The organism is Vibrio sp. KUL78 (genome assembly GCF_059725505.1).
Genome location: NZ_AP045838.1, coordinates 1,266,357 through 1,727,729 on the forward strand (window position 1 = coordinate 1,266,357; position 461,373 = coordinate 1,727,729).

Here is a 461,373-nt window from a genome sequence, read left to right on the forward strand (position 1 = left end):
AAATATTTTTATTGTAATTTAAATCTCAAATAAAAATATAAAAATATAAAAATAACAATAAAATCAGAACTTTAACCAGAAGAGTTCATATTCAACAATACTTGATCGAGATAATATTCACACCATCAATCTATAGCCAAATAAACACCATCAATTCAAATATTAAATAGCTAGCGCGCACTATTAATTAACAATCGAATATTTGTATTAGTTTGCCGCCCAGGTTATACCGAGTTTTTATGTGATCCAGATATCATTTTAAGTAATTATTCACCGACTATTTTAATCGCGATTCAAACACAGTTTAAATATCAACAATTCGTTAACACCAATAAAAATGGGCACTTATGCAATCAGACACAAGCGCCAATTAAACACTAAGCCTTATATTTAGAGTGATTCGCCTATAAATTATGCCGCTGTGGGCTAGTGACAAAGGGACATGCATTCTTCATCATATCCATATTCAAACGCTTGTTTGAATTCCATGACTTAAATCAACAACTGGACAGGTAACTCGATAATAGAGACGCGTTGTTCATCAAAAAGACGTTTAAAAGGAAGGTAACCATGCAAAATCAAGCCGCTCTAGAAGCAGTGAATGCTCAACTTCAATCTGTTCTTAACCCATTTGCTAACTTCAGCCAATTGGTTGCAAAGAATGTAGAAACTCTTTCAAAAATGCAGATCGAAACTCTAACTGCATACAGCGAGTTGACTAACGAGAACCTACAAAGCCTAGTCGCAATCAAGCAGCCACAAGATCTTATGAACCACGGCAGCAAGCAACTAGAGATCATTACTAAAGTAAGCCAGCGTCTACTAGAAGACGGTCAAAAGCTAAGCCAGATTGGTAATGAGTTTAAAGCTGCAGTAGACGAGATCTCTGCAAGCTCTATCACGCCAAACAAGTAACCTTGGCTCCCCCTTTTGATATGGGCGTACCGCTTCACTGACCATGAGTTTAACGCTTGGTTTGATGAACATGAGTCGCCCTATTTTTTAAGCAATGAAGGATGAGAAGATGGACAAAAAGCCCCCATTCCAAGATGTCATCGATAGTTACTTTCAAGCCACCCAAGGATGGTTTGGCGCGTTTCAAAAGCCTACTCAATCCACCATCTTCAAATCTCAAGTGGAAGACTGGAGTCAGCTTGCTCAATCGGTCGCGAGCAACCCAACCAGTATTTTAGAGCAGCAAATGACTTGGTGGAATCAGCAGATCAACCTATTTAATGACTGCATTTTATCGACCAGTGAGCAAACTCAAAAAGAAACGGACCCACGCTTTAGGGATGAAAGTTGGTCGGAAAACCCTTTCTATAGCTACATCAAAGAGAGCTATAAATTAGTGTGTAAGTCTGTGTTGGATACCATCAGCAACACACAAGATATCGAGCCTGAGGCAAAAGAGCGCCTAGAGTTCTTTGCTCGCCAATTTCTAAACGCCATGTCTCCGAGCAACTTTATTACGACCAACCCAGAAGTCATGAAACTGACGCTCGAGTCCAACGGTGAGAACCTGGTAAAGGGTCTCGACCAATTACAAAAGGACATGAGCAAGAGTGTCGACATGCTCAATATCCGCATGACCGACAGCGAAGCGTTTGTCGTTGGTGAGAACATTGCTGCCACACAAGGCAAAGTCGTATTTAAGAACCATCTGTTTGAGCTAATTCAGTATCAAGCGACAACAGAAGAAGTGTACAAGCGACCGATGATGCTAGTACCGCCTTTCGTAAACAAGTACTACATCATGGACTTGAATCAGCGTAAGTCGTTCGTTAAGTGGCTCGTCGATCAAGGGCACTCAGTATTTATGATCTCTTGGATTAACCCAGATGAGTCTTATCGAGATACCGATTTCGGTGACTATGTGACCGACGGCATTATTCCTGCGCTTGATGCCATTGAAGCGCAAACTGGAGAGCGTGAGGTCAACGGTCTAGGGTACTGCATTGGCGGCACCTTACTAACGGCTGCGATGGCATACCTTGCTGGTAAACGCCGTAAACAACGCATCAAGTCAGCGACACTTTTAACAACGATTCTCGATTTCCAACAACCAGGTGAACTCGGCATCTTTATCAATGATCCAATGATTTCAGCCATTGAAGCTCAAAACAATCACCAAGGTTATATGGACGGGCGTCAGATGGCGGTTTCATTTAGCTTGCTTCGCGAGAACAGCCTCTACTGGAACTACTACATCACCAATTATCTAAAAGGTGAAAAGCCTGTCGCGTTTGACTTGCTACATTGGAACAGCGACAACACTAACGTACCAGCGAGCTGCCACAATCAGATGCTTCGCCAGTTCTATCTCGAGAACAAACTTAGCCAACCAAACGGTATTGAGATCGATGGCGTCGGTATCGACCTCTCTAAAGTCAAATCGCCGACTTTTTTCCTATCGGCTATCGAAGATCATATCGCGCTCTGGAAAGGTACCTTCAAAGGCACAGACCTGCTTAGCGGTCAAAATACCTTTGTGTTAGCCGAGAGTGGTCACATTGCTGGTCCTATGAATCATGCAGATTCGACAAAATATGGTTATTGGACCAACGACAATGTCGATACAGATGCAGATACTTGGCTCAACACAGCGGACAAGCACGCTGGCTCTTGGTGGGGACACTGGCAAGAGTGGCTAGATGCGCGCAACTTCTCGCAAAAAATTGAAGCTCGCGTACTAGAAGGTGAACTCGATGCCCCAGGAAACTATGTAAAACAACGAATTGAAGACGTACTAGCGAAACAAGAGGAGAGCAGCCATGTCGCTTGAAGTAGGACAACATGCAAGCCTAAGTAAGACACTCGACAAGGCAGCGGTAGAGCAGTTTGCCTCGTTAGCAGAAGACTATAACCCTGTGCACTTGGATGAAGCTTTTGCAGCAATGACACCATTTGAGGTGCCTATTGTGCATGGCATGCTAGGCGCAAGCCTTGTGTCCGGTCTCTTGGCGTCCAAAATCCCTGGACCGGGTGCCATCTACCTTGGGCAAACATTGCAATTTACGTGTCCGATCCGTGTTGGTGAGACGGTAACGGCTCGTGTGGAAGTAACAGAAGTCAGAGAAGACAAGCCTATCGCTAAGCTGTTGACTCAAGTACTTAATGAGCAAGGTAAAGTAGCTATCAAGGGCGAAGCGACGGTTATGCTGCAAGGCTAACCCTTCGTTTTCAGACCGTACTTTTCATTTAAAAGGCAGCTTTCGCTGCCTTTTTTCGTGTCACAGCAACCATAATACGCAACATATATCACCCATTTTTAATACAAAAACAAATAAATCATTCAACAATTGAATTATTTGTAGACACATCACTCTGTCTTGATAAGATACCGAACGCAAACACACTTTCTTACATAATAACCGTACTGCCAGATTGGAATCTTAAATAAACCATTACTCCAAGGGTAAGTTCGGAATCAATACAGGGATATAAAAATGCAAAGTTCTAGCATGCTGGCCCGTTATGCGAATGGTAATCTGGTTCTCCAGATCCTCGCGGGTATCGTTTTTGGTGTTATCCTCGCTGTCGCTTCTCCCTCAACGGCTCAAAGCTTTGGAATGCTTGGTAGCTTGTTTGTTGGAGCACTTAAAGCTGTCGCCCCAATTTTAGTCTTCATTCTTGTTGCAGCTTCTATTGCGAATCAGAAGAAAAACCAAACGACGCATATGCGCCCGATTGTAGTGTTGTATCTGATTGGTACATTCTCAGCAGCACTGACCGCAGTTTTGCTCAGCTTCCTTTTCCCAACCGAGCTTACCTTGGTTGCCGGCGCGGAAGGAGCAACGCCACCGCAAGGTATTGCTGAAGTTCTACACACACTGCTATTCAAACTTGTCGATAACCCAGTTAGCGCACTTATGAACGCCAACTACATCGGTATTTTGGCGTGGGCAATTGGTCTGGGTTTAGCCCTGCACCATGCTTCTGACACCACCAAGGCTGTATTTGAAGACCTAAGCCACGGCGTGTCACAAATCGTGCGTTTCATCATTCGTCTAGCGCCATTTGGTATCTTTGGCCTAGTGGCGAACACCTTCGCAACAACTGGTTTTTCTGCGCTTGCGGGCTACGCACAACTGCTGTTCGTTCTGCTGCTTGCTATGGCCATCATTGCGCTGGTTGTAAACCCAATCATTGTCTACGTGAAGACCAAAGAAAACCCGTACCCATTGGTATTCCAATGCCTACGTGAAAGTGGTGTAACGGCATTCTTCACTCGTTCAAGTGCGGCTAACATTCCAGTGAACATGACGCTTTGTGAAAAGTTAGATCTGGATGAAGATACTTATTCTGTATCTATCCCACTCGGTGCGACCATCAATATGGCAGGTGCCGCGATCACGATTACGGTCCTCACACTAGCCGCTGTCCATACCATGGGCATCGAAATCGATATTTTCACTGCGTTACTGCTTAGCATTGTAGCAGCGGTTTCAGCATGCGGTGCGTCAGGTGTTGCAGGCGGCTCACTACTGCTTATCCCGCTTGCTTGTGGCCTATTTGGTATCTCAAACGATGTGGCGATGCAGGTTGTAGCGGTTGGCTTTATTATCGGCGTGATTCAAGATTCAGCTGAGACAGCGCTAAATAGCTCAACAGATGTGGTGTTTACCGCTGCAGTTTGTAAGGCTGAGCAGAACAAGCTTGGTTAATAAACACTAGCATCCATAAATTCAAAGGGCTGTGTCATCGACACAGCCCTTTTTCTATTTAGACATTTCACCTCGGCGGCTACGGATCAATCTTGATTACATTCATCGTATCGAGCTGGTTGAGTAACTCGGTCTGATGGTTACCAGGGTCGCTTATTACACTGGCATCCGAAATGCCAAGTTCATTCCAGCCGATACCCTCTAGAGTGATGTCCGTTTGCTCGCCATTATTGGTAACACTGATCACTGTTGTGGCGTTGTCTGTTGCATCAGCAGGGTCATCCGTCACCGAAACCGTGATATTGCCTAGCAAGTCACCGATATTGTCATGCGCTGGCAACAGATCAGAAATATCTAAGATATCGCTTCCGACGCTAAAATCTGTGACCGTCTGCTCTGCCGGATCGGCAGTAGTCCCTGCCGCATCTTCGGTAAACAAAAATAAATCGTGACCATCGCCTCCGGTAAGGATGTCGTTACCACCGCCACCAAACAAGATGTCGCTGTCATCGGTACCCACAATCGTTTCCGTGGTTACAGAATCAGTACCAACTTTGATTTGATCTGGAAGCGTCAACTGCTCAGACTGATATAGCGCAACCAACAGTTCTGTAGGGGTGAAATCACTGATCTCGCTTGGTGTTACGCCAAGTAAGGTATGAAGTGCAATACCTTCGAGGACGATAGATTGAACCACAACACCATTGTCGGAAATCTCAAACACAGTATTACCATCTTGCTCAGACACACTAAGTTGATCGGTCAACAACTGATCATCTTTAAATGCCACTGCCGTTAAGTCGACAACATCATGTTTTATGTTTGGATCACTACTAGTAAAGCCACGAACATCAAAGTCTTTAATGGTGTCTGTACCAGCTAAGTTTGCCGTTTCCCAACGGAAGATATCTTGCGAATCAGTATCGCTGCTGATACCACCACCAACAGGAATACTATTACCAAACATCCACTCGTCGTCTGATGTCGCAACTAAAATATCATCAAAAGCAGTGTCACCTCGCAGTCCCTGATTACCTGTCACTGTGATGGTGATAGGTTGCTCCACTTCACCAAATCCGTCATTAGCAAGGATCGTAAATGTGTCGGTATCGGTTTCACCTGCAGCTAACGCATTGCTACTGCCCGCTAGGAGTACATAAGCCCAAACACCCGACGCGATATTGAAGGTGAACGTGCCGTAGGTTCCTGTCACTGAGTACACATCACCTACCAAGCTTCCACCACGAACGGAGCGCGTCGCCGTATTGTCTAGATCGGCAACCGCCACGGTTCCAGTGACGGAGTCGGTTACGCCCTCTTGCACACCTTCCGCTACATCGCCCGTGATAGTCGGTGCATCATTAGTACCCTCTATCGTGATAGTGACGGTTGAAGTGGTGCCATCAATAGACTGCACATTAAAGCTCTCGACAACTTCTTCACCGTCTGCGAGAGAGTTGAGCGCATCGTTCGCGACAAAGCTCCAGTTACCCTCGACGGTAATAGAGAAGGTGCCATAGGTGCCATCTGTATCCGTTTGAGCGATAAACTGATCATCAAGGTTATCGACATCCGATGCGGTAAGCGTACCGCTTGTCGATAGTACCGCATCGGTTTCGATCAACCTGACAGCCGCTGAACTCACAGTAGCGGCATCGTTGGTGCCTTCAATGGTGACTTTAACTGTCGAAACAGTGCCGTCGATAGACTGTACATCAAACGAGTCGACCAGCGAGTCGCCATCATTCAAATTATCGTAGGTACTATCTGCGACATAGCTCCAAGCACCATCTTCATCGATCGTAAATACCCCGTGGTCACCTGCCACGCTTGATTGTGAAATGAACTTGTTGTCAAGATTGTCAGGGTCTGAAGACGTCAGTGTTCCGCCCGTGGACAGCGCTAAATCTGTCTCATCGAGAACTTGATCGACAGCACTAATGGTTGCTGCATCATTGGTACCATTAATGGTCACTTTCACACTAGATTCTGTGCCATCAATAGACTTAACAATGAAAGTATCAGAGACGGAATCACCGCTGTTTAGGTTGTTGAACGCTTCATTCGCAACGTAAGTCCATACCCCATCCTCATCAATGGAGAACTGCCCGTGACTGCCATTAATACCAGTTTGAGCAATGAAGGTGTCATCATCATTATCGACATCAACAGACTTGAGCGTCCCTCCCGTAGTTAACGCGGCGTTCGTCTCTTGCAGACTTACATCCGCAGAATCCACCGTTGCTGCATCATTGGTACCAGTGATGCCTATCGTCACTTGCGACTTAGTACCATCGATAGAAAAGACATCGAATGACTCCTCAACACGCTCACCATCTGCCAGATTGTCATAAGCGCTATTCGCTTCAAATGTCCATACGCCTGACGCACTCAATGTAAAGGTACCTAGCGTGCCCGTTGTGCTTGCCTGAGCAACAAACACATTATCTAGATTGTCTGGATCGCTCGCGGTTAAGGTACCACCAGTAGTGAGCACGCTATTACTTTCCGTCAGCTCTTCAGCCGCAGCACTGATGGTTGCAGCGTCATTGGTGCCGTTAATTTGTACTGTAACCGTTGATGGTGTGCCGTCTACGGAAGTAACGTCGAAGGTTTCACTGACGTTATCTCCAACATTTAGATAATCGAACGATTGGTTGGCGATAAAGGTCCAAACACCATCGGCAGCTATCGAGAAACTTCCGTATGTGCCCGTCTCGCTTGAAGGGGTAAACGCATTATTTGGGTTATCAACATCACTTGACGTTAAGCTATCCGTTATCGTCAGCGCAGCATCAGTTTCGTCGGTGATGACCGAGCCTACGCTCACTTGCGCAGCGTCGTTGGTGCCCTCAATTTTTACCGTTACGGACGTTTGAGTACCGTCAATGGTCGTCACTTGGAACGTCTCAGAGACACTTTGACCTACATTGAGGTAGTCATAAGACTCACTAGCGGTGAAAGTCCACTTACCATCGGATTCGATACTGAACGTACCATAAGTGCCTTGAACATCGTTTTGAACCGTAAAGGTATCATCGGGATTATCCACGTCTGTGGAGTCAAGGTTGCCAGTAATTTCTAGCGCTGCATCGGTCTCATCACGAGTTTGAGAATCTGAGCTTACGATCGCAGCATCGTTTCTACCTTGGACAGTTACATTGATAGTTTGGGTGATCGCATCGCCTTGAGATACACCGCCGACTAGGCTCTCTATGTAGAGATCAAAACTCTCGTTTACTGGACCATCGTTAAGTGAATCCGCTTTGCTTTGGTCAATTACATATTCCCATTTAACCGTATCAGCGGTATCCCCAGCGATCAGCTTCAATGTTCCGTATGTACCAACGACCTCAGTAACCATTCCTGAATCACTCAGACTAAAGCTGTGTGTATCACTTTGGTCAGCATCGTAAATCTTCACCTCGCCCGTAGCCGTTCCTGACTCCGTACCTGTTGGGTCCTCATAAACCGTTCCTATTGCAACGGTATCGCCAGCGACGACTTGCGGTGCGTCATTAGTACCCGTAACTTGGAACTCGACCGTAATGATATCTGAAGCGCCATGCTCATCAGTGACCTTAACCTCATAAGTTAGCGGTGCCGGTAAAGTCTCACCTTCAGAGAGGTACTCGAAATCACCGGTGAGTTCGAACGTCCATGCACCTGTTGTCGGGTCGACACTTAGCTCACCTCTTGGATCTCCCGATACGACTTCCCACTCGTGATCATCCGCGATATTGACGGTATCGACATCTCCATCATCGAATGTTCCCGACAACTGAGTATCAATGTTCTCCGTTGCCATTTGCTGACCAATATCAACAATTTGAGGCGCATCGTTGGTACCAACGATAGTGATAGAGATTAGGTGCTCATTAGAATCATTAGTCGCGACAACACCAGAGTCATCGGTAGCCACCACACTCACTTGGATAGTCTTAGTTTGACCTTTCGCCAGCGCGTTAATCTCAGCGTTGTTTGGATCTACTTCAAACGTCCAATTACCATTATTATCAATGGTGAAATTGCCGAGATCAGAATCTTGCTTGACCGAGAAAGAATGGCTATCACCCACATCAATATCAGCGACCGTCACCTTCCCACTTGCAGTACTGCCCAAGCTGTCACTCACTGAACCAGTCACAGCACCAGAGAGCGTGGGTCTGTCGTTAGAACCAGTTACAGTTACTTCAACCGTCTGGGTTACTTCCCCACCAAAATTGTCAGTCGCTCGAATCGTAAACTCTTCAGTGACAGAGACACCTTCCCCTAATGCCTGAACATGAGCAGCATCATTATAAAGCTCGTAGATCCAAGTATTTGTATCTGGGTCGACAACAAATTGACCATAGGTACCATTCAAATTAGCAGCCGTTAGAGTCACAGTATCGTTGGTATCAAGATCATCGAGAACAATATCTTTAGTGACAGATACTACGCCCGAACCACCTAAATCATCTTCGGTGACTGCGCCATCAACTGTCGACATCGTTGGTGGTTGGTTCTCGCCTTGAATGTTGATCGTAAGGGTTTGCGTGTCCGTTAAACCGCTAGGATCAGTCACCGTCACTTCCCAGCTTTGCGCAATTGATTCATTAGCGGCAAGAGCAATGACGTCACTGTTGTTAGGGTCTACCACATAAGACCATGAACCATCGCTGTTAAAGGTGAGGGTGCCGTAATCCGTATTGACGTTACCATCTGGCGTTGCAGCCCAAGTATGTAATCCCTGGTCTTGAGTGTCGACATCCGAGACCGTTAACTGACCAGAAATCGTTTGGTCTGGGTCGTCTGCAACGATGGTTTCTTCAACGTTTGCTTGCAGAGTCGGCGCGTCATTTTGACCATTAACGTTGACCACGATCTCTAGGGTTTGAGGGAGCCCGTTCTCATCAACAATGGTTTTACCATACTGGTCAACCGCATAAACCTCGAACACATCCTGCCTTGTTTCGCCCTCTTGGAGCGACTGAACAGCTTGGCTATCGTTGTCGAGCGTAAAGACCCAAGAACCGTCTTGATTAACTACGATGTTCCCGTATGTACCGCTGCCGTCAATCAATGTCCAAGTAATTTGATCTCCAAGCTCTATACTAGGATCAAGTTCCAGTGGACCTCCCGCATCAGCGGACGTAATGACAATAGCTGAGTCGCCAGTACCAGTCTCATTCGAGTCATCGTTGTCTTCATTTGCCGTAACGGTTTCAACGATGATCTTCTCGTCTACAACAACATCTTCTGCAGAGCCAACAATTTTAACCTTAACTTCGCGTCTGTCCGAGGCGGTACTAGGATCTTCGTTAGGATCGGTATCAGTCACAGTAACAAAGAAGGTATCAAAGACTTCCTCGCCTGCTGGCAGTTCTACAGAAGGGTCTAGTACATAGGTCCATTCACCCGTTTCGGAATCAACGACTAACGTACCGTAGCTGCCTTGTCCGTTTTCAACTGCCCACTCGTTGGTGTCACTCAGATCTGCGTCATCGACACCTAAAACACCTGAGATCGAGTCTGTTACGTCCTCAAGTGCTTCACCCAAGAGAATCGTATCGTTTTGCGGGCTAGTCGTGTCTGAGCCGTAAGTGATTTCCGGCTTATCCGCTGTACCATTGATAGTGACATCAACATTGATGTAGAACGGTCCAAGAATAATACGCCAGTTCTCAGTTGCGGTGTCTCCCGCATCCAATCCTTGCACAAGTGGCGAGTCATTATCTAACTCGTACTGCCAATTACCATCTGGTGTTCTAACAAGTTCTCCATAGAGACCACCATTTATCGGCACGAAGCGGGCTGCTGCAGGGACATCAAAAATATATGAATCTCCATCTACAAGCTGGCCATCCTCTGTCACCTCTAACTGAGATATATCCACGGGAATGATACCGCCGCCACCAGAACCGTCTCCTGGGTCCTGTTGACCAATTACATCAATCACGACCTCTTGACGATTAGATACGCCTCCGTCGTTATCTGTGGCAACAACGTAAAATGTTTCCTGAACAGTTTCACCAGAAATCAAGGCTTGTGTCGCAGGCAAGGAATTATCGATGACATAGGTCCATTTACCATTGTTGTCGACCGTTAACGTACCGTATGTGCCCACTCCAGACGTCTCGATAGACCAGCCACTGATTGAGCTGTCGTTATCAACATCGCTAGCAACCAGTTGACCATCCGTACGTGTTAAGTCGACCCCAAACACGTCCGCTGTACCATCTTCCACTACCGTGCCCGTTGACTCACCCGTTATGACTGGAACGTCATTACGCCCTTCAATCGAGATAGTAATGTCCTGGGTAATGGTCGCCCCATTCTGATCCTGAGCGATAACGGTGAAGACTTCTTGCTTCACCTCATCCTCATTCAATGATTGCATCACATCGTTTTTCGGGGTGAATTGCCAATTACCGTCCTTATCGATTGATAGATCGCCATAAAGACCGGTATAGACATTCTCGGTTTGACCATCTGTAATAACAAACTCTGCAAAGTCGTCATTATCGACATCTGTCAGTATCGCGCGTCCCGTGATAGGAGTGAGGTCATCAGATGGGTCATCAGTACCGTTGTCCTCAACGTAAGTGCCAGAAATATCACCACTTACGGTCGGAGCATCGTTTTGACCTTCAATTCGAATCGTCACGAGCTCAGTGGACGTTGCACCATGACTATCAGTCACTGTCACCTCAAAGGTGTCCGTCAATCGTTCCCCTGGCTTTAATGCTTTAATGTCATCGAGCTTGTCAGTTTGATCATAGGTAAACGTCCATCGACCATCGGATGACAGTATTAATGATCCATAGTCACCACGACCACCATTGGAATCTGAGATCTCCCACTGATGGGTGTCATCAGCATCAACATCGCCCGGATTCAATTGACCGGTAGCCGTGTAATTACCCGCTTCAATCGTATCTTCTGAGATAGTACGGGTCTGGGCACCGCGTATATTTGGCGCATCATTTTCGCCAATGATCTCGATGTTGATATCTTGAATCGATTCATGCCCAAATTTATCAAGCACTCGAATACGAACGGTGTCATCTAGCGTGTCGCCTTTATCCAAGGAATCAACCGCATTCAGGTTATTGTTGAGTACGTACTGCCAAGTACCTGTTGACTCATCGATGCTAAAGGTGCCGTATTGTCCTTCATCTAGAACGCTCCATGAGACAACTTCACTCAGATCAGGATCACCTGCACCAATCACATTGTTATCAAGGTCATTTTGGGTTGGTACCCCTGCGATAATAGTACCTGAGAGCACATCACCATCTTCGATAACATTGTATTCCGGCTTAACAGCGATTTCGGGATCAGTGTTAGTACCTGCAACCGTCACCGTGACAGTGATCGTGTCCGTTAACCCACCTTCGTCGGTAACGATAATATCGAAGGTATCTGTGCGAGACTCTCCTGGCGGGATCTCACGCGTGGCATCCCAGTCACTTTGCAACTGATACGTCCATTTACCGTTATCATCAACCGACATATAACCGTAGGTACCTGTTGCTTGTCCGGTACCAGAATCCTCATTTTCAACCGCCCAGGTATGAGAGTCGGTTGTATCAACATCACTTACCGACAAGTCACCCGTGGCTGTTGAACGACCCGTAGACGCTTCAATCACGCTGCCTGTCGTCTCACCTTTAACCTCTGGCGCATCATTGGTGCCTTTGATTGTCACGGTGATCGTTTGAGTCGCAGTGTTATCGCTCGCTCCAGAATCATCTCTCACAGTGACAGTGAAGGTGTCTGTCAGCGTCTCGGCGTTGATGCCTTTAAGCCCTTGTACGGTTGGGTTACTGTTGTTGAGGGTATACACCCACTCACCCGTTTGTGGATCTATGGATATGCTGCCGTATTGACCTTTGGTTGAATTGATAAACCAGGTGTGGTCATCACCAATATCGACATCTCCGTCTGTCAAAGTACCGGTAGCAGTAATTGGATTGGCCGTGTCATTATCAGGATGGACATCTTCGGTTACTTCACCACTCAATGTACCGCCAATCACTGGGCGATCATTGTCACCATTGACGGTAATCGTGATCGTTTTTGTGCTCACGGCATTGTATTTATCAGTCACGCTTACTGAGAAGGCTTCTGTCACGACACTATCGTGCGCTAATCCATCCACCGATGCCTTTTGACCATCGCTCACGCCAAGGGTATACAACCATTCACCCGTCGCTGGGTCTAGTGTCAATGTACCGTAAGTGCCCACCCCAGCATTTGAATCATTGATTACCCATGACTCTGTCTCATTTTCATCGGGATCTTGGGTACTAAGATCAGCGCCAACAGTTTGTCCATAACCATCAACCTCATATAAGACACCCGTTCTAGTGCCTCCAATATCCGGTGCATCATTAGTGCCTATGACATCAATGCGAACCTCAAACACTTTAGTTGCAGTGCCATCTGTGACTTCGACTTCAAAGATCTTTTCGCCACCAGTTTGTCCGGCTTCGTAACTTACTCCCTGCTCTAGGTGGTCAGACAGAGATTGATCTAGGGTGTACGTCCATTTACCGTTTTGGTCAATCGATAGTGAACCAAGGTGACCTTGAGGATCGACGACTCTGTATTGGAAAGTATCATTAATATCAATGTCGTCGACATCAATGACACCGCTTTCTGTCACATCTAAATCTTCGACTAGAGTTGCACTGTCATCACCGCTGAGCACCAATGCATCGTTGGTGCCAGTCACATCTATGGTGACATTTTGAGTACGCGTTCCACCATTCCCGTCATCAACCTGAACCGTAAACGTCTCTGTGACTAGTTGATCTTGACTTAGAGAATCCGCTTTAGCGTTATCTAACGTATATTCCCAAGTGCCTGTTGTCGCATTAATCGTAAACGAACCATATTGCCCTTCAGACGAACCTACAACAGACCAAGTATGCACATCAGTGACGTCTACATCTCTAGGATTAAGATCCCCTGTTGCAGTCACCGTACTGTCATCACCCTCTGCGTTTTCAGTCACATCGCCGGTACTGTTTCCTCGGATTCGTGGTCTATCGTTGGTACCTGTGATCGTAATGGTGATGGTCTCAAACGAGGTTCCGTCGACAGAGTAAACTCTAAATGACTCTTGCATCGTTTCATCGAGACCCAACTGCTGAATAGCGCGTTCGCGCGTATTCACTTCGTAATCCCAATCACCTTGAGCATTAATAGTAAGGGTTCCAAGCGGCGAGCCTTGAGGTTCAACCGTTGTGTTAAATACGCTTTCTCCTGTATCGACGTCATCAACGCGAAGTGAGCCTTCACTTTTTATGTATCGTACGCCATCTTCTCGAATCACATTTCTGTCTTCGATAACATCACCGGTATTAGTACCGGATATAGTCGGCTGGTCATTGGTACCGTTAATCGTGACCGTTAATGTCTGGCTTATGTAGGCGTCTCGGTCATCAATAATAAATGCATCAATATCAACGGTTGTAGATTCACCTTCACGTAATGCTTGGGTCGCTGGTTTGGTATTATCTAGAGTAAATGTCCAGCTGCCATCACCGTTGATGTTGAATGTGCCGTAATCGTTTTCAACACTTGTACTCGTGTTATCAGAATCAAACGCGAAGCTCAGGTCAGTGTTATCCGCTAAATCGTAATCTGCCGCATTGATTTGACCTTCCGCCAACTGGTCTCCCGCTTCATTGAAACCTACTTCTGTCACCGAGTCAGCGAAGATACCGCCTGTTGTCAGGTACGGTTTATCATTCGTGCCTTCCACCGTAATGGTCACGGTTTGCGTCGCGGTCACGTTTTGATCGTCGGTCACCACCACATCGAAGGTGACCTCAACACTATCGCCCTCTTCCAGCGCTTGCGTCGCTGCAGCGCCGTTATCCAACTCAAACGTCCACAGACCATTTTGGTCGATGGATACCGTGCCGTATGGGTTCGAGTCGTTTTCGATACTGTAATCAAGGACGTCACCCTCGGCGAGATCGACATCGCTCGCGAAAATTTGACCATCAATAGTAGGCGTACCTGCCACGGTATCGCCCGCATCCTCATGGCCCGCTTCAACCACGGTACCGGCAATTTCACTGGTATTCGCAATCACAGGTGCATCGTTTGTGCCGTTGATGGTGACCGTCAGGTTTTGACTAATGTACGCGTCGCGGTCATCGATGATGTAAGCATTGATATCGACGTTGACGGATTCACCCGCTTCCAGCGCTTGCGTGGCTGGCTTGGTGTTATCCAGTGTGAAGGTCCAGCTGCCATCGGCATTGATGTTGAACGTACCGTACGCGTTCTCCACACTCGTCGTAGTATTGCCAGAATCAAACGCGAAGTTGAGATCGGCGTTATCCGGTAAATCGTAGTCCGCTGCGTTGATTTGACCTTCAGCTAATTGTTCGCCGGTTTCATTGAAACCAGCCTCGGTCACTGAGTCAGCGAAGATGCCGCCTGTTGTCAGGTACGGTTTGTCGTTGGTGCCTTCCACTGTGATGGTCACGGTTTGGGTGGCCGTCACGTTTTGATCGTCGGTCACCACCACATCGAAGGTGACCTCAACACTATCGCCCTCTTCCAGTGCTTGCGTCGCCCCCGAAGTGTTATCCAACTCAAACGTCCACAGACCGTTTTGGTCGATGGATACGCTGCCATAAGGGTTCGCATCGTTTTCAATGCTGTAATCAAGGACATCACCTTCAGCGAGGTCGACATCGCTCGCGAAAATCTGACCATCGATAGTCGGCGTACCTGCAACGGTATCACCCGCATCCTCATGGCCCGCTTCCACCACGGTACCCTCGATTTCACTGGTATCCGCTATCACTGGCGCATCGTTGGTGCCGTTGATGGTCACGGTCAGGTTTTGACTGATGTACGCGTCGCGGTCATCGATGATGTAGGCATTAATGTCGACGGTGACAGATTCACCGGCTTCTAGCGCTTGCGTGGCTGGCTTGGTGTTATCCAGCGTGAAGGTCCAACTGCCATCGGCGTTGATGTTGAACGTACCGTAGGCGTTTTCGACACTGGTCGTCGTGTTGCTTGAATCAAACGCGAAGCTCAGGTCGGCGTTATCGGCTAAATCGTAGTCCGAGGCATTGATTTGACCTTCGGCTAATTGGTCTCCCGCTACATTGAAACCAGATTCAGTGACAGAGTCAGCGAAGATGCCGCCTGTCGTCAGGTACGGTTTATCATTGGTGCCTTCCACTGTGATGGTCACGGTTTGCGTCGCAGTGACGTTTTGATCGTCAGTCACGACCACATCGAAGGTCACCGTCGCGCTCTCACCCTCTTCCAGTGCTTGCGTTGCGGCAGCGCCGTTATCCAGCTCAAATGTCCACAGACCGTTTTGGTCAATAGATACCGTGCCGTATGGGTTCGCATCGTTTTCAATGCTGTAATCAAGCACGTCACCCTCAGCAAGGTCGACATCACTTGCGAAGATTTGGCCGTCGATAGTCGGCGTACCTGCAACGGTATCGCCCGCGTCTTCATGGCCCGCTTCAACCACGGTACCGGCAATTTCACTGGTATTCGCAATCACAGGTGCATCGTTGGTGCCGTTGATGGTGACCGTCAGGTTTTGACTGATGTACGCATCGCGGTCATCGATGATGTAGGCGTTGATGTCGACGGTGACGGATTCACTGGCTTCGAGTGCTTGCGTTGCTGGTTTGGTGTTATCCAGCGTGAAAGTCCAGCTGCCATCGGCGTTGATGTTGAACGTACCGTAAGCATTCTCGACACTGGTCGTGGTGTTGCCGGAATCAAACGCGAAGCTCAGGTCATTGTTATCCGCTAAATCGTAATCCTCGGCATTGATTTGACCTTCGGCTAATTGGTCACCCGCTTCATTGAAGCCAGATTCAGTGACAGAATCAGTGAATATACCGCCTGTAGTCAGATACGGTTTATCGTTGGTGCCTTCCACCATGATGGTCACGGTTTGCGTCGCGGTCACGTTTTGATCGTCGGTCACGACCACATCGAAGGTGACCGTCGCGCTCTCACCCTCTTCTAGGGCTTGCGTTGCCGCCGAAGTGTTATCCAACTCAAACGTCCACAGACCGTTTTGATCGATGGATACACTACCGTAAGGATTCGAGTCGTTTACAACGCTGTAATCGAGGACGTCACCTTCGGCTAGGTCGACATCGCTAGCGAAGATTTGACCGTCGATAGTAGGCGTACCTGCAACGGTGTCGCCCGCGTCTTCATGGCCCGCTTCCACCACGGTACCTTCGATTTCACTAGTATTAGCAATTACTGGCGCATCATTGGTGCCGTTGATGGTCACAGTCAGGTTTTGACTGATGTACGCATCGCGGTCATCGATGATGTAGGCATTAATGTCGACGGTGACAGATTCACCGGCTTCTAGCGCTTGCGTGGCTGGCTTGGTGTTATCGAGCGTGAAGCTCCAACTGCCATCGGCGTTGATGTTAAACGTACCGTAGTCGTTCTCAACGCTGGTCGTGGTGTTGCCGGAATCAAACGCGAAGCTCAGTGGCTGACCATCCGCTAAGTCGTAATCCGCCGCATTGATTTGACCTTCGGCTAATTGTTCGCCGGTTTCATTGAAACCAGCCTCGGTCACTGAGTCAGCGAAGATGCCGCCTGTCGTCAGGTACGGTTTATCGTTGGTGCCTTCCACCGTGATGGTCACGGTTTGCGTCGCGGTCACGTTTTGATCGTCGGTCACCACCACATCGAAGGTGACCTCAACACTGTCGCCCTCTTCCAGTGCTTGCGTCGCCCCCGAAGTGTTATCCAACTCAAACGTCCACAGACCGTTTTGATCGATGGATACACTACCGTAAGGATTCGAGTCGTTTACAACGCTGTAATCGAGGACGTCACCTTCAGCTAGGTCGACATCGCTGGCGAAGATTTGACCATCGATAGTGGGCGTACCTGCAACGGTATCGCCTGCGTCCTCATGCCCCGCTTCAACCACAGTACCGGTAATTTCACTGGTATTCGCAATCACAGGGGCATCGTTGGTGCCGTTGATGGTCACGGTCAGGTTTTGACTGATGTACGCATCTCGGTCATCGATGATGTAGGCATTGATGTCGACGGTGACGGACTCACCGGCTTCGAGCGCTTGCGTGGCGGGTTTGGTGTTATCCAGCGTGAACGTCCAGCTGCCATCGGCATTGATGTTGAACGTACCGTACGCGTTCTCCACACTCGTCGTGGTGTTGCCAGAATCAAACGCGAAGTTGAGATCGGCGTTATCCGCTAAATCGTAATCCGCGGCATTGATTTGACCTTCGGCTAATTGGTCACCGGCTTCATTGAAGCCTGCTTCTGTTACTGAGTCAGTGAAAATACCGCCTGTTGTCAGGTACGGTTTATCGTTGGTGCCTTCCACCGTGATGGTCACGGTTTGCGTCGCGGTGACGTTTTGATCGTCGGTTACCACCACATCGAAGGTGACCGTTGCGCTCTCACCTTCTTCCAGAGCTTGCGTGGCTGCAGCGCCGTTATCCAGCTCAAATGTCCACAAACCATTTTGGTCGATAGTTACGCTGCCATAAGGGTTCGCATCGTTTTCAATGCTGTAATCCAGCACGTCGCCCTCGGCGAGGTCAACATCGCTCGCGAAAATCTGACCATCGATGATTGGCGTACCTGCAACCGTATCGCCCGCGTCTTCATGACCCGCTTCAACCACTGTGCCGGTAATTTCACTGGTATTGGCAATCACAGGCGCATCGTTGGTGCCGTTGATGGTCACAGTCAGGTTTTGACTGATGTACGCATCGCGGTCATCGATGATGTAGGCGTTGATGTCAACGGTGACAGACTCACCCGCTTCCAGTGCTTGCGTAGCGGGTTTGGTGTTATCCAGCGTGAACGTCCAGCTGCCATCGGCATTGATGTTGAACGTACCGTACGCGTTCTCCACACTCGTCGTGGTGTTGCCAGAATCAAACGCGAAGTTGAGATCGGCGTTATCCGCTAAATCGTAATCCGCGGCATTGATTTGACCTTCGGCTAATTGGTCACCGGCTTCATTGAAGCCTGCTTCTGTTACTGAGTCAGTGAAAATACCGCCTGTTGTCAGGTACGGTTTATCGTTGGTGCCTTCCACCGTGATGGTCACGGTTTGCGTCGCGGTGACGTTTTGATCGTCGGTTACCACCACATCGAAGGTGACCGTTGCGCTCTCACCTTCTTCCAGAGCTTGCGTGGCTGCAGCGCCGTTATCCAGCTCAAATGTCCACAAACCATTTTGGTCGATAGTTACGCTGCCATAAGGGTTCGCATCGTTTTCAATGCTGTAATCCAGCACGTCGCCCGCGGCGAGGTCAACATCGCTCGCGAAAATCTGACCATCGATGATTGGCGTACCTGCAACCGTATCGCCCGCGTCTTCATGACCCGCTTCAACCACTGTGCCGGTAATTTCACTGGTATTGGCAATCACAGGCGCATCGTTGGTGCCGTTGATGGTCACAGTCAGGTTTTGACTGATGTACGCATCGCGGTCATCGATGATGTAGGCGTTGATGTCAACGGTGACAGACTCACCCGCTTCCAGTGCTTGCGTAGCTGGTTTGGTGTTATCTAATGTAAAGGTCCAACTGCCATCGGCGTTAATGTTAAACGTACCGTAGGCGTTCTCAACACTGGTCGTCGTGTTACTTGAGTCAAACGCAAAACTCAGCGCGGTGTTATCCGCTAAATCGTAATCCGCGGCATTGATTTGACCTTCAGCTAATTGGTCTCCCACTTCATTGAAGCCCGATTCTGTCACCGAGTCAGCGAAAATGCCGCCTGTTGTCAGGTACGGTTTATCGTTGGTCCCTTCCACCGTGATAGTCACAGTTTGCGTCGCGGTGACGTTTTGATCGTCGGTCACCACCACATCGAAGGTGACCGTTGCGCTCTCGCCCTCTTCTAGCGCTTGCGTCGCCGCCGAAGTGTTATCCAGCTCAAATGTCCACAGACCATTTTGGTCGATAGATACGCTGCCATAAGGGTTCGCATCGTTTTCAATGCTGTAATCGAGCACATCGCCGTCAGCTATGTCGACATCGCTCGCAAAAATCTGACCATCGATAATTGGCGTGCCTGCAACGGTATCGCCTGCGTCTTCATGACCTGCTTCAGTGACCGTGCCCATTGTCTCACTGGTATCGGCAATCACAGGCGCATCGTTGGTGCCGTTGATGGTCACGGTCAGGTTTTGACTGATATACGCATCGCGGTCATCGATGATGTAGGCATTGATGTCCACGGTGACGGATTCACCCGCTTCGAGCGCTTGCGTGGCTGGCTTGGTGTTATCCAACGTGAAAGTCCAGCTGCCATCGGCATTGATGTTGAACGTACCGTAAGCGTTCTCAACACTGGTCGTCGTGTTGCTTGAGTCAAACGCGAAGCTCAGTTGCTGACCATCCGCTAAATCGTAATCCGCGGCATTGATTTGACCTTCGGCTAATTGGTTACCTGTTTCATTGAAACCTGCTTCTGTTACTGAATCGGTGAAGATACCGCCTGTTGTCAGATACGGTTTATCGTTGGTGCCTTGTACTGTGATGGTCACGGTTTGCGTCGCAGTGACGTTTTGATCGTCGGTCACCACCACATCGAAGGTGACCTCGACGCTGTCGCCCTCTTCCAGCGCTTGCGTCGCCGCCGAAGTGTTATCCAGCTCAAATGTCCACAGACCATTTTGGTCGATAGATACGCTGCCATAAGGGTTCGCATCGTTTTCAATGCTGTAATCCAGCACGTCACCTTCGGCTAGGTCGACGTCGCTTGCGAAGATTTGACCATCGATAGTCGGCGTACCCGCAACGGTATCGCCCGCGTCTTCATGGCCCGCTTCAACCACAGTGCCTGTGATTTCACTGGTGTTTGCAATCACTGGGGCATCGTTGGTGCCGTTAATAGTAACGGTCAGGTTTTGACTGATATACGCATCGCGGTCATCGATGATGTAGGCATTGATGTCGACGGTGACGGATTCACCCGCTTCCAGCGCTTGCGTGGCTGGCTTGGTGTTATCGAGTGTGAAGGTCCAGCTGCCGTCAGCGTTAATGTTGAACGTCCCGTACGCGTTTTCAACGCTGGTCGTAGTATTGCCAGAGTCAAACGCAAAGCTCAGCGCTGCGTTATCCGCTAAATCGTAATCCGCGGCATTGATTTGACCTTCGGCTAACTGATCCCCAGATTCGCCATGCCCTATTTCCCTGACAGAATCTACAACCGTACTTCCCTCTGTTAAGTATGGTTTGTCATTGGTTCCTTGGATAGTAATGGTCACTTCTTTCGTTGAAGATAAGTTCTTATCATCCGTGACCACAACGTCAAACGTGACCGTCGCAGTTTCGCCTTCTTCTAGCTTTTGAGTCGCATCAGCGTCATTATCAAGCTCGAACGTCCAGAGTCCATTTTGATCAATGGAAACAGAGCCGTAGGGGTTCGAATCATTCGCTACACTGAAGTCCAACACCTCACCGTCAGCAAGATCGACATCACTCGTCACTAGCTGTCCACTAATCGCAAAAGTACCATCTACGACAGCTCCAGCATCTAAATGTCCAGCTTCAACAACCGTGCCAGCTAATTCACTACTATCGGCAATAACAGGAGCGTCGTTGGTACCGTTTATCGTGATTACAATGTCAAACGACGTACCATCTGCAGATAGTACGGTGAAGGTTTCAGTCGCCGTATCTCCAGTCGACAAATACTCTACTGCCGAATTCGCGATGTCATAGATCCAAGAGCCATCTTCTAGTAACGTGAGTGTGCCTACCGCACCGTTTTCTCCACCTGCCACAGTACTGACCGAGGTAAACGTTGTGGGATCAGTCTGGAACACTTCCTCATCAGCACCATCAACATCATCAATGGTAAGCTTTCCGCTATCTGACAGGGTGGTAAGCGTATCGTCTTCGGTGACCGTACCTTCATCATCTGCACCAGTAACTAAAACAGGAACATCGTTCGTCCCTATAATATCGACCGTTATCGTGTGTTCGGTGCCATCCACAGTTTTGACAGTAAAAGTTTGCTTGGCAATTTCTCCAGCACCTAACGCTTGAACTTGAGCATCCTCGTTGGGAATCGTAAAGACCCAATTGCCCACTTCGTCAATCGTCAGTTCTCCATTGGTAAAGTTTCCATCACCGCCAACAACCTCGGATTGAAACTTAGCCTCACCATCATCTACATCAGTGACGGTAAGCGTATCCCCCACAGTTAACTGATTAGTATCAGCGTCAATATCATCAATATTGTCTTCTGTTACTTGACCAAAAGATGTACCTACAATAGATGGCGCATCGTTGGTACCCACAATAGTAATAGTGAGAGTTTCGGTGTTTTCAGCGCCAAACTCATCTCGAACAATAACCTGATAAGTTATATCTACTATGTCACCAGCGTTGAGAGCTTGCGTTGTGGCTGAGTTATTATCCAGCTCAAATGTCCACTCACCATTTGGCTTTAGAACAAATTGCCCATAGTCACTGGCACCGTCCTCAACATAGAATGTTAGCGTTGCATCCGCATCCACGTCCTCACCGACGAGTGTTCCTGACGCTGAAGGAGTTCCGTCAACATTTTCTCCCGACTCCACAACGGTGCTCGATAGCTCACTAGATGACGCGATCGTTGGTTGATCATTGGTACCGAAGATTTCAATGGTAATTGGCTGGATGACGAAAGCACCTGTTTCGTCTGCAACTTTCACATTAAAAACAGCTTCGACTGTTTGTCCCTCTTTAAGCGCTTGAGATTCCGTCGAAGTATTGTCCAACGTAAAGCGCCAAACACCAGTAGACTCCTCAACGGCAAACGTTCCATAAGGGCTGGTATCTGATGTCGTAAAGCTTAACGTGCCGTCGCTATCTGAAGCCCTAATGATTCCCGTATCGGTATCTTTGCCTGGAACCACCGTGCCGTCATCTCGATTACCCGCCTCACTGACAGCACCGGTCGTACCGCGCGGGTCTTTAATCTCAGGCGTGTCGTTAGTACCAATTATCGTAATCGACACGACCTCTTCGCTTTTGGCTCCAAACTCGTCCGTCACGGATACCGTGTAGTTAATAGTCTTGGATTCACCATCGGCAAGCGCTTGAGTCACGGAAGCATCGTTGTCTAAGTCAAACTGCCACTTGCCGTTCTCATCGATAGAGAAAGAGCCGTACTCAGTTTGCGCAGACTCTACTTGGAAGGTCAGACTAGCGTCATCGTCGACATCGGTAACAGACAAAGTACCTAAAGCAATGTTGTCACTGCCAATACCGTCACCTTGCTCTGTAACGGTTCCGGCCGCATCACCACCAGCATCAAACGTGGGTAGATCGTTAGTACCATTTATCGTCAGCGTTAAAGTTTCAGTAACCACCGCACCTTTGTCATCGGTAACGGTTATCTCGAACTCCGTTTCGACGGACTCTCCCTCTTTCAGGCTTTGCGTTGCCGAAGAGCGGTTATCGAGAGTAAAGATCCATTCACCTGTTTGTGGGTCGACACTCAATTGCCCGTATTCATTGGTATCCGACTGAACGCCGTAAGTGAGGACCGAGTCCGTATCATTGTCTCGAGCGACAATTGTCCCTGTCGCAGTATTTACACCCTCAACGACTTGACCACCATCTAGATTCCCCGCCTCAACTAGGGTTCCATCGCCTACATCGTCGATAACCGGAATATCATTAACTGGGTTGATGGTAAGGAGAACGCCACCTTCTTGAACCGAGTTTTCCTGTCCCTGTCCATCATCCGCAGAATAGGTGAACTGACCTGCATCATCGCCGAGAGTGTATTCTTCAGGGGCATCGAACTGCAGACTTTCAAACTCTTGTTGCGTAAGAGTTTGACCAAGGGTAACGGGCGTACCATCAGCAAGAGTAATTTGTCCTAGAACTGGGAGTTCTGTAATGGTGACGATGACAGAGTTACCGTCAACGTCACTGGGAAAGGTTAGTCCTAGTTCACCGTCGGTTGACTCCTCATCAAAAGTACGGGCATCAAAGATCGTAACTGGTGCAGAGTTAATGAAGATATCAACGAGCGTATTTGTCTGGGTTGGCGAGAGCGCCTGTCTATCGAGACCGATAGTTTCAAAAAGCGTTTCCGCTAAAATTTGTACCTGCGTTGCTTCTACCGTCGCTGCATCGGTGATACTTGAGCTCAACTCACCACCAGCAGCGGTAGCCTGGTCTTCATTTTGAGTCGGGTCTTCACCTGCCTCAATCTGAGCAATGATGTCAGCTGCGTCTTGCTCATCACCGAACGCCAGAGACAAGCTTGAATCGTCGCCGCTTTGTTCGCCGAAGTTTTGTTCGCCGAAGTTTTGTGCAAACAAAGCTTCTCTAAGTTGTACATCTGGAACTAAGTTATCAGGTGATAGCTCTACATCTCCGGGACGGGCTTCAATACCTTCTGGCAATAAAACTATTTTTCCATTCTTATCAAGAACTAACGTACCCGATAATTCTACCAGCCCCAATAATGCAGCAACATTCATGGCGAACTCCTCAACAACCGTCGCTTTTGGACTCAAGCGTTACGTAACCAATCACTACAGCAACTTATTGTTTAATCGAAATTTTCGTTTAATTTCAGTGTAGGACTGCTAATTCATATTTCTAATTTATATACATCATTAATTAACAAAAAAACTCAGATATATAAACACTTAGCCACCAGAGATTGCGCTAATTCTCAAAAAAGAAATACGTACTTCTCTGGTGGTAGTCATAGGTTGAAGAGTCTGTGAAGGGAGCGTTTATATCAACGCAGGATAGGTAATGGTTTGTCTAATTGCGTCAAAGTGTGTCAAGGAGGTCAGGGTTCACACCAAAGCCGGTTTTATGTTCTTCTATGACGACTTCACTGCGAGTCTGAATAACTCCCGGAAGCGTGCCGAGTTTGGTTGACATAAAGGATTGATAAGACTTCATGTCTTTGGTGCGAACCTTGATCATGGTGTCAAAGTCACCTGACAAGGAATAGCACTCTTCTATTTCCGGCATAAGCTCAACAGCTTTAGCGAACTTTTCAAAAATGGAGAAACTCGTCTGATCCAGACGGATATGAATAAAGACCTGAACATCCAAGTTCAACTTTTCTGGGTTGAGCTCTGCATGGTAACCAAGGATGAATCCCTCTTTCTCTAGCCGTTTAACGCGATCAGAACATGGAGATGTCGTAAGGTTGACGAGCTTGGCCAACTCGACAATGGGCATACGACCTTTACGGCTAAGTATTCGAAGGATTTCCAAATCGATTTTATCTAAAGCAAGCGAAGCCATTGATTTAACTCAAGTGAATTGGAGATTTCACGATTGTAAATCAAAGGTTATGCCTGTAAATAGATGCGAGATCACAAAGTTGTGACAAATCCCACTAATCGATAACAGTTTACAGTGTGAATCTAAGCCAGATTCGTTTGACCAGTGATAACTGGTTTTACAGACTCTTGGTTCTGAGTATTGCACACTCGGCAATACAGTTGGCGTTCTAACTTGTAGTAACCACTACCGTTAACCAGTTGAGACATAAGCATTTGGAAGCTTTGAAGCGCGGATGAACTGTCGTTATGACTGCGGCGCATGACTGCTTTATGGGCGGTATCTTTCTTGCACGCTGCGCAGTAGTTAGTCGGCATGTGAGGTGTCTCCATTTGCATCTGATCGTTTCGTGACCATATTGTGTTGAAAGTGGGTCGAATTACAAAACGATCATGCCAAAAAATGTGGTTGGTATTCCAAAATAACGTCATTATTTTGCGAAAATTTGATCAAGATTTCGAAATTAACTTACAAATAACTCGATAAAGACGATGAATACGGAACTCGTCCGCAAAAATCACAAAAATGGCGTCAAAATGCGAGAAGCGGGTTCAAAATTCACATCCTTGTAACGCAAAAAAGCCTGCAATTAGTGCAGGCTTTTCGTCATATCCACTGTAATTTCAGTTATTTCGCAGGTTTTACCTTAAAGAAAATAGCGAACAATACAGGAACAACGATGAGTGTTAGTACTGTTGCAAAGCCAAGACCTGCCATGATCGTGATCGCCATTGATCCGAAGAACGCATCAAACACCAATGGAATCATACCCAAGATGGTAGTCAGGGCTGCCATACTCACTGGGCGCACACGACTCACCGCGCTGTCGACGATGGCTAGATATGGATCTTTGCCACTTTCTAGCTCAAGGTTGATTTGATCCATCAATACAATCCCGTTTTTCAGAATCATACCGCTCAAGCTCAATAGTCCGAGCAACGCCGTAAAACTAAATGGCATGTTCGATAATAAAAGACCAAAGGCTACACCAATAATAGACAGTGGCACAGTCAACCAAATCACCAGCGGCTTTTTGAACGAATTGAACAGCAACATAGTGATGATAAACATCAGTAAGTAGCCCATAGGCAATGATTTAAACATCGCCTCCTGTGCATCTTTGGACGACTCATACTCGCCGCCCCATTCGATCGTGTAGCCAGCAGGTAAAGGCAGTGATTCTACCTGTGGCTTAACGCGAGCGAACAAACTCGCTGCTGTCTCATCTCCAAGTACATCATGGTCAGCTAATACCGTTAACGTACGTTTTCTGTCACGACGCTGAATGATTGGCTCTTGCCACTCAAGCGTCACATCATCAATCACCTGCTCTACCGGGACATACGTCTGCAGCATCGGGCTCCAGATAGAGATGTTCTGCAGTGATGCGTAATCGACCCGCTCAGCTTCCGTTAGGCGAGTAACGATAGGTAGCATTTGTGTGCCATCGCGGAACACGCCAATCGTGTTGCCACCAAAGGCTAATTGTAGTGTGCTCGACAGATCTTCTTTAGAAATGCCTAAGCGACGTGCCTTTGACTCGTTGAACTGAGGAACAAGCTGCTTTGTGCGCTCACGCCAGTCGTGGCGAACATTGCGTGAACCAGGATCTGCGAGCAAAATGTCTTCTACTTGAACCGCGATATCACGCAGTACTTGTGGATCAGGTCCCACAATACGCGCTTCGATCTTAGATGCTGGTGACGGACCAAACTCCATTAGCCTCAACTGGAATGTCGGCGCAGCGAATTCATGGGCAAGTTCCGCATCCAGCTTGTGCAGCAGCTCAAACATGTTGTCTCGGCTCGTAGTACGAACCTGTAACTGCGCGTAGCCCTCGTAGCTTTTCTCTGGCTGATAAGTCAACATGAAGCGTTGCAAGCCCTGACCTACCGAGGTCGATACAAACTCTACATCGCCTTGCGACTGAATGTACTTTTCAACTTTCTCAGTTTGTTTCAAGGTCTGACGGATATCCGTACCCTCAGGCATCCACATATCCACGAAGAACATTGGCGTATTCGATGGTGGGAAGAACGACTGCTTCACCAAACCAAATGCCATAACAGCCGAGACCAGCAGCGCAATCATACCCGCAACCGTCAACCAGCGAAGCTTGAGGGCCAACTCCAGCGACCAGCGGAACACCGTAAACAACACGCCTTTATATGGGTCTGCATTGTCTGCTTGTTCATTCTTGTCCGACTCTTTGAGCAGCAAGTCTGCTAAGAATGGAGTCAGTGTCAGCGCCGTAATCCAACTTAGGAACAGCGAGTAACAAAGTACCCAGAATAGTGAGCCCATAAACTCACCCGTCGCATCTTGCGAAAGACCGATAGGAGCAAATGCTGTAATCGCGATCACTGTTGCGCCTAGCAATGGCCACTGAGTCTGCTTAGCAATGCTCATCGCTGCCTGCTTCTTGGTTTGACCTTGTTTTAGTCCAACCAAAATACCTTCAACAATAACAATGGCATTATCCACCAGCATACCCAGAGCAATGATTAGCGCACCTAAGGAAATACGATGAAGTTCGATGTTGTTGATACTCATCATGATGAAAGTACCAAACACAGTGAGTAGCAATACTGCACCAATAATGATGCCGCTGCGCATACCCATGGTAAACAGCAGCACCACGATAACGATGCCCACCGCCTGAGCTAAGCTCACAACAAAGTCTTGAACCGACTTATCAACTTCCGCTGACTGGTTGTAGAAGTAATCAAGATGAATACCTGCTGGCTTAATGCTCTCTAGGGCTTGTAGCTCAGCATCAAGGGCTTTACCTACCTCAACCACGTTCACGCCAGAGCCAAACGAAATCGCCAGGTTAATGGCAGGCTTACCATTAAAGGTGATCACATTAGATGGCTTCTCTTGAATGCCCTTAGAGATGTCAGCCACGTCTTTTAGACGAATCAAGTTACCTGTGTCGCGACCATGAATGATCAGGTTTTCCAGTGACTCAACTGAGTCCAAGCTGCCATTAGGACGAATTGCTAAACTCTCGCCGTTGATCATGATTTCACCCGCAGACTGGACACTGTTTTGTTGGTTCAACAGTCCCATCACGGTGTTCATGTCTAGGTTGAGGGCTGAGAGGCGCTCCAATGATAGCTCGACAAATAGCATCTCTTGTTGATAGCCAGAAATATCGACTTTACCAACGCCATCGACCAACTCTAGCTCTCGGCTAAGGTAATCCGCGTAGCGCTTTAGCTCGACATAGTCATATCCATCACCCGTCACCATGATCATCACACCAAACACATCACCAAAATCATCGATGATTTGAATTGAGTTAACACCGGCAGGCAGATTTGGACGCAGGTCATTGATCTTACGACGCATTTCATCCCAGATTTGCGGAAGCTCGTCCGGGCCATAATCCATCTCCATACTCACCATGATCTGAGAAAGACCAGCAGAGGACGTGGATTTAATGTTGTCGATATAAGGTAGCTTGCGGATCTCTTTTTCTAGCGGATACGTCAGCTCTTCTTCAACCTCGGTTGAAGTGGCTCCCGAATAGGTAGAGATAACCATGGCATCTTTGATGGTAAACGCAGGGTCTTCTAGACGCCCTAAGTCGTTAAACGATTGAATACCACCAATTGCTAAGATAACTAGAAACAGCCAGCTTATGACGCGGTTTTTAATTGAATACTCGGTAAGACTCATTATTTATTGTTCTCCATGAGCGCTACTGCTTCACCGTCTCTCAGTTTTCTTAAACTAGAGCTAATCAAAACGTCACCTTGGCTAACGCCAGAGTCGACAATCACACCGAAGCTGTTGACTTGATCAACGCGCACTGGCGTTTTTGTTGCCACGCCTTCTTCATGTTTCCACACAAAGAACTCGCTCGGCTGGTTGCCTGCTTCTAGCACTGTCATTGGCAATTGATAACCTTGAATTGTACTTAGTCCGGCAGCCACCATATCGACGTGCACAGACACGCTAGTACCCGGCAAGATTTTGGCATCTGGCTGAGGCATCTGAAGCCAAAGCTCGTAGGCACGGCTTACTGCATCAGGCTCACTAGAGTGCTCTAGATACTCCATGGTGTAGCTTTTATCCTGACCAGAGAAGAAAGCTCTTGGCTCATAAGCATCTCGCTGTGCTTGTGGCGTAATAGAGGCCAGAATATGGTCGGAGAGACTGATCTTCACATAGACCTTGTCATCTTGATAAATCGAGACCACAGTTTCACCTGGACCAACATTCTCAAAACGCTCTTTGTCCACTTCCGCGACGACGCCAGCAAATGGCGCTTTCAAACTGGTGTACTGAATCTGATGCTGAATATTCTGATATTGCGCTTTGGTAAGCTGTCGGTTAGACGTCAGCTCATCTAGCTCAGAGCTCGAGATCATTTCGCGAGAGTAAAGCTCCGCACCGCGACGTAACTGCTTAGTCGCCAACTCATACTGAGCTAGTGCATCACGATATTGCTGCTGGAGCTTTTTGTCGTCGAGCTTAGCGACCACTTGACCCTTCTTCACCGATTGTCCCGGCTTCACAAGAAGATGAGCAATCTCACCCTGAATTCGAAATGACAGCTTTGTTTGCTCTGCAGTCACCACTTGACCACGAAACTCGCGATACTGCTGCTCAACAGGCTTAGACACTTCAATAGTCTCAACCATCAAAGGTGCTCGTTCACGTACGGTGATATCCGAGTAGCAGCCCTGAAGCGTGAGAGCTGCCAGTCCGATTGCAATAATTGACTTTTTCACTAGATACCGCCCTCACGAGTCCATAGTTTTACGCGTTGTCCTTCCACTAGATTGGCAGCGCCTGCAACCACAATTTGGTCGCCTTGCTGAAGACCCGCGGTTACCGCACCAACCTCGTTGGTAGAAAGTTGGACTTGATGAATTTGCTGCGTTTCTGGATCAAAGCGCCATACTTTTCCGCTGCTGTCTTGTTGGCTAATCCAAGCGCTTGCTGGTAGTGAGAACGCTCGCTCTTTGACTTCACTTTGAATGTGTACTTGTCCCGACATGCCAGACAGCACATTGATGTTCGCAGGCTTGGCAATAGTTACCGCAGCGGCATAGCTGTTGGTATCAAGATCAGGTTGCATCGCAATTTCGCGAAAACGCGCTTCGATTCTTTGGTTGCGATGGCTATCTAAAGTCACAAAGAAATGCTGGTCTTTTAGCTGCTCAAGGGTCATCGCCTTCACCTCAGTCACTGGAATCGTGAAGGTAACATCCAAGTCTTGGCTGCTAATAAGGTTCAAAATAGGCTGCTTCGCACCGACGACTTCGAAAGGCTTTTGATACGTCAGCGATACCACACCATCAAACGGCGCGATAATTTGGGTATAACCAAGGTCGGCTTTGGCTTGGGCAAGGGATGCCTCAGCAGCTTTAAACTGAGTTTCGTTGCGGTCAAACTCATCAGCACTGATCAGCTTTTTCGCAAAAAGCTGCTTGGCGCGTTTCAGTTGAGATTCCGCTAGATCAAATTCAGCCTGTCTTGCATCGAGCGCGACTTGGTAATCGGTGGGATCGAGCGTCGCCAAGATCTCACCTTTATTAATCGCCTCACCCATCTTTACGTCTATGGATGAAATTTGCCCTGCTACTTGAAAAGAGAGTTGCGCACGGTCTGTTGCATCAACCTGCGCTAGGTAACTGTTTACAGGAGCAAAATTGAGTTCTGGGACCTCCACCACTTTGACAGGCTTAATCACTGGCTCATTGATTTCTGATTGCGCTTGGTTGCACCCAGACAGACCAATGGCCGCCAAAACGGGGAGCACCAGCATGCTGGTTTTTTTGAATAGACGATGGGTTTTCATAATATTTATCCCAAATTATATTTTACGGGCGTGCAGTAAATTACTTTACAGTTGTGCAGTATATGTATAATTTGAAGGAGATCAATAATTATTGTACATGTGTGCAGTATAATTTTTTCGATGAGCTTCATCGCTTTTGGTTATAAGAAGCTCTCAAACCCCTGCTTAAGTAGATCTACGGCATTGTGCAGCTCTGTTGATGTGCACCTTGTCGATAGGTAGGTAATTCAGTACCCTGTATAGGATTGATTAATTAAAAAGGTATCGAGTGGAGAAGAAGAAAGGTCGTCGCAGCGCCATGGCGGCAGAAGAGACGAAAAACCTGATCATGACGGTCGCCGCAGAAATGTTCTGCGAACTTGGGTATGAGCGAGTTTCTATTCGTAATATCAGTGAGCGCGCCGGCGTGTCGCACAGCTTGATCCGTCACCACTTTGGTAGCAAAGAACAAATCTGGTACGGCATCAGCGACCACATGCATGCTTACATGCAGAAGTACATTTTAAATCTGCTCGAGCAACTCCCAGAAGATACACCCGCGAACATCAAGCTATACCGATTTGCCTGTGAAATGCTAGCCAACCTAATGGTGGTGCGTCAGCCAATTCAGCTCATCGCAGACGCTATGCGTCAAGAAAATGAATTTTTCGACTATTTCATTGATAGTAAAGGTGAAATTGAGTGCATCGTGATGGCATTAGTCGACCAATATAACCAAGACCGCAGCGATGGCGAACATTTCGAAATGCGCGAACTCAAATGGCAAATGATGCTATATGCCTATGGTTCTGCCTGCATGATGCCAATGCTTAAAGAGACCTGGTCCGACGTAGCAACGGAAGAGGATGAATGCCTGCTAAAACATTGGCAATTATTCGAACAGCTAACAGCACATATGCTTCAAGTAGAACCAAAAGACCGCTTAACACCAACTAAGGTGACAGACCTTATTTATCACGTTGAATGCGATTGGGGCGAATGCCCAATGTAAGCAAGTTTCATAAAAAAAGCCCCATTTATGGGGCTTTTAAATTAGAGGCGCGGGGGCACCTTTAGGAGCTCGTTAACAGCATAGAGTGTAGAATTTACTAATTACGCCGCAGCCAATTGCACTTTTTCTACACGCATTTTCTTCAAGCTAATGCAAACCAAAGCAGTCACAACAGTACCAGCAGCCATACAAACTAGAGCAAGCAGTGGTTTGTTCATCGCACCAAGTAAGGCAACAACTGGACCACCATGGGCTACGCTATTCGTGATGCCGAATGAGAACGCCATCACTGCTGCAACCATAGAGCCGATTACGTTAGCTGGAATAACCGACATTGGATCTTGCGCTGCAAACGGTATCGCACCCTCGGAAATACCGACTAGGCCCATCGCACCTGCTGCTTTACCCGCTTCAAGTTCTGACTCTTCGAATAGGTTGAATTTACGACCAAGTACTGTTGCTAGTCCCATACCTAATGGTGCCACTGGGATAGCACACGCCATCGCTCCCATGAACTGCGTCTGACCACTAGCAATCATGCCAACTGAGAATAGAAACGCTACCTTGTTGAAAGGACCACCCATATCAAAGCCAGCCATACCGCCGAGTACGATACCCAGCAAAATAACGCTGCCAGTACTCATGCTAATTAGCATCGCATTCAAGCTATCCATCAGGCTCGCAATTGGCGCGCCAATAACAAAGATAAACAGCGCTGAGATAAACAGTGAACCCGTAATTGGCGCAATCATAATTGGCACCAAAGGCTGGATAAACTTATGGTAATTGCGCGTCGTTACCCATTTCACGAAGTAACCGACCAACAAGCCCGCGACGATAGCACCAATAAAGCCAGTGCCTGCCTCAGCGCCATAGAATGAGCCGTTGTTTGCAATCCAGCCACCAATCAAACCAGGTGCCAAACCAGGGCGGTCAGCAATTGCGTACGCAATATAACCAGCAAGGATAGGAATCATCAGCGTAAAGGCTACAACACCAACATCGAGCACCTTATTCCACATGCTGCCGTCAGGAATGGCCATACCCGCTTCTGTAGGTTGACCACCTATCGCCAATGCCAAAGCAATCAGCAAGCCACCTGTCACAACGAACGGAATCATATGCGATACACCGTTCATCAGATAACGATAGAGATCTGAGCGCTTTGACGAGTTATCAACAGACTTCGCGGCTGTCGCATCGGCAACAAAAACCGGAGCGTTTAGCGATTTTTCTATCAGACCTTTTGCATCGCTAATCGGCGCTTTAACACCAGCCTCAATGAGTTTTTTACCGGCGAACCGATTCATATCAACTTGTTTATCTGAAGCGACAACTATCGCATCCGCTCGAGCAATTTCTTCGGCAGTCGGCGCGTTTTTCACACCGATAGAGCCATTAGTTTCGACCTTGATTTGATAACCAAGCTCTGCTGCCCCTTTTTCAAGCGCTTCAGCAGCAAGATAGGTGTGCGCAACCCCTGTTGGGCATCCGGTAACACCAATCAAAAAGCCTTTGTTTGCTTCTGGCAGATCGTTACTAGATTCTGTTTTTGCGAGTAATAATTCGAGAGCTTGCTGCGCAGATTGAGCGTTAAGGAAGTCCTCAATAAACCCTTCTTCAATCAATTTTGAAGAAAGCTCGGCGAGTACTTCGATATGATGCTCTGAGCCACCATCTGGGGAGGCGATCATAAAAAACAGTTTCGATAGTTGACCATCTTCCGCGCCATAATCGATACCAGTTTTACTGACACCGATAGCTACCGCTGGCTCGTTAACCGCTTTACTCTTCGCATGAGGCAGAGCAACGCCATCCTCAAAACCGGTATTGCCGATTTCTTCTCGTGCATAGATGTCAGCTAAGAACTGGGGTTTGTCACTAATTCTACCTTGAGCAGCTAGAAGCTCAGCCATCTCGGTGAAAACTTCATCCTTGCTGGTCGCTTTTAGATTTAGGCAGATCAGTTTTTCATTGATGAGATCCGTAATCATAATGATTGTCCTATTTAACCTTGTGTCGGGAGGTTGGACTACAAGATTCTCTTTCCCAGTTTTTATTACCGTGCATGTCACCGGCGCTAGAGTCGAGAAGTGATGTAGTCACTCGATAGGATAATTATCCGTAGATTTGGCAATATTTTTTAGTGCACCAAGAAGGCTTTTACTGGATTATTGTAACCATACTATTTTAGTGTGAACTAGCTCAATATAAACAACTAGTCCATCGGCTTAAAATAAATGACAATATATTAATATTTTACAATAACTTATATTGATTCGTGTTTGAGACAAGAATCGAGAGACATTTTTCTTGTCATACCTTTCTAGAGCTTTGTAACCTACTCTAGAGTAAGAATAAGCATGACGTGAATCACGATTTTTTCTGTTTTTGCTCTCGTTTACTGGAGAAACTGTCACCATGTTCCACAACCTGATTGAAACCCTGATCTCTGAAAGAGAGCATTTCAACCGAATCTGGTTTGCTGCCGATCAGTTAACGCCACCAGCATTTAGCTATCAGGTCAACTTCCCACGCTTAGAGCTGGTAATCAGTGGTGAATATGAAAATGAACTCGAAGATCCTGAACAAGGCATTTCAACCATTAAGGTGCTCTCTGGTGATGCGCTCTATATCCCACCAAACTGTTGGAACAAACCCAACTGGCAAGGGGATTGCTCAGTGCTGAGTTTGCTGTTTGGCAAACGTCAAATGGGTTTTAGTTTAGTGAGTAAACGTGAGGGCGAGAAAGGGTTCTATGATATCCAAAAACACAGTATCCAGACCCGTACCGGTCATGCTATCGACCATATTTTAGAGGCTTTGAATGCGATTGCTCGCGAGCCCCAAAAGTCGCCAATGGATGAACATCTACTGATGGCGCTGCTTTCCTATAGCCAATCTATGGTGTCCGAGCCCTCGGATAACCTAAAAAGTGGTGACCTCTACCAAGGTATCTGCATCTACATTCAAGAAAACTTTCATCGGACGATCACGAGAAGCAGTATTGCCCGCCGTTTTCACATCAGCCCAAACCATCTCTCACGGCTGTTTAGGCAGCATGGACATATGACATTGGCGGACTACATTACTTGGGTACGAATGGAGCGCGCGAAGTTCATGCTCAAGAAATACGATTTTAAGCTTCAAGAAGTCGCTACCCGATGTGGCTATCAAGACGTCAATTATTTCTTCAGGGTATTTAAATCTCGCTCTGGGCAGACCCCAGGTGAGTATCGCCAATCACTGTGAGGGTTGGGCGCGCTGCCCCTTAACAAGTTGATGGGTGAGGATGGCTCTTATCGCTTCTGGCTCACGACTCGTGGTCAAGAGATGGCAGAACTCCTCATCAAGAAGAGACTTGGTTAAATGGGTAAAACTTACCAATAAGGGTCTGTTAGGAGGAGATGGCAAGATTAATGAAATGACCAGCGATACCGGGCCAAGTTTCGGTGATTGCCAGTCCATAGGCTCAGCCGACTTAATCACGATCAACGTCGCCCTCTCAATCAATGGAGTGATGATATGTGGCAGTGCAATCATTTTTCCTGTGGCAGTTGATGAGTGCAATTCGCGGTTAAGAAAATCTTGTTCCAGCTTAGCACTATGTTCTTGACTTGCTAGGCTGGCAATCGTTGCAAGTACTTGCGCTTTGTCGGAGTCCTCGACGCGAGCAAAGTGATAATCAAGCTCGAAGGGTAACTGAAAGGTGCTAAGCGCTTTGAGAAGCGACAGGTTTGCTCGCTTGTTAGAGCGGTGCGCCGTGTTGACCAACATAAAGTGTTCAGCGACAAAGTCCATCAACACCATACAGGCAAGCTCGGCATCAGAGCCTTCTATGTGAAGTTGGCACAGATCGTCTTGTTTTCCTGCGAGCGCAAAGACTTTAAGCGCGTGTTCAATGTTGGCACTGTCCCAGCACGTCAAGTTGTGCAATATCACCACAGAACGAAACATGCCGCTCAAGGTTTTCAATCGATTCACCTTCCAACCCGAAAAACCATCTTCAGGCAGAACGAATGTAATTCGGCGCTCTATCATGCTCTAACGGCTAACCAATTCAACGCAGCGCTGAAGTACAGATTCGACATCCGTAAGTACCTCTTCGATCGTTACGCAATGTATTTTGCTGCCCGTGAAGCGCGCTCGATGCTCCACCTCAATGTCAGAGGCAATCAATACTAAGTCTGCATTCGCAATATCTTGGGTACTCAGTTGGCTCTCTATTCCCATTGCGCCCTGAGTTTCCACTTTGATACCTATGCCCTGTTTTTGAGCAGCCTTACGAATGGCGTCTGCTGCCATATAGGTATGAGCGATGCCTGTCGGGCATGCGGTTACCGCAACAACCTTCATTGTTTTGTCTCTATTTAATAAACCACAATTAATAGAGATTTAGATTACTAAGTTGTTGATTGAAGGTACACAATCAAGATCAAAAACTGTGTGATCAACGATGACCGTTCTGTATCTAGAGAGTCAAACATCTAGGTTACTAAAAGTATACTAATTGCAATTAGTTTTTAGGTTACCGTAAGATACCACTCAGGCGCTCGGAGTGATTCCTAGCCAACGTGAAACTAAGAGGTCATTAAACCATGAGCAACGTACTTATTATCAACGCACACCAACCTTATCCATTTTCAGAAGGCAAATTGAACGCGACACTCGTCGACAAAGCAGTGACACTTTTGCAGAGCAAGGGTCACCAGACTCGCGTTGTCACTATGCAAGAGACCATTGATGTCCCTGCTGAACTTGAAAACTTCAAATGGGCAGATCGAGTGATTATTCAATCACCAGTGAACTGGATGACCGTGCCTTGGAGTTTTAAAAAGTATATGGATGAAGTGTTCACCGCAGGTATGGGTGGTGACCTTTGCTTATTTGATGGTCGCACCGAAGCAGAACCGAAAAAGAACTACGGCACAGGCGGTGTTCTGAATGATTCTAAGTACATGCTATCACTTACCTTCAATGCTCCAGAAGAGTCATTCAATGACGATTCTGAGTATCTATTCCAAGGTAAAAGCGTCGACGATTTAATGTTCCACATGCACGCTAACTTCCGCTTCTTTGGTATGCAAGCGCTACCAACGTTTGCGGCGTATGACGTGATGAAAAATGCAGATATCGACAACGACTTTGCAAGATTCGAAGCGCACTTAAACGAGTACTTCTAACTCGCTTTCAACTGTCACATCACTCAATTAATGGGCATTAAGTAAAAGGTTCATCCGCTGCGAATCTCAACTTACTTTCTGCCCATTTCAAGCAACGTATCCGCCCACCGCCATCTTACAGAGCAGCGAAACAAATTCTTGCATCGCTGATACCATTTGTTGTTTTCTTATCCAATAACTTGTTCAAATTACAAGAAAATCATAATAAGCATCTGATTTATAATAATTTAACTAGTGGTTCGATTTTTGCTACAGCCTGAGATTCGTCGTAAGTTTGATTTATCTGTTAGGTTGAAGCATGAACACTCCGTTACCTCCCAAAACATCCATGATGTGGGTGAACTCAAAAAACACCTTTGAAGAAACCACTGAGACCTATGGTCAAGATGGAAACCTTATTTCATTAACAGAAAAATCGGACCTACCATCCGATCATATCGACGGATCGCCACCAGAACGAAGCATGTTTTGGGAAGGGGAAACAAAAAAAATCGAGATCGAAGAGTCCGAGCCTAATGTGCGAGATTACACAAAGAAAGAACCGGAGGATGAGGTCGCAACCGTCAACTTTATTCCCGTTCGCTACGCTATTGATGAGATTGAAGACGACGATACTCAGCCGTTTGGGTTACCCGAAGACTGGAAAGGCTCAGGGCCTGCAAGACTGACCAATCACAGCTACACATTGCGCCAGTTAAGAGATGGTTGGCTCTATATCTATGATGCAAAAAGCAAATCTCTTGATGAGTACAATGTAGAAGGTAACACGATTACCCAATTCAAACTCGGCGCGGCAGAAAACATCGACACCAACATAGTACGAGGCGCAGAGCAAGAGAAGAACACCTACCTCAGCTATCCCGAAGGCAGCGTACTTTCGCTTTGCTTTTCAATTCACAGATGGTCTTGGACCTTTTTCGAGATGGTAGCAAACAGCCCAGATAAGCACATCGGCAGAATGCAAACCGTCGTCTTAGACAAGGTTGAAAACCAACCTCACATTGGCTCGATTGACGCCCTTTCAGAGGTCGCCGATATCGAAAACACCGTCTGCGATGACCAGCGCTTTGCGTTCTCTTGCTTGCTAACCAAAGCGCCGGAAGACAGCGATTTTCCACCAGCAAAACTAAAGCCGGTGGCAATCATAGATGACCTCACCTCAAGTCTGCCTGAAGAAGAAACAGCATATGTCGTTGCTATCAATGACCATAAAGCTGACATTGAAGACTTAGCCCACCACCTTGCTGGCTCTGCCAGCCAATTTCGAGTCTTTGAGGAGCAATTCAGCAATCAGTGGATGCTTATGCAAACGATCATGCAGCTCTGTATGTTTGGTGCCACAGAAGACACTAACCTGCCACGCTCTCTAAAAACTGAAGCTGACAAAGTAGCCTTCTACTCCGATATGGCGGAATACTATGACGCCAGCTCTAAAGTCGATAAAGCAGCACAGAATCAATCCGCAGTGGCATCAGGATACCCTGCAATGTTTTCTACTGGCGCCAAAGAAGCGCACCAAAACAGCCAAGAAAAACTCGCAAAAGCAATTCGTGACAAATACCGTATCTCAGAATCGAAATTTGATCGATATGAGCACTGGATAGCAACCGACAAGTGGCGAAAACAGCTCAACTGGTCACAAATGATGTCAGAAATGCATGAGCTGTCTGAAGAAAAAGAGCGGTTGTTAAAACCTGCACTGTCCAGCAAGACTGACTTCATCGCAGCTATGGACGCGCTAAGCCCAAAACACCTTGAGCGCATTGTCGATTTATGGAGCGAAGATACCCAGTTTGAGTTGCATAGTCTGCATCAAACGGTTGTCGACGCTTTTGCGTTGGTGAGTGGAGAATCCGATCAACAGTGGGCAGATCAGCAATGGCAGCGTCCAACCAGCTTATGGGCACTCAACGGCGCTGGGTTTAGTGAGTCGATATTTAAAAAGCTTGGTGGCGATTTACGAGCACCACTGCCAGATTTAGCGCAAAATACTTCAAATGAAAACTCAGAAATAAATAGCGACGAAAACACCGAAAAATCATTGAGTGAGCACCTATCCAAATTGGGAATGGGACTTAGCATTCACTCCAAGCTAGGTGATTTCATCTCTAACCCCAATACCCACGAAACGCTGATCTTAAAAGACCTCGCAAAAGGCTTCTCACAGCTCGATGGCATATTCACGGCATCTGCCGCCGCGATTACGCGCTTTGTGGCGGAAATGGGCGCAGACGCAATATCAAAGTCAACCGTGATGATGCTCGCCTCGATAAACACGCCAGTGACACGTAATACCTTCTATCTCCGTGCCCTTATCCTTGAACGCTTGGCATCCGCCACGACAATAGAAATAAACCCAAACTACGCTTCAGATTTCAAAACATGGAAGGACCGACTTCACAACAGCGTTAAAGAACTGAAAAAACAAACCACTATTGTAAAAGCATTCGAAGCGAATGATCCCACCGTTTCAAAGCAACAATACCAAGATGCATTAAAACAAAGAACACACTTTAAACGAGTCGTGACTGGAAACGCGCTCGAGTACAAGCAGCAAATCGTCATTCCAAGTAACGCTGCCAAAGCGATGAAAGCAGCCAACATGGATATTCTTGAAGGCAAAGTAAAAAGCGCGGAAAAACACTTCAAGGATCTCGGCGGACTTGGAACAGTCGCATTTATCTTTAACCTAATAGCCTTATATGACGCGATGCAAGGGGTTAGAGAAACGGGTTTGATGGATACGGATGACTTCTTGGATGTTCAACAGAAGTTCTTTGCCTGTGCTGCGGCGTGGACGGGGTTTACTACTGGTAAGGCGTGGGGAGCGGTTAAAGGGAATAATGAATTGAGGCGTAACTCATTAGAAGTAATAAAGAAAGCTTCGAGTAGTACTAGGGCAACTGTGAAAGTACCCGAAGACTCTATCAAAGACCTACGCTACTTCAACCGTTGGCTATCTGTAACTGCCTGTTTCGGAATGATTTCAGCTGGCATTGAAGCCTACAGAGGTATTCAAAGCCTGGAGAACACGCAAGGCAGAGAGCGAACGCTTCAGTACGCTAACATTGCTTCACTGACAATTCAATCTGGTATAGGGCTAGTTCAATTTGTCGGTTCAACCACGGGGAGACTCTCCGCTAACTTCATGTTTGGGGGACCTATTATGGGATTATTATTAGTAGCAACTATAACGTATATTTTAGTTAATGTTGCTCTCAGTAAACTAAGAAAAGATGCCTATGAGGTATGGTTGTCACAGACTCCGTGGGGTACTAGTATCCAAAGAGTCTCGTGGAGTAAAGACCCTGATCTTTTGGAAAGCTCTATTGAAAATCAGAGCATAGTCTCCAATGTTATCCATGAGTTACAATCAATAATTAAGCAGCCACTCGTCGGTCATAAGATAATTGAAAAAGTGACAGCTTTCCCTCAGTATACACATAGGGAAACCATTGGAATTAAGCTCTATCTAAAGCTTCCTGAAGCAGATATCCCCGTTCGAGTACGTACGAATCTAAATCAATTAGACAGTGACTTGATTGTGACAAAAAAAGAACAAGAGTATACGATTGAAATTTACCAACAGAAATTACCAACTTATCTTTCTATTAAGATTGAATATCCAACGCTCGAAAATAAAGAAAACAAAAATTATGAGTATTGGTTCCAACATTTGTTAAAACCAAGTGCCACTTATTCCTCGGTAGTTGATAATGACAACCTAGATGTAATTTACTCTCCAATCAGAGAAGTTACTAAGCAACAACAGATAGAGACATCTATTTCATCTAATTGGCTAGAATTATGAGATTCAGGAGCACCTTTTGGCATACTTACCTTTTTACCATACTCCAGAAGAGTTTGATGTACTCCAAGAAGAAAAAGAAAACCATATAAGAACAGGTAAAAACATTCATGAATGGTCTTGCCATAACTTAGAAAAATCCAATCGATATGATGCAGTGCAATTTACAATTTTATCACTAACCCCTGTGGCAATTATGATGGGTTTCGTAGGCTACATTGGATACACTAAAATAAATTGGTTCGCCGCATTCTGTATGTTTCTTGTATTCTGCACATTTGCTTATGCTTGGTATTTAACAGCAGGATTAGATAACCACTACCGATATGTTTTATCCGAGTTAGGCATAGTTAAGAAACACAACCGAGCTGAACCTGCTTGGGTCAATAAAGCGATGCAAGTGATAGCTTGGGGTTGCGCCATAGGTTGTATTTTTGCCGTCGCAATAGCAGGTCCAATGGCGTTAGCTGGCTCTGGGGTACTTGTGTTATTAGCGTTTGGTATGATGAAGCGCCAACCAGATAACCAGGTAACGACTGTTATTGGTGAACGTGATGATTGGCTTTTTGCTGAGTATCATTTAAAGCGTAAAGTTATCGTTCTTTGGTCTCGATATGATGTTTGCGTGCATTGGAATAAGAGTAAAGAGGAAGTAGCGAGGGATCAAACACGCGGTCCTCTTTATCTGTTTTTTAACACTGAAGACGAGCTCAAAGCAGCGGTAGAATTTCTATCCAGTGAAACGAAATTGGCTTGCACAGTTAGGGCAAACAAAAAAGGAACTTTTCGATCAAAAACGGTTCCCACAAGAGCTAGAAAACTTGCCAGTTTATGGGGAAATATATACTTTCGATGAAGCAATTGAGCGGAGAAAAGACCCACTAGCGAGACCTGAGGCGAGTTATGTCATTGATGGCGAATGGTTGAGCGAAAAAGAGTGGAAAGAAACGCAAAAAGCTACCATCTCAGCAATGTCGTAATAGAAGGTTGAACTCACGCTCTACGTTGCGCAAAACGATCATTAACATGCTCACCCGCCTAGCTACAAGCAAACTCCTACAGCTAGGCGGCGATTATTAACAAAGCTAATTAGACGCCTCTAATAACTCTTGCAACACCTGCTTATAAACATCGACCGGCTGAGCACCCGTCAATGCGCTCTCTCGGTTGAACACCACCGTTGGGACAGAGCTAATACCAGCTTGCTTCCATATATCTTCCGCTTGCTGAACTTGAAGACGCGCTTCTGGGTTATCAAGAAGTTGGAGCGCCTCTTGGCTGTCTAGTCCAACTCCCTGTAGCTCAGTAGCCAATACTTCGCGGTTGCTAATATCTTTCCCCTCACCAAAGAACGCGCTAAAAAGTCGTAGTTTCAGCTCAGTTTGTTTACCTTGTGATTTAGCGTACTCAAGCAAGATGTGCGACTCGAACGTATTAAGCATTTTCATATCGTCGTCGTACTGGAATCGAAAGCCCAGCTCTGCGCCTAAGTTCGTTAGGTTTTCACGCGCACGAATACTATCTTCTTTGGTCGTGCCATATTTCTCTGCCAAGTGCTCACGAAGATTTTGACCTTCCAACGGCATATGGGGGTTGAGCTCAAACGGCTGCCACTCAAGATCGATACGATCCTCGACACCCAGTTCGCGTATCGCCTGCTCTAGTCGCTTGTAACCTATGATGCACCATGGACACACAACATCCGATACGACATCCAGTTTGATTTTTGGCTCATAATGACTTTCTCTTTGTTGATACTTTCTTATGTTGAAATTCTTTCTTTTATTGAATTTCTAGTGACTAGGTATATTATGGTGACCTATGTTTCTGTTTCAACCAGTTACCATTTGGTGACCTAGGAGCTTTATCGTGGAAAGCCAAATCAAGATTGATAACCGCGGGCGTAAGTCGGTAGAAAACGTCTGCTCAGAGCCCTGTGCGATCGAGAAAGGCATGCGCCTGATTGGTGGTAAGTGGAAGGGTTCGATTATCTATCACCTCAAAGATGGTCCGGTTCGTTTTAATGATCTAACGCGCCTGCTAGGCGGCGCTAGTAAAAAAATGGTCGACCAGAGACTGAAAGAGCTTGAGCTGGAAGGCATGGTTGAGCGCAAAGTTATCAGTGATAGGCCGATTGCCGTCAGTTATGAGCTTACCGAATTTGGTCAAAGTGCGCTGAAGATACTCGACGATCTGCGTATTTGGTCAGAGACGTATGATATCCAGCTTCGTGCTTGAGCCTGATAGATCAGAAAAGGGAGCCTAGTGGCTCCCTACTGGTACTAAATAACGCACACTATAGCTGTGGCTCTACAATGACAAACTGACTGGTACCTGCAATAGGGGCATACCAGTCCCCACCATCGACATAAAACGTTGCGCCGTCCACGGTTACCGTCGTTGCATTCTCTGGCACTAATTGCACGACTTTACCCTGCATTCCCGTTACCGTTGACTGACTCTCACTACTCACACCAGCTTGAATCTGAGGTTGCGCAGAAACGGGGGGCTGTTCTACATAAATGTAGGTGTCATTACTACGCTTGTAATAAGCGTTGTCTATTACCGCATAGCTAATTCCAGCAATCAAAACAAACGTTGCGCCTTTAGGAAGTTTTCTATAGTGAAAACTGCGGTGCACTGGCGCTTTTTGAACTGGCTTAAACGCGGACTTCACCACCACTGGCTTCACTTTCGACGGTGGGACAGGGATCGGCTTGGCAGCGGCTGGAGCAACCAACGCGGCAAGTAAAGTGCCAATAATCGCTTGTTTGGTGTTAAGTTTACGAATCATGCATCTCTCCAATTTGTCCTTTGCAACAACTAAAAGTTCAGTTGGCAGGTGACCTGTAGGGATTGGAAAGATACGCGGTAATTTTGCAGAAAAGTTGAAGAAATTGTGGAGATGATGAAAGTGGTGCAATCAGATATCACACCACTTTTGAAATGAGCTTAGTAATCTAGCGTCCCGCGAATTGGGTAGTTGTTATTTGGATCGCGAATCCAAGCAAGACCGCGTGATAGCGCGCCTAATTCCGGTCTTACAAACGGATTGTTTGAGATGTCGACGACATGAAGATTGCCATGCTCATTCACCACAAACAGCCCTGGTTCAGCGAAATTATGGTCTGTCTCCTTCTCAGAACGCGGCAAAGAGATATACACGCCAAGCTGTTTCATTTGCTCTTCCGTCAATCCGTAAGCCAATGGAAAGCTAACGTCTAGCTGCTCTAAATGCTTTTCTAGCTGCGCTTTAGAATCCCCAGATACCGCTAATATATCCACACCTGCATCAGCAAATGCTTGCTTGTAAGACTCAAGTTCGTTGAGGTATTTAGTGCAAAGTGGACAGTGTTTACCGCGATACACAAACACCGCTTGCCATGTTAATCCGTTTTTTGGCTCACCAAGTGTGACCGATGAACCATCCAATAACGTTGCTTGTAGTGATGGAAACGCATCGCCCGCTTTTAGTTTTACCGATGTAGACATACTCACTCCTTCATTCACATTCTCATAGGTTGTCATTGATTGTGGGTCGAGAACCCCATACTTTCAAGTAGTTAACTTTTAGTAACCTAGTCAGACTTTATATTTGCAATATTTGTAAAAATCATTTGTTACAACTGCTATTTTTCGCAATCCAACTTTCTTCAATAATGCGCTCAACAAAACGAAGGCAGTCACTAACAAGAGCGGCTGCGCATTACTGGAGACATCACATGCCTATTGCACTTTTTGCACTTACACTCAGTGCCTTTGCCATTGGTACCACTGAGTTCGTCATCGTTGGATTGATACCAACTATGGCTGCCGACCTTGGCGTTTCACTTCCTTCAGCTGGGCTACTGGTTAGCTTATACGCGCTTGGGGTAGCGGTTGGTGCACCTGTATTGACCGCGCTGACAGGAAACTGGAAACGCAAATACGTTCTACTCTCTGTTATGAGTTTATTTGTCGCGGGAAATCTTTTGGCTTGGCAAGCGCCTGGCTATAACACTCTTGTCCTTGCGCGTATCCTGACAGGTCTTGCTCACGGGGTATTCTTCTCCATTGGCTCGACTATTGCGACAGGTTTGGTTTCTAAAGAGAAAGCCGCGAGCGCTATCGCCATTATGTTTACCGGCCTGACAGTTGCTCTAGTGACAGGTGTTCCGCTTGGCACTTACATCGGACAAACCTTCGGCTGGCAAACCACGTTCTTGGTTGTTGCGATACTTGGATTAATCGCTCTGATTGGCAGCGCTTTCCTTGTTCCAAATAACCTAAAACAACCACCAGCGGCAAAACTTTCAGCGCAAATGAAGGTACTGGCGCAGCCTCGTCTGCTTCTAGTGTACGCGATTACTGCACTGGGCTATGGTGGTACGTTTACCGCGTTTACTTACCTTGCACCGATCTTAGAGCAAGTGTCAGGTTTTGATTCAAGTGCCGTCGGCCTGATCATGTTGGTCTATGGGGTTTCTGTGGCTGTCGGTAATATATGGGGCGGGAAAATGGCGGACTCTATGGGTCCAATTAAAGCCCTAACGATTATTTTCGCAGGTCTTGCTGGCATTCTACTGGTGTTCAATTTCACTGCAGTAAATCCGATTGCAGCCGTCATCACTATCTTGGTATGGGGTGCATTTGCCTTCGGTAATGTCCCGGGACTGCAGGTTTACGTAGTGAAGCTAGCAGAGAAGTATGCGCCTGATGGTGTTGACGTTGCCTCTGGCTTAAACATCGCGGCCTTTAACGTTGGTATCGCATTAGGTTCATGGGGGGGCGGTCATATTGTCGCTGAAGCGGGGCTCATGCATACTCCTTGGGTTGGAGCGACGATCGTTGTCGTGGCTCTACTACTGACACGATTGAGTGGCGCATTAGATAAAAAGACCATGGGCAGCTTAAAAACAGCCTAAAGTCCAAAAGACGCATGCAGTTAGAAATCTCGAAAGCAGTCGCAAATTGTTAGTTCGAGTTTCTAGCTGCACTCCAGTATTGAATTCGGTAAATAAATTCAAAAACCATCAAAATACAACCTAAGTCACGATTTTTATTTACTTTTTAATCAGTACGTAATAAACACATAAGTGGTATACAAAAACAACAACAAGGTTATACTATCGAACTTGAAAGAATACGAAAGACTTTAAAGAGGTTGCGATGAATCAGCTGGAACGTAGAGAGACTATCCTTCAGTCACTTAATCAGCATGGACAAGTACTTGTTAAAGATATGGCAGTCACGCTTAATACGTCTGAAGTGACCTTGCGCGCTGATTTAAAAGTCCTAGAGCAAGAAGGCAAACTAAAACGCTTTTTTGGTGGGGCTCAATCCATCAAACATCTTCCGTTGTCGCAAGTCGACAATGAAGTACAGATCGACCGTCGCTATGAGATTAACGGCGAATCTAAACACAAGATCGCCGAAGCAGCGGCAGCAATGATCGCTCCTTCCGATACCATTATCCTCGACAGCGGCAGCACCACACATCTTGTCGCCGAGCAACTCGCCGTTCGTGGCGGCAATACAATCATTACCAATAATCTTGCTGCCTGTGTGTCACTCATGGAAGCAGAAAACACCACTCTGGTTGTTATTGGTGGTACTTACCGTAATAAAACGAAATCTCTACACGGCTTTCGTGCCGAACAATGCTTAGATGGTGTCCAAGCGGACATCTTGGTAGTGGGCGCAGATGGCCTTGATCCTGAGAAAGGCATTACGACATTTAACGAGGGCTATGCGATTACGGATGTCATGGCAAAGTGCGTTAAGAAAGTGATAGCCGTTGTAGATTCAACCAAGCTCGGTCGAATTGGATTTAACCAAGTACTAGATATTGCACGTATTGATGTTCTCGTAATTGATGAGGGCATTAGTTTAGAGGACAAGGCGAGATTTGAGCAATGTGGTGTCCAAGTGGTTGTCGTTTAAAGCTTCTATTTGATTTTCAACAGGCAGAAGCCCTACAGACTCCTATAGGGCTTGCCAACTCAATGTTCAAAAACCGCATTCACTAAATGACAACAACGTGTATGCCTTGAGAACGAAATTTTTCTACATCCTCACTGGAAACACCCGTATCGGTTATCAGCATATCAATCTGTTCAGGCAACAGTACTTGATTGAACCCTGAACGTGATAGCTTCGACGAATCCGCTAAGATCACCACAGTTTTGGCGCATTTGGCCATCATTTGCGTGACGTTATATCCCTCATTGAAAGTCGTAACACCTTTCTCAGGATCTAAGCCATCGGCACCAATAAACGCGATATCCGCGTACACTCCCTCAAAGAACTCTTCCGCTTTGTGTCCATGAATCGACTGCGAGACGTTTCGATATACACCACCACTGATGGCCAGCGTAATCGAGCCAATTCCCGCAAGAGTTGAAGCAGCGGCCAGATTATTGGTTATCACCGTGACATTGCCGGAATCAGCCAATGCTTGAGCAAGCAAGTGTGTGGTACTGCCACTATCGATAATAATGGTCGAGTTAGACACAACCAATTCAGCGGCTTTTGTAGCAATCTTGCGCTTGGCCTCATCGTTAATTTGGTAGCGCTGATTAACAGCAAGCTCACGGTCTAGCCCACTTTGAGAGGCGGTGGGCATTCTCATCAAAGCTGGCAATGAAGCTCCACCAAAGAAACGCTCTAGTTTACCCTCTTTTTCGAGACTGGTGAGGTCATTTCTGACCGTGACATGAGACGTTCTCAGCTCTTCAGCTAAGGCTTTTACCTCCACCGTCCCCTGTGCACAGAGTAAATCCAGTATCTTCTTTCTTCTTAAAGTGACATTCATAGGACCCATCCTTAACACTCAACAACAAACGAAGCGCCTAGGCGCTTCGTCGCTCGATAATCGGCTATTGGCAGGCCGCTGAATACTGACCAACAACCTCTTGGATTTTATCGATTATCAACGCATGAGCATTTGCTTCGATCTCGCCTGAGCTGACTTTAAGATATTGATTTGGCATATACTGGCTGAGCATAGTCAATGGAATGTCGACTTTGTTTAGGTTGTCGATAAGACGACTCTGAGCAGCTTGAATGCGTTCATCCGTCCAGTAATAACGAATGCGATCCGAGAAGCTGAAATGAAGATTATTAATGATATCTGAATGCTTCTCTCCGTAGTAAGACTTCCAATACTTCGGCGTATCAAGCAATACATCATCAACGACCTTCTTGAACTGGCTACTTTGCTCTGACTTCACCAAGCAGGTCTCGATTTCAGCAAGGGCAAATAGCGCTTCACGAAGGGCAAACGTGAGTGCGGGCCCCACTTTCAAGATCGAAAAGTGAGTTTGGACCAACTCTTTGAGGTGCTTGGCCGTTTGGTAATCCGTTGAGTGCGCCTCGTAAATCCATGGCGTGCCCTCGATGTAGCGTGAAATTTCATGCGCTTCAGACTTTTGATAGCGAATGACCTTACTGTGGTCAAACTCAACTCCCGGCTGCACAACCACACCAACAACCTTTTCGATAGCATGACCAATACCAAGCGCTTCAAAAGCTGTGACGTGGGTGTCTATGGTATTACGCACGTCGGCAAGTTCTGTGACATGAACCGAGTTGATCTCGGAGGCTTCTCCCCCAGGAACAGGAACCTCTGTTCCTATGATATAGGTAATCTTGTCTCTGCTCTCTGCTGGTACATACTCTTCGGCCACCGCGCAAAGCTCAGCAGCGCGCTTGGCAACAATCGAGGGGTCTAGAGGCACGCTATCGTCAGCACATGACATCGAGGCATCCAAGTGAATCTTGGTAAAACCCGCCTCAACATACTGCTTAATTAACTCGCGTGATTTCTCCATCGCTTGGTCTGAGGTTTCGTTTTGCCAACAATTTGGGCCTAAATGATCACCGCCTAGGATAATTCTCTCTATCGGAAAGCCTACATTATTTGCGATTTCGTAAACGTAACTTACGAAATCCTTTGGCTTCATACCCGTATAACCACCAAACTGGTTTACTTGATTCGATGTCGCCTCTATTACTACGGGCAACGAATTATCAAGTTCGTAACGAAAAGTCGCTTCAATCACCATAGGGTGAGCGGAACATACTGAATATACGCCTATATTATTGTTTGTTTTATGTAAACCAACGATCTTCTTCATAACTTACCTCATCGAAAACGAAAGCCATTAACACTTTCGAGTTTGCAACTGAATTAAACGAATACCCAGAAACATACCAACAAAACTTACGAATGTCTTCGTTAATTTATGTTTATTTTCGTAGATTAACGAAACGTGCGGCAGATCGCTTTTTTAATCGAAGGTTTTGATTATGATTATTCCGAAGCAAAACGAAAGGTTAAGAAAATGATAGAAACTCAGCTTCTGGTAAACACCGATGTTGACCTAAAGACAAATAAAGAAGTACTCGATCATCTCAGTGACTTCTTAACGGGCGAAGGATTTGTAAAGGAGAGCTATCACGCAGCGATTCACGAACGTGAATCCGTGTTTCCAACAGGTATCGACCTAGGGTTTGGAGCAGTGGCAATCCCACACTGTGACGCATCTCATGCGAACAAGCCTTGCGTCTATTTGATTAAACCATCTCAGGGCATTCCTTTTGAAAGAGCCGATGACGATGGTGAACTTATCGCAGAGCTGATCATCGCCCTTGTGGTCACAGATCCAGCGGAGCAGATGCAACTCTTGCGTGCCCTGTTTACCTCTTTGCAGGACGAAGAATTTTTTAACGAACTCAAAAACGCGCCAACGATTGAAGCAATCACGGCCACATTCAGTTCGAAAATACTAAACAAAAATAAGGAAGTAGCATGAAAAAAGTAATTGTAGCGTGTGGCGGTGCCGTAGCGACCTCAACGATGGCCGCGGAAGAAATCAAAGAGCTATGTGAAGAGAACAACGTGGATATCGAAATTGTTCAATGCCGCGTTAACGAGATCGACACCTACATCTGCGATGACGTGACATTCATTTGCACTACCGCAAAAGTGGATCGCACCTTTGGCGACATCCCTCTATTCCACGGCATGCCGTTTATCTCAGGTGTGGGTGCAGACGAACTAAAAGAAAAAATGCTGGCTGTTGTTCTTTAATAATCCCTGTTCGATGGCTCGGCTCCTGTATGGCCGGCCATTGAGAGACTAAAGGAATACCCTACTATGTTAAACGAAATAATCAGATATGTGCTCGATCTCGGGCCAACAGTAATGCTGCCAATTGTGATCATGATTTTCTCAATGGCATTCGGAATGAAACTGGGTGATGCATTTAAGTCCGGTCTTCATATTGGTATTGGTTTCGTCGGTATTGGTCTCGTCATCGGCTTAATGTTGGACTCTATTGGTCCAGCGGCACAAGAGATGACCGCTAACTTTGGCATTGAATTAAGCGTTGTTGATCTAGGCTGGCCAGGCACTGCACCGATTACCTGGGCAAGTGAGATGGCGTTAATTGCCATTCCAATTGCTATCGCAGTCAACATTCTAATGCTGGTTTCTAAGATGACTCGCGTAGTAAACGTGGATATCTGGAACATCTGGCACATGACTTTTACTGGTGCGATGGTTCACATGGCTACCGACAGCTACATGCTGGGTATTGTTGGTGTTATCGTCCACGCTGCATTCGCTTACAAACTGGGTGATTGGTTCGCAAGAGATACCAAAAACTACTTTGGTCTTGACGGCATTGCAGTTCCACACGGTACCTCAGCGTACTGTGGTCCTATTGCGGTAATGGTTGATGCAATCATTGAAAAAATCCCAGGGCTTCGCAATGTACACTTCTCGACCGACGGCATTCAGAAAAAGTTCGGCGCATTTGGTGAGCCGGTAGTGGTTGGCTTCATCATGGGTCTTGCGATTGGTTTACTTGCAGGTTACGACCTACAGAACGTGCTGCAACTAGCAGTGAAAACAGCCGCGGTTATGCTATTGATGCCACGCGTGATCAAGCCAATCATGGATGGCCTGAACCCAATTGCTAAACAAGCTCGTACTCGTCTACAAAGCAAATTTGGTGGTGATGACTACTTGATCGGTCTAGACCCTGCGCTGCTGCTTGGTCAAACCAACGTAGTATCAGCAAGTCTGATGTTTATTCCTCTGACGATTTTCATTGCTGTACTACTGCCAGGTAATGCGATTCTACCATTTGGCGACTTAGCAACAATCGGCTTCTTTGTGGCAATGGGTGTGGCGGTTCACAGTGGCAACCTGTTTAGAACCATCATCTCTGGCTCTATCATCATGGCAGGAACGCTTTGGATTGCGACGCAAACAATCCCATTCCTAACCAAGCTTGGTCAAACAACAGGCCACGTAACAGGCAGCAACCTAATCGGTTCTATGGACCAAGGCGGCGCACCGATCACTTATATCCTGATTGAACTGTTCCGACTTGAAAACCTAGGTGGTCTCATCATCATCGGTGGTGTCTACGCAGTCGCTGTTGCCATGACATGGTCTCGCGCAAAGCAATACGAGAAGCAAGTCCAACAAGAGAAAGACGCGCTAACAGAAGCTAACGCTTAATCCAATTCGCTGGCAGGGCAACCTGCCAGCCCTTCACTCTTTCAAATTTAATACATTAAGTAAGACCTACACATTTTTTGATGTGGGTGTCGTTGCGGGTAAAAACTATGAATATGAATCATCATGTCGAAGTCGTGGAGAACCAAGTACTCCAACTGACAGCCTACGACATGCCAGAACTAGGCGCAGACGAAGTGTTGGTCGAGGTGTACTACTCAGGTCTTTGTGGCTCAGATGTACCTCGAGTGTTCGATAAAGGCGCACACTTCTACCCTATCACGCTCGGCCATGAGTTCTCCGGCAAAGTCGTTGCTGTTGGCCAAGACGTTGAAAAATACACTCAAGGGGACAGTGTTTGCTGTGCACCACTCGTTCCTTGCCAAGAGTGCGATGTCTGCGAGCAAGGGTTGTACTCCCTTTGTAAACACTACTCTTTTGTCGGCTCACGCCGCCAAGGTGGTAACGCACATTACGTCGCAATTCCACAAAAATGCTGTTTTAAACTACCAAACACCGTTTCCTTGGTTGAAGGCGCATTTTTTGAACCAATTACGGTTGGCCTTCATCCCATCGTCATGGCTGGCGGATGCAAAGATAAGCATGTGGTCATTGTTGGCGCAGGTACGATTGGTCTACTGACTCTGCAAGTTGCAAAAGCGTTAGGTGCGGCCTCAGTAACCACCATTGACATCTGTGATGACAAGCTCGAGACAGCACGCCAATTAGGTTCTGACCGTACCGTAAACTCCCTTGATAGCGAGCAAATGGCGGAGTTCTCTGAGCTCTCTTCATCGACTCAAAACCAGATGATTATTGAGCTCGCTGGCGTACCGGAGACCTTTATGCTCAGCCTAAATATTGCTGGCCCTCGTGCGAGCATTTATCTGGTGGGCACAATCCATAAAGATTTCAATATTGCTTACAAAGACTACGAAAAAGTGCTTCGCAAGGAGCTATCGATTGTAGGCAGTTGGATGAACTATTCCTACCCATACCCGGGTGAAGAGTGGGATATCGCCTGCCAATTGTTCTCCGAGGGCAAGGTCAACACCAAAGTACTACTTGATGGCATCTACGAACCGGATATGTACATCACACGCGTTTCACAACTACCAACACAACCAATGTCAGGCAAAATTTTACTTAGCTGGGGTCAAGAAGATGAACAACATTATCAATAGCAATTACTGGTTACGACAAGCACGACGCGATGGCTATGCGATCCCAGCGTTTAACTTCCACAATCTAGAGACAGTGCAGGTAATTTTAGATACCGCCAAGTCGCTGGAATCACCGGTCATTCTTGCGGGCACACCTGGCACCTACGGCTACGGTGGCTCACGCGAACTTCTGCACATGGTGAATGCCGCAGCAAGAGAGCGCAACATGCAAGTCGTGGTACACCTTGACCACCACCATGATCTTAACGACATTCGCGAAAAGGTAAGACTCGGTATTCGCTCAGCCATGATTGATGGAAGTGCTCTGCCTCTGCAAGAAAACATCGCGCTTACACGTGAAGCCGTACAAATCTGTCATGCTTATGGCTGCTCTGTTGAGGCGGAAATTGGTCAACTTGTTGGTCAAGAAGACGACCTAATCGTTGAGTCTGTGAATGATCCATACACACACCCTGAAGATGCCAAGCTTCTTGTAGAACAAACCGATGTAGACTCGCTCGCGATTGCCATCGGTACCGCTCATGGCATGTATAAAGAAGAGCCGAAACTGGACTTTGAACGCCTAGAGAAGATTGCTTCGATGATTGATATCCCACTAGTTCTTCACGGAGCGTCAGGTGTTGCCAGTCGTGATGTGCAACGCTGCATCGATTTAGGTATCGCAAAAGTGAACGTGGCGACAGAGCTTAAGATCGCCTACTCGGATGCACTCAAGGTGGTTTTAAAAGAGCAGCCTGGTGTTAATGACCCTCGCGTTTATAACGAGCTACCAAAGTCTGCCATGGCGAAAGTTGTAGAAGATAAAATCATGATGTGCCGAAGCCAAGGTAGACTCTAGTTTCCACATATGAGCAAAGCAGCCCCCCAATAGCTGCTCCTGATATAAAGGCCACTTAGTGGCCTTTTATCTTGTAATCAGAGAACAATGACGCATAACCCCAGCCAACAATCAACCCCCACAAAGTCGCATTAATGCCCAAAATCGTCACACCCGATAGCGTTACCACCAGCACCAATAGGGCTGACTCCCGGTAATCTGGCGAATCAAATGCACTTTGCAGACACATCATCAGGGTTCCAAGCAGTGCGAAGCCGGCAAGCATATGGGTGATTTCCTTTGGAAACGCCAAGAACATAGAGACGACCAGGGAAGCTAATAGCCCAGCGATCAGATAGAACGCACCCGCCCAAATCACAGCTTTGTATCGCTTGCTCTTGTCACTGTCTACATCGTCATTCATACAAATTGCTGCTGATATCGCCGCTAAATTAACACTAAAGCCGCCAAAGGGTGCGGATAACATGTTTGCAAGACCCGTCCCCACCAGCACAGGCTTTACGGGCGTCTCATATTGATAGCTTTTCATCATCGCCACACCTGGAAGGTTTTGAGACAGCATAGTTACAATATAAAGCGGCAAAGAAATATTGAGCATTGCTGACCAATCAAACATGGGTGTCACCCAGCTCGCTTGGGCAATTGATAGCTCTGGGTTTGACAACGATTCACCATCAGCAGAAAACGCCAAAGCGCATCCCACAACAAGCAGCAGCAACATCGTGTACTTGGGCACAAAGCGCTTGCTGACGATAAAAGTCAGAAACATCCATACAAACGCATAAGGTGTCGTCATGGCGGGCTCAAATGCACGAACGCAGAAAGGCAATAAAATCGCACCTAACATCGCGGTCGCAAGGGGCGTTGGAATACGATGCAATGCTCGGGAAAGAGGAGAGACAAGGCCTGTAATAACAATCATTAGACCAGAAACAACAAAGGCACCTATCAAAGCAGGCATGTCGTATTCCGCAGCTGAGCTTACCAATATAGCAGCACCCGGCGTCGACCACGCGGTCAAAATTGGCATTTTGTAATACCATGAGAAACCTATCGACGTGACTCCCATCGTTACACCAAGCGCGAGCAACCAACTCTCTATTTGCGCGGGAGACGCCCCCGCTGCCGTCGCGGCTTGCAATATGATCACTACCGAACTGGTATAACCGACGAGCACCGCCGTAAAGCCCGCAGTTACGTGGTGCAACGTGGAAATATTTTGGCTCATTGTCATCCCTTTCTGTATAGTAACTCCATCTGTGCGCTATAACGCACAAAACAAAGATAGCACTGTGCGCTATAACGCACAATAGGAATAAAGCCAATGCAAGACTCCAAATTTAGGTCTGAGATCGCCCAGCATCTAAAATCAGAGCGAAAGAAAAAGAAGTTAAGCCTAGATGCGACATCCAAACTCACTGGCGTATCCAAAGCCATGCTTGGACAAATAGAGCGAGAAGAATCGAGCCCGACGATCGCTACTTTGTGGAAGATCGCCAGCGGACTTGAAACCTCATTCTCGGCGTTTTTTGCCAACGAACCCAGCTTGCAAACTCCCGAACGCCTGTTTCCTGACGATCCACGAATGAAGGTAAAACCGTTATTTCCTTTTCAAGAAGACACTGGTATCGAGGTCTTTGAGATCACGTTGTCAGGACATCATCAGCAAATGTCTAGTCCACACAGCGTGGGAGTGATTGAGCATGTGCATGTGATAAGTGGCCAAGTGCAGATATTCTTTGACCAAGAGTGGCACTTACTCAATGCCGGTGAAAGTTTGCGTTTTTACAGTGACCAGCCGCATGGCTATGAAGCGGTATCAGAAGACGCGGTATTCCACAATATCGTGAGTTACCCTAGATAATAAAGGCAGTCATAGTACTGCCTACTCATACTGAACAATACTGTCATCAATGCTACCTATAGAGTACAGCACCAACTCCTCCGGATTTTCCCCGGCGCCTAACGCGTGTACATCCTCACCGTCGGCAATGAGCTGTTTGATGATGGCTAACCCTCTCTCCTGCGGCACTTGAATGATGATAGGCATCTCAGAGGCAGACACACCATACTTAGTGGTAATAAGAAGCTCTTTTACCCGCTCTTTCTCGCTTTTTTCCATAAAATTCAATCCTGTTGAATACGCTGTCTAAAAAACTTCACTACGATTTATTTTAGCTCGTCAGCCAAGCTTCACCCATTCTTCTACTCATTTCTAATTTCGTTCGAATTGCCCTCGAATTCTGATATGAATTACCTTGCTTCCAAAATGCTCTAGGTGCCTCAGCAAAAGGCTAATCGAAAATTATTTTGGGAACATGGTTATGAAGAAAACAATACTCGTCTCTATATTGGCAGCGAGCTCTCTAAACGCAAATGCAGTGACATTCAAAGGACCTGATCTTGACTATATCGCCGCCGCCGAAACATACGGCATCACAGGCGAAACTTGGGAAACACCTGAGTTTATCGCCTCAGCAATGCCACACGTCTACAAGTTCACCCACAGTTACACCTTACACAAAGGCGACTATGTCCTAAAGCTTCCTAAGGGCAAGCCTCTCGATCTAGCCGACGTTATGGTGCCTGATTACGATGGCGAAATGTCAGCCAAAGACTTCATGCTTAACCGCATGCAAAACCACAACGCCGTTATTCTAAAGGATGGCAAGCTTGTTCATGAGCACTTTGGCAATGGCATGACGGAGTTCTCTCCTCATTTGGATATGTCTGTGTCTAAATCGTTCACGGCGATGGCTGCTGCCATTGCGGTTGGAAGAGGTCAATTGAATTGGGATGATTTCGCGGTGAAGTATGTTCCAGAGCTTCAGGGTTCTGCTTTTGAAAACGCAACCGTTCAAGAAGTGTCAGACATGCGTACAGCCGTCGTGCTTGCGCCGGGTACGAAAGAGAAGTACTGGGATGTTCGCCTATCTAACGCACAGGGTTATTACGGTGAAGAGGCTGCTAAGTCTTACCCAAATGGTACCTTGGACTTCTTCCCGCTGATTAAAGAGCGTCAAGCCTATGCCATGGGTGAGAAGTACGACTATCAAGATGTGAACTCAGAGCTCCTTGGCCTCATTGTTGATCGCGCGACGGGTCAATCCTTTACCAACATCCTCGAGCAAGACCTGCTACAAAAAGTGGGGGTCGCGGCCGATGCCCACTTTATGTCGGATAAAAAGGGGCTAGCGATGGGCTCTACGGGCATGAACATGGCAACCAAGGATCTTGCACGCGTTGGTCTACTTTTCCTCAATGACGGAAAAAATGACAAAGGCGAGCAAGTATTGCCTGCAGTGTTTGTAAGAAACATATGGAAAGGCAACAAAGAGGTACGCAGCGCATGGCAAAAAGGGAAAGAATCGGTGCTCGCTTCAGGCTACTACAAAGACCAATTCCGCGTACTGGAGATTGGTAAACACCGAATCCTAGCCATGGTTGGTGTTAATGGGCAAATGTGTGTGATGCACAAAGAAACCAACTCGGTGATTGCGCTCAACGGTGCCTACCCAATGGCAGAAACGCCTCGCTTTGCGGCAATGCAATTCCATCAGTTAGTTCCAAGCATTCTCGATGCACTGGAGCCGTCACAATGAAAACACGTTGGACGCCAATACTGATTGTTTCGCTATTCAACGTTAGTTTTGCACAAGCAGAAACGACACAACCTGACCCAAGCGATTTAACGCAAGTAAACTCGTTTGTCTTTGGTACGGTGGATAATCAGGGCACGGTAAAAGGGATGGTGGGTCTTGCAGGGCAATACTCAGAAGGCAACACCTTCATGGGACTGGTCGAGCACAACCTTGCGACCAAAACCAACGGCACTGGCAGTAAAGACAACAATACCCGCCTTCGCTACTTTCAGGTGCTGGACGTTGATAGCGCGGCAATCAAGCAAGCCGGCTTTTCGGTAGACTACATTCGCGGCTGGGAGAACACCAATGGTATCGGTTCAGACTTGGTCGCCATCGGCACCATCGCCAAAGTAGCCACACCTTGGGAAGTGCTCTCGATCTACCCCAATGTTGCCTATGTTATGGGAACTGCGAGACAGGATGGAAGCATGGACGCTAGCCTAAGCGGCTACCAACTGAATCTATTCGGTTCACTCTCTATTGGTGACTGGGGTCAATATGCCGTGTTCCAACCTCAGTACATGCATGTGAATGGCGATGCTGAATCCAACAGCAGTAGTCTCAAAGCATTTGGTGATGTCTTGCAGGTGAAAACAGGCTACGGCCAGCCGATTTCCAAAGATGGCTTGTGGTGGGTTGAAGCTTCACACACCTATACCAAGTCGGATGTTGAGATGAAATCGAACTCACAAGGCACCGCCTTACCGACCGATAATGATCATAAGTTTGAAGTGGGTGTGGCGTATTACTTCTAAACCAGTCAATTCGAAGTAATTTTAGGTTTGAAAACCAAAAAAAGCCCCGAAAATCGGGGCTTTAGTAACACGCTAGAAGTTAAAACTAACTTAATCTAACTCAACCAAGTTCTTCTCAAACGTCGCATGCCGTGCCTGAACCGCTTTATCAGGACCGCCCGTCATAGAGCTCACTACCATGATTGAAATCCAAGATAGAATGAATCCAGGGACGATTTCGTAGATATCGAAGATACCGCCAGAAAGCTGTTTCCATACCACAATAGTCACACCACCGACGATGATACCTGCGATAGCACCGTTACGGTTCATGCCTGCCCAGTAAAGGCTAAGTAGGATTGCTGGACCAAATGCCGCACCAAAGCCCGCCCAAGCGTAAGAAACAAGACCCAATACTGAGCTGTCTGGCGTCATAGCAAGTACAAGCGCAATCACAGATAGCAGAACAACGCCAACACGACCGACCATAACAACCTGCTCAGACGTCGCATCCTTATTGATGATTTGCTTGTAGAAATCTTCTGCTAATGCTGAAGACGATACCAACAGCTGTGAATCCGCAGTACTCATGATTGCCGCTAGAATCGCTGCAAGTAGGATACCTGCAATCACTGGGTGGAATAGTGCGTTAACAAGCAGCATGAAGATCTTCTCACCATCAGCCAGAACGTCACCGCCAGTATTAGTGATGTACACTAGACCAACCACACCCACTAGCATTGCACCAATCATAGAAAGACCAGACCACACAACCGCGATACGACGCGCTGTTGCTAGATCTTTATTGGTACGTGATGCTTTGAAACGCGCCAAGATGTGTGGCTGACCAAAGTAACCAAGGCCCCACGCAACCAATGAAATGATGGCAATCGCAGACAGTGGCTGGCCTTTCGCGTCATTCCAAAGCGTCAATAGTTCAGGGTTAATCGCTTCTAGGTCTGCCGTTAGCTGGCCAAGACCACCTTGCATACCGATTACCGGTACAATCATTAGCGCTGCTGCCATGAGTAGACCTTGAACTAAGTCAGTCCAAGATACCGCCAGGAAGCCACCAAATAGTGTGTAAGACACTACACAAACAGTGCCGATAATCACGGCGATTGTGTAGTCTAAGCCGAATACCGTTTCAAACAGTTTACCGCCTGCCACTAGACCAGAACTGGTGTAGAAAAGGAAGAAAAGCAAAATGAAGAACGCAGATACAACCTGAATCACCTTAGAGCTGTCGTTAAAACGACGAGATAAGTATTCAGGAAGAGTCAGAGCGTCAGTCGTAATACTGTAAGTACGTAGTCGTTTCGCGCAGATCAGCCAGTTCAGCCAAGTACCCACTAATAGGCCACCTGCCAACCAAAATGCCTCAATACCGGCTGCATAGGCGTAGCCCGGCAAGCCAAGTAGTAGCCATCCACTCATGTCTGATGCACCAGCAGATAGCGCTGCAGGCCAAGGGCCTAAAGAGCGTCCACCAAGAAAGTAGTCGCTTGAGCTCGCTGTGCGCTTATAAGCGATCACACCGATAGCAAGCATCATCGCCAAGTAAGCGATAAAAGTTGTCGTAATAGCGAAGCTATTTTGAATCATTATTATTTCCTCATCCTAGAATTCAGCCTCCAACATGCTTAGTGCTGGAGGCTGGTAGGGCGGCGTGGAGCGGGTCCGAAGACCTTAGCCACTAGCTACCAAGTTCAAGCAAGGTAGCGTTGCCCCCCACTGCAGTGATGTTGATGGTTCTTGTTCTTTCCGTTATGAACCTCAACACTAGATTCGGATCGTGCGACGTTGGAAGTGACGCCAGATCCGTTTCAGACACCAAAAGGCCTATCGCTCCATCGCGATTAGCCAGTTGTTGGTTAACCTGCCATTGTGTTTCTTCAGAGCCTACAAGGCCGACTACACGCACATCGAAATCGATGAAGGTAGTGGCTTCTTCTAAAGCGACAATCTGGACTAGGTTAGAAGGCAGTAGAGAGCGCTCGACTGCCAAAATTAAAATTTGATTAAACTTCTCGTTACCAGAGCAAACAATGACGCCATTACCAGCAATGAGCGCAGCTGTTATCTGTGCCACCGCAGCGATCTTGGCTTGCGCCTCTTCACTCTCAAGCACCACTAAAGCCACGCCACGACCTGCGGCGTAAAGCTCATTGGTTTCGCCTGTTGGTCCCGGCATCACATGCGGGTTAGCCAGCAGGATATTCGCTTGTTGAACGTGAAACGCCATCACGCTTGCTAGCGTCGCGTTCAGTTCTGCCATATTGCGCTGAACAGAGAGTAAGCACTCACGTTGCTCGGCAAAATCGGTCACATTCCAGCTCTCCCATGCATTCAAAACATCAGAGAAAATTGTTGCGTTATTAACCATGACTCTTTCTCCTTACTTTGAAATGGAAGCAGTGCTGTTGACGACATCGGTAAAGCGATACAGATAGTGAGGACCACCAGCTTTTGGCCCCGTACCCGACAGACCTTGTCCACCAAACGGTTGAACACCGACTACCGCACCAACCTGATCTCGGTTGATGTAGCAGTTGCCGACACGAGCGTGTTTCTCAATCCATTCGTAAGTCGACTCATTGCGGCTATGTACGCCGAGCGTTAGACCAAAGCCTGTCGCATTGATGCTGTCGACCACTTTCGGCAATTCAGACGCTTTAAAGCGCACGATGTGTAGGATTGGACCAAAGTGCTCTTCAGTCAGTACCGAGATATCCGAGATTTCAAACGCACAAGGTGGAACAAAGTCGCCCTCTGCACATTCCTCATCAAGAGATAGCTGAGCCACTTTCTTGCCTTGCTTCGTCATAGCTTCGATATGAGCCAGAAGCTTTTGCTTCGCATTGGCATCAATCACAGGGCCAACATCGGTTGAATGTAGGTATGGCAAACCAACTTTCAGTTCATCCATTGCGCCTTGAATCAGGTTGATCACGCGCTCTGCGATATCTTCTTGGATATACAGCACACGTAGAGCACTACAACGCTGACCCGCCGACGCAAACGCTGAGCGAACCACGTCACGCACCACTTGTTCAGGGAGCGCGGTAGAATCCACAATCATCGCGTTTTGACCGCCGGTTTCAGCGATAAATGGCACTGGCGCCACTTGGCGTGCTGCCAAGGTGCTATTGATGCGCTGCGCTGTTGGTGTCGACCCGGTAAAGGCAACACCAGCAATCGCATTGTGAGAGGTTAGAGCATGACCCACATCCGCGCCGCGACCTGTAATAAGCTGGATTGCGCTTGCTGGGAAGCCCGCTTCAAGCATCAGCTCAACCGCACGCACGGCAATGAGCGAAGTTTGTTCTGCCGGTTTAGCGACTACGGTATTACCTGCCACCAAAGCGGCTGTGACTTGACCAAGGAAAATAGCCAATGGGAAGTTCCATGGGCTGATACAGACAAACACACCGCGACCACCGCGAGTCATCGACTTAGATTGACCATCAAAGCCAAGTACCGATTGTGTCTTGAAGATATGTGGCTGCTTAGCGTAGTAGCGACAGAAGTCGACCGCCTCGCGCACTTCGTCGATGCTATCGTGAATGGTCTTGCCCGCCTCTTGATGACAAATTGCTACCAGTTCGTGCAAATTCTCTTCTAGCTTGTCTGCTAGGTTAAGTAAGCACTGACTACGCTCGGCATAAGGAAGCGTTGACCAAGACTCGAATCCTTCCTCAGCCACCTTGATAGCTTCGGAAACATGATCAAGGTTAGCCATAGCAACCTGTCCAACAACGATTCGACGATCATACGGTGCAGTGATCGTCTCTACCGCAGCGCCTGCCTTGATCATGCTTTCGTATTGGGACTGTCCATTAATGATTGGCGCACCTTGCCACTGCTTGCTGCGGAATACGTCCACTTTGTGTTCGTACTCTTTCACTTCGCTCTCGATATCCACGTTGACGCCAATCGAGTTTTTGCGATCGCTAAAGATTGCCGGTGGCAGTTCAATGTTGGCGTTATGCAAGGTGTCGTTCGCATTGAGTGCATCGACAGGGTGAACCGTCAGGCTCTCAACAGGGCAACGAGCATCAACCAGACGGTGTACAAAGCTGCTGTTCGCACCATTTTCTAGCAGTCGGCGTACCAGATATGGCAGTAGATCTTTGTGGCTACCCACTGGTGCATAGATTCGAACCGGTTGCTTATAAGTGTCCATCACATGGTCATAAAGGGAGTCGCCCATGCCATGTAAACGCTGGAATTCGTAATCGGTGTGCTGCGCCATGGTCGCAATCGCAGTCACAGTGTGCGCATTGTGGCTCGCAAACTGTGGGAAGATGTTTCCGCGCACATTGTCACTCAGTAGGAAGCGAGCACAGGCTAGGTATGCCACATCCGTCGCTTCTTTACGGGTATAAACAGGGTAGTTGTCGTAACCCGCTTGCTGAGACCACTTGATCTCGCTGTCCCAATACGCTCCTTTCACAAGACGAAGCGGGATCAAATCGCCCTGCTGTTTCGCTAGTGCATTGACCCAAACCAGCACAGGCAGTGCACGTTTAGAGTACGCCTGAATAACCAGACCAAACTTACCCCAGCCTTTAGCGACATCGCTGCGGTAAACCTTTTCGAATAATTTTAGAGAAAGCTCAAGACGATCCGCTTCTTCCGCATCAATGGTAATGGCAACATCGAGCTCACGAGCGCGAGTCAGTAGCTGAGTCAGGGTATCGCATAGCTCGGTCAGCACGCGCTCTTCGTTCGCGACTTCGTAACGAGGGTGCAGTGCAGAAAGCTTAATGGAAACCGACGGTGCAGGACTGGTATCTAAACCATATTTGTCACTGCCAACCGCTTCAATTGCCATTAGGTAGTCTTTGAAGTACTTGTCGCCATCCGCTTTGGTTAGCGCCGCCTCACCCAACATATCAAACGAATAGGTAAAGCCGCGGTCGCGCATCTTCTTACCATTCTTCTGCGCTTCGCCAATACTGCGGCCTAGTACAAACTGATGCCCCATGACCTTCATCGCCTGATACATGGCTTTACGAATCACAGGTTCAGAGAACTTGTTCACCAAGCGGTTAACCGCTTTCGCTGGGCTTTGAGATTGTGAATCTGACAAACCAACCACTTTACCCGTCAGCATCAAGCCCCAGGTAGATGCATTCACAAACACAGAATCAGAATTCTTAAGGTGTGACTTCCAATCAGCCACGCTAAGCTTGTCGCGGATAAGCGCATCTGCTGTTGCAGAATCAGGAATACGCATCAAGGCTTCCGCGAGACACATCAGCAAAATGCCTTCTTGAGTATCTAAGCTGTACTCAAGCAACAAGGCATCGATCATCTGAATCGCATTTTTGTCAGCACGAATGGCTTCAATGAGCTGGGTGGTTTTCTGTGGGATCTGCTGGGCTTCGTCACCTTGCGGTGTTGCCAGAGGTAAAAGCTGTTTCAACCATTGAGACTCATCCACCATATAGAGTGGAGAGATCAGTGACCAGAGCTGTTCAAGCGGCTGCTCAACAAACTCCGTTTTTAGCACATCTGTTGCTGTAAACATGTGTGTTCCTCAATCTCTACTCAGCCGAAAACATCGACTGGACTACTACAATGGCAGGCAGTGTATTTTGAGCGCTTGAGAATTACTTGTCAAAAACTCCGAGCTTTTTGCTGATTTCTACGCTTATTAACAAAATTAATACAAGGTCACATCGCCACAGACAAGATGAGAGATTACAAAATGCAACCAAATTAACATATTGTTTCAGGCTAACATGAAATTGACACAAAAAAAGGGCCAATTAATGACCCTCGCTGCTAATCACTTCCTTTTTTAGAATAGAGAACTAGGACAAATCCTCTCCATTTGAAGCGATGACTTTCTTATACCAAAAAAACGATTTTTTACGTGAGCGCTCTAACGTACCATCCCCCTTATCATCGCGATCCACATAAATAAAGCCATAACGCTTACTCATCTCGCCCGTTGACGCAGCAACTAGGTCGATACAGCCCCAAGGCGTATAGCCCATCAATGGCACACCATCTTCAATGGCATCGCCCATGGCTTCAATGTGCGCGCGCAGGTAGTCAATGCGATAGTCGTCATTGATTTCACCATTTGCTTCAACGGTATCTTTGGCACCCAACCCATTCTCGACGAGAAACAAAGGTTTTTGATAGCGATCGTATAGCGTGTTCATCGCAATTCGCAGTCCCATCGGGTCGATAACCCAGCCCCAATCACTCGCTTCTAGATGCGGGTTACGAATGGACTTCACGACATTGGCCTCACTAGTGTTGCCCTTGTTCATGTCTGCGGATGCACAACGCGAGGCGTAATAGCTAAATGAAATGAAATCCACGGTGTTTTTGAGTATCTCGAGATCTTCGTCATGAATCTCTAGTTCAACACCTTTATCTCGGAACGTACGCTGGGCGTATGATGGGTAATAGCCTCGTGCTTGAACATCAATAAAGAACAGGTTTTCTCGGTCCTTGTCGAGCGCCATTTTGACGTCTTCAGGCTTACATGAGTATGGGTAGAAGTTACCACCTGCCAACATACACCCTACTTGGTTTTCTGGGTTAATCTCGTGGGCGATTTTCGTCACCAAAGCACTCGCGACTAGCTCATGGTGGGCCGCTTGGTATTTCACTTGCTCCTTGTTTTCTCCTTCTTTGAACAAAAGACCTGCGCCTGAGAATGGGCTGTGGAGCAAGATATTGATTTCGTTGAAGGTTAGCCAATACTTCACTAGACCATCAAATGCTTCGAAACAAGTACGTGCATATCGTTCAAAGAAGCCTATCATCTCACGGCTGCGCCACGAGCCATAGGTATCCACTAAGTGCATCGGTACGTCGAAATGGCAAAGTGTTACTAAAGGCTCAATACCGTATTTTTTGCACTCTCTAAAGAGGTCTTGATAGTACGCTATCCCCGCCTGATTTGGTTCCAGCTCGTCGCCTTTTTGGAAACAAGCGTGCCCAAGCAATCGAGGTGCGAAAGACCTTGAATCCCATTTCCGCTAATAGAGCAATGTCATCTTTGTAGCGGTGATAAAAATCGATAGCATCATGGCTTGGGTAATACTCTGCTTCGTCCAGTGAAACCTGTTCGCGAAGCCCAAGTTTTACTGGCATTCGATTATCACCGTAGGGGATCATATCTACAGTTGTTAGACCCTTACCACCTTCACGATAACCACCCTCAGCTTGGTTCGCTGCTATGGCTCCACCCCACAGGAAATTCTTTGGAAATACCGACATCTTTACCCCTTAAATTCGACTTCAAAGTACGATTTGCTAGCGTTTAGAACACTCTATGCCAGCCGTTAGCTTGCTGTAATCCAGTTTTTTATGTTGATGTGCTCTCGTTCACAACAATAAAAGTTACCGGTATCATGTTACCAGTAACATCGATAATATGAACCATAATTTAGACGTTTATCGAATTGTGCGGAGTGGATCATATTTCGATCCCAGAGGAGGAAACTTGGGGAAGTGCATTGTTGTAATGGGCGTTTCTGGCTCAGGTAAAAGCACGGTTGGCAAGAAAATAGCTGACACACTAGGCGCGAAGTTTATCGATGGTGATGATCTTCACCCTCGCGCAAATATTGACAAGATGGCCTCTGGCAACGCCTTAACAGACAGTGACCGAGCACCATGGCTCGAACGCATCAATGACGCGGCCTACAGTCTGGGTCAGAAAAATGAGCATGGCGTCATCGTGTGCTCTGCTCTCAAACGCCGCTATCGAGATACATTGCGGTTCGGCAACAACAATCTCATCTTCGTCTTCCTCGATGGCGAATTTGAGCTAATCAGACAGCGTGTAAACCAACGCGGTGGGCACTTTATGAAGTCATCTCTACTGCAAAGTCAATTTGAGGCGTTAGAGAGACCAGACTGTGAATTAGACGTCGTCAAAGTGCCGATAGACATGCCGCTTGATGCGGTCGTGCAGGCTGCTGTGAAAGAGATCCGTATGAAACTCACTGATGTTTCGCTTGAGGTGGTTTCATGACTCATCAAGCCATTATGGCGGTCACCCAACGAATTGAGAAACGCAGTGAAGCATTGAGGCAAAGCTACCTCGATTCAATGACGCACCAACAGGAAGCCGGTCGAGGGCGCAGTCAGTTATCTTGTGGAAACCTAGCGCATGCGGTAGCAACTGCAGGTTGTGCAGACAAGCAGCGCTTACTTGATAACACCAGCGCCAATCTTGCGATTATCTCGTCGTATAATGACATGCTGAGCGCTCACAAGCATTACGAGGTCTACCCCGAGCAGATCCAAACTGCGCTGGCTAAACTTGGTCATACCGCGCAAGTTGCTGGCTGTGTTCCAGCAATGTGTGATGGGGTGACACAGGGACAGCCTGGGATGGATATGTCTCTGTTTTCTCGAGACTTGATTGCTCAGAGCACCGCATTCTCGCTAAGTCACAACATGTTTGATGGTAACTTGCTGTTGGGAGTCTGCGATAAAATCGCCCCAGGACAGCTCATGGGCGCGCTGGCTTATGGTCACCTTCCCACAGCGTTTATTCCCGCAGGACCAATGACAACGGGTATCTCCAACGACGAGAAGGTGTCTATCCGCCAGCAGTATGCGGCAGGCAATCTCGGCCAAATGGCACTGCTCGATATGGAATGTCGTGCTTATCACGGCGCGGGAACGTGCACATTTTTTGGCACCGCCAACACCAACCAACTCGTTTTTGAGGCCATGGGACTAATGCTCCCCGGAAGCGCTTTTATCGCGCCTCATGACCCGCTTCGTCGAGTGCTAACGGAATATGCAGCGTTAGTCATTGCAAGTAGCAGTGCGACATCACCTCGCTATCGTCCGCTTTACGAGGTATTTACCGCAAAAAACCTAGTGAATGGTTTGGTCGCTTTGCTGGCTTCTGGCGGAAGCACTAACCACAGCATTCACATGATTGCTGTCGCTAGAGCGGCGGGATACATTCTCACATGGCAGGACCTTAGCGATCTGGCGGATGCCGTTCCACTGGTCGTTAACATCTATCCAAATGGCTCGGCAGACATCAATGACTTTCAAGCGGCAGGCGGCGTGCCTGCTATGATGACCCGCTTGGCTCAGCAAGACCTTCTACATCAAGACACATTAACCGCGTTTGGTCACTTCAATGATCAGCTCAGCTATCCGGCACTTGAAGATGGAAACCTCGTATGGAGGCGCTCTAAAGGCTCTAGCGACTCGGCAGTCATTGCTAATGAAGGACAAACATTTCAAAGCAGTGGCGGCCTAAAGGTTCTGAAAGGAAACCTGGGACAAGCGGTCATTAAGGTCTCTGCGGTCAAGAAAGAGCACCATGTAATTGAAGCCCCGGCAAAGGTATTTAACGACCAGAATGAAGTAGAGCGCGCCTATCAAAGTGGCGAGCTTAACTGTGATTGCGTTGTGGTGGTGCGCTTTAATGGACCAGCAGCCAACGGAATGCCTGAGCTTCACAAACTCATGCCACTGCTCGGTAACCTTCAGAATGATGGATTCAAGGTGGCGTTAGTGACCGACGGTCGATTATCCGGCGCATCAGGGAAAATTCCCGCCGCTATTCATGTCTCTCCAGAAGCGCTTAGAGGTGGCGTCATAGCCAAGATTAAAGAGGGTGACATAGTGCGGCTAGATAGCGTCAAAGGATGCCTAGAGGTACTCACCGACCTTGACTCCAGAGACTGTGTGAAAATAGATAACGAACTCGGTCAAATGACCTGGGGAAGAGGTCTTTTTGCGCATTGCCGCCAAACGGTTTCAGCGGCAGATCAGGGGGCGAGCTTTTTGTACCCAAGCCTAGAAAAACACACTTTGGATCCTGAACTCACCTAGAGGCTTTCGCCTTCAGTCAGGGTAAAGCCCATATCAAACACTTTTTGCTCAACAGTTTCTCCAGTTAGCGCCGATAGCAACAGCTCGGCGCTTTTTTTGCCTATCTCAAAACGCGGCGTTTCGATACTGGCCAATGTGGGACTAATGACTTTACCCATATCCAGTGAATTAAAGCCCACCACACTGATTTCTTCTGGCACTCGGCGCTGCTTGAGTCGGCACGCCATAATGGTACCGATGGCAATATCATCGTTAGTACAGAACACACCATCGAGCTCTGGTTGAATAAGCAAAGCTTTATCGAGCAAGGTGCCACCGAGCGGGAAGCTAGAGTGCTCTTTGGTAAGTATGTGAAGTGGTTCAAGACCCGCTTCAACGACGGCCTTATCGTAGCCCTGCATACGAAGCTGAGTACGTGTATCCATGCGAGCGCCAAAGTAAGCAATATTACGTTTGCCTTTAGCAATCATCTTCTTAACGACCGTATAGGCAGCGTCCATGTGATCAAGTCCTACTGCCATATCGATTGGATTTTGTGGTAAATCCATGGCTTCAACGACCGGAATACCCGCCGTCTTAATCATCTGTAAGGTACGCTCAGTATGATTGGTATCGGTGAGTATTAGCCCATCAACTTGATAAGAGAGAAACGCCTCAATTTTCTTCTCTTCGATATCCTTGTCATAGCTGTAGTGCGCGATCAAAGTATCGTAGCCAAGTGGATTGGTGACCGATTCAATCCCTTGTGCAAAGCTCGAAAAAACTTGGTTGGATAGAGAAGGAAGTAACACACCGATGGCTTTACTAGACGACTTAGACAGCATCGCTGGCGTTCGGTTATGGATATAGCCGAGCTCTTCCACCACCTGAGCAATCTTGTCTCTTGTGGCTTGTGCGACTGACTCAGGGTTTCGCATATAGCGACTTACCGTCATCTTAGTGATTCCAATGCGATCGGCGATATCTTGTAACGTCGGGCGCGAACGTTTAGCTTCCATAGTCATTCAACGAATTCTCAAGTGTTATCAAATGTTACTGTAACATTTTTAATATTGTAGAGGGAACGGAAAACAGTGATTTACTGAGGATCAGTATCATAGGAGGAGAATAAAGAGTTTTTATTCTTATTCAAATAGATAGGTAACATTTTCTAAATGATGTGTGTTCAGATCCTTAAAATAAAGGTGTGACGAGCGATCTCGCTCGCCACACTGAGTGTTAACGATATTCGTCATCAACCTTGATATCTAGGCAACGAGTTTCTGACAATGCCTTATACCATTGACCGGATTTCTTAACGCGACGATTGCGATTGTCGTCCAAGTCAATTTCCACCAAACCATATCGGTTCTTAAAGGCGTTCATCGGTGAAACGTTGTCGGTAAATGCCCACAGCATATAGCCCTTACAGTTTGCACCATCCTCAATAGCTCGCAGCAGGTGGTAAAGATGACGAGAGATAAAGTCGATGCGATAGTCATCCTGAATCTGACCATTCTCATCCTTAAACTGAACTTCGTTCTCAATGCCCATGCCGTTTTCACTAAGAATCCACTCAATGTTGCCGTAGTCATTCTTAATGCGCATTGCCATATCGTAAACGATAGCGGGATCAATCTCCCAGCCGCGAGAGAAGTTCATTTCACGACCCGGTAACTCGAAGCCACTGAAGTACTTCTTAGGGTGGAATGGCACATGTTTTGGCCACTCAGCCTCAGGTGCTTTCACTCGGTGTGGGTAGTAAAGGTTGGCACCAATGAAATCCACTGTGTTGTTCTTGATGATGGCAAGATCTTCCGCTGATGGCGCAAAATCAATACCGTTGCCCTTCAACAAAGTCAGTAGCTGTTCTGGATACTCACCTTTGATAGCAGGGTCTAAGAACACTCGATTGTAGAACAAGTCATACACTTCTGCCGCACGCTTATCGTGTGCTGCGCTTGAGCGAGGATAAGTAACCTCTGGGTTGAGAACCACTCCGATTTTGCCGTCATAACCGCCTTCACGGTAGGCTTTGACGATTTTCGCTGTCGCTAGATTCTTCGCGTGGTTCCACACCATCCACTTGTTGGTGTCCTGCTCATACGGGTAACGAATGGCATCGAGGAAGACGCGCGTTTGAACCACAATCGGCTCATTAAACGTAAACCAGTGCTTCACCTTGTGACCGTAACGTCTAAAGACCTCTCGCGCATAATGCACAAACATATCAACGACTTTAGGTGAGCTCCAGCCGCCATAGTTGTCTAAAAGGTAAGCTGGAAGTTCATAGTGTTCTAGGCAGAACATTGGCTCAATGCCTTTCGCCAACATAGTATCGATCACTTGATCAACATAGGTGGCATACTCTTCATCAACGATTCCCTGCTCATAGTCGAGCATAAAACGAGACCAGTTGATTGAGCTGCGGTAGTGGGTCAAACCCACCACCTGCATTAAATCAATGTCTTCGACATAGCGGTTGTAGAAGTCCGTTGCAACAGCAGGACCGTAACCATTGTGCCAAACCTTACGGTCGTTTTTGTACCAGACATCGATATAAGAGTCTTGACCTTCTTTCTTTCCACTCCAACCTTCGGTTTGCCATGCTGATGCAGCCGCACCGAGGATAAAGTCTTTTGGAAACTTCATAGAATATTGGGTCATTATCAATCCTTACGCTAATGCTTCTTTAGCTTCAACTTTCTCTTCTTCAGCTTCGAGGTTATCAAGCTGCTCTTTAAACTGGTTCTCACAAATCTTCACAAATGGTAGGTAGATGATGATTGCGGTAACAATACAAGCAAGCTGCGTTACCACGGCACCTAGTGAACCACCTGTTGCGAGCCATGCACTGAGTATCGGTGGACAGGTCCATGGAATCATTACCACCGCCTTGCCAGCGAAACCGATAGCTGTTGCGTAGTAACCAATAACACCAGTGACAAGTGGCGTGATGATGAACGGTATAGCAAGAACCGGATTAAGCATGATCGGCATACCAAATACCACAGGCTCATTGATGTTGAATGCACCCGGACCCACAGATAGCTTAGCGATTTCACGCATATCCTTACGCTTCTTACACACTAGGAATACAGCAACTAGAAGACCGATTGTGACACCAGAGCCACCGATGCTCATGTAGATATCCCAGAAAGGCATGGTAATAATGTTCGGGATTTCTTCACCATTTTCATAGGCAGTCATGTTCGCAGCAATCGCACCAAGTAGCAGTGGCTCACGAAGTGGTTTAATCATCTGGTTACCGTGAATACCCACTACCCAGAATACTTGAGCAAGGAACATCAGAAGCAGTACGCCAGGAAGACTTTGGATTGCACCCTCAAGTGGACGCTGAATCGCAGCGTAAGTCGCATCATAAAGCGTCATACCTGAGATTTCGTAGAATGCGAAACCGAAGGTCGCGATTGCAGTCACAGTAATGATCGAAGGTAATAGCGCCGAGAAAGAACTCGCAACATTTGGCGGTACAGAGTCTGGCATCTTGATCTGTAGAGAGTTCATAGTAAGTAGTTTGCTATATACCTCTACCGATAGAATCGCGATGAACATACCAAGGAATAGACCTTTCGTGTCCGTATACTGACGCGCAATCACGTTCGTTACTTCGAACGCTTCTCCAGCAACCACAACTTCATACGTCGTTGGGATGACGGCCACGAAACAGATCACGGCAAGCAGACCCGAATAAGCATTATTCTGACCATTAAGCTTACCGAGCTCGAGACCAATCATAAAGATGGCACCGATAGTCAGGAAGTTCAGCGTCGCGTAGTTGATTTGTCCCATTATTGGGCGGTATTCAGCAAGAAACGCAAAGGTTTCAAATGCTGCAAGACCCGACTGTGTCCCCATAACCATGTTAGAAATCAGTACGCCAAACGCACCAACGATAATGACTGGCATCAACATAACAAAGGCTTGTTTGATGGCCATGACATATTTCAGGCTAGTAAACCAGCCCGCCCAATAATTGAGCTTTTCTGTAAACGCATTATTCAGCACGATCTATCCCCTTAGGTTCGTGTTATCCATTTTTGTTACGGGTAACATTACGGGTAACAATTTCTAAAAACAAAGCAAAAACCGAATAAATGTTATCTTGAGCACGAAAAATTGGATAAATAGGCATCAAATTTGAACTACGTAACATTTTTGCCTTATGACGTCTTGATGAAGGCTACGTTACCCGTAACACTAGAAACATAAATCGAGCACAGAAGGTGCTCTTTACAGGAGAAGTGTTATGAAAATTCTATTGCTATGTTCTGCGGGTATGTCTACATCAATCTTGGTCAAAAAGATGGAAGAAGCTGCGAAAAATCAATCAATTGACGCTGAAATCCTTGCTGTGCCTATCGCTGAATTTGAAGCAAAACTAGCCGATTGGGACGTATTTTTGTTAGGCCCACAAGTGAAGTTCCGTCAGCAAGAATTCTCAACGCTAGCGGCTAAGCAAGGTAAAAAAGTTCTGGCGATCAACCCAATGGACTACGGTGCGATGCGCGGCGACAAAGTTCTTGCAACGGCAATCGAAGCGCTGAGCGAAACAGCTTAATTAGGGGTATTAAAGTATGGATTTAGAAGTCACTATCATGGGACTCATCTGCAACGCAGGTGAAGCAAGAAGCCTATCAATGGAAGCGATTAAATGTGCGCGTGAAGGCAATATAGACGGCGCTGAGCAATTCTTGGTGCAGGCTGATGAAGCGATCCGCCAAGCGCATTTAGTTCAAACCGAACTCATCGGTGCCGATGAAGGTGAAGGTAAGATCCCAGTCACCTTAGTGATGGTCCATGCTCAAGATCATCTAATGACGACCATTCAGGCAATAGAAAATGCCCGCGAAACCATCCATTTGTACCAAAGATTAGGCAAACTCGAACAAAAGGTCGCTAACAGCGCCGAATTAGCTTAGATCTAACCACGCCCTGTCTTCCCCCGCTCCTCGCTCGACAGGGCGACTTTTTCACATAGCGGTCAAAGCGCACAACAGATCCTCTGCGAACCTACTTGCTGATTAGCGTGACTTCCATCTTATATCTCACTGCAGTTTTGTATTACAATATGATGCCGTATTTGCACTGCGCTCGCTTTGCATGATCCTTTAGCGCCCAACTCAACAAGGTTTTTTGTGTCTTCTCAATCTTACATCCGAAAGAACTTCTCGCTTGCCTGGCCATTAGCACTCAATGCACTGCTGATGCAGTCAATGCTAATGATCGATACGCTGTTGGTCTCTCCTCTCGGTGAAATACCCCTCGCAGCAATGGGCATCGCCACCACTGTTGTCGCTTTTGTGCTCGGTATCCAGATGGCTCTGGCTAACGGTACACAATTGGTCCTAAGCCGCGCAGTAGGCTCTGGAAGAAAAGACGCACTTTCGAACTCTTTTTTGTCTGGCATGACAATCAACTTCTCTGTGGCGCTTCTGTTCTGGATCTTGTTAACCGTATTCGAGCAGCCTTTGCTGTCTCTGATAACAGATAAGCCAGAGCTAAATGGCGAAATCAGTGGATACCTAGATATCTCGAAGTACTTAGTCCTATTTACCGCCGTTACTCAGGTCATTACCGCACTATTCAATAGTATGGGGCGCAGTAAGATCCCGTTTAAAGGTTACCTGCTAGAGCTCCCTATTAACACGGCGCTTTCTTATGTTCTGATTCACGGTGTTCAATTAAGCGGTACTATTGAGTTTGCAGGAACTGGGGTTCAAGGCGCGGCAATGGGCAGCGTTATCGCTATCATCATTCGTATGGTGTTCTTATGGTGGTGTCTACGTTTAGAGCCTTTGGTCGAACTGAAAAAGCCTAAATCAATAGCAGCGATGCTTACCAATATGAAAAAGCATTTCACCGAGATTTTCCCTGTTGCCGCTAATGTGACCATTCTGTCGATCGGGGCAACAACATATCAATTGCTCTATGCTCAGCTAAACATCAACGCCTACGTAGCAATTACCTTAGTATTCCCTTGGATTCGCGCTGGTACGCAATTTATCACTGCATGGGCGCACTCTTCAGCGATTACCATCAGCCAAGCTATTGGCTCTCGTAAAATGGACGACCTGACGAAAAACGTCGACACCAGCATCGATGTGGCGGTCGGTATTTCAGTCGTTTGTGCGGTATTCTTTGCCGGGATGCATTTTGTGCTCGCGGATATTTACCCTGATCTTGATCCTGCCACCTATCAAGCCCTTGCCGTCATCGCTCCGCTTTACGTCTTCCTGCCGATTATTCGCGGCTACAACACAGTCCATGGGCATGTATTAAGAGCTCTAGGTAAAACTACTGCGGTATTTAAGATCAACTTTACGGGTCAGTGGGTAATATCTATCCCATTGTGTGCACTTATTATTCTTGGTTTTGATGGATCAATATTCTGGGCGTTTGCGGTGCAGCCATTTGAAGAAATGGTAAAAGCGCTGCCGTTTCGCTCGCTAGCACGTAAGTCTTTGAAAGAATTCGACATGAGCAAAGCAGATAAGCTTATGTATGATTAATAATTGCTAATTTCGATGATAAAAATCTAACTACTTTCAAGTCAGTCCAACATATCAATGTTGGACTGACTTTATTTTATGCCCTGGAAGTACCCCATAAGAATCACGCTTCTTGTAGTCACTTTCCTAATTGATTCAAGTAATACATCCGATAGAACTATCAATTATCGCAAGCTAGGTCACAAAAATCATACAATATATCGCCCCTTCCGTGACTGCAATCAAGCTACATATTCTTACAACTAGCAACACTTCGTTTAATCATACAATATTATTGCATACTAACACCAAGGAACGTGAAAGAGAGCGATATTATGCGAGTATCTAAAGTAGCAGCAGCGGTAGCCATCTCAACCGGACTTCTCATGGGTTGTAATGGTCCAGAAGTGATTGATGAAAATCCAGGCGGTGGTACCGGTGGTGGTACTACTCCTACGTCGGAGCTAGCCGGTAGTTATTGGCAGATTTCTGAAGAAGGTTCAGTAGCAGCTCAATCAAGCGCTGACTTGCCGAATGTGTATGTTTTCGATGGAACAACTCAGCGTTACTACAACGATGATGATGACCATGGTACGTACACCATTTACACGACAAGTTTCACTGAAGACATCGACGACAAAACACTGACTTTCACATATTACGGGGACGCTGGTGAAGTCGTAACTACTGGTACTTATTCAGTTGAAAGCGGTGCATTGAGCATCGATACGGACAACTCAGGTACACTTTCTGGTGCAGATCAATCAGAAAATAGCGCAGTTACAGATGCTGTTACTGCAGCGAACGACGATGCTGGCTTCAATAACTCTGTTCAAATCCTAGATACATTGACGACAGATGTCGGTGAGCTTCGTCTTAAGCTTTCAGATTCATCAACAGGCGCGACTGTTGACAGCATTGCATCAGGTCGTTTGACCGTTGACGTCGTTTATCAAGAACATGAAGATACGGTTCAAGATGCAGACGGCACCGGAGATAACGCATACATCTCTTTTTACACCAACGGTACTTCCAATAAAAACCTATATGGTGAAGTGATTCTTAGCGAAGGCAAAGTTCAATACCGCGGTGCTGGTGTTGGCGGTGTAAGCGGCGGTTCAATCACCGATGCAGGCGGCACTTTTACCAATGGCGAAGATCTAGCTATCGAAGTGACTTGGGGCAACGACGAGTTTAAATTTACAGTTAACGGTGAAGAGTTCACAGGTGAGATTACTGAGAATGCACCAGTAACGGTTATTTCATTGAAGATTGGTGACACTAGTAACACAACCAACTTTGAGTTTATCGGAGATAACCTAGCGGTTTATTCAAGTGACAGCGGCACCGAAACCCTAGTATTTGAAGATGACTTCGACAACTACGCTGTAGGGCAAAACCTATCAGGTAATCCATACAACAGCAGCACATCTGAAGCGACGGTAGTTGGTGATGGCGACACTACAGATCCAACGGAACCAACTGATGTTACTGACGATTTTGAGTCATACACAGTAGGCGATCTAATTAGCGATGCAAGCGGCGCTTGGACTACAGCCAACATCAAAGATGACGCTGATGGTACAACAACCGCAGAAGTTGCTGTTGACCCGGCAAATAGCGAAGAGAAATCTCTGTATCTAGAAGACAAAAACTCAGCAACTAAACCATTTGCGATGCGTGCATTTACTGCTCCGGCAGCTGCAGGTTCGGTATCTCTAGATGCTTACTTCCCATCGACTAACACTAAGTCTACGTACATCAACATTGGCGACGGCAAAAACAACTCAGATCGTTACTTCGAGCTGAATCAGTCAGGCACTAAGTTAAAATATGAAGCGGGTAGCGACGATGTTGAGATTGCGAGCGATATTGCTCTTGATACGTGGCACTCATTCACTATTTCGTGGACAGACGCGGGACTAGTCACAGTCACTATGAATGGTCAAACAATCGCAACTGACATTGATCAAGCGACGACTGGACTCGATTCTAGCATCGTACCTTCACAGCTAACGCTTTACACAGGTGACAACAGCAGCACAGTCAACACAGCCTACTTCGATAACGTAGACTCTGAACTGTTCTAATTACGCCACATAACCTCCAACCGGCTCGGCATTGCTGCCGAGCCTTTTTTAAGATTTCTAACTCCACACCAACATTGTAAGTAATAAGCAAAGCTGCTTTTGGGGACACGTGTAGGGTGTCCCATTTTTTTGTTTTAGGACGTTACCTATGATGCATCATGCTCGAAAGCTCGCACTTTCCACCCTTATCCCACTTATTCTGACCGCTTGCGGCGGGACTAACTCAGGCAATTCCGGTATTCCCAATACACCTGATATCGATGATTCTGGAAATTACTATGTATTGAGTAGCGCTTCGCTCGTATCGGATGGTCCAGCCAATATGGATACCTACGATTTGATCGAAAGTGTTCTCGGAGTAGGCTCTATTGAAGCGCCTGACCTCTATGGTGAGCATAACCACAGCGGGGTAAAACACATCACAGAAGACAGCGATAATCAGGTCGGCGACTATTTTCGTTTTACCATTCATCGTGACCTAGATGGTGATCGAGACACGGGTAAGACCGATCGCCAACGCAACGAAATCAAAGTATACGACAAGTCTGAAGACTCACTCAAAGGCTTCATGGACAAGACATTTGAGTACCGCTGGAAGTTTCGAATCGATGAAGATTTCGCTGTCACCAGCCACTTTACCCACCTATTTCAGCTCAAGGCGGTCTCTGACTTTGGCGACCCTGTCAGCCAACCCTTAGTCACCATTACCGGCAACACCAAGAGTGGCGTCAGTGGATTGGAAGTACGTCATGTCGATAGCCAAGACGCTAAGACCATGCTCCTTCATACCTCACAGCTAGGCATTGATTGGGCGACTCAAATACAAGGACAATGGCTAGAGGTATTTGTACGCGCAAAGTTCAGCGAACAAGGCTCACTGGAAATGTCAGTGACACCACTTGGGTCTGAAACACCGTTGTTTACTGTCAATGAACAAAATATCGAGCTTTGGCGCTCTGGCAGCAATGGTAGTACCGACAACTTTGTACGACCGAAATGGGGTATCTATCGCTCTCTCAATGACAAAGCGGGACTGAATGCTGGGGAGGACGAAGTCTGGTTTGCAGACTTTGAAATAAAAGAAGTTCAAAAGATCGAGCAGTAATCCAAAAAGTGCCGTCATCCCCTTGAAAAAAGGGATCTCTCGCAGCGGTTGAAAACGTAAATTAGTCATTACTTTTCAGTTAGCTACGCGCTGTGGGAGATCTTCACTTTCGCGATGTATGGACTCCCTCCCTCAAGAGGGAACTAAAATTACTGGTGACGAAACCATAATCCTTAGGAGTCCATACATGAACAAGTCTACGACCATTGCTATTGATTTAGCAAAAAACTCATTCCAAGTTTGTAAGCTGGTTGGCAATCATGTCGCTACAGAGAAACCATTCAGTAAAGCCAAACTGAAATCCTGGTTACTCAAACAACCGCCTTGCACCGTCGTAATGGAGTCCTGTGCTACTTCTCACTTCTGGGGGCGTTTGTGCCAATCCGTAGGGCATAACGTTATCTTGATCGCGCCAAAGAATGTCTCACCATTTCGCACTAATCAAAAAACAGACAAGAATGATGCAATGGCCATTGCAGTCGCAGCTAAACAGCCAAATGTTCACTTCATTGCAGTCAAATCTGTAAGGGCGCAATCACTTCAATCCATCGACAAGATGAGACAGCACTTGGTCGATACAATCACTGCTACTAGCAATATGATTAGAGCACTAATTGCCGAGTTTGGGATTGATATTCCACGCGGAACGTCCGCTTTTGGAAAGCAAGTCCCTTTCGTCTTGGAAGATGCTAAAAATGGCTTACCGGATATTGTCAGAGAACAAGTATCGACAATGTATTGGTTGTACCAAGACCTTACAGATAGGAAAGAAAAGGTCGTAAAACAACTCAACAATGAGATTCAACAACAACCGGAATGTCGTGCTCTATCTGCTCTTGAGGGCGTAGGTAATGTCAATGCATTAGCCTTGTATCTCTCGATAGGTGAAGGTGGTGGCAACTTCAAGAATGGCCGTGAAGCTTCTGCGTGCATTGGCCTGACACCAAAACAGTACAGCACTGGTGGCAAGACTGTACTTTTAGGTATTGGTAAAAAATTCGCCTGTAAACGAATACGAGCTAATTTGATCCAAGGTGCTCTCGCTTTTGTTCGGGTTGTCGACCGAAGGGAGCCTAAGACAACAAAAGAGGCTTGGGTCAAAAGCCTGATAGAAAGAGCAGGGCTTCGAAGAGCAGCAGTTGCTCTCGCTAACAAAACAGTCAGAACGGCATGGTCAATGCTTAATCACCACCAACCATACCGATTACCCGAACTAGTTTAAGTACCTTATTTAGATTACAACCAAGAGTAAGACGAAAACAGGTAAGACCGACCCTAACGAGCCAGATCATCCTCATGGTACTAGGTACCTTTTTCGCGAAGTGGCATTAGGGTGCGAAAACATCAAGGGGCAGAGTTCGCTACTCAACAAGAGCCCGAATATGCGCATGCTTCCTACTTATTTCCGTCCTCTAGTTGCAATCTAATGGGAGTCCATATATGAAGATGACGCGTGTTTTTTAAAGGTGATAGATTGTGTCGTTTCAATTATTTCTCGTGATGTCTATACCATTTACCCACTCCAAACGCCCTGAGCAATAAAGACACACTTATTAACAGTTTTGTGGGCAAACTTTACCCATTTTGTGAACGCCATCCGCTATACTGCACGCGAATTTATCGATACAACCACTTATTGCTAAAGGTTCATCATTGCTTAAACGTTGCTATCATCTGCTTGTTACACTGCTTATTACTGTATGCGCTCATACTGTAATCGCAGGCGAGCACCTGACGTTTGACTCTGCAACACTTGATAACCACACCATTACCGCACTAACGTTTTCTGAAGAAAACACCAACGTTATCGATTCCAATACCGACGATGAAGGCTCGGTACTCAATGACAATCTCGGTCCCTATTTTCTATCGACTTCAAGACGTATCATCGAAGATGGTCATGGTTCTGCGGTCAATACGGCGCCTGACTACTTTCTTCTGATTACCTTTTTGACTCCAAAGCTACTTGATGTCGCTATGGAGCCATCTCCACTTATTAGCCCACAAAGCGATTGGACGAGCAGCGCTCGCTATGCCTCTTCGCGGCTGTCTGGTTGGAAAGAAGCCAATACCCTCTACGTTCAAAAGCACGCACGCCACAGTTAACTCTCTCGGCTCAGTCTGCCTGAGTCATTGCCACGCGCAGCCCAATAGCCATTTAGGTCGTTTCCCTAGCTGATCACGCTTACCCGTTGATCAAAGCTACCAGACTGTTTTTCCAATATTTAGAAAAACAGCTGTGCCTTATTTCGTCATGACCCTACGGCTGCGCTCGACACAACATTATTGTGAGAGTTCTATTGTGAAAAAACGTAACTCGCAGCCTATCAATAGGTTTGCTAAGTGGAAATACATCGTTCTTATCACGACCCTAGTCGTGATGCTTTTCAGCGCACTGCCGTCTATCTATGGCGAAAATGCGGCGCTTCATATCAATCATCGAGGGCAGCAGTCCGATGCAACCAGCATCGCTCAACACCTGACCCAATCCGGCATCACGCCGTCTTCCATTAAGCAAGACGGAGACACCACCGTTGTCATTTTAGGCAGTGCCGAGCAGCAGGCCGAAGCACAGGCGATACTCAAAAATCACCTAGATGAGTCCATCACGGTGGCACTCGCCATGGAAGCCGCTGCACCCCAGTGGCTCTTGAATGCTGGCTTTAGCCCAATCGCTCTGGGCTTAGATCTTCGAGGTGGTGTCCAGTTCTTGCTTGAAGTGGATATGGCGCCCGTCTATCAAGCTCACCAACAGTCAGTAATTGATGAGTTCACCTCCGAGTTTCGCGCCAGCCGAGGTCGAATCACCAACGAGGGAGTACAGCTCACCTTGTTTGGAGATAGCGATAATAGCCGGGCGCGCAGCTTTGTTCGTCAGCAGTTTCCAAACTGGGATCGCTCGATACAAGATAACGTCATTCGCTTGACCCAATCCGATGATGAGAAAAGCACGCTGCGAAACTTAACCGTGCAGCAGAATCTACAGATCATGCGCGAACGTATCGCAGAGCTCGGCATCACCGAAGCCTCAGTGCAGAGACAAGGTGAAAACCGCATCCGTATTGAGCTACCTGGGGTACAAGACCCGGCAGCAGCCAAAGACGTGATTGGTGCCACGGCTTCATTGGCGTTTCATGCAGTCGCCGACACTCGCTCTAGCCGAGCGCTGACACTCATGGACAACGACAATCACCCTATCACGCTTGAACGCCGCGCCATCTTAGGCGGCGAGCACATTATCGATGCACGCGCTGGCGTGGGTGATATGGGGGCAGCAGAGGTGAACATTTCGCTGGATGTTTCTGGCGGTAGAAAGATGTCTCAGTTCACTCGCAGCAACATTGGCAATCCGATGGCGACGGTCTACAGCGAATACAGTCGTAATGCCAAAGGTGAAAGCGAACAAGTAAGTAAAGTAATTAGTGTTGCGACCATACAATCACAGCTTGGCAGCCGCTTTCGTATTACTGGTGTTGGCAGCATGCATGATGCTCAAGAACTGGCACTTCTTCTGCGCGCAGGGTCACTCACCGCACCGGTCACCATTATTGAAGAACGCACCATTGGCCCATCTCTGGGCGCTGAGAACGTTAAAAACGGCTTTGCTGCTCTCGCACTTGGGCTTGGTTTAACACTCACATTTATCGCACTTTGGTACCGCCGACTCGGCTGGGTGGCTAACACAGCACTTATCGCCAACATGGTGTGTTTATTTGGTCTTATTGCCTTGCTACCCGGCGCTGTGCTTACCCTGCCAGGTATTGCCGGGATGGTTTTGACCGTCGGCATGGCGGTAGATGCCAACGTGCTTATCTTTGAACGCATTAAAGACAAAATGCGCGAAGGACGCACCTTTGCTCAGAGCATTGATCGGGGCTTCCAAAGTGCCTTCCACTCTATCTTCGATGCCAACCTCACCACCATGATTGTGGCGATCGCACTCTATGCCATTGGTAATGGTCCAATTCAGGGCTTTGCGATCACTCTCGGGCTCGGTCTTCTTACCAGCATGTTCACCGGCGTATTCTTGTCTCGCGCCATCATCAACCTCGTTTGGGGGCGTGACCAACGCCGTGAAGTAAGGGTATAACCATGTCGATTACACATCGTTCACTCAGTCAAATTCGTCTTAGCATGTCGGCTTTGTCGGCAGTGGTGTTTCTCTCTGCCATTTTGGTAATGGCTACTAATGGCTTCAATTGGGGACTGGACTTCACCGGGGGCATCGTCGCCGAGGTTCGTCTGGATCCCTCCATCATGGCGACCGAGCTAAAACACTGGCTAGACAGCACCTTAATGCAAGATGTGCATGTGGTGAGTTCATCAGAGCCAGGTCGCTGGATACTACGCTATAACCAGATTGGCGAGGAAACTGTAGCGTTAGCTCCAATGCTGGAGTTAATCAGTGGCTCGGTTGAAGTTCTCAACAGCAGCATTGTAGGACCACAAGTCGGGCAAGACATGGTTGAGCAAGGCAGCATCGCCATTTTGGCCTGTTTCGCTTTGACGATGCTCTATCTCAGCTACCGATTCGAGTGGCGTCTTGCCCTTGGGGCTTTGGTGGCACTGATTCACGATATCGTGATTGTGCTCGGGCTGTTCTCGTTGCTTCAAATGGAGTTCAACTTGACGATATTGGCAGCCGTATTGGCGGTATTAGGCTACTCGCTCAATGACTCCATCATCATTGCCGATCGCGCTCGCGAGCTCTTTAAAGCAAAGCCGAATGAGTCAGCGGACAGGCTCATCAACGACTCAGTACGTGCAACTTTCTCTCGCACCATCGTGACATCAGGTACCACGCTGGTGACAGTCTCGAGCCTGTGGATTTTGGGCGGCGCGGAGCTAGAAGGGTTCGCGATTGCGCTTTGCGTCGGAATTGCTTGCGGTACTTGGTCCTCGATCTCAGTTGGCGTCACCTTGCCTCAATTAATTGGCGTCGATCCGAAACACTATGTCGCTAAATCAGCAAGCTTGGGAGACGAGATGCCATGATCCGATTTTTGAAGCAAGAATTTGTCCTACCGTTGGCGATCATCACGGTCTTTCTGTTCAAGCTTGGTGGTGACGGCTTGTTGCAAACACAGATGTTCTCGGCGCTCGGTATTGCCTTGGCTTTAGGTTTGTTTGCTGTTGTCATGTCCGCCATCTTTGCTGTTGTGAGACACTCTGATGCACTGGCGATAAAGCTTGGTGACCCCTATGGCACCTTGATTCTCACCCTCTCGGTGATCCTACTCGAAGTCGTGATGATCTCATCGGTAATGCTCACCGGTGAAGCCAACCCAATATTAGCTCGAGATACCATGTTCGCGGTGGTAATGACGGTGCTCAATGGCTTGGTGGGTATCACACTTCTGCTTGGCGGCATTAAGTACCACACACAGAAATACAACCTAGATGGCATCAAGTCCTATATGGTGGCGATTGTGCCGCTCGCACTGCTGTGTTTAGTTCTACCCAACTTTACCAGCGTGACTGAGTCTGGCGCGATGTCCACTACCTTGATGGCGACGCTAGTGCTCACCTCGATTGCGCTGTATGGCTTCTTCCTGTTCATCCAAACACGCAGCCATACACATTTCTTTATGGACGAAGACCATCAAGATGACCATGAGTTCCATGGACCGTTGGGCAGTAACCTTTACCATTCCATCATGCTGGTTGGCTATCTGACCGTTGTCATTCTGCTCGCGAAGAGCCTAGCAATCCCTATCGATGGCACGGTCACGTCCCTTGGCGCTCCGGCAGCAATTGGCGGCCTAATTGTAGCGATCTTGATCCTTGCACCGGAAGCCGTTGGCGCAGCCAAAGCGGCGCTGAACAATCAACTGCAACGCGCGATGAACCTGTTCTTCGGCTCAGTGTTGGCGACGATTGCGCTTACCGTGCCTGCGGTATTGCTGATTTCCAATGTGATTGAGCAGCCCATTCGACTCGGACTGGAGCCTGCCGAAATGGTGCTACTGGTCACCACCATTATTATGACTAGTGTCAGCTTTAGTAGTGGCAGAACCCACTCTCTCAATGGAGCGGCCCACTTAATCCTGTTTATTGCCTACATCATTTTGATGTTTGAGTAGCTTGGTCACCCAGCACCCAACAGTGCTGGGTTTGATGACAACACGTTTTAGGACACCCTATGCAAGAGATTTTAGTCGCCGTTTGGCACCACGATTTTGAAACGCTGCAAAGCGTGAGCTCATTGAAGGGATTCATACTTCTACTAGCGGTGATACTGCTGCTTGAATCCAGTTTCGTCTTTTTGCCTCTGCCAGGCGACAGCTTGGTGTTATTTGTAGGCGGTTTGGTAGGGTTAGGAATTATAGATTTTTACCCCGCCGCGGCAGCGCTATGGCGCCGCTTCGCTCGGCAGTATCAATGCGTACCTACAGGGCCGGGTATTGCACCAAACGCGATTTATGCCTTTTCTAACCCGATTACTACCAGACGATTCACTTCCTAGAGCCAAACATCTGCTAAGTAAATATGGCTTCTTATCGCTATTTATCTCACGCTTCATCCCGTTCGTTCGCGTGCTAACGCCTATGTTGATGGGGCTATCGAAGCTGAGTTTTTGGCGAACACTGAGCATCAGCATCACAAGTTCAGTGACATGGTGTTTGGTACTGTTGCTCGCGGGCAAATGGATAATGATTCATCCAAGGCTTTATGACTATCAAGAGATGATCTCTAAAGCGCTGGTTGTCACCAGTTTACTGCTGATGATGAGCGCCATTATTGGTTTGCTGTATCGATACGTTACGTCGCGTAAACGTGATGTGAGAATCTAAAAGTATAGAGCTCAACCTCTGTTAAGCGGTTGAGCTCATCATCGAAGAAGTCTGTATCCCATAAGTAATCGCCTCCCCCTTTCTTATCAATATCTCTCTAAACGATTAACGACATCATTAGGATTTCGACTCGCTGACCCACGCACATTACTGACTCCAATCTAATAAATAACCAGTCACGCCTCTTTCCTCTGCTTGCTGGGAATTCAATCACATTCATCCATTGAATTATCGAATGGAAACTAATTCGCTCAAACAATGAACAAGATGTCTAATAGCGCCATAAAGAAAAGTCATCACATTACTGAAGAGTTGCAGATGCATAACGCCATCAGATGAAGGGCGACTCAGAACAATGTGACTAGTTATTGGCTGACGCTGGCGACAAGAACCCTAACCCCCTTTGAAAAGCATACAGAGACACATCACCATGAAAAAGTTAATCCTTACCACTATCGCTGCATCTGTTCTAGTTGGTTGTGGCGGCGGTTCATCTTCCCCGTCTAAGACTGCACCTAAGTCCGCAACGCCCAAGTGTGAGGTCGGCCAAATCTGGAATGCGGAAGAAAAAAAATGTGTAGCCGTTAAGGATCGTGAAGTTCTACCACCACTACCTAAGCCGCCAGTAACAAAACCTAACCCGCCAACAGGGGAACACTGCAGCACCAACAACAAGTATGTGCAGCGCGAATATACCCATAGAGATTCTGGCCCTCGCGGTCGTTTCGAGCTCGCTGGTACTGATACCAACCTAGTGACGAACAATTGCAACGACGTTGATTACGAATCATATCGAGCACCAACCTCTACCGAGTCTCTAATTGCAGGTGGATATGAACTTCAATACTACGCAGGTGTAAAGCGCTATCAAAACGAAATCCCCGCTGAATATGCTGGCCATGCTTCTATTCGATTGAAGTTAGTCACTGCCAGCAGCGTGGATAATGTCGAGATCTGGGAAGCTACCACCACTTCCAATGTGCAAATTGAAGCACCTAGTGAAGCTAAGACTCTGGGCGCTACTCATTGCGAACTAGGTTCTCGTATGACATATCGCATGTTGATTCGTGACAATGCGTTTGTAGAATTCCGAAAGGGCAAGAACGGTGGCACCGCTCGTATTGATTGCGTGGATAGTGCTGGTCAGTCGGTATATGACACAAGCGGTGATATTCGCCTAACCAACGACTTTGAATATGACATGAGTGTTAGCAATTATAACCCGGTAGTCACTGCTGTGTGGGAGCAGTATGGCGCACTTGGTATGCGAACGAAATTCAATGAGGCTATGTTCCTAGCGAGTGAAAAGAAATCCAACTAGAGGTATAGCTCGATTTGCACTAAAAGCGTTCATCGATTTAAGCCTGAACTCGTGCACATGCTAACCGCATTGTTAATGCGGTTTCAAAAATTGAGCTTTTGGTGAACACTGAGTATCACTATTTAGCAAGGGCTCAACCTCTATTACAAGGTTGAGCCCACTATGGATTACTGAGGTAACAGCTGATTACTCAGGTAAAGGTTGATTACAATGACCAGTGAATCCGCTGCCAGCCCTTCTTTTCACCGAGCGCTTTTAACAGCGAACACGGGTTTATCAAATAGGCGTAGTCAGCAAACTCACACAATGGTCGGTCATTGATAGAGTCGGTATAGAAATGGATTTCAGAGTACTGCGTCGTACTCTCTATCAGCCATTGCTCCAGCCTCGCCACTTTGCCTTCTCGATAAGTCGGAATGCCGTCTATTCGAGCGGTGTAACAGCCGCCGTCTTCCGCCAAATCAATCCCCATCGCCTCATCAATGCCGATACGTTTACCGATAGCCGACACCAAAAAGCTCACAGATGCAGAGATGATCACCGTCTGAATGTTATCACGCTTAAGCTGCTCAATCAGTGTCGCTGCTTGTGGAAATAGACGAGGCATGATTTTCTCATCAATGCACTGCTCCACCAGCAAAGAGACGACCTCTTTTGAGACACCAGACAGAGGTGACATGGAAAACTTTAAGTAGTCTGCCATATCCATATTACCTTGTGCGTAGAGTGCCATTAAGCGCTCGTCTTCTTCCAAAAAATCAGGTGCGGTCGCTATCCCTTTTTCCACCAAGAATCGGTTCCACAGCATGGCACAATCCGCATCAAACAGCGTCTCGTCCATATCGAATACATAAAGGGGTTTAGACATTCTAAGCTCTCACTGGTTGAATTTCGTTTAGGTTAAACAGCAGCTCCAATTGACTGCCAACAGACAGCAAGCGTTCTGATGATCGGTTCAGCAAGTCGACAGTAAGCTCGCAATCATCTACGTCTACTTGGTAGCGAATCACATTACCCAGCAACTGGTGATTCTTAATGACACCAGTTCGCGGTGCAGAAATATGCTCGCCATACTGACGCCCTTGCTCGCGCACATAGATGGACTCTGGACGAATGGCGACTTTGCTGTTCACTTCAAGATCAAATAGTGATTTGGCTTGCGCTGCCTCCACCAGATTGTAGTGCCCCATAAAACCAGCAACGAACTCATTCACCGGATGGGTATAAATAGTCTCTGGCTCACCTTGCTGAACAATCTCGCCTTTATTCATCAAGAAGATACGATCAGACATAATCATTGCTTCTTCTTGGTCATGGGTGACAAAGATAGTGGTCAGATTAAGCTCTTTTTGAATAGTACGGATTTGCTGACGCAGGTTCTTACGGATTTTGGCATCGAGCGCAGACAAAGGCTCATCCAATAACAAGATCCTCGGTTTAACCACCAAAGCTCTAGCAAGGGCAACACGCTGCCTTTGACCACCAGATAGCTGGTGCGGGTACTGTTTCTCTTTGCCCGTCAATTCCACCAGCTCGATCACCTTGGCAACCTCGCGCTCTATCTCCGCCTTAGCCAGCTTTTGCATCTTGAGACCGAAGGCTATGTTTTCTACCACTGTCATATTCGGGAATAGAGCATAGGATTGAAATACCATGCCGATGCCTCGCTGCTGAGGCGCTGCGTGAGTGATATCGACTCCATCCACTAAAACCTGACCACCCTCTACCGGATTCAGTCCTGCGAGACTGCGCAGTAGTGTCGATTTTCCACAGCCACTAGGCCCGAGCAGAGTGATGAATTCCCCTTTTTCAATCGTGAAGTCGATGTCTTCGAAAACCGTGTTATTGCCGAATCGTTTGGTAAGTTGACTAACAGATACGTAGCTCATGATTTGCCCTTTTGTTGTTGACTGCTAAAACGGCTGGCAAGCCATGTCAGTAGGAAGATAAAGAAAAAGTAAGTCATCACTAACGCAGAGGTAAAATGACCACTGGTTTGACGCATGTTGTAGAGATAGATTTGCAGCGTTTCGTAACGTGTTCCCACCAAGATATTGGCGAACACAAATTCTCCCAATAGGAAAGAGAAAGATAAGAACAGCGACGCCAACAAACCCTTCTTCAAATTCGGAACGATGATCAAGAGGAACGCCTTGGTCGTGCTCGCGCCTAATAAGTGCGCCGCGTCCATCAAATCGTTCAAGTTGATCGCTTCGAAACTGTTGGATATCGCACGATACATAAACGGCAGCGCGATGGTGAAGTAGGTGCCAATTAAGATCCATGGCGTGCCAACCAAAGGCACCGCACTGTCAGCATAAATCTGTAATAGTCCCACCGAAGAGACCACTGGCGGCACTGCGAACGGCAGCAGAATAAGCACGTTCATCACTTTGTCGAGCTTTGGAAAGTAGTAAAACACCACAAAAATCGCCGGTAGGATCAACACCACACTCAATGCTAAGGCAGCGAAGCAAACCAACAGCGAACGCCCAAATGCCGCCAGAAAGCGTGAATCGGTAAGCAGCTGAATGTACCAATTGAAGGTAAAGCCGTCGGGTAAAATGGTGGCTCCCCAGCTTGAAGATAGGGAGTACACTAAAGTCGCGATGATCGGAATCAGCATCAGCCCAACTATGCCGTAGACAATGGCTTTGTGATAGTAAGTACTAACATTGCTTGTTAGCTTTTTGCTAGCGAGAGATTTGCTATTTTGAAGCATGATAACTCCTCGACAATAGCCACTGATTGATAACCGTAATGAAGGCGAGAATCGCCATTAGAATCACCGAAATGGCGGCAGCCAAATTCGGTTCAAGGAACAAATCACCCGATACTAAGCTCGCGATACGCACGGTAATCACGTTGTAGTTGCCCGTGGTCAGTGCGTAGACACTGGCGTATGCACCCATTGCGTTAGCAATCAAGATAATAAAGGTGCCAAGCAGCGCAGGAGACAGCACTGGCAGAGCAACCTGAGTCCAATACTGATGCGTTTTTGCACCAAGCAGCGCCGACGCGGACTGCCAATCGTCTTGCAGCGCATCAAACGCGGGATATAAGAGCAGCACACCTAATGGGATTTGGAAGTAAATGTAGATGACCAGAAGTCCCCATTTACCATAAAGGTTGAATCCCTCGATTAAACCATACTGCTTTAGGAGCAGCGTGACCGCACCGTTCACACCCAAAATGATGATAAAGGCGAACGCTAGAGGCACGCCGGCGAAATTACTGCTCATGTTAGTAAAGGCAATCACCCCATCGCGCAGCCGACTGCCGACTCTGCGCAGCGACGACACCAGTAGCGCAGCTATCGCGAGACCAATCACACTCGACCACACCGACAACCAAATACTGTTACTAAAGGCTTGAATCATGAAGCTGGAATCAAATACCTCTAGGTAATTGTCCAGCGAAAACTCGCCATCGTATTGAAAGCTATTGAAGAACACCCAAACCATTGGGGCGAGCTGAAAAAGATAGAAAAATAATACAAAGGGCGCGAGCCACAGGACGGGTTTAAAACGATTCCACATAGACGCGCCTTGGCGAGACTGCGTGCTGCCGTTGCTAGGCGTTTCGATTACTGAGCTACTCATAGCGCGATCATTTCCGGTGAATAAGGCTTACGATGCTCAAGCCCGAGAAGCTGACAACACAGCCCACAAAGCTCTGTTTGCTTCACGGTGGTTTCAGCATGGGTAAAGGTGTCGCCAATGACAAACAGCGGGACTTCACGCTCTTCAGGCAAGATTCCGCCGTGCGAAAGGTCATCGTTCATACCGTGATCACTCGTCACCATCACTTGATAACCCGCATCGACCCAAGTGCTGATGTAGTTCGATAGATAGATATCTGCCGCGCGAGCGCTGTTTCGATATTGCCTCGAATCCAAACCATGCTTGTGCCCTGCATCGTCGATATTCATTGGATGGATTAGGAGAAAATCTGGATTGACCTGCTGTCGGAGTGATTCCGCATCAAGGAACAACGCCTCATCAGGGTAGTGATCCCAATGATAGAAACGTCCATGCTGAATGTTGAGTGACTCATCGTCGGTGAAACGGTCACGCACTGCATCATACGGGGCTCGGTTGTAGAGTTCGCTCACCCAGTGATAAGCAGCCGCCGCCGTTACCTTGCCCTGTGATTTGGCGAGGCTAAAGATGGATTCTTCATTCGATAGGCGGACAATTTGATTGTTAACAATGCCGCTTAAGACAGGTGGCACACCAGTCAAAATACACTCATAGAGTGGCCTCGACATGGATGGAAGCTCACACTGAATTGGGTATAGGGTTGCTTTTTTCTGCTCGATTAAGCCGTTCAAGTAGCCCATGCAATCACGGGCTACTTGATAATTGAGACCATCGAGGACAACAAGAATGACCTTATTGCTCATACTTACCTCTTACTTAGGTTCTCAAATTACTGCTGGTGAATAAGCACGTTTTCTTGCCACTGACGAGGCAGACGGCGCGCTGATTTTTCCCATGCTTTAAAGTCCGTCACAGGGTGCACGTTGCCGTACTGGTCGTTTGAAATCAGCTTTTCTTGAATCGATGCAGGCAGCTCAACATTGGAGCGGATTGGGCGGGCATAGCCCTCTGCTAGGTTGATTTGACCGCGGTCGCTAAAGATGTGCTCACGAGCCAGTTTCGCCGCGTTCGGGTTCTTCGCGTACTTGTTGATGATGGTGGTGTAGCCAGAGATGACCGAACCATCTTGTGGAATGTTAACGCTAAAGCGCGAACGGTCGATTTGGTCACGGTAGTTCAGCGCGTTGAAATCCCAAAGGATAGCAACTTCGACTTCGCCTTTTTCAAGGTTCGCAATGCTTGGGTCTGTATATGACAAGCGGCCCTGTTTAGCTAGCTTTGAGAAGAACTCAATAGCAGGTTTAAGGTTAGATTCATCACCGCCATTAGCAAACGCTGCAGCTAGCACAGCGTTGTTTGCTTGTGCTGCGACACCCACATCACCGACTGTGACCTTGTAGTCACCTTCCAGTACGTCTTGCCAAGAGGTTGGCGCGTCTTTCACTAGGTTATTGTTCGAGATAAATGCGATAGTACCGGTATACGCCAGCGCCCAGTGACCATCTTTGTCTTTCGCCCAATCAGGAATGTCATTCCAAGTTGTTGGTTTATAAGGCTGCGTCACGCCCTTTTTGTACCGCTACGCGTGCAAAGGCGAAACCCACATCACCGATATCCGCTGTCGCATTTTTCTTTTCTGCTTCAAACTTAGCAATCTCTTGCGCCGAGCTCATATCAGTGTCTTGGTGCTTCAAGCCGTAAGTAGACTTAAGGTCATTCCAAGTATCTTTCCAGTTTGCCCAGCTACCAGGCATACCCACACTGTAAACCGCCCCTTCTTTCTTAGCAGCCTCAGCGAGCGCTTGCACGCTGTCGTCAGCCATAGCAGTCGAAGAGATCGCCGCAGCAATCAAAGTGGCAGTGCCAAGTTTTGCGATACTTGCACGGTTAAGCAAAGTTTTCATTGTCTCTATCCTTCTGGACTAGGTCAGTAAGTTCACTTTTTATGCTATTTCGCAAATGTGACAATTTAGGGCAGAGTTTTTGACGGTTTTGTGGAGGTTAAATGGCAGAAATGCGTCAGTTTGATGAAGGGAGTGGGTGGAGAGCTTGCTCTCAACGCGCGTCATTCCTGCGTAGGCAGGAAACTACTTGAGGTCTGGTGCGCGCTTGTAGAAGATCCCTGCCTGCGTAGGCGCACGGCCAGTGGGATGACGATGAATTGAGGTTAGATGAAATAGCTTTACTTTTTATTCCTCTGCTCGTGCGCCTATCCAGAGAGATGATCTTGCTCCCGACGCGCGTCATTCCTGCGCAGGCAGGAATCTACTTGAGGCTTGGTGGGCGCTTGAAGAAGATCCCTGCCTGCGTAGGCGCACGGCCAGTGGGATGACGGCCATTTTGGATCAGGAAGAGGTGACTTAGTGCTTATACCTAAACGTATTACTATCATCAATCACATCAATCTTCACCGGTAAAGTACCAGCATTGATGTTCCCAATCTGCTCAAACGACTTACGTGAAAGATCAATCACTCGCCCTTTCACAAACGGACCTCGGTCATTAATTTTCACATCGACGCTTTTGCCATTATTGGTATTCGTCACCCTGACAATAGTGCCAAACGGAAGCGTTTTATGAGCCGCAGTATAGGCTCTCATATTATAGCGCTCACCACTTGCGGTGCGTTTGCCATGGTATTTACTTCCATACCAAGATGCTTGGCCAACAAGCTCGTGAGAACGGGCATAACTGCTGGTTTTTGCATTATCGACGGACGCGGTTGAAGAACAACCAGCTAGAACTGTGAGAACCAGAGCGATAAAAGCGAGATTGAGTTTTTTCATGTTGTTTAAATATGAGGTTATTAATTTAGTCGGATTGAATTTTAATTATTGCTGATTTTGAGAAAAACTGGGTTTTGGCAACGTCATAGTTAGGAAAGATCTTATTAGTGAGCAGGTTACGATTAAAACCAGATGAGATTGAAGCCTTCATAAAACTGTTACCAAGCTGTCGTATCTTGTTCATCTATACGCTAATGGACTAGATCACAACAATGAAACCCCTTACCCAGCTCGCAAAGATCAAAACCACCATACGAGAGCAAATCTCCGGAAACATCATGCAGGCTGGGCAGAAGCTGCCTTCTGAGCGTGAGTTGAGTGAACTCTTCTCCACCACTCGAATTACCATTAAAGATGCCCTTACGTCACTTGAAACCGAAGGCTTGATCTATCGAGAAGAGCGCCGTGGCTGGTACGTTTCACCGCAGCGTATTCGCTATAACCCATTATCACGCAGTCACTTCCATCAAATGATTCGCGAACAAGACCGAATCGCGGAAACCAAGCTAGTGAACGTTAGAAGTGAGATGGCAAGGGGAGAATATGCAAAGGCACTATCGGTTGACACAATTACACCGATTCATGTGATTGAACGACTACGCTACATCGATGGGCGCGTAGTACTGTTTGTGGAAAATTGTCTGATTGCCTCGCTGTTCCCCGATATATTGAATGAGAACCTAACTATGTCTCTCACCCAGTGCTATCAAGAAAGATACGGGTACGAGACAAGGCGCTCACACTTCGATGTGATTCCTACATCAGCACCCAGTCATGTCGCCAAAGCGCTCAATTTGGCAGAGGGGCAACCTGTGCTCAAGATCTGTCGTGTGAACTACAAGCAAGATGGCGTGTTGATGGATTGTGAGTTTGAGTATTGGCGTCCCGATGCCATGATGATTTGCATCGACAGCGAGTCCCAATAACCAAAGTACTAGAAGTCTAGGTGAAGCGTTTACGATATTGAGACGGTGAGATACCTTGCAGCCTCGAAAAGGCATGTGTAAAGGTGCTTTGCCCGGAGAAGCCTGTCAGCTCAGCAATCTGCCCTAGGTTTAGGTGACCTTGCTCGATGTAGCGTTTCGCCGCATCGACACGCTTATTAAGCACGTACTGATGAGGGGTAATACCCAACTGCTCTTTGAACAGCATATGGAACTGACTCTCGCCAAGAAAGACACTTCCTGCTAACTGAGCGACAGAAATCTTATGAGCAAGATGCTGCTCGATGTAAAGATCGATCTGTTCAAGGTCGAAGCGAGAGTCCCGCAGCGAGGTTTTTAACTCCGAGATATGGCGCTGCAGCAGAGCAACCACTGTATCGTTACATGCACGGCTAAGCAGCAGATCATCCGGACTGCTTTTCATCTCTGCCACCAGCATTTGAATCAGCTTTTGGATCTGAATATCAAGCTGAAAGTAGGTTTTACTTTGCGATAACTCATTGATTCGTTGAAGAAGAACCGGATCGTCATCACTCGGCAATGGCATATTCAACACTAGGATATCAGGCTGATCAATCACACCACCGAAAGCATGATCAAGGTTTGATGTCACCACGCAGCCTTGACCGGGCCCCACAAGGTTGCCGATTCCACCCACTTCGAACTCGGACTTTCCCTTTAGGCCGATGACCACTTGAGTATAGTGATGCTCGTGAGAGTCCATATGCGAAGGCAATCGTACGATTTCTGCAGGCTTAATGATTTTAGGTGCTGGGGAAGCATGATCAAGGATGTCATTGTTTCGTTTAACCATGTTTCCGACCGCCATGTAAGTTGAATTTCGATCCGCGGAGTATACCTATTTACATCCAATTTGGAAAAACTAATCGCTCCAGCCCTTGTGCTTGCTCACTTTAACGTTGCGCGTTTGCAAAAGTAGTAAGCATGCAAAAAGGATCCTAACTTGATCAAGCTTCCGGAACGATGATCATGTTGAGACAAGTTACGGTGCTTGTAATTTGTACTAAATTCGCCGGAAGTTATAAAAAAAGCTGCGAAAACCGCAGCTTAGATAAATCTCGTTGCTCAAAAGCGAAAGCATTCCAAATGCAGTGCAGTCAGAAAAATGAGTTACGGCGCTAAACGTTCCGCTTCCCAGTGACCTGTTCCGTCCTTGCTGAACAGAAAACGATCATGCAGGCGGTGCTCACCACCTTGCCAGAACTCTATCGACTCTGGACGAATACGGTAGCCCCCCCAAAACGTCGGAACAGGGATCTCACCTTTTGCAAACTTCTGCTTAAGTTCTAAGAATTTACCTTCCAGCACGCCACGAGCCGAGATACGGCTACTTTGTTTACTGGCAATCGCAGCCAATTGGCTCTCTTTCGGACGAGAGGTAAAGTACTTCATGTTTTCCATCGCCGTCAGCTTCTCAGCCACGCCAGTGATATGCACCTGACGCTCTAGGTTGTGCCAAGGGAAGTGCAGGCTCACTTTGTTATTGTGCTCTATTTGCTGAGCTTTGCGACTGCCAAGGTTGGTATAAAACACAAACCCATTTTCATCAACGTTCTTAAGCAGCACGATGCGTTGAAAAGGCATGCCGTTTTCGTCAACGGTTGCCACTGTCATTGCGGTAGGATCAGTCAGCTTGGCTTCCACTGCCTGCTCTAGCCATTTATTGAATTGGACAATAGGGTCATCCGCTAAGTCTTTACGACGCAAACCACCTTTCGAGTATTCGCGGCGAATATCTTCAATTCCCATAACAACTCCTCACTTTTTTGTGAATTCTGCGCTGATATGTGGCAGAAAACAACCCGAATTCCCCTTCTGGTCATCGATTTTTGAAATCCATCTCCTAGTTTGTAATGAAATGGTGATGGGTTTTCGCTGACCAGACATTATTTCGATAATTCATTACTTTATATTCACCCCGTCACTGCTAAACTTTTGGGTAATAGATGAAAAGGATGTCACCCTCAGCGGCAGGTTACCTACTGAACTACGCCCAATAATGCAGTATGGATCGACTCTTTCGTTAAGAAGAGGTTACAGATAGACAGTGTTAGTAATAGAATCAAAACATTAGTCGCATCCTAAACAGACCATTTCGGATGAAATATGGACAAGAAAGAATACAAAAAGGTGTCGGACGCCGAACTGGATTATATCGACGACAAAACCGCTGCTTTGCTGCTCAATACGCCCACCAGCGCCAGAATCATGCTCTGGGTCATGTTGCTATTTTTTGTTTGTGCCGTGGCCTGGGCTGCATGGGCAGAGATCGATAAGGTTACCGTTGGCCAAGGCAAAGTCATCCCTTCCTCTCAAGTTCAGGTCATTCAAAACCTCGAAGGTGGCTTGGTGAAAGAGATTCTGATCCGTGAGGGCGACATAGTTACCCAAGGACAGCAACTGCTACTTATCGATGATACGCGATTCCGCTCAGACTTTCGTGAGCGCGAACAGCAAGTACTCAATCTAACGGCAAGCGTTTTGCAACTCTCCGCTTCGCTAACCAGTGTGATTATAGATGAATCAAAATCAGGAAGTGACTGGCGACAATCTGTCACTCTCGATACCACTAAGCTTGCCTACCCTCCTACGTTCGAAGAAAACAATAAGAGCTTGGTTTCTCGCCAAAGAGCGGAATACCGACAGGATCTCAATGAGCTTCGAAACGAATTATCAGTCATTGATCAACAGGTAAGACAAAAACAGCAAGACCTCGTTGAGATGCAAGCCCGAGTTCGCAACCTAAGAAACGGCTACAACCTCGCTCGCGACGAGCTAAACATCACTAAGCCTCTAGCCGATGAAGGTGTCGTTCCAAAAGTTGAACTGCTTAAGCTACAACGACAGGTCAACGACACAAGACGAGAACTTACTTCAACGGAGCTTAAATTGCCGGCTCTACGCTCTGCCATCGAGGAAGCAAAACTGAGCCGTATCGACATCGCACAGAAATTCCGCTCAGAGCAGCAAGAAAAACTCAATGAAGCGCAAGACCGCCTTTCTTCTATGACAGAGTCAGCGGTAGGCCTTGAAGACAGAGTGAACCGAACGGTCGTGGTTTCTCCAGTAAATGGAACGGTGAAAACACTCAACGTCAATACGGTAGGCGGCGTAATCCAGCCGGGGATGGATATTGTTGAAATTGTTCCGACTGAAGACACCCTGCTGGTTGAAGCAAAAATTGCCCCACAAGACATCGCGTTTTTACGCCCAGATTTACACGCTATCGTGAAGTTCAGTGCCTACGATTTTACAAAGTACGGCGGCTTGGACGGAACGCTTGAACACATTAGCGCGGATACAACACAAGACGAAGAAGGTAATAGCTTCTATATCGTCCGAGTAAGAACAGACAAGACCAATTTTGGTCACGATGAAACCTTGCCAATTATTCCTGGCATGACCGCATCGGTGGACATTATTACCGGTAAACGCACGGTGCTGGATTACCTGCTTAAACCGATACTAAGCGCACAAAATAACGCTCTTAGAGAGTAAAAGGGACTGAGTGATAAAGAGTGAGCGCACGGAGCGTCTGCGCGCCAGAATAACGTTTGCATTAATAGGCTGTGCCGCCGCGGTAGCAATATCACTAGCGGGAACAAGTGACGCCTATACCAAACAAGAGCAGCGTTGGATTAGCACGGTAACCAAGACTTACGGAGACAGAGCTGGGAAACGAGTCCAGACCTGGCGCTCCGTGCTGGCTGGTTTACAGGGTAAATCTGAGAAGCAACAATTGATTGGCGTAAACGAGTTCTTCAATCAGCTCAACTTTGTCGACGATATTCGCTTGTGGGGAAAAAAGGACTACTGGGCAACGCCGTTAGAGTTTCTAGGAAGCAATGCAGGCGACTGTGAAGATTTCACAATCGCTAAATACTTCTCGCTGCTAGAGCTTGGGATCTCAGATCAAAAACTCCGTCTAGTGTACGTCAAGGCGATAGAACTGAACCAGTTCCACATGGTTCTCGCTTACTACGAAACCCCTCGTTCTCAACCGCTGATCTTGGACAACCTAATCGGCGACATAAAGCCCGCGTCTAAACGCGGCGATCTATTACCGATATACAGCTTTAATGGTCGCAACCTATGGACCATGAAAACTACCCAAGGCAAGTTAGCCGGAAAGTCGTCGAGACTTAAATTATGGAATGATTTGCGCAGTCGCGAGCGCTCATTAACGTTACGGAAACCAAAGGTAAATTACGACGAGTAAATAATTATGACACTATACAGACAGCTAGTGGTCGGCATGATAGCAGTATTTGTGCTGCTGTTAACGTCGGTGTTTATCATCGAATTCAACACAACAAGAAACTTCCTAGAGCAGCAGCAACGCTCGGAGGTAAACAACACCATCAACACGGTGGGGCTTGCCTTAGCGCCGTATCTGAAATCTCAGGATAGTGTCGCTGTTGAATCGGTAATTAACGCGCTTTTTGACGGCAGTACCTACTCAACGGTACGCTTGGTTTTTCTCGAAACCAATGAGGAAATCGTCCGTAGTTACCCAATCAAGCCAAGCGATGTCCCTGAGTGGTTTACCAACCTTTCCCTATTCTCGCCAATCAACGACTCTCGAGTTGTGACCAGTGGCTGGCTGCAACTTGCCGAAGTTGAAATCATCAGTCATCCTGGCGAAGCATACTCACAGCTCTGGTCTGCTTTCGAGAGGTTGTCTGCTGCCTTCTTAGGTATCTTTGCTCTTGGCCTGCTCTCCATTTCCTTTATTCTGCGCCGCGCTCTTAACCCTCTGCGCGCCATCGTGCAGAAAATGGAACAGGTTGCCAATCGCCAGTTTGGTGAGCCGCTATTGAGACCCAAAACCAAAGATCTGATTGCTGTTGTTGATGGTATCAACAGCATGTCTGCGCACGTCGAAGAGTCCTTTAAACAACAAGCAAAAGAGGCGCAAAAACTCCGCGAGCGCGCCTACATGGATCCTGTTTCTCATCTAGGTAACCGTGCATTCTTCATGGGGCAACTCAACCAGTGGCTGTCTGAATCTTCACTGGGCGGTGTCGCGATTCTCCATGCAGAATTTATTAAACACACCTACAAATCCGATGGATACGAGGCGGGTGATGGTCTAGTCCGTGAACTGGCGGACTTGCTGTCAATGACCATTAACCTGCCGAATACCGTCATTGCGCGAATCTCGACGGATGAATTTGGTTTCGTGTTCCCTAACATCGATGAAAATGAATTAAAATTTGCTGCCAATAGCATTATTACCTGTATTCAAGACCTCAACGCCGATCCAACAGGTCTTAGTAAAGCAAAAGCATCACTGGGTGTGGTGTTTAATGAAGAGCGTAAGAATTCCACACAAATGCTGTCGGTGTTGGATAATGCGCTAACCAAAGCAAAATCTAACCCAGAGATCGACTACGGCTACATCTCAAGCGAGCATACTGGCGTTATCATGGGTAAACAGCAGTGGCGTGCCTTGGTGGAAGAAGCGATTAATAATGACGAAGTCACTTTCCGATTCCAGTCAGCCAACAGCAGTTTTGGAGAGACCTATCACCGCGAAGTCTTCTCTGCGATTGAGAAAGATGGCGAGCGCTATACCGCTAACCAATACCTGTTAGCACTAGAGCAACTTGATGCCAGCCATATCTTTGACGAGCACGTGATTATTTCGGTTATCCGCAAACTAGAACGCCAAGAAATGGCAGATGCTATCGCTATCAACATCACACCGACTAGTATTGCTCAACCAAGCTTTATTCGTTGGATCTCACAAGAATTGGCTAAACACCCTAGCATCTGTGAGAAACTGCATTTTGAGATCCCAGAGACCTGCTTTATCAGTAATCCACACCACACCGCGCTTTTCTGTAATGCTGTTCGCAGCGCTGGCGCCATGTTTGGTGTTGATAACTATGGTCGAAACTTCCAATCATTAGAGTATTTGAATGAATTTAGGCCTGACTATGTGAAACTCGATTATCTGTACACTCACCAACTTGATGATGAAAAACAGAAATTTACGCTCACCTCTATCTCTAGAACTGCCCATAACTTAGGCATTAAAACGATCGCCTCGCGAGTGGAAACACAAACGCAGCTGGACTTCTTGTCTGAGCACTTTGTGGATGTATTCCAAGGCTTCATTGTGGACAAATAACAGAGGCAGATTCCATGAAGGATCCGTTACTTAACTCGCTTATCTACATCAGCCGATACTACGGCTTAGCCAACTCTCCCGAAGCGTTGGTGAACGGATTGCCCCTCTCATCTGGCAAGCTTACTCCGTTCTTACTACCACGCTCAGCTGAGCGCGCAGGCTTAGTGGCGAAAGAAAATCGTGCAGACATTGGCGATATCCCCAGTATCGTATTCCCCGTCATCTTACTGCTTAAAGGCGGTGATGCGTGTGTACTCAATAGTATTGACCGAGAGAGTAACGAAGCGGAAGTCATCACGCTCGAGTCAGGTATGGTACCCATCTCAATTGGTCTTGATGATCTGATAGAACAGTACACAGGTCGCTACTTCTTGGTGAAGAAGCAGTTTCGCTATGACGAACGCTCTCCAGAGGTGCTTAAAACCCGCGACGGGCACTGGTTCTGGGGAACTTTGTGGGAATCAAAACGTATTTATCGAGATGTATTAATCGCTTCATTGCTAATCAACATCTTCGCCATTGCTGCGCCGCTGTTCACTCGATTAGTGTATGACAAGGTGGTACCCAACCTTGCCTTCGAGACGCTCTGGGTGCTCGCCGCCGGTATCTTCGTCGTGTTTGGCTTCGACCTCGTTCTCAAGTTGATGCGCAGTTACTTTATCGACGTGGCCGGTAAGAAATCCGATATCCTGATTTCGTCAAAGTTGTTCAGTAAGGTTATGGGGATTCGAATGGAGTCCAGACCGCCATCGGTTGGCGCATTTGCGCGCCATTTGCAAGAGTTCGAATCAATACGAGAGTTCTTCACATCAGCGACCATTGCATCACTGATCGATCTTCCTTTTGCACTCTTGTTCTTGGTCATCATTTGGCTGATGGCGGGTAACCTCGTCATCATCCCTATTGTTGGCGTAGTGATACTCATCACCTACTCACTGCTCATTCAAGGTCCTTTGAGAAAGACCATTGAAGAGGGCTCCCGATTGGCATCGCAAAAATACGCAAACTTAATTGAGAGTTTGGCAGGTCTTGAGACGGTAAAAATCTTTGGTGCACAAAGCCAATATCAATATCGCTGGGAAGAAGCAGTGGCCCATATGGCTAACTGGAATATCAAGAGCAAGCGTATTACCGATGGCATTCAAAACACCGCAGGCTTTGTTCAGCAATCGTCTAACATCGGTATGATTATCCTCGGTGTCTACTTAATTGCAGAGGGTGAACTCACCATGGGTGGGTTAATCGCCGCAACCATGTTGAGTAGTCGAGCGATTGGGCCTCTAGTGCAGCTTTCACTGCTTTCAACCCGCTATAACCAAGCGAAATCGTCGATGACTATTATCGAGCAAGTGATGGCCATGCCGGACGAGCAAGAGGAAGGTAAGCGCTACATTCACCGCCCTATAATCCAAGGTAAGATTGAACTTGATCGCGTAACCTTCCACTATCCAGATTCACCAATGGCCTCGATTCGAGATTTGAGCCTAACCATAGAACCTGGTGAAAAGGTCGCTATTATCGGTCGTATCGGCTCAGGTAAGACAACTCTTGAGCGCCTCATTATGGGCTTGTACCAGCCCACAGAGGGTCATGTGCGTATTGATGAGACAGACATCGCTCAGCTTCATCACGTAGACGTAAGACGCAACATAGGCTGTGTTCCACAAGATTGCGCCCTGTTCTACGGTTCCATTCGCGACAACATAACGCTCGGCCGACCACTCGTCGATGACCGAGACGTGATGGATGCGGCAAACCGAGCCGGTGTAACGGTATTTACCCAGCAAGATCCTGCCGGTTTAGAGAGACAAGTTGGTGAGGGTGGCTTGCTTCTCTCTGGCGGTCAACGCCAAGCTGTAGCCATTGCTCGTGCTTTCTTGGCTCGCCCTCCTATTCTGATAATGGACGAGCCCACCAGCTCGATGGATAACCGTTCAGAGCTGCACATTAAAACGCAGCTCAAGCAGCTCAAAGAATCAGAGACACTGGTCTTAATCACTCACAAAACCTCCATGCTTGAGGTCGTAGACAGAGTCATCGTAATGGAGAAAGGGACAATCATCGCTGATGGTCCAAAAGCTCGGGTACTTAACGACTTGAGAGAGGGCAAAGTAAGAGCAGCAAGCTAAGCCCCTCAAAAAAGCCCGCTCATGGTTTACCATCGAGCGGGCTTTTTCGTTCTTAACTACTTTTTTCTTTGTTAACAAATAGACTAGAAAAAGACTCGAGCACGAACGCCAAATACCCACACACTTTACTCTCTTTCAATGATGCTGGTGTCTCAATGTGTAAGTACATAATAACCAATCACTTTCACTAAAAACTGCCATTTGACGACACATAGAATCTTACTCTTCTGAATCTCATCACTTCGCGTTATATACCCACACAGGTGCTAGGTTTATCTACGTATTAAGGGTGTGATACTTTGCTAACAGACACGCTCAACTACACTATCGTTAGCCCAAGAGTGAGGAATAATAATGACCAGTATTGTATTTTTTAGCGCCAAATCTTACGACGAAGTGGCTTTTGAAAGCGCGAAAGGGTCAAGACCATTGCACTATCAGTTCTATAGCTTTGGACTCAATGAGAAAACAGCCAAAATGGCAAAAGGGCATGACGTTGTCTGCGCTTTTGTGAATGATGATTTATCGAGGCCAGTGCTAGAGCAGCTCGCTCATCGTGGTATTAAGATGATTGCCATGCGCTGGGTTTAACAACGTCGACCTAGAAGCTGCGAAAGAACTAAACATTCAAGTGGCTCGTGTTCCTGCATACTCTCCAGAAGCCATTGCCGAGCATGCGGTAGGCATGATGATGACGCTAAACCGCCGCTTCCATAAAGCGTTTCAGCGCACCAGAGATGCAAACTTTTCATTAGAAGGCCTGGTTGGATTCAACTTCCACGGACGAACGGCGGGTATCATAGGCACCGGAAAGATAGGCATAGCGACCATTCGCATCCTTCGTGGGCTAGGCATGAACGTGCTTTGTTATGATCCATTCCCAAATGAGGCGGTTACAGAACTCGGCGCAACCTACTGCGAGCTCGATGAATTGATCAGCAAATCAGATGTGATTTCACTGCACTGCCCAATGCAGCCAGAAAACTACCACCTTCTCGATGCTACTGCTTTCAGTAAGATGAAAGATGGCGTGATGATTATCAACACCAGTCGAGGAGAGCTTTTGGACGCATCTGCTGCAATAGAAGCGCTCAAACAGGGTCGTATAGGCGCACTAGGCTTGGACGTGTACGAAAGTGAGAAGGAGCTATTCTTCCAAGATAAATCCAATGATGTGATTGTCGATGACGTCTTTCGTCGCCTATCGGCATGTCACAATGTGCTGTTCACAGGACACCAAGCGTTTCTGACCACAGACGCTCTCGAAAATATCGCAGTAACAACGCTGGGTAATGTTGAAGACTTCACTGCACAAAAACGCTCTACGAACTTCATAGACTAACGTCAGAAGAGTTAAGATCGGTTAGGCTTATTGAGCTAACAAAAGGGAAGTCGATTAGACTTCCCTTATACATTGCGGCCCTCACTCTATGGCTCATTTATGATGAGAATAGTGTTAAGGTCGACGCCTACGACGCCTTCCAGTTCAATGCTGACTGTTTTGTCATTACCTTTATCAATGCTGATTACCGTATTGCCATTCAACTCTTCTGACTGAATAACATCCGAAGCCAGTAGATCTGCTAAGGTATCGTCGTCATCAAATAGGTCTGAGAGGTCAATAACATCATCATTACCATTTTCTTGAGAGAAATCTTTGATGATATCGTAGCCGCCATCGAGATCAGATTCGGCCCACTTGAAGGTGTCATTACCCAACCCGCCAGTCATCACATCATCACCGGCACCGCCAATGAGAAGATCATCGCCATCTGTACCATGTATCACGGTAACTCCGCTACCACCTTGGACCGCAAAATCTAACTCGTCAGTTAGGTCTAGGTTTCCTGTAGATAGAATATTCACATCAACAGTCGCCGTTTCAGTACTCGCGAGACCATCGGAATCAACAGCGCTATACATAAACTGATCTTCAATTTGAGCTTCAATGATTTCGATACTTTGGAGCACAAAACCTGCATTTTGAACATCATCTACAGCGATAATTCGGAACTCATCAAAGGCTACATCTGAATCAACATTAATTAGCGCTTGTTTAGAGGAATTGTCATCAGGTCCATCTATGATGATAGGATCAGGGTCAACCAGCACGCCGTCCGCGTATAAGTAGACAAAAATTTGAGAGTCACCGTTATTAAATGAGCCAGTCATTGCGCCGACACCAATAGTGAGCTTATTGACTAGACCACTTTGGAACTTAACCGACATATATTCTTTGGCTAGCGACTCAGTCTCTTTACCACTACCACTTTCATCAGCGCGCTCGGTATAGTACCCACGCTGTTTCAAGACACCAGAGCCATCGAAACCAATCATTTCCTCTGTTAAGTTGTCATGTGGTGCATCACCCGCGTAAGTACCACCTGTCAATATAACCCCTTGTTCCTCCAGTTCACTAAGGTCACCAGTAAAGCCATCAATAGTGGCATCAAAAGCAACATCGACATCGTAATAGATGTCATAAGTTTCCTCGATCATATCCCCTTCGTCGAGGTCAAATCGGACTCCCGTATCGCTGATAAAGTAGAGTTGACCAAAAGCAGGCTCCTTCTCGATTTTAATCATGGTGACTTTATCTGGATCTTGGTCATCCTCAACATCCGTAATAAAGTCCGAGAAATCGAGCGGAATATTGTCATCACTAGAATAGAGCTCGAAATCCGTCACTTCTGGTGGGGTATTGATGTCTGTAATTGTACCTACCCCCGTCGCCGAGCCATTGGTGGTGACGTTGGCGTTGTCAGTGACGACGACACCGAAGGTCTCAGGATCTTCAAACACGCCGTCTGTAATCGTCGGTACAGTGATCTTAAACTCGGTCACGCCAGCAGGCAGAGTGATGTTGCCGTCGGTTATAGTCAGCGGTATGTCCGATTGTCCATCGTTGTAGCTCGCGGTTAGAGAGCCAATATCTCCAGCCTCGGTACTGTAGTCGCCGCCAGTGACCGCTGCGAGATTCAATACAACATCAGCTTCAGTCTGCGCAGATAGACCTACGACGAACATTGCTGCAGTTCCCTCATTGACAGACACAGCAGGAGTGATAGACAACGTTGGGCGGTCATCATCCGGGTCTGGGTCAGGACCTGAGCCATCATCAAGAATGGTGCCCACGCCTGTCGCTGAACCGTTAGTGGTCACGTTATTGTTGTCAGTGACCGTCACACCGAAGGTTTCTGGCCCTTCGAAGATGTCGTCCTGTGTGGTCGCGACGGTGACTTTAAACTCCGTAACGCCAGCAGGCAGGGTGATGTTGCCATCGGTGATAGTCAACGCGATATCAGAGTCACCATCGTTGTAGCTCGCGGTAATCGCCCCAATGTCTCCAGACTCAGCGGTATAGCTACCATCGGTCGCGGTCGCCAGATTCAAGACCACATCCGCTTCGGTCGCATTAGACAGGTTCACCGTGAACATGGCTCCCGTGCCTTCGTTCACTGACACCGCTGGCGTGATGGAAAGCTCTGGACGGTCATCATCCGGGTCTGGGTCAGGACCTGACCCATCATCAAGAATGGTGCCCACGCCAGTCGCTGAACCGTTAGTGGTCACGTTATTGTTATCAGTGACCGTCACACCGAAGGTTTCTGGCCCTTCGAAGATGTCGTCCTGTGTGGTCGCGACGGTGACTTTAAACTCCGTAACGCCAGCAGGCAGGGTGATGTTGCCATCGGTGATAGTTAACGCGATATCAGAGTCACCATCGTTGTAGCTCGCGGTAATCGCCCCAATGTCTCCAGACTCAGCGGTATAGCTACCATCGGTCGCGGTCGCCAGATTCAAGACCACATCCGCTTCGGTCGCATTAGACAGGTTCACCGTGAACATGGCTCCCGTGCCTTCGTTCACTGACACCGCTGGCGTGATGGAAAGCTCTGGACGGTCATCATCCGGGTCTGGGTCAGGACCTGAGCCATCATCAAGAATGGTGCCCACGCCTGTCGCTGAACCGTTAGTGGTCACGTTATTGTTGTCAGTGACCGTCACACCGAAGGTTTCTGGACCTTCAAAGATGTCGTCCTGTGTGGTCGCCACGGTGACTTTAAACTCAGTCACACCAGCAGGCAGGGTGATGTTGCCATCGGTGATGGTTAACGCGATATCAGAGTCACCATCGTTATAGCTCGCGGTGATCGCACCAATGTCTCCAGACTCAGCGGTATAGCTACCATCGGTTGCAGTGGCGAGATTCAAGACCACATCCGCTTCAGTCTCTTTCGACAGGTTCACCGTGAACATGGCACCCGTACCTTCGTTCACAGACACCGCTGGCGTGATGGAAAGCTCTGGACGGTCATCGTCTGGATCTGGGTCTGGACCGCTGCCATCATCAAGAATGGTACCCACGCCCGTTGCTGAACCATTAGTGGTCACATTATTGTTGTCAGTGACCGTTACACCGAAGGTTTCTGGACCTTCAAAGATGTCGTCCTGTGTGGTCGCGACGGTGACTTTAAACTCGGTCACACCGGCTGGCAGGGTGATGTTGCCATCGGTGATGGTTAACGCGATATCCGACTCACCATCGTTGTAGCTCACGGTGATCGCGCCAATGTCGCCATCTTCCGCACTGTAATCACCATCCGTTGCAGTCGCCAGATTCAAGACCACATCCGCTTCGGTCGCATTCGATAGATTCACAGTGAACATGGCTCCTGTGCCTTCGTTCACTGACACCGCTGGCGTGATGGAAAGCTCTGGACGGTCATCATCCGGGTCTGGGTCAGGACCTGAGCCATCATCAAGAATGGTGCCCACGCCTGTCGCTGAACCGTTAGTGGTCACGTTATTGTTGTCAGTGACCGTCACACCGAAGGTTTCTGGCCCTTCGAAGATGTCGTCCTGTGTGGTCGCGACGGTGACTTTAAACTCGGTCACACCGGCAGGCAGGGTCACGTTGCCATCGGTGATGGTTAACGCAATATCCGACTCACCATCGTTGTAGCTCGCGGTGATCGCGCCAATGTCGCCATCTTCCGCACTGTAATCACCATCCGTTGCAGTCGCCAGATTCAAGACCACATCCGCTTCGGTCGCATTCGATAGATTCACAGTGAACATGGCTCCTGTGCCTTCGTTCACTGACACCGCTGGCGTGATGGACAGCTCTGGGCGGTCATCGTCTGGATCTGGGTCAGGACCTGACCCATCATCAAGAATGGTACCCACGCCCGTTGCTGATCCATTAGTGGTCACATTATTGTTGTCAGTGACCGTCACGCCGAAGGTTTCTGGTCCTTCGAAAATATCGTCTTGGGTAGTGGCGACGGTGACTTTAAACTCCGTAACACCAGCAGGCAGGGTGATGTTGCCATCGGTGATGGTTAACGCGATATCAGAGTCACCATCGTTATAGCTCGCGGTGATCGCACCAATGTCTCCAGACTCAGCGGTATAGCTACCATCGGTTGCAGTGGCGAGATTCAAGACCACATCCGCTTCAGTCTCTTTCGACAGGTTCACCGTGAACATGGCACCCGTACCTTCGTTCACAGACACCGCTGGCGTAATGGACAGCTCTGGACGGTCATCGTCTGGATCTGGGTCTGGACCGCTGCCATCATCAAGAATGGTACCCACGCCCGTTGCTGAACCATTAGTGGTCACATTATTGTTGTCAGTGACCGTTACACCGAAGGTTTCTGGACCTTCAAAGATGTCGTCCTGTGTGGTCGCCACGGTGACTTTAAACTCAGTCACACCAGCAGGCAGGGTGATGTTGCCATCGGTGATGGTTAACGCGATATCAGAGTCACCATCGTTATAGCTCGCGGTGATCGCACCAATGTCTCCAGACTCAGCGGTATAGCTACCATCGGTCGCGGTTGCTAGATTCAAGACCACGTCCGCTTCGGTCGCATTAGACAGGTTCACGGTGAACATGGCACCCGTGCCTTCGTTTACAGACACCGCTGGCGTGATGGAAAGCTCTGGACGGTCATCATCCGGATCTGGGTCAGGACCTGAGCCATCATCAAGAATAGTACCCACACCTGTCGCTGAACCGTTAGTGGTCACGTTATTGTTGTCGGTGACCGTCACACCAAAGGTTTCTGGCCCTTCGAAGATATCGTCTTGGGTCGTCGCCACAGTAACTTTAAACTCGGTCACACCGGCAGGCAGGGTCACGTTGCCATCGGTGATGGTTAACGCAATATCCGACTCACCATCATTGTAGCTCGCGGTAATAGCACCTATGTCGCCATCTTCCGCACTGTAATCTCCATCAGTCGCGGTCGCGAGATTCAAGACCACATCCGCTTCGGTTTCTTTCGACAGGTTCACAGTGAACATGGCTCCCGTGCCTTCGTTCACAGACACTGCTGGCGTGATGGATAGCTCTGGTTTATCTCCATCCAAGATGGTCCCCACACCGGTCGCTGAACCGTTGGTCGTCACGCTGTTCTCATCGGTGACAGTCACGCCAAAGGTTTCTGGGCCTTCAAAGATGTCGTCTTGGGTCGTCGCGACGGTGACTTTAAATTCGGTCACACCGGCAGGTAGGGTCACGTTGCCGTCTGTGATGGTGAGCGGAATATCAGACTCGCCATCGTTGTAGCTCGCGGTAATAGCACCTATGTCGCCATCTTCCGCACTGTAATCCCCATCGGTCGCGGTCGCGAGGTTCAAGACCACATCCGCTTCGGTCGCTTTAGAGAGGTTTACCGTGAACATGGCTCCTGTGCCTTCGTCCACTGATACCGCAGGCGTGATGGAAAGCTCTGGGCGGTCATCGTCTGGATCGGGATCTGGACCCGTACCGTCATCGAGAATGGTACCCACACCCGTTGCTGAGCCGTTGGTGGTCACGCTGTTGCTATCAGTAACGGTCACACCGAAGGTTTCTGGGCCTTCGAAGATGTCGTCTTGGGTTGTGGCGACGGTGACTTTAAATTCGGTCACACCGGCAGGTAGGGTCACGTTGCCATCGGTGATGGTGAGCGGAATATCAGACTCACCGTCATTGTAAGAAGCAGTTAGAGCACCTATATCACCCTCTTCAGCACTGTAATCACCATCGGTCGCGGTAGCGAGGTTCAAAACCACATCCGCTTCGGTCGCTGAAGATAAGTTCACCGTGAACATGGCACCTGTGCCTTCGTTCACAGAGACTGCTGGCGTGATGGAGAGCTCTGGGCGGTCATCATCCGGATCGGGATCTGGGCCACTACCGTCATCGAGAATGGTACCCACGCCCGTTGCTGAGCCGTTGGTGGTCACGTTATTGTTGTCAGTGACCGTTACACCGAAGGTTTCCGGACCTTCAAAGATATCGTCCTGTGTGGTCGCCACGGTGACTTTAAACTCGGTCACACCGGCTGGTAGAGTCACATTGCCGTCTGTGATGGTGAGCGGAATATCAGACTCGCCATCGTTATACGTGGCAGTCAAAGCGCCAATATCGCCATCTTCAGCGGTGTAATTCCCATCCGTTGCGGTAGCGAGATTCAAGACCACATCCGCTTCTGTCGCTTTCGACAAGTTCACCGTGAACATGGCACCCGTACCTTCGTTAACGGACACCGCTGGTGTAATAGAAAGTACTGGGCGGTCATCGTCCGGATCGGGGTCAGGACCTGAGCCATCATCAAGAATGGTGCCCACACCCGTGGCGGAGCCATTGGTGGTCACACTATTGCTATCAGTAACGGTCACACCGAAGGTTTCTGGACCTTCAAAGATGTCGTCCTGTGTGGTGGCGACGGTGACTTTAAACTCGGTCACACCTGCAGGTAGGGTCACGTTGCCGTCTGTGATGGTGAGCGGAATATCAGATTCGCCATCGTTATACGTGGCAGTCAAAGCGCCAATATCGCCATCTTCAGCGGTGTAATTCCCATCCGTTGCGGTAGCGAGATTCAAGACCACATCCGCTTCTGTCGCTTTCGACAAGTTCACCGTGAACATGGCACCCGTACCTTCGTTAACGGACACCGCTGGTGTAATAGAAAGTACTGGGCGGTCATCGTCCGGATCGGGGTCAGGACCTGAGCCATCATCAAGAATGGTGCCCACACCCGTGGCGGAGCCATTGGTGGTCACACTATTGCTATCAGTAACGGTCACACCGAAGGTTTCTGGACCTTCAAAGATGTCGTCCTGTGTGGTGGCGACGGTGACTTTAAACTCGGTCACACCGGCAGGTAGGGTCACGTTGCCGTCTGTGATGGTAAGCGGAATATCAGACTCGCCATCGCTATATGTGGCAGATAGAGCACCTATATCACCCTCTTCAGCACTGTAATCCCCATCGGTCGCGGTAGCGAGGTTCAAGAGCACGTCAGCTTCGGTCGCTTTAGAGAGGTTTACCGTGAACATGGCACCTGTGCCTTCGTCCACTGATACAGCTGGCGTGATGGAAAGCTCTGGGCGGTCATCATCTGGATCGGGATCTGGACCCGCACCGTCATCGAGAATGGTACCCACACCCGTTGCTGAGCCGTTGGTGGTCACGCTGTTGCTATCAGTAACGGTCACACCGAAGGTTTCTGGGCCTTCGAAGATGTCGTCCTGTGTGGTCGCGACGGTGACTTTAAACTCAGTCACACCTGCAGGCAAGGTCACGTTGCCATCGGTGATGGTGAGCGGAATATCAGAGTCGCCGTAATTGTAAGTAGCAGTTAGAGCACCTATATCACCCTCTTCCGCAGTGTAATTCCCGTCAGTCACGGTCGCTAGGTTTAAGACCACGTCGGCCTCGGTCTCCGCAGAAAGGCTTACGGTAAACATCGCAGATGAGCCCTCGCTGACCGGCTCACCTTCGGAAATGGATAATACTGGGCGGTCATCATCTGGATCGGGGCCAGGGCCAGTGCCGTCATCAATGATGTCTGCATCCCCGGTCACAAAGAGGGTACCATTTTCATCAAGTGTGCTGCTATCGTCTTGCTGCGTTACGCCATCAACGTCTGAGACTCGAAGACCAAAGCTCTCTTGCCCTTCAAAGATGGAATCTTGTCGAGTTTGAACACTGACGATGAGCTCAGTCACACCCGCTGGAACACTCATTTTCCCATCAATGATGCTTATAGATTGCGTTTCACCATTACTATCAACATAGAACGCACTTATGGATTCCAAATCTTCCGGCTCTGCGGTATAACCGTTTTCATCGGTTACCAAACTCAACCCAAGAGCTATTTCATTCTCTGATTCGGCAGATAACCTTACAACAAACTCAGCACTTTCACCCTCGTTAACCTGCTCTCCACCCGTCACGCTTAGCGTGGCAGGAATAGCTTCTTCTGCTATTTGAACAGGTTGACGAGCAAACTGAAGCAAGGTCAAAGACTGTGTTGCCGACAAACCTTGCGCTTCCAAACCTGTCGTGTCGAACTGGGTAGACGCAATGACTTGAGTGCCGTCACGCTCAATTACCCCAGTGGTGGTCGGACTCGAGCCATTTTCTTCACCTGCTGCAGTCTCTTGGCCCTCTACATCCGTCGGGTCTTGTCCAGATTCGATCTGTGCGATGATCGCGTCTGCATCTAATGCTGTTATCTCAAGCGTTCTCGCTGTGCCATCATCTTCAATAACGACGACGTTCACATCCTCACCGACTTCTGCATCCTCTAAAATGTCGATTACGACATCTCCCGGACGAGGATCTAGTCCCTCTGGAAGGACTGTCAGCCTCCCCTGCGCATCCACCACTAACGTACCTGAAACCTGCACTGCACCAAATAAAGAAAAACCACTCATGTTCGACTCCTTGAGTCACCCAGTGACGACCGGGTTGCTCTGTAATATTACCTAGCTCATTCGTTAACACTGCGTTGCGAAAAAGTTGAATTTTTATTTGTTGTATAAAGGTAATATCAGACATCTCGAATATTGAGTATGTTTTGGCAAGCTAATTAATCATGTGTCTCAAAAAAAGAAATTAAGTCTCTCATATTCGAGAATCGTAGATTTCCGCTCATATTTGTTTATTTTATTGTTACTCTTTGAAGTTAAAGGAAAAATTAAGATTTCATTTATTCTACTCAATTCCAATTTAACGACATAGGCATTAGAGCGCATACTAGTTCGTTAGTGATGGGGTAAGCTCTTCCTTAGACGAATCTAACCGCAGTAGCGAGGCACAGATACTACCGCCAAGCTCAGCGTTATGGGAGGCGCTCCTACTTTGGTTAATGGTTTAGGAATCGTATTTTAGAAAAGGAATTGAACGAAATAGACGACAAACACTAGTTAATCCATTGTGTTTATTCTAGAAGGCTACTTAGAGAAAATAAAAAAGCGACCCAGAAGGTCGCTTTTTTTAATCTTATCAACTAGCTATCTTGAATAATCAAAATGTTATTAAGCATATTATTATCAACACCAACAACACCTTCAAGTTCAATGATTACCGACTTACCATTGCCTTTGTCGACATTAATCAAAGTGCTACCGTTGTCTTCTGAAACAACAATTGTATTGTCAGCTAGCAGATCATCCAATGAGTCTGTTTCTTCAAACAAGTCTTTAAGATCAATGACATCATTGTTACCGTTTTCCCTCGAGAAGTCAGTAATAACATCACGATGACCGTCTAAATCACTTTCGGTCCACTTAAAGGTATCGTTACCCTCACCGCCTGTAAGAGTATCACTACCTTTACCACCAATTAGCAGGTCATCGCCATCACCACCTATGAGCAAGTCATCCCCTTCTGTACCGTATAGATAAGAAGTTTCTGTGCCCTGCGCAGCGAAATCGTAATCTTCATCGTTATTAGATTCGGTGAAGTTACCCTCCGGTGAAATGTTGATGGTTACCGTAGCGTCACTACTGCTTCGCGCGCCGTCATCATCAACCGCTTCATATTTGAAGCTATCGGTAACATCTGTATCTACTGCCTCAAAGCCTTGTAGAACAAACCCTTTGCCGTTTTCATTCGTCAACACAACCCTAACCTCATCAAAAGGCTGTTCAGATTGAATGTCCATTGTCGCGACTTTAGAGCTGTTGCCTGAGGCTGGATGCAAGTCGGTATCAGGGTCAAGCTGCTGGGCACCGACATAGGCTCCATTAAGATACAAGAAAGCAGTAATTACCGCTGCCTGCGCATTTCCATTGCCTTGAACGATATTGCCAGTCAGGCTCGCCAGAGTAACCTTGGCATGTGTCATACTCCCAGCCGTATAGCGCACCGCAATATACTCGCCTTCATCCGTGTTATGACCATTACCGTTTTCGTTATCTTGCCCATTTTGACCGGTTTGTTGAGTAAAGAAACCGCTATGTTTGTCGTTACCATTGTCATCGTAAGCAATGTTTGCCAACTGTTCTGCTAAGATTGAGTCAGGGTCGGGGCGCTCTCCGGTATAAATACCACCAGTAATCTCGATGTTTTGCTCGAGTAAGGCAGAAAGACTTGGATCAAAACCATCTTCATTTGCAGAGAAACCATTGTTGAGCTCATATTGGATCACTGTTTTATCCAAAACGGTATCACCAGCTTCAAGGTACAATCGACCATCACCGTTATTAACGTCAACGTAGAGTTCCCCAAACTGTGGTAATTCAGTGATTTCAACTAAGGTGTCTTTGTAGCTGTTTACATCATCCTCGATGTCAGTTGCAAAATCCGCGAAATGCAGCGGTATAGTGTCATCTCCCGCAAATACATCAAAATCTACAACTTCCGGAGGGGTGTTGTTCGCTTCATTCACATCTAGAACAATGAGGTTGATGGTTTTAACGACCGACTTGTCAGCTACTGGATGCTCTGTATCTCCCTCAGATGAGGTCGCTGTAACGGTCAGCGTGTACGTATTTGGATCGGCCACTACTACCTGAAGGTTCTCCAAACTAACGTCCGTAGGCAGGTCTGCAACGCCACCAGTAACCGTTAGCTCACTGCCATCCAACCAAAGAGTAGCCCCGTCGGGAAGACCAGAGAGTTGCAGGGTCAACGATTCTGAACCATCTACATCCGTTAGAGCCGCACTAATATCACTCAGATCAATTAGGGAGTCTTCGTAACCGACATTTTCCGTGGCAGACAACGTGATATTGTCTAGAAGAGCACCGTAGCTATTTTGTTCTGGTGATTCAAAAACGACTCTGTAGTTACCATCATCAGGAATTTGGAAGAACACTTGTTCATCACGAGACCATTGCCTTACATCAAGCTCATGCTCGCCACCGTTAGAATAAGATCTCAACACCTCAATGTCTTCCCAGACACCAGGTGAGGTTTCTTTCGTCAATATGATGTCCATTGGAGAGTCATTTCGTCTAGCTGCAGCATCAAAGTTTAACTCGTAAAATTGACCTGCCTCTCCATCAAACTCGGTAAACAGAGAGTCAGTTTGACCACGGCGACCCTCGATTTCAAAAATCTGGTTGTCACCGCCGCTGCCCATATAAACACGCTCTTTACCAACCTCACCTCGATCGGTAATAACACCCCAATCACCCAGATTGAGCTCATCTGGGGTATCGACACTGAGCTGAGTCCCATCGATATTGCCTTTCCAACTGCTATTGCCTAAATCGACGTTCTCGAAGTTGATTGCCGACAGGATTTGTTCACCCGACACCGTTAGCGTCGGCATATCGGTAACAGGTTTTACAGTGACCGAAAGGTCGTGCATTTCAACGGAAGCACCGCCACTACCTACACCATCTACAGTTAAAACAAAGTCTTCGTCACTGTTCTCTGGTGGCAAAATGGACAGCTTGGCAAGTTGTGAAGGCAATACTTCAATAGAATCGCCAGTGAACGTCAGCTCGGTACCATCATCAAAGAGCTTAGCTCCACTCGGAATGCCAGAAATCACTACCTTAGATACATCACTACCTGCTGGTAATACAATGGCCAATTCGATATTAGTATCTTCATCACCTTCTGCTGGCGAAACAACAACATCCGCAACGGCGCTTACATCAATCGTCGACACTGCGGTGTTAGAAGGGAGCGATTGATCGTCAAATGTTGTGATCTCGATAATTCGACTTGTTTGGTCTGGGTTTTGACTTGAATTTTCAAACTTAATCAGCTGAATGGCCGCTTCATAGTCCGCAGGAGTCGCCTCTCCTGTTAGCGTTATCTTAATCGATTCGGTTGGTAATCCCTCATCGATAACCTCGTAACCATATTGAAGGCCGCTAAGTAAGAAATCGCCATCTTGCAAACTCGCAACCTCGAAAGTATCTCCGTCTTGCGGGTTCGTGAACAAGATTTCAGCAGAGCCGATAACATTGTTTTCATCAAAAATGGTGATGTCATCATCGACTACGTTGATTGGTGCATCGCCCTCAGTAAACAAGGTATCAAAACCAGTACCATCGGCACTTAGGTCTAAATCAAGCGTAGGTGCGGCGTTGTTATCCCTTTCGTCAATGATAGTAACCACAGACTCTTCGCTCAGTGCTTCATCACTATCTACCGCTTTGTACTTGAAGCTATCGTTGAGTGCTGTATCAAGATATCTTAGCTCCCAGTTGCCAGGTCCAGAAGTACCGACACTGATTCCAGTGATCAGCACACCCTCATCAACACCGGATAAGTCCTCTACAGAAAAGCTGAGTGCATGGAAAAGTTCATTGTTACCTGAACTATCCTTTTGAAAATCGGGTACGTACTCCACCGTTGAGCCATCACTTAGCATGACTTCGATTGTCACAGCAGACTCATTATCGTTATCAAGTCCGCTGTAGAAATACCCGCCCATGCCATCGAGACCTAACTCTACATGCGTAGCGGGACGAGAAGAAAAATCAATAGTGAGCTGTTCACCTTCGTTTATCCCTTGACCGCCACCAATACCCAACCCATGACCAACATGGTTGTCTTGCACATCTCCGCGATACTGAGTGAGCTTGCCTTTATTGGAGCTAATGGTGATTTCATCGCCATTGGCGAGCTCAGAGACGCGGTTCTTACCGTCGACCTCATTCCCCCAGTTATAGAACTCCTCTCGAGAGCTTTCTAAATCACTTTCAGTCGGGATCACCTTGGCACCAAGGATGAAGCCTTGAGCTTCTTCACTCGGTTCGTAGGTAATCTTAGTTGGATCAAAAGTATCGCCGTTTTCGACGTGCGCTTGAGTTATCTCATCACCGTCATAGAATAGCTTTCCTCCTGTCGGAAGTTCAGTGATAGTTACCAGCACTTGCTGGTTATTCATATCATCTTCTGCGTCAGAAATATGATCATCACCTAGACCACTGTCCACTCCATCAATAGGCGCCGCTCCTGAATCAAACACAACCGGAGTCGGATCGTTGTCATTAATAACGAAGCTAAAGTCCTCAGATTCGGGAAGGTCATTGACTGGAACAACCGTTATCGTTGAAGTTGCGACATTGGACTCGACGTTTTGATCATCAAACACCGATATTTCGATGACACGATCGATATCATTTGGATCTTCACTGGTATTGTTGAATTGGAGCTGTTTGAGCGCTAACTCATAATCTTCTGCAGAGCCTTGACCTGAAATGGTGAGAACTATCGCTCCACCCACTGTTGCCGTAGAGGCACTAAGACCATTAGGCAGTGTACCTACATGGGTCAACGCATCATTCAATTGAGGGTTGGTAAGTTTTATTTCTGCTTTTGAAATCAGATCGACATCGTCAGTCACCAGCAGATCGTTGTCGACAACCATGATAGGCTCATCACCCTCGGTGAACAGTGCTGAGTAACCCGTTCCGTCTGCGCTTCCATCTAAGTCAATGATTGGTGCATCATTAGTACCTTTGACATCGATAGTAATAACTTGCTCATCTGTCGCACCGTTATCGTCTGTCACAATAACCGTGTATTGGATAGTCTCGACATCACCTTCACCCAGATAATTAACCGCCTCATTATCCAGCGTGAATGTCCACTTACCCGCATCATTAATGGAAAGCTCCCCAAGTGGGCTACTTCCTTGAATGCTGTATTCTAACTGCTCTTTAGTATCATCGATGTCCTTGGCGACCACGCGACCAGAAACAGTATCGCGACCAGCGCTGTTGGTACCTGCTTCGGTTACTTCACCAGTGAATTTGCCGCGCACAATATCTGGGGCATCGTTGGTGCCTTTGATGTCAATGGTGATAACTTGCTCGTCTTTCACGCCATTGTCGTCTTTCACCACGACAGTGAAGACAGCCGTTTCCAAGTCGCCGTTGTCTAGTTTCTGCGTCGCCTTCGCGTCATTATCGAGTTCAAAGGTCCAGTTACCATCCTGATCGATGGTCAACTCACCGTATGGGCTGTTGCCTTTGACGCTGTAAGTCAGCTCATCTTGGGTGTCATCCACATCTTTCGCGACCACACGACCGGTCACCGTATCTTTACCCTCGGTATTCTCACCGGCTTCTTTTACAGTGCCCGTGAACTTGCCGCGCACGATGTCTGGGGCATCGTTGGTGCCTTTGATGTCGATGGAGATAACTTGTTCATCTTTCGCACCATTGTCGTCTTTCACCACAACGGTAAAGAGTGCCGTGACCTCGTCGCCGCTATCCAGCGCTTGTGTCGCCTTCGCATCGTTATCGAGCACAAAGGTCCAGTTACCATCCTCATCGATGCTCAGCTCGCCGTATGGGCTATTGCCCTTGACGCTGTAGATCAGATCATCTTGCGTGTCATCCACATCTTTGGCGACCACACGACCGGTCACCGTATCTTTGCCTTCGGTGTTCTCACCGGCTTCTTTCACGGTGCCCGTGAACTTGCCGCGCACGATGTCTGGGGCATCGTTGGTGCCTTTGATGTCGATGGAGATAACTTGTTCGTCTGTCGCGCCATTGTCGTCTTTGACCACAACGGTAAAGAGTGCTGTGACCTCGTCGCCGTTATCCAGCGCTTGTGTCGCCTTCGCATCGTTATCGAGCTCAAAGGTCCAATTACCATCCTCATCAATGGTCAAATCACCATACGGGCTGTTGCCTTTGACGCTGTAAGTCAGCTCATCTTGGGTGTCATCCACATCTTTGGCGACCACACGGCCCGTCACCGTATCTTTGCCTTCAGTGTTCGCACCGGCTTCTTTCACGGTGCCCGTGAACTTACCGCGCACGATGTCTGGGGCATCGTTGGTGCCTTTGATGTCGATGGAGATAACTTGTTCATCTTTCGCACCATTGTCGTCTTTCACCACAACGGTAAAGAGTGCCGTGACCTCGTCGCCGCTATCCAGCGCTTGTGTCGCCTTCGCATCGTTATCGAGCACAAAGGTCCAGTTACCATCCTCATCAATGCTCAGCTCGCCGTATGGGCTATTGCCCTTGACGCTGTAGATCAGATCATCTTGCGTGTCATCCACATCTTTGGCGACCACACGACCGGTCACCGTATCTTTGCCTTCGGTGTTCTCACCGGCTTCTTTCACGGTGCCCGTGAACTTACCGCGCACGATGTCTGGGGCATCGTTGGTGCCTTTGATGTCGATGGAGATAACTTGTTCGTCTGTCGCGCCATTGTCGTCTTTCACCACAACAGTAAAGAGTGCTGTGACCTCGTCGCCGTTATCCAGCGCTTGTGTCGCCTTCGCGTCGTTATCAAGCTCAAAGGTCCAGTTACCATCCTCATCGATGCTCAGCTCGCCGTATGGGCTATTGCCCTTGACGCTGTAGATCAGATCATCTTGCGTGTCATCCACATCTTTGGCGACCACACGACCGGTCACCGTATCTTTGCCTTCGGTGTTCTCACCGGCTTCTTTCACGGTGCCCGTGAACTTGCCGCGCACGATGTCTGGGGCATCGTTGGTGCCTTTGATGTCGATGGAGATAACTTGTTCGTCTGTCGCGCCATTGTCGTCTTTCACCACAACAGTAAAGAGTGCTGTGACCTCGTCGCCGTTATCCAGCGCTTGTGTCGCCTTCGCGTCGTTATCAAGCTCAAAGGTCCAGTTACCATCCTCATCGATGGTCAACTCACCGTAAGGGCTATTGCCCTTGACGCTGTAGGTCAGTTCATCTTGAGTGTCATCCACATCTTTCGCGATGACACGACCGGTCACCGTATCTTTGCCTTCGGTGTTCTCACCCGCTTCTTTCACGGTGCCCGTGAACTTACCGCGCACGATGTCTGGGGCATCGTTGGTGCCTTTGATGTCGATGGAGATAACTTGTTCGTCTTTCGCACCATTGTCGTCTTTCACCACAACAGTAAAGAGTGCTGTGACCTCGTCGCCGTTATCCAGCGCTTGTGTCGCCTTCGCGTCGTTATCAAGTTCAAAGGTCCAGTTACCATCCTCATCGATGGTCAACTCACCGTAAGGGCTATTGCCCTTGACGCTGTAGGTCAGTTCATCTTGGGTGTCATCCACATCTTTCGCGATGACACGACCCGTCACCGTATCTTTGCCTTCGGTGTTCTCACCGGCTTCTTTCACGGTGCCCGTGAACTTGCCGCGCACGATGTCTGGGGCATCGTTGGTGCCTTTGATGTCGATGGAGATAACTTGCTCGTCTTTCGCGCCATTGTCGTCTTTCACCACAACGGTAAAGAGTGCCGTGACCACATCGCCGTTATCCAGCGCTTGTGTCGCCTTCGCATCGTTATCGAGCTCAAAGGTCCAATTACCATCCTCATCGATGGTCAAGTCACCGTAAGGGCTGTTACCTTTGACGCTGTAAGTCAGCTCATCTTGGGTGTCATCCACATCTTTGGCGACCACACGACCGGTCACCGTGTCATTGCCTTGGGTGTTTGCTCCCGCTTCTTTTACAGTACCTATGAACTTACCACCCGTAATGTCAGGTGCATCGTTGGTACCCTTTATCGTAATGCTGATCGTCTGTTCATCAACAGCACCAAAATCGTCAGTGACAACAACCGTGTACTCCACAACCTCTACGTCGCCATTGTCTAGAGACTGTGTTACATCAGCACTATTATCGAGAGTGAAAGTCCACTGACCATCTTCATCGATTTCAATGTCACCAAACGGGCTGCTACCGCTAATTGCGTATTGAAGCGCGCCTTGGGCACTGTCCACATCGGTAGCCATTATCTGCCCAGTGGCAGTATTTGTACCCTCTGTTTTAGCACCCGCCTCTTTAACCTCGCCAGAGAAGTCCTCACCCGTAATGACAGGTGCGTCGTTAGTTCCATTGATTACAATGCTAATCTGTTGAGAAACGGTCGCTCCCTGTTCGTCTTCTACTTGAACGGTAAAGGTCAAAGGGATTTCGTCACCTTCGTTTAACCCTTCTACAGCGGCTGCTTCATTGTCTAACGTAAAGGTCCACAGACCATTGTCTGTAATGCTGAATGTCCCATATGAATTGGATACATCACCAACTGCACTCCAAGTGAGAGTACTGGAATCTACATCCGTTGCAGAGAGTTGACCACTCGCGCTAGGAACTCCAACATCCTCGGAGCCATCGTCAAAACTACCCGATTCACGAACATCACCGCTAATAGGAAGATCAGAATCTAGAACGGGAGCGTCGTTGGTACCTCGTATCGTGATACTGATCGTCTGCTCATCAATCGCTCCGAAGTCATCAGTGACGATAACCGTATACTCAACAACCTCTGAGTCGCCGATGTTGAGAGACTGAGTAACATCTGCATTATTATCTAGAGTGAATGTCCACAGTCCGTTTTCATCGATTTCGATGTCACCAAACGGACTGCTCCCACTAATGGCATAATTAAGCGCACCCTGAGCACTATCCACATCACTAGCAATTATCTGCCCTGTTGCAGTATCTGTACCCTCAGTGTCAGTACCAGCCTCTTCAACCTCACCAGAAAAGTCCCCTCCTGTGATAACAGGCGCGTCGTTAGTCCCATTGATTACAATGCTGACTTGTTGAGAAACCGTGCCGCCTTGTTCGTCTTCTACTTGGACAGTAAAGGTCAAAGGAATTTCATCACCTTCGTTTAATTCGTCTACAGCGGCAGCTGCATTGTCTAACGTAAAGGTCCACAAACCATTCTCGGTGATGCTGAAAGAACCGTACGAGTTGGATACATCACCAACTGTGCTCCAAGTGAGAGTACTGGAATCAACGTCTGTCGCGGAGAGTTGACCACTCGCGGTGGGTACACCTACATCCTCAGTTCCATCATCAAAGCTACCCGACTCACGCACATCGCCGCTGACCGGGAGATTAGCATCTAATACAGGTACATCATTGGTGCCGTTAATCGTGACGGTGACCGTTTCTTCAACGCTGACACCTTGGTCATCGGTAACTTTGACTTTGAAAGTAAGCGGGATCACTTCTCCTTCTTTAAGTGCATCCACTGCGGCGCGTTGTGCATCACTGAATTCTTCACCTGAATTGGCTAGCTTATAGGTCCAGACACCTTGTTCGGTAATCGAAAACTCACCATAGGTCGTGTCTGCATCACCAGATAGACTCCATGTCAGTGCCTCTGGTTCAGAATCCACATCGGTTGCCGCTACCTGACCGCTTACCTGCGAGATACCCTGTGTTGGAGTTCCATCATCAAGATGACCAGCCTCCTCTACCAGACCAGAAAGCGCACTCTCTTCACTGATGATTGGTTTATCGTTGGTACCCGATATAGTGATAACTATTTGTTGTTGCGTACTACCTGACAGTGGGTCTGTCACCTGTACGTTGAACACAAGTGGCACGACGTCATCTACATTCAGCGCATCAACAGCTTCAGAGTTGTTGCTCAGCTCGAAGCTCCATTGTCCGTCAGAATCGAGTGTAAACGTCCCGTAATCGGAAAGGTTCTCGGGCGATGAGAGCACCTCCCAAGTAAGAGTGTCTGCTGCAAACTCAACGTCCGTAGCAGATAGTTGGCCAGATAGAGAGGATGTACCGTCAAAAGTGCTGCCGTCTTGATTGTTTCCTGATTCTACGGAGAATCCAATCAACTCATCAGACGAAATAGTGGGGTTAGTGTTGGTGAGAAACTGAAGTAGCGTGAGCGATTGTGTGGTAGTTAGCCCCTGCGCTTCGAGAGCAGAAGTATCGAACTGAGTTGCAGCAATAACCTCCTCGCCATCGCGAGCAACCGCACCAGTAAGGGTTAAACTTGAGCCAGAAATCTGTCCTGCCGCAGTCGCTTGTTCTTCATTCTGAGTCGGGTCTTCGCCACCTTCAATCTGAGCGATAATAGCCTCAGCATCGGCATCGAGTTCGATGTCCTCAATCGAACCATCATCTTGGACCAGCTCAATGTTTATATCATCTCCCACCTCTTCATTATCGAGGACGCGGATAACCACATCGCCTGGTCGAGGATCTGCTCCTAGAGGAAGAACCACCAACTGCCCGTTGGCATCAACAACTAATGTACCTGAAACTTGCGCTAAGCCATGTAATGTAAACACACTCATGTTCTACTCCTTGAACCGCCCGACAGCACGACAGACGCATGTGAATTCCTTTAATTGCTCACCCATTGTTTTGCTTGTTTTAAAAGTGAGCGCTACTTCCTGACTACATCCTGTGTAACAGATTAGATCACCAATTAAAACTATATTAGTAACTGTTTTGCGTTTGTCTCAAAAACGAAAAAAAAGTCTCGTTAAAACGAGACTTTATACAACTTTGGTTGAGGTTAGCCGATGACGGTTATAAACCCTTGGAGGATGATAAGGTTTACGATATCGATAAAGAACGCACCAACTATTGGGACCACCATGAACGCCTGCGGTGAAGGACCAAATCGATTCACAATTGAACCCATGTTCATTACGGCTGTTGGCGTTGCGCCAAGCCCGAAACCACAATGACCGCCAGCAATGACCGCTCCATCGTAGTTCTTGCCCATTACCCTAAATGTCACGTAGTAAGCGAAGAAAGCAAGAACGATAGACTGCACGCCAAGGATGACTAGGAAAGGAATAGCAAGGTCAAAAATATTCCACAGTTGCAGACTCATAAGTGCCATTGCTAAGAAAAGCGACAAAGAAACGGTACCTAGAATATCCACCGTTTCAGCGTCCACTTTATAACTCTTAGTTACCTCACAGATGTTTGTGATGAAGACACCAATAAACAGTGCGTAAACGAAATCTGGAATCATCAACCAAGAGATCTCAAAGGTACTGACCCATTCATGCAGGTACTTCGCACCTGTTACACAAATGAGCAGGATAAATAGAACTTCTACCACCTTCTTGGCGGTAACACGGTCGCGTTCATACTCATTATAAGTTACCAGCTCAGGGAAGCGCTCGTGTGTATCGTTACCACGGCCATATTCTGATTCAAAATCATTCTTATCAATCAGTCGCTGAGCTACGGGGCTACCAATAATACCGCCGATAATTAAACCAAACGTTGCCGATGCCATTGCAATCTCAAGAGTGTTGGCAATACCGTACGTTTCTGTAATGGTTTGCGACCACGCAGCACCCGTACCGTGACCACCAGAAAGGGTAATAGAGCCCGCTATCAGTCCCATCAGAGGCTCTAAGCCAAGCAAACTTGCCAGACCTACGCCAACACTGTTTTGTATCACGATATAGACAGACGCTACGCCCAAGAATATAAAGACTTTGGCACCACCTTTCATAAGCTGTGTGTAGTTTGCCGCCAAACCAACAGTGGCAAAAAACATCAACATAAAGGTTTTCTGCAGTGGGAGTGAGAACTCTAGATTGATGCCGTTAAAGTGCATTACTGTAATGATGATGGCGACAATCAAGCCACCAACGATGGGTTCTGGGATATTGTACTTGCGAAGAACCGGCAACTTACTATTGATTAAGTGCCCAAGAAAAAGAACGCTGATTGCGATCAAAAAAGATTCTAACGTGCCAACAGAGATGGTGTTGTTCATATAACCTCTTTTTTTGCTGTATCGCTCATCTTCCTTAATGAGGTATCGATTCGATATTTTAGTGTAGTAAAAATAGGATAGATGGCGATCAAAGCAAAATCACCAAACGGCCTTGTTTTCTTTATCCACTGCTTTTTGATTACCGAGGAAGCTTCGGCACTTTGACAATCCAGTCTATGTATTTGATAACTGGGTGTTTAGAGGTCTTAAATACACATAATGTGTCTAAGATAAAAAGAGTAACTACACTGATTAAGGCGGCATAGTAGCACAATGCGCTACGTTCGACTAATTTAACTAATAAATACAAATAATAAGGTGAACAACAGTGATACGAACAGCCTCTATCGCACTAACAATGTCTCTGCTGGCAGCAACCTCTGCAAATGCAAAATTTAACGTTAATTACGAGGAACCTGAGTCTAGCGCTGAGCAGTCGGCTCGCCAAGCTATTGAGCAAAGCGGAGCAAACGAACTCGTCGCAGACTTATCGAACCATTACTTCCCGTTCAATAGCGAGCTCACAATTAGCTATGGTGGCGACGATGGCCCTCTTTACGACCCTTCTACTCATACCGTTCACATGCCGTATGCGTTTTACAATGACTCCCTCGAGTATTTCACTAAAAACGACTACGAAAAGCGGTTTGGAAAGCCAGCCAAAGATGGCGCGGTAGATACCTTGCTTCACACTCTTTTGCACGAGGCAGGGCATGCCTATGTCGCCGACCAAGGCATTCCGATTCTTGGTAAAGAGGAAGATGCAGTAGACAACTTTGCCGCGGTCATCATGCTCAACTACGTAGACCAAGGAGCCGATGCGACCATAAGCGCCGCCGATATGTTCGCGTTTGAATCAGATGACAGACCAGACTATTACGACTTTTATGAGTACATCGGTGAACATAGCTTTGATTTACAACGCTATTTTGCCACTTTGTGTTTGGTTTATGGCAGCGATCCTGATGCGCACAAGGATTTACTCGATGAAATCGAAGATGAGTATCGTGATGAACAAAAAGACAAGTGCATCGCAACCTTTGAAGAGATCGATTACAACTGGAAGCAAGTACTAAACATTAAGTCAGAGGAAAATAGCTAATTACTGAGGTGAAAATGTCGACCAAATTGACCCTGTTCTATGATGGGCAATGCCCATTGTGTGTTAAGGAGATGACAGCGCTCAAAAAACACGACAATGAAGACGTTATCAAGCTGGTGGACATTTTCTCTGATGCGTTTCTCGACTACCCCGACATAGACCAAGCGTCCGCCTCTGAACGGTTGCATGCCTATGATAAAAATGGAGCGCTTCTGCTTGGATTGGACGTCACGTATCAAGCATGGAGCTTGGTCGGTCGCGGCCATTGGTACGCATTTACGCGCTGGCCCTTGTTTCGTCCGATTTGTGATTGGGTATACATCAAGTTTGCCAGAAACCGCTACACAATTTCTGGCATTCTTACCGGAAAGAAACGCTGCGACCGCTGTCGAATAGAATAAGCCGAATATAACAAAAAGCGGCGAGCGACTTCAGCGCTCGCCATTTACACTGTAAAGATTATTTTTCAGCGTCTTGTCGTACCGCTTTAAAGAGCACGGACGTATCTGAGCGCCCTTCCCCATCTGCTGACAACTGCTTGTAGCGCTCAATGGACTGCTCTGTTAGCGGTAGCGTTATGCCTTGCTTTTCCGCTTCATCTAAACAGAAACCCAGGTCTTTTATCATCCAATCGATCGCAAAGCCAAAGTCGTATTTGTCTTGGTCCATGGTCTTGGCACGGTTTTCCATCTGCCAAGAACCTGCGGCACCATTCTTTAAGCAATCGACAAGGGCAGGGATATCCAGTCCGCTTTTTTGAGCGAGCAATAGACCTTCGGACAGACCCGTCAACACGCCAGCAATACACACTTGGTTTACCATCTTAGCGCGTTGCCCTTGGCCAACAGTACCCATCAGCACTGACGATTTCCCGTACGCACCAAACACAGATTGTAAGTCATTGAATACGGCTTCATCACCGCCACACATAATAGTCAGTACACCATTCTCAGCACCGGCTTGCCCTCCAGATACTGGCGCATCCATAAAGCGAATCCCAGCTTCCTCACACCCCTTACCAAGCTCTTCGGCTAGGCTTGCAGAGGTAGTGGTATGGTCAACGAGAATCGCGCCCGGCTTCATCGCCGCGATAGCACCTTGCTCAGCCGTCGTCATCTGACGCACATCATCGTCATTACCGACACAAACGGCGACCACATCTGCGTCTTTCACACACTCAGCCATGGTTTCTGCGTATTGACCTGCGTATTCATTGGCCCAGCGCTGCGCTTTCTCTGCCGTACGGTTAAAAACGCTGACGTCAAAACCCGCTTTGACTAGATGCCCTGCCATCGGGTATCCCATAACGCCCAGTCCAATAAAACTTACTTTCATGTCGGCTCCTAGTTGCTTGTGTTTGGATTTACCGCCGCATCCATATTTTGAGCGGTCGCTAATATCGCTTCCACCAAGGCTTTTACGGCTTTAGGTTGGTATTTTCTATCTTTGTACACCAAAAACGCTTGGCGGTCACTACGATAGTACTCAGGTAGAATATGAATCAAATTTGAGTTGCTTGCCGCGTGACGTAGCGGCAGTGAAGCCACACCTAGACCTCGACCAACCGAATCAACCAGCGCCTGAATATCATTAACGATCAACCGTGGTTTAAGGTTGATGGTATCTACCTCTTTTCCTTGCTGGTAGACCACAATCTCGCGACTATCGTCGATCGCAAGCCAATCAGCACATTTGAGCTTTTCGAGATCATCAATAATAGGGTTAGAACTGAGGTATTCTTTACTCGCAAAGAAACCATGCTTCGCTGTAAATAGTGGTCGTGCGATCAACTCATCCATTTCTGAAGTGTCGAAGGTTATAAGGAGCTCTCGATCCGTTTTAGGCTTGGCTTGATCGTGGTTTAACGCGAGATCCACATGCACCTTGGGATAGGATTTCAAGTATTCCTCGACGACAGGTGCGATAAATGCGTGGTAAAAGCTATGTGGTACCGCTAACCGGACGTGACCCGCCACTAAATCCGTTTTCTCGGTAATATTGTTGAGCCCTATCTCGACTTGCTCAATTCCACTACTCAGCTGTTCAAATGCCATTCGACCTAGTTCTGTCGGAGCTAACTCACGCCCACGCTTCTCTAGAAGGCGCAGACCGAGCTTTGACTCAAGAGAAGTGATGCGTCTTGATACCGTTGATTGAGGCAAGCCCAAGCTTGCTGCAGCTCTCAATACAGAGCCTTCCTCTACAACCTTGCAGAATAAGTAAACATCATCAATGTATCCAAATATGGAATCCATAATCCTAAATAACCGTATTTTCTCTATATATGACTAGGTTTATACTTTTCTCATCAAAAAGACAACCGAAGGAGACAGATAATGAGTAGAAAACAGTTTTGGTTGACCGCCCTACTATCCTCATTGACCATGGCACTGATGATGTCGGGAATCATCTCGGGATACAAAATGGGATTCAGTGCCGACTGGCCTGAAACGTGGGTAAAGAGTTTTCTAATAGCCTGGCCTTGCGCGCTGCTGTTGAATCTGACGGTACTGCCAAAGATAAGAGCATTCGCAGCTTGGTGCTGCCAGCCTAAAACCATCAAGGGCTAGAAAGCATGATCAAGGCAATTCCTTGATCATGCTTTCGTATTTTGTCTATATGGCGTGGCTTAAACGCTTTGTTTTCACTACGGATAAAGGTTTTGGCTTAGCAAACCAATACCCTTGATACATATCGCAGTTCATCTCTTTCAGCCGCGCGTATTGCTTCTCGCATTCCACACCTTCAGCAACCACATCGTATCCAAATGCATGAGCCATGGTGATGACTGACTCCACTAAGGCATTGTGGGCTAAATCACTGCCCAAGTCGCGAATAAAACTGCGGTCTATCTTTACTTCATCAAGTGGTAACTGTTTGAGCATGGATAAAGACGAATAGCCTGTCCCAAAATCATCCAACGAGATGCGCACACCTGCAGCCTTGAGCGCATTTAATGCCCGCAAACACTGTTCAAAATCATTAAGGGCGATGCTTTCGGTGATCTCGACTGTAAACTGTGCCGGAGAGAGATCATAGGAAAAGATCTTTTGTACGAACTCGATAGCAAAATGAGGGCGAGACAACAGGCTTGAACTGATATTAATCGAGACAGACAGCGCACTGTCTATGCGCTTATCGGCGAGATCTTCACACACCTTGGTCAACACGATCTCACTGAGCTTCACGATCAACCCGGACTCTTCTGCGACACCTATAAAGAGCTGTGGTGAAACGTATTCACCATCCTCGTCCTGCCAACGCGCCAGCGCTTCTACGCCAGTCACAGCCCCACTCTCTTGATCATGTATAGACTGATACCAAACCTCGAGTTTATCATTCGCTAGGACGCGTCGGAGCTTCTGCTCGACACTCAGCAGTTGCTGGCTCTCTCGCTCTAGTTGGGTATCGTAAAGGGCCGCCTTGCGACTCTTAGAGCGCTTAGCGCGATACATAGCGATATCGGCCTTTTTGACCAACTCTTCTGCAGAGACCGCATCAAACGGATAGAACGCTATACCAAGGCTTCCCTGAGTGTTGAACTCATTATCTCCAACACAAAACGGCTTCTCTACCGCGCGAAGTATGCGACTAGCAAGCTCTAAAGCTTGACCTGATGTCTCGACATCGCACATCAAAAGAAATTCGTCACCACCAAAACGGGCAATGAGGTCATTCTTGCGTACCACCTGATTGAGCTGTTTTGATACGTGCAGCAACAACGCATCTCCGACATCGTGACCATAGGTATCATTCACAAACTTGAAGCGATTGAGGTCCATCAACATCAAAGCGAGCGGCTGTTCATTCTTATCGCGAATATGCGCCTTCAAACGCTCAGTCATCATACGTCGATTCGCAAGTCCCGTGAGCGGATCATGGTAGGCAAGCTGGCGAATCTTATCGGCGGAACGTTTTTGCTCTGTAATATCCGTCATTGCCCCTAAAAAGCGCACCGGACGACCAAATTTATCTTTGATAACACGCCCGGTAGAAGAGAGCCAAACGTAGACCCCGTCCGTTCTGCGCAGTCTAAACTGCGATTTGAATGGCGTTTCAATATCAAGATGGGCGAGGAGTTGATTTTCAAGTTTGCTAAGATCATCCGGATGAACCAAGTCAAAAAAGCACTGACTGGTCAACGTTGTCGAGTCTCCATCACTGAGCTTAAGAATATCATTCCAACGACTACTCCAAACGAGCTCATCAGAGATCAGATCCCAATCCCAAATCACATCGTTCGAAGAGTGGCTGACAACTTGTAATTGATTAGCCAGATCCGTAGATACTTGCGCTCGACTCTGTGAGCTGTGCAGGAGAAGATCACGCTCCAAAAACAGCGCTAGCATATCCAAATAGTTGTTATAGCTAGAGATCTTCGCTAGATCTGGCGTCTCTTCGATGGGTTCAACAACCGCCATCACTTCAGTATGCCGATCATGCCTATCGGTCACACACAATAGCGTCATAACAAAGGCTTCTGGAAAGGTATACAAAGAGCTCTGCGGAAACGCTTCGGTAGGGAAGTGGATTCCCTGGTCAGAATGGTAAAGCTGACGTCCATTGGTGTGTGAGTGGGCAGTAATACAACTCTCTGAATTGGCTTTCACACCACAAACCGCCCAAGCCACTGAGGTGTCAAATAAACAGCTGGCATTCACAATCGATGAAAAGCCCGATTGACCTTGAGAATATAAGGTCTCATGCAGCTCTGCTGGTGATCGCTCAGTATGGCTAAGTAGCTGTTTTCGTATACCAAACTCAGGATTAGTTGACGAAGAATCCGAACCACAAGAGTCTCGAACTACCATCAACTGCTCAATCGAACAAACGTCACTAGAGTAGGGAGCGCCCGCAATTCTTGCCATTAGTCGCTCTGCTGCCGCTATCGATAAACGCTCTAATTGCTGATCCACAGTGGTGAGCTTTGGCTCAGTTCTCTCTCCCATGAAGATATTGTCAATGCCAACCACGGCAACTTGCTTAGGCACAGAGATACCATTTTCGCCAAGCCGCTCCATCAAACCCACCGCGATATGGTCAGTGGCACAGATAATTGCCGTACAAGGTGAACCGTGATTCCAATAACGTTCATAAGCTTCACGCCCACCTTGCAGCGCGTTACTGCTAACGTTGAGTATTTGCGTACGTCCAATGACCCTACCATGCGATTCTGCTCGCGCCTGAAACGCCTTGAATCGCATTCTAACGTCATTAACCGACAAATCCCCACAGAACCCTATATTAGAATGCCCCAGAGAAGTAAGGTGGTCATACAACGCACATACGCCACTTTTTTGGTCACTCGAGAATGATTCTACAGCCAAAGGAGCGTAGCTAGCTGCTATAGAGACGACAGGAATACCCTTTGCTACCGCTTGCTCTACCAAAGAATTGGCGGCAGCGTGCAGTACTATGATTAAGCCATCGACATGGTCTAACGCGAACGGTAAATCAAAATCACGTTTGTGTCCTACACGGTAAAAGATAAGGTTTACGCCCTTATCGGCACCATACGCTCTTAGGGTACTGGTGATCTCTCCCATGTAAAAACCGCTCAACATCGGCAAAATGACACCTATTGCTGGCTTGCGATCGTGACGAGCCAACACGTTGTGACCACCGTTGATCATAGTGTTTATCCTGTCCATTTTATTAAGGTAGCTTTCCGCTTTATTAGCCTATTGTCTGACTATTAGTACAGTAAGAAATTTCTTGCGCATGGTGCAGAAGAAGTTGATAAAAGTGTTAGCAACAACACATTCGGTAGAGGGGAGATGCTGGGAAATTTGACCAAGATAGCGATACCAAAAAGAGCCAACATACGTTGGCTCTTTATTAATCATTCATTAGGGGTGAAACCTAATTATTGCTCTGCGTTGTGATAGACCTGTTGTACATCATCACAGTCATCAAGCATGTCTAGGAACTTCTGAAACTTCTCAGAATCTTCACCAGCAATCGCCGTATGTGTCTGTGGTACGAAGGTGATTTCTTCAACGTCTAGCGTTAAATCTGGGTACTCTGCGTTTAACGCTGTTTTCGCTTTGAAGAACTCAGTGTTAGGTGCGAACACTGTAATTACGCCGTCTTCAAGCTCAATATCAGTAACATCAACGTCTGCCATCATTAGCGCTTCAAGTACTGACTCTTCGTCTTCACCCTTGAACTGGAATACCGCTTGGTGATCAAACATGTGCGCAACGGTGCCTGGGCTACCAATTTTCGCGCCTGTTTTAACAAAGCATTGACGAACATCTTGGAACGTACGGTTGCCGTTGTCTGTTAGACAGTCAACGATCACGCTAACACCACCAGGACCAAAGCCTTCGTAGCGTGCTGGCTGGTAATCTTCACCGCCGCCGCCACTTGCTTTGTCTAGCGCTTTATCGATAACGTGTGCTGGAACTTGATCTTTCTTTGCTTTAGCAATCAAGTGCTTAAGCGATAAGTTCATTTCAGGATCGGCACCACCGTTTTTAGCAGCAACGTAAATCTCTTTACCGTACTTGGAATAAACTTTAATTTTTGCGCCTTGTGTCTTCGCCATCGAGGCTTTGCGCACTTCAAAACTTCTTCCCATTGGGATGTTCTCTCTAATTCAATTTAACGCGGAGGATTTTAGCAAATCGTCGCCACAATTCAATTCTAAGCCACGATGGGACTGTTACATCACGCCCATCATCTTCTTGTATTTGTCGACACACGCTTCAAACCATGCCTTCTCAGTCTCATCTTGGATTCGTTCTAGCTGCTCGCGAATCGCTTCTGGACCGGCTTTCGCTTCCCTCATTTGCCAAACGACAAAGGAAGCCTGTTTATCTAGCTCTACCTTGTTTTTTTCTGAAGGGGGAAGCAATGAAAGATTGTATGACATGGTTCTTTATCGGTTAGTGTTGGCAAGGCTACCGAATATATCACCGTTAGAGTCTCAAACTCAAATGAAAGCCGCTGTCGGCTTCGGAAGGATGTACAAGGCGCAAAAATACTAAGGGTGGCATACGCCACCCTACTGTTTACTCCATCTCAGCGTATCGCTGATTAGTGAATTAACCCCAACTCTTTTGCTTCTTCGAGGGTTAGACCACTTTCTCTGATTTCACGTAATGCTTCAATGCGACGTCTTGCTTCCGCTGATTTAGCTTGTTTAGCAGGACGGGTTTCCTCTTGTATCTCTTCAGAGTGATCCCACTTGTTTGTAATGGATGTCATTTGGTCATGGTCGATTGAATTAATGGACATTGTTACCTCCTGAAAGAACCATGTCTGGACACCTAATCTGTAGCAAACGACAAAATTGTTGTTAAGAAAAACTGAGTCAGAATGTGATTGGGATGGAAATTCTAAACAGAAGTCTCGGGAAGGAGTTTATAAACTTTGAAATTCGATTTTTGTGGCATTACATTTAGGGGATTCCGCCTCGAAAAAGTAACTTGATCGAGATCTACTTTTCTCTCTCTTTCCCTTATCAACATTGGCTTACAGCCAAATGCGTATGCATTCATATCGACGAATTTTTGACAAAAAAAAGCGAGTCCAAAAGAACTCGCCAAAAAATATATCAGAATGAATGTAACAATATGAGCCAATCTACTTATTTCATTAGAAAGGACAAAAGGTTGTCTATTCGGGATAAATAATAGCCAGCGAACCTGGCTATTATGTCAGTGGACTGTCAGCGTTATGTGTTAATACCAACAAATCCCCGCATGCTATGTAAAAAGATATTACAGAGCGTGTCAGTCACTAAACGGACACCTCATCAAGTACACGGAACACTGACTCATCAATATGGCCCTCATAGACTTGCTTACACACCTTCTTACGCACTGCTAGCGCGGAAATGAGACGTTCAATAGACAGGTGTTTGTTTTCTTGTCGAGAGTTATACAGCTCAACGACCTGACTTAGAACCTCATAAGGAATGACATCGCCATCAACACGAAGCCAATCGAGCTTCTCCATGAGCTCAGAACACTCTTGTTTGATAGATGCAACAGAATGCCCTGTCATAGCAGACAACGCCGTTATACCGCGTTCTAGGGCCTCTGGTGAGGTATATTTGGATAACGTAATGGTAATTTCGTCAGCATTGATCTCAACCAAGTGCTTTCTTTGCTTCACTCGACGTCCCAAATTCCCACGTGGGGAAGGCGCTTTACGCTGGATCGGCTCAAACTCGCCATCAATGATCGTCGACAGTTCATCCAGTTGTTTGCGTGTGACCAGCTCGTTGCGCAGTGGGTTCGGTAGAGTAGGCGCCATATTGCGTTTACCTGCATTGGTCGTTCTGGCGCGAGAGTAGCGCAGTACCTCTTCAACGTCACAACGGATATCAACTTGATAGTCAGGTAACTTGGCATCAGGGTCCATACAGTTCAATGTCAGATGATAACCCCAAAGATTGACATCGAATTGAGTCGGAGACGTCACGCTCTCAGCCAGGTTTTTAAGTTCACGCAATAGATCCATCGAAAAACGGCGCCACTCGATATTTCTCGCTAGCTTCTGATTAAGATCAGACAACAGCAAAGAATCTGTGTGACGACGAGCCATTCGGCTACGGAAGTACGAGTACAACTGGAAGACCAAGGTATGCTGTTTTAGGATCTCTGGTGGGAACAGGAAGAAATAGTCTCTTGTTAAAAGCTCTTCGTAGAACGATGGCTCCCATACCAAAATGTAGAGATTGGGTTTGATCTTGATCTCACCATCAGCACCTTCACGAGGCGCTTCTTCTGAGGCGGTGATCGTTCTTGCTAAAAATCGAAAACGATCACTTTTGAAGCCTTCAGGCATATTTTCACTAAGCCAACGACCTGTTAGCTCATGTAATTGAAAGTCTGTAAATTCAATTCGATCAATGCTGTCACGAATAGAGTCTCGAGCCGGGCCACTGTCCTTCTTGCCACGCAGAGACAGTATGTCTGTGATATACAAAGGTGTCTTATTGGGCACCTGTTTGGCGTCCAAATGATACTCTTCATGATGATGATCGTGGTATTGGACCGTTAGGGTAAATAACGCGAACAGCGTCATCAGATCATCGACCGTCATAATATTTTTTGACGAGCGAGTTTCAATAACGGCTTTCGTCCCTGAGATCGATACCATGGATTTTTGGTAACTCTTGCGAGTGCGAGGTGGTGCAAGCGCTTGGTCGATAATACCAGCCCAGTTTGTTGGCGATACCACGAACTGGTCTGCTTCGTCACGCATGGCTGGTGGCGTATACAAACCATGTTCGTTTAGCAAACGTTTGTTCACTTGAGTTTGAGCTAACGCTTTAGATTTCTTCTGTTTTTCAGATTGTTTCACCGATTCGGTGACCAAACTCGTAGCGCCCAAAACGGACACAAGTTGATTCGGGTTAACAAAGCGATGCAGCATCGTCTTTCCCGCTAATCCCTCTTCAAATTTGACACCGTGCTGGCTAAATAGTCCGATATTGACTGCGGCTCTTAAGCGTTGCTGAATGGCCGCTCGAGTCAATTTTCCATCGGTAGCATCAATTAACTCGGTTGTTGATACATAGCCGTCTTTAGAACTGAAACCACGCAGTGAAATAAGATTCAAAAGCTCAAGAATGCTTTTGGTTACCCCTTTAAAGTGCTGATATTGTTCTATCCAATCAACGGATGTTTCCGTCACTTCAAAAAGGTGTCCGCCTTTGTGATCCCTAGGGGATCGGATCTGGATTTTTTCTTCACTGCTCATGGTTGGATCTAGATCACACTATCCGTAAAATCGACATTGTTCCATAGAGTAATGAAATTTAGATCATAAATAAAGCGCTATTTATATTGTTAGATAAAAAACTGATCTTAATGATTAAACTGATCTTAAATGATTAAGTGATCATATGATCTGGAAAATTTTCTTCTTGTAAGTATTTGATATATAAAATATTGATAAGAGCGCACTTCGGAAGGATGATCATAGCATTAACGAAACGATGATCATCATTTTTTGAAAGCATGATCAAAGGCTATCGAATGAATGATCATGACGGTATAGAAAGCGTGATCATCATTGCTGCGGATCGATGATCAAGAATTAGATACAAGTTATCCACAGAAAAAGTAGAAAAGCTGTGTGTATCATGCCTTACCTCTCAGCAAGATAGGCGTCATTTTCCACGAAAGCATGATCAAGGTAACTCATTTTGCTTATGATTTCGTCATTTAGAACAAGAAAAAGTCATGTTTTTGCTATAGGTTTTTGTCGCAAGGAAAATACGTCCACTGGCGCTCTTTTACAAACAGGCGGAACGATGATCAAGAAACCTGCCCTTTTTCGCCAATGTGAATCGCTCTGCAGCGGTTTGATACTTAAATCCGCTTTGATCCCAGTATTCGTGGGACTTGAGCCGTAATTTAGCTAGATATTTACATGCTTCCGGAAGGTTTTGTCTCTTGATCATTGTTCCGAGAGTTTTGATCTGAAGTGCACTCAAGTTTAGCTTGCCGGTTAATAGCTATGAACCTTGATCATGCTTTCACAATCACCGTTGGTCCCGAAACAATGATCATGGTGTTTCCTTGATCATCGTTCCTGAGTAGGTGAATTGCTTGCAAAGTTGAAAGTTGAATCCAAGGTGGCCGCGTTTAAATAGAGATATATCGGTCATTGGGATGAATCAAAGTCACACTATCCGTAATTTATCCGTCTTTCAGTATCGTTCCGGGAATAGTTAACTTTACATTGTAAATGAGTGACGCGGTAACACTTTTAAAGTAGTAAGTTATAAGCATAGAAATTGGTGCTTTTTGAAAACACTTTGCGCAAATATTCATCATAGAGCTAGATATTGGTCAAATTAATGCAAATAATCTCAGTAGATGTATGGACAGCTTTTTTGTGAGAATGTACGATATTGCTGTACATAAATAAATAGGTTACTTGGTTGGAACTAGGTATGAAAAGAGAACAAACAATAGATAATCTCTACCAGCTTGCTGAGCAAACTCAGCAAGTTCAAGCTGATCGTATTGAAATCGTATTGGAAGAACGTAGTGATGACCACTTCCCCGCGATGTCAAAAGCCATGATGGAAACACGATCAGGACTTACTCGCCGAAAATTGGATGATGCAATCAGTAAAATGGAAGAGGGGGGGCATCAGTTTACTAAAAACAATGCCAACCATTATTCTATTTCTCTTCAAGAAGCCCACATGCTAATGGATGCTGCAGGTGTGCCTAAGTTTCATGAACGCAAGCAGAGCGCTAACAATAAGCCGTGGATTATCAACGTACAAAACCAGAAAGGCGGTACAGGTAAGTCAATGAGTGCGGTACATCTTGCAGCTTGTTTGGCACTCAATCTAGATAAACGCTACCGCATTTGTCTTATCGACCTAGATCCTCAGGGGTCACTTCGTTTGTTCTTAAACCCACAAATTAGTGTCGCGGATCACGAGAACATTTATTCTGCGGTTGATGTTATGCTAGAAAACGTGCCTGAAGGGACCGATATCGACATCGATTTCTTACGTCATAACGTCCTACTACCAACCCAGTACCCGAATTTGAAGACGGTGTCTGCATTCCCTGAAGATGCGATGTTCAACGCTGAAGCGTGGCAAAACCTGTCTCAAAACCAATCTCTTGATATTGTTAAGCTATTAAAAGAGAAGCTAATCGACAAAATTGCCGATGACTTTGACGTCATCATGATAGATACAGGTCCTCACGTTGACCCATTGGTTTGGAATGCAATGTACGCTTCAAATGCACTACTTATTCCGTGTGCAGCAAAGCGTCTTGACTGGGCATCAACGGTTAACTTCTTCCAACATTTGCCGACTGTTTATGAGATGTTCCCTGAAGATTGGAAAGGTCTTGAGTTCGTTCGACTGATGCCAACGATGTTTGAAGACGACAACAAAAAGCAAGTCTCTGTATTGACGGAAATGAACTACCTCCTTGGTGATCAGGTGATGATGGCGACGATTCCACGAAGCCGTGCTTTCGAAACCTGTGCTGATACCTACAGTACTGTTTTCGATTTAACCGCATCTGATTTCGAAGGTGGCAAGAAAACTTTGGCTGTTGCTCAAGACGCTGTTCAAAAAAGTGCACTAGAGTTAGAACGAGTACTGCACAGCAACTGGTCTTCACTGAATCAAGGGTAACGTGACAAATGGCAATTAAAACTTCAGAACTAAATGCAAAACTGTTTGGCAAAGCCAACAAACGACGCGCGACCACACCTCAAGAAGCGCAAACTGCAGCGAAAGAACAGGCTCAGGTTATTGAACTTTCTGTAGCGGGCGAAGAGCTTGTGTCGTTTGAACTGGTTCGTATTCCTGCTAACCAGGTTGAATCTAAGACGTTTGTTTTTCAAGAGAACGCGCGTGAGCAATCTTTTTTGAACGAGCACGCTCTATCGGATGTTTTGGCTACGCTTCGTGAAAAGGGACAACAATACCCAGCAGTTGGTCGTCGTCAGGCTGATGGTACTATCGAGGTTCTTGATGGTAGTCGTCGTCGTATGTCGTGTATCCTAGCGCAAAAAGAGTTTTTGATTTACGTTGCGGAAAACATCAACTCAGAACATGCCAAGTTCTTGTCTGACGTAGCAAATGCGCATAAGCCACTGTCTCTTTACGAGAAAGGCAAAGAGATGCTGGCTAAATTAGAAAGTGGTGAAGCCGAAGACCAAAAGGCGTTAGCTAAGATGTTCCAGTGCAGTGAAGCGTTAGTCAGTGGCGCTTTGAAAGCGGCAGATCTGCCGTTACCACTATTACAAGCTTACCCAAACGTGAGTGACTTAGGGCGTCCAACCATTGTTCGTCTTCACAAGCAGTTCTGCGAGCTAGACAAGGATAACCAAGTAAAACTCATTGAACGTTGCCAGGATTCAGAAGGCTACGTTTGGCAGAATAGCCAAGCGCAGGGGGTCGCACGGATTACCAAAGAAGTCTCTGAAACTCTTGAGGCTTGGATGCATGAACTCGCACCACCTAAGCGCGCAAAAGTTAGCAAGATTGACTTGGTGAAAGGGCGCGCTAGCTACACGAGAAAAGGTCCAAATCTGGCGATCAATCTTAAAAAGGTTGATGACAAGACGATGGAAGAAATTCTCGAGTTCTTGAAAGACAAAATGCAATAAACATTGCACGTTTCGCATAGCAAATACCTCGCATCAGCGGGGTATTTTTTTATGTTAATATTGGTATAAGTCTTCCACTATGATGCGTTTATGCCAAACCAATCGAATACATCTTTGCTAGAGTCGCAGTTGAGCGCGATAGTTAGCCAACGTCATATTGCCGACTCCCTTAACCACCGCGCGACTGTCGTCTTGAGAGGAGAGGGGAGTTGGCAAAATAGCTTAGTGTCCACTTTAGTCAGTAATACTAATCTTGAATCAGAGTCCTGCTTCTACATAGGAAAGCATTCAATTGATGGTTTCACATGTCTTCCGGCGAATCAAGGCAAGCGTATTCTTGGCCGAGATTCTAAGTTACTCATTGTCGACTGTGATAGTGACTTCGATGCCAACAGTTTTAATGCCGCGGTTGGGACGCTGGTCGGCGGTGGTTTGCTAATCATCTTAATAAGCGGCGATTTATCAGCGAACACTTGGTTGCAATCAGCATTACAAAAACTGCCCGTCATCGAGCAAGACAGTGCTGATATGAAGAATAGCTCAGAGTATTGGAGTACCGAAGAAGCTGAGTCTGGCACTAAAACCAATCTTTATATTGAGCAAGAACTCGCAATTGACCATATTCAACAAGTCCTGACAGGACATCGTAAACGTCCATTTGTCATGACCGCCGATAGAGGGCGAGGTAAAAGCAGTGCGTTGGGTATCGCTGCAGCGAGACTTGCATCGATAAGACCATTAGACGTAATTATTACCGCACCAAACAAAGCCGCTGTAGCTTCTGCCATTTCTCATTTTGAATCTGAGTTAGAAAAGTCCGATATCGATAGCTCGACAGTATTGCTTAACTTTATTGCACCTGATGAGCTGCTAAACACGCTACCAAGTTGTGATTTGTTGTTTGTCGATGAAGCGGCGGCCATTCCCATTCCTATGCTTAAACAGATTGTCGACTGCTACCATCGTCTAGTGATAAGTACCACCATTTATGGTTATGAAGGTTGTGGTCGTGGGTTCAGTCTGAAGTTTCTACCTTGGCTATTGGAGAACAGAAAAGGTTCTCGTACTCTCCATTTGAGTCAACCTATTCGCTGGAATGTCGACGACCCATTAGAACATTGGTCAAAAGAGACGTTTTTGTTGAATGCCGAGTTGAGCGAATTGCCAGATGCATTGTCTGGCGAACGTATTCATGAGACAGAACTTCACTGGGAGCTACTGAATAAAGACAAGGTAATGCAAGAGGTAGCCACATTGTCGAGTGCATTTGCTTTGTTGGTGAATGCTCATTACCAAACCTCTCCAAATGACTTAATGCTGTTGCTCAATAACCCCAACATGAGTTTGTACACTATTAAACATCGAGATTTGGTGGTTGGTAGCGTGCTTGTGAATAGAGAAGGGCAGTTGGAAGGTGAGCTCATTGAACGTATCTATCTAGGAAAGTCTCGTCCCGCAGGTCACCTCGTACCGGTAGAGCTGTGCAACCATTTGGCGTTGGAAGCTCCTGCACTACAAAGCTGTGCTCGAGTGATGCGAATAGCGGTGCACCCACTTTTGCAGGGGCAAGGTATTGGTAGTTCAATGTTGACCCGATTACGCGAAAGCCTATGCAGAGAGGTTGATTACTTAGCAACAACATTTGGTGCGACGAATGAGCTTGTTCAGTTCTGGAGTCAAAACCATTTTTCTGCTGTTCGTTTAGGTAGCTCACGAGACAAGGCGAGCGGTACCTATAGCGCGACATTTATTTCTCCAATTTCAGACCAAAGCAATGAATGGTATGAGCAGGCTTTTGACCTCTATCGGCAGTCGTTGCCTTTCTGGCTTCGTTCATCGGCAAAAGCGCTTTCTCCAGAGTTGGCGGGTTTGTTGCTATCTCAGTCTATCAACCATGAAGAAGCTGCGTGCATCCATCCTCTCGTCATTAACTACACAGAGGGTGGTAATGCCTTCAACACAGTTCGCCCGTTTCTGTTGCCACTGCTTCAATGCAATGAGCAAGAGATAAATGAGCAGCTTCCTTTGCTAGTAGTGGCCGTCATAGCTCAAGAATGGGATTGGGAGCAGGCTGCAAAGCACTTTGGCTTTACTGGAAGAAAACAAACAGAGCAGGCTTTTCGTCAACAACTAAAACAGCTCATTGAACGTTTACAGTGTAAATAGTCTCTTTCCCTGATTTACACTGTAAAGCTGCCTATGCTTTTACAGTGTAAATTGCCTCTCTATTTTTACAGTGTAAATCGACAAGACCTTGTTGATGACTGCTGGACATACCGAACAATGTTTCTCCTACGACGTTCAAACTATTGAACTAATTACCGTGAGCGCCCCCGTAGTTTTAGAAAACTCATGTAGTCTCAGTAGTGAGACTTCATTAATATAATTGATAGTTATTGAAGCATGATCACATTCGCATTCTGTATGCGAGCGTGAAATCGCATAAGGAAATGATCGTCAATCATGTGGAAAAGTGTACTCAGCCTTTCATCAGATCAAAAACAAGTCTTTGCTCAGTTACCAAAAGAGTATGAGCAGGGGTTGGCTTTGGAAGTCGCATTGCTAGGAAATGCATTAAAAGAGTTAAATGCAGAAGCATTCTTTGTCGATGAGACTTCGGTCATTCAATTTATCAAATCTGCCCAAGCCGCTAAAGGCGACGCTTTTTCAGGGCTAACACTTGCTCAAGTGAAAAATGCAACGGCTGAGGTCATACTCAGTGAGCAAGATATGTTGGCAAGTATCAAGGTTGAAGGTGCTTATGGTGGTGATGCTTTGACGCCAACGGATATCATTTCTGCGCTAACTCAGGCTCGTGTCGTAAAAGGCATTAATAAGAAAGCACTGAAGAAGGTGCTGCTGTTGAGTCAGCAACTTAAAAGTGGCGAAAGCTACACGCAGCCTGTAGCAATAGGCAAGCGACCAAAAGAGGGCAAAGATGCTCAGTTTATTCCGTTGGTTGCCGACCCTAAAGATAGGGTATTGAAGCCTCAAGCTTCAGGAGCAAATGGCAAGGTAGATATGCGAGATCTCGGGGCTGTAGTCACTGTTGGTGAGAACGAACAAGTGATGCGCCGCATTCCAGCTAAACCAGGTGAGAATGGATACACCGTCACGGGGGCTATTATTCCACCTCGTCCAGTGAAAGATTTGCCATTAAAGCCGGGTGCCGGAACCCGCTTTTCGCCAGACAATCCTAATACGTTACTCTCTACCATGTCAGGAATGCCTGTTATTAAAGCATCAGGCGTTGAAATGGATGAAGCACTTTGTTTGAGTAAAGTTGATATTTCCACTGGACACATCAAGTTCAAAGGTAGTGTTGTTATATCTGGAAACGTTGAACCTAATATGGAAGTGACCGCGACGGGGGCAATCACTGTCGGCGGTTTCGTCGAATCTGCTTCTCTTAAAGCGAAGGGCGATATAACCATTGCAAAAGGCATCATTGGGCATAATGTAGATGATGGCGAACCCAAGTCTTGCCACATAGAGTCTGGTGGTGATGTTGTTGCAAACTACGCGCAGTTTGCCACCATCAAGGCGCGTGGGGACGTTCAGTTTACTGTACATAGTTTGAATAACGACATCGCTTGTAGCGGTGATCTGTTGGTCACCGGTGGAAACAAGAAACAAGGTACGCTTAGCGGTGGTGAAGCTAAGGTCGGTGGCAAAGTTATCTGTAACCAACTTGGTGTTGAGGGTGATACGGCCACTTATATTGAGGCGTTCGCAAACTACAAACACTATGCTGAAAAGTTTGAGGAGCTACAATCTCGATATACGGCTCTTCAAGAACAAAAAATGGTGTCGATTCGTCGTGAGATTGAGTTGAAGAAGATTCCGAAGTCATCACGCACAGCAGAGCAGAACGCTGAACTTGCAGCATTAAACAGCGCTGACACTGAAGCGATAGATAAACTTAATGAAGAGAAAGAGCGTATCGAACTCGAACTGTACGCCAAACTAGAACTTAATACGGTCGAGTCTTTAGTTCAAACGCATACTAGGGTCACAGTTCAGTTTGATGACGAAAAAGTCACGACTAAGTCTACACACGGGCCTGCGACCTTCAGTTACAACAAACAAATTATTACGTTCGCGCCTAAACTCAAAGAAGAGGACATTTTAGTTTAAGTCGTTTTAAATGGGACTCGTACAGCGTCTATTCAGATTTCCATAAGGTCGCGCCATTTCCGAGTGTGTCTGCAAGCGTGTCTTGTGGATTACGTAAACGACAGCGCGACATCGACAAACAGCCGCAGCCAATGCATTCTCCTAGCTCATCTCTGAGTTTGGTCATTAGCCAAATTTTGTGATCCAGAATCTCTTTCCAGTTTTTACCCATTTGTTCCCACTCTTCTTGCGAAGGCGCTCGATTGAGAGGCAAACTAGATAGGGCGTGTTTGATCTCTTCTAAACTCAGTCCTAGTTGTTGTCCAGTTTTGATAACAGCGACTCGTCGTAACACAGAACTGTCATAGCGACGCTGATTGCCTTGATTACGCCAACTGGTAATCATCCCTTTTTGCTCATAGAAATGCAGTGCGGAGACCGCAACCTCTGCACGTTTGGCGACCTGGCCAACTGAAAGTTCCATAACTTCTCCTTATTTTTCTTCTAATTATAGCTTGACCTCAAGTTAAGTTGAGCTTTTATCCTTGATTTCAGTCACAGGAACAGGGAGAAGCGACAATGCACAATAGAAGGTTACATTTATCAGGATTGATGTTTGATGGAATTGCATCGGGAATGATGCTCATGGCATTGCCTTGGTCCATATTAAGTGAAGGGAATAACGGCACATTTCTCGCCGTCGTGACTTTAGTCTGTACGCTGCTCTCTTTTATGTTTACTCCGTTCTTCGCAACCGCAATTGATCGTTACTCTCGTAAACATATTTTGGCTGTTTCTCAGCTAATCCAAATGCTATCAGCCATCAGCGTTGTCGTAGTTAGTTGGTTTGTTGGAGTAAATATCTGGATCCTCGCTTCGTGTTTGTTGGTATTTTGGCTAGCTAGTGATTTAGCGTGGTCAACTAACGGGGCATTTACTCAGGAGCTATACAAGCCGAGTGAATATGGTCGAGTATCGAGCCAGCAAGAAATTGTCATGCAGATCACCACACTGAGTGCCGGAGGTATGGGCGTGTGGTTATTGGAAGTCTGGACAATTGATCGCTTCGCAATACTCACAAGTGCACTCACAGCTTTAGCCTTACTGTGTTTTATGGCGATTCAGCATCAGACTTCGAGAAAAACGGCGAACGTTGTCCGTTTCCACCAGCAATTGGGAGAGTCGAAGCGAATATTCAGTCAATCACCACTGTTCTTTTTGTTTATTGCCTTATCGTGCTTGAGTTACCCAATGATGACGTACTTGTCGAAGTTAGTGCCCATTTATCTATCAGAGAACTTGGTATCGGGCGAGTGGTTTGCCTGGTGGCAGATAAACTATGGTGTAGGTGCGATGCTATGTGGCTTAGCGATTGTTAAAGTGATGAAGCGTGTGAGACACGAAAAATTGATGCTGGCGAGTATGGTGATGATGTGTTTGCTGCTCGCCATAATGGCAATGACGCTCTCTCCCTTATCCATCGTTGTTATTGCACTGTTTATGGGATTGTTTAACGCGACGAACCGAATTGCGAGGGTAAACAAGCTACATCATGACGTCGATAACTCAGTCAGGGGACGAGTGGACGGCGGTATGAAACTATTTACAACAGCGGCACAGAGCGGTAGCTACATATTGATTGCCTACCTAGCACACTACCAGCTCATAGAAGTAGGATTTGCCGTTGCTGCCTTGGTCATGATAGCGGCGACGCTTGCTATGTGGATGTTGAAGCGAGCGAACGTGCTGGCTTATCGTCCTATTGAGGCTGAACTACAGGGTGAGGGAGCGGTTTAGCGGGAAGTGGTGTTGGCACTGGCTCCTCTGTTTTTTCTGGACGCGTGATGGTAATGCTTTTGATGAAACGGCTGAAGTAGAGCTCTTTGACTAGGTCGTCACAACGGTCATGAGTAAGACTGCGTTTTGATTGCTCGCTGCTGACTGCTACCATGGTTTGATTAGTCGGACGATACCCATTTGCGACCTCACAAAGTTCGATAGTGTTCATGTAGTTTGGGTATACATTAACAGGAGACGAACGAAATCCTAACTGGTTCATTTGATAAGAGGAACAACCAGAAAGAGACAGTGCCAGAATAGTGAGTAGTGCTTTATTTCGCATGTTGGGTAGCGTGAATCATTTGTTTTTTGCAAGAGCGCTAATACTAACCGCTATTTATGACAGATAAAGGGAAGTTTGAAACCTAGGTCACTTACCGACAAAAATTAACACTGCTCAGACATTTAACCAGTCTATACTGGGGTTCGCTTTGCAAAATACTCGCAAATCCAGCCAGATATAGAAGGAGAGATAGCATGACGGATTCTATCAACGTAGATGTTGCCGTACTCGGTGGTGGACCCGGCGGTTATACCGCAGCTTTTCGAGCAGCCGATTTAGGGCTCTCGGTATGCATTGTTGAGAGCAGAGAGACCTTAGGTGGTGTCTGCGTCAACGTTGGCTGTATCCCATCAAAAGCCTTGCTTCATGCTACGTCGTTGATTGAGCAAACAAGACACGGTCAATCCATGGGTATTACTTTCAGTGAGCCGACGGTGGATATAAACGCGCTGCGTGAGTACAAGGAGTCGACGATAGCTGAGTTGACCAAAGGTATTGCGAATCTTGCCAAGGCGAGAAAAGTGATTCGTGTTCAGGGAGTAGGACAGTTTATTTCTCCCACCAGTCTGGTTGTGAATGGAGAAAGTGAACAAAAAATTGAGTTTAAACACGCGATCATCGCTACTGGCTCACACTCGATCCCTCTGCCTATTGTACCCAATGACCCACGTATTTGGGACTCGACGGACGCACTTGAGGTGTCGACGATCCCTGAAAACCTTCTGATCGTTGGTGGTGGCATTATTGGGCTAGAAATGGCTCAGGTCTATGCAGCGCTTGGATCTAAGATCACCATAGTGGAGGCGCAGGATCATATCATTCCGAGTGCAGATAAGGACATTATCCAGCCGCTACAAAAAACGACCAAGAAAACCTACCAAGTCTTAACCAAAACGCTAGTCACAGAGATGAGCGCTGAAGCTGAGGGTATTTTAGTTAGTTTTGAAGGGAAGAAGGCCCCACAGCCAACGTTATTTGATGCCGTGCTTGTCGCCGTTGGTCGCGCGCCAAACACATCGAATCTCGGTCTTGAAGCCATAGGCGTTACCACGGATGCGAAGGGACTTATAGAGGTGAACGAAAAGATGCAGTCTAATGTGCCAAGCATCTTCGCGATTGGTGACATAGTCAAAGGTCCTATGCTTGCTCACAAAGCCACGCACGAAGGTAAAGTAGCAGCCGAGGTGATAGCGGGCTTGGATGCCACCTTCACTCCAGCTGCGATTCCTTCAGTGGCTTATACCCACCCTGAAGTGGCATGGGTAGGGATAACAGAGAAAGAAGCGAAAGAGCAAGAGCTGGAATACAGTGTTGGTAAAGTGCCTTGGTTGGTAAGTGGACGTGCACAAAGTGTTAATGCCACCAACGGGGTAACGAAAGCGCTGTTCGACAAACACACAGGCACTCTTATTGGTGCGGGTATCTGCGGAGAAAATGCCGGAGAGTTGATTCATGAAGCTGCAGCCGTGCTTGAACTAGGTGGCCGAGCGAAGGATATTGCTCATACGGTTCATGCACACCCGACACTCGCGGAGACGTTCGCGTTTGCCGCTGAAGTCGTAGAAGGCTCTATGACGGATATGCTGCCAGCGAGAAGAAAATAATCAAAGAAAAGAGGGCGCCTAAGCGCCCTCGAGAGTTTCAGTGTGAATGCTTCACCTCTATCGTGTTATTTCGCGCTCACATTCAGAACAATCTTGCCAATGTGGTTTTTCTCAACAAACTCGATTTGAGCCTGTTTAATCTCTGCAAGTTCAAATGTCTTACCCACCAGCGGTTTGATCTCTTCAGCTTCAATTCTACTGATGAGGTTCGGGAACACTTCGTCTTCCAGTCCGGTACAACCGAAGAAAGAAAGATCCTTGAGATACAAGGTACGAACATCCAGCTCAACCATAGGTCCACCGATCGCACCTGAAACGGCGTAGCGTCCTTTTGGCGCCATCACGTCTAGCAGCTCTGGCCACTGAGGCCCTGCAACGAGGTCAATGACGACGTTCACGCTGTTTTGTCCCAGTGCTTCCACTAAGTTTTGACCACGTGAGACGGTTTTATCAGCACCGACCTCAAGCAAGGTGGCAGCCTTAGATTCGCTAGTAACGGCAATCACTTTCGCTCCGCGAGCTTTGGCGAGCTGAATCGCTGCCGAGCCGACGCCACCAGAAGCTCCGGTTACTAATACGACATCGCCAGCGGCAACGTTAGCGCGCGTTAACATGTTCTCTGCGGTCGAATAAGAACACGGAAATGACGCAAGCTCAGTGTCGGTGTAGCTTGAATTTACACTGTAAGCTTGGCGAGCGTCTACAGTCGTATATTCCGCGAATCCGCCATCACACTCAGAGCCAAAGTACCAAAAATGTTCAAGTTTCTGACCGTCGACATAACGTAGACATGGATCAATTAGCACACGTTCGCCGATGCGACTCGCGTCTACATTCGAACCTACTGCAACAATATGACCACATACATCCGCGCCTTGAATTCGTGGTAGTTCCAGAGCTTTACCATCCCAGCTTGCATCTTCACTGTCGTTGTCGCCTTTTGAGTACCAACCAATACGTGTGTTGATGTCTGTGTTATTGACGCCAGCCGCGCTGACTTTAATCAGAACTTCATCGGCTTTAGGCGCTGGTACGGGAATATCGTTTCGAATGTCTAGCTGGTCTAGCTCGCCATGACCAATCAGCTGTACGCCAGTCATTACCGTGCTCATAGGTGGATTCCTTCTTAGTAGCTTGTTGAATTAGTGGTAAATAAAGTAGTGATGGCTACTTTGGCAGCGGTAATCGCCGATTCACCTAAAATGGGATAAGCGGTTGTCGTTCCCTCATGCAATACAAAAAGAGCATGAGAAAGATCATCTCGTCCACTTAATTTGGCAAGTAAATCGATAACCTGTTGTTTGTGCCTTTCAACTGTCGAATTTATGTCCGCGTTGTCAGGAAAGGCGGCCAGAGCATTGACTGAAAGGCAGCCTTTCGGGGCGTGTTCTTTCATCCAATTACCGAGAACATCAAACGCTGCAAGTGTAGCGTCTAGGCCACTGTGCTGTGCGCACTGCTCTAGTAGCGCGAGATAGCGTTGGTGACGATAGTCCAATGCGCCAACGACCATACTCTCTTTGGAGGGGAAGTATTTGTATAGAGTGCGCATGCTTACGCCAGACAGCGCTTTTAATTCAGCGACACTGGGCTCAGCGAACCCTTTTCTGGAAAAAGCACGCTCTAGGTTCTCTGCGATTTGTTGTTGCGACATAGAAAACACCACAAGGTAGAATGATTATACTACCCATAGTGTAGAATAATCATTCTACAGTCGTCAATGGTGATCGAAACCCTACAGCCAACGCTTGGCCAGTGCCCATCCCACAGAGCCTGCACCAAACAAGACGCACAGAGCGGTAACCACCCAAAATGCAAAAGGATTTTCTGTGCCTGGCATACCACCCACGTTGATGCCTAGCAAGCCCGTGAAAAAACCCAGGGGCAGAAATAACCCAGCGATGATTGTGAATACGTAGGTACGTCGGTTAAGCGTCTCCGCGTCGATAGCGTTTAGCTCATCCATCATCAAAATGGAATGCTCTCGTAGCATTTCGATGTTCTCAAGGCAGCGCAGCTGTCTATCGAGCAGCGCTTTAATCTTGAGACTGTCGAGCTCGTTGAGCCACTCTAAGTTAGAGGTTGCGAGCTGATTCAACGTCTCTTTTTGGGGAGATAGATGTCTGCGAAGTTTGATACAGACCTTACGCAATTGGCTGACTTGCTCTCGATAATCGTTGTTGCTCGAGGTAAAGTCCGCTTCTTCGAGCTCAAGTGCATGATCTTCTAGCCGGCTAAGACTGCTTTCTTGTTTCGCGGTAATGGCGTCAAGCCAGTTGATGAGCAGCTCTGGAACTGTTTGAGGACCTTCACCACGTTCCAGCGACTCGAGTACTTCTTTGGTGGATATTAGCGGACGACGTCGCGTGCTGAGTATCCGAGTTCCATCAGTCCAAATCCTTAGTGAGACCATGTCTTCAGGATCGGACTCTGGATTGAGATTGATAGCCCTAAAGTTGGCAAGTACATTGTTTTTTCTTTTCAGAATGTGTGGGCGACTGCTTTCGCTGGTCAAGCCATCAATAGCAATCTCGTTGAGACCACTATGCGCTGTGATCCAGTCAACCGTCGTGGCGACACTGTAGTCGAAATGCAGCCAAACAAGCTTCTCTCGCTCTTGCCAGATCTTATTGATCCCTTCATTACATGGGATTAGTCCGCCCTGCCCATCAAGTTGGATTGCGTGAATTAAACCAGTTGGGTAGGCGCTATCAGCTTTTAGAACCATAGAGACTCTTTGGTTAATGATTTGTTTGGGTTAATAATAAAATGTTAATGCAATATGTGTGTGAAGTGTAGCAAAATTAGGTTACGCCTCTTGCAGCAACCCATCCGACCAGTTATTGTTAAGTAACAAGGCGTTAACATAAGGTGGTAGGGATGCACTTCGACGAATTAATAGCAAAAGCCAAGCTCTGCGCGCAAACTGGTGAGCATATGTCGATCCCTACGTCATGGGGGCAAGGGCGTACGGTTTTTGGAGGATTATCCGCATCATTGCTGTATACCGTGATGCAGTCTCATCTGAGTGGGGAGCGCGTTTTACGGTCTCTCAACACAAATTTTGTCGGACCCTTACTCGTAGATGTGCCGTTTACCTTCGAAGTAGAAGTGCTTCGTGAAGGAAAAAGTGTCTCTCAACTGAGTGCGCGACTGATTCAAAATGGAAAGGTTGCGGTGTTCCAACAAGGTTGCTTTGGCGCAGATCGTGACTCTAGCATTGTCGTTAAAAATAACGATAATCACATTATGCCAGTGCCTGATGATCTTCCTAGGTTTCCAACCATAGAACAGGGGGCACCAAACTACACCTCTCATATTGATTTAGCATTAGCTCGCGGACATCTGCCTTTCACTGGGAGTAAAGACTCCCACACATGGGGTTGGATGCGCTTTAAAGTGGCACCAAAACTCATCTCTGATGCCCATCTTATTTGTTTAGTCGATGCATGGCCTCCAGGCGTATTGCAAATGATGGACACGCCAGCGCCAGCGAGCTCTATGATGTGGAACTTAGAGTTTATTCATCCTCATCGTCCCGTTCAGCCTGAAGATTGGTTTGCTTATCAGTCTCACACACGACAGGCTGCTGAAGGCTACGCCCACGCGCAGGCGAACATTTGGAATAATCGGGGAGAATTAGTGGCGGTGAGTAGGCAGAGCATCGCTATTTTCGACTAAATCGCGCTTTACAGTGTAAACAAACATCATGGGTTGCAGCGACGTTTTGCAGCCCTTTTTTGCATTTGACCCGTCTACCAGTGACGGGTTTACGTTACGCCACTTGAACTTCATTTTCAGGCTGCTATCCTTTGCCGCCCTTTTTCATGTGTTGAGGTAATTTCTATGGCTATCGGTTTTGATTACGGAACCGCAAACTGCTCCGTTGCACACCTAAATAATGGCAACGTAGAACAAATCCCATTGGTAGGGGATAACTGCTACATAGCATCAACACTGTGCGCACCGACGGCCGAAACGGTTTCAGAATATCTGTTTCGCTGCCTGGACATACGTCCGTCTAACGACACAGGTGAGGCTGTGTTGAGGCGTGCCGTTAAGCTGAATCGTGAAGAAGGTATAGAGGTGGTTCCGAGTGATGTCTTGTTTGGTGAGCAAGCGCTTAATCTTTACTTAGAAGATCCGAAAGACGTGTATTACATCAAGTCACCAAAGTCCTTCCTAGGTGCCATGGGACTGCGTGATATGCAGCTTTCCTTCTTCGAAGATCTGGTTTGCGCAATGATGAGTAACGTAAAGCGCAGAGCTGAAGCAAATCTCGACCGCGCGATAGAGCAGACGGTCATTGGTAGACCTGTTAACTTTCTTGGACGTGGTGGCGATGCATCTAACCAGCAAGCTGAAGGGATATTGCTGCGTGCGGCAAATCGCGCCGGTTTTAAAGACGTCGAGTTTCAGTACGAGCCTGTAGCAGCGGGGCTAGAGTTTGAGTCTACCTTAACCGAAAACAAGAACGTACTTGTCGTCGATATTGGCGGTGGTACCACAGACTGCTCGTATATTCAGATGGGGCCGTCTTGGATTGGAAAAAACGACCGACAACAATCCCTTATCGCGCATACCGGACAGCTGGTGGGTGGTAATGATCTGGATATCTATATTGCGTTTCGCCGCTTCATGCATGCATTTGGTATGGGCACCAAGCGTCATTCTGGCTTAGATATTCCTGTGACGCAGTTCTGGAATCCCATAGCCATTAACGATGTGCAAGCTCAGCGAAAATTTTACGCTCACGATAACCTAAAAGAGCTGAGATTATTGGCAAAGGAAGCCCTTGAGCCAGAAAAAGTCAATCGCCTCGTCGCTTTGCATCAAGAAACGCTTGGTTATGCGGTGATTCGCGAAGCAGAAAAAACCAAGATTGCGTTAGAGGAAAGTGCTGATTACCAAGCCATGCTCGATCTGTATTCTGAGCATGTGGGTATCGAGATAACTCAATCAGACATGGCGGCGGCGATCGATAATCCAACGAAGAAAATTCAATCGCTAGTGAAAGAAGCAGCGCAGCAAGCGGGCACCTTACCAGATGTGATCTACATGACGGGCGGTTCTGCGCGCTCTTCGATTTTGCGCACTGCGGTTCAGGATGTGTTGCCGAATATCCCTGTCGTGTCGGGGAATTACTTTGGCTCAGTGACAGCCGGGTTGGCGAGATGGGCTGACGTCTGTTTTAAGTAAAATGATTGGCTTATATTAGAATGACTAAGCCCAGAGCATGTGCTCTGGGCTTTTTTTATAGTGTGAGTGTTGTCTGAGTCGATGCTCAGTGGAATGCTTATTTAGTCGGCATTGGCAGGATTTCAAACATGCCGTCAAACTCATCAAGCGACGCGGCTAGCTGTCCGATAAGCTCAGCATTGCCCTTGATTCCCGCTTGCCCCGATTTTAATAGCTCATCAAGCGTGGTTTGCCCAAGCGCTACTCGAGTAAGGTCGGCTTTATTGATTACCAGCTCGACGTTGGTCAGCGGCAATGTCTCCACTTCGATGTTACTCATGTTTGCGTTTGATACTTCACCGTAGTAACGTTCTTCCACATCTGGGTGATACAGCCCGAAGGTAAAGTCTAGACCTGCTTGCTCTGCTTTTTCGGCATTGAGGCGCACGGCGATAAAGTCTAAGAACATGCCTGTTGGCGTGTTGGCAATTACGTCAGCAGACGCTAGTTTGATCGATGGTTTGATTTCACCGGTTCTAAGCTCAACTGCACCTTGAAGGTAGGAGTTACGCCATGCCATGGTTTCTGACTGATAACCTTGCTGCTCAAAACTGTCTGCTAGGGCATAACGATACTTCACGTTATTTGGGTCACATTGCACAAGGTCGTTAAATAGCTGCGATGCTTCTTGATACGCTCCTTGATTGAAGTGTTTCATGCCTGCGTCATACAACACTTCCGCACCCGCCGCTTCCACGTAAACACACGATTTCTCTTTGGTTTGTAGAGGATTGGTGTTAACCGGGTTCATATCGTGATAGCCCAAGTACAGGTTGACCACTGCGCGCGCATTGTGGCTGTATGAGCCATGATAACCATTGGTATGCCATGTCTGCTTTTGAGACTCAGGCACTAGCTTTTCAATCTCACGACCAACATCGTGAATCGTCACACCGTGGTTAGCAAGGCGCATTGCTTGGTTGTGAATGAAACCGTAGTTGTCGCGTTGTAGCGTCATGTACTCAGAGATTTCGTTGATTTTTGTCTCTGGATCGTCCCAAACTGGCGCCGAGTGAGCTGCGTGAATGTTGTCGACTAACCCTGAGTCTACATAACGCATCTTCAGCTCTGTGAGGTACTTGGTCCACACAAGCGCGTCACGGACTTTTGCGCCACGGAAGGTGTAGATGTTGTGCATACCGTCATAAGTCAGCTCTGCGGTGTTCAGAGAGCGATACTGAGGCACATACAGCACGATTTCAGCCGGAGCTTCAGCGCCTGGCATATTGATCGCGTGGAAATCGAGGCCATCGATGGTAATGACTTTTTCACGCTCTTGGATTTCTGTAGTTGGCGCAACTAAGGTCACTTCACCACGAGAGGTGCCTAGCCCTAGAGCGTTATCGACAATGCCTTTCTCATCGTTATCCAGCGTTGTGCCATATTGATAGTTCGCGCGGCGACCCATGGCGGTACCTGCGATGACGTTTTCATCCGCTAACTCTTTGATGAAATCTTTTGGTGCGTAGATAGGTGCGCCTTCACTAAAGTCGCCAGACTCGTGGATGCCACGAGAGCCACCAAAGTGGTCTGCGTGCATGTGTGAGTAAATCATCCCCGTGATTTTATGCTCGCCATTGATCTTTGGTAGATGCTGCTTAGCAAAATCCCATGACGCAGCAGCCGCTTCGCGTGACAGCAGTGGATCGTGAATCACGTAGCCATTATCGGTGCGATAGATGGTCATATTAGAAAGGTCGGCGCCTCGGATTTGATAAACGCCATCCGTTACTTCATACAGACCACCAGCCGCGTAGTTGAGCATGCCTTGGCGCCAGATAGAAGGGTTGACCGTAGGCGGGATCGCATCCACAGACAGCTCAGCCATAAACTCAAAGCGATTCTTTAGCTCGCCCGCTGCATGAGTGCCAAACTCGGCGATAAGACCGCGCTTGGTGCGTTCAAAGGCAGAGGTATCTTCCCACGGAAGTGTGGCAGCAAGCGCTTGGTTAGCCTCAAGAGTATGGGCACTGGCTGGTTTGCCTTGGTAGTCCTCAAGACCAGCGTAGTCAGCGTGAGCTGCAAAAGATGCCATAACAGCGATAGCGAGAGTCGAAGGAGTTAGAGCTCGAAGCATAAATAACCTCATCACAGAATTAACAGGAAACGAGATCACTATACCCACTTGACTCATAAGCAAACATGCAATGTAATTTAGTTAATACATAACAACTGGCTATGAATAATGACGCTTTCCGATTTTGACCTTAATTTAATGCGCGTGTTTTTAACCGTTTACCGCTGTCAATCCATTACGGTGGCGGCAGAGGTGTTAAACCTGACTCAACCCGGTGTCAGTGGTGCGCTCAAACGATTGCAAAACCAGCTCGGGCAGAAGCTATTTGTAAGAGACGGTCGAGGCATTGCCCCAACACATTTAGCGCATGAAATGGCGCGTCAAATAGAGCCTGCATTGGAGGCGATTGAGAACACGCTGACCGATGCGCAGGAGTTCACCGTGGAGGGCAAGCGTCGATTTGTTGTCTACACCACAGAGCCGGTCATGCTGAAGCTGGTACCGAAAATTGAAGCAGATAAGAGTTTGGGTAACTGTGAGATCGTCTTGTGTCCGACGACAGTCAGTGAGGCAGAGCTGCTTGAAAAGCTCAATCTAAGACAAGCCGATTTGGCGATAGAGTTTTCTGAGTCCTCGACGTCGAGCCACTTTACTCAGCCGTTTTTCTCCGATCAAATATGCGTCATAGCCAGCAAAAACCATCCACGAATCCAAGGCAACATTAGTACTCAAGATTACTATCAAGAAAAGCACATTACCTTGAAGCTGCGCCGTGAAGAGATATTTCTAGTCGATTATTTTACCGAGGAGCATATTCAGCCACGCAAGGTTGCTGCAGAGTGTGAGTCCTTACTTGCGTTGATGGCCTTAGTGGCAAGTAGTGAAAGTATTGGCATGACAAGTGTCAGTATGGCAACGCAGTTTGCGGAGCAGTTTGGTTTGCAAATCCTTGAGGCTCCGTTTAACTCTCTGCCTGTTGACTATGTACTGATGGGACACAAAAGAGAGCAGAACAGCAAAGCCAACATTTGGCTACGCGAGAAGCTGCTCTCTTATGTCTTAGATTAAGCGCCTTTGCCCAACCTTTATGCTTAAACTCCTATGCCTCGGCTAGAGTCAGTTTCTGCCTTCTCATAAAAGCAAACAGCAATACTAGGCTTATTAACGCGGTGGCGCCTTCGGCAAACAAGATACTTGCCCAGATGCCGTTGGTTGGGAATACGCCTGGTAATAAGATGACACCCAGCGCGACGAACACAAAACCACGAGCCAGTGAAATAACGGTCGCTTGGTTCGGTTTGGCTATCGCTTGAAACAGATTCGCTACCACCAGATTCAATCCCATCAATGGTGTGGCGTAGAAGAAAAACAGCAGTGCAGTGGCCGAAAGCTCTAACAGCTCACTGTCGGCACCTAAGTAAAAACGCGCTACGTCTTCTGCAGTAAACCAAATGACCGACAAGAACAGAAAGCCACTGCCAATGGATGTTACGAGCCCGAGCTTGAGCGTGCTGTTTACGCGATCGGTTTTACTGGCGCCATAGTTAAAGCTAATAATTGGTTGACACGCTTGGTTAATACCGACAATCACAAACAAAGCAAACACACCCACGTTGGCTGTTAAGCCGTAAGCGATGATATGTCCCTCTCCAAATTGGCTGAGCAACACATAGTTAAACAGCAAGATGGTGAGGGCTGAGGTGATCTCAATAAAAAAGGTTGGTACGCCTATCTTCAAGATTTGACCGACTCTTTCGAGCCCTAGACCCTCTAGGCTAAACCGTAGCTGTCCTTTTTGCTGCCAAAAGTGGGTTAGCAGAATTAACGCGATGACACCTTGCGCAATAGCAGTCGCATAAGCGGCACCCTTCATACCCCAACCAAACTTGAGTACAAAGAAGTAGTCCAATACGAGGTTGGTCACAGCACCTGCGGACATCGCATACATGGCAAGTTTCGGATTGGTATCGTTACGCACAAAGCAAGACATGACCCAAGCTAGAGCATAGAGCACAAAGAATTTGAGCATGACATTTAGGTAATCATGGGCAAGCTGTGCCATATAACCACTGGCTCCCATGAGCGCGATGATCTCATCTAGCCATATCAAAGCCGCTACAACGGCAATAGTGGTGATAATCGCGGTTGCCAGCATCGATTGGCTAAACAGGGTCTGACCGATCTTGAGGTTGCCCTTACCAAACTCAATCGACATCAGCGCAGCGCCACCAATACCTATCATCATGGCTAATGCGGAGAAAATTGAGAAAGCAGGAATCGTTAATGAAATAGCACCAAGACCTTCAGGACCGACACCTTGACCCACAAACCATGCATCTCCCATGATAAAAATGGATTTGATGACCATGCCTGACAATGCAGGCAATAAATACTGAATAAACGACTTCTGAATTGGATCAGATTTTAGATTTATACTCATTGATAACCAAAATACGTTGAAAGTAATACGAACTCTGTTACTGGTATTATCGTTACCAAAAGTAGGCTAAGAAAGGGAGATTATGACCATTATCTGGCACTATTCGGACGTTCGTTTTCGAAATTCAGCGGGAGACTCGCCCATTTGACCTCGATAAAAGCGCCCAAAATAAGAAGGATCATCAAAACCTAAGTCCAACGCGATGGTTTTGACGGTTTTGGTGGAAAACAGTAAATCGCGGTTAGCTTCTAACAGGATTCGTTCATGTAGAAGTCGAGTAACAGTCTTACCAACATGCTTCTTGGTTAGCTCGTTTAAGCGTTTGCTAGTAATGGATAGGGCATCAGCATAAAACTGAACGTGGCGCTGCTTGCGATAGTGGCGTTCAATCAACCCTAGCACCTTGGTGATCCTGGCATCTTTTACCACCTGTGTGCCGGCTGTATTGATGGAAAATCTTAGCAAGTAGCGCAGAAAACTGGTAAGCAGTGACTCAATCAGGTCCCAATCGGTCTGTGCCTGGTGGAACTCATCCAACAGCAAGGAAAAGAGAGGCTCAAAATAGGCAAGCCCATCATCAGAGGTATCAAAATAGGGCTGTTGGTCGTCGTGGGCGCGAAAGACGGCATTGAACATACGTTGGTGGCGCGGACGATTCTCTAGAAAGTCGGTTGAGAAAATCATCATGCGATAGTTGTCAGCAAGCTCAGCGGTTTCATGCACTTGCCCCGGAGCTATGGTGAAAAAGCGTCCTTTTTTACTCGGATACTCGACAAAATCGATGCTTTGTTTGCCGACATCATCCAGACACCAAATGATCTCAAAGTAATCATGTCGATGAGCACCAATAATCCCGCCCTCATCATCGATGGCACTGTCGATGATCTGACAGGGGTTTCCCTTCGGGAGAGTGATGACGTTTATCTTATTGCTCATGTTGACCATACCAAATACACCATCTCTCAATTATGACACTCAAAATTGTCGATTGCGACCAAACGTCTGGTGTCAGAGTGTGTAAAAATTAACTAAAATACAAGCAGTAACATGGGGAGGATGGATGCAGATACCCACCATAGGCTTTGACCATAAGAAAACCAATCAAGCGGAGTTAGAGATCTTCGATCTGGAATCTCTGTACCAACGAGAATACAAAGATCACTCGCCGCAGCGCCCTCATCGCATCACCTTTTTCATGATGGTGTACATCGAACGTGGGTCGGGTACTCATATGGTCGATTTCAAGAGCTACCCATTTGAATCAGGAAGCATAGTTTTTGTGCGCCGTGAACAGGTTCAATGCTTCGATTTTGCCTCTCAACCAGTCGGGAAGGTGGTGATATTTACCCAGGAGTTTCTCGACCAAGTCCACGCTAATATGCGTCTTCCTAACTACACGCCAACGCACCTCAATCAATCTCGCTCTCCTGTATTGGCTTTAGATAGTGATACTTGCCTTAGTGCCAAACGAATCATTGATGAGGTGTTAAAAGAGATATCCCATGACAAGACAGATCCTTTAGTGGTGATGTATCTGTTTTCTGCATTCGCGTTGATGTTGCACAGGCTCAGGCCGGAAGAACGACACGATAAGTTGTCACAGGAGCAGAGCGTTAAGTTAGCGCGATTTTTTGATCTTCTACAGAGTCACTATGAACGCACGCGAGACGCCAATTGGTATGCCTCGCAGATCGGTACGACCTATAAAACGCTCAATCAGATCTGCAAGTTGGCAACGGATCTCACCGCAAAGCAGATGATCGATGCGTTTGTAACGATTGAAATGAAACGTCGTTTGGTGGTGAGTAGTGTGACAACTCAGCAACTCGCCTATGATTTTGGCTTTGAAGATGCCAGTAACTTTGTAAAGTACTTTAAAACCAAACAGATATGACGCCAAGTCAGTTCCAAAAGCAGTACGCTGACCCTCATATTTAGTCGAAAACCTGGTCTTGGGTTCGATATTGACCATTTTCCGACTCACTTCTACACGGATCTCCATCGAGCTTGTTCCTATTATTGTTTGCGAGCCAACAAGAGGAAAACAATATGAACAAGCTTACTCGTCTATTCGCTACGACTGCTGTAGCCGCTTCAGCCCTATCTGTTTCTGCGATTGCAAATGCAGAGGACATGACCAATCGCGAAAAGGCCATAGCCGTCATTTCTAGCATTGAGACTGGTGACCAAAGTGCCATTGGCTATATCAATCCTGAAAATTACATTCAGCATAACTTGGGCGTGGCTGATGGGCTGGCGGGCTTTGGCGAGGTGTTACAGCAGCTTCCCGAAGGCAGCGCGAAAGCGAATGTGATTCGTACTATTCAAGACGGCGATTATGTAGCGCTACACACGGAATACAATTTCTTTGGTCCTAAAGCTGGCTTTGATATCTTCCGCTTTGAAGATGGTCTAATCGTTGAGCACTGGGATAACCTGCAAGAGGTGGCCAAGCCCAATCCAAGTGGTCGAACCCAGTTTGATGGCGCAACTGAAATCACCGACCTAGATAAAACAGATGCTAACAAAGCCTTAGTCACGGACTTTGTGAAAACCATTCTTATGGGGGGCGACATGTCGAAGATTGGCATGTTTATCGGTGACAAAGATTCTGATTACATTCAACACAACACCGGCGTTGCCGATGGTTTAAGTGGATTAGGCGTTGCGATGAAGGCGCTGGCTGAAGCGGGTATGCCGATGGTTTACGACGCGAACCACTTAATTATTGGTGAAGGTAATTTTGTTCTTTCAGTCAGTGAAGGCAAGTTCATGAATCAACACGTGGCATTTTACGACCTGTTCCGCGTCGACAATGGAAAAATCGTTGAGCATTGGGACACCATTGAAGTGATTCCGCCAAAATCTGAATGGAAAAATGACAACGGTAAGTTTGGTTTCCAGTAAATACACCGAACCGTTCCAAGGAGGGTCACTATCACAGTGACCCTTTTTATTTCTTAAAACTCAGTTGGAGCCGTGATGAAAATGATAAATGTAGAAGATTACGCATCGGCTATCGAGCTTAATACGCCTCATCAAGTAATGCCTGTGGAGCTTGAGGTGAACGAGGCGATAGAAATGCTTTGGCGCGAGCTTGAGCCTGCGTTAGCAGCCTTAAGGGCACCGGAACATGCTGATTGCGATGTCAATCGGCAGCGACAATGGATAGATGCTGCAATAACCCTATTACCGCCGAACGCACTGAGCCCTAAAGGCGAAGCGGCACTTGATGCTTTGCTTATGGCCGAAAAACAGCAGCGAGAGAGGACGTCAATAGCGTCACTGTTGGCGATGCCGTTTTTGACGATTGGCAGTACCAAGATTGTTTTATGGAAGGGCGATATTACGACGTTGGAAGTGGATGCCATCGTGAATGCAGCCAATCATCAGATGCTTGGGTGCTTTCAGCCGGGACATAAGTGCATTGATAACGCGATCCATAATCGTGCCGGTGTTCAGTTGAGAAGAGATTGCAACACCATTATGGAGATCCAAGGGCACGATGAAGCCGCCGGACAGGCGAAGATCACCCGTGGCTATCATCTGCCAGCGCGCTATGTGATACATACAGTAGGCCCCGTGGTTTCTGGGATAGTACAAGAAGCCGACCGAGCGACGCTTGCCTCTTCGTATCGCTCTGTATTGGATATCTCGCAAAAGGTGTCAGGTGTTGATTCTCTTGCGCTGTGCTCAATTTCAACCGGTGTGTATGGCTATCCCATTGAGCAGGCCACACCAATAGCGATTCAAGAGACGGTGGAATGGATAAAAGCCAATCCCAACAGGCTCAATAGCGTGGTGTTCAATGTGTTCAGTAACCGAGATTACGCGGTTTACCAAAGTCTTTTGGAAGAATTTGTATGTCAGCAATAGAGAAAACCTCTGTTGCTGTTTACGTCTTGTTATCGGTTTACACCTACAAGCCTCTGATTAAATTTGATTTGTTTATCATTACTGCATAAACCATTTGCTTAAAATACGTAAATGCTCCATTATTGCGTAAATGTTTACGTAGTTTGAGGGTGTGACCGTGCAGGTTCAACAAGATGAAGAGAAACTCAAGAAGGCAACGATCCATGAAGCAGCAAGAATTGCCGGTGTATCGATAGCCTCCGTGAGTCGTGCGCTCAATAACAAGCCTGGAATTTCTGAAAAGACTCGAGAGAAAATCTTAGAAGCGTGTAAGCAGTTAGGTTATGTACCCAGCAGCTCCGCCCGCGAATTAACAGGCAGTCGAAAGAACACCATTGCCATCTCTTTGGGTCCGCATGATGCCTACGCGTCGCGCTATATTGGTATGCTTTGGCCCTCACTCTCTGGTGCGTTGCGTAAATCAGGATTAAACCTTTTACCTTCGAGCTTTGCTGAGCTGGAGATCTCACAAGTTGGTGGCGCCGTCTTGCTAGGCATCACTGCGAATGACCCTAGGATAGAGTACTGTCAGCAGCACAACATTCCCTACGTATGTATCGGTATGGCGGAGGGCTCTTTTTGGGTCGCACCTGATGACTTTAATGGTGGCCGTATGGCTGCTCAGCATTTGGTAGATAAGGGGCTAACGGGTATTGGCTTTGTAACGCCTACTACCTATGGTGATGGTTATCAATTTCGACACCAAGGCTACTTATCTGTAATGGCAAGTAATGCGTTACCAGTGCGAGAGCTAAGAACGGGCGCTGATCCGCTTGGCGAGATTGCAGCCTATCGACATTTTATGAATATAGATAAGAAGCAGCTTGAGTCCTATCAAGGCTTCGTGTGTGAATGCGATGAGACAGCGCTGGGCGTCATCGCAGCCTTAAAAGATAGAGGCTACCAACTACCACAAGACTTTTCTGTTGTGGGTTACGATGGGCTACCTGGTATCGCTGCAGGACTGACCACCATTGTCCAAGATACCGATGCTATCTCCGACAAAGTCGCGCAAATGCTGGAAAGTGCCATGCTAGGTGAAGAGCCTGTGGGCTCTGTTGTTTCTGTTACGCTCAGAGAAGGGGAAAGTAGCTAGCCTGCTTTTTATTTATTTTAAAAACCGCACCTCGTCGTGCGGTTTTTTTTACTTAAAATTTACGTAGCTGACATTGAGCTTTCAAATTAATACCCATTTTCACGCTTATCTAGCACACCAATAACATACATTTCATCAATATGTGTGCAATGAAATAGCTAAAATTATAGAAAACATGATCTTCATTGCATAAATAGGACAGTGCTTATCTATCGTAAAGTAAAATGTGATCAGTGCAACGTAAGCGCTTACGTAAGTCATGCATAATCCACGTATACAATTTAACGTGAACAGGAAGCATGATGAAAAAGACAATAATAGCGACTGCGATTATCGCGGCTAGTTTTGGTTTACATGCAGCAGAAAAGACAGAAGTCACTATTGCTGGATGGGGAGGGAACGATGTCGTGGTTCTCAATAAACTGGTTAACGATGTGCTTGCTGATGACTTTGATAAGGCGGGCATCGAAGTTAAGTACCAAGCGGTTGAGGGTGACTTCTCACAATTTATCACTAACTCTCTTTCCGCAGGCACTGCACCAGACGCATTCTACATCGATGTTGTTTTCGCAAACACCATGGTGCAATCAGGAAAAGTTGCTGCTAACAGCGCTGAACTAAATTCTGTCGCTAAGCATATGATTCCAAGCTTAAACGCGTCTTTTACTCTTCAAGGTGACCAATACGGCGTTGCCAAAGACTTCAACACCATTGCCCTGCAGTACAACAAAGACATTTTCGATGATGCCGGTGTTGATTATCCGGCGAGCGAAGACTCTTGGGATCAGCTTCGCGACAAGCTGGTGGCAGTAAAGCAAGAGTTGGGTGATGAAGTCTCGGGTGTGTGTGTGATGCCTGACTACGCTCGATTTGCACCATTTGCGCTGGCGACGGGTTGGAAGCCGTTTAATGAGCAAGGCCAAACGGTTCTTGATGAGAACTTTGAACGTGCATTTAATTTTTACACCGGTCTGGTGACTGAAGATGAGGTAGGCATTCTAGCCACTGACCTAGGTCAAGGCTGGGGTGGTGGCTGTTTTGGTACAGAAGAAACCGCGATTGCGTTAGAGGGTAACTGGATCAGTGGCTACCTGCGTGATAAAGCACCAAACCTACCGTACGGCACGACGATGATGCCAAAAGATCCAGTGTCTGGTGAGCGAGGCAACTTGCTGTTTACTGTAGCCTGGGGCATCAATGCCGATGGCAAGAATATCGCAGCGGCGCAGAAAGCGGTTGAAATTCTTACCAGTCAAGAAGCGCAAGAATGGGTATTGGACTCAGGGCTTGCACTCCCAAGCCGCGAATCTTTGGGTAAATCCGAGTTCTTTTCGCAAAACACAGCCGAAAGCAACCTAGCCCAGCAGGTATTTAAAGGTGCATTAGAAGGCAACGTTGAGCCGTTTTCATTTGGACAGTACGGCACTGCGTGGATGACACCTATCAATGAGGCGCTTAACTCTGTTCTGCTCGGCCAAATGTCGCAAAAGCAGGCGATCAAGATGGCTCAAGAAAAATACAACGCGATGACGGCGAAGTAGGTGAGTTTAGCGATGAATTCTCTACGTTTACGTCAACAAGTTTACGGATGGCTCCTCGCTGGGCCATTTGTACTGACTCTTGTGGTTTTCTTCCTTTACGCACTCGTTCGCACGGTTTACTTCAGTTTTACTGATTATGACCTGTTTAGCGATGCGGTATGGGTCGGACTGAAAAACTTTACCGCCTTACTGAGCGATGACCTGTTTCTATTGTCATTGGCAAATACCGTTTGGTTCTCACTGATTGTCACGTGTGTGCAGACAGTGCTTGCGCTTGGGTTAGCTATCTTGGTGAATTCTAAAATTCGCGCCAAGAGTTTCTTTAGAACGGCTTTCTATCTGCCAAGTATCCTGTCGAGTGCGGCGGTGACGCTTATCTTCATTTGGTTCTACCAAAAAAATGGTTACCTCAATGGGTTTGTGACCGACCTTGTTAACCACTTCCCGCATATCAGCTGCTTTGCTTTGGTGGCGATAGCGACTCAGTTTGTGTTGGTGACCAAAGACCGCCTGAAAGGACTGCCGGTGGGATGGTTCGATCCTGCGTGGGGCATCATGTCAGTCATGGTGGCAGGTGTTGCCACTGTTGTTGCGAGCTTAATGGGCTGGGTTGAAGTGAATCAACAAGTGGTCGAGGTGAACTGGCTTAACACGCGTGATCATGTTGGCCCTATGCCACTCACGCTTTGGGCTATCGTGATTCAGAACATCTACACCACGATCCCAACCTTTATGTTGCTGTTCCTAGCTGGTCTTCAAGGCATACCGGGTGAGCTGTATGAAGCGGCACACATCGATGGTGCGAACAAATGGCAGCAACACTGGAACATTACGATTCCTCAGTTGGCCCCTGTGACGTTTGTCGTCGTGACATTCTCAATCATTGGCACGCTGCAAATGTTTGACCAGGTGGCACTGCTTGGCTCGGCTGCACCATTGGAGTCTCGAATCACGCTTGCTTACTACGTATACCACAACGCATTCCCACCGGGTGGCACGCCACAAATCGGCATGGCAAGTGCAGCGGCACTAGTACTGGCATTTATTACATTGGCAGTGGTTTATCTGCAGAAAATCTTTGGTATTAAGGAGAAAGCAGATGGCTAATTCACTTACCGCGAGCAATACAGATAGCTCGCCTATCCAGCCAACGATGGAGCAGATTGCCAAGTTTCAGGCGCGTCGCCGCTGGGCAAAGGTGGCTTGGGTTTACAGCTCACTGCTGCTGGTTGCAACTGTGATGCTGGGTACTTTTGTGGTGGCATTTTTAGCAAGCCTTAAAGATGACCCACTTGAGCAGCCTTTCAAGTTTAGTTTTGCTCAGGTTCAGCCAAGCAACTGGAGCGCAGCCTATGACCTCGGCAAGCAAGGTAACAATGCCCCTATGTTCGGCGGTTTTGCGCCAGGCGCAGACATTAACTTCACCGTGACGTACGCCGTGGAATCGGGCGAAGAGTTGGTGACACCGAAAATCGAAGTACCACGCCGTCGCCCAGGTACGGGCATGGCAGCAGCGATTGTGACTGACTTTGCTGCGGACTATGCGCTGGTAAGTGAACCAGTACTGGTGAGTTCTGAGCAAGACGTGACCTATATCGAAAAGCGCGGCCGCCGTGAAGTTGAGAAGCAGGGTCACAGCCAGACATGGTCATTCTCGATTCGTTATGACGGCACCGGCCCAGAAATCGCCACGCTGCCGCTTAGTGTTGAAGCACCACGTGGGCAGGTACTGATCGATAGCACGCTGGCACCAAGCAAGATGGAGCGTCGCGGCCGTGTGGCTGCATGGGATAACGCGGCACCTGGCTTTATTGGTTACGTGTTTAAGTCCTACGTTCGCGTATACACCGAGTCTGTGAGCTTGGACACCGGCAAGAGCCTGTTCATGAGCTGGACCATCAACTCGTTCTTTATCGCGATCGGTAAGGTGCTGCTGACGCTGTTCTTTGCTTGTACTGCGGGTTATGCCCTTGCTCGACTGAAGTTTACTGGAGCGCGCGCTGTTTTCGCTTTCATGTTGTTCAGCATGATGATTCCAGGACAGGTGACGTTTATTTCGAACTACCTGATCTACAAAGACATTGGCCTTCTTAACACGCCTTGGGCAGTTATCACGGCCGTCGTGGCATCCGGTCAGGTTCTTATCATGAAGCAGTTCTTTGAGAACATTCCGAAAGAACTGGAAGAGGCGGCGATTGTCGATGGTGCGAGCCCTGCTGTGATTCTGTGGAAGGTGTTTATGCCTCTCGCCAAGCCAGCCATCTTATCGGTAACCATCTTGGGTTTTCAAGGTGCATGGAACGATTTCTTCTGGCCACTTGTGGTGATCAACAGCCCTGCTGATGCCTTCACCTTACCAGTAGGTCTATTAAGTTTACGTAACGCCTATGGCGTAGCAGGTGACTGGAACCTGATCTTGGCAGGCGCTTTCCTGTCGACAATCCCAGTACTCATTGTGTTTATGGTTTTCCAACGCTACTTCGTCGGAAACGATATTTCTTCCGCTGTTAAAGGTTAATTTTCGGGGGATATTTTAAGATGTTTATGAACTACAACGCTGGTCAAGGCGAACTAAAAAACTGGATCGTTGAAGAGACGGCGTTCGACTCTGCTTTCCAAGGTAAATGTGAAGTCGTAATGAGCCAAGGTAACGGCTACATGGGTGCTCGCAGTGCAACAGAAGAGAAATACGTTGGTCAGGTTCGCAACTTGTTTGTTGCGGGTACTTACAACAAGTTCGATGCTGATGAAGTGACAGAGCTCCCGAATGCAGCCGACATGAGTGCTATTGAGATCTTTATCGATGGTCGCCGCTTCCACCTAGAGTCGGGTGAAGTGAGTAACTACTCTCGCCGCCTTAATGTTAAAAACGGTGAGCTGACGCGTGAATTTACTTGGACGAACAACGAAGGCAACAGCTTCGAAATGCGCTTCCGTCGTTTCTTCTCGCAAGCAAACCTGCACTTGATGGCGTTCGATGTTGAAGTGAAAGCACTAAACAGCGATGCAAAGATTGAGATCCGCTCAGGTGTCGATGCTCAGCTGTCTAACTCAGGCGCTCAACACTTCCACGAAGGTGAGAAGCGTATCTACGACAAACGCTTTATTGAGCTTCTGCAACACACAACAGAAAGTAAGGTCGATTTTGTTTTCCTAACGTCTCACCGTTACTTTGTAAACGGCCAAGAGGCGGAAATCGATCCAGGCCTACAGATGGACCGCCGCAAAGTATGGCTGAACATCAACCAAGAGCTTAAGGCAGGTGACACCTTCCGTACTGAAAAAGTAGGTGTCGTCCACACATCTCGCGACAAGCAGTTTGATGTTGAAGGCTACGAGCTTCAAGCACTGCGTGACCACGCTCTGACAAACCTTAAGACCAATGCAGATCGCAGCTTTGATGAGCTACTTGAAGAGAGTGCAGCAGAGTGGGATAAGCGCTGGGCAGGCATGAGCATTGAAATTGGTGGTAGCGATTTTGACCAGCTGGCGATTCGCTTTGCGCAGTATCAGCTTAATATCTTTACGCCAATGCACGATTCTCGCTTTGGTATTGGTGCGAAGGGTCTATCGGGCGAAGGCTATAAGGGGCACTCTTTCTGGGATACCGAAGTCTTCATGCTGCCATTCTTCATCTACACGATGCCAGAGGTGGCTCGCAGCCTACTTGAGTATCGTTTCAAAACACTGGGCGGTGCGCGCAAGAAAGCAAAAGACAATGGCTACATTGGCGCACAGTTCCCTTGGGAATCAGCACTTACAGGCGAAGAAGTGACGCCAGTATGGGGCGCAGTAGACATCATCACAGGTAAGTCGACTAAGATCTGGTCTGGTTTTATCGAGCAGCACATCACGTGTGATATCACATACGCGCTATGGCAGTACTACCAAATCACCGGTGACCAGAAGTTCATGGACGACATGGGCTACGAGATCATGTTCGATACTGCAACTTTCTGGACTAGCCGCTTAGATTGGCTAGAAGATCGCAACATGTGGGGTATCTGCAACGTTATCGGTCCTGATGAGTACAAAGAGCACATCGATAACAACGCCTTCACCAACTACATGGCCGTAGAAAACATCAAACTCGCGATTCGTTACTACGAAGACCTAGAGGCCTCCAACCCAGAGCTGCTTGCTAAGCTATCTGACAAGCTAAACCTGGTTGAAGCTCGTCAAATGTGGCTTAACCGCGTAGACAACATCTACCTGCCACAACCTCGCGCAGAAGATAAGGTGATTCCTCAAGATGATACTTACCTGCAAAAAGAGATCATCGATCTGACTAAGTACAAAGAGCAGCCATTTGTTGGTGGCCTGTTCCAAGACTACAACCTAGAACAAGTTAACGAGATGCAGGTTTCTAAGCAGGCAGACATCATGGTGTTGTTCCTGCAGCAAGAAGACAAGTTCGACCTAGAAACCAAGCTAGCAAACTGGAACTACTACGAGCCTAAGACTCTGCACGACTCATCTCTGAGCCTGTCTACGCACTCAGTACTTGCGTCAGATGTAGGTAACCCAGAGCTGTCTTACGACCTATTCCAACAAGCGGCATCTATCGATATCGGTCAAAACATGAAGAGTTCTGACCACGGTATCCACGCAGCCTCCATCGGTGGTATGTGGCAGTGCGTCGTGTACGGCTTTGGTGGTGTTCGCATGCTAGGTGGCAAGCTTCGCATCAACCCTAATCTGCCAGAGCAATGGGATTGCCTGAACTTCCCTATCTACTGGAAAGGTGAGCGTTTGGAAATCACCGTAGACCAAGAGCAAGTGCGTGTATCTCGCCCTGAGTTCAATGGTCAAGCACTAACTATCGAGGTGGCAAATGAGCCACGTGTTATCGAATCAACAGAGGCTGTTTTCAATGTGTAAGGCGTTTATTTTTGACCTAGATGGTGTGATTACGGACACCGCAGAGCTTCACTACCAAGCGTGGCAGCGCATGGCTAATGAAGAAGGCTTCTACTTCGATCGCGAAATCAATGAGCAGCTACGTGGCGTGTCACGCCGTGCATCTCTCGAGATCATTCTTGCTGGACGTGAGCTTAGTGAAGAGAAAATTGCAGAGCTTATGCAGCGTAAGAACGACTACTACGTGGATTTACTCAACACCATCTCAGCAAAAGACGTGTTGCCAGGTGTTGAGCAGTTCCTACTAGAGCTTAATGCTCGCGGTATCAAAGTCGCATTGGCATCGGCGAGCAAAAACGCGCGCCCAATTCTGCATAGGCTAGGTCTGACACCACTGTTCGATGCAATCGGTGATGGTTGGTCAGTGTCTCGCTCAAAACCTGCCCCTGATGTGTTTATTCACGCTGCGGGTCAGGTTGGCGTCAATGCTGATGAGTGCATTGTGGTTGAAGATGCGGAAGCCGGAGTGGATGCAGCGAAAGAAGCCGGTATGAAAGTCGTTGGTATTGGGCCGGGTGAGCGTGTTGGTCACGCGACTTGGCGATTCGATGATACCAATGGGCTGAAGCTAGCCAATATCGTTAGCTAACCTTAGCTGCATTATCGAGGTGGGGTACTGGCCCCACCTATTAAAGACATTACTAGGAATTACTCATGGCGCGTTTAGAACTGAAAAATCTCAATAAAATCTATCCTGACGGAGCACACATCATCAAGGATGCCAACCTTACGATCGAAGATGGTGAGTTCACCGTTTTCGTTGGGCCGTCAGGTTGCGGCAAATCAACCATGCTAAGAATGGTCGCAGGTCTTGAAGAGATTTCCTCAGGCGAAATGTGTCTAGACAACGAAGTTGTCAATAACCTATCACCAACCGATCGCGGTATTGGCATGGTGTTCCAATCTTACGCTCTGTATCCACACATGACGGTGTACGAGAACATCGCATTTGGTTTGAAGCTTGCTAAGAAATCCAAACAACAAATCGATGATGCGGTTCGACAAGTCGCTGAAATGCTCGAACTGACTAAGCTGCTTGAGCAGCGCCCAAGCCAGCTCTCCGGTGGTCAGCGTCAGCGTGTAGCGATTGGCCGCGCTATCGTACGCAATCCAAAACTGTTTCTACTGGATGAGCCGCTATCTAACTTAGATGCGTCGCTGCGTGTTCGCATGCGCCTGCAGCTTGCGGATTACCACAAAAAGCTCAAGTCGACCGTGATTTACGTAACGCACGATCAAGTAGAAGCGATGACACTTGCCGACAAAATTGTCGTCCTTCGTGCTGGCGTGATTGAGCAAGTTGGCTCGCCGCTAGAGCTGTACTACTTCCCTAAAACGCTGTTTGTCGCTGGCTTCATTGGTTCGCCGAAAATGAACTTGCTTCCGGCCACGTTGCTTGAGGCGAATGATGAGCACGCCAAGGTTGAGGTGGGCGATCACACCTTCCAAGCCGATGTGAACGCAAAAGGAGCAACACAAGGCGCCTTGATGACGCTTGGTATCCGTCCAGAGGACATTCATTTGGATGCGCATGGTGTCGGAGTGATAGTCGAAGGATTGGAGCGTTTGGGCACTGAGTCTTTGCTTTACACCACGCTCGTCAAGGGCGGTCAAGAGGTATTAGTGCGCGTTCCTGGAACCGTACACGTTGAGGTTGGACAAAGACTGAATATTCGTATTCCTGCTGAAAAGTGCCATTTATTCGACAATCAAGGTCATGCGTTGCCAAGACAAATGACTATGGAGCAGTTGGTGTCATTTCCACCTGAAGTGCCAGTCAATGAGCTAAAAGCGATCAGCTAGCTTTAGCGAAAACAACGAGCAAAACACTATAAGAATAATTTAAAAATCCCCCCATGAGCTTTGCAGAGCTAGGGGGGGGATAGGGTTCGCTTTGCCTAAAAACGGCGAAGCTTTTGTCAAACTGTCGCTTCGATTGCAGTCGACGACAGTCTCAAGCCTTTGTGACAAGGCGTGATAAACATAAGGTAAATCACATGAAAAATAAAGCAGTGGTCAGCACTCTAATATGTTGCACTCTATTTCCGACCGTCGTACTAGCAGAAGAGTCTGCCACCGATGAGACACTACAAGCCGGAAGCATTTCGGGTGAAGAATCTCCTAACGACGAAGCGTTAAAAGATGGCAGCATTCAGGGTATTGAGCAGGGACTCTCAAAAGCAGAGCTGCTTACTGCGGTTAATGTGCCGAAAGAAGAAGGACGTTTCCATGGCACGCTCGGTACAAACCTAGAAGTAGAGCAAGTGCGTCGAGATGATGGCATTAATGAAGGCAAAGTAAAGTACACCATGGCTCAGGGTAGTTTTCGACATGACGACTTACCTGGCTGGGACTTTGGTTTCTACTCCGGTCGTGAATACTTATACAGCGGCGATCTTTTTAGTGCGAGCTATGATCGCGGCACCAATGCAATCCAAGAGGTGTTCGTGAACAGAAACTACGGTTTCGAGAAGGGTAACATCGGTTGGGGTGTTGCGTTAAAGAGTGAAAGTATTGACGAGCGAACCACTCCAGAAGGCAAGGTTTTCGGCTCTTACCAAATTACTGACCGCTTAGATATTCATGGCTATGCTATGTATCACGTCGAAATTAAACAAAACCGCGGAAACTTCAATTACTGGGAGCTAGAGCCTGGTTTTGGCTACAAAATCGCGGATAACTCTGGTGCTTGGCTGAACTTCCGCTTGCAGCAAGGTGAGTGGGTACCTAAGCAGGGCGCTAAGGAGCTTGAAACCGAATGGATCATCAAACCTGGCGTTTGGTACAGCTGGGGCAAGTTATCGGCTTCACTGTGGGGTGAATTCGGTAAGTTTGAGAAAGAAGCTTCTGCAACCGGCGCTCATCTTTGGACTGAGACATACTCTAAAGTCGGTATTTCTGCCAACTACCCAATTGCTAAAAACTGGCGTGTGTTCGGCGAAACGAGCTACAAATGGCAAGACTTCAAAGATGGTAACGATGAAGAGTTTGGCGGCTACATTCCCGTCTTTATCGCAGGCATTAACTACAGCTTCTAACCTCCACATTTAATGGATTATTACCCCAATTATCCATGCTTGGCCCTAGGTACTGTCGCCTAGGGTCTTTTTCTATGAGAATTCGACCATGACTGAAAAATATCGCCCAACGCTTCACATGACGCCAAATCAAGGCTGGATGAATGATCCCAATGGTTTGGTCTACTTCAATGAACAATACCACCAGTTTTATCAGTATTACCCACACGATACCGTTTGGGGACCGATGCACTGGGGGCATAAAGTCAGTCGCGATCTGATTCACTGGCAAGAGCTGGCACCTGCATTGTGCCCAGATGAATCGGGTATGTGCTTTTCAGGCAGCGCAATCGTCGATTGGAATAATGTGTCTGGTTTGTTTGAGGATGGGCGTCCGGGTCTACTCGCGTTTTACACCTCTTTCTTGCAGCCATCGGTTACCTTAGAAAATGGCGACTCGATTGAAAATCCGATCCAACAGCAATCACTCGCGTACAGCCAAGATGGCAACACATGGACCAAGTATAAGTTGGGTGCGCCAATCATCCCTGCGCGTGGTAATCCAGATTTTCGCGACCCTAAAGTCTTCTGGCATCAAGAGAGCGAGGCTTGGGTCATGGTGGTCTCGTGTGGTCAGCATATTGAGTTTTACTGCTCGCACAACTTGCTTGAGTGGCGGCTAGTCAGCGAGTTTGGCTATCGCCAAGGGGCACACAGCAAAGGTCCTTGGGAGTGCCCAGATCTCTTCGAGTTGTCATTGGAAGGGACGGATAAGCGCTATTGGGTGCTGGTGGTCGGTATTGGAGAAGGTGCCCATTGTGATGGTGCCGGAACGCAGTATTTTGTGGGTGATTTTGATGGTGAAACCTTTACCAACCTTAACCATCCGAACAAGGTTTTGTGGCTAGATTTCGGTCGTGATTACTATGCGACGCAATCATTTTCTGATGTTCCCGAACAAGATGGTCGCCGCATTGTCAGCACATGGATGAATAATCATCAATACTCTTTGGAGCTTCCTTCTGAATGTTTTAGAGGAACCATGGCGATGCCTCGGGAGCTTTATCTTTTTGAGAGCGGTGACGGTATCAGGGTTGGACAGCGCTTTACTAAAGAATTAGGTGCAGCCTTTCAAGTAGACTCAAAACAGCTAGAGCCTGAAAGTGAGCAAACTCTGACCCTGTACCATCAAGACGGTGTGATGCATTTCCAATGCGATGTGACCTTAGATGATGAGCAGACACTGCACTTAGGCTTGTATCAAGATAATGCTGCCTTTTACGAGTTTAGAAAAGTCACTACTGGCTCGGGAGAAACGAATCTGGAAGTGCGCTCTGTCAGAAGAGGTCAGTTTGGCTCAAAGCGCATTGATGAGCATTTTCCACATGATTATCGAACAGTATTGCCAACAAATGGCGCGTTTCGATTAGAGGTACTTTTTGACAAGGGCTCGGTCGAGCTTCTCATTAACGGAGGAGAGTACAGTTTTACTAACCTTATCTATCCATCGAATACTCAAGCCAGTGCGTCGCTGAGCGTCGATAGCGGCACCTTGCATCTGAGTAACCTAACCACGAAAAGCCTAATGGGAGAGGGCACATGCTAACGGAATCAAAAGCGCGTAAGGCACTGCGTCAGATACTAGATTCGGTCGAGTTACCAAGACTCACTAAAAAAAGATGAGAAAGTGTTCTTAGCGCGACTAGAACGTCACTTTCCTAATCTATTGAGCAAACTTCATGATCTTTATGGCGGTCATTACGACTTCTTTTTTCATGCGCAGAAGTTGGTGGTGGTATTAGCAACCAATTTCGCAAGCCGTAAGCGTAAATGGAAAAATCTAGACGAAAAGCGTCTCGCAAACCCACAGTGGTATCGAAGTGAGAAGATGCTTGGAATGGCGGTGTATGTTGATCTCTTCGCGGGTGATCTCAATGCGCTTCATGCCAAGATCCCATACCTTAAATCCCTAGGTATTAACTATTTGCATCTAATGCCTCTCTACAAATCACCTGAGGGTGACAGTGATGGCGGTTACGCAGTATCAGACTATCGCAAAGTGGATCAAAGACTGGGCAATGAGAAAGACCTGGTACGCCTTGCAGATGCGCTGAGCTCCGAAGGGATAAGCCTAGTGCTCGATTTTGTGTTTAACCATACCTCGGACGAACATCACTGGGCTATCGAGGCGCGCAAAGGTAACCCAGAGTTTGAGGACTTCTATTATTTCTTCACCGATGAGAAAGAGGTACAGGAGTATAATCAGACCTGCCGAGAGATCTTTCCAACGGTAAGACGAGGCAGCTTTAGCTACCTTGAGGATGTCGAAAAGTGGGTTTGGACGACGTTTAACAGTTTTCAGTGGGATCTTAACTATTCCAACCCAGCTGTGTTCAATGCGATAACCGACGAGATGCTGTTCTTAGCAAACATCGGCTGTGAAGGGCTGCGCCTTGACGCGTTGGCGTTCATTTGGAAAGAGAAGTGGACACAGTGCGAGAGCTTGCCTAAAGCACATACCCTGATTCAGTGCTTCAATGCCTGCTTGCAGATTGTCGCTCCGGCAGTGCTATTTAAGTCAGAAGCGATAGTGCACCCTGATGAGGTTGCAGAGTATATCAGTGACGATGAATGCCAGCTCTCCTATAACCCGCTCATGATGGCGTTAATGTGGGAGAGTCTAGCGACGCGTGACACCAAGCTGCTCACTGCATCACTGAAGAAGAGCTTTACTATCGCGCCAGAGGCGAGCTGGGTGAACTATATCCGCTGTCATGACGATATCGGCTGGACATTTGATGATGCAGTAGCGAGTGAACTTGGCATCGATGGCTTTGAGCATCGCCGTTTTCTAATTCAGTTTTACACGGGCAAGTTTGACGGCTCGTTTTCTCAGGGTGTGCCATTTCAGGAAAACCCGAGTACAGGCGATTGCCGAGTCTGTGGCTCACTGGCATCCCTCGCCGGTCTTGAAAAAGCCATCGAGCTTGATGATGCCGAGCAAATTGAACATGCATTAAAGCGCGTTCGTTTGCTGAATAGTGTTGTGCTGAGCATTGGAGGCGTACCGCTAATCTACCAAGGCGACGAGCTGGGAATATTAAATGACCATAGCTATTTGAGTGATGAGTTTAAGCGCGAGGATTCTCGCTGGGTAAATCGTCCGGCGATTACAGACGATGCGATGGCACGTGCTCTAGAAGGAAATGGTTACCAAAACCGTATACACAGTGATCTTAAGCAGATGATTGCCTTAAGACAGGCTGATACCGTTTTTGGTGCCGCGCACACGGAAATCCTAGAAACCTATCGCCCGCACCTGTTCGCTTACGTGCGCAAACATGACAATGGTGACAGGCTATTGGCTATTTGTAACTTTAGTGAGCACACTCAATCCCTACCGGCATCGATCTGTGACTGCCTCGGTGATGGTCAAGTGGTGGATCTATTATCGGAAGTGCATGTTGATGGCACGGAGCTTGAGCTCAATGCTTATGATGTGGTGTGGTTAAAAGTAAAACAAGCGAACTGATAGAGATTGACCTCACAAAGGGTGGGGCTTAACCCCCATCCTTTAGCTACCTGCACTATATCAGAGAGGGAAAATAAAAAGAGTATACTGAGTTAGATGATTGCGTAAAAATAACTTATTTACGTAGTGTGAGAATGGTTTATATTTTTCGCAACAATTAATAGATGGATTATTGTTGATTTTCTTGAGAATATAATAAAGCAGTCTATTATTAATATTGTCTAACTGAGGAGGTAGTATGAATAAATTTTTAGCCCTTGTCATGATGGTAATATTGTCGCCGCTTTCAATGGCGAGTGAAAGCCGGATGTCAAGCTCTGAGCCTTATCAAATGTGTACTCTTAATGGCAAAGTTATCATGGTGCAAGCCAATATGTGTTATGCCATGGGCGGACGCCTCGGTGGCCAGGTCGAAAAGTAGCAACCTTGACTTCATATCCCATTGTCACTAAATAACGTGAAAAGGTAAGAGCTTCGGCTCTTATTTTTTTACGTATAATCTTTTAGAAAGAAAAAGCCTTTCTATTTTTACGTTAATATTTAAGTGGTAAATAAAACGTGCTTGTATTTTCGATTTTGTTTTATTTTACCGTAAATGAAAACCCGAACTAATATTAGCTCGGGTTTTCGTTATTTACCGGATGAAAAGTGATTACATCACCAACGAAGAAATAACCCCAATCACACCACCAAACACGCCGCCCCAGACGACGAGCCAACCCAGGTGCTCCTTAATCATCTTTTGAACGATCTCTTTCACCAGCTTTGGCGTTAGCTCACTCAAACGTTGGTCGATAATCGCTTCTACGTTGCTTTTCACCTCATCAAGCATGGCTGGGGATTCGAGCTGCTCAATCAGCGCTTGTTTGACCGAGTCGCTCTGGCTAATGTCGATAACAGCTTGCTGCATTTTCTCGACGAATGGCTGCTTCATCGGCTGAAGTGCCTCTGAGCCACCAAGCATAGCGAGCATGCCACCAAACTGAGAGTTCTCGATGACCTCAACCAGAGAGTCAAAAGCTGGGTTAAAGTCCACTTTCTCTAGCACTGGCTCTAGATCGATGTTGATGCCTGAGCTCATTTCCTTGTTAAGAAAACGGTCGATGTTCTCGCTGGTAAAAAACTGCTCCATCATGAGGTTCTTGATAGCCAGTTTGAAATCTTCAAAGCGAGCTGGGATGACGCCGGAACCATATAGTCCAGGCACCTTCTCAAACAGCATGTGGATGGCAAGCCAGTTTGTAACGGCGCCGGAGAACGCGAAAAGACCCGCGTATAGCAGTAGGCTATTGTCCAGTTGATAACCCGCGCCAAGTAGCGCAAGTGCGATGAAATTGGTAATGAAGCTTTTGTTCATGGTTCAATCTTGATAGAAAACGTTGCGCTGATTTTAGAGAAAAAATCAGCGCATAAAAAGCCTCATGTTCAATCGAACCGTCATACAAGGCTTGGACTCTATTCGGGCTGCTCTCTAATGGTTTTGATTTTCTCTAGCAGTACGGACTTGTTGAAGGGCTTGGAGACGTAATCGTCCATCCCACTGTCGGTACAGCGTTGGATGTCGTCATCGAGCACGCTAGCCGTGAGGGCAATAATGGGTGTTCGCGCCTTGTTGTACTGCTCTTCATACAGTCGAAACTCTTCTGACGCGGTAAAACCGTCCTTCACTGGCATCATGCAATCCATCAGCACCACGTGATAGTAGTTGTTGTCATCGCACAGGTAGTTCAACGCTTCTTGACCGTTGTTGGCTATATCTACGTGATAACCGGACTTCTTGAGCAGTAACGAGGCCACCTTCTGGTTAACCAGATTATCTTCTACCAGCAAGATGGATTGGTTATCGGGACTTTTTGCCATCTCTTGTAATGTCGGTTGTGTCGGCTTGACCCTGATATGTTCCGCTGGATCGCCACTACCGACCACCTCGAGTTTTGGCTCCCTCGTTTTACCCATCGCTTGGTGTTGTTTTGGCGCATTAGAGAGTGCATCAATTAATCGAGCACCGAGTAGCGGATAGGTGACCAATCCGGCAATCAGCCCCTGATAGTCACCAGCTTCTGCATTTTGCGCCTGAACCAAAACAATAGGGGTTGCAGGCCAAGTGACACCAAGTTTCATCAGCTCGGTACGAGCACTTTGGCTATCACTCATACAATAGATGATGATGCTGTTGCTCGTAACATCCGTTATTTCACTGAACTGCGAGTGCATCACTTGGTGCTGTAAACCAAAGTGTGTGAGCTCATCGGTTACCGATTGCGCGAACCCTTGTTGATTGGTTATGACTACAAATTGAGTTTGACTCAACTTTGGTGATGTCGGAGCTTTCTCCTGAGCAATGCCTGACTCTATAGTGAAGAAGAAGCGGCTGCCTTTGCCTTTTTCTGAGTCGATCTCTATGTGACCTCCCATAAGCTCTACCAGTTGAGAGGAAATCGCCAATCCTAAACCGGTTCCTCCAAATTGACGGGTAACAGAGCTGTCTTCTTGAGTAAAGGGCTTGAAGATAGAATCTTGTTTCTCTTTATCGATACCTATTCCTGAGTCTTCAATGGCAATGGTCAGCGCGCATCGTTCACCGCTGATATGCTCTACGTCTATGCTGATGCCCACATGACCTTTGCTGGTAAACTTGACGGCATTAGACATTAGGTTCATTAAGATCTGGCGTAGACGGTGATCATCGATGATAAGCATATGCGGCATGCCACGCGTGAAGCGCACTTGAAGATCGAGATCTTTTTCTTTGGCTTTCGACATTACGATGGCGAGCGTGTCATAGGCGATCTCACGTAAGTTTGAGCTATGCAGTGAGATGAGCAGGTTACCCGACTCGATCTTGGAGATGTCTAAGATATCGTTGATCAAGATCAGCAGGGTCTGTGATGAGGTTTCTATGGTGTTGAGGTAATCGCGCTGTACCGGATCAAGCTGGGAATCTGACAAGATCCCAGACATGCCGATAATACCATTTAACGGGGTGCGTATTTCGTGGGACATGTTCGCTAAGAATGAGCTTTTCGCGACATTGGCGCGCTCCGCTTCTTCTTTTGCCGCCACCATGCGTCTTTCATTCTCACGGCGCTCTTCGATCAAGCGATTCATTTGCCCGCCGAATCGACTAAACTCATCGTGCCCTTCGGTAGAAGCCAGTACGTTATCACCATCATGCTTCTCAATCTTCTCAAATGTCTCTAGGGTATTGTTGAGGAAAAAGATGATGCGACGAGCGATGTTAAAGCTGAGAACAAGCAGTGCTAGCATCACGGATAAGGTGATACCTATGGTGAGCCACAATCGAGTTTCAAGAGCACGGATGCCCATGCTCATTTCATTAGAAAGCTGTTTATTGATTTGTTCTGTTGCTTGCTGAATTAACTCCAAGCGACGGTCGAGAGCCTCGACGCCAGCAACAATTTCTGGAAGTTTGGGCTTTGCGTGTTCGTCATTTAATACGCGATCACGAAATTGAATGCTCTTAATAAATGAATCATCAGAGAAGGTTTTCAGGAGCAAGCTCACCTGAGAGGCATCGGCGTTGATATTCAAGAATCGGTCAATGAGGTACTGCTGCCTTTCAAATAGAGTCCCTAGCGCTTCGTGGCTTTCTTCATGATGTTCGTGATTCACGCCATGGCCTTCATAGATATCCAAATGAATGAGCCAGTTTTCTTCGGTTGCCCAGAAGCGTATCCACTCTAGGGTAAACAACGCGCTCAAATGAGATTCAATGGAGCGTGAGCCGGTGTCAACTTTGACGCTTTCAAGCTTGGCAATAAGCGCTGTAATTAATTCTTCGACCCAAGAGCTCCACTCTTCAAGCTCTTCGATATCTTCAACAAATTCTATTTCTGCTTGTGCTTCTCGAAGTTCATTAAGCGTATTTTGGACGGTATCTATATCTGTTAAATAATAAGCTTCGTTGAGTACAAGCTGTAATTTATCGAGACATTCATCTAATTTAGGAAAGATGACATTTTTGTTACCGTCGAACGTTCGCTGTAGTTTCTCTAAGCGTGCGTTATGGAGGATAGCGCTATACTTTCCTAAAAAGCCAAGTGCTTGTGATTGATGAGAAAGCACCGACATCTGCTGCAGGTTTCTCTGCGTTCGGAACACTTCCCAAGCAGAAAAGACTAAAATCACGATCAAGGGCAAAACCGCCATTAAAATGATTCGAGTTTTGATCGACATCTTGTTTAACACATCCATATAGCCCATTCCTGACAAATATTCTTGAACATCACTGCTTGTAAACTAATCTATCGGTAGTTTAGGAAAGGAATCCTCTAGAGTGTAATAATAATGACTAAAACGCGCAGTCGGCAGGAATACAGAAAATTGGTGAATATCATCAGCTTGATGTGTGTATGTAGCTTGCTTTTTACGCAGGCCGCGAAAGCAGCAGATGACTACGCCATCTTTTCGATGAACGAGAGTTTTGACGAACTGAGCCGCAGTAAAGCAAGAATGCTCTATCGAGGTAAAACAAAATCTCTCCAAGGTGAGCGAATTGAACTCTCGGACTGGCCGGAAAATTCCGCAGAGAGAGCGACCTTTTATAAGTCTTTGCTCGGTAAAGACGTTGCTCAAATGAATGCCTACTGGGCAAGCCTTTCTTTCTCGGGGAAAGCGCGTCCTCCAAAAGAAATTAACTCCGCAAATATTGATGAGCTTATTCAATGGTTAAGTCAAAAACCAGAGCGAATAGGATATGCCCCTTTGAGCGCTCTTCCGGATAATGCCAATGTTTTGTACGTGGTTGAGGGAGGTAAATAATGATGAATAAGCTTCCAATTATCTTAACTGCTACCTTACTCAGTTCTCCTGTTCACGCTGTTATCGAATTGACCGATACGCTATCTTTTAGTGGCTTTGGTTCAACTTCTTGGGCCCGTTCAGATAATGACACACCACTATTTATCAATCGGTTTATCAAAGATGAAAACTGCTTTGACTGTGATACCACGTTTGGTTTGCAACTTGATTACTACAACAATGGATTCAAAGCCTCGGTTCAAGGTGTGAAACGCCCTCAAGACCATTGGAGTAACCCTTCGTTGGAGTGGGCTTATGTTGGATATGAGTTCGATAATTTCGATATCAGAGCGGGGCGTCAGAGGCTACCGCTTTACCTTGCGTCAGAATACTTTTATGTCGGGCAGGCTTATACACTGGCACGACTTCCAACCGAAGTGTATGGCGCTTTTCTGGGTATCACTGGGTACAACGGAATAGCGGCAACGTGGAACACGTATATTGGCGATGACATCCAGCTTACGGTAACGCCTTATGTTGGCTTTGATGATAAAAACAGCGTGACGTTTAGTCCGACTTTTGAGCTGGAGTTTGAGACGCAAAGACTCTATGGAATCAACGCTCAGTTACTTGGTGATTTTTACCGCTGGAACTTTTCTGTAATGGATGGAAAGTTTGATGTGACATCAAGGGGTACAGGCTTTGCGGATATTCCTTTCCCTCCATATGAGATATCTTTCCCAATAAACGAAACAGATGAGAATAGGGTAAAACTATACTCGGTTGGTACGGAATATGAATTTGGTATGCTCAAAGCTACGTTTGAGTTCCAAAAAACCGAATCTCGACGCATGGATTGGTACAGCATGCTGAGTTATCGATTAGCGCCATTCACACCTTATGTCGCTTATGGCCAGCTCTATCAGCAAGATAAACGCTCCAACATGACGACTACGTTGGGTGTTCGCTACGACGTTTTGAACAATGTTTCCATTAATGCAGAGTATCAATACGTCAAAGTGCTCAATGATGGCTCGGGAGCATTTGCGCCAGAGAGAACCATCTCATCGGATAACTTAGAGGACAACACTGCCAATCTGTTCACGATAATGGTTAATTTCGTTTTCTAACGTGCAATAAAGTAGAAACTAACATCCCCAGTACTAAATTATCTCTTATTAAAAAGGATTTTGAATGAAGAGGTTACGATGTTGAAATTCAAAGCCGGATGGCTTGCTCGACCTTGCCGCACGTTGTCTATTTTGACCGTGCTATTGATAGGTCTTGTTGTGATTCCTCCAGACAGTAGAGCCTTTGCGGCAACTGAATATGCGGTATTTACCCTCAATCAAGAGTTTGATGAGTTGACGCGAAGCAAAGCGCGCATGCTTTACCGTGGTAAAGCCAAGTCGCTCCAAGGTAAACGAATCGAGCTCTCCGATTGGCCCGAAACGTCGACAGAACGTTCAGAATTTTACCAATCTCTTCTCGGCAAAGACGTCGCGCAAATGAATGCGTATTGGGCGAGCTTGTCCTTCTCAGGGAAAGCACGACCACCAAAAGAAATAGGGAATGCCAACGTGAATACGCTCATTGCTTGGTTAATCGAGAAACCCAACAGGATAGGTTATGCACCTCTTGATGAAGTGCCGAGTGAAGCCAAGGTCCTGTACGTAGTGAGTAAGGAGAAATAACAATGAAAAAACAACTTCTTGCAATGAGCTTAGCAGTGGCATCAACATCAGCAACGGCAGCAATTGATATTACCGACAATTTCTCTATCAGTGGTTTTGGTTCGACGTCTTGGGCTCGCAGCGACAATGAAACCCCGCTGCTCGTCAATCGAAACATTAGAGATGAAGACTGTTTTGACTGTGACACCACGTTTGGGGTGCAGCTAGACTATTTCTATGAGGCTTTTAAAGCTTCGGTACAGATTGTCAAACGACCACAAGATCATTGGAGCGAGCCACAACTTGAGTGGGCTTATTTGGGGTACTCCATTGGTGACTTTGAGGTGCGAGCTGGGCGACTTCGCCTTCCTGTTTTCTTGGCATCTGAGTACTACTATGTTGGGCATGCTTATACTACCGCAAGACCCAATGAAGAGGTCTACAACAGTATTTTGGGTGTAACTGCATACAACGGCGCTAGCATCATTTGGAACTATAGCCTGACTGACGAGCTGCAATTGTCGCTCACCCCATTTGTAGGTTTCAAAGACAACAATGAAGTGGATTTTAATCCTAACCTAACATTGGAGTTTGAAACTAAAAATATGTGGGGTCTGAATGCGCAGTTGATAGGCGATAACTTCCGTGTCAATTTTGCATTCCTCGACTCGAATTTTGATCAGACCAACAAGATACGTAATCTTGATGTTGAAGTTGCTCCTGGTTTTTTCATGACCATCCCTTACTTAGAGCAGCCGCTAAAAGATCAGAACATCAAACTCTATTCATTAGGCGCGGAATATGATTTTGATGCATTGAAGCTAATGGCTGAGGGGCAAAAGAACGATTTGTCATCATCGTGGTACGCAAGTGCTGCCTACCGAATTAGCCAATTTACACCGTATTTGGTCTATGGTGAAACTTATAGTGAAGGTAGTGATAACAACCCTTACGAAGGTAAGACCGGGGATAGTTGGACATTGGGACTACGGTACGACCTACTTTACAACGTATCATTGAATGCTGAATGGCAGCGCTTTAATGCTGTGAATGGTCAGAGTGGTCCATTTATTCAGTCACCAGAGCAAGACACCGACGCCAACATGTACACCATCATGGTTAACTTCGTGTTCTAAGCATCGCTTAAAACTAAAAAAGGCTCACTTAGTGAGCCTTTTCTTTTGAGCTAGTAAGATTATTTCTCACCTTTCTCCGCAACTTTTTCTAGCGCCAGCACCAGACCAATTGCCGCCAACATCAGAACAACTGCGATAACGAGTTGTGAAGGTTGGCCAGTCACAGACTCAAAGTTGAATGGCGATAGGTTTTCTTGGATAAGAGGAACCTGTTCACCTTTTGAGTTGGTGCGCCATGAGATGGTCTCTTTCCATGGCCATAGCTTTGGAAGCGTGCCTAGCATCAGACCTGTCAAGAACACTAAAGCGAAATCGCGGAAGCGCTTTAGCAGCCATGAAAGCACGTGTGAGAACGAGAGCAAACCAACCAAGCAGCCTGTCGCAAACAGAGCCATGACATCAATTTGTAGACCTTTCACTGCGCCCAAAACCGGTGTGTACATACCTAGAAGAAGCAGAATGAAGCTACCTGAAATACCAGGAAGAATCATTGCACAGATAGCGATACAGCCAGCAAAGAAGATGTTTAGGCTGGTTGGGTCCATCTGAAGAGGCTTGAGTACCGTGATGCTGTAAGCAAACACCGCACCGATCAGTAGCACGATAAAGCGCGACAGTGTCTTTTGCTCAACCTGTTTAATCATGTGATAAACAGACACCATGATCAGACCAAAGAAGAACGACCACACCGGTACTGGGTGGGTTTCTAGCGCCCAAGAGATGAACTTCGCAAGTGACAGAATCGACGTCAGGATGCCACCAAACAGCGCAATAAGGAAAAAGCCATTGATATGGTCAAACGCAGCTTTGAAGCCTTCACGTTTCCAAATACCGAACAGGCTAGGGTTAACGCGTCGGATACTTTCTAGCAAGGTATCGTAAATACCAGTAATAAAGGCGATCGTACCTCCCGATACGCCAGGTACAACGTCGGCTGCACCCATCGCCATTCCTTTTAAGAATGTAGTCAGATAGTTCTTCATGGTTTCTTCTTGGTTTAAAAAGTTGGAGCAGAGTATATATGCATGCGTAATTTAGTGCACTAGAGAAATTGCCACAGCAAGTACCGTTAAGTGCGTCAAATTAATATGAATTCCCAATCTATATAAGTCCATGCTCGCCTTCCTATAACATCCCGAAAGCCCAATAAAATCAACGCCTGCATCTTGTCTAGATAAGTGGTGGTCGATACCACTATGTTGCAAATCTGCAAAGGAACGGACACGAAACCTTCATACAAGCTCGTCAAAGTATCTCTACATCAACAAGGCACCAAGACAACGAGTGCAGTGAGCTAGATTCATTTTCTATTTAGCCAAACTTGTCTAGACAACTCACAAATGGAAGGAGTGGATATGCCAGTTTACCTAGAAATCGCATCGGTCTTAGACCAAGAAGTTCGAGAGCAATATACGCCGGGAGAGTATCTACCGCCGGAAGGCCAACTCGCAAAGCGTTTTGAGGTCAACCGTCATACGCTGCGCCGTGCTATCGATGAGCTAGTGAATACCGGGATGGTTCAAAGACATCAAGGCAAGGGCAACATGGTGGTGAGACAGCCAAGTGATTATCGCATTCACTCTGGCGCTCACTTTACCAAGAACCTGATAGAGCAAGGTGCCAGACCGCGATGTGAAGTGATTCAGAGTCGTGTTGTTGCCGCACCGATGAAGATTGCCGAGTACTTAGGTATTGAGGAAGGCGTCAAAATCATCCATATCCGTACTCTTCGACGCACAGAAGAGTGCCCGCGTACCATCATCGACCACTACCTTCCTGATCTGAGCTGGTGGCGAGTATTGAAGAATTTTCACAATGGGTCTCTGCACGGATTTATCAAACGTGGTCTGGATATCGATCTTGAGCGCAAGGAGACTCGCGTCGGTGCCAAAGTCCCTACTAACGAAGAATGTCGTCTGCTGCAAATTACGCAGAGTACGCCAATTCTTAAAGTCAAAACCAAAAACGTTATCAAAGGAACCAACATTGTGGCTGAGTTTTCTAGCTCCAATAGCCGTTCCGACGCAACCGAAATAGTAATGGAGCATTAAATGACGGCTGTGACTGAAAGACAAAGCTGGATGTCAGTGTTGGCACAAAGCCAGCACAACGAGCTAGAGCGCCTATGGAGCGCGACCAACCTAGAAGCGGACTACCAAATGGTTCGTCAACCAGAAATCGGGCTTGCTCAAGTACGTGCTCGTATGGGTGGCACAGGGCGTGAGTTCAACATGGGGGACGCAACGATTACCCGAGCTGTCGTTAAGCTCGCAAGCGGAGAAATGGGTTACAGCTATCTGCACGGACGAAACAAAGCGCAAGCTGAGCTCGCGGCGGTGATCGACGGTCTTCTGCAAACCTCAACTCATAATGAGTTGCTGATGAATGCCGTGATAGAGCCGCTAGCAGCAATCAAACAAGAGCAGCAGCAACAGCGCGCCAAAGAAGTCGCAACCAGTAAGGTGGACTTTTTCACCATGGTCCGCGGAGAAGATTAGGTCCGTGGAGAAGACTAGGTCCGCTTTGAGATCAACTTCAGGCTAACAACTTAGCCCAACTATCCGTCATTCCTGCGCAGGCAGGAATCTACTCAAAGCGCACGCCCAAGGTAGATTCCCCAACTCGCAGGTGACAAACAAGAATGAAGCGTTGGCGTGCAGCCAACACATATAGGCAGAACACCATGACAACCATCACCACTGCATTCCAAGACGCAGTTCATGACAGCCAGCACTGCTTTCGATTGCTGTTAAAAGCAATGTCGGAGCCAAGCGAGATTGTTACGCTCATTAAAAGCGAAGGCTTTGGCGCTATGCACAAAGCAACGACACAAACGCTGCTCAGCCTTGCTGATAACGCGACGCCAATCTGGCTATCACCATCGCATCACGATGATATTGCGATTCGTGAGAATATCCGCTTTCACTGCGGAAGCCCAATGACAGAAGAGCAACACGACGCCTCATTTGCCGTGATTGCTGAGCGCGATCTTGCAGCCTTCGACTGGAACGACGCTGCTTTCAATCTTGGCTGTGAAGAGTATCCAGATCAATCGACCACTGTGATTGTGGAACTAGGCACGCTTAGCAGCAGCGCAAACCAAAACCTAGCGCAAGACGGCGTATCACTGACGCTTGCGGGTCCAGGTATTGAATCAACCACTACGCTTAACATCGGCGATGTACCTGTGGGTTTTCAAAACTTCTTGCTTGAGCGCCAACAACGCTTTGCCTTCCCGCTTGGCATTGACTTGGTATTGGTTAGTGATGATGCCATCGCTTGTCTCCCACGCACCACTCATATCGAGGTGAACTAATGTACGTCGCAGTAAAAGGTGGCGAGAAAGCCATTAACAACGCTCATCAACTCCAAGCTCAAAAACGCCGCGGTAATCCAGAACTTGCTGAGCTTACTGTTGCACAAATTAGTGAGCAGTTGTCCGGCAGTGTTGACCGCGTAATGACCGAAGGCGGCATCTATGACCGAGAGCTAGCTGCACTCGCAGTGAAGCAAGCCAACGGCGATTTAGTAGAAGCGATTTTCTTACTAAGAGCCTATCGCACAACTCTTCCTCGCTTGTCGGTGTCTGAGGCAGTGAATACCAGCGAAATGCGTATTGAGCGCCGTATTTCGGCAACCTATAAAGATCTTCCGGGTGGTCAGGTTCTCGGTCCAACTTACGATTATACCCACCGTTTGCTCGACTTTAGCTTGCTTGCTGCGGGGGAAACTCCACAGGTTGATACATCGGAATCGACGGTAATGGAAGCGTGCCCTCAGGTGATGGGAATTCTGGAAAAACTGGACTTGATGACCGCTGAGCAAGACAACCAACAGGTTCCTGAAGACATTACGATGAATCCGGTGAACTATCCATGTGATCGCAGCGCGCGCCTGCAGAATCTCGTGCGTGGTGATGAAGGCTTTTTATTGGCGCTAGGTTATTCAACCCAGCGTGGCTACGGACGCAATCACCCGTTTGCGGGGGAGATTCGCATCGGTTTTTGCGACCTATCCCTGGTGCCAGAAGAGTTAGGGTTTGCTATCGATATTGGCGAGATTGAGCTAACGGAATGTCAGATGGTCAATGGCTTTGTGGGCAGCAAGACTGAGAAAGCCAAGCTGACTCGTGGCTATGGTCTTACATTTGGTTCTACTGAGCGCAAGGCAATGTCGATGGCTTTGGTCGACCGCTCGCTGCAAGCCGCTGAGTACGATGAAGCGGTAGATGGTCCGGCTCAAGATGAGGAGTTTGTACTGTCTCACTCTGACAACGTAGAAGCAGCAGGCTTTGTTTCCCACCTGAAACTGCCTCACTACGTTGATTTCCAAGCAGAGCTTGAACTGCTTCGCAAGATGCACAAAGAGCATGAAGAACTTACTCAAACTCAAGGCGAGCAGCAGGAGAGCCAGTCATGAGCCAAACACAAACTAATACCCATGCACAAGGTGTGACCGGTTATAACTACGGTTACCTTGATGAGCAAACCAAACGGATGATTCGCCGTGCGCTACTTAAAGCCGTTTCGATTCCGGGCTATCAAGTCCCGTTTGGTGGTCGTGAGATGCCAATGCCTTATGGCTGGGGGACTGGTGGGGTGCAAATTACCGCAGCGATCATTGGTGAAGCCGACACACTAAAGGTGATTGACCAAGGTGCGGATGACACGACCAATGCTGTCTCTATTCGAGAGTTCTTCAAGTCGGTGGCCAGTGCGAAAACGACCGAAAAAACGGTTGATGCGTCGATTATTCAGACCCGTCACCGCATTCCAGAAATTGGGCTTTCGAAAGATCAAATTCTGGTTTACCAAGTGCCAATCCCGGAGCCGCTGCGCTTTATTGAGCCTCGTGAGACCGAGACTCGAAAAATGCACGCCCTTGAAGAGTACGGAATTATGCACGTTAAGCTGTATGAAGACATTGCTCGTTTTGGTCACATTGCAATCGCGTATGCGTATCCCGTTCGCGTTAACGACCGTTACATCATGGACCCATCGCCAATTCCGAAGTTTGATAACCCGAAAATGGACAACATGGCGGCACTACAGCTATTTGGTGCTGGTCGCGAAAAGCGTATTTACGCCGTTCCTCCATACACCAAGGTTCAAAGCCTAGATTTTGAAGATCATCCGTTTGAGATTCAAAAGTGGGATGAACCGTGTGCTATCTGTGGCGCGACGGACACTTTCCTTGATGAAGTTGTGATGGACGATGAAGGCAACCACATGTTTGTCTGTTCTGATACGGACTATTGCAGCGAACAAGTGGAAAAACAGCAAGCTGAGAAGATGGAGAATTACGCATGAGCATGTCAGCGCTAGTCAATCAAAATAAACATAGCAATGAGTATGCTGATAGTGAGCAGCCACTTCTTTCAGTTCGTAATCTCACTAAGCTTTATGCGCCGGGCAAGGGCTTTACTAACGTGTCGTTTGATCTGTTTCCAGGCGAAGTGCTCGGCATTGTCGGTGAATCTGGCTCAGGTAAAAGTACCTTGTTGAAATCACTATCAGGTCGTCAAACGCCAGACAGTGGCGACGTGCTCTATATTCGCGGTCGTGGTGAAGACCAAATTACTCAGCTTGAAGACTTGTATGAAATGGCCGAAAGCCAGCGTCGTCAGCTATTGCGCACGGAATGGGGCGTGGTTCATCAGCACCCTATGGACGGGTTGCGTGGTCGTGTTTCTGCGGGCGGTAACATTGGTGAGCGTCTAATGGCGGTTGGTAAGCGCCATTACGGTGATATCCGTAAGGAGTCAACGAAATGGTTAACGGATGTCGAGATCCCACAGGATCGCATCGATGACATGCCAACGACCTTCTCTGGCGGTATGCAGCAGCGTCTGCAAATTGCCCGTAACTTGGTGACACATCCGAAGCTTATCTTTATGGATGAGCCAACTGGAGGGTTGGACGTATCGGTCCAGGCGAAACTACTTGACCTACTGCGCCGCCTTGTCACAGAACTGGAACTTGCCGTTGTTATCGTAACCCATGATTTAGCCGTGGCTCGTTTACTTGCACATCGCTTGATGGTGATGCGTCGAAGTGAAGTCGTTGAGACAGGACTCACGGATCAGGTTCTCGACGATCCTCAACACCCATACACCCAGCTACTGGTTTCTTCTGTCTTGCAGAACTGATCGCAGAACTAAGGATTTTTAATCATGACAACTCAGACCAAAATCAAAGTTTCAAACGTGAGCAAGACCTTTGTTCTGCATAATCAAAATGGCATCGAGCTCGACGTACTACAAGGCGCGGACTTCAATGTAGCTAGTGGCGAGTGTGTAGTACTGAACGGTCGCTCTGGCTCAGGTAAATCAACGCTACTTCGCGCCTTGTACGCCAATTATCTCGTTGATACCGGTGATATTGAGGTTGAGCACCAAGGTCGCTGGGTCAATATCGCAACAGCGCAGCCACGTGAAATCATTAATGTTCGCAAACACACCATCGGTTGGGTAAGCCAATTCTTGCGAGTTATTCCACGCATTAGTGCGCTTGAAGTCGTTATGCAGCCGATGCTGGAAATGGGCGGATGCCGCACTCTCGCTGAGCAAAAAGCGAAAACCCTGCTTACTCGTCTAAATGTACCAGAGCACCTATGGAATCTAGCACCTGCGACGTTCTCAGGTGGTGAGCAGCAGCGCGTCAACATCGCGCGTGGCTTTATCGTTGATTATCCGATTCTTCTGCTCGATGAGCCTACGGCTTCATTGGATGCTACCAACAGCGCTGTTGTCGTTAGCTTGATTCATGAAGCGAAACAGCGTGGCGCAGCCATTGTCGGCATCTTCCACGATGCAGCGACACGCGATCAAGTCGCAGACAGACTCTATGACGTGAAAAAGCAGATTGAGCAGGAGAGCGCTCAGTCGAATCCAATCTCAGCATGCGCATAACGGGAGAACGCAGCATGATTATCACCAATGTAAATTTGGTTCTTGAGAACGAAGTAGTAAAAGGCTCAATCGAAATGCGTGACGGCAAGATCGTCAGCATGTCGGATTCACAAAGTCAGGTTGCTGGTGCGTACGATGGCGAAGGTGACTACTTGATGCCGGGCTTTATCGAGCTGCACACCGATAATCTAGAGCAATATTTTACCCCTCGCCCTAAAGTCGATTGGCCGCCATTCTCCGCGATGAGTGCGCATGACACCCAGTTGATTGGATCAGGTATAACTACGGTGCTTGATGCCGTTGCGCTAGGCGACTTTCGAGATGAAAAGCGCCAAACTAACTTAGATTTATTTATCAGCACGGTTGTCGACAGTCAAAAACGCAACCTGACACGCGCTGAACACAGGCTACACCTACGCTGTGAAGTGCCGCATGAGACGACGGTTGGCATGTTTGAAAAGTATGCCAATTTGCCTGAGGTGCAGTTAGTATCGCTTATGGATCACGCGCCGGGTCAGCGTCAATTTGTCGATGTAGAGAAGTATCGTACTTACTACCAAGGTAAGCATAATCTTTCAGACAGCGAGATGGCGGAGTTTGAGAGAAAACAAGTTGAGCTCTCTAACCGCTGGTCAACGCAAAACCGCAATGAGATCTGTCGCCAGTGTCGTGAGCTTGGTATCCCAATGGCAAGTCACGATGATGCGACTATTGCTCACGTTCAAGAGTCAAAAGATCTCGAGATGGTGATTGCTGAGTTCCCAACGACGGTAGAAGCAGCCAAGAAGTCTCATGAGCTAGGTTTGAAGGTATTGATGGGCGCGCCTAACGTTGTTCGTGGTGGTTCTCACTCAGGCAATGTAGCAGCGCATGAGCTAGCGTCTCACGGCGTTCTGGATATCTTGTCTTCAGACTACTACCCAATGAGTTTACTTGAAGGTATCTACAAGCTCTCTTGGGATGAGCGTAACAGCTTAACCTTGCCACAAGCAGTGCAGCTCGTGACCAAGAATCCTGCGGAAGCCCTGAGTCTTAATGACCGAGGCGTTATCGCGGAAGGCAAGCGCGCAGATTTGGTGCTAGCCAAGCAAGTCGACGGTCATCCATTGGTGGCGCGCGTGTGGCGTGAAGGCAAGAAGGTGTTCTAGCCAATGATAGACGTACTTAATTTAGAAGCATCTTCGGATGCTTCTTTTTCATCAACGACATCTTTGATGTCTGGGGCGACTAATACCAAGGGGAAGCTCTACTATATCGTTGGTCCCTCAGGCGCTGGCAAAGACACCCTAATCGATGCGATTCGCGCGGAGTTTCCCGAAGACATCATTGTTGCCCATCGCTATATCACTCGCCCATTTGGTGCTGGTGGAGAAAACCATATCGCCATCAGCGAAACCGAGTACTTCTCTAGGCAAACTAAAGGGCTGTTTGCGATGAGTTGGCAAGCTCACGGCCTTTGCTATGGCGTTGGTGTGGAAGTGAAGTCTTGGCTAAACAGTGGATTCTCAGTTGTTCTCAATGGTTCGCGAGCAGAACTTAACCAAGCAAAGCAATGCTTTGGTGACGTTTTAGTGCCCGTTGTTGTGAATGTAAGTCTCGAGGTGCTGCGCACACGCTTAGAGTCTCGTGGTCGTGAATCAGCGCAAGAGATTGAGCGTAGGCTCAAGCGAGCAACTGACTTTGCCATTGCTAGTCAGCAAGGCTGTCATCATATCGATAACAGCGGTGACATCGCCCACAGTGTCGACCAGTTTCGTCAAGTGCGCTCCAAGCTTGAGGAAGCGAAGTCATGAAATTGGTGATGCTTGGCACCGGCGACAGTGCCATGGTGCCTGTATGGGGGTGTGATTGTGAGATTTGCGCAGCGGCGAGGCTTGATAAAACATTGCGCCGAGAAAAAAGCTCCGCGTATCTCGAGCACCAAGGTCGCAAACTGCTTTTGGATGCTAATGCCTCCGATCTTCTCGATCGTTTCCCCTCAGGTACGATCGATAAAATATTGTTAACACACTATCACATGGACCATGTCCATAGCTTGTTCGATTTGCGCTGGGGGAAAGGGGCGTCGATTCCGGTTCACTCACCGGACGATCCTAAGGGCTGTGATGACCTCTACAAACACCCCGGCGTGCTCGACTTTTCTTTCCGTGCTTATCCTTTCAAATCCTTTGAGTGGCAAGGTATCACGGTCACGCCACTTCCTCTTATTCACTCCAAGCTGACTCTAGGTTACGCCTTTGAATTTGAGGGTCAGAGTATTGCCTATCTCACGGACACTAACGGTTTGCCCAGTGAAACGACTCAGTGGCTTAAAGAGCGAAGCTTTGATTGGATCATCATTGATTGTAATTACCCACCCATCGAATGCGAGCAATCGAGGGTTAGCAATAACCACAACGATCTCTACCAAGTGGAGAAAATAGCAAAAGACACCCAAGCGAAACATATTGGCATCATGCATGTGGGGCATGAGCTGCTGCTTTGGGCAAAACACAACCCACAACGCTTTTCAGACCAGTTTCAAATTCTCAATGACGGACAGGAGATCCTATTATGAGTCAGCCGCTATCACCAACGCTATCCGCTGCACCAAGCGTCACACCATGCAGCAGATTACATCGCACAGAATTGGGTCGCTGGACCGAAATTGCAGAGCGCTGCGTACTCAACAATGTGACTGTGGATGACTACAGCTATATCCAAAACGATAGCAACCTAATGTTCACCACTGTTGGCAAATTCACCTCTATCGCTGCCGCAGTGCGAATCAACCCAAGCAACCACCCATGGTGGCGTCCAACATTGCATCACTTTACTTATCGTCCGGGAAAATATGGACTAGGCGAAAACCCATCCACGTTGGATGACGAAGTATTTAGCTGGCGCGAGGAAGACAAGGTCGTGATCGGTCACGATGTTTGGATTGGACACGGCGCGATTATTCTCCCAGGTGTTACGGTCGGCAATGGCTCTATCGTGGGGGCTGGCAGCGTAGTCACCAAAGACGTTCCTCCATATTCTATTGTGGTCGGCAATCCAGCTCGCGTACTGCGTCCACGTTTTGAAGATGAGACTTTTGGACCTAGGCTAGAGGCGTTGGCATGGTGGGACTGGAGCGATGAACAAATCGCAATGGCACTGCCGCTGTTTCAGAAAGATACAGCGGAGTTTTTGGCGCATTTTGAGAATGTGCAGTAGTGGAGCTACTGCTTATTTAACCAAATATAGATTGGGTTTCTTACGCGGTGGAGGAGTCTGTTGCTCGACAACTGGAATACTCTCCACTGGCTCGTCCGCTACCTTGACGTCTTTGCTATCTGTCTTGGGCTGAATAAGCAAATGACGCAAGTTCGCGACACACGCAATGGAAGCAACGACAGCAAATAATATCGATGGGGTGCCTCCCAAAATATCCATATAGAAGATTGCTACTGCGACAACGACGAGAGAGCCGAAAGCGGCGTTGATGTTTGCTTGGCGAGGTGTACAGCTTGTACTTGTTGATTCCATTTTCTACCACCATGTGTGTCAGTGTTAAAACTACTGCGGACTACACAATGGTAAAACAATTGATTCACAAAAAAGCCTCGTTTAGTCAACAATTTAAGATTTCAGTTGGTTAGAACGCACATTTTGAGCACTTGGTATTTTTTCGATGTTGCTGTCGTTGAATATTAAGTTTCCAAACCTAAGATGCTTTCGTCATGGTTTGATTTTTGCGCTGAGAAGCTTTTGCCCCATTGTAAGTTACGATCAACTAACGACTGTTTTCATCAAAGAGTCATTCAACTAACTATTAATGATGTTAAGAGTTGGTTCTTGAATCTAGGCCATCTAATTCCTACTGAGTTAATCGCTATTCTTTACTTCTTAAACAAGAACGTAAGGAAGCGACAATGGCTAAAAAGAGAACTCCAATGAACAAAATCAAAGAGATATTACGCCTTAAGTACGAGTGTGGGTTGTCCTACCGTAGTATTGCTAGTTGTCTCAATGTCAGCCTTGCAACAGTCTCAGAGCTTGTCGCTCGCTTTAAGCAAAGTCAGATAGGCTGGCCTCTCCCAGAAGATTGCAGTGATACAGACCTTACCAAAGCCCTATATCATTCGAAGCAAGCCAGTCGATACAAGGTTATGCCAGACTTCGCTCAGTACGCTGTCGAACTCAAGCGTAAAGGCATGACAAAAATGTTGTTGTGGCAGGAGTACCACGAGCAATATCAAGAGCAAGCTTACGCTTACACTCAGTTCTGCGAGCACTTCACTCGTTGGTTCAAAACCCAAAAGCGCAGTATGCGTCAGCTCCATGTTGCAGGTGATAAGCTGTTTATCGATTACTGTGGGCCTCGGCTTCAAGTGGTCAACCCTGATACAGGTGAAGTGCGCGAAGCAGAAGTGTTCGTGGCGACCTTAGGAGCGTCCAATTACACCTATGTTGAAGCCTTCCCGAGTCAAGGTAAGTCTTACTGGTTAGAGGCGCGCCAATGCACTCGAACACTTCGGTGGTGTCCCACGGCTCTTGGTTCCCGATAATCTACGCAGCGCGGTCAGCAAAGCTAACCGTTATGAACCGAGGCTTAATGAAAGCTATCAAAAACTGGCAAATCATTATCAAACTGCCGTGATGCCAGCTCGCCCCTACAAACCGAAAGACAAAGCCAAGGCAGAGAATGCTGTCCTCCTAGTGGAACGTTGGATCATGATGCGACTTCGCCATCAAACCTTCTATACCTTCAAAGAGCTGAACCTTGCGATCCGTGAACTGATGAATGACTTAAACCAACGTGAGATGAAGCAGTATGGTGCGAGCCGCGAAGCGCTGTTCAACAAACTCGATAAACCCGCGTTAAAGCCCCTTCCTAAGCAGCGATACCTCTATACTGAAACCAAGCGAGCCAAGGTTGGGCCTGATTATCACATCGAATATCGCCGTCACTACTACTCGGTTCCCCATCAGCTTGTTGGTCACCATGTCGAACTGGAAACCTCCAACCGTCGGTGCAAATCTACCATCAAGGTAACTTGGTCGCCCAGCACCCGCGTAGCCAAAGGGAGCGCGGAAACAGCACTCAACCTGAGCACATGCCGAGTAATCATCAACATCAAAAGTGGTCGCCTGGACGTTTACTCAACTGGGGGGCCAATATCGGCCCTGCCACACGGGAAGTCGTCAATAAAATGCTGAACTCTAAGCCTCATCCCGAGCAGTCGTATCGTTCCTGCCTTGGGCTGCTCAACCTCGGCAAAGCCCATGGCGAATCGCGCCTCGTGCAAGCCTGTAAAGATGCACTGATGCTAACAAAACCCAATTACACCTTCGTCAACAATCTACTCAAGAACAATCGTGAGGGGCAACTGAGTAAAGACAACACGAATACGCCGAACCTTGTTCACAGCAATGTTCGTGGCCCGAACTGTTATCACTAGGAGAAAGGATATGAACGCACTCAATGACCAACTTAAAACCCTGCGCTTGAGCCATGCGGCGAAAGCGTTAGAGCAGCAACAAGAGCAACTGACCACCTACGCAGAGCTGGACTTCGAGGAGCGGTTAAGCTTGCTCCTGGAGAGTGAAATCTTGAACCGTAATCAGAGCAAAATCCAACGCTTGAAGCGACAAGCAAAGCTGAGAGTGGATGCCCAGCCGAGCCAACTCATCTACAAAGAGGGACGAAATCTCAATCGTAAACAGATGAACGAACTGCTAACAGGCAGTTATCTGCATAAGCATCAAAATATCTTGATCACAGGCCCAACAGGTGCTGGCAAAACCTATCTTGGTTGCGCTCTGGCAACCAGTGCCTGCGACCAACAGCAAACCGTCAGGTACTACCGATTAACTCGCTTGCTTGATGATCTGACCGCAGGTCGTCTGGATGGTAGCTATCAAAAACAACTTCAGTCGCTGGCTAAGAAAGGCTTACTACTCCTCGACGACTGGGGGATGGAAAAACAGACTCAAGAGCATGCAGGTCACTTGTTAGAAGTGCTTGAAGACCGTTACCAAAACAGCAGCACAAGCGTCATCAGCCAGTTACCAGTAAAAGAGTGGTACAACATGATCGGCAACGCCACTGGCGCTGACGCTTTAATGGATCGTCTAGTTCACAATAGTCATCGAATAGAACTGGGAGGAGAATCAATGAGAAAACTGGCGCAATCCGAACACTTAGAGTAAAAATAGGGAAAGAGAAAAAGTGCTGGTTCAGGTGTTCGGAATAAACCGAAACAAGCGTTCGCAATCACCGAAATACGCAACTATGACTCAGAACATACGAGGATTAGATCCATCAAATACCTGGGGCATTAAAGTGACCAGTGCTAAAGTTATTAATATTTTTCTAATAGGCACTGAACTACGAGAGGAAAAATGAATTTTAGTATCGAACAACTGCAGGCGTTCGTAACTGTTTATGAACAGCGTTCACTGAGCAAAGCGGGTTTACAACTCAACAGGCACCGCACAACTGTTGGCCAAGTTATTAGTAACTTGGAGGACATGGTGGCAGTCCAATTATTTGAAAGAGGTGGTCGAAGTATTGAGCCTACGGAAGATGCACACATGCTTTATTACTATGCTAAACAGTCTGTAGAACAAACACGAGTTTTCGATAAAGTAGCTATGAGCCTCGCTGGCGGTAGTCTTGAAGAGATAACAATTGCTTATCCAAGCTTTATTCCTCACAACCTTCTTCATTATATTCGCTCTCAACTAGACAAAGACTTCCCACTGCTAAGAGCTAATTTTGTTGTCCGTTCAAACAAAGCTGCAGAAAAAGGCATGAAGGCTGGACAAATTCATTTTTCTATAGTGCTAGGCCATTCTGTTAGCGGTATACAGAGTTATGACTCGATTTTTCTAGGTCATATGGAATTCGTTCCATTCGTAAAAAAAGGCGGTCCAATGTCGAAACTTCCCTCGAATGAAGTATTGGGAGAACTAAAGACCAGCCGACAGCTATTGCTTCGTTCTCTTTCGGAGGAGGGTTTCAAGGCTAAAGTGGTGTATTCAGCGAACGTTGAAGAATACGAACAGTTAGCGTTAGTTATTAAAATGGTTAAAGAGGGGCTGGGGTGGGCGTGGCTACCTAAAATCTTAAGTGAGTCTGAAATTGTTACCGACAATTTAGAACCTCTTGAGTTTGACGAGCTGAAAAATGGTATGAAGTGTTCTATTTCATTATTGAGCTTACCTTCAAAGCAGGTGTTGAATATAAAGAAAACCATTGTCACTGCGATAGATTTGTATATAGAGCGGTTTCGAGAGCTCCAGGGCTTTTGAGATCAAATTATAGAAGCGAGACGTTGTGTGAAACGTCTCGCAGAATATGCCGTCTTAATACCAGATCAGTTTAGTAAAAAGGGACTTATAGCCACGATATCACTAAGATTAAATGGTTATTAATTGTATGCGCTAACTTTAAAATGTTTGTTCATTAAAGCAAATGTCGTGATTTGGCCAGCGACGATGGCTGCGAACATTAATACAGCATTTAGGCCTACATTTGGGGTGCCGAGAATACTCGTTGAATATAACCCATCACTTGCACCAACCATAATCCTGGTACCAGGCACGATAATAATGAAACCTTGCACTATGTATGTAAATGGAGGTAAATGAGTTATCTTGGAAACTGCTATACCATACAAAATAATCAGTACGGTACTAATCCATGTGCCTATGAGCCAGTCTGGTGTGAACACTTGAGGCCCCCATAGTCCAATGCCTGCAGCAGGAAGGCCAAGCAAAATGGTTCTAAATCCTCCATTAAAAACGAGTCCAATGGCCATTGAAATCAAAAGTAATGCTGGAACTTGTATCCACAGGCTATGTGTATGATTTACTTGTACGGTCTCACCAACTGGAAGAATAAGTTCAGCCGCTCCAAGGCCCAATACGATGCCTATGACCAGTTTTATGATGATTAAACCGCTTTGTGCCATTAGTTCTAATCCAGATCTATAATCATTGATCGCCAAACTGGCGAGTGAGTTTGTCACTGTAAGGCCTGGAACAAAAAGCAAGGTTGCAGAAATACATAATGCTAATACAGGCAATTCCTGATTGTAGTGAGATACCAAGCCAATAATAAAGCTAGATAAAAATGCGGTTAATAGCTCAATGAGCGGAGCTCGTTCATTTCGCAATAAATGCATGCCCAACCACGCGATGAAGCCAAACAATATTGAAAGAAACGCAGATTCATACGAGCTTCCAATTAACAACAAATAGCATGGCGGTAAGAGTAAGTTGGCGAAGCAAATTACCCAGTTAGGGTAAGAAAGTGCATTAACTTGAGATAAATCGCCTTTTCTTGTGTTTTTAAATTGTCTAATTGTTGTGACTAACTGCCTGAGGTTCACGCTAGGGGGACTGATTGATTCCATTACAACTTGATTGATAGGCTCATGGAAAACAGCGGTGATCTTTGTCGGTGTGACATCGAGAGTGAACTTAACTCCATGCTTACGTGCGAACGCATCTGCATATTCCGCTACTGTTGAAGGTGCATAACCGGATTGATGAAGTTGGCGAACAAACGTCATCGTATTGCGAACATGTTGTTCTTGTTGTGACTTTTTCATGAGTGACTCAGATAAATGTTATTCAACAGCGCCAGCTTTCACCAGCTAGTAATAGGTGAACTATCCATTGGTAAGTTAGAGTGTGGGGCTAGTAAAAACTATATTAAACTAGCGCCGATAATTGTGTTGTCATTGCATCTTTATCGAGGCCACCTTTAGGGCCGATAAACACAAGGCGCGTACTTCTGTGTTCTTGAGTTGCCCATTCGTTACCTACTTTCATGGTTGCCCTTTGGCCTGTGCACTGAAAGATTATTCTGTGCTCTGGACGTTCAATTAAGTTTAATATGCCCTTCATGCGGTACGCTGAAACCGAAAACTGTTGAAGCAGATTATAAAGAGGTTCTAGTGATAATGGCTTATCCGTTTCAAAACTAAACGTCTCAAAATGATGATGTTGGTGGTGACATTGTGTATCAGTACAATCTTCATGGTGACATGATTGGTTGGCTTCCATTCTATCTAAGAATATGTCTGGTGTATCAAAGATCACTGGGAGCTCAATTTGACCAAAAGACATTTCAGATAACTTTGCAAATGGTGAAATTTGGTTAGTAGCTTGACGTACAGCTTCTAGTTTTTCTTCAGGAACTAAATCAATTTTGTTAATCAGTACGATGTCAGCGACACTGATCTGTCGTTCAGCGAGATGTTTCATGTCTCCCTCAAGCGATAATAGGTTGTCTGCATCGATGGTGCTAATGATGGCGTTGAGGGGAGCGTGAACTTGCAGTTCAGGATCTTCAAACTGAGAGGCAACATCTTTCGGGTCTGCGATGCCAGATGTTTCTACAATAATATGATCTGGGCGTTCTTCGAGAGCGAGCAGTCGCATGACAGCAACCACAAGACCTTCAGATAAGCTACAGCAAACGCAGCCATTTTCTAACGAGATCATGTTTTCATCACTCGACTCTACAAGTTCCGCATCAACGTTGATTGAACCAAAATCATTGACGATGACAGCTATTTTCATACCGCTAGAGTTAGTTAGAATGTGGTTTAGCAGGGTTGTTTTACCTGCACCTAGAAAGCCAGAAAGGATGGTAACAGGGACTGGATTTTTCGACATAATAGTACCTTTTTGATGTCGACCTTAATAGAGGCTTCTCTATCAAGGCTCGTATCTATGTTTGGCGATAAAGAGGTGAGTACTGACGGCTCAATGAGCCGCCGGGTTATGATTTAAACCGTTACTTCACGACGAATAGGCTTACCTGCCATCATTGTTAGATCCATCTCTCCATTTTCGATGACTTGTTTCCCATTAACGATCACATGGGAAAAACCTTCAGAAAGCTGTACAGGGTCAGTATACGTTGCTTTATCTGCGATTTTTTCTAAGTCAAATACCACAATGTCAGCATCTTTACCTACTTGAATACGGCCTTTTTGCTTCATTTGTGGAACAGCATTTTCAATGATTCGACAAGCATTTAAACTTGTCCGGGCAAGTGCCTCAGTTAAGGAAATATCTTTATGGACGTTGACATACTCTTTGATAAATCGTGCATAGCTACCAATTGACCGAGGATGAGCAAATGCATCTTTTGGAAGAGGCCAAACATCGCCTTCAATAAACCGACCTTTCGAGTCAGACCATGGCATACCATCAGTTGCAATGCAGGCGTTTGGAAATAATACAGAACGGTTGAGCTTTCTCCTATCTTCAGGCAAATCATCTGGTTTTAGGAAGTGCATTACGATTAATTGACCGGGATTGTTTGCCTGAAGGTCGTCTATTTTGGCTTGTGAAAGAGGGTTGCCATTTAGCTCCATATAACTTGCAGAAGGCACGCCCCATCGTTCAAGCCAATCATCACCTCTGAATACCTCAGCACCTACAGCTGTTGAGCCCGCCGCGTACGGATAAGCCTCTGTTGTGATTGGTAACCCACGCTCAATTGCATCCTGAAGCATGTCTGCACATATATCAATATCAGCAATAGAAGTGCTGTTTAGGTGGCAGATATGCATATGAGCATCAGTTGTTGCGGCTAAGCTAATTAACTCCTGATACGCTTCAAACGAAGATTTTGGTTCCGTCATATTTGCGTAACGAACGTGAGTATAAGTTGGCACCTCATATCTTTTGGCAAGTTTGGCGAGTTCGTAATATTCCTTATGACCATATCCAGGCGCGTAGCCAGCATTGATTCCAATACCTAGCCCACCTTCTTTTAGGCCTTGCTCGACTTGATCTAAAATGTGTTTCAGTTCCTCAGGTGTGGCGATAGAGTTTTGCCAGTTACTAAAAGAAAAAGCCTGTTGGAACCAAGTTAGCTTACCGGTGGGGGCTGGTACGTTTTTCTCTTTTGCTACCACACGTGCAAAAGCCCAGCCGACAGATGCACCATAGTTAATTGGACGCCCTTCCGCTGCCACGTCGTCATAGAATTTTGAAATGGGTAATAAACCAGACTCCATTTCTAGTTGTGTTGTCACACCGTCAAAAGCTTGTGCGCGAGATGCAGGAAGTTGTTGCCCATGAGCATGAAGGTCCACGAAACCAGGAGCTATGATTAATCCAGCTGCATCAATTACCTTTGCACCTTCCAACGCATGCTCAGAGATTGCGGCTATTTTTTCACCGATGATGCCGACATTAGCAATGGTATCTAGCTGTGTTTCGGGATCTACTACTCGCCCACCTTTTATAACGATATCGTATGGACCCTTTTGGTTTGGCATTAATGTAATATTGCTTGATGTCAGGGATATTTCTTCAGCGATAGACTTAGCAAATGGAATTGCAGCAGCACTTGCCACTAAGGTGCTTAATGCTTTTCTTCGGCCTAAGTTAGTAACATTTTTCTTAGTCACAATCTCTCCAGATTAAATTTAATTATTATATGAAATTTACAATAGCTAACTATCGTTAGCTTGTTTAATAGCGTATGTAAACTGTATCCGCATTAGTTAAAGATAGATTAAGTACACAATAAATACTAAGTTGACTTTATCTTAGGTAATTTATCTTTCTCTAAATTTAATAGGTGGACTGATTATATTATGTAATCCTTAGCGGCTAAAATCGCTGAGAGAGGGCTAGATCCTCTATACACTAATGAAGTGATTTGTTTATTCATGCAAGTGATCAGACTTATTCACTGATGCTAGTCATTAGTCTGGGATTTAAGTTATTTTTGATCGGATATGCATAGCGTTATCAAAGAAGGACAAAGGGTGTTCTTGGTACTTGACTCATAGGCGGTTCACACACTTCATCTAATTATGTTTTTCTAGATAAAAATACGCTGTAACTCAGAATTGTCCAAAATGAGTCAAGAACCTTGCTCTAAAACTTTTATTGTCCCCAGTAACTACCTTCCGCAGTAGCCAGCTTCTTTCAACAAAAAAAGCCAAAAAGCCCAATAGATGGCGATCTACTGGGCTTTTGGTATTAACTGACTGACTGTTGCTGCTTACTCTATTCGTAAGCTACGCGATAACCCGATTCTTCTAAGAACTCTGTCGCCATAATTGGCTCATCCGTTTGGAACATGGTTGCACCTGTGCGATGCCACCAACCCCAAACTTCGTCGGGTAAATCGTCATAGAAAGCCATTTCGTCGCCACGTCCGCCAGGACGCAAACCAGCGGTACTGTCGTATAGCGTGTTGATCCAAAAGTGCGTGTTGTATTTGTCACGTAGTGCTAATGCCTCATCCGTGAAGAAGAAACCACCATCTTGTGTGACAGAATTTGGGTAGTCATGTCAGGCGACTTGAACTACGGCAAGACCTATCGTTTTGCGAAAAGTCCTAATCTTTTCTTTAGCACTTTCCGACGTGCTATCAAAAGTAGCCCAGCACCGACTAGATATATCGCTGGCTCAGTGACTTCAGACTTAACCGACCAATAGAAGTGAATAGGCGCTAGTATTGCCGCCAAATAAACCCAATTGTGCAGCTTTTGCCACTTTGGTCCCAACTTACGCATCATGGCTTGTGTTGATGTGACCGATAGCAGCAGCAAGATAATCCAGACAGCAGCACCCACCGTTAAGTAAGGTCGCTTCACTATCTCAGAGGCGAGTAGGCTCCAGTCTAATCCGAGATCTAATATTGCAAAGGCGATGAGGTGCAACACCGCCCAAAAGAAGCTATAGAGTCCGAGTAATCTTCGTACTCGGACCAACAACCCTTGTTTGCTCCATCGTGCCAGCGGTGAAACCAGTAGGGTGATAAACAAGGTATTGAGCGCACTGATACCAGTGAAATGAATGATGTACTGCACTGGGTCACCACCCAAGCTGTCATTGATGATGGCTATCACTAATAAGGCAAAAAAGCCCAGTGACACAGTATGAATGACTACCTTCAGTGCGATAATCGACTTTGGGATAAGTTTCATCAATAGAACTTCCTCAAGTCCATATCTTTGTATAGATGCGCTACCTCGTCTTCATAGCCATTGAACATCAAGGTCGGTTGTCTGCGACTGCTCAGCACGCTACCTTCACCAATAAAGCGCTCGCTCGCTTGACTCCATCTTGGGTGGTCGACCTGCGGGTTAACGTTGGCATAAAAGCCATACTCACTTGGTGCAGAGCGATTCCATGTCGTTGGCGGCTCTTTATCTGTGAGGCGAATACGGACGATAGACTTAATGCTCTTAAAGCCGTACTTCCACGGTACAACAAGTCGTAACGGTGCGCCGTTTTGCGGAGCGAGCGTTTTGCCGTAGAGTCCAACGGAGATAAGCGCGAGCGGGTTCATTGCCTCATCGAGTCTTAATCCTTCGACATAAGGATAATCAATGCTGCTCCATGAGCGTTGGGCAGGAAACTGTTTAGGATCGTAGAGTGTTTCAAACGCAACGTATTTAGCGCCGCTTTGAGGGTCTGCCATCTTAATAAGGTCAGCAAGAGGAAACCCTATCCACGGAATGTTCATCGACCAAGCCTCGACGCAGCGCAATCTGTAGATGCGCTCTTCAAGCGTGAACTTGTTAAAGATGTCGTCGTAGTCGAGCTTGATTGGGTTGTTGACCAACCCGTCGATCTCTACTGTCCATGGGTCGGTGATAAATTCAGAAGAGTTGTTGGCAGGGGCGGCTTTATCCGTGCCAAACTCGTAAAAGTTGTTGTATTTTAGTACCTTGCTTTCAGGAGTAAGGGATAGATTGGCTTGATATTGTTCGGGTTTGGTGACGTCAAGATCTACCCTGGGGTCAGTTGTTGCTTTCGTCTCTTTAGAGGAGAAAATATCAAAGATCCCAGCTTGGGCATTAGCCGCAAGCGGCATTCCTACTACAGCAATTCCAAGCTTTTTCAGTATCGCGCGACGCTCTTTTGTAAACCGACTCTGGTGTAGCGTCGTTCTCCGATAATGCCCAGCGATGATTCTTCTTGATTAACATACTCTTCCCCTGATGATGCTCACGCGCTCGCAAGCGACGATTTTGTCGTTTATAGACTTAACCAGACCGAGTCAGAGCAAAAAGTCTTTCATAAGGGAGCGGTTTCTTTGATCGTATGCTTCAACAATGGTCGCAACGCAGAAAAAATGCCTTTCTTTCGGAAAGGCATTTTTTACTGAATCACGCTAAGTCGTCTTTCGCTTCAATTAACGAGTGATGACTAATCGAACCCGCTGTGCGAGCCTTGAGGTGTGGCACATAGCCAGGATCATTCATAAACCCAATCGCTGCTTCTTTTGATGGCCACTCAATGATAATTCTTAATGCTGGGTCTTCACTATTGCCCTCAAGGCGTTCGTGGCTATTGGTGCGGGCAAGATACTTACCACCATATTGAGCAACAAGCTTGTTAGCGGGACCGATGTAATCGGCAACCCAATCTTGGTTGGTAGGGGTAACTTCGAGTACTGAATAGTAAGTAGACATAATCTGCTCCGTTATTGTGTTTGCATTCTGATTGTTGTCAGTTCATTGCTTGGCAACTGGAATAGAGCATAGATTCATTTGATAGTTTTGATAATGGCGCTGGAAATAGAATCAGTTTTTAGATTTGATTGATATACGCTTTCTAACGTGCAGATACGGAAACACCCAAAGTTATTAGCTTTGGGTGTTTCTTCTGGCATCTTGTCAGTAGCGGACGGTGTGGATAGAGCCGAGGCAAATTACAGTGTCATATGCAGAATTGGAAAGGGTTTACCCATATCATCGACCGGTGAGCGAGAAGCAACTTTGAACCCCATATGCCGATAAAAACCAGTGGCTTGAGGGTTTTGCTCGTTCACATCTACCTTGGTCACATTAAGCTGCTCTATGGCGTATTGCAAAAGTACTTTACCAACGCCTTGACCACGTTGTGCATCGAGGATGAACAACATCTCGATTTTTGGTCATGGACACCAACAAAGCCAACAATCGCGCTGCTGGCATTTTTCACGCATTTTAATGTCACAGCGGGAAAGGCTTGCTCAATGATAATAGGTTTAAAAAACTCAATATCTTCTTCTGTAATAAAGTCGTGAGTCGCTCGGACTGAATTTTCCCAAACATCAAGCAGTTCTGCGTAATCTTTAGGAAGCACATTCTCGACAATCATGGTGATCTCTCTCGTTTGATTGATGATTTGACTGGTGAAGTGTGCAGCCGCGCGGCGAGTTTAGCAGGGTTAAAGCTCTGTTAACACTAAACTAGCCATCATGTTTCACCACAATGACGGTTTGATAGGATTTACCAATTGAATAGATAGGGAAGGACGAATTCTAAAAAACGCGCTCTCGTTGCAATATAACTCCATCGGCGCAGGACAGTGCCAAACCAGATAACAAGACCATATTGAGAGAGTAAAATTATGATCAACACGACTATCAAGCCATTTTCAGCAACAGCATTCAAACAAGGCGAATTCGTAGAAATCACAGAGCAAGACGTGAAAGGCAAATGGGCAGTATTCTTCTTCTACCCAGCTGACTTCACTTTCGTTTGCCCAACAGAACTTGGCGACCTTGCTGACCACTATGCAGAGCTTCAAGAGCGCGGCGTAGAAGTTTACTCAGTATCTACAGACACGCACTTTACTCACAAAGCGTGGCACGACAGCTCAGACACTATCGGCAAAATCAACTACTACATGGTTGGTGACCAAACAGGCACTATCACTAACAACTTCGGTGTGATGCGTGAAGGTCAAGGTCTAGCAGACCGTGCCACTTTCCTAGTTGACCCAGAAGGCGTAATCCAAGCAATGGAAATCACTGCAGAAGGCATCGGTCGTGATGCAGAAGACCTAATGCGTAAAGTGAAAGCAGCACAATATGTAGCGGCTAACCCAGGTGAAGTTTGCCCAGCGAAATGGAAAGAAGGTGAAGAAACTCTAGCACCATCTCTAGACCTAGTTGGTAAAATCTAAGCTCAAAGCTTGATTTAAACGGATTAACGAGTCCGTGTTGCACGCCCCAAAAGACTCTCACTACCTGACATGTGAAGTCTGGGGCGTGCAGCCCTTTTAACCTCACTTTCTTCCCGCATCATCTATTCATCGTGTCGATAGTAGGTTGACCGTCAATCTTATGTGAATTTGAGATTCGGCTTCAAAAGTTGCTGTTCTTTGATTGGCTTAGGTTCAAGTGAGATAGAGCATTCATCGACAGAGAATATTATTGTTCGCTACCTCGCAACAACAGCTTCACAATCCTGTATTTCGCCTGATTTAGTTATCTATCTGCTTGATGAATAAGTTATTTCATAACAGAAAGTTAACTTAAATTTCTGCTATATCGCCATTAGATTCTCCGCTCCTGTTCCAAAACTAAATAGAGAATCTCAATGCTCAACAAAACCCGATTAGCATGTCTGGTGCTACTTACTTCAAATCCACCGGTTTATGCTTCTGAACTGCCATTTATGGCGATGCTAGAAGAGCGCACTTCTGCATCAAACCAAGTACAAGCACTTTCATCAGCCGACTATACTCACGAGTACTTCGATATTGATGTCGATGCTAAGCCCGGCGATGCGGTTTTTGGTCGCTTGAATCACCCGCTAAATTACAAACCAAGTCATATCAGCGGCACGCTTCAGTATGAGATTTCGAGAGGTGAGAACTCTCCTTTTGAGATTAGGAATCAGCACGATGATAAAGGACGTCTATTCGCGGAGTTGGTTCTGAGTGAGCGAGCGGAACTAACACTCGGTCAATACCCTATATCCATCGTACTCAAAGATGGTGAAACCACGGTCGAGTCGCGCACGATAACTGTTCATGTTGTTAACGAAACTCAATGGAGCCAGTTGCATCAGCGCGCCATGTCTTTCTTGGAGGGGGAAAAGAGGTTGCAGGGTCTGTTCGTCTATGCCGATGACGAGATCGAAGACTATATCCAAGAGCTGAACGACAATGAAGGCGCGTTTGAGGGTATGGACTTCTATCATGCCCATAGCGAAGATGAACTGCTTGATATTCGTCCGCGAGTGTTAGGTAAAGAGCTGATGTTGGCTGCGAATCAAATCAACTCTCTCGCTTATGCTTTAACTTACAGTGATCAGTTTGGTTATCAGGGTGAGGCGCCAGAGCGTAAGCGATTAATGAGAGCGCTGTACAAGGCGATTAATCGCTATACAGCGCATTTCCCACTCAAAGATTTTGCGAATACGCCAACGCTGATGCGCAACATGAGCACTCACCAGTGGCGCTTCACCGACCCAATCAGTGCGGCTGGCTTTGTCATGTCGCCTGCGATGAATCGCGATATTGCTAATGGTGAATCACTCGCGAAAAGAGCAAAAGCGAGCTTTCAAGAGCTGCTACAAATCGCATTTGATATCCCGTATCGTCAGCGTCAGCCAGAATACAATCGCTACTACTTGTCTGAAGATCTCAAACGTAGTCCGGGTGCTTGGGCGGACGCCAATCGCCACCACCGTATGAGAAGTTGGCTGATGATGAGTGTGCTTTGGAGCGATTACAACCAGCCTCTGACCTACCAACCTTGGTGGTATGGCGACTATGCGCCATTTGCTGCGCACAATACCTCGCTGCTTCCGGGGTGGACGCCAAAAGGTGCATTGGTGGATCTAAAAACTTGGCTTGAGACCAATGCCAGATACGCGTTCAAGTATGGTCAATCAGGGATTCTTCCTGATGGCACGATCTCGCATCACGTCGGTGTTCGTCAAGATATGGCATTCTTTGCTTATGGCTTCGAGTGGATGGCAAATACACCGTTTGAAGTGGCAGGCGTTCTCGCGGATACGCCTTGGAAGCTGACTAATAAATCTTATGATCAATCGGCAGACTTCTTACTCGATAGCTACCCAAATTTTGTCTATCGAGGTGGCCTCGATTTTCAGACTGCAGGGCGCAAGCACGCTTCTGAGGCAACCCCTGTATTTGGTTCAACAAGACTGACACACGGCATTAATACCGTATTGCGAGCCAAAAGCTCAGATACCGAAATTAAACGTGAGAACGAGCTCAACAGTTTTCGTGACAAGCTAGAGAACAATACGCATGAGGTATCGGTCAATCGCGCGTATTGGAACAGTGACTTCATGGTTCATAGGCAGTCAGGGCAAAGCACTCCTGCGTACTATATGTCGTTTAAAATGAACTCTTCTCGCTCCATGGGCGCAGAGAGCTTTGAGCCAGATGTGGGTTATCATAATGGCGGTGGCGTTCTTCAAGTCCTAGTAGATGGCGATGAGTATTCGAAAATAATGGATAGCTGGGACTGGCACGCACTGCCGGGACTCACAGAAGAGCTCAGAGTCGATGAACTGCCAATGAAGAGCGACTTTAAACTCTTTAACCCCAAACATTTCGCAGGCGTTGTGTCGAACAATCACAATGGCTTCGCTGCGTTCAAATATGACAGTGAAGCGCCGTACAACTCAGCAACCGCGAACAAATCCGTCGCGTTTATTGACGATATGGCTGTGGCGCTTGGCTCCCAAGTCATGCGCGCTAAAAATGGTGATGGATGGGAAGTAGCTTCTATTATCACCACACTAGATCAAGCGTCATGGGATGGAGCGTTGACCTACCAAGTAGATGGTGCATCACAAGAAACAGTAGAGCAGGGTAGTTATCTAGATGACACCCTGTCGGTGCAAGAGAGTGCGTGGTTCCACCAAGACAAGGTGGGTTATGTGGTACTGGCGAACGCCGAGACTTCAGTAATGCTGCGTGGTGGTGGCGCGGTCAACAGCACCCATGGTGACTCGGAGTCTGTGTTCCATATCGCTATTGACCATGGTCAGCATCCAAGCGGTGAAGGTCACGGCTCGACGTATCAGTATGTTGCGATCCCGAACGTGACGGCAGAGCAGATGCCAGAACTGGTAGACAGACTTAAGCGACAGTTAGTCACAAAGACTACAGCAACAACGCACGCGGTTTACTATTCAAGTGTATCGAACAAAGAGTATGTTGCCATGGCGTTTCGCGAGGCGGGCAGTGAGAGTATCGCAGTGCAAAACGGCGAGCCTCTGACAGTGTCTGTTAGCAAGCCAGCTTTGATTCTTCTAGAACGTGATGGCGATAGCTGGAGAGTGTCAGCACAAGATCCGCTTCATCATGTCGATCGAAACGCGATGGAAGAAAACGATAGTCGACGTATGCGTTTCTTTACTCGCGGCGATCGCAATACCTTGAACGTGACCATCAACCGTCCGCTTCGATCGGGCACATACAGTTATCAAACTCAAGGTCGCAAGGTTGAAGATAAAGCTGGTCAGAGCGTGAGTGTGAACAGTTACGGCAATCAATCGGAACTGACTATCGAGCTGCCAGATAAACAAGACAAGGTATATCAAGGTCGACATGACCTGTTTACTGGCATGCCTGCTTCTGTTGTGATTCCAGTTCAGTAACAGCAAGGTGTTAGTAGAGCCGCTTTTTATTAAGAAGCGGCTTTTTCTTACCTAGACGTTAGGGGCCAAGACTGATGCAGACCGTTCTGCGGACAGTTATCTAATTTGACTAGGCGCTTATAAGAACAGAGCACCATAAATGAGGCTTGTCGAAATAACGAATGTAGGGTGTATCTTGAAACGTTCAAGCAGTAATCCAGCTAACAGAAACAACAGCGTAAAATGAACCCAGCTATTTTCCAAACCAGATAACACGAGTTTGTAGCTGAGAAGCAGCATCAAGGTGAAAATAATTGGAAGCACCCAAGCGCTGAGCGCTTTCACTTTAGGTGAGGTGCGAAACTTATACAGTACGCCCATCGCGACTATCATAATGATGATGGTTGGTGCCACTGTTGCAAACACTGCAATACCGGCGCCAATGCTGCCGCCCATCTCATAGCCAATATAGCCCGCCATCTTAGTTGCGATGGGGCTTGGTAGAGCATTGCCCAGGGCCAACACTTCTGCAAATTGAGGTGCTGTCATCCAACCGTAATGGCCCACAACCTGAGCCTCGATAAGCGGAATGATTGCGGGACCTCCACCGTAACCGACTATATTTGGGATAAAGAAAGCCAAAAAGATATCTAGATATAACTGCATAATTAACTCTCTTTCTTGTCGGTAGCTATCTGACCCACGTCTTTACCAGCGTTGGGGGTCGGCTTAAACAGTACTGCTAAAATAACGGCACCAACAATTAGACCTGGATGGACATTGAATAGTGAAATGAGTACGAATGTAGCAAGGCTCCCTAGCAGTGTGGCAATCGAGCCTAATGCCTTATAGCCCTTCATAAAAAAGTCATAGCTTAGTTTTGCCATCATCCAAGTCACGACGGGTAAGACACCATGAGCCATTCCCGATACCCACGGTTTATCTCGGTACTCGTTAAGAAGACCAAGTCCCGCGATCATAACAATGATTAAAGGAATAATGGTGGTAATCACAGCATTGATGCAGCCCAGAATACCTCCGACTTTATAGCCGATATAGCCCGCCATCTTGGTGGCGATGGGGCCAGGTAGTGTATTACCAATGGCTAAGACATTCGAAAACTCATCGTCGTCCATCCACTTATAATTGTCTACCACCTCTTTGTGCACCAGAGGGATCATGGTAGGTCCCCCACCAAACCCAAACAGCCCAACTCGAAAAAACGCGCAGGCTAAATCTATTTGTTTACTCATTTTGTCCTCATATTTTTAATCGAGACCAGAGTTGCTTCTGGCTTCGCTGATCTGCGGTACTAAGCGACAACATGCTGATGAAGACACAGACTCGGTGTTAGCCTGTCGAAGTTGCCGCTTAAGAGCGCTTGTTCAATTTCATGCAGAGATAGCACTTTACTGTCATAGGCAATGACTAAAGTCTCATCTCCCGCTGCTAGTTGATGTGACTCACCTGCACTGGTGTAGCAAGGGGCGCCAATGGCAACGGTAATTTCTGTCGGTTGAGAGCAGTTACTCAGCAACGCTTTGATGCTGTGTAATACACCGCTATCTTGTTGGTAATTAATACGCTGATTTATCCACTTCAGTAGCGGTTCATTGAATAGGTGATAATCGGTAACCGCCACATCTTGACTGCAAAGATACCAATGTCCCTGATGTTTATGGAATCCGCAAAGCCTTAATCGCTCGATTACTTCGTGTTCACTGGTTGTATCTAGGGTAAGCTCACTGCTAGCAAGCCCTTTACTCGCAAAGCCCCAGTTTTTCTTTTGCGATAGTTTTGACACAGACTTGTTTCTGTAGGTTGCATCGTTGATAAGGGTGAGGCTTCTCGCCCGAAGCTTAACAACAGTGCCATGGGTGTCGTATTCGAGCCTGAGTTTTAAAGCCAGTTCAGGTTCCATTTGAACTTGAGCTGAAGGCTCAGATGGAAGCTGGAGTTGCTTCGCACTAAATGGATACTTACCTAGGGAGGCTTCTCCATCCACAAAGATAGGGAACAGAGCTCTCGGTAGGCGAGCATCTGCTTGTTTCTCTAAATTGGTTATCTCACCCGTTTGTGAGAGATAACCAGGGGAGTTGCCTGCGATGCCTAGTACCACTGATGAAGTATTTGATAGGTCAGATGATGGCATGGTTAGGTTCCGCCATTAATGTAATCATCTTGGTCAAACAGTCTAGTGCGACTGCTACATCTTCATGAATGACTGCTTCGCGAGGGTTATGGCTGATACCTTTTTCACAACGGACAAACAACATTCCAACGTCAGTTAGGTGAGCCATCGCAAGCGCGTCGTGTCCTGCGCCACTGGGCAAAAACATTGGTGCATGCTTGGTCGTCAGTTCAACTGATGTACCCCATAGCTGTTGAAGTGAATCTGAACATGGCACCGCCTCTGCCTCATAAAATAGGTGACTCTCAAAGCGCAGGCCTCGCTTTTTCGCTATCTTGTTAAGAAGCACAAATAACTCTTCACAAGAAGCCTCGAGCTTTTCTTGGTCTTGGCTTCGGATGTCTAGAGTAAACAGGACCTCGCCAGGTATGACATTGACGGAGCCTGAAGGTAACTCACATTTGCCAACGGTTGCTACCAGTTGATTCTGCTTGGCGTAGTCTTCGATGGCAACCGCCATGTGGGCCATACCACACATCGCATCAGCGCGCATGTCCAGCGGTACTGTCCCTGCGTGACCAGCGATACCTTTCACACGGAACTGATAGCGTTTGGCACCGGCGATACCTGTCACTACGCCAACCGCTTTGTTATTCGCTTCGAGCACAGGACCTTGTTCGATGTGAACTTCAAGATAGGCCATTACGTCTTGAGGTTGACGCGCATCAAGACCTGCCAATTCAGCATCTAGACCAAAGCTTTGCATTGCTTCAGCCATTGAAATACCTTGCTTGTCGGTGATGGACAACCAATCTGCGTTGAAACGTCCAGCCGTGGCACTTGAACCAATTAAGGTAGTATCAAATCGCGTACCCTCCTCATCGGCGAAAGCCACCACATCCACATGAAAAGGAAGCTCAACCTCTTGCAGTCTCTGCAATGCGCTTATGCCTAATAAAATGCCAAGATTGCCATCATACTTTCCGGCGTTCACAACGGTGTCACTGTGTGAACCTATAATTAGAGTTGGTTTAGACGGGGTCGCTGAGACCTTTCTTCCCCATTGATTGCCAGCACTGTCTTGCCAAACGGTGAGACCGGCTTCCTTCATCCAATTAGCGAGCGTTTTGTGTGCTAGTTTGTGCTCGTTTGATAGATAGGTGCGCGTCAATGCGCCAGGTGTTGAGCTAAATTGCGCCAGTTCATCGGCGCGACTCATTACTGTATCTGAATCCATTCCAGCGTCCCTACTCGAAGTGTCCCATCGCAGCGACTACTGCCTGTCCTGGTATCACTTTGGCTTTGTTTCGAATCAAAATGGCCTCTAGTGCCGCCAAAGTGGTCAATACCGCTTCTTGGCGCGCGTTATACCCCATGGTTCCGATACGCCAGATTTTACCGTGAAGGGGGCCAAATGATGTGCCTATCTCGATTCCAAAACTGGTTAACAGCTCCTGGCGGACCTTATCACCGTCGACGCCCTGCGGAATATAGACACCGACAACATTGTTCATTTTGAACTCGGAGTTACCAAACAGTTCTAACCCCATGGCTCTTAGCCCTGTTGCCATTGCATCACCCGCTTGTTTGTGTCTTGCAATAACGTTATCAGCGCCTTCTTCGAGGAAGATTCGAGCACATTCACGAGCGGCATACAGCATGCTGGTGGCCTCGGTATGGTGATTTAGACGCTCTGGCCCCCAGTAGTCCATTACCATAGCGAGATCAAAGTAGTTGGAGCGAATCATTTCATCTTCACCCGCCTTATGATGTTCTGCTCGAATACCAGCCTCTATATGTTTGCGTCGATTGATAAGCTCAGCGCAGCGGTCACTTAGGGTAATTGGGGCACTGCCTGAAGGGCCTCCAAGGCACTTCTGTAGCCCTGCAGACACAGCATCTAAATGCCACTCATCGACTTTGAGTTCGTTACCCGCGATAGAAGCAGTGGCATCACAATAGAAGAGTACGTCGTGTTTTCGGCAGATCTCGCCGATTTCAGCCAAAGGCTGGTTCATTGTGGTAGAGGTATCACCTTGCACGGTGGCCAATAATTTAGGTTGGAATTCTCTGATAGCCTTTTCGACCAGTTCTGGGGGACATACCTCACCCCATTCGATATCGATGGTTCGAACCACTGCGCCAACTCGATTGGCAATCTCGCAAAGTAGGTGCCCAAAACGGCCAATGACTGGGACCAACACTTTGTCTCCAGGTTTTAGTACAGAAACCAATACAGCCTCAATGCCAGATCGAGCGGTGCCATCCACCAACATAGTTTGTTGGTTTTGAGTGTGGAACACATCACGATATAAGGACTGCACCTGATTCATATAGCCTGTCATTACAGGGTCATATTGTCCGATCAAGGCAGTGGACAGTGCTTGATGAACTCGAGGGTAGGCGTTGATTGGTCCTGGTCCCATCAATAGACGTTGTGGTGGATTCAAAGTTTCAAATAAGGTGTTGCTTGTCATTTAGATTCTCCTAAAAAGTAACGTCCATCGCTGCGAGGATCGCTGGTTGCGCTCGCGTTTCCGTGTTCGTCTAGGGCGATGGCTCCTGCATGCCCCATTAATTCATTGTTATTACTGACCATAGTGACTTCGTGGCCCATATGGCCCAGTTGTTCACCCAGCTTTAAGTAGAGGTCTTGCTCCAGTCTTAGGTTATTGGCGGTATCACCCCAAGTTCTTCCTAGAAGCCAACGGGGTAGGGCAACCGACTCTTCTAGGGAGATACCCTGATAGAGATAGCGACTAAACAGACATGCTTGAGTCTGCGGCTGACCTTCACCGCCCATTGTTCCGTAGACCATGCGTGTGCCATCCTTGAGCTCTGCGTAAGCAGGGTTAAGGGTATGAAAAGGCTTCTTATTAGGGGCTAGTACGTTGTGGTGCTCGGAATCGAGAGAAAAGCTCTTGCTACGGATGTTCCAAAGTACGCCAGATTCAGGAAGCACTAAACCGGATCCAAACTCCCAATAGATACTCTGAATAAAGCTCACCATAGTTCCATATTGGTCACTGCAGCCCATCCAGACAGTATCGCCAGGTTTGGCCTGATGTGGCCAAGGCTGAGCCTCACTCATCGAAATGGAGCTTGCACAAGTATCTAACAGGTCATCTTCTAGATATTGCTGCAATGGTTTGGTTAGATATGCTTCGTCTGTAATAACGCTATCACGTACGATAAAGGCTTGTTTGGTCGCCTCTACTAGCAGGTGCATGTGCTCTAACTCAGAGTTTGCTTTGTGTGCCAAGCGATCGTAGATACCTAGTATCATTAGAGAGGCCAATCCCTGAGTGGGTGCTCCCAAGTTATAGAGTTGACCCTTCGAAATACCCACATTGAGAGGTGCAAACACCTTAGCTTGATACTGACTAAAATCCTCGAGTGTTATCGGGCTCCCTGCCGTAGCAAGATCATTTGCCATCGACTTTGCCAGGTCTCCCCGATAAAAATCGTCCAATCCCGCGTCAGCTAGCTTTGATAACGAGTTTGCTAATCCAGGATTGCTCACACGATCTCCTGGCTTGAGTGGTCGTCCCTCAGGAAGAAACAGGCGAGCAAACTCTGTTTCTTCAAATAATCTGGTATGAGTCTTGTTGCTTGCATCTGCTAGGCTTTGTGTTACTTCTATCCCTTCACTGGCAGCCTTTATGGCGGGTTGAAGTAGTGAACTCAACTCATGTTGACCGCCATTGAGCTCGAGTGCTCGTTGCCAACCAGAGATGGTACCGGCCATGGTTATTGACGCTTGAGCGCCGCGCTCCGGTATTTCACCGCCATTTTCTCGATAACTCTCGACATCTACTCGAGCCGCTGCTCGGCCGCAGGCATCGATAGCGATAGGCTTCTCGCCAGCTTTGCTAATAAGCCAAAAACCGTCTCCGCCTATGCTGTTCATGTGTGGATATTGCACCGCTATCATCGCGGCTGCGGCGACCATAGCTTCACAGGCCGTGCCTCCTGCATCGAGGATGTCTTTACCCACCTTGGCTGCTTCATGATGAGGAGCCGTGAATGCAGTTTGATAACTCATATTATTCCTCCTTGGGTGAGAAGTTCTGCTGTGGCGATAAGGGAGGAATCACTATTTTTTCGGCCAACCAAAGATATCCCTTGCGGACTAGAGAACTCTGTCATTGGAATATGTAATTGGGGAAGTCCGCCTAATCCAGCAAGACTCGTCAGACCCATTAGTTGAGTACGATACTCGGCTAACTCACTGGCTGGCGTATCCAATTTAGGTGGTGCACCAGGCGTCGTCGGCAGTAACCACAGGCCTTGTTCTAAGGTCTTCTCGATTGCATCAGATAAGATTTGTTGTTGATGCTTTGCGTCTTGGTATTCTTGTTTGGTGATATCTCTTGCCCAATCGACGCGCATGGCGATAGCTGGAGCAAGTGAACTCTGCCATTTATCGAGCCATTCAGAATGTTTCTCGATAATTTCATATCCCTGAATCTGCCTAAACAGCAAACTCAGCTGAGAAAAGCTGAGCCCTTGTTCAGATAAAAAATCAACCTCAATCAGATCCATTTTGCTCGATGTCACCCATTTCTGAAGCAGGGCTTTTCGCTCGCCACCGAGCATGTCTTTCAGGCTGGAATCAAGCAATAAGTTACGTACTGGTTTGCCGATATCCGAGCTTGGCTTTAAGCAGTGAAAGACATCTTTCAGCAATGCAAGATCTCGCGTAAAGATTCCAGGGGTATCGAAACTCTTTGCCAGCTCAAAGCTATGATCTAAAGAGAGCTCACCATGGCTTGGTCTCAAGCCATATAGCCCACAATAACTGGCTGGAACACGAATTGATCCGCCAGTATCGGTTCCAATTGAGAAGTCTACATCACCGCGAGCCACTGCCACGGCACTGCCGCTGGAAGAGCCTCCAGGGAGACATTCTGGCGCCTTGGGGTTAACTGGAGTTCCGTAATGTTGATTATCGCCATTGAGGCTGTATGCAAGCTCATCGGTTTGTACTCGGCCATGACATTCAGCCCCCACCATTAGTAGAGACAGAATAAGCGGGGAAGTGCGATTTGCTACTTCATGGGTCTCAAGCCACTTTGGGTTGCCAGCGCCGGTGGTAAATCCTTCAACATCAAATAGATCTTTAAAGACAAAGCTTTTTCCATTCAAGGGACCAGATCGAATAGCATCTAGATGCTCCGGTCCCTGTGAGCAATAAACAGAGCTGTCACGTGTCATACTTTTTCCTTTAGAAGGCGCTGTAAGCATCCTTTGTTGTTATTCGATTTCGCCCAGTTGGGTATAGGTTTGTGCAACGAACTCAGTGTTTTCTACCGCTTGTTTGCCAAGGTGGTTAAACACCCTATTGCTGAGATAAGAGATAAGGGCCATTGGCACGGCATAACTGTCTAACGGGCTGTTGTTGCTCATCGGGCAAATCAAAGTGTGAGCCACTAAAGGTTTAAACTTGAGACCAGTTTGATCTGTGATCAGTAACGTTCTTTGTTGCGGCAAGGCGCTAAGTAGCGATTCAAACCCCTTCACACGGCGGCGAATTCCGATGACCACCACAAAATCGTCTTCGCCAATTGAAGCGATATCTTCACCTATGGTTTGTCCCGGTAAAGGCAAAAGCTCAACCCCTGGTCGCCCTTGAACGAGTTGTTGTCTGAAGTGCATTGCAACGGGGTAGCTGTTGCGATAGCCGATAATCTTGATTCGTGCACTATGAGACAGCCGCTCGGTAATGGCCCCCATATCACTTTCTTGTATATGATCTAACAGAGACTCTAGTGCACGTATTTCCGATGAGAAGTCGACCTCTACTTCGTTAGAAAGCGCCATCGGCGTGCCCTTGTCACGCTCTTCAAGCAGTTCATTTCGCAATGAAATGTGGTCTTGATAGCCGAGTTTGCGGATAAAGCGGCTGACGCTGGCTTTGGACACGTCGCAAGCCTCGGCGATCTCGTTGGTAGAGAGCATGAGAATTTTATCGGGGTTTACTAACAGGTAATCTGCCAATCGGCGATTACCTTGAGTCAACTCAGAGTAGTGCTGTGCTATACGTTCGGTGATGGGATTGGTCATAGCTTTACCCTGTTAACGTACAGCTGACAGAAATGACTGCAGTTCTGAGGTCTGCGGGTTTGCAAACACTTCGTGGCTTTCACCCGTCTCCCAAACCTTCCCCTCATTCATAAACACCACACGGTCGCCGACATCACGAGCAAAGTTCATCTCATGAGTTACCAGGATCAATGTCATACCTTCCGCCTTGAGCTGCTCGAGTACTTTCAATACCTCTCCGACGAGCTCAGGGTCTAAGGCAGAGGTGATTTCGTCACAAAGAAGTACCTTAGGTGACATCGCGAGTGAGCGCGCGATTGCTACACGCTGCTGCTGACCACCAGAGAGGTTACTTGGATACGCATCAAACTTGTCAGCCAATCCAACCTTTTGTAACAGCTCTTTTGCGAGCTCTTTCGCCTCTTCCTTTGGCATTTTTAGTACTAGCTGAGGAGCTAGCATGACGTTTTCGCCTACTGTCTTGTGTGGGAATAAATTGAAGCTTTGAAATACCATGCCCACACTACGGCTCAGCTGTCTCAGTTTGAAGTCATCATCTTCGACCGCTTGTCGATCGACAATAATTGCGCCGTCCTCGTAGGTTTCCAGGCCGTTCAAACAACGTAGAAGCGTGCTTTTACCTGATCCGCTGCGCCCTATAATGGAAACAACTTCTCCAGCTTCTACCTTGAGGTCCACCCCTTTAAGGACGTGGTTATCTCCATAATATTTATGAACTCTATCAATACTAACTAGGGACATTGTTTTTACTCTCCAAACGACGGGCAAATAGGGACAAAGGGAAACAGATCATAAAATAGATAAGTGCAACAAAAGCAAATACTTTGAATGGTTGGAAAGTTGCATTATTTAGCATGGTTCCGGCTTTGGTTAATTCTACAAAGCCGATGATCGAAGCCAACGCCGTACCTTTTACAATTTGCACCGAGAAACCAACGGTAGGGGCAATAGATATTTTAAATGCTTGTGGTGCGATAATATGTGTCATCGTATCGAAATAAGTCAAACCTAGGGCTTTGGAGGCTTCCCATTGCCCTTTAGGTAAGGCTTCAATACAACCGCGCCAAATATCGTGAAAGTAAGCACTGCTAAAGAGAGTGAGTGAAAGTATAGCTGCACTCCAAGCGCTCACCTCCCAACCTAGAAGCGATAAGCCAAAAAAGGTTAGGAACAATTGCATTAACAATGGGGTTCCTTGAAAAATTTCCACATATAGTTTGATCAGCACATGAAAAAATTTATTTTTGGTGCTGTTTAGAAAAGTAAGTAATGCTCCTAATGCTCCACCAAATACAAATGCTAATAATGAAAGCAATAGTGTCCAGCGAGCTGCCATTAAAAGATTACGCAATATATCCCAATCAGAAAAATCAACCATTTTGTTACCTCTTATATAGATGGGTTTCTAAAGCTGAACTGCTTTATGGTCGAAAATACAAAACGCATAGCGACGGCCAGTAATAAATAGATAAGTGCTGTCAACATATAAGCTTCAAAACTTAGGAAGCTGCGTGACTGGGCGAAGTTCGCGGCAAAGGTCAGCTCTTCTAATGAAATTTGTGACACGACAGCCGAGCCCAACATGACAATGATGCATTGGCTAACAATGGCAGGGTAAACACGCTGATAGGCTGGTGATAGGACCACATGAATAAGAGTCTGTCTGCGAGTCAGCCCTAGTGCTTTTCCTGCCTCCCACTGGCCCTTTGGCGTGGCATCAATTCCCGCACGAATGATTTCAGCGCTATAGGCACCTAGGTTTAGCACCGTCGCTAAGGCTCCCGCTTCCCAAGCGGAGAGACGCAGTCCCAATGCAGGTAGACCGAAGAACACAAAAAACAGCTGCACGATAAACGGGGTATTGCGAATAAGTTCTATATAGCTCGCGCAGATAAGTCTCAGCCATTTTTCTTTGTAGGTGCGTCCAGCCGCACACAAAGTCCCCAATAGAAGTCCCAAGCAGGTCGAAAAAACGGTTAGCTTTATCGTGGCCCAAACACCAGCCGCAAACTGCGGCAGGTAAGGGGCGAGTCCTGCAAAATCAAGAGAGTAGCTCATATACAGGATTCCTAAGATTAAGCGCCAAGGTCAGCAGGGAAGGAGGCTTTTAGCCATTTCTGAGAGATACTTTCAAGCGCACCGTCTTCCTTCGCTTTGGTGATCAGGCGATTGACCTCTTCACGTAATGTGTCGTCCCCTTTCATCACACCGATAAAACAAGGAGAGTTCTTAAGCATAAATTTCACTTCAGGTGCTTTCGCAGGGTGACGATTCGCTATCTCGGTCACGACGAGGTTACCCGTTGCAATAAGGCTTACCTGGCCCGACAAATAGGCAGATAGAGTGGCATTGTTATCTTCATAGCGCTTTAGAGTCGTGTCTTTAGATACCAACTTGCTCAGTTCAATATCTTCCACAGAGCCTCGTGTTACGCCTACGGTTTTACCTTTCAGATCATCCGCGGAAGCAACAGCTTCACCGTTTTGCCCGAATACGCCGAGAAAGAAAGGTGCGTAAGCGTCGGTAAAGTCGATAGCACGTTCACGTTCTGGGTTTTTACCTAGGCTTGAGATAACAAGATCTACCTTACGAGTTTGAAGGTAAGGTATGCGGTTAGCACTGGTCACGGGAACAATGGATAGCTTTACACCCAGCTGATCCGCCAGATACTGGGCCATATCAATATCATAACCTTGTGGTTTCAAATCAGTGCCCACAGAGCCAAATGGAGGAAAGTCCTGCGGAACCGCTACTTTTAATACCCCTTGCTTTTGAATGTTCTCTAACTGGTTAGCTGAAGCAGAGAATGAGGACACCATCAAAGAGCAGGACAATATGACGCCGGTAATAACTTTCAACAAATTCATAATTCAATTCCTTTTACGACATGAAACAAATGAAACATCTAATCTTGATTTTGCAACGAACGTGCCAGCGTTTTATTTTTCCTTTAAACCATTTTGGATAAAGGGTTTAGATGGGAGTGGTTGTTTAATTTGGTTCGTTTGAGTGAGAAGTGGTGCATTTTCTTGGTGCGAATGCCCCAAGAGTGAACAGGGTTTTGATAGGAAACCCCTATCAAATAGATAGGAAAGGACGAATTTTCAAAAACAAGTGGCTGTTGCAATATATCTACATCGGCGCAGGAGAGCGCAACACAGACACTTTGAGAGAGTAAAAATTATGATTAACACCACTATCAAGCCATTTTCAGCAACAGCATTCAAACAGGGCGACTTTGTCGAAATCACAGAGCAAGACGTAAAAGGTAAATGGGCAGTATTTTTCTTCTACCCTGCTGATTTCACATTCGTTTGTCCAACTGAGCTTGGCGACCTTGCAGACCATTACGCAGAGCTTCAAGAGCGCGGCGTAGAAGTTTACTCAGTATCAACAGACACGCACTTCACTCACAAAGCGTGGCACGACAGCTCAGACACCATCGGCAAAATCAACTACTACATGGTTGGTGACCAAACAGGCACTATCACTAATAACTTCGGTGTGATGCGTGAAGGTCAAGGTCTAGCAGACCGCGCGACTTTCCTAGTTGACCCAGAAGGTGTTATCCAAGCAATGGAAATCACAGCAGAAGGTATCGGCCGTGACGCAGAAGACCTAATGCGTAAAGTGAAAGCAGCACAATACGTAGCGGCTAACCCAGGTGAAGTTTGCCCAGCGAAATGGAAAGAAGGTGAAGAGACACTAGCACCATCTCTAGACCTAGTAGGCAAAATCTAAACGCTCGTAGAGTTTAACCAAACGCAGCAATAAACGGCATTCGTGTCCGTGTTGCACGCCCCGCAGTCACTTTTATGGCTTCTACCATTGGCTTGTAAAAGTGGGGGCGTGCACCCTTTAAATACATTATTAATTCAACATCAAAAGGGTCCCCTTTTTATTATCCCTTTTCAAATTCCTTCTGATGTTAAGCAGTCTTATAGAATAGGTATCAGTATGTTAGATCAAGCAATGAAGCAGCAATTAAAAGCGTATCTAGAAAACGTTAAAACCCAAGTACAATTGGTTCTCAGCCTTGATGACAGTGATACGGCAAGCAAGATCGAATCTCTTGCTAATGACATCGCATCACTTAGCAGCAAAATTGACGTGGTTCGCGATGACGCTGCAAGCCCGCGCAAACCAGTTATGCGCGTTGTAAACCCTGAGAAGGGCACCGCAATCGGTTTTGCTGGTCTGCCAATGGGTCACGAATTTACGTCACTTGTGCTAGCGCTACTGCACACAGGTGGTCACCCAATCAAGCTAGAAGCTGAAACTATCCAGCAAATCGCAGATCTGAACTCACCATTGGATGTCGAAATCTTTATCTCTCTATCATGCCAAAACTGTCCAGAAGTGGTTCAAGCCTTCAACATGATGGCAGCGATTAACCCACTGGTTAACGTTACCATGATCGATGGTGCTGCGTTCCAAGATGAAGTGAAACAGCGCGATATCATGGCAGTACCAAGTGTGTTTATTAACGGTGAGCTATTTGGCCAAGGCCGTATGTCACTGAATGAAATTCTGAATAAAGTCGACACAGGGGCAGCGGAGAAAAAAGCCAATCAGCTAAATGAAACCGCGCCGTTTGATGTATTGGTTGTCGGTGGTGGTCCTGCTGGCTCTTCAGCGGCTATCTATGCAGCGCGCAAAGGTATTCGCACCGGTGTGGTTGCCGATCGCTTCGGTGGTCAGGTTATGGATACTATGGCAATCGAGAACTTTATTTCAGTTAAAGCGACCACAGGTCCTAAGTTGGTGGCAAGTTTAGAAGAGCACGTGAAAGAGTACGGCGTTGAAGTCATCACTGAGCAGCGCGCGGCGAATATCATTGACGCGGAAGATACCGATGACGGTTACACCCATGTAGTTCTAGAAAGTGGCGCAGTGCTAAAAGCTCGCTCTGTTATCACAAGTACGGGTGCACGCTGGCGTGAAATGAACGTCCCAGGTGAGCAAGAGTACCGCAACAAAGGCGTGGCTTACTGCCCACACTGTGATGGTCCACTATTTAAAGGCAAGCGCACAGCCGTTATTGGTGGCGGTAACTCAGGTATTGAAGCGGCGATCGACCTGGCAGGTATTGTTGAGCACGTTACCGTTCTTGAATTTGCTGACGTACTTCGTGCAGACCAAGTACTTATCGACAAAGCGAACAGCATGCCAAACATCGATATCATCACGATGGCTCAAACCACAGAAGTTCTTGGTGATGGTACTCGCGTGACAGGTCTTGAGTACAAAGATCGCAACACAGATGAAATCAAGCAAATCGAGCTTGCAGGTATCTTTGTTCAAATCGGTCTAGTGCCAAACAGTGAATGGCTAAAAGGAACCAAAGTGGAGCTATCACCGCGCGGTGAAATCGAAGTTGATGCCCACGGCGCAACAAGCATGAAAGGTGTGTTTGCAGCGGGTGATGTGACGACCGTTCCTTACAAGCAAATCATCATCGCAATGGGCGAGGGTGCGAAAGCCAGCTTGGGAGCCTTTGATTTCTTGATTCGAAATCCAGCTCCAGTGAAAGTCGCCGAAGAGGCTTAATCTGAACTGAGTAAAAAGCGCTACCTTTTTGGGTGGCGCTTTTTTGTATCTCGAAAGCACTGCGATTAAACGTTATTTACAGTAACTCACTGCTTTTCCTGCGCTATCTCTGCTACCGTAAGGAAAAATGCAGACTTACAACGAGACAGATAATGAAAAACATCCTTCTTACAGGTGCCACGAGCGGCATCGGCTATGAGCTCACGAAACAACTGTGCGAGAAAGGCTTCACTGTGGTCGCCAGCGGCCGCAATGAAGAGAAGCTTTCGGCACTAAAACGAGAAACAGGCTGCGAGGTAGTGACAGCTGACTTGAGCGATGCCGATCAAACCGTGAGCCTGTTTAACAAAGCCATTGAGTTAGTGGGCACCATTGATGTGCTGATCAACAATGCAGGTATGATTTCTCGCAAATGCCCTATTGAAGAATTCACGCTAGAAGAATTCGAAGAGCAATATGCGATCAACCTTCGCGCACCTGCACTATTAAGTCGTGAAGCGCTTAAGGTGATGAAGCCGAACAAGTCCGGTCAAATTATCAATGTAGTGAGTACTGCGGCTAAGCGTGCCAACGAAACCATGAGTATCTACTCGGCGATGAAACAAGGTTTGGCAGGATTTAGTGCTATTTTGATGAAAGAAGCGCAGCCGCATGGCATCAAAGTGACCTCGCTGTTCCCTGGTGGCACTGACACCAACTTTCGTGAAGCAGAGCGACCAGAATATATGCACCCAGCCAGTGTTGCTAAAGCGGTGATTCAGGTCTTAGAGTTACCTGCGGATGTTGTCATGCATGAGATGACGTTCAGACCTATGGTTGAGATTGAGTAACGACATCGTAAGATAAACGAAGGCACTGCAATTTCAGCAGTGCCTTTTTCTTTTGGAGTGGGGAAAAGCTTTAATCGCTAGTTCGCTGTGTGTTCTATCTCTATTTGAGAGAAACTTGCCTCAAATCGTTGTCCGGCATTGTCACTATCTGGCTTGAATTGAGGGTAGAGACCCGCCTTGAAGTAGTAGGCGATCTCTGGCTCTGCCCAGTCCGTGCTCATGGTAATGGTGTCACCATCTTTGGTATCGGAGTACGCAACGCCCCAGCCAAGAAAACGCTCAACTTTATCTTCGCCGTTCTCTTTTTGCGTCATCAAAGTGATGCCGTTGTCATCGACGGTAATCTGATACTGCCACTCTTCATTGGCAGCGTAGGTACCCATTTCGACACTGAAAGGCCAATCGTCACAGCCATCTTCGTTGTCCGAGCACTTTTTATTGTCCGTGAAGAAGTCTTGGTTAAGTATCACACGTGTGGGTTTCGATTCCCCTTCCCACAGTAGCTTAACTAGAGCTTGGCTGATTTCCCAGCCGTGCACCTGACCGACGACGACTTTAGGATCTTGTCCTGAGATCTGAGGATAGTCATCGATTCTCAGAGTCGAAGTGAGCGTGTGGACATCCGTCCCCGTCGCTGAGTCATTGATTTTCCAGCTGGTGGCATCAGAGCTCGTGCTACATGTTTCTAGCGCTTGCGCGTTAAAGAGCTCTCTAAACTCTGAGCGAATATAGCTGCTGTTAGACGTCGATGTGCCGTAGCCCATGTCAGTGGCGAAGTGAACGCGGTTATCAACGACTTTGAAGAACGAAATGTCGCCAGAGTCATAGTGATAAAGAATGTCTGAGTCATTGTTGAAAACAAACTCTTCTGACTCTGGAAAGCTATAGCAGTGGTATGGCTTAAACTCAGCGGCAGAGCTACTACTTTCACTAGAGTCCCACTCAGATTTGCTGACAGGAATGGTGATTTTCCATTGGTCAATATCCCAGTTGATGCCTTGCTCAAAGCTCTCTTGCTGAACCTCGAGCTTAGAAAATCTCACCTCAGACCAAGTATTGATGCCATCGCCATCATCGTATTGGTTGTAGACGCCCGCTTTAAAGTAGCTGAGTAGATCTGCCCAATAGCTAATATCGTGATCTAGCTTCTGTACGCCGTCTACTTCGATGACCAGGCGCTCTTCTTGGATGGTGATATCCATATCGGTCATTGCATCAAGATTTGCTTCACCAAGGTCGATACGTTGATAGGCGTTGTTGCAATCACTTGAACCAGCATGCTCACTATCGCTACTGCAATCGAGAGCATTAACCTTTAGCACGGCCCAATAGTGTCCCATCTCGCCGTTTCGCTCTAATTCGTAGGTAACGCGCAATAATGGGTGTGGAATGTAGCCAGTGCCATCTGAGCTTGTTCCTTTGTTATGAACTTGCAAAAAGGTGACTTCATCGCCATCAACACTCTGTTCTAGAACGCTTTTTATATCAACGGGTTGGAAACTGGTGCTTAATGTTCTTGATACACCAGTTTCACTAATATCAAAGTTTTCATTAACTCGAAGCTCAGAGCGATTGCTATCACCGCTCATTTTGAAAATCAGGTCTTTAGTATTTTCATCGGCATAGAAATACTCATCATAGTAACCGTGCATGAGATCATTGCTATCGGCTACATCAGACTTGTTTCCGTCGCTTTCTGACGGGTCTGAACGTTGAAGTTTCGATGCGGTTAGCACGGCGTCGTACTTAGAGTATAAAGATGGCGCTACAGGTTTTTCCACCGGGTCTACAGGATCTACTGGGTCAGTAGGATCGACCGGTTCACTTGGGTCGGTTGGTTCTTCAGGTTCCGTTGGGTCGGTGATTCCTGGGTTTGAAGGCGTGGCAGAGGTATCAGAATCTCCGCCACAGCCAGCGAGAAACGCTGGCGTTAGAAGTAAACAACTAATGAGTGCAGTCTTTTTCATAATATAATCATACTTATTATCATTTGCTGATTATATTATTTGTAATACAAATATTTGAAATGATCTGTAGATAAAACTGTGACTTAATCTACGTTTTGCTTAATCTTCATAGCAACAGGTTGCTTACATCGACCCAGCGATCATTTTTTCTAATTAAATCAATGATCAACTGATATCGACATCCATCTTCAAAGGACTGATAGGACTCAACTTCTAGTCCGGAAATATCACTCACAAACAGTTTGGCGAGATGTGTCCAGCTTCTTTGGGTATCACACTCGATATCTGGTAGTGATTGTGAAATATCGTTTGGTAGCGGTGTCTCTTGCCACTCGCCATTTTTGAATAGATACAGCGGACCATCCCCATAGTGCCCTTTGATATAGATGGAGCCTGCGCTGCCATGGAATACGATATGGTCATCGTGAAACCTCGGTGTTAATCCACCATGTTTAAACAATACTGAGACGGGTTGGGATGCTAAAGGGCTGCCTATCTGAGCCATGACTGTATATGACCATTCTACATCACATGCTTTCCATTCTAACTCAGGGTCGTTGATGTCTTTAGGGATAAAGTTTCGACGTTCTGTGAAGTTATGGACTCCCTTAACCACAGGTGCTGATGGCATATCGTTACGTACTTCACCGCAAATGGATAAGATTTCCTCTCCGAGAACCGATGTGACAATAGATAAGAGGTGAGTGAAGTTGTTATTCAAGCGGCCACCTCCGGCTTCACTGCGATGAGACCACCCGAATGGAATGTGACGGTCGAGGTTAAAGTGCGAAATACACTCGACCTCCGTTGGCTCACCGATAGCACCGTCCGCGATCAGTCTTTTCGCATGGAGGATTTCAGGCATATAGCGAAAGCTAGACGCAAATGCGGTTTTTACACCTTTTTGTTTTGCTAGCTGATAAACCTCGATGGCTGTTTCGCCGCTCTCGGTTAAAGGCTTATCGCAAAAAACATGGCAGCCAAATGCAATCGCTTCTTTTATTGCAGAAACATGCGCTCCACCCGGCGTAGCAATAGAGACAATGTCAGGCTTACACAGCTCTAGCGCCAGAGACCAGTTTGTGCCCGAAAAGGGGATCGAAAGCTTTTGAGCGACATCATCCACAACGCTCTCTGTACGCCCTACAATGCCTACGACCTCTGCTCCCGCATCACGAAACGCCTTAGCATGCCCCTGTCCTGCAAATCCAGTTCCATATACCAGTACCTTTTTCATGTATTACTCCCAAAACTTTATTAAGTCAGTATCAGGAGACCACGGTGTGATCTCCTGCTTCCCAATTCCCTTACCAGTGCCAAAGTGTGCCATCTTCCAAGCGACTAACAGGAAGATATGAGCGCTTGTACTCATACTTCTCGGCTTCTTGCTCATCAAATTCCACCCCGAGTCCAGGTGCGTCACTGACCAAAATCATGCCGTTTTCCAGCTTCATGTCATGTTTGAAGATGGATTGACACGTTTCATTGCCAAACCCTACAAACTCCTGAATACCAAAGTTGTGTGTCGAGATATTGAGATGCATATGAGCAGCAAAACAGATAGGAGAAAGATCTGGGGCACCGTGAGGTGCAGTTCTCACGTTGTACACTGCAGCAAAGTCAGCGATTTTCTTCATGCCCGTGATTCCTCCCGCGTGAGTAGCTGCAGTGCGGATATAGTCAATCCATTGATTTTGGATAAGATCTTTGCAATCCCATACGGTGTTGTAGGTCTCTCCGAGTGCGAGAGGCGTGGTAGTGTGATGACGGATAAGTTTGTAGTTTTCTTGGTTCTCTGCGATCGAAGCGTCTTCCAAGAACAGCAGGTTATAGGGTTCTAACATCTGCCCTAGCTTGGCTGATTCAATAGGGGTAAGCCGGCTGTGTGTGTCATGCAAGAACTCAGCTTGGTCACCAAAGCGTGCTTTTGCTTGTTCAAATAATTCAGGGACCAACTTGAAGTACTTGCTGGTTGACCACTCTTGCTCTGGTGGTAGGGGGCGATTACCTTGAAGCTCAAAATAGTCCTTTTTGTCACCCAATACACCATAGGTCTCTTTAAGACCTGGTATGGCACACTGCAGACGCACGGCTTTGAAGCCTTGCTCAATACATTGCTCAGCTTTGTCCAGTGTATCTTCGATGGTTTCACCATTGGCATGAGCGTAGAGTTTAACGCCAGTGCGGCACTTACCACCAAGAAGTTGGTAAACGGGTAGACCCGCGACCTTACCTTTGATGTCCCAAAGAGCCATATCTATCGCCGCAATAGCAGCCATAGTGATAGGGCCTCTGCGCCAGTACACTCCCATGTAAAGGTATTGCCAGATATCTTCAATGCAATGAGCATCGCGACCGATCAAACAAGGTTTCACGTGCTCTTCGAGGTAAGTTGCTACAGCCATCTCACGGCCGTTGACTGTCGCATCACCTAAACCATATACACCTTCATCCGTCACAACCTTGACTGTGACAAAGTTTCTACCCGGGTTGGTCACAAATACTTTGATGTCTTCAATTTTCATCTCATTCTCTCTTAGTTATTTTTCCAAACCGGTTTAGTAAATCGATTTGGTAAATCGGTTTACTTGATATCATCAGGATCCACGAATAGAATGTCAACGATCTGATTTTGATGTAGTTAACGTTTTTATAAGAAGCCTGTATGAAGAAAGTTCGAATTGTCGATGTAGCCACCTATGCTGGGGTGTCGAAGAGCACCGTATCCCAGTACCTCAATGGACGATTTGGTCATATGTCCGCCGATACAAAACTGAGGATCGAGCAGGCGATCAAAGACTTGAACTATGTACCAAACCCAATTGCGAGAAGCTTAAAAGTAGAGAAGACCAAAACAATAGGTGTCGTGGTTCGAGATATCACGGGCTACAACACCAGTCGTGTTATGCGCGGTATCGATGATTACTGTAAAGAACAAGGGTATAACGTTCTGATTTATAACAGTGATTTTGATGCTGAAGCCGAGAAACGGGCACTACAATCTCTGAAGCAGATGTGCGTTGACGGCATCATTATTACCTCATCTGGGCAAAACTCAGAGCTTATCAATCAGTACTCAACTTCGGGGATGCCCATCGTCCAGTTTCAGTTGGAATACAAGGACAGCCCGGGGCATATCGTACTTTCTGATTATCAAGAAGCGGCCTTTCAGGCAACCGAGTATTTGATTCAACTTGGTCACCGACGTATTGGTTTTTTAACTCAGGATTTTTCTAGTAGTTTATCGAGACAGGCGAGATATCAAGGGTATTTGGATGCACTTAGTAAACACAACATCACTCCTGCACAAAGCTGGGTTCAATATTGGGATCGGGAAACAGGGTTCCAGCAAGATCCAACACTTACCCTGAATGCCGATGAAGCTCCAACTGCAGTCTTCACTCAGCACTTAGCCATTACAACGGATCTACTTCACGTACTCAACAAAGCAGATATCGACATTCCTGGTCAACTATCGGTGATAGGTTTTGATGAAATCCCTATGGTGGATCTGTTTAAAGTGCCAGTTTCAGTTGTTAAGCAAGACGCTTATCAGATTGGGTGGGAGACAGCAAAACTAGCGATAGAGGCGGTGTCAGAACACCATGATAAGCCGCATAAAGTGGTTGTACCTAGTACATTGGTAAGACGTAGCTCCTGCTCGGCTCCGATGATTTCATAGGAAATAGCAGAGGGCCTTTTAGTGCCCTCGCGTTGAGTTATTCGTTAGACGTATGTTCAATCACCACCGCCGAAATGACCTAACTATTATTGCTAGCAAAGAACCTTTGTCGAAACTCGCTGATTTTCTGTTGATAGAGCGTCTGCCATTCAGCGTCGGTGAGCCCTGCATAATCAGTTTGTCTTTGCTGTGATAGCTGACTTTCAAGCTGATTGAGTTCTATGTGGTAGTCTCGCACTCTATTTTGCTGTGTCGTGACTTGCCGCTCCCTGTTTCGAATATCCTCTCTCTGCTGCGGCGACAAATAGGTACGTTCAAGCTCAGCAATAAAGGCGCTTTTTTCATCTTCACTCATACTGTCTGGTAATGAACTCGCCGCTTTTTCGAACCTCGCTTCATCGGTGTTTAAGCCTAAATCATGTTCTTGGGATGCTTCTAAAAGTGCCTCAAACGCCTCACGATATTGCGCTGGACTTTCTAGTGTCAGGTCTTGCTGCTTTAGTTGGAAATCATAAGCCGCAAATTCATCGCTCAGCAAAACCTCTGCCCATTCTCCCCATACAAGTTTCGCTTGGTGTTTAAATTGAGCGATACGTGATGTCAGGGACTGATTGCTTTCAAAGACCAAAGTGCCAAGCCTTTGCTGCCAAAGGCGACTGAGCTCTGGGTAACTCTTAACAAATTCGAAGTATTTAGGGGGCACGATTTGCCTTAGGGCGAGAAGGTTGTCCTCGCAGTTACTCTGAGACAAGCAGGTGTGCCAGAAGGACTCGAGTGACTCAATGAGCTTTTTACCTTTTTGTGGATTCAAGCCGATGAGCGTAGTGTTCAAGGCTGGTAGTTAGCCCATCTTGATTTCTAGTCTTTGGTATTGCAGATCCGCCCGCAGTGACTTTACTCGTTGAATCAGTAATCAGAACGGCATTGTTTGTGTCTTCTTCTGTCCTTTCCGGGGTCGTGTCTTGCACGTGGGGTGGGTTAATACCGCTAACATACAGCATCACTGTGCCCGCCAAAATGACGGACACAGTTAATAAGACCAGGCGCTTCATGGCTTAATCGCCGCCGCAACTGGGAAATGATCTGACAGGTTGTAGTGCTTCCACAAGCTATCGTCGGTTGAGCGGGGTATATCGACTCGATTGTCATTAGAGGTTCGCTGACCAAATTCGTTACTCACCATGACGTAATCGAGGTATTCGATGTTTTCCCCACCAGATAACGCCTCGCCCGCAAAGTCATTAATACGAGGATCAAATGTCGATTCAGTGTAGCCAGAATACATTGGCTCGATGGCACTTAAATTAGCAATCATCTGTTGGTAATCATCTGGGAATTTGCGCTTGTTAACATTGAAGTCTCCGCTGTAGACCACGGTCTCGTGAGCGGGAATATTTAATGAATGCGCGAGTGCCTTCATTTGTTGAAACTGCTTTTGCCTAAATGCACGCGCTGTGTCCGTGTCAAACGAAGCGGTATGCGTAGCAAAGATATGGTATGCCTCGCCACCTTTAATGATCTCGGCATAATTGACTCCTTTGTCGGCGAAGCAGTCAGTGCCAGAGCAGTCAGGAAACACATATTGTGCCTCGTTAACGATAGAGTAGCGGCTGACGATAATGACGCCACCGTCGTAGATGTTGATGCCCTCCTTATCTAGCATCTTAGTTTGGTAAGGGTACTCTTTTGCCAACTCTCGTAGAAAGGCGTCTCGGCCACTGGCAAATACTTCTTGTAGTGCCAGCACATCATAGCCTTTGACGTAGTTGGGCAGCAGTTCGTAGCGATCGCCTATGTGTGAAGCGATAGCTGGAAGTGCCCAAATGTTGTACGTCATTAGCTTTAGGTTTTTATCGTTGCTGTCGATGGTTTCATCAACTCTTTTTGGGGTAATGGTGTAGTACAAGTCGTCGTAACGCACCGTCTTAACTGACTTAAACGCGAGCTCCGTACCGCTATCAAAGGCGTCGGTAGCTTTTCTGTGTATATCGCGATCATCTTTTAGTTCTAGATCGACATCCGCTGAAGAGACACCATATTCAATGGTGGAATTGTACCAATGTCCCTTCATCACTTGGCTGAGAGTGACGCTCTCACCCGTTGGATTAGAAACCACAGTCTCAAACTGATAGGTGTGATTGGATTTTACTCCTTCCCAGCGATTGAAACTAAGCACTGCCTTGGTCTCCCAAGGACCCAGTGTTTGCACATGTTGTTGCCATTCTTCACCGTAATTAAGCTCGGAGGTTCCCTGGTGTTGTACTTGAATGGTCAGTGGCTGAGCGGAGTTATTCGTAAGGTAGACATCGGTATCTGCAACGCTTGGTAGCGCGAGTAAGCTACCAAATAAGAAGATTAACTTGTTGTAATTCATTTTGATATCCGTGGTTTAGGGTGGAGTAATTATTCTTATTTATCTGTATGACTTGCACGTTAAATCCGTATGACAATAGTTGCTTATTGGTTGAATGTGATCATTTCAAATGACGTTGATATGCAAATGTGGGCACAAATTCACATTTTTTAAAATCCACTTTGGCGACCTAAAATTTGCTCTACTACGCTGATCGACTCATCGGAGGTCTGACAAGGAAGGCAATAATGAAACACATATCACTGCTTATTTTGTGTGCGGCAATAGCCCTCAACGCACAAGCAAAACTGTTTGGTCATCAGTCCGGGTATACACAAACCAAATACCCCATAGTCCTGGTTCATGGGCTATTTGGTTTTGATTCCTTAGCAGGTTTTGACTACTTCTATGGCATCCCGCAAACGCTAAGTAAAGATGGAGCCACAGTGTTCGTCGCGCAGATTTCAGCGACCAACAGCTCGGAAGTTCGAGGTGAGCAGTTACTTACTCAGGTAGAGAATGTACTGGCAGTCACTGGCGCGGAAAAGGTCAATCTTATTGGACATAGTCATGGTGCGCCTACTGCTAGATATGTTGCTTCGGTAGCACCGGAAATGGTGGCCTCCGTGACCAGTGTCGGTGGTGTTAACAAGGGCTCTAAAGTGGCAGATCTGGTGCGCAGTACCGTCCCTGAAGGCTCTGCTGCGGAAGCAGTTGCGGTAAAACTAGCGAGTGGGTTGACCACACTGATTGGTTTGCTCTCTGGTGGCTCCGATTTACCTCAAGACGGACTGAGCTCACTTGAAGCGCTCACAACAGAGGGGTCACTGGTTTTTAATGCCCATTATCCAGAAGGTGTACCGACTTCAACCTGCGGCGATGGTGACTGGCAAGCTGATAATGGTGTTTATTATTACTCTTGGACAGGCACCTCAACCTACACCAATGTACTCGACCCCGCCGACCCGGCAATGCTCATCTTAGGGTTAGCCTTTGATGAACCTAATGATGGTCTTGTGGGTCAATGCAGCACTCATTTAGGCAAGGTGATTGGCGATGATTATAAGATGAATCACCTTGATGAAATTAATGGTCTGCTCGGGATTCACCACTTATTTGAAACCGACCCGAAAACCTTATACCGACAGCATGCGAATCGACTTCAGGTTCAGGGGCTCTAGCCATGCGGATGGCAACCAAAGTGCTGATGTTATTGTCCGTTGTTAGCCTTGCTGTTGCGGGCGCTTGGATTTGGACTGAAACCCACGATAGCTCGGAGCTGCCAGTACAGGCCTCCTCTCAACAGGATACTCAAGTCGATGAGGGTCACTTCGTGACACCTTCGATTACTTTTTGTCTGATGCTAGTCAAACTGACGTTAAGACAATCAAGCAAAGGTTTGAACATTACAGCGACAACTCTACTGGAATGGACTCTGTACTGTTTAAGAAATTCATCCAATACAAAGCCGAATTGGCAGATCTGGGGGCAACGGAAGACTTCAATGCTCTTCATCAGCAAATCTTGGCACTTCAAGCGCGCTTTTTTACCGTTGAGGAGCAACAACGCTTATTTGCAGAAGAAAACCAAATGCGAGAGCTTGCACTTAGGCAAAAAGAGCTAAAACAGATAGCGCAGAGCCCAGAGGAGTACCAGCAGATGTGGCAGCAAGAATTAGCGCAACTCTCCCCAGAGCTACAGAAAAGCTATCACAACGCAAACTTACTGACCGCCCTGAATGAGATAAACTCTATGGATGAGCAAAGTCAGTTCTTAGTTCGCGAGTCATTAGTTGGTACTGAAGCGAGCCAAAGGTTGGCGGCATTGGATGAGAAACGGGCACAGTTTGAGCAAAGCGTTCAAAGCTATATGCTGGCGCGAGCTGAGATCATTGAGAATGAGTCATTGTCGGAGTATGACCGAGAGCAAGCCATTGCAGAACTTAGAGAGCCTTTGTTTGATAGTCGCCAGATCCGTCGAATCGAAGCGCTGGAGCGAATTTACGATCAAAACCGTGCGTTGACACCCTAACGAGGAGAGCTAATGCGGTTTAAAGCGCGCAATACCGAGGGGTACGCGCGCTTTTAAACGAGTTAAGGCTTAGCCTTTCGCCTTAAATGTGACTTGGTATTCACCAAAGCCTTCATACTGAATCGTGGTTGGCTTATCGAATGCCACTTCAACAATGCCACAGTAAGAGCCCGTGATGATCGCTTCGCCAGCTTGGAAGTCAACGCCACGACGTGTCATTGTGTTGATCAGCCAGTAGATTGGCGTTTGGGCGAGTTTATTTGGATGCTCACCCGCGAAGGTTTGTACATCGTCGCCTTGAGAAACCGCAATGTTGATATTTGCTGCATCGAACGCTTTGTCACGAGGGAGTTCAGGACCAATGAACAGACCTTGGTTGACTAGACAGTCAGCCAGCTTTTCATAGAATTCAGCGCCACTGTCGTCAGCAAAACGCGACTGCATCAACTCTAGCGCCATGTGGCAAGAGCCAATCGCGTCGTTGATCTGCTCTTCACTGTAGCCTTCAGGGTTAGCCGGTAGGGCTTTGTTCAGTACGAATGCGATCTCTGGCTCAACACGCGCCACGTTGTTGTCTGCAAAAAGCTCACAGACTTCGCCAGTCTGCACACTACCAGCAAAGATCGGCGCAACAACAAACTTATCATCTGCCAAAGGAAGCAGACACTTCCAACCACCCACTTTGTCACTGTGGATATCAATCATTGAAGATTGGATTTGCAGTGCATCGTCGAGAGTTTTCGGGCGTTGTGTCTCGTCAAGACGCGGCGCTTTAGTACCCGCCACACGGCGACCTAGCAGCTCAGAGGCAGCTTGCTTAAAAGTATTTGTCATATTATATCACCTATGTATGTTGTACTTTGATGATATCCGAATTTGCTTGACCTGAATAGGTTGTGAGATCACTGAAATCAAAAGTTTTCGCTAGGTGGAATAGAGTGAATTGTCATCGTGTGAGAAGTGTGATGCCAGTGGCTCATCGTCCACTGGCATCTAGTACGAGCTTATTGCTCAAGGCCACTGATTGGGTTAAGCGGATACAATAGTGCTGTTAGATTTTTGGACAATGATAGCTGATTCATGTCCTGGATAAAAAAGCGACTGGTCATGGAGTGTTCACCATTGTTGATGAAAATCTCTATCACTGAACGGTCAACAAACAGGCGAATAGTCTGCTGCTTCGTTGTTCTTGGTGCAAGTCGCACTAAGCCATACTTCTCGGCGTAGATGTGTGAGTTATTGCTGCGGTCCAGCTTAAATTCCTGCTCTGTCATTGCAAATAACAGAGATTCACCAGCTTCATTTTTGAGCTCAAGGGTAAAGTCTTCACTGGTCTCGAACTCGAGTTCAAACGATCGGCTGGTTAGCTCAATATCACCCGACACTTTTTGCGTCTCAGCTCTTAATTGCTTGAGGTCTTCTAGCGGCGTTTGGATAAGTTTATTGTCGCGAACACTTAACTCTCTAGGGATGGAGAGCATACCAGCCCATTGATATTTCGTCGACGGTGTATCAATTTCCGGTAAGCCAATCCAAGCAATCAGAATGCGTCTGCCGTTATCATCAAGATAGGTTTGCGGTGCGTAGAAGTCGAAACCATAATCTGGCGCTGAGACGTCTTGATGATTCTCAAGAGCAATTGTCTCTGTATTCAGTTTATCGCCCAAGATGTAGCTGACCGAGAAGATATTTTTGTAGTCGTATGGATTTTCACTACTCACCCCTTGAGGAGAAAATAGCATAATCGCCTTGCCGTCGAGCTCGAAGAAATCGGGACACTCCCACATAAATCCGAACTTATCGTAGCGGGTTTTGATAGGGCCAAGATGCTCCCAATCATTTAAGTTAGTTGAGCGATATAGGATCATCGAACCAAACAGCGTTTGGGACTGTGCCGCCACTACCATGTAATAGGTGTCGCCTTGCTTCCATACCTTAGGGTCTCTAAAGTGCTCGGTATAGTCTGAGTTTCTGACCACTACGCCTTTTTTCTCGATCTCGCCGTTTTTGCTCATTACGGCATAGCATTGAGTGGGATCTCTTACCCAGTCCTCGTCTCGCTTGTTGCCTGTGAAGAACAGCAGCAACTGCTCGTTATCAACTAAGCCTCCACCAGAATAGACACCGTGCGAGTCGTAGTCTTGATCAGGGTATAGGGCGACACCATGGTCAGTGAAGTGGACAAAGTCTTTAGTTGAAACGTGATACCAATGCTTGAGCCCATGCGTCGGACCAATCGGAAACCATTGGTAAAAAATGTGGTGTTCGCCATTGAAGTGACTTAACCCGTTTGGGTCATTGAGTAAGCCGTAAGGCGGTGCGATGTGAAAGCTTGGGTAAAACGAGTCTTGCTTTCGCTGTGCATTCAGCGCGTCAAAGTAGCCTTCAGGCATATCTTCGATGCGTTGATAGCGCTGTTCTAATGTCCAGTTCATGTGTTAATACGTGTCTCAATCAGGGTCGCCCTATAAAAGGGCGACAAACGGGGGATGGGGATTAGTCTTTTGCTAGGACAATGCGTCCCAGAATAAATGAGGTCGTAAATGAGATGGCTATTGTCGCCATATAAAGCCCTAAACCTTGTCCGATATAAGCTGGGATTGCCGGAATTAGGGTGACGCCGACTAGGCTTGGTTTGAGGCCCACGAGCATGACGAAACCACCGCCAACGGAACATCCGACTAGGTTCGCTGCCCAAAGTTTTGGGTTCTTCAAGACTACACCGTATAGCAATGGTTCACCGATACCAAATGAGGTACTCAGGATTGACGAGCCGATGGTGCCTTTGTCTTCAGAAGATTTGACTTTAAGGTAAGCGGCCACACCTGCGCCGATCATCGCCGCACCTGTTGCGGAATACATTGGGTTTAGCGGGTTACCGAGGCCTTCACCTAAGTAGTTGAACTCCAAGATGATGAAAGAGTGGTGCAAGCCCATGATAACTAAGAGCTGGTGTAATGGTGCAAAGATAAAACCGCCAATACCATAAGGCAATTCAATCACATAGGTGATGCCTGACATGATAAGAGACTGCAACTCACCAACGATTGGCCCAATCGCAAATAGTGCGACCAAGATAGAAATAGTAACGGTCAAAAATGGCGTTACGACCAACGCCAGCGCGTTAGGGACCACTTTTCGTAACGCTTGCTCTAGTTTGGCACCAAAGATACCTGTCACTAGTGCTGGCAGCACCATGCCTTGGAATCCAACAATAGAAAAGCCCAGTACCTCAAGTGCCTGTGCATCGCCAGCACCAACGGCATAAGCGTTTGGTAATTGGGGAGCAACAGTCATCAAGCCGAGTACAAAGCCGACTGAATCTGTACCACCGAGACGTTTAAAGGTTGACCAGACAACGAGAGCAGGTAAGAAAATAAACGCTGTGTCAGTGAGTATTTGTGTAATGACCAATACATTTTCAGGCAGGTCATTAAAGAATGAGTTTCTTAGACCCATTAACAGACCAGCGGCAACGATAACTGGAATAATCGGGATAAAAACGTCAGCTAAAATGCGAACAGATTTTTGTAACCAGTTCATCTTCGCATATGCTTCATCTTTCACCGATGTGCCACTGCTATTATGGCCCATTGCGGCATAGACCTTCTCAACTAAGCCTCCGCCAAGAATAATTTGGTGTTGACCGGTTTGTAGGAAGTAGCCTTTGACACCCGAGATCGATTCAATTTTTTGTTTGTCTGCTTTTGAATCGTCATTGAGGATGATGCGAAGCCTTGTTGCACAATGCTCAAGCGCTCGAATGTTTACTTTTCCACCGACTGAAGCGTAGATCTCAGCGGCCATTCTTTGTTCGTTATTCATCATTGGATTACTCGTTGCGGTATCGATACCACATTGGTTTCAAAAATTAGTGCCATCAATTGTCAGCACCATTAAAGTTAGTTAAAAACTGGTATGAATCCATATTGTGGTATCGATACCGGTTATGGGTGATGATAATTTCATCACGGCCAAAGTCAAGCCGAAAAGCTATTGGTTTTCTGGATTGAGTAGCCAAGTTTGAGCTTAGTCACGGAATTATCGTCGAGCAGCAGTCTTACCGCTTCCTCACCCGCATGTTGATAAGGGTAAGCGACTGTACTGAGTTCTGGCGTTAGAATACTTGAGGTATCGTAGCCACCGATGCCACTGATATGGATATCTTTACCGACGGTTAGACCCTTCTCATGAGCGTACTTATAAACGCCATAGGCGATGTTGTCAGTGAGACAAATTATATGGGAGGAGATAGATAACAACTCTGGCGCCCGATCATAACTACTCTGCCAACTAAAGTCGCTGTTCATATGATGAACCTTGAGCCCTTTCTGGGTGAGTGATTCATGGAAGGTATCTATGGTTGATGACAACATTTTATCCGAACTATGAGGGCCGAAAAGCACTACTGGTTGGTTTTCATAGTTTGCAGGAAACAGCGCATCACAAAACTCTGCGACTGCCTGGGTAACGTCATGGAACACGCAACTAACCTGTTCACACTCTTGTCCAAAGATCACAACAGGAACACCGAGGCTAGTAAGCACTTGCTCATAGTCGTCTGACATATTGGTGGCGATAGCGATAATGCCTTTTACGTTGCGCTCTTTGAGTTTTTGATAAGCAGCAAGCTCTTTGTCAAAATCGAGATCTGAGGTGATGATTTCTGCGTTGTAATCCAAACGATTAATGAGGTTCAATACGCCTTTAACTACATTAGAGGATGCGTAAGAATCAATCCGAGGAACGATAATACCAACGGTTTGATTGGCTTTAGTTCTTAAAGATACTGCACTGTCACTGCGTTTAAAGTTGTGCTCTTCGACGATTTTCTCTATCTTTTCGCGATTTTTTTCCGAAACATATCCCCCGTTTAGGAAACGTGAAACGGTTGATTTTGAAACGCCAGCCAGAGTGGCAATGTCATAGATAGTGAGTTTTTTCATCGTTTTATCGTTAGATTACAGAACCGCGGTATACGTTAGGGATAATTTGTCGCTTTGCCAAGTAATTCTCGTGCAAATTTCACGTTTATCACAACTGATATTGGCGCCTGTCAACTCGTTGGTCGACTTAGTTTAAGCGTAAACTCATCGCGTTTTTCACGGATGAACGCAAGAAACAGCTGTGACTTAAGTGGTAGATGGCGTTTATCTGGGTATACCAAGAGCATGGCTCGATCTTGCGGTATCCAATCGTCCAGAACAGTGACCACCTCTCCATTATTAATCCCATCTCGAAGCAATGAATAGGGGAGGTAACAAATCCCAGCATCATGCAGTGCTAACTCCTTGGTGACACTAAAATCGTCTGACACGATATCCGACGGATTATTGATCTCCACTTCCTCCCCTTTATAAGAAAATCGCCATGGCAGGAAGTAACCGTCTACATGATTTCGAATACAGGGCAACTGATAAAGGTCGAGAGGGTGGGAGGGCTTTCCATAGTGAGCGCAGAATGACTTTGACGCGGCGAGCACGTATTTCACGGGTGAGAGTGTCAATGCCACAAGGTTTGAGTCGTGCAGCGGGCCAAGGCGAAACGCAAAATCGATGCTTTGCTTGGTGAGATCCTGAAAGCGGTTCGACGACGCAAGGTTAATGCGGATCGTCGGATAACGCGCTCGAAACTCTGCCAGCATTGGTGCGAGGATATCTTGGCTTAGCGCCTTTGGTGCAGAAATCGTTAAGGTACCCACAGGCTGACTTGCCATCTCTTCGGCATCGCTATAGAGCTCAGTGACGGTATCGGCAATCAGTTGAGCCTTGGGCAGCACCTGTGTACCGAGCTCTGTTAGTGACAGTGAGCGGGTTGAGCGGTTCAGTAACTTCCCCCAAGGTCGTGTTCGAGCTGCTGAATCTTTCGACTGACCGTCGTCGTGGGGACATTCAATTGTCTTGCTGCCTCGGCAAAGCTTTTCAGTTCCACAACTTTAGCGAACAAAGGCAGCGCAGAAAGTTCTTTCATTTCAGTACGACTCTTATTATCCCAAATAAGGGATAGTAAAGTTCATTTTAACCCTCTAATCAATATTTATGGGCTTAGCTATAGTAAATCCATACCAAGGCAGCGAGCTGCTCAACGGGTAAAACTGACACAAGAACCAAGGGGTTGATGATGGAAATTTTAGTACTAGGCGCAACAGGTAACACGGGCTCAGAAGTGGTTAAACAGCTAAAAGAGGCGGGCGCCGATTTCGGTATCATGGCACGCAGCGCGGACGCCGCAAATAAGCTAGACCTTAACCCCAACCAAGTTCGCGTCAGCAACTACGATGATGTTGAGACAATGACTCAGGCTCTAGAGGGAGTGAAGAAGATTTATGTGGCGATGCCTGCTCACCCTAGTAATCAGCAGTGGATTGAGAACACGGTAGCTGCCGCAAAAGCAGCAGGTGTTGAGCTTATTGTTAAGCTTTCTGGTATGGGGGCGAAAGCGGATGCTGGCTCTGAGATCATCCGTACTCACGTTTTAACAGACGATATTGTTAAGGCGTCAGGTATTGCTTATACCATTGTTCAGCCGAACTCGTTCTTCCAAAACCTGTATGGCAGCCTGCCAACGATCAATGCGATGGGACAGTTCTTTTTACCTCTGGCGCAAGCGAAGCAGAGCGTTATTGATATTCGCGATGTAGCTGCTGTTGTCGTGACCGCATTAACTCAATCTGGACATGAAAACCAAACCTACCTTATTTCAGGTCCAGAGGCGCTGACATTTGCTGAGCAGGCGGCGATTCTGACAGAAGTTTCTGGTAAGCAGATTGACTATATCGCAGTGCCTCAAGAGGCTGCTGAGTCAGCAATGAAAGGGGCGGGTATGGATAACTGGACAGCTGAGAAACTCGCAGAAATTATGGCTTGGTTTGGAGAGGGGCACTACGCATCGGTTACCGATACGGTGGAGCGAGTGACTGGCAAAAAGCCGAGAACGTTTAGAGCGTTTGCAGAAGAGTTTTCTGCGGTGATCGAAAAATAAGCAAGAAGGAGAGCCTCGGCTCTCCTTCCTCGTTTAACAGTGATACCTTGTCGATATTAGTTGTTTGTTGCTGTTTTCACGACTTTTTCTTCCACTGAGTCATCGACAGCTTTGACGAGTAGTAAGCCAACACCCAGCACGATGGCACCACACAACACAAAGGTCATTCGTCCCCAAAGTGGGTTTGGCAAGGCAAACATTGCGATAACGCCGATACCTGATACCGCAATCAATGAGCCCAGCATTTTACGCTGTTTGTTATCCAGCTTTTTCTGCTCAGTGGAGTCGCTGACTAGTGGAGTTGCCAAGTTATTGAAGAACTTATCGACATCTTTTTGACGTTGCTCTTCAAGCGGTTTGTAGAACAATGTAGTTAAACAGAAGAACCCAGCTGTAATTACCATGTGTGCGACCAAGCCAATAGCGACTTTTGCGTCTGCCCACTCACGTTTTGTTAGCTCATTTAGACTAAACCAGGCTTCAATGTGGTCGGCGGTAATCATAAAGCCAACAATGTAAGAGACAATGGCACCAACCAATAGCGTGCCCCAGCCAGCCCAGTCAGGCGTTTTCTTGACGAAGAAACCGCAGAATGCAGGGATGGTCATCGGGAAGCTGATTAATGCGCCCACGTACATCATGGTATCAAACAGGCTTAATCCTTTTAGAGAGTTAATGAACAGCGCAATCAAAATGATGACTAAGCCAAACACGGTTGATGTTGCTTTAGAGACAAACATCAGCTCTCTTTCTGTCGCATTAGGGCGCAAGATAGGCTGGTAGAAGTTCATCACAAAGATGCCCGAGTTGCGGTTTAGGCCCGAGTCCATCGAAGACATGGTCGCAGCGAACATGGCCGCGATAAGTAGACCCACCATGCCAACAGGCATGTATTTTTCCACGAAGTATAGGTAGGCAAAGTCACCTGCCTTTTTACCTGCATCAGGGTATTGAACCGCAAGATCAACGCCTTGTCCGGCAATAAACCAAGAAGGCATAAACCAAATAACAGGACCCATGGTCATCAACACACACGCTAGTAGCGCCGCTTTTTTGGCGTTTTTCGAGTCTTTTGCTGCTAGGTAACGGTACGAGTTGAGCATGTTGTTAGTGATACTGAACTGTTTCAGGAAGATACAGAATGCCCAGATACTAAAGATGCCTAGATAGTTTAGGTTGTTACCAGAAACAAATGATGCCCCTTCTTGTACTGGGAAGTTATCGATAATTTCACCAACACCACCGCCATGAATCACCGCGACGACAGCACAGGTAATGGTTACAGCCATGATGATAACCATCTGCATGAAGTCAGAAGCGATAACCGCCCAAGAGCCGCCACTTACCGACATGACTAGCACAACGAGACCGGTTAAAACAATCGTTGTCGTCATATCAAAACCGAAGATACCCGAGGCAATGATCGCCAGACCATTTAACCAGATACCAGCGGAGATAACGCTGTTCGGCATTGAAGACCAAGTGAATACTTGCTCGTTTTTGGAGCCAAAACGCATGCGAATAGCATCGATTGGTGTAACGACACGCAGCTGGCGAAACTTAGGAGCGAAGTACAAGTAGTTCATCAGATAACCAAAAGCGTTTGCGACGAAGATGATCGCAACAGCAAAGCCATCTGAATATGCTTTGCCCGCTGCCCCGGTGAAGGTCCAGGCACTGAACTGGGTCATGAAGGCGGTAGCACCTACCATCCACCAAAGCATGTTACCGCCCCCGCGGAAGTAGTCACTGGTTGTGCTGGTAAATGTACGGAACATCCAACCGATAGCGATTAGAAAAAGAAAGTAGATGCCGACAATAAAAGTATTGAGTTCCATCTTGGGTAATCTCACGTTCGTTGATATATGTCGACATCATATCTAGAGTTGTTTTTAATTGTAGTATTATATTTTAATTGTGTGATGGTATAAAAAAATATAGAAAATTTAATATTGACGATAAGTGAATGGTGAAAATTAAAGTATATGAAAGGTTGGAATTTAATCTTTATAAAACATGCGCTTATAATTAATTAATTCAGTGGTTTGATATTGTTTATAAGAGAAATTTGTCGTGATGGAAAGAAAGTTTAGTTGCATCGAAATAAAAGGAGTTTGTAGGGATAAAACTCCTTTTATATTCTGGGTTTTATAAGTAAATATATTCTCATCAAATGAGAATATATTTACTGAAGGGTTATGAAATGAATAACTTAGTCTAGAATTACATTATTTTACGAGTTTGGAGACATACGGCACATTGCGCAGCTTATCTTGCCAAGGTAAGCCGTAACCGACGAGTAGGTCATCGTTTTCCATTTCATAAGCGTAAAGCTGAGGGAAAGGGATATCGACTCTGCCTGGCTTCACAAACAAAGTGGCAATGGACAACGTTTTTGGTTGATAGTGAGTCGACAAATACTCGACCAGACGTTTCATGGTACCGCCAGACTCAATGGCATCGTCAATGACGATAACATCTTTGCCTTCAATCTCGATATTTTGGTGATAAACGATCTCGGACTGATTGTTTCGATCGCCTGGTGTATGTGGGCATGAGATGGTATCCATTCTAACTTCAATTTCCAGCTGTCTGACTAGGTCGGCAGTAAATAAGATGCCGCCTGGTACGACAGAGATGACGACGACCTCTTCAAACTGTTGATTGATAAGCTCAGCGACTTTCTTTGTGCCAGCTTGTATCTGCGCTTCACTCAAAACGAGCTCGCCTAAATGCCGATTACGCATAGTTTTTCTCCGTTAAGCCGCGATTCCAATAATGCGGCATGTCTTTGACTATCCACATCCTAGCACTCGGTAAAGAAGCCGACGAGTGAGTTGTTACCTGCTTAGCGTAGAAATGATGAGTACTTCTCAACCTCATTCAGTGATGTTTGCTGAGTCTTTAGCGCTCCCACATTGGTGGGTTGCCTATTTTGTCGACAAGGTAATCAATGAACAGGCGAACTTTTGGGCTCAGTGCGTTCGCTTTAGGATAAACGAGCCAAATGGAGGTATTGTCCTCTACCTCGTAATCAGGCAAAACTCTCACCAGTTTTCCAGTCTTTAGCTCATGGAATACACTCCAATAGGCATTCATAGAGATACCTATCCCCGCGACGGTCGCAATGCGCATACTGGTGCCATCGTCGCAAATAAGCCGTATCTTGCTGCTATCGGGAGGGAAAGTGGCGCTATTGTTCGATTCGCTATGCAGCTTTCTCGGTTTGGCCTCTTTGAAAGCGATAATGTCATGATTGATAAGTGAGAGTGGCTCTGCTGGCATCCCTTTTCGAGACAGATAGTCGGGGGATGCGCAAAGTATGCGGCGATCATTCGCAAGCTTACGTGCGCGTAATCCGCTGTCTTTGACGGCGCTGTTTCTTAGCGCGAGATCGATGCCGTGGTCGATGATGTTTAACTCTTGATCACCCAGTTTGAGATCGATAGTGATATTCGGATATCGGTCTAGAAATTCGGGCAAGACAGGAACGATATAGAGCTGAGCAAACGTGCTTGAGACGGCAAAGCGAATGGTCCCTGACGCTTCATCCAGTTCCTTACCGATCACACTCAAAGCAGCGTCGTGTTGCTTCAATATCTCTTTCGCATACGGCAGAAACTGCTCGCCTTGAGTAGAAAGTGTAATTTTTCGCGTAGAGCGGTGGAACAAGTCGGCGCCTATCTGGTTTTCTAGTTTAGATAAGCGAGAGCTTGCTATCGCAGGAGCGAGCCCTAGCGATTTTCCCGCTGCGCTGATGTTGAGCACTTCCGCGACCTTGATAAACAGTCGCAGACTCTCTGTTTCCATAGACCTTGTTTCCTAAGTATTTGAACGCAATGACCTAGCGGTTTAGAAGCAAAGTATAGTCCAACAATTACCCGAAAATGCCGAATTCTTAATCGTGAAATGCGGCCTAATCCTTTGAGAGTTTCCTTCCTAAGGTTGTTACTGACTCCAACACAAACTCGTTCACAGGGTACCACTTGACCAGTTGGAGCAGAATAAGAGGGATAGACCATGGAATACAAAAACTTCACGACATTCTCAGTGGAAATCGACAATGGCATTGCTTGGGTAACGATTGATTACCCGCCAGTGAATGTACAAGGGCAAGAAATGTTGGCTGACTTAAGTAGCTTAGCTTTGCGCCTCGAACGCGATAGAGAGGTAAAAGTCGTGGTGTTTCAGTCGGCGAATCCAGATATTTGGGTTTGTCATTACGACACGAACTTGCTTCGCGATATGTCAATGGATACGGTACCACGAGACGAAGCTAAGCTATTGGACCTTCAAGCCGTGTTGGAGCGAATCAGTAAGTTGCCACAGGCCACCATTGCTAAGATTGAAGGCTTTGCTCGTGGCGGCGGTCATGAATTCGCACTGGCGTGCGACATGAGATTTGCTGCACGAGGTAAATACAAGTTTATGCAGATGGAAGTCGCTATGGGGATCTTGCCTTGTGGTGGTGGTGCTTCACGCATGGCTCGCCAAGTGGGCTTGGGACGCGCGCTTGAGATTATCTTGAGTGCCCGAGATTTTGATGCCGATGAAGCAGAAGCGTACGGCACCATCAACAAAGCGTTAGAGCCGGACGAGATTGGGGAGTACGTGGAAAATCTCGCGCGCCGTATTGCTCAGTTCCCAGCCGAATCCATTAACGCTTGTAAGCAGACCGTTTACGAATCTATTGATAAGCCCATCGATGATGCACTTAAGGCTGAGGCTTACTGGCTATACCAAGCGACGAGTAAAACGGCGGCGATCAAACGTTTTACCTGGGCAGATGAACAAGGGGCCCAGTTCGACCTTGAAAATCAGAAGAATTGGGAGAAATTGGTCATCGACATCCAAGACATCAAAAACGAAGATTGAAGCTGGAAAGGTAGAAAAAAAGCAGGCAGGCCGAGTGGTCTGCCTTCTCTGTTTGCTGTCCCATCCCCTATAAAACTGTGATACTTTCTTGTCTCCAACGCAGATTCATTGAATTGTTTTAGGTGTCATACATATGGAAAAAATCTATTTTGCTGGTGGCTGCTTGTGGGGAGTGCAGGAGTTTATGCGTCACTTGCCAGGTGTGATTAACACTCAAGCAGGCCGAGCCAATGGCACAACCGACAATACAAAAACCGACTACGACGGGTATGCCGAGTGTGTGTTGACCGAGTTCGACCCCGAGCAGGTTTCTGTTGAGCAGCTCATGGATTTCTTCTTTGAGATCATCGACCCGTATAGCCTTAACAAACAAGGTGAAGATGTGGGGACGAAATACCGCACTGGAGTTTACAGTGTGAATCCTAAGCATTTAAAGCGTGTGGAATTGTATATTGCAGCGCGCCCAGACGCAGAAAAAATCGTGGTTGAGGTGCTACCGCTTAGCAATTACGTCAAGAGTGATGAAGAGCATCAAGACAGGTTGACTCTGCGTCCTGACGACTATTGCCACATTCCTCAAAATCTTCTTCACAAGTACAAGCGATAGACATGCGTCGTTTTTGCTATCCAATTACTTTGGCGCGTTTCTTTGTGAAGGGTCGCGCTGAAATGCCTGAATGAGTGTATTTGGATCTAGACTTTCGCGTTGCAGTTTTGCCCCTTCCGCCCACCACACAAGCTGAGCCATGGTTCGATTCATATAACTGTCCCACTCATTCTGAGCTTCCTCGCTATTTGCAGCGCCTTCCTCGTTAAACACCTTGGCGGCGTTTGGAATATGGACCATGGCAGAAACTGGCAGACAGCCAAGCTCTGAGAGGAAAGTCCGCATCGAGACCGCAGCTCTGGCTCCGCCCCATTGACCCGCAGAGTAAGTGACGATAGCACTCGGCTTGTAAGAGAACAGTGAACTGCCGAAATGATTGAGAAGGTGCGCTAACGCAGGACTCATAGAATGATTGTATTCGGGGGAGACCATCACGTAGCCATCCGCTTCAGCGATTTTGTCGGCTAGCTGTTTCAGGTCAGCAGGAACCTGTTTGCGACTATAGGCAAACTCGGGTTTAAAAATCTCTCCAAGGTTGAGATCTAGCGGATCGATGATTTCTACGCCGTGTTCTGGATAGACTCTTTTCAAAAGTGATTCGCATGCAAGACTCACTCTGGCGCCAAGCCGAGCAGGGCGAGGCGGTGTACTCTCACGAACAGATCCAAGAAAGACCAAGAACTTCATATTGTCGACTCCATGCGGTTAAAAATTTCAGTGACCTCAAAGCATAAACAGATATCGAGGGCATTCAAAGCGCGTTTTAGAACATGCTTAGGATCCACATCCGAAAAACTGTGACCGCTCTCTTGAACTGAGTTAGCACTATCAATAAATGTGCAGGACATGATCACAAATTCTATCGCTTCTCATTGTTCTTGAGGCTAATCTGTCGATAATCATCATCAAAAGTTAACGTTAACATTTTGGCGTTCATGAGAAGAGATTGCCTGGTCTCTTTTATTTTTGGATACAAAAGTTAACGTTAACATTATTGTCTGCATTAGACGTTGAAGCTAATCTTATTAGATGCCCTACGAGAGGTTGCCATGAATCTTGGTAAGAACAGAAACTTTATACTCCTCAGCGCCACGCTGTTTTTCTTCTTTGTCACTTGGTCATTTTGGTTTTCATTATTTCCAATTTGGCTGAGTCAGCATCTGGGACTGGATGGTGCTAATACCGGCATCATTTACTCGCTAAACGCCATTGGCGCACTGTGTTTGCAGCCGATTTATGGCTACATTCAGGACCGCCTTGGTCTGAAAAAACACTTGATGTGGTTCATTGCTGCACTCCTTGTGTTTGTTGGCCCGTTTATCATCTTTATCTATGGTCCATTGCTGCAAGCCAATATCTTCATGGGCGCGGCAGCCGGTGCTGTTTATCTTGGTGCTGCCTTCTTTGCTGGTGTCGGAGCCATTGAGACTTATGTAGAGCGCGTTGGACGTGTGTCTAACTACGAGTTTGGTAAAGCACGTATGTGGGGTTCATTAGGTTGGGCATTCGCGACCTTTTTTGCTGGCACTTTTATCAACATCAACCCCAATATCAACTTCTGGTTAGCCTCTCTATCTGCGGTTATTGCTGCGATCATGATTATGCTGGTTAAGTTTGATGACACCTCTTCACAGCAAGATGTCGAAACTAACCCTGTAAAAGTGACTGACCTGTTTGCGCTGGTGAAAATGCCTCGCTTCCACGCTTTTGCACTGTACATCTTCGGCTGTGCCTGTATCTACGGTGTGTATGATCAACAGTTTGCTATCTACTTCTCTTCGCAGTTCCCGACCGTAGAAGAAGGTAACCGTATGTTTGGGTACTTAAACTCTCTGCAGGTGTTCCTTGAAGCCGGCGGTATGTTCTTAGCGCCATTTTTTGTAAACCGTGTCGGCGCTAAGAACTCGTTGGTTATCGCGGGCTTTATCATGGCTACCCGTATCATTGGTTCAGGTCTTGTCGATGGTCCAATCGGTATCTCAGCGATGAAGCTTCTCCACGCGGTTGAGCTACCCATTCTTCTCATTGCAGTATTCAAGTACTTCAGTAAGAACTTTGATACTCGCCTAGCATCGACTTTGTACTTGTTTGGCTTCCAGTTTGTGATTCAAGTGTTCACTAGCATCTTGTCTCCGCTGGTTGGTTTGTCTTACGACGTCATGGGCTTCCAACAAACGTATCTCATCTTGGGTTGTGTTGTCGCTGTCTTCGCCACTGTGTCTATCTTCACTCTGGTCAGCGACAAAGTACCGTCAGTGAATGTCGACGAGAACACCCAATCAAAGTCCGGTGACCAGTCTCTAGCCACCGCATAATTCATTCTTTTCTTATTTTCCCCTCTCTCGTAGAGAGAGGGTCTATGCAAATTTCGGAGTTTTTCATGATCAATGATACGACTAAAGCGAATCAGACCTTAGCGACAGAATCGGCAACGTTGAAGTGCCATCATCGTCCTGGCTTTCACATTGCTGCGCCTGCTGGGTGGATTAATGATCCGAATGGACTCTGCTTTCACAACGGACTGTACCACGCCTTCTACCAACATCACCCATACTCATCAGACTGGGGGCCAATGCACTGGGGCCATGTGACCTCAAAAGACATGGTTCATTGGGAGCACCAGCCTGTTGCTTTAGCTCCAGGAGACGAGGGCACCTGTTTCTCGGGCTCTGCTGTAACTGATGGCGATACGCTCGCGCTGCTTTATACCGGTCATTCTTGGCTGGGTGAAGAGGGCGATGACACAAAAATGAAGCAAATTCAGTGTCTAGCGACGAGTCAGGATGGTATTCACTTTGAGAAGCAAGGTATTGTGATTCCTGATGCACCAAAAGCCGATATGGTGCACTTTCGTGACCCTAAGGTGTGGAAGGAAGACGGTCTCTGGCATATGGTCGTGGGCATGAAAGATGGAGACCAAGGCCAAATTGGTTACTATCAGTCTGACGATCTGCGCCATTGGAACTACAAAGGTGTTATGGCAGAAGCGAAAGAGGGCATTGGTTACATGTGGGAGTGTCCAGATTTCTTTGCTCTGGATGACAAACGCGTTCTAATCTGTTCGCCAATGGGCATGGAAGCCGATGGTTATAATAATCTGAACTTCCATCAAAACGGTTACATGGTTGGTGACCTCGACAAAGAGCGAGGTCGCTTTACCTTTGATAAATTTGTTGAGCTAGACTTCGGTCACGATTTCTATGCATGTCAGACATTTGATGCCGAAGATGGTCGCAAGGTGGCGATGGCGTGGATGGATATGTGGCACAGTGAGATGCCAACCAAAGCGCGAGGCTGGTGTGGTGCATTGACACTGCCACGCGAGCTTAAGCTGGATGAAGAAGGCAAGATCTGGCAAACACCTGTCAAAGAGCTTGAAGACCTGAGAGTAGAGCAGTTTGACACGTCCGCGCTTCGCAAAGTAGATAGCCAAGTACTAGAAACTGGCATTCGCGGCGACTTGCTTGAAGTCAAAGCGCGCTTTTCTCTTGCTGGTGCGACGGCAGAACGCTTTGGCTTTATGCTGCGTGTCGGAGATGGGCCATTTGAGCGTACATTAGTGGGATATGACCGAATGGCGAAGCGTGCATTTCTTGATAGAACGTTATCGGGAGAAGCGGTGACAGGTGTGCGCAGTATTGATATTGATACCACTAATAACTCGGTAGATATTCACCTGTTCCTAGACCGCTCCTCGGTAGAAGTGTTTTTGAACGAGGGCGAGCAGGTGATCACAAGTCGTATTTATCCATCTGAATCGAGTCTAGATTTCCAACTGTTTGCAGAGAACGGAGTGGTGGAACTAGAAGCTCTCGATGTTTGGCAGCTAAAGGATATTTGGAAGTAAGAGATAAAAACAGGGAGCTTTGCTCCCTGTTTTGCTCTTTGTTTTTATATGGATTCTCGTTCAATTAACGGACACGGTAGCTTAATCAAACCTGTCTCTTTTCGTTTTTCAATGATGTGCAGCGCAGCTTGGCGACCTAACTCGTGATGGGGCAACTCTATGGTGGTTAAGCCTGGCACGAAAAGATCAGCGATTTCGTCCATGTTGTCATACCCAAGTATTGCGACATCTTCTGGTATCGCCTTTCCGATACGGTGCAGGTGCATATATGCCACCAAGGCAACGCGGTCATTGCCACAGACAATGCAATCAAAGTCGTAGTTTTCTGCTAATGCATTATCAATAATGGTGATGGTGTCGTGGTAGTCGCACGGGTCATTCATATAGCGCCAGCGATAGATCTCTAAATCGGGTACTGCTTGCTGAATTCCTTGTTGACGTAATGTCACTGCGGGTAGGGATTGGTTGAGCATGATAAACAGCGGCTTTTTATATCCCTTGGCAAGTAGATGTTGGATACCATGGAATTGGCCTAACTGATCGTCGGGGACATAACTTGGTATGCTTGAGTCTTTTGTAAAACAGTTGGCAAGTACCAGTGGCAGTTCTTTGAGGCGTTCCGGTACCACGACTTCGCGTAAACCCATGGTAGCAAACACAATTCCGGTTGGTTTGTGAGATAGAATTCGGTCCACGGTTTCATCGCTAGGGGCTGCGTCAAAGGTGTTGAAAATCAGCGAGTTCCAGCCTTGTGCCAGTGCAGTTTGCTCAATAGAGTGGTTGATGCCGACGGAGAATGGTGTCGTGGCGACTTCGAGTGCTAGTACACCTATGGTTGTGTCTTGATAACCTTGAACTCCCTTCGCGCGCATTTTTTTGGCTGAGTGATCAGGCGTGTAGTTGAGGGTCTTTATTGCCTCATTGACACGTCTTAGGGTATCGGGCTTGACCTTCTCGGGAGAGTTGATAGCACGAGATACCGTCATCCACGATACACCTGCTAGCTTTGAAACGTCTTTGATTGATGCCATTGGGTTCTTTATTCAATACGCGAGCCCTAGAGTATAACGAGTTCTAGGGCTGCGGTTAAATGCTTTGGCAAGCCAAATTGCCAATAACTGTGACCTCAGCGCTAAGCTTTCACTAGATTATCAGTCACAAACGTGCGGTTTCGTACTACGAGCCACAACACGCCTCCCACAATACCGATACACAGCTGAATCATTCCTAAGTTGGCAATTAACGACTCTGGTCGGATTGAGACAAGAACCATTCCGATAGACCCGCAGATCATGGCGAAGAACTGAATCAGGGCGACCGCAGAGCCGGTGTCTTTGTCTTGTTGGTCGAGCATTAGATTGGTTGCCGGTACGCGCATCATGATCACCATGAGTGTTGCAGGTGCGGCAAGCAAGGCGAATGCCCATGGCGAAGTGTCACCAAAAGTGAGTGTCATTACACCTACCGCGACTAACACTGCAAAGCACCCAGAGATAACGTTCTGCACTGCAATGTGACGAGACAGCTTCATATAGATAGTTGGTCCAAAAGACGCGACGATGGCATTAAATGAGAAGAAGTAGCTAAATTGCTGTTCTGTCAAACCAAAGCCATTAATGTAGATATAAGAGCCTGCCGCGAGAAAGCCCATGAGCGCCATTGGTGCGATAGAGAAAATGCACAATAGAATTACAAAACGCGGGTTTCTAATCACCACACCAAGGCGGGTCCAGGAGCGGACTAATGAGCCTGTGTAACGAGTCTCGAGTGTTTCTTTATAGCAAAATGCTAGGATAGAGGCGCAGGCACCAAAGACAGCAAGGGTGACGAACATCATGCGCCACGAGGCAATTTGCAGCAAAAATGCACCGAGTACGGGAGCGACCATAGGTGCAATGATAACCAGCGACATGATGGTGGCCATAATCCGCTCACGCTCGCGTCCGTCAAATAGGTCTTTGACTACGGATGTCGAGACAACGGTAATGGCACTACCCGCAAATGCTTGTAGGACGCGAGCTGCAATAAGATGCTCGATATCATTGGACATTGCACAGGCAATGCTCGCTAGCATATAGCCGCCAATACCGGTTAGTAATATGGGTTTTCGCCCAAACTTTTCACTCAGCGGTCCCCAGAAAAGTAGACCAAGCGCATAGGTAACGAAATAGCTGCTTAGCGTCAGGTTAACCATGGATTCTGTGGTATCAAAGATGTCCACCATGGTCGGCAAGGCTGGCAAATAGAGGTCAATCGTCAATGGCGGGAATGCACTAATAATGACGAGAAAAAATAGCGTGCCTTTTTGCCCGAGGATGGGTTGGGTTTGTTTCAAGTTGTTCTCCTATAAACCGGGTTAGTAGCTCAGGTTGCTGTTGACGCGTTCTAATAACACTTTGAGAGTGTCCGCTTCGTCGTCAGAAAATCCCGTGAGCATTTCTGTCATCATTTCCATTTCAACTTGGTCGAGTCGTTTGAGCAGTTTTTCCCCTTTCTCACTCAGAGTAAGCTGAACCGAGCGTCGATCGCTTGGGCTACTTTCTTTAATGATCAAGTCTTGTCTATGCAGCCTTGCAATGATTCTGGCGATCTGTGCTTTGTCACGATTCATAGATTCCACTAAGGCTTGTTGAGAGGCTTCGCCAAGGGCACGAATATCAGACATTGCCTTGTGTTCTAGTGGAGAAAACTCGACTTTTTGTCTTGTGACTTCCGCAATCATCTTTCCACGGGTTTTCATTCTTATCTCGCGTAGCGCGTGATTGATGGCTCGATAATCTGTCATGGTGTATTCAATGGATGAATTAGTTGATCTAGTCAACAAATGGTATCGATATTGTTGACTAAGTCAACTAATACTTCTCAGTTCTCGCAAAAGTTTGCTGTAACTGGTGTTTGGCTGAGCGAAGGGGATTGAGGGGCTAATATATTGATTTCGCGCATTTGTTTTCGACGGGTTAAACAATTGTCGAGACCCGTGATTCATCAATTGGTCATAAAAACATCGAAAATCCGTCAAATTACTGCGATGTAATGCTGTTCAATTTGTAAATAGCTACTCGGAGAAAGGGTATGGCATTAAGCGCACCCGAGTTGTCCCTCGTGTCGGACAACAGTGAACAGTTACAGCAAGACTTTGGTCGCAAAGTTTTAGAAGTCAACGGGCTAACGAAAGCCTATCAACAAGGCAAGATGGTTTTAGATGGCATCAGCTTTGAGTTACGAGCTGGCGAGTTTGTTGCTGTAGTCGGTCGTTCTGGTGCTGGTAAGTCGACCTTGCTTCACACACTTAACGGTACGATTCCAGCAACAGGCGGAAACATCTTAAATGTGCATCGCGACCAAAGTACCGATGATGTACTGATGATGAGCCGTAAAGAGCTTCGTGAGTGGCGCACCCACTGCGGAATGATTTTCCAAGATTTCTGTTTAGTGCCTCGCCTTGATGTTATCTCGAATGTTTTGCTCGGTCGTCTAAGCCATACCTCGACACTGAAGTCATTGTTAAAAGTCTTCAGTGACAAGGACAAGGCGCAAGCGATTCAGCTGCTTAAGTGGCTGAATATGCTGCCGTACGCGTTGCAACGTGCCGAGAATTTGTCAGGTGGTCAGCAGCAACGTGTCGCGATTTGTCGCGCCATGATGCAAAACCCGAAAATCCTTTTTGGCTGACGAGCCTGTTGCCTCTTTAGACCCGAAAAACACCGTGCGAATTATGGAAGCACTGCAAAAAGTCAGCAGTGATGGCGTTGCGGTAATGGTCAACCTTCACTCTATCGAATTAGTTCAGGAGTACTGTACTCGTGTTATTGGTCTCGCCAAAGGGCAGGTCATCTACGACGGTCACCCTTCTGGGCTCAATGATCAGGTTTTGCATCGTCTTTATGGCGACGAAATCGACCAGATCAGCTAATCAAAAAACTAAGTGGACTATACGTTTAAGGACAAGTCATGAAAAAGCTTCTATCCCTCGGTGTTGCAGTGGCATCTGCTTTGGCATTTAACGCTCAAGCAGCGGCACCAAAAGAGATCAATCTAGGTATTCTTGGTGGCCAAAACGCAGCACAGCAGATTGGTGACAACCAGTGTGTGGCGGATTTTCTAAATGCTGAGCTTGGTGTTAAAACCAATATCCGTAACTCAAGTGACTACAACGCGGTTATTCAAGGTCTTTTGGGTGAAAAAATCGACTTGGTTATTAACATGTCGCCAAAGTCATACGCGGAGATTTATCTCAATGACCCAGAAGCGGTGGAGCTAGTTGGTATCACGGTTGATAACACGGATAACTCGCGCGGTTACCACTCGGTTATCTTGGTACAGGAAGATAGCCCATATCAATCGATTGAAGATCTTAAGGGTAAGGTGTTCTCGTTTGCCGATCCAAACTCTACTTCAGGCTTTTTGATTCCAAACAACCAGCTAGAGCAAACACTAGGCGGCAATATGGACAACCAGTTTAACGGCTTCTTCAGCTCAGTTAACTTCTCTGGTGGTCACGAACAAGACATCGTTGGCGTACTTAACGGCCAGTTTGATGCTGCAGTAACTTGGTCCTCTATGGTTGGTGATGCGAGCAAAGGCTACAGTGCCGGCGCACTACTTCGCTACATGGACCATGATGCAGAGCTAATGAACAAGATTCGTATCATTTGGGAATCACCACTTATTGCAAACGGTCCTACGATTGTGAGCAACCGTCTAGACCCGAAATTCAAAGATGACCTAGTGGCGGCGGTGAAGAAGCTAGATCGTGAAAACAACGACTGCTTTAGCAAAGCTGCGGGTGGCTCTCTTCACCTAGAAGAGACCAGCGTTGCTGAATACCAATCGATCATCGATCTGGTAAAAGCGACTAAGTTTGCTCAGCGCTAATCTCCTCTGTTAATCAAGCTGGCTGTTCGCAGCCGGCTTTGCTACTTCTACGGTTTACTCCATGCAGTTCGAACAATACTATCAACAGGTTCGCCGTAAGCAGAAAATGGACGCTCTTATGTGGTCTTCTCTGTTTATGTTGCTCTATTTGCTTTCTGGTCACTACGCTGAGTTCAGCCTGTCGACCATCATCCGTAATGCTCCAGCGTTATTTGATTACATCTACGACACTATTCCGCATTTATCATGGGATGTTCTATTCGCCAGTCGAGATGAAAACGGACGCGCCGTGCCAGGCTCGCTTATCTACTGGGGTTATCGACTACACATCCAGATCCCGCTGTTATGGGAAACCATTAATGTTGCGATTGCCGCTACCTTGGTGTCTTCTGTGATTGCGATTGTGTTGGCATTCTTAGCTGCCAGTAACAGTTATGCACCAGCGCCTGTTCGCTTTGGTATCCGTTCTTTTGTGGCGTTTCTGCGCACAATGCCAGAGCTAGCGTGGGCGGTGATGTTCGTGATGGCTTATGGTGTGGGTACGTTTCCTGGCTTCGTTGCTCTGACGCTTCATACTATTGGCAGCTTGACCAAGCTGTTCTATGAGTCGATCGAGACGGTTTCCGACAAGCCGATTCGAGGGCTTACAGCATCAGGCGCAAGACCTATCCAACGCATTCGATTTGCATTCTGGCCACAGGTTAAACCGACGGTCCTTTCATATGTGTTCCTGAGATTTGAGATTAACTTCCGCTCGTCGACCATTCTTGGTTTAGTTGGCGCGGGAGGTATCGGACAGGAGCTAATGACAAACATTAGTCTGGGACGCAACGACCAGGTCAGTATTACGCTGCTTCTAATCATCCTGGTGGTGGCCATTATAGATACCACGTCTGGCGTACTGAGGAAGAAAGTGATCAATGGAGACAGCCAATGACTGAAATGACCCTTGAGCAAATCAAGCAAGAAAACAAAGCCATTTTTGATAAACAGCGTCGTTACTTAACGGTTGTTGCCGCGAGCGTCGCTGCGGTTGTTCTCTATTATTTGGTGTTTTTCCACTTCTTTGGTGTGTCGTCTCAGCAATTTGAGATGGGTAACAGCAAGATCATGAGCTACTTCTTACACATGTTTGTGTGGCGCGATTTCTGGGATTGGCCATTTGGTTACTACTTCAAGCAAATTGGTATTACGCTAGCGATCGTGTTCGGTGGTACGCTAACGGCCTCGTTAGTTGCTCTGCCGCTTTCATTCCTGGCTGCTCGCAATGTGATGACAGGACCGTTTCGACTGATTGCCATCATGATGCGCCGTATCTTTGATGTTTTGCGTGGTATCGATATGGCGATATGGGGGATGATCTTTGTTCGTGCAGTTGGTCTTGGCCCACTTGCCGGTGTGATGGCGGTGTTTATCCAGGATCTAGGTCTGTTTGGTAAACTCTACGCAGAAAGCCACGAAGCGGCTGATAAAAAACCATCACGCGGCTTAACAGCAATGGGTGCCAATAACCTGCAGAAACATCGATTCGGTATCTTTACTCAATCATTTCCGACTTTCTTGGCGTTGAGCTTGTATCAGCTTGAGTCAAATACTCGCTCGGCTGCGGTTCTTGGTTTTGTAGGTGCTGGTGGTATTGGTTTGGTCTATGCCGAGAACATGCGACTATGGAACTGGGATGTGGTGACCTTTATCACCCTAGTGCTTGTCGCCATTATCATGGGTCTAGATAAGGTCTCTAGCGTCCTAAGACAAAAATACATAGTGGGTGAAAACATCGCCTTGTACACCCCGACTAAATAAGCTTTTGGGCGCTGACGTCAAGGTCTTAGTTTCAAGGTCTTAGTTTCAAGGTACAAATTTCAAAGCCAGCAACGTGACATGCTGGCTTTTTGATTATTGGAGAGGCGACCTCCTGTAAGCCTCTTAGGCGCTTAAAACTTTTTTCATCATCTGAGCGCCCACTCAATCAAAAACACCCATCTAAAAGTGGCCGAATGACCCCTTAAGATGGCGATTTATGGGTGTCTTAAATTGCTGTTTTTAAAGGTTTTGTTTTTGTCGATTCCAATGTCGTCAGATGCTAGTCTTCAACCATGCGAACTAGAAGACAAAATCCATGAAAGACAAAATTTTTGAACACCATGATTTCAGCCATCACGATCTCTCAGGGGAAATTTTCGAGAACTGCCAATTCTACCAGTGTGACTTTTCTCGCGCCGACCTCTCAGAAGCTCGCTTTGAGCGCTGCAAGTTTATTGAACCCTTGGATTTGGAGGGGTGTCATTTTCAATACACCAATTTGAAAGATGCCAGCTTTAAGCAATGTCAGATGGCGATGTGTAACTTTGAAGGGGCGGACTGCTTTGGCATCGAGTTTAGAGAGTGTGACCTCAAAGGTGCCAACTTTGCGAGAGCACGCTTTGCCAACCAAGTGAGTCATACCATGTACTTCTGCTCGGCTTACATCACCGGATGCAACCTGTCCTACACCAATTTCGAGCGCATCGTCATTGAGAAGTGTGATTTGTTTGAAAACCGTTGGATTGGGGCGAACTTGCAAGGGGCGTCGTTGAAGGGCTCCGATTTGAGTCGTGGCGTATTTTCGCCTGATTGTTGGGATCAATGCCGCCTCCAAGGTGCCGATTTGTGCCATGTGGATCTAGAGGGGCTTGATCCAAGACGCATTGATTTAACCGGGGTGAAGATATGTGATTGGCAGCAAGCGCAGCTGCTTGAACCGCTTGGTTTAATTGTGATGCCAGCCTAAAAGCTTCTAAGCAAATTACTAAATAAACAATGGATTAACTACAATTGTAGTGACAGTCAGTCCAGTACAAGGATGCAGTATGAAAAGAGTGATCGTCGCGGCAATCGCCGCGTTGACTGTGATGGGATGCAGTCCACCAGAGAGTAAATCAGAGCCGTCTCTTGCAATTACATCGCAAAATATCGCCGGAGCATGGCAATGCGAGTACAAGCTAACGGATATCAAATCCAAGGTACATGTGGCGTATGGACAGAATGGCGAATTCAGTGGTCGCGTGTTCTTAAACTACCCTGTGACGACAGGCAAGGGTGCGGTCAAGGTTGAATTGGTTACGGGCGGCTCATGGCGGCTCGACGGGACAACACTGACCGAGCACTTTGAGGTGCTTAGCATGGCGACAGCCAATTCTAATGGCAATGAGCTGTCTGAGCCATTGGCGGAGTCGCTGCGAGAGTATCAACAACTGACCACGGAAGTGATTGCGCTGTCGGCGACCTCCATGACTCTCAAAGAGGTGGCAGGTGAGCAAACTCAGTGTACTCGACGCGCAAGCTGAAGGTTTTTTTAGCCCAAGTTAACAGATAGGCGAAAGTATATTTTATAAAATCACGTTTTGACTCTACCAGTCCCAAGATCTGAAACTAAATTGGCGGAATGTTAAGAAAACGTTTCTGAATCGAGGGTTGGTGTCTAGTTTGGTGAGTGTTTCAAGTGCGGCTTAGGTCGCGCTTGAAACCACTGCACACCGCAGTTTGCTTTCACAACTAGACCAAAGAGACAAAAATAAATGGAATTGAACAAACTTTCTCTGGCCTTGGCAGCGTCCTTGGTTAGTTTCTCTGCGCTAGCGGATACAGCGCCAATACCTCAAGTCATTGATGCCGACCATCATCACTCTCATGAAAGTGATGACCACGATGACAATATCGATACCGGCCCGTCTCAAGAGCGGGCAACCACCATCAATCCTCAGCCGCGAGTCATGACCTTTAGCATTCAAGCTACGGTCGAATGCGACGTTTCTTCGTTCGCGACATCCAACAATCAAAACCTTATCAATGAGTTAAAGACTCAAGGTGCAGAGTGTGTGAATGATCTGTTTTCCGCTGACAGTCAAACTCAAATCGGCGCTTTTAGTTCCAACAACATGTATTACGTCGCCAAACATGCCACTGAGCTTGCTAAAACCTATTCCGGAACTGGTAGTGATGAACTGGAAGCGCTGTTTCTTTATTTGAGGGCAGGCTTCTACGCTGAGTTTTATAACGACGGTGTCAGCTTCACTTCTTGGGTCACGACTGCCGTCAAAGAGGCGATTGATACCTTTGTGGCAAACTCGCATTTCTATGCCAGCAATGATGCTCACGGTAAAGTGTTGGCCGAAGTGATTACCACTATGGACAGCGCCAGTTTGCAACATGAATACCTAGATGTTGTCGAGCAATGGCTCACTCGCTGGAACGATGATTATGCCCAGCATTGGAATATGCGTGATGCAGTTAATGGTATTTATACTATTCTGTATCGCGGTCAGTGGAGTAGTGCTTTCAAGACCGCTATTGCCGGGCGAGAATCTTTGGTGCGCAATCTGGCAGCGTTCGCAAAAGACAGTGCTAAACTCAACTCTTCATCTGAATTTATGGCAGTCAATGCTGGTCGTGAACTCGCGCGCATGACCCAGTACACTAACACGGTTATTGCGCCAGTGGTCACAGCAGAGCTCTCCGCTTTGTTTGACCAATATACTATGTATGGCATTGGTGATTCAGTGTGGCTCGCTGCGGCCGATGTCGCCAACTACTACGCGGACTGCGCAGATTATGGCATCTGTGGATTTGAAACTGAGTTAAAGAGCTTGGTTTTAAGTCAAAGTTACACCTGTAGTGACACGATTCGTATTCTATCTCAAGACCTGACCCTTACCCAGCAACAAGCAGCGTGTGACAAGATGGGTTTTGAAGAAACGCATTTTCACTTTGAGCTCGAAACCGGCAATCAACCCGTTGCCGACGATTACAATACTCAGCTTCAAGTTAACATCTTCAACTCAAGCGCGGACTATCGTAAGTACGCAGGTCCCATCTTTGATATCGATACGAATAACGGTGGCATGTACCTAGAGGGCGATCCGTCTGTGCCGGGCAATGTACCTAATTTCATTGCCTATGAAGCGAGCTACGCCAACCCAGATCATTTTATCTGGAACCTAGAGCATGAGTATGTGCACTACCTAGATGGCCGTTTTGATCTATATGGCAACTTCTCAACACCGACTGAAAAAGTGGTGTGGTGGAGTGAGGGTGTCGCAGAGTACATCTCAAAACAAAACGACAACCAAGCAGCGCTGGATACCATTGCCGATGGCAGCATGTTTACCTTGCAAGAGATATTTGAAACCACCTATGACGGGTTTGATGTCGACCGTATCTATCGTTGGGGCTATTTAGCGGTGCGGTTTATGTTCGAACGTCATAAAGAAGACTTAGCACATATGCTGGTGGAAACCAGACGCGGCGATTGGACTGCTTACAAAAGCCATGTCAATCAGTGGGCAGTGCAATATCAAAGCGAGTTTGAGCAATGGACACAGCAGCTAGTGTGGGGTATTCCGATGCCGGATGTGTGTAATGGTAATAACGCCATAGGTAGCGGCCGTATAACAGCGGGTGAGGCGATATGCCTCTCTTCAAACGCGCCATTATGGCTCAGCGTTGAAGCGGTTAATGCCAGCAGCACTATCGCTATTTCCGCCGCACACGGCACTGGAGATTTAACCCTGCACTATAGTAACCAAAGCTGGCCAACGGGCTCGGCTTCGGACGTGGTCTCTGCACAGGTTGGTAACCGCGAATGTATTGTACTGGATAAGCAGGATAACTATTGGGGCTATATTCAGGTATCGGGTGAGTACAGCGACGCGTCACTGATTGTGGAGCTGGATGCGACTGAGTGTCGACGGTAGTTTTTGTGTGAGGTGGAGGATCCCAGCTGTGGTGTGGCTGGGATTATTTCTATAGCGGTAGATCGCTCCGCGCGGTTTGAAACTCACTTTTTAACTAGTTTCATTACTCAACTTAGCCTAGCTAAAAGCGTTCAATCAAGAAATCCAAGAACAAACGAAGTCGCTTGGGTTGATACTGGCGACTCAGGTAAATCACGTTCAAATCTGCGCCCGCAGAAGAGGTCGATGAGTTGAAGTTCTTGATGTAACCATTTAACACTGTCACTAAACGCTGCTGTTTGATGTCCTCTTGTACATCTAAAATCGATTTCAACGCAATACCCGCACCATCTAACGCCCACTGACGAATCACTTCGCCATCATCAGAAAAACGCTTCGGTATGACAGTAACAACATTGTGCTGCTCTTCACCTTGAAAGTGCCATGTTTTCAACTCTTCATTGCTGCGAACCATGGCTAAACAATCGTGATGTGCTAAATCGTGTGGCGTGATCGGCGTGCCTTTCTTTGCCAAATACTGAGGAGAAGCACAAAGGACTCGGCGACTGGACGCCAGTTTGCGAGAGATAAGGTTGCTGTCGGCTAGCTCCCCATATCGGATAACGAAGTCCAAACCGGACTCAGCTAAGTTGGATAAGTTATCGTTCAAATACAGATAAGGGATCACATCGGGATAGAGCTGACTAAATTCCGACAGTATTGGCGAAATGTATTGCTTTCCAATATCACGAGGAGCCGAGATTTTAAGTGTGCCGCGCACTTCTTTGGTGCCAGTTTGGAGTAAGTTCTCCGTCTCTTTGACGCTGTCGATGATTTCCAAGCATGCCTGATGGTACATAGCGCCAGAGTCCGTCAGTGAGATATGCCTCGTGCTACGATTAAGTAATTTCACCCCATAACGATCTTCCAGCGACTGCAATCTTGCCGTTACTGTTGCTGGCGATAAGCCGAGTTCTCTGCCAGCCGCCGCCAATCCTTGGTTCTTCACAATGCTGACAAACAGCGTCATATCCGAAAACTTGTCCACATTACCTCCTGAAATTTAATTATTCGGCGGAACTGAATAATCAATTCAAATATTACCCAATTATCAAATTTCATCCAATCAATATACTGGCTCCAACGAAACGAGATTGGAGAAACAAACTATGAAAACAGAAAAAACTGTCTACGTCGTACTAGGTGGCACGTCAGGTATTGGTGCTGAACTTAGCCAGCAACTTACAAGCGACAATGCGGTTGTCCACGTAGCAAGCCGCAAAACAGGGTTAGACATTAGCGATGAACAGTCTGTTTACCACTACTTCGAAACCCTTGGAGCTTTTGACCACCTGATCGTCACAGCAGGAACTCATGCTCCGGCAGGAAAAGTGGTGGATGTAGAAGTTTCCCAGGCAAAATACGCTTTTGATACCAAGTTTTGGGGCACAATCAACGCGGCAAAACATGGCGCTCGCTACATCAAGAAAGGCGGCTCAATCACGCTAACCTCTGGTATGTTATCGCGCAAAGTTGTTGCTAACACCTACGTCAAAACTGCCATCAACGCGGCCATCGAAGCGACCACGCAAGTACTGGCGAAAGAACTGGCTCCTATCCGAGTAAATGCGGTCAGCTCAAGTTTAACTATAACCGAGGCATATCAAGGCATGAACGAAGACGATAGAAATGCAATGTACCAACGCACACAAAATAGCTTACTTGTGGGCAAAGTTGGCGAAGCAAGTGACGTTGCAAAAGCTTACTTACTTCTGATTGAAAACAGCTACATGACCGGCGCCGTGATTGATGTCGATGGTGGCGCACTGCTTGGCTAACAACACACGCTTAGCTAACCGCAAATAAAAACTAGGTGCCAGATCAATAAAAAAGCATGGCACCAATGGGTTCAAACGAAATAAAAAAAGAGACTCCCAATGAATGAAGAAAAAATGCCGCTACAGGTATGGATCCTAACGCTTGCAGCTTTTGCTATCGGTACCGCGGAATTTGTTATTGCAGGAATCCTTCCTCAAGTCGCCAACTCTTTGTCCATCACGGAAGGACAAGCTGGTTACCTAATCAGTGCCTACGCACTTGCCATTGTGTTTGGCGGTCCGCTACTTACGATTTACTTGGCACGTTTTAACAAGAAAGCCGTACTTGCTGGGCTAATGGTGCTGTTTATTTTCGGCAACGTATTGTCCGCTTTCGCACCGAACTACTTTGTATTGATGGTCAGCCGAGTGATCACGGGTTTGGTTCAAGGTCCTTTCTACGGCATCGGTGCTGTGGTAGCGACCAATTTGGTTTCAGAAAAAATGGCAGGTCGTGCGGTCGGACAGATGTTCGCTGGCTTAACGCTGGCTAACGTTTTAGGTGTACCTGGAGGTACCTGGATTGGCTTGCAATTCGGCTGGCACACCACTTTCTTGACCGTTGCAGCTTTTGGTTTAGTGGCCCTGTTCTTTATCACTTCAGTGATCAAACCCACCGGTCATGGCGAAGCAAAAGATGTCAAAGCACAACTAGCTGCGTTCAAAAACCCAATGCTAATTATCAGTCTTGCGATCACCGTATTTGCTTGGTCGGGATTCATGACTCTGTATGGCTACATCGCCCCTATCGCCATGCACATCTCTGGCTTTGGTGAAAGTGCTGTGACTTGGATTTTGGTTATCGTTGGAGTAGGTCTGATTGTTGGCAACACCATTGGTGGTCGTTCATCAGATAAAAACCTACAAAAAGCGTCTATGTTCTGGGCTATCGCGATGATTGTGTCACTGGTATTGGTCGGCCTAACTGTAGAGAGCAAAGTTTTGTTTATTGCTACCGCCTTTGTATTTGGTATTGCGTCATTTGCTAACGTACCAGCAATGCAGCTTCGAGTAATGAAACACGGTGGTGAAGGTCAAGAGTTAGCAGCGACGGCAAATATCTCTGCGTTCAACTTAGCCAATGCCTTTGGTGGATTCTTAGGTGGCATGGTGCTCGATAGCCAAATGGGCGCTGGCATGATCCCTTACGCAGCCATCATTGTTCCACTGATTGGGTTGCTATTCATCGCGAAGGCGAACCGCCAAGAAAGCAAACGAACTGAGCTAACACCAAGCTTCAATAACTAATTTCATCCCCACCTGGTAGCCCTAACTTAATGCCTCCCGAACAAGAGGGCTACCCAATTAAATCACTAGGAAAACACTATGAAATTCTACAGTTACGAATATTGCCCACTCAGTGCTCGCGTCCGCTATGTTGCTGGCATGCTGAATATCCAACTCGACGTCATCAATATCACGGCTCGTCAGAACAACTGCGCAAATAAACCGCGCAATTATACTAATTTCCAACCCTAGATAAATTTCCGCGAAACAAAAAAGCCAGCTTGCGCTGGCAAACCTTTCTTCACTAGCCATCAGAGCTTGCTTTCATCTGGCTAACACGTGAAAGGAACATGGGAGAGGAATTGATTAAACCGGACGCGTCGCGTCCTCGAGCCAATCGAGCGTATCGCCAGCAAGATATGGCGATAGCAATTCGAACACTTGTTGATGATAGTTATTGAGCCATGAGCGCTCTGTGGACTCGAGCATTTCTAGGTTTAAAAGATTGGTTGCAATTGGCGCAATGGTGATGGTTTCAAAGCCATAGAACTCACCAAACTCGTTTGAGGTGCGCGGTACTACCTTCATGATGTTTTCAATGCGAATACCGTATTCGCCTTCACGATAAACACCAGGTTCGTTGGTGATCACCATGCCAAGCTCTAGCGCCACTTCTTTGATGTTTTGAGAGAAGTTTTGCGGCCCTTCGTGCACGTTCAAGCAGACGCCCACACCATGACCAGTACCACATTTATAGTCAATGCCATGCTGCCAGAGTACGCCTCGCGCGAGAATATCGAGGTTCGCTCCTGTGGTGCCTTTTAAGAACTGCGCGGTCGTCAGACGGATAACAGCTTTGAGTACCAAGGTGTAATCGACACGCTGCTGCTCAGTTGACTGGCCGTAATGGAAAGTACGGGTAATATCAGTGGTGCCACCCGGATATTGGCCGCCAGAGTCGACCAAAAACAGATTGCTCTCATCGACGGTCGCATTGCTTTGTTCGTTGGCAGCATAGTGCATTTTGGCGCCATGTTCTGCAAAGCCTGCAATGGTCCTAAAACTGTCTGAAAGATAGCCATCAAGCTGCTTGCGGTAGCCTTGTAGCTGCTGCTCTGCTGCCAGTTCTGTCACTTGACCACTTGGAACTTGCTGCTCTAGCCAGTGCATAAAGCGCACCATGGCCACGCCATCTTGAATTAGGGTTTGCTCCATGGAAGCCAGTTCTGTTGGGCTCTTCTGCGCCTTCATTTTGGTGACGACACATGGGGTATCGACTAATGAAATGGTCAGATTAATCGAGCTGGCGAGCAGGCTGTCAGTATTGGTTGAGCTAAAGTGAAGCTTGGTTTTGCTTGGTAGCAAGTTGATGGTGTCTGAGACTTTGCCGTAGTCGAGCGTCACAATACCTGCATCTAGCAGCTGCTTTTCAAGCGCGGCATTGATTTTTAATCGGTCGATGAATAAATGGCAGCTTTGCGCAGTAACCAGTAAGTAAGCTTCTGAAATCGGGCAATATGGCGTGTCGGCGCCACGAATGTTTAGGCTCCACATGACATCGTCAAGAGTTGAGACTAAGAGCGCTTGGGCATCCTCGTCGCGCAGGTAGTCGCGCAGTCGAGTGAGCTTGTCATCCACCGACTCACCGGCATAGGCGATGTCATGACTGAAGATAGGCGCTTGTGGGCGTAGCGGTCGCTGTTGCCAAATCGGCGTTAGGATGTCAGCAAGCTCAATGCGAATGCCTTTCGGGGTCAGCTCTTGCTCAAGCTGCTGATAGAACGCGTAGCTGATAGAGCGGCCATCAACACCGACCACTGACTGTGTCGGTAGCGTTTGTGCCAGCCATTTGGCAATGGATGGCGTTTCCGCTTCTTTTGCTTTGAACAGTGACAAGCTAGTGCCGGATAGTTGCTCCTCAGCTTGAATATAGTAACGGCCATCTGTCCATACCCCGCCACCTTGAGCGGTGACCACGGCATCACCCGCTGAGCCAGTAAAGCCAGAGATCCAACTGCGCGCTAGCCAATGAGCCGCTGAGTATTCGCTGTTGTGTGGATCATTATTGGTGACGATATACGCGCTGTAGCCACGCTGTTTCATGGCATTGCGCAGAAGAGCTAATCGCTCACAAATTGGATTCTGTTTCATACAGGGGACGTTCCTAATGTCGAGTGAGTACAAAAAATATGGTGATGCTGGTTACCCGTTTTCGTGGGTGGTTGCTGTCCACATTGTTCCGTTGCATCTGGGCAGCGAGTCCTAAATACGCAGCCGCTCGGCGGATTGAGTGGGGAAGGTAAATCTCCGCTCAAAAGTTGAATGTTGCGCGCTTTGGCGAGTGTCGGATTGGCGATGGGCACTGCGGAAAGGAGTGCTTTGGTGTAGGGGTGTTTAGCCTCATCAAACACTTGCTGATAATGTCCTACTTCCATCGGTTTGCCAAGATACATCACCATCACGCGATCGCTGATATGTCGAACCACACTCAGATCGTGGGCAATCATGACTAGGGTCAAGCCCATCTCTTTTTTTAAGTCATCGAGTAAGTTGATGACCTGGGCTTGAACCGAAACATCCAATGCGCTCACTGGCTCATCACACACGACAAGATCAGGATTGAGGATCAGCGCTCTTGCAATGCCGACGCGCTGGCATTGACCGCCTGAAAACTCATGGGGATAGCGATTACGCTGGCTTGCCAATAGTCCGACTTTGTCCATCATGGCAATGACACGTCGTTCCACTTCTTGGCGCTTGAGCTGAGGCTCGTGGGTGAGCAGCGGTTCGGCAATACACTCTGCGATGGTTAGTCTTGGGTTCAAACAGGCAGAGGGATCTTGGAATACCATTTGAAATTCACGGCGGCGGCGAGCAAGTTCGGCTTTACCAAATGCGCGCATGTCTTCACCTTTCCAGATGAGATCACCGTGAGTTGGTTCGATCAATCTCAGCAGTGCGCGCGCAAGTGTCGATTTGCCGCAGCCAGATTCGCCCACAATTCCTAAGGTTTCGCCGCGAAAAACATCAAGATCAATGCCATTGACGGCTTTAACTACCTTACGTTTGCTGGCGATAAGGTGCTTTTTGACCGTAAAGTGCACTTGCAGATCTTGCGCCGCTAATAGTATCTCTTTGCGTTGCATACTATCTCCTTAGGCCAACTGAGTTGTAGGCTGATTAAAAAGTGGGGTCACGGTTTGCTGTCCAGCGACGTGACAAGCGATCGCTTGCTGCTGAGAAATCGGCAAAAACGCAGGCATGGAGGCGCTGCACTCTGGCTTATAGTGTTGGCAGCGCTCTTTGAATGGGCAGCCTTTATGGTTAATCAGCGCGCTGGGTGGACTGCCCGGAATGGTCGGTAGGCGATCCATATCTTCGCTTACCGATGGAATGGCGTTGAGCAGCCCTTGGGTGTAAGGGTGTGCTGGGTGAGCAAACAAGCTTTCAGTATCCGCTTGCTCCATGCGGTTGCCGCCGTACATCACCAGTACTCGGTCGCACATTTCTGCCACGACGCCCATGTCATGGGTAATGAGCAAAATAGCGGTATTAAACTCATGTTGCAGCTCCCGCAAGAGGGACAGGATTTGCGCCTGCACCGTCACATCTAGCGCCGTTGTTGGCTCATCAGCAATCAACAGCTCTGGACGACATAGCAGCGCCATCGCAATCATTACCCGTTGGCGCATGCCGCCTGAAAGCTCATGAGGGTATTGATTCAGGCGAGTCTCCGGAGAGGGAATACGCACAGCATCAAGCATCCGAATTGATTCGGCTTGTGCTTCAGTGCGCGACAGTCCTTTGTGAATGATCAGTACTTCGCAAAGCTGCTTGCCGATTTTCATGAATGGGTTGAGTGAGGTCATCGGGTCTTGAAAGATCATGCTAATCTTCTCTGCTCGAATGTGGTTGAGCTGTCGTTTAGACATCGACAATAGGTTTTCGCCATGCAAGTTGGCCTCGCCAGACACCTTGCCATTGTGAGCCGTCAGCCCCATGAGCGCGAATACTGATTGGCTTTTGCCTGAGCCTGATTCGCCGACAATACCTAAAGTCTCGCCAGCACTGATGCTATAGCTGAGATTGTTGACCGCCTTGACCGTACCGTCAGGCGTTGCAAACTCAACGTTCATATTGTTTACCGTTAATATCGTCATAATGTGCATTCCTAGCGGTCTTTAGGGTCAAGTGCGTCGCGAAGACCATCACCAATGAAGTTAAAACAGAACAAGGTGGCGACTAAAAAAGCCGATGGAAACAGCAGTTGCCACAAGGCGACATCGATGGTTTTTGCACCTTCGGCAATCAAGATGCCCCAGCTAGTATCTGGCGGTTGAACGCCGAGACCCAAAAAGCTCAAAAACGATTCAAACATGATGAAACCCGGCACCATCAAAGAGGAGTAGACCATGACAATGCCAAGTACATTGGGCAAAACATGGCGCCTCACTATAGTGAGCCTTGAGACTCCAATTGAGTGTGCCGCTTCTATAAACTCACGTTTTTTAATACTGAAGGTCACGCCTCTAACCACGCGAGCGATACCCAACCAAGAGACCATGCCAATCACAACAAAAATCAGGTAGATATTGTTGCCAAACAGAGTGACAAAGAGGATCACCATGAACATGAAGGGGACGGAATCGAGGATTTCGATGACTCGCATCATGACACTATCGACGACACCGCCAAGATAGCCGGAGATACTGCCCCAAATAGTGCCGATAACTACTGCGACAAGGGCGCCCATAAAGCCCACCATGATAGAGAGCTGACCGCCTTTCATGGTGCGAGCGAACAGGTCTTGCCCCAAGTCATCGGTGCCAAAGTAGTGCTGCGAGCTGATTGATGGCTTACCCAGTTCATACGGGTCTGATACCACGTTCCAATCGATTTCATCATGGCTAAATGGGGTCAGGTGTGGCCCTGCGGTTATGCATAGCACGATAAAAGCGAGCAGATAAATGGAGGTCATCGCAGCGCGGTTTTTTCGAAACCGGCTCCACGCATCTTGCCAAAGGCTGCGACCTTCGACGGCTTCCATTTGACTGGTTTCAATATGGTTGATGACCTGCTCGGAAAATTGAGAGGCATCGAGTTTTTTTGTGGTGATCATGGTGCCTCCTAGACGTTAATTCGCGGGTCAATCACTGTGTATAAGATATCGACAATTAAGTTGAACAGTATGGTCAGAGAAGCGACGATAAGCGTGATTCCCATAACCAGCCCATAGTCTCGGTTGAGTGCGCCCGATACGAAGTGCTGACCCATGCCGCCAGTACCAAAAAAGATATCGATGATCACCGAGCCAGTAACCACAGCAACGAACGCAGGGCCAAGCATTGCTACGACAGGGATTAATGACGGCCTTAGCGCGTGATGAAACAGAATGTAGCTGGTGGAAAGACCTTTCGCTTGTGCGGTGCGAATATAAGGTTGATTCAGCGTCTCTATCATCGCGCCGCGCATGACACGAGCGATACTGGCCACCGATCCAATCGCCAAACTGAGCACCGGCAATACTAGAAATGCAGCCGCGCCATTTTCCCAGCCGCCAGCAGGGAGCCAACCTAAATGAATCGAAAAAATGGTCACTAACACCGGCGCGAGTACAAAGGCGGGGATCACGACGCCTGTCATTGATAGCGACATCAAAAAATAATCCAAACGACTGTTACGATTTAAGGCAGCCAGCGTACCTAATATCATCCCGACCGGTACTGAGATACAAAATGACAACACGCCCAATACTGCAGACACTGGCCATGACTGAGCGACCAACTGAGTTACGGTGAAGTCCTGATAAACAAAACTCGGCCCTAAGTCACCTTGAAGGAAATTTTTGATATAGATGCCGTATTGAATCAAAAAGGGTTCGTTGAGATGAAATTTGGCCTCGATGTTGGCACGCACTACTTCTGGCATTGGGCGCTCCATATCAAACGGGCCACCGGGTGCAATGTGCATCAGCCAAAACGAGACTAGGGCGATAAAGAGTAGGGTAGGGATGGCGATGCAAAGACGCCGAAGGATGTACCACAACATAATCGTCTCCAATATAGAAAAAAGGGCCTACCTACGTGCTATGACGTTGCTGTTAGGTCGACCCAAAAGTGGTGTCTTAATGTGCTGTGACGTAGACGTTCTTGCGGTAATAAGAAGACTCAGGGTTGGTGCGCTCGTAGCCTCCGATATGAGGCTTCACCAGATACTGGTCATTACCAGGGCGGTAAACGGGAATGATGGCCATCTCGTCAATGAGTAGCGTTTCCGCTTCGATGTAAGCTTGCGATGGATCCGCCATGACTTTCGATTCATTCATGAGCTTGTCGTAGAGCGCATTGTTGAATTTAGAATCGTTGTACTCACCAGTGGAGACAAAGATATCTAACCAAGTCGATGCTTCGTTGTAGTCTGCTGTCCAGCCTCCTCGGCTGACGTTGCCCGGATCTTTTAGTGCGTAAAACACCTTTGGCTCGAGCTGCTGGATTTCAACTTGTACGCCCAACACACTTTTCCACATTCCTACCATCGCAGTCGCCATCTTCACATCATTAGAAAAAGTTGGAACCGTGAAGGTGAGTTTAAGCGGGTTGTCTTTGCCATACCCCGCATCAGCCAGAAGCTGCTTCGCCTTTTGATTACGCTCTTGCTGCGTCCAGTTAGCAAACTCAGGCGTGTGGCTGCGATAACCATCGGTTTGTGGTGGTACTAGCGTAAACATAGGGATGCCGCCATTTTTCAAAATCGCATTGGTCAGAATGCTGCGGTCGATGGCGTAGGAGAGCGCCGTTCGAACGCGAACATCTTTGGTTGGCCCTTTTTCGGTGTTGAGGTAGTAGAACGTAGAGCCGAGTGATGCACTGGTATCCGCAACTTGCTCTGGGAATTGCTTGAGAAGCTTATTTTTTTGTGCCGATGGAATCGACAGCGCTTCATCAATTTCACCTGCTAGGTAACGGTTGAGTGAGACGTTCGCATCCCCAATGGGTAGCCAAGTGATCTCTTCAAGTACTACGTTGCCGGCGTCCCAATAGTGTGGGTTTTTCTTCATCACCATCTTCTCATTCACTTTCCAGCTCTCAACGCTGAAAGCGCCGTTGGTAACGATATTGGCAGGCTGAGTCCATTCGCTGCCGTACTTTTCAACGGTGGCTTGATGCACTGGCGCTAAAACGGGATGGCTTAGCAACTTAATAAAAAACGGCACTGGCTGCTCAAGGGTGACTTCGAACGTTAGGTCATCAATGGCGCGCACGCCCAAAGTATCTGGTTCGGCTTTGCCAGCCATAATATTCGCCGAGTTTTTGATTTTCGGGATTGCTGCAAACCAAGCGTAAGGGGAGGCCGTTTCTGGGTTCAGCAGACGCTGCCAGCTGTAGACGAAATCGTGAGCCGTTAATGCCTCGCCATTTGACCAATTAGACTCACGCAGGTTAAAGGTGTAGACCGTATTGTCGGCATTGGCACTCCAAGATTTTGCAATACCTGGAATCGTACGGCCTTGCTTGTCCTGTACGGTGAGCCCTTCAAATAGGTCACGCCCGAGGTTAAACGCCGGCTCAGCAGCTTGCTTTGCAGGATCAATTGAGGTGACTTCCGCCCCGTTGTTGAGCGTGATTGATTGTTCAGGCGCAAGTTGCGTGCCTTGTGGGTAGGGTTTTGCTATTGCCCCCGTCGCGAGCACACTGGCGACGAGCGTTCCTAACATCAGTAGCTTGGTCTTTTTCATCACTTCCTCGTTGTGTTTGGTTCGTTATCACAAGGAGAAAGGTATATTGTATAAAATGTGCTCGCAATAAAATGTTAACATGACATTAACAAAGGGTCGCTTGCTAGGCTGCTAGGGCTTAGTTTTTGAGACTAATTGAGATTAGAAGGTTCCAAAGTTAGTTTAGGCATAGATTCTGATGCAATTAATTGCCCCCTGCAAATCGAGCAGATACCTCTTTAAGCAGTCCCCCGTCAATATTCGGCAAGCCATCGGAAAACAAGATTTGTGTGCCTGGGGTAAAGCGCATGAGCACGTTGGTTTGCTCCCCCTCTTCATTGGAATTGTTGATCGCGTTGAGTTCGATCAGCTTGGCGTAAAAGTCTTCCTCAAGTTGCTCGCGCTGGGTTTGCGTCAGTCGGATGCGGCCAATGCAAAAGCTCGGTGCTATAGGGTGGGATAGGGATTCATCTTGGAAGCGCTGTCGAAATAGGGAGTCTAACTCTGAGCCTTCTTCAGTGAGAAAACGGCTGCCTGACTGGTAGATGACGCCGTCGCCATAATCTTCGATGTAGCCAAGGATCTCTGCGATGCGCAGATAGAAGCGCAGGCTGGTGTCATCGAGGTTGTAGGTTTTGGCTATCTCTTCTGGAGCAATGTTCCGAGCGGTAAGCATGTAGACAAAGTCGAGCAAGTAAGGGTGCTCAAGAAACAGCTCACTGAGATCGCCGCCAATCATTTGCGCATTTTCATGCTGTATTTGATTGGCGATCTTGGAAAGCTCTACTAGGTCGGTATTAAGATAGTTCACATACATTAAGATCTTGTCTAGACCTAATGTTGGGCTGTGCAAATGACGTTTAATGGTAGACAGTGGGATACCGGTCTTTTCGGAAAGCGCACTGTACCCCAGTCTTTCGTCTTTGAGTTTTTTGCGGATCGCCGCAAGTATAAATCGAGGTCCTACATGCATCCTTGCTTACCTCCCAAGCGAGTCTAATGTCACTTGCCAGCTTGCTTTAAGCTGGCGTATTTTGCCTCTCAAGCAGCAGATCGCGAATGGCGTTACCTGCTTCGATAATGTGTTTTTTCAACAGATATTTTGCGCCGTCGACGTCTTTGTTTCGGCACATATCGAACAGCGCTAAGTGTTCATCTTCTGCTTTTTTAATGCCTGTCGTGAACAGCAGCTGCAAGCGAATATAGCGATCGCATTTGGTGTTGAGATTACTGATCACATCCATGGTTTCCGGCATGTTGGCTGGACTGTAAAGCGCTTTGTGGAACTCAAAGTTGTAGTTGCTCCACTCTTCGACTTCATCACCGCTGTTGACCACACTTTCAAAACGCTCGCGAACTTGTTGAGCTCGGGCCAGATCGTCTTCTGTCATGTTTTGAATCGCGCGTTCAAGGATGTGGCATTCAATGACAGCTCGCAGTTCAAATAGCTCATCGATTTTATCCGGTGAAAGCTCAGTCACCGTGGCACCTTTATGTGCTTCAAAGCTAACCAGCCCTTGAGCTTCGAGTTGAACCAGTGCTTCACGCACGGGAATGCGGCTAACATTGAACTCTTTGGCCAAGGCGTCTTGTCTGAGGGGCTGTCCAGTTTGCAGTTCACCTTTGAGGATTTGCGTACGAATGGCCTCTTCTACCAATTGAGTTCGAGTTTTAAAAACGGGCTTTTGTGACATCCAAGTCTCCAAGAAAAAGATATTTTATCCAATATACACTGAGTGTAGCGAATTTGGCGACGGTTCCGATTAGATTGCCACTATTATGAGAAGCGCGAGGCAATAAAGGCACCAGTCGGTGCCTTTTTGAACAGTTATTAACCAAGCGCGTCAAAGTGTTGCGGCACCGACAATGGGTTGTCTGATTTTAACGCTTCAGGCAATAGGGCATCGGGGAGTGCTTGATAGGCAACAGGTCTGAGCCAGCGCTCGATGGCGCTTGCACCGACTGAGGTCGAGGCTGCATTAGTCGAGGCAGGATACGGGCCACCATGAACCATGGCGTAACTCACCTCTACCCCCGTTGGCCAGCCATTAAATACGACTCTACCGGCTATCTCTTCGAGTCGAGCCAGTAGCTGATTCGCAGCGGGGTAGTCAGCTTTTTTGGGTGTGAAGTGTTGCAGTCAACGATCCTGCGAGCGTTTCACTGATGGCCAACATGTCATCGACATCTTTGCACATCACTACCATGGATTGCGGGCCGAAAATTTCCTCTTCCCACTGCGGATTGGCGCGCCATGCGTCGCTGTCGGTAACAAACAGTGCACTTGTGACCTCGGCAAAACCTTGGTCTTGGGTGGTGCACATCAATCCCGCTTCACTTGCTCGTAGTTTGCTTTGCTCACAATAGCTATTGCGAATGCTAGGGGTGAGTAAAGTATGCGGTGCATGCGCAAGAAGCAGTGTCTGAGCGGACTCAATAAACGCGCTGGCAGGGTCACTATCGACAACAAATACCACCCCCGGCTTAGTACAAAACTGACCGCTACCTAATGTCATCGATTGAACATACTGCTCAGCAAGTTGCTGCGGATCATCGAGCGCTGAAGGCAGAATAAAGGTTGGGTTGATGGCACCCAGCTCACCATAGAATGGAATGGGGACCGCGCGCTGCTGAGCAAGATCAAACAAGGCACGACCGCCAGAGACTGAGCCAGTAAATCCAACCGCCTGAATCCTTGGATGGGTCACTAACGATGTACCAAGTTCGCGCTGATTACCTTGTAATAATGTGAAGATGGCTTGAGGCAGTTCGCAATCGGTGAGCGCTTGCTCGATACATTTGGCAACCAGCTCGCTGGTTCCGGGGTGAGCGCTGTGACCCTTAACAATCACTGGGCATCCTGCAGCAAGTGCCGATGCGGTATCGCCGCCAGCCGCTGAGAAGGCTAACGGAAAGTTGGATGCGCCAAAGACGGCAACAGGGCCAATAGCAATGTGCTGCTTGCGAATGTCAGGTTTTGCCAGAGGCGTTCTCTCTGGGTTTGGGGTATCCAAAGTGGCACGTGACCAAGCACCTTGTCTTAATACCTCAGAAAATAAGCGCAACTGATTGGCGGTGCGGCCAATCTCGCCATTCAGCCTGACTATAGGTAATGCCGTTTCTAGGTGTGCACGCTCGGCAATGACACTGGCGTTTTGTTCTAGTTTTCCGGCAATCGTGTCGAGAAGCTGAGCTCGCTTATCGGCACTGAGTTGGCGAAATGATCGGGCTACCGCATGGGCACTTTCACAGGCGACATCCACATCCTGCTTACCATGAACGGGAAAGTCATCTGATAGGGGCTCACCAGTGAAGGCGTTAATGGCTTGAAATGTAGGGGGCTTGAGCATGGTGGTCGTTTCCTTTGTTGTTATTTGACTTCAAATCCGTAAGCGTATGGGTCGTTGTCATCAATCCAAATTGTGTTGTGTCCGTAAACCTGCGCCCATCCTTCGATGCTCGGTAGAATCGCGGGGCGGCCATTGACCGTGGTCTCTGATTCAATTCGGCCATGAAATAGACTGCCGATGATGCTTTCATGGATAAAATCATCACCGGGTTTGAGCAGTCCTTTGGCGTGCCACTGTGCCATACGTGCACTGGTACCCGTGCCACAAGGGGAGCGATCGAGGGCTTTATCGCCATAAAACACAGCGTTCTTCGCCGTGGCATTTGGCTGGGTTGGGGTACCCGTCCAAAGGACGTGGGAGACCCCTTTCACGGTTGGGTCGTCGGGGTGCACGCATTCCACTGCTTCAGACACCGCTTGGCGAACTTTGGGGCTGAGCATCAAAATCTCATCGGGGGAGTAGTGTTCGAGTCCCGGGTAATTCTCTTGTGGATCGACAATCACGTAGTAGTTACCGCCGTAGGAGACATCGACGCTTATCTCTCCCATACCTTCCACGTAAACCTCCACATCTCGATGAGCAAGGTAGGCAGGCACGTTATAGATCTTAACGGAAGTGACTTTGTCCTCTTGCATTTGATAGTCGATGCGAATTTGCCCTGCTGGCACATCAAGGATCAACTTACCCGGCTGTTTTGGATGGATCAGCTTGTTTTCAATGGCAGAAGTAACAGTGCCAATGGTGCCGTGGCCACACATGGGCAAGCATCCACTGGTCTCGATAAACAGAATTGAGGCATCGGCATTGTCACTGCATGGTGGCAGCACGACGGAACCCGACATCATGGAATGGCCGCGTGGCTCAAACATCAACGCCTGACGGATCCAATCTAAGTTTTCCATAAAGTACTGGCGCTTTTCGCTCATGGTGGAGCCTTGCAAGGGGGGAACACCGCCAGCGACGAGTCGCACCGGATTGCCACACGTATGGGCATCAATACAGAAAAACGTGCCTTGTCTCATTTTCAGATCCTCTGATAAGAAATTGGTTGAATTACACTCTAGCAATGTTACTTTGATGTTAAATATATTTTATACAATTTATTTTATGAAGTGTGACACGGAGCAAGATCATGACCGCTAAACAAGGATCAACTCAACAGAATGTCGCCGTGATCGGCGCGGGAGTTATCGGTATCACGTCGGCGCTGAAATTACAGCAGCTCGGTTTCAATGTGACGATTTTTGATCCCCAAGGTGCCGCGCAAGGATGCTCAAAAGGCAACGCGGGACACATCGCAACAGAGCAAGTTTTTCCCCTTGCTTCACCCAATACAATTAAACAAATTCCCAGTATGTTATTTTCGCCGCAAAGCCCATTATCCATCCGCTGGCGAGATGTGTTGAGCACTTTGCCATGGATGATTCGCTTCCTTTTTAGTTCCAGAAAACGGTCATTTGATGCGTCGACGCGTGCGTTGACAGAGCTTAATCAGCATTCATTGCCGAGCTGGGAAACACTACTGAGTTCTATCAAGGAAGAGGGGTTAATCAAGGTCGATGGCTCTCTGCTCGTGTTTGAAAGCGAGGCCCTGTTTGAGTCCTATCAAGAGACGCTCAATGCTTTTAACCAAGCAGGTGTTGAGTACCAAATTTGGGATCAGCTTCGTTTGCGAAGAAAGCTGCCGAAGCTTGGTTTACAGGTTCGATATGGGGTGTTTTTTCCAAACACAGGACATACCATAGAGCCTTATGAGCTCTGCGTTTCGCTCAATCAACGCTTTCAAGAATTGGGCGGAAAATTTGTCGAAAAAGGCGTGCTGTCGCTCACGGAGCAAGGCGAAGTCATCACCGAAAATGGTGCTCAACCATTTGATCGCATTGTGCTCGCTGCGGGTCTTCATTCTGCGCCTCTGGTGGCGTCTTTAACGGGTATCAAAGTGCCGATTCAAGCTGAACGTGGCTACCATGTCATGGTGCAGACGTTTGACCATGAATTACCAATGGCGGTGAGCAGTGCAGACCGAAAATTCATCATGACCCCCATGAAGCACGGCCTTCGATTAGCGGGCACCGTCGAGTATGGCTCGCCTTCCGCTCCTTTCAATCATAAACGTACCGAGCTGTTGATAAAACAGGGCGATATTATGCTGCAAGATGGAATTGATCCTCGCGCGCTAGGTGAGCGTTGGATGGGGGAGCGGCCATCAACCAGTGACTCTTTGCCGGTGATCGATACGATCTGCGATGACAAGATCGTGTTGGCTTTTGGGCATCAGCATCTTGGGCTTACGCAGGCGGCGATTACGGCGGATTTGGTCAGCCAATTGATCACCAATGAGCAAACTTCGATAAATGTGGCGCCATTCACACTACGCCGATTTAGCTAAAAAATTTTAATATTTAATATTGTATAAAATATACTTCGTTATTATGTTAATTAAAGGTTAACAAAAACAGGCGTCCAAAGCCGTACCAAGATGCCTTTCGGAACAGGACAAAAAGGAGAACAAAATGTCTAAATTTCACTTGGTGCCAACCAGCATGATGCTGACTGCCGTGAGTGCATCATTGGCGTTTAATGCTGTCGCTGAGGATAAATTGACGGTGGTTTCTTGGGGTGGCGCATTTACCAAAAGCCAAGTAGAGGCCTATCACAAGCCGTTTATTGCTAGCACCGGAACCACCATAGTGTCGGAAGACTTTAGTGGTGGTCTTGCTGAAATCAAAGCGCAGGTGGAAGCCAACAATGTTCGCTGGGATCTGGTCTCTTTGGACAAGCCCGATATTGTGCGTGGCTGTGCTGAGGGTCTTCTAGAGTCGTTTGATCCGAGCATGCTTCCTAAAGGTGAGGACGGTACACCTGCCGAGAAAGATTTTATTGATGGTGCTATCCATGAATGTGCGGTGAACACGATAGTCGTATCAACCATTCTTGCGGTTAACCAAGAGGCATTTAAAGGTAAAGCCATGCCAAGCAAGTTAGTTGACTTGTTTGATCTGGAAAACTTCCCAGGTCGTCGCGCCTTACAAAAACAGCCGCAAGGCAATTTAGAGTGGGCGCTGCTTGCTGACGGCGTCGAGCCGGGAGAGGTTTACGATTTATTGGAAACTGAGGAAGGCCGCGCTCGCGCATTTGCCAAACTCGACACCATCAAAGAACAAGTACTTTGGTGGACGACGGGGGCACAACCGCCACAAATGTTGGCGGACAAAGAGGTGGTGATTGCTTCTGCGTTTAATGGTCGCATTCACAATGCAGCGAAAGACGAAGGTCAGCCATTCAAGATTATTTGGGATCGCCAAATTGGTTATATGAACGGATGGGCCATTCCAAAAGGCAGCAAAAACAAACAAAAAGCGCTCGACTTTATCGTGTTTTCATCCGGCACCACGCCGCTAGCGGAGCAAGCTAAGTATGTGGCCTATGGACCTACTCGTAAGTCCTCGTCAGCTAAAGTTGCGCCGGACATTCTAGCAAGTTTGCCAACCGCGCCGGGGAACTTTGATACCGCATTTTTGATTAACGATGAGTGGTGGTCTGACTACGCTGACGAGCTAAATGAAGAGTTCAATACTTGGCTGCTGAATTAGCCACAAGTTTGGACCACCGAGCGTAAAAGGTGCACGGCCCAACACTGGTGAAGTTCGCTTCCCCCATTTTTTGCGACGACAGTGTTGGTGCCTTTTGTTAGTGAGAGTGTCTTCTATGGAGGATGGATGAAAACAATTGAATCACAACGTATTAGCCAGAGTTTGACGATGACATCGCTTATCGCAGCTATGCGTCAAACATATGCCAAACCGGCAAGTGTTCCTCAGCGCCAAGTGTTGCCACTCGCAGCGAATAGCCACGATGCTTTGGCGCTGCTGCCAGCGTGGAATGATGAGCTGATCGCGGTGAAGACTTTTACCTACTTTCCAAGCAATGGTGCGCAAGGGAAAGATGTACTGGCTTCTCGACTGTTGGCGTTTAGGCGCAGTGATGGTGCACCGCTCGCTTCCATGGATGCCAAAGTACTGACTTATTGGCGCACGGCAGCCGCATCGGCGCTTGCAGCGGACTACTTAGCACGCAAAGAGTCAAAGACTTTGCTGATTTGTGGCACGGGGCGATTGGCGCCTTATTTTGCTTGGGCTTACGCAGCGATTCGCCCTATTGAACGCGTCATAGTTTGGGGCAGGAATGCGCAGAAGGCTGCGAATACGGCAGAGCGTATTGTTCATGGTGATGAATATCAGCGATTACCAAGAGAGCGCCAGTTCGCGGTGTCGATAGTCACGGATATAGAGCAAGGTATTAAGGCGGCAGACATCATCAGTTGTGTAACGGGCTCTCTCGAACCATTGATATTGGGCGAGCAAGTAAAACCGGGGACACATGTTGACTTGGTGGGCAATCATCATCGTCAGTACCGAGAGTGTGACAGCGAATTGGTGCTGCGCTCGCGGGTATATGTCGATAGCCGCATCAATGTTCTATCTGAGGCTGGTGAGTTACTGATCCCAATCGCTGAGCAAACCTTCTCACCCGAGCAGATAGTGGCGGATTTGCCACAGCTTTGTGGCGCCGAACTAAGCCCAAAAACAAGCCCAAAAACAAGCCAAAGCACGGATTTGGGACGAACCGATCCCAATTCAATCACGCTGTATAAATCTGTCGGTAGCGCCCTCGCTGATCTCGTGGCAGCGCAGGTGGTATTGACGAACTTAGCCCAAGTGGAATTGGGATAGTGAAGAGCTTTTCGCTCGTCTTTTTAAATTGCATACAATATACAAATGGAAGGAATTCAATGAACGTAGATTGGAAAGGTGTTTACCCAGCGGTCAGTACTCAGTTTAGACGCGACTTAACGATTGACTTAGATGCGACTCAAACTGTCATCGACAACCAAATCAACGACGGTGTTAACGGCATTATTTGTCTTGGCACGGTAGGGGAGAACTGCGCCCTTTACCCAGAGGAAAAGCTTCAGGTGCTGCAAGCCGCGAAAGAAGTGGTTAACGGCCGAGTACCGCTTATCGCAGGCACTGCAGAGTCAATTACTGCCGCATCGGTTGATTACATGCAAGATGCGAAAGCCATTGGCGTTGACGGCTGTATGGTTATGCCTGCCATGGTTTATCGCACATCAGACTCTGAGACATATGAATACTACCGCACGCTCGCAGAAGCAACCCCTGAGATGCCAATGATGATTTACAACAACCCAGTCTCTTATGGTGTGGATGTGAATTTGGACATCATGGAAAAGCTGGCGAAGTTCGACAACATTGTTGCAATCAAAGAGTCGACCACGGACACGCGCCGCATTACTGAGCTTTACAACAAGTTCGATCAGCGCTTTACCATATTTGGTGGTGTGGATGACATTGCCCTTGAATCGTTTATGCTCGGTGCAACGGGCTGGATTTCGGGCCTAACCAATGCGTTCCCAGCGGAATCGGTCGCTATCTACAAGCTGGCGAGCCAAGGTCGCTATGCCGAAGCGCTCGAAATCTATCGCTGGTTCTTGCCACTTCTTAAACTCGATACCATTCCAACCTTGGTCCAATGCATCAAGCTCGCCGAGCAAGTTTGTGGTCGCGGATCAGAGCAGGTGCGCCCACCACGTCAACTGCTACAGGGCTCTGAGCGTGCAGAGGTAATTCAGCTTGTTGAAGCTGCGCTAGCAACTCGTCTCGATCTGAGTAAGTACCAGCTTTAGTTTTGGCGCAAAGAACTAATAGCGCAAAGAACTAGCAGCACAGAGCGCTCATGGCGGGCGCTCTTAACTTAACCCAATCAAGGCAGAGACTATGAAAACGAATCGAACGGACTATGTGAGTTTTCAGCATGTAAAGAAAACCTACGATGGAAAAACCTTGGTCGTAAAGGATTTTAACCTCGACATCGCCCCGGGTGAGTTTGTCACCATGTTAGGCCCATCTGGCTCAGGAAAAACCACTTGCTTGATGATGCTTGCAGGCTTTGAAACTGCGACGCATGGTGAAATCTTTATTGATGGCACACCGGTAAACCATCTTGCCCCGCACAAACGTGAGATCGGCATGGTATTTCAAAACTATGCCCTGTTTCCACACATGACCATCGCCGAAAACCTGGCGTTTCCATTGAAAGTACGCAATATGAGCGCGCGAGAAATCGCTGAGCGAGTTGAGAATATCTTATCTATGGTGGAGCTTTCCCATGTGGCGAATCGCTATCCCAAACAACTTTCTGGTGGTCAGCAGCAGCGCGTTGCTTTAGCAAGAGCCTTAGTGTTTGAGCCAAAGCTGGTTCTGATGGATGAGCCATTAGGCGCTCTAGATAAACAGCTTCGTGAAACTATGCAGATGGAAATCAAACACTTGCATGAGAAGCTTGGTATCACCATTTTGTATGTCACCCATGACCAAGATGAGGCGCTGACGATGTCCGATCGTATCGCGGTGTTTCACGATGGCGAAGTGCAACAACTGGCCCCGCCGAACGAGTTGTATGAATCACCAAGCAATGCATTCGTGGCTCAGTTCATTGGCGAGAACAATCAAATAGTCGGCCAAGTACAGTCGCTTGAAGAGCAGTATTGTCAGGTTGCCGTTGGCTCGTATCAAGTTCAGGCGAAGTCGGTGCAAGTGGCTAGCGAGCGCGCGTTCACCACATTATCGATAAGACCGGAAAAGATCGTCATTAATCCACACGGGCCGGAGCTGGAAAATCGGTTTGTCGGTCGAGTGAATGAAATGATCTATCACGGTGATCACTTCCGCTTGATAATTGAAGTGTCGGGTTTTGCTAGCTTGGTGGTCAAAGTTCCTAACGACTCAGGGCAAGGCTTTGCGGTGCGAGTGGGGGAGCAGGTCGAGATTGGTTGGCGTAAACAGGATTGTCATGCCCTAGATTATCAAGACCAGAATTTTCAGGAGCAGAATAGCTCTGAACCAAGCCGTAATGCTGCTCGTGATGGAGCGAAAGTGGAGGAAGCGTTATGAGTCGCGAGCTGTCATCCTTGGAGTCGGTAACCGAGCTGGAAAAGCAGCTCAGCAACCACACGCCTGATCTCGCCCAGCAGTTGGCAAAAGCAGAGAGACGCAAGCAGATACGATCCCTTTTTCTTACCCTTCCTTTGGTTTGCTTTATCTTGCTGTCCTTTGCGTTTCCTATCGTCGAGATGCTCTATCGCAGTATCGATAACTCTCTGGTGGTGGAATCGCTGCCTGATACCACGGTTGAAATTGCCGCTTTGGATACTCAATCGGTGCCGAGTGAGCGACTGGTTCATACCTTTAGTGAGGAGATTACCGCGCTGTATCTCTCCAAGCAGCTGCCAAAAGTAGCCAATCGCTTCAATATCGAAATTTCGGGTATGCGCAGCTTACTCATGAAAACGGGTCGTAAGTTGGCGAAGCTGGATGGAAAGTTAGTCACCTATGAGCAGCTTATCGCCATCGATAAACGCTGGCAGCAACCAAAATATTGGGCTGCGATTAAGAACCTGAACTCCGCCTATACCTCTCACTTCTATCTTGCCGCATTGGACTTGAAGGTGGATGAAAACGGCAAAATTACTGAGCAGTCTGAGTCGAGACAAATCTATCTAGGACTGTTTTACAAAACCTTATGGATGTCGTTGGTGATCACTTTAACGTGTTTAGCGCTGGCTTATCCGCTGGCTTACCTATTGGCCAATTTGCCTGACAAACATGCTAATTTGCTTATGATAGTCGTGTTGCTACCGTTCTGGACTTCACTTTTGGTCAGAACGACATCGTGGATTGTATTGCTGCAAAATCAAGGGGTAGTCAATGACCTGCTGATTTGGAGTGGGCTATCTGGTGAGCGATTAGCGCTGATTCACAACACCTTTGGCACTGTTGTGTCCATGGTGCATATCTTACTGCCATTTATGATTCTACCTCTCTACAGCGTGATGAAGGGCATCAGTCCGACTTACTTTAGAGCCGCGCGATCATTAGGCGCATCGCCTCGAATCGCATTTACCAAAGTCTATATGCCCCTAACGCTACCCGGTGTAGGTGCAGGCTGTTTGCTGACCTTCATTCTCTCGATTGGTTTTTATATCACGCCTGCGCTGGTAGGCGGACGCAGCGGGCAGATGATTTCCAACATGATCGCTTATCACATGCAGACGTCTCTCAATTGGGGAATGGCGGCGGCACTTGGCGGTTTACTGCTGCTGTTGGTGCTGGGGCTGTTTTACCTGTTTAACCGCTTGGTAGGCATTAATAGCATTCGAGTAGGAGGATAGGCCATGGCATTACCGACTTACGCATCGCGAGTAGAGCGAGTGGGGTACTGGGGCTACCTTGGCTTTTGTACCTTGGTACTGCTGTTTCTCATCGCTCCCATCATGATTATTGTCCCACTCTCATTTAATGCAACGCCTTATTTTACCTTTACCGAGGGGATGTTGAATCTAGAGCCAGAGGCTTACTCGCTGCGCTGGTATCAGGAGATGATAGCCAATCAACAATGGCGTCAAGCGTTGCAAAATAGCACCTTCATCGCCTTAATGGCGGCTATTTTGGCTACGTTATTGGGAACGCTGGCGGCACTGGGGTTATCCAACGAGAAAGTGCCGTTCCGCAATGCAATATTGGCGTTACTGATTTCACCTATGATAGTGCCGGTGATCATTTCAGCTGCGGCAATGTATTTTTTCTACACCCGGTTTGGCCTTGCCCAGACTATGCCTGGGATTATCCTAGCGCACGCCGCGTTGGGTACGCCGTTTGTGGTGATTACGGTCAGCGCGACATTGAGCGGCTTCGACCATAGCTTAACCAAGGCGGCGGCAAGTCTGGGTGCTAATCCGGTTTACACTTTTCGCACGGTGACGTTTCCGCTGATCCGACCGGGGATGATTTCTGGTGGACTGTTTGCGTTTGGCACCTCGTTTGATGAGGTGGTTGTAGCATTGTTCATCACTGGCGCCGAGCAGCGTACGGTGCCGAGGCAGATGTGGTCAGGTATTCGCGAGCAAATTAGCCCGACCATTTTGGCAGTGGCATCGCTACTGGTTTTGATGTCGGTATTGCTATTGGTGACACTCGAGTATCTGCGGCGCCGAAATATGAGGATTCGCGGAATCGAGGAGTAATTCGGGTATTAGGCTACCGTCCAGAGTGTTTGCTACATGCTAAGCCATTGACCCAAGCGCTCATTCCTGTGAGCGCTCTTTTATAGCAAAAAGCCCGAGCAATGAAGATGCTCGGGCTTTGTATTTATTGAAGATGGTGATGCTTAGTAGCCCATCAACTGCAACAAGTTTTCTGCGGTGCTGATTGCCTCTTTACGATTGGCAATGTTGAGCTTTTGATACAGGTTACGAATGTGAGTCTTAATCGTTGTGCCTGCTACATCCAGTTCTTGAGCAATCTGTTCATTGCTAAAACCAGAGTATATCAAACCAAGAACCTGCCACTCACGCTGGGTTAGCGGGCTAGTACGTACTAACTCAGGGATGTTCGGGTGGTTGACCAGCTTTTCAACAAACTCTTCGTTAAAGTGCACTGAGCGACTACGCTGAGTGGTGTTGATGTCTTTCATCAGCAATTGAGCGCGGTGACGCTCGAGATCACCCAAGTCAGACTTTGAAACCAAGTTAGCAAGCAAGTGGCCAATGGTAGCGCCATCAATGAGGAAGTTACCGATCATGCCTGTCTGGTTAGTAAGTACTAACGCTTCTTTCAGGAGTTCTTTCGCTTTCTCTTCGTTACGGTTGTGGACGTTGAGAATCGCTTCGACGATAAGGTTGCGATTACGATCAGTGACGAGCTGATGCTGTTTCGCTTCTTTATCGAGGAAGTCGAGCGTAACCTGAGCTTGCTCGTACTGACCAAGGTTTATTTGCGCTCTAGCAATGTTACGCCATTGCAATTGAGAGAAGTGGTTACACGCTTCTTCTGGTCTAGTCGCGGTTTCTAGCCACTGCTCAATCGATTCAATGTCGTTTCTCGCTTGCCAGTATAGAAGCAGTGATAGAGATGCGTTCGCGGTCCAATCTACGTGGTAAGTCGATTGCTTCATTAGGTGCTGGATCTGCTCAATGACTTTTGAAGCTTTGTCTAGCTCACCTCGACCAATCGCGATGCGTGCAATCATAGAGTAGCTGTGTAGGTGTTTACTTGGGTCGATGTTACCGAGCACATCGATGCCCTTGTACGCACACTCTTCCGCTTCATCGAGGCGGTTCCAACACCAGAGTACTTGCGCTCGAACTCGGAGCAAGAACTCGTGCATAGGTACTTGATGCAGTTGTTGTTCTTCAATCAGTTTGAAGGCACTTTCTTGGATCTCAAACGCCGCTTGAACATAGCCTTGTGCGATCAGGATTTCACTTTGTTGCAACTGAGCCCATAGCGCTTGGTGGTAGACATGGTATTGTCTCGCTAGTTTCTCAGTTTGCTGCATCATAGACAGCGCACGGCTGAGGTTGCCGATTACGTGGTTGACTTCACCGACGACAGAGGTCGCCACAATTCGGCTGCGATACTCAGAATGATCCAGCTCGCTTAGCGCGAGTTCTGCAAGCTCAATTGCCTTGTCAGGAGAGTTTTGGTTAATAGCAACTTGTGCCCGCAATGCGTGGAACTCACCTTCTTCTTTTGCCGTCAGTTTGACTTGGCGATCCGCCATTTCAGCGTCTGCCTTGGCAATCAGTTCACCAACGTCGTTGTATCTGTGCTGGCTTTGAGCAAGCCAAGCTTGCAGCATGCACAGCTTTGGTTGGCTGTAGAGCTGGTCAGCAGAGAGTACATCAATCGCGTCTTCAAGCGTTGCCAGTTCACCGTGGTTGAACATCTTCCAACCAAACTCAAGCAGTATTTCAGCCACTAAGTCGTTGTTATTCGCAAGGCGAGCGTGACGAAGGGCTTGGTGTGGGACTTTTTGCTGCAGCCATGCGTTTGCAGCAGCTAGATGCAGCTCATGCTCTTGCTGAGGAATACGCGCTTTACGCTCATGAGATAAGAACTCTGCAAATAGGTTGTGGAACCTAAACCAGTTGTTCTCACCTTCAAGTGGGTAAATAAATAAACCAAAGCGGTTGAGCGATTCGATCATACTAAGCGCGTCGTCACGTTTGGTCAGTGCGGTGACCAAACTGTCGTTAAAGTGATCGAGCACTGAACACTGCATTAGGAAATGGCGCGTCTCTTTATCAAGCAGATCGAAGACCTCTTCCACGAGGTAGTCCCATAGATGCGCATGATTGAACTGAGACATGGTCTCTACTGATTGCGCCAAGGTGCGTTTCTGATGCTGGGCCTGCAATGCAAAAAGCTGCAGAGCAGAAGGCCAACCTTCAACATAGGTGCGCAGTGAGTTAGCGGTTTCATTGTCAATTTCACTGGCCAGTCGCTGACTAAAGAAACGTGTTGTTTCTTCGGTATCGAACGCTAAAAGCTCATTGCCAATTTCAATCATCAGATCCCGTACGCGCAAATTCGCCGTCCCCAGCGGCGGATTTCCACGACTTGTCACCACGAGCGTGATGTTATCTGGCATGTGCTTAAGGAAGAAGCGCATTGCTTCATGAATTTCTTCGTCAGTGATCAGATGGTAGTCATCTAAGACGATGTAACACTCGTGGTGATAGCTAGTCAATTCGGCAAACACTTCGCTAAAGAGAGAATGCAGCGATGAGAACTGTCGACGTTCTGCCAGCTTTTGTGCGTTAGGACAGGTGTTGTTGGTGGCCTTGTTGATGGCCTGCAGCAAGTAGTTAACGAAACGGAACGGGTCATTGTCGCTTTCGTCGATGCTGTACCAACCTACATGTGGTTTATCCGATAGCCATTGAGCGGCCATGGTCGTTTTACCGTAACCTGCAGGCGAGCGAAAAAGAACAAGTTTATAAAAGGGAGCCTGTGCAAGCAGATCTAATACTCGAGGGCGAACGATGGCGTTGTGCAAGCGGCCTGGTCGAGTCAGTTTTGAAGGAATCCACATAAGATATTTCCTACTAATTATTGTTTCTACTCCTCAAGGAGGAGGGAGCGTTTACCACAGCTTTATAGAGCAGCCTCGATGTTATGAAACAGTAGGTTATACAGTGTTTGATCGAGCGCTAGATTTTAATTATTGCGTGTCCCACACCCTAACTACGCCTCATATATGTGAAGTTCGTCACTTATTGGTACGCATTCGAAAGGGTATTGGTCAGCCATGTATACAAAATTTCAGATTTTTTTGGGGCTTTTTTACGGCTAACTGTGATCTCAACAGCAATTTTTGTATTTAGTCACCGATGCGATAGTAAATGTTTCTTCGATAGCGCTTAGATTAAAAACTGAGCTTGGCGTGATCGCTATCACCAGAAAAAACCGAATCCAATATCGGAATGGGACATCGATCACTTAGTGAAGGGGAGTACGCCCCCTACGCCCTCCTCACTCATCCTTCAGGGAGTCGGACTTAGGAGGATGTTTATGGATACGTCACCATGCACGATATGTGACAGATGGATAAAACTTGAAAGTGAGATTTCGTAATGAAACCTGCGCAACAGAAAAAATTTGATAAAGCTTCTTTCCAAGAAAGTGTTAAGAAACACCTATCAGCAACTTACGCAACGACGGTAGAAACTGCGACTGAACGTCAGTGGTATCTAGCAATGGGTCGTGCGCTTGCTGAGCTAACGACTTTTGACCTGCTTGAAACTGAAGCAGATGAGCGCATCAAGAGCGCAAAAAGCGTTAACTACCTATCTCTAGAATTCCTAATCGGTCGTCTAACAGGTAACAACCTAATCAGCATGGGTCTTTACGATCAAGTAACTGACGCAATGGCTGAACTAGGTCACAACCTGACTGACCTTCTAGAAGAAGAGCGTGACCCATCACTAGGTAACGGTGGTCTAGGTCGTCTAGCAGCATGTTTCATGGATTCATGTGCCGCTCAAGAATTCCCAACTGTAGGCTACGGTCTTCACTACGAATACGGTCTATTCAAGCAATCTTTCGAAGATGGTCGTCAAAAAGAAGCACCAGATGCATGGCGCGGTGTTGAAGGCTACCCATGGGAAGTAGCTCGTCCAGAACTCGCACAAGAGATCGGTTTCTTTGGTCACGTTGAAGTTGTAAACGTAGGCGGCAAAGAAGTTCGTAAGTGGGTTCCTGGCATGACGGTTAAAGCAATGCCTTGGGATCTACCAATTGTTGGTTACGAATCTGACACTGTATACCCGCTACGTCTTTGGGAATGTCAAGCAATCGCACCATTCTCTCTAGAAAGCTTCAACAACGGTGACTACTTCGAAGCACAGCACGCGCTAATCGATGCGGGTAACATTACTAAGGTTCTATACCCGAACGACAACCACGAGAAAGGTAAGACACTGCGTCTAATGCAGCAGTACTTCCACTCAGCTGCGTCTGTACGCGATATTCTACGTCGTCACGAGGCTGCAGGTTACACACTGGCGGATCTTCCTAAGCAAGAAACTATTCAACTTAACGACACGCACCCAACGATCGCTATTCCTGAACTAATGCGCATCCTTCTTGATGAGAAAGGTTTGAGCTGGGATGACGCGTGGGCGATTTCTTCTAAGACTTTCGCATACACAAACCACACGCTACTTCCAGAAGCGCTAGAGACTTGGTCTGAGTCGCTAATCCAGCGTCTACTTCCACGTCACATGGAAATCATCTTCGAAATCAACCACCGCTTCCTACAAGAAGTACGTGCAATGTGGCCTGGTGACGGTGAGAAGCAAGCTAAGCTTTCTATCATCCAAGAAGGTTTCCACCGCATGGTTCGTATGGCTAACCTATGTGTTATCGGTTCATACGCAGTAAACGGTGTAGCAGCACTTCACTCTGAGCTAGTGAAAGCAGACCTATTCCCTGAGTTCCATGAGATGTACCCAACTCGTCTACACAACGTGACGAACGGTATCACACCACGTCGTTGGTTGAAGTTCTGTAACCCAGGTCTTTCTAAGCTAATCACTGAAAAAGTGGGCCCAGAATGGCCAGCGAAACTAGAGCAGCTAGAAGGCATTGCTGAATACGCAACAGACGCGAAATTCCAAAAAGAATTCATGGCTGTTAAGAAAGAAAACAAACAGCGTCTAGCTGATTGGGTTCTGGAAAACATGGGTATCGAGCTAGACACAAATGCTATCTTTGATGTGATGATCAAGCGCCTGCACGAGTACAAGCGTCAGCAGCTAGATTTGCTACACGTGTTGTCTCTATACCACCGCCTATTGAATGACCCAACATTTGATATGGCTCCACGCGTTGTCTTCTTCGGCTCTAAAGCGGCACCTGGCTACCACCTAGCGAAAGAGATCATCTTTGCGATTAACAAGGTTGCTGAGAAAGTAAACAACGACCCACGCCTAGGCGGTAAGTTGAAAGTGGTATTCATCCCTGACTACCGTGTAAGCATGGCTGAAATGTTGATTCCAGCTGCTGACGTTTCTCAGCAAATCTCTATGGCAGGTAAAGAAGCATCAGGTACAGGTAACATGAAGATGGCTCTTAACGGCGCACTTACTATCGGTACGATGGATGGTGCTAACGTTGAGATCCGTGAAGAAGTCGGTGACGAGAACATCTACATCTTCGGTCTTGATGTTGATGGTGTGAAACGCACGCAAGCTGCAGGTTACAACCCATACGACTACTACAACGCTGACCCACTATTGAAAGCATCTCTAGACCTATTACTAGGTGATGAGTTCACTCCAGGTCAACCAGGTCTACTACGTGCAACGTACGACAGCCTACTTGACGGTGGTGACCCATACCTATGTCTAGCAGACTTCGCATCTTACGTGAAAGCGCACGAAGACATGAACAAACAGTACCAAGACCAAGCTGGTTGGGCTAAGAAAGCGATTCTTAACACCGCATTGGTTGGTAAGTTCACATCAGACCGCTCAATTCGCGATTACGTGAACAACATTTGGAAACTAGAATCAGTTTCTCGTTAATAAATAAAATTAAGGTACCTCAGTTCCTCTAGGGACAGAGGTACCTTGGCTTTTTACTTTAAAAATTAATAATAACCCTACCGATTTGAAGGTTAAGAGAAGTCCTTCGGAGAGAGCGATGACAGAACAAACAGCATTAAAACAAGTTGCTGAGATGGCAAGAATAGCCGACAGCTACGTAAGTGCGTGGGGCGACGAAGCCAGAGTTGAGGACGAAACCATTCTTCGTCTGCTTGCGTCTTTAGGCTACGACACGACTAATGATGAATCACTACTAAAATCTGCAGAGAAAAAGCATAAGAAGGAAGTGCTAGACCCTGTACTGGTTGTTAAAGACGGTGATGCCGTTGAAGTAGAACTTCATTTAGGTGTGAGCGCGAGAGAAAGCGATTTCAGCTGGCGTCTAGAGACTGAGCAAGGAGAAGTACTTGAAGGCTATCTTCAATCTCAGATCGTTCGTGATGAACGTGCTGAGGGTGGCCCTTTAGTATTTGCGTTACCAAACAACCTTCTATGGGGTTACCACAAGCTTTACTTAGAGCGTAAGCGCCGTAAAGCACCTTACGAGATGACACTTATCCGTACTCCACGTGCTTGTTACAAACAAAGCGCGATTGATGAAGGTAAAAAGCTTTGGGGTCCAAGTATCCAGCTTTACACGCTTCGTACTCAGCATAACTGGGGTATCGGTGATTTTGGTGACCTTAAACAGCTTGTAGCGGATATCGCTGCACGTGGTGGTGACTTTGTGGGTCTTAACCCAATTCACTCATTGTTCCCTGCTAACCCAGAAGGTGCGAGCCCATACAGCCCATCTTCTCGCCGCTGGTTGAACATTCTTTACATCGACGTTAGCTCTGTCGCAGAATTTGCGCTAAGTGCAGATGCACAGCAAATCGTTGGTGGCTCTGAGTTCCAAGCACGCCTGCAAAAAGCGCGTGAGTCACACTGGGTGAACTACACCGAAGTGGCTGAGCTTAAGATGAGCGTATTGCCACTGCTATTCGATGAGTTCAAATCTCGTCACCTAGACAAGCAGTCTGAGCGCGCAAAACTATTCCTAGACTTCGTTGAGGCAGGCGGTGAAAGCCTACTTCATCAAGCCGCATTCGATGCGATCCACGCTGAGCTTCACGCAGAAGACAGCAACATGTGGGGTTGGCCGGTATTCCCAGAGAAGTACCGTCGTTTTGAAAATGCAGCGACTCAAAAATATATTGCTGATAACCAAGATAAAGTTCAGCTTTACATGTACTTGCAGTGGATTGCTGATGTTCAAATCAATGAAGCTCAAGCACTAGCAGAAGAGAAGGGTATGGCCGTTGGTCTTTACCGTGACCTAGCTGTTGGTGTTGCGGATTCTGGCTCTGAAACATGGGCAGACAATGGCAACCTAGTGATGGATGCGAGCATCGGTGCTCCACCAGATATCTTGGGTCCATTGGGTCAAAACTGGGGTCTACCTCCACTTAACCCACAAGTACTGCAAGCTACATCGTACGATGCATACATCAAGCTACTGCGTGCGAACATGAAGCACTGTGGTTCACTGCGTATCGACCACGTTCTAGGTTTGCTACGTCTTTGGTGGATTCCAAAAGGTGAAAACGCGACGAAAGGTGCGTACATCTACTACCCAGTTGAAGACATGCTAGCAATCCTAGCGCTTGAGTCACACCGTCATCAATGTAGTGTTATCGGTGAAGACTTAGGTACTGTACCAGATGAAATCGTAGAGATCCTTCGTGACGCAGGCGTTCACTCATACAAGGTATTCTTCTTCGAAACAGCAGAAGATGGCGGCTTTATCTCTCCTGAGCACTATGCGGATCAATCGATGTCTGCACTATGTACTCACGATATGCCAACGCTACGCGGCTTCTGGCATTGCGATGACCTTAAAATGGGTCGTGAGATTGGTCTATATCCAAACGAAGAGCAGCTAGCAGGTTTATTTGATGACCGTTTAGAGTGCAAGCAAGGCATCATTGATAGTGTCGCGTGGCACGGTTACCTTCCTGAAGGTGTTGGTCGTGACGCAAGCCTAGTACCAATGGATGCTTACCTAAGCGAAGCACTGCAGCTTCATGTGGCTGCGGGCTCATCTGCACTACTCAGTGTTCAGCTTGAAGACTGGCTAGAAATGGATAAACCAGTAAACATTCCAGGTACGGTTAATGAGTACCCGAACTGGCGTCGTAAGCTGTCGATGAACCTTGAAGAAATCTTCGCTCAAGAAGGGGTAAATCGCATTGCTAAACGCCTAACGGAAGTGCGCGCGAAAGCCAGCTAATCACCGATTTTTAAATCGCTAACAAAGCACGATTCTTTTGGATATTTGTTCTGTCATCTCCAAAGAATCGTGCTTTTCTTTTTTCTGACGACTTGGATATATCATTTGCAAATTTATATTGTAAATTGTCGGTGAAATTGACCGATTGCACTGCAAAATTGGGTGCTTGTCACTTCCCGTACATCATGTTTCCAGTACAATGAAACCTTGCAGATAGCCCGCGTATCGCGGGCTTTTTATTTCTTGCCCCCGACGTTTTAGCCACTGGCTAAGACTCAACAATAAAAAGGGGGGGCAGAGTGTTAGGTCGAGGGAGATGAACGTTGAACAAAAAAGGGCTTAAAAGACAACAAAAGGCGTACGATCTACTCTCGAGTGCATCGTTTGCTGACCCATTCTCATTCCTAGGTCCATACCTACAGGATGAGACACATGCGCTTAGAGTTTGGATGCCAGGCGCAGACGCTGTCGCGGTTGTTTTGGAAGATGGCACAAGAATGCCAATGGTGCGAGATCAGGCGTCGGGGTTTGTCCTTGAATCGGACCTTGATTTACGATTTACCCATTATCAGTTGGCTGTCGATTGGAATGGCACTGAGCAGTTGCTCGATGATCCATACCAATACCACGGTTTATATGCCGAATACGAAGAGCTACACACGCCGAAAGAAATGTACCACCAGATGGGGGCACAATTCATTTCGCAAGAGAGAGACGGTAAGCAAGTCGAAGGTACCCGTTTCTTAGTGTATGCACCACATGCCTCTGCCGTCAGTATCGTTGGTAATTTCAACGCTTGGGACGGACGTCGCAACCCAATGCAGAGACTCGACTACGGGATCTGGGGGATTTTCATCCCGAATTTGCCAGAGGGCACTCAATACAAATTTGAGCTAAAAGGTCCTGATGGTGAAGGTCTGCCACACAAGGCGGATCCATGGGGTTTCTACTCTGAGCAGTACCCATCATTTTCTTCAGTTACTTATAATCATGATCGTTATGACTGGCAAGATGCCAATTGGCAGCAGCGCCCGGTCACAGAAAAACGCAAAGAAGCCCTGTCATTCTATGAGCTGCACGCTGGCTCTTGGAAACGTAATGACAACGGTGACTTCCTAAATTATCGTGAACTTGCCGACGAGCTGATCCCCTATTTAACCGATATGGGCTACACCCACGTTGAATTGATGCCAGTTTCTGAGCACCCGTTCTACGGTTCATGGGGCTATCAGCCAGTAGGTTTGTTTGCACCAACCAGTCGTTTTGGTTCACCAGATGACTTCAAGTACTTTGTTGATCAGTGTCACCAAGCGGGCCTTGGTGTAGTACTGGATTGGGTTCCAGCACACTTTCCATCGGACGATCACGGCTTAGCGAACTTTGATGGTACGCCACTGTTCCATGATCCGGATCCACGCCGCGGTTGGCACCAAGATTGGAACTCGTACATTTATGACCTAGGTCGTGAACATGTTCGCCGCTTCCTAGTATCCAATGCGTTGTACTGGTTTGAGCAATTCCATATCGATGGTATTCGTGTGGATGCCGTTGCATCGATGCTTTATCTCGATTACTCGCGTAGCCACGATCAGTGGATTCCGAACATTGACGGTGGTCGAGAGAACTATGATGCGATTGCAACACTGAAGTGGATGAACGAAGAAGTGTATAAACACTTCCCGAATGCCATGACGATCGCCGAAGAATCTACCGCTTTCCCAGGCGTATCTGCGCCAACTTTTGCGGGCGGTCTAGGCTTTGGATTTAAGTGGAATATGGGTTGGATGCACGACAGTCTATCGTATATTCAAGAAGATCCAATTCACCGCAAATACCACCACGATACCATCACGTTCCCGCTTGTTTATGCTCACAGCGAAAACTATGTACTGTCTTTATCGCACGATGAAGTGGTGTACGGTAAGCGCTCGATCCATAACAAGATGCCAGGTGATGAGTGGCAGCAAACAGCGAACCTACGCGCTTATCTTGGTTATATGTACGCTCAGCCAGGCAAGAAGCTAAACTTCATGGGCGCCGAGTTCGGTCAAACGGGTGAGTGGAACCACGATGACCAGCTTCAATGGTTCTTGCTTGATTTTGAGCGCCACCAAGGTGTGAAAGCACTAACGAAAGACTTGAACTTGCTGTATCGCGCTGAAAAAGCTCTGTTCGATCAAGACTCAGATCCGAAAGGTTTTGAGTGGCGACTACAAGATGCTGCAGAAGCGAGCATCTTGGCGCACGAGCGTATCAGTGAAGATGGTGAACGTGTATTGGTTGTCAGTAACTTTACGCCAGTTCCTCACGAAGCATTCCGCTTGGGTGTGCCATTAGCAGGTCGCTATGAGTTACTGTTAAGTACCGATGATGCCTTGTATGCAGGTAGTGATTTTGGCGTTGTTCAAGTGGCAGAGACTGAGGCTGTAGAGAGTGAATCTCAACCTCAATCGCTATCACTTAAACTGCCACCACTATCAACGGTATTCTATAAATACCGAGGCTAAACGTCGTTAGGCCCTTTAGCGGAATTCTCCGCTAAAGGGCTTATTAGAATCCCGTCGAGTACTTCGCTTCTATTTCGGCTATTTTCTTTTCGATATCTTTAAGTTGTTGTCTCAACCTGATGAGCTCGGCTTTGTCTTTCGGCGTGACTGCCAATTTTACCGTCCCAACTCCGCATGCCTCGCGAGTGTCATGGCTAAACTTTGTAAACCCGTCAAGCGATACAGAGTATTCAACAAATTGGCTCTGTTCTTTGTTTGATGCTCTTACATCTACGTTCTTGCCTTGTTTACTTTGCAGTATTAAGCGATTAATAAGCGCTAAATTCTCTTTCGTCGCTCTCACAAACCCAGACTCTTTGCTATTCGAGAACAACTGTCCCTCAAAAAAAAGTGGCTCGTTTTGGTCGACTCGAAACGCTAGATCAACTTTAGCGTTTTCATTGTCGAGCTCCTGAGCAAGGCCAAACGTGACAAGGAGCTTAGAGCGGTCATCGCAGCGTATACCAAAAGTAGTGAACTTATTGTCGACTAAATCCCCAAAACCCCATACTCGATGGGTTTCAATTCGATCAAACTTATCGATATTGTGTTCGTTAAACCAACTTGCATAGGTAGCAGTAGGTGCCGAGACAAGAAGGGCTAACAGCATTAGATACATTTTCACTCGTACTATCCCAGCTTGGTAATTAATTCTCGTTTTTGCATCTATAAGGTTAGGTACCTAGTTGATTTTATGCCAGTTCTGTCAGTGGAGAACCTAGAATTCTCGGCTACACTGACTAGTATTATCTGTTTATATCAGCAAGTTAGACACTTGTCTGAGCGATACTGACGAAAAATTAGGGGATATTAATGATTACAGCACTTTATGCGTCACTGCTTGCCGCTTTGATGATTTGGTTATCTTTTCAAGTCATCAAGCAACGCAGGTCTAACCAAGTCGCGTATGCTGATGGAGGTGTTGAATCGCTGCAGATTGCGCGCAGTGCACAAGGCAATGCCGTTGACTATATTCCGATTACGTTAATTTTAATGGCTTTGGTTGAATATAATGGTGCGCCAGCAGTTTGGATACACGTTATTGGGGTAAGCTTTATGGTGGGGCGTTGGATGCACGCGGATGGTATTCTCAATAAGCGCTTTAAAGGTCGCGTTAGAGGAATGAAGGTGACAATTTTTGCCATGGCGGGTTTGATTGTCTCTAATCTTTTTTTATCTTCCGTTCGATAGGCTACTTTGATGATGCGCTCGCTCCTGCCACCCGCATGGGTGATGGTCTCAATAGGCCTTATTCTGAACGTCATGGCTATTGTGTTGTCTAGCCAGGTGCTAGATAAAATGTCGAGTGACATTGCGATGATTCAGGAGCGCAAAGAAGCCAACTTATACTCGATGCAACTGGCATGGAATCAGGTGGAAACTTTAGAGAGAAAGCGTGAAGCTCTGCTAATACATTTAGACGGTAATAACATCGATCCCGATATAGCCGATATGTTAAGGGTTCAGCTATCTCAGTGGGTTACGGCACAAGTCCCACCGATCCACAGTAAACACCTCAACGATTTAATGGCCATGATCAATAGTGCTCAAGACACGCAACGTGAACTCATCGATGAGCTTTATCTTGATAATCTAGGGCTATCTGAAACGCTTGCGAGTATTGAAGAGGAAATGGCGTATTACAAGAACATTGCTGTTTTCCTGCAGATTTTGGGGCTTGCTCTGATACTCGCTCGCGATCTGTCTCGCCGATCATTGCCAAATTGATATACACTTAGAACTTACTTTTGCAATTAATGAAATAAATATGCTCACCCGTTCTGATGATTTAGAAATACTGCTGTCTGTTATTGATAGCGGTGGCTTTTCCGCGGCCGCAGAGGCTCTAGATATTCAAGTTGCGAAGGTCTCTCGCAGTGTCAGTAAGCTTGAAACTCAGCTAGGTGTAACGCTTCTTAATCGAACCACGAGACGTATTGAGCTCACCGATGAAGGTAGACAGTTTGTCGATGGGGTTAGAGAGGGTCTGCGTATTCTTCAGCAAACTGAAGAGGATATTGTCGCAAGAGGTGAGCTTCCAAAAGGTCGCCTCAGGGTCGATGCCGCCAGTCCTTTTGTACTTCATCAATTAGTACCGTTGGTTGCCGAGTTTAATAAGGAATATCCTGATATAGAGTTAGAGCTAACCTCCAACGAAGGCTTCGTGGATTTGCTGGAGAAGCGGACGGACGTCGCGATTCGAATCGGTAAACTCACGGACTCAACTTTGCACGCCAAGCCGCTCGGAAAAAGTCTGCTCTTTCTCGTGGCCTCTCCCGATTACCTAGCTCAGCGAGGATATCCGAAATCGGTCAGCGATCTTGGTACTCACAGCTTAATAGGGTTTGTGGGCGCTAAGGTGTTAAACCAGTGGCCGCTGCCTGGTACTCCGACGATTCAACCCAGCATGGTTTCTAGCAATGGTGAAACCGTCAGACAGCTTGCGTTGGCAGGTAATGGTATTGCTTGTATGTCTGGCTTTATGGTCAAAAAGGATATTGAGGAGGGCAGGTTAGTGCCATTGCTTGAGTCTGATAAATTGACGACCACTGGCCGTGAACAAGTTAACGCCGTGTACTATCGCTCGTCTTCTGTCGCAAGGCGTATCACGGCTTTTATTGAGTTTATTCAACCTAGGTTATCGCTCTAGCTTTATTCCTCCTTATAGGAACATGGCTTTTGCGATTTTGACAAAAGCCATTTGCGATTATTGCTCTCAATCTTAACGTTACTCATGGCTAAACTGTCCCCATTACGATATTGAGGACATACGACATGATCTTTTCTAACTTCAACTACGATCAACTTGAGTTAAGCAATCGCATTGCAATGGCGCCTATGACACGCTCGCGCACGACTCAGCCGGGCGATGTACCGAATGACATGATGGCAACCTACTACGCACAGCGCGCTAATGCAGGTCTGATCATCACTGAAGGTGCGCCTATCTCGGTTATTGGACGGGGTTACTCGATGACGCCGGGTATTTATACTCAAGAGCAGATCGAAGGCTGGAAAAAAGTGACTAAAGCCATTCATGACCAAGGTAGTAAGGTGTTTGTTCAGCTTTGGCACGTGGGTCGTCGTAGCCATGAATCTATCACGGGTGAGCAGGTCCTTTCGTCGTCAGCGATTAAAGAAGCCGATCAGGTCTTTGGCCCACTACCTGAAGGTGGTTTCGGCATGATTGAAACTGGCGTGCCTCGCGCTATGACGGAGCAAGATATTCAGCAAACCATCGCCGATTATGTCCAGGCAGCAAAAAATGCGATGGAGGCTGGCTTCGATGGCGTTGAGATTCATGCAGCGCACGGTTATCTGATTGACCAGTTTATGCGTCTTTCAAGCAACAAGCGCACAGACCAATACGGTGGCTCACAAGAGAATCGCGTTCGATTCTTGGTTGAAGTAATGCAAGCTGTTGTGAATGAGATTGGCGGTGACAAAGTGGCAATCCGTGTCTCTCCACACGTAATGGAAGGGTTCGCTGATAAAGATCCTGAGATTGTTGATGTCGTGAAAAAGGCGTTGATCGCATTGGCACCGATGAATCTCGCCTACGTGCACTTCTCAGAGAACATCTCGCGCTACGTGGAAGCGCCAGAGTCGTTCCGTAAAGAGGTTCGTGATATCTACCCAAATCCAATTATGATTGCGGGCAAACTGACCAAAGAGAGTGCAACAGCGCTACTAGAGAACAACTATGCGGATCTTGTTGCGTTTGGTACACCTTATGTGACCAACCCAGATCTTGTGGCGCGTTTCAAAAACAACTGGCCGCTGGCCGAGTTTGATGCTGATGCTCGTTTAAGTTTGTATGGCGGCGATGAAAAAGGGTATATCGACTACCCTGAGTACCAATAAGACTAAAAGCTAAACTGAGCAGAAAGGCGAGTGTTCGAAGTTGAACCCTCGCCTTTTATTTTTCTATTGAAGTTCAGTTATTAGTACGTTTTCGAGACTGACATCATCCAGTGAGTTTGTACTGTGTTGGTGTCTATTGATGGTCACTCATTTGGGTTGCTAGCTAGGAGTGAACCGTGTTCTATGCCGTGTTCCTATAGGACCCATTTTGTTCGCAGTACAAAATTCATTCAGACTTGGTTTTTTACGCGCCCTATCGATTGATAGTGCCGAAAGCTCTAGCAAGCTACCTGTGAGAAACCATTTTATGAGAACGTTAATTTTGTTTTGTATCACTCTAGTCGTTGGGGGATGTGCTGTTGTGGAGCCCACGCCAGAGAATGGATGCGACCCTTCAGGAGTTCAAGCCAGTCACAATGAAGCTAATGCTCTTGCTGCACTATCCTTGGCAAGTTTCGCTGCTGGTGGAAGTAACCATTCAGGGCTCTCGGCGCATGCGGTGACGGCTGATCAGCAAGCGGAAATCATTAAGCTCAAAGTCGAGCTATGTGAACAGCAATTAGAACAGTCGAACCAGCCTTAATAGACCAGTTCGACAGGCAATGGGGGATTTGGAACAAAGTGTCCGTGATTAACTTAATGTTTGTGTGAGGGTACCAAGCGTATCAGTTAGATCTATACGAGCCTTGCAACCGTTGATGAGAGTCAGGTTGGGAGGTCGATGACCAATGTCGAGATCAATCATTACAGGTATGTCGAGCTCTTTTAAGTGAGTTTCTAAAGCCTCATAGTAGCCTAGGTCGTTTGGGTTGCTCGAGTCAGGGGCCGCATTGCGTCCAATGAGCAGCGCGCTAATATTAGAAAATATGCCGCGAAATTTCATGCTGAGCAGCGTTCTAACCACTTCTGTCGGCGGCATTTCTGCATTCTCTAAATACAAGACAATGCCTTCGGGAAATCTGTTTGCGAACGCGTCTAGATCGAGATACTCAGTACCAAACAGGTGCGATAAGGTGTCCCAGCATCCGCCTATCAACCTTCCTTCCACTGCACTTCCTGATTTCGGCTTGTTGAGCCAGCGCCATTGTGTTGGAGTGTCGAGATTTAGTCCTGATGCTGGTGCGTTGACAAAGTCGGGCCATCGACTTGCATAGTGAGTTTGCTCCGTTTGTATGAAGCTTTCGCCTAATGGGGTGCCTAAATTGGCGATGGTGCTTGAAGTCAGTGGGTCAATCGCATTTGGCGAGAGGTCCATTAAGTTCGAGCAATGGGCGGTTGCCCAGCCAAGTTTACTCGCGAAGACCGCAGAGATGGTACTGACATCTGAAAAACCGAGAATCCACTTAGGGCGAACGGTATTGAGTTTTTTAAAGTCGATAAGTGGCAGAAGCTCCATCGCGACTTCTCCACCCCACGGTGGGTAAATAGCATCAATATGTTCGTCCAGTAACATAGACATTAACTCATCCGCTCGTTCAGTCGCGGTACCACTAACATGCTTCCCTTCATCGAAAAGACAATTGCCAATCACAAGGTTGAAGCCGAGAGATTCAAGGTGCTTAGTTACACATTTGAAGCGTGAAAGATGCTGAGGCGCGATGCCAGAGGAAAAGGCGGTGATACCTATGGTACTGCCGGCTGATAGAGATTTCGGGTACTGCATGAACGGCTCCGATGTTAGCTATGGTAGAGCCAGACTATCTGCTTAGTTTCATAAATACAATGAGTTAACAACGATTGGGTCGCTTAGTTTAAGATGCTGCTCCGACAGATAACAGAGCAGCATAATTGTCCTTGTTAGCGTTTATCTAGCGCTGCTGTTTGTCTAGCGCGGTAAGGCCAATGAGCAGAGGGTTAGGGATAGGGTTGCCAAGCTCAGGCAAAGGGCGTTCGCTGCTATCACCGTAGCCAATTTTGAAGCGAACTCGATTGAGACAGATCTTGTCGATGCTTTCGCTGAGTAAGTTGAACTGTTTAAAGCGCTCTTTGAATTCAGGGTGCGATGTCTGATACGTTTTTACTTCATCTGCCAAATAGCCATAAAACAGTGCCTCTGAAATCCCTTCGCTCTCTAGCCAAGGAGAGACAAATCGTAGCACAGTAACAAAATGGCCAGTGAGCAAATCATGAACCAAATAGTGCGGCGGCAAACGGGTGAGGTTGTCTTGAATGCTTTGCTCTAGGGACGCCAGTTCGGGGTACGGTTGATCGACCAGTCGAAGATCTCCATGGAAATCCTTGATAATACAACCAGTCGGAATGTTATCTTCCAATACAAGTGTCACGTTTTGACCATGGGCAACAAGACCGACACCATAGCGACACATTAGATGGTAAATTGGTATGACAACATGCCGAAACATAGCGCGTAACCACTGTTCATGAGACAGGCCTGATGAAGCGATAAGCTCATTAATACACGCATTACCTTGCCCATCGTCTTGCATGAGTGTCGCCATAGAGAGAGGTCGCTGGTTGTCACTCAGCACCGCCTCAGCACGCTCTCGCCAAATACAGCCAAGCATTTCGCTGTAGCGGTATGCGCCTTCGATCTTGGATTGGTAGGGGTGAGGGCAGTAAACACCCCCTAACTCTTGTTGAACATGAAGGCCGTTTTTCTTTAGGAGAGGATCACGGCTTGCGATGTTTGCTAGCCATTTGGAAATCTCTGGTCCCTGCTGAATGTACTTTCCGGGTATGCCTCGATAGCAAGAGGTGTTGAGTATGGTGAGCGCGGTTTTCACATCATATGGCACTGAGTGGTCTAACGTGCTCAGAGTACGAATGGATTGTTGAGGGATCCAGCTTCCGCCAAGCAAGCCGAGATCAATGATGTCTTCATCTTGGAGGTACTCTTGGAACTGAACAGTAATAAAGCGCTGGTATTGCCATGGATGAACGGCAAGCACGAGATATTCATTCAGTTCGCGCTGTGGGATCTTGGTGACAATGTCTGAGTAATCATGCTCAGACATTGTTTTGCTTAGTACATCAAGCGGAGTAAGGTCAGAGCGAAAGCCGAAGTGACACAAATGCTTCTTGATAGCGATGTATCTGAGTTGGAAGCCTTCGCTTGTTTCTGGTGAGTACCGCGCAAGTTCTGCTTCTCCCCAACCTAATCGGCCTTTATTAGCAATGATTTTAGGGTGTGCATCGAGATATTTTTGCCTTTGAATTTCAGAGCAATAGACAATATCTTGGGTCGTCACTTTATCCAATGTCTCCGATCGCTTAATTTCACTGAACAGCGTTTGCTGTATTTCTTCTAAAAGACCCGACAGATCAATATCATTAATCGAAACTGTCTTTTGTAGATCAATTAAAAGCTGAGTAATTGTAGGGTTATTTTCGTCGTTACATTTAATTGAGCCAGCAATTGGGTTTCTCATCCCCCAAATACTTTGCTTTGCTTGATAAGACCAGCGTTGTCCATTTAAAACAATCTCTATATTTTCAATGCCTTCTTTAGTCTGCATTAGAGTATCGAATTCAAATAAATCCTCAAAATCTAGCTCACTAAATGCTTTAGCCATTAGCTTCTGGTTAGCCACTTCCCAACGTTGGTTTCTCACTACTATGAACCTCTTCTACGCTATCTATCTGATAATGCTATCAATATAAATGTTAAACAATTTATAGATAATGTATTGACAAACGATAGTGAGATCAACAATCATAGTGATAATTATTATCATTAACGTAACTTTTGTTGCACTCTTGTAGCCATGTGGATGTTAGGTGCCCTGCTCTCAATGGGGCTAAATCAGACTTTATTATTTAGTTTTCTGCCGTATGTAGCAGATGTGTTAGGCATATCTGGTAGTTCGTTAGAATGGTCTGGCGTCATAATTTTATTGAACGTGAATTTGCTGAGTTATTTTATTGGTTCAATCTATTGGCCTAATAAAATAACAAGTGATGGTTTTGCTATTAGCGCTCGTCTTGCCTTTGCGGGTTATGCTTTAGTTAGCGTGATTTTTATTGTTGTATTAACGCTATTGTCGTTTGATTTATCTTGGCATTGGTTATCTTTGATTATTCTTGGTACGACAAGATTTGCAATGGGGTATTTTTCCAGTGCATTTCTCCCTATTGCTCATGGATATATATTGGCTCAGAACCATGACCATGCTTCGCAGTATAAACAGCTCTCTAGAGCAAGCAGTGCACTAACACTCGGTCGTTTAATCGGACCGGGCTTAGCGCTTATCCCCATAAATTGGCTGCTGATATTGGTGATACCGCTTCTCCCCATGTTGTGGAGTTACTTCCAATGTCCGTCTACTGACAACAATAGACAAGACCACAAGCATCAGGCCTTGCCTGTTATCCAAAGGCTTAAACTTGTCCCAATTTGGACGCTCATTTGTGCTCTGCTCACCACCGCTTGGGTTGCAAGTTTTCAGTTAGCGCTAGCTCCTGAGGTTCACCGTCTGATTCCTACGCCTGCTGAGGCGAGTCACCAATTGGCGATGTTTCTACTCGGAGTCTCGGTCGTCGCCTTATTTGGTCAGGCTGTGCTTATGCCCTTACTCGCCAAATTTATTAGGGTGCGTATCAGCTTGATGGTTCTTGGGCTGCTTGTATTCACCGTTTTAATCATCTCCAAACCAGCGACTTACCCAGTTTTAGTGATGGCAGGAGTGGGCTTGGCATTGGCGGTGTCGGCTCTTCCTACTTGGTATAGCCAAGTAACGTATCACAATGCGGATGAGCGCATAAGCAAGGTATCTGTCAGCGGTTTGATTGCTCAAAGCCACTCCATAGGGCATCTGCTCGGAACGGGAGCCACGGCACTGTTTTTGTCCCTGGGCGTAAATGCGCTCTATGCATCAGCCCTATTTGCCTTACTTCTTTTGATCTCGATGTGCGCTATCGGTAGCACGTCATTGTCACCTTCAACTATGTCTATATCAGAAAAATAAAGGAACATTATGAACACTCTAGTGAGAAAGGGACTTCCCCTAAGCTCCTTAGCTCTTTTAGTCCACAGCACGGTTTACGCCGAGCCAAAGAACGATCTGGATACTGTGATTGTCACGGGTACTAAGATTCAAACCACGATTGCAGATTCTGCAACCACTATGTGGGTAATTGATCAAAAAGAGCTAGAAAAGCACATCAATGCCGGGACGGATTTGAAAGGTGCATTAGGTCGCTTAATCCCAGGGGTTTGATTTTGGCAGTGGTAGTCGAACCAACTATTCACAGAATCTTCGTGGCCGTTCTGCGCTAGTCATGATCGACGGCGTATCGCTTAACTCGACACGTGAAATCAGTCGTCAGTTTGACAGTATTGACCCCTTCAATATTACTCGAGTTGAGGTGTTATCTGGTGCCACGGCATTGTTTGGCGCGGGTGCATCGGGCGGTATCATCAACATCATCACCAAGAAAGGAGAGGCTGGCGACACCAAAGTGGAAGCGCGAGTCGGAGGTGTATCTGGCTTTAACAGCAGTGAAGATCTGACTAAACAAGCGGCGCTCGCTATCTCTGGTGGTAATGAGACTGTTGCGGGTCGACTCTCTGTCGCTTATGAGGGCAAGGGGGCCGCTTATGATGGTGACGGTAACATGATCATGCCAGATATCACTCAGACCGATATGCAGTTTAACCAAGCTATCGATGTCATGGGTAATCTGGAGGTTAATATTGATGAGCAGCAATCGCTTTCTCTAACAGCGCAGTACTACGATAGTCAGCAAGATACCGAGTATGGCGCTTACCTTGGTCCTAACCTAGCCGGTCTATTTGGTTTTCCTGAGCTTATTGAGATTCGTAAAGGACTTAAGCTCGATGAACAACCACATACAGAGCGCGTCTTTGTGAATGCGCAATACAAGCATGACAGTGTGTTAGACCACGCCTTGCTTGCTCAGCTTTACTATCGCAGCGAATCATTAGGCTTCTTCCCATTCCCTGATACAACGACACCGATGTACGGTTCCTCAGTTCAGGATACCAGCATCTTTGGCGGTAAGCTGATGCTGCAAAAAGAGTGGCAAGATGTGGCACTAAATTACGGTGGTGAGTACGCCTCGGAAACCTTCAGTGCAAAGCAGCGCGTATTTGATCTGCAAAAAGCGATGGCGTCTGGTGCGATGGAGTTTGAAAAGCTTCGTGAACTGCAACGCTACCCTAATATCGATACGCAAAACGCAGCACTGTTTGCTCAGGCTAACTGGCGCGTGGCAGAAGATTGGTTACTAACCGGTGGCGTGCGCTATCAGAAAACCCGTTTTGATGTCAGTGACTTCGTTGGTCTATCGCAGCAAGAGTATGTCGCTGCGGGATTACTATCTGGTGCCGACGCCATTCCCGGTGGCAGCTCATCAACAGACGTTTGGTTGTTTAATGCTGGTGGTGTCTACGACTTAGCGGATAACCAACAGTTATGGGCGAACTTTAGCCAAGGATTTAACGTACCGGACCCTGCCAAATTCTATGGAAAAGGCACCTATGATCTGACATCCAACCCAGGACACGCAACACTAACTAACAGCGTTAGCATCAATAATACTCCGCTACCTGGCGTGAAAACGAACTCGATCGAGCTGGGTTGGCGTGCCAGCAGTAATAACTATCAAACTCAGATTGCAGGCTACTACTCGCTATCGGATAAAACGCAGAAGATTAATACCAGTGATCTGACGTTAGACGTCGGCAGTGAAGAGAGCCGAATCTACGGTATTGAAGGCCAGTTTGATTACTACTTCACTCAGAATATTTACGCTGGTGTACAAGGTCAGTGGATTCGCAGCGAAGAGAAGAACCAAGGTGCTTGGCAGGATATGACCGTTCAGTTTGCTAGCCCATCAAGCGCGGTAACTCGCGTTGGTTACGACAATCTTGATTATGGTGTGGAAGTGTTCTTGCAGTCACTGGCTGACTATGAAGATGCCGATAACAACAAGCTAAATGGTTACAACATCGTGGGTTTGTCTAGCTACTACATGCTGCCTGTTGGTCAGATCAACTTCGGTATTGAGAACTTATTCAATACAACATACGAAACGATCTGGAGTCAACGAGCACAAGTATTGTACAGCGCGGTGTCGGCACCAGAATTGTTCAAATACAACGGTCAGGGTCGAACCTTCGCGCTTAGCTACAGTGCTGAGTTCTAGTCAAATTCTTGCTCACCTTCGCACGAGGAGGTGAGTATCTAGATTGACCTTAAGAACGACAATCTTCTATCAAACGTCAGTTGGCTTAAGACATATAACAATGAAACAAGAACTTAGTTTTCTATACCAGCGCGTGTCCTATCACGTGCATGAAATGCGCACGCCTGCGCCCGACAACCAGCAAATGCAAGCCATTCTTCAGGCTGCAATGAGCACTCCAGATCATGGCAGATTAAAACCTTGGCATTTCTTGGTGATCGAACCATCACAGATTCCTGACATGATCAGCCACTTACGTGATGCGTGGCTCGCACACGACAAACAGGTATCTACCGCACAAGCGAATCGACTGGCGGACTATCTCGCCAAGGCACCAAGCCTAATTCTGATTTCTGCGCAGGTGCAAGACCATCGCGAAGTGAGCAAACAAGATCAACTGCTCTCTGCGGCGGCAGCGTGTCAGATGACCTTACTCGCCGCCGATCAACTTGGTTTTGGCGGCGTTTGGTACTCCACCGATGCGATTGAGCTACCGGGTATTCGACAGTTACTCGGACTCACGGAAGTACACGTCCCTGTGGGCTTTATGGTGTTTGGGACCCCAGTAGAAAAACGAACTAAAAACAGAGGCAGTGTGAGCGCACATACTCAAGTTTGGCACGGACCTAACCAAGTCACCCATTGGTTAGACGAGCATTAAGGATTAGCAAAACATGACACATTCACTGACTTTTCAGTCCTTCTTTAACAGTTTATTCGTCGATATGCAGGGAAGCACGGATCTCTGCCAAATCAACAACAAAGCGATACAGTGCGCAACCTTTGAGCTTAATAATGCCCAGCTTTGGTTGCCACTTAGTTACTGCTCACCAACAGGTCGTCATCGGTATGAGGGGACGCTTTACCTCAATCAAGATGATCACTGCCAGCCTCTATCTTTCCCAGAAGCGCTAGATTGGGTGTTAGCGAGCTACGATGATGGCGATGCAGCAAAGCGAGATCGACTCATTCAGCGCGTTGGTGCATCGGATGAGTTTGTTCAGCGAGCGAGTCAATCTAAGCAAAAGCGTGGTGCTGGCGAGCCAGTGACCTTTATCGAATCGGAACAGTCACTGATTGGTGGGCATAGCATGCACCCAACACCAAAAAGCTGTGCGCCACTGACTCAAGAGCAGCAAGCAGTATACCTTCCAGAGTTTGAAAACAGTTTTGAGATAGAGTGGTTTTCCGTCGCGAAAGATCGCCTGATGTCAGAGTCGGTTGGGGAATCTGCTCACTCCAAACTGGAGACGCTATTTAAGTTAAGCACTGTGGATAGCGAGCGACCGAATATCGCCGAAAATCATGTGGCTTTCCCAATGCACCCCTTGCAAGCAAAGGCGTGGCGAAAGAGTGATGACTACGCCGCGATGGGCTGTGACATGGTTGATTTGAACACAAGCAGCTCAGGGTGGCGAGCGACCTCTTCGACACGAGCGATTTATCATCCTGATATGCCCTGGATGCTCAAGGTTTCACTCCCTATCAAGCTAACCAACTCGCTGCGCTTGCTGTCGGTTAAGGAGGCAAAACGCGGTACTCTGTTTAGCCGTTTATTGGCGCATGAAGCCGGACATGAGCTTGCTCAGCGCTTACCAACGACAACCTTTATCGAAGAGCCTGCTTGGGCAACGGTCACAAACCCACAAGGAGAAGGTTTAGACTTGCCTTTGATTAGTTTGCGCGATAATCCATTCTTTGCTGAAAAACGAATCCAATCGGCGAGCGCTGCAGCCAATGAAGACCAAACTCATCTGCTTGCGACGGTTAATCAAGTTTGCGCAGGACAGCAGCAAGCTCAAGTTGTCAGTTGGATTCAGCAAGTCGCGAAGCGCGAAGACATTTCTCAACATCAAGCGGCATGCGATTGGTTTGGTGCATTTATGCAAAACGTCATTGCTCCACTTTGTGTCGCACGCAGCGATTACGGTGTGGTTATGCTTGCCCACCAACAGAATATACTTTTGCGAGTTGATAACGGAATGCCAGCGGGCATGATGTATCGCGATTGCCAAGGCAGTGGCGTGACAGAACTTGCTTTAGAGCGTTTTGCTTCAGTGTTTGAAGGTGAAAAGCCAGAATATTTCATGGAAGGTGAGTTTGTGAATCCTTATCTTGCCTATTATCTGATTGGTAACTCTTTGATCAACACAGTGGCAGCCATTGCAGCAAGCGGTATGGTGACAGAACAAGCGCTATATCAGGTATGCCAAGAAAAGCTAGCGGCATTGGCAGCAGCATCACCAGTAGACCCTAGCTTTTATAACTACTTGTTGAACTCAGATACCCTGCACTGGAAGCGGAACTTTTTATGTTTTGTGGAAGAACACAATGAAGCGACACTGAGCGACCCGACTAAGATCTATCGCGAGATCCCTAATCCGCTCAGTGAGGGCGCGCTCCCTGATTGCGTGAAGCCCCTACCAGATGGCTCTGACGTTGCTATCTATCCGTTAGCGACTAATCAATGGTCTTTTAAAACCAATGGGATTGAACGTGGTCTTTTAAGGGTAAATGAGACTAGCGGTGTTATCTCAGTCAAAGTCGATACTGACGACCCGCTTATCTATTGGTCTGGTCTAGAGCACGCTTTCTTTGCGCTGGATTGTCAACAAATCACCTGTGAACATGCACCTGAGTTTGTCCGAGGTTGTCTTGATACTGAGCAACAAATGACGAGAGCGAGTTTGTTGGAGCATGCGCCAATTTGGCATCGCCCAGATGATTACCCGACTGACGAGATTAGATTGGAAGCGAATAATGGTTTAACTCATCCAGCGAGACCCGCTAAGCCGGTAGACGTTTTTTATCAGCGCTATATCTATGGTCTGAATAAGGTGCTTACATTCCGAAAGGCGTCGCTTTCCAGAGATCTTGAGTGCTTCAATCGTTGGCACAACGATCCCGCGATTTCGCCTGTATGGGAGTTGGAAGGGTCTCATCAAGACCATATCGACTACTTAACTAAAATGGAAACGGATCCTCATCAGTTTCCTGTCATAGGTGAGTTTGATGGGGTGCCATTTGGGTACTTTGAAATCTACTGGACGGCAGAAGATCGATTAGGACCCTATTATCCAGCGCAAGACTTTGATCGTGGTGCTCACATGCTCTCGGCTAACCCGCGTTTTCGTGGTTGGCGTTATTTCTCTGTTTGGTCCAGAGGCATAGTGCACTACTGCTTCCTGGTTAACGCCCATACAAACAATGTAATGGGAGAGCCGAGAGCGGATAACAAAAAAAGTCCTCGCACTCACCGAACGGATTGGATTTGAGCATCTGTTTGATTTCGATTTCCCGCATAAGAGAGCGGCGATGCTGCAATGCAAGCGCGAACGCTTCTTTGAGTTTTATACGTCCCAGGCTAGGTAGGTAATAGAATGAAAACAATAGATTTTGATTTAGTAGGTGTCGGCATTGGCCCGTTCAACTTAAGTATTGCGGCATTGGCAGCACCGAAGTCAGAGATCAGCACGCAGTTTTTGGAGCGAAAGCTAGAGTTCGCATGGCATCCCGGATTGCTCCTCAACCATGCCAAAATGCAGACCTCTTTTTTAAAAGACTTAGTGACGGCAGTTGATCCAACAAGCCCGTACTCGTTTTTGAACTATTTGGTACAAAAGCAGAAGTTTTATCCGTTTACGGCACGCGGCGACTTTATGATTTCTCGTCTAGAGTTCTCAGATTATATGGCGTGGGTTGCGAAACAACTGCCAAACACCCAGTTTGATGCTGGGGTGAGTGATGTGCGTTTCGAAGGTGACCAATTTGTCATTCAGTCCAATGGGCAGACTCTCACTAGCAAACATCTTGTAGTAGGGACCGGAACCCAACCTGTCGTGCCGGATTGTGCAAGGGGTAAGCTGACCGACAACTGTTTCCACGCTCACGAAATGATGCAACGCAAACCTGATCTCCGCGGCAAGCGAGTGGTGATTATTGGTGGCGGACAAACTGGCGCTGACATCTTTCAGCACATCTTTGCGGGTGACTTTGGTAAGCCGCGTCAGCTTGATTGGGTATCGCGCCGAGCAAATCTTGAAGGGCTGGATGAGAGCTGCTTCAGCGACCAGTTCTTTATGCCAGATTACGTGAATCAGTTCTATCATCTGGACAAAGCGCAGCAAGCACGCGAAGTCTCTCGGCAAAAACTCACCAGCGACGGTATTACAGACGACTGCCTGAGTATCCTTTATCAGGCTTTGTATCATGACAAGTATGTGTTGCAAAACCCTAAGTGGTGGAGCATTCAGCCTCATCAGGAACTAGTAGGTTTAGAAACGGCAGATGAGCTAAACCAGCTCACACTCAAGCATGGGATTACTAATAATATTAAGGTATTACAGGCTGATGTCGTGATTCTTTGTACTGGGTTCAAGCGAGTGCTAGCGCCGTGTTTAGAGAACATTGCTGACCAGCTACAACTTGATGAGCTGGGGCGTCCTTTATTGAATGAGGATTATGCGGCGTTTTGGAAGCAGCCGACAGACAGCAAACTATTTGTCGTGAACTCGGGTACTCACAACCACGGTATTATTGAGCCCCAATTGAGCTTAGCCGCTTGGCGAGCGGCGACAATCCTAAATAGTGTCAGTGATAAACTGCTCTATAACAATACCAACTCAAGCAATATTATGGATTGGGATTTACACTCTTCTTCGAGTCCGCAGATAGTCCAAAATAGCAACCCGCGCGATATTGCATCGTGACAAGTGCACCGCAAACAGTAAGCCCCGCATTGAATGCGGGGCTTACTGGTGTTTGAAGGTTTCTCTGACTTACGCGCGCACTCTTAAAGAATGTGAATGCAAGTTGTAGGTGATCGCGGTTGTCTGCCCTTGTTGAATGATGTTGAAGCATACTTCGTTGTCATTCCAAGAGACATCACTAAGAGTCGTATCACCATCCGAGTTCGACATATCGTGCAGCACTATTGTATTCAATGTTGCCGCATCAGAGCGTACTAGCGTGTAGGCTAAATTTGACGTTGCTGGATTATCCGGTGCTTCACCAATCAATACATCACAAGGCGAATCAAAGCGCATGTGTTGCTTAAATGGCTGTTGACCTTCTATGTCGTAATGTCCGTTGTAAGCCTGAACCGAAGTTAAAATATGAGTCTCGGTCATCCGTTCTAGCGGTCCATTTAGCGGGTTTTTGCAAGATTCAAAGTCTTTAAGCTCAGAATGAGTGCCTCGAACATGGTAGGTCAAATCGAGCTGTTGTCTATGCGGGTTCGCTATGAAGTTTGCTTCAATGTACGCATCTCCCACACAAAATAGAATGCGTCTAAACATCACATTCTGATAAGAGGCGTTATCCCATTGCTCAATGGTGTGACTATCAACTTTCGCTGGTGGTTGATTCCAATCTGCTAACGTATCGATGACCTTACAGATCGGAGAGTCGGAGAAGTGCAGCAATGTTGGGTTAATTGGCGATTGGTTTTGCTGATTCACAACGAGTGTGTTGTGGGTGGCGGTATTTTTGTAGTAACCATAATGAAGCTCTGCTCCGTAACCAGTGGTACCTAGATCGGGCAGGATCTCTTTGCCATCACGCACCAAAATAAGGCCCAGTCGATCGTAGTGATCATGCTCACCGCCATAAGGGCTGTGCTTAAGAAGCATGGCGTTGTTTTGTAGTTGATCGCAATGAATCGTCACACCTGCTTGCGCAGTATGAATTGAGCGGCATTGTAACGGTAGCGCTGTCGGTAAAGTATCGACACCGTAGAGCAGTGCATCGATATTGTCGCGTGAGATGTTCTGATAGATGCTCGATAGAGCACTTGCAAACTCGTCACATGGGTATTGAGCGTAAGCGAACTCGAACAAATGAGAGTGCGTGATTTTCTCTTGCCCAGCAATACAATCGTTAAGGCGCGGGAAGTCGCCTGTATTTAGTACCAGGTTCAATGGAAACGTTAGCATCTTCAGGAAGTTCGGATTTGAGCTCACCGAGTAAGGGGTGTGATACGCCATTTTCTCGAAGTTCAATAGTGCCTGCAGGGCATAGTAATGATAATGGATTGAGCCTTCGAACCACATCCCCTCTTCGGTACAACCATTATTGAGTTGGTAGTGAATACCGTAGTCAGTATTCAGCGCGAATTCGATGTAGCGGCTTTCGTCGAGTATTAATCCGATCACACCGATAGTGGCATTGATTTTCATCTCATGGTTGTGCAACTGATCGGTACGATACTCCATCAAGAACTCAGCGCCTTCACGCAATAAACGCTGTTCTATGTAGTCACGTTCTTCGGCAGTAAACTCGGAGCGAACAAAATCATAGCCGCGAGCTAGATCCAAGTGACAATTGGCTTCACAAAGTGTTTGTGCATTCGCTTTACCTGGACCATTGTAGGGAATGCCACCATGCACTTCGTAGTCCGGATAATATTTGGCAGACTGCAGCAGGATTTCTTTTACTTTCTCAAGAAAGCGCGACTCCCCAGTAAGGTTCCAAAGTAGACCTAAGTCATAGCAAGCCTTTGCATTTAATCCGTTCAGCCAACGCCACCATGCACCGTCATAAGGTTCACCAGTAAACTCTTTGCCATCGACAGGACAGCAGTGAGAGTTAGGTTTGTTTCTATCCCAAGTCAGACGAACGCCGTGCTCGGGGCAAAAATAATAGAGGTTCCAGGTTGCACGACCGTCTGGTGGTACTAGTGTGTCGCTGTTGAGTACAACCTCATTATCTTTAATTAGTTGTGAAATAGTCTCTTCAGAGGCGCGCTGTCTAATGGTTTGGATTTGTTGTTCACTGAATTGGATCATTGTGCGTCCCCTGTGACTTCATGTTGAGGAAAGTTGAAATAGCGCAGTGCATTGTAATAACAGATATTTTGAATCGTTTGTTTGAGAAGACTCTCATCGTTGGGCAATTCCCCACTCTCTACCCAAGATGCGAGGAGGTTACATAGAACGCGGCGGAAGTATTCGTGACGACTCATTGAGAAAATATTTCTCGAGTCCGTTAACATGCCCACAAAGCGACCGAGCACTCCGAGGTTTTTGAGCGTGGTTAGATGAGCCTCCATGCCATCTTTGTGGTCGTTAAACCACCACGCTGCGCCAAACTGAATTTTTCCGGCTGCGGTATCGCTGTCTTGGAATGCCCCAGCAATACAGCTGAGTAGGGCGTTGTGATTTGGATTGACGCTGTAGAGGATGGTTTTTGGTAGTTGGTCACTGGCATCGAGCGCGCTGAGCAGTTGTGTTAGCCCTTCGGCGATCAAACGATCATTAATCACACTGAATCCAGTCCCACCTCCGAGAGCCAGCTTTCTTCTCTCGTTCACATTGACGAGCACACCGATATGAACTTGCATTGCCCAGCCGCGCGCATGGTATTGCTTACCAAGTTCCTGAAACAGATAGGTTTTGAACTGAATGACTTCTTTGTCTGTTAGGGGTTGTTGCTCGAGGACTTTTTGGAAAATGTCTGATGCTTTGTTTTGGCAGCAAGACTCAAATTCAACGATAGTCAGCCCAAGGTCAGAGAGTCGACAGCCCAAGTTATGGAATACGTCCATTCTTATCGTGATGGCATGCATCAGATCACTAAGGGACGTTATGTCGCATTCCGTTAGGTGTTCTAATGTATTGATAATGCGGCGATAGCTTTCGACATCGGTAAAACCAAACAGATCATCAGCTCGAAATGTCGGTAGTACGTCTACCTCGAAATCAGACTCGGCGATGAGCTGGTGGTAGTTAAGCTCTGACAAGGGAGAATCGGTTGTGCAAAGCGTTTTGACCTTGCACTGCTTCAACACATTTCGAGTGCTGAGTCTTTGCGTCGCCAATTCTGATTGGCAATGTGCCCAGATGGCGTCGCTGTTTTTGGGGTCAAGCAATAGCTCGCAATTGAAGAATCGCTTTAATTCTAGATGCGACCATTGATAGAGGGGATTACCTAAAATAAACGGGGCAGTCTCGCACCACTTTTCAAACTTTTCTCTATCACTTGCATCACCAGTAACATAGTACTCATCCACACCATTGCTACGCATGGCACGCCACAAGTAATGGTCACTGTGCAACCAGCTTTGGGCAATATTGCTAGCACAGTAGTCTTCCCAAATCTCTTTGGCATCAAGGTGGTTGTGATAATCGATAATTGGCATCTCGCTTGCGAAGCTGTGATAAAGATGCTGCGCGAGAGGTGATGCTAAAAGAAAATTGTCGTTGATATAGTCTTTGCTCATACGCTTTGTCTCAAAATACTAAGTAAGACACTGATTTTTTGCCTTACTTAACACTCTAAACAAGGGGCTGGTGACCAGCCCCTGTAAGGTCAATTAGCTTTGTGCTTGTGGAGTGAGAACTGTGGTTTCTTTTGCGCTTTTAAGCAGTAAAGCCCCCACCGTTAGAACAACACCACCGCAGAATAGGAACGCCATGCGACCCCAGAATGGGTTCGGAATAAGAACCATGGTGATAACCAAAGCACCAAACACCAGGATTAACTTGCCAAGCATGCTACGTTGCTGGCGATCCACCGCGTCTTGACCCGCTTCTTCAACAACTGGAGTGGCTACGTCAGTCCAGAACTCGTTGAGTTCAGTCTCACGCTCGCCCACAGGTTCTTTGTAGAACTTAGTTGTTAGGCAGAAGAAACCGCCGGTAAATACTAGGTGACCAATGATGCCGTTCATGACGGTCATGTCTGCTGCTTCACGGCTAGTGAAACCACCCTCGATACCAAGCAGGTTAGCGATAACGTCAGGCGTAATCACAAAGCTCACCATGTAAGACACCACCATACCGACAGCCAATGTTGCCCATGCTGCCCAGTCTGGTGTCTTCTTAATAAACATACCGAAGAACAGAGGAACTAGGATTGGCATTTGCAGCAGTGTACTGACGTACATCATGGCATCGAACAGGCTTAGACCACGCAGCGAGTTAATGAAGAGTGCGACTGCGATGATTAGAGCACCGAAGACAACGGTTACACCCTGACTCACGCGCATTAGCTTCTTCTCAGACGCATTTTTGTTGATGATCGGGCTGTAGAAATTGCGAACAAAGACACCCGCATTACGGTTTAGACCTGAGTCCATCGAAGACATGGTTGCTGCGAACACAGCAGACATCAGAAGACCCACCATACCGACAGGCATGACTCGCTCTACGAATACCAGATATACAGCATCTGCTGCTTTTCCACCCAGCGCGTCAGCGTGAGCCAGTGCCGCATCTGGATAGAGAACCGCGGTTACCCAAGGCGGCATAAACCAAATCGCTGGGCCGATTAGCATGAGAACGAAGGCAAGCAATGCCGCTTTGCGTGCATTGGTAGAGTCTTTAGCCGTTAGGAAACGGTAAGAGTCCTGCATGTTGTTGATATTTTGAAGCTGTTTGACAAACATGAAGATAAACCAAGCTACAAATAGCAGTGGATAGTTCATGTTTGGACCCATAATCGAGTCTGCTGGGAACTGCTCAATCAGGTTTGATGGACCGCCAATCTTAATCAATGCCGCAACTGCACAAACCACAGTTACCGCCATGATCACCACCATCTGTACAAAGTCAGACGCGACCACACCCCAAGAGCCGCCGATCACAGAGATAAACAGTACGATCAAACCTGTAACCACAATCGTAGTTTCAATGTCGATCTTGAATACAGCACTCACAAACAAAGCGAGACCGTTAAGCCAAATGCCGGTGTATACGATACTCGTTGGCATGGTTGCCCAGGTAAAGACCTGCTCATTGGTTGCTCCAAAACGACGTCGAACCCCTTCTACAGGCGTTACCACACGCATCTGGCGGAAGCGATAAGAGAAGAACAACCATGAAAGCAAGAAGCCGAAGGCGTTAGCCATAAAGATGACCATAATCGGAAAGCCATCTGTGAAAGCTTTACCTGCAGCACCAGTAAACGTCCAGGCACTGAATTGCGTCATGAAGGCGGTAGAGCCCACCATCCACCAGAGCATTTTGCCGCCCCCACGGAAGTAGTCGCTGGTTGAACTGCCAGCGAGACGCTTGAATATGACACCTACAGCGATCATGAAGATGAAGTAGACGCCGACAACGAAAATGTCGATATTCATTACACTTACCCCTAAAATGAAATTGCGAACTTTAAAAATTAAAACAGTGGTTCAATAATGCAATAACTGAGGTGTGGGCGCTACACTTCTATCCATTTTTGTGATGAATGAAACGGTTTTTCATTTTTTTATGAAAGTAGGGAATGTAATGTGGGGAGTCATTTGAAGAGTGAATGCATTGAGGGGCTAGGTGACTAAGACGGGGCATGTTGATGGCGGAACTCTCAACTTCAATGGGTTATGACCTCTCAAAATCAGAGGGTTAAAGCTATCTAAGGATGAGTACCAGTCAGAGCTAGCTTGAGGATATGTCATTGGTTTGATGATAATTTGTTTCTCTCAGTTAAGTCTTAGGTTGATGATTTTAAAGTAATTATTTGGTTTTCTACTCTGTTGTAGTCTTGGCTTAACTACTTCTTTAGCTCAGAAGCCTATCGGTATCTGACGTGTTTTTTTCCTCCCATTGCGCATTATTTGATCGCGTTAACACAAAAGCGACTTGTTGGACATATTTAGTTACATAGGTCACATATCATGCGAATTGATCTTTATAAAAACGGTATTTATCAAATAATGAAACGGAGTTTTAAAAAATTACAAAGACAAAAAATGTAAAAGGAGTTCAGAATGAATGTCGATATGCTCGTCGTGGGCGTTTACTTTATCTTTATGATAGCGATAGGCGTCATCTTTAAACGCTTCGCGGGTAGCTCTACAAGTGACTACTTCCGTGGGGGCGGTAAAATGCTCTGGTGGATGGTGGGCTCTACCGCCTTTATGACTCAGTTCAGTGCTTGGACCTTTACAGGTGCCGCAGGTAAAGCCTTTACCGACGGTTTCCCTATTATGGTTGTGTTCATGGCCAACGCGTTTGGTTTCTTACTCTCTTGGTTGTTCTTCTCTTATCGCTTCCGTCAAATGCGCGTTGTCACTCCTATCGAGGGTGTACGCCGCCGTTTTGGGGCCACCAATGAGCAGGTCTTTACCTGGGCAACCATGCCAACCAGCATTGTTTACACGGGTATCTGGCTAAACGGCCTTGCTCTATTCGTGAGTGCGGTATTTAAAGTGGATATCGAAACCACCATTGTGGTGACGGGTTTGATCGTACTGTTTATCTCAGTGATTGGCGGTGCGTGGGGCGTTGTGGCGTCAGACTTTGTACAGATGGTGGTGATCATGGCGGTAACCGTGGTTTGTGCGGTTGCGGCATTGATTAAAATTGGTGGTCCGTCAAATCTGATTGAGCAGTTCCCAGCGGATTCCATCATGGGCTCTGATATGAACTATTCATTGCTGTTCGTATCTTGGTTTATCTTTATGTTTGTTAAGCAGCTCCAAAATATCAACAATATGCAGGACTCTTACCGTTTCCTAACGGCTAAAGACTCTACCAATGCACGCAAAGCGGCGTTGCTTGCTTTTGTGCTAATGCTTATTGGTCCGGCTATTTGGTTCCTGCCACCTTGGGTAACCGCGGTAATGTATCCTGATGCGGCAACGGTGCATGCGGCTGAGCTTGGTAAAAAAGCGGCCGATGCGGTGTATCTGGTCTTTGTAGAAAATGCGATGCCTGTGGGTATGGTGGGTCTTCTGATGTCAGCCGTGTTTGCAGCGACTATGTCTTCAATGGACTCAGGGTTAAACCGAAATTCCGGTATCTTCGTGCGTAACTTCTATGCGCCGATCATTGATAAGAAAGCAGACGACAAAAAGTTAATGCGTGTTAGCCAGCTGGTGACTATGTGTTTCGGTGGTTTGATTATCCTTGTGGCATTGTTTATTAACTCGCTGCGTGGCTTGAGCTTGTTTGACGCGATGATGTATGTGAGTACTTTGCTTCAGATGCCAATCCTAGTTCCGCTTTTCTTCGGTATTTTCATTAAGAAAACCCCTGATTGGGCTGCATGGGCAACATTAGTTGTGGGTATCGTTGTTTCTTATTTGGTGAGCTTTGTCATCACGGCGGATGTTGTCGCTAACTGGCTGAATCTAGAGACACCATTCACTGGTCGCGAAGCAAAAGATCTGAAAGTTCTACTCGGTATTATGGGGCACCTATTCATTACTGGTGGTTTCTTCTGCCTAACGACTAAGTTCTATAAAGCACCTGTTGGCGAACGCAAACAAGAACTTACGGAGTTTTGGGATGATGTTGCGACACCAGTTATTGAAGAAGCAGGTCAGGACGAATACGACCGCCAGCAACGTAATATGCTTGGTAAGCTGATTCTTGTGTTTGGCGCACTGGTTACCTTAATGGTGCTGATTCCAAATCCATTCTGGGGTCGAATGGCATTCGTGTTCTGTGGAGCTGTCATTGTCACCGTAGGTAGTTTGTTACTTAAAAAGCGCTAAGCAAGCCGATAAGCTAACCGCCAGCACGGCGAGCTAAGGTTTTACATCTCTATCCCCCTCAATTAGGAGCTACGCAGTTCACAGTAGCTCCTCTTTCAACACCAACTCTATATATCAATAAACACGGAAGGGAGATCAACGTGAAAATGAAAGTGAACAAACTAGTACTGCTGCTACCCATTACCCTCTATAGTGCCTATGGATTAGCTTCACCTGGTTATGAACACGGTAAAGCATTACCTACGCAATTTCAGAATACGATTTATGCTATCGACCATGGTGTGATTGCCAACGATGGCATCGATGATTCAGAAGCACTTCAAGCCATCATCGATAACCATATCAGTGCCTCTAGCGAGGTGAATACTGTCATCGTGTTACCCAAAGGTGAGATTAATCTGAGCGACGAAATCCACATCGATAAATCGGGCGTGGTGATCAAAGGAGCAGGTAGTGATCCACTCACAGGGACAAAAATCGTGGCTCGCTCATGGTCGCCTTATGGTGTCGATGCGAGTAATGCGCCGGACTTTGATAAAAAGTACTGGCCTGGATTTGGTGTGTTCCGAGTAGAGACACGTGAAAAACACCCCAAAGAACAAGCTTACGAAGGGAGTGTCAACTTCCATTGGAAGCATAGTATTGAGTTTGGGCAACCCGCTAAAATGGGGGATAGCACGCTTATTTTGGAGTCAGGTAAAGCAGCGGAGTTTAGCCAAGGTGATTTGATTTATGTTGGCGCAGCTAGCGACAAGGCGTTTCTTGATCTAGGCCAGGTGCCGGAGTCAAGACGCAGCGCAAGTCATATTAAAACAGGGCATATGCGCACGCAAATCTTCAAAGTTGCGTCGGTGAATAGTGGTGCTAATAGTGTGACGCTGGATAGACCGCTTGAGTTTGATGTCCCGCTCAACAATGAAAATGGATATAACAGCCGTGTGATGCCAGTAAGTGCAATAGAAAATTTTGGGTTACAAGATTTCTACCTCACAATGGATACAAAGGGCAGTCATTGTGAGGGGTACAATCGCAACCAGGTGTCAGAGAGTAATCCTAATGGCGTTCTCTACCGATATGAGAATGTCTGTGCGCAAGATGCCATTCATGGAATCATCCTTAAATGGGCGAACAATGGTTGGGTCGATAACGTTCAAATCGACATGATAGGTTCTCATCCTATCGTTACCGAGTTTGCAAAAGATATTACCATCTCGAACAACAAGATTGACGGCTCATGGAACAAAGGTGCTGGTGGTAACGGCTATATTAGAGGCTCGAAACTCTACAATAGTTGGATTCACAATAACGATATCCGAAACATTCGCCATTTAGCCCTACAATGGTCCGCGACCGGTAATATCGTCGAGCATAATGTACTCAATGTTGATATGAATCTTCATGGCGGTTGGGAGCGCAATAATCTCATTCGTGCCAACCAAATTGAGGTCCCGTTCGAACATCGCAGTTGGTCAAATGGCGCTCCGGAATCTGGTGCAACTTGGCAGCCTATTTGGGTGGGGTCGGGTGATCATGCAAGTAAATGGTCCGGTCCGACAGGGCCAAACAATGTTCTAGTTGATAACACACTCAAGAAAGCGAAAAGTGCAGGCGCTACTATAGTACGTTGGGGGTTATTCGACGGACCCGGGGTGGAATATGCACTTAACTGGGATGGGACGAAATACCAACATCTGAATATTAATGGTGAGCCAGTTTCGACATGGAATCAAGAGTTGGCAGAAGGGGTCTACCAGCAAATACCAAGTTCAGGGGTGAGCATTGCTGGAGGCTCTTGGCCGCCAGAAGAAGGGGAACCAGTAGAGCCAGTGGATCCTCCAGTCTCAGGTAATTGTACGACAACAGCTCAATATGCGTGGGGCAGTAAGATGGAGATCGATCTTTCTTTAACCGAGTGTATTGCGCTAGATAGGGATCTTGCAGGCAAAAACGTACAGGTTTGGGATAGTGATAGCAACGATAGCTGTGATTTTAGAGGCACACTGTCGAGCATTGATGGCAATGGCAGCATGAATATTAGCTCAAATTATGTTAGCGGTAGCGCAATTACAGGCACTACAATAACGTTTACGAGTGATAATAACTGTCAGTACGTAAAGTTTAGGGCGTATTAATATACCATTTTAATTGTAAAAAGAGCTTTCCATAAGCTCTTTTTTTGTTTTAAAAACCACAATTCATTCCCGTGTACAGTTGTTGATGAAAGTCACATTTGACATATTTATCTATCTTTAAATGAAGTTAAATGATCTTGATCTCTTTTTTGAACCGATGTTTCAATTAACATGTGTGTAAATCAATTAAGGAGGTTTTATGATTTTTCGCAAAGCTTTTCTAGTCGCTTCAATAGCATTATCTTTTGGTTCTGTATCTGGTGAGATTAATTTTATATCATATGATGAATCTGCCATGGAATATAATAAGCAGCACCTTTCTATCAAGAAAGACTCCTTTGAAATGCTGGTGCAAAAAGCCAATAAAGCATTAGAGGCTGACATTGATCCAGTAACGAATAAGACACTATTACCAGCGAGTGGAGATAAGCACGACTACTTTAGCTTCGGGCCTTATTGGTGGCCAAACCCAGATACTAAGGATGGATTGCCTTATGTTCGTCGAGATGGTGAATACAACATGGCAACAAAAAGTGCTGCTACAGATAAACAACGGTTTATCCGCTTCGCAAAAGATGTCACGGATTTAGGTCTGGCTTACTACTTTACTGATGACAAGGCCTATGCAGACAAGGCCGTCGCGCAGCTAAATGCCTGGTTTGTTGACCCAACAACAAGAATGAATCCAAACCTCAATCACGCTCAAGCGATACCCGGTATTGTTGATGGTCGGGGCATAGGTATCATCGATAGCCGTTTGCTTATTCCAGTACTTGATAGCATTAACATCCTCAAAGATGAGATAGAGCCTTCTCAATACGAAGCGATTGTGGCCTGGTTCAGTGATTTCAATGATTGGCTACTCACCAGTAATCACGGCTTTGAAGAAGACAATTGGCATAACAACCATGGTACCTGGTATGACGCTCAAGTTGCCGCTTTTGCAATTTTTGTGGGCGATGATGATATCGCTAAGAAGCGTCTCAGAATTACCCAGATGCGAAGAATCGGTAGTCAATTCGACATGAACGGTCGCCAGCATGGCGAACTTGAGCGAACTCGCCCTTGGCATTATTCAAATTTCAATTTAGAGGCTTATAACCATCTGGGCCATTTTGGTGACAAGTTAGGCGTTGATGTTTGGCTGTATGAGGTTGACAAACACTCGCTTAAAAAAGGTTACGAGTATATTGCCCAGCACGTAAACAAGCCGACTGAATGGAAATATAAAGAACTCAAAGGTTTTGATGGATCTAAAGCCTATGTGAATCTGCTCTATGCGCAAAAAGCTTATGGTTCCCCCTTATTTACAGACGCTCTTTCTGAGCTTGGTAAAGAAAAAGTAAATAGCAAAAAAGTAGCAAATCTATTATTTAAATAAAAAGGAATTAAATCGTGTCTAAAGTATATAAATTAGCTGCAACTGCGGTTGTGGCATTGGTTGCTAGTACCTCAATTTCGGCTGCGTCATTAGACTTTCGTCAAGAATATAAACATGAAAGTGAAACTTATGCTAGTCGAGTAAAAATTGGAGCGGGTGTTGGTAACGTATATTTTGGCGTAGAGGCCATGCAAAAAGGAAAACCTTTTTCCGAGTGGCAGTCGAAAGGGAATGAATTCGACTTTGGTTATAAATATAAGATTGATGATCATTGGACTCTAATTCCAGGTATGCCAATTACCTTCTTCCCTGGACATGTTACCTATAAGCCTCAACTACGCGCTCAATACAAATTCGATTCTGGGCTAGTCACTAAGCTTCGCTATCGTCATGAGTTCAGACAGTTCTCGGATGACCGTTCTGGAGAGCAAAAGAGTAAAGTGACAGCCAATATTGACTATAACTACAACGGATTTCAGTTTGGTTTAGAAGGTAACTACGAGAAAGGTCACGATGACCAGAAGTTCTTCAATAATGGTGACACTAACTGGGACGCTTTATTCAAGCTTGGATACAAAGGAGAAGATTGGAACTGGAGACCTTATGTAGAGTTTGCCAATGTTTCCGTTTCAAGCACATCCAGCGACCGTCAACTTAGAAGTCGTATCGGTATTACCTATAGCTTTTAATTGACCATGTGAACTGTTTTTCTTGTTGACATATTTTTGGCCACACTGAGGTTTCTTAGCGTGGCCTTTTTCTGTGAGGGATTATGACTTTAATACAAAAAGGAGCGGTATTGCTCGTAACTGCCATCTTAGGGATTACTTTGATCGTTTTTGTTAGCTTGGACTCGATAAAGACATCATTAGTCGAAACCAAGAAACAAGAAGTGGCTTCATTATTGTCGTTTGCAAAAAATCAAGTTTCGGCAGCGATTGCAAAAAGCACCACAGCAGAAGAAGCAGAGCAAAATGTGATTAATGTGCTTTCCACCTACCGTCTTGGTAATGCTTATATTTGGGCCAACGACAGTCAAGCTCGAGCAAGGGTTCATGTTCGCAAAGAAAAAATAGGCACCTTCCAAAGCTCGTATGAGAGGCATGTTGGTCTTCTAAAAAAACAAGGAGTTCAATTATGTTGTCGGACAAGTGAGCAAGCCCAACTCAGCAGAGAAGGTCACCAAGGTCAGTGCCATTACCATGATTCCGGAGAATAACTGGGTGATGGGGCTTGGTATATACATGGACGATGTTGAGCAGAGCTATCATGACTTAGTCACGCGTTTAGTTACTTATAGTGGGGGAATCTTGTTTACGATTCTCTTGGTGAGTGGCTTGATCGCTCGCAGTATCTATCGTTCCGTAGGTGGAGAGCCAACAGAAGTCGTTGCGCTCACCAAACGCATAGCAGATGGAGAACTGTCTGAATCGGGGACCGGGGAAGAGCCAAACGGCAGTATTCTTGAATCTGTGCGACAAATGCAGGTGTCACTGAAGCAGTTTATTGACAAAATTTCGTCGGTATCGACTTTGGTTAATACCTCAACCGAATCATTGGATAGTAATGTATTGACGATTACTGAGAGCCTCAGTGACATTCGCGAGATATCGGATAATACCTTGGATGCAATGAAAGCGCTGGAGCTAAGCATAGATCAAATCAATACAGGAATTGATAAGGCACATGCAAATAGCTTGGAATCTCAAACACTCTCTGAGGATGGAACCGTTGCGGTAAGAGAGATGGAGGGAGCCGTCGATGAGATACGCTCCAGTCTGAATAACTCACTCGAGAGCTTTGAAGTGTTGGCAACCAAATACCAACAGATCACAGGCGTGGTTGAGGTGATCCAGGGCATTGCTGAGCAGACGAACTTACTTGCCTTGAATGCCGCGATTGAGGCGGCAAGGGCAGGGGATCAGGGGCGAGGTTTTGCAGTCGTGGCTGACGAAGTAAGAAATCTCGCTGCAAGAACATCGGAGGCAACGGTAGAGGTCGCTCAAATGAGTGAATTGGTTGTATCTGAGTCAGAGGCAGTGTCGAGGGATCTTAAACTACTGCTCGATAAGATTGCACAAAGTGAGGACAAGTCGGCCCAAGTTGGTGTGTTGTTTCAACAGGTCAAGCAAGGGGCTGCGGATGTTCAATTGATTGTCGCTGATCTCAAACTAGCGACCGAATCAGAATCAGTGATTGCGCAGCAAGTATACCAATCTATTGAAGCATTATTGCAGGTTCAGGATACTAATCTAAACCGTATTGAGCAATTCTCACAGCGCTCGAGTGAACTCAAGCGACTGTCAGAAGACTTACAAACAACGAGTCATCGTTTTTAAGAGTTTAGAAAGGGCGATAGAGCACTTCTGCAAGTGGGCGGTGGCAAAGCTTTAGCCGCTTGACTTGTACCAAAAATAACTCGGCACATCCAAGTGCGTCACTGGCAGCGGAATGCGCTTGATACGGGGGTAGATTGTAGTGTTGACGTAAATCATCGAGCTGAAAGCTACTGTGACCTCGGTTTTTTCCAAGGTAGCTAAATTGTTTTTCGAGGGACAGAGTATCTACCATATAGCAGGGGAAATCCGTTAGACCGTAACGCTGTGACAGAAAGGTTTGGATAAAGCCATACTCGATACAAGCACTGTGAGCGATGATTACTTTTCCGGAGATACGTTCGAGAAGTTGGTCAAACGCATCGCTTGATTCGATACCCTCAAGCAATACTTGCTGCGGCATGATGCCATTCACTACCGCACTTTCCGCGCGAACAAAGTTCTCATTACGTAAGTAGACCTCATTCATGCTACCAAGATTAATTTCTTCGTAGTTGAGCTCTACACTGCCTATTGAGAGGACACGATCGGACTGAGGTTCTAACCCAGTTGTTTCAAAATCAATAGCAACAAACTCTAGCTCACTGAGTGGAGATGTAAGGTCTGGAAGCGGTCGATTAAAAAAATGCGCTAAAGAATCAGAATTCCATTTTTGCTTCGCTAATTGTGAGTGCATCGCCTGTGTTCTATTCTCATCTGAGAAAAGACGTCTAAGTGTTTTCGCTAACATGTCAGAATCCACTAGTAAATTTAAGCTTGGCTACATCCTGAAGTTCACTGATGATCTTAAACGCATCTTTGAGGTGTTTGCGTTCAAAGCTACTGAACTCATCCGGTCGGATGTGATTATCAGGGGTATCGTCTCTAAGAATTGCGTTTAGCTGATGTTTAAAGCGTACCTGAGTCAGAAAACGGTAAGCACCGATAATGTTGTCGCAACTCTCTTGGGAAAGCGTGCCTTTTTCTACCGCATAGCGAAAACGCTCCTCTGTCCCTGTAAGGGAGCCTCCTGCAGCTAGGCTGTATATCCGAGCTAGATCGATGATTAGATTCAGTGCGAATTTCTTAATATTAAGTGATTTCGTATTGTCACCAGTTTTCTCTAACACCAAACTATTGAAGATCCCAAGCGGTGGGGAGGTTTCTATCGCATCTCGGGTCAACGCGGGGATAAAGCGTGGGTTAGCATGAATAGTATTGTGCAGATGATTTTGTAGTTGTTCGACAAGATCGGCGTTGCCATAAACAGAGCGAATTTCCATGAAAACACTGATACTTAGCAGCTTGTTGTATTCAGGGCTTGCCACCCATTTTGTGTAATACTCTTTCCAGCGTTCTACATTTTGGTTCCATTTTGCTGTTGCTGCCATGTACTTGCCACTGCAAAGTGGATAGCCCACAGCGGCTAAACCATTGCATACGCGCATGGCGAAGTAAGAGAAATAGAATCGGTCATTTTCTGTGGCGTCTTTAGCTAAGACGAGCGCATTGTCTTGGTCAGACAACATATGGACTTCATTCCTAGCATGGGATCCCGCCACCATCCACGCGTAGTCACATGGGGGCTTGCCAAGCACCTCTTCTGTTAGTTGAATAATACGTCTTGTGAAGGCATCCATAATCATTGACATGACCTGACCGTGGATTTCTGCGCTGACTTCACTCTCAACGAGGGCTTGGAATATGGTCTCTTTTTCGTCTCGAAGATTGGCGAGCGCGCCAATGGAGTCGGCGTACTTAATTTTTTCAACGAGAAACAAAGATTGGGTACTGTGGTTATGAACGAGATGAGTAGTGGTCAACAAGCCCTTGACTCTATGATTAGCCACCACAGGTAAACAGCGGATATTGTATTGCAGCATGAGCGAGATGGCTTGAATGACTTTATCTTCACTATTGATAAGAATAGGGTTGGTGGTCATAACATCACTAATGGGACGACTGGTATTAACACCTTCAGCAACAACGTGCTGTGTCATATCTCGGTCGGTCACCAGTCCAACGATTTCCTCGTTCTCGAGCACAACCGCACATGAGCTGCGTTTTTTACCGCACATGGCTTTGGCGACATACTTTATTGAGTCGCTTGTTCTAACCACCGTAATGTTCTCACTCGCCACCTCACCAACCGTGCGAAAAAAGAGTCCCTTATCTTCTTTGTTAACGATGGAGCGTATTGCAGAATGAAGTCGTGTCTTAGCCGTCGCGGCAAAGTAGTCCTTAAATTCAGGATGCTGTTCGCAGGTTTCTTGAATAATGGCGTGAGGAATAAGGTACAGTAAAGAGTCTTCAATGGCCTCAGCTCGATAGCCATCTTCGGCATCCTTTAATGGCTCTAAAAAGGTAAACCCAAATTGATCCTCTTCTCCCAGGCGGGCTCTGAGCTTATTAAGTTGAGTGCGTTGTTCGATGGCTCCTTTTCGAATCACATAGAGAAAACGCTTCTCACACATTGCTTGGAACTCGATGCTTTCACCTTTAGCCAGATACTTGACGGTGACTGCGCCTGCGAGTAACTCCACCACATGGTTCGGTAGAAGATCAAACGGATCGAGGTGGACGAGAAAATCGTAAACGTTATTGGAAGCCGAAGTACCCATAGATATCCTTAAATCAAAACGCTGTTTCACTAATTATTCTGGCGGCAAAAAAAGCAGCACGAATGCTGCTCAATGGTGAGGTGCTGTTTAAACTGGGTAGTTATGGAAACCCAGATGTTCTGAAACGTTACGGCCTGCGGTATGCAACAGGGCAATGTATTCTTGTTTCTTTTCTTCATCGAATCTAATCGTTGGGAAAGAAACTGAAATGGAGGCAATAGCCGCACCAAAGCGATCGTAGATCGGCACGGCAATACAACGCAAACCAGGTTCTTGCTCTTCGTTATCTTCACCATAGTGCTGTTCTCGCACGAGTTTCAGCTCTTCAAGCAACTGCTCGACATTTTCATGAGTATGTTCAGTGTGCTTTTTAAACTCAACATTCGCCAGCAACTCACGTACTTCGTCTTCAGACATATGTGACATCAAGACCTTGCCAATTGCCGTGCTGTATAGGGGGTTTCGACGACCAACACGTGAATGCATTCTTAGGTGATAACTTGAGTCAATCTTATGCAGGTAGATTATCGACTCTTCATCTATCGCACCAAGGTGAGAAGTCTCATTGATGACATGACAAATCTTAGCCATTTCAGTATTTGCTAAATCGATCAGATCAACATGTTCTAAGGCCTTAGAGCCAAGTTCAAATAGTTTCAATGTGAGAGCATATTTATCAGCCTCACCCTCTTGCTCTACGTAACCAAGTGTTTTCATTGTTTGCAAGAAACGGTATGTCGTTGCTTTCGACATCATCAAACGCTGTGACAGCTCTGATACACCAATTTCCTTTTGTTCTGCTAGTGCAGACAGAATGTTGAACACTTTTAGTACGGAGGATACTGCTTCTGGTTGGGTTGATTTTTCCATGTCATGCTCTGGCTTTTGTTTCCAATGGTTATGAATTATACCCGACAAGAATGTGTACGTCAGCAATTTCAAAAAGCCATTTCATTAATTTGAAACCAATTTGTGAGACGGCTATCACAATAAATAAAAGGCAAATAAAATATTGAAACGCAATTTCAAAAATAACTTTTGATCGTGTCATTTTTTGTGTATGTTTGTTTTAACACAGTGAGCAACCCCCTTTGTTCACCAAACAAACACTACAAAGGAACAGACTATGATTCTTGATTCATTCAGCCTTGAAGGTAAAGTGGCAATCGTAACGGGTTGCGATACTGGTCTTGGTCAAGGTATGGCACTAGGACTTGCTAAAGCGGGTTGTGACATCGTTGGCGTGAACATCGTTGAACCAACAGACACCATCGCGATGATGGAAGAGACAGGACGTAAGTTCGTTGATATTCGTGCCAATCTTATGAAGCTAGATGATATCCCAGGTATTGTAGACCGTGCGGTGACCGAGCTGGGTAGAATCGATATTCTGGTCAATAACGCGGGTATTATCCGTCGTAACGATGCGATTGATTTCTCAGAGCAAGACTGGGATGACGTGATGAACATCAACATCAAGTCGGTGTTCTTTATGTCTCAGGCAGTGGCTAAACAGTTTATCGCACAAGGTGAAGGCGGCAAGATCATCAACGTTGCATCGATGCTTTCATTCCAAGGCGGTATCCGCGTGCCATCTTACACAGCGTCAAAAAGCGGTGTTATGGGCGTGACTCGCTTAATGGCAAACGAGTGGGCAAAAGAAGGCATTAATGTGAATGCCATTGCTCCTGGTTACATGGCGACTAATAACACAGCTGCATTGCGTGCAGACGAAAAACGTAATGCAGAAATTCTAGAGCGTATTCCAGCGGATCGCTGGGGCACGCCAGAAGATTTGGCTGGACCATGTGTATTCTTGGCATCAAAAAGCTTCCGATTACATTAACGGTTACACCATTGCGGTTGATGGCGGCTGGCTGTCTCGCTAACTAGGTTGCGAGAAGATGGTTGACCTATTTTCTGTCGGACAAGCATTGGGCTTTTTGAGTTTTGGTTTAGGAATCTCCACCTTTTACCAGAAAAATGACAGACAGCTCAAAACCCTAATGCTGATCTTTAATATCAATCATCTTCTCCACTATTTATTGCTTGGTTCACTTATCTCTGCAGTTGCGGCTTTATTGTCGGCATTGAGAACCTTTGCATCAATTCATACACAATCCAAGTTAGTGGCTTGGTTGTTTATAAGTTTCGCTGCTGCTCTTGGTGCTTATTTTGCCGAGGACGTGTCACAGCTGTGGCCAATAATTGGCACGGCAATAGGTACCTATTGCATGTTCGCTCTTTCGGGCATTGCTATGCGGGTAGGTTTTTTGATAGGGGCAGCGTGTTGGTTGGTAAACAATATCTTAGTGGGCTCTATCGGCGGGATGCTGCTCGAAGCGACGCTTATCGCCACGAATATTACAACCATATGTCGAATGCACACAGAATCGTCGAACAAGACACAATCATACTAGGTTTTAAACATGTTCGTATTTAACAAAAATATTCAGTTAGAAGATTTGGGCGATGGCGTAAGTCGCAAAGTTTTGGCGCACAACGACAACATGATGTCGGTTGAAGTCCATTTTGAAAAAGGTGCCGTGGGCGCGATGCACTCGCATCCGCATGAGCAACTTACCTACGTACTATCAGGTGCGTTCGAGTTTACGATCGGTGATGAAAAGCACATCGTGAAGGCGGGTGACACCATGTATAAAGAACCAAATATTGAACACGGCTGTGTTTGTGTTGAAGCGGGCACGCTCATCGACACGTTCACACCAATGCGTAAAGACTTCGTTTAAAAGTTTAAATTATTGGCGATGAATCTCGCCGGAGAAAAGTTATGAAAATTGCACTTATGTTGGAAAACAGTCAAGCACCAAAGAACGCTATGGTGTTGTCTGAGCTAAACCATGTCGCGGGCGGTCTAGGTCATGAGGTGTTTAACACGGGTATGACGGATGAGAACGATCATCATCTGACCTATATCCACCTTGGTATTATGGCGAGCATCCTACTGAACTCAAAAGCGGTAGATTTTGTTGTAACGGGCTGTGGTACGGGTCAAGGTGCGCTAATGGCAAGTAACCTTCACCCTGGTGTTGTATGTGGTTACTGCTTGGAGCCATCTGATGCATTCCTTTTCAACCAAATCAACAATGGTAATGCGATTTCTTTGGCATTTGCGAAAGGCTTTGGTTGGGCTGGTGAGCTTAATGTTCGTTATATCTTTGAAAAAGCATTCACAGGCGCTCGCGGTGAAGGTTACCCAGTTGAGCGTGTTGTACCACAACAACAAAATGCTGCAATCTTGAATGAAGTTAAAGCTGCGGTTTGCAAAGATGTGGTTTCTTCGTTGAAAGCTATTGACCAAGAGCTAGTTAAGCAAGCGGTAGGCAGCACTCAGTTCCAAGAGTGTTTCTTCGCTCACTGCCAGGTTCCTGAAATTGCTGAGTACGTTCGCACACTGATTGACTAAGTCACACTATGTGGCCTCTAGGACATACCAGTTCAAATGTTTGTCCTCCATTCCTTATCGGGAATTTAATAGCCAGTCTTCGAGACTGGCTTTTTTTTACTTCATGTTTATGCGCTGCAGAGAGCGATAGCAGGAAGCAATCAGTCGTTATTTAAATGGAATTTATCGGAGGTGTTGAATGACCACTCATGGATTTGCTAAATGTACTTGCTGCGGAAAAAGACGCGATCGAAGTTACTTTCGATACATCTCATTCATCAGCAGTCGCCCAATCTGTTATGACTGTGAACATAAGTTGGTATCGATTGAGCCCAACGTGGATGAAACAGAGAGTCGTGAGAACTTAGCTGTACAATAGTAAAGAGGTGGAGGAGGTGACCAGAAAAAGGTTGTCTCGTGCCACCACGAATTATTATCCCTAACTTTAGCGAAATGCGATTTGATTCCCTGTGCATGGGTGGCACTTATTCACTGTGATTAAACTCCACCAAGTCAAAGCATTGCGCTTGTGCTCGTGCAGAACTGAGATAAGAGTAGGGGGGATAGAGAGATTGAAATGACTTTGGTCTGTCTGGATTGTATTGGATGCAACTGGCAAATTGGTATGGAGAGATAAGGGTTGATGTCACATTAGCCCAGAAACGCTTCCTGCAACGAAAAACGCCCCACTTAACAGTGAGGCGTTTGATTTTTTTCTGCTTACTTAATTAGCTGGCTGTTTGCGTTTGTTTGTTGCCAGATTTAGAAGCATTAACCAGTAGAATACCTACAGTCAGTACCATCGAACCACATAGTAGGAACAGTAGACGTCCTGTTGGCTCGTTTGGAATCAGTGCCATTGCTAGGATACCAAAACCAGCTGTACTGATTAGTTTACCAAGCATACCACGCTGTTTTGTATCTAGGTTTTGCTGCTCTTCACTGTCTGCCACAAGTGGTGTGTTCCAGTTTGTGAATAGCTGCTCAACTTCTTTCTCACGCTCTGGTGATAGGCCACGGTAGAACTTCGTCGTTAGGATGAAGAAGCCACCAGTGAACACTACGTGTGCTGCTAGGCTCAAGCCAACTTTCAGGTCAGCCCACTCACGGCCAGTTAGTGCTTGTTCCATACCGAATAGGTTTTCGATGTCTTCAGCTTGTAGTGAGATACCAAAGATGTAAGAAACGAAACCACCAACGATAAGTGTTGCCCAACCTGCCCAGTCTGGAGTCTTGCGAATCCACATACCAAGTAGTACTGGGATTAGCATTGGGAAGCCGATTAGAGCACCAACGTTAAGTACGATGTCGAATAGACTTAGGTGACGTAGCGAGTTAATGAACAGACCGATACCGATGATGATGAAGCCCATCATGATAGTCGTCAGCTTACTTACTACAACCAGCTCTTTTTGCGATGCGTGTGGACGCACGATTGGGCTGTAGAAGTTCATCACGAAGATACCAGCGTTACGGTTTAGACCAGAGTCCATTGAAGACATAGTCGCTGCGAACATTGCTGACATTAGTAGACCCACCATACCCGCTGGCATTACGTTTTGAACGAATGCTAGGTAAGCTGCGTCACCACCTACTGAACCATATTGGTCAGCGAAGTCAGGCATAAATGCCGCTACGTACCATGGTGGTAGGAACCAGATTAGTGGGCCAACAACCATTAGGATACATGCAAGACCTGCTGCTTTACGCGCGTTCTCACTATCTTTAGCACATAGGTAACGGTAGGCGTTGATGCTGTTGTTCATAACACCGAACTGCTTAACGAAGATGAACACTACCCAAAGGATAAAGATGCTCACGTAGTTCAGGTTGTTACCCAACATGAAGTCGCCTTGGAAGTTGTCTACGATGTTTCCAAGACCACCACCGTGGAAGTAAGCTGCAACCGCACAAGTGATTGTCACAGCCATGATAACCAACATTTGCATGAAGTCAGACGCTACAACCGCCCATGAACCACCTGTTACTGCCATTAGCATCAGCACTAGACCAGTAACAACAATTGTTGCTTCCATTGGGATGTTGAATACAGCTGCCACGAAGATCGCTAGACCGTTCAGCCAAATACCTGCTGAGATCAAGCTGTCTGGCATACCAGCCCAAGTGAAGAACTGCTCTGAAGTCTTACCGAAGCGTTGACGAATCGCTTCAATCGCCGTTACTACACGTAGTTGACGGAACTTCGGTGCGAAGTAGAGGTAGTTCATGAAGTAGCCAAATGCATTGGCTAAGAATAGGATTACAACAACGAAACCGTCGTTGAACGCGCGTCCTGCGGCACCTGTAAACGTCCATGCTGAAAACTGTGTCATGAAGGCGGTAGCACCCACCATCCACCACAACATTTTGCCGCCCCCTCGGAAGTAATCACTTGTCGATGTCGTGAACTTACGGAACATCCAACCGATAGCGATTAGGAAAAAGAAGTAGGCGAGTACTACAAGAGTATCAATAGTCATGTTTCAGCCTTATATCATTCATACTGTCGATTATAGTAAAGAATTTCCTTGTACTTTTGTAATACAATACGCCTAAAGTGTGATGGGACACGCATCTTTGTTTGGGGTTATTTGTAGAACATATTTTGTCACAAATTAAATGCTTTAATAAACAGCCATTTAAGTCTAAATCAAGCGGTGACAAGGATTGAAGGTTGATAGGTGGGGTCGATTGAGAATGTAATGGTTTGCATCGTATGTGAGCAGATCAACACCTCATTTGTGGGACAAAAAAAGCGAGCCCTGAGGCTCGCTTTGTTCCCGATAAATGAGAGGATAGCTCGATTAGTTAACGTGCGCTACTGCATCTTTAACTAGCTGGCCTAGCTCTTCCCAACGACCTTCGTCGATTAGGTTAGTTGGTACCATCCAAGTACCACCACACGCTAGAACAGATTTGATTGATAGGTAATCATCAACGTTCTTAAGGCTTACACCGCCAGTAGGCATGAATTTAACAGGGTATACCGCTGTTAGTGCTTTTAGCATGTTAACGCCGCCTGATGGCTCAGCTGGGAAGAACTTAAGTGTACGTAGACCCATTTCCATTGCTTGTTCTACAAGGCTTGGGTTGTTAACGCCAGGTACGATAGCAACACCTTTGTCTAGGCAGTATTGTACTGTACGTGGGTTGAAACCTGGGCTTACGATGAAGTCAACACCCGCGTCGATCGCTTGGTCTACTTGCTCGTTAGTTAGTACTGTACCAGCACCGATTAGCATTTCTGGAAATTCTTTACGCATTACAGCGATAGCTTCTGCTGCACACTCTGTACGGAAAGTGATTTCAGCACAAGGCATGCCGTTGTCTACCAACGCTTTACCTAGTGGAATTGCGTCTTCAACTTTGTTGATCGCAATTACTGGGATTACTTTTAAGCTTGCTAGCTGTTCGTTTAATGTCGTCATGTTATTTGTCCTACTAATCAAGAGTTGGAGTTGCGTTTTTAGGAATAATAGCACCGCGGTGTTGAATAACTGTACCCGCGACTTTGTGTCCCATTGCTGCAGATGCAAGCGCATCACCGCCAGTTAGGCGTTTAGCAAGGTAACCTGCGCTGAATGAATCACCAGCAGCCGTTGTATCAATAACGTTGTCTACTGGCTTCGGCGCAACATAATTTGCACTGTCGTTTGCAATCACTAGGCACTCTTTTGCGCCACGCTTGATTGCAATTTCAGCTACGCCAGCTTGGCTTGTACGCTCGATACACTGTTCAACGTACATATCACCGAATAGCTCTTGCTCGTCTTCAAATGTTAGAAGAGCAGTGTCGGTGAAGCCTAGCATAGCTTTGTAAGTTTTTACTGCTGTTAGACGGTCAGACCACAGTTTTGGACGATAGTTGTTGTCGAAGAAAACTTTACCGCCTTTCGCCTTGAATTGTTCAAGGAAGCTAAATAGCTTTTCGCGACCGTTTTCAGTCAAGATAGCTAAGGTGATACCGCTTAGGTAAACCGCATCGTACTCTAGTAGTGATTCAATAAGCGTCGCGCTATCTTGCTGATCAAAAACAAACTTTGCAGCAGCATCACTACGCCAGTAGAAGAAAGTACGCTCACCAGTTTCGTCAGTTTCGATGTGGTATAGGCCTGGCATCTTGTCATTCAGACGTGGAATAAGAGAGGTATCGATGCCTTCTTCTGACCATGCGTTGATCATTTCAGCAGAGAATGGGTCGTTGCCCAGAGCAGTAACATAGCTCACCTGAATGTCACGACCTTGAGTCAGGCGAGACAGGTATAGAGCTGTGTTTAATGTGTCACCACCAAAGCTTTGCTTTAGTAGTTCATCTTTGCGCTGCAGCTCTACCATGCATTCGCCGATGATTGCGATTTTGAATTGGTTCATAGATTGCTATCCAACTTTGGTGTGATTAACTGAGTAAGTCTTCACGTGAAGGAGAAAATATATCGAGTAGAACGCTGTCTTGTTCTAGTGCCTTGGTGCCATGGTCGAGTAGTTTCTTAACCATAAAAGCATCACCTGCTTTGAGCTCACGTCGTTCACCATCCACAATGGCTTCAAAACGACCACTGACAACATAGACAATCTGATCATGGATCTCATGCCTGTGGATTACGCCGCTTGCGCCTTTGTCATAACAAAGATGTGCGGCCATTAGGTCGTCTGTAAAACCCACTACCTTGCGTTTGATGCCTTGACTTACCTGTTCCCACGGGTGTTCATCAGCAGAGAAAAACTTGTGCACTAACTGACTCCTAGACGATGTGACTGTCTACTTTTACATACTTTGATGACGACATCATAACCAAATCAAGAGATTTGTAATACAATAAGCTTAAGCTATTGTGATCTTGATCGAGTTTGTTTTTTTGAAACATCGTTTTATTTGGTGCTAATCTAGCAGTAAATGGGCTTGATTAGTAGCTTTTCTACAAAGACATAACGATTAAATGTGACTAAAGTCCGTTTTCTTTCACTTTTCAATGTAATCAAAAGGCATATTGTATTACTTTATAGTGCAGATGATACGGAATTTTTAGATTGAGGGTGAAAATGTCTACGTTAGTGCAACCCATTTTGCTAAGTGATAGCGAAATTGAACAACTGAAGAAAGAAGTTGGCCGCGATACTCTAATGGGTAAAGCGATTGCAAAAAGCATCAAAGATGTTGAAGCATTCATGAAGCTTCCTCTTGAAGTACCAGGTCATGGTGAAGCGGGTGGTTACGAGCACAACCGCCACAAGCAAAACTATACCTACATGAACCTAGCGGGTCGTATGTTCCTTATCACGGGTGATGATCGCTACGCTAAGTTTGTGCGTGATTTACTGGCAATGTACGCAGACCTATATCTCACCTTTGATTTTCATGTTCAAAAGAATACGAACCCAACAGGGCGTCTGTTCCACCAAATTCTAAACGAACACGTATGGCTAATGTTTACTAGCCTTGCTTACTCATGTGTTGCTGCAACCATGAGTGAAGAAGAGCGCCAAAACGTGGTTGACCGTCTGTTTAACCCAATGCTGGACATGTTCACGGTAAAATACGGCCATGATTTTGATCGTATTCATAACCACGGTGTTTGGGCAGTAGCGGCCGTAGGTATTTGTGGCCTAGCGGTTAATCGTCGTGAGTTCCTAGAGAAATCCGTATTTGGTCTTGAGAACAACGGCACGGGTGGCTTCCTAGCGCAAATCACTCAGCTGTTCGCTCCGTCGGGTTACTACATTGAAGGTCCTTACTACCACCGTTATGCGATTCGTCCACTGTGTGTGTTTGCTGAGGTACTTCATCGTCATATGCCAGAGCTCGACATCTTCAATTACAAAGATGGTGTGATTGGTAATACGGTTGAAGCCATGCTTACAACGGCATACCCGAATGGTCAGTTCCCAGCACTTAACGATGCATCTCGCACCATGAGCATCAATGATGCGGGTGTGCAGGTCGCAGTAAGTCAGTACGCGAAGCACTATGGTATCAACGATAACCTACTTGGTATGGCGAAGATCCAAGACTCTGTGTGGGTTCACGGCTGTGGTCTGGAGCTATCACAAGCGTTTGAAAAAGCGACGGATGTGGGTCTTCCATTCTGGCCAAGCGTTGAGCTCAACGAAGGACCAAATGGTGACCGCGGTGCGCAAGGCTTTATGCGCGTGCAGGACAAAAACAAAGACGTATTCCAGCTAGTGATGAACTATGGTCAGCACGGTATGGGACATGGCAACTTTGATACGCTGGGTATTTCTTACTTCAACCGAGGTAAAGAAGTGCTTCGTGAATACGGCTTTGGCCGTTGGGTTAACGTTGAACCTAAGTTTGGTGGACGCTACCTAGACGAGAACAAAACCTATGCTCGTCAGACGATTGCTCACAACGCAGTGACGGTTGACGAAACGTGCCAAAACTACTTTGACGTAGAGCGTGCTGACAGCGTACACGGTCTGCCACACTTCTTTGCTGCAGACAACGAGCAGATCGTTGGTATGAGTGCATTTGCTAATGAGCACTATGATGGTGTGCAGCAGCAGCGCAGCGTGTTCATGCTCAAACATGACGATCTTGAAGCGCCATTACTCATCGATCTATTCCGCCTAACAGGCGAGGGCGAGCACCAGTACGATTATTCGCATCAGTTTGATGGTCAGGTGATCCGCACAAACTTTGAATACCAGGCACATAAAGAGCTTAATGTATTGAGCGAAGAGCTTGGTTATCGTCATCTTTGGAATGTGGCACAAGGCGAAGCAAACGAGACGGCGTTAGTTAGCTGGCTACAAGAAGACAGCTACTATACTTGGCTAGGCACCAGCTCGAATGATAATGGCGAGGTTATCTTCACTCGCACGGGCGCTAATGACCCAAGCTTTAACCTACGCAGTGAGCAAAGCTTTATCCTTCGCACTAAGGGTGAAGACACGCTATTCGCATCGGTACTTGAGACACACGGTTACTTCAACGAAGAGTTTGAGCAATCTGTCAGTGCCCGTGGCAGCGTTAAAAATATTCAAGTTGTTGGTCACAACGCGCAGGCGTCAGTGGTAGAGATTGAGACGGAAACCTCTCGCTTTACGCTAATGGTGAGCAACAACCCACAAGTTACTAAAGATACAACCAACAATGCTGAGATCGCAGGCAAAACCTACTCTTGGGTTGGCTGTTTCGCGATTGAGCAGGAGACACTATAAATGAGCTATCAACCACTACTATTGAACTTTGAGGAAGCAGCGGAGCTGCGCAAAGATCTAGGTAAGGAAACCTTGCTAGGTAAGAAACTAGCGCGTGATATTGCTCAAGTGAATAGCTACATGGCTGAAGTGGGCATTGAAGTCCCTGGCCACGGTGAAGGCGGCGGTTACGAGCACAACCGTCACAAGCAAAACTACATCCACATCGATTTAGCGGGTCGCTTGTTCCTTATCACTGAGGAAACTAAGTACCGTGACTATATCGTTGAGATGCTAACAGCGTACGCGAACGTTTATCCAACACTGGAAAGCAACGTTAGCCGTGATACTAACCCACCGGGTAAGATCTTCCACCAAACGCTGAATGAAAACATGTGGATGCTTTACGCATCATGCGCATACAGCTGTGTGTTCCACACGCTTTCGGATGAGCAAAAGCAACACATCGAAACAGACCTATTCAAACAGATGATCGACCTATTCGTTGTGACTTACGGTCACGACTTCGATATCGTACACAACCACGGTCTGTGGGCAGTAGCCGCTGTGGGTATTTGTGGCTACGCGATCAACGATCAAGAGTCTGTTGATAAAGCGCTTTACGGTTTGAAACTAGACAAAGTAAGCGGCGGTTTCCTAGCGCAGCTAGACCAACTGTTCTCGCCAGATGGCTACTACATGGAAGGTCCTTACTACCACCGTTTCTCATTGCGTCCAATTTACCTGTTCGCAGAAGCGATTGAGCGTCGTCAGCCAGAGATCGGTATCTATGAGTTCAACGACTCAGTGATCAAGACAACGTCTTACGCGGTATTCTCTACAGCGTTCCCAGACGGTACGCTACCTGCACTCAACGATTCGTCGAAAACCATCAGCATTAATGATGAAGGCGTGATCATGGCGACAAGCGTGTGTTACCACCGCTATGAGCAAAGCGAAACGCTGCTTAGCATGGCAAACCACCAACAAGACGTTTGGGTTCAATCAGCAGGTAAAACTCTGTCTGATGCAGTGGATGCTGCAGATGAAATCAAACCGTTTAACTGGGGTAGCTTGTACGTAACTGACGGTCCTAAAGGTGAGAAAGGTGGACTTACTATTCTCCGCCATCGTGATGCTCAAGACGATGATACGATGGCTCTTCTATGGTTTGGTCAACACGGCTCTGATCACCAGTATCACTCTGCTCTTGACCACGGTCATTATGATGGCCTTCACCTCAGCGTCTTTAACCGCGGCCAAGAAGTCTTGCACGACTATGGTTTCGGTCGTTGGGTAAACGTAGAGCCGAAATTTGGTGGTCGCTACATTCCTGAGAACAAGTCTTACTGTAAGCAGACGGTTGCTCACAACACAGTCACAGTTGACCAAAGAACGCAAAACAACTTTGACACGGCAACGGCTGAGTCTCGCTTTGGCTCGAAGCAGTTCTTTAAAGCGGATGACGCAAAACTGCAAGGTATGAGTGGTAAAATCAGTGAGTACTACGAAGGCGTTGACATGCAGCGTTCCGTACTACTGGCTGACATTGAAGAGTTCGAAAAGCCATTGGTTATCGACGTTTACCGTATCAAGGCAGACAAAGAGCACTCTTATGACCTACCAGTACACTTCTCTGGTCAGATCATTCGCACCGACTTTGAATACAACGCAGAGTCTACGCTACGTCCAATGGGTGAAAACTTCGGTTATCAGCACCTTTGGAACCTAGGTAGTGGCGACGTTGAAGGTAGCTCACTTGTGTCTTGGCTACATGGCAACAGCTACTACAGCTTAGTGACCAGTGCAGTTGAAGGTTCAAAAGTGTTCTTCGCACGTCTTGGCGCTAACGATCCAGATTTCAACCTCCGCAGCGAGCCGGCTCTGATCTTGCGCCAGTCTGGTCAAAACCACGTATTCGCATCTGTGCTAGAAACTCACGGTTACTTCAACGAAGAGTTCGAAGCATCTGTGGGTGCACGCGGCTTGGTTGAGTCGGTAGCAACGCTTGCTGACAACGACGATGCCACCATTATTGAAGTGAAGACGACTTCCGGCAATGCGTATCGCTTCGCTATCAGCAACCGAGTAGAAGCAGAGCAAGACTCACTTCACGAGGTTAGCCTAGGAGAAGAGACAGTCAGCTTTACTGGCTCATTCGCTAAGCTATAAAACAGTTTTTAATTCAAGCCGGGCATTGCCCGGCTTTTTGCGTTTGTAAGTAAGGAGAATCATGGAGACACTTGATGGTGTAATTATTGTTGGCTACTTCGCGTTTGTGCTCTTTGCCGCACTGGCGTTCAAACGGTTTACCACTGACTCTTCAGGCTTTATTCGAGGCGGTGGTGCCATGATGTGGTGGATGGCGGGCGCAACGGCTTTTATGACACAATTTTCTGCCTGGACATTTACTGGGGCAGCCGCCAAAGCCTACGAAGATGGTCTTACCGTACTGTTTATTTTCTGGGGCAACGCACTCGGGTTCTTTGTCGCCGCTTGGTACTTTGCTGAGCGATATCGAAAACTGCGCGTTGAAACGGCCATGGAGGTGATTAAGATTCGCTTCGGTCGAAGTTCAGAACAAGTATATACCTGGATTTCATTCCCTTTGACCATATTGTCTGGAGCGATTTGGCTCAATGGCTTGGGGATCTTCGCGTCAGCCGTGTTCAATATCGATTTGATGGTCACCATCATAGGTGTTGGTGTGCTTGTTACCTTTATTGCGGTTAGTGGCGGTTCTTGGACGGTGTCGGCAACGAATGTTATTCAGCTTATCTTGCTAGTGGCGATTACCATGACTGTTGGTGCGTTTGCACTGATTGAAATTGGCGGTCCTATCGAACTTGCTAACGCCTATCCCACAGAAAGTTTTATGGGTCATGACATCAGCTACTGGCAGATTTTTTGGTTGTGGTGCGTGATCATGATGATGAAGCAGACGATGAACACCAACAACGCGCTGTCATGCTATCGTTTTCTGGTGACGACGAATGAGCGAGAAGCTAAAAAAGCAGCGTTTGTGACAGGTGTGCTGTTTATCATTGGACCTGTGATGTGGTTTATTCCGCCTTGGGTTACTGCGGCGATGAACGTGGATTTGATGGCCTATTATCCCAAACTCGCGGAAAGTGCCAATAACGCAGCATACGTCTATTACATCGACCACTATCTCCCGACGGGGATGCTGGGTCTAGTGCTCGCGGCAATGATTGCAGCGACAATAGCGCCGATGACCACGGCACTTAACCGTAACGCGGGTATTTTTGTGCGTAATGTTTATCAGTCGGTCATTAACCCTCAAGCATCCGAGAGCCAGCAACTGACAGTTGGCAAAGTCGCGACGTTAGTAAACGGTGTGCTGTGTGTGTTTGCTGCTTTGCTATTTGCATCGGTCAAAGAGTACAGTTTCTTCGACATTATGATGTTGTTTGGCGCATTGCTACAAACGCCAATCTCAATTCCGTCGTTACTCGCATTTGTCACTTTAAAGACGCCAGATTGGTCTGGATGGGCGACAATTGCGGTTGGCTTATGTGTCTCGGCGTTTATGCAGTTCGTGTTCCAAGTGGATTGGTTGTTGCCGTTGTTTGACGCGGTAAGCTTTACCCACCGCGAAACGGTAGATCTGCAAGTGGCCTCGACCATGTTAGCGCATATCTTTATTACCGGTGGATTCTTTATGTTCACCACTCTGTTCTACCGTGATCCAGTTGGATCGAGAAAGAGTGAGTTGAATCAACTCAAAACCAATCTGGCAACACCGATAAGCAAAGAGGAAGAAGCTCCGGTTGATTATAGGCAAGGCGCGTACCTTGGCCGCATGTGTCAGGTGCTTGGTTTCTTGGTCATGTTAGTCAGTATTACTGCGGACACTTTGCATGGGGCAAGTATCTTCGTTGTGATTGGTGCGCTAATACTGCTCGCTGGTACACACTTATACCGTACCCGAAAAGGAGGAGACGAGCCTTGTGAGCTATCGGCTAGTTAACTCCAGACCGACATAATTTCATAGAAGCCAGCACAGTTGCTGGCTTTTATTTTGTCTATCTTCTTGCTAGCCCACTTTGGTGAACTATAGTTGAAGTTAGCTAAACTTGCACAATATAGCCTAATAGGATCAACATGTTAGCCAAAGAGTGGAGTTAGAAAAGTAAGGTGTTGAAGAGAACTTGGCTTGCCATTAATGCTTTCACTAGAAATGGAGTATCCAGTGAGTAACGAAAAGGACAACCTCAAAAAAGCCCTATCGGAAGCGTTTACCGCGTCGTTGATTCGGTTTTCGACCATAGTGTTTATTGTGATCATGTGTTGGTGGGCATTTGCCCCATTTCTACCGATTCTGTTATGGGCCTTGGTATTAGCCATTGCTCTGTTCCCAGTAAGAAAGTTCTTTGAAAGGAAGTTCAACTGGACATCGAAACGCAGTTCAACCGTGATAGCCTTGGTTGGTGTACTGGTGCTTGGTACACCGGTAGCACTGGTGGGTAACTCGTTAGCAGTCAAAACTTTGCAGACCTACCAGCATTATCAAGATGGTGAGTTACATGTCCCGCCTCCACCTCAAAAGGTCAAAGAGTGGCCTTTGATTGGTGAGGATACTTACCTAGCGTGGAGCGAAGCCGCGCAGGATCTCCCAACCTTTGTTGATAAGCGCCAACCTCAGCTTAAGAATGCATCGGCATGGTTTGTTGATAAAGCGAGTGGTGCCGCCAGCAGTGTTTTCTTGCTGATTGGTGCGGTCATAATCGCAGGGATTATGCTCGCTTGGGCCGAAGACGGGACCAAGGCAATGCGCCGCATATTCACTAGCTTTGCCGACGACGAGAAAGGTCCAGAGTTACACAACTTAACAACCGCAACCATCAGGCAGGTGGCCGTTGGTGTTATCGGGATTGCTTTTCTCACCGCAACCATTTTCGGTGCCGTCATTGCCTTAGCGGGTGTACCAGCAGCTGCGCTACTTACTGTTATCGCTTTGGTGTTTGCCATTACTCAGCTACCTGTCACTATTATCGCCATTGTGGCCGTTGCAATGCTTTGGTCGAACACCGATGGCTCCACGGTTCACAATGCTATTTTTTCAGTATTGATCATTGCTGCGAGCTTGGTCGATAACATCCTTAAGCCTATGGTGCTGGGTAGGGGATTAAGTGTCCCGATGCCAGTGGTGCTCATCGGCGCGATAGGGGGCATGATGTCAGGTGGTATATTAGGCATGTTTATTGGCGCCGCTTTCCTCACTGCGGGCTATCAGGTGTTTATGAAGTGGGTGGAAGCGGAGAACGAGAAAGGTCAACCTAAAGAAAAGGCTAAACTCGAAGACAAAGGGACTTCTGCTACTAGCTGATAACCTCTAGGATATTTCAACCCGTTTCTAGTTCGCTCAAGGCGGGTTTTCTATTTTTAGCGTCTCAAGAATAAGTGACAAGCCCATGTAGCGGGACTTACATTGACAATGGAACACTCTTCGGCAATACCTAAGTAGTTCGCTCAACTATTTTGAGTTTTGGTATTAAGGATGTCTTATGAAAGAGATAACAATGCTTGGACTACTCACTGCGTCGTTATTTTCAGTCTCAGCCAATGCGGAAGTGATTGAAATAGCAACATTTAAACTTAACGAAGGCGTTTCAGTTGAAGAGTTTGCTCCACTCGACAAAGCGGTGGAAATGCAGCATGTCTCGCAGCAGCCTGGTTTCATTTCACGTGAAGCGGCGCATGGTGAAAATGGTGAGTGGCTGGTGGTCGTTCATTGGGAAACCATTGAAGATGCTGACGCCTCGATGAACAGTTTCATGACAGCGGAAGCGGCGAAAGAGTTCATGTCTCATCTTGACGCCAATACGATGAGCATGAAGCGTTACACCAAGTGATCTAGAGGCTCTCTCTGTCGCTACAGGGAGAGCCATTTCTTATCCTGCCCAAAATCTAACCGCCATCACAAAAAACCACAATTATCCGACGATTCTCTCATTTGAGGTTTTTTTGCTTATTTTGTAATACAAGATTATGAGATTATAAATGTGTCAAAAGGTAAGCCTGTGTAAGCAAGAGCTTAGGTAGTACATCTTGCTTTATGGGTGGTTGAACAACTCATAAGTGATGGAACCATGAAGAAAAACTATCTCAAATCCCTACTAGCTTCATCTATCGTCCTTGCAATGACCGGGAGTGCATTCGCAGCGAATTCAACGACAATCAATACACCCGCCCCTGTTTCAGTGGTGGCATCAAGCCATGACGGAAATGCTCCGGAAATGGTGCTTGATGGAAACACGAAAACACGTTGGTCCGCCAATGGTGTCGGTGAGTCGATGACATTCGACTATGGCCAGAGTTTGGCATTTGATGCGGTGAAACTGTCCTTCCACAAAGGCGATAAACGCACGACCAAGTTTGATATCGAAACCAGCCTAGATGGGTCAACTTGGACCAAGGCCGTGGCGGATGGCGAAAGTACAGGTAAATCGCTCAACCTAGAGCGCTTTGATTTTCCAGAAACGACGGCAAGATACATTCGCTATGTCGGCAAAGGTAACAGTAGTAGTGCTTGGAACAGTGTGACTGAGTTTGTCGGTGTGAACTGTAAAACGGACTTTTGTTCAGACCAAGAGCTGCCAAGAGCCGACATTCTAAAACCTGTGCTTATTGAGGCGACTAGCCACGATGGTAATGGCCCTGAGCGCATGTTTGATAATGATTTGAAGACCCGTTGGTCCGCTAATGGTGCCGGTGAAAATGTCACCTACGATTATGGCAGCGTTAATACGTTTGATGCGGTTCGTCTGGCTTTCCATAAAGGTAATGCTCGCTCAACGCTGTTTGATATTGAAGTGAGTGTCGATGGCAAGACGTGGACCAAAGCCTTGGAAGGAGGCGCAAGCTCTGGTGCGGTCAACGGTTATGAGCGTTTTTCTTTCGATCCGGTAGAAGCGCGTTATGTTCGATACGTGGGTAAAGGCAATTCAAAGAGTAGCTGGAACAGTGTGACTGAGTTTGCCGCGTTGAATTGTGCCATTAACTCCTGTCCTACCAATCACATCATCACCGAAGAGGTGATTGCAGCAGAAAAAGCCGCAGAAGCAAAGAAAAAAGCGACAGCGAAAGTGGATGATAAGCGAAAAGATCTTCGCAAGGGTAACTTTGGTGCCGTGGTGGCGCTGCCGTGCGCAACAAGCTGCAAGTGGGATGTACCGTTACAACAACCTGTGCTGCCAGACACGCCAAAAGCGGGCAATAAGCCTGGTGAGAACTTTGACCTAACATCTTGGTATATCTCCATGCCGTTTGACCATGATAAAAACGGCAAACCAGATAATGTTTATGAGTGGGATCTTGCTAACGGCTACGAGCACCCAGAACTGTTTTACACGGCCGATGATGGTGGCCTTGTATTCAAGACCTACATTAAAGGTGCACGTACATCGAAGAACACTAAGTTCGCTCGTACAGAGATGCGCGAGATGCTACGTCAAGGTGATAAGAGTGTTGATACCAAAGGTGTGAATAAGAACAACTGGGTATTTAGCTCTGCACCAATTGAGGATCAAAAAGCCGCAGGCGGCGTTGATGGTGTCCTTGAAGCGACACTGAAGATAGACCACACCACGACAACCGGTGAGCTCAACGAAGTGGGTCGCTTTATTATTGGCCAGATCCACGACAAGGATGATGAGCCTATTCGTCTCTATTACCGCAAACTTCCAAACCAAGACAAAGGTACGGTCTACTTTGCTCATGAAAACACCATCAAAGGGACTGACAAGTACTACAACCTTGTCGGCGATATGACGGGTGTACCAAAAGACGGTGACGGGATCGCGCTTGGGGAAGTGTTCAGCTACCGAATTGCGGTTGTCGGCAACGAAATGACGGTCACGCTAATGCGAGAAGGCAAGCCAGACGCGGTTCAGGTGGTTGACATGAGCGAGAGTGGCTACGACGTTGGCGGTAAATACATGTACTTCAAAGCAGGTGTTTACAACCAAAATATCACGGGTGACCCGGATGATTATGTTCAAGCAACCTTCTATCAGTTGAAGAAGTCACATAATAAGTTTGCAGCGAACTAATATTAGCTAAGCGAACAAAAAACATGAAAGCCAGCGCACGTGTCGCTGGCTTTTTATTGACGAGACAATAAAACGGGTGTTTATCGAAAAGCGAGGCGATTATTTGAGATATATTTGTTCTCTATGATTGCGTCTAGAGAGCATTTCCCAGCGCCTGCCAAGGTGAAGTACAAGAATACAGAGAACAGAGTCCACTGGTATTCAAGACCGCCGTGCAATGAGTTCAATCCAGCAGCAATACCGCCTAGTGTGTAAATTGCCACGCTCATACAAACCAACAGCCCCAGCGAAGCTAGTCGAGTTGCCAACCCAAACATCAAAGCTAGACCTCCTAGGAACTCAGTATAAGCTGCTAAATAGGCACCTAATAATGGGAACGGGACGGCGTTAGCCTCCAGAAATGGCACTAGACCTGCTGGGTTTAGCACTTTACCGAATCCATGATAGGTCATGATGAATCCCACCATCACTCTTAATATCAACTCTAGCTTTCCGTTTTCAGACGTAGCAATGAGTCTTGGGACGATCTGATTAAGCATTCTCGTTTCCTTTTTTGCAGATGAGTTAGTAAAAATATTCGAGGCCAATGACGTGAGTATCGCCAATCGTGCCGCTGTCTCCGCCGTTAGAGAAGCGTCCTTCTGAGAGGGCAAGTAATTTAGGCGTTACATAGTAGTGAATGCCGTAGCCAACGAAGCGTTCGTTCTCTGCGCCCCAGTTTCCGTAGACTTGAGCGTGATGAAGGATGAATTTAAGCTTGCTGCTAAAGGTGTATTCACCCACTACGTCATAGGTGTAATCATTAAGATTGGATGCTTTACCGTGTTCATTTAGATCAGAGCGCGTTAATGTGGCGCCGATATACCACTGACCTTGGCGATAGCTCATGCCAACGTTATGCGTTGCATCGCCTTTGTCCTTGTATAGCTGTCCACCTGCGCCATATAAACCAGCGTTGTGATAGGAGTAACCGATTCCAAATCCATCACCAAAAAAGGGAGAAGCGCCATAGGTGATGGTGAATGCTGAACCATCCGTTGTGAAAGCATCATCACTGTAATCAAAGCTTCGCTCTGATTCCGAGAGCTGCGTCGAAGCAACAAAGGTCCATTTGTCATAGCTGTTTTTATAGAGAAGTGTATCGCTGTTTCGCCATGTTGCTTGAGCCGCGGCAACGTCCTGAAAGCCTAAGTAGGCCATTTTCAAGATTGGAAGGTGAGAGTAGTTCGCTCCCCAATCCTTACCAAACCATAGCGTACCTAGATAACTGTGTTCGACACCCACGTACTCATAGCGTTTACGAAGCTTGCCGTTTTTTATCTCTGTTCCTTCTTTCAAGTCTAAGAAGTTAAGATCGTACTCCATTCTGCCAAAGACACTCCAGTCCTTGGTTACAGGAACGTTTGCCGTTAAGTTCGCGCGCACTTTGGCTTCAATAGGATTTCCCTCTTTTGAGCCTTCGACGAGTGGTCCTCCATTGGTTTGGTAGGCACCAACCAAGCCGTTAAGCGAGACGTAATCCTGAATTTCGAGCGCAAAAAGTTGGCTCGCAGGTAGCAACATAGCTACTGCAAGAGTCTTTTTCATCGTTTTACCTTTTGAATATTTGACCAAAAAAAAGGGGCTGATCAAGCCCCGAAATGCCGTACTAGTTTTTCTCTATGAGAGAAATAAGGGCGCTTTTTAGTTGCGCCTCTTGGTTATCGTCGAGTGTGTTGAGCCACTGACTTTGAATAGTAGTGACAATAGTATTGCCACTTTGATGTACTTCGCGTCCTTTTGACGTGAGTTGAATGAGTTTTACTTTTTGATTGGTTGGATGCGGGATGATTGATACAAGTTCGCGTTTGAGCATGTTGTCGACCATGCGCTTTATGGTACTGCGCTCTCGCATAAGCTTATCTGCTAACACCTGTTGTGGCAGGTGAGTATGGTAGCTGAGTATCTCCAGCGCTTTCTGCATCTCAGTAGTGATATCGTGCGCACTTAAAAGTTGCTCTTGTACCTCATTTCGAAAACGGCGATAGGCAACCCCCATAAGGAAGAATGTCGATTCGTCGAGAAGCGGCGTCGCGAGCGTGTCATCTTTGTATGCCATTAAAATACCTTCAAGCATGAGTTCTTTTCTATCACTAAAGTAGTACCACTAATGCTATGGTCTTTTTGTTGTAGCTACAACAAAAAACGAGTGGATTTCATAGCCTGTTGCAAACTGTATGATTTGGAAATGGATTAAGTGGTTACAGGTATCTAGATGTAATAAGGCAAGGCAATTAGTTAACCAATACCATCTAACAATGATGGTATTGGTGAGAGTATGTCGTTATAGATATAGCTTTGTTTGGTGCACTTTATACAGAAGCACTAGATAGCGTTGTTTTCTCGCTGCCAAGAGTAAAGCTGTCGTAGTCCTTAAGGACATACAATAGGTAACAGGCTGCCAGCATAGGCCAAGCTGCAAAGAAAAGGAGATTGCTCATTGGTTCAAGATACTTAGGGAAAGAGATCAGTGTTGAAATACCATGAAGAACTAGAACAGATAGGTAAGTGATATTTTTCTTATATCCGACGACGAACGCTAGCACAAAAGCGATTTGCAAAGCACCGAGTAAGATAGAAATTCCACTAGAGATATTGAGCCCATAAAACCCAGCGAATACTTTTATGGCATGCTCTGGCACCAGTACCTTGTCTAATGCCCACATAAGAAAGACCAAGCCGATGCTCAGTCTTGTGAGCAACAATCCAATAGCGAGTTGCGTGTTTAATTTTGGTTCAAACGTAGTTGTCATTACTTTTTCCTTTAGGGTTGTGTTACTTCCAACAACACGACCTTAGTAAAGGAAATTTGATTGCAGCAACGAGTGTAAAAATGTGTTTCGGTGATTACTTTGACGCGGTTACTAACGTCAGAAAGTTCTTAATAAATCTATGACTTCGGTGTGTGGGCTTTATTAACCTAGCTGGCCTCTAGAAATTTTTGGTTAACTTTTGTTCAAACGGATATCTTTGCATTTGTAGCACGATGAATTCAGGGAATAGATATTAGTTTTGTGTTTTAACTTTAGTAAAAAATTAACTTCAAGTTACAGGTTGTGACTATGGTCAAAAAATCTGTTACGGTTGTATTTTTCAATTCACCGAATCGTTGACTGTAAAATACTAAGCGGTTACATTCCCGCCAAAATAACTACAAATTGTGTATTGCGGCGAAGACCGCAAATAGCGATTACACCTCCCCTTACAAACCTGAGTCTTTCAGGCATACCCCGTTGTACTGAGACGTCGTTTGATGTCGCAGTGGTTATTAGTATCAGAATATTAGGTGCACCATGAAGAAGTTGCTTTTGGCTACTTTGTGTGGGGTGTTGTCTTTCTCATCTTTAGCTCAACCGCTCAAAGTGGCTGGTAAACCAGATGATGACAAACTCCATCTAACCTTGATTAAAGAGATCATTTCTCGCTCCGAGCAGTACTCTTCCATCGATTATATCTACGCAAAAACTGGCGAACCCGCTGGTACTCGTCTGCTTGCCGATCTTGAAAATGGTACGCTTGACGTCGTTTGGACTGCTACTAGTCAAGAGCTTGAGCAGCGCTTCGATGCCATTCCGTTCCCGATCTATCGTGGCATGTTGGGGATGCGCATTGGACTGGTAAGTAAAGAGCGAGCGAACCAGCTTGAGTCGGTAAAGTCTGTAGGACAATTGCAAAGCCTATCAATTTGTTCAGGCAAAACCTGGCCGGATACTGCCATTATGGAAGCGAACGGTCTATCGATTGCTAAATCGCTCAAATACCCAAACATCTTTGACATGCTGGTGGCAGGCAATCGCTGTGATGCATTTATGCGTGGTGTTATGGAGCCTTGGGCAGAGGTGAAAGCTCACCCTCATCTACCACTGCAGGTGGATAGCAACGTGATGCTTCGCTACAAGATGCCGTACTTCCTGTTTGTGCGTAAGGGCAATGATGCCCTCAAAGAGCATCTGTTTAATATCATGCTCGATATCCACAATGAGGGGCTTTACGAAACTATGTTCTTTGCGGATAACGAAATCAAAGCCGCATTGAAACAGGCAAATTTGGGTGAGCGTGTCATTCTCGATCTCGACAACCCAAATATCACCAGCGCGACCAAAGCGATCCCAGAGCACTTCTTTTTTGACCCGTTAGCAGAGTAATCACGGTAGCACCATGAACAGATTGACAAAAAAAATTATCCTTGTCGTGACGCTAGTCATGACACTTGTGACTGCGATTGCTCTATCAACGCAGTACGTTTTAACCAAGAAGAATGTCGAGGCAGACCTTGCACAGGTCACAGCAGAAATTGAGCAAGAGCTGCAAGTTATCTTGCAAGAGCCGGTTTACGTATACGATAAAGCGCTCATCGGCAGTATCCTTGATGCTTATATCAAAAATGGCACCATCTCGAGTATTGTGGTCCGCGATCAAAATGGTAAAGAGATGAATCAAGTTGGCCAGCAAACGGCTGAGTTTGAATCGCGTATTGAGATTAAATGGGACGGTTTGCCAATTGGTTCAGTATCCCTGGGCTTTAACAGTGAGCAAGCGAGAAGCGAGCTGCAAAGCTCAATGCTGCGTTCACTTATGATGTTTGGCACTTTGTACCTTGTAGTGATTGTGTCACTGGGATACATCATGGATCGCTTGGTCGTTACGCCAATCAAAGGCATGGCGAAAAGCATGAATGACATTGCTGCTGGTGGTGGTGATCTGACGTCTCGCGTTACCGCAACGTCTAATGATGAAGTGAGCGACTTGGCGAAGGCGTTCAACCGTTTTGTAGAGACAGTTCAAGAGATTGTTATCGATACCGCTCGCACGACAGAGAGCCTAAAACAAAACGGTTCTGCTATTACCTCAGTGCGCACTTCAGTGAGTGAGCAAACAGAAAATCAGCTTAAACTCACTCACGAAAGTTTGAGTAAGATTGAGCAGTTTAATCTGGCGACCAGCGAGATTGCAGCGAACACCGAGAATACACTGTTTAAGTCTAATGACGCACTATCATTAGGCGCATCGAGTGAGCAGGCGATCGCTCAAAACGTATCAAACGTTGAGGATTTATCCGTTAACCTAGAGACGGCAGCAGAACGCGCGAACGCGCTTAAGAATCGCAGTGATGATATCGGTCGAGTGGTAGAGGTTATCAAGGCCATTGCTGAGCAGACAAACCTTCTGGCACTCAATGCGGCAATTGAAGCTGCGCGTGCCGGTGAGAGCGGACGTGGCTTTGCGGTAGTAGCGGACGAAGTACGAGCGCTCGCTAGCAAGACTCATGATTCAACGAGCGAAATTGAATCTATTATCGAGAGCCTTCAACAAGAGGCAACCGAGTCCTTCAATGCGACTCAAGAGTCCAAGCAGTTGGTTGAGTTAACTAAGGTGAGCTCTGATGAAGCTCAAGAAGCACTGACTAAGATGATTGAAGCGGTAACAAGCATCAACGCAATGGTGGACTCGGTTGCAAGTGCTTGTGAAGAGCAATCCAATGTAAGTAATACGGTCGCGCAAGACATGCGAGAGCTCGATACTAGCGCCGCTGACATGCGCACTGTTAACGATGAGCTTCAAGTGCTTGCAGAGGCGATTACCTCGAATACCACAGAGCTAGATAGCCAGATTCGTCGCTTTAAGTATTAATCTTCTATTGATACTAAAACGCCTCGTTGAACGATTATGCGACGAGGCGTTTTTATTTGTCTGAAGCAGTAACTTAAGCGATCCTGCCTGCGGCTTTTATTTTGACGTGCACCATGTTGCCCTGAAGGTAACTCAGGGGGATTTCACTGCGCTCGATCACTGACACGCTGTTTGCACACGCACCGGCTTCCATGGCGAGTTGGCAGGCTTCTTTCTCCAGGTCAGCCAGTACCTCTGCTCTTTGGTTAGGCTCGATGGGTACAATCTTGTCTAGCTGACCCGATATCTCACCGAGCGCGACACCAATCGCATTGGCGACTTCAAAGTGTTCTGGACGAACGACAGAGCTGACACCTTCAAATTGATCAGGCATTAGCGCGCTGCCACCGCCAACGAGAATAACTGGCACTTTAGTGGCAGAGGTCTTCATCCGGTCGATGGCATCTTCAACCTTTTCCACCATATGAGCGTATATTTGATTGGCCGTTTCTGATGCCAAATCAATAGACTCTTGCTTTGCCTTACCTGTCCATTCCATCACTTGTTTAGTGAGTGCTACGTCGGTGAGGGTTAACGTGTCTCCACCAAAACTGAGCGCCTTCTGAGTCAGTTCATGACCGACACTTTCAGGACCTAATTGAACATCACCATCGGTGAGCGTCACCTTGGTACCACCACCAATGGCGATGGCCAAGATATCCGGCATGCGAAAGTTAGTACGTACTTCACCAAGCTCGACGGCTACGCTGGATTCGCGAGGATAGCCATGTGTTAGCGCACCGACATCTGAGGTTGTACCGCCGACATCGACCACAATAGCATCATCAAGCTTAGTGAGGTGACTGGCTCCACGAATGGAGTTAGTAGGACCGCACGCTACGGTAAGAATAGGGTACTTAAGCGCGAATTCTTGCGACATTAGCGTTCCGTCGTTTTGCCCGAAATAGGGCGTAACGGCGATGCGGTGCCTCTCTAGTGCGTGACAAAACCCTTCGACAAAGCGCTTTGCTGTACCTTGCAGAGCCGCATTTAAAATAGTGGCGTTCTCACGCTCTAAAATACCCAGACTGCCAACCTTGTGTGAAAGGGAAATATTAACCTCTGGCAGTTCCTCTCTCACCCACTGTTCAACCAATAGTTCTTGGTCACCGTTAACGGGAGAAAACACACCACAAATTGCGATAGAATCAACTTTGCCCTTCATCTTCTGACATAGCTGACGGATCTCTTGCTCATCTACGTCTGCGATTTTTTGACCATCGTACTCATGGCCACCGTGGGCTTGATAGAAATGCTCGCCAAGTAGCGTCTGCCAAGATGCGCTCCAACCACAAAGAGGTGGGACGGCGCTGCCGCTCGGCAGTGCTAGGCGAAGCATGCCTACGTTGTCGAGCCCTCGCTTCTCAACAATGGCATTGGTGCATTGAGTCGTGCCAAGCATGGCATGTTTGACACTCTCACCTGTCAGGTTTGCTTGGCGCAGTAGTTCATCAATGGCGTTGTCGATGCCTGTCGAAATATCGTGTGTTGTGGCGACTTTGACCTTAGAGATAACCTTGAGCGACTCATCCAAAAGGACTCCGTCTGTGTTGGTTCCACCGACATCAATACCGAGGCGATAAATAGCGGTTGTCATAGTCCTGCCTCCATATTTGTACGTTTCGAAAGGCTTTCAATGGCCACATACTCAACGCCATAGCCAAAGTAATCTGGACCAGCGACTTCGATACCCTTAGCGGTGCGCCATTTGGGGTCGCAAGGGTAAGCGATAAGCTCAATTCGCTGTCCGTATCTAAGCTGCTCAGTCGTTATGGGCTGCCCAGTTTCATGGTCTAGGATGCTGATTAAATCGGGCGTGCAAGCTAGGAGCGATTCTTGGCTCATATCACTCGCCTTAGTTCCCTTGTGAGCGAGCAACAGTTCATTTTGGAAATGAACGTAGACGGGATCCGCATTGCTTTCAGAGGCTTTAAGCGGTTCAATGACGACACCGCCAGTTACGAAACCACCGCCGGTATTTCGGTCGATATCGACAATCTTTCCGCTAATAATTCGGTGTCCTTCAACGATGTCCAACACGGCATCGACCGCACTGTCACCGCGAGCATTGGCTTCTCGAATGGCTTTACCTATTTGCATGGCTTTGCTCAGGGTCGCACCAAGTGCGCTGCGTTTGAGCTCTTTGCCATACATAGGGTAATCACACATCGCAGCGGAGCCACCCATTTGCTCAGTGATTGGGCGAGCAAATCGTTCTGACCAAACACCGTCGATAGGGTGCAGGGTCACGACGTTCCCTTTCTCATCAGCAAGCGTGTTGGGCGCGGACGGCAAACCGTCCAAATAAAAGGTCACCATTTGTGACTCTGGGAATGCGCGTCCCATGGCATCACAGTCGATCACTGGGATCCCTTTTTGCGCAGCAATCAAAATTGGGATCAATGAGTTGAAACCGCCAACCTCAATAGGGAAGGTCGCTTCGATACGTTCACCGACCGCTTGTTCCATCGCTTCAAACGCTACCAACATTTGATCTTGGGAGTTGAGTTTCTCAATGGCGACGGTGGGTGCGCCGATCATCGACGAAGGCACTGTCATCCAGTTATCTTTCACCTCATCCAGCGAAATAAGTTCGACAGGCTTTTCCGCATTGGCGATGGCAACTTTTGCCATCAGCGCACCACTGTAGGGATCACCACCCCTCCGGTGCCAAGTACTGTGGCACCTAGGGCAATGTCATCAATCATTTGATCATTGAAAATCACGAACCGCTTCCTTATTTGATACTGACAGCTTTACAAGCACAATGTAGGCAACGAAGGACGCAAGAATACCGTCAATCGCTGAAATACTGGTTAATGAGAATAGGTTGAAGAATTCGCCTGCGGTGCACGCACTCACCGCGCTGCCAAATGCCCAAGCAACCAAGCCTTTTAGCATCCAGTTTGGCGCACTTTGAATACGTTCAAACTCAAGTGCAGACTTATCTAAGAAGTAGTATTGAGCTAGGTAAACACCCGCTGAAGGCGCAATCGTCACACCCAGAAGTGTGAGAAACGCAGTAAACATATCGATCATGCCGAGCTGAGCGATAGCGAGGCCAAGAATGGTCATCATGATGACCAAAATAGGACGCGGCACATTCGGCAACACAACCGACATGCCCAGAGCGCCCGAGACAAGGTTACTGCTGTTGGTCGTCCATTGAGCAAACACCAGAACGATAATCGCTGCCATACCCAAGCCAATGCCGAAGAACACATTGACGAGGTCGTCAGAGCCGGTCATTTGCGTGAGTAGCAGGGCAACCACAATCGTCGCGCTGTTACCAAATAGGAAGCCAAAACCGGCACCGAGAATCGCGTCTTTGCGCGTTTTCGCGTAGCGGGCAATATCAGGAGCCGCGACCGCGGCAAGGATCCAAATCGACATGACATAAGAAATAGCTTCACCCATAGAGAGTGGCGACTCAATAACCTTGTCACCCGCGCTCTGCGCACCTGCCGCCATAAATAGGCCAACAGTAATCAGTGTCACCATGAGTGGTACTGAATAGGCGCTAAGCTTACCGAGCGCTCGGACACCATAGATTGCGGTGATCATCATGAGTACGCCGCCACCAACAAGCGCAGCAAAGTGGGAAACGACGATGTCATACTGCGCAAGCGCATCGACAAGTATGTAGGCGAAAAAGTCCGCTTGAAACGCGAACCAGCCAACAAGAGAAACACCGTTGATGGCACCGAGGACCTTACCACCGTGGCGACCAAAGACAGAGCTACTCATTAATGGTGTTGAGACGCCAGATTGGAAACCAATATTAGCGCAAAGCATGGCAAGTACGGCGAGAATGGCAGAGCCTGCGAACGTCGCAAATAGGGCGTCGTGAATGGTAAGGCCGGTACTCAGAAACGCACCCAAGAACAGACCAGAGATATCAATACCAATTGCAAGCCAGATCAGACTGATGACGTACCACGAGCGTTTTGCCTTCTCGGGTACGGGCTCTAACTCAAAGTCATCAATCTTCCGTGTTGTTTGTGTGTTCGCCATCCTAAGCTCCTAAATAATTATCCATAAAGTTCACATAAAAAAAGTTAGCAGCTTGTTACATACAAATAAATACATATTATTAGATACAAACATTCGTTTTTGGTTATGTATTAAATTATGGCTATTCATATTGAGAAACTGGACAAGCGCGACCTGAGACGATTAGAGATATTCTGTGAGATCGTTGAGCAGGGCGGCATCAGCAATGCTACCGTAAGTACTGGGCTGAGTCAGCCTGTGCTGAGTAATCAGTTAATAGAACTCGAAAAGAGCTTGGGCGTGACGCTTTGTAAGCGTGGTCGAAGTGGTTTTGATTTAACAAGTGAAGGACACACTGTGTATGGTTATGCAAATGAGCTGAGTAATGTACTTAGTGATTTTGCCTTTAAATTGAAGGGCGTACAGTCAAAACTGACGGGGCAGGTGCGCGTTGGTATTCTCGACAATACCATTACGCTTCCAAGCAATCCGGTTCCGACCGCTATCGAAAACTTTTATAAGCTGAGCGACAGTGTGGAGCTCACGCTCGAAGTCGGCGATTACACTTTGCTTAATGAAAAGCTGGCGAAAGGACAGCTGGACATGATGATCGTCGTTCTCGCCGAACATCAACTGGATGCCTTTAGTCATGCTGAGTTTCTGTTCACTGAAAAGAGTTATCTCTTTGCCCGCGAAGACGTTGCAAAGGAAATTGAAACTCGCAATCACTCGCTTGAAGGACGACGTATTAACATTGGTGGCTACGCCTCTGAGGTAATGCGTAAGCTTTTGAATGTTGAGCAGTACCAACAACTAAAGCTCATCGATGGCTGGAATGTTGAATCTGGCGCTTTGCTTGCGATGGCGGGTACGCATTTGAGCTTTCTCCCTAGTCATCTTATTGAAAGCAACCGCTCTCAACAGGCGCTGGTGGCAGTGAACCCAGAACAGTGGTGGTTTACGAGTGACTTTTCGGTTGTATTAAAGGGAGCAAAGACCGCGTTATCGCCTGCTGCGTTGGCGTTTTATGATTGCTTAGTGGCCAGTAATAACAGTCAAAGGCTCTGACTGTTATTACTGGATTTTATCACCGCTCTTAACGACGCGACGACTTAAATCACAAGGCACAATACTTACGATGCTTTGAGTAGCGCTTCTCTTCTTGCCTGACGAGCTTTCTCCACAACATAGGTCACCATGTCGTCTTCATTGACGATATCCGCAATGTTGATTGGTGTGGTGTCGGTGATGGGTGTGCTGTTTAGGATTTTATCTGCGCGTCGATAGATGTGAACAACACGCTCTGCAACGGCTTCCATTGGATCGATGAAGTAGATCTCTGGGAAGTTTTTCTCAAGCGCAGGGCGTACTAATGGCAGTTCAGTGCAGCCAAGGATCACGGTATTCACACCTTGAGTTTTTAGAGACTCAATGGCTTTGCTGAGAAGTTCAGCGTTTTTGTCCAGTTCGCCCGCTTTGATGCCGCATTTTTCGCGAATGTCTTGGCCACTTGGGGTTTTCTCACCGGTTTTGTGTCCGTAGATTGCACTGTGAACGTAGTTCTCTTGCTCTTCAGTGTTAGGTTTGAAGTAGGTGATCTTGTCTTCAGTTAAATAGCGATCGTAGATCCCAGAGTTGTAGGTGCCGGTAGTGCAAAGTACCCCAACCACGGCTTGCGGGTTTTGCGCTTGGATCTTTTCAGTAGTTGCTTTAAGCATGTCCACTAAATAGACGCTGGTCTGTTTTTGAACTTCAGGGCGGAAGTGGTGCGCAGTGTTGCAAGGCATTACTGCAAACTCAACGTGGTTCAACTCCATGATCTGTGCTGAGCGAACCATCTCAGGGACAGGATCTGGCCCACCTTCGTTGATGGCTTCAGAGCGATCCGGAATATCAGAGTTGTTGATCACAACCAAGCTCATGTGCTCTTGGTCGCTTTGCGCACCTTGTTTGTTTTCTTCACGTGCGATGATGTCTTGAAATAGCGCATCGGCTTGCGGTCCCATGTTTCCCATGATGCCAAAAATTACATCTTTCATTGTTAGTCCTCGAAAGTAGATTCAATAAGTAGTGAGGAAAAACTACGGGAGAATGGCTTTGGAGACGAATCGCTTTTGATGGGTGGAATCCTCCTCTGTAGATTAGCTTATTCAATATCATGTATATTTTTTGTTCGACTTGAAGTGCCGACAGCGGTAAGGTTGAGAGATATATGTGCTTCAGAGCATACGTTTGAAAAACAGGTTACACGCAAGGAGGACAAAAAATGGAATGGAGTTTATGGTTGGCGTATGTGGGCGTGATTGCGGTGTTAATCTCATCACCCGGTCCTTCGGCGATGCTGTGCATTGCACACGGCGTTAAATATGGGAAATCCAGTGCCCTTGCAACTGTGTTTGGCGGGACGTTCGCGTCGCTAACCTTGATGTTCCTCTCTGCTGTTGGTTTGGGCGCTATATTGGCAGCATCGTCGGAAGTCTTTTTGCTATTGAAAATCTTTGGCGCGCTCTATCTTGTTTATCTTGGATACCAGACTTGGAGAGACACAGGGACTGAGTCGGTGTTGAGTGCAGATTCCAAGCAAGAAAAAGTCGCGTTTACCCAGCGTGGAATTCTCAAGAAAGCCTATATGGTGGGTATCAGCAATCCTAAAGACCTGCTGTTTTTTACCGCACTGTTTCCCAACTTTATTAACGTGAATGCGCCTCAGCTTAGCCAGTTTGTTGTGCTCGCTCTGACATGGGTTGTGATCGATACCTTGATCATGTTGGTGTATGCAAGGCTTGGCGCTAAGGTTAACCCCTGGCTATCGAGTAAGAAAAACATCAAGCGCTTTAACAAGGTGATGGGGGGCTTCTTTATGTCTGCTGGTGGTGCGCTGTTTGCTTCGAGCACCAAATAACTCACTCAATCCCAAGACACGGAGTAAGCCGCTGCTGCTTGCTCCGCACCATCATTAATACCATTACCTTTTCTTGCTAATCGCACCAAGTGATCCTACTTTCGAGTTACCACCTATACTGTTCAGAGCCTCACCAAACTCAACAGTAAGGAAAATCACAATGAAAGCGATGGTAGTCAATAGTTATGGTGGTCCCGATGCGTTTGAAGTGGCGGATGTCGCCAAGCCCGACATTCAGTCAGGGCAAGTCCTCGTCAAGGTTGCAGCCTCTAGCGTCAACACGGTCGATACAATGATACGCGAACTCGGTGAGGCGCTTCCATTCTCTCCAGCTACCCCTGCGATCTTGGGTATGGACTTCGCGGGAACCGTAGAAGCTGTTGCTGATGATGTGACTGACTTTCAGGTTGGTGATGAAGTGTATGGCTGCGCGGGTGGCTTAGGCGCTCTTCAAGGTTCATTAGCGGAATACATGCCCGCTGACCAGAGGCTAATCGCTCACAAGCCGAGTAACTTATCTATGAAAGAGGCCGCCGCACTGCCTCTGGTTGCCATCACCGCTTATGAGGGCTTAACGCGTGCCAATACTAAAGCTGGGGATAAGGTACTGGTACATGGTGGCGCTGGTGGGGTAGGACATATCGCGATTCAAATTGCTAAAGCGATGGGCGCAGACGTCAGTGCCACGATTGGGCGTGATGAACATGTCCCACTGATGAACTTGATCGGCGCGTCAGTGATCAACTATAAAACTGATAAAGTTGAAGACTATGTCGCCAAATATACGGGTGGCGCTGGGTTTGATGTGGTCTTTGATTCAGTCGGTGGTGAGAACATGCTGAAGTCATTTGAAGCGGCGAAGTTGAACGGTCATGTAGCCTCTACCGTATCCTTGCTGTCGCTCGATCTTTCTTTGGTACATATGAAGGGATTATCGCTGCATGTGGTGTTTATGCTGATTCAAATGATTCACGGCGTACGCCAACAGGAGCATCAAGATATTCTTAAAGAAGTCGCTAAGTTAGCCGAATCTGGACAGTTATCTCCGGTGTTGGATGATGTTGAGTTTACACTGGAAGATATCGGCAAGGCGCATGAGAGATTGTCAGCAGGCAAAGCCACTGGCAAGGTAGTTGTTGAAATCTAGATAAGTGTCCGCCCCGCTATGAATGAACATACCGGAGCGGGCTATCAGTCATTAGTCCAAAATTGAACGGATGTAAGCTTCGATCTCTGGAGACTGGTTATTCTCGAAGAAACACTGCTGGAAGCGCTCGCCGCTGACTGCTGTCTTAACCAGTTCTGGCTCGATAGCTTTTAGTGTATCAAGGTAGTTTTCTTTCACTACTGCTGCTTTAACATCGTTAAGCAATCCTGCATTGCGCTGCTGTGGCTCAGCACGCTCTAGTGGGTAGCCTTGACCGCGTTCACCAGTCGTAAATGCCTTCTCAAAAATATAGCGAACATTGAGCTCTGCACCCCAGCCGTAACCTTTCGCGAAGGCAAGAGACAGGGCGTTACCGTTGTTGATTTGGTTAAACAGGAAAGCATCAGACGGCTCTAGGCAGTATCCGCAGACAACTCCTGGGTGGATGTTCAGAGACATCATTGCACCTTGTCCAGTGCCGCAACCCGTTACAACAAAATCGACCGCTTTAGAGTTGATAAGAACGCTGGCCATGATACCTAGGTGAATATAAGTAAGGTGGTGGTCATTCTCATCGCTCATGCCCACATTGAATACAGTATCGTCTTGCGTGCGCGCAACTTGCTCAAGTTCGTTAAGTACAACCGCGTTTTTCCCCGCTTGGCTGTTCTCCATCATTAGTGCAATTTTCATTTGGATCTCCAGGTTAAATTTGTTGTCGGTGCTATCAGCGAGCGAGCCAGCCGCCATCCACAGCGAGGGTGTAGCCGTTCACATAATCAGAAGCGGGTGAGGCTAAGAATACGCATGGCGCAGCTAGGTCTTCTGGTGTTCCCCAACGCCCAGCTGGAATGCGCGCTAGGATCTCTTGATTACGAGTTTCGTCGGCACGCAGAGCCTCTGTGTTGTTGGTTTCCATGTAGCCAGGTGCAATAGCATTAACGTTAATACCGTGCTTAGCCCACTCGTTTGCCATTAGGCGTGTCACACCCATGATGCCGCTTTTTGAAGCGGTATAAGAAGGCACGCGGATCCCGCCTTGGAATGACAGCATGGACGCGATGTTGATGATCTTGCCGCCTTCGCCTTGTGCGATAAATTGTTTTGCAACGGCTTGAGATAAAAAGAAGACGGTTTTGGCGTTCACATCCATCACGTCGTCCCAATCTTTTTCAGTAAATTCAATGGCATCGGCGCGGCGAATAATGCCAGCGTTGTTGACAAGGATGTCGATGCGACCGAACGTTTCGATCGTTTTCTCAACTATCGATGGAATATCCTGAGTGGTCATGAGATCTGCTCGAATATCGAGAAACTGACGACCTAACGCTGTGACCTTCGATTCCGTCTCGGTTGGCGCAGAGCGGTTTACTGCCACAATATTACAGCCAGCTTCTGCTAGACCGACCGCAATCCCTTGACCGAGCCCCGTGTTACAGCCAGTGACGATAGCCACTTTCCCTTCTAGATTGAATGCATTGAGAATCATAGTCTGCGTCCCGTTACGCGAATCGATGAATGACTTTATCTAGTCATAATGTATGACATATGACGTTAACTCTATATGACAAATACGTCCTAATCAACAAATTTGAAATGCGGTTTTAAATTTGTTTGATCTCATTCACGTAATCCCCAAACGCGCTCACGATAACGAATCTTTGCATAACAACTATAGGTGCTGTGCCGTACCATTCGATAATTGTGGGTATGGATGCCGGTGAATTTTTCTCCATCGAAAAGAAGCAGTTATACTGGCGCTTTGATTAAGTGTATCCATTGCAAGCGATGAAAAGTGATGTGGTGGAAATCGTTTAGTGGAAGGTGGAAATATGGATCACGCGACAATACAGGCACTCACATTACCGTGTCCGACCTGTCATTTTGATGTGCAAAATGAGGGCGGTCGAACCTGCAGTCAGTGCAAAGTTAGCTATGAAAAAACGCCATTTTGCCCAGATTGTAGCCATAAACTAGACGCAATGAAGGCATGCGGGAACGTAGGTTATTACTGCAATCAATGTCGAATGCCAAAATCTAGAGCGGCAATCGTTTGGAAGCTGACTCCCGTTAAATAAAAAAGGGAAAGCGGCCGCTTTCCCTTAAACTTCTCTCTTCCCAGAAACAACTAGTTTGTTTTGTACGCTCGGTCGTAAGCGGCTTGCATTGCGCTAACCACTTTGCTGTAACCCATACGTTCAATGCTTTCTTGATACTTAGGCCAATCCTTCTCGATATCTCGAGAGCCCAGAATCCAAGCTTGCTGCATCTCCACCATATAGTCGCGGATCGTCACCCAGTGCTTGTCATAGATGTCTTTCTCTTTTGTATTCAGCGATACACCCATAAATGGTTCTAGCAAGTAGTCACCCTGATCGTATAGCTCGATGCCTTCAAGTGCGTATTTGTTGGACCATTGCACTTCGTTTTGGTAATCCATCGGGAATCCACGTTGAACCTGAGCACCAATCGCCCACATCTGCGCATTCACTGGTGTATCTGCCTCGAGAACTTCCTTCTTGAACATAGGCTTGCCATCAACTAAATCGTAGTGCTCACCCTCGATACCAAAGTTAGCTAGACGCTTACCTTCTTGAGTAAACCAGAAATCGAAGTATTTAATGGTTTCGATTGGATGCTCATTGGTGTAGGAGATAGCCCAGCCGTCAGGTTTTACTTTTGCGCGGCGGTGTTCTTCAACACGTTGGCCACTAATAGAGGCTGGTGGCGCGAAGGCCTTAAATTGGAAGCCTTCAACTTTATCTGCCAATGAGTCGTTATAGCCAGAGGTCGATGCGAACCAGTCGTGTGTCATACCGCCTAGGTCAGCAGATAATAAGTACTCACGTGAACGGCTACCGCGTGTGAATACTTCGGCGTCAATCAGCCCTTCTTTGTACCATTTTGCTAGGTTTTGGATGCCCACTTTGTAGTTTTCACCGGCGTAACCATGCTTGATTTGACCGTCGACCACATGGAAGTCGTGGAAGACATCAGAGCCAGATGTGCGGCCATCCCATAGTGTGACCAGGCGAACCATCTCTTGCCAGTGACGAGCAAAGAAAGGTACTTCGTCTTTTTTGCCGTTGCCGTTTGGATCTTTATCGCGGAAGGCTTTAAGCACTTCATACATTTCATCGACGTTCTTAGGTGGCTCTAGACCGAGTTTTTCTAACCAGTCATAACGAACAAAGTAGCCACGACCGTACTTACCATCTGGAAGGTAAGGGATGTAATACACGTTGCCATCGGACGCTTTGATTGATGCCCAGATATCTGGATTGGCGTCAAAGAAGGCTTTAATGTTTGGCGCATGTTCTTCAATCAACTTGTTCAGGGGAACAAACGCGCCTTCTGGACCATAGGTGTTTACGTTGTTCTTCATGCTTGAACCACCGACGATATCAGGCAAATCCCCCGATGCGATCAGTAGGTTAAAAGCTTCCTCACTTTTGGTTGTCGCCATGGATGCAACGTTGTTTAGGTGAACGTTTGTTAGACGCGCCGCTTCTTTCTCTACCGGCCAGTCGTTGCTGTAGACAAATTTCTTCTGATGCAGGTGGATGTCGAGTTTGATTGGCTTATCTGCCACTTTGTATGCACCATCTTCCGCTGCGAATGCTGGGGTAGCAAGCGTGGCAGCGATCAGGGTAGACAACGCAGTGATTTTTACATTCATCTTTTGTTTCCTTTCTCGTTATATTGTTTTTGTATTAGGAAGGGTGGGGTTACTCTTTAACCCCACCCAACATAATTCCCTTGTTGAAGTACTTTTGAATAAATGGATAAATCAGAAGTACTGGAATGATTGAGCAAATCATGATGGCCGCACTTACCGTCTCAAAGGAGTAGGCTGAGCTAATCAAAGTACTGGCGAACGTATCGTCGTCGGTAAGTTGAGTGATGATTTGACGCAGATAAACCTGGAGTGGAACCTTACTCTCGTCACGAAGTAGCACCATGGCCCAGAAGAAGCCGTTCCAGCGTGCGACGATGCAGAACAAAGTAACGGTCGCGAGGGCAGGTTTTGCGAGTGGGATGAATACCTTCCAGAGCACTTGGAAGTCATTCGCGCCATCCATTCGCGCGGCTTCTTCAAACGATTTTGGGATCGCTTCGAAAAAGTTACGCAATAGGATGATGTTGAATGCGTTACAGGCGAAACCAATGATGATACCGAAGTAGCTATCAAGTAGTCCCAAGTCACGCATGTTCAAGAAGAACGGAATCATCCCAGCGTTAAACCACATGGTAAAGGCCACTAAGATGTTCCAGTACTTACGGCCTAGTAGTTGTGGTCTAGAAAGCGCGTAAGCGCCCGGGACAATAATCAATAGGCTGACTAAGGTTCCGCCGAAGGTGTAGATAAAGGTGTTTTTATAAGAGATCCAAAAAGCAGGATCGGTAACGACCTTTTCGTATGCCGCAAAGGTAATGTCGACGGGCGTTAGTACAACCTGACCTGCCGTCACCGCATCACCGGCACTTATCGACATAGAAGCGACATAGATGAACGGGTAAAGCGTACTAATCGTAAAGATACCCACGAGGAACATATTCAGATAGACAAACGCCTTATCTCCGCGGGAGTAGAGGTTCATATTCATTGCTTGGCTCATAACTTACTCCATTACCACAGCGATGTTGAAGAGACGCGACGACTGATCTTGTTGGCGGTCATAACCAAAATAAAGGCGATGACAGCGTTGAATAGACCGGCGGCAGCGGCGAGGTCGTACTGAGCAGCTTGAATACCTTGACGGTAAATAAAGGTGCTGATGACGTCTGCGGTTTCGTAAGTTGCTGGCTGATAGAGCATGATGATCATCTCAAAACCAACCTCCAAGATGTTACCGATACGGATGATCAACATGATGATGATCGTCGGTAAGATGCACGGTAGCGTGATCTTCCACATCATTTGCCAGCGCGAAGCGCCATCTACAACTGCGGATTCATAAAGTGATGGGTTAACGCCAGCAATGGCGGCTAGGAATACGATGGAGCTAAAGCCCGCTTCTTGCCAAATACCCGTTCCGACAAAGATTGAACGGAACCATTCCGGTTTGGTCAAGAAGTAAACCGAGTCGTAGCCAAGCGCATTGAGGAACAAGTTCACCACACCTGTAGAGGGTGAAAATGCGGTGATCACGATACCCGCGATGATAACCGCTGAGATAAAGTGCGGCAGATACACAATCGTTTGTGCTGTCCGCTTAAACTTAGCATTAAGAATTTCGTTGAACATTAACGCAAGAATAATCGGCACGGGGAAGCCAAAGATAAGGCTAGCACCACTGATCATGACTGTGTTGCGAATGGCTCGGAGGAACTGGTCGTTTTCGAATAGAGTTACGAAGTGTTCAAAGCCAACCCATGGACTTTCAGTGATACCACGGAACACACTGTAGTCTTTAAAGGCGATCTGCAGGCCGTACATAGGTTTATAGAGGAAGACTAAAAACCAAATTACGGTCGGAGCGAGCAACACATAAAGCTGCCATTCATTTTTGAAGTGATTGATGAGCCACTTTGTTTTCTTCTGCAGTTTACTCTGCGAAGCGGACGATTTAAGTGTCTCACCAGAGTTCTGATGAAGGTTTTCCATAACACATGCTCCGTTTAGTTCACCGCAATACGCTCAAGGGCATTGCCCGTTGATTGGTCAAATACAGTGATGGCATCTTCACGGAAATAGAGTGTCTTCACGTGATCGAGATGATCGATTCGACCATGGGTTTCTGCCTTAACCACAAATGGCTTACCGACAAACTTGGTGTGTAGGAGTGCTTCTGAGCCCAACGTCTCCACAAGGTCAATGTGAACTGGAATGGCACTCGCTTGATCAATAGGTTCGATATCAATGTATTCAGGTCGGATGCCAAGAAGAATGCTCTTGTTGTGCTCAAGACCTTTGACATTTGGCAGCTTGCATTCGATCTCTTCAAACTCAGCGTACCAACCATCTTCATGTAAAGAGGCGCGTGCTTCGATAAGGTTCATTGGTGGTGAGCCAATAAACGTAGCAACGAAGGTGTTCACAGGACTATTGAACAGTTCCATCGGGGTACCGATTTGCTCAATCTTGCCATTACTCATAACGACGATACGGTCTGCGAGTGTCATCGCTTCGACCTGATCGTGGGTAACATAGACGCTGGTGACACCTAGGCGATGGTGTAGGCGTTTGATCTCAGCGCGCATCTGAGTACGTAGTTTGGCATCCAAGTTCGAAAGGGGTTCATCAAATAGGAACACTTTAGGATGGCGAACAATCGCTCGGCCCATGGCAACGCGCTGACGTTGACCACCAGACAGATCGGCAGGACGGCGCTCTAGGAGCTCGGTTAAACCTAAGATTTCCGCAACATCATTAACCGATTTAGTGACTTCATCTTTTGGAACCTTGCGAATTCTTAGACCAAACGCGATGTTTTCGAAAACACTGAGGTGAGGGTAAAGTGCGTAGTTTTGGAACACCATAGCGACGTCGCGGTCTTTTGGTGCTACTTCGTTAACTCGGCGGTCTTCAATATGAATATCACCATCGGTGATCTCTTCTAGACCAGCTAACATTCTTAGTGTCGTTGACTTCCCGCAGCCGGAAGGACCCACTAAAACAATAAACTCCTTCGACTTAACTTCTAAATTAATTCCATGCACGACACTGGTATCGCCATACGCTTTCACGATGTTATTTAACTGAACACCAGACATAACTACTCCTTGTTGCCGATGGGGCAACCAAATAAACTTGGTTCTTTTGTGACTTTCTAAGAAAAAGAAATTATTGCGTGTAGTACTTCAGGCTCTTGAATTGAACCGTTCCAGTACCATCATCCTGATTGTAAACGCCCGCTTTAAAGTAACTTTCTAGATTACTCCAGTAGGAGATGTCGTATTTAGAAAGGCCGTTTATTGCGGCACCATCTTTTTTGATGGTCATTTCATTATTTTGAATTCTTACTTCGAATTTAATCGGTTGCGATTCGAGATGTTGGGTAATATAGATTTTGTCGTAGCTACTACTCGATGCATCGGCATCTTTTTTAATAACAGCCCAAATGCCATTCTCTATATTGTTTCTCTCTCGCAGCCAAACGAGTCTAAGGAGGGGTTTGTTAATGGCATTGCCATTGTTCGTTACGTCGTGGACTTGCATGAAGGTAATTTCGTCCACTGAGCCAGATAGAGGGGAGTCAATAAAGACTTCGCCAATCATTTTGTTAAGGTCGCCATCGTCACTGTACCATTCATAGACTTGGCGTAGCTCAGAGCGTTTGTGGTCGCCAGTAACGGTGAACGTCATCCACTGATTACCAAAATCAGGGACGTGGAAATATTGATTGTATTGACCTGCAAAGTCCCCTTGTTTGATCAGCTTAGTGCTGGTCGGGGCTTGAAGGTAAGAGTCGTCAAGAACTGACTGATATTGTGTGTAAGAGTATGGGGCAGTATCCGCAAAACTAACAAAAGAGACAACAAGTGCTGCAGAGCCTATGTACTTCGATAAAGTATTTGGGTTCATCGTTTTCTTCTCTATTAAATAGATGAAGGAAAATGCCCAGATAACTGGGCATTACTTGTTTTGTTACTGCGATAATTAGAAGCTGTATTTAAGACCTAGACGAGTACGTAGCTGACGCTCGTTTGTTGCAGATGATAGGCCATCGATAGTCCAAAGTTCTAGGTATGGCTGGAAGTCACCAATTTGGTAGCCCGCTTTAATACCTAGATCCCATTCCCAGTTTTTGTCGTTCGCTAGACGAACGTTATCGTAGTTGTGGTTATAGTTTGCTTCGTAGCTCAGTTTTAAATCTTTAAATGCAGAGTCTTTTGCAAATTTGTATGAACCAGTAAGTGTTAACTTACCTTGTTGAATCGTCGCGTTAGTGCGATCTATCTTACCTGCACCACCAGCTAGAGTCGCAGAGCCACCATCTGCATTGAATACTTGGAACTCATGACGGTAACGGAGTGCTGTAGTCAAACCAAAGTCTGCTTTATAACCAACACGGAATTGCGGTTTCCAAGTGGTTTTGTTGCTGCCGAATGTCACTGGCATACCTGGCTGGATGTACCACTTGCCACTTTCACCTACTGCTTTAGTCCAATCTACACTAAACTCAGAGTCTCCACGTGATACGCCTTTCCAAAAATCTTGGCTACCCACTTCATCATCATTAGTTTCACTTTGGAACTTCTGCTCTACGCCAAATGCTAATTTACCGCCGAATGCTTTTGTTGAGTCACTAATTTTAATACGGTGAGCCCAATCTTCAGAATCATGCTTATATTCCGTACGATAATCCAAACTTGTCGCAGCTGCTGAACCAGCCAGTAATACAAGCGCAACACCAAGAGCAGATTGCTTAAGTTTCATACTGATATTTCCCTTATTTGTGTATTTATATTTTCATTTCTTTGTGGAGACAAACGGATACTGTGCCGGCTAGATGTCAGCGCAATAATCGTTTATCACCGTATATAGAGAGGGACTGTGTTTCTTGTTCACTTAATAGCCAATGCTGGGTGTTTTCCCTTTGATTCCCGAAACATCCGACAAAAGCCTATCTCGTGGTAGTCCATTTCATTAATTATTTTGTTATTGAATTAATGTATGACAAATATTAATGGGGTCAGTGGGAACTTTCTGTGAAATGGCTCAATATTTCATTTTAGTTCCCTTGGTTTTTGTTGATATACAGATTTAGCTCACACTTTTTTACATCTGTTCACACTTGGTGCCCCATTTTAGTGTGACCTCATGGGGGAGTGTAATGAGCGAATTCTCTTTATAATGCCATGAATTGTATGGCTTTTATTATTATTGACTGTAAAAATTACTAAAAGATAGCTGAAACGTCGTTTTGAAAAAAGATTCAAACAGCGTCATTTGCTTACTGTTGGTGCAGAGAAAGTGTAAGGCTTGGATGACAAGCGTAACAAAGTTTGATCGGTGTAACTAAGTTGGACTTTTTCTTGGCGAAAAACGATAACCATGTCACGTATGGGTATATTGTATTACAATTATTCCTCGTAACTGAGTATATTGAATTGTAACAACAAGTAAGACAACAAGGATTCACAGATCATGGATTTAAACACAGTTATTGTGGGCGTCTATTTCCTCTTCCTAATGGCAATAGGTTGGATGTTCCGTACATTTACTAATACCACCAGTGATTACTTCCGCGGGGGCGGTAACATGCTTTGGTGGATGGTTGGTGCTACCGCCTTTATGACTCAGTTCAGTGCTTGGACGTTTACGGGTGCAGCAGGTAAAGCCTATAACGATGGTTTTGCAGTCGCCTTTATCTTCCTAGCAAATGCATTTGGTTACTTTATGAACTACGCGTACTTTGCGCCGAAGTTCCGTCAGCTGCGTGTAGTCACCGTTATTGAAGCGATTCGCATGCGTTTTGGTGCAACGAACGAGCAAGTATTTACTTGGTCTTCAATGCCTAACAGTGTCGTATCTGCAGGTGTGTGGCTAAACGCACTAGCAATTATCGCATCAGGCATCTTCGGTTTCGACATGAACCTTACCATTTGGGTAACAGGTCTTGTTGTATTGGCGATGTCAGTAACAGGTGGCTCTTGGGCGGTTATCGCATCTGACTTCATGCAGATGGTTATCATCATGGCGGTAACCGTGACGTGTGCGGTTGTTGCTGTCGTTCAAGGCGGCGGTGTTGGCGAAATCGTTAACAACTTCCCTGTACAAGAAGGTGGTTCATTCCTAGCGGGTAACAACCTAAACTACCTAAGTATCTTCAGCCTATGGGCATTCTTCATCTTTGTTAAGCAGTTCTCTATTACGAACAACATGCTTAACTCATACCGTTACCTAGCGGCGAAAGACTCAAAGAACGCGAAGAAAGCTGCTCTACTAGCGTGTGTGCTGATGCTTTGTGGTGTATTTATCTGGTTTATGCCGTCTTGGTACATCGCTGGTCAAGGTGTTGACCTAGCAGCTGCTTACCCAGAACAAGGTAAAAAAGCGGGTGACTTTGCCTACCTATACTTTGTTCAAGAGTACATGCCAGCAGGTATGGTGGGTCTACTAGTAGCCGCAATGTTTGCAGCAACCATGTCTTCAATGGACTCTGGTCTTAACCGTAACTCAGGTATCTTTGTTAAGAACTTCTATGAGCCGATCATTCGTAAGGGTCAAGCGTCTGAGAAAGAGCTAGTAACGGTTTCTAAGATCACTTCAACAGTATTTGGTTTCGCTATCATCCTAATCGCACAGTTCATCAACTCGCTGAAGGGTCTGAGCTTGTTCGATACCATGATGTATGTGGGTGCCTTGATCGGCTTCCCAATGACAATTCCAGCATTCCTTGGCTTCTTTATCAAGAAAACGCCTGACTGGGCTGGCTGGGGTACGCTAGTCGTTGGTGGTATCGTTTCTTATGTCGTAGGTTTTGTTATCAACGCAGAGATGGTTTCAGCGGCATTCGGCCTAGAAGAGCTAACTAAGCGTGAATGGTCTGATGTGAAAGTAGCGATTGGTCTAATGGCTCACATCTCACTAACAGGTGGCTTCTTCGTACTATCAACGCTGTTCTACAAGCCACTAACTGAGAAACGTCAAGCAGACGTAGACAAGTTCTTCGGTAACCTAGCAACGCCACTTGTATCTGAGTCAGCGGCTCAGAAGAAACTGGACAACAAGCAGCGTCAAATGCTTGGTAAGCTAATCGCGGTAGCAGGTGTTGGTGTGTGTCTAATGGCGCTACTACCTAACCCACTGTGGGGACGCGGAGTGTTCATCTTGTGTGGTGCTATCGTATTCGCAGTCGGTATGCTGCTTGTGAAAGCTGTCGACGAAAGTGTTGAATCGAACATGCAAGAAGTAGAAGCGAAGTAACACAATCAAATAAGAAATAGGAAGGGATCGGGCCTTCCTATTTTTTTATCTAAATTTCAGACAATAAGAATGACAACAACTTTTTACCCTCAGTAAGTTGTCGAGGGCTCCCTCAATCCAATACAAGGAAATAACATGCAACGCAAGTTAATGTATAAGGTTTTGTTGTGTAGTGCCATGACTGCTGCTCCCGGTACTCTATGGGCAGAGTCAATTAATATAACTAACCATGGTTTTGAAAATGGTAATTGGGACGGATGGCAAGATGCCGATCCCTCCTCAATCTCTGGTGATGCCAATACAGGGCTTCACTCTGCAAAAATTTCTGGCTCGGGCGGCAGTTTTAGCCAGTCTGTCTCAGTCAGCTCTAATACCGATTACACCTTATCTGCTTATGTAAAAGGTGGCGGTGAGATCAGTGCTAATGTCGCAGGTTCCGTTTACAGCAAAACGTCTAATTCGAGTAGTTGGTCGAAAGTTGAACTGACATTTAATTCTGGCAGTGCAACATCAATTGAAATTGGTGGTGCTTATTACCAATCTGAAGGAAGGTTTGACGACTTTGTTCTGACAGGTAGCTCATCGTCTGGTGGTAACTGTGAAAGTGGTGATATTACTATCGTTTCAGCAACGGATGATGGAACCAACGATGGCCATTTACCTGGTTGGACGATTGATGGAAGTTTAGCCGATGAATCTCGATGGTCATCAGAAGGTATCGGCAAAACCATTACTTATGATCTCGGGTCATCGACAACAGTAGGACAAGTTAATATCGCCTGGTTTAAAGGCAATAGCCGCAGCTCTTACTTTAGTGTTGATGTGTCAGATGACAACAGCAGTTGGACGCGAGTACTATCAAACCAGACGTCAAGTGGTAACACGACTGGCTTTGAAAATTACCCTGTTACAGAAACGAGTGCTCGTTACGTTCGAATCACTGGGGAAGGCAATTCCGCAAATAACTGGAACAGTATCCTTGAAACAGAAATCCTTGGCTGCTCAGATGGAACGCCTCCTCCAGTAACGCCTCCACCAAGTGATGATTTGGATCCGAATGTCGCACCGTCAGGCAATTTTGATTTGTTGGACTGGACGCTCAGCATCCCAGTAGACACCGACGGTGATGGTAAAGCAGATACTATTAAAGAGAACGAGTTGTCGGCAAGCTACGAAAATAATGAGTTTTTCTTTACTGCAGCTGATGGTGGCATGACCTTTAAAGCACCCGTCGATGGCGCGAAAACGTCGACCAATACGAGTTACACTCGTTCGGAGCTGCGTGAAATGCTGCGTCGCGGCGATACCTCACATAGTACCAAGGGTGTCGGCAAAAATAACTGGGTATTCTCAAGTGCGCCATCGAGTGACCAAACTGCAGCTGGTGGTGTTGATGGTACTTTAGATGCAACGCTTAAAGTAGATCATGTCACGACAACAGGTAGCAGTAGCCAAATTGGACGTGTCATTGTTGGGCAAATACATGCAAATGATGATGAACCGGTTCGAATCTACTATCGTAAACTTCCAGGCAACAGCAAAGGCGCGATATATATTGCACATGAACCAAATGGTGGTTCAGACAGTTGGTACGATATGATCGGTAGCCGATCGAGTAGTGCGAGCAACCCATCAGACGGTATTGAACTCGGCGAGGTCTTTAGCTATCAAATCAAAGTGGTAGGTAATACCTTAACAGTGACGATTATGCGTGAAGGTAAAGCTGATGTTGTTCAAGAAGTCGATATGTCGAGCAGTGGTTATGATGCTGGTGGGCAGTATATGTATTTTAAAGCGGGTGTATATAATCAGAATAACACCGGTGATGCGAATGACTATGTTCAGGCTACGTTCTATAAAGTCGAAAATAAACACCAAGGCTATGCCTATTAACGTTATGAATAAATGATGGAAAACAAAAGCCCGCTTGAAGCGGGCTTTTTTAATGTGTGAGATTTAGTCTCTAGTTGAATAATTTTCGCGCAGCTTTTCGCGCTGACATTTCGTCAGCAATCATAATGGAATCGTATATCTTTTGATATATTTCTAATGTGGTTATCGTCGGTTGAGAAAGTTGATAGTCTTTTGAGTGGAATAAAATATCTAGAATTTTTGCGTATGGAGAAAAAAGCTCGTTATTGGACGCGATGAAGAGAGTTCTGTAGAAGCTACTGAGTAACGGTTTCGAACTGAGTAAGTCGTTCTCTGATTCTCGAATATGGGTTGAAAAGGCTTGAAAAACTCGTGATAGTTGTACACGTTGCTCACCAGTCGCATTCAACGCTGCATCCGCGCAAGCCTCTGGTATCAATAGCTTTTGCATGCGAATGAATTTTGCGATAACGCCTTCCATCTCTGGTAGTTCAGAAAACCATTCATATAACTGTGGGTCTAAGAAATTCCACTCACTTCGAGGAGTAACCTTTGTCCCTGCTTTCTGTTTGGAACATAATAATCCCTTAGATGCGAGAATTTTGAGTGCTTCGCGAACACTATTTCGACTCACAGAGTAATGGCTAGAAAGCTCCATTTCGGTCGGTAGTGAACAATTACTATACTGACCTGTAATGATATTCTTAGCAATTTCACTGGAAATCTTTACGTGAATACTCTCTTTTGTGCTTTCCATGGCTACGTTTATAATTTGTAATTATTTATTTCATATTATCACTTGCTCTAAATAGGTAAATACGATTATGTCGAATATGTGATGTCTACTTAATTTAATATCATTCTGTAAATATAAAAAAGGAACGGTTATATGAAACCGTTCCTTTATAATATTTTTATTAATAGCTTGGCTATTATACGAAGTCTTTACGCATAGGAGTAAAGTTATCGATTAGGATGCCTTCTTTAAGACACTTACAACCATGCATGATGTTTGGCACTTTATAGACAGTGTCACCAGCTTTAACGATCTTAGTCTCGTCACCTACAGTGAACTCGAACTCACCAGAAACCACGTAAGTGATCTGCTCGTGTGGGTGGTTGTGCATTGGCGCAACTGTACCTGTTTCGAAGTGAACTTCTACAGTCATCATGTTTTCGCAGTATGCTAGAACCTTACGACGTAGACCGCCACCCTGATCTTCAAGTACTGAGTCTTTGTTGTATACAAACATTGTCTTTCCTCTAGGTATTCGTTAGACCGCTTCCAGTAGGGCAAGCCTCTGGTTGTGATCATTAAGTAATAGTTGAGATGCCGCTTTTGCTCGCTCAGCATCACCCATCATAATCGCGTCGTAGATAGCCCCGTGTTCATCAAGACAGAATCGTCCGCCGACCGCGGCTTCATCAATAAAGGTCTTGAACAGCGACTCCAAAATATTGGAGAACGGGATATAAAACGGATTTGCGGTCGCTAAAAAAATGGTTTTGTGAAACTCGTGGTCGTTCAACGTCCACGAAGAATAGTTGTGAGTAAACGCCGCATGTTTCATGTTCTGGAAACATACCGACAGCGCTTTACGATGTTCGATTGAAGCATTTCTTGCGGCTAGTGAGCACGCCTCTGGCTCGATCGCTTTTCTTAAACCAAGGAACTGGGTTAAGAATCGTTGAACGTTGTCTGTGTCTTTTACCCAATCTAAAAACTGAGGGTCTAAGAAGTGCCAATGCTGACGAGACATTACATTGGTACCGACTTTAGGCTTTGATGTGATAAGTCCCTTTGCCGATAAAAGCTTGGTTGACTCGCGAAGCGCTGTACGGCTGATACCGAATTTCTCGCAGAGTTCTAACTCGCTCGGGAGTTTTTCACCTGGTTTCAGCTCACCAGTTAGGATCTTAATGGCGATCTCTTTAGCAACCTGAACATGAATTCGACGACTTGAATCTGCTACTGTATGGAACGTGGCCATGTATACACCTTGGGTTGATTAGGGCGCGATTTGTCCGCCGTTAACATCAAGAATCTGACCTGTGATGTAACCAGAGCAGGCATGAGAGGCAAAAAAGGCAAACGTTGGTGCCACTTCTTCAATGGTGCCAAAGCGGCCCATTGGAATACTATTCGCAATATTGCCTTTTAGGTCGTCGCTTTTATCATCGTGGAAGGCGGTATCAATGGTACCAGGAGAAACGATGTTGAAACGGATGCCATCTTTAGTGAACTCTTTTACCCAGTTGCGGTGAATATCGTGCAACCAAGCTTTTGATGCAGCGTACATACCTGCGCCAATGCCGCCACCTTCTCGACCCGCGATTGAGCCAGTACTGATCACACTTGCAGTTTGACCAGATTCCTTTGCTGATTGACGTAGGTGAGGGATGGCATATTTAGTGACCATGAGCGCGCTGCGCGCATTTAGGTTCATCACGTGGTCAAACAGAGCGTCGTCAATGCTTTCCAGCCCTTTGCGACCGCCAAGACCACCTGCGTTGTTAATGAGAACGTCCAACCCGCCAAAGTGAGAGGTATAGGCGTCGATTAAACGTTCGCATTCATCGCTCTTGGTTAAGTCAGCTTGAAAAAAAGCGGCTTCACCACCAAGCTTGTTAAGCTCATCAACTGCTGCTAGTGATTCTGGGGTTACTCGTCGTCCATTGAGACCAACCTTCGCACCATGTTGCGCAAAAAGTCGAGCTGCTGCTAATCCCATCCCTGCGGTGGAACCGGTGATTAGAACGCGTTTTCCTCTGAGATCTTGAAACATCAGTTTAAGCCTTATCATTGGTTTGATTTATTAATCATACAATAGCACTTTAGTGCGTCAATAGGGAATTGGTAGAAATGACAATTCCCATCAATAATTCTAGAAAGATATTGAGAAAAATGTGACATGGAACTCACTAATTAGGCGGTTTTACTCGTAGAAGTGATAGGAAATCACGAAGCAAAAGGCGACTTATATCGAATAAATGCGCTTTGTCACATCTATTCAAACGCGAATGGTGGTAGAATCACTGCTAAAATAATACATAAACACTTTTTGTAAGCGATAATACTATGTCAGGTAAGTTCAGTTCTATTACGGGCTCAAAACGAAGCATCCATGTTCAGGTTGCTCGTGAGATTGCACGTGGCATCCTCTCTGGTGAGTTACCAGAAGGATCTATCATCCCAGGCGAGATGGCGCTATGTGAACAGTTTGGCATTAGCCGAACTGCACTTCGCGAAGCCGTTAAGCTACTAACATCGAAAGGTCTACTAGAGTCTCGACCGAAGATCGGTACGCGCGTCGTTGACCGTGCATACTGGAACTTCCTCGACCCTCAGCTTATTGAGTGGATGGACGGTCTTAACGATGTTGAGCAGTTCTGCGGTCAATTCCTTGGTCTTCGCCGTGCTATTGAGCCAGAAGCGTGTGCACTAGCCGCTAAGTTTGCAACAGCAGAGCAACGTATTGAACTGTCGTCAACCTTCCAAGAAATGGTAGAAGTATCGAAAGAAGAAAACTTCGACCAAGCGAAATGGTTGGACGTTGACACTCGCTTCCATAGCCTTGTTTTCAACGCGACGGGTAACGACTTCTACCTTCCGTTCGGTAACATCTTGACGACGATGTTCTTCAACTTTATTCAGTATTCTTCAGACGGCGGTTCTACCTGTATTAATGAACACCGTGCGATTTATGAAGCGATTATGGCTGGTGACGCAGACAAAGCTCGTGAAGCATCAGCAAGCCACCTACGTGAAGAAAATCACCGTCTTCCGGTAGCAAGTTAACCGGTAACTTTATGTTCCAGATAACATTTTGAATAAAAAGGCAGCGGCGACGCTGCCTTTTTTTGTTTTCACTAGGTCAAACACCAAGATGTGTTGATATAATAATACAAAATAAACCCATTGGAGCCAGTTATGCCGAACGCCTTGCTACCCAATATTACTCAGTTTCTCTGTAATATTGATCCCTTTGATAAGCTTCCGAAAGAGTTAGTTCGTGAAGTCGCCTCTGAGATCAAAATTACCTATTTGGGTAAAGGTGATACGATCGATCCCTGCGGTGAACAGGTAGGCCCGGTGGATGACTCACAGCCTCACATTGAGGGTGAAAGCAAAAAGCACAAATACCTCTATGTAATTCGTACCGGCTCCATGGAGCAGCGACAAGCTGACGGTGTTCTGCGTGCTCGATTAGGCTCTGAAGACCTATTTGGTTTTACCTTTCTAGACGATAACGTAACGTCTGAGAGCGGTTATCATGCGGTGGCGATGGAAAATACACTTCTGTACCTTATTCCACACGCAACGCTTGAGAGAATCTTCAAAACCAATCCTGAGTATGCAGAGCACTTCGCCTCACAGGCTCAAATCCGCTTAAAGTCAGCCCTGGACGTCGTATGGTCGAACAAAGAGAAAGGGTTGTTCATCAAAAAGGTATCGGATGTTGCCAGTGGTGTGATTGCCATTGTTGATGCCTCGACATCCATTAAGGATGTCGCTCATGAGATGCGGATTGTAAAGCGTTCATCGACCGCGGTGATCTGTGATGACGGCAAATTAGTGGGGATCATTACCGATCGAGACATGACAAAGCGTGTGATCGCTGAAGGGTATGATCCAAGCGCGCCGATCAAAGAGGTCATGACGACGGCGCCTCTAACCGTCAGTCCAGATGATCTGGTGTTACACGCGGCTTCGCTTATGATGCAGCATAATGTCCGTGGTCTGCCCGTTGTATCAGAGGGCAAGGTAGTAGGATTGCTGACCACTTCTCATCTGGTTCAAAATCACCGAATGCAGGCTATCTTCCTGATTGAAAAGATTAAATACGCGAATAGTGTCCGCTCTTTGGCGAGCTTTACTACAGAGCGCCAAGCCATTTTTGAAGCCTTGGTTGATGGCAACGTAGCACCAGATATCATCGGACGTGTGATGTCGATGATCATGGATGCGTACAATCGTAGGCTTATTCAGATTGCTATTGATAAGCTTGGTGAGCCGCCTTGTAAGTTCTCTTGGATAGTGGCGGGCTCTCATGCTCGTAATGAAGTGCACATGTTATCAGACCAAGATAATGCACTGGTGCTCAGTGATGATGCAACGGAGAGCGACAAAGTTTATTTCCGCCATCTGTCGCAGTATGTCGCTAATGGTCTTGCTGCATGCGGTTATCCGTTGTGTCCAGGTAAGTTTATGGCTGCTACGCCAAAGTGGTGTCAACCGCTGTCGACTTGGAAACATTACTACAAGAAATGGGTCGCTAACCCAGAATACGAACGCCTTCTCAACATCAGTGTGTTCTTAGAGATTCGCTGTGTTTACGGTGAGGCGAGTTACGCAGAGATTCTGCGCGATGAACTCCACGCCAACATCCGTGCCAACCGCGAATTCCTCGGTATTTTGACTCGTGATGCAATTAATACTCAGCCTCCGCTTGGTGTATTCAACAAACTGGTATTAGAGAAGACCGGAGAGAACAAGAAGACGCTTGATATTAAGAAGTACGCCATCAACCTAATTATCGATTTAGCACGTATCTACGGGCTTGCAGTTGAGTGTGACTCTTCTAATACTGAAGAGCGTTTTACCCGAGCCAATGAGCGTGGCATGTTGAGCGAAGATGCTTACAAGAATATTCTTAACACCTATCAATATATCCTGATGTTTAGACAACATCATCAGCTCGAAGCGCTCAAAAAAGGAGAAGAGCCGGATAACCATATCAATCCGGACTCATTTGGTAGTTTCGAGCGTGGTAATCTAAAAGATGCATTTAGAATTATCTCGTCACTGCAAGAGGCAGCAAAAGTCCGCTTTGCTGGGAGAATGTAATCGATGGTAGGCATACTCAAACAGGTGATGAACCAGTTTCACGTCTACAACCATTACTTAAAAGAGCGAGAGAAATATCTAGGCGATAACTCAGTGCCCAAAGAGGTGTCGTCGATTCTGAGTGAGTCTGCGCCGGATATGGATACGGATTCTAGCTCCTTGCAGTATCTAGTGGTCGATTTTGAAACCACGGGCATCGACGCCAAAGGGAACAGCATTCTAAGTATGGGGTGGGTTGAAGTGAGTAACTTGACCATCAATGTTCATACTGCCAGACAGCTTTTTATCGAAACTCCAGATAAAGTCAAAGCAGAGACCGCTATCATCAACCATATTGTGCCAGAGATGCTGCAAAATGGCGTTTCACTGGACAGCGCAATGTGGCAGCTGTTTGAAGCGGCGAAAAACAAGGTATTGATTGCGCATGGTGCCATGATTGAATCTGAGTTCGTGAATGAATATCTACACGAAAAGTATGGCATCAATGGCTTGCCTGTGATGTGGCTAGACACTCTAGCCATGGAGAAAGCAATGGCGGTCGCGGTGAATAAAGAAGCGGATATTGATGTTCGATTATCGGAAACTCGCGAGCGATATGGACTGCCTGAGTACAACGGTCATGAGGCACTAATAGATGCTATCGCAACAGCGGAGCTTTTCTTGGCGCAATCCAACCGACTGTATAACAAAGGGCACCCTAGCATCGGTAAGCTCTATCGCTTGAGCCAGTAATGAAACAAAAAAAGAGGCGCTGATTTCAGCGCCTCTTTCGATCTGTTCCCAAAGTGCTTCTTAGAAGCTGTACGTTACACCGACACGGCTACGTAGCTGACGACCTGAGTCACATACATCGCTACTAGTACATTGAACGTTACCAAACTCAACATATGGTCTCCACGCCCAATCTGATTCTTTGTAGCCAATCTTGAAGTTGTAATCCCACTCGTAGCGCTCGTTGGTACCCATGCGCCAGTCTTTGTTGAATACATCTTCTGCATAGTTTGCTTCAGCGCCAAACTGCCAGTTGTTCCAGTTGTAATCTAGGTTAGCCGTCAGTTTGCTGCGGTTCAATGAACCGTGTTGCTCACCATCACGGCCTGTTATTGTGTTGTCACCCGCATAGTTGCGGAACTCGTGACGGTAGCGCATTTTAGCCGTTAGACCGCTATCGAATTTGTATTGAACACGAACTTGAGGCTTATAAGTGGTTTGACCGCCACCGAAAGTGATAGGCATAGAAGTTTGGATGCGCCAGTGTTCGTCTAGGTTAAAGTTATAGCCGTACTCGAATTCGTTGTCTCCAGCCTCTAGGTCAGAGAAAGGCTTACCTTTTTGTTTAGCTTCAACGCCGAAGTAGTGGTTACCAACGCTTGAACCGATTTTAACGCGGCTAGCGTAACTACCATCGTCATGCTTATATTCTTGACGTAAGTCGAGAGAAGCAGCGGTTACTGCTGCCGTTGCGAACACAGAAACTAATGCCACTGTTACTTTGTTTAGAGTGCTCATCTATAGCCCTTAAGGTTTATTTGTTTGTGATAATGTATGACAAATATATTACTGTTATAAACGCCATTTTTATGTGACTTAGATCGCCAAGTACGGTGGGTTTTAGGTCTCTTTAGAATGGGAGAAAGCGTGGATTTTAGTTAAGCTACTTATTTTAATGGCTATTTTTTCTAATTGGTTGTGAGGTGCTCGATTGCCTTTATGGATAGAAATGTGATGTACATAATGAAGGTTTTAGGACAATTTATACTACAAAACTAAATTCGCGTGCCAGTGAAGGTCTCCTAGCTTCAGAGGCAATAGCTTAGAGATTTAGCTTTTAGGTGATAATAGTTTTCAATCAAGCTCAATTAGGCCAATTATCATTAACGTCGCCCGTACAGTAAATGCTAATGCTTGATAGCATCGATTTAACAATTTCATAAATATGTAGGACAAAAAATTCTAAGTAGCACGAACTTATCATTCTACTCCCTTTGCACTTCATGTGATCTAATTCAACGTTCCCAAAAAATTATAAAATGTGATCTATTTTCCATTTATCCTTGTCTGATTTAGTTAAATCAATGACTTATAGTTCATGGCGCATCACTCTAAATGATATTCACGGATGTAAATATATATTTCATAAATGGAATTATGTCTGATGTCACAGTCGTAGCTAAAAAAATAATAAAAAATATCATCATACAAATGAGGAGTTTTAGATGAAAAAGAATCTTGTGGCATTGATGATAGCAGCGGCAACTATGGCTGGATGTAGCTCGACTGGGTCAAGTGAAGTGACTTCAGCTGCAGAACGTGGTTTAGATACCGAAACGCTGCTTGCAACCAATACCAAACCTTTTATTGCAGCCAGCGAGATCCCACAAGGCGATGCAGAAGGCTTAAAGAGTCAGCTACTCAATCTGAAAGATGGCGATGAACTGATCATCCCTGTTGGACAATATGAGGACCTTGGCCAGTTCGACATTACTGCCAGCAACGTGACGATTAAAGCTGAAGAGGCGGGTAAAGCCTGGCTAACAGGTCTGGTTCAGATCAATCTACGTGGCAACAATATCAAGTTGGAAGGCGTAGTCTTTACCGATGGTGGTCCGGCAGAGCGTATGGGTGGCATTATCTTCCGTGGTAATGACAACCAATTGGTGAACTCAACGTTCTACTACTTCAATGACCGCTATGCGTATGAGCCAGACGATCGACGTTCTGAGTATCCAAAAACACTTTGGATTGCTATGTATGGTAAGAACAACCAGCTTGTGAACAACACGTTTGAAGGTAAACACAAGCGTGGCACCTTGATTGGTGTACAGAAAGCTAAAGGCGATGAAACCGCCGATCACCACTTGATAAAGGGCAATCTGTTCTATAACCAGAAACATAACCAATATAACGAGTTCGATATAGCAGAAGCAAAACGCTATAACTCAAATAGTTGGGAAGCAATTCGTCTGGGTGATTCAAAGAGTTCAATTTACCCATCAGAGACGACTATTGAAGGTAATCTATTCTTACAGAGTGATGGTGAGACGGAACTGATTTCACTCAAGTCAGCGGGCAACGTGGTACGTAACAATACACTTATTGATAACGCATCCATGATCTCTTTGCGTCACGGTGTAAATAACACGGTTGAGAACAACGTTATCCTTGGTAACGGCAAGCGCTTCAGCGGTGGTATTCGTCTATACGATGCTGGTCACGTGATTCGTAACAACTATATCGAGCGCGTAATGGGTACTGGTGATGTACGTGGCGGCATTGCGATCAACACGGGTATTACAGATGTTGCTAACGGCGAGACACTATCGCAAGACGTCAAGGGTAAAGAGCTCAATAAACAAGCGACGCCTTATAATGTCACGATTGAGAATAACTCAATCATCGATTCGCGTCAGAACTTCCTTTACTCAGATAAGCGTCACCGCGTGAGCCTCTACGATAACTCAAAAGTGACTACGGTTTTTGCCGGCACAGACGTGACCTTTAGAAACAACATCTCTTACGCAGGCGTATCAAATAGCCTTGCGCTGAAAGGTAACGACTCTATTGCCGCGCTTGTGAATCCAACTTACGACAATGACATCTACTTTGGTCCAGTGACAGGTACTGAACTCCCATGGGAAGGTGTGTTGTATCGCGACCCTAAGTTTGCCCCAGCAGAGAATGGCTTGCTAGAAGCAACCAACTTTGAAGGTGGCGCTCGTAACCTGACTGTACTCACCATGAATGACACTGGTGCTAGCTACCGTATCACCAAATAACTCTCAGTAATCCCTACTATTTTAGAGGCTCGCCTTGGGCCTCTTAACCCAAGAGAATTTACAATATGAAGCTTAAGACTTTATCTACGCTAATTGCAGTGGCGTTAACTGCAGGGACCCTTTCTGGCTGTAACTTTTATGATGAGCCTCCTGGTGGTGAAACTCCAGAAGAGCCAGGTGGCGGCAATCCACCGATTGAAGGTGTTGATGTTATTGTTGAAAACGCTGCTGAGCTTGTTACTGCAATTGCTGCAGCGAAAGAGGGCGAAATCATCGGCCTTAAAGAAGGCGGTGACTATGCCTCAATGGGGACAGTGGTTCTTGAAAAGCCTCTCACGCTAACATCGGTCACTGTTGATGGTGATCTCAGCGAAGATGGTGAGAATCAAGCGGTGATCAGCGGTGCAACTTGTATCGATGTTCCGTCAAGCGCTGACCAAATTCTAAAAGGTACCACGGGTATTACACTGCATAACATTAAGTTCCAAGGTGTAGAGCTTTCCACGTGTGGTACGGAAGATACATCTCGCTCTATCATTAATATTGGTAAAGTCGGCGATGGCAACACGCCGGTTTACCTGAAAAACCTAACGTTTGATGGAGCAAGCTTTGCAGAGTCAACAAGCGCACCGACAGCGTGGATCTACTCTCGTGGTTTGGTCAATGTATCGGAGAGCGAGTTTAGTAATAAAACCGTAGCCAATACCGCAACAGGTATCCTCTATCTGAACTGTGGTAGTAACAAAATCAATGGTGGCAGCGCGAGACTTGGAAACCCGACCTTTGAAAACAATACGGTCGCTTTGGTTGCTGATTCGGCAAACATCCCAGGGGTAGTAGCTGGACAATTTGATGGTAAGCAGTGTGCCGCGAAGATTACTGACAACAGCTTCACTGGCTTTGCCATTGAAGAGACAGCACAGGAAGACACTATCGCTGCTGTTATCGACGGTGATACAACAGGTGCCAACATCATTTCAGATAACACCTATACCGATGTAGGTTCGCCTCCTCCAACGGATCCAGACAACGACATAGAAGCGCTCAATGAGGCGATTGCGGCTGCGAGTATGGGTGATGTGATTACTCTTAAAGCGGATGGCGATTACTCAAGCGGCATTATTGCCTTAAACAAAGCAGTGACGTTGGATGGTGAAGATTTTGCGACGATAAGCGGTAGTGCTTGTATTACAGTAACGGCGCCAGGTGCTTCTGTCATTGGCGTTAACTTTAATAACAGCGCGATTGGTGCTGAGTGCAGTACTGAAGACAGCGATGGTCGCCGTGGTGCTATCACCATTGAAGAAATAGCATCTGACGAAAATGCGCCAGTTATCCTAGATAGCCTGTACTTTGATTCAAGTGCGATTACCGAAGATGGTCTTTACAAAAAATCTAGCTGGGTATATTCCGCAGGTCATGTCCATATTTCGAATAGTGATTTTGTAAACCTTAAATCTAATATTCAGAATAACGCCTTTTATACTCCATGTAATAAAGCGGCAAATAGACTTGGAATCCGTTTAGAGAATAATAATTTCACTATTGATGATAGTGGAGATAAAGAAACTGCCGCAATAAAAATAGGTAATTCATCAGGCGGAAATCAAACTGCTGATAACTGCAACGTATATATTCAAGGCAACCATTTTGAAGGCTACTATCAGGACCTATCTGCAGCAGCAGGGTCAGGTAAAGACCGCGTCGTTTCTATTTTTGCTACCGATGATGCGGTAACCAGTGAGAATGGTGATGTAAGAACGGATAATACGTTCAACTTAAGATAATTCGAAAATAACAAGAATTTATATAGAGAATATTATGATGAAGAAATTAGCCCTAGCAGCTGGTGTATTTGCGATGTCTTCTGGTGCTGTATTTGCAGCCGACAGCACCATTACCGTTAAATGGGAACACAAACTATTAGATGGTCGTACTGATCGCCCTAAGTTCGAGTTTGGCCACCGTATGGATAACGGCTTTAAATTTGGCTTTGAGCAAGTTTGGCAGTATGACCGCAGCAAAGATAAGTACGAGACAGGCTACGCGCCAGAGCAGTATGAGCTGACGTTCAAAACCGATTACCGTCATCGTTGGGGGGATCGTAATGAGCACCAAGCTGGTCCGGTACTGGATTATCAGTTGAAAGATACAGCAAGAAACGTACGTGTCGGTGCTTTCTATGGTTACCGCTTTACACGTAACTTCGATGCGAAAGTACGTGCTCGTTACTCACAAAACATCGACCGCTTGCGTCTAGATAGCTATGACAGTAGTGGCAACCTTAAGCCGGGTAGCGACCGTGAAGACTTCAACAAAGAGATGCGTTACGACTTGTGGCTAACCTATCGTTGGAACAGCTGGACGTTCGTTTGGGATGCGATTTTCCTACAAAAAGTCTCTTCGTTCGAGAATAGCAGTGGTGTCGAGCAACACGTATACGACAACAACGAACGCTTTGCGATGGAGAACGAGTTTAGCGCCGAGTATCGTCTACCAGAAGCGCGCGCCCATGCATTTTATGGCAAGTTTAAGCTAAAGCAAAAACTGCTTAAAGATAGCCATGCAAACAGCGCGTACGATTGGTATGGCAAGCGCGATAACGCCATCGAGTTTGGCTACAAATATCGTTTCTAATAATTAGGTAAATAAGATGGGAGCGTAGCGAGGAACTAGACCTACTCGTTGCGCTCTTTTTTGTGAATAGAAGTATGGAAAATAGAACAAAATTATTAAGCTTAATGCTGGGCTCTTTGCTGATGACTGGATGTAATAGTGATTCCTCATTAGGCGGTACCATTCCACCGGAAGAGGGTTCTCCACCAAATGAAGGTGAATACGCCTGGGATATCGACCAATGGAAAATAACCATTCCTGCTAGTAAAGATGATTGGTACGGCAGTGGCGGCACGAGTGCAGCTGAACTAGAGCCCCAGCACTGCGTATCGAGCAAGGACGTGCTGAGTAACGATTCGGTGATCTACCACAAACCGCATGACGTCACTTTCTTTGAAGTTGAAGACGAGAGAATGGTGTTTCGGGCTAACATGGGATTTGGAACCACGACGGCTAATTCCAATTACATACGCTCTGAGTTAAGAGAGCTATTTAACGCTCAACGTATTGGAACGTGCAGTACCAGCTCAAGCAACACAAGTTGGTTTATCGATGATAAGGCGACGAATACTCAACACCATACCTTAAAGTCTACGGTAAGCGTTGACGAGTATCCAAATATCTCCGGGCAAGAGCCTAAAGTCATCGTGGGGCAGGTTCACGGATGGAAGATTAAGCAGGCGTTAGTAAAGCTTCAATGGGACGGTCCATCAAAACCGGTACGAGCCATACTCAACAAAGACTTCTATAAGAATAATCAAAGCTGCGAAGAGGGCACGTCGAAGTATCCGGAATGTAAGGATTGGTCGTTTAGCGTTAACCTTGGTACCTATCCTGCCAACATGGATTGGAACTACGAGATAACAGTGGATGGTAACGGCATTGTGATGAGAACTTCAGATACCGACGGCAGCAATGTTAAGCAACACGCACTTGCTTGGGGAGAGGAGTACCATGACACCAATAATGGCACTGTTACACTAGCTGAGGGCTGGGCCGACGCAGACGTGGCTTATTACTTTAAGGCGGGGATCTACCCTCAATTTAGACCAGATGAAAAGTATGCGGGTGAGCTGTTCGAAGTAAGCTTCTCTGAGGTGGAAATCAGCCACACATCTCACTAACACTGCAAATAAAGAAGGTCGATACATGTAATTACATCGACCTTCTTTTTAACTAGCGCCTCACTTTTGCGAGCAGCTCTTTCTTACGCTTATCTGGAATAACCATCCAATGCATGCCTGTCAGTGCACCTTCAATCTGCCAAAGTAATTGCTCACTAACATTTTTATGGCACTTAGCTAGCGCTCGGTATGCGCCCACTGCGCCTCGAACGCGCAGTAGACCAATGGTCTTGATACCAGCTTTGGCGAGCATCCGTTCTGTGGTGTATTTCATGTTTGGCAGGTCTTTTATGCGAACGATATCATTGTTTTGCTGCTGTTCTTTTTCTTGCATTGCCTGATCTAAAGCTGTTCGGCAATCTTTTACAAGCTGCTCGTCACTATCAGGTTCAAAGCTCTGATAGCGTGTAGTGACTATTTGCCCTTGTTTCTCATAGCTGAATCTCTGCTCTATCGGAGTCTCAGCAACGTTAGTTTCTGGAATACGTAGAAATACTTTGCCTTTACTAATTAAAGCAAAGATATTCCCATCAGAGAAAATACCAAAACCACCAAACATAGATTTTGATGTAAGTTCTCCAAATAGATTCGAATGTTTTAATTTTGGTAGGATAGAAGAGATTGTATATTGTGACATCGATCATTCATCCATGAGTTGTTATTTTCAGTGATGATTATATCAATAATGCATCATGGATAGATGGGAAATATTCAGAGTGGTGAAGTTATATCACCACTCTGTGATCTGAATTAATTCGAAATGTTAATGGCCTCTTTCGAGGTGCTGAGGCGTTTTTTCCAGTTGATTGGCATCATAGGCAATACGATTAATAGAATCCCAATAAATGTTAGAACGTCAGGTATTTCATCAAACCACATCACGCCAAATAGAGTCACAAACACAAGACCTGAATATTCAGCAAGTGCGATCTGATTGGCTGGTGCCTTTTTATAGGCGATAACGATCAACGCATGATAACCCAATACAAATAGGTTGATCGCCATTATCCATCCGAGCTGGACGAGGTTGAGTGGTTGCCACTGTTGCACTGCTAAAATGAGGGCAACTGGAAGGGTCATCACCCCGGTCCAAAACAGCGTCGAGACGATATGCTGCTCCGCGGGCAGTCTTTTCACCAGTATGTTACTTACACCCATTGCTAATGCGCTTCCTAGTCCGGCGATGGCTGCCCAATGGAAATGCTCAGGTCTAAGTACCACCACGACGCCGCTGAAGCCGATCAACGTCGCAATGACCTTATCCTTGGTTGGTCTCTCTTTTAGCAGCGTCATGGCGAGTGGAATCATGAGAATAGGGCCCACGTAAAACATCGCATTTGCTGTCGCAAGCGTTAGGTGAGTGATGGCCACCATCGCACAGGCACTACCACCAAGGATAAACTGAGCGCGTAAAAAAGCGATAGAACCGCAACCATCCATACGAGTTTGACGAGGCAAACGTATCCAAATAGGAAACAACAAGAGCACGCTAAGTACTTGCCTGATAAACACATACTGAAAGGTAGGTACCTCACCGTTGAGCACTTTTAGCGATACGTCTGAAAAGGAGGCGAGTAGGTTGGCAAGCACCAAAAGTAGAATAGCTTGATTCGCGTGTTTGGACATTGAGAATATTTGTAATACAAAACTAGGGCGCGGATAATAACCTAGGTTTTGTCGAAAAGCTTGCTTTTTTTATAGGCAAAAAAGTGCCCTCTATTGTTGTCAAAAAACAGAGGGCAGATAGGTTGTTCTAGGGGCAGTGTAGATAGCGCGATTAAACTTTAAAGCGTCCCACTAGCTCTACGACATTGCTGTTAAGTGCAATCACCTCTTGAGACTCTCCAACTTGCTTGTCGCTGAGCTGATTGAGCTCGTTGACGATGTCGTTGATTCGGTGAATGTTACGATTCACGCTTTGAATCACTGTGTTTTGCTCACTGGAAGAGGTTGAGATTTCGTCGTTAAAGCGGCTGATGGTCTCGATTTGTTGATCGAGAGTTTCGAGCATTTCCATCGACTGATCGACTTGCTGACGTGTTCCCTCACAGTTGTGTTTGGTTTGCTCAATTGACTGAACTAAGCTGTCAGATTGCTCTTGAAGTTTAGTCAGTGCTGCTTCTATCTCTGAAGTACTGACTTGAGTTCGGTTAGCGAGTGCGCGAACTTCATCTGCAACGACAGCGAATCCTCGACCATGTTCACCGGCACGTGCCGCTTCGATAGAGGCATTGAGTGCCAACAGGTTGGTTTGTTCAGCGATTCCACCAATCACATTGACGATGGATTGGATACTCTGTGTCTCAAGGGCCATCTGGGAGATGTCGCTTGAGGTTGCCGTTATTTGTTGCTCTAAATCGGCAATGTGCTGCTGAGTGGAGGTATTGATGACTTTGGTCTCGTTGCTCAGGCCAGACGCTGTTTGTGCGGCATCTGCTGCACTTCGCGAGTGTTTTTCTACTTCGACCGATGAGTGGGATAGCTCATCAATGGCAGTGACTATCTGAGTTGTCTCGTTAGTATGGGTATCGAGTGTTGTGTGGGTATCTTGGCAGCTAGACTCGATGAGTTGCGTTTTTGTGCCCAAATCTCGGGTCGAGGTTTGCACTTCTTTAAGCATGGCCTGCAATCCGTCGATAAATCGGTTGATGCCCTCAGCAATCTTACCCAGGTCATCGCTTGAACGGACTTCAAGCCTTTGCGTTAGATCACCGTTCCCTTTGGCGAGATCTTCAATGATCGCCTTGAGCGATACGATAGGTTGATAGAGTTTGTTCAGAACCAGTACGACGATTGCCAGAGCTGCCAGTAGTGCCACAATAATAATCATCATCGATTTTTGGCTGGCGCTATCAAGTTCTGACAAAGCTAGGGACTTGTCTAGAGCGACCACCATCTGCCATGTGGTCTGTTTGCCAAGCTCAATTGGTTTTGAAATTGCCAGTAAATCTTGACCTGCCAGTTTGAGTTCAGAAAACTGCTCTGGCTGGCGGATGATACTCGTTACGTCAGCAGCAATAACTGAATCTTGAACGCGGCGCTGAGGTTCTACACCTTCTAATGTTGAGGCGATAACCATACCTTTATCATCGATAACAAAGGCGGTCGCATTGCTGATGGTTTCGAGCTCTGTGAGCTTTTGCTGAACATCGTTGAATCGGATATCTGCCATGATGACACCATTACCCAATGAGTACATGACACCGATCATTGGGGTCTGGTCGCTCTTGGTAAAGAACACGTCACTTAAAGACAAACCACTCTGTCTCTTCGCATCTTGATACCAGGGGCGTTCAGTTGGATTGTACTTGCTCTTGATACCGACACCATCAGGAAATGACTCTGACGGACGTGAGGTAAAAGAGGAGCCGTCGTCAAACCCAATCACCATTTTGTCGATACCGCCAAAACGATAGGCCATATGCATCAACTTTTCACTAGGAATGCCTTGGTTATTGTTGGTTTGATACTCTTGAGCGACGGCGTTGACAGTATCAATGGTTCTTTGCACCGTGTTTTCAAGTTCGTTCACTTCTATGGTGAGCGAATGGTCGATGTCCGACAATATCCGCTGATTGACCTGCTCGCTGAGCATAGAGTGGGAGAAGTAGCTGGTGGCTAAAAGCGAGATAGCTGTTGTGGTGGTCAGGGCTAATATGAGTTTGGACTTAAAGCCCATGTTGAATCTGTCCATCGCAGAATAATACTCCGTGTTCCATTTATTCTGATCGCAGCAGACCGGGCTCGCTCAAAGCTTTTGTTTGCTCAGAGCTTAGGTTTGCTGAAAGGGTTGTCATTATGAGACGTCCCGCCTGACATTCCATCGAGAAGGGTCATGCAGAACGAACATTTAGTGACTGTTATGTAATACAATAAAGGTACGATAAATGTACGGTTTGGTTCTGTGACCCAACTCATAACTAAAATAATTCTCAGATTTATAACGATGTTTTGAACAGTAATGTGAGCTTAATTGCTCTACAAAACAGCCAGTTATGAAGGTTTCTTGGTATGTCATGTCATTTTTCAGCTATCTGAATAATATGAATGTTCCCAAAACTTGATCTATGTCTCATAAATTTTATTTGTAATACATTAAGATTAATAGCGTTCGAGAGCACAGTGTGTCTCAAGAATCTGTTGAGTCGCAAAAAGCGGCTTAACACCCCCATTATCTCGTTCGACCCCAAGCGATAGAGGTAATTACCAAACCTACTTGATAAGAACTAGAGCATTGTCGATTGAGCAATGTTCACTTACCCCCGGAGTTGAAGTGGGCGTCACCCCCTTTAACTATGGATCTCCTAATGTCGTTTTAACCCTCGCATTATTACAGGTGGTGCGAGGGTCTTTTTTTATGTCTGACAATAACTGCTACAGATATCCACTCTCTCCTACAAAGTCTCTTACTGATCTCTTAGTTAGTAACCCACTGAAAATCTTGCATATTGAGAAAAATTAGCGAGTTAGCATAGGTTTTTGTGATATTGATCTCACTAGGGTTAAAAATATGAGGCGGATCATAAGTAATACAATATCGGTTTAACAATTAACGATCTAGGTCACGCAATAATTATATTGTACTACAAAAAGAAGGAAGCAAGGGTATAGTGAAGATAACCCAATAACTCATCAAAAGGTTTCAAGATGGATCTCAATACTACCATTGTTGGCATCTACTTCCTGTTTCTAATCGCAATAGGATGGATGTTTAGAACATTTACAAGCACGACCAGTGACTACTTCCGCGGGGGCGGCAGTATGCTTTGGTGGATGGTCGGTGCTACGGCGTTTATGACGCAGTTTAGTGCGTGGACGTTTACCGGTGCTGCAGGTAAAGCTTATGCTGACGGTTTCGCCGTTGCAGTCATCTTCCTAGCGAACGCATTCGGCTACCTTATGAACTACCTTTATTTCGCGCCGAAGTTCCGTCAGCTACGTGTTGTAACGGTTATCGAAGCGATTCGTATGCGCTTTGGTAAGTTCAACGAGCAAGTGTTTACTTGGTCTGGCATGCCAAATAGCGTGATTTCTGCTGGTATCTGGCTAAATGGTCTAGCGATCATTGCATCCGGTATCTTTGGCTTCGACATGACAACGACGATTGTTTTGACAGGTCTTGTTGTACTAGTGATGTCAGTTACAGGCGGCTCATGGGCGGTAATCGCATCTGACTTCATGCAGATGGTTATCATCATGGCGGTAACTGTAACTTGTGCTGTCGTTGCTATTGTTCAAGGTGGTGGTGTTGGTGAAATCATCAATAACTTCCCAACTCAAGAAGGCGCGTCTTTCGTATCTGGTAACAACCTGAACTACCTAAGCATCTTCGGTATCTGGGCATTCTTTATCTTCTTCAAGCAGTTCTCTATTACCAACAACATGCTGAACTCATACCGTTACCTAGCGGCGAAAGACTCAAAGAACGCAAAGAAAGCAGCACTTCTAGCTTGTATCCTAATGACTATGGGCCCACTAATTTGGTTCATGCCTTCTTGGTTCATCGCTGGTCAAGGTGTTGATCTTGCTGCTCATTACCCAGATGCAGGTTCTAAGGCGGGCGATTTTGCTTACCTATACTTCGTACAAGAGTTCATGCCAGCGGGTATGGTTGGCCTATTAATCGCAGCGATGTTCGCGGCAACGATGTCTTCTATGGACTCGGGTCTAAACCGTAACTCGGGCATCTTCGTTAAGAACTTCTACGAGCCAATCTTACGTCCTCACGCGACAGAGAAAGAGTTGGTTGTTGTTTCTAAGCTAACGTCTACCTTCTTTGGTATTGCGATTATCCTAGTTGCACTCTTTATCAACTCGCTTAAAGGTCTAAGCCTATTCGATACCATGATGTATGTAGGTGCACTAATTGGCTTCCCAATGACTATTCCAGCATTCTGTGGCTTCTTCATCAAGAAGACTCCAGACTGGGCAGGTTGGGGCACACTAGTGGTTGGTGCGGTTGTTTCTTACTACGTAGGTTTCGTTATCAACGCAGAAATGGTTGCTAACTGGTTCAACCTAGAGCCGCTAACCGGTCGTGAATGGTCTGACTTGAAAGTTGCTATCGGTCTGATAGGTCACCTAGTGTTCACAGCAGGTTTCTTCTGCCTAACAACACTGTTCTACAAGCCACTATCTGAAGAGCGTCAGCAAGATGTAGACAAGTTCTTCAACAACCTAGCAACACCTCTAGTAGCTGAGTCTACAGAGCAGAAGAAGCTAGATAACAAACAGCGTCGCATGCTTGGTTCTCTAATTGCTTGTGCGGGTGTTGGTGTGATGGCGATGTTCCTTCTACCTAACCCACTATGGGGACGCATGATCTTCGTACTGTGTGGTGTGATTGTACTTGCTGTTGGTCTTCTACTTGTGAAAGCAGTCGATGAGTCTGTTGAGCAAGAAGATGCAGAAGCAGTAACGAACAACGCGTAATCATATTTACATCAAATTAAGCGGCCGTTGTGGCCGCTTTTTCTCCCTCTATTCCTGTTCCATTGAGATAGATATATTCGTTATGAAAAAGAAAGCTATTGCGCTGTCGCTGACAGCAATTTTCTCGTCAGCAGTCCTGGTTGGCTGTGGGGCAAACTCAAATACCGACGCTCAATCGCAAGCCGCTTCTGTTGCAGCTGAAACCGTTGCATTTAATGAAGTGACGCGTGACTACCTACTTTCAAGTGACCGTTTGGTCAAAGTAGATGGTGCAGAGCTTACCGAAGTGTCTGCTGAGCAAGTTGAAGCACTGAAAGCTCAGATCGAAAATGCCAAAGACGGTGAAACCATCACCATCGCTGACGGTAAGTACAGCAACCTTGGTCACATGCTAGTAAAAGCAAACGGTGTGACAATCAAGCCAGAGACAGAAGGCAAGGTGTGGCTGACCGGTCTAGTTCAGTTCGAACTGACGGGTAATGATATTACGCTTGATAGCCTCGTGTTTACTGAAGGTGGTCCTGCAGAGCGTTTTGGTGGCGTTCGCATGATGGGTAATGGCAATACACTGCAAAACTCGACCTTCTACTACTTCAACCACGATTATGCATACGAGCCTGATGAGCGTCGCTCTGAGTATCCGAAGTACCTGTGGGTTTCTCTATGGGGTAAAGATGGCAAGGTGATCAACAACCGTTTCGAAGGTAAGCAAAAGCGCGGCACACTCATCGGTGTTCAAAAAGATGAGACTCCTGACAACCACCTGATTGCGAACAACATCTTTGTTGATCAGAAGCAAAACCAGTTTAATGAGTTAGCGATCAAAGAAGCGGTTCGATACAACGGTAACAGCTGGGAAGCGATTCGAATTGGTGATTCAAAAGCGTCTCAATGGGATTCAAGCTCTAAGTTTATCAACAACCTGCTTGTAGATATGGATGGTGAGCGTGAGCTTATCTCGATCAAATCTGGTGATAACGAGATTTCAGGCAATACTATCTTTGAAAGCGCTGCGCTAATCTCTTTGCGTCACGGCAAAGGCAACAAGGTTGAGAGCAATATTATCCTAGGTAACGAGAAGCTACTAACGGGTGGTATTCGTATCTATGATGAAGACCATGTGATCCGCAACAACTATATCGCTAACACTCGTGGTCGTGATGGCTTGATCGAGGGTAATGCTGACCTACGCGGTGCTGTTGTGATTAACACGGGAATCATCGATGTTAAAAATGGTGAACAGCTAGACCAGTCTGTGAAGGGCAAAGAGCTCAACAAGCAATGGACACCTAAAAACATCGATATTGAAAACAATACGTTTGTCGATACAGAGTGGGGCATGGTTTACGGTAACCAAACTCACCGCGTAAGTCTGTTTAACAACGATGAAGTTGAAAATATCTTTGCTGGCGTGGATATCAACTTTAAAAACAATGTTGTTGATAACTCAAAGAATCCTGAGTTCGTAAGCGTACGTGCTACAGAAGACTTCCCACTTGTGAATGCGACCTACGAGAATGAGTTCTACACTCAAACGTTAGTGGGTGAAGACCAGCTAAGCAGCTATTCACTTCAACTACCAGAAATGACGGTAACTAACGGCTTTAACCAGTATCAAGGCGCGGGTGCAGATACAGAGAAGCTAGAGCTTGTGACGGCAGATACCGCTGGACCTAGCTATGAGTTAGTAAACAGCAAAAAGCTAATCGACTAGCGAACAAAAAAGCCGCCACTTCAAAAGTGGCGGCTTTTTTACTAGTTTCTGATCACTTGATACAGTGCAGGATCATTTTTTACACCTTCTGGTGCTTTGATGCCATTCTCTTTGAAATAGGCTTGCATATTACCGGTCGCTTTTTTGAAACTGTCTTCACTTTCCCAAATGGCAACATTGATAAACTCAAACGTCGCACCCTCGCTAAGTGCCTTGTGAAGATTCGTGGACACATATCCATCTTCCTCTTGCAAAAAATCACGTGCAGTTTCCCAAAACACCAGTGTTTCTTCCACATGACCCTCAGGAACCGTAAACGGGTTGATTAGAACGACTTAAGCATTTGCAGCGAATGAAAGTGAAGCTGCGACGAGTAGGCTAATAGGCTTTTTAATATTCATATCATTTTCCTTTTGTTATTTTCGAAAGGAATGATATGGAAAATTAATTGCATATCAATTATGTATGCAACTGATTTTGTAATATATTATTGCGGTTCAATGTTAGCTTCACTTCTGGCGAGCGATGAACTATCTTGCATCGGTGGATGAGTTGGGGTCTTATCGAGCGCACGCCTTTACTTCGATTCCCATTTTTCTATTCAACAGTGTTCCATGCAGACAACTTGATTTCTGCCTTGCAGTTTTGCTTGATAAAGAGCAGAGTCGACTCGAGAGAAGACACTCGTATCTTGGTCACTATCGACAGTCATAGTGACCCCAAAACTTGCTGTGACATGAATCTGTTGACCCTCAAATAGAAATGGATCACTGTCAATCGCGTCTCGCAGTCGCTCTGCAATCGCCATTGCGGCCTTATGATCTAATGTAGGGAGCAGCACAGCAAACTCCTCTCCGCCGACCCGAGCAAACGTATCTTCTGGGCGGATGATAGCATTGACTCTTTTGGCTATTTGTCTCAACACTAAGTCACCGGCCAGGTGACCGTGGGTGTCGTTGACGTTTTTAAAGTAATCAATGTCGAAAAGAATCAACGAGCTTGTCGATTTGCTGGCTAAAGTTGACTTCAAGGTGTCGAAAAAGAAACGTCGGTTTGCGATATGAGTTAGTGAGTCGGTTTCGCTTTGCTTACGTAGCCGTTTTTCGAGGTGGTATCGAGTAGAGATATTTCGGGTTAACCAGCATACAACCCTTCGTCCATTTCTTGTAAAGGAGAGGGAGAGATCTTACCTTCGAATCTAAGTGTTCCTGATGGACCTGACGCCTCATCCAGCCCGTCAACATCGGAGGCACCTAAATCGTATTCGACAGTGATAACTTCATTATGATCGAGCGCGAAAACGATCTGACTGATAAACCAGTCAGCTTTGTCCTTAGGAAGTACCTCATGCAATGACTGTCCTACTAACACAGAGCCATCGTGATATGACTGAGAGTCGGTGCCCCCTAGAATATCGACGTAGTCGCCATCTTCACTGAGAATGAAAACAGGGTCGGGAAGGCAAGAGAGAACTTGGTATACCTCTTCCAGTGTAGTGGGCATGGCTTTCCTTGTATTGTTAATCCTATTAGTTAAAAGATTAGACTGATACAACGGCGAGTGATACGGCAACTATGAAAAGGAGAGGCTCGAACTGGCAAAAATGAGCTATTACTCTAATTTTTGCTGTAACTTTATAAGTTTAGAAAGGCAGTACGTATCCGCACTGCCCTGATATTAATCATCTGACGTTGAGTCGTCATCAACAATATCGTCTCCAATATCGTCGTTGTCGTCATAGTCAATGTTAGCATCAGCGGGTTCTGCCGCTGTTTTTTTACCATTCAACGTATGAAACTTTTTCCTGTCTCTTGCGAGGTGGATATACTTTACCCACGTCTTCTCAAGCTTATTTTCCGCTTGTTTTTCATCGGATAGAACCTGTAAAAAGTGACGTTCTTCGTCAGTTTCTGGGGAGAGTTCTCCCAGTTCTAACAAGTTCATTGTGTCCCCGAAGCGAATCAGGATCTCCTCTTCAGCAATGGTAAAATCACCGGATTTTGCAAATCCACGTCGAAATCGTTTGTTGTCGTAGAACGGTTTCTTCCCAAGACGAAAATCTACATTTTGCATAGTCACCCTCATAAAATGACGTTTATCATCGAACTCTGCCACAGTATAGACAGAGCTTTGTCTGTTGGTTAAATTTTAATCGATGAAAAATTTAAGTGTCTGTTAGGACGTTACTTTTACTTGTTAATTTGAAGGTTAGATGACCAATCCGTGAAGGTTTTCTTGCATCATTTAGTTCCGAAAATGGCTAGTTTATAGAGTTGCTTGGTTTACACTGTTGGCATCAATAGAAAATAAGGATGTGTATTTTGGTGTTGAATCGAGCCTCGATGACCAATGAGCAGTATCAAAGTGCAAGACTCTCTAGAGATTCACGATTTGATGGTGTCTTCTTTGTTGCGGTCAAAACTACAGGCATTTTCTGTCGCCCAATCTGCCCGGCAAATCCACCAAAAGAGCAGAATGTGGAGTACTTCACTAACGCTCATATGGCACTCGAAGCCGGTTATAGGCCTTGTTTGAGGTGTCGTCCAGAAAGTGCGCCAAACTCTTGGGCCTGGCTAGGCGCTGAGACAAGTTTTCGACGCGCATTAACCTTGATAGAGCAAGGTGCATTGAACCAATCAAGCTGCGAGGAACTCAGCGATAGGCTTGGTATTAGTAGCCGCTATCTCCGCCAGCTCTTTAAAACACATCTGGGTGTTTCGCCGAAAAAATATGCTCAATATCATCAGCTTATGTTCGCCAAGCAATTATTGCATCATAGTATGTTATCGATCTCTGACATCGGTTTTGCTTGTGGCTTCAATAGTACTAGGCGGTTTAATGATGCCTTTAAGAAGACGCTGAATCTCACACCCTCTCAGCTTCGTCGTCATGGCTTGGATAAAGAAGCGCGAAACGTTGTTTATTTGGCGTATAGAGGCGCTTATGACTGGCAATCACTACTCAGCTTTTATCAGAAAAGAGCCATCAGTGGCATAGAGAAAGTGACTGATACAAGTTATGAGCGATATGTGGAGATCAGCGGCAGTTTGGCGTGGTTCAAGATTTTCGCGGATCATGAGGGCAAGCAAACCGTCAAGATTGAATTTGAAATGGAGGATGTCACTAAACTGTCAACTCTCCTTACGACAATCAGACGGGTGTTTGACCTCGATACTGACATCACCGCGGTTGAGTCACATCTGAATGGCATCAATCACGAGTTAATCGTTCACTCTGGATTGAGACTACCTGGAGTATGGTCAACATGGGAAGCGGGCGTTCGTGCGGTACTCGGGCAGCAAGTTTCGGTAAAAGCGGCAATTGGTCAGTTAAACCTGCTTAGTGAGTCGCTTGATTATCGTGTGTCTGGTCAATTGGTTTTTCCAACACCCGGCGCAGTGTCGAATGCAGATTTGAGCTTTTTACGTATGCCGCAAAGCCGTAAAGATACACTGGCACGCTTAGCTAACCACCTTCGAGAACACTGTGATGATTCACCGAATAACTGGTTAGCGCTCAAGGGAATTGGCCCATGGACCGTTAACTACGCACTGATGCGAGGGCAATCAGAGCCGGACTTATTCTTGAGCTCAGATCTGATTGTTAAAAAATACCTAAAAACTAATGAATTGATGAGTGAGGAAGGTGTTTCCCCTTGGGGGGAGTTATGCCACCCTACATTGTTGGAGCCACTATTAATGAACTACTACACCATACTAGAGAGCGACTTGGGCCCTATTACCATTCAGGCAAGCGACGAAGGGCTATTAGGTATCTGGTTTGAACAACATACGACTTTGCCAAGTGAATTGGGTCACTATCAGCCTGAGCATCCAGTTTTATCTGATGCGGCAACGCAATTGACGGAGTATCTCTCGGGGACACGCCAGCAGTTTTCATTACCATTAGCAGCGAAAGGGACAGAATTTCAAAGCAAGGTGTGGGAGGTGCTGTGCAGTATCCCTTACGGGGAGTCGATCAGCTATCAAGAGCTTGCCAATCGAGTGGGGAACCCAAAGGCGGTAAGAGCTGTCGGGACGGCAAATGGGAGAAATCCAATTTCTATTGTCGTACCTTGCCATCGAGTGATTGGCAAGGATGGCAAATTAACGGGCTATGCTGGTGGCGTAGAACGAAAACTAAAGTTACTAGAATTGGAGTCGTCTAGCTCTTGACAGCGATGAGCCTATCATTTGACTGTCTAATGATGAAGCCTACTTAGATATTTCTATATAGTTAACATATGAAACAAGTATAACTTTCAAAGTGCGTAATTTATCATTATTTTCAGTATGGAAATGGTTGCAATTGCAATTTGCATCTAATTTTGCAAATTGCAAAATTAATATGAACGCTATTTCCCTGAAAGCGGTCTATATTTGACCGAATTCAATAAAATTGTACGTTTTAAAAGTTGGCACGCATACTGCATTAATTAAAGCGACCCTTTTTAAGCCGAGGGTCACCTAGCCAACTGACGTTGTTAGTGAACCTCTATTGTTCACACTTGTATATAGCCAGTCACACAATTTGTGGCTGGCTTTTTTTCTTTTTTTAACATCAAAAAAAGCCAGGTCGACTGTCTATCAACCTAGCTTTTTGTGAAAAGAATGACTCCGTTAGAAAATATCCCCCAGTGGGCTTTCCGATTCATCTTGGCATCCTTCATAACAACTAGGTTTACGTGGGCATACCGCCCCGCGAGAACAAATCAAACGAGCATCTCCTTCGATTCCTCTCTCAACCCAATTGATGTTGAGTATCTTGGCGACGGTTTGTAGATCTTTTTTGATACCGCGAGGAATAGCAACACTTCCCCCTCCTTCTACGCATGATCGCTTAAGCTCGCTAGCAATTTCTAATGCATTGCCGCCTTGGGCGTCGATTGCCGGGTTAAGGTCAATCCCGGCGCACAAGACTCGATTGTTCCCAGCAGGATCCGTCATATTAATCGACTCGCAGCAGTAGATCCTTGGCTCATCGCCAACATTCAAGATGGAGATCTGTGCCGATGATCCATTTTGCGGCTCAGATAGGCGGCGGAATACTGCCCAGTGTTGACATGGGTCGTTAACCATTCGCATATTTCCCCACGGAAGCGGAATACCATTTCCGCGATAGACGGCTTTGAGTTTACCTGGCCCGTAGGCATCGAAGTAGTGCCAATGCGGATAAGGTGATACAACAGTCATTCGACGCATTGCGACCGATGGTGACACACCAACACGTTTGTGCACATCGATTTCATAGCCGCTGCGGTCTAGTAACTGTCTGAAAGGTACTTTTGGGCACAGCAGTGCGCCCGCAAAGAAACTCGATTCGAAATCGCGCCATGCTTGAAGAATGTCCTGTGAGTTGAGCGCCGAAGATGACTGATTCTGGGTACTGTCATCCCAACTGTTTTGATGCCCCACGCTAAGAACGCTTTTGAGTCCCTCTTCACTGTGTAAGATACGATGGCCGATATATACCGCCAAGTCATATTTAAGACGCGTTGGGTACGCTTTGAGTATCTCGTTTAAGTAGATAGTGCCAGGTGGCTCGAAGAAAGAAGTCACAAGTTGTTTGGCATTAACACCAAGCTCATCTACCACATCTTTAGGTGTGCGATTGACCCAGCGAACGCTCAGACCCAGATCATTGGCAATATCTATCAGGTCTTCGACAGATAAGTTAAGCCTTTTCAATCCTACTTCTTCAGCCGCACGCTCTAAATCCGGAAAGTGGTTCTGCAAACTCTCTTGATGGGCACGAATCAGTAGATGTGCAAACTGGCGTCCGGTGATACCGGTTTGTGACAACATCTCAGGGATGGCTATTTGTAGGATGTCATTCGAGAATAAAAAACTTGGCTCCAGTGCCATACCACTAATCCCACCCCGATTTCCTTTTACGGGAGTGATCTCATCGGGCTCAGGTTCATTGTCCAAGAACCAAGCAGGATCTTTCTGGAACACCTCAGCAATGACCTCGAGCATATCGATACTTGGGACACGCTTTCCTCGCTCGATCATGGAGAGGTATGAGACAGAAGGGGCGTACTCTGGGTTGACTCGAATACAGCGCGCGGAGAGATCTTCCATCGTTAAATGGTTACGTTTCCGTAAGTTACGGACCTTGGTTCCCAAAAAGTGGGACTGGCGGATTAGACTTTTTGACAGGGGCATTTTGTAAAATTCACATTGTAAAATTTTTGTTGTGAAATTGTAGTCAAAAACACGCTAGTCTACAAAGTATACAAATCACAAAACGCATATAAATTTAAACAACCGTTTGGGTTTTTTACTCTAATTTGGACTTAGCAGCTGTAAGAGGGAAACACTATGAACATGCTGACATTCGATAAAACAGAACTACATAAGAACCACTCAACCTTTATCGCTGAAGCCGTGTTTGCCGTCGAAATGGTGAAAGCTGATGAACAAATGGAAAAGCAAAAAATGGCCAAGCAGCTTCTGGATACGCTGTTTCCATTAGAAAACGGTTCGCACGAGGATGTGGTGAGCTATGAGATTGATTACCGCCACGTTCAGGCTTATTTCAAAAATGGAGAGCACACAGGCCTCAAGCGTGCTAAGCATTTTGTGGCCTTTGTTGGTGACAAATGCTCACCAGAAGCGATTTTGCTTCGAGATGAAAGTGGTACGCACCTAGAGGTAACCATTGGTCGCCGAAAAGGTACCGGCAATCTTGAACTGGTCGAGATTGAAGACATCCAGCTCGAGACCTGCACGACCTTTGGTCAGTCGGAAAATTGCCATGCATCAGGTATTCGTCACTGGGTAAGTTTAGTAAAAGGTGATGGTCAAGGTCGCCCTCGTGCTTGCAGTGAAGACAAAGAATACACCGCAAAAAATGGTGATGACTATAACCTTGGTTTCAGCTTCGCATTTTAATTCACGCTAGCACATTTGTTATTACCGAATTTTCCTTTGGTAGTTGCCCCGCTTAATAGTGGGGCTTTTTTTATGGAGTTTGAGAATGTTTTGGTTCTCGTAATGCTTTTCCTCAGCTAGTCTTACATGGTGTTGTTTCAATGTGTTAGCTGCTATGCCGCCGAAAAGAATAAAGACGCTCCCCTTACATGTTCACATGTTCATTATGTTCGTCACCCTGGTATTACTCGTATGTGGGGTACAGATTTGGATTACTCAAACGAGCCTCAATAAAGTGCTTTTAGAGGCAAACGAGAACCTATTTGAAAGAATTGCCAGTGAAACCCGTAGCAACATGTCTTTTCACTTTGGGCCGACTTTCAGCATTGTTGATGCCTACTCTTCCGGTGAACTGTCTAGAGAGACTGACCCTAATAAACGATTTGACTTCGCTCCGGAGTTAATGTCACTTCTTAGTGCACATAGGCATGTTCTATCATTTAAGGCTGCGTTCCCAGATGGAGAGTGGCTTGCTGTTGCTCGAGTACACAACGGGGAACTCAGAAAGCGCATGAAAGTCGACGATGTCGCTGAGTTTGCGGCGTTTAGTTATAACGTGCACACGAAAGAGCTTGTTCAAAAGAGTTATGACGCGCAACTGGTTATGTTAGACACTAAGGTGTTGAAAGACATAATCATTGATCCGCGCATAGCTAATTGGTTTAAAAGCTCATCTTACATTCAGGCACAGGTGTCTGAACCGTATTTTATGCCTATTGTTGGTCGATCTGGCATCACGATTCATCGTAAGTCGATAAATGGTGCTGCTTTTGGAGCCGACATTCTGTTAGAAGAAGTATCGCAAGTGCTGCAGGATAGTGATGAAAATCGCGATGCCTTACGTGTTATGTATGATGATGACTTTAATGTTTATGGATACAGCCGACCAGAATTGTTTAAAGTGCGCGATGCTCTGAGGTTACGAACAACACTCAAATTAAGTGATATTGATCATCCACTTATCGCGAGTACGGCTAATGTCGTGGAGTTTGGTCCTGTAGCTAAAGAGATTAACTATGATGGGGAAAGGTGGGTTGTAAAAATTGATAGAGTACGAGGTACCAGAGATCAAGTGTTTAATCTTGCGATGGCGGTAAAGTCTGAGCACCTCCTGAAGGAATCGAACCTTGTTGCTAGACGCTCCATCATAGGCTCGCTTATTGCTTTGCTTGCAGTGTTGCCTTGTATTTACCTTGCCTCGCAGTGGTTAGCGCGACCTATCCGTCAAGCGACAAAAAAAGCCAAGTCTATTGAGCATTTCAAGTTTAACGCGATATCACAACATCGCTCTAGAGTTACCGAGATCAAAGTGATGTCGGACTCTTTGCGTTCTATGCAATCTACGATAAAACGGTTTTTGTCGCTCACTAATTCGATGGCAAAAGAGGATGATTTAGAGAGTTTGCTCGCGCTTGTCTGCCAAGAAACGGCAGATGCGACGGACTCGAATAGTAGCTACTTGTATCTATTAAGTAATGACGAGACTTGTTTAGAGCCCAAGTTTGTGAGCGTCCGTAATCAAGGCGTGTTAGACCCCTCACTGCAATCGGCCATTCCTTTGACAGACCCACTTATAAAGGAAGAGGTTCATCAGTTTTTTCAATTGAAACAGCCGGTGTTCACTCGCTACAACGAAGTTCGTACATACGTGCCGAGAGAGAGTGAATCTGACAATACGTTGTTTATCCCGCTGATAAACCGTAAACAACAGGTCATTGGCGCTCTTGGCCTCGGGTTTGATGACGCCCACGAAAGCGCCGTTCTACTTGAAAACCGAGAATACTTAGAAACGCTGGCTGCGTACGCATCTGTAACCATCGAGACCCAAACGATGATTAGGGATCAACGCGCATTGTTAGACTCCTTTATTCAGGTAATGGCGGGCGCGATCGATACTAAGTCACCCTATACGGGTAACCACTGCCAAAAAGTCCCTGCATTGACGGAGATGCTGACTCTTGCCGCGCAACAACAAACACAAGGTAAGTATGCCGACTTCTCGTTGAGCGATGAGGAGTGGCAAGAGCTCCACATGGCCGCCTGGATGCACGATTGTGGCAAGGTGACAATACCCGAGCACATAATCGATAAATCGACAAAATTAGAGACTATTTACAACCGAATCCACGAAATTCGAACACGCTTTGAAGTGCTCAAGCGGGACGAAGAACTGTCCATGTATCGTCAGCGTTTTGCTGATGCTATCTCAGAGCAGGAGCGTCAACAGCTGCAAGCCAAGCTTGAAAAACTGGATGAAGAGTTTGATCTGATCGCTGAAATCAATTTAGGTTCAGAGTTTTTAGATGAGACCAAACTTAACCAACTTGAGCAAATAGCAGCGCGAACGTGGCAGACCACGATCGATAGGCGCAAAGGTTTGTCTTGGGAAGAGTTAGCCCGCTTTAATAACCAAGATATACAAGTTCCAAGGACGGAACCCGTGCTTGCTGATCACCATGATCACCTTGTTCCATGGGAAAAAGAACCAAAACGAGAGTCGCGTTTTGTTCTACAAGCTGGTGAATACCAAAATAACCAAGGGGAGATGTATAACCTATCAGTAAGAAGGGGCACCCTCAACAGTGAAGAGCGTTATATCATCAATAGCCACATGATTGAGACGATACGCATGCTGGAGAATCTTCCATTCCCGAAACATATGCAGAATGTCCCGTTGTTGGCTGGTAGTCATCATGAAAAGATGGATGGAACAGGCTACCCATTAGGCACAAAAGCCTCTGAGCTACCTATACCGGCGCGAGCAATGGCTATAGCGGATGTGTTTGAGGCACTGACAAGTTGCGATCGCCCTTATAAGAAAGCTAAGAAGCTGTCCGAAGCTCTGCGGATCATGAGCTTTATGGTAAGAGATAATCATCTAGATGGGGATTTGTTTGAGCTATTTCTAACATCAGGCGTCTATCTGGAATTCGCTCAACAGAACATAAACAGCTCGCAGATTGATGACATTCACATCGAAGATTATCTGGCACAGTAAGGATGTAAAAAAGACCGCTGCTAGCGGTCTTTCTTTAGAAAGGCATAACGCGGTTGCGACCGGAGCGCTTAGCGTCGTAAAGCTGTTTATCTGCACGTTCCACTAAAGAGGCATAGCTGTCACCAGCGACAAACTCGGCAACCCCAAATGAGGCAGTGATATTGCCCACCTTGTTGCCGTTTTTACGATCCTTAATGGTCATTTTCTCGATCGCTAGACGCAGGGCATCGGCCATCTGTCTTGCGACTCGAAGAGACTTATTTGGGACAATTAGCGCAAACTCTTCACCACCAAAACGATAAGCCGCAATGCCACCTCGACAGGCTTGTTTTAGTCGTTGAGAAATTCCCTTAAGAATCGTATCACCAAACAAGTGACCCATTTCGTCGTTGAATTTTTTGAAGTGGTCAATATCGAGAAGAATTAGGCTCATTGGTTGCTTTGCTTGACAGAACATTGTTAAGTCAGCATCAAATGCACCTCGATTGTAAAGCGTGGTGAGACTATCAAACATGGCATTGCATTGGACTTTGGCCAATTGCGATTTTAAGCGGCTTATCTCGTCACTGGCATTCTTCAACTGCCCTTGAATAAAATCAGTGGAGTGGCGTATTTCGCTTGCTTCATCAACTAGCTGCTTGATTAGTGGCATCACGTCATCAAGGGTTGGTGCACGTTCAGCATCAAGGCTTGACGACAAACCGTCGAAGCTATTCTCGAGAGCTTTTGAAAAATCGGTGGTATCAGTCAGTGCATCGGACATGGAACTCGACATTTCCGTCACTATGGCCTCTAGATTTACCTTGAGATCTTGCAAATCGACTTCGGCTTTGTCAGCGATGTGGTTTCTGTATAGAGAAGCGGAATTGACGGGTGGCAGGACATCGTAGTCTTTTAAGATGGCGTCCATGTCTGCATTTAACTCAGGGATCGTTTGATCAACATAGGTGTACCAGAGTGCGTAATTAGCTGGCGTAGCGGGCACGTGATGTTTCACCATCAATGGTACTGCCTTTTTGAGGTTGGCAGCCGATTTTTGAAAATCGTTTTTCTTCATAGTCCGTATTTGTCCTTAACTCATTCCGATATGTGCCGCGATCTTTTTTTTGTTATTTTTTATTTGTTTATATAAGCAATTATCTAACGAGATAGGCAAATTGTCACTTTTGGAACCTCAGTTTTTGTAAATGTCCCCAGTTTTGGGTGTGATATTGCTTCAGTAACGATACATTTTAAATATATCGTTACTGAGTTCTTTGACAATGATCACCGATTGGCTTGCTTTAACCGGCGCTCTCGTCGTTTTACCATCGCCTCTTTTGCCAGGTGGTCGAACAGCGGAGCAAAGAGGTTGGCAAACAGGATTGCGAGCATGATGCCTTCGGGGTAGGCGGGATTGAGCACGCGTATAAAGATGGTCATCACACCGATCAGTATTCCGTAAGCAATCTTACCTGTATCGGTAAACGCCGCAGAAACAGGGTCTGTCGCCATAAAAAAGGTGCCAAATGCCACGCCGCCAATCACAAAATGCCACCATATCGGCATTGAGAACATAGGGTTAGTGTCTGAGCCTATGGTATTGAGTAGTGTCGCGGTGACAGTGAGTCCTATCAGTACACCTAGAACAATCCGCCATGAGGCAATGCCAATGGCAATCAGGAAGATACCCGCTATCAAAATGAATAAGGTGGAGACCTCGCCCATAGAGCCCGGTAAGTTTCCGATAAAGGCGTCAGTCCAGCTTAATACCTCTCCCGTCATGTTGTTGACCAACGCACTTTGCCCGCCTTCGTACCATTGGCTTAGCGGTGTGGCGCCTGAATAGCCATCGGCTGCAACCCAAACGGCTCCACCTGACATCTGAGCAGGATAAGCAAAATAGAGGAATGCGCGCCCCGCGAGTGCTGGATTGAGAAAATTGCGTCCTGTTCCACCAAATACTTCCTTCGCCACAACGATACCGAAGGTGATGCCAAGTGCTGCTTGCCAGAGAGGAATAGTGGGAGGCAGGATAAGTGCAAACAGAATGGAGCTGACGAAGAAGCCTTCGTTGACTTCATGTTTGCGGACAATTGAGAACAACACTTCCCAGAAACCCCCAACAATGAACACCGTCGCATAGACAGGTAGGAAGTAACTGGCTCCGTAGAGCATTTCTCGTCCCCAACCTACGGTCGCTAGTGCCTCAGGGCTTCCGAAGGCGAAAGATAACCGCCAGCTCTCTTCAAATAGAGTGGAGAGTTCTGCAACGGTGTAGGCCGCTGTCAACGCAGCATTGGCTTGGTGACCAATGTTGTACATGCCCCAAAACATGGCGGGGAACACAGCAAACCACACCATGATCATAATGCGTTTAAGGTCGATGCTGTCTCTTAAATGGGTGCGCCCCTTGGTCACATGACCCGGCGTATAAAAAAGGGTGGCGACAGCTTCGTAGAGTGGGTAGTAGGTTTGGTATTTCCCTCCGGGTTCAAAATGTGGAGCTAAGTTATCTAAAGTTTTTTTGAGTGCCATAACTCATGCCTCCTCTGCAATAACACAGTTATTACGTGCTGGTTTCGCGATATGTCCACTCTTTGACTAAGCTAACTAGCGTAATCACTCGTATGTGAATGAAGGCAAACGCTTTATGAGTGCGGGATAGTGAGGACAATATGACGACTCGACGAGGTATTTATTGGTTCTATAACGATTGTCGACTCCACGACAATCCGTTGCTCGCAAAAGCGGCGCGGGAAGTTGACTCCCTGCATTGCGTCTATTTTCCAGAGCTGAAAAGTCAGTTTGAGCGACGCTTCTTACCCATCGAAATAACCGACGATGCCAGGCAGCATTTCGCTATGCAGTCTATTGGCGAACTCAATCAATCTTTGAGGCAAGTCGGGCAGGTATTGCACAAGCTAGAGGCTGATGGTCTCAGTCAAGCTCTAGATGTGGTCAATGAACTTATCAGAACCTATAGCATTACCGATTTGTTTGTTTCGCACTCCGCAAGTTGGTATCTGGATACCATAGTTGAGAAATTGGAGGGGCAACATCCTAAGCTGGCCATCCATCGAGACGACACTCACAGCCTCTTTAAAGAGAGCGAGCTTCCCTTTGATCTTGGAGATCTTCCTCAGAGTTTTTCAAAGTTCAGAAAGTTGATAGAAAAACAGCCCATTCCCTTACCTAGTGGAACGGTCACCACACTTCCACCTCCGGTAAACAATCGACAAGGGCTTCCAGAAGCTTATGGAAGCTTCGAGGAGGCGCTCGATCTAGGTCAAAATGTACGAGGAGGTGAGTTGGCAGGACTGTCCCATGTGCGAAGCTACTTCGAAACCGATGCTGCGCTTAGCTACAAAAAGACGCGAAATGCGCTCGATGATTGGCAAAGCTCGACTAAGTTTTCGCTTTGGCTAGCCAATGGCAATATCTCTGCGAAAGCAATAGTAAGCCAACTTCATCGTTTTGAGCGACACAACGGCGCCAACGATTCAACCTACTGGATCGTGTTTGAACTGTTGTGGCGAGAGTACTTCCATTGGTATGGCAGACGACATGGTGCTCGGTTGTTTGCTTTTTCGGGCATTCAAAACAAGGCACCCTTGACCTCATTTTACGCTCAACGTTTTCGTCAATGGGTTAATGGCACTACCCCTTTCTCGATAGTTAACGCTTGTATGCGCCAACTTAAACAGACGGGTTACATGTCGAATCGAGGTCGTCAGCTCGTTGCCAGTTGCTTGGTACACGAGCTGTCGATTGACTGGCGCTACGGCGCAAACTATTTCCAACACACGCTTATTGACTATGACGTGGGGTCTAATTGGGGTAACTGGCAATACCTAGCTGGGGTGGGAGCCGATCCTAGAGGGCATCGAAAGTTTGACCTACAAAAACAGACTCAAATGTATGATCCTGATGGGGTTTTCATCCGTAAGTGGCAAGGAGAGGGAATGACTATGAGTGTTGATGCCGTCGATATGGTGGACTGGCCCCTAGACACGAATGAGTAGCAGCCAATATATAGCAGCTAATAAGTTGTAACAAGGGAGAGAGCGATGACGTATCACACCATTAGGCTTGTGTTGGGTGACCAGTTGAATGAGCGACATTCTTGGTTTTCTTCCGTGGATGATGGCGTTCTGTATCTCATCGCCGAGCTCAAGCAAGAATCTGAATACGTGACTCATCACATACAGAAACAGGTCGCGTTCTTTCTCGCAATGGAGTCGTTTGCTCGTGCTCTCACGGAATTAGGGCACAGCGTTGAGCACCTCAACCTTGACCAAAGCAGTCAGTACAAAAGCCTAGCTGACCTTATCGTAACGAAGTGCCGTCAGACACAAGCATCTCGATTCGAATATCAACGCCCTGATGAATACCGTTTGCTTCAACAACTCAGAGATTTGAAGCTGGAGAATGCACAAGTAGAAGAAGTCGATACGGAGCATTTTCTCCTACCGTTTTCTGAGATTGAGGAGATGTTTCCAACCGGCAAGGCGATAGTCATGGACCATTTCTACCGGAAGATGCGTCGCCGACACGGTATGCTGATGGCTAACGAGGATAAACCACTTGGCGGAAAGTGGAGCTTTGATGCCGACAATCGTAATAAATTGAAGGTCAACGATATCAAAGAACTGCCCAGCCCGTTGATGTTCTCAAACCCAACCCAATCTACTGTCGAGCGAATCCATCGTCATGGATTGAAGTCCATTGGTGAGATTGGAGAGCATTTACTGTGGCCGATTAATCGTGAGCAGTCACTCAACCTTCTTGCGCACTTTTGCAATATCTGCCTGCCTAACTTTGGACGCTTTCAAGATTCGATGACAGGAGAGCATGACTCTATGTGGAGTCTTTATCATTGTCGACTGTCATTTTCGCTCAACAGCAAGATGCTGTCACCGATAGAAGTGTTGTATGCGGCTATCGATAGCTACTCACAGTCTGACGGTGAAATTACGCTTGCACAAGTAGAAGGGTTCGTTAGACAAATTCTTGGTTGGCGAGAGTACATTCGCGGTATGTACTGGAGCAATATGCCGGATTACAAGCGCAAGAATGCGCTTGATGCTCACCGACCGCTACCAGACTTTTACTGGACCGGACAAACCAAAATGCGTTGTATGCAACACGCCATCAACCAGTCATTAGAGTACGCCTATGCGCATCACATCCAAAGGCTGATGGTCACGGGCAACTTTGCATTGCTGACCGAGGTTGACCCAGATCTAGTCGAAGAGTGGTATTTAGGTATTTACATCGACGCGATTGAGTGGGTAGAGATGCCGAATACCCGAGGCATGGCACTATACGCAGATGGCGGCTTGATAGCGACGAAACCCTACTGCTCGAGCGGTGGTTACATAAATAAGATGAGCGATTACTGCGGTGGCTGCTACTACAACGTCAAAGAGCGCAAGGGAGAACAGGCTTGTCCATTTAACGGCTTCTATTGGCGCTTTATGCACAAACATCGAGAGCGTCTGGGAAACAACCCAAGAATAGCGATGATTTACCGTACATGGGATCGAATGGCTCCAGAAGTACAGGACGAACACTTAACCACAGCCGAAGCCAATCTGGCACGCATCAACGAGTTGTAGGGAGCAGATGTGACAACAAACGTACTAATTGTGGGCGGCTCTGGTGGTATCGGCTGGGCAATGTGTCGGCAACTTGCGCAATTACCTGAGATTCAAGTCTTTGCCACTTATCGCAGCACACTGCCCCAAGGCTCTGAGGACTACGAACGCATTTCTTGGTTCCAACTCGATGTCATGGAACAGGCGCATTATCCAATGCTGGTGGAGAGGCTTAGCGAGGTAGTGCACCTAGATTGGCTGATAAACTGTGTCGGCGCGCTCTCTATTAATGAACGTATGCCGGAAAAGAGCTTGAAATCGGTGGACGCAGAGCAGTTTACTGATTCAATAAGAATCAATACCTTACCAACTTTACTGCTAGCTCAGCACTTTCAACCTCTTTTGAGAAAAGCACACTCGCCAATCTTTGCAACCATTTCGGCTCGGGTTGGCAGCATCACTGACAACGCCCTAGGAGGCTGGTACAGCTACCGATGCTCAAAAGCAGCGCTTAATATGGCGCTCAAGAACATCAGTATTGAATGGGGGCGTTTGATGCCGCGTTCGTGTACGGTTGCGCTCCATCCGGGAACAACCGACACGTCGTTGTCTAAGCCTTTTCAAGCACGAGTCCCAGAGCACAAACTGTTTTCAGCAAGTAAGACAGCTAGCTTACTCATTAAGGTTCTTCAGTCCCTCGACCGCAGTAATAACGGCCAGTTTCTCGCGTACGACGGGTCACTCATCGAGTGGTAGGCGACGCTTGTTGGATGAGCATCGCTTTGAACAGTATTTCACTTCGTCCCAGCACTTATCCCACTTTTTTCTCCAACTAAAGCTGCGTTGGCAGATTGGACATAGTTTTTGTGGAAGATGAGCCTTCTTATGCATGCGTATTTTCGACCGTAGTTCGACACATTTTGATATACGCAACCAGACTATTGAAGGTGCAGTTTGCACTGAGTTTTCCCAGATGATATACGGGGATGTAGTTAATATTGTCGTTATTATCTATTCTATAGTTGAGCAGTGGTGAGAAAGGTAAAGATTCATGGAACTAGAAATCTATCAGGTGAACGCGTTTACTGCGGAGCCGTTTAAGGGTAACCCCGCTGGGGTTTGTATTACTCAAGAGCCATTGCCAGCATCACTTATGTTGAGTATTGCCAAAGAAATGGCGATATCCGAAACCGCATTTTTGTCGCTCAGCGATAAACGATTACGTTGGTTCACCCCTCAAGTAGAGGTTGCATTATGTGGGCATGGAACACTTGCAACAGTGAAGGTTCTTGATGACTTGAAGCTGTTAAACGATGACGGTTCTTATGAGTTTCACACCTTATCTGGTGAGCTATCAGCGAAGAAATCTGGAGAGCGAATCTCGATGGATTTCCCGCTTTATCACCCAGTGGAAAGCACATTAATCTCTCCTGATAAGTGTGCGGCGCTCGGTATCAAGGATGATGATATTGAGTTTTGTGCAGAGTTTGAGGGTGGTAAAGACTTTATCGTGCTTAAAAGTGAAGACAAGCTTCACCAGTTAGCACCTAACTTCCACGCTTTATTGCAAACCGAAGGACGCTCTATCGTTGTGACTGCAAAATCATCGAGAAGCGATGTGGACTTCATCGCTCGATACTTTGCGCCATGGGTAGGTGTGAATGAAGACCCTGTGACCGGTTCTGCGTATTGTGCGTTGGCACCGTATTGGGCTGAGAAACTGGGTAAGTGTTCGTTAATTGGCTATCAAGATTCTGAGCGTGGTGGCTACGTCGGTATGATGATTAAGGGCGAACGTATAGAGCTCAGTGGCCAAGCCGTGACCCTAATTAGGGGCACGATCAACATTTAGCTGTTACCCTTTTTCTGTTTTAGGTTATCTTTGTCGAGTGACATTAAGATATCCAATAAAATCAGGAGTTTTTATGATCGAACACCAACCAGAATGCCATCGATTCGTCTTTGCAAAAGATGGTCACGAGAGTGTACTTGAATATAAGTTGGACGGAAGTAATGTGAACTTTACTCGCACGTTTGTACCGGATGTGTTTCGTGGTCAAGGGATTGCCAAGCAGTTAGTCGATAAAGGGTTAGCATGGGCGAAAGGCGAGCAATATCAGATTGAAGCTGACTGTTGGTATGTTGCTAAGTTTTTAGATTGAATTTCATAAAAAATAGGCGATGCGACGATAGGAGCTAGCCTAAGGTTCTCCCCCTTTATAAGGGGGAGCTAGAGGGGGTAAAAACGGACTTACAACGTGTGTCCTGCTTTCGATTCTGCCTCCGCATTGACCCCTCCCAGCCTCCCCTTAGCAAGGGGAGGAGCAAAACAGTTCTTCGCTACACATAGCTTTTTAGTAATCGGCGATGCGACGATAGGAGCTAGCCTATGGTTCTCCCCCTTACCAAGGGGGAGCTAGAGGGGGTAAAGCGGACTTACAACATGTGACTTGCTCGCGATTCACATTCGGAGCTTGACCCCTCCCAGCTACGCTCCCCGCTTCCAAGGGGAGGAGCAAACAGCTCGATATATAGCTTTGTAATAATAGGCGATGCGCGGCGCTAAAACCCACTCACCAACTCATCAATCACCTGCATCACTTCCGCCACTTTCCCACTATTAGCTGCCTGCGGGTGCGGCGCTGCAAAGCGACCGATATCGTTATCAAAGTACTTACCAGAAGCATCGGCAAACTCTTCATCCAATGCCGCTCGGCGAAGAATATCAGCACCGATATTGATATCGCCACCAGCCACGCCATACGCGTCTTTTACCATTTTACTGCCCAGCATAGACGCCGGATTTACCGCAATGATCACGGGACCTTGGCTGCCAAGCTCTTTAGCCATCTCTTGTGACCAAATAGTAATGGCTAACTTACTTTGCGCGTATGCCATGCCATCACCTAGAGCCGCATTACCACGCAACGCTTCGGTCTCCACCGGTGCTTGAGCGGCAGAGGATAAGTTTACAACACGTCCAGACTGAAGCAGAGGCAACAGTGCTTTGGTTAACAGGTAAGGGGCCAGTGTGTTCACCGCAAAGCGCACATCGAAACCATCTTTAGTACGCACATTGTTTGTGGTGTAGACACCTGCGTTGTTGATCAGCGCATCTAGGCTGTCGTGTTCACTTTTCACCTTATCAGCAAACGGTTTAATTTCCGACAATACAGACAGGTCAGCAATGTAGGTTTCAACTTCAGCATCACTATTTACATCAAGAAGTGTTTGTTTGGCTGCTTCGAGCTTTTGAGGATTTCGGCCATGGATCAATACACGGTGACCTTCCGCGACGAGCATTTTTGCTGCAGCTAAGCCAATTCCGTCAGTAGCGCCTGTAATTAGTACGTTTTTTTTCATTTTTAAACACTCCAAAGGCATGATGTAGGGGACATCTCTAGTCTGGTTCTAGCATAGATTATCAACGTTACACATTCTATTGGTGCCAGCATGGAAACAGTTTATAGATATTTTTGATAATCATGGATGTGTAGATCCCTCTGCTACCCGTGGGTAACAGAGGGGGGGAACCATAAAATCGTTCATTCTTTATCGATCAGGATCGAGTGGATAGGGATCTAAACCATTACTCACACCGTCATCGTCACTATCATTATAGATACCATCGACAGGAGCGCGCGCCCATTCGTCGAGTGAGCGATTGATCGCACTAGATATCGACACGTTGTCGAAGTAAATGGTTCTCGCATCTCTAATCTCAGTGTACATACCGATTTTGGTATAGCCGTCGTTACCAATGAGTAAGGTTTTCCCCGAACGATCTAGCTTGAGCTCACCATTTACCCAGATCATGACGCGCCCATCGGAGCCAAGTGATTTCTTGAAATAAACACGTATGTCGGTCCATTGATCTTGTGGTGCAAAGCCAAGGTCGATGATTGGATGGTTTGGCGATTGAAACGTGAGTTTAAAGTCACCGTTGTTACTCAGCCTGATTGCACCGTGTGGGCCAGATTGAAACGATTTCCATTGAGTGACAATGATGGAATACTTAGTGACATTCTGCCAAGACGCATCGGGGCGGATACTTGCGCTGAAGTAATAATCATCCCCCTGCGAATAGTTGTAATCACTGTTCATAAACGCGATTTCGCTTCGAAAGGCTGGTGGCTCGCCAAAAAACTTGAGTACATGCTCTCCTGTACGCGCCCAGGGCACATTCTCGACGCTGTAATAGTGATAGCTAGCTGGTACTTGAGTGAGAGAGTCATAACTGCTAGAAAAAGAGGGCGTTAAGAGTTGCTCTAGCCCAGACTGAGGGGTACCGTTTTCATAGTTCGCGGTGTAGACTGTCGCTGCGTTCTCAATCGTCGTTGTACGTTCGACCAAAACGTCAACTCGTGTTGGCTCTGAGAGGTTAAATCCATCATCGACTTGATAGCTGAACTCATCAAGCCCGACGAAGTTCTCTTCTGGTGTGTAAAGCACTTTACCCTCAGAAACAGTGAGCGAGCCATAATTTGCTGAGTCAGCGAGAACGATAGTAAGTTCATCCGCTTCAGGATCAATGTCGTTGGCTAATACATCGCACAATAGTTGTTGATTCTCTACCCCTTCACAATTGTCTGGCGCTGTATTGGTGACCAGATTTTGAGAGCGGCTAGGATCGAGAGGGTAATCATCTTCAAGATCGGGCACGCCATCATTGTCGTCATCTAAATCCTTATTATCTCCGACTCCATCGCTGTCGGAGTCTTTGGTTTCGGATGCATCATTAGGAAAGGCATCTTCGGCATCGACAACTCCATCACCATCGGTGTCTTTAGATAACGGGGAGAGAGCAAACTGAAGTTTGTCGACACGAACAGACCCGTCTCGGGCATAGAGAGTAAACGTGTGTTCCCCTTGTTCGAGAAAAAGTGTTGTAGGTGGTGATTGTTCGAATGTTCGAGAGTTTCCTGAGCTGGATAAAAATGCGAGCTCCGCAAGAACAGATTGCCCCTCGCGTAACTCGATGACTTTTTGCGTAGTCGCTTTTGAACCTAGCCACGCCGAAAATTCGTAGTAGCCAGTGCTCGGTACACTGACGGTGTAGTTCATCCATTCATCACGACTAAACCAACCAACATGAGTCGCGTCTCCGTGGGTAGAAAAGTCGACCCATTCATTGCGATAGTCGTGAGAGCCTCGATTATCTGCCTCTTTATCTGAGTACGCTACACCCTGTCCACCTAAGTCAAAATCTTCCGCTTCGACGGTAGTCGGCAACTCATGAAAAGGTAACACCCATTTTTCTGGATCCAGTGGAAACACATCAACGGTGTCGATAACACCGTCACCATCGGTGTCAGCTGCGAAAGCGGAAAACGAAAGACAAGAACAGGTAATGGCCGTCGCCAATGAACTAAACCGCAATACTCTACTCATACGTCACTCCTTGATTGTTTGATACGCACAGACGCTTCGCCTCCATGCTAGAAGGTGATAAACATCGGGTAAGAAAGAGTGCACTCAGCTTGAAGATAGCCAATTCAATATCTATATCAAACTGGTTTTATATTGATGAGGCGAATGTATTTGGGCTGTCATTGTAAATTTTGGATGATTCTATGACAACTTGCTGTGTGTGCTGAGAAAATCAATACTTCTGAGTTAAAGGTTATTAATATCAGTGAGTTGTAGGACGATTGCATTACGTGTCTCACTTTCATTTGGGTGCAAGAGTAAGCGGAAGAGCTACTTTACTCGAATTGGCAACGTTTGAAGTTGAACTCTCTATTACGATTTTAATAACTTAATCTATTAAGTAATGTGTCATCAATTTTTATCTAATAATTTCAATTGGTTGAAGTTTAGGTGCAGGCAATATCTCTTCTTGGTGATATTTGTTGTAAATTGGAACAAAAATCTCGCACATGTGTGCTAGTGCAGGTAGTACCAGTTTGATATGCTATTGATGAATCGGTGGTTTGGAGATGTACGATGAAGCGGATGAAGTGGGCAGTTTTGGTTCCCGCATTAATACTCGTTGGATGCAGCAAACCCGAAATGGATGTCACGGACACAGAGCTCAATGCTCACCACGCTGAGCAGGTAGTGATTGTGCACGGGCTCGCCCGCAGTGCTTGGTCGATGCAAAATATGTCAAAGGGCATCGCGGATCAGGGGTACCAAGTTTGTGTGGTTGACTATCCGACGATTCGCCAGCCGATAGAAAATACTTTAGAGAAAAGCGCGGAAGAGCTTTCTCGCTGTATTGCTGAATTTGATACCGCGACACACCATGCCACCAACCAACCTAAAGTCCACTTCGTCGGTCACTCACTAGGCGGTTTAGTGATTCGCTCCTATCTCGCGAAGCATCCTGAGTTTGTTCAATCAGAACAAATGGGTAACGTTGTTTTCGTAGGTACACCAAATCATGGTAGTGATGTTGCCGATTTCTTCTCCGATACCTGGATGCTATCCCTTGTTGGTGGTACGGCGGAATCGTTGACGACCAGTCCTAATAGCTTTCCAAATCAATTACCGCTCCCAAACTACGACTTTGGCGTGATAGCCGGAACGCAAAGTTATCCGGTGTTCAATGGCATGTTTGCAAAAACCAACGATGGCTTGGTGTCGGTAGAATCGACCAAGCTCAAAGGGATGAAGGATTTCGTCGAAGTCGATATCAAACACGACCGTTTGCGTCGAGATCCTTATGTGACGGAGTTAATTCTCAACTTCTTGCAAACTGAGCGATTCGAAAAGTAATCACTTAGATGCTCACACCGTAAGGCAACTGTTTAAACAATTTAGGGTCGGTTTTAACATTTGGCCCTTCGTAAGGTGGCTGCCAATCCAAAAGCATAATAGCGAGCACGTTTCTGTGTTCTCCATAAGCAAAATCAAAGTCGCCTGATACCGATGGGATCATACCGTGTCGTTTATCAATAGACTTTGTGATGGCTGCACGAGTTTTTGCTACGACTGGATCGTCTTCCAATCCGGCTAGCAAAAAGCTAATGCCAACTTCCGCGATAATGTCTTCTTTAGTGTGCTTAATAATATCGTCAATATTGCGGCGGAAATAGTCGTAGATCCATTGGTGCTCTTGCTCGCTAACCTGGCGTTGATAGTAGCCAGAGTCGGCCAAAATAATGTGGGTCATACCGTAAAGCTTGTTGCCAAATTGCTGTTTGCTTAGACGGTAGTCTTCACTGCTTGGATACGTTTTCTTAAATGCAGTGATAAATTCATCGACTAGATCCTGTTCGCCAATCTGTTTTAACCAGTAGGCTTGGTTGGCAAGTTGCGCCGCCCATGCAGTGATCATCTCTTTGTCGGTGAGTACAGATTCGAAGTCATAGCTGCGCAGAAGTTTACGAAGCTTCTTATCATCTTTGTGGGTGACACCATATTCTTGCAGTCTAGCGAGATACCTTAGAACATCGAGCCCCATGTAGAAGTATTCGGGCTGATCTTTGGTCGCCTTGTATCGACGTACACTTCTCTCGTCTTTGCCTTTTTTGTATTCGTTTAGGCGTTCTAAAGAATGCTGGTGGATAGCATCCGGTGTGGTGACGTTTGCAGCAATGTGATTAAGTCGGTCGGTGACATTGGCAAGATCGACGAGTATTGTCGTTTTGTATTTGGTGTCTTGCGTCTGCCTATACATGCGTAAGCCAAAATGACCTTGCTTATAGGGAGATAAGGAAAACAGTCGAGACTCGTAAGTGTCTTTAACCACGTTTGCGTGTGCCTGAAGTTGATGCGGCTTTGGTGTGCTACTGAAGTCAATAATACTAGCACCAGTAATCAGAAAGGCACTAACCGTCAATGCGAGTATTCGTTTTTTCAATATCATAGCTTCTTCCTTCCACCAAAAGATCGCTATAGTGTAAGAATTAACCGACGATAAATTGTAATGGTTACGTCAGTTTTATTGTTTTGTTGAATGTGTTGCGGTGGAGTAAGCAAAGGCACGAGGGTTTTCGTGCCTTAGATTAAGAAAGGTTTAAGATACTGTAAATCGGGAGACCAGCTGCTCTAATTGCGAAGCTCTGCCGTTTAGGTTAGTACTGCCGTCGCGATTTTTTGCGGCTAGACTTGCAGACTCAGCACTTTGATCTGAGATGACCACTATGCGCTGTGCAATGTCTTTACCAACAATCGCTTGTTCTTCTGTTGCCGTTGCTATGAGTGCATTCATATCGTGGATATTGGCGATCGCTCGCTGGATCTCCTCAATGGCTGCTGCAGCATCATTAGCTTGTTGAACTGTTGCTTCACCGCGTGTTCTGCTTGAGTCCATCGCTTTTACCGCTTCATCAGAAGCACCTTTTAACTGCTCAATCATTTGGTTGATCTCACCAGTGCTCTGTTGCGTGCGACTCGCAAGTTGACGTACCTCATCTGCGACGACAGCAAAACCTCGGCCCTGCTCACCTGCTCGAGCGGCTTCGATAGCAGCATTAAGCGCGAGTAGGTTGGTTTGCTCTGCGATATCTTGTATGACAGCGAGTGATGTCGAGATGTTTTTCACATCGCCTTCTAGCCTGCTAATTACATTACTGGCTTGTAGTACTTCTTCTGCGAGTTCACGTACCGAGGAAGCGGCAGTGTTTACCGTCAGTTGTGCGTCGCGAGCGTTCGTGTCGGCTTCTTGGGCTGACGCGGCAGCGCTGGTTGCGTTACTGGAAATTTCTGATGATGTTGTGGTCATCTCGGTCATCGCCGTTGCCACTTGTTCGGTCTCTTCACGCTGACTGGAAGCTAGGCTGTCCACTTGAGCGGCCCGAGACTTCATTTCTTTGGTTTCTTCAACCACGGCATGGCTAGTGCTCGATACATTAGCAATGATTTCCTGCAGGCTTGAAACAAAGGCATTGAAGTTACGTCCTAAACGCTTAAATTCAGGGGCGTCAAACTCTTCCATCCGTGCGGTCAGGTCGGCATCGCCCTTTGCAAAGCTTTGAAGTGAACTGTCGAACTTCTCTAGTGGTTTCATGATGCTGCGATTAATGAAGGTCGCAAGCACGAACACCAAGGCTAGTGTGACGCCAGACAGCATAAAGATGGTGAAAATTTTGCTCTGCAGGGCAGAGGTGGCTTCTTGCTCCATTTTAGAAATGGTTTGGTCGATGTCATCGATATAGAAGCCAGTGCCAATCATGAGATCCCATTCGGGGATATACATAGAGAAGCTTAACTTAGGCTCTGCTAGAGTTTGTCCCGGTTTTGGAAAGTAGTAGGTCGTATACTGTCCGGACTTGGCGTTTTGAATCAAGTCTTGGATAAAGTAGTTTCCTTTACTGTCTTGAGCCGAATAGTAGTTGTTGCCGATATCTTTAGTGCTCGTCCCCATCAAAAGTCGATCACCTTTGGAGTTATAGCCGAAGATATAGCCATTGCCGTCAAACTTCAGATGGCGCAGCACCTCTAAACCTTCTTCTAGGCTGGCACCCTCTTTTGCTAACCTCAAGACTGAGGTTTGAGCAAGTTCAACGTAGTTTTTGAGTTCAAGTTGCTTATTGCTGAGTAGGTTCTGGCGCGTGTCATCAAACTGTTGTTGATTTAGCGCAGAAACCTTGGAGTAGGTGATCCCCAGTATCCCTATTGTAACGAGCAGCAAAGGTACTATGGTAAGTACATAAAGTCGTTTTCGAATCGACAAATTCATAAACATTCATCCTAATAGTCGTAGTTGTGTATCGTGCCCTTTTATTGAGCATCTGAACAATAAGTAAGCAAACGCTGTGCCATTTACAGGATGAAGATCGGTAATAAAGCGTCACGGATTATATTTTCATTTTAACTATCTGTTTGTTATGGAAATAATCACAGCGGTCTGGTGGTCTGACCCTTAGTTCTACAGCTAAAGGTTCGAACAGAAGCGAGGGGGGAATGTCACGAGGGTCGGTTTTGGTATTGGGTGGATAAATATTGCCACCCTCTGTTATTGATGGTGGTTATCTATATGAAATTATTGAATAAATTCTTTGTCGCTATTGCTTTTTCTTGACTATGCTCAAAGAGCGAGGCAGGGAGTTTGCCGCGCAGAACAATACGTTAGTAAGGAGATATCACAATGAAATCATTAGTGGTTTTCGTGCTTAGCACGGTATGTTCTTTTTTTGCATTAGCCGATGATGCAGGTGAGCCTGGCAATATTTGTCTAACCGATGCCGGTCTGGTGGTCACAACTCACCTCGATACCTGTCCGAAAGATATGAAGAAACTTTAACGCAATTGAACCAGCTTAGCTGGTTCTTTTTTTCACTAGGCTTAGAACTCACTCCGCAACCATTTACTCTCACTTAAACCAAATAGCTCGTTAACTAAATTTTTCCCATTATTATTCAATGTTGAAAATACACTGAATCATCGTTTTGGAAATATCACAGTAATATACTTGGGTATTTTACTTTTGGTATTTGATAATATTTATCTAAGTATTTTTTTCATTCCATATTTAAGCTATTCGCTTTTGCGTTAGTTCATGTCGTGTCCTATTTTTCTTTTGAATAGATTCAAAAGGTAATTAAAAATCGTCTTTTTTAACCAATATGAAACCTTTTTGGATCGCTTTTCTATCATGCTTAACTAATGGTTATCAATGTGAGCTTGTGTATCAGTGAAACTTTATAATTTTGAGACATAGAACATTACTATTTTTTCAAAATATTGATTTGAACTATTTCAATATTTATTTTTGGTAGTAAGTTAATAATCAACAAACAAAGTAGTACTTTCTAGTAGTGGCATTAATAAGGGTTGCAACACATGTAACATTAGTGTTTTTCGCTAGAGAATTATTATACCTGTTTGATACTAGTCAGAGTGAATGGCCATGATGGCCAACTTTTTTACCAGAAGGATGCTTGTTGAAATTTTGCCGATTGAACCGGAGGCTTTGTCTCATCTTGGCAAAAGGGATACGCAGAATAGTTATGCTAAAAAACCTATTTTACAAACTTGGGATCGAACTTTGGTTTTCAGCCCACCTCGCATACGGCTTTGTACAGCTTGTATTCATTCCTATTGTTATGCCAGCTTTCGTTGCCGAGCGAACGGGTAGTTTTGCCAATGCAGGTATTGCAATGGGTTTCTTCGGTGTGGCAGGTCTTGCAGCACCGATTATCGGTTTACTTGCCGATAAGTTTAAAGCGCACCGCTTAGCGCAGTTCTTAGGCATGATCGCGTATATCATCGCTGGTTTTTGCTACATCGCATCGGGTACTGATTTTACAATGATGGCGATTGGCTCAGTGTTCTTTGGTCTGGGTTCCGCAACGCTGTTAATGCTAAACCCAGTGTTTATTGCCTTTGCTGGATATGACGACAAAACTGAGGCACTAAAGCTCGGTCGTATGGCGCAAGCGGCGATCATCGGTACTTTGCTAGGTGGTGGTGCATTAGCGGCATTGACTGATGGTGGATTTGGCTATGAGACAAGCTTTTACACTATGATGGCGACTGTGGCCGTTTTATCCGTCGTGACGTTCCTCAGTAATAAAGAGGCCGGACAGCGCGTATTAGACACGGCTGAAGCGCGTGAAAAAGAGGCGGCAGAAGAATCCCAAGAGAAAGTGAACATCGTTAAAGTACTGTTCTCCAAATTTGGACTGTTCTTATTTGCCGTTGCTGCCTTATGTGCTGGCCAAGGTGCATTCCAGGCTCAATTTCCTAACTTGATGAAAAATGCATTCACGGTTTCTGAAGCCTTGTCAGCGACGAGTCTTTCTATCTCAGCAGTACTAGGTTTGATTGTTGTTATTGCGGCTGAGAGGTTTTCAGCGAAGTTTGGACCAACAGCACTATTCAAACTGTGTACGGTTGCGTCTATTGCAGTAATCGCAGCACTGTATTTTATCGCAGAACTTCAGTTCATTCCGACGGTGATTCTACCAGTGGCCTTGGTGATTGTTTACCTACAAGGCATTACTGTGACAGATATGTGTTCGCCAGCGGTCGCGTCTCGCTTAACACGTGTTGGTGCGGGCTACACACAAGGCCTGATGATGTTCTTTATCTCAATCGGTTTTGCGACAGGTAGTGCGATCAGTGGTTTCACGGTTGAGTCATTCAGTTGGAGCGCTCTGCCAGTAGCCATTGGTGTGTTAACTGCTATCGCATTTGTGGCAATTTGGATTGTTACCAAAGAAAAGCAAACGCACGAGCACAAAGCAAAGACAAATCACGCTTGAGTTGAAAAGGGTGATTGATAACAAAAGGGAGCAAATTTGCTCCCTTTTCTGGTTATAAGTGCACGATAAAAGTGACTTGAGGAAACTGTGTCCTCAAATACCGCGTCATTAAAAGCTTTGCCAAATCGCCGTCAGACCACTAATTGAGCACAGCAATAAAGCCGCCAGTCGAACCTTCTCTTTAGGTAGAGACTGGGTAGTAAGTCTTGCTAAGTGATAGCCCAACCACGCGGCGGGAATGAGTGGCACAGTGATATAAAGGTGATGGAGTGTTAGAAAGCCGATAGGGGCTTGCACAATAAGCGACATGATTGAGCTGAACACAAAGAACGCTGATAGGTTGCCGCGTAGCTGATTCGCTTCTTGATGCTGAAGTAGAAGTGCCATTGGCGGACCACCAATACCACTGCTAGTGCCAAAGAAGCCTGAAAAGAAGCCTGCAATACCCATTCTTGTTGGTGTTGGTTCAATACGCACGGGTAAAAGGCTCACAACAACCGCAAATACAACCAATAACCCTAGCCAGAGTGACAGCACTTGAGTCGATACGTATAGCAACAAAGCTGCACCCGCAACAGAGCCAGGAACGCGACCTATCATTGCCATTTTAAGCCCGCCGATAGCGATGTTGCTCTTGTGCTTCATGGCGTTAAGGATTGAGATAAACAAAGCGACGAGGCAAATCGGAGCCGGCACATAGTCTGGAGAGACTTGAAACAAGAGAGGTGCCGCCACAATGGCAAGTCCAAAGCCGATTGCTGTTTGCACGTAAGCGCCAACGAAGATCAATAGCATCGCAATGAGTGAGGTTTGGCTGAGCCAATCAGCAAGCATGAATCATCCTTTTTAGTATCAAAGGTCATAGAGGACGACATTGTACCGCTAAGTTATGGTAAGGGGCAGAGGACTTTAACGATAAACTGGATATTATTGATATATAGGAAGGTATGAAATAATTGATTTAAATCAAGTTTGATGCCTTAAAATAAAAAAAAAGGGAGCAAAGTAGCTCCCTAAAAATATAAAGCAACGTAAAAAGGTTTATTAGAAGAATGTCGCTGTATATTCCCTTACAAAAACTTAATCAGAGTTTTCCATCCCTGTGCACAGTAATAATTCAGCAGCGAATGCACCACTGCTGAACGTGATACCAGCCATCAATAGAACGATAGCGTACTTGCTTGCTATGATACATAACCCTAAGGTGTTGATTATTCTCTCCATATTACTTCTCCTTAAATCAGGAACCGTTATTGACTAGGTGTATTTTACAATAACCCACCAGGCCAAATTGAGAGCCGACGCTATTATTAAATCGATTTATGAATTATGTTCCGTAAAACGCGATCGCGTCATAGAATTACAACTGGTTACAATCAATTTTGATTATTGATGCTGACAAATATCACTTTTGTTATTTCACTTTAGCGATAGTGCTTGATAAAGATATATTATTTTGCCTGAGTAAGACTTTGTCTTGAAGTAGACACAAAAAAACAGCACCAAATGGCGCTGCTTTTAGATGTTTCTGTGATTTTATGGCTGCTGACGGGTCGGAGCCAATACGATTTCACGAATACACACGTTCTGAGGTTGCGCATAAGCAAACTCTACCGCTCTCGCAACATCATCGGCGGCAAGGACGCCACCCATGACTTCCTTCCATTGATCATAGCCATCTTTGATCTCTTGTGAAGTCGTGTGCGACAGCAGTTCGGTTTCTACTGCACCAGGAGCGATGGTGACGACGCGTACATCAGATTCTGCGACTTCTTCACGAACGTTCTCAGAGATAGCGTGAACGGCAAACTTGGTACCGCAATAGGCAGCGTGGTTACCAAATGTTTTACGACCGGCAATCGAGCTGATATTGATGATGGTGCCGGCGTTGCGTGCCTTCATTGGTGCAAGTACCGCCTGCATACCATTGAGAAGACCAACGACGTTCACGTCAAACATGGTTTTCCATTCTGATGCGTCTTGAGTATCGATCTGACCTAGTAGCATAACGCCAGCATTGTTAATCAGAGCGTCAGCAGGACCAAATTGCTGTTCCGCTTTAGCAATGGCTGCTTCAAATGTCGCTTTGTCGGTGATGTCGACTTTTTCACACAGTGTATTAGGTAGTTGCAGTGCTTCTAGCTTCTCTACGCGACGAGCAAGAAGAAGTAGTGGGTGACCAGCATCACTTAAACGACGTGCGATCGCTTCGCCAATACCAGAACTTGCACCTGTAATAACAACTAGCTTTTTCATATGTTCACCCTTTTTTGAATTAGTGGACTTCTGTAGTGAAGTTGCTAACAAGTCTAGTCAAAAAACTATTGTTGATATATGGGGATTTAATTAAAACAGTGTTGTTATATTGCAACAATTAACTTGCTCGTTTTCTTTCTATACTCTACTCATTGCATTAGTTCGTATCAGGACAATAGTGCCAACGAAATGGCACATTTCGTTGGAACTATTGTCATAAAGGGATAAGATTTGCGTTCGAATTTTGAGGGAAGACTGATGTATAAGTGGTTATTGGTTTTAGTTTTGTCTATTGCTCTTCCATTTCAAGCGCTTAGTTTGGAATTAGCAAAAGATGCTGTCGTTGATCGAGTGGAGGTAAAAAAGTCTTCGAGACGAATGTACTTGATGGATGGTGATGTTGTGGTCCGAGAGTATCGAATTGCACTCGGGAAAAATCCACGTGGTCACAAGATTCAGGAAGGTGACAATCGCACCCCAGAGGGCAAATATTACCTCGACTTCGTGATGGATGATTCTGCGTTTTATCGTTCTATGCACATTAGCTATCCAAACTTGAGAGATAAGAAACGCGCGCAAAGTCTAGGGGTGAGCCCAGGTGGCAACATTAAGATCCACGGACTTCAAAATGACAACAATAAGCCGCCACAGTTTGTGCAAAGCTTCGACTGGACCAATGGCTGCATTGCCATTACCAACGATGAGATGGACGAGCTGGTCTCTCTAGTTAAGATTGGTACGCCCATCTATATTCGTTGGTAGTTGTTTTACTAGGAGGTTAGTAGCGATAGGTTAGACCGAAACTCACACCGTAACCTTTATTTTGCACATCCACCTGATAGCTTTCATTTAGCTTCACGTTCTTTCTCGCATAGTTCTCGCTAAAGCCAGAAAGATCTAAGGTCAGGTGTTCGTTTACCGCGTAGGCTGCGCCGAGTCGATAACGAACATCTTCTCCACCAAAGGAATCAATAGCTTCATCCATACTAACGCCACCACGTAGCGCTAACTGCCCAATTCGATATTCCATGGAAGTCGCGTAGCGTTTGCTGTGACGGGATCCTTTCAACAGTTGGATCGGATCGTCATAATCAGTGTAGGTAACACCTTGGCCATCCCAACGCGATAAACTGAAGGTATTGTGCCATGACCAATTGTCGGTTAAAGCAATGGTGCCGTAGACGCTTGTAATTGATGGTAGAGCAAATTGGATGTTACTGTCACCAAACTGGCTATCGAGCCTGTGTGTTGCTGCAAGAGTCAGCCACGAGTTAGCTTGCCAAGTTGCGCTGATAGCACCTGTCCAGCCATCGGTATTGCCTGTTGTGGTCTCAGTATTACACCCGCCTAAGAACTTACATTTATCAACTTCAAGCAAGTAGTCCGCATATTGATATTCAAGCGTTAAACCAATACTCACATCTCCCATCTTATAGGCAACGCTAGGCGCAAAGGACACGACGATAGGGCGCACTCGCGCTTGCTCTAAGATACGTATATTGAGTGGCGGCGGAAGCCTAAACTCTGAAATTGAGATATCTGCTGCGGTGCGACTATAGGCGGCAAGGCCAACTGACCAGTTTGAGTCTATCGGCATCACCATAAAACCCGCTGGAATCGGATTCGCTTTCGAGTAAGACGATTGCGTGCCCAAAATATCGTAATCAGTATCGACCTGATAGCGAGTGACACTTGCGGTTACCGTAGTGGTTTTTAACTGCGTCATACTGGACGGAGCGGTTGCCAAAATACTCGCATCGACCGCCGATGCGCCATTCGCGCTCGCGAGCGCACTATTTGAAGTTGAGGATTCCCAAAAAGTTAAGACCAGTGGCGTTAGCGATCGGTGAACTACAAACCATTGCCGTAATGGCAATACGTTGTGTAAGAGACATGTTTGTTATCAAGCTATGAAAAAACGGCATTCTAGCATGGTGGATTTTTATACCATGCAATTTTTGTGTGAACAAAAGTGACATTGCTGATTGCAAGCCGTGATTGCAGTGTTATTAGACGTTATAAGAGGATGGGGCTCGTTACTAACTCTATGATGTTTTGTGGTATATACAGTGTAAGTAGCCGTTGCATTTCTTACGAGTTAAGAAAGTGGGCTTTGATGACCTGCCTTAAAAACCTGTCAGAATTTTCCTTTTAGCGCTGCTAGGTGAGTATTAACTACTGCGTATGAGGTGACGATCGTGAGCATGAATAGTGCTTGTGGGGGTAGGAGCATAAACATGTAGCTCACGACCGTCTGAACTCTTCTAGTCAAAAAACTGGCAGGTTTTTGCGAGTTGCAAAAGGGCATTTGCTTGTAGTTGAGATTTGGCGTTGCTTAGCTGATTTAAATAGTAAGCTTTTAAAGGGCGTGCAGAGCTGCTGGTTCGTCGGGTTGCATCTTTTCTCATTAGGCTCTCCGGTATCTTTTGTGTTGGGGGAATCTGTACATATTGTGTTGTTTTATGCGGTACAATAAAACAGATAGACTTTTGGTTTTCTTATTCCTTGTATTGATTTGGAAATGATGTTTTTAAGCTTTTTACGCCGTAATTGTCCTATATAAGGAATGGTTTGCACTAGGTGGAGTGCCTAATTTGGAAAGTATAAACCTATATCGCTACTATGAGCGTCTCATCAAGTTTGAAGTCTCAGTTGAGTACGCAGTGACCCTCGCCGATGTTGCCGATACGATGGCAACCAGTCCGCGCCATGCTCGCTCTGTCCTAAAGCAGATGACCGAACTAAGCTGGATTGCTTGGTTGCCCAAAGTGGGAAGGAACCAGCGATCGACATTGATCAAAAAGCTGGACCGAAGTGACGTTAAGAAGTTAATTGCGACCGAATGGTTAAAACAGAGCAAGTATGATCGTGCATTGGAATTTTTAGATAATGACCAATCCACATTTGGTCAGCTTTTGCAGCAAACCGCGGGGGCTCAGATTAATGAGGGCAGTGTACATGTTCAGCTTACTTACAACCGGTCATTTGCTCGATTAGCACCGAACGTACCGCATCGCAATAGTGAACGTTTTTTGGTGCGACAGGTTCATGCTTGTTTAGTGTCGATGAGCCGTGACGGTGAGCTAAAACCAGATATCGCCCATCATTGGGAAGCCGATGAGCACTTCAGAAAATGGTCATTCTATATAAGACCATCCGTTTACTTTCATGACGGAGCTAGGGTAAACGCAGAGTCCATCGCCATATTATTGATGCAACTGAAAGAGCGCGATTATTATCGTTCAGAGCTCGATCACCTAGAGAGCATTGAAGTCAATCATGCGCTTGGATTTACGGTCTCGCTTAGTCGACCTGATAGAGGCTTTGCGGCACTGCTTAGTGATTTGAAATACTCCATCCAACCCCCACAACAGCTTGAAGAGTCAGATCTTAATGTGGTTGGGTGTGGCGTGTTTTCACTCGCCGATCAATCGAGTTCTCTCCTCAACCTTTCTGCCAATGAGCGCTATCATGGTTTACGTTCTTTAACCGATCATGTTTCGATATGGTCTGTTAGTGCTAATAGCCAGCATTCTAATGGCCACAGTCCTAAAAACCCGGCATCTTGCGAACAAGCTTTGGTGTCGGGATCACGAGTCAACGAACCGTACTCTCAAAAGGTGATCACGCATCCAGAGATAGATTTGGAGAAAGAGGCGCTGAGTAGTACAACCTCTCGTGCTCGTATCGAAGATGGTTGTATGTTCATGATTTTCAATCAAGCGAACCCTTCACTGTCTTTTGCGCAGCGCAGCTGGCTCAGCCAGATGCTAAGTGGCGAAAAAGTGTGGCAGCAACTTGTTAAAAACCAAGACACCTTTGGCGCCGAGTTTGCGAGCAGCTTCTTCCCGTTCTGGCACAACGTAAAACGCATCCACAATCGAGCGGTAGTACTGCCACGAGAGCTAAAAATCGCGTATTACAACCATCCAGGGATACTAAGAAGCGCTAAAGCCGTAAAGCAAATTTTAGAAGCGGAGGGTATTGAGGTAACGCTTAACCTTTATGACTTTGATGTATTTGTTGGCAAGGCGACAAGGGAGCCTTTTGATGAAGATATTGTGATGAGCAGTCTAAACCTTGATGACAATAGGCAGGTATCAGCACTGTTGTTCTTCTTAAGTGACCCTGTACTGCATGCTGGTATCGGTGATGATGTGAGCCAATGGTTGAAAGCTGAGCTTAATAAGATTCGAGCCGATTGTAGACCCGAAAACTATTTAACTGAGCTAGAACAAATCGGTTCTCTTTTGATACACGAAGGTATCGTAAGCCCAATGTTCCATCATAGGCAGACATTGAGCTTTCAAGGAATTTTAAAAGGCGTTGAGATAACGACTTGGGGCTGGCCTCAAATTCGAGATGTGTGGTCTGCAGATTGAGCCTTTTCTGACTCGTACGCTTCCAGTCTTTCAGTCAACACTCTTTGATTCGCGGTTGTTGATTCTAGTGACTCCGCAGTTTTATGAATCGCTGATGCCATCTTGGATACGTTGCGTGTTGCATGCAGTATCGTGCCCTGCATAGGACGCAGTAGCAGCCAATAAGCAGCGATCAGCGCCAAGACAATCGAGAGTACTAGTAGCGCCAACAAAAGCAGTACGTTAAAGCGAACGTCGTAAGCGAACTTTTTGGTGCTGTTAGCAATTGAATTTTGCGATTGCTCTAGAGCGCCTGGCAGTGCCGCCAACGAGGACTTGGACATCTCAGTTAGTTCGTTGATGTTGTCCATGGTATCAACCAGCACTTGTCGTTGCTCTTCATTCAAACTTTGGTTATTTGAAAGTAGAGTAAGAGAGGTTGCTAGATTATCGATGGCAACGCTTGAGCTGTTGATCGACTGCTCTATCCCCTTTAGGTCGAGCATCATATTGATGTTCACTAAAGGCTGCTCTGTTTCTTGTTCAACGTCGTCAGCGGGAAGATCACTCGCCGCAATACTGATTTGTAATGGCAAAAGGGCGGCAAGCAACAGAATAAATGGTCTCTTCATGGTCATCTCAGGTAGTCATAGGCTGAATTACTGTTGCTATAAGTTAGTGCAGTTCGAGTCGAGATACCAATTAAGGTTTTGTATTTTATTTACTTTCTTATTCATCTACTTATGGGTTAGAAGGATGCAGCTAGGTTCATTTGCGCGCTTTTGCCCAAGAGGTTAGTGCGATTCCCGATAAAATAAACAAAGTCGCTAGCAACGCGAGTAATGAAGGAGACTCAGCTAAGAATAGCCAGCCAAGCAATAATGCAATGGCGGGTACCGTGAGCTGCATCAATGATGCTTCAAGCACATCTATCTTCGGCAAGAGACGGTACCAGAGGTAGTACCCTAGAGCGGAAGCGACAACACCAGAAAGAAGTGCATACAAACTGCCACTCAGCGTTAGGTAGTTGGTTGTTGAAGCCGTTAAACTATGAACAAGCACCGCAACGATAACCAGAATGCTTGCCACCACAAACCCTTGCCGAGTCGCGGTTATCGGTGAAGCCACCTTTTTGCCCAATAAGGTAAAACCGCTCCAGCACAACCCTGAGACCATCATAAGCAATGCTCCTAGAATAGAAGGCTGGGAGGCACTGGGTAACATCAGTAATACAAAGCCGCCCAGTGCAACTGCGATTCCAATCATTTCAACGAAAGAGAGTTTGTGTCCACTGAACCTATGATGGAGGATGAGTGCAAACTGCACCGTACCGAAAAGAATCAGCGCCCCCGTACCCGTATCGAGCGTGATATAGGCCAGTGAAAATGACAGCGCATAACCGAAAAGTGTCACCCCTAAGGCGAGAGACATTTTTAGTGATGGACTTGAATCGCCTTGCTGCTTTTTGAGTATCAAGCCTAAACAGACTAGTGTTGCGGCGCCACTCACGAGCCGAATAGAGGTAAAACTAAGTGGATCAATAGCCGATGTTCCCAGTGCCAAGCGGCACAGCAAAGAGTTAAAAGCAAAGGCTGTCATTGCAGCGAAGGAGAGGGTAAGCGTGTTATTCATTATTGGGCGCCTATCTTGAGCATGTCTAAATCCTAACTTGATGTCAGCAATCGCTAAACAGATAATTGTTTATAAGATATATACCCGAGTAACCTCAGCGGTTTAAATAGGAAGTAAAGGATGAGTGTAGAAGTAGTAAAGGTGTCACCAGAGTTTGATGAAGCGCTGTGTGAGGTTATTAAGTCTGTCGGTGCAGAGTTCGGTGCGGTGGGAGAAGGATTTGGTCCCTCGGATGAAGAAGTGCTAGCAATGAGTCAGCATTACAATGAAGAAGACCGCAGCCTTTATTTAGTGGCGTTGGTAAATGGAAAAGTGGTGGGCGGCGGTGGCATCGCACCATTTGGTCAAGGCGATGACGTATGCGAACTCAAAAAATTGTTTCTACTACCTGAAAGTAGAGGCTTAGGCCTTGGCAAGACATTGACTGAACAATGCTTGTCATTTGCAAAAGCGCAAGGCTACAAACAGTGTTACCTAGATACTTTAAGTTCAATGGGATCAGCCATTGCTTTATATGAGCGGGCTGGATTTGAGCATCTCAGCGAGCCGTACGAAGGCACGTTGCACAATGGTTGTGATGTATGGATGCTCAAAGCTCTATAGTGAGGATTCAAGTAACTAGCAAAAACCGAGGTAATTAGCACGAGTCAATAAAGATCCAGCCTCACTCTTTGGCTTTGTGCACTAATGTTTCGAGCCAATGCTGGTGGTAGGCGTCTACTTGACGTTTAACAAACATCCCAGTGAGCCAACGCAGACCACCACGCTGCGTTGATTCTGTCACAATACGGCACCCTTCAGTACAGGGCGAGATGAGCCATGCGTGGTACATATCCACGTCTCCCGTTTTACCTCGCCATGCTATCCTCTCAAAAGGTTCATATTCGACCACCGTGCACTCAAAGCGCATGGTTTTCGTTATCCAATTAAATACACTGCCTTTGTGAAGTTCGTTACTGTCGCCTTTCACGATTTGTACTGCGGTCTTTCGGTGCTGCCAGTTGGGCCAGCATGGCGCTCGCACAATGTGGCTCCAGATGGTCTCACAATCTGAGGGGATGACAATTTCGTTTTTCACGTGAACAGGAGCATTCTTAGGGTGGAAATACTCCGGCCACTGTATTTGATGTGGATCGTTCATAGTCACCATGCCAGGGTTTCGCGTTTGGACACTTTAACTATATACCCAGAATGCTGATTGCGTCGGGTGGTATGCAGTCTGTCGTGGGTGGTTTTTCAATTCTCTCAATCTTGATATGTGCGCTAGCAAGACATTTGGTGAATTGTATGAAGACCCTTGTCGATAAATTGGGTATAATGTATTACAAGTGATGCGTAAAAATTGAACGATTTAGGCGCAATTCAGGCAATTTCTTCCTTTTTGTATGAATTTTTCTGTTCTATCTCTCATAATTTAGATCTGATCACATTTTCTCGAGGAATGAAGATTGCGAAATTCCTATCGAGCAGATATAGTAACTGCAAATAGTCATACAATAGTATTTTATTAGGAGTCACACATGACAAAGCCAGTAATTGGTTTCATCGGTCTTGGCCTTATGGGCGGCAACATGGTTGAGAATCTTCAAAACCGTGGTTACGAAGTAAACGTAATGGATCTTAACAAAGATGCAGTTGCAGCTGTTCTAGCTCGTGGCAACGCATCTGAAGCAGTTTCTGGTAAAGAACTAGCTGAGAAAAGTGACATCGTTATGCTATGTCTAACAACTTCTGAAGTTGTTGAGAAAGTAGTATACGGCGACACTGGTATCCTAGCGGGTATGTCAGAAGGCAAAACGCTTATCGACTTCGGTACTTCTATCCCAGCTTCTACTAAGAAGATTGGTGCTGACCTTGCTGCTATCGGCGCAGGCATGATTGACGCTCCTCTAGGTCGTACTCCAGCTCACGCTAAAGATGGTCTTCTAAACATCATGGCTGCTGGCGACATCGAAACATTCAACAAAGTTAAGCCAGTTCTTGACGAGCAAGGCGAAAACGTATTCCACCTAGGCGCTCTAGGTTCAGGTCACGTTACTAAGCTAGTTAACAACTTCATGGGTATGACTACTGTTGCAACTATGTCTCAAGCTTTCGCAGTAGCTAAGCTAGCGGGCGTTGACGGTCAGCAACTATTTGACATCATGTCAGCGGGTCCATCTAACTCTCCGTTCATGCAGTTCTGTAAGTTCTACGCGGTTGACGGCGAAGAAAAACTAGGTTTCTCTGTTGCTAACGCAAACAAAGACCTTGGCTACTTCCTTGCTCTATGTGAAGAGCTAGGTACTGAGTCTCTAATCGCTCAAGGTACTTCTACAAGCCTACAAGCAGCAGTTGATGCTGGTCTAGGTCAAAACGACGTACCAGTAATCTTCGATTACTTCACTAACCTAAAAGCAGAAGCTGAAGCTTAATTTAGCGCTTTTAAGTTAACAAAACCCTACCTTAACCGGTGGGGTTTTTTGTTTGTGTTGAATATGTCAAAACGGTCACTTTATCGACACATTTATTTCGTCTTACTGGCATCTAAGTGTCATTGAGCGGGGCAACACTGGATAGGCTTAACTACTCAATCGGAAGCCAAGTATGCCAGCGTTATCATCAAGAAGTGTAAAGACCCTTCTATTGCCAGAAGCATCCAAGCCCCAGCGGTTCACAAACTCAGAGACTCTCTACAACCCCACCTTTAAAGATACGATCACTACTCTTCGCTCTTACCTTAACATCGACAAGATACTGAACTTTAAAGCGCCTAATATTCCCGTAGAGCCAATGCAAGCTGATGCGATAGAGACAGAGAAGCAAGACTGCGTTTATCGTTTGGGACACTCAACGGTATTGCTTAAAGTCGATGGGATAACAATCTTGACTGATCCGGTGCTAGGAAATCGAGCTTCGCCTCTCGATTGGGCGGGCCCCAAGCGCTATCACGCGCTGCCGATTTCGGTTGAAGAGCTACCTTATATTGATGTGTGCTTAATAAGCCATGATCACTACGACCATTTGGACAAACAAACTGTAAAACAACTGCATCATAAAGTTGGTAAGTTCCTGGTGCCAATGTGTGTAGGCGACCACCTCATTGAGTGGGGAGTCGAGGTAAGAAAAATCGTTGAGTTCGAATGGTGGGAATCAATAACAGTGGAAAAGACCCGCTTTGTTTTTGCTCCGACGCAGCACTTTTCAGGGCGTTCGTACAAGCAAAGGGATACGTCGCTTTGGGGAAGCTGGGCTATCTTAGGGACTAAGTCTAGAGTCTATTTTAGCGGTGATTCTGGCTATTTTGGTGGATTCAAAGAAGTCGGTAAACGATACGGTCCCTTTGATCTGACATTAATAGAAACGGGTGCCTATGATGAGAACTGGGCGGATATTCATATGTTTCCTGAACAAAGTGTGCAGGCACACATTGATGTACAAGGCGCGGTGATGCTACCGATACACAACGCGACTTTTGATCTTTCCTATCATGAATGGAACGAACCTCTGCTAAGAGCAGAAAGCGAAGCTAAGCGTCGCAATGTTGATTTTGTTTGCCCGAAGATTGGAGGGAAAGTGATCGTGAGTGAGCTTAATGTTCGTAAAAACGATGTCCGCTGGTGGAGTGAGGAAGGAAACGAAGCAAAACAAAGGCGCTGATAATTAGCGCCTTTGTTTATTATGGGGGTAGAAGCATTCAGTTAGTTAAGCGGCTGCTGTAACTCGCTTTGAAGCTTTTTGCTTTTCACGCATACCAAGAACAATGGTTAAACCAAACGCAACTGCGAATGAGATTGCCATGCCGGCGACATAGTAGCCGATGTTTTCTGGGCGAATTGAGATAATACCAGGTAGACCTGCCGCACCAAGCGCTTGAGCCTTTACATTAAACATAGTGATAAACGCACTTGAAACCGCCGCACCGATAATCGCTGCAACAAATGGATAACGCAGTTTAAGGTTAACACCAAACATCGCAGGTTCAGTGATACCAAGCAGAGCTGTTACGCCTGATGGCATAGCAATACCTTTTTGTTTCACATCTTTAGTGGTGAAGCCAACAGCTAGAGCGGCTGCACCCTGAGCAATATTAGACATTGCCGCGATTGGGAAGATAAAAGTACCACCTGTGATTGCGATATCAGTAAGAAGCTGAGTTTCAATGGCGATAAAGCTATGGTGCATGCCGGTGATAACAAACGGTGCATAGATAAAGCCAAACAGTGCACCGCCGATGAAGCCAGCTGAATCGTAGAGCCAGTTTAGACCGTCACCCAGTAAAAAGCCGATGTCACGTGTGAATGGACCCACGACAGTGAATGTTAGGAAACCTGTGATAAAGATGGCAAGCATCGGAGTGAGCAGGTTGTCCAACACGGACGGGATAAACTTGCGAAGACCATTCTCAACTTTAGCGAGAATAAACGCCGATACCAATACAGGTAGTACTGAACCTTGATAGCCCACTTTTTGGATCTCGAAGCCCAGAATGTTCCAAGTTGGGATCGTGCCAGACACTGCTGCGCCACCAAAGCCCCAGCCGTTGAGTAGATCAGGGTGCACCATCAACATACCCAAAGCTGCGCCAAGGAACGGGTTACCACCAAACTTCTTGGAAGCAGAGAATGCCAATAGAACAGGTAAGTAGACAAAAGGTGCATTGGCAAAGGTGTTGATCATGCTTGCGAGATCAGCAAGACCTGGGTTTGCATCGATCAGAGATTGACCTTCAATGAAAAGACCCGGTGCGGTGAGAAGGTTGAAAATACCCATCAACAAACCACCGGCCACGATGGCTGGAATAATAGGTACGAAGATATCGGACAAACCTTTTACTGCGCGTTGTAGCCAGTTTTGTTTCTCGGCACCCGCAGACGCGACATCCTTGGTCGACATTTCGGACATGCCCGTTAGTTTAGCGAGTTCTGCATAAACTTGGTTTACGATGCCCGAGCCAAATATGATTTGGTACTGACCTGCTACCTTAAATTGTCCTTTTACACCCTCAAGATCATCAATGGCTTTTTCTTGGATCAAAGATTCATCTTTAACGGCGAGGCGCAAGCGAGTCGCGCAATGAGCTAAGGCAGAGAGGTTTTCCTTTCCCCCTAACAGAGTAAGTAGTTCTTTGGCTATGACTGGGTAGTTCATAACGAGCTCCGGTTACATTTTGTGCGTTATTATCGTATTCGCTCCCTGTTGTGTGTTGAATACTTTTGGGAACGTTTGCAATTTCGAATCATAAGCATGGATGAGGTCGTGTCAAAAGATAAAAGGCGACAGTGTGACCGTGATCATTTCTTAGTATACAAGGAGCCAAAAGAATGTGCGCTAGATAAGGTTTTTCCTTGAAGCTATAAAATTAGAACCATATTTGGGGCCCTAACTGGTTATAAGAATGGTGAAAGTCGTGGTATTCTTTGCAAACATTCCCATAAATATCGGACACTTATCCTATGGCAAGCCTTCATGATGTCGCCAAACTTGCTGGCGTTTCTAAATCGACAGTCTCTCGCGTGGTAAATAATGAGTATGGAGTCAAGCAGGCGACCAAAGATAAGGTACAAAAGGCCATTGATGAGTTGGGGTATCAAACGAACCTTGTTGCTAAAGACCTCAAATCGCAAAAGACCAACTTGATCGGAGTAATCGTACCAAGGGTTGCGTCTAACGCCACCTCACAAGGGGTTGATGGATTAAGTGCGGTGTTTGAAAGTGCTGGAAAACACGTCTTACTAGCCAGTACTCAACAGTCTTTTCAAAAAGAGATTGAGTTTATTCGTCTATTTAACCAAAAGCGGGTTGAAGGCATTATTCTTTATGCAACCCATTTGGACGAAGAATTGGTGGAAGCGATTCAGCACTCGATAGCTCCTGTTGTACTCGTCGGTCAGGATGGTTCGTTATTCAATATCCCAAGTATTGTGCATGATGATTTTCGCGTCGGATTTGAGGCGGGAAATCGTTTACTATCAGCAGGTTGTAGTAATATTGGTTTTATTGGTGTGGCGAGTTCCGACATTGCTGTTGATAAACTGCGTTACCAAGGCTTAGAACAAGCTTTACAGTTCAAGCGTAAAGGCGAACCTTTGTTTCATAGTCGTGGTGAGTTCACCATAGAGTCGGGGTACCAACAGGCGAAACAGCTACTAACAGAATATGAAAACCTAGATGGCTTGTTTTGCGCGACTGACAGAATCGCAATAGGTGCGGTTAAGGCGATTGAAGAGAGTGGTCGACAAGCCGGAGAGGATATTAAGGTACTAGGAGTCGGTAATGATGAACTGGGCTCGGTATCTTCGCCGAGTATTTCAACCTTTAACTATCCCTTTGATAAAGCGGGGGAAAATGCTGCTAAGGTATTGATTGAATTGCTTGATGGGCATCCACCTGTTATGAGTAAGGTCGTTCTTACTTTCCAAAATATCGAACGACAAACCTGCTAATTCCTCCCCAAATTTTCACGACAACACCCTCACTATGGCTCCTAATCCAACGGAGTCATGGTGTGTGTTAAGTCACAGTTTCTATTAAACCCAGCCATTGCTCTTGTATCACTCCTGTTTCATCGCTAGTATTGCAAACGTTCCCAGAAAAATTTTAATCATTGGTATAGGTGTATAGCTATTATGGTTTCAGTCACTAGCAAGGTTTCAGCAACCAAAGATCCAGAAGCAAAGTCTTCAACAACCGCGATGTCAGTGAGCGACTTGGTGAACCTGCTTGGTGGTCCGGCTAACGTGAATCGTGTCTTATTTCCGAATAATCAGCTAGTAATTGAAGTCCATGATACGTCTCTAGTTAACGAGGGCGCGCCACGCTATTCGCTTGAAGAGGTGTTAGGTAAGCCTCAACTGACGTTTGATATGCCTAATCATTTCGATGATTCATCGTTACTTGAGCTGGGTAGCGTAATTAGTCAGCAGCAAGTATTGAACGTTGAGGCTGTCAGCAAACCAGTTGATTGCGAGCATCGACCGTCTTGGCATGTTTCTCCACCTCAAGGACTTTTGAACGACCCTAACGGTTTTATCTACCACAACGGAGAGTACCACCTCTTCTATCAGTGGTATCCATATGCCTGTGTCCACAAAGACAAGTACTGGGCTCACTTAATGAGCAAAGATCTGATTAATTGGGAGTGGCAGCCTCTCGCATTAACGCCATCAGATTGGTTTGATAGCCACGGCGTTTTTTCTGGTCATGCGTTGAGCCAAGGCGAGCAACTCATGCTGTTTTATACAGGTAATACAAGAATTGGTAATCAGAGAGATCGTCATACGACTCAATGTTTAGCGGTATCGAATGACGGAATTACCTTTGAAAAACTGGGTCCTGTGATCCCGAACCTGCCAGAGGGTGTCACGCCTCATATTCGAGACCCTAAAATCGTTCGTCACGGTGAGCATTGGTTAATGCTACTAGGCGCCCAAACAACCGATCTCAAGGGGCGATTGGCAATCTACCGTTCAAGCGATTTACATCAATGGGAATTCGTATCGCTTTGTGGTGATGAAATGGGGGATTTTGGTTATATGTGGGAATGCCCGGATCTTTTCGAACTGGATGGCGAGCATTTTGCGATTGTTGGACCTCAGGGGATTGAGTCGGACAGCGCGTACCACACCATCCCTCATCACAATGGGTATGTGAAGGCTGAACTGGATTTAGAGGGAAAAATCTCTCTAACAGACTTTGACAATCTTGATAAAGGTTTCGACTTTTATGCGCCGCAAACCATGTTAGCTGCCGATGGTCGTCGAGTTCTCTCTGGATGGATGGGACTGCCAGATGAAATCAACCATCCATCGAGTGATAACGGATGGGTGCATCAGCTGACAGCGCTTCGTGAACTAACCAATAGAAACGGACGACTTATCCAAACCCCTATTGCTGAAATCGCGACATTACGTAAAGAAAAGCAGTGCTTCACATTAGACAACAGCGGATACCCATCTCTTTGTGACAAGGCGTTTGATATGAGTGTGGTTCTAGAGTGGGGGGAGCGAGCTTAGGTTGCATGCAAAAGCGGATCAATACGTATCGATACGACTAGATGAAACCACTCGCTCATTAGTGTTTGATAGAACCGACACCTTAATTCGTGAGGGGGATACCAAGCGCGAACTGACGCTGAATAGTGAAAACGTTGAGCTACGAATTCTCTCGGATGAGTCATCTTTGGAGATCTTCGTTAATGGTGGTGAGTTTGTACTGACTGGTCGAGTCTTCACTGACAAAGATGCTACTGGTATCGAGTTACGTGGAGGGGCATCAGACTTTGAAGTCTACCCATTGAACGCGGCAAGCGCTCCATTTATAAGTTCGTTGAGTTAACAACAGCCATTAACTTTGGAAAATACACAATAAAAAAGCCCTGTGACCAAACGGTACAGGGCTTTCTCTTTTCTATATGCTACGTATTAGCGTTGTGATTTCAGCAACTCAGTGACCTGGTTAAGTGAGTCGAAAATATAGTCCGCTGTTTCTATGACATCTTGATGCGGCGGCATGATATCCGGAATCATTGCGGCATAACATCCAGCTGCTTTCCCCGAGCGCATCCCATTATTGGAATCCTCAAGCACCAAACAGTCTTGTGCCTCAAGTCCGAGTTTATCATAGGCCATGATGTAGCAATCTGGCTGAGGCTTCCCATTATCGACATCTTCTGCGGTGATAATGAGGTCGAACTGATTGAGGTAGTCAGTAGCGCCAAAGTTCAGCTTGGTTTCGGGCAAATGGGAAGAAGTAACGAGAGCAATAGTGAGCTTTTGGGCTTTGGCTTCAGCAAATAGTTCATGAAACCCTTCTTTAAAGGCAATGCCTGCTTGACGCGCTTCATGGTAATGCGCGTCGCGAATGGTTTTATAGTGGTTAAGGTCAAAGCCTGAACCAAAATGTTCAACCAGCATTCTCTCGCAGTCTGGATCTTGCACACCAATAAAACCTTGATAGAACTCATCCGTTAAGTCGTACCCCATCGTCGTTGCTGCGTATTGCCAGCTCTCTTTATATACCGTCTCGGTATCAAAGATAAGTCCGTCCATATCGAACAGTAGTGCTCTGAACATTATGATGTCCTCTTTATTTTCACGTTTTTTATGCGCTCTACTCTGTCAGAAGTATTGTGAAATTAAAATATCAATCCTGTAATTTAATTACATAACGATACCAATGTGGTCAATTGGTGTTCGTTTTGTAGTCTGAGATAGACGCCTTGAATAGGTGATTCTGGAGTAATTTGCTCAATGTGTGACTTTTGTCACTAACTATTTAGAGGTGTCTTTGGTAGTAAAGGTGATGTAAATCACTTTTAAATGAGAGTTATTATCATCTAAAGTGGCATGTAATTTATCAACGCTCAATTTACGTGATCTGTATCACTATAAAAAATCATCATTAGCTTTTTATGTGTGATATTTATCACAAAAGTGGGCGTTATGCTGACTTTTGGAAATCCTGTGTTACTTTTTAATGGACTTTTAAATAAACATTTTTAGTCCATTGGACACAGATTCTAATAACGAGGATGACCTTATGCTATCTCCTGAAGCAAAAATCAAAGTACAAAACTTTGGTCGTTTCCTCTCCAACATGGTAATGCCAAATATTGGTGCATTTATCGCTTGGGGTTTGATTACGGCACTATTTATTCCTACTGGTTGGATTCCAAACGAAACTCTAGCCGCAATGGTTGGTCCTATGATCACCTACCTTCTACCGCTACTTATCGGTTACACCGGTGGTAAAATGGTAGCAGGCGATCGCGGTGCTGTCGTTGGTGCAATCACAACTATGGGTGTGATTGTCGGTACAGACATCCCGATGTTCATGGGTGCAATGATTGTTGGTCCTCTTGGTGGTCTAGCGATTAAGAAGTTTGACCAAGCGGTTGAAGGCAAAGTGAAGAGCGGCTTCGAGATGTTGGTGAACAACTTCTCGGCGGGTATCGTTGGTATGCTTTGTGCGATCCTTGCTTTCCTAGTGATTGGTCCTGCAGTAAAAGTGCTTTCAACAGGGCTAGCTGCTGGCGTTGGAATGATGGTTAGCGCGGGTCTACTACCTCTTACCTCTATCTTTGTTGAACCTGCGAAAATCCTATTCCTAAATAACGCAATCAACCACGGTATCTTCTCGCCACTCGGTATCCAACAAGCAGAAGAAGTGGGTAAATCTATCTTCTTCTTGATTGAAGCAAACCCAGGTCCTGGTCTAGGTCTCCTACTTGCGTACATGTTCTTCGGTCGTGGCAACGCTAAGCAATCAGCACCGGGTGCGGCAATTATCCACTTCTTCGGTGGTATCCACGAAATCTACTTCCCTTACGTTCTAATGAACCCACGTCTAATCATTGCGGTTATCGCTGGTGGTATGACTGGTGTGTTCACACTAACCATGTTTGATGCAGGTCTAGTATCTCCAGCATCGCCAGGTTCAATCTTTGCTGTGCTACTGATGACACCTAAGTCTTCATTCCTTGGCGTGATTCTATCAGTGATTGCTTCGGCGACTGTTACCTTCTTCGTAGCTTCACTACTAATGAAAACATCTAAGCAAGATGATGAAGAAGAGTCACTAGAGAAAGCTGCAAGCCAAATGGCAGACATGAAGGCCGCTTCTAAAGGTCAAGGCGGTGAACTAGACCTAGCAAAAGTACGCAAAATCATCGTTGCTTGTGATGCTGGTATGGGCTCAAGTGCAATGGGTGCAAGCATGCTTCGTAAGAAAGTAGAAGCGGCAGACCTAGGCATTGAGGTGACTAACCTAGCGATCAACAACCTACCAGATGGTGCGGATATTGTTATCACTCACAAAGACCTGACTGACCGTGCTCGCACTCACGCTGCAGATGCACACCACATCTCACTGGGTAACTTCCTAGACGGTGCACTGTACGACGGTTTGGTTGCTGACTTAGTTAATGCGCAACAAGCAGGTGCTGAGCCAAAAAAGCCTGAAGCACCAGCAGACACTAGCTCAAGCATTGAAGAAGGAACGCTTAAGCTATCAAATGAAAATATCTTCTTGGGAATGGAAGCAAAAACCAAAGAAGAGGTTATCAAGTTTGCTGGTGAGCAACTCGTAAAACTTGGTTATGTAGAACCGCAATATGTTGAAGGCATGTTGGCTCGTGAAGAGTTGGTTTCTACTTACCTAGGTGAGTCGATTGCAGTACCTCACGGCACTATTGAAGCAAAACAATTCGTTAAAAAGACAGGCATAGTGTTCTGCCAGTTCCCTGAAGGTGTTCAGTGGGGCGAGGACGAAGATGACGTAGCTAAGATGGTGATTGGTATCGCGGCGCAAGGTGATGAGCACATTCAGGTTATCACGGCGATTACGAATTCACTTGATGACGACGAAGCTGTCGAATGTTTGAAGTCTACCACCAATGCTGAAGATGTACTTCGCATCCTGAGTGGTAAGTAGCAGAAGTGGTGATTATCACTTTGGCTTTGAGTCATAGCTCCTAAGTGAAAGAGACCAACAGCCCCCTTGTTGGTCTCATTTTTGATTTTTTCTTTTTCTTTTTTTAATGAGTTATTTAGGAAGACGTCTTATGAAAGCATTACATTTTGGCGCAGGTAATATCGGTCGTGGCTTTATCGGAAAACTACTTGCAGATGCAGGTATTCACGTAACATTTGCAGATGTAAACGAAACCGTGGTTAACGCTCTGATTGAACGTCAATCCTACCCTGTAAAAATCGTTGGCGAAGATGTAGTAGTAGAAGAAGTAACGAATGTTACAGCAGTAAACTCGACCAGCAGCGACATTATCGACCTTATTGCTAACGTAGAAATGGTTACGACAGCAGTCGGTCCGACAGTACTGAAGATCATCTCTAAGTCGGTAGCACAAGGTATCGAAAAGCGTGCAGCAAATGGCAATACAGCGCCACTTAATATTATTGCTTGTGAAAACATGGTGCGCGGTACTAGCCAGCTAAAAGCAATGATCTTTGAACACCTTTCAGACGATGTTAAAGCGTTTGCTGAGGCAAACATTGGCTTCGTTGACTCAGCGGTAGACCGTATCGTACCGCCGGCAGAAGAAGGTGAAACCGATCCTCTAGCAGTAACGGTAGAAACCTTTAGCGAGTGGATCGTCGATCAAACTCAGTTCGTGGGTGATATTCCGACAATTGCGGGTATGGAATGTACCGATAACCTAATGGCGTTCGTTGAACGTAAACTGTTTACACTTAACACAGGTCACCTAATCACGGCTTACCTTGGTGTGCTAGCGGGTCATGAAACGATCAAAGATTCTATTGAAGACGAAGCAATTCGTGCGGATGTAACCGCTGCGATGCAAGAGAGTGGTGAAGTACTGATCCGTCGCTACGGCTTCGACGCGCAGGCGCATGCTGCTTACATCCAGAAGATCCTGGGTCGTTTCGCTAACCCATATCTTCGTGATGAAGTGGACCGAGTTGGTCGTCAACCAATCCGTAAACTGAGCCCGCAAGATCGCTTGATTAAGCCTCTTAACGGTACGCTTGAGTATGGATTGCCGAATGGTCACCTATTAAAAGGTATCGCCGCAGCATTCCTTTACAAAAACGACGATGACCCACAAGCGGTTGAGCTTCAAGCGATGTTTGCAGAACAAGGATTTGAAAAAACACTGGCTCATTATTCAGAGCTGAATGTTGATTCAGAAATTGTTACACTAGCGCACGAAGCGTATTTAGCGCTCAAATGATTCAAGCTGTTGGTGCCACGCAAGTGGCACCCTTTGTTTTAAGAGATGTTATGCCACTGCACCCGCCCAATGAAACCGAACTATTAGAAGCTCTGTCCGAAGCAAAGGACGCGAGTGAATGTCTTATGGCCGCTTATGATGCCATCGACGACACTCTGGACACCCTTATCAATAGTATCTTTCATAAAGACGACTACGCAGTGAAGTACGTTGTTGATCCCCTTCTTACCAGTGATGGTCCTCTTGGCGACATTCTTGTTCGCGCTAAATTGCTCCTCGGCCTCGGTGTTATATCTAAAGAAGTGTTTGATGATATAGACATTTTTGTAACTCTAAGAGAGTGGACAAAGCATCAAGAGAACAACGTTAGTTTTACCGAAGTTGATGTGCTATTCGAACTGAATAAAATCAGTGCTATTCAAAAAATGATGCCGATCGAATATGATGCCAGCATGACCGCAGGTCTTGATGAAGTGATGCTGGAGATGTTTTTAGAGCGTCATTATCAGCGAGTGAAATCTACTATCATCCTTGCCATCACCGAAATGGTGAACACACTTTGCCGAGATAACCCTCTCGTCTAGTCTATTTCAGCCCTAATGCTTAACAAGTGTTGGGGCTTTTTATTGCCTTCTCGTCTTTTACTAATTCCCCTAGATCCACTTTCGTTTATCCACTTTAGCGAGCTTAGTTTCGAACTTATTCCGTGAACTTACACAATTAACTTTCGAAACGAAACTTAATTGTTCGATTTTTCATCAGTCAAATCGTGTCTCACAAATAATACCGCCATTTTCTTGCGCTATAAGTTACGTTGTGAAATAATTTTTGCATCAGTTAAGTTTTGAAGCGAAAGTTAAAGTGAGAAAACGTAATACTCAGGTTCGACGCCATTCCATTGCCCAGCTTGTCCAAGAGCGTGGCGAAGTCAGTGTTGAAGAGTTGTCTGCTCTATTTGATACCTCAGAGGTTACGATTCGAAAAGATCTCACATCGCTAGAAAAAAATGGTCAGTTGCTTCGTCGCTATGGCGGAGCCGTCTCTCTTCCTCAAGAAGCCGTAGATGAAGTGCTAAACGAATCCGTGGCGACGTCTGAAACCAAAGAGAAGATCGCAGAAGCTGCGGTAGGGTTGATTAACGACCATTATCGTATCGTTATTGATTGCGGAAGCACAACCGGTGCATTGGTGTCTCGTCTAGGCAACAAGAAGGGCTTGGTAGTGATGACAAATTCGCTCTCTCTTGCCAACGCGATAAACGACCTAGAAAACGAACCGACCTTGTTGATGACAGGTGGCACTTGGGATGCACATTCTGAATCTTTCCAGGGTCAAGTAGCAGAATCGGTATTACGCTCTTATGACTTCGACCAGCTGTTTATTGGCGCTGACGGAGTGGACTTAGCGCGCGGTACGACAACCTTTAACGAGCTTATCGGGCTGAGTAATGTCATGGCTGAAGTCGCCCGTGAAGTTGTCGTCATGATCGAATCCGAGAAAATTGGCCGAAGAATTCCTAATCTAGAATTAGCATGGGATGCGATTGATGTGCTAGTGACTGATCAAGGCTTAACTCAAGAGCAAAAAGCTCAAATCGAATCCAATAGCGTAAAGGTTATTTGCGCTTAAACAATTTATCCCTCTTCTATTGACTTGCTTGCGTTCATAGAGGGAAACAGAAACTAAAAAGTGGAGAATTACTATGTGTGGAATCGTAGGTGCGGTAGCACAACGTGACGTAGCAGAAATTTTGGTAGAGGGTCTACGCCGTCTGGAGTACCGTGGATATGATTCAGCGGGTGTTGCCGTTGTTGATGCTGATTTAGAGCTGAAGCGCGTTCGTCGCCTAGGTAAGGTGCAAGAACTTGCTGATGCTGTTGATGCACAAGATGTAACAGGCGGTACAGGTATCGCACACACACGCTGGGCAACTCACGGTGAACCTTCTGAAGCGAACGCTCACCCACACGTATCAGGTGATATCGCGGTTGTACACAACGGCATCATCGAAAACCACGAAGAGCTACGTGCAACGCTTCAAGAGCGTGGTTATGTGTTCCAATCTCAAACGGATACAGAAGTTATTGCTCACCTGGTTGAGTGGGAACGTCGCACATCAGAAACACTGGTTGAAGCGCTACAAAAAACAGCAGCTCAACTAGACGGTGCTTACGGTACAGTAGTAGTTGACCGCAAAGATCCAAGCCGCATCGTTGCTGCTCGTTCTGGTAGCCCAATCGTTATCGGTTTCGGTGTTGGTGAAAACTTCCTTGCTTCTGACCAACTTGCGCTTCTAAGCGTGACTCGCCGCTTTATGTACCTAGAAGAGGGTGACGTAGCAGAAATTACTCGTCGCGACGTTAAAGTTCTTGATGTTGACGGTAACCCTGTAGAGCGTGAAATCACAGAATCGAACGCAGAACATGACGCAGGTGACAAAGGCCAATACCGTCACTTCATGCAAAAGAGATCTTTGAACAGCCTCGTGCGCTGATCAATACAATGGAAGGTCGCGTTACTGATAAAGCAGTAGTGACTGAAGCTATCGGTGTTAACGCGGTTGATATCCTTAAGAAGGTTGAGCACGTTCAAATCATCGCATGTGGTACGTCATACAACTCTGGTATGGCCGCTCGCTACTGGTTTGAATCTATCGCTGGCGTAAGCTGTGACGTAGAAATCGCGTCTGAGTTCCGCTACCGCGACTTCGTTGTTCGTCCAAACAGCCTACTTGTGACACTTTCACAGTCTGGCGAAACAGCCGATACGCTAGCAGCACTTCGCCTTGCGAAAGAGAAAGGTTACATGTCTGCAATGACTATCTGTAACGTTGCGGGTTCTTCTTTGGTTCGTGAATCTGACTTTGCATTCATGACTCGCGCAGGGACAGAAATCGGTGTGGCTTCAACCAAAGCATTCACAACTCAGCTAGCAGCGATGCTGATGATGGTTGTGTCTATCGCTCGCCTTCAAGATCGCATGACAGAAGAACGCGAAGCAGAAATCGTGAAATCACTGCACGAATTGCCTGCAAACATCGAGAAAGCACTAGCGTTCGACAAAGAAATTGAAGCACTAGCAACAGACTTCGCTGATAAGCACCACACACTATTCTTAGGACGTGGCGAATACTACCCAATCGCGATGGAAGCGTCTCTAAAACTTAAAGAGATCTCTTACATCCACGCGGAAGCATACGCAGCAGGTGAATTGAAGCACGGTCCTCTAGCACTCATCGATGCAGACATGCCAGTTGTGGTTGTAGCACCAACCAACGACCTGCTAGAGAAGCTTAAGTCAAACATCGAAGAAGTACGTGCACGTGGCGGTCTACTCTATGTATTCGCAGACGAGAAAGCGGGCTTTGAAGGCGACGAAAACATGAAGATCATCCAAATGCCTCATGTAGACGACATCATCGCTCCAATCTACTACACGGTTCCGATGCAGCTATTGTCTTACCACGTAGCGCTTATCAAAGGTACTGATGTTGACCAACCACGTAACCTAGCGAAAGCGGTGACGGTTGAGTAAACCCCGTTATTAGTATCGATGAAAGTGTCGGAAGACAATAAAGTTTGATCAGTTACAATAAAGTCTGATCATATACAATAAAGATTGATCGTTTTTTGACCTCCTGCTAAGTTTAGCTTAGTCGGAGGTTTTTTATGTCAGATGCAGATAAGCCACTCAATAAGAAAGACCAAAAGCGTTTAGATGAAAAACGTGGTGAAGGAATTGGTAAGGATTACATTCCTTTTGTTCAAGTTGGAGAGTTCAGCAGCTCTGGCGAAAGCGTTCGTGTCAAAAGTGCCACAGTTGGACGTGTACACCACCTCCACTCAGGTAACGAGCTAGCCGCGTTTCTGGTGTTCGATTGGTGCAAGAAGGTCATCGACATTCGAGAGCAGTTTCCTATTCCTCTTGCTGACTCTTTGATTATTTGCCGCCAACTGGGTATTCGCCACCCTCAAGAAAAGGGCGAGCTTAAAATAGTGACTACGGACTTAATCATCGATTTTGCTGATGGCTCCCAGTTAGCGATCCCCGTAAAGCCAGCTCTAGAGCTTGATGACAAGCGCATTGTCGAAAAGCTTCAAATAGAGAAAGCGTACTGGGAAGCAATAAAAGTACCTTGTCCCATTTTTACCGATCAAGAAGTCTCCAACGCACTCAAAATGAACCTGAAGTGGATAAAACCACTTATCGATATAGATACTGAAGTCGAATACCCATTCTCCAAGCAGGATGTCATTGATCTTGAAGCTAGATTAGCGAAGCGACCCAAAGCTTATGTAGCCCGACATTGTGCCAAATTGGATGATCAATACCAATTGGAGGAAGGCACTCATATCGGAATATTTCGCTATGGTATTGCCAACCAATATTTAAAAGCATCACTTGAAACTCCGTTTACTGAGTGGAAGTGCGAAGATGTCGAACTCTTAATTAGTGGTAATAGAGATTTGGAGGTCGGCAATGCTTCTTAATCAAGTCTATCAATACACAGATTCAACCGAGCGAATACGTGTGGTGTACGAAACGTTAGAGTTCATCTGGCTGATCAGTCTCGATGATGAATCGGCTTGGCCTATACTCATGCCTGTCTCTGAGTTACATGAATTGATCGCAGCACAAACGATAGAGTGCATCAGTGAACCTTTTACTTTCTCTCATGTTGAGCTCGACGGTGCACAAACTCTCAAGCGAGATGAAGCCTATGCGATGCTAAAAATTCTACTAAAAGATCACAGTGAATTATTTGATAAGACGTCGCGCAACCGTCTAATTAGAAACGGGGTTGAAGCGACCGGAAAACCTCGTATTTACTTCATTCGCCAACTCCGTCGCTATTGGCAAAGAGGGATGACACCCAATGCATTGCTGCCTGATTATCATAAGTCTGGCGGGAAAGGTAAATCTAGGCGTGACGTGGGCAATAAGCTCGGGCGGAAGCGAACAACTGCCGAGGGCGTAGGTGCCATCATTACCGATGATGTCGCAGAAATTTTCAGTCTAGCAATTGATGGCTTCTTTCTTCAAAACGATAAGTTCTCTATCAAAGACGCCAAAGATAAAGCAATTGGCTTGTATAAATCCAGATATCCCGACTCTGATAAGACTTCCATACCGACTCTTCGTCAATTCCGCTATTTCTATGAATCTAACTACAAGAAACATGATGTAGTAAGACGAAGAACGCCATCCAGAGTATACGACAAAGATATTAGAGCGCTAACAAGCACATCAGCCTTTATGAATATCGGACCAGGAGGGCGGTATGAGATTGATGCAACGATTGCGGACCTCTATTTAGTTTCTGAGAAAGATCCGAATAAAATCATCGGTAGGCCAGTGGTTTACGTGGTTAAAGATGTATTTAGTCGCATGGTTACAGGGCTTTACGTCGGTTTGGAAAACCCATCATGGGTTGCGGCGATGATGGCCATGTCTAACGCCTTTCTTGATAAAACAGAGTATTGTCGGAGCTATGGAATAGAAATCGATTCTTCTATGTGGCCTTCTGTTGGTATTCCTGCGTCGATCATGGCGGATAAAGGCGAGCTTTTGCATAGGCAAGCTGACGTTCTCGTCAATGCATTTAACATCCAATTGAGTAACTCGCGATCCTACCGAGGGGATGATAAAGGCGGCGTGGAACGCTATTTCAATACTCTTCAAACAAAATTCAGACCTTATATCGGTGGTATTGTCGAGCCAGTTAACGGCAAGAAGCGCTTGGGACGCCGATATGAGCTAGACGCAGAATTAACCTTGCATGCATTCACCGAGACCGTGATTCACATCATTATCAACTACAACACTAGGCATGTAGTTAAAGATTATGATTTTGCCGAAGATATGCCTAATGACTTACCCGCAGTCCCCATTCAACTTTGGAACTGGGGAATCAAAAATCGTACCGGTAAGTTAAGACCATGCAATAAAGAGATGGTTGAAGTGAACTTGTTACCCACTGAAAAAGGGACAGTGTCTGAAGTTGGTATTGGTTTCAAAGGACTGAAATACACTTGCCGTGAAGCAATGGCTGAAGGTTGGTTTGACCGATTCAAGCAGACAAGACCAAAGAAAGTTGATGTGGCCTTTGACCCGCGTCGAACCGATGTTGTTTATCTGAGACCCGACAAAAGTTATCAATCCTATTGGATATGTGAGCTTTCAGACCGTAGCCGTCGATATAAGGGAATGAGTTTTGTGGATGCTGCAGGTATTCTCAAGTCTTCTAAAGTTGCAGAGGCTTCAGCGAATCAAGATAAGGATTTTGAGGCTCCTGACCTACAGGAAACGATGGAGCGTATCGCTAAACGAGAGCGTGACAAAAAGGCGAATACACCTAAATTAACGGACTCACAAAGATTGACCGGAATTAAGGGTAATCGAGATGAAGAGAGGGAATTTGAGCGAGACAATACCTCGGTCAACCTCAAGCCTGAGTCAAAGCAAAGTACTGCTGAAGTCATTGATATTCATACGGCTCACAACTCAGAAAGCATTGAATACCCGTCACTGGATGAATTTTTAGGAGATGATGATGATTAAAATTCACCAAGCGGAATACGCAGATCCTGAAATCGAAGACTATCGAGATCAGCCTTTGATCAATGCACTACCTTTATTGAACTCACCTCAGAATACGGCCAAAAAATTGAATCGTTATCCTGAAGTGCGAGACTCGGAAAAAACTTTACCTGGATATATTCGTCGCCATGCGATGATGCGAATACTTGATGGCTTTCTATATCCGACAAAAGCTCACCTTCAGCTTGAACAGATGATTTCAGGAATGATACGCAGAGGATACCTTGGACGTAACATCGCCTCGATTGACTATCAGCGTATCCTTTTAGATATCGATAACGTCGATTTTTCTACTGCATCGCGAAATTCTGGCAGTGCAGCGTTGGCCACCACTATAATTGGCTGCTCTGGAACAGGTAAGACAACTGCGGTCCAAGCCATCTTAGATTCATACGAGCATCAGGCTATTTATCACCCAGAATACCAGCGGGTTCAGTTGGTATGGCTTAAAATTGATAGTCCTCACGATGGTTCGGCAAAGAGCCTTTGTATCCACTTTTTTCGTGCGGTAGATGATGTGCTTGGAAGTGATTATGAGGAGACTTACGTGAAGTCGAGATCATCAGCAGAGTCTATGTTAGGTGATATCGCTAGAGTATGTGCTCTTCATTCTATTGGAATTTTGGTTATAGACGAAATACAACACCTTAGTGCTGCGCGTTCCGGGGGGGCGACTAAGCTACTCAATTTTTTCGTTACGCTTACCAATGTAATCAAAGTGCCAGTGTTGTTTATTGGCACACCAAAAGCTCTTGAACTCTTTTCTCCTACGATGAGATCAGCTCGCCGCGCTTCGCAGTTTGGTAGTTTAAATTGGAATCGATTTCAGCACCTATCAAATACAAATGATGAGAGCGAATGGGATCGGTTTTTAAATAGAATGTGGAAGTTGCAGTGGTTTCAATCACCGACACCGATGACTGCACCTATGAAAGACTTATTTTGGGAACTCACACAAGGTGTTGCTCATGTGGCCGTTTCATTGTTTTACCTTTGCCAAGCAAGAGCGGTAGTTGCGGGTATAGAAGTGATTTCCCTAAAGTTAGTCGAAGATGTGTTCAACGAAGAGTTGTCGATCATTCATCCGATGATCCGAGCGCTTCAAAGCGGTCGAAAAGAAGAAATCGTCAAGTATGCTGACTTAGACTTACCTGCTGATTCAATTCGTATTATTGGGCAAGCTAGCGATAGCGATGTGGATGAGCTTGAAACTACTGGTGAGGTAACTGATGATAAATTGGTGGAACTCACAGATATGCTGATTCGCATGGGACTCGGTGAGGATGTGGCTAAACTAGCGGCGAGACAAGCCATAGATGAAAAGCCTAGTGAGGATCTATTTGGGTTAGTTGCTCATATAAAATCGTTAGAGGATAAACCAGCGACACAAAGTAAGTCTGAAAAATCAATAGTAGCCAAGCTAAAGCCTCGTTATATGGAAAACGATCTTCGACTGCTGAAAAGTGACAACCCAATGTCTACCTACAACAACCTAAAACGTGAAGGCATGATTCTTGACATCACACCATACCTCTAGGTAGGAAGCCGCCAACTATACTTTAATAAGTGAAACGAGTTGTGTGGTGGTTGAAGATGTTGACCCACTTTCCAGTCGCTCAGAAAGATGAGTTGCTCACAAGTATTATTGCTCGATTTATCCAACAAATGGGAATCAAGGGTGACAAGATTGCATTAGACATTCTCTTTGGCAACAGAATGATCGTTCCTTCGCCTATTTTACAAGGTCATATTGCGCAGCTTTTGGACCATGTAGGTCACGTATGGGGAATTCACCCAAAGCAAATCGTAGAGCGTTATACGTTCCTTCCGCTGTTTAAACCCTTCGTTGAATCACACCGCTATAAAGCGTTACAAGCCAATTTAATTCATTGTCGAGTGAACCCCTGCTTGTCTGGCGCAGGTATACCAGCGTCGATTATCAAGTGGCCTACGACGTACAAGATTTGCCCCTTATGTTGGCAAGAACAAAGTAAGAACCTTGGTTTTACCTACTGGCAGCGATTGTTTCAAGCACCTGGCGTCAACGCCTGCCCGCTGCATCAGAGCATTCTCATAGATACATACATACCGATTCATTCCACACACAGACATCAGTTTGTGGGCGCGAGTAGCTATCAATGTCAAACATGTTTTTCTGAGGTAGCTGGCCCTTGCGAGCTCAGATTATCCAAAATGGTAGAAAGCTTGCTCAACTTGAAAAGTAGTTCGATTTCACCAGCGCAATGGACGCTCTATTATCAAAAACTTGCAAGAGATGCAGGCATGATAACTGGCGCACGAATTAATCATAAAGAGATTTCAGATTCTGTGCGAAGGCTTTGCTCAGATAAATGGCTGTACCAACAAGGTTTAGCGCTTAGTGGAACTAATACATGGTTAGTAGCAATGTTCAGAAAACATCGTAGAGTATTCAGTTACTTGCAACACTTCATTGTTTGGTTGTCACTACGAGATAGTAACGTGGATTTGTTGGTAGAGTTAGAGAACGCTTGTGCGTTTCCTAAAATAGAGAGGAGAGAGCGGCCTATGAGAACGACCAAAAATCTAGAAAAACGGGCTCAAAATAGAAACCAATGGCTTAGTATTTTAAAGTCTTCACAAGCTGAATCTTTAAAACAAGTCAGAAGTACTGTAATTGGTGCCCGGCTGTATTCTTGGCTTTATCGATATGACCGTAAGTGGCTCAATATTCACAAACCCAAGCGAGCTTCAAATTACCAGAATTATCGTGTTGATTGGCAGGCTCGAGACCGCTGGATAGCAAAAGAGCTACTTTCTGTAAAGAATCTAGCAGAGGGAAGAATATACGATCCTCGCCATTCAAAATCATGGTTTGCGTCGAAAATAGCCAAAAAGAGCTTGATCGAAAAAAAAATGCACAAACTCCCACTTTGCAGCTTATTTTTTGATCGATATAGCGAATCGGTTGAAGAGTACCAAACAAGACGATTAAGCCGTGTTATGGTTCAACTCATTGAGTGTAATGATGTTTCAAGGCCCGTGTGTGAGATTGAACGACTTGCTGGACTCAGCCGTGCGCGTAGCAGGAAACCTGCACGGGAAATTCTCCGATTGGACATCCCAGCCTGGCAGAGACTTGCGGCACTTCCCTGAAAATACGCCGTTGATTAAAATCGGTAGTATACACTCCAAACGGGTTCTCAATAATAAAATCAGACCCTATATCAACGTGCAGTTCTTAGGTCACCCTGAAAGTCGCGTTCCGGCCGAACTCATACCTATGTTGATGCTCAATTCTCATTATTCAAATAAAGAACGTACTGTCCCTCATAAGCGCGAACTCATCGACATAAAAGTATCAGATAATTTTCAAAGAGCTGCTTCAAACAAATCACATTCAATCATTTTAAAAGAAGGCAACTTAAAAGTTGTTGTTTCGTGTATAGAACTTGCTCGAGCACTCTTTTTTACACAACGTACATCTAACACGCACAGCCTTTAGGCCAAATGGTTTGATGGGGATGGCAGTCGTGGATGATATTGGAAAAGAGTGTTTTATCCGTTTTAACAGGTCATCGGATTACCCCTTAAGGAATTTGGACTCCAAGGATGCATGCAAACACTTGAGGTGGCTGTTGCTTAACCCTGAGGCAACAAAAAGCTTCAACAGTATTTATAGCAAGTTACAACAAGATGAAGGCACGGAGTGGAACTTTAACTTTGAACCACCGTCACTTAAAAGTTGGCGATTTAAGCTTGCTGGTGAGTATGATGAAACCGACCCAATGTTGTTCCATGTCGAAGAAATCAAGAGAGTACGTACCCCAAGTTTTAACTATGGAAAAAAAGTCTCGATATACCATCCCAAAAAAATTGATGTTATTCCTGTTGAGCCAAGTAACGGCAAGCGCCCAGAAATTAACCGGACAGACCCAGATCCGCAGTTGGACTTTGAAGCCACGCCAGGTAGTCACCGAAAAAGAGATATCTTCAGTGAAGAAGGCTTTCGATTTGTCTGTGATTCTGAAGATGAAGTAACCGTTTCCCCAGGAAAAGCACTATCGAGGGTAGCGCCTAATGTGAATACCACCGAAAAACCAAAGCCTGATGTTTCAGGAGTCGGGCATGGAACAGCAAACGGATCGGCACAAGAGTTAGACTGGGCGATTAATCGCAGTGATTGCGATGATTCAACTAGTCCTGAGGCTCCGAAAGTCGTCGCTCCAACAGGTAACTTTCAAATTTTTGAAAAGGTAATCAGGAAGCTCATGAAGCTTCCTGATTATGAACACAAAGGTACACAGTGCTTGGCAATACCAAAACCGGACAATTCTTCACTGATATACAAGAACAAGCTCACACAGGAGGCTCGAACCTTTCATTGTGCATATTTCTATTATCGGCAAACGCCTTTAGTCATCATTGAAGTGGATATTAGCGATATTAACGACAAGCATAGTCTAGGCTCCAGATTATTTGGGTTTTCTGAAAGTGGCAAAGATGGGCTTACGCACGTGATGAAAGCATGCTCCGAGAAAGGCGTTCGATGGGATGCTAAAGCAAACCAAGAACACTGTTCAGTAGTGGTTGAAATTAAGCACCCTTCTAGAACCAAAAAAGTCGATGGTGAAATGGTGCACAGAACCGACAGTGAGTATGAAACCGCGTGGATTGAGGCTCTGGATAGAGCTGTTAAGAGAGCATTGACACAATAACTAAGGAAAGTAAGTGTCTAAGCAAAGGTGATGAAGTAAAATGAAAGTAACGATGGCCAAGCTCTTGGCCATTGTTTCATGTCAAAAGAATCACCATGCTAACAAGCAAAATTTGTAATCAGATCGACCACGTTTGGGAAATGTTTCGCACTAGCGGCGTCGCTAACCCAATTGCAGTTATTTAGCTAGTCTCATACTGTCTGTTCATCGTTGAGATGAACTAAAAAAGGGTCACTGTGCGCCGCAAGCATCGATGTAACCGATGAGCTCAAGCTATCACAAGTGATCAATGCGGAAGTATTCTCCAATCTATTCAAGCAAACATGCCGACCTATCAACGAAGTCTGAGGAGATAGTTCATACGATATAAGGTAGTGTTAAAGGGCGATTAGGGTTAAGAAAGCTATACGTTTGATCCTTTCGAGTTGAGGCAACTTTACGGAAACAGGGTCATCCATCTAATTTGACAGATGGCTACTAAGTCTCTGTTGCTTGAACAAAACGTTGGAAGTAGAAATATGGTCACCAAAAGCGTTTATTGTCGGAGACCACTATGCATCGCGTAAAACAACTACTAGTTGCTTCACTCATGCTTCTAAATTACAACGAACAATTTGGTGAGGTTTAGGCCATGCTCAAAGCACTTAACAAGCTAAGGTGGATAGGTATGTACGAAATTCAGTGTACGGTTTAAAACACGAACTATCGAGCTGGCGTTTGTGCTTGAGCTGTAACTATGTAATAACCCCGCCGACCATCGCAAAAATCACCCCTGATTAGACCAAAAACAGACATGTTTTTTCCAAGGTGATTCCCCTATATTTGACCTATAAACTTAACGCAATTATCACCGAAAGAAGTAGAGGGATAGCAATGGATTCAGAGAAAACGTGGGCAAATGATGCTTGGAAAAGTGTGTTTGAGAAAGTCAAATTTACCAGCGAAGACATTTCAGTACAGTTTCCTTCCATGACATCGGAGGGTCAATATGAAGATACCCACGCACCTTGGGCGTGGGTTGTCGGCTTTTGGCCTGGCCTGCTATGGTTGCTGTATGAGAAAGAGCACTACCAACCGTTCAAAGACATTGCAATAGCACGTGAGAAGACCATGGATGGCCCACTTGATGAATATGTCAATATCCACCATGATGTTGGCTTTATGTGGCAACTAACTTCGATCAAACAGTATGAATTGTTTGGCAACGAGCGCTCTAAAAATCGCGCACTTAGAGCCGCAAGTCATTTGGCGAGCCGATTTAACATCAATGGGCGTTTCTTAACTGCTTGGAACAAGAATGATGTAAGTGCTGCAGACCCGAGAGGTTTGAGTATTATCGACAGCATGATGAACTTGCCTCTTTTGTACTGGGCTGCCGATCAACTCGATGCACCGCGGTTCAAACTGATTGCCATGGCGCATGCTGATACAGTGCTTAAAGAGTTTATTCGGCCAGATGGTTCAGTAAGGCATATGGTTGAGTTTGACTATATGACTGGCGATGTAAAGAGTTACTACGGTGGTCAAGGCTACAATGAGGACTCAGCTTGGAGTAGAGGCGCATCGTGGGCGGTTCATGGTTGTGCACTAAGTTATAAATATACCAAAGAGCCAAGATACCTTGAAGCAGCCATGAGAACCGCTGATTTCTTTATTGATCAGTTACCAGAAGATTCAGTCCCACATTGGGACTTTAGAGCTCCGAGGGATGAAAATACGCCAAGAGATACCTCGGCCGCAGCGTGTGCTGCGAGCGGTATGCTTCTTATTTCTGAACTTGTTGAAGATGAAACAAAGAAAGCTCACTATTTTGATGCTGCTAATCGAATCCTCAAGAGTCTGTACGACAACTACTGTACAGCAGGTGATGATACCCAGCAGGGAATCTTAACAGGAGGGGCGTTCAACTGCCCTAAAGGCTTAGGTGTAAATTGCTCACTTATATATGGTGATTACTACTTTGTAGAAGCTCTATCTAAACTGGTGACAAAACTATCTGTTGAGAAAAAAGAAACGTTCGCCCAAGAAACTGTGGTGTGATGTTAGTAATGTTGAATATATTCTAAGCTACGACCCATTAAAGTGAGCGCCCGATATAGAGTATCGGGCGTTTTTGTATCTAGTCGGTATTGAAGTAGCGCTTCCTTGTTAAATCTATAAATAATGTTGTAGCGTTAACTAAAAGTTCTATTGTATTACATTAAGTCAATCAAACTATTCTGTTAAAAAATAGCAACACACAAAGTCAACATAGGTAAAGTTAATTAACAATATGCTTAATCAACGCTTAACATATAGTGCTCGATCTCAATGCAAATTTTGATACAACAGTTACCAATTATTTACATTGTTTGGGCTGAGTAACCTGAGCAAAATACAAGTAATTGCACGCGAGTAAACTACTTAAATTAGGTGGATTATTTAATCAAACATAAAACTATGCGTGCATGAATATAGTGAAAAATGGACTTAATCCCAACATTAGGTGAAGCATCATATGAAGAAAAACAGGATCTTATTATCTATACTTTGTGGTTCCATGCTGATTGCTGGATGTAATAGTGACGATAAAATAAATGAAGGGCCGACAGCTCCTCCTGGAGACAGTAATGAGCTAACAGGCGTGCTTTGGGAGCTAGCACCACAAGGTGTAACTTCACTGTCAAATACAGCTGAGGCTCTACCTAATATCTATCTATTCTCCGATGAAAATATGAAGTACTATCATGATGATGCAGAAGCTGGAAGCTATCAAATCGAGTACTCTGATTATGACCATGATGAGGATAAAAAAACCATTTCATTTACATACTACGAAGGTGATGCAATTTCCGTCGTATCTGGGACATATTCTGTCGAGAGTAATGTACTTACCATTAATAATGGAAATCAAGGTGACTTAATCGGCGAAGACCGCTCTGATGATGAAGCGGTAACCGATGCTGTAAAGCAGGCTGATAATACCACTGAAAACAAAGTGGGCAAAATCGAAGATCTTTTGACCACTAGCGCCGGTGAGCTTCGATTTGCTGTTCCGTCAGATAAAGTCAGCTCTGGTAAATTCACGTTAGATGCCACTGTGCGTCTTAACACCAATGATGAGGTTGGTGATAATCAAAGCGACTACGCATATGTGGGTCTCTTTAATGGTAGTTTCACTTCGGGTAAAAACTTCGGCGACATTGTTATGGATAATGACCCTGCTGACGGAGGCGAAGGGAGAATTCGCTACCGTGAGGGAAATCCTGGCTTTTCTGATGAGGTGGGTAAATTTGAATTTGGCGTTCCTATGTCCATTGAAACAAGCTGGGACGAGAACTACTTCACATTTAAGATCATACAAAGCGATGAAGTTATCGCAGACGAAACAGTAGATTACGCTGTAATTGCAGGCCCTGTCGACCGTTTTTCTCTGCGTGTAGGCTCGGTAAGTAAAACCAGCCGATACGAGTTTTTAGTGGACAATATCGAGGTGTATTCAAATGATTCGCAAAAAGTGGTCTTTTCCGATGACTTTGAGAGCTATAGCGATGGGCAAGACTTAACCGGCGGTCATGTTGGTGGTTACCACTCCAGCACCATTCAATCATCGGTTACTACATTGCAGGAAGAACTACCCGTTGATTTAAGTCAGTTCTATAGTCAAGACGGGACCGATATGACCTGGCTAGAGGTATTAGACACTGGCAATCTATCACCAGTTGGCACGCCAACGACAAAAGGTATCGAAGGCTCGACTATCACGATCAACCCGGAGACGGTAGAAACAGGTCCCTACGGCGATCGGCCAATCAACAGCGAGGCCAACAATTATCGTATACATACGGTCGGCAATACATCAGTAAGTTCAAGTAAATTCGGGGCATGGAGCCGCTGGTATCAAGAAGATAGTAATACCCAAATTTTCCGATTGTTTAAAGACGAAGAAAGCGTAAGTGGTTCACGTGGACTGGCGGCTCGCATTGAAGCTTTTAGTCCTGATGATCGCTGGGCTCCAGGCGAATGGCATGAGTTTTCTGCACGTTTTAATGTGTTAAAAGCAAAAGGTTGTTCAGCACAGCCTGTAAAAGAGCATTACTGTTCTTTGTTTCAAGCCAAAGGCAACAATGTGGACCATTGGTCGGTCATGTTGAGGGTACACGGAAACGGTAGCTTGTGGTTCTACCCACGTATCGGAGACAAGATCAAAATCAGTGACAATGCAATTGGTAAACCATTTGATATGCGAGTTCGAGATAATGGCTTAGACTATGAGATGTACATTGATGAAGAACTTGTTGGTAGCGGTCAATTTGAGCGTACCGAAGAAGTGGGTTTCCGATGGGGGATTTATGTCGGTGAAACTGAGGTTGTTGATGATATCTTGGTTTTAGTTACTGGTGCGAGTATGAAATAGACTTTTTATACATCTAAGTGTGATGACCTACATAGGTAAGCATTATTAATGCTAAGCTGCTTGATTAGAATCATACCAACTTTTGCAATCCCAAGTTGGCAATCTTAGCCTACTTGGGAAGCAATATACGCAACGAACTTGCGGTATCTGTCTCTTACCATGGACTTATTTCGCCATTTCTACTTCTGCCATAGGCTGCGTCTCAAATTCCCCTTCGGATGTCATTGCGACTAACTTATTGTAATAGTGATACTCAGAACACACACCAACACAGATAACCCTTAGCCATAAGAGTGCTAAAAGGTTAAAGGCACTATGCATCCATATGAAGGTACTTTGCTTATTGTATTGTGAATAATAGCCGCGTAGATTCTTGCCTTAATTTAGTGAGTGTTACGATATTCTCTCGGAGATACGCCAAACTTAGCTTTAAACTTCTTGTAGAAATCACTGGTATTAGAAAAACCTACCTCTATAGCGAGATCGTTAATACTTATATTCCTAATCTTGATAATCTCACAGAACTTATTGAACCTAATTTCCCTAAGCAGATTGTTGAATGTGACACCACTCTCTTTTTTAATCAGCTTAGAAAGATTATAGTTTTTCATTTTAAGTTGATCAGAAATCTCATTTAAGTTGGCTGTTTTGAGATTTCTCTCCATATAGGTAATTACTTTACAGAGAACACCTTGATCATAAGATACTTTTTCAATTCTTTTCGGCTCTTCAAGCGTTAGATCAAGCACAAGGATACCGAGTAAGAACTTAACGCGAGGCTCCATCAAATCTTCATCTCCGTCGAGCTCTGAAAGCATTTCATTGAGTGAACCCTCAAGTCTACCATTCCCTTTGGTTGAGAAAATAAGTGCTGAGGTAGAAGATTTTTTGAATACCACATCTGTAAAAAAGTTAGACAAATTACAAGTTTCATTGATGAACTCGAAGATATAGCTGAAGAATTTTTTGTGGATAATGAAGTTTACTATTATATCGTCATCAGCTGTCGGGTATATTTCATGAGTGACGCCAGGACCTAAGAAAAGTAAGTCTCCTTTTAGAAGCTCCACCTCTTCATTCTCGATTACTTGCACCGACTTTCCGTTTAGGACATAGCATATTTCAACATAATCATGGCTGTGTGCAGGGTAGTGTATAAATCGAGTATGCTTTCTTATAGAAATCATTTTTCCAGTCGGGCACACTTTGTCAAAAGATATGATGTTACGGTATCTATCAGTAAAAATACTATTGTCGATACCGGAGTTTTTATGGATGATGCCTTCTTCCTCAACATTAGTAGACCTCATCTTTTCAATAAAATCATACAGCCCTCTATCCATAATAAACCTCACTTAGAACCCAATTCTATTCATGTGATGTGACGCAAACATTGGCTTGCTTTCGACCAAGATTTGCCTTACACAGCAACCAATCCAAATATACATGCAAAATCAAAAAAAAATTGAACCGGTGGTTTAATTGTGAGTCTGGTCAACAATAGGGAGACGCAAGCGGTGAAATTTTGGGTCCCCGTCACGATGGCTTTAGCCCTTTATGAGGTAATCAGACTACGTCAAACTTATGTCATAGCTGACCAACTCAATCCCTATGAGGCTGGATCTACCATTCCTTGTGATACCGATAAGTCATCATGAAGTAAGTCATCGTGAAAGTGAGCAAAAAATGATGTTTTGGAGTGCAAACCTCTGTATTTATTGGTTAGTTATTGCCAATTAAAATATACGATCAGTAAGCATCGGAGGTGGTAATGAATTACTTTTTGGCAGTTGATATTGGTGCATCCAGCGGGCGGCATATACTAGGCCATTTGGACAATGGTAAGCTAAAGGTAGAAGAAATTCATAGGTTTAACAATCAAATCTACCAAGTAGACGAGCAGCTCTGTTGGGATCTAGATTATCTGTTCTCTGAGATAATTACTGGTCTTCGAAAATGTGCAAAGCAAGGGAAACAACCCACAGCATTGGGTATTGACACTTGGGGGGTCGATTTCGTCCTTCTTGATAGTGAAGATTGTATGATAGGCCATGCGGTGTCTTATCGTGATAGACGAACCAATGGAGTGATGAAAGAGATTTGTTCCCAAGTTGGTAGTGAAGAGCTCTATGCAAAAACGGGTATCCAACTTATGGACTTTAATACCATTTGCCAGTTGAAGACGCTCTCCGACGAAACTAAGTGCCAAGCCAAATCATTCCTCATGATCCCTGATTATTTAAACTACTTGTTGACTGGGAAAAAAGTAAACGAGTATACAAATGCTACTACGACACAACTGTATAACATAGAGACCAACAGATGGGATGAGGAACTTATCGAATTTGTCGGACTAAAAAAAGAGGTATTTCATGAAGTTTTACCTCCTCTATCAAAAGTCGGTAATCTAAAGCAAGCGTTAGTCGACGAACTTGCCTTTGATTGTGAAGTGATTCTACCACCGACTCATGACACCGGGGCGTCATTTATTGCAAGTAGCCTAAATATAGAAGATAGCGGCGTTATTCTCAGTTCGGGAACTTGGTCCTTATTAGGCAAGGAACTACTACAGCCAATCGTTAGTGAACAGTCAAGACTAAAAAACTTTACTAATGAGGGTGGAGTAGATAAACGCTACCGGTTTCTAAAGAATATTATGGGTTTGTGGATTGTCCAAGAAGTGTCCCGAAACCTTGACCATCGATACTCATTTTCGGAACTCGTTAATCTAGCAAGGGAGGCTAAAGACTTTACGTCCGTTATTGATGTCAATGACCAAAGATTTTTTATAAACGACAACATGATAGAAGAAATTGTTAATTATTGTAGGGAATCTGGCCAAGCACCACCTTCGACAGTCGGGGAAGTTAGCGTATGCGTCTACCGTAGTTTAGCTATTTGTTACAAGAAGTATATTGATGAAATGTCAGAAATAACAGGGCAGAATATCAGAACCATTAATATTATTGGTGGCGGGTGTAAGAACGAGTTTCTCAATGAATTAATAGAAGAAGAAACAGGTTGTAACATAATTGTTGGCCCAGTTGAGGCCACGGGTATAGGTAACATAGTTTCCCAGATGATTGCTATGGAAGAGGTTTCGGACATTTATAGCGCTAAAAAAATCATTGAATGTAGCGAAGTGTAGATTTCTGCAAATATTGACATTTTTTACTGCAATAGTACGTGTTTTTTGTGGTAATGGTTCTTGATAAAATAAATATAACGTCACTTATATTGATGAGTCGTTGTATGTGAATATAAATTAAGTGGCAAGTTAACGTGAAATAAAATAACTATGATAGGAATGTCAATGAGTAAGTTTAAATTTAGCTTATGTGCGAGCGCTATATTGGGCTCAATGTTATTTGTACCTGCTGGAACAGCGAATGCTGCGATAGCGCTCGAAAGTGAAGTAAAAATCACCGATGGCGCCCTTCATTTTGACGGAAGTCGGATAAAAGCTCGACATGCCGAAGACAATGGCTCTGATGTTTATGACTTTAAGTTTGGGCCTCAAATTTCTGCCCATGGAGATAGTGTAAAAACCTATAAAGATTATGTTTTTATGACTTGGTATCGTGGTGGTAAGCAAGACAGGCACGTAATGCTAAGTCGACTAAACACCAAAACCGGAGCCATAAAAACCATTGAGTTCCCGCATCGACATACAGGTTTTCTAAATCAGCCACACATCGGTGAGTCACATAACACCATTGCAGTAGAAATAAGTCCAATCGATGGTACCATCCATCTACTTTATGATATGCATGCTTATGGTACAGATAGACCTTTGGATGGCTCATTTAGCGAAGACTACTTCCGCTACTCGTATAGTGTGCCAGGAGCTGCAGAAGTTGCTGATAAAGACTTTACGCTTGACAAATTTGTCAAAGACACCAGTCCACTAAGCCAAGGTAGTGATGATTACAAGCACTTAACTCTTAGTGGGAAGATTGATTACGATAGCTACCATGGTCTAACTTATCCGACTTTCTACACCAACGATGACGGAACACTGCTGGTATATATGCGCAAGGGTGGCAACAACAACGGAGGCTATGTTTTTGCTCACTATGATGCGCAGCAGGGCCATTGGTCAGACTGGAAACAATTTAATGTTCTAGATGCTAAGTCTCATGGCAATGCGTACGACTGGGGTCTGTATGGAAGCATGAAGTACGTCAACGGCAAGCTTCGTGTTGGTTTCCAACAACGCGCCAATGTAGAAGATAAATTCGTATACCAAAATGGCGTTTACTACGCATATTCTGATAGTCCTAATGGCGATGGTCAGTGGAAGAACTATCAGGGCGAGAGCATGACTTTCCCACTAGTGAACTCTGACGAAATTAAAGTGTTCGAGCCTGGCGACTACATTTCGCATACTGAGAAAGATTCGGTACACATAGTGCAAAACTTTGATTGGACAGTGACAGAGAAGGGCGACATACACATGATCAGCCGTGTTAAGTCCAGAGACAACAAGCGCCCAGACTTTGAAATGGTTCATTTACACTCTTATAAACCTGCGGGTGAAAAAGAGTTTATCATTTCAGAAGACTTTGTAGGTGCCTCTAATATCTACACTGCAGGTGATAATATTTACATCATAGGTTTGAATAAGGATGGTAAGCCATATATAGAAAAAGCAAAAGGCGGCACCAACGAGTTCGAGCGAGTATATGAGTCTCAGTCAGACAGAAAGTTTAGCCATGGTAAGGTACATATCAAAGATGGTAAATTGTATTACTACCTAATGGAACGTTCGCAAGGAAACTCTCGACCGCTTTATTTACAAGTTATTGATTTAGATCTTTAATTGAAAGCGATATAAAAAGAAGCCAATAGGATGCTGTTCTTGTTGGCTTCTTTCATATTATTAATTGTGGAAAAACTTAGAGGTTCTCAACTATTGTTAAAGCCAATAGTCGGTAAATCGACGGTAGTTAATATGCTTTGCAACCCAATCTACATCACTCATCTCAGTTGACCTTGTTCTCGTATCTCCCAGTAGGACCTCTGCCACCGCGAATGCAAAGTCGATGGTATAACCATAGTCTTGACCGGATATAAATTGACCATCAATTACGACGGGTTGATTGATGTATGAACCATCGGAATAGTTTAAATGAAAATTACCACAACACACATAACGATGGGAACCTAGTAGTGAGTTTTTAGCTAGGACTTTGGCTCCAGAAGAACAGAGGGCAGCTATGTAAGCTCCTTTGTCTATGTGCTTCTTAATGAATTGAACTACCGTACTATCGTTACCGAGTTTGTCTGTATTAGGCGGCCCTCCCACAAGAATTACAGCCTCATAGTCACTCTCAATGTTGTCAGCGAACAGTTCATCAGTAACGATCTTTACTCCATGGTAGGAAGTGAGTTTAGCCTCAACTTCACAAGACAATAGGGTGACTGAAATCTGTAAACGACGTAATATATCAACAACGTTGATCGCCTCACCTTCCTCAAATCCATTGCATAATAATAACGCAACTCTTTTCATACTGTATCGCCTTATTTGTAAAATATAATCAAACAACGATTAGTATTTATATAGTCATTGGTATGGTCAATAATTGTTTTTGCTTAGCCGGGTGTCATATGTTGCACACTTAATTTTGTAATACAATATAATGGTATTTGTTTTTTCCTTGTGCAGAAATTGTCTCGTTTGTTAACAAAGATTAATCTTAAATTCAGTGTAAATAACTGCAAAAATTAACATGTTTAAAAGTTAAAATTTAAGCATGCTGAGAATGAGTAATCAATAAGCTTGGCTATAAAATAATAAATTCAAGGAATTGATAAATGAAAAAAGTTAATCTAATAACATTAGCAGTCGTATCCTCTCTTTTAAGTACCTCTGTTTTTTCTGCAGTTTTGATGGTTCGCCAAGAGCACTTGTCTGACCCTTTTAATCCAGCACACAAAAACGCAACTTTGATCAAGGCTGGTGGTAGCGCAGGAAAAACTTTCTTCGGAGTACAAGCGGTGCACAAGGGGGAGACTCTGAGCACGTATGCATTATCCAGTAGTGAAGTGCAGCTTGGCTACCGTTATGATGTGAATGATACAATAAGACTCATTCCTCAACTTCAAGCAACCGCGACAGCGAGTGGTATTGGTTGGAAACCGCAACTTGGCTTTGTTTATAAGTTTGGAGGGGGATTTTCTACCGAGCTTAAATATAAGCATGAGTATTTTGTGCGTCAAACACCGAATAGCAAAGGCGAGAGCACGTCTGAAAAGAGCCAATATCAAGTCAACCTAAACTATGCTTTAGACAAGCTGCGCCTGGGTCTCCAGTATGACTACCACAAAGGTCTAGATGGTCAGAAGTACTATAATGGGAATGGGTTTAAGCAAGAGCTTGAGCTAAAAGCATATTATCGAATTGCCAAAGGTTGGACTCCCTTTGTTACTTTTGCCGGCGTTCCTGTGCACCATAGTTCAGAAGACTATCAGCTTCGCACAAGGCTAGGATTCTTGTATAGCTTCTAGCTTCGTAAACGTCGAGTCTCTTATTGGCTGGGGACTTAATCAGGTTTTAGATTGAATCAGGCTTATCATTTGATAGCCTGATTTTTAATTAATCAACAACATAAAAAATATTGAAATGGTCTTTTATATAAATTGCCCTTAACAATATGTTAGTTTGTTACTGACGAATGCCTTCTACACAATCTGTGAACATGAATTTTTCATAAGACGACAGGGTTTCTATTCT

General features: G+C 46.5%; 339 protein-coding genes and 21 pseudogenes. 196 read left to right on the forward strand and 164 right to left on the reverse strand.

Going from position 1 to position 461,373, the window contains the following annotated elements; translation table 11 throughout:
- Positions 1-570 precede the first annotated feature (570 nt).
- The 4 genes from AC6I8Y_RS22330 to sstT all read left to right on the forward strand — a co-directional run bounded on the left by AC6I8Y_RS22330 (position 571) and on the right by sstT (position 4,667).
- Positions 571-915 (forward strand): phasin family protein, encoded by a 345-nt coding sequence (locus tag AC6I8Y_RS22330; protein WP_042469627.1) that lies wholly within the window; start codon positions 571-573, stop codon positions 913-915.
- Between the two features lie 109 nt (positions 916-1,024).
- Positions 1,025-2,785 (forward strand): class I poly(R)-hydroxyalkanoic acid synthase, encoded by a 1,761-nt coding sequence (gene phaC / locus AC6I8Y_RS22335; RefSeq protein ID WP_498021756.1) that lies wholly within the window; start codon positions 1,025-1,027, stop codon positions 2,783-2,785.
- Positions 2,775-3,173 carry a MaoC family dehydratase gene (locus tag AC6I8Y_RS22340; protein WP_252015847.1) on the forward strand — a complete coding sequence of 133 codons (399 nt, stop codon included), beginning with the start codon at positions 2,775-2,777 and terminating at the stop codon, positions 3,171-3,173. The genes phaC and AC6I8Y_RS22340 overlap by 11 nt, the downstream gene beginning before the upstream one ends.
- 276 nt (positions 3,174-3,449) lie before the next feature.
- Entirely contained in the window at positions 3,450-4,667 is a 1,218-nt protein-coding gene (gene sstT, locus AC6I8Y_RS22345; protein WP_128650358.1) for a serine/threonine transporter SstT, read from the forward strand.
- A 79-nt stretch (positions 4,668-4,746) separates the two neighbouring features.
- Here the strand turns inward: sstT and AC6I8Y_RS22350 are convergent, their stop codons facing one another.
- From AC6I8Y_RS22350 to AC6I8Y_RS22375, 6 genes are all read right to left on the reverse strand, one after another.
- Positions 4,747-24,162 (reverse strand): VCBS domain-containing protein, encoded by a 19,416-nt coding sequence (locus AC6I8Y_RS22350; RefSeq protein WP_498021758.1) that lies wholly within the window; start codon positions 24,160-24,162, stop codon positions 4,747-4,749.
- Between the two features lie 301 nt (positions 24,163-24,463).
- Positions 24,464-24,949: an Lrp/AsnC family transcriptional regulator gene (locus AC6I8Y_RS22355; RefSeq protein WP_128649976.1), complete on the reverse strand. Its 486-nt coding sequence runs from the start codon at positions 24,947-24,949 to the stop codon at positions 24,464-24,466.
- A 122-nt stretch (positions 24,950-25,071) separates the two neighbouring features.
- Positions 25,072-25,305: a hypothetical protein gene (locus AC6I8Y_RS22360; protein ID WP_042475162.1), complete on the reverse strand. Its 234-nt coding sequence runs from the start codon at positions 25,303-25,305 to the stop codon at positions 25,072-25,074.
- A gap of 310 nt (positions 25,306-25,615) precedes the next feature.
- Complete coding sequence (locus AC6I8Y_RS22365) at positions 25,616-28,672, reverse strand: efflux RND transporter permease subunit (protein WP_498021760.1); 3,057 nt, start codon at positions 28,670-28,672, stop codon at positions 25,616-25,618.
- The gene (locus AC6I8Y_RS22370) at positions 28,672-29,730 is read right to left on the reverse strand and encodes an efflux RND transporter periplasmic adaptor subunit (protein WP_498021761.1); all 1,059 of its coding nucleotides are present in this window, start codon (positions 29,728-29,730) and stop codon (positions 28,672-28,674) included. Before AC6I8Y_RS22370 ends, AC6I8Y_RS22365 begins: the two co-directional genes overlap by 1 nt.
- Complete coding sequence (locus AC6I8Y_RS22375) at positions 29,730-30,803, reverse strand: efflux RND transporter periplasmic adaptor subunit (protein ID WP_498021762.1); 1,074 nt, start codon at positions 30,801-30,803, stop codon at positions 29,730-29,732. The genes AC6I8Y_RS22370 and AC6I8Y_RS22375 overlap by 1 nt, the downstream gene beginning before the upstream one ends.
- Positions 30,804-31,071: 268 nt before the next feature.
- On the opposite strand from AC6I8Y_RS22375, the gene AC6I8Y_RS22380 reads away from it, so the two are divergent.
- Entirely contained in the window at positions 31,072-31,794 is a 723-nt protein-coding gene (locus AC6I8Y_RS22380) for a TetR/AcrR family transcriptional regulator (protein ID WP_498021763.1), read from the forward strand.
- A 101-nt stretch (positions 31,795-31,895) separates the two neighbouring features.
- Here AC6I8Y_RS22380 and AC6I8Y_RS22385 read toward each other — a convergent pair whose 3' ends face one another.
- Positions 31,896-33,788, reverse strand: coding sequence for a PTS fructose transporter subunit IIABC (locus AC6I8Y_RS22385; RefSeq protein WP_498021765.1), 1,893 nt, complete (start codon positions 33,786-33,788; stop codon positions 31,896-31,898).
- Between the two features lie 427 nt (positions 33,789-34,215).
- Between AC6I8Y_RS22385 and AC6I8Y_RS22390 the strand changes: the two genes are divergently transcribed.
- Entirely contained in the window at positions 34,216-35,046 is an 831-nt protein-coding gene (locus tag AC6I8Y_RS22390) for a helix-turn-helix transcriptional regulator (RefSeq protein WP_498021767.1), read from the forward strand.
- Here the strand turns inward: AC6I8Y_RS22390 and AC6I8Y_RS22395 are convergent.
- The gene (locus tag AC6I8Y_RS22395) at positions 35,038-35,835 is read right to left on the reverse strand and encodes a PTS sugar transporter subunit IIA (RefSeq protein ID WP_498021768.1); all 798 of its coding nucleotides are present in this window, start codon (positions 35,833-35,835) and stop codon (positions 35,038-35,040) included. The genes AC6I8Y_RS22390 and AC6I8Y_RS22395 overlap by 9 nt on opposite strands.
- Positions 35,836-35,838: 3 nt before the next feature.
- On the reverse strand, positions 35,839-36,150 hold the full coding sequence (locus AC6I8Y_RS22400; RefSeq protein ID WP_042475151.1) for a PTS fructose transporter subunit IIB: 312 nt from the start codon (positions 36,148-36,150) through the stop codon (positions 35,839-35,841).
- Between the two features lie 242 nt (positions 36,151-36,392).
- On the opposite strand from AC6I8Y_RS22400, the gene AC6I8Y_RS22405 reads away from it, so the two are divergent.
- The 3 genes from AC6I8Y_RS22405 (at position 36,393) to AC6I8Y_RS22415 (ending at position 41,641) form a co-directional block, all read left to right on the forward strand.
- Positions 36,393-36,977: an NAD(P)H-dependent oxidoreductase gene (locus tag AC6I8Y_RS22405; RefSeq protein ID WP_498021770.1), complete on the forward strand. Its 585-nt coding sequence runs from the start codon at positions 36,393-36,395 to the stop codon at positions 36,975-36,977.
- A 298-nt stretch (positions 36,978-37,275) separates the two neighbouring features.
- Complete coding sequence (locus AC6I8Y_RS22410) at positions 37,276-40,788, forward strand: T6SS effector BTH_I2691 family protein (RefSeq protein ID WP_498021772.1); 3,513 nt, start codon at positions 37,276-37,278, stop codon at positions 40,786-40,788.
- Between the two features lie 16 nt (positions 40,789-40,804).
- On the forward strand, positions 40,805-41,641 hold the full coding sequence (locus tag AC6I8Y_RS22415) for an immunity protein TsiV2 protein (protein ID WP_498021774.1): 837 nt from the start codon (positions 40,805-40,807) through the stop codon (positions 41,639-41,641).
- A gap of 229 nt (positions 41,642-41,870) precedes the next feature.
- On the opposite strand, the gene AC6I8Y_RS22420 is transcribed toward AC6I8Y_RS22415, so the two are convergent.
- The gene (locus AC6I8Y_RS22420; protein WP_498021775.1) at positions 41,871-42,482 is read right to left on the reverse strand and encodes a DsbA family oxidoreductase; all 612 of its coding nucleotides are present in this window, start codon (positions 42,480-42,482) and stop codon (positions 41,871-41,873) included.
- Between the two features lie 172 nt (positions 42,483-42,654).
- Here AC6I8Y_RS22420 and AC6I8Y_RS22425 point away from each other — a divergent pair, with 172 nt between their 5' ends.
- On the forward strand, positions 42,655-43,023 hold the full coding sequence (locus AC6I8Y_RS22425; protein WP_234497697.1) for a winged helix-turn-helix transcriptional regulator: 369 nt from the start codon (positions 42,655-42,657) through the stop codon (positions 43,021-43,023).
- Positions 43,024-43,081: 58 nt separating this feature from the next.
- Here the strand turns inward: AC6I8Y_RS22425 and AC6I8Y_RS22430 are convergent, their stop codons facing one another.
- Positions 43,082-43,579: a hypothetical protein gene (locus AC6I8Y_RS22430; RefSeq protein ID WP_498021776.1), complete on the reverse strand. Its 498-nt coding sequence runs from the start codon at positions 43,577-43,579 to the stop codon at positions 43,082-43,084.
- Positions 43,580-43,737: 158 nt separating this feature from the next.
- The gene (locus AC6I8Y_RS22435) at positions 43,738-44,277 is read right to left on the reverse strand and encodes a peroxiredoxin family protein (protein WP_498021777.1); all 540 of its coding nucleotides are present in this window, start codon (positions 44,275-44,277) and stop codon (positions 43,738-43,740) included.
- Positions 44,278-44,507: 230 nt separating this feature from the next.
- Between AC6I8Y_RS22435 and AC6I8Y_RS22440 the strand changes: the two genes are divergently transcribed.
- Positions 44,508-45,689 (forward strand): MFS transporter, encoded by a 1,182-nt coding sequence (locus AC6I8Y_RS22440; protein ID WP_498021778.1) that lies wholly within the window; start codon positions 44,508-44,510, stop codon positions 45,687-45,689.
- A gap of 244 nt (positions 45,690-45,933) precedes the next feature.
- A complete protein-coding gene (locus AC6I8Y_RS22445; RefSeq protein WP_498021779.1) occupies positions 45,934-46,707 on the forward strand; it encodes a DeoR/GlpR family DNA-binding transcription regulator in 774 nt (257 codons plus the stop codon).
- 82 nt (positions 46,708-46,789) lie between these two features.
- Here the strand turns inward: AC6I8Y_RS22445 and AC6I8Y_RS22450 are convergent, their stop codons facing one another.
- The gene (locus AC6I8Y_RS22450) at positions 46,790-47,578 is read right to left on the reverse strand and encodes a DeoR/GlpR family DNA-binding transcription regulator (protein ID WP_498021780.1); all 789 of its coding nucleotides are present in this window, start codon (positions 47,576-47,578) and stop codon (positions 46,790-46,792) included.
- Between the two features lie 64 nt (positions 47,579-47,642).
- Positions 47,643-48,902: a tagatose-bisphosphate aldolase subunit GatZ gene (gatZ, locus tag AC6I8Y_RS22455; RefSeq protein WP_498021781.1), complete on the reverse strand. Its 1,260-nt coding sequence runs from the start codon at positions 48,900-48,902 to the stop codon at positions 47,643-47,645.
- 207 nt (positions 48,903-49,109) lie between these two features.
- Here gatZ and gatA point away from each other — a divergent pair, with 207 nt between their 5' ends.
- The 5 genes from gatA to gatY all read left to right on the forward strand — a co-directional run bounded on the left by gatA (position 49,110) and on the right by gatY (position 53,317).
- On the forward strand, positions 49,110-49,580 hold the full coding sequence (gene gatA / locus AC6I8Y_RS22460; RefSeq protein ID WP_042475272.1) for a PTS galactitol transporter subunit IIA: 471 nt from the start codon (positions 49,110-49,112) through the stop codon (positions 49,578-49,580).
- The gene (gene gatB, locus AC6I8Y_RS22465; RefSeq protein ID WP_042475107.1) at positions 49,577-49,858 is read left to right on the forward strand and encodes a PTS galactitol transporter subunit IIB; all 282 of its coding nucleotides are present in this window, start codon (positions 49,577-49,579) and stop codon (positions 49,856-49,858) included. The genes gatA and gatB overlap by 4 nt, the downstream gene beginning before the upstream one ends.
- Before the next feature lie 66 nt (positions 49,859-49,924).
- Positions 49,925-51,298 carry a PTS galactitol transporter subunit IIC gene (locus AC6I8Y_RS22470; RefSeq protein WP_498021782.1) on the forward strand — a complete coding sequence of 458 codons (1,374 nt, stop codon included), beginning with the start codon at positions 49,925-49,927 and terminating at the stop codon, positions 51,296-51,298.
- Positions 51,299-51,411: 113 nt separating this feature from the next.
- Positions 51,412-52,479, forward strand: a complete 1,068-nt coding sequence (locus AC6I8Y_RS22475) for an alcohol dehydrogenase catalytic domain-containing protein (RefSeq protein WP_498023088.1) — start codon at positions 51,412-51,414, stop codon at positions 52,477-52,479.
- A complete protein-coding gene (gene gatY, locus AC6I8Y_RS22480; protein ID WP_234497677.1) occupies positions 52,460-53,317 on the forward strand; it encodes a tagatose-bisphosphate aldolase subunit GatY in 858 nt (285 codons plus the stop codon). Before AC6I8Y_RS22475 ends, gatY begins: the two co-directional genes overlap by 20 nt.
- Positions 53,318-53,372: 55 nt before the next feature.
- On the opposite strand, the gene AC6I8Y_RS22485 is transcribed toward gatY, so the two are convergent.
- A complete protein-coding gene (locus AC6I8Y_RS22485; RefSeq protein ID WP_498021783.1) occupies positions 53,373-54,545 on the reverse strand; it encodes a benzoate/H(+) symporter BenE family transporter in 1,173 nt (390 codons plus the stop codon).
- Positions 54,546-54,641: 96 nt separating this feature from the next.
- On the opposite strand from AC6I8Y_RS22485, the gene AC6I8Y_RS22490 reads away from it, so the two are divergent.
- Positions 54,642-55,181: a helix-turn-helix domain-containing protein gene (locus tag AC6I8Y_RS22490; RefSeq protein WP_128649514.1), complete on the forward strand. Its 540-nt coding sequence runs from the start codon at positions 54,642-54,644 to the stop codon at positions 55,179-55,181.
- Positions 55,182-55,202: 21 nt separating this feature from the next.
- Here AC6I8Y_RS22490 and AC6I8Y_RS22495 read toward each other — a convergent pair whose 3' ends face one another.
- Positions 55,203-55,439, reverse strand: a complete 237-nt coding sequence (locus AC6I8Y_RS22495; RefSeq protein ID WP_498021784.1) for a hypothetical protein — start codon at positions 55,437-55,439, stop codon at positions 55,203-55,205.
- Between the two features lie 202 nt (positions 55,440-55,641).
- Here AC6I8Y_RS22495 and AC6I8Y_RS22500 point away from each other — a divergent pair, with 202 nt between their 5' ends.
- Positions 55,642-56,919 carry a serine hydrolase domain-containing protein gene (locus tag AC6I8Y_RS22500; protein WP_498021785.1) on the forward strand — a complete coding sequence of 426 codons (1,278 nt, stop codon included), beginning with the start codon at positions 55,642-55,644 and terminating at the stop codon, positions 56,917-56,919.
- Complete coding sequence (locus tag AC6I8Y_RS22505; protein ID WP_498021786.1) at positions 56,916-57,716, forward strand: hypothetical protein; 801 nt, start codon at positions 56,916-56,918, stop codon at positions 57,714-57,716. Before AC6I8Y_RS22500 ends, AC6I8Y_RS22505 begins: the two co-directional genes overlap by 4 nt.
- Before the next feature lie 90 nt (positions 57,717-57,806).
- Here the strand turns inward: AC6I8Y_RS22505 and putP are convergent, their stop codons facing one another.
- The 4 genes and pseudogenes from putP to AC6I8Y_RS22525 all read right to left on the reverse strand — a co-directional run bounded on the left by putP (position 57,807) and on the right by AC6I8Y_RS22525 (position 64,943).
- Positions 57,807-59,300 carry a sodium/proline symporter PutP gene (gene putP / locus AC6I8Y_RS22510; protein WP_498021787.1) on the reverse strand — a complete coding sequence of 498 codons (1,494 nt, stop codon included), beginning with the start codon at positions 59,298-59,300 and terminating at the stop codon, positions 57,807-57,809.
- A gap of 91 nt (positions 59,301-59,391) precedes the next feature.
- Entirely contained in the window at positions 59,392-60,081 is a 690-nt protein-coding gene (locus tag AC6I8Y_RS22515; protein ID WP_498021788.1) for a 1-pyrroline-5-carboxylate dehydrogenase, read from the reverse strand.
- Between the two features lie 12 nt (positions 60,082-60,093).
- Complete coding sequence (gene putA / locus AC6I8Y_RS22520) at positions 60,094-63,231, reverse strand: bifunctional proline dehydrogenase/L-glutamate gamma-semialdehyde dehydrogenase PutA (RefSeq protein WP_498021789.1); 3,138 nt, start codon at positions 63,229-63,231, stop codon at positions 60,094-60,096.
- 286 nt (positions 63,232-63,517) lie between these two features.
- Positions 63,518-64,943 (reverse strand): annotated as a pseudogene (locus tag AC6I8Y_RS22525) (6-phospho-beta-glucosidase).
- Between the two features lie 247 nt (positions 64,944-65,190).
- On the opposite strand from AC6I8Y_RS22525, the gene AC6I8Y_RS22530 reads away from it, so the two are divergent.
- Together AC6I8Y_RS22530 and edd are read left to right on the forward strand one after the other, a co-directional pair.
- Positions 65,191-65,703 (forward strand): gluconokinase, encoded by a 513-nt coding sequence (locus tag AC6I8Y_RS22530; protein ID WP_498023090.1) that lies wholly within the window; start codon positions 65,191-65,193, stop codon positions 65,701-65,703.
- Positions 65,700-67,535: a phosphogluconate dehydratase gene (edd, locus tag AC6I8Y_RS22535; RefSeq protein WP_498021790.1), complete on the forward strand. Its 1,836-nt coding sequence runs from the start codon at positions 65,700-65,702 to the stop codon at positions 67,533-67,535. Before AC6I8Y_RS22530 ends, edd begins: the two co-directional genes overlap by 4 nt.
- Here edd and AC6I8Y_RS22540 read toward each other — a convergent pair.
- The 3 genes from AC6I8Y_RS22540 to AC6I8Y_RS22550 all read right to left on the reverse strand — a co-directional run bounded on the left by AC6I8Y_RS22540 (position 67,532) and on the right by AC6I8Y_RS22550 (position 71,546).
- On the reverse strand, positions 67,532-68,539 hold the full coding sequence (locus AC6I8Y_RS22540; RefSeq protein WP_252015908.1) for a substrate-binding domain-containing protein: 1,008 nt from the start codon (positions 68,537-68,539) through the stop codon (positions 67,532-67,534). The genes edd and AC6I8Y_RS22540 overlap by 4 nt on opposite strands.
- Before the next feature lie 214 nt (positions 68,540-68,753).
- The gene (locus tag AC6I8Y_RS22545; RefSeq protein WP_394149680.1) at positions 68,754-70,181 is read right to left on the reverse strand and encodes a glycoside hydrolase family 1 protein; all 1,428 of its coding nucleotides are present in this window, start codon (positions 70,179-70,181) and stop codon (positions 68,754-68,756) included.
- Between the two features lie 9 nt (positions 70,182-70,190).
- Positions 70,191-71,546, reverse strand: coding sequence for a PTS sugar transporter subunit IIC (locus AC6I8Y_RS22550; RefSeq protein ID WP_498019619.1), 1,356 nt, complete (start codon positions 71,544-71,546; stop codon positions 70,191-70,193).
- Between the two features lie 238 nt (positions 71,547-71,784).
- On the opposite strand from AC6I8Y_RS22550, the gene AC6I8Y_RS22555 reads away from it, so the two are divergent.
- The 12 genes and pseudogenes from AC6I8Y_RS22555 to AC6I8Y_RS22610 all read left to right on the forward strand — a co-directional run bounded on the left by AC6I8Y_RS22555 (position 71,785) and on the right by AC6I8Y_RS22610 (position 85,336).
- Complete coding sequence (locus tag AC6I8Y_RS22555; RefSeq protein ID WP_252015914.1) at positions 71,785-72,096, forward strand: PTS sugar transporter subunit IIB; 312 nt, start codon at positions 71,785-71,787, stop codon at positions 72,094-72,096.
- Between the two features lie 16 nt (positions 72,097-72,112).
- Positions 72,113-72,457, forward strand: coding sequence for a PTS lactose/cellobiose transporter subunit IIA (locus AC6I8Y_RS22560; RefSeq protein ID WP_394149681.1), 345 nt, complete (start codon positions 72,113-72,115; stop codon positions 72,455-72,457).
- Between the two features lie 285 nt (positions 72,458-72,742).
- The gene (locus AC6I8Y_RS22565) at positions 72,743-74,047 is read left to right on the forward strand and encodes an MATE family efflux transporter (protein ID WP_498023092.1); all 1,305 of its coding nucleotides are present in this window, start codon (positions 72,743-72,745) and stop codon (positions 74,045-74,047) included.
- A gap of 314 nt (positions 74,048-74,361) precedes the next feature.
- Positions 74,362-76,116: a hypothetical protein gene (locus tag AC6I8Y_RS22570; RefSeq protein ID WP_498021791.1), complete on the forward strand. Its 1,755-nt coding sequence runs from the start codon at positions 74,362-74,364 to the stop codon at positions 76,114-76,116.
- A 148-nt stretch (positions 76,117-76,264) separates the two neighbouring features.
- A complete protein-coding gene (locus tag AC6I8Y_RS22575; RefSeq protein WP_498021792.1) occupies positions 76,265-77,221 on the forward strand; it encodes a polysaccharide lyase family protein in 957 nt (318 codons plus the stop codon).
- A gap of 187 nt (positions 77,222-77,408) precedes the next feature.
- Entirely contained in the window at positions 77,409-78,443 is a 1,035-nt protein-coding gene (locus AC6I8Y_RS22580; protein WP_498021793.1) for an IS110 family RNA-guided transposase, read from the forward strand.
- A 431-nt stretch (positions 78,444-78,874) separates the two neighbouring features.
- Positions 78,875-79,327 carry a hypothetical protein gene (locus AC6I8Y_RS22585; protein WP_498021794.1) on the forward strand — a complete coding sequence of 151 codons (453 nt, stop codon included), beginning with the start codon at positions 78,875-78,877 and terminating at the stop codon, positions 79,325-79,327.
- Positions 79,328-79,475: 148 nt separating this feature from the next.
- A complete protein-coding gene (gene secD, locus AC6I8Y_RS22590; RefSeq protein ID WP_498023094.1) occupies positions 79,476-81,311 on the forward strand; it encodes a protein translocase subunit SecD in 1,836 nt (611 codons plus the stop codon).
- A 2-nt stretch (positions 81,312-81,313) separates the two neighbouring features.
- Positions 81,314-82,216, forward strand: coding sequence for a protein translocase subunit SecF (secF, locus tag AC6I8Y_RS22595; RefSeq protein WP_498021795.1), 903 nt, complete (start codon positions 81,314-81,316; stop codon positions 82,214-82,216).
- Entirely contained in the window at positions 82,213-83,304 is a 1,092-nt protein-coding gene (locus tag AC6I8Y_RS22600) for a calcium:cation antiporter (protein ID WP_498021796.1), read from the forward strand. The genes secF and AC6I8Y_RS22600 overlap by 4 nt, the downstream gene beginning before the upstream one ends.
- A 59-nt stretch (positions 83,305-83,363) precedes the next feature.
- A pseudogene (locus AC6I8Y_RS22605) lies at positions 83,364-84,015 on the forward strand (DedA family protein).
- Positions 84,016-84,445: 430 nt separating this feature from the next.
- Positions 84,446-85,336, forward strand: a complete 891-nt coding sequence (locus tag AC6I8Y_RS22610) for a hypothetical protein (protein ID WP_498021797.1) — start codon at positions 84,446-84,448, stop codon at positions 85,334-85,336.
- Between the two features lie 205 nt (positions 85,337-85,541).
- On the opposite strand, the gene AC6I8Y_RS22615 is transcribed toward AC6I8Y_RS22610, so the two are convergent.
- The 7 genes and pseudogenes from AC6I8Y_RS22615 to AC6I8Y_RS22645 form a co-directional block, all read right to left on the reverse strand.
- The gene (locus AC6I8Y_RS22615; RefSeq protein ID WP_394149694.1) at positions 85,542-86,204 is read right to left on the reverse strand and encodes an HAD family hydrolase; all 663 of its coding nucleotides are present in this window, start codon (positions 86,202-86,204) and stop codon (positions 85,542-85,544) included.
- Position 86,205: 1 nt separating this feature from the next.
- Positions 86,206-87,225 (reverse strand): ABC transporter ATP-binding protein, encoded by a 1,020-nt coding sequence (locus AC6I8Y_RS22620; protein ID WP_394149696.1) that lies wholly within the window; start codon positions 87,223-87,225, stop codon positions 86,206-86,208.
- Positions 87,222-87,962 (reverse strand): ABC transporter permease, encoded by a 741-nt coding sequence (locus AC6I8Y_RS22625; RefSeq protein ID WP_498023096.1) that lies wholly within the window; start codon positions 87,960-87,962, stop codon positions 87,222-87,224. Before AC6I8Y_RS22625 ends, AC6I8Y_RS22620 begins: the two co-directional genes overlap by 4 nt.
- An 82-nt stretch (positions 87,963-88,044) precedes the next feature.
- Complete coding sequence (locus AC6I8Y_RS22630) at positions 88,045-88,938, reverse strand: ABC transporter permease (protein WP_498021798.1); 894 nt, start codon at positions 88,936-88,938, stop codon at positions 88,045-88,047.
- Positions 88,935-89,741: an alkaline phosphatase family protein gene (locus AC6I8Y_RS22635; protein ID WP_498021799.1), complete on the reverse strand. Its 807-nt coding sequence runs from the start codon at positions 89,739-89,741 to the stop codon at positions 88,935-88,937. Before AC6I8Y_RS22635 ends, AC6I8Y_RS22630 begins: the two co-directional genes overlap by 4 nt.
- 26 nt (positions 89,742-89,767) lie before the next feature.
- Positions 89,768-90,842 (reverse strand): annotated as a pseudogene (locus AC6I8Y_RS22640) (ABC transporter substrate-binding protein).
- A gap of 456 nt (positions 90,843-91,298) precedes the next feature.
- Positions 91,299-91,724, reverse strand: coding sequence for a septal ring lytic transglycosylase RlpA family protein (locus AC6I8Y_RS22645; protein WP_498021800.1), 426 nt, complete (start codon positions 91,722-91,724; stop codon positions 91,299-91,301).
- A gap of 212 nt (positions 91,725-91,936) precedes the next feature.
- On the opposite strand from AC6I8Y_RS22645, the gene AC6I8Y_RS22650 reads away from it, so the two are divergent.
- A complete protein-coding gene (locus tag AC6I8Y_RS22650) occupies positions 91,937-92,650 on the forward strand; it encodes a UTRA domain-containing protein (RefSeq protein WP_498021801.1) in 714 nt (237 codons plus the stop codon).
- A 16-nt stretch (positions 92,651-92,666) separates the two neighbouring features.
- On the opposite strand, the gene AC6I8Y_RS22655 is transcribed toward AC6I8Y_RS22650, so the two are convergent.
- Both AC6I8Y_RS22655 and pdxH read right to left on the reverse strand, forming a co-directional pair.
- Positions 92,667-93,482: a helix-turn-helix domain-containing protein gene (locus AC6I8Y_RS22655; protein WP_498021802.1), complete on the reverse strand. Its 816-nt coding sequence runs from the start codon at positions 93,480-93,482 to the stop codon at positions 92,667-92,669.
- 317 nt (positions 93,483-93,799) lie between these two features.
- The gene (pdxH, locus tag AC6I8Y_RS22660) at positions 93,800-94,438 is read right to left on the reverse strand and encodes a pyridoxamine 5'-phosphate oxidase (RefSeq protein ID WP_042475029.1); all 639 of its coding nucleotides are present in this window, start codon (positions 94,436-94,438) and stop codon (positions 93,800-93,802) included.
- Between the two features lie 357 nt (positions 94,439-94,795).
- Between pdxH and AC6I8Y_RS22665 the strand changes: the two genes are divergently transcribed.
- The 5 genes and pseudogenes from AC6I8Y_RS22665 (at position 94,796) to AC6I8Y_RS22685 (ending at position 102,296) form a co-directional block, all read left to right on the forward strand.
- Positions 94,796-96,187 (forward strand): HlyD family type I secretion periplasmic adaptor subunit, encoded by a 1,392-nt coding sequence (locus tag AC6I8Y_RS22665; RefSeq protein WP_252015937.1) that lies wholly within the window; start codon positions 94,796-94,798, stop codon positions 96,185-96,187.
- A gap of 64 nt (positions 96,188-96,251) precedes the next feature.
- Positions 96,252-96,908 carry a transglutaminase-like cysteine peptidase gene (locus AC6I8Y_RS22670; RefSeq protein ID WP_498023097.1) on the forward strand — a complete coding sequence of 219 codons (657 nt, stop codon included), beginning with the start codon at positions 96,252-96,254 and terminating at the stop codon, positions 96,906-96,908.
- A gap of 6 nt (positions 96,909-96,914) precedes the next feature.
- Positions 96,915-98,825, forward strand: a complete 1,911-nt coding sequence (locus tag AC6I8Y_RS22675; protein ID WP_394149706.1) for a bifunctional diguanylate cyclase/phosphodiesterase — start codon at positions 96,915-96,917, stop codon at positions 98,823-98,825.
- Between the two features lie 14 nt (positions 98,826-98,839).
- Entirely contained in the window at positions 98,840-100,954 is a 2,115-nt protein-coding gene (locus AC6I8Y_RS22680) for a type I secretion system permease/ATPase (protein WP_498021803.1), read from the forward strand.
- Between the two features lie 354 nt (positions 100,955-101,308).
- Positions 101,309-102,296, forward strand: a pseudogene (locus tag AC6I8Y_RS22685) (2-hydroxyacid dehydrogenase).
- Positions 102,297-102,382: 86 nt separating this feature from the next.
- Here the strand turns inward: AC6I8Y_RS22685 and AC6I8Y_RS22690 are convergent.
- The 3 genes from AC6I8Y_RS22690 to gltS all read right to left on the reverse strand — a co-directional run bounded on the left by AC6I8Y_RS22690 (position 102,383) and on the right by gltS (position 122,696).
- Complete coding sequence (locus AC6I8Y_RS22690) at positions 102,383-110,677, reverse strand: Calx-beta domain-containing protein (RefSeq protein ID WP_498021804.1); 8,295 nt, start codon at positions 110,675-110,677, stop codon at positions 102,383-102,385.
- 575 nt (positions 110,678-111,252) lie between these two features.
- Positions 111,253-121,245 carry a VCBS domain-containing protein gene (locus AC6I8Y_RS22695; protein WP_498021805.1) on the reverse strand — a complete coding sequence of 3,331 codons (9,993 nt, stop codon included), beginning with the start codon at positions 121,243-121,245 and terminating at the stop codon, positions 111,253-111,255.
- Between the two features lie 224 nt (positions 121,246-121,469).
- Positions 121,470-122,696 carry a sodium/glutamate symporter gene (gene gltS, locus AC6I8Y_RS22700; RefSeq protein ID WP_252015952.1) on the reverse strand — a complete coding sequence of 409 codons (1,227 nt, stop codon included), beginning with the start codon at positions 122,694-122,696 and terminating at the stop codon, positions 121,470-121,472.
- Positions 122,697-123,054: 358 nt separating this feature from the next.
- Between gltS and AC6I8Y_RS22705 the strand changes: the two genes are divergently transcribed.
- Positions 123,055-123,798: a DUF4344 domain-containing metallopeptidase gene (locus AC6I8Y_RS22705; protein WP_394150470.1), complete on the forward strand. Its 744-nt coding sequence runs from the start codon at positions 123,055-123,057 to the stop codon at positions 123,796-123,798.
- A gap of 14 nt (positions 123,799-123,812) precedes the next feature.
- Complete coding sequence (locus tag AC6I8Y_RS22710; protein ID WP_394149714.1) at positions 123,813-124,199, forward strand: thiol-disulfide oxidoreductase DCC family protein; 387 nt, start codon at positions 123,813-123,815, stop codon at positions 124,197-124,199.
- A gap of 58 nt (positions 124,200-124,257) precedes the next feature.
- Here the strand turns inward: AC6I8Y_RS22710 and AC6I8Y_RS22715 are convergent, their stop codons facing one another.
- Positions 124,258-125,133, reverse strand: coding sequence for an NAD(P)-dependent oxidoreductase (locus tag AC6I8Y_RS22715; RefSeq protein WP_498021806.1), 876 nt, complete (start codon positions 125,131-125,133; stop codon positions 124,258-124,260).
- 8 nt (positions 125,134-125,141) lie between these two features.
- Positions 125,142-126,053, reverse strand: coding sequence for a LysR family transcriptional regulator (locus tag AC6I8Y_RS22720; RefSeq protein ID WP_394149717.1), 912 nt, complete (start codon positions 126,051-126,053; stop codon positions 125,142-125,144).
- 81 nt (positions 126,054-126,134) lie between these two features.
- On the opposite strand from AC6I8Y_RS22720, the gene AC6I8Y_RS22725 reads away from it, so the two are divergent.
- Complete coding sequence (locus AC6I8Y_RS22725) at positions 126,135-126,368, forward strand: DUF2798 domain-containing protein (protein WP_394149718.1); 234 nt, start codon at positions 126,135-126,137, stop codon at positions 126,366-126,368.
- A gap of 45 nt (positions 126,369-126,413) precedes the next feature.
- Here AC6I8Y_RS22725 and AC6I8Y_RS22730 read toward each other — a convergent pair whose 3' ends face one another.
- From AC6I8Y_RS22730 to AC6I8Y_RS22750, 5 genes are all read right to left on the reverse strand, one after another.
- A complete protein-coding gene (locus AC6I8Y_RS22730; RefSeq protein ID WP_498021807.1) occupies positions 126,414-129,431 on the reverse strand; it encodes an EAL domain-containing protein in 3,018 nt (1,005 codons plus the stop codon).
- Positions 129,432-129,664: 233 nt separating this feature from the next.
- The gene (locus AC6I8Y_RS22735) at positions 129,665-130,381 is read right to left on the reverse strand and encodes a YebC/PmpR family DNA-binding transcriptional regulator (RefSeq protein ID WP_394149720.1); all 717 of its coding nucleotides are present in this window, start codon (positions 130,379-130,381) and stop codon (positions 129,665-129,667) included.
- An 84-nt stretch (positions 130,382-130,465) separates the two neighbouring features.
- Complete coding sequence (locus AC6I8Y_RS22740) at positions 130,466-130,675, reverse strand: DUF3283 family protein (protein WP_042474997.1); 210 nt, start codon at positions 130,673-130,675, stop codon at positions 130,466-130,468.
- 164 nt (positions 130,676-130,839) lie between these two features.
- On the reverse strand, positions 130,840-131,040 hold the full coding sequence (locus AC6I8Y_RS22745; RefSeq protein ID WP_042474993.1) for a PA3496 family putative envelope integrity protein: 201 nt from the start codon (positions 131,038-131,040) through the stop codon (positions 130,840-130,842).
- Positions 131,041-131,544: 504 nt separating this feature from the next.
- Positions 131,545-133,515, reverse strand: coding sequence for a replication initiator protein RctB domain-containing protein (locus AC6I8Y_RS22750; protein ID WP_394149722.1), 1,971 nt, complete (start codon positions 133,513-133,515; stop codon positions 131,545-131,547).
- 1,201 nt (positions 133,516-134,716) lie between these two features.
- Between AC6I8Y_RS22750 and AC6I8Y_RS22755 the strand changes: the two genes are divergently transcribed.
- From AC6I8Y_RS22755 to AC6I8Y_RS22770, 4 genes are all read left to right on the forward strand, one after another.
- The gene (locus tag AC6I8Y_RS22755) at positions 134,717-135,934 is read left to right on the forward strand and encodes an AAA family ATPase (RefSeq protein WP_394149724.1); all 1,218 of its coding nucleotides are present in this window, start codon (positions 134,717-134,719) and stop codon (positions 135,932-135,934) included.
- Between the two features lie 8 nt (positions 135,935-135,942).
- Positions 135,943-136,914 carry a ParB/RepB/Spo0J family partition protein gene (locus tag AC6I8Y_RS22760; protein ID WP_394149725.1) on the forward strand — a complete coding sequence of 324 codons (972 nt, stop codon included), beginning with the start codon at positions 135,943-135,945 and terminating at the stop codon, positions 136,912-136,914.
- A gap of 90 nt (positions 136,915-137,004) precedes the next feature.
- A complete protein-coding gene (locus tag AC6I8Y_RS22765; RefSeq protein ID WP_394149727.1) occupies positions 137,005-139,080 on the forward strand; it encodes a tRNA(Met) cytidine acetyltransferase TmcA domain-containing protein in 2,076 nt (691 codons plus the stop codon).
- A 297-nt stretch (positions 139,081-139,377) separates the two neighbouring features.
- A complete protein-coding gene (locus AC6I8Y_RS22770) occupies positions 139,378-141,051 on the forward strand; it encodes a flagellar assembly protein A (RefSeq protein ID WP_498021808.1) in 1,674 nt (557 codons plus the stop codon).
- Between the two features lie 28 nt (positions 141,052-141,079).
- On the opposite strand, the gene soxR is transcribed toward AC6I8Y_RS22770, so the two are convergent.
- Entirely contained in the window at positions 141,080-141,514 is a 435-nt protein-coding gene (gene soxR, locus AC6I8Y_RS22775) for a redox-sensitive transcriptional activator SoxR (RefSeq protein ID WP_128648144.1), read from the reverse strand.
- Between the two features lie 95 nt (positions 141,515-141,609).
- Here soxR and AC6I8Y_RS22780 point away from each other — a divergent pair, with 95 nt between their 5' ends.
- On the forward strand, positions 141,610-142,827 hold the full coding sequence (locus AC6I8Y_RS22780; protein ID WP_394149729.1) for an MFS transporter: 1,218 nt from the start codon (positions 141,610-141,612) through the stop codon (positions 142,825-142,827).
- Here AC6I8Y_RS22780 and AC6I8Y_RS22785 read toward each other — a convergent pair.
- Positions 142,790-143,152 carry a hypothetical protein gene (locus AC6I8Y_RS22785; protein ID WP_394149730.1) on the reverse strand — a complete coding sequence of 121 codons (363 nt, stop codon included), beginning with the start codon at positions 143,150-143,152 and terminating at the stop codon, positions 142,790-142,792. The genes AC6I8Y_RS22780 and AC6I8Y_RS22785 overlap by 38 nt on opposite strands.
- 194 nt (positions 143,153-143,346) lie before the next feature.
- Here AC6I8Y_RS22785 and lpdA point away from each other — a divergent pair, with 194 nt between their 5' ends.
- Entirely contained in the window at positions 143,347-144,756 is a 1,410-nt protein-coding gene (gene lpdA / locus AC6I8Y_RS22790) for a dihydrolipoyl dehydrogenase (RefSeq protein WP_498021809.1), read from the forward strand.
- A 65-nt stretch (positions 144,757-144,821) separates the two neighbouring features.
- Here the strand turns inward: lpdA and AC6I8Y_RS22795 are convergent, their stop codons facing one another.
- The 3 genes from AC6I8Y_RS22795 to AC6I8Y_RS22805 form a co-directional block, all read right to left on the reverse strand.
- Positions 144,822-145,868, reverse strand: coding sequence for an alcohol dehydrogenase family protein (locus AC6I8Y_RS22795; RefSeq protein WP_394149732.1), 1,047 nt, complete (start codon positions 145,866-145,868; stop codon positions 144,822-144,824).
- Positions 145,869-145,882: 14 nt separating this feature from the next.
- Positions 145,883-146,410 carry a TetR/AcrR family transcriptional regulator gene (locus tag AC6I8Y_RS22800; RefSeq protein ID WP_394149734.1) on the reverse strand — a complete coding sequence of 176 codons (528 nt, stop codon included), beginning with the start codon at positions 146,408-146,410 and terminating at the stop codon, positions 145,883-145,885.
- A gap of 81 nt (positions 146,411-146,491) precedes the next feature.
- Positions 146,492-147,484, reverse strand: a complete 993-nt coding sequence (locus tag AC6I8Y_RS22805) for a zinc transporter ZntB (protein ID WP_394149735.1) — start codon at positions 147,482-147,484, stop codon at positions 146,492-146,494.
- Positions 147,485-147,636: 152 nt separating this feature from the next.
- On the opposite strand from AC6I8Y_RS22805, the gene AC6I8Y_RS22810 reads away from it, so the two are divergent.
- Together AC6I8Y_RS22810 and yegD are read left to right on the forward strand one after the other, a co-directional pair.
- A complete protein-coding gene (locus AC6I8Y_RS22810; RefSeq protein WP_252015986.1) occupies positions 147,637-148,437 on the forward strand; it encodes an acyl-CoA thioesterase in 801 nt (266 codons plus the stop codon).
- A 165-nt stretch (positions 148,438-148,602) separates the two neighbouring features.
- Entirely contained in the window at positions 148,603-149,955 is a 1,353-nt protein-coding gene (gene yegD, locus AC6I8Y_RS22815) for a molecular chaperone (protein ID WP_498021810.1), read from the forward strand.
- A gap of 97 nt (positions 149,956-150,052) precedes the next feature.
- On the opposite strand, the gene AC6I8Y_RS22820 is transcribed toward yegD, so the two are convergent.
- Positions 150,053-152,071: an alkyl/aryl-sulfatase gene (locus AC6I8Y_RS22820; RefSeq protein WP_498021811.1), complete on the reverse strand. Its 2,019-nt coding sequence runs from the start codon at positions 152,069-152,071 to the stop codon at positions 150,053-150,055.
- Positions 152,072-152,179: 108 nt separating this feature from the next.
- Between AC6I8Y_RS22820 and AC6I8Y_RS22825 the strand changes: the two genes are divergently transcribed.
- Positions 152,180-153,079 (forward strand): LysR family transcriptional regulator, encoded by a 900-nt coding sequence (locus tag AC6I8Y_RS22825; protein ID WP_042474946.1) that lies wholly within the window; start codon positions 152,180-152,182, stop codon positions 153,077-153,079.
- A 31-nt stretch (positions 153,080-153,110) separates the two neighbouring features.
- On the opposite strand, the gene AC6I8Y_RS22830 is transcribed toward AC6I8Y_RS22825, so the two are convergent.
- Together AC6I8Y_RS22830 and AC6I8Y_RS22835 are read right to left on the reverse strand one after the other, a co-directional pair.
- Positions 153,111-154,451 carry an MATE family efflux transporter gene (locus AC6I8Y_RS22830; RefSeq protein WP_498021812.1) on the reverse strand — a complete coding sequence of 447 codons (1,341 nt, stop codon included), beginning with the start codon at positions 154,449-154,451 and terminating at the stop codon, positions 153,111-153,113.
- A gap of 99 nt (positions 154,452-154,550) precedes the next feature.
- Positions 154,551-155,387 (reverse strand): helix-turn-helix domain-containing protein, encoded by an 837-nt coding sequence (locus AC6I8Y_RS22835; RefSeq protein WP_498021813.1) that lies wholly within the window; start codon positions 155,385-155,387, stop codon positions 154,551-154,553.
- A 124-nt stretch (positions 155,388-155,511) separates the two neighbouring features.
- On the opposite strand from AC6I8Y_RS22835, the pseudogene AC6I8Y_RS22840 reads away from it, so the two are divergent.
- From AC6I8Y_RS22840 to AC6I8Y_RS22905, 14 genes and pseudogenes are all read left to right on the forward strand, one after another.
- Positions 155,512-156,389 (forward strand): annotated as a pseudogene (locus AC6I8Y_RS22840) (AraC family transcriptional regulator).
- A gap of 111 nt (positions 156,390-156,500) precedes the next feature.
- Positions 156,501-157,358, forward strand: a complete 858-nt coding sequence (locus AC6I8Y_RS22845) for a nuclear transport factor 2 family protein (RefSeq protein ID WP_498021814.1) — start codon at positions 156,501-156,503, stop codon at positions 157,356-157,358.
- A 75-nt stretch (positions 157,359-157,433) separates the two neighbouring features.
- Positions 157,434-158,327, forward strand: coding sequence for a protein-ADP-ribose hydrolase (locus AC6I8Y_RS22850; RefSeq protein ID WP_498021815.1), 894 nt, complete (start codon positions 157,434-157,436; stop codon positions 158,325-158,327).
- A 157-nt stretch (positions 158,328-158,484) separates the two neighbouring features.
- A complete protein-coding gene (locus AC6I8Y_RS22855) occupies positions 158,485-159,462 on the forward strand; it encodes a LacI family DNA-binding transcriptional regulator (RefSeq protein ID WP_498021816.1) in 978 nt (325 codons plus the stop codon).
- 302 nt (positions 159,463-159,764) lie between these two features.
- Positions 159,765-161,003 carry an extracellular solute-binding protein gene (locus tag AC6I8Y_RS22860; protein WP_394149762.1) on the forward strand — a complete coding sequence of 413 codons (1,239 nt, stop codon included), beginning with the start codon at positions 159,765-159,767 and terminating at the stop codon, positions 161,001-161,003.
- Between the two features lie 12 nt (positions 161,004-161,015).
- Positions 161,016-162,110: a carbohydrate ABC transporter permease gene (locus AC6I8Y_RS22865; RefSeq protein ID WP_394149763.1), complete on the forward strand. Its 1,095-nt coding sequence runs from the start codon at positions 161,016-161,018 to the stop codon at positions 162,108-162,110.
- The gene (locus tag AC6I8Y_RS22870; RefSeq protein WP_498021817.1) at positions 162,103-163,521 is read left to right on the forward strand and encodes a carbohydrate ABC transporter permease; all 1,419 of its coding nucleotides are present in this window, start codon (positions 162,103-162,105) and stop codon (positions 163,519-163,521) included. The genes AC6I8Y_RS22865 and AC6I8Y_RS22870 overlap by 8 nt, the downstream gene beginning before the upstream one ends.
- Positions 163,522-163,541: 20 nt before the next feature.
- Positions 163,542-165,884 carry a glycoside hydrolase family 65 protein gene (locus tag AC6I8Y_RS22875; protein WP_498021818.1) on the forward strand — a complete coding sequence of 781 codons (2,343 nt, stop codon included), beginning with the start codon at positions 163,542-163,544 and terminating at the stop codon, positions 165,882-165,884.
- Complete coding sequence (gene pgmB / locus AC6I8Y_RS22880; RefSeq protein WP_394149768.1) at positions 165,877-166,512, forward strand: beta-phosphoglucomutase; 636 nt, start codon at positions 165,877-165,879, stop codon at positions 166,510-166,512. The genes AC6I8Y_RS22875 and pgmB overlap by 8 nt, the downstream gene beginning before the upstream one ends.
- Before the next feature lie 65 nt (positions 166,513-166,577).
- Positions 166,578-167,726, forward strand: a complete 1,149-nt coding sequence (locus AC6I8Y_RS22885; RefSeq protein WP_498021819.1) for an ABC transporter ATP-binding protein — start codon at positions 166,578-166,580, stop codon at positions 167,724-167,726.
- A 194-nt stretch (positions 167,727-167,920) separates the two neighbouring features.
- The gene (locus AC6I8Y_RS22890) at positions 167,921-168,961 is read left to right on the forward strand and encodes an OmpG porin family protein (protein WP_498021820.1); all 1,041 of its coding nucleotides are present in this window, start codon (positions 167,921-167,923) and stop codon (positions 168,959-168,961) included.
- Positions 168,962-169,049: 88 nt separating this feature from the next.
- Positions 169,050-170,546, forward strand: coding sequence for a glycoside hydrolase family 32 protein (locus AC6I8Y_RS22895; RefSeq protein WP_498021821.1), 1,497 nt, complete (start codon positions 169,050-169,052; stop codon positions 170,544-170,546).
- Positions 170,540-172,472: pseudogene (locus AC6I8Y_RS22900) on the forward strand (amylosucrase). The gene AC6I8Y_RS22895 and the pseudogene AC6I8Y_RS22900 overlap by 7 nt, the downstream one beginning before the upstream one ends.
- A 238-nt stretch (positions 172,473-172,710) precedes the next feature.
- The gene (locus AC6I8Y_RS22905) at positions 172,711-172,893 is read left to right on the forward strand and encodes a hypothetical protein (protein ID WP_128648155.1); all 183 of its coding nucleotides are present in this window, start codon (positions 172,711-172,713) and stop codon (positions 172,891-172,893) included.
- A 231-nt stretch (positions 172,894-173,124) separates the two neighbouring features.
- On the opposite strand, the gene AC6I8Y_RS22910 is transcribed toward AC6I8Y_RS22905, so the two are convergent.
- Together AC6I8Y_RS22910 and AC6I8Y_RS22915 are read right to left on the reverse strand one after the other, a co-directional pair.
- On the reverse strand, positions 173,125-173,829 hold the full coding sequence (locus AC6I8Y_RS22910; protein WP_234497577.1) for a DUF445 domain-containing protein: 705 nt from the start codon (positions 173,827-173,829) through the stop codon (positions 173,125-173,127).
- 98 nt (positions 173,830-173,927) lie between these two features.
- Positions 173,928-176,687: a hybrid sensor histidine kinase/response regulator gene (locus tag AC6I8Y_RS22915; protein WP_498021822.1), complete on the reverse strand. Its 2,760-nt coding sequence runs from the start codon at positions 176,685-176,687 to the stop codon at positions 173,928-173,930.
- Between the two features lie 150 nt (positions 176,688-176,837).
- Here AC6I8Y_RS22915 and AC6I8Y_RS22920 point away from each other — a divergent pair, with 150 nt between their 5' ends.
- The 4 genes from AC6I8Y_RS22920 (at position 176,838) to AC6I8Y_RS22935 (ending at position 180,042) form a co-directional block, all read left to right on the forward strand.
- Complete coding sequence (locus tag AC6I8Y_RS22920; RefSeq protein WP_498023100.1) at positions 176,838-177,254, forward strand: hypothetical protein; 417 nt, start codon at positions 176,838-176,840, stop codon at positions 177,252-177,254.
- 2 nt (positions 177,255-177,256) lie between these two features.
- A complete protein-coding gene (locus AC6I8Y_RS22925; protein WP_498023102.1) occupies positions 177,257-178,363 on the forward strand; it encodes a porin in 1,107 nt (368 codons plus the stop codon).
- 78 nt (positions 178,364-178,441) lie between these two features.
- Entirely contained in the window at positions 178,442-178,927 is a 486-nt protein-coding gene (locus AC6I8Y_RS22930; RefSeq protein WP_128648158.1) for a hypothetical protein, read from the forward strand.
- A 2-nt stretch (positions 178,928-178,929) separates the two neighbouring features.
- Entirely contained in the window at positions 178,930-180,042 is a 1,113-nt protein-coding gene (locus tag AC6I8Y_RS22935; protein WP_498021823.1) for a porin, read from the forward strand.
- A gap of 59 nt (positions 180,043-180,101) precedes the next feature.
- Here AC6I8Y_RS22935 and AC6I8Y_RS22940 read toward each other — a convergent pair whose 3' ends face one another.
- Entirely contained in the window at positions 180,102-181,025 is a 924-nt protein-coding gene (locus tag AC6I8Y_RS22940; protein WP_498021824.1) for a polyprenyl-phosphate transporter, read from the reverse strand.
- Between the two features lie 372 nt (positions 181,026-181,397).
- Here AC6I8Y_RS22940 and phnF point away from each other — a divergent pair, with 372 nt between their 5' ends.
- The 11 genes from phnF (at position 181,398) to AC6I8Y_RS22995 (ending at position 190,150) form a co-directional block, all read left to right on the forward strand.
- On the forward strand, positions 181,398-182,093 hold the full coding sequence (phnF, locus tag AC6I8Y_RS22945; protein ID WP_498021825.1) for a phosphonate metabolism transcriptional regulator PhnF: 696 nt from the start codon (positions 181,398-181,400) through the stop codon (positions 182,091-182,093).
- Positions 182,094-182,540: a phosphonate C-P lyase system protein PhnG gene (phnG, locus tag AC6I8Y_RS22950; protein ID WP_498021826.1), complete on the forward strand. Its 447-nt coding sequence runs from the start codon at positions 182,094-182,096 to the stop codon at positions 182,538-182,540.
- Between the two features lie 143 nt (positions 182,541-182,683).
- The gene (gene phnH / locus AC6I8Y_RS22955) at positions 182,684-183,358 is read left to right on the forward strand and encodes a phosphonate C-P lyase system protein PhnH (RefSeq protein ID WP_498021827.1); all 675 of its coding nucleotides are present in this window, start codon (positions 182,684-182,686) and stop codon (positions 183,356-183,358) included.
- Positions 183,358-184,461: a carbon-phosphorus lyase complex subunit gene (locus AC6I8Y_RS22960; RefSeq protein WP_394149783.1), complete on the forward strand. Its 1,104-nt coding sequence runs from the start codon at positions 183,358-183,360 to the stop codon at positions 184,459-184,461. Before phnH ends, AC6I8Y_RS22960 begins: the two co-directional genes overlap by 1 nt.
- Positions 184,458-185,351 (forward strand): alpha-D-ribose 1-methylphosphonate 5-phosphate C-P-lyase PhnJ, encoded by an 894-nt coding sequence (locus AC6I8Y_RS22965; RefSeq protein WP_498021828.1) that lies wholly within the window; start codon positions 184,458-184,460, stop codon positions 185,349-185,351. Before AC6I8Y_RS22960 ends, AC6I8Y_RS22965 begins: the two co-directional genes overlap by 4 nt.
- The gene (gene phnK, locus AC6I8Y_RS22970; RefSeq protein ID WP_498021829.1) at positions 185,348-186,190 is read left to right on the forward strand and encodes a phosphonate C-P lyase system protein PhnK; all 843 of its coding nucleotides are present in this window, start codon (positions 185,348-185,350) and stop codon (positions 186,188-186,190) included. The genes AC6I8Y_RS22965 and phnK overlap by 4 nt, the downstream gene beginning before the upstream one ends.
- A 24-nt stretch (positions 186,191-186,214) precedes the next feature.
- The gene (gene phnL / locus AC6I8Y_RS22975; RefSeq protein WP_128648166.1) at positions 186,215-186,952 is read left to right on the forward strand and encodes a phosphonate C-P lyase system protein PhnL; all 738 of its coding nucleotides are present in this window, start codon (positions 186,215-186,217) and stop codon (positions 186,950-186,952) included.
- Between the two features lie 14 nt (positions 186,953-186,966).
- A complete protein-coding gene (gene phnM / locus AC6I8Y_RS22980; RefSeq protein WP_042475237.1) occupies positions 186,967-188,100 on the forward strand; it encodes an alpha-D-ribose 1-methylphosphonate 5-triphosphate diphosphatase in 1,134 nt (377 codons plus the stop codon).
- Positions 188,101-188,166: 66 nt separating this feature from the next.
- A complete protein-coding gene (gene phnN / locus AC6I8Y_RS22985) occupies positions 188,167-188,745 on the forward strand; it encodes a ribose 1,5-bisphosphokinase (protein ID WP_498023103.1) in 579 nt (192 codons plus the stop codon).
- Positions 188,742-189,509 carry a phosphonate metabolism protein PhnP gene (gene phnP / locus AC6I8Y_RS22990; protein ID WP_498021830.1) on the forward strand — a complete coding sequence of 256 codons (768 nt, stop codon included), beginning with the start codon at positions 188,742-188,744 and terminating at the stop codon, positions 189,507-189,509. Before phnN ends, phnP begins: the two co-directional genes overlap by 4 nt.
- Positions 189,506-190,150 carry a DapH/DapD/GlmU-related protein gene (locus AC6I8Y_RS22995; RefSeq protein ID WP_394149790.1) on the forward strand — a complete coding sequence of 215 codons (645 nt, stop codon included), beginning with the start codon at positions 189,506-189,508 and terminating at the stop codon, positions 190,148-190,150. The genes phnP and AC6I8Y_RS22995 overlap by 4 nt, the downstream gene beginning before the upstream one ends.
- Positions 190,151-190,162: 12 nt before the next feature.
- Here AC6I8Y_RS22995 and AC6I8Y_RS23000 read toward each other — a convergent pair whose 3' ends face one another.
- Positions 190,163-190,462, reverse strand: coding sequence for a hypothetical protein (locus tag AC6I8Y_RS23000; RefSeq protein ID WP_498021831.1), 300 nt, complete (start codon positions 190,460-190,462; stop codon positions 190,163-190,165).
- Between the two features lie 386 nt (positions 190,463-190,848).
- Between AC6I8Y_RS23000 and istA the strand changes: the two are divergent.
- From istA to AC6I8Y_RS23015, 3 genes and pseudogenes are all read left to right on the forward strand, one after another.
- Positions 190,849-192,378, forward strand: a pseudogene (gene istA / locus AC6I8Y_RS23005) (IS21 family transposase).
- A gap of 10 nt (positions 192,379-192,388) precedes the next feature.
- Complete coding sequence (gene istB / locus AC6I8Y_RS23010; RefSeq protein WP_498021833.1) at positions 192,389-193,129, forward strand: IS21-like element ISVch3 family helper ATPase IstB; 741 nt, start codon at positions 192,389-192,391, stop codon at positions 193,127-193,129.
- A gap of 192 nt (positions 193,130-193,321) precedes the next feature.
- Positions 193,322-194,233, forward strand: a complete 912-nt coding sequence (locus AC6I8Y_RS23015) for a LysR family transcriptional regulator (protein ID WP_394149794.1) — start codon at positions 193,322-193,324, stop codon at positions 194,231-194,233.
- Positions 194,234-194,352: 119 nt separating this feature from the next.
- On the opposite strand, the gene AC6I8Y_RS23020 is transcribed toward AC6I8Y_RS23015, so the two are convergent.
- From AC6I8Y_RS23020 to AC6I8Y_RS23055, 8 genes and pseudogenes are all read right to left on the reverse strand, one after another.
- Complete coding sequence (locus AC6I8Y_RS23020) at positions 194,353-195,537, reverse strand: threonine/serine exporter family protein (protein ID WP_498021834.1); 1,185 nt, start codon at positions 195,535-195,537, stop codon at positions 194,353-194,355.
- Between the two features lie 103 nt (positions 195,538-195,640).
- Entirely contained in the window at positions 195,641-196,609 is a 969-nt protein-coding gene (locus tag AC6I8Y_RS23025; protein ID WP_498021835.1) for a CobW family GTP-binding protein, read from the reverse strand.
- Between the two features lie 113 nt (positions 196,610-196,722).
- Positions 196,723-198,360, reverse strand: coding sequence for an amidohydrolase family protein (locus AC6I8Y_RS23030; RefSeq protein ID WP_394149798.1), 1,638 nt, complete (start codon positions 198,358-198,360; stop codon positions 196,723-196,725).
- 607 nt (positions 198,361-198,967) lie between these two features.
- Positions 198,968-199,132, reverse strand: a complete 165-nt coding sequence (locus AC6I8Y_RS23035) for a hypothetical protein (RefSeq protein ID WP_498021836.1) — start codon at positions 199,130-199,132, stop codon at positions 198,968-198,970.
- Positions 199,133-199,281: 149 nt separating this feature from the next.
- A complete protein-coding gene (msrQ, locus tag AC6I8Y_RS23040; protein WP_498021837.1) occupies positions 199,282-199,896 on the reverse strand; it encodes a protein-methionine-sulfoxide reductase heme-binding subunit MsrQ in 615 nt (204 codons plus the stop codon).
- Positions 199,893-200,901: pseudogene (gene msrP / locus AC6I8Y_RS23045) on the reverse strand (protein-methionine-sulfoxide reductase catalytic subunit MsrP). Before msrP ends, msrQ begins: the two are co-directional and overlap by 4 nt.
- Positions 200,902-201,081: 180 nt before the next feature.
- Positions 201,082-201,387, reverse strand: a complete 306-nt coding sequence (locus tag AC6I8Y_RS23050) for a DUF1330 domain-containing protein (RefSeq protein WP_498021838.1) — start codon at positions 201,385-201,387, stop codon at positions 201,082-201,084.
- Positions 201,388-201,626: 239 nt separating this feature from the next.
- Positions 201,627-202,057: pseudogene (locus AC6I8Y_RS23055) on the reverse strand (GNAT family N-acetyltransferase).
- Between the two features lie 252 nt (positions 202,058-202,309).
- Here AC6I8Y_RS23055 and ahpC (AC6I8Y_RS23060) point away from each other — a divergent pair.
- Both ahpC (AC6I8Y_RS23060) and AC6I8Y_RS23065 read left to right on the forward strand, forming a co-directional pair.
- Positions 202,310-202,867 (forward strand): alkyl hydroperoxide reductase subunit C, encoded by a 558-nt coding sequence (gene ahpC / locus AC6I8Y_RS23060; protein ID WP_006069782.1) that lies wholly within the window; start codon positions 202,310-202,312, stop codon positions 202,865-202,867.
- Between the two features lie 416 nt (positions 202,868-203,283).
- A complete protein-coding gene (locus AC6I8Y_RS23065; protein ID WP_498021839.1) occupies positions 203,284-206,328 on the forward strand; it encodes a polysaccharide lyase family 8 super-sandwich domain-containing protein in 3,045 nt (1,014 codons plus the stop codon).
- Positions 206,329-206,445: 117 nt separating this feature from the next.
- On the opposite strand, the gene AC6I8Y_RS23070 is transcribed toward AC6I8Y_RS23065, so the two are convergent.
- The 12 genes from AC6I8Y_RS23070 to AC6I8Y_RS23125 are packed head-to-tail and all read right to left on the reverse strand — an operon-like array spanning position 206,446 to position 217,371.
- On the reverse strand, positions 206,446-206,973 hold the full coding sequence (locus AC6I8Y_RS23070; RefSeq protein ID WP_498021840.1) for a chromate transporter: 528 nt from the start codon (positions 206,971-206,973) through the stop codon (positions 206,446-206,448).
- Positions 206,974-206,975: 2 nt separating this feature from the next.
- Entirely contained in the window at positions 206,976-207,560 is a 585-nt protein-coding gene (locus AC6I8Y_RS23075) for a chromate transporter (protein WP_394149810.1), read from the reverse strand.
- A gap of 59 nt (positions 207,561-207,619) precedes the next feature.
- Positions 207,620-208,459 (reverse strand): DUF5718 family protein, encoded by an 840-nt coding sequence (locus AC6I8Y_RS23080; protein WP_498021841.1) that lies wholly within the window; start codon positions 208,457-208,459, stop codon positions 207,620-207,622.
- Positions 208,446-209,675 carry an allantoate amidohydrolase gene (locus AC6I8Y_RS23085; protein WP_498021843.1) on the reverse strand — a complete coding sequence of 410 codons (1,230 nt, stop codon included), beginning with the start codon at positions 209,673-209,675 and terminating at the stop codon, positions 208,446-208,448. Before AC6I8Y_RS23085 ends, AC6I8Y_RS23080 begins: the two co-directional genes overlap by 14 nt.
- A 10-nt stretch (positions 209,676-209,685) precedes the next feature.
- Positions 209,686-210,915, reverse strand: coding sequence for a pyridoxal-phosphate-dependent aminotransferase family protein (locus AC6I8Y_RS23090; protein WP_394149815.1), 1,230 nt, complete (start codon positions 210,913-210,915; stop codon positions 209,686-209,688).
- On the reverse strand, positions 210,912-212,483 hold the full coding sequence (locus AC6I8Y_RS23095) for a gamma-glutamyltransferase family protein (protein ID WP_498021844.1): 1,572 nt from the start codon (positions 212,481-212,483) through the stop codon (positions 210,912-210,914). The genes AC6I8Y_RS23090 and AC6I8Y_RS23095 overlap by 4 nt, the downstream gene beginning before the upstream one ends.
- Positions 212,480-213,655, reverse strand: a complete 1,176-nt coding sequence (locus AC6I8Y_RS23100) for an amidase (protein WP_498021846.1) — start codon at positions 213,653-213,655, stop codon at positions 212,480-212,482. Before AC6I8Y_RS23100 ends, AC6I8Y_RS23095 begins: the two co-directional genes overlap by 4 nt.
- 39 nt (positions 213,656-213,694) lie before the next feature.
- Positions 213,695-214,504: a MurR/RpiR family transcriptional regulator gene (locus AC6I8Y_RS23105; RefSeq protein ID WP_498021847.1), complete on the reverse strand. Its 810-nt coding sequence runs from the start codon at positions 214,502-214,504 to the stop codon at positions 213,695-213,697.
- A 12-nt stretch (positions 214,505-214,516) separates the two neighbouring features.
- Entirely contained in the window at positions 214,517-215,245 is a 729-nt protein-coding gene (locus AC6I8Y_RS23110) for an amino acid ABC transporter ATP-binding protein (RefSeq protein WP_498021848.1), read from the reverse strand.
- Positions 215,232-215,882: an amino acid ABC transporter permease gene (locus tag AC6I8Y_RS23115; RefSeq protein WP_394149823.1), complete on the reverse strand. Its 651-nt coding sequence runs from the start codon at positions 215,880-215,882 to the stop codon at positions 215,232-215,234. The genes AC6I8Y_RS23110 and AC6I8Y_RS23115 overlap by 14 nt, the downstream gene beginning before the upstream one ends.
- Positions 215,883-215,893: 11 nt before the next feature.
- Entirely contained in the window at positions 215,894-216,562 is a 669-nt protein-coding gene (locus tag AC6I8Y_RS23120; protein ID WP_498021849.1) for an amino acid ABC transporter permease, read from the reverse strand.
- Between the two features lie 17 nt (positions 216,563-216,579).
- Positions 216,580-217,371 carry a transporter substrate-binding domain-containing protein gene (locus AC6I8Y_RS23125; protein ID WP_498021850.1) on the reverse strand — a complete coding sequence of 264 codons (792 nt, stop codon included), beginning with the start codon at positions 217,369-217,371 and terminating at the stop codon, positions 216,580-216,582.
- A 316-nt stretch (positions 217,372-217,687) separates the two neighbouring features.
- On the opposite strand from AC6I8Y_RS23125, the gene ahpC (AC6I8Y_RS23130) reads away from it, so the two are divergent.
- The 3 genes from ahpC (AC6I8Y_RS23130) (at position 217,688) to AC6I8Y_RS23140 (ending at position 220,884) form a co-directional block, all read left to right on the forward strand.
- Positions 217,688-218,245, forward strand: a complete 558-nt coding sequence (gene ahpC / locus AC6I8Y_RS23130; RefSeq protein ID WP_042500071.1) for an alkyl hydroperoxide reductase subunit C — start codon at positions 217,688-217,690, stop codon at positions 218,243-218,245.
- A 216-nt stretch (positions 218,246-218,461) separates the two neighbouring features.
- A complete protein-coding gene (gene ahpF, locus AC6I8Y_RS23135; protein ID WP_498021851.1) occupies positions 218,462-220,054 on the forward strand; it encodes an alkyl hydroperoxide reductase subunit F in 1,593 nt (530 codons plus the stop codon).
- 152 nt (positions 220,055-220,206) lie between these two features.
- Complete coding sequence (locus AC6I8Y_RS23140; RefSeq protein WP_498021852.1) at positions 220,207-220,884, forward strand: SDR family oxidoreductase; 678 nt, start codon at positions 220,207-220,209, stop codon at positions 220,882-220,884.
- A gap of 77 nt (positions 220,885-220,961) precedes the next feature.
- Here the strand turns inward: AC6I8Y_RS23140 and AC6I8Y_RS23145 are convergent, their stop codons facing one another.
- The 3 genes from AC6I8Y_RS23145 to manD form a co-directional block, all read right to left on the reverse strand.
- Entirely contained in the window at positions 220,962-222,851 is a 1,890-nt protein-coding gene (locus AC6I8Y_RS23145) for a polysaccharide lyase family 7 protein (protein ID WP_498021853.1), read from the reverse strand.
- Between the two features lie 106 nt (positions 222,852-222,957).
- The gene (locus AC6I8Y_RS23150; protein ID WP_498021854.1) at positions 222,958-224,088 is read right to left on the reverse strand and encodes a Gfo/Idh/MocA family protein; all 1,131 of its coding nucleotides are present in this window, start codon (positions 224,086-224,088) and stop codon (positions 222,958-222,960) included.
- Between the two features lie 70 nt (positions 224,089-224,158).
- Complete coding sequence (manD, locus tag AC6I8Y_RS23155) at positions 224,159-225,376, reverse strand: D-mannonate dehydratase ManD (RefSeq protein WP_498021855.1); 1,218 nt, start codon at positions 225,374-225,376, stop codon at positions 224,159-224,161.
- Positions 225,377-225,516: 140 nt separating this feature from the next.
- Between manD and AC6I8Y_RS23160 the strand changes: the two genes are divergently transcribed.
- A complete protein-coding gene (locus AC6I8Y_RS23160) occupies positions 225,517-226,533 on the forward strand; it encodes a LacI family DNA-binding transcriptional regulator (RefSeq protein WP_498021856.1) in 1,017 nt (338 codons plus the stop codon).
- Positions 226,534-226,612: 79 nt separating this feature from the next.
- On the opposite strand, the gene AC6I8Y_RS23165 is transcribed toward AC6I8Y_RS23160, so the two are convergent.
- Both AC6I8Y_RS23165 and AC6I8Y_RS23170 read right to left on the reverse strand, forming a co-directional pair.
- Entirely contained in the window at positions 226,613-227,365 is a 753-nt protein-coding gene (locus AC6I8Y_RS23165) for an ATP-dependent dsDNA exonuclease SbcC (protein ID WP_498021857.1), read from the reverse strand.
- 216 nt (positions 227,366-227,581) lie between these two features.
- Positions 227,582-228,907, reverse strand: a complete 1,326-nt coding sequence (locus AC6I8Y_RS23170; protein WP_498021858.1) for a sphingomyelin phosphodiesterase — start codon at positions 228,905-228,907, stop codon at positions 227,582-227,584.
- A 227-nt stretch (positions 228,908-229,134) separates the two neighbouring features.
- Here AC6I8Y_RS23170 and AC6I8Y_RS23175 point away from each other — a divergent pair, with 227 nt between their 5' ends.
- Positions 229,135-230,067, forward strand: coding sequence for a lipase family alpha/beta hydrolase (locus AC6I8Y_RS23175; RefSeq protein WP_498021859.1), 933 nt, complete (start codon positions 229,135-229,137; stop codon positions 230,065-230,067).
- A gap of 172 nt (positions 230,068-230,239) precedes the next feature.
- On the forward strand, positions 230,240-230,917 hold the full coding sequence (locus tag AC6I8Y_RS23180; RefSeq protein WP_498021861.1) for a lipase secretion chaperone: 678 nt from the start codon (positions 230,240-230,242) through the stop codon (positions 230,915-230,917).
- A gap of 69 nt (positions 230,918-230,986) precedes the next feature.
- On the opposite strand, the gene AC6I8Y_RS23185 is transcribed toward AC6I8Y_RS23180, so the two are convergent.
- The 6 genes from AC6I8Y_RS23185 to AC6I8Y_RS23210 form a co-directional block, all read right to left on the reverse strand.
- Entirely contained in the window at positions 230,987-231,751 is a 765-nt protein-coding gene (locus tag AC6I8Y_RS23185) for a hydratase (protein WP_252016074.1), read from the reverse strand.
- A 170-nt stretch (positions 231,752-231,921) separates the two neighbouring features.
- Positions 231,922-233,352 (reverse strand): sucrose-6-phosphate hydrolase, encoded by a 1,431-nt coding sequence (locus AC6I8Y_RS23190; protein WP_498021863.1) that lies wholly within the window; start codon positions 233,350-233,352, stop codon positions 231,922-231,924.
- Between the two features lie 61 nt (positions 233,353-233,413).
- Positions 233,414-234,745: a PTS transporter subunit EIIC gene (locus tag AC6I8Y_RS23195; RefSeq protein WP_498021864.1), complete on the reverse strand. Its 1,332-nt coding sequence runs from the start codon at positions 234,743-234,745 to the stop codon at positions 233,414-233,416.
- Positions 234,746-234,897: 152 nt separating this feature from the next.
- Positions 234,898-235,863, reverse strand: coding sequence for a LacI family DNA-binding transcriptional regulator (locus AC6I8Y_RS23200; protein ID WP_498021866.1), 966 nt, complete (start codon positions 235,861-235,863; stop codon positions 234,898-234,900).
- A gap of 110 nt (positions 235,864-235,973) precedes the next feature.
- Positions 235,974-236,696, reverse strand: a complete 723-nt coding sequence (locus AC6I8Y_RS23205) for a substrate binding domain-containing protein (protein WP_498021868.1) — start codon at positions 236,694-236,696, stop codon at positions 235,974-235,976.
- A gap of 44 nt (positions 236,697-236,740) precedes the next feature.
- The gene (locus AC6I8Y_RS23210) at positions 236,741-236,887 is read right to left on the reverse strand and encodes a helix-turn-helix domain-containing protein (RefSeq protein WP_498021870.1); all 147 of its coding nucleotides are present in this window, start codon (positions 236,885-236,887) and stop codon (positions 236,741-236,743) included.
- A 147-nt stretch (positions 236,888-237,034) separates the two neighbouring features.
- On the opposite strand from AC6I8Y_RS23210, the gene AC6I8Y_RS23215 reads away from it, so the two are divergent.
- On the forward strand, positions 237,035-237,898 hold the full coding sequence (locus AC6I8Y_RS23215) for an SDR family oxidoreductase (RefSeq protein WP_498021872.1): 864 nt from the start codon (positions 237,035-237,037) through the stop codon (positions 237,896-237,898).
- Positions 237,899-237,954: 56 nt separating this feature from the next.
- Here AC6I8Y_RS23215 and AC6I8Y_RS23220 read toward each other — a convergent pair whose 3' ends face one another.
- The 3 genes from AC6I8Y_RS23220 to AC6I8Y_RS23230 all read right to left on the reverse strand — a co-directional run bounded on the left by AC6I8Y_RS23220 (position 237,955) and on the right by AC6I8Y_RS23230 (position 241,708).
- Positions 237,955-239,736 carry a sodium:solute symporter family transporter gene (locus AC6I8Y_RS23220; RefSeq protein ID WP_394149852.1) on the reverse strand — a complete coding sequence of 594 codons (1,782 nt, stop codon included), beginning with the start codon at positions 239,734-239,736 and terminating at the stop codon, positions 237,955-237,957.
- A gap of 390 nt (positions 239,737-240,126) precedes the next feature.
- A complete protein-coding gene (locus AC6I8Y_RS23225) occupies positions 240,127-240,645 on the reverse strand; it encodes a phosphoribosyltransferase (protein WP_498021874.1) in 519 nt (172 codons plus the stop codon).
- 157 nt (positions 240,646-240,802) lie between these two features.
- Positions 240,803-241,708, reverse strand: a complete 906-nt coding sequence (locus tag AC6I8Y_RS23230; RefSeq protein ID WP_498021876.1) for a LysR family transcriptional regulator — start codon at positions 241,706-241,708, stop codon at positions 240,803-240,805.
- Positions 241,709-241,918: 210 nt separating this feature from the next.
- On the opposite strand from AC6I8Y_RS23230, the gene AC6I8Y_RS23235 reads away from it, so the two are divergent.
- Together AC6I8Y_RS23235 and AC6I8Y_RS23240 are read left to right on the forward strand one after the other, a co-directional pair.
- Entirely contained in the window at positions 241,919-242,773 is an 855-nt protein-coding gene (locus AC6I8Y_RS23235; RefSeq protein ID WP_042474788.1) for an enoyl-CoA hydratase/isomerase family protein, read from the forward strand.
- A 133-nt stretch (positions 242,774-242,906) separates the two neighbouring features.
- A complete protein-coding gene (locus AC6I8Y_RS23240) occupies positions 242,907-243,380 on the forward strand; it encodes a peptide-methionine (S)-S-oxide reductase (RefSeq protein WP_394149856.1) in 474 nt (157 codons plus the stop codon).
- Between the two features lie 24 nt (positions 243,381-243,404).
- On the opposite strand, the gene AC6I8Y_RS23245 is transcribed toward AC6I8Y_RS23240, so the two are convergent.
- Entirely contained in the window at positions 243,405-244,067 is a 663-nt protein-coding gene (locus AC6I8Y_RS23245; protein WP_498021878.1) for an NADPH-dependent FMN reductase, read from the reverse strand.
- Between the two features lie 362 nt (positions 244,068-244,429).
- On the opposite strand from AC6I8Y_RS23245, the gene AC6I8Y_RS23250 reads away from it, so the two are divergent.
- Together AC6I8Y_RS23250 and AC6I8Y_RS23255 are read left to right on the forward strand one after the other, a co-directional pair.
- Positions 244,430-245,695 (forward strand): MFS transporter, encoded by a 1,266-nt coding sequence (locus AC6I8Y_RS23250; protein ID WP_394149859.1) that lies wholly within the window; start codon positions 244,430-244,432, stop codon positions 245,693-245,695.
- A 65-nt stretch (positions 245,696-245,760) separates the two neighbouring features.
- Positions 245,761-247,227 (forward strand): glycoside hydrolase family 32 protein, encoded by a 1,467-nt coding sequence (locus AC6I8Y_RS23255; protein ID WP_498021880.1) that lies wholly within the window; start codon positions 245,761-245,763, stop codon positions 247,225-247,227.
- Between the two features lie 44 nt (positions 247,228-247,271).
- On the opposite strand, the gene AC6I8Y_RS23260 is transcribed toward AC6I8Y_RS23255, so the two are convergent.
- From AC6I8Y_RS23260 to AC6I8Y_RS23270, 3 genes are all read right to left on the reverse strand, one after another.
- The gene (locus tag AC6I8Y_RS23260; RefSeq protein ID WP_498021882.1) at positions 247,272-248,258 is read right to left on the reverse strand and encodes a LacI family DNA-binding transcriptional regulator; all 987 of its coding nucleotides are present in this window, start codon (positions 248,256-248,258) and stop codon (positions 247,272-247,274) included.
- Between the two features lie 101 nt (positions 248,259-248,359).
- Positions 248,360-249,562 carry a multidrug effflux MFS transporter gene (locus AC6I8Y_RS23265; RefSeq protein WP_234497503.1) on the reverse strand — a complete coding sequence of 401 codons (1,203 nt, stop codon included), beginning with the start codon at positions 249,560-249,562 and terminating at the stop codon, positions 248,360-248,362.
- A gap of 21 nt (positions 249,563-249,583) precedes the next feature.
- A complete protein-coding gene (locus tag AC6I8Y_RS23270; protein ID WP_498021885.1) occupies positions 249,584-250,012 on the reverse strand; it encodes a MarR family winged helix-turn-helix transcriptional regulator in 429 nt (142 codons plus the stop codon).
- 287 nt (positions 250,013-250,299) lie between these two features.
- Here AC6I8Y_RS23270 and phnC point away from each other — a divergent pair.
- The 7 genes and pseudogenes from phnC (at position 250,300) to AC6I8Y_RS23305 (ending at position 257,834) form a co-directional block, all read left to right on the forward strand.
- Positions 250,300-251,140, forward strand: a pseudogene (phnC, locus tag AC6I8Y_RS23275) (phosphonate ABC transporter ATP-binding protein).
- 38 nt (positions 251,141-251,178) lie between these two features.
- Positions 251,179-252,102, forward strand: coding sequence for a phosphonate ABC transporter substrate-binding protein (phnD, locus tag AC6I8Y_RS23280; protein WP_234497501.1), 924 nt, complete (start codon positions 251,179-251,181; stop codon positions 252,100-252,102).
- A gap of 61 nt (positions 252,103-252,163) precedes the next feature.
- Entirely contained in the window at positions 252,164-253,039 is an 876-nt protein-coding gene (gene phnE / locus AC6I8Y_RS23285) for a phosphonate ABC transporter, permease protein PhnE (protein WP_128649539.1), read from the forward strand.
- Entirely contained in the window at positions 253,036-253,905 is an 870-nt protein-coding gene (phnE, locus tag AC6I8Y_RS23290) for a phosphonate ABC transporter, permease protein PhnE (RefSeq protein ID WP_252016100.1), read from the forward strand. Before phnE (AC6I8Y_RS23285) ends, phnE (AC6I8Y_RS23290) begins: the two co-directional genes overlap by 4 nt.
- A gap of 316 nt (positions 253,906-254,221) precedes the next feature.
- A complete protein-coding gene (locus AC6I8Y_RS23295) occupies positions 254,222-254,872 on the forward strand; it encodes a Qnr family pentapeptide repeat protein (RefSeq protein WP_498021886.1) in 651 nt (216 codons plus the stop codon).
- A gap of 79 nt (positions 254,873-254,951) precedes the next feature.
- Positions 254,952-255,428, forward strand: a complete 477-nt coding sequence (locus AC6I8Y_RS23300; RefSeq protein ID WP_394149870.1) for a hypothetical protein — start codon at positions 254,952-254,954, stop codon at positions 255,426-255,428.
- A 231-nt stretch (positions 255,429-255,659) separates the two neighbouring features.
- Positions 255,660-257,834, forward strand: coding sequence for a M9 family metallopeptidase (locus tag AC6I8Y_RS23305; protein ID WP_498021888.1), 2,175 nt, complete (start codon positions 255,660-255,662; stop codon positions 257,832-257,834).
- Between the two features lie 121 nt (positions 257,835-257,955).
- Here the strand turns inward: AC6I8Y_RS23305 and AC6I8Y_RS23310 are convergent, their stop codons facing one another.
- Complete coding sequence (locus tag AC6I8Y_RS23310; RefSeq protein ID WP_394149874.1) at positions 257,956-258,861, reverse strand: LysR family transcriptional regulator; 906 nt, start codon at positions 258,859-258,861, stop codon at positions 257,956-257,958.
- Positions 258,862-258,982: 121 nt separating this feature from the next.
- On the opposite strand from AC6I8Y_RS23310, the gene AC6I8Y_RS23315 reads away from it, so the two are divergent.
- The 3 genes and pseudogenes from AC6I8Y_RS23315 to AC6I8Y_RS23325 form a co-directional block, all read left to right on the forward strand.
- The gene (locus AC6I8Y_RS23315) at positions 258,983-259,651 is read left to right on the forward strand and encodes an SDR family oxidoreductase (protein ID WP_498021890.1); all 669 of its coding nucleotides are present in this window, start codon (positions 258,983-258,985) and stop codon (positions 259,649-259,651) included.
- A 99-nt stretch (positions 259,652-259,750) separates the two neighbouring features.
- A complete protein-coding gene (locus AC6I8Y_RS23320; protein ID WP_498021891.1) occupies positions 259,751-260,938 on the forward strand; it encodes an MFS transporter in 1,188 nt (395 codons plus the stop codon).
- 78 nt (positions 260,939-261,016) lie between these two features.
- Positions 261,017-261,136 (forward strand): annotated as a pseudogene (locus AC6I8Y_RS23325) (glutaredoxin); the annotation flags it as partial.
- A 147-nt stretch (positions 261,137-261,283) separates the two neighbouring features.
- Here the strand turns inward: AC6I8Y_RS23325 and AC6I8Y_RS23330 are convergent.
- From AC6I8Y_RS23330 to AC6I8Y_RS23375, 10 genes and pseudogenes are all read right to left on the reverse strand, one after another.
- On the reverse strand, positions 261,284-263,068 hold the full coding sequence (locus AC6I8Y_RS23330) for an aminopeptidase P family protein (RefSeq protein WP_498021893.1): 1,785 nt from the start codon (positions 263,066-263,068) through the stop codon (positions 261,284-261,286).
- The gene (locus AC6I8Y_RS23335) at positions 263,065-264,063 is read right to left on the reverse strand and encodes an ABC transporter ATP-binding protein (protein ID WP_498021895.1); all 999 of its coding nucleotides are present in this window, start codon (positions 264,061-264,063) and stop codon (positions 263,065-263,067) included. The genes AC6I8Y_RS23330 and AC6I8Y_RS23335 overlap by 4 nt, the downstream gene beginning before the upstream one ends.
- Positions 264,064-264,072: 9 nt before the next feature.
- The gene (locus tag AC6I8Y_RS23340) at positions 264,073-265,077 is read right to left on the reverse strand and encodes an ABC transporter ATP-binding protein (RefSeq protein WP_394149881.1); all 1,005 of its coding nucleotides are present in this window, start codon (positions 265,075-265,077) and stop codon (positions 264,073-264,075) included.
- 11 nt (positions 265,078-265,088) lie between these two features.
- Positions 265,089-266,036: an ABC transporter permease subunit gene (locus tag AC6I8Y_RS23345; RefSeq protein WP_112460266.1), complete on the reverse strand. Its 948-nt coding sequence runs from the start codon at positions 266,034-266,036 to the stop codon at positions 265,089-265,091.
- Between the two features lie 8 nt (positions 266,037-266,044).
- Positions 266,045-266,965 (reverse strand): oligopeptide ABC transporter permease OppB, encoded by a 921-nt coding sequence (gene oppB, locus AC6I8Y_RS23350; RefSeq protein WP_042500145.1) that lies wholly within the window; start codon positions 266,963-266,965, stop codon positions 266,045-266,047.
- Between the two features lie 76 nt (positions 266,966-267,041).
- Positions 267,042-268,652 carry a peptide ABC transporter substrate-binding protein gene (locus tag AC6I8Y_RS23355; protein WP_394149884.1) on the reverse strand — a complete coding sequence of 537 codons (1,611 nt, stop codon included), beginning with the start codon at positions 268,650-268,652 and terminating at the stop codon, positions 267,042-267,044.
- A 184-nt stretch (positions 268,653-268,836) separates the two neighbouring features.
- Positions 268,837-269,604 carry a transcriptional regulator gene (locus AC6I8Y_RS23360; RefSeq protein WP_394149886.1) on the reverse strand — a complete coding sequence of 256 codons (768 nt, stop codon included), beginning with the start codon at positions 269,602-269,604 and terminating at the stop codon, positions 268,837-268,839.
- Between the two features lie 46 nt (positions 269,605-269,650).
- Positions 269,651-270,325 carry a GntR family transcriptional regulator gene (locus AC6I8Y_RS23365; RefSeq protein WP_042500159.1) on the reverse strand — a complete coding sequence of 225 codons (675 nt, stop codon included), beginning with the start codon at positions 270,323-270,325 and terminating at the stop codon, positions 269,651-269,653.
- Between the two features lie 137 nt (positions 270,326-270,462).
- Positions 270,463-271,981: pseudogene (locus AC6I8Y_RS23370) on the reverse strand (aldehyde dehydrogenase (NADP(+))).
- Positions 271,982-272,001: 20 nt separating this feature from the next.
- Positions 272,002-273,003, reverse strand: a complete 1,002-nt coding sequence (locus AC6I8Y_RS23375; protein ID WP_498021898.1) for a 4-hydroxyproline epimerase — start codon at positions 273,001-273,003, stop codon at positions 272,002-272,004.
- Between the two features lie 110 nt (positions 273,004-273,113).
- Here AC6I8Y_RS23375 and AC6I8Y_RS23380 point away from each other — a divergent pair, with 110 nt between their 5' ends.
- The 7 genes from AC6I8Y_RS23380 to AC6I8Y_RS23410 all read left to right on the forward strand — a co-directional run bounded on the left by AC6I8Y_RS23380 (position 273,114) and on the right by AC6I8Y_RS23410 (position 281,084).
- Positions 273,114-274,370, forward strand: coding sequence for an NAD(P)/FAD-dependent oxidoreductase (locus AC6I8Y_RS23380; protein WP_498021899.1), 1,257 nt, complete (start codon positions 273,114-273,116; stop codon positions 274,368-274,370).
- 154 nt (positions 274,371-274,524) lie between these two features.
- On the forward strand, positions 274,525-275,574 hold the full coding sequence (locus tag AC6I8Y_RS23385; RefSeq protein ID WP_394150478.1) for a polyamine ABC transporter substrate-binding protein: 1,050 nt from the start codon (positions 274,525-274,527) through the stop codon (positions 275,572-275,574).
- A gap of 126 nt (positions 275,575-275,700) precedes the next feature.
- Positions 275,701-276,714, forward strand: coding sequence for a bifunctional Delta(1)-pyrroline-2-carboxylate/Delta(1)-piperideine-2-carboxylate reductase (gene lhpI / locus AC6I8Y_RS23390; RefSeq protein ID WP_498021901.1), 1,014 nt, complete (start codon positions 275,701-275,703; stop codon positions 276,712-276,714).
- Positions 276,715-276,773: 59 nt separating this feature from the next.
- On the forward strand, positions 276,774-277,688 hold the full coding sequence (locus tag AC6I8Y_RS23395) for a dihydrodipicolinate synthase family protein (RefSeq protein ID WP_498021903.1): 915 nt from the start codon (positions 276,774-276,776) through the stop codon (positions 277,686-277,688).
- A 91-nt stretch (positions 277,689-277,779) separates the two neighbouring features.
- Positions 277,780-278,955, forward strand: a complete 1,176-nt coding sequence (locus tag AC6I8Y_RS23400) for an ABC transporter ATP-binding protein (protein WP_498021905.1) — start codon at positions 277,780-277,782, stop codon at positions 278,953-278,955.
- On the forward strand, positions 278,952-280,232 hold the full coding sequence (locus tag AC6I8Y_RS23405) for an ABC transporter permease (RefSeq protein ID WP_498021907.1): 1,281 nt from the start codon (positions 278,952-278,954) through the stop codon (positions 280,230-280,232). Before AC6I8Y_RS23400 ends, AC6I8Y_RS23405 begins: the two co-directional genes overlap by 4 nt.
- A gap of 3 nt (positions 280,233-280,235) precedes the next feature.
- The gene (locus AC6I8Y_RS23410; protein WP_498021909.1) at positions 280,236-281,084 is read left to right on the forward strand and encodes an ABC transporter permease; all 849 of its coding nucleotides are present in this window, start codon (positions 280,236-280,238) and stop codon (positions 281,082-281,084) included.
- 143 nt (positions 281,085-281,227) lie between these two features.
- On the opposite strand, the gene malT is transcribed toward AC6I8Y_RS23410, so the two are convergent.
- Complete coding sequence (gene malT, locus AC6I8Y_RS23415; RefSeq protein WP_394149896.1) at positions 281,228-283,936, reverse strand: HTH-type transcriptional regulator MalT; 2,709 nt, start codon at positions 283,934-283,936, stop codon at positions 281,228-281,230.
- Between the two features lie 541 nt (positions 283,937-284,477).
- Here malT and AC6I8Y_RS23420 point away from each other — a divergent pair.
- From AC6I8Y_RS23420 to glgB, 3 genes are all read left to right on the forward strand, one after another.
- Positions 284,478-286,931 (forward strand): glycogen/starch/alpha-glucan phosphorylase, encoded by a 2,454-nt coding sequence (locus AC6I8Y_RS23420; RefSeq protein WP_394149897.1) that lies wholly within the window; start codon positions 284,478-284,480, stop codon positions 286,929-286,931.
- A gap of 118 nt (positions 286,932-287,049) precedes the next feature.
- Complete coding sequence (malQ, locus tag AC6I8Y_RS23425; protein ID WP_498021911.1) at positions 287,050-289,224, forward strand: 4-alpha-glucanotransferase; 2,175 nt, start codon at positions 287,050-287,052, stop codon at positions 289,222-289,224.
- A 323-nt stretch (positions 289,225-289,547) separates the two neighbouring features.
- Positions 289,548-291,731: a 1,4-alpha-glucan branching protein GlgB gene (glgB, locus tag AC6I8Y_RS23430; RefSeq protein ID WP_498021913.1), complete on the forward strand. Its 2,184-nt coding sequence runs from the start codon at positions 289,548-289,550 to the stop codon at positions 291,729-291,731.
- Between the two features lie 43 nt (positions 291,732-291,774).
- On the opposite strand, the gene AC6I8Y_RS23435 is transcribed toward glgB, so the two are convergent.
- Positions 291,775-292,395 carry a hypothetical protein gene (locus AC6I8Y_RS23435; protein ID WP_498021915.1) on the reverse strand — a complete coding sequence of 207 codons (621 nt, stop codon included), beginning with the start codon at positions 292,393-292,395 and terminating at the stop codon, positions 291,775-291,777.
- Positions 292,396-292,583: 188 nt separating this feature from the next.
- Between AC6I8Y_RS23435 and AC6I8Y_RS23440 the strand changes: the two are divergent.
- From AC6I8Y_RS23440 to AC6I8Y_RS23460, 5 genes and pseudogenes are all read left to right on the forward strand, one after another.
- Positions 292,584-292,971, forward strand: a pseudogene (locus tag AC6I8Y_RS23440) (MAPEG family protein).
- Between the two features lie 2 nt (positions 292,972-292,973).
- Positions 292,974-293,498, forward strand: coding sequence for a DNA mismatch repair protein (locus tag AC6I8Y_RS23445; protein WP_234497790.1), 525 nt, complete (start codon positions 292,974-292,976; stop codon positions 293,496-293,498).
- Positions 293,499-293,538: 40 nt separating this feature from the next.
- Positions 293,539-294,420: a LysR family transcriptional regulator gene (locus AC6I8Y_RS23450; RefSeq protein WP_234497491.1), complete on the forward strand. Its 882-nt coding sequence runs from the start codon at positions 293,539-293,541 to the stop codon at positions 294,418-294,420.
- Positions 294,421-294,545: 125 nt separating this feature from the next.
- Positions 294,546-295,634, forward strand: a complete 1,089-nt coding sequence (locus AC6I8Y_RS23455) for an alkene reductase (protein WP_498021917.1) — start codon at positions 294,546-294,548, stop codon at positions 295,632-295,634.
- Positions 295,635-295,941: 307 nt separating this feature from the next.
- Positions 295,942-296,217 carry a hypothetical protein gene (locus tag AC6I8Y_RS23460; protein WP_252016118.1) on the forward strand — a complete coding sequence of 92 codons (276 nt, stop codon included), beginning with the start codon at positions 295,942-295,944 and terminating at the stop codon, positions 296,215-296,217.
- Positions 296,218-296,265: 48 nt separating this feature from the next.
- Here the strand turns inward: AC6I8Y_RS23460 and AC6I8Y_RS23465 are convergent, their stop codons facing one another.
- Together AC6I8Y_RS23465 and AC6I8Y_RS23470 are read right to left on the reverse strand one after the other, a co-directional pair.
- On the reverse strand, positions 296,266-297,297 hold the full coding sequence (locus AC6I8Y_RS23465) for a S66 family peptidase (protein WP_498021919.1): 1,032 nt from the start codon (positions 297,295-297,297) through the stop codon (positions 296,266-296,268).
- A gap of 145 nt (positions 297,298-297,442) precedes the next feature.
- Positions 297,443-299,206 carry an IucA/IucC family protein gene (locus AC6I8Y_RS23470; RefSeq protein WP_498021920.1) on the reverse strand — a complete coding sequence of 588 codons (1,764 nt, stop codon included), beginning with the start codon at positions 299,204-299,206 and terminating at the stop codon, positions 297,443-297,445.
- A gap of 180 nt (positions 299,207-299,386) precedes the next feature.
- On the opposite strand from AC6I8Y_RS23470, the gene AC6I8Y_RS23475 reads away from it, so the two are divergent.
- The 6 genes and pseudogenes from AC6I8Y_RS23475 (at position 299,387) to AC6I8Y_RS23500 (ending at position 307,510) form a co-directional block, all read left to right on the forward strand.
- Entirely contained in the window at positions 299,387-300,559 is a 1,173-nt protein-coding gene (locus AC6I8Y_RS23475) for an MFS transporter (protein WP_498021921.1), read from the forward strand.
- Positions 300,560-300,568: 9 nt separating this feature from the next.
- Positions 300,569-300,811 carry a hypothetical protein gene (locus tag AC6I8Y_RS23480; protein ID WP_498021922.1) on the forward strand — a complete coding sequence of 81 codons (243 nt, stop codon included), beginning with the start codon at positions 300,569-300,571 and terminating at the stop codon, positions 300,809-300,811.
- A 55-nt stretch (positions 300,812-300,866) separates the two neighbouring features.
- Positions 300,867-302,762, forward strand: a pseudogene (locus tag AC6I8Y_RS23485) (TonB-dependent receptor); the annotation flags it as partial.
- Positions 302,763-302,862: 100 nt separating this feature from the next.
- A complete protein-coding gene (locus AC6I8Y_RS23490) occupies positions 302,863-303,462 on the forward strand; it encodes a nitroreductase family protein (RefSeq protein WP_394149911.1) in 600 nt (199 codons plus the stop codon).
- Positions 303,463-303,475: 13 nt separating this feature from the next.
- Complete coding sequence (locus AC6I8Y_RS23495; RefSeq protein ID WP_498021923.1) at positions 303,476-306,076, forward strand: GNAT family N-acetyltransferase; 2,601 nt, start codon at positions 303,476-303,478, stop codon at positions 306,074-306,076.
- Positions 306,077-306,181: 105 nt separating this feature from the next.
- Positions 306,182-307,510 (forward strand): lysine N(6)-hydroxylase/L-ornithine N(5)-oxygenase family protein, encoded by a 1,329-nt coding sequence (locus AC6I8Y_RS23500; RefSeq protein WP_498021924.1) that lies wholly within the window; start codon positions 306,182-306,184, stop codon positions 307,508-307,510.
- Positions 307,511-307,579: 69 nt separating this feature from the next.
- Here the strand turns inward: AC6I8Y_RS23500 and AC6I8Y_RS23505 are convergent, their stop codons facing one another.
- From AC6I8Y_RS23505 to AC6I8Y_RS23515, 3 genes are all read right to left on the reverse strand, one after another.
- Positions 307,580-309,586 (reverse strand): heparinase II/III domain-containing protein, encoded by a 2,007-nt coding sequence (locus AC6I8Y_RS23505; protein WP_498021925.1) that lies wholly within the window; start codon positions 309,584-309,586, stop codon positions 307,580-307,582.
- Positions 309,583-311,019, reverse strand: a complete 1,437-nt coding sequence (uxaC, locus tag AC6I8Y_RS23510) for a glucuronate isomerase (RefSeq protein WP_498021926.1) — start codon at positions 311,017-311,019, stop codon at positions 309,583-309,585. The genes AC6I8Y_RS23505 and uxaC overlap by 4 nt, the downstream gene beginning before the upstream one ends.
- 93 nt (positions 311,020-311,112) lie before the next feature.
- Positions 311,113-312,879, reverse strand: coding sequence for a sodium:solute symporter family protein (locus AC6I8Y_RS23515; RefSeq protein ID WP_394149916.1), 1,767 nt, complete (start codon positions 312,877-312,879; stop codon positions 311,113-311,115).
- A gap of 627 nt (positions 312,880-313,506) precedes the next feature.
- Between AC6I8Y_RS23515 and AC6I8Y_RS23520 the strand changes: the two genes are divergently transcribed.
- The 6 genes from AC6I8Y_RS23520 to AC6I8Y_RS23545 all read left to right on the forward strand — a co-directional run bounded on the left by AC6I8Y_RS23520 (position 313,507) and on the right by AC6I8Y_RS23545 (position 321,089).
- On the forward strand, positions 313,507-315,237 hold the full coding sequence (locus tag AC6I8Y_RS23520) for a sodium:solute symporter family protein (RefSeq protein WP_498021927.1): 1,731 nt from the start codon (positions 313,507-313,509) through the stop codon (positions 315,235-315,237).
- 146 nt (positions 315,238-315,383) lie between these two features.
- Positions 315,384-317,369 carry a hypothetical protein gene (locus AC6I8Y_RS23525; protein ID WP_498023106.1) on the forward strand — a complete coding sequence of 662 codons (1,986 nt, stop codon included), beginning with the start codon at positions 315,384-315,386 and terminating at the stop codon, positions 317,367-317,369.
- A gap of 199 nt (positions 317,370-317,568) precedes the next feature.
- The gene (locus tag AC6I8Y_RS23530) at positions 317,569-318,750 is read left to right on the forward strand and encodes an alginate lyase family protein (protein ID WP_498021928.1); all 1,182 of its coding nucleotides are present in this window, start codon (positions 317,569-317,571) and stop codon (positions 318,748-318,750) included.
- A gap of 11 nt (positions 318,751-318,761) precedes the next feature.
- Complete coding sequence (locus AC6I8Y_RS23535; protein ID WP_446570081.1) at positions 318,762-319,439, forward strand: oligogalacturonate-specific porin KdgM family protein; 678 nt, start codon at positions 318,762-318,764, stop codon at positions 319,437-319,439.
- 83 nt (positions 319,440-319,522) lie between these two features.
- A complete protein-coding gene (locus AC6I8Y_RS23540; RefSeq protein WP_498021929.1) occupies positions 319,523-319,969 on the forward strand; it encodes a hypothetical protein in 447 nt (148 codons plus the stop codon).
- Entirely contained in the window at positions 319,902-321,089 is a 1,188-nt protein-coding gene (locus AC6I8Y_RS23545; protein ID WP_498021930.1) for a methyl-accepting chemotaxis protein, read from the forward strand. Before AC6I8Y_RS23540 ends, AC6I8Y_RS23545 begins: the two co-directional genes overlap by 68 nt.
- A gap of 4 nt (positions 321,090-321,093) precedes the next feature.
- Here the strand turns inward: AC6I8Y_RS23545 and AC6I8Y_RS23550 are convergent, their stop codons facing one another.
- From AC6I8Y_RS23550 to kdgR, 3 genes are all read right to left on the reverse strand, one after another.
- A complete protein-coding gene (locus AC6I8Y_RS23550) occupies positions 321,094-321,816 on the reverse strand; it encodes an exonuclease domain-containing protein (protein WP_498021932.1) in 723 nt (240 codons plus the stop codon).
- 1 nt (position 321,817) lies between these two features.
- Positions 321,818-323,686, reverse strand: coding sequence for a DUF294 nucleotidyltransferase-like domain-containing protein (locus tag AC6I8Y_RS23555; RefSeq protein ID WP_498021934.1), 1,869 nt, complete (start codon positions 323,684-323,686; stop codon positions 321,818-321,820).
- An 87-nt stretch (positions 323,687-323,773) separates the two neighbouring features.
- A complete protein-coding gene (gene kdgR, locus AC6I8Y_RS23560) occupies positions 323,774-324,556 on the reverse strand; it encodes a DNA-binding transcriptional regulator KdgR (RefSeq protein ID WP_394149921.1) in 783 nt (260 codons plus the stop codon).
- A 256-nt stretch (positions 324,557-324,812) separates the two neighbouring features.
- On the opposite strand from kdgR, the pseudogene kduD (AC6I8Y_RS23565) reads away from it, so the two are divergent.
- The 4 genes and pseudogenes from kduD (AC6I8Y_RS23565) to AC6I8Y_RS23580 all read left to right on the forward strand — a co-directional run bounded on the left by kduD (AC6I8Y_RS23565) (position 324,813) and on the right by AC6I8Y_RS23580 (position 327,113).
- Positions 324,813-325,575 (forward strand): annotated as a pseudogene (gene kduD / locus AC6I8Y_RS23565) (2-dehydro-3-deoxy-D-gluconate 5-dehydrogenase KduD).
- A gap of 15 nt (positions 325,576-325,590) precedes the next feature.
- Positions 325,591-326,106 carry a YgjV family protein gene (locus AC6I8Y_RS23570; protein WP_394149922.1) on the forward strand — a complete coding sequence of 172 codons (516 nt, stop codon included), beginning with the start codon at positions 325,591-325,593 and terminating at the stop codon, positions 326,104-326,106.
- A gap of 9 nt (positions 326,107-326,115) precedes the next feature.
- Positions 326,116-326,436: a cupin domain-containing protein gene (locus AC6I8Y_RS23575; RefSeq protein ID WP_252016157.1), complete on the forward strand. Its 321-nt coding sequence runs from the start codon at positions 326,116-326,118 to the stop codon at positions 326,434-326,436.
- 41 nt (positions 326,437-326,477) lie between these two features.
- The gene (locus AC6I8Y_RS23580) at positions 326,478-327,113 is read left to right on the forward strand and encodes an RpiB/LacA/LacB family sugar-phosphate isomerase (protein ID WP_394149923.1); all 636 of its coding nucleotides are present in this window, start codon (positions 326,478-326,480) and stop codon (positions 327,111-327,113) included.
- A 707-nt stretch (positions 327,114-327,820) separates the two neighbouring features.
- Here the strand turns inward: AC6I8Y_RS23580 and AC6I8Y_RS23585 are convergent.
- From AC6I8Y_RS23585 to AC6I8Y_RS23600, 4 genes are all read right to left on the reverse strand, one after another.
- Complete coding sequence (locus AC6I8Y_RS23585; protein ID WP_394149925.1) at positions 327,821-329,572, reverse strand: sodium:solute symporter family protein; 1,752 nt, start codon at positions 329,570-329,572, stop codon at positions 327,821-327,823.
- A 324-nt stretch (positions 329,573-329,896) separates the two neighbouring features.
- Complete coding sequence (locus AC6I8Y_RS23590; RefSeq protein WP_042474720.1) at positions 329,897-330,520, reverse strand: bifunctional 4-hydroxy-2-oxoglutarate aldolase/2-dehydro-3-deoxy-phosphogluconate aldolase; 624 nt, start codon at positions 330,518-330,520, stop codon at positions 329,897-329,899.
- Between the two features lie 13 nt (positions 330,521-330,533).
- Positions 330,534-331,463: a 2-dehydro-3-deoxygluconokinase gene (gene kdgK, locus AC6I8Y_RS23595; protein ID WP_128648386.1), complete on the reverse strand. Its 930-nt coding sequence runs from the start codon at positions 331,461-331,463 to the stop codon at positions 330,534-330,536.
- Positions 331,464-331,488: 25 nt separating this feature from the next.
- Positions 331,489-331,824 (reverse strand): cupin domain-containing protein, encoded by a 336-nt coding sequence (locus tag AC6I8Y_RS23600; RefSeq protein WP_042474713.1) that lies wholly within the window; start codon positions 331,822-331,824, stop codon positions 331,489-331,491.
- 308 nt (positions 331,825-332,132) lie between these two features.
- Between AC6I8Y_RS23600 and AC6I8Y_RS23605 the strand changes: the two genes are divergently transcribed.
- The 7 genes and pseudogenes from AC6I8Y_RS23605 to AC6I8Y_RS23635 all read left to right on the forward strand — a co-directional run bounded on the left by AC6I8Y_RS23605 (position 332,133) and on the right by AC6I8Y_RS23635 (position 342,325).
- Entirely contained in the window at positions 332,133-334,271 is a 2,139-nt protein-coding gene (locus AC6I8Y_RS23605) for a heparinase II/III domain-containing protein (RefSeq protein WP_498021937.1), read from the forward strand.
- On the forward strand, positions 334,272-336,422 hold the full coding sequence (locus AC6I8Y_RS23610; RefSeq protein ID WP_498021939.1) for a heparinase II/III domain-containing protein: 2,151 nt from the start codon (positions 334,272-334,274) through the stop codon (positions 336,420-336,422).
- A gap of 61 nt (positions 336,423-336,483) precedes the next feature.
- On the forward strand, positions 336,484-338,241 hold the full coding sequence (locus AC6I8Y_RS23615) for a sodium:solute symporter family transporter (RefSeq protein ID WP_498021941.1): 1,758 nt from the start codon (positions 336,484-336,486) through the stop codon (positions 338,239-338,241).
- Positions 338,242-338,463: 222 nt separating this feature from the next.
- The gene (locus AC6I8Y_RS23620; protein WP_498021942.1) at positions 338,464-339,600 is read left to right on the forward strand and encodes an AI-2E family transporter; all 1,137 of its coding nucleotides are present in this window, start codon (positions 338,464-338,466) and stop codon (positions 339,598-339,600) included.
- 178 nt (positions 339,601-339,778) lie between these two features.
- Positions 339,779-340,126: an antibiotic biosynthesis monooxygenase family protein gene (locus tag AC6I8Y_RS23625; protein ID WP_446570046.1), complete on the forward strand. Its 348-nt coding sequence runs from the start codon at positions 339,779-339,781 to the stop codon at positions 340,124-340,126.
- 384 nt (positions 340,127-340,510) lie between these two features.
- Positions 340,511-340,765: pseudogene (locus AC6I8Y_RS23630) on the forward strand (discoidin domain-containing protein); the annotation flags it as partial.
- A gap of 66 nt (positions 340,766-340,831) precedes the next feature.
- Positions 340,832-342,325, forward strand: a complete 1,494-nt coding sequence (locus AC6I8Y_RS23635) for a polysaccharide lyase family 7 protein (protein ID WP_498023108.1) — start codon at positions 340,832-340,834, stop codon at positions 342,323-342,325.
- A gap of 80 nt (positions 342,326-342,405) precedes the next feature.
- Here AC6I8Y_RS23635 and AC6I8Y_RS23640 read toward each other — a convergent pair whose 3' ends face one another.
- From AC6I8Y_RS23640 to AC6I8Y_RS23655, 4 genes are all read right to left on the reverse strand, one after another.
- A complete protein-coding gene (locus AC6I8Y_RS23640; protein ID WP_498021943.1) occupies positions 342,406-342,864 on the reverse strand; it encodes a DoxX family protein in 459 nt (152 codons plus the stop codon).
- Between the two features lie 25 nt (positions 342,865-342,889).
- On the reverse strand, positions 342,890-343,912 hold the full coding sequence (locus tag AC6I8Y_RS23645; protein WP_498021945.1) for a porin: 1,023 nt from the start codon (positions 343,910-343,912) through the stop codon (positions 342,890-342,892).
- A 61-nt stretch (positions 343,913-343,973) separates the two neighbouring features.
- The gene (locus tag AC6I8Y_RS23650; protein WP_234497466.1) at positions 343,974-344,423 is read right to left on the reverse strand and encodes a MarR family winged helix-turn-helix transcriptional regulator; all 450 of its coding nucleotides are present in this window, start codon (positions 344,421-344,423) and stop codon (positions 343,974-343,976) included.
- Between the two features lie 253 nt (positions 344,424-344,676).
- Positions 344,677-345,117: a hypothetical protein gene (locus tag AC6I8Y_RS23655; RefSeq protein WP_498021946.1), complete on the reverse strand. Its 441-nt coding sequence runs from the start codon at positions 345,115-345,117 to the stop codon at positions 344,677-344,679.
- 540 nt (positions 345,118-345,657) lie between these two features.
- Between AC6I8Y_RS23655 and AC6I8Y_RS23660 the strand changes: the two genes are divergently transcribed.
- Positions 345,658-346,509: a transporter substrate-binding domain-containing protein gene (locus tag AC6I8Y_RS23660; RefSeq protein ID WP_394149941.1), complete on the forward strand. Its 852-nt coding sequence runs from the start codon at positions 345,658-345,660 to the stop codon at positions 346,507-346,509.
- 13 nt (positions 346,510-346,522) lie between these two features.
- Positions 346,523-347,995, forward strand: a complete 1,473-nt coding sequence (locus AC6I8Y_RS23665) for a methyl-accepting chemotaxis protein (protein WP_498021948.1) — start codon at positions 346,523-346,525, stop codon at positions 347,993-347,995.
- A gap of 73 nt (positions 347,996-348,068) precedes the next feature.
- On the opposite strand, the gene AC6I8Y_RS23670 is transcribed toward AC6I8Y_RS23665, so the two are convergent.
- From AC6I8Y_RS23670 to AC6I8Y_RS23680, 3 genes and pseudogenes are all read right to left on the reverse strand, one after another.
- Complete coding sequence (locus AC6I8Y_RS23670) at positions 348,069-349,631, reverse strand: hydantoinase/oxoprolinase N-terminal domain-containing protein (protein ID WP_498021950.1); 1,563 nt, start codon at positions 349,629-349,631, stop codon at positions 348,069-348,071.
- Positions 349,628-350,760, reverse strand: a pseudogene (locus AC6I8Y_RS23675) (S-methyl thiohydantoin desulfurase family protein). The gene AC6I8Y_RS23670 and the pseudogene AC6I8Y_RS23675 overlap by 4 nt, the downstream one beginning before the upstream one ends.
- Complete coding sequence (locus AC6I8Y_RS23680; protein ID WP_498021952.1) at positions 350,747-352,048, reverse strand: cytosine permease; 1,302 nt, start codon at positions 352,046-352,048, stop codon at positions 350,747-350,749. Before AC6I8Y_RS23680 ends, AC6I8Y_RS23675 begins: the two are co-directional and overlap by 14 nt.
- A 117-nt stretch (positions 352,049-352,165) precedes the next feature.
- Between AC6I8Y_RS23680 and AC6I8Y_RS23685 the strand changes: the two genes are divergently transcribed.
- Complete coding sequence (locus AC6I8Y_RS23685) at positions 352,166-353,095, forward strand: LysR family transcriptional regulator (RefSeq protein ID WP_394149947.1); 930 nt, start codon at positions 352,166-352,168, stop codon at positions 353,093-353,095.
- Between the two features lie 65 nt (positions 353,096-353,160).
- Here AC6I8Y_RS23685 and AC6I8Y_RS23690 read toward each other — a convergent pair whose 3' ends face one another.
- Positions 353,161-354,066 carry an aspartate/glutamate racemase family protein gene (locus AC6I8Y_RS23690; protein WP_394149948.1) on the reverse strand — a complete coding sequence of 302 codons (906 nt, stop codon included), beginning with the start codon at positions 354,064-354,066 and terminating at the stop codon, positions 353,161-353,163.
- 227 nt (positions 354,067-354,293) lie between these two features.
- Between AC6I8Y_RS23690 and AC6I8Y_RS23695 the strand changes: the two genes are divergently transcribed.
- Positions 354,294-354,929, forward strand: a complete 636-nt coding sequence (locus tag AC6I8Y_RS23695; RefSeq protein WP_394149949.1) for a LysE family translocator — start codon at positions 354,294-354,296, stop codon at positions 354,927-354,929.
- A gap of 160 nt (positions 354,930-355,089) precedes the next feature.
- On the forward strand, positions 355,090-356,076 hold the full coding sequence (locus tag AC6I8Y_RS23700) for a zinc-dependent alcohol dehydrogenase family protein (RefSeq protein WP_498021954.1): 987 nt from the start codon (positions 355,090-355,092) through the stop codon (positions 356,074-356,076).
- Positions 356,077-356,127: 51 nt separating this feature from the next.
- Here the strand turns inward: AC6I8Y_RS23700 and AC6I8Y_RS23705 are convergent, their stop codons facing one another.
- Both AC6I8Y_RS23705 and kduD (AC6I8Y_RS23710) read right to left on the reverse strand, forming a co-directional pair.
- The gene (locus AC6I8Y_RS23705) at positions 356,128-356,769 is read right to left on the reverse strand and encodes an RpiB/LacA/LacB family sugar-phosphate isomerase (protein WP_394149951.1); all 642 of its coding nucleotides are present in this window, start codon (positions 356,767-356,769) and stop codon (positions 356,128-356,130) included.
- A 34-nt stretch (positions 356,770-356,803) separates the two neighbouring features.
- The gene (gene kduD / locus AC6I8Y_RS23710; protein WP_252016196.1) at positions 356,804-357,565 is read right to left on the reverse strand and encodes a 2-dehydro-3-deoxy-D-gluconate 5-dehydrogenase KduD; all 762 of its coding nucleotides are present in this window, start codon (positions 357,563-357,565) and stop codon (positions 356,804-356,806) included.
- Positions 357,566-357,908: 343 nt separating this feature from the next.
- Here kduD (AC6I8Y_RS23710) and AC6I8Y_RS23715 point away from each other — a divergent pair, with 343 nt between their 5' ends.
- Positions 357,909-358,154, forward strand: coding sequence for a YfgJ family double zinc ribbon protein (locus AC6I8Y_RS23715; protein ID WP_394149952.1), 246 nt, complete (start codon positions 357,909-357,911; stop codon positions 358,152-358,154).
- A 50-nt stretch (positions 358,155-358,204) separates the two neighbouring features.
- Here AC6I8Y_RS23715 and AC6I8Y_RS23720 read toward each other — a convergent pair whose 3' ends face one another.
- The 6 genes from AC6I8Y_RS23720 to AC6I8Y_RS23745 form a co-directional block, all read right to left on the reverse strand.
- Positions 358,205-359,755 carry an extracellular solute-binding protein gene (locus tag AC6I8Y_RS23720; protein ID WP_394149953.1) on the reverse strand — a complete coding sequence of 517 codons (1,551 nt, stop codon included), beginning with the start codon at positions 359,753-359,755 and terminating at the stop codon, positions 358,205-358,207.
- A gap of 49 nt (positions 359,756-359,804) precedes the next feature.
- A complete protein-coding gene (locus AC6I8Y_RS23725) occupies positions 359,805-360,695 on the reverse strand; it encodes a carbohydrate ABC transporter permease (RefSeq protein WP_234497449.1) in 891 nt (296 codons plus the stop codon).
- Positions 360,696-360,706: 11 nt separating this feature from the next.
- Positions 360,707-361,684 (reverse strand): ABC transporter permease, encoded by a 978-nt coding sequence (locus AC6I8Y_RS23730; protein ID WP_081936006.1) that lies wholly within the window; start codon positions 361,682-361,684, stop codon positions 360,707-360,709.
- A 14-nt stretch (positions 361,685-361,698) separates the two neighbouring features.
- On the reverse strand, positions 361,699-362,793 hold the full coding sequence (locus AC6I8Y_RS23735; RefSeq protein ID WP_498021958.1) for an ABC transporter ATP-binding protein: 1,095 nt from the start codon (positions 362,791-362,793) through the stop codon (positions 361,699-361,701).
- Between the two features lie 70 nt (positions 362,794-362,863).
- The gene (locus AC6I8Y_RS23740) at positions 362,864-363,604 is read right to left on the reverse strand and encodes a polysaccharide lyase family 7 protein (protein WP_394149955.1); all 741 of its coding nucleotides are present in this window, start codon (positions 363,602-363,604) and stop codon (positions 362,864-362,866) included.
- A gap of 75 nt (positions 363,605-363,679) precedes the next feature.
- Entirely contained in the window at positions 363,680-364,459 is a 780-nt protein-coding gene (locus AC6I8Y_RS23745; protein WP_394149956.1) for an oligogalacturonate-specific porin KdgM family protein, read from the reverse strand.
- 711 nt (positions 364,460-365,170) lie between these two features.
- On the opposite strand from AC6I8Y_RS23745, the gene AC6I8Y_RS23750 reads away from it, so the two are divergent.
- Both AC6I8Y_RS23750 and AC6I8Y_RS23755 read left to right on the forward strand, forming a co-directional pair.
- A complete protein-coding gene (locus AC6I8Y_RS23750; protein ID WP_498021961.1) occupies positions 365,171-366,952 on the forward strand; it encodes a sodium:solute symporter family transporter in 1,782 nt (593 codons plus the stop codon).
- Between the two features lie 135 nt (positions 366,953-367,087).
- Positions 367,088-368,845 (forward strand): polysaccharide lyase family 7 protein, encoded by a 1,758-nt coding sequence (locus AC6I8Y_RS23755; RefSeq protein WP_498021963.1) that lies wholly within the window; start codon positions 367,088-367,090, stop codon positions 368,843-368,845.
- 70 nt (positions 368,846-368,915) lie between these two features.
- Here the strand turns inward: AC6I8Y_RS23755 and AC6I8Y_RS23760 are convergent, their stop codons facing one another.
- From AC6I8Y_RS23760 to AC6I8Y_RS23775, 4 genes are all read right to left on the reverse strand, one after another.
- The gene (locus AC6I8Y_RS23760; protein WP_394149959.1) at positions 368,916-369,581 is read right to left on the reverse strand and encodes a FadR/GntR family transcriptional regulator; all 666 of its coding nucleotides are present in this window, start codon (positions 369,579-369,581) and stop codon (positions 368,916-368,918) included.
- Positions 369,582-369,756: 175 nt separating this feature from the next.
- Complete coding sequence (locus AC6I8Y_RS23765) at positions 369,757-370,077, reverse strand: cupin domain-containing protein (protein WP_042474678.1); 321 nt, start codon at positions 370,075-370,077, stop codon at positions 369,757-369,759.
- Between the two features lie 21 nt (positions 370,078-370,098).
- Positions 370,099-370,815, reverse strand: coding sequence for a FadR/GntR family transcriptional regulator (locus AC6I8Y_RS23770; RefSeq protein WP_042474675.1), 717 nt, complete (start codon positions 370,813-370,815; stop codon positions 370,099-370,101).
- Positions 370,816-370,833: 18 nt separating this feature from the next.
- Entirely contained in the window at positions 370,834-371,610 is a 777-nt protein-coding gene (locus AC6I8Y_RS23775) for an SDR family NAD(P)-dependent oxidoreductase (RefSeq protein ID WP_498021965.1), read from the reverse strand.
- A 293-nt stretch (positions 371,611-371,903) separates the two neighbouring features.
- Between AC6I8Y_RS23775 and AC6I8Y_RS23780 the strand changes: the two genes are divergently transcribed.
- From AC6I8Y_RS23780 to AC6I8Y_RS23790, 3 genes are all read left to right on the forward strand, one after another.
- Positions 371,904-372,623 carry a FadR/GntR family transcriptional regulator gene (locus AC6I8Y_RS23780; RefSeq protein WP_042474672.1) on the forward strand — a complete coding sequence of 240 codons (720 nt, stop codon included), beginning with the start codon at positions 371,904-371,906 and terminating at the stop codon, positions 372,621-372,623.
- A 132-nt stretch (positions 372,624-372,755) separates the two neighbouring features.
- The gene (locus tag AC6I8Y_RS23785) at positions 372,756-374,672 is read left to right on the forward strand and encodes a DUF294 nucleotidyltransferase-like domain-containing protein (protein WP_498021967.1); all 1,917 of its coding nucleotides are present in this window, start codon (positions 372,756-372,758) and stop codon (positions 374,670-374,672) included.
- 3 nt (positions 374,673-374,675) lie between these two features.
- Positions 374,676-375,404, forward strand: a complete 729-nt coding sequence (locus AC6I8Y_RS23790; protein WP_498021969.1) for a 3'-5' exonuclease — start codon at positions 374,676-374,678, stop codon at positions 375,402-375,404.
- Between the two features lie 60 nt (positions 375,405-375,464).
- Here the strand turns inward: AC6I8Y_RS23790 and AC6I8Y_RS23795 are convergent, their stop codons facing one another.
- Positions 375,465-376,181: an oligogalacturonate-specific porin KdgM family protein gene (locus AC6I8Y_RS23795; protein ID WP_498021971.1), complete on the reverse strand. Its 717-nt coding sequence runs from the start codon at positions 376,179-376,181 to the stop codon at positions 375,465-375,467.
- Between the two features lie 707 nt (positions 376,182-376,888).
- Here AC6I8Y_RS23795 and AC6I8Y_RS23800 point away from each other — a divergent pair.
- From AC6I8Y_RS23800 to AC6I8Y_RS23815, 4 genes are all read left to right on the forward strand, one after another.
- Entirely contained in the window at positions 376,889-378,448 is a 1,560-nt protein-coding gene (locus tag AC6I8Y_RS23800; protein ID WP_498021973.1) for a chondroitinase-B domain-containing protein, read from the forward strand.
- 65 nt (positions 378,449-378,513) lie between these two features.
- The gene (locus tag AC6I8Y_RS23805; protein WP_498021974.1) at positions 378,514-380,235 is read left to right on the forward strand and encodes a hypothetical protein; all 1,722 of its coding nucleotides are present in this window, start codon (positions 378,514-378,516) and stop codon (positions 380,233-380,235) included.
- A 34-nt stretch (positions 380,236-380,269) separates the two neighbouring features.
- Positions 380,270-381,085 (forward strand): hypothetical protein, encoded by an 816-nt coding sequence (locus AC6I8Y_RS23810; protein WP_498021976.1) that lies wholly within the window; start codon positions 380,270-380,272, stop codon positions 381,083-381,085.
- A gap of 74 nt (positions 381,086-381,159) precedes the next feature.
- Positions 381,160-382,188 (forward strand): polysaccharide lyase family 7 protein, encoded by a 1,029-nt coding sequence (locus AC6I8Y_RS23815; protein WP_498021978.1) that lies wholly within the window; start codon positions 381,160-381,162, stop codon positions 382,186-382,188.
- A 52-nt stretch (positions 382,189-382,240) separates the two neighbouring features.
- Here the strand turns inward: AC6I8Y_RS23815 and AC6I8Y_RS23820 are convergent, their stop codons facing one another.
- The 3 genes from AC6I8Y_RS23820 to AC6I8Y_RS23830 all read right to left on the reverse strand — a co-directional run bounded on the left by AC6I8Y_RS23820 (position 382,241) and on the right by AC6I8Y_RS23830 (position 385,882).
- Positions 382,241-382,825 (reverse strand): TfoX/Sxy family DNA transformation protein, encoded by a 585-nt coding sequence (locus AC6I8Y_RS23820; RefSeq protein WP_498021980.1) that lies wholly within the window; start codon positions 382,823-382,825, stop codon positions 382,241-382,243.
- 113 nt (positions 382,826-382,938) lie between these two features.
- A complete protein-coding gene (locus tag AC6I8Y_RS23825) occupies positions 382,939-383,814 on the reverse strand; it encodes a DMT family transporter (protein WP_498021981.1) in 876 nt (291 codons plus the stop codon).
- Between the two features lie 151 nt (positions 383,815-383,965).
- Positions 383,966-385,882, reverse strand: a complete 1,917-nt coding sequence (locus AC6I8Y_RS23830) for a methyl-accepting chemotaxis protein (protein WP_498021982.1) — start codon at positions 385,880-385,882, stop codon at positions 383,966-383,968.
- 953 nt (positions 385,883-386,835) lie between these two features.
- Between AC6I8Y_RS23830 and AC6I8Y_RS23835 the strand changes: the two genes are divergently transcribed.
- Positions 386,836-388,620: a sodium:solute symporter family protein gene (locus tag AC6I8Y_RS23835; protein WP_394149972.1), complete on the forward strand. Its 1,785-nt coding sequence runs from the start codon at positions 386,836-386,838 to the stop codon at positions 388,618-388,620.
- A gap of 82 nt (positions 388,621-388,702) precedes the next feature.
- A complete protein-coding gene (locus AC6I8Y_RS23840; RefSeq protein WP_394149973.1) occupies positions 388,703-390,334 on the forward strand; it encodes a polysaccharide lyase 6 family protein in 1,632 nt (543 codons plus the stop codon).
- A 41-nt stretch (positions 390,335-390,375) separates the two neighbouring features.
- On the opposite strand, the gene AC6I8Y_RS23845 is transcribed toward AC6I8Y_RS23840, so the two are convergent.
- The 4 genes from AC6I8Y_RS23845 to AC6I8Y_RS23860 all read right to left on the reverse strand — a co-directional run bounded on the left by AC6I8Y_RS23845 (position 390,376) and on the right by AC6I8Y_RS23860 (position 392,407).
- The gene (locus AC6I8Y_RS23845; RefSeq protein WP_498021985.1) at positions 390,376-390,630 is read right to left on the reverse strand and encodes an antibiotic biosynthesis monooxygenase family protein; all 255 of its coding nucleotides are present in this window, start codon (positions 390,628-390,630) and stop codon (positions 390,376-390,378) included.
- 305 nt (positions 390,631-390,935) lie between these two features.
- Entirely contained in the window at positions 390,936-391,460 is a 525-nt protein-coding gene (locus AC6I8Y_RS23850) for a GGDEF domain-containing protein (protein ID WP_498023110.1), read from the reverse strand.
- 8 nt (positions 391,461-391,468) lie between these two features.
- Positions 391,469-391,837: a PAS domain-containing protein gene (locus tag AC6I8Y_RS23855; RefSeq protein ID WP_498021987.1), complete on the reverse strand. Its 369-nt coding sequence runs from the start codon at positions 391,835-391,837 to the stop codon at positions 391,469-391,471.
- Positions 391,838-392,011: 174 nt separating this feature from the next.
- A complete protein-coding gene (locus AC6I8Y_RS23860) occupies positions 392,012-392,407 on the reverse strand; it encodes a MaoP family protein (RefSeq protein WP_394149978.1) in 396 nt (131 codons plus the stop codon).
- A gap of 245 nt (positions 392,408-392,652) precedes the next feature.
- Here AC6I8Y_RS23860 and AC6I8Y_RS23865 point away from each other — a divergent pair.
- Positions 392,653-394,033 (forward strand): annotated as a pseudogene (locus AC6I8Y_RS23865) (DNA-3-methyladenine glycosylase 2 family protein).
- Positions 394,034-394,098: 65 nt separating this feature from the next.
- A pseudogene (locus tag AC6I8Y_RS23870) lies at positions 394,099-394,509 on the forward strand (methylated-DNA--[protein]-cysteine S-methyltransferase); the annotation flags it as partial.
- Between the two features lie 444 nt (positions 394,510-394,953).
- Here AC6I8Y_RS23870 and AC6I8Y_RS23875 read toward each other — a convergent pair.
- The gene (locus AC6I8Y_RS23875) at positions 394,954-396,501 is read right to left on the reverse strand and encodes a DUF3612 domain-containing protein (RefSeq protein ID WP_252016237.1); all 1,548 of its coding nucleotides are present in this window, start codon (positions 396,499-396,501) and stop codon (positions 394,954-394,956) included.
- 156 nt (positions 396,502-396,657) lie between these two features.
- Here AC6I8Y_RS23875 and AC6I8Y_RS23880 point away from each other — a divergent pair, with 156 nt between their 5' ends.
- Both AC6I8Y_RS23880 and AC6I8Y_RS23885 read left to right on the forward strand, forming a co-directional pair.
- On the forward strand, positions 396,658-397,230 hold the full coding sequence (locus AC6I8Y_RS23880; protein WP_042474638.1) for an aldolase/citrate lyase/malate synthase family protein: 573 nt from the start codon (positions 396,658-396,660) through the stop codon (positions 397,228-397,230).
- Between the two features lie 274 nt (positions 397,231-397,504).
- Positions 397,505-400,267 carry an HD domain-containing phosphohydrolase gene (locus tag AC6I8Y_RS23885; RefSeq protein WP_498021989.1) on the forward strand — a complete coding sequence of 921 codons (2,763 nt, stop codon included), beginning with the start codon at positions 397,505-397,507 and terminating at the stop codon, positions 400,265-400,267.
- 34 nt (positions 400,268-400,301) lie between these two features.
- Here the strand turns inward: AC6I8Y_RS23885 and AC6I8Y_RS23890 are convergent, their stop codons facing one another.
- Both AC6I8Y_RS23890 and AC6I8Y_RS23895 read right to left on the reverse strand, forming a co-directional pair.
- Positions 400,302-401,324 (reverse strand): GGDEF domain-containing protein, encoded by a 1,023-nt coding sequence (locus tag AC6I8Y_RS23890; protein ID WP_128648425.1) that lies wholly within the window; start codon positions 401,322-401,324, stop codon positions 400,302-400,304.
- Positions 401,325-401,533: 209 nt separating this feature from the next.
- Positions 401,534-402,784 (reverse strand): NADH:ubiquinone reductase (Na(+)-transporting) subunit B, encoded by a 1,251-nt coding sequence (locus AC6I8Y_RS23895; RefSeq protein WP_498021991.1) that lies wholly within the window; start codon positions 402,782-402,784, stop codon positions 401,534-401,536.
- Positions 402,785-402,924: 140 nt separating this feature from the next.
- Between AC6I8Y_RS23895 and AC6I8Y_RS23900 the strand changes: the two genes are divergently transcribed.
- From AC6I8Y_RS23900 to AC6I8Y_RS23910, 3 genes are read left to right on the forward strand one after another with little or no spacing between them, the layout of a single operon-like run.
- Positions 402,925-404,271, forward strand: coding sequence for a DASH family cryptochrome (locus AC6I8Y_RS23900; protein ID WP_498021993.1), 1,347 nt, complete (start codon positions 402,925-402,927; stop codon positions 404,269-404,271).
- 45 nt (positions 404,272-404,316) lie between these two features.
- Positions 404,317-405,867, forward strand: a complete 1,551-nt coding sequence (locus AC6I8Y_RS23905) for a cryptochrome/photolyase family protein (RefSeq protein ID WP_498021995.1) — start codon at positions 404,317-404,319, stop codon at positions 405,865-405,867.
- Between the two features lie 60 nt (positions 405,868-405,927).
- On the forward strand, positions 405,928-406,602 hold the full coding sequence (locus tag AC6I8Y_RS23910) for an SDR family NAD(P)-dependent oxidoreductase (protein ID WP_498023111.1): 675 nt from the start codon (positions 405,928-405,930) through the stop codon (positions 406,600-406,602).
- On the opposite strand, the gene AC6I8Y_RS23915 is transcribed toward AC6I8Y_RS23910, so the two are convergent.
- Entirely contained in the window at positions 406,585-406,737 is a 153-nt protein-coding gene (locus AC6I8Y_RS23915; RefSeq protein ID WP_394149989.1) for a DUF2256 domain-containing protein, read from the reverse strand. The two genes, AC6I8Y_RS23910 and AC6I8Y_RS23915, sit on opposite strands and share 18 nt — an antisense overlap.
- Positions 406,738-406,897: 160 nt before the next feature.
- Between AC6I8Y_RS23915 and AC6I8Y_RS23920 the strand changes: the two genes are divergently transcribed.
- Together AC6I8Y_RS23920 and AC6I8Y_RS23925 are read left to right on the forward strand one after the other, a co-directional pair.
- Complete coding sequence (locus tag AC6I8Y_RS23920; RefSeq protein ID WP_498021996.1) at positions 406,898-407,698, forward strand: PhzF family phenazine biosynthesis protein; 801 nt, start codon at positions 406,898-406,900, stop codon at positions 407,696-407,698.
- Positions 407,699-407,771: 73 nt separating this feature from the next.
- Complete coding sequence (locus AC6I8Y_RS23925; RefSeq protein WP_394149992.1) at positions 407,772-408,008, forward strand: GNAT family N-acetyltransferase; 237 nt, start codon at positions 407,772-407,774, stop codon at positions 408,006-408,008.
- A 400-nt stretch (positions 408,009-408,408) separates the two neighbouring features.
- On the opposite strand, the gene AC6I8Y_RS23930 is transcribed toward AC6I8Y_RS23925, so the two are convergent.
- Both AC6I8Y_RS23930 and AC6I8Y_RS23935 read right to left on the reverse strand, forming a co-directional pair.
- Complete coding sequence (locus AC6I8Y_RS23930; RefSeq protein ID WP_498021998.1) at positions 408,409-409,209, reverse strand: SDR family NAD(P)-dependent oxidoreductase; 801 nt, start codon at positions 409,207-409,209, stop codon at positions 408,409-408,411.
- A 189-nt stretch (positions 409,210-409,398) separates the two neighbouring features.
- Positions 409,399-411,237 (reverse strand): heparin lyase I family protein, encoded by a 1,839-nt coding sequence (locus AC6I8Y_RS23935; protein ID WP_498022000.1) that lies wholly within the window; start codon positions 411,235-411,237, stop codon positions 409,399-409,401.
- A 555-nt stretch (positions 411,238-411,792) separates the two neighbouring features.
- Here AC6I8Y_RS23935 and AC6I8Y_RS23940 point away from each other — a divergent pair.
- Positions 411,793-412,566, forward strand: a complete 774-nt coding sequence (locus tag AC6I8Y_RS23940) for an alpha/beta fold hydrolase (RefSeq protein ID WP_234497403.1) — start codon at positions 411,793-411,795, stop codon at positions 412,564-412,566.
- A 4-nt stretch (positions 412,567-412,570) separates the two neighbouring features.
- Here AC6I8Y_RS23940 and AC6I8Y_RS23945 read toward each other — a convergent pair whose 3' ends face one another.
- Together AC6I8Y_RS23945 and AC6I8Y_RS23950 are read right to left on the reverse strand one after the other, a co-directional pair.
- A complete protein-coding gene (locus AC6I8Y_RS23945; RefSeq protein WP_394149998.1) occupies positions 412,571-413,659 on the reverse strand; it encodes a DUF3541 domain-containing protein in 1,089 nt (362 codons plus the stop codon).
- 150 nt (positions 413,660-413,809) lie between these two features.
- Positions 413,810-415,474 carry a methyl-accepting chemotaxis protein gene (locus AC6I8Y_RS23950; protein WP_394149999.1) on the reverse strand — a complete coding sequence of 555 codons (1,665 nt, stop codon included), beginning with the start codon at positions 415,472-415,474 and terminating at the stop codon, positions 413,810-413,812.
- A gap of 408 nt (positions 415,475-415,882) precedes the next feature.
- Here AC6I8Y_RS23950 and AC6I8Y_RS23955 point away from each other — a divergent pair, with 408 nt between their 5' ends.
- A complete protein-coding gene (locus AC6I8Y_RS23955) occupies positions 415,883-416,038 on the forward strand; it encodes a hypothetical protein (RefSeq protein ID WP_197058753.1) in 156 nt (51 codons plus the stop codon).
- A gap of 706 nt (positions 416,039-416,744) precedes the next feature.
- Complete coding sequence (locus tag AC6I8Y_RS23960; RefSeq protein ID WP_394150000.1) at positions 416,745-418,001, forward strand: MFS transporter; 1,257 nt, start codon at positions 416,745-416,747, stop codon at positions 417,999-418,001.
- Positions 418,002-418,109: 108 nt separating this feature from the next.
- Here the strand turns inward: AC6I8Y_RS23960 and AC6I8Y_RS23965 are convergent, their stop codons facing one another.
- The 3 genes from AC6I8Y_RS23965 to AC6I8Y_RS23975 form a co-directional block, all read right to left on the reverse strand.
- Positions 418,110-418,835, reverse strand: a complete 726-nt coding sequence (locus tag AC6I8Y_RS23965; protein WP_234497399.1) for a sulfite exporter TauE/SafE family protein — start codon at positions 418,833-418,835, stop codon at positions 418,110-418,112.
- A 246-nt stretch (positions 418,836-419,081) separates the two neighbouring features.
- A complete protein-coding gene (locus AC6I8Y_RS23970; protein WP_197058751.1) occupies positions 419,082-419,225 on the reverse strand; it encodes a hypothetical protein in 144 nt (47 codons plus the stop codon).
- A 312-nt stretch (positions 419,226-419,537) separates the two neighbouring features.
- A complete protein-coding gene (locus tag AC6I8Y_RS23975; RefSeq protein WP_128650609.1) occupies positions 419,538-420,257 on the reverse strand; it encodes an SDR family oxidoreductase in 720 nt (239 codons plus the stop codon).
- Positions 420,258-420,515: 258 nt separating this feature from the next.
- Here AC6I8Y_RS23975 and AC6I8Y_RS23980 point away from each other — a divergent pair, with 258 nt between their 5' ends.
- On the forward strand, positions 420,516-421,019 hold the full coding sequence (locus AC6I8Y_RS23980; RefSeq protein WP_498022002.1) for a L,D-transpeptidase family protein: 504 nt from the start codon (positions 420,516-420,518) through the stop codon (positions 421,017-421,019).
- 16 nt (positions 421,020-421,035) lie between these two features.
- Here AC6I8Y_RS23980 and AC6I8Y_RS23985 read toward each other — a convergent pair whose 3' ends face one another.
- A complete protein-coding gene (locus AC6I8Y_RS23985) occupies positions 421,036-422,133 on the reverse strand; it encodes an OmpP1/FadL family transporter (RefSeq protein ID WP_498022004.1) in 1,098 nt (365 codons plus the stop codon).
- Between the two features lie 709 nt (positions 422,134-422,842).
- On the opposite strand from AC6I8Y_RS23985, the gene AC6I8Y_RS23990 reads away from it, so the two are divergent.
- A complete protein-coding gene (locus tag AC6I8Y_RS23990; RefSeq protein ID WP_498022006.1) occupies positions 422,843-424,639 on the forward strand; it encodes an SgrR family transcriptional regulator in 1,797 nt (598 codons plus the stop codon).
- Here AC6I8Y_RS23990 and AC6I8Y_RS23995 read toward each other — a convergent pair.
- Together AC6I8Y_RS23995 and AC6I8Y_RS24000 are read right to left on the reverse strand one after the other, a co-directional pair.
- On the reverse strand, positions 424,609-425,250 hold the full coding sequence (locus AC6I8Y_RS23995) for a hypothetical protein (protein ID WP_498022007.1): 642 nt from the start codon (positions 425,248-425,250) through the stop codon (positions 424,609-424,611). The genes AC6I8Y_RS23990 and AC6I8Y_RS23995 overlap by 31 nt on opposite strands.
- A 136-nt stretch (positions 425,251-425,386) precedes the next feature.
- Positions 425,387-426,250, reverse strand: coding sequence for a DMT family transporter (locus AC6I8Y_RS24000; protein WP_498022009.1), 864 nt, complete (start codon positions 426,248-426,250; stop codon positions 425,387-425,389).
- Between the two features lie 120 nt (positions 426,251-426,370).
- Between AC6I8Y_RS24000 and AC6I8Y_RS24005 the strand changes: the two genes are divergently transcribed.
- Positions 426,371-426,853 carry a GNAT family N-acetyltransferase gene (locus tag AC6I8Y_RS24005; RefSeq protein WP_498022011.1) on the forward strand — a complete coding sequence of 161 codons (483 nt, stop codon included), beginning with the start codon at positions 426,371-426,373 and terminating at the stop codon, positions 426,851-426,853.
- A gap of 61 nt (positions 426,854-426,914) precedes the next feature.
- Here the strand turns inward: AC6I8Y_RS24005 and AC6I8Y_RS24010 are convergent, their stop codons facing one another.
- The gene (locus AC6I8Y_RS24010) at positions 426,915-427,391 is read right to left on the reverse strand and encodes an SRPBCC domain-containing protein (protein ID WP_042478008.1); all 477 of its coding nucleotides are present in this window, start codon (positions 427,389-427,391) and stop codon (positions 426,915-426,917) included.
- 379 nt (positions 427,392-427,770) lie between these two features.
- Between AC6I8Y_RS24010 and AC6I8Y_RS24015 the strand changes: the two genes are divergently transcribed.
- Both AC6I8Y_RS24015 and AC6I8Y_RS24020 read left to right on the forward strand, forming a co-directional pair.
- On the forward strand, positions 427,771-428,664 hold the full coding sequence (locus AC6I8Y_RS24015; protein ID WP_042478005.1) for an NAD(P)-dependent oxidoreductase: 894 nt from the start codon (positions 427,771-427,773) through the stop codon (positions 428,662-428,664).
- 172 nt (positions 428,665-428,836) lie between these two features.
- A complete protein-coding gene (locus tag AC6I8Y_RS24020; RefSeq protein ID WP_498022013.1) occupies positions 428,837-429,889 on the forward strand; it encodes an MBL fold metallo-hydrolase in 1,053 nt (350 codons plus the stop codon).
- 45 nt (positions 429,890-429,934) lie between these two features.
- Here AC6I8Y_RS24020 and AC6I8Y_RS24025 read toward each other — a convergent pair whose 3' ends face one another.
- Complete coding sequence (locus AC6I8Y_RS24025) at positions 429,935-431,380, reverse strand: sucrose-specific PTS transporter subunit IIBC (protein WP_498022015.1); 1,446 nt, start codon at positions 431,378-431,380, stop codon at positions 429,935-429,937.
- 305 nt (positions 431,381-431,685) lie between these two features.
- On the opposite strand from AC6I8Y_RS24025, the gene AC6I8Y_RS24030 reads away from it, so the two are divergent.
- Positions 431,686-432,675: a LacI family DNA-binding transcriptional regulator gene (locus AC6I8Y_RS24030; protein ID WP_498022017.1), complete on the forward strand. Its 990-nt coding sequence runs from the start codon at positions 431,686-431,688 to the stop codon at positions 432,673-432,675.
- 249 nt (positions 432,676-432,924) lie between these two features.
- A pseudogene (locus tag AC6I8Y_RS24035) lies at positions 432,925-434,566 on the forward strand (glycoside hydrolase family 32 protein).
- Between the two features lie 86 nt (positions 434,567-434,652).
- On the opposite strand, the gene AC6I8Y_RS24040 reads toward AC6I8Y_RS24035, so the two are convergent.
- Positions 434,653-435,303, reverse strand: coding sequence for an HAD family hydrolase (locus tag AC6I8Y_RS24040; RefSeq protein ID WP_394150017.1), 651 nt, complete (start codon positions 435,301-435,303; stop codon positions 434,653-434,655).
- 466 nt (positions 435,304-435,769) lie between these two features.
- On the opposite strand from AC6I8Y_RS24040, the gene AC6I8Y_RS24045 reads away from it, so the two are divergent.
- The 12 genes and pseudogenes from AC6I8Y_RS24045 (at position 435,770) to AC6I8Y_RS24100 (ending at position 454,634) form a co-directional block, all read left to right on the forward strand.
- Entirely contained in the window at positions 435,770-437,662 is a 1,893-nt protein-coding gene (locus AC6I8Y_RS24045) for a PTS mannitol transporter subunit IICBA (protein WP_498022019.1), read from the forward strand.
- A gap of 130 nt (positions 437,663-437,792) precedes the next feature.
- Positions 437,793-438,941, forward strand: coding sequence for a mannitol-1-phosphate 5-dehydrogenase (locus AC6I8Y_RS24050; RefSeq protein WP_394150020.1), 1,149 nt, complete (start codon positions 437,793-437,795; stop codon positions 438,939-438,941).
- 50 nt (positions 438,942-438,991) lie between these two features.
- Positions 438,992-439,525, forward strand: coding sequence for an MltR family transcriptional regulator (locus AC6I8Y_RS24055; protein ID WP_156111110.1), 534 nt, complete (start codon positions 438,992-438,994; stop codon positions 439,523-439,525).
- A 277-nt stretch (positions 439,526-439,802) separates the two neighbouring features.
- Complete coding sequence (locus tag AC6I8Y_RS24060) at positions 439,803-440,570, forward strand: DeoR/GlpR family DNA-binding transcription regulator (RefSeq protein WP_394150022.1); 768 nt, start codon at positions 439,803-439,805, stop codon at positions 440,568-440,570.
- Between the two features lie 73 nt (positions 440,571-440,643).
- Positions 440,644-442,475 (forward strand): annotated as a pseudogene (gene glmS / locus AC6I8Y_RS24065) (glutamine--fructose-6-phosphate transaminase (isomerizing)).
- Between the two features lie 134 nt (positions 442,476-442,609).
- A complete protein-coding gene (locus tag AC6I8Y_RS24070; protein ID WP_498022021.1) occupies positions 442,610-443,431 on the forward strand; it encodes a TnsA endonuclease N-terminal domain-containing protein in 822 nt (273 codons plus the stop codon).
- Positions 443,421-445,502 carry a TnsB C-terminal domain-containing protein gene (locus AC6I8Y_RS24075; RefSeq protein ID WP_498022023.1) on the forward strand — a complete coding sequence of 694 codons (2,082 nt, stop codon included), beginning with the start codon at positions 443,421-443,423 and terminating at the stop codon, positions 445,500-445,502. Before AC6I8Y_RS24070 ends, AC6I8Y_RS24075 begins: the two co-directional genes overlap by 11 nt.
- Complete coding sequence (locus tag AC6I8Y_RS24080) at positions 445,495-447,078, forward strand: ATP-binding protein (RefSeq protein WP_498022024.1); 1,584 nt, start codon at positions 445,495-445,497, stop codon at positions 447,076-447,078. The genes AC6I8Y_RS24075 and AC6I8Y_RS24080 overlap by 8 nt, the downstream gene beginning before the upstream one ends.
- A 56-nt stretch (positions 447,079-447,134) precedes the next feature.
- Positions 447,135-448,676 carry a TnsD family Tn7-like transposition protein gene (locus tag AC6I8Y_RS24085; RefSeq protein ID WP_498022026.1) on the forward strand — a complete coding sequence of 514 codons (1,542 nt, stop codon included), beginning with the start codon at positions 447,135-447,137 and terminating at the stop codon, positions 448,674-448,676.
- 368 nt (positions 448,677-449,044) lie between these two features.
- The gene (locus AC6I8Y_RS24090; RefSeq protein ID WP_498022028.1) at positions 449,045-450,238 is read left to right on the forward strand and encodes a Tn7-like element transposition protein TnsE; all 1,194 of its coding nucleotides are present in this window, start codon (positions 449,045-449,047) and stop codon (positions 450,236-450,238) included.
- 873 nt (positions 450,239-451,111) lie between these two features.
- On the forward strand, positions 451,112-452,278 hold the full coding sequence (locus tag AC6I8Y_RS24095; RefSeq protein ID WP_498022030.1) for a hypothetical protein: 1,167 nt from the start codon (positions 451,112-451,114) through the stop codon (positions 452,276-452,278).
- Positions 452,279-452,735: 457 nt separating this feature from the next.
- Complete coding sequence (locus AC6I8Y_RS24100; RefSeq protein ID WP_498022031.1) at positions 452,736-454,634, forward strand: hypothetical protein; 1,899 nt, start codon at positions 452,736-452,738, stop codon at positions 454,632-454,634.
- A 383-nt stretch (positions 454,635-455,017) separates the two neighbouring features.
- On the opposite strand, the gene AC6I8Y_RS24105 is transcribed toward AC6I8Y_RS24100, so the two are convergent.
- A complete protein-coding gene (locus AC6I8Y_RS24105; protein ID WP_498022032.1) occupies positions 455,018-455,977 on the reverse strand; it encodes an AraC family transcriptional regulator in 960 nt (319 codons plus the stop codon).
- Between the two features lie 428 nt (positions 455,978-456,405).
- Here AC6I8Y_RS24105 and rhaB point away from each other — a divergent pair, with 428 nt between their 5' ends.
- Both rhaB and AC6I8Y_RS24115 read left to right on the forward strand, forming a co-directional pair.
- Positions 456,406-457,782: a rhamnulokinase gene (gene rhaB, locus AC6I8Y_RS24110; protein ID WP_498022033.1), complete on the forward strand. Its 1,377-nt coding sequence runs from the start codon at positions 456,406-456,408 to the stop codon at positions 457,780-457,782.
- Positions 457,783-457,941: 159 nt separating this feature from the next.
- Complete coding sequence (locus AC6I8Y_RS24115) at positions 457,942-459,456, forward strand: BNR-4 repeat-containing protein (protein WP_498023112.1); 1,515 nt, start codon at positions 457,942-457,944, stop codon at positions 459,454-459,456.
- A 96-nt stretch (positions 459,457-459,552) separates the two neighbouring features.
- Here the strand turns inward: AC6I8Y_RS24115 and AC6I8Y_RS24120 are convergent, their stop codons facing one another.
- Positions 459,553-460,149, reverse strand: coding sequence for a DJ-1/PfpI family protein (locus AC6I8Y_RS24120; RefSeq protein WP_498022035.1), 597 nt, complete (start codon positions 460,147-460,149; stop codon positions 459,553-459,555).
- 305 nt (positions 460,150-460,454) lie between these two features.
- Between AC6I8Y_RS24120 and AC6I8Y_RS24125 the strand changes: the two genes are divergently transcribed.
- Positions 460,455-461,147, forward strand: a complete 693-nt coding sequence (locus AC6I8Y_RS24125; protein ID WP_498022036.1) for an oligogalacturonate-specific porin KdgM family protein — start codon at positions 460,455-460,457, stop codon at positions 461,145-461,147.
- Positions 461,148-461,373 lie beyond the last annotated feature (226 nt).

Excerpts from the sequence above, each read along its gene's own strand:
- AC6I8Y_RS23730 (WP_081936006.1), bottom strand. The coding sequence starts at position 361,684 with ATGGAAAACCTTCATCAGAACTCTGGTGAGACACTTAAATCGTCCGCT.
- AC6I8Y_RS22720 (WP_394149717.1), bottom strand. The coding sequence starts at position 126,053 with ATGGATTCCATATTTGGATACATTGATGATGTTTACTTATTCTGCAAG.
- AC6I8Y_RS22760 (WP_394149725.1), top strand. The coding sequence starts at position 135,943 with ATGGCAATTAAAACTTCAGAACTAAATGCAAAACTGTTTGGCAAAGCC.
- AC6I8Y_RS23215 (WP_498021872.1), top strand. The coding sequence starts at position 237,035 with ATGATGGAAATTTTAGTACTAGGCGCAACAGGTAACACGGGCTCAGAA.
- AC6I8Y_RS23355 (WP_394149884.1), bottom strand. The coding sequence starts at position 268,652 with ATGAAAAAGACCAAGCTACTGATGTTAGGAACGCTCGTCGCCAGTGTG.
- AC6I8Y_RS23755 (WP_498021963.1), top strand. The coding sequence starts at position 367,088 with ATGCAACGCAAGTTAATGTATAAGGTTTTGTTGTGTAGTGCCATGACT.
- AC6I8Y_RS23525 (WP_498023106.1), top strand. The coding sequence starts at position 315,384 with ATGAAAGTGAACAAACTAGTACTGCTGCTACCCATTACCCTCTATAGT.
- AC6I8Y_RS23000 (WP_498021831.1), bottom strand. The coding sequence starts at position 190,462 with ATGGAATCAACAAGTACAAGCTGTACACCTCGCCAAGCAAACATCAAC.
- AC6I8Y_RS22675 (WP_394149706.1), top strand. The coding sequence starts at position 96,915 with ATGACACTATACAGACAGCTAGTGGTCGGCATGATAGCAGTATTTGTG.
- AC6I8Y_RS23380 (WP_498021899.1), top strand. The coding sequence starts at position 273,114 with ATGACCGCTAAACAAGGATCAACTCAACAGAATGTCGCCGTGATCGGC.
- phnL (WP_128648166.1), top strand. The coding sequence starts at position 186,215 with ATGACAACTCAGACCAAAATCAAAGTTTCAAACGTGAGCAAGACCTTT.
- AC6I8Y_RS22920 (WP_498023100.1), top strand. The coding sequence starts at position 176,838 with ATGTGTGTATGTAGCTTGCTTTTTACGCAGGCCGCGAAAGCAGCAGAT.
- AC6I8Y_RS22360 (WP_042475162.1), bottom strand. The coding sequence starts at position 25,305 with ATGCCGACTAACTACTGCGCAGCGTGCAAGAAAGATACCGCCCATAAA.
- AC6I8Y_RS24085 (WP_498022026.1), top strand. The coding sequence starts at position 447,135 with ATGTTGACCCACTTTCCAGTCGCTCAGAAAGATGAGTTGCTCACAAGT.
- AC6I8Y_RS22620 (WP_394149696.1), bottom strand. The coding sequence starts at position 87,225 with ATGAGCTACGTATCTGTTAGTCAACTTACCAAACGATTCGGCAATAAC.
- AC6I8Y_RS23920 (WP_498021996.1), top strand. The coding sequence starts at position 406,898 with ATGGAACTAGAAATCTATCAGGTGAACGCGTTTACTGCGGAGCCGTTT.
- sstT (WP_128650358.1), top strand. The coding sequence starts at position 3,450 with ATGCAAAGTTCTAGCATGCTGGCCCGTTATGCGAATGGTAATCTGGTT.
- AC6I8Y_RS23805 (WP_498021974.1), top strand. The coding sequence starts at position 378,514 with ATGAAGCTTAAGACTTTATCTACGCTAATTGCAGTGGCGTTAACTGCA.
- AC6I8Y_RS23785 (WP_498021967.1), top strand. The coding sequence starts at position 372,756 with ATGCCGAACGCCTTGCTACCCAATATTACTCAGTTTCTCTGTAATATT.
- AC6I8Y_RS23240 (WP_394149856.1), top strand. The coding sequence starts at position 242,907 with ATGGAAAAAATCTATTTTGCTGGTGGCTGCTTGTGGGGAGTGCAGGAG.
- AC6I8Y_RS22895 (WP_498021821.1), top strand. The coding sequence starts at position 169,050 with ATGACTGAAAAATATCGCCCAACGCTTCACATGACGCCAAATCAAGGC.
- AC6I8Y_RS23695 (WP_394149949.1), top strand. The coding sequence starts at position 354,294 with ATGGAATGGAGTTTATGGTTGGCGTATGTGGGCGTGATTGCGGTGTTA.
- AC6I8Y_RS23105 (WP_498021847.1), bottom strand. The coding sequence starts at position 214,504 with ATGACCAATCCCATCACCGAACGTATAGCACAGCACTACTCTGAGTTG.
- AC6I8Y_RS23550 (WP_498021932.1), bottom strand. The coding sequence starts at position 321,816 with ATGTTAGCGAAAACACTTAGACGTCTTTTCTCAGATGAGAATAGAACA.
- AC6I8Y_RS23200 (WP_498021866.1), bottom strand. The coding sequence starts at position 235,863 with ATGAAAAAACTCACTATCTATGACATTGCCACTCTGGCTGGCGTTTCA.
- AC6I8Y_RS22410 (WP_498021772.1), top strand. The coding sequence starts at position 37,276 with ATGAACACTCCGTTACCTCCCAAAACATCCATGATGTGGGTGAACTCA.
- AC6I8Y_RS22740 (WP_042474997.1), bottom strand. The coding sequence starts at position 130,675 with ATGTCATACAATCTTTCATTGCTTCCCCCTTCAGAAAAAAACAAGGTA.
- AC6I8Y_RS23590 (WP_042474720.1), bottom strand. The coding sequence starts at position 330,520 with ATGACGACATTAAACGAACAGCTAGCAAGCTTAAAAGTAATCCCAGTA.
- rhaB (WP_498022033.1), top strand. The coding sequence starts at position 456,406 with ATGAATTACTTTTTGGCAGTTGATATTGGTGCATCCAGCGGGCGGCAT.
- AC6I8Y_RS23455 (WP_498021917.1), top strand. The coding sequence starts at position 294,546 with ATGATCTTTTCTAACTTCAACTACGATCAACTTGAGTTAAGCAATCGC.
- AC6I8Y_RS23970 (WP_197058751.1), bottom strand. The coding sequence starts at position 419,225 with ATGGAGAGAATAATCAACACCTTAGGGTTATGTATCATAGCAAGCAAG.
- AC6I8Y_RS22870 (WP_498021817.1), top strand. The coding sequence starts at position 162,103 with ATGGCTAATTCACTTACCGCGAGCAATACAGATAGCTCGCCTATCCAG.
- AC6I8Y_RS23820 (WP_498021980.1), bottom strand. The coding sequence starts at position 382,825 with ATGTCACAATATACAATCTCTTCTATCCTACCAAAATTAAAACATTCG.
- AC6I8Y_RS22745 (WP_042474993.1), bottom strand. The coding sequence starts at position 131,040 with ATGTCCATTAATTCAATCGACCATGACCAAATGACATCCATTACAAAC.
- AC6I8Y_RS23765 (WP_042474678.1), bottom strand. The coding sequence starts at position 370,077 with ATGTTTGTATACAACAAAGACTCAGTACTTGAAGATCAGGGTGGCGGT.
- AC6I8Y_RS23170 (WP_498021858.1), bottom strand. The coding sequence starts at position 228,907 with ATGAATTACAACAAGTTAATCTTCTTATTTGGTAGCTTACTCGCGCTA.
- lhpI (WP_498021901.1), top strand. The coding sequence starts at position 275,701 with ATGAAAACAATTGAATCACAACGTATTAGCCAGAGTTTGACGATGACA.
- AC6I8Y_RS22400 (WP_042475151.1), bottom strand. The coding sequence starts at position 36,150 with ATGAAGGTTGTTGCGGTAACCGCATGCCCGACAGGCATCGCTCATACC.
- phnG (WP_498021826.1), top strand. The coding sequence starts at position 182,094 with ATGACGGCTGTGACTGAAAGACAAAGCTGGATGTCAGTGTTGGCACAA.
- AC6I8Y_RS22925 (WP_498023102.1), top strand. The coding sequence starts at position 177,257 with ATGAATAAGCTTCCAATTATCTTAACTGCTACCTTACTCAGTTCTCCT.
- AC6I8Y_RS23705 (WP_394149951.1), bottom strand. The coding sequence starts at position 356,769 with ATGAAAATTGCACTAATGATGGAGAACAGCCAAGCGGGGAAAAACGCG.
- AC6I8Y_RS23490 (WP_394149911.1), top strand. The coding sequence starts at position 302,863 with ATGAAACAAGAACTTAGTTTTCTATACCAGCGCGTGTCCTATCACGTG.
- AC6I8Y_RS23495 (WP_498021923.1), top strand. The coding sequence starts at position 303,476 with ATGACACATTCACTGACTTTTCAGTCCTTCTTTAACAGTTTATTCGTC.
- AC6I8Y_RS22565 (WP_498023092.1), top strand. The coding sequence starts at position 72,743 with ATGCAGTCAATGCTAATGATCGATACGCTGTTGGTCTCTCCTCTCGGT.
- AC6I8Y_RS23800 (WP_498021973.1), top strand. The coding sequence starts at position 376,889 with ATGAAAAAGAATCTTGTGGCATTGATGATAGCAGCGGCAACTATGGCT.
- AC6I8Y_RS23300 (WP_394149870.1), top strand. The coding sequence starts at position 254,952 with ATGAAAAGAGTGATCGTCGCGGCAATCGCCGCGTTGACTGTGATGGGA.
- AC6I8Y_RS23605 (WP_498021937.1), top strand. The coding sequence starts at position 332,133 with ATGTCTACGTTAGTGCAACCCATTTTGCTAAGTGATAGCGAAATTGAA.
- AC6I8Y_RS22625 (WP_498023096.1), bottom strand. The coding sequence starts at position 87,962 with ATGCTGATTCCGATCATCGCGACTTTAGTGTACTCCCTATCTTCAAGC.
- AC6I8Y_RS23410 (WP_498021909.1), top strand. The coding sequence starts at position 280,236 with ATGGCATTACCGACTTACGCATCGCGAGTAGAGCGAGTGGGGTACTGG.
- AC6I8Y_RS22440 (WP_498021778.1), top strand. The coding sequence starts at position 44,508 with ATGCCTATTGCACTTTTTGCACTTACACTCAGTGCCTTTGCCATTGGT.
- AC6I8Y_RS23760 (WP_394149959.1), bottom strand. The coding sequence starts at position 369,581 with ATGGAAAGCACAAAAGAGAGTATTCACGTAAAGATTTCCAGTGAAATT.
- AC6I8Y_RS24055 (WP_156111110.1), top strand. The coding sequence starts at position 438,992 with ATGCCACTGCACCCGCCCAATGAAACCGAACTATTAGAAGCTCTGTCC.
- AC6I8Y_RS23790 (WP_498021969.1), top strand. The coding sequence starts at position 374,676 with ATGGTAGGCATACTCAAACAGGTGATGAACCAGTTTCACGTCTACAAC.
- AC6I8Y_RS23220 (WP_394149852.1), bottom strand. The coding sequence starts at position 239,736 with ATGGAACTCAATACTTTTATTGTCGGCATCTACTTTCTTTTTCTAATC.
- AC6I8Y_RS24045 (WP_498022019.1), top strand. The coding sequence starts at position 435,770 with ATGCTATCTCCTGAAGCAAAAATCAAAGTACAAAACTTTGGTCGTTTC.
- gltS (WP_252015952.1), bottom strand. The coding sequence starts at position 122,696 with ATGAACAACACCATCTCTGTTGGCACGTTAGAATCTTTTTTGATCGCA.
- AC6I8Y_RS22600 (WP_498021796.1), top strand. The coding sequence starts at position 82,213 with ATGATCCGATTTTTGAAGCAAGAATTTGTCCTACCGTTGGCGATCATC.
- AC6I8Y_RS23315 (WP_498021890.1), top strand. The coding sequence starts at position 258,983 with ATGAAAACAGAAAAAACTGTCTACGTCGTACTAGGTGGCACGTCAGGT.
- AC6I8Y_RS23995 (WP_498022007.1), bottom strand. The coding sequence starts at position 425,250 with ATGAAGAGACCATTTATTCTGTTGCTTGCCGCCCTTTTGCCATTACAA.
- AC6I8Y_RS23520 (WP_498021927.1), top strand. The coding sequence starts at position 313,507 with ATGAATGTCGATATGCTCGTCGTGGGCGTTTACTTTATCTTTATGATA.
- AC6I8Y_RS23735 (WP_498021958.1), bottom strand. The coding sequence starts at position 362,793 with ATGTCTGGTGTTCAGTTAAATAACATCGTGAAAGCGTATGGCGATACC.
- AC6I8Y_RS23320 (WP_498021891.1), top strand. The coding sequence starts at position 259,751 with ATGAATGAAGAAAAAATGCCGCTACAGGTATGGATCCTAACGCTTGCA.
- AC6I8Y_RS22405 (WP_498021770.1), top strand. The coding sequence starts at position 36,393 with ATGAGCAACGTACTTATTATCAACGCACACCAACCTTATCCATTTTCA.
- AC6I8Y_RS24015 (WP_042478005.1), top strand. The coding sequence starts at position 427,771 with ATGACAAAGCCAGTAATTGGTTTCATCGGTCTTGGCCTTATGGGCGGC.
- AC6I8Y_RS23210 (WP_498021870.1), bottom strand. The coding sequence starts at position 236,887 with ATGAAAGAACTTTCTGCGCTGCCTTTGTTCGCTAAAGTTGTGGAACTG.
- AC6I8Y_RS23670 (WP_498021950.1), bottom strand. The coding sequence starts at position 349,631 with ATGACAACCGCTATTTATCGCCTCGGTATTGATGTCGGTGGAACCAAC.
- AC6I8Y_RS23095 (WP_498021844.1), bottom strand. The coding sequence starts at position 212,483 with ATGAGTTATCAAACTGCATTCACGGCTCCTCATCATGAAGCAGCCAAG.
- AC6I8Y_RS23505 (WP_498021925.1), bottom strand. The coding sequence starts at position 309,586 with ATGATCCAATTCAGTGAACAACAAATCCAAACCATTAGACAGCGCGCC.
- AC6I8Y_RS23855 (WP_498021987.1), bottom strand. The coding sequence starts at position 391,837 with ATGCCCACTACACTGGAAGAGGTATACCAAGTTCTCTCTTGCCTTCCC.
- AC6I8Y_RS23400 (WP_498021905.1), top strand. The coding sequence starts at position 277,780 with ATGAAAACGAATCGAACGGACTATGTGAGTTTTCAGCATGTAAAGAAA.
- AC6I8Y_RS22795 (WP_394149732.1), bottom strand. The coding sequence starts at position 145,868 with ATGAGCACGGTAATGACTGGCGTACAGCTGATTGGTCATGGCGAGCTA.
- AC6I8Y_RS24090 (WP_498022028.1), top strand. The coding sequence starts at position 449,045 with ATGGCAGTCGTGGATGATATTGGAAAAGAGTGTTTTATCCGTTTTAAC.
- AC6I8Y_RS23365 (WP_042500159.1), bottom strand. The coding sequence starts at position 270,325 with ATGTCACAAAAGCCCGTTTTTAAAACTCGAACTCAATTGGTAGAAGAG.
- AC6I8Y_RS23880 (WP_042474638.1), top strand. The coding sequence starts at position 396,658 with ATGAACATGCTGACATTCGATAAAACAGAACTACATAAGAACCACTCA.
- AC6I8Y_RS23015 (WP_394149794.1), top strand. The coding sequence starts at position 193,322 with ATGAATTTTAGTATCGAACAACTGCAGGCGTTCGTAACTGTTTATGAA.
- AC6I8Y_RS23815 (WP_498021978.1), top strand. The coding sequence starts at position 381,160 with ATGGAAAATAGAACAAAATTATTAAGCTTAATGCTGGGCTCTTTGCTG.
- AC6I8Y_RS23395 (WP_498021903.1), top strand. The coding sequence starts at position 276,774 with ATGAACGTAGATTGGAAAGGTGTTTACCCAGCGGTCAGTACTCAGTTT.
- AC6I8Y_RS22515 (WP_498021788.1), bottom strand. The coding sequence starts at position 60,081 with ATGGTTAATAACGCAACAATTTTCTCTGATGTTTTGAATGCATGGGAG.
- AC6I8Y_RS23145 (WP_498021853.1), bottom strand. The coding sequence starts at position 222,851 with ATGAAAAAGACTGCACTCATTAGTTGTTTACTTCTAACGCCAGCGTTT.
- AC6I8Y_RS22805 (WP_394149735.1), bottom strand. The coding sequence starts at position 147,484 with ATGGTTCTAAAAGCTGATAGCGCCTACCCAACTGGTTTAATTCACGCA.
- AC6I8Y_RS23465 (WP_498021919.1), bottom strand. The coding sequence starts at position 297,297 with ATGCAGTACCCGAAATCTCTATCAGCCGGCAGTACCATAGGTATCACC.
- AC6I8Y_RS23780 (WP_042474672.1), top strand. The coding sequence starts at position 371,904 with ATGTCAGGTAAGTTCAGTTCTATTACGGGCTCAAAACGAAGCATCCAT.
- oppB (WP_042500145.1), bottom strand. The coding sequence starts at position 266,965 with ATGTTGTGGTACATCCTTCGGCGTCTTTGCATCGCCATCCCTACCCTA.
- AC6I8Y_RS22545 (WP_394149680.1), bottom strand. The coding sequence starts at position 70,181 with ATGACCCAATATTCTATGAAGTTTCCAAAAGACTTTATCCTCGGTGCG.
- pgmB (WP_394149768.1), top strand. The coding sequence starts at position 165,877 with ATGTGTAAGGCGTTTATTTTTGACCTAGATGGTGTGATTACGGACACC.
- AC6I8Y_RS23500 (WP_498021924.1), top strand. The coding sequence starts at position 306,182 with ATGAAAACAATAGATTTTGATTTAGTAGGTGTCGGCATTGGCCCGTTC.
- AC6I8Y_RS23530 (WP_498021928.1), top strand. The coding sequence starts at position 317,569 with ATGATTTTTCGCAAAGCTTTTCTAGTCGCTTCAATAGCATTATCTTTT.
- AC6I8Y_RS23420 (WP_394149897.1), top strand. The coding sequence starts at position 284,478 with ATGAAACCTGCGCAACAGAAAAAATTTGATAAAGCTTCTTTCCAAGAA.
- AC6I8Y_RS23295 (WP_498021886.1), top strand. The coding sequence starts at position 254,222 with ATGAAAGACAAAATTTTTGAACACCATGATTTCAGCCATCACGATCTC.
- AC6I8Y_RS22935 (WP_498021823.1), top strand. The coding sequence starts at position 178,930 with ATGAAAAAACAACTTCTTGCAATGAGCTTAGCAGTGGCATCAACATCA.
- kdgK (WP_128648386.1), bottom strand. The coding sequence starts at position 331,463 with ATGAACCAATTCAAAATCGCAATCATCGGCGAATGCATGGTAGAGCTG.
- soxR (WP_128648144.1), bottom strand. The coding sequence starts at position 141,514 with ATGGAACTTTCAGTTGGCCAGGTCGCCAAACGTGCAGAGGTTGCGGTC.
- AC6I8Y_RS22385 (WP_498021765.1), bottom strand. The coding sequence starts at position 33,788 with ATGATTACGGATCTCATCAATGAAAAACTGATCTGCCTAAATCTAAAA.
- secD (WP_498023094.1), top strand. The coding sequence starts at position 79,476 with ATGACCCTACGGCTGCGCTCGACACAACATTATTGTGAGAGTTCTATT.
- AC6I8Y_RS23255 (WP_498021880.1), top strand. The coding sequence starts at position 245,761 with ATGATCAATGATACGACTAAAGCGAATCAGACCTTAGCGACAGAATCG.
- AC6I8Y_RS23195 (WP_498021864.1), bottom strand. The coding sequence starts at position 234,745 with ATGATGAATAACGAACAAAGAATGGCCGCTGAGATCTACGCTTCAGTC.
- AC6I8Y_RS22810 (WP_252015986.1), top strand. The coding sequence starts at position 147,637 with ATGCACTTCGACGAATTAATAGCAAAAGCCAAGCTCTGCGCGCAAACT.
- AC6I8Y_RS23825 (WP_498021981.1), bottom strand. The coding sequence starts at position 383,814 with ATGTCCAAACACGCGAATCAAGCTATTCTACTTTTGGTGCTTGCCAAC.
- AC6I8Y_RS23960 (WP_394150000.1), top strand. The coding sequence starts at position 416,745 with ATGCTAAAAAACCTATTTTACAAACTTGGGATCGAACTTTGGTTTTCA.
- AC6I8Y_RS22680 (WP_498021803.1), top strand. The coding sequence starts at position 98,840 with ATGAAGGATCCGTTACTTAACTCGCTTATCTACATCAGCCGATACTAC.
- AC6I8Y_RS23110 (WP_498021848.1), bottom strand. The coding sequence starts at position 215,245 with ATGTCCCTAGTTAGTATTGATAGAGTTCATAAATATTATGGAGATAAC.
- phnE (WP_252016100.1), top strand. The coding sequence starts at position 253,036 with ATGACTGAAATGACCCTTGAGCAAATCAAGCAAGAAAACAAAGCCATT.
- AC6I8Y_RS23335 (WP_498021895.1), bottom strand. The coding sequence starts at position 264,063 with ATGCAACGCAAAGAGATACTATTAGCGGCGCAAGATCTGCAAGTGCAC.
- AC6I8Y_RS23345 (WP_112460266.1), bottom strand. The coding sequence starts at position 266,036 with ATGATCACCACAAAAAAACTCGATGCCTCTCAATTTTCCGAGCAGGTC.
- AC6I8Y_RS23585 (WP_394149925.1), bottom strand. The coding sequence starts at position 329,572 with ATGACTATTGATACTCTTGTAGTACTCGCCTACTTCTTTTTCCTAATC.
- AC6I8Y_RS23570 (WP_394149922.1), top strand. The coding sequence starts at position 325,591 with ATGGTTGACCTATTTTCTGTCGGACAAGCATTGGGCTTTTTGAGTTTT.
- kdgR (WP_394149921.1), bottom strand. The coding sequence starts at position 324,556 with ATGGAAAAATCAACCCAACCAGAAGCAGTATCCTCCGTACTAAAAGTG.
- secF (WP_498021795.1), top strand. The coding sequence starts at position 81,314 with ATGTCGATTACACATCGTTCACTCAGTCAAATTCGTCTTAGCATGTCG.
- manD (WP_498021855.1), bottom strand. The coding sequence starts at position 225,376 with ATGAAAATTGAAGACATCAAAGTATTTGTGACCAACCCGGGTAGAAAC.
- lpdA (WP_498021809.1), top strand. The coding sequence starts at position 143,347 with ATGACGGATTCTATCAACGTAGATGTTGCCGTACTCGGTGGTGGACCC.
- AC6I8Y_RS23875 (WP_252016237.1), bottom strand. The coding sequence starts at position 396,501 with ATGCCCCTGTCAAAAAGTCTAATCCGCCAGTCCCACTTTTTGGGAACC.
- AC6I8Y_RS23935 (WP_498022000.1), bottom strand. The coding sequence starts at position 411,237 with ATGAGTAGAGTATTGCGGTTTAGTTCATTGGCGACGGCCATTACCTGT.
- AC6I8Y_RS22645 (WP_498021800.1), bottom strand. The coding sequence starts at position 91,724 with ATGAAAAAACTCAATCTCGCTTTTATCGCTCTGGTTCTCACAGTTCTA.
- AC6I8Y_RS22780 (WP_394149729.1), top strand. The coding sequence starts at position 141,610 with ATGCACAATAGAAGGTTACATTTATCAGGATTGATGTTTGATGGAATT.
- AC6I8Y_RS23645 (WP_498021945.1), bottom strand. The coding sequence starts at position 343,912 with ATGAAAAAGACTCTTGCAGTAGCTATGTTGCTACCTGCGAGCCAACTT.
- AC6I8Y_RS23070 (WP_498021840.1), bottom strand. The coding sequence starts at position 206,973 with ATGCAGTTATATCTAGATATCTTTTTGGCTTTCTTTATCCCAAATATA.
- AC6I8Y_RS24120 (WP_498022035.1), bottom strand. The coding sequence starts at position 460,149 with ATGAAAAGAGTTGCGTTATTATTATGCAATGGATTTGAGGAAGGTGAG.
- AC6I8Y_RS22540 (WP_252015908.1), bottom strand. The coding sequence starts at position 68,539 with ATGACTATGGAAGCTAAACGTTCGCGCCCGACGTTACAAGATATCGCC.
- AC6I8Y_RS23245 (WP_498021878.1), bottom strand. The coding sequence starts at position 244,067 with ATGAAGTTCTTGGTCTTTCTTGGATCTGTTCGTGAGAGTACACCGCCT.
- phnH (WP_498021827.1), top strand. The coding sequence starts at position 182,684 with ATGAAGCGTTGGCGTGCAGCCAACACATATAGGCAGAACACCATGACA.
- AC6I8Y_RS23975 (WP_128650609.1), bottom strand. The coding sequence starts at position 420,257 with ATGAAAAAGCTAGTTGTTATTACAGGTGCAAGTTCTGGTATTGGCGAA.
- AC6I8Y_RS24100 (WP_498022031.1), top strand. The coding sequence starts at position 452,736 with ATGAAGAAAAACAGGATCTTATTATCTATACTTTGTGGTTCCATGCTG.
- AC6I8Y_RS23770 (WP_042474675.1), bottom strand. The coding sequence starts at position 370,815 with ATGGCCACGTTCCATACAGTAGCAGATTCAAGTCGTCGAATTCATGTT.
- AC6I8Y_RS22655 (WP_498021802.1), bottom strand. The coding sequence starts at position 93,482 with ATGGTTAAACGAAACAATGACATCCTTGATCATGCTTCCCCAGCACCT.
- AC6I8Y_RS23655 (WP_498021946.1), bottom strand. The coding sequence starts at position 345,117 with ATGACAACTACGTTTGAACCAAAATTAAACACGCAACTCGCTATTGGA.
- AC6I8Y_RS22800 (WP_394149734.1), bottom strand. The coding sequence starts at position 146,410 with ATGTCGCAACAACAAATCGCAGAGAACCTAGAGCGTGCTTTTTCCAGA.
- AC6I8Y_RS22835 (WP_498021813.1), bottom strand. The coding sequence starts at position 155,387 with ATGAGCAATAAGATAAACGTCATCACTCTCCCGAAGGGAAACCCCTGT.
- AC6I8Y_RS24115 (WP_498023112.1), top strand. The coding sequence starts at position 457,942 with ATGTCAATGAGTAAGTTTAAATTTAGCTTATGTGCGAGCGCTATATTG.
- AC6I8Y_RS23330 (WP_498021893.1), bottom strand. The coding sequence starts at position 263,068 with ATGAAACAGAATCCAATTTGTGAGCGATTAGCTCTTCTGCGCAATGCC.
- phnD (WP_234497501.1), top strand. The coding sequence starts at position 251,179 with ATGAAAAAGCTTCTATCCCTCGGTGTTGCAGTGGCATCTGCTTTGGCA.
- AC6I8Y_RS22530 (WP_498023090.1), top strand. The coding sequence starts at position 65,191 with ATGGGCGTTTCTGGCTCAGGTAAAAGCACGGTTGGCAAGAAAATAGCT.
- AC6I8Y_RS23100 (WP_498021846.1), bottom strand. The coding sequence starts at position 213,655 with ATGACACGTGACAGCTCTGTTTATTGCTCACAGGGACCGGAGCATCTA.
- AC6I8Y_RS23900 (WP_498021993.1), top strand. The coding sequence starts at position 402,925 with ATGACGACTCGACGAGGTATTTATTGGTTCTATAACGATTGTCGACTC.
- AC6I8Y_RS23860 (WP_394149978.1), bottom strand. The coding sequence starts at position 392,407 with ATGCAAAATGTAGATTTTCGTCTTGGGAAGAAACCGTTCTACGACAAC.
- edd (WP_498021790.1), top strand. The coding sequence starts at position 65,700 with ATGACTCATCAAGCCATTATGGCGGTCACCCAACGAATTGAGAAACGC.
- AC6I8Y_RS23515 (WP_394149916.1), bottom strand. The coding sequence starts at position 312,879 with ATGAATATCGACATTTTCGTTGTCGGCGTCTACTTCATCTTCATGATC.
- gatB (WP_042475107.1), top strand. The coding sequence starts at position 49,577 with ATGAAAAAAGTAATTGTAGCGTGTGGCGGTGCCGTAGCGACCTCAACG.
- AC6I8Y_RS22845 (WP_498021814.1), top strand. The coding sequence starts at position 156,501 with ATGAACAAGCTTACTCGTCTATTCGCTACGACTGCTGTAGCCGCTTCA.
- AC6I8Y_RS23685 (WP_394149947.1), top strand. The coding sequence starts at position 352,166 with ATGGCTATTCATATTGAGAAACTGGACAAGCGCGACCTGAGACGATTA.
- AC6I8Y_RS22470 (WP_498021782.1), top strand. The coding sequence starts at position 49,925 with ATGTTAAACGAAATAATCAGATATGTGCTCGATCTCGGGCCAACAGTA.
- AC6I8Y_RS23640 (WP_498021943.1), bottom strand. The coding sequence starts at position 342,864 with ATGCTTAATCAGATCGTCCCAAGACTCATTGCTACGTCTGAAAACGGA.
- AC6I8Y_RS22830 (WP_498021812.1), bottom strand. The coding sequence starts at position 154,451 with ATGAGTATAAATCTAAAATCTGATCCAATTCAGAAGTCGTTTATTCAG.
- AC6I8Y_RS23250 (WP_394149859.1), top strand. The coding sequence starts at position 244,430 with ATGAATCTTGGTAAGAACAGAAACTTTATACTCCTCAGCGCCACGCTG.
- AC6I8Y_RS23460 (WP_252016118.1), top strand. The coding sequence starts at position 295,942 with ATGAGAACGTTAATTTTGTTTTGTATCACTCTAGTCGTTGGGGGATGT.
- AC6I8Y_RS24025 (WP_498022015.1), bottom strand. The coding sequence starts at position 431,380 with ATGAACTACCCAGTCATAGCCAAAGAACTACTTACTCTGTTAGGGGGA.
- AC6I8Y_RS23080 (WP_498021841.1), bottom strand. The coding sequence starts at position 208,459 with ATGCCATCATCTGACCTATCAAATACTTCATCAGTGGTACTAGGCATC.
- AC6I8Y_RS23840 (WP_394149973.1), top strand. The coding sequence starts at position 388,703 with ATGAAAAAGAAAGCTATTGCGCTGTCGCTGACAGCAATTTTCTCGTCA.
- AC6I8Y_RS23915 (WP_394149989.1), bottom strand. The coding sequence starts at position 406,737 with ATGCATAAGAAGGCTCATCTTCCACAAAAACTATGTCCAATCTGCCAA.
- AC6I8Y_RS22875 (WP_498021818.1), top strand. The coding sequence starts at position 163,542 with ATGTTTATGAACTACAACGCTGGTCAAGGCGAACTAAAAAACTGGATC.
- gatZ (WP_498021781.1), bottom strand. The coding sequence starts at position 48,902 with ATGAAGAAGATCGTTGGTTTACATAAAACAAACAATAATATAGGCGTA.
- AC6I8Y_RS22475 (WP_498023088.1), top strand. The coding sequence starts at position 51,412 with ATGAATCATCATGTCGAAGTCGTGGAGAACCAAGTACTCCAACTGACA.
- AC6I8Y_RS23940 (WP_234497403.1), top strand. The coding sequence starts at position 411,793 with ATGAAGCGGATGAAGTGGGCAGTTTTGGTTCCCGCATTAATACTCGTT.
- AC6I8Y_RS23120 (WP_498021849.1), bottom strand. The coding sequence starts at position 216,562 with ATGAGCTACTCTCTTGATTTTGCAGGACTCGCCCCTTACCTGCCGCAG.
- ahpC (WP_006069782.1), top strand. The coding sequence starts at position 202,310 with ATGATCAACACGACTATCAAGCCATTTTCAGCAACAGCATTCAAACAA.
- AC6I8Y_RS23980 (WP_498022002.1), top strand. The coding sequence starts at position 420,516 with ATGTATAAGTGGTTATTGGTTTTAGTTTTGTCTATTGCTCTTCCATTT.
- AC6I8Y_RS22610 (WP_498021797.1), top strand. The coding sequence starts at position 84,446 with ATGAAAAAGTTAATCCTTACCACTATCGCTGCATCTGTTCTAGTTGGT.
- AC6I8Y_RS22630 (WP_498021798.1), bottom strand. The coding sequence starts at position 88,938 with ATGAGTAGCTCAGTAATCGAAACGCCTAGCAACGGCAGCACGCAGTCT.
- phnK (WP_498021829.1), top strand. The coding sequence starts at position 185,348 with ATGAGCATGTCAGCGCTAGTCAATCAAAATAAACATAGCAATGAGTAT.
- AC6I8Y_RS22965 (WP_498021828.1), top strand. The coding sequence starts at position 184,458 with ATGAGCCAAACACAAACTAATACCCATGCACAAGGTGTGACCGGTTAT.
- AC6I8Y_RS22995 (WP_394149790.1), top strand. The coding sequence starts at position 189,506 with ATGAGTCAGCCGCTATCACCAACGCTATCCGCTGCACCAAGCGTCACA.
- phnE (WP_128649539.1), top strand. The coding sequence starts at position 252,164 with ATGCAGTTCGAACAATACTATCAACAGGTTCGCCGTAAGCAGAAAATG.
- AC6I8Y_RS22505 (WP_498021786.1), top strand. The coding sequence starts at position 56,916 with ATGAAAACACGTTGGACGCCAATACTGATTGTTTCGCTATTCAACGTT.
- gatA (WP_042475272.1), top strand. The coding sequence starts at position 49,110 with ATGATAGAAACTCAGCTTCTGGTAAACACCGATGTTGACCTAAAGACA.
- AC6I8Y_RS22450 (WP_498021780.1), bottom strand. The coding sequence starts at position 47,578 with ATGAATGTCACTTTAAGAAGAAAGAAGATACTGGATTTACTCTGTGCA.
- AC6I8Y_RS22885 (WP_498021819.1), top strand. The coding sequence starts at position 166,578 with ATGGCGCGTTTAGAACTGAAAAATCTCAATAAAATCTATCCTGACGGA.
- AC6I8Y_RS23140 (WP_498021852.1), top strand. The coding sequence starts at position 220,207 with ATGAAAAACATCCTTCTTACAGGTGCCACGAGCGGCATCGGCTATGAG.
- AC6I8Y_RS23700 (WP_498021954.1), top strand. The coding sequence starts at position 355,090 with ATGAAAGCGATGGTAGTCAATAGTTATGGTGGTCCCGATGCGTTTGAA.
- AC6I8Y_RS22695 (WP_498021805.1), bottom strand. The coding sequence starts at position 121,245 with ATGAGTGTGTTTACATTACATGGCTTAGCGCAAGTTTCAGGTACATTA.
- AC6I8Y_RS23340 (WP_394149881.1), bottom strand. The coding sequence starts at position 265,077 with ATGACGATATTAACGGTAAACAATATGAACGTTGAGTTTGCAACGCCT.
- AC6I8Y_RS23450 (WP_234497491.1), top strand. The coding sequence starts at position 293,539 with ATGCTCACCCGTTCTGATGATTTAGAAATACTGCTGTCTGTTATTGAT.
- AC6I8Y_RS23625 (WP_446570046.1), top strand. The coding sequence starts at position 339,779 with ATGAAAGAGATAACAATGCTTGGACTACTCACTGCGTCGTTATTTTCA.
- AC6I8Y_RS22705 (WP_394150470.1), top strand. The coding sequence starts at position 123,055 with ATGTCTCTGCTGGCAGCAACCTCTGCAAATGCAAAATTTAACGTTAAT.
- AC6I8Y_RS22635 (WP_498021799.1), bottom strand. The coding sequence starts at position 89,741 with ATGAGCAATAAGGTCATTCTTGTTGTCCTCGATGGTCTCAATTATCAA.
- AC6I8Y_RS22580 (WP_498021793.1), top strand. The coding sequence starts at position 77,409 with ATGAACAAGTCTACGACCATTGCTATTGATTTAGCAAAAAACTCATTC.
- AC6I8Y_RS23650 (WP_234497466.1), bottom strand. The coding sequence starts at position 344,423 with ATGGCATACAAAGATGACACGCTCGCGACGCCGCTTCTCGACGAATCG.
- AC6I8Y_RS24095 (WP_498022030.1), top strand. The coding sequence starts at position 451,112 with ATGGATTCAGAGAAAACGTGGGCAAATGATGCTTGGAAAAGTGTGTTT.
- AC6I8Y_RS23930 (WP_498021998.1), bottom strand. The coding sequence starts at position 409,209 with ATGAAAAAAAACGTACTAATTACAGGCGCTACTGACGGAATTGGCTTA.
- pdxH (WP_042475029.1), bottom strand. The coding sequence starts at position 94,438 with ATGGGAATTGAAGATATTCGCCGCGAATACTCGAAAGGTGGTTTGCGT.
- AC6I8Y_RS24075 (WP_498022023.1), top strand. The coding sequence starts at position 443,421 with ATGCTTCTTAATCAAGTCTATCAATACACAGATTCAACCGAGCGAATA.
- AC6I8Y_RS23945 (WP_394149998.1), bottom strand. The coding sequence starts at position 413,659 with ATGATATTGAAAAAACGAATACTCGCATTGACGGTTAGTGCCTTTCTG.
- AC6I8Y_RS23090 (WP_394149815.1), bottom strand. The coding sequence starts at position 210,915 with ATGACAAGCAACACCTTATTTGAAACTTTGAATCCACCACAACGTCTA.
- AC6I8Y_RS23925 (WP_394149992.1), top strand. The coding sequence starts at position 407,772 with ATGATCGAACACCAACCAGAATGCCATCGATTCGTCTTTGCAAAAGAT.
- yegD (WP_498021810.1), top strand. The coding sequence starts at position 148,603 with ATGGCTATCGGTTTTGATTACGGAACCGCAAACTGCTCCGTTGCACAC.
- AC6I8Y_RS23075 (WP_394149810.1), bottom strand. The coding sequence starts at position 207,560 with ATGAGTAAACAAATAGATTTAGCCTGCGCGTTTTTTCGAGTTGGGCTG.
- AC6I8Y_RS22910 (WP_234497577.1), bottom strand. The coding sequence starts at position 173,829 with ATGAACAAAAGCTTCATTACCAATTTCATCGCACTTGCGCTACTTGGC.
- AC6I8Y_RS22665 (WP_252015937.1), top strand. The coding sequence starts at position 94,796 with ATGGACAAGAAAGAATACAAAAAGGTGTCGGACGCCGAACTGGATTAT.
- AC6I8Y_RS23260 (WP_498021882.1), bottom strand. The coding sequence starts at position 248,258 with ATGGCATCAATCAAAGACGTTTCAAAGCTAGCAGGTGTATCGTGGATG.
- AC6I8Y_RS23305 (WP_498021888.1), top strand. The coding sequence starts at position 255,660 with ATGGAATTGAACAAACTTTCTCTGGCCTTGGCAGCGTCCTTGGTTAGT.
- AC6I8Y_RS24070 (WP_498022021.1), top strand. The coding sequence starts at position 442,610 with ATGTCAGATGCAGATAAGCCACTCAATAAGAAAGACCAAAAGCGTTTA.
- AC6I8Y_RS22575 (WP_498021792.1), top strand. The coding sequence starts at position 76,265 with ATGATGCATCATGCTCGAAAGCTCGCACTTTCCACCCTTATCCCACTT.
- ahpF (WP_498021851.1), top strand. The coding sequence starts at position 218,462 with ATGTTAGATCAAGCAATGAAGCAGCAATTAAAAGCGTATCTAGAAAAC.
- AC6I8Y_RS23225 (WP_498021874.1), bottom strand. The coding sequence starts at position 240,645 with ATGCGTAATCGGCATTTAGGCGAGCTCGTTTTGAGTGAAGCGCAGATA.
- AC6I8Y_RS22355 (WP_128649976.1), bottom strand. The coding sequence starts at position 24,949 with ATGGCTTCGCTTGCTTTAGATAAAATCGATTTGGAAATCCTTCGAATA.
- AC6I8Y_RS23480 (WP_498021922.1), top strand. The coding sequence starts at position 300,569 with ATGAACACTCTAGTGAGAAAGGGACTTCCCCTAAGCTCCTTAGCTCTT.
- AC6I8Y_RS22770 (WP_498021808.1), top strand. The coding sequence starts at position 139,378 with ATGTGGAAAAGTGTACTCAGCCTTTCATCAGATCAAAAACAAGTCTTT.
- AC6I8Y_RS23185 (WP_252016074.1), bottom strand. The coding sequence starts at position 231,751 with ATGACAAATACTTTTAAGCAAGCTGCCTCTGAGCTGCTAGGTCGCCGT.
- AC6I8Y_RS22785 (WP_394149730.1), bottom strand. The coding sequence starts at position 143,152 with ATGCGAAATAAAGCACTACTCACTATTCTGGCACTGTCTCTTTCTGGT.
- AC6I8Y_RS23115 (WP_394149823.1), bottom strand. The coding sequence starts at position 215,882 with ATGGTTGATTTTTCTGATTGGGATATATTGCGTAATCTTTTAATGGCA.
- AC6I8Y_RS23050 (WP_498021838.1), bottom strand. The coding sequence starts at position 201,387 with ATGTCTACTTACTATTCAGTACTCGAAGTTACCCCTACCAACCAAGAT.
- AC6I8Y_RS22395 (WP_498021768.1), bottom strand. The coding sequence starts at position 35,835 with ATGATAGAGCGCCGAATTACATTCGTTCTGCCTGAAGATGGTTTTTCG.
- AC6I8Y_RS23610 (WP_498021939.1), top strand. The coding sequence starts at position 334,272 with ATGAGCTATCAACCACTACTATTGAACTTTGAGGAAGCAGCGGAGCTG.
- AC6I8Y_RS23690 (WP_394149948.1), bottom strand. The coding sequence starts at position 354,066 with ATGAAAGATGTAATTTTTGGCATCATGGGAAACATGGGACCGCAAGCC.
- AC6I8Y_RS22690 (WP_498021804.1), bottom strand. The coding sequence starts at position 110,677 with ATGAGTGGTTTTTCTTTATTTGGTGCAGTGCAGGTTTCAGGTACGTTA.
- AC6I8Y_RS22615 (WP_394149694.1), bottom strand. The coding sequence starts at position 86,204 with ATGTCTAAACCCCTTTATGTATTCGATATGGACGAGACGCTGTTTGAT.
- AC6I8Y_RS23950 (WP_394149999.1), bottom strand. The coding sequence starts at position 415,474 with ATGAATTTGTCGATTCGAAAACGACTTTATGTACTTACCATAGTACCT.
- AC6I8Y_RS22765 (WP_394149727.1), top strand. The coding sequence starts at position 137,005 with ATGCCAAACCAATCGAATACATCTTTGCTAGAGTCGCAGTTGAGCGCG.
- AC6I8Y_RS23020 (WP_498021834.1), bottom strand. The coding sequence starts at position 195,537 with ATGAAAAAGTCACAACAAGAACAACATGTTCGCAATACGATGACGTTT.
- AC6I8Y_RS23540 (WP_498021929.1), top strand. The coding sequence starts at position 319,523 with ATGACTTTAATACAAAAAGGAGCGGTATTGCTCGTAACTGCCATCTTA.
- AC6I8Y_RS23720 (WP_394149953.1), bottom strand. The coding sequence starts at position 359,755 with ATGAATGTAAAAATCACTGCGTTGTCTACCCTGATCGCTGCCACGCTT.
- malT (WP_394149896.1), bottom strand. The coding sequence starts at position 283,936 with ATGTGGATTCCTTCAAAACTGACTCGACCAGGCCGCTTGCACAACGCC.
- AC6I8Y_RS23775 (WP_498021965.1), bottom strand. The coding sequence starts at position 371,610 with ATGTTTCAAGATCTCAGAGGAAAACGCGTTCTAATCACCGGTTCCACC.
- AC6I8Y_RS24125 (WP_498022036.1), top strand. The coding sequence starts at position 460,455 with ATGAAAAAAGTTAATCTAATAACATTAGCAGTCGTATCCTCTCTTTTA.
- istB (WP_498021833.1), top strand. The coding sequence starts at position 192,389 with ATGAACGCACTCAATGACCAACTTAAAACCCTGCGCTTGAGCCATGCG.
- AC6I8Y_RS23580 (WP_394149923.1), top strand. The coding sequence starts at position 326,478 with ATGAAAATTGCACTTATGTTGGAAAACAGTCAAGCACCAAAGAACGCT.
- AC6I8Y_RS23910 (WP_498023111.1), top strand. The coding sequence starts at position 405,928 with ATGTGTCGGCAACTTGCGCAATTACCTGAGATTCAAGTCTTTGCCACT.
- AC6I8Y_RS22735 (WP_394149720.1), bottom strand. The coding sequence starts at position 130,381 with ATGGGAAGAAGTTTTGAAGTGCGCAAAGCCTCGATGGCGAAGACACAA.
- AC6I8Y_RS23795 (WP_498021971.1), bottom strand. The coding sequence starts at position 376,181 with ATGAGCACTCTAAACAAAGTAACAGTGGCATTAGTTTCTGTGTTCGCA.
- AC6I8Y_RS22390 (WP_498021767.1), top strand. The coding sequence starts at position 34,216 with ATGTTCCACAACCTGATTGAAACCCTGATCTCTGAAAGAGAGCATTTC.
- phnN (WP_498023103.1), top strand. The coding sequence starts at position 188,167 with ATGTCTGGGGCGACTAATACCAAGGGGAAGCTCTACTATATCGTTGGT.
- AC6I8Y_RS23445 (WP_234497790.1), top strand. The coding sequence starts at position 292,974 with ATGCGCTCGCTCCTGCCACCCGCATGGGTGATGGTCTCAATAGGCCTT.
- AC6I8Y_RS22905 (WP_128648155.1), top strand. The coding sequence starts at position 172,711 with ATGAATAAATTTTTAGCCCTTGTCATGATGGTAATATTGTCGCCGCTT.
- phnM (WP_042475237.1), top strand. The coding sequence starts at position 186,967 with ATGATTATCACCAATGTAAATTTGGTTCTTGAGAACGAAGTAGTAAAA.
- AC6I8Y_RS22725 (WP_394149718.1), top strand. The coding sequence starts at position 126,135 with ATGAGTAGAAAACAGTTTTGGTTGACCGCCCTACTATCCTCATTGACC.
- AC6I8Y_RS22715 (WP_498021806.1), bottom strand. The coding sequence starts at position 125,133 with ATGAAAGTAAGTTTTATTGGACTGGGCGTTATGGGATACCCGATGGCA.
- AC6I8Y_RS24105 (WP_498022032.1), bottom strand. The coding sequence starts at position 455,977 with ATGGATAGAGGGCTGTATGATTTTATTGAAAAGATGAGGTCTACTAAT.
- AC6I8Y_RS22555 (WP_252015914.1), top strand. The coding sequence starts at position 71,785 with ATGAAAATTCTATTGCTATGTTCTGCGGGTATGTCTACATCAATCTTG.
- AC6I8Y_RS22350 (WP_498021758.1), bottom strand. The coding sequence starts at position 24,162 with ATGAATGTTGCTGCATTATTGGGGCTGGTAGAATTATCGGGTACGTTA.
- AC6I8Y_RS22750 (WP_394149722.1), bottom strand. The coding sequence starts at position 133,515 with ATGAGCAGTGAAGAAAAAATCCAGATCCGATCCCCTAGGGATCACAAA.
- AC6I8Y_RS23235 (WP_042474788.1), top strand. The coding sequence starts at position 241,919 with ATGGAATACAAAAACTTCACGACATTCTCAGTGGAAATCGACAATGGC.
- AC6I8Y_RS24040 (WP_394150017.1), bottom strand. The coding sequence starts at position 435,303 with ATGTTCAGAGCACTACTGTTCGATATGGACGGACTTATCTTTGATACC.
- AC6I8Y_RS22485 (WP_498021783.1), bottom strand. The coding sequence starts at position 54,545 with ATGAGCCAAAATATTTCCACGTTGCACCACGTAACTGCGGGCTTTACG.
- AC6I8Y_RS22865 (WP_394149763.1), top strand. The coding sequence starts at position 161,016 with ATGAATTCTCTACGTTTACGTCAACAAGTTTACGGATGGCTCCTCGCT.
- AC6I8Y_RS22710 (WP_394149714.1), top strand. The coding sequence starts at position 123,813 with ATGTCGACCAAATTGACCCTGTTCTATGATGGGCAATGCCCATTGTGT.
- AC6I8Y_RS22960 (WP_394149783.1), top strand. The coding sequence starts at position 183,358 with ATGTACGTCGCAGTAAAAGGTGGCGAGAAAGCCATTAACAACGCTCAT.
- AC6I8Y_RS23615 (WP_498021941.1), top strand. The coding sequence starts at position 336,484 with ATGGAGACACTTGATGGTGTAATTATTGTTGGCTACTTCGCGTTTGTG.
- AC6I8Y_RS23125 (WP_498021850.1), bottom strand. The coding sequence starts at position 217,371 with ATGAATTTGTTGAAAGTTATTACCGGCGTCATATTGTCCTGCTCTTTG.
- AC6I8Y_RS23680 (WP_498021952.1), bottom strand. The coding sequence starts at position 352,048 with ATGGCGAACACACAAACAACACGGAAGATTGATGACTTTGAGTTAGAG.
- AC6I8Y_RS23575 (WP_252016157.1), top strand. The coding sequence starts at position 326,116 with ATGTTCGTATTTAACAAAAATATTCAGTTAGAAGATTTGGGCGATGGC.
- AC6I8Y_RS23725 (WP_234497449.1), bottom strand. The coding sequence starts at position 360,695 with ATGAGCCAAGCAATGAATATGAACCTCTACTCCCGCGGAGATAAGGCG.
- AC6I8Y_RS23660 (WP_394149941.1), top strand. The coding sequence starts at position 345,658 with ATGAAGAAGTTGCTTTTGGCTACTTTGTGTGGGGTGTTGTCTTTCTCA.
- AC6I8Y_RS23750 (WP_498021961.1), top strand. The coding sequence starts at position 365,171 with ATGGATTTAAACACAGTTATTGTGGGCGTCTATTTCCTCTTCCTAATG.
- AC6I8Y_RS23475 (WP_498021921.1), top strand. The coding sequence starts at position 299,387 with ATGGGGCTAAATCAGACTTTATTATTTAGTTTTCTGCCGTATGTAGCA.
- AC6I8Y_RS23665 (WP_498021948.1), top strand. The coding sequence starts at position 346,523 with ATGAACAGATTGACAAAAAAAATTATCCTTGTCGTGACGCTAGTCATG.
- phnP (WP_498021830.1), top strand. The coding sequence starts at position 188,742 with ATGAAATTGGTGATGCTTGGCACCGGCGACAGTGCCATGGTGCCTGTA.
- AC6I8Y_RS23190 (WP_498021863.1), bottom strand. The coding sequence starts at position 233,352 with ATGAACTGGACATTAGAACAGCGCTATCAACGCATCGAAGATATGCCT.
- AC6I8Y_RS22825 (WP_042474946.1), top strand. The coding sequence starts at position 152,180 with ATGACGCTTTCCGATTTTGACCTTAATTTAATGCGCGTGTTTTTAACC.
- AC6I8Y_RS22850 (WP_498021815.1), top strand. The coding sequence starts at position 157,434 with ATGAAAATGATAAATGTAGAAGATTACGCATCGGCTATCGAGCTTAAT.
- AC6I8Y_RS22330 (WP_042469627.1), top strand. The coding sequence starts at position 571 with ATGCAAAATCAAGCCGCTCTAGAAGCAGTGAATGCTCAACTTCAATCT.
- AC6I8Y_RS24010 (WP_042478008.1), bottom strand. The coding sequence starts at position 427,391 with ATGAACGATCCACATCAAATACAGTGGCCGGAGTATTTCCACCCTAAG.
- AC6I8Y_RS23890 (WP_128648425.1), bottom strand. The coding sequence starts at position 401,324 with ATGAAGAAAAACGATTTTCAAAAATCGGCTGCCAACCTCAAAAAGGCA.
- AC6I8Y_RS23810 (WP_498021976.1), top strand. The coding sequence starts at position 380,270 with ATGATGAAGAAATTAGCCCTAGCAGCTGGTGTATTTGCGATGTCTTCT.
- AC6I8Y_RS22430 (WP_498021776.1), bottom strand. The coding sequence starts at position 43,579 with ATGATTCGTAAACTTAACACCAAACAAGCGATTATTGGCACTTTACTT.
- AC6I8Y_RS23270 (WP_498021885.1), bottom strand. The coding sequence starts at position 250,012 with ATGACAGATTATCGAGCCATCAATCACGCGCTACGCGAGATAAGAATG.
- AC6I8Y_RS24000 (WP_498022009.1), bottom strand. The coding sequence starts at position 426,250 with ATGAATAACACGCTTACCCTCTCCTTCGCTGCAATGACAGCCTTTGCT.
- AC6I8Y_RS22570 (WP_498021791.1), top strand. The coding sequence starts at position 74,362 with ATGCGAGTATCTAAAGTAGCAGCAGCGGTAGCCATCTCAACCGGACTT.
- AC6I8Y_RS22340 (WP_252015847.1), top strand. The coding sequence starts at position 2,775 with ATGTCGCTTGAAGTAGGACAACATGCAAGCCTAAGTAAGACACTCGAC.
- AC6I8Y_RS22435 (WP_498021777.1), bottom strand. The coding sequence starts at position 44,277 with ATGTCTACATCGGTAAAACTAAAAGCGGGCGATGCGTTTCCATCACTA.
- AC6I8Y_RS23025 (WP_498021835.1), bottom strand. The coding sequence starts at position 196,609 with ATGTCGAAAAATCCAGTCCCTGTTACCATCCTTTCTGGCTTTCTAGGT.
- AC6I8Y_RS22890 (WP_498021820.1), top strand. The coding sequence starts at position 167,921 with ATGAAAAATAAAGCAGTGGTCAGCACTCTAATATGTTGCACTCTATTT.
- AC6I8Y_RS24005 (WP_498022011.1), top strand. The coding sequence starts at position 426,371 with ATGAGTGTAGAAGTAGTAAAGGTGTCACCAGAGTTTGATGAAGCGCTG.
- AC6I8Y_RS23835 (WP_394149972.1), top strand. The coding sequence starts at position 386,836 with ATGGATCTCAATACTACCATTGTTGGCATCTACTTCCTGTTTCTAATC.
- AC6I8Y_RS22755 (WP_394149724.1), top strand. The coding sequence starts at position 134,717 with ATGAAAAGAGAACAAACAATAGATAATCTCTACCAGCTTGCTGAGCAA.
- AC6I8Y_RS23905 (WP_498021995.1), top strand. The coding sequence starts at position 404,317 with ATGACGTATCACACCATTAGGCTTGTGTTGGGTGACCAGTTGAATGAG.
- ahpC (WP_042500071.1), top strand. The coding sequence starts at position 217,688 with ATGATTAACACCACTATCAAGCCATTTTCAGCAACAGCATTCAAACAG.
- AC6I8Y_RS23160 (WP_498021856.1), top strand. The coding sequence starts at position 225,517 with ATGAAGAAAGTTCGAATTGTCGATGTAGCCACCTATGCTGGGGTGTCG.
- AC6I8Y_RS22375 (WP_498021762.1), bottom strand. The coding sequence starts at position 30,803 with ATGAAAACCCATCGTCTATTCAAAAAAACCAGCATGCTGGTGCTCCCC.
- AC6I8Y_RS23230 (WP_498021876.1), bottom strand. The coding sequence starts at position 241,708 with ATGGAAACAGAGAGTCTGCGACTGTTTATCAAGGTCGCGGAAGTGCTC.
- putA (WP_498021789.1), bottom strand. The coding sequence starts at position 63,231 with ATGTTTACAGCAACAGATGTGCTAAAAACGGAGTTTGTTGAGCAGCCG.
- AC6I8Y_RS23745 (WP_394149956.1), bottom strand. The coding sequence starts at position 364,459 with ATGAAACTTAAGCAATCTGCTCTTGGTGTTGCGCTTGTATTACTGGCT.
- AC6I8Y_RS22560 (WP_394149681.1), top strand. The coding sequence starts at position 72,113 with ATGGATTTAGAAGTCACTATCATGGGACTCATCTGCAACGCAGGTGAA.
- AC6I8Y_RS23385 (WP_394150478.1), top strand. The coding sequence starts at position 274,525 with ATGATGCTGACTGCCGTGAGTGCATCATTGGCGTTTAATGCTGTCGCT.
- phnF (WP_498021825.1), top strand. The coding sequence starts at position 181,398 with ATGCCAGTTTACCTAGAAATCGCATCGGTCTTAGACCAAGAAGTTCGA.
- malQ (WP_498021911.1), top strand. The coding sequence starts at position 287,050 with ATGACAGAACAAACAGCATTAAAACAAGTTGCTGAGATGGCAAGAATA.
- AC6I8Y_RS22860 (WP_394149762.1), top strand. The coding sequence starts at position 159,765 with ATGAAAAAGACAATAATAGCGACTGCGATTATCGCGGCTAGTTTTGGT.
- AC6I8Y_RS24020 (WP_498022013.1), top strand. The coding sequence starts at position 428,837 with ATGCCAGCGTTATCATCAAGAAGTGTAAAGACCCTTCTATTGCCAGAA.
- AC6I8Y_RS22730 (WP_498021807.1), bottom strand. The coding sequence starts at position 129,431 with ATGATCAACGGTGGTCACAACGTGTTGGCTCGTCACGATCGCAAGCCA.
- AC6I8Y_RS23405 (WP_498021907.1), top strand. The coding sequence starts at position 278,952 with ATGAGTCGCGAGCTGTCATCCTTGGAGTCGGTAACCGAGCTGGAAAAG.
- AC6I8Y_RS23740 (WP_394149955.1), bottom strand. The coding sequence starts at position 363,604 with ATGAACCCAAATACTTTATCGAAGTACATAGGCTCTGCAGCACTTGTT.
- AC6I8Y_RS23065 (WP_498021839.1), top strand. The coding sequence starts at position 203,284 with ATGCTCAACAAAACCCGATTAGCATGTCTGGTGCTACTTACTTCAAAT.
- putP (WP_498021787.1), bottom strand. The coding sequence starts at position 59,300 with ATGATTCAAAATAGCTTCGCTATTACGACAACTTTTATCGCTTACTTG.
- AC6I8Y_RS23965 (WP_234497399.1), bottom strand. The coding sequence starts at position 418,835 with ATGCTTGCTGATTGGCTCAGCCAAACCTCACTCATTGCGATGCTATTG.
- AC6I8Y_RS22650 (WP_498021801.1), top strand. The coding sequence starts at position 91,937 with ATGAAACCCCTTACCCAGCTCGCAAAGATCAAAACCACCATACGAGAG.
- AC6I8Y_RS22940 (WP_498021824.1), bottom strand. The coding sequence starts at position 181,025 with ATGAAGAACTATCTGACTACATTCTTAAAAGGAATGGCGATGGGTGCA.
- AC6I8Y_RS23085 (WP_498021843.1), bottom strand. The coding sequence starts at position 209,675 with ATGGATTCAGATACAGTAATGAGTCGCGCCGATGAACTGGCGCAATTT.
- AC6I8Y_RS22820 (WP_498021811.1), bottom strand. The coding sequence starts at position 152,071 with ATGCTTCGAGCTCTAACTCCTTCGACTCTCGCTATCGCTGTTATGGCA.
- AC6I8Y_RS23175 (WP_498021859.1), top strand. The coding sequence starts at position 229,135 with ATGAAACACATATCACTGCTTATTTTGTGTGCGGCAATAGCCCTCAAC.
- kduD (WP_252016196.1), bottom strand. The coding sequence starts at position 357,565 with ATGATTCTCAATGCATTCAATCTAGAAGGGAAAGTGGCTATCGTCACT.
- AC6I8Y_RS23150 (WP_498021854.1), bottom strand. The coding sequence starts at position 224,088 with ATGAAAAAGGTACTGGTATATGGAACTGGATTTGCAGGACAGGGGCAT.
- AC6I8Y_RS23955 (WP_197058753.1), top strand. The coding sequence starts at position 415,883 with ATGAAATCATTAGTGGTTTTCGTGCTTAGCACGGTATGTTCTTTTTTT.
- AC6I8Y_RS23360 (WP_394149886.1), bottom strand. The coding sequence starts at position 269,604 with ATGCATGTAGGACCTCGATTTATACTTGCGGCGATCCGCAAAAAACTC.
- AC6I8Y_RS22930 (WP_128648158.1), top strand. The coding sequence starts at position 178,442 with ATGTTGAAATTCAAAGCCGGATGGCTTGCTCGACCTTGCCGCACGTTG.
- AC6I8Y_RS23715 (WP_394149952.1), top strand. The coding sequence starts at position 357,909 with ATGGATCACGCGACAATACAGGCACTCACATTACCGTGTCCGACCTGT.
- AC6I8Y_RS23555 (WP_498021934.1), bottom strand. The coding sequence starts at position 323,686 with ATGGGTACTTCGGCTTCCAATAACGTTTACGATTTTCTCGTCCACCTC.
- AC6I8Y_RS22915 (WP_498021822.1), bottom strand. The coding sequence starts at position 176,687 with ATGGATGTGTTAAACAAGATGTCGATCAAAACTCGAATCATTTTAATG.
- AC6I8Y_RS22490 (WP_128649514.1), top strand. The coding sequence starts at position 54,642 with ATGCAAGACTCCAAATTTAGGTCTGAGATCGCCCAGCATCTAAAATCA.
- AC6I8Y_RS22445 (WP_498021779.1), top strand. The coding sequence starts at position 45,934 with ATGAATCAGCTGGAACGTAGAGAGACTATCCTTCAGTCACTTAATCAG.
- phaC (WP_498021756.1), top strand. The coding sequence starts at position 1,025 with ATGGACAAAAAGCCCCCATTCCAAGATGTCATCGATAGTTACTTTCAA.
- AC6I8Y_RS23375 (WP_498021898.1), bottom strand. The coding sequence starts at position 273,003 with ATGAGACAAGGCACGTTTTTCTGTATTGATGCCCATACGTGTGGCAAT.
- uxaC (WP_498021926.1), bottom strand. The coding sequence starts at position 311,019 with ATGAGCAAAGACTATATCAACGACAATTTTCTTTTAGCATCACCTCTC.
- AC6I8Y_RS22365 (WP_498021760.1), bottom strand. The coding sequence starts at position 28,672 with ATGAGTCTTACCGAGTATTCAATTAAAAACCGCGTCATAAGCTGGCTG.
- AC6I8Y_RS22495 (WP_498021784.1), bottom strand. The coding sequence starts at position 55,439 with ATGGAAAAAAGCGAGAAAGAGCGGGTAAAAGAGCTTCTTATTACCACT.
- gatY (WP_234497677.1), top strand. The coding sequence starts at position 52,460 with ATGAACAACATTATCAATAGCAATTACTGGTTACGACAAGCACGACGC.
- AC6I8Y_RS24030 (WP_498022017.1), top strand. The coding sequence starts at position 431,686 with ATGGCAAGCCTTCATGATGTCGCCAAACTTGCTGGCGTTTCTAAATCG.
- AC6I8Y_RS23895 (WP_498021991.1), bottom strand. The coding sequence starts at position 402,784 with ATGGCACTCAAAAAAACTTTAGATAACTTAGCTCCACATTTTGAACCC.
- AC6I8Y_RS24050 (WP_394150020.1), top strand. The coding sequence starts at position 437,793 with ATGAAAGCATTACATTTTGGCGCAGGTAATATCGGTCGTGGCTTTATC.
- AC6I8Y_RS22500 (WP_498021785.1), top strand. The coding sequence starts at position 55,642 with ATGAAGAAAACAATACTCGTCTCTATATTGGCAGCGAGCTCTCTAAAC.
- AC6I8Y_RS23830 (WP_498021982.1), bottom strand. The coding sequence starts at position 385,882 with ATGGACAGATTCAACATGGGCTTTAAGTCCAAACTCATATTAGCCCTG.
- AC6I8Y_RS24080 (WP_498022024.1), top strand. The coding sequence starts at position 445,495 with ATGATTAAAATTCACCAAGCGGAATACGCAGATCCTGAAATCGAAGAC.